The sequence below is a fragment of the Paenibacillus marchantiae genome (assembly GCF_028771845.1).
Classification (GTDB): domain Bacteria; phylum Bacillota; class Bacilli; order Paenibacillales; family Paenibacillaceae; genus Paenibacillus; species Paenibacillus marchantiae.
In genome coordinates this window covers 1,614,803-2,076,175 of record NZ_CP118270.1, presented here as the reverse complement: position 1 = coordinate 2,076,175, position 461,373 = coordinate 1,614,803, and the positions used below count along the sequence as shown (strand labels likewise).

The following is a 461,373-nucleotide window of genomic DNA, read 5'->3' as shown; positions in this document are numbered from 1 at the left end:
GCCGCTCAAACATCAAAGATATTCGTTCTTCAATATCATTTTCTTTCTTTTCCCCGGTAAAAAACTCATCTGCCGCCTTGGTTAGCGGGTGATTCATATCGTCGAGGATTAATTGTTCTGCCAAGCCGTAGATCTTCTCCGTAGAAGTATGATACAGATGCTCCTTGGCCGCCCAATTCTCTTCCCATTCCCGATCCCACTCATCAATCAGATACAGAAAGAGGCCTTCCTTACTTTTAAAATGGTAATAGATATTGCCTTTGCTACTGCCTGTCGCAGCCACAATATCTTCAATGGAAGTTGCTTTATACCCTTTTTGCACAAAAAGAGCTCTTGAGGCATCCGCAAGTTTCTTCTTGGTCTGCTCGGTTTGAATTTGCTTTTTATTCATACTCATCCATTTCACTCCGCCTCTTGCATACTGAACGTTCGTTCTGTATTTTAACAGAACCATCACACTTAAGCAATCAAAAAGGAGAATCGGCTTGGTGCCCATTCTCCCTACATAACTTTTATTTCACTTTTTTTCCTTGACCATGAAGTATTTTCAGTTGTCCATTTTCATAACCGACTTGATACGTAACTTTATATTTCGTGGTGACCAATTCACTGTCTTTTCGTTCATCCGCTGTAATAACCGCAGTGACCTCTATTTCATCATTTGACTTATCTGAGGACGAAACTTCGGCAATGGTAACATAACTGGTGTTGATGTAACCTTCACGGAACTTGGCATAACTTATACCGCTCTGCCACTCACTGCCAAGCAAGGCATAGGCGGTAACATAGTCATTCAGATTCAGGTTCATATAAAATTCGGTCACCAGACCCTCCGCTTCCAAAGAAGCTGAGTCTGCTCCCGATCCCTGACTGCCACTCGTCTGAACCGCTGTTTTAGACGATGATGGTTTCTCAGACCAGGCCTGGACCTGCTTCAATACACTAGTGATAGGAATGCTGAACCCAATTCCACCTTCCTGCTCCACAACGGCTGAATTAATGCCCAATACTTCACCGGTTTCTGCACTGATCAGTGGGCCACCGCTGTTGCCGTGTGTAATAGGCGCCGAGATTTGATACAGATTACTATAGATATACGGGGCAATTTCGAAGCTGCGGCCAACTCCGCTGATAATGCCTGTAGTTACGGTGTTCTCCAGACCCAGCGGACTACCCAGAGCGAGAATCTCATCACCCGTCTCCGCTTTGGATTTGGCGATAGGTAGCGGTTTAACTTTTTTCAGATCAGGCACCCTGACGACAGCAACATCCGTCTCTTCTCCAATCCCGATAACGGTTCCCTTATACTCCTCATGATTCAGGGTTCGAATCGTTACTTCTTTCGACCCCTCCACCACGTGAGCATTAGTTACCACATCCCCCTGATCATTGTAGAGAAAACCGGAACCCAGTCCGCTGCTGCTCTCAATCGTAACCACTTTCTTCTGACTCTCTTCAATAATCTGTTTACGTGTTTTCTTCACGGCTGTCTGGGAGGACGGTTTAGACGCTGTGGTTGCCGTTTCCTTCGTAGTGACAACAGCCAGTCTTGGTCCATCCTGCAGTTGATCTGCTGAATACTGATGAATCCAGAACACCCCTCCTGCTCCCGCTCCAATAATAATTGCACTGGATATAATCGTACTCCATGTTCGTTTGGCCATTCCAACCTGTCCTCCTATTCCAGATACCACGTTGCGTTCACTACAGAAACTTCAGCTTCCTCGTACACACCGTAATAATACGTTTCAAAAAATCCCTGATCCCCTACATCAAGCCAGCTTGGATACACATCCGCATAGGTTTGACCGAGATATGCCCCGTCTGAGCTGTAGATGTCCAGCATAACCGTCACGGAAGAGATAGGACGAGTGGCATTATTCACGATTGAGCCGCTTATATACAGATCGCCATACATATCAAGCGTCGCTTCTACGTCTACAATACTCACCGCTGCTGTGCGGTTTTTCAGGTCTTCTTCTGCCGCTTGTTGCTCAGCAAGTTGAATTCGTTCGGCTTCTGCTTTTTCAAAAGCCTTCTTCTCACTCAGCACCCGTTCGCGATATGCTGTCAGTTTGTCATCCTCGGGCGCGTAGGACAGTCCCAGATCAACGGTTTGCAATGCAGCCGTAAAATCCTTTTTCTTCACTTGCTGTTCAGCTTGCTTATAGCTAAGGCCAGCCAGCTTGTCGATGATTTGTTTCTGAACCGCCTCTGCTTCCTTGCCTTTCAATTTCGATACCGTGTCCAATTTCTCAGCAAGTGCCTGTACGGTTGTCAAACTATCGATTTCTTTCTTTACCTTCAGGACAGCCAGTGTCACCTTGTTGTTGTTTAGAGTCGTACGTACCTTGGCAAATACCGGTTCTTCTCGCTCTTTCAACACTTTCACTACAGCCTGAAGTGTCTTGTCACCTGCAGCAAGTTTTCCCGTTTTCAAACTTGTCGCAGCTTCGTTCAGCTGATTCATTAGATTGAAGGCTTTGGCTGTAATTTGGCGATCCTGCACAAGTCCATCAACATTTGGCCGTTTCGCAAGAGCCGAGTCCAGAAGTTGAAGCGCCTCTTGATATTTTCCCTCCAAGGCGGCCTGCTCCGCCTGTTGATGCAGTGTTTTTACCTCCGCATTGATGCCCATCTCCTGCTTGTAATAATAAGTCAACAAGGCCCCCATCACCGCTGCCAGAAGCAGTGGAATAATCCAGCTAAATGCTCGGCCTTGTGCCGTGTTGCTCTGCTTCGGTGCAGACTGATGCTGTCTGGATAACTGATCTAATGCTTTGCCCGTTCCACTTTCCAGACCAACTGCTGTTTCTGCCCAAATCTGTTCATCTGTAGAGCTTGAATCTTTTAATTTCGTTCTACACTTTCTACATGTGCTGTCCCCTGGATTGCTTTTGGTCCCACATACGTGACAATACACCCTGATCCCTCCATCAAAAAGAACGTATGTATACTATGCTATTTATACATGAATCGACACTTATCATATAGTAAAAAGGTAAATTACACCATATGTTATTGGGATATATGAACGCAAAAAGTGCCTCCCTGTTAATAGGAAGGCACTGACAAATGTATTCTATTCTTGCGTAGGAAAGCTACTTAGATCCATATAGGAAACTTCCCATAGATGATCATCCGGGTCCTGAAAACTCCACCCATACATAAACCCATGATCTTGAGGATCATTATACGGCTTGCCGCCAGCATCCAGGGCAGCTTGTACAATCAGATCGACTTGTTCACGACTCTCCACCGACAAGGCTACGATGACTTCCGCCGTGTCCGCCGCGTTGGATATTTTTTTCGAAATAAAAGATTGAAAACGATCCTCCACCAGCAGCATCGCATAGATGTTGTCTCCAATGATCATGCAAGTCGCAGACTCGTCTGTAAAATTCACATTGAACTCAAACCCTACTTTGGTAAAAAAATCAACGGACCTCTTCAAATCCTTAACGGGCAAATTAACAAAAATCTGCTTAGCGCGAACAGCCACCATCGATCACCTCAATCTAATAGAATGGATTTCACTTCAAATTAACATCTCGCGTATACGCTGTCAATTCATTATAATAACGATATTCCAAACTGTGAGGTGACACGGATGTTATTCCGAATCGTTCGAAGTAATTAGTCGTCGGGCTGGGTCAAAACGCGTACCAGCTAACATGGGATACGTCTGCCCTTTTGAGCCTGTTCGGCATCTAATCGTAACGATTTGGTACAACATCTGTCTAGAATCAAGAACTCACATTGGAGGAATCATATAATGAAGAAAAAGATGGACTATACTACTTTTTACGAACGTATTGGGCAATTGAATGGCTGGGACTTCAGCTCCCTGAAAGTGACTTCAGAAGGCATCGAATGGAATTTCTACGAGGAAGTTATACGCTGCACCGAACCGTCTGATCTATTGCTTGATATTGGTACAGGTGGTGGAGAAGCTGTTCTTTCCATCTCGAATGCCGCACTGTTATTGGTTGGAATCGACCTTTCCCGGGGAATGATTGAGACTGCCCAGCGTAATCTTAAGGCATCTGGTTCCAGGTCGAATGTCCGTTTTGTGCATATGAATGCAGAGCAACTGACATTTCCAGATCAATTCTTTAATGTGGTTTCCTCCAGACACTGCGACTTCTGCGCTACAGAAGTATTCAGGGTATTGGCTGATGGCGGTGTATTCCTTACCCAACAAGTCAGTGAACATGATAAATGTAATATCTCCAAGGCTTTTGACCGTGGACAATCGCTGGGCGTTCAGCCTGGCACATTAATGGAACGATACAAACGTGAACTTCGCGAAGCGGGTTTTCGTGACATTGAGGCACACGAATATAATGCAACAGAATATTACGCCACGCCTGATGATCTGCTTTTCCTACTGACCCATGCACCGATCATTCCCGGTTTTGGAGAGAAGGAATCCGACTTAGAGCATTTCCAACAGTTTGTTGAGCAAAATCGCTGCGATAAAGGGATTCGAACGAACTCGGCACGTTTTATGCTGACAGCTCGGAAATAAATCTTATAACATAAAGGCAAAATAAAGCCCATCCACCATTTTAGTAACATGAATGGTGGATGGGCTCTTCAAATACTAAAGATACATCGTAAATCGCAAATCAATTTACTGCGTTACTCCCTTTTTCTCCAGGAAAGGCTTTAATTTATCCAAAACATAATAACTGCCGCCTCTTCCGTTCACTTGTTCAATGACTGCGGCTATAAGGAAGGATGGTGATTCGGTATCAAACACCACAACAAAACCGTTCTCCTGTCCTTTTTCCCCCTTCTTGGCCTTAAGCTCGGCAGTCCCTGTCTTAGCCGCCAGTCCTTCAGGGAGTGAGTTCAAGGAATGAGCCGTTCCTCCCGATCGGGTCACGACCTCGCCCAAGGCATCCTTAACCGTATTTGCGACTTCAGGTGTAATCACAACTTCCGGTTCGGCGGTTTCCTTTTCCTCTATCAGTACAGGCTTCACCATTTTTCCTTCATTAATAAAAGGGGTGAAGGAGGATGCCAGATGGATCGGCGACATCAACATTTCTCCCTGTCCATAGGATGTGTCAGCGAGCAGTACCTCGGATGACAAATCGAGATGTGCCTCGTTTGCATACTGACTTGGTTTCAAATACAGTTCATCCAGTCCAAAGTTGTCTCCAAAACCGAACTTCTGAATGCCATCTATGAACTTGGCGCTGCCCATCTCAACAGCTTCCTTCGCAAAATAAATATTGTCTGAGTAGACCAGCGCATCAACCATGTTCACCGGGGATACACTTTTCACACGTTTCACATAGTAACCGCCCCAGCTCTCATCCTTGCGCCATTGCAGACCAGAGATATCATGCGATTTGTCCGCTGTGGTAACCTTCTCCATCAAACCTGCCGCTGCCGTAATGGCTTTGAAGGTTGAACCTGGTGCATAACGGTTCGTAAACCGATTGATAAAAGGAAGCTTTTCATCTGCTGAATAGGCATCCCACTCTGCCTGTGTCAGTCCCGTAACCATCTTGTTCGGATTATAGGCAGGCGCACTTGCCAGTGCCAGCAGATTACCATCCGTTGGGTTCATCAGCACCATTGCTCCGGCGTCACCACCACTCGATAATGTCTTATACAACTTGCGCTGTTGCTCAGAGCTTATCGTCAGTTGAATATTCTCTCCATCCACTGCATCCTTTCGAATAAGCTCAGAGCGAGTGTTTCCAGATTCATCGGTGATCTCGATCAGGCCACCTCGTTCGCCGCGAAGCTGTTTCTCTAAGGATTGCTCCAGTCCGGCTTTGCCAATCCAATCTTCCGCACGATAGTATCCTTCCGTATCTTTCTCCAAATCTTCCTTGGTGGCCTTGCGCACATAACCGATTAAATGAGCAGCAGCCTCACCAAGAGGATAATATCGTATTTCCTTGGATTGAACTTGCACACCAGCCAGTGCTGTAGGCACCCGGGAGTCCTCTGTTGAAGCAATCGGGACAAAATATTCCGGCTTCACCCATTTCTGTGCAAGTGCGGTGTTAATCATAGCTTCTGTTACTTTGTAATGCTCCGCGATTCGGGCGATCACCGGCTCCGGATGTTCTCCTAGCTTCTCAGGTACGATGCCCCATTCATATATATTTCCCTTTGTTGCGAGGGGCAGCCCTTCACGATCAACAATGTCTCCTCGTTCCGGGAAAAGGGTTTTCACCCGAACTTTGCTTCCCTTGACCATGTCAGTCAGAATCATGGATGGCTTCCAGTTGATCCGCCAGACTTTGCCACCCTCCTCAAGCTCTTCACGCACCAGTTTCAGTGTATGCGTCTCGTCCACTTCCCCGAGGAAGGTCGTTAACTGCAGACTGTAGTCCACTTCGTAGGCATCCGGATTTTGGTTTTGGTTTTTATTTTCATTACCAGTGCCGTCCGATGCCTCTTCGATTACTTTCGGTTTCAATTCTGCTTTAATCGCAGAAACCTCCATACCCGAATAGATTGCATTGTATTTTTCCACAAATTGTTCACGGTTCATGCCGGACTCTGTCAATGAAGCAGGCGTCATCAGGGTATACAGTTGATCAAATTCTTTCTTTTGCAGATGCTCTATGTACTGATTAACGGTTACCTCAGGCTTTACTTCCTCTGTTTTGCTATTCTGCATGTATAAGTACATTCCGATTCCACCGGCAAATAAGATGGGAAGCAGTCCATAAATAATTTTACGTTTCGATTTCATGATCACATCACCTCTAATATACACTATAGATTTCCAGCCTCAATTAAACAATGGAACAAATCTGACGAATTTATCATTAAAAATAGCCGAAAGCTCACATAATATGTTTAAATAAGGAGAGTGAGATTACAGTAAAGGAGCCCGATGATGGAAATCAGCTATTTTTTACTCCCCAAAGCCGACGTGGCCTATATCAAGTCTTCCGCTTCGATGAAAGATGCGATCGAGCAGCTTGAATTGCAGCATTATACCGCCATTCCCGTGATTGACCAGGATGGAAAATATGTTGCCACCCTGTCCGAAGGCGATTTGTTATGGAAAATGCGGAGCACTCCCGGACTGACATTTGAGACGATGGATCAGGTCCAAGTGCATGAGATCGACAACCGTGTATATAATGAATGTGTCTTTATTAAGGCAGAAATGGAGGATATGCTGACGCTGGCAGCAGATCAAAACTTTGTGCCTGTGGTGGATGTGGACCGTGTGTTCCTCGGTATTATCCGTCGCAAGGATATTATTGAGTATTATACGCGCAACATCTCCGACTAAATTTGAAATGAATATATGCCTTTTGCTGATCACATTGGCAGAAGACTGAAGCAGAGATGACGAGTCCTTGGGGCAATATCACTAAGTTACTTAACTTAATGACATTGCACATTGAGCTCGTCATTTTTGTGTTTTCAGATAACATCCAAGCCCCACTTTCATCTTTGCGAAAAAAACAAATAAACATATTGCGCAAATTTCGACAAATAACTACAATAATTATTGTGATACGACAAAATTAACCATCAAAAATTGAACCAATGGCTCTATATTTAACGAGGTCCTATCTCTTTTTTCAGAATTTGTTCAGAATCGTTTAGTACAATGATCACATTCTTTTTATTCCGATAGGCGGCACTACTCAGAAAAATCAGGAAGAGGTATTCACTTGAACTACTTAAGTACACGCAACAAGATACTTGTCACAGCTACTGTGATTATGTCTTGTATTTACGTCATTTGGCGTACATTTTTCACCATTCCTTTTGGACATGGCCCTCTCGCCGTAACCGCAGGTCTTGCCCTCCTCATTGTCGAACTTATAGGTATGTTCGAACTGGCCGTCCATTTTTACAATATGACCCGGCTCGAATATCCCGAACTTCCCGTTGTTGACGAAGCCTTATATCCGGATGTGGATGTATTTATCGCAACTTATAATGAACCCACATCGCTTCTGTTCAAGACGATTAATGGCTGTCTGAACATGGATTATCCTGATCGCTCCAAAGTACATATCCATCTGTGTGATGACTCCAACCGCCCCGAGATGCGGGAACTGGCTGCTCATCTGGGCATTAACTACCTTACGCGAACAGAGCATGTACATGCCAAGGCGGGTAACCTGAACAATGCCATGAAGCATACGTCTTCCCCACTAATCGTCACCTTTGATGCAGACATGATTCCAAAACATGATTTTCTGACGTCGTGCGTTCCCTATTTTCTGACCGGAGAAAAAATTGGTTTTGTGCAAACACCACAGAGTTTCTATAATCCCGATCAGTTCCAGTACAATCTGTACTCCGAGAACCGGATACCGAATGAACAGGACTATTTCTATCGGGACGTACAAGTGGGACGCAACAAATCCAATTCCGTCATCTATGGCGGAACAAATACTGTACTCTCCAGACAGGCACTGGAAGACGTCGGCGGATTCTATACCGGTTCCATTACAGAGGATTTTGCCACTGGTATTGAAATGCAGAGCAAAGGGTATCGCTGCTTTGCTACCAATAAAGTACTGGCCTCCGGACTTGCTCCCGGTGATCTGAAAAGTCTGATCAAACAGCGTCAGCGCTGGGCGCGCGGTTGTATCCAGACAGGTAAAAAAATGAACCTTCTCTTCAAAAAAGGACTTAGTTTTGCGCAAAAACTGAACTACATTTCTTCCATTACCTACTGGTACTCCGGGTTAAAACGACTGCTGTACATCATGTCACCCATACTGTTTGCCGTGTTCGGCGTTCTGGTTGTGAAATGTACCATTCTGGAGATTCTCGTGTTCTGGTTGCCGATGTATCTGTTGACCAACACCTGTCTGCGAATGTTATCCGGCAATATTCGAACCACCAAATGGACCAATGTATATGAGACCATTCTGTTCCCTTCCCTTCTGCCCGCCGTCATTCTGGAAACTCTGGGCATCACGATGAACAAATTCGTCGTTACCCGCAAAGACGGTGCGCAAAATGATGATCGGAACTATCAGATTAAACAGATGATTCCTCATCTGATTCTGGCGGTACTATCCATTATCGGAATCGTGAATTGTATCCACTGGACATTTAGCCAGGGAACAATTGGTTTCCTCGTTGTACTGTATTGGTTATTGATTAATTTCTACAACATCATGATGTCGATCTTCTTTCTGGCTGGACGCAAAGTGTTCCGCATTCACGAGCGCTCAATGGCTGCTGTGGATTGCACGCTCACAACGGAAGGGGAGATCATCTCCTGCATCACTCACGATCTCTCGGAAGGCGGCATTTCCGTCATGCTGGATACACCGAAGTACATTCCAAGTGATCTGGAGATTGGCATTAAACTGGTAAATGACCGGTATTCAAGCGAGTTTACAGGCAAGGTGGCACATGTCGCTTCGATCGGAAACCGTTGGAAATATGCTTTTACCGTTAAGGATATCACGGAACAAGAGCAGCGCCAGCTGCTGCACATCATCTATGATCGCGAACCTACACTGCCTCAGAAGCTGGACAAGGATATCAGTACATTTGAAGATATTCGTCTGAATTTTGTACGTCGGGGTCAGAGTGAGTTCATGTCCAACCGAAAGCTGGCACGAATTGCGCTAAATCGCGAATTGCCAACGGCAGATCATGGAACCGTGACATTGATGGATTTCAACTATGAATTCGTCTTGGTGGAGATGGAGCCTCATGATTTGGTCAATGAGATCCAACTTCCGCTTAGCGAAGACATCTCACTGGAATGCGTGTGGGTGCAGTCCCTGCGTAACAAACGAGGCAATTTGTACCGCGTGACCAATATTCGAGATATTGCTCGCAACCATCAGATGCCAACCTTGGAAGCTCTGCTGAAACAGTGGAATAAGGAACATATCCAGTTGGATAAAACAGGCCCTGCATCCCAGGGCAAGAACAACATCTCTCCAGACGAACTGAACGAGATGGCTTATCTATAGAGGGGAGGCAAGAAAGCATGATCAAGAAGTGGAAACAACTGACACTTGTCGCCAGTCTTGTTGTGTTGTGGAACGTATATCCCATTCAGGCTGCTCAGGCAGAGCAGCTTAAGGTGAGTGGGAATACACTCCATGAATGGAACAACGGAGCTAAGGTAGACGCCAGCGTTGATAACAAAGGCAGTATCCAGATTAAGACCTCCACGCTGGGGCTCAAAAAAGGATACTATTCGGCCTACGTCTATGAGCTGCTGAATCGAGACTGGTCAAGCTATGGGGCTTTGACCTTCTCCATCCGCAATGAATCGGACCGAAAGCTGCCTCTTAATATCGTACTGACCCGAGCGGATAAAACTTCCCTTACTGTGTCTGATGATCGAAACGTCATCGTAGTCGAGAAATCAACCGGACAGGCTGAACTGGTTCGCCCGGTATCCGGCCTGATTGCATTAGAACCGGGATTTGTCGGACAGATTCGCATCCCCTTTTCCAGCCTAATGGTCCAGGACAAGGCCAGCACGGCAGCTCAGGTGAACTTGGGTAAAGTCATTGGCTGGGGTATTACAACCACAACTCCCGAAAACGCCAAGCTGAGCTTCCGCATCGGCAACATCAAGCCGTTGTCCAAGAAGCAAGCTGTGGTGGAGAATGGGCTCACCACCTTGCAAATGACCGGTGACGAACGTGTGGTGAAGCCTGTAGCCGGGGAATCCATTGCCCAATACGGTGTTGAATCCTCCTCAGAAGAAAAGCCCAATGTAAAATTCCAGCTCGACACCCCCGTGCAGGGAGTATCCATTACACCGGATGGACTGCTAACGCTTCATACCGATGTCGATGCTGAGCAAGCCACCATACGTGCACTTGTGAATGACAAATGGAATCTGACAACGACCGTCATGCTGGATCGCTCTTCGGCCATGAATGTTCAGGAGAAAGACGGAACGCCACGTTCTATTCCTGACCCATCTGAAGTTACCAAGGTACTCAGCCCTGCGGACCCACTGATGAAAACATCGGTGGGATGGTTTATTCGACTCTTGTTAACAGCTGCCGGAATCCATGGACTCGTCCTCTACTGGATGTGGAGAAGACAACGGAATACCCAGGGCGCCAGAAAACGACGTTCCCGGGATGATCGACAAGCACGGCGACCTTTTCGCATGTAAACGACCCTTGCAGACCAACTCGCATCCTGAGATGCGGGTGTCTGTCTGTTTTACTTGAGCATGTTGCATCACAATAGATACAACGTGCTCCCTTATATGATCCTCAAGGAGGAAAGGCAGTGCTCTTTTCCAGTGTAATCTTTCTATTTTATTTTCTGCCGCTTGTGCTGGGGCTGTATTACATACTGAGATTCTCGATTACGGCCAAAAACATGCTGCTGCTGGTTGCCAGCCTGTTCTTCTATGCATGGGGTGAACCGTGGTTTGTCCTCATCATGCTGGCCTCCATCTGTTTCAACTATATCTTCGCCCTGCTTGTGGACAAGTTCAGAGAACGACGGAATGCCGCTTACACCATCATTACGTTGATGCTTATCGTCAATCTGGGTATGCTGTTCGTCTTTAAATACATGGCTTTTGCACTGCGTATTGTGAATGAGAATACAAGCTTTGGCCTAAATATCCCGAATATTGCGTTACCGCTAGGGATCTCGTTCTTCACCTTCCACGGAATTTCCTACGTCATCGATGTGTATCGCGGACATGGTGCTGTGCAAAAAAATCTCTTTTATGTGGCGCTGTATATCTCCTTCTTCCCTCAGCTCGTTGCCGGACCGATTCTGCGCTATAACACGATTGCCGATCAGATGGTTAACCGAAAGGAAAGTTGGGACAAGTTCGCACTGGGCTGCTGCCGCTTCATTGTCGGTCTGGGTAAAAAGGTGCTGCTATCCAACAGCATGGCGATTGTCGCTGATCACATCTTTAGCATGGGTGGGACCTCAGATATTCCAGCAAGTCTGGCATGGCTTGGAGCCATCGCCTATACGTTGCAGATTTATTTTGATTTCTCAGGCTACTCCGATATGGCGATTGGTCTCGCCCTCATGTTCGGTTTCAAGTTCGAAGAGAACTTCAGATATCCGTATATCTCCCGCTCCATCACTGAATTTTGGCGCCGCTGGCATATCTCGCTGGGCACCTGGTTCAAGGAATATGTTTATTTCCCACTCGGGGGATCACGTGTCACCAACAAGGATAAAATGATTCGCAATCTGCTCATTGTCTGGGGACTGACTGGCGTGTGGCATGGTGCGGAGTGGACATTTGTAGTCTGGGGATTGATTAACTTCGCATTCATTGCGCTAGAGAAAATCTCTAACTTTGATAAAGGTACACGCTTCAACCCGCTGCGGCATCTCTATGCCATGTTTATTGTGGTCATCGGGTGGGTGATCTTCCGTTCACCGGATCTAATACAAGCTGGCAACTATCTGGGCAACATGTTTGGACTGTACGGTAATGGATTCTGGAGCGAAACGACCTGGATGTTCTTGAAGGAATACGCGCTCTTCTTCATTCTGGGAATTCTGTTCTGCATGCCGATTGCCACGCGAATGAACAAACTGATGGTTGACGGCGCACGTTTCAGCAAACCACTGGAACTGGTATATCCGGTTACGATCATCGTTTTGTTCCTGGTCTGTGTATCGTATCTGGTCAAAGGTACATACAATCCGTTTATTTATTTCAATTTCTGAGAGAAGGCACAAGCATGCACAACTTTTTTGCCAAAAAGAGAATCACGGCTTTCCTCTTCATTCTCGTGCTCGTGACATTCTCTGTTCTGAACATCATTCAATCCTTCGGGCCGATCCAAAAGACGCTGGCCTCAGCGGACTTCCATTATTCTGAAGCCAAAGAACTGATTCACGAACTGGATGACGACATTAATGAACATGTCTTCGATAAATTCGGCTTCGTGGAAGCGTATGGATATATGCAGTCACTCATGTGGAAGAACGAGGAGAACAACTTCGAGGTCGTAAAAGATATGGAGGGCAAGCTGCACTATACCTACTTCGCTACAGGGCCGACGGATACGAAAGATCTATCGGATCGGGTTGCTGCGCTGGGAGCACATTTGGACCCCAAAACAAAGCTGACCTATGTGATGACACCAGACAAATACGTACGTGGGTATACGCAGTTCCCGGAAGGCATTCCTTACAATTATAACAACGAAACCGCCGATGGCTTTCTGGCCAATCTCAAGCAGGATGGCATTGATACGGTGGATCTGCGCGAAGGGCTGTTGGAAAGTGGCATTCCGGCAAAGGATCTCTTTTTCACCACGGATCACCACTGGAAAATTAAAACCGCGTTCTGGGGCTTCGGCCAGCTCGTGAATCATCTAGACGGCATGTACGACAAGCCGCTGGACCCGGATCATTATTTCACGGACTTAAATAACTATAATGTGGTTCCGTATCAGGACATTTTCATTGGATCACAGGGTCGAAAAGCCGGGAAATACTTTGCTGGTGACGATGACTTTGACCTGATTTATCCGAAGTTCAAAACGGACTATTCCTTTTACTTCAAAACCGGCGAGACGGAAGCCACATTGAACGGCCGCTTTGAGGATGCTCTGCTTACGACCTATCCGCTGAATGTACAAGGAGCTACCTATGATCTAACCGCTGACAAGTACTTTACGTACCTGTACGGAAATCAGGGAATCGTTCATGTGGTGAACAAAGACAAACCGAACGGACTCAAGGTACTGTTCATCAAGGACTCTCTCGCAGTGCCGATGATCTCCTTCCTGTCGACTGTCGTGTCTGAGATTTATCTGATTGATCCACGGTATTATACGGGAGACATCATGGATTTCGCTAGCAAAACCGACCTGGATCACGTCTTTGTGTCCATATCGCCGCAGGATCTCGTAGATGAATTTTTCCCTTACGGATCGAAAGATTAACTTGGTGAAGGATCATACTTTACCACTACAGTGGCAGAACAATCTTCCGATCACTGTTATCCCCAGATTTCTTTTATCCCTTTTTATTAGGGAGAAATCCGGTGATAAAGGTGAACGCTTCGCTTCTCCAGATTCTTTCTGCCCCCTCCGTTCCGGTATGATCTTGTAGTCAAACACAAGAAATGGTACCCCACAGCCAATGATCTGGCAGACAGGGTACCCTTTTCTTTTTGTAATCCAATAGAATCAGTTTCGTTCACGCTTCGCCTTTTGTTCCTTATAATATTGCAAAACGTCACGCGGGCTGCCTTGAAACGCTCTTTCCTTGCCATATGCATACGCCAGATCCAAATTTGCAAAAGCCTCATCATGCTGCTCTAGCCTCATGCAGACTACACCCAGCTCAATCCACGGCCCGGTATTAATATCCGAACCTCGGGTTTGCAGTGCTAATTCAGCCCACGGCTTCGCCAGTGCGTACTGCTCCAAGTCCATATGTGCATTCACGTGACAGGAAGCGATCCAGCTTGCCATTTCCCAGTCGGTTTTCGTCTCGGGCAACATCCCCCATGCCTGATCATAATAGATCAGAGCTTGCTCATGCTGCTGCGTTTCATCGAGAACATTGCCTGCTTCTACTGTTTCGATAATTTGTCTCTCCAGTTCGGAATGCTCCGGTGTCAGATCCTTCACTCCGTAACCTCCTCCTCCAGCTCGAAATACCATTCCAGAAAGTTATTGAAGCTCGCCCACTGCGGTGTACTTTCACCGCTCAGGAAACGTTCGATCGACTCACCAAGCTCCACCAGAGCCACATCTCCCGTTTGACGGTTATAAAAGAACCCACCCTCTCCCTCAAAGCTGTCCAGTGGGATGTAGGCTTCTGGCAATCCCAATGTGAGTTGAGCCACCGTCATGTCCTCCACATAAACGGTGTTTTCCATAACCCAGCAGATCTGATAGATTTCCTGATGTCTGCTGTAAAAGGTCGGACCATCATCAGCATGCAAATAAAAATGTGCAAACTCAGATTCAAGATCAATACCCAGTTTACGTAAAGCTTCTTCATACTCTGCTGGCACATCTTCATGCCACCAGCCCTGATTTTGACAATAATCAATCACTTTATTGGATAACATATTAAGCCTCCTAATGAATCGAACATGCTGCAGCCATGATGAGTAAACCCTCTGGTACTATATAACGATATAACCTGGCCTGTTATGCGTTAAATCACGACAAAGGTTTAACAGGTATCCATACTTGAGGAGGAAGACCCTGACCTCGGTATACCTCAAGTTCCGGAATTCCCGCGTGCTTGTAAGGGGTCGCTCCGTACCATTCGCTCATAATATACTTCCACAACCGCTGTATCGCTTCTGGCGCCAATTCATCGGCTTCGAACACCATCCAGTGGGACGCGGGAATCTCTATTGAAAACAAACCCTCAGGCACTTCCCCGGAGTGTGAGGTTGCGATCCAATATTCCATTTGATCGCTGTGTAATTCCCTCTGATCTATACAAATGCCGACCAAACCGGAGACGGCCCCGTTATTAAACTCGTTTAAACGATCTTCTATTCCGTCCGCCAAAGCTTCCTGCCACATCTTTGGAATCTCTCTCAAATTCTCGCCATCCACACAAGAGAACGTTCTTTTGATGCCTACGAAAGTTAGGGACTGCTGTTCAATCAAGTTATCTTTCACATTCATGGAATGGGCTCCTTTCAGATCAAGTGCAGAACGATATGGAGTGTGGTTACCCATCACCCATTCATGAAATAATTGGTGAGCGCTGCTGGCATCCGGAGCCATGAAGAGATACGTTCCTTCCACCTCTCGGCGGCTCAGCTTGGAATCAAAAAGCTCCCGATCCTCTTCTTCATTCAAAACAATTCGGTACGTCCCATCTTCCTCTCGGAAACCGATCGCGTGCACATTCGTATTTTGTTTATAATATCCCAGCTGCAAAACGGCTGGTTGTTCTTCTGCCATTTCCCCTGTGGAGGCCGGATTTGAAAACTCCTCGTCAAATCTCTCTTCTTCCAGCACGATGCCCTTAAAGAAACCATCAACCACTCTGCCCAGACAATCCACCATGAGATTTGCATATTCATAGGGAAACTGTTGGATCTCGTACACATCCCGATCCGAATGATGCCATTGCAGATGCTCCATGATTTTGGAATACGTGAAGCTAACAGCGCTCGCCATTTCCCGATCCAACGGCTGGTCCGCGGTAAGACGGGTCAATTCCACAATACTGTTCACATACTTCCAGAATAACAACTGGTCGATGCGCGCTTCCTCGTGCAACATGTACAAAAAGGTATTCTCCTCCGCACGCGCATTGCGCAGCAGTTCCTGAAGCGATTGTTCCATATACAATATATCCTCCCGGGTTTTACTATAAATACTGTATCAAAAGAGCAAGACGATTGGAAATGGGTTCATGCATAACCAGCCTTAGTTTCCTTATTCTGGTGCAACTTTACCTTCATTCTTTCGTCTAATGATTAACTAACAACGAAGGAGATGACTATGCGAATAAGTTGCAGTCCCGGTTTCCCAGGGAACATGATTGGGTCAATTGATCTTCAACCTACCAAGTTTAATATGGGTGTTTCAAGCAACAGCGAGATTACTCATCACGTTAACGCTGAACTGATTGCCATTCCCTATATGGAAGATCCCGAATTCGGATCATACTTTGATGCGATGAAGATGATGAAGGGAACGTACCAGGAAGAGTTTCACGTAAGTTATGATGTGGAATTTACGATTGATGTGGATAAAAAGGGGTACATCACTCAGTTCGAGCATACCTTTGCACTGAATCGTTACCTTGATCTTGTACGGACACAGTCCTATAAAGTGATTAAGACGAATTGGAAAGCACGTTCCTTCCATGTCATGACCTACAGTTATATGGAGGAAGTGTGTAACCCGAACAACGTAATCTTCAAATGTAACCATGCAGATGATGTTTTCGTTGTAGCCGATCTTGTCCCCTATTCTATCGGTGGTGTTGTGGAACAGCCCCATCATCGCTACCTTCAGCTCCGTGCATTAATCTCGGCGAGAGACGATCTCTACCCGATCGACTATATGTGTGAGCCCAATTTTGATCTTAGCATCTAACCATAAGTCCTACATCATTTGAATACAGCAAAGAGCACAAAGCGTTCCTGACTTATCCGGATCACCTGTGCTCTTTTTGAATATAGGTTCTGTTTACCAAAAAAAATTAAATCTCAGGGGTGGTTACATGGATTTCCGAGAAGATACACGCGAAGAAAAAAGAGAACGTTTGAGACAAGAAGAATTAAAGGGAAACCCCATGGGTACGTTTGGTGATGGCATAAATCGTGCTCAATTTGGAAGCTTCTCAGATTTAGTTGGCGGGTTGGGATGGAAAGGCACTGGAATCCTCATTATATTATTGATGATAGGTTATGTAATTTATAAATTAGTGTTCTAGATAAGGATTGGGATAACTATGCATTCTTCGTTATTTGAATAAAATAAGCGTATTCAAAACTTTCTATCGAATACGCTTATTCATTTGCTGAAAATACTCAACCATTTAAGCACTCAAGTCTTTCTTTTCTTCCTTTGCCACCAGCTTCTTGTGCTCCCACTTCTCAATCCAACCCCCAACCCGGATGAAAAAGAAAGCTACCGCCATCGAAAAGGTCACAATTCCGTAGAAACCGGCGCCCGTGCCAATACCGACCCCACCTGCAAATAGGATCATTGCTGCAGATGTCAAACCTTTCACTTCAAATCCGGCCTTCATAATGAGTCCTGCTCCGAGAAAGCCAAGGCCCGAGACGATTTGAGCCGCCAGACGCATTGGGTCCATCATCGTTCGGTTATGCAGCTGTCCGTACACTTCAACACTCTCAATGGATACGATTGTAATGAGCGCAGAAGCGACAGTGACAAATGTATACGTCTTTACGCCTGCCGGTTTGTTCTTATGGGTTCGATCGAATCCGATTAACAGCCCAAGCACAGCACTGATCAGAATTCGAACATAATATTCAAAAGGTACAGAGTTGCCCATCCAGGATGTAAACGTTATCATATTTAACCTCACGACATCCGAAACTCATTCTTGCTAATTCTTGATCGAGGAACAAGAGTTTCTTTCTATGATTTTGCTAGGCACAATCTTGTTATTCTCGTACGATCCCTCTAGAATACCCAGCTTATGCATAAGCAACCTTACCGACTGAACACCCAGCTCAGATGGTTGCAAATCCATTCCCGTCAAAGAAGGTCTTACTTGGTGCATCATGGACTGATCACCGCAGATGACAAACAATGAGATATCTTCTGGCACACGCAGACCCGCGTCGTTGATGGCATTAAGGGCGCTAAATGCAGTACGATCGTCGTCTGCAATAATGGCCGTAACCCTCCCCATGGGATTCTTCACATTATGAAGTGTCTCATCATAGCCGTATTTAATATACTTGTCTGAATGAATACCTGGTTTGTAATGGATCATTCCGGGCTGGATCGTCACACCATGCTCCTGCAGTACCCGGACGAACTCTTCCGACCGCTCAATGGAAACCGTCATCTGCTCTCCGGCGTTCAGAAACATGATGTTCCGATGCCCCAGTCCAAGCAAATAATCACAAATATCGCGCATAACCTGTTTATTATCGTTATTGACGGTAGAAACAGCCTGAAGTCCCTTGTTAATGATTTTGCCGATCGTAACAAACGGAATGTCATGCTGATACAGCAGATTGATCCGGTCATCCTCTTCTGTAGGCCCCAGCACAATAGCCCCGTCAATAGGATAGCTCGCAAGTGAGGGTGTCTTCACCTCTTCGGCAGCAATCATATCCAGAAGCACCCGATATCCATAATTGGAAGCTTCCAGAATGACACCATTGATAAACTGATTATGGAACACGCTGAAAAAGAATTTGCCGTGCGGAATCGTAAGCCCGATCGCCATTGTTTTCTTGGTGACCAAGCTTCTTGCAATATGATTCGGCACGTAATTCAATTCCTTCGAAATTTGCAGTACTTTCTCGGTTACCTTTTTGCTCGTCGGCCTTTTCTGGCTGAATACGTTGGATACCGTTCCCTTGGATACACCCGCCAGACGGGCTACATCATCAATCTTTGCCATTAGGAACAACCTCTCCTCAACACTAGTTCGATTTCGTGCTCGCGAGTTCAAAGATGACTGATGGTATCGTCAGGTTCATGTCGTTGGTTAGGATGTCCTGGAGTGCATCTCATCCTCAGTCTCGATTGGAACGCCGCGAAGCTGAAGCTGCTCTGCATAATGACAGGCAGCAAAATGATTATATCCTACTTCACGGAGTTCAGGAACGTGCTGGATGCATTTATCCGTCTTATACGAGCATCGGGGATGAAAATGACAGCCGCTTGGCGGATTGGCCGGATTCGGTACTTCCCCCTCCAGTATAATTCGTTCTTTTTTAAAATCCGGATTCGGTTGGGGCACGGCTGACATTAGCGCCTCCGTATAGGGATGCTGAGGATTCGAGAACAATGATTCCGTTGTCGCCAGTTCCACAATTCTGCCCAGATGCATAACTGCTACCCGGTCGGAAATGTTCTGTACGATGGAAAGATCATGCGAGATGAAGATATATGTGATCTTTAATTGCTCCTGCAAATCTTTGAGCAGGTTGATAATCTGAGCCTGAATCGATACATCCAGCGCAGAGACCGCTTCATCACAGACAATCAGTCTGGGTTGTGTAATCAGCGCACGCGCAATGGCTATCCGCTGCCGCTGTCCTCCCGAAAATGCATGTGGGTAACGTTTCAGGTAACCTACATTCAGACCTGTTTTCTCGGCAATCTCCATCACTTTCGCTTCTACCTCAGCCCTGCTCAGCTTAAAGTTCGCAATCAGCGGTTCGGCGATAATATCGAATACGCTCATCCGGGGGCTGAGTGAGGAATACGGGTCTTGAAAAATCATCTGGATATCCTTGCGATATGCTTTGATCTCTTTGCCCTTCAAGTTTAGGTAATTCACTTCTTTTCCATCTTCCGCATGATAGACTACACTGCCTGAAGAAGCATCCACACCTCTAACGATACAGCGTCCGAGCGTCGTTTTTCCACATCCAGATTCCCCGACAATACTGAGCGTCTCCCCTTCAAGGAGTTCAAATGAAATTTCATTCAAAATATGAATGGGTTTAGGCTTTTTGAACAGGGCTTTTTTGGATTTGACCTGAAAGCTTTTGTTCAGGTTGAGGACTTCAAGAATGGGTTTGGTCATTATGCTTCTCCTTCTCTCTGGTCCGCGTACAAGAAACATCTGACCATATGCTGGTCGGAAATCGCGGTTTTCGGTACAACTTGTTGATTACATACGCCTTCAATTCTGTCCTTGCAGCGATCATAGAATCCGCACATTGGAGGCATGTTAATCGGCATCGGAACGGAACCTTCGATGGAATCCAGCCGTTTGCTTTTATTCCCTCCCAGTCTAGGCATCGATTTAAGTAACCCTTTCGTGTAGGGATGCTTCGGATTGTTGAAGATTTCCCTCATTGGAGCCTGCTCAACAATTCTTCCGAGGTACATCACCGCAACCTCATCACACATCTCGGCGATAATACCCAGATCATGGGTCACCAGCAGAATGGCCATGCCAAACTCCGCCTGCAGGCTTTTCATAAGTTCGAGTACCTGAGCCTGAATGGTCACATCGAGCGCTGTCGTGGGCTCATCCGCAATCAGAATTTCGGGGTTACAGGACAATGCCATGGAGATCATCGCCCGCTGACGCATCCCTCCCGAGAATTCATGTGGATATTGATCGAAACGCTTGGCCTGATCGGAAATCCCGACTTTGCTAAGCATCTCTAACGCGATTCTTTTGGCCTCTTTCTTATTCCTCGTCTGATGAATTCGGATCGCTTCCATGATTTGATTCCCGATGGTATACATCGGTGAGAAGGCCGTCATCGGCTCCTGAAAGATCATCGAGATTTTGCGGCCACGGATGGAGCGGATCTGCTTGCCCGTCGGCTTAAGAGACAAAAGATTCAGACCATGGAGAGTCGATTCCGAGTCGGAATTGTAAGTGATTGTTCCACTCGTTTCACATTCCTTGGGATTGATGCTGATGATCGATCGACTTGTCAGGCTTTTGCCGCAGCCCGATTCCCCCACAAGCCCAAGGGTTTTGCCTTTGTATATATTGAAGTCGACTCCATCCACGGCATTCATGACGCCATTTTCCATCTGAATCCGAATCTTCAGGTCTTGAACGGACAGTAAAGGTTGCTCCTTCTCAACAGCTTGAGTTGCCATGCTATCCCCTCGCTTGCCTAGTATTTGGACAATTATTTTTTGTACGGATCAGCCGCGTCGCGCAAACCATCGCCGATGAAGTTATAGGTCAATACAGTCAGAATGACAAAAGCGAGTGGAATGAGCTTCCATGGATACAGGGCCACATTTTCAATTTTTTGGGCTTCCTGAAGCAGCACACCCCAACTGGTTGCCGGCGAACGAACGCCCAGACCGAGAAAGCTCATAGCCGTCTCACCCAGAATCATGCTCGGAATCGCCAGGGTTGTCGCCACGACTAAATAACTCATGAAGCCTGGCAGCAGATGTTTGACAATAATCTTTGCGTCTCCTACACCAGCGATCTTTGCAGCGATTACATAATCTTCATTCTTCAACGAAATGAACTTGCCTCTGACCACCCGTGCCAGATCCGTCCAGCCAATAAATGCGAAGATGATCACGATGTATAAATACATGGTCACGACCGGAATACGTGGCGGAATTGCAGCGGATAGTGCCATCCACAACGGCAGCGTCGGAAAGGAACGTATGATTTCGATGATGCGCTGTATCATGGAATCAATCCAGCCGCCAAAATAACCGGAGATGCCTCCAATAATCAAACCCAGAATAAAGCTAATGCCTACGCCGACCAGCGGGATGCTTAGTGAGATTTGACTGCCCAGCACGATCCGGGAGAACAGGTCACGCCCCATACCGTCCGTACCCAGCAGGAATATCCGCCCAGGCTCATCTACAGCGAACAAATGCGTCGACATGGGGATCAGACCAAGAAACTTATATTCTTCTCCCTTTACAAAGAACTTGAAGAAATGCTTTTTTTCGGTATCCGGGACAAACATTTTACGCAATGTTTCGGGGTCACGCTCGCTCTTCAATTCATATACAAACGGCTTGATGTGAAACTTGCCGTCCGCATCAACGAATCGAAGTCCCATTGGCGGGGCATTCACATATTTGCTGTCATAGCTTTGCAGCCCATACGGCGCGATTAACTGTGCGAACAGTGCGATGATGTAAAATGCGCCCAGAATGTACATGCTGATCCGGGCCAACTTGTGTTTCTTGAATTTCTGATATATCAGCCGCCACTGCGAGCTGTATACAGTTTCTTTTGGTGCTGCTGTAACTGGGACTGCCGGCCTTTGACCTTTAAATAACGGTAGTGGTCTCATCATTAGGATCCTCTGAACTCTGTACGTATTTTGGGATCAAGCCAAGCCAGCAAAATATCGGAAATCAATGTTCCGAGAACCGTCAGCAAAGCCATGATCAATAAAAAGGTTCCAGCAAGATACATGTCCTGACCGAGCAATGCATTATGCATAACTGGCCCTTGAATCGGCAGGTTCAATACGATTGCTGTAATGGTAGCGCCGGTAAAGATGGAGGACAGTGACCAGCCAAAGGTACTCACAATAGGATTCAAGGCTGCACGTGTCGGATACTTGAACAGGATTTGCATCTCTGATAAGCCCTTGGCGCGGGCAGTAATAACATTCGGTTTGTTCAACTCATCGAGCATTTGTCCGCGCATGATCCGAATCAGATCCGCAGTACCCGAAAGTCCGATAACAATAACCGGAATCACCATATGCTGCATTAAGTCTTTTACCTTGTCCATGGACCACGGCGCATTCACGTATTCGTTGGAGAATAAGCCGAGCAATGGATTACCGAACCACTTATAGGAAAAGAACATGAGAATAATGGCTAACAAAAAGTTGGGCGTTGCCATTCCGATAAAGCTCAGGCCGGAGAAGAAATAATCGCCCGCAGAATACTGCTTTACCGCCGTGTAGATCCCAACCGGAATCGCGATTATATAATGGAAAGCCATTGTCACCAGCGAGACGACCAGAGTCAGTCCCATATACTGCTGGATCACCGCCATCACCGGTTTGTTGTAGTTGAATGAGAAACCAAAGTCTCCATGCAGAATGATTTTCTTTACCCAAACGAAGTATTGTTCATAGATTGGCCGATCGAGCCCCAGATTCGCCCGCATGTCATCCATCTCAGCCTGGGTCATGATATCGCCGGAAGCGGACATCTTGGCCGAGTAGGAGGATACGTAATCGCCAGGTGGCAATTGAATAATGTAGAAGACGATAAAGGAGATCACAACAACAACAGGAATGGCCAACAGGATTCGTTTTAAAATGTATTCAAGCATCTATTCCTCTCCTCTGCACCGCGTGAATGATACAAAAGGAAACAATAGCAAGGATAAATCCCTTCCTCACTATTGTTTACCTGAATGCTTCACCAGCTATTGCTTGATGAAAAATTGTGCCGGATGGCCTTGACCCAGCGAGCGATACTCATCGGACCAGATAAGATCCGTAGGGATGTTATGAATTTTATTCGAGGCTGTAATCAGCACCGGAGTTGGTCCCGCATATCCGATTACCCACTGATTCTTCTGGTGCAGTTTCACGATCTCATTGCTATACTGATTGATTTCATCCAGTGTCTTGCTTGCTTTCACTTTTTCCCAATACTCAAGGATTTTAGCGACATCCCCTTCAGGTTTGACACCTTCCTTGCCGCCAGATTGACTGTATAAGCCGTAATGGCCGAACCATGGTGTGATCACACGGAGCGGAACCATGGTATCCGGTCGGAAGGCTACGTTGACGACAGAAATATTCTCGGTAGTCATCGGAATCTTGTTGGCATATTTCATATCAAAATGAGTGCCTCCGTCAACCACTTTCAGGTTCGTTCGCAGACCCATATCCTCGTAGTATTTCTTAAGCAATTCAAGGAAAGGTGCTGTATCGGTTGTGCTCTCAATCACCGTGAGTGTCAACTCAGAACCATCAGGGTTCAGACGGAAGTTGTCTTTATCCCGCTTGTTCAAACCTAACTCGTCAAGAATTTGGTTAGCGCGTTCAGGATCGTATTCCGCCCACTGCTGGGCCCACCCTTCCTGATAGCCCATTACGCCTTCCGGTACAGAAGCTTGAATCGGTTCTCCCAGCCCACTGGTCACAATCTCAGACACCTGGTTACGATCCACCCCAATGGAGAGTGCTTCCCTGAACTTGATGTCCTGGAAGAGTTTGCGGAGATTCGGATCTTCCGTAGTCTGGTTTAACTGTACTCCCGCGCTGGACCAAGCTGGTTGTGTCCAAGGGATGATACGGTAGTCACCTTTTTTCTCATTCTCTTTCAGTACCGTGAAGTCTTTGGAATCAAAGATCACCAGGTTGTAATCACCGGCAAGCGTTCCAAGGACCTTTTGGCTCGGATCTTGAATCTTAGTCGCTACAATCCGGTCAATATACGGAAGCTGTTTACCTTCTTTATCTGTTTTCCAGTAGTACGGGTTGCGCTCCATGACAAACTGATCGCCATTAGGATCATTGGTTGGAACCCATGCCCGGAGTGTAGGAATCTGGTAGTGCAGCCAATCCGTATACCCGGTTTCCATCAAGAATACTTTGGGATCTTCATAGCCCCATTGCTTCGTAATCTCCAATGTTTTGGCATCCCCTACGAACTCAGGAAGAATGGTTTTGTGAAAGTGTGCAGGAGCGAAGAACCACTTGTTATCGATGGCCACACGTTCCAGAAAGAGCACACTTGGATATTTGTGAGTTACGGTAAACGTGTAGTCATCTACCTTCTTCACTTCAGCCAACGCTCTATCCCCGGTAACAGGGTCAACGGAATAATAAGCGTCATAGATCTTTTTACCAAAGGTCTCTTTGGTCAACATATGCTCCCAATAAAAGAGAACATCATCCGCTGTGAAAGGAACACCATCGGACCATTTCATGCCTTCCCGCAAATGGATGGTGAACACGGTGGAATCATCATTCACTTCATAGCTCTTGGCTACGTTTGGCTCAACCTTGTTTCCTTCCTTGTTGAAACGAAACAGTGCTTCCTCTGTCGGTTGGCCTATCCCCCACTTATCAGGAACACCAGTCCAAGGCATGTTCCAATCCCCACCATATTGCCCGATTTCCTCGACGACCTCTTCAACCATAATGTCTTTGGAAGCTGGCAGGCGCTCAGCCAGGGCAGGCAATTTACCTTCATCGACAAGCTTTGCCAGCATCGGGGCTTCTTTGGCACTGTTGTCCGTAACAACAGGTTCTTTCACTGTAGATTCCTCATTTTCGTTGTTAGACGAAGATGCAGAGCATCCCCCTAGTAATGTCGTGATTAGGACAAGAACAATTAACAAGTTGCTTTTCCTTTTCAAGCTAAACCCCTCCACGTTTGGATTTGCCATTAACTTGCCTGAATATGCTCTGGTTGGCGCTCACCTCCCTAACGAAATAAACCCTTTATGTACAGATGTAGATACAATTAAACCGGTTTAATTTTTATGCAATAGAGGTTCTCAATCGGGAAAACATCTCATAGAATTAAACCGGTTTAATTGACATATAAGAAAATGTAAACGCTTTATTTGTATATAATACATGGATGACTACGTTCAAGCAATAGGGATTTCACAAAAAAATTCTGTTTTTTCAAATTCATTTCAGAAACAGTTCCGAACAGTTCAGATCTGCTCAAACAGCATCCTCACTCACAAATCCAAGTATAGATTCCAATTGTACTAGGATTATTATCCGATCATCAATTTTTGGTAAAATTCTACATCAACTTCTCTTATTTGCGGTTTGCAGCTGTATTTAGTCGAAAGCGGAATTTGGCATCCTCGCCGTACCACATTGGGAAATTGGTGCCCCAGATATTGTTATGCAGATTAAATTGCCATCCGGATTCAAGCGAAACAAACGAGTTGTCGAATTGCAGCAATCTTCTCTGTCCAGGTGCGACCAAAGCGGAATCCAGTGCTTCAATAGAGGCCTGACCATCTGTGCCCTCATAGAATACTCCCTTGTCTACAGCATGCAGATTGCGGTTGCCATCTTTTACAACATTCAACGGAGAGATTCGTCCTCCAAGCTTGTCCATCATCCACAGATTGGGGTTATCCACCTTCAGTCCGCATCCAAACCAACTGGCCTCTGGAAGACGATTCGCTTCTTTTCCAAACCATTGCAAGCTAACCTCTACCACTCCTGCCTGTGAAAACGTATATACCAGTTCCAGTTCCTTGGGTGCTCCGTACAATTCATGACTTTCTGTTGGCATGGACAACCGGAACCCATACGTATCGCTATGAGCATTGCCTGACTTGTGCATATCGGTCACGATTGGCAAGTACACCTGATGGCTTGGCAGTGGGCGCACAAATTCAAAGCCAGGTTTGTTGAAGTCGGCATCCGCCCAAGGATGTGTCACAGGCAGGTTCTGCATATAGGTACGGAAATACCTGTCGTAATCCTCCGTCCCGAAGGTTTCATAGGCATAGGCTCCGAACGGATGCTTCGCGTCCACCCAATTCTTTCCCTTCTCGTCCGTCAGCTGAATCAGTGCACCATTGTTATTGAAGGCCAGCCGGTATCCACCACTGCTATAAACTTGATGACTTACCGCAGATACATTACCGGAAAACACACTTTTAACTGGATTTAGTTGTTCAAAAGCTTGCCGCGCTTCCTTCTGCTTGTCATCACTCAGGCACGCCACAGCCGTGTCCAAATATCCCCGCTGTTCCGCCCAAGAGCTCTCTATCATGGAATAGGTACGACGGCTCGTCTCCGAAGAGAACATTCCGCTGGAATGACTGTCGAACTCATCCATGGCGAAGGCACCGATATATTGAAATTTTGCAGGGATATCCTCCACATCGACGTCGTTCATTTCCCGTGCACGGTTGAAGTCAGGCTTGGCATAATTCCGGAAATCCGGAAGCCATTTCTTCACATCAAGCCCCCACGTATGCTCCACAACCAGCAGCATGGCATCACTCATGCCTTTATATTCAGCGCTTGCCGGATCGATCCGGCCTTCGGTCAGCCACTTGTCTCTTAACCGCTGCAACTGGCGGAATCGGGCTATTTTAAGCGGGTCAGTACCGCCTCCGTGAATCCAAGTATCCCCGAGCTCTTCACATACAACAGGTAATTGGTCCCGAACCTGATCAAGGTGCACTGCAAATGCATCAAGAGACGACGCCATAATCTCTGCATCGGGGTATCGTTCCTGGATATGCTGGAATTGTTCACGAATCTCTTCTGCGCTTGGCGGTCCGCAATTGTCGCCCGTATGGGCAAACAACAAGATATCATCGATACCTTCAATTTCGACTGCCTCTCCGTAGGTGTCCGCATAATTGACAATGATCTCACTGCCATCCGCTGCCTGCCATCTGAACAGTTTAGGCACATCCGGGCGCATGGAAGCTGGATTAACCCCAAGATGCATATACCGGATACCCACTTCATTCATCAAAGGCACCATAGACAGGGTATGACCGGGTACATCCGTCATTTTTGCTGCAATGGTCGTTTTGCCAAATTGTTTATCCAGTTCCAGTCCAATGGACAATCCGTAGCGAAATAATGAGGGGTCCATCAGCTCGGTATGCGTCGTGAACGGTAATCCATGCCATACAATATGACCTTTGCGGATCGCTTGTTCCATAGCCTGTTTACCCTCTCCGGACGCATGATTCAGATAATGACGGATCAGCCAGGAACCCGTGGTCCATATGAACTGCTCTCGTCCTCCCTCTGCTTCCAACTGCGCGGACAAAGCGATAGCTTTGGGTACGTACTCTTCCATGTACTGCTTTACGACGTTCTCCGCCAAGTGCGTAAATCCGATATCCAGGTGAGTTTTAAAAACAACATGTACTTTTTTACGGTTAGTCATGGTTGTCTGAGCCTCCGTTGTTAGATTCACAGTTAATACTGTTTATATGAACAATAAGCATGGAAGACCCGCTTCATGTGAAAGCGAGTCCCCTCGTTAATTATCGTCTAATCTAAAATAACATCATTCGTTAATGCGCCTTTTTCCTGCGGTCCTGTTGGTCCCCCTGCAAGTAGAGGCTGACCAAAGAAGGAGCCTTGGGACGGATTTCCGAATCTATAGACAGACAAGCTGTTCGGATTACTGTAATCCCTGTCCAGCCATGATGGCCAAGCATTACCCAGACCATTACCTGTTCGAGTATTCGGATAATACTGAAAAGCCTGGATATTGTTCCAGGTATCCCATGCCGTTCCCTGATTCGTCACATCAATCAACTGGGTTACGACGAGTTCCTGATAGACATGATTGCCAGGATCTTTCCACATCCCATGGGAACCAAACGCGGAATACGCAACAGGATGTGTATTGTTTACTTTGTCCACTTCACCCCAGGAGTAGGTTGTACCGAAAGAATGCGCGCCATAGTAAACTTGAACCGGCTTCACATAGTTACTGTTCTGATCAGTGAACTTGGCCAATCTGACCGTGACCCGCTCCCAGTCTCCGACATGATCTCCCACTTCCGTGCCAAACACCGTTTTCCCAAGATCATAGGGACTGAACTGGAAATATACCAGATCGACGTTGTTATACTCCTTCTCCACCCAAAACGCATAGATCGGCGCATTAGCCAGATCGCCCGTAAAATAAGGTAGTTTCAGGGTATATGGATTCAATTCCGTTTTGGTCTTAAATTCATACAAACCTGAACCTGGATTCACATAGCGATCCACATGCGGCAGGGTATGTTCTACCGAGGACGGGAAATAAACTTCGCCTTGGGCAAACCAGATTTTAGGAGCAAAGGTTTGCAATATTTCACGCTTGGCTGTGTCACTGTAATCGTTACCCGGAACGGCAACCGAGGTGGCATCGAGCGGCGAGATGGCCTCAACCTTCAGGCTCGATACCGAATCATTGATATCTCCGCCAACATAGATCGCATCTGCGGTCAGAACCTTGGAATATCCAGCGAAATTGTAGTCTTTGTACAATGTGACCTTATACCCTGGGGCTACCCGGAGTGCGGAGATGGCATCATTACCTACTCCAGCCTTCAGTTCATCCACATTATAGCTGCCGATATCAAACTGCTGCTCAAAACCTCCATAAGGCGAATTGGAATATGCGATAACTGGTTTATTGGGGCCTCCGATCTTCTCTACTTTCAGACTGGAAGTCGCGTCGTTAAAATCATCAAGCCATCCCGCATCGCCGGTCAGGGTTTTGGTGTCACCGGAGAAATCCTTGTCACGATACAGGGTCAATCGATATCCCGGAGCTACCTTTACCGAAGATATTTTGTCGTTACCAACCACGTTAAGCTGATTCACATTGAACTGGCCAATCCCAAACGGTTGGGAGCTGCCTCCAAAATCTCCATCCTGGTAAACCGTTACGGCGTTGTCCTCTTCCGCCTGCGCGGGCTGCGCCAATGGAAAGAAAAGAGATACTGCCAAGAACGAAGCTGCAAGCAAGGATTTGATTGTCATATTCGGGCTCCTCTTCGAATAATGATTTCGATTATTGCCAACGTTCGTACGTTACATTTCTTTTGGCTCTGCAGGTCATTTCCCAGGATGTATGGTAGCGCTTTCCGGAATATCCTCCCTTCATCCTTGAAAGATAAGTGGCATATCTTCACACTAATATATGTCATTGACATATACAATGATATAAATGTAAATTTTTCTCTAAATAAACTTCATATAATTACTATTATTTACATTATATTTGCATAAAACGGTAACAAGCATAACAAATTTTGCATTGTTGAGTTTGAATATGATAGCGAACCACATATGTCACTGACATACAAAAAACCTCCCTTATCATCAAAACGAGATAAGGAAGGTTTAAATTGGCTTGAATAACGGAACCGCATCAACACTCATTGATTAAGATTACGTACGGAGCTTCGTTCGATGATGGTTGTGTTTACCTTGATGGATAAAGCCCCTTCTCGGGAATTCTCCATACGTTTGCACAGCAAATTCACTGCTGCCTGTCCAAGCTTCTCTGTCGTTTGTCTTGCCGTAGTCAGTGGCACGGGCAGCAGACTCGCCAACTGGATGTCGGAAAAACCAATGATGGACAGTTCCTCAGGTACCTGCTTGTGGATGGATAAGGCCGTGTACAGACAAGAAGTCGCGATATAATCATCCGCACAGACAACGGCTGTCATTGCCGGATTACTTTGAATGAAATCCTTGAGTTGCAGATTCGGCCCATTCAGGTTGAGCATGTAATCCTCTGCACAATCCAGGCAAATATTGCGACCGTTAACAGGCAGTGCGTAGTCCAGCATGGCCTGCACATAACCTTTATAGCGATCCTCCCGGCTCGTCACTCCATCAAACGACATAGAGATATACCCAATTTCCCGATGTCCTCTATCAATCAAATATTCCGTCAAGTTGTAGGCTCCCTGATAATGGTCATGGTACACACAATCAATATTGACCTCACGAAAGATCCGATCGATGATTACCAAAGGATAATTCAGCAGATTAAGCTCCAGCACCTTTTCACTGCATCGTGTTCGCCCCCTTGGAAACAGAATAATTCCATCGATTCCTTCCTCGTACAACTCTTGTAGGCAGAAGCTCTCATCCTCTTTATCCGTAGTAATCCGAATGAGCAGCTGGCACCCGGATTTACGTGCTTCCTGCTCAACGGATGCTATAATTCTGGCTACGTAATCATCCATATTGGGGAACAGCAGGGCAATTTTTCGCTTCATAAGCTTCTTGTCTGTAGTTACATTCCCCGATAATGACTCCTTACCCGGCCCGCCCAAATAATCACCCGACACAAATGTCCCCCGCCGCGCCAACCGATAGACAATACCTTGTTTCTCCAAAATTTGCAGCGCAAGCTTGGCTGTCATACGGCTGACAGAATACAGTTTGGCGAGCTCGCCTTCTGATGGCACGGGATCATGTGGCTGCAATTTCCGGTTACGAATTTCTTCCATCACCAAATCGGCAGTTTGCAAGTACAACAACGGCTTCCGATGTGGTTCCTCCATGTGAACACCTACCCCAGTTCCGGATTTTACGATCATTCTATCATTTTCTCATGTAAAAAAGTAAAAATAGCCCTTGAGCAGAAGGTAGAATGACATTCGATCCTTCTGCTCAAGGGCATGCAAGCAAACATTTATTTATTTGACTTCGGCATTTAGCCGTTCAATAAGTTCAAGCAGCTCCAACGGTTCACCAACTGTGTGAGTTGGACGTTCTGTTTCATCCAATGGCTCATGGGGATAACGTGGCGTCCAGCTCTGAAAGATGCTGGTGATGCCAAGTGCGTTGGCTCCCTTCATATCACGACTCAGGTTATTGCCAATCATCACTGTTCTTGAAAAATCCCCTTCGGACAAATCAAGGGCACCAATTGCTGCCTTAAACATCCGCGGGCTTGGCTTGCTGGCTTTAATATTTTCCGAAATAATCATTGCGCTAAAATAATCATGAAGTCCATGCTGCTTAAATACGTTCTTGAAGGATTGTGCATCGCCGTCAGCAACCAGGGCCAGCGTGTACCCTTTTTCATGAAGCTTCTGAATCGTAATATCCGCACCCGGAATCAGATCCGCACTCAGAACAATTCCCTCTTCGTCCCGAATCTCGGTCGATTCATCAACAATGGTATCGCCGCTGTCAAAAAAGATAATTAACTTTTTGTCGTCCATGTTCGTTATGACCGTCCTCTTCATTCAATTGGTGAAACGAATTGCCGGTTTCCACTTGACCATGTAATCCAACATTGATGTTTTAATAAAAGGTATAGCGCTTAATCTAATGTTACAATGGAGGCGAATAAAAAATCAATCATTATTTCGTTGCACTTATGCAGAGGCCAGATAATCATCTTGACCGAAAAAGTACTGAGGATCAATTTGCCGGTAGTTGGAGGGGCTGCTGCTGACCAAACTGTTTTGCTTTTACTGCCATCGATTTATCCAGCCTTGCTCTTAATCCACTCATCCATTCCGGCTCATGCGCCCATTGTTCTGCCCCAGATCGAAGCACACGTACATAACCGTACAGATTGGCAAAGCGACGAAATGCTGGGAACATCGACTCCATATCATAGACGTCTCCTGCTTCTTTCCAATACCCTTGCAAGAATATTTGCTTCTTCTGTTCCCATTCATCCGGCTGAATTTCATCCCGTAAACTATCCAGACTCTGCTCCACATCCATTGCGTACCAGTGGTACATGGCGTCATCGAAGTCAATGGCGTAACAGGAATGACTCTCCTCGTCATAGAAGACATTATCCAGTTCAAAATCATAATGTATTAACCCGAAGTTCTGCTGTGTAACGGGCCAATTTGCAAAATAATTTCGGAGAACTTCTACCTCATTGAGCGCCGCATTCTCGCCAGGGAACTCCCCCAGAACGTCCTTCATCCAATCCAGTACATCGATATATGTCCAGCGTTTTGCCTGTTTGGGTGTGTATTCACAAGATAAACGATGTAGCTTACCCAATGCCTCACCCAAGCTGTGCACGATCTGGTCATTTATATCGATACTGCCCATCTGGTTACCAGGAACTCGTTTGAATACAGAGGCATAATACATTCCCCAAGGCGTATGAGCCACTACCAGCTCTTTTCCTGCATGGGAAGGTACTGCTTCCATGGCGCCATATTGATTTAGTTTAAGATAGGACAGGAACTCCAACTCCGCTGCAAGATTGGTTTGATTTTTCTCATCTACAGGGGCAAAACGAAGCAAGTAAACCTCTCCCTGATCCCTGAACGGATACACGGCATTGGAGGATATACGATAATACTGGAACATGTCCAGTGACTCCGGATCATAACTCCAGTTTTTCAAAATCATCTCGGCGAGATCGTTATTATGGAATAAATATTTAAGTTTTAACATGGGCATATCTCCTTAGTGGTCATCTAATATAGAACGCTTTTAGGTTCCGAATCCTATTTTTGAGCGCAAAAAGCCGCAGGCTATGCCTGCGGCTTTAAAAATTCTGGATGCATGAGAGATTGCATAAGCAAATAAACCTCGTGCATACCAGGAAAAATGAGCAGTTATATCCCTATATCTCGGCAGACTTCAGATCGTCACATTAGCAGACTCCGAATGCTTCGCCATGTGTTCGTTGCTCTGCCGGATCTATTCAGTTCGTAATCACCTTAATTGTTGTAGTAACGCTTTGCATCATCTTAGCCCGTCGTTTCATGACGCTCACTCCTTCCGAAAATCAAGTTATTTCCATAATACTCCATCAGGTGATCTTAGGCAACGAATATCAAGACTGTGTAACAACCATTCGCTCTACGGTCTCGGTGTTCTCCTTATACCAAACCATAACGACATCTCCCTCTTTCAGATCAGACACCTGAATGGATGAATTAGCATTTTGGTTGTTGCCTGGGGCACCCATGCCCATGCCTTCCGTGATATCCACATCCTCACTGATGTCCAACTTCATTTCAATGCCCGTATCTTTCATTTCCATGCTTCCGCCTCTGGAGGCGCCAGGTTGTCTTCCATTTCCATTAGTCGAGCCTGTGGATGAGTTATCCTCCACCTCAAGCAACGAGATCGTGACGGTACTCCCTGTGGCAGAGATCACTCTGCCTGTAAGATCGGCATTCATCATCCCCCGCATATTGTCCTGACCACCTGTTCTGCCATTCATCCCTTGCCCCCCGCCCCTCTGTGTTCCTCCATTCATACCCGGGCCACCGCCATTCATCATTCCGCCACCGTTTATGCCTTGTGCAGAACCGGTATTCGTAATGTTCTGGGCAGTAATAACATCACAAGCAGAGAGCAAAACGGAGCAGGTCAGCAGCAAGAGCATAGCCGATGTGAGATAACCATTTTTTCGCATACGGATCACCCTTTTCTCAGGGAAGAACGTTCCCAGCCAAGTTTTCTATGAAACATGAAGTTATACGCATCTTTAAATCCCATGTACGACAATACAACCAGCAGCGGATATACGGGATAGATATACCTCGATTTAATCTCCCACAGAATATAGAACCCGATAAATCCGAGAATAACCAGAATCAAAGAGACTTCGTCATACCGCTTTCCACGAATTCCACCGACCAAGCGAATGAAAATAAAACAGTACATCATGAAATTCATGACATAAACGATCCAAAGCACCCCCGTCCGGTAGACGGAATCTCCCTTGAATACGTCTGTTACCGCATTGGTATAACTGTAGGAGCCGGCAATTCCGCCACCTCTTCCTCCTCCCATACCCGAGGAGCTTTCATTACCGATGCCATATCGATCCATTTGGTAGGTACCTTCAGTCCAGGTCCAAATGATCTTTTTGTAATACATCTGGGCCAAGTCACTTAAGCTGGCTTCCGAAAGCTTGCGTTCAATCTCCTGCTTGTACAGTTCTGTACTTTCAGCTTTATTATAGTTGGCTTCTCTTTGATAGATCTGGTAGCTCTCCATGTTGTCCCAGAAGCCGAATCGTTCCAGATTAATACCCATGTTCAACCACATATAGACCGGTGCCGAATTTTCCCCATCAGATTCACTTACAGCACCCGAAGATTTTAATACCGCATTCTGAGTCCACCCTGGGACGTTAAACAACGTAGCCAGCACGAAGACGGAGACAATCACTTTCTTGAATCCAATACTTCGCATATTTAGCAGGATGGTTAACATAGCAGCAATCAGCACAATTACGCCAATGCTTCGGAAGTAGTTGCCAATCGCGAGCAGAATGGCGGCAATGACGATTGTCCGCCAAGACTTTGCACGTATAAACCGAATCAAAAAGTATAAACAAGACGTCAGAAATGCCGTAGCAATAACATCGTTATAGATCAGGTTGTTCAGGAACAGGGATGGCAGATACGTGGCTGCAAAGATCAGAACCCCGTAATCACGTTCCGCGGACTTATGATTTAACTGTTTATAAATGAGATAAATCATTAATGTCGTTACCGTTGCAAACAAAATATTGAACAGCTTGATTACCAGATAATTATCCGGGAACAGGTACAGCAATGTCTTTAGATACAAAACGGTAGAAAAGTTGAACGGGAACATGTGCAGATATCCGCCCGATTCAAACGAAGAATAATCGAGATCGTAAAGCATGTTCATCGCGAGTGAAAGCACGGTCTGTGAATCATCCGTAGGCACTCGTGGAAACACGAAGATAATGATGATTTGAATGGCCAGCGAACATAGCAGCACCACCGGAATGACAACCTTTGGGCTGTATTTGTTAAGCTTCAGGCAAAGGCGGTATAACCCCACACCCGATACCAGAAGCAAAGCAATTACCGGGATAAAAATACTCCACTGCTGCGTACCCAGAATCGGATTATCCCCATACAAGGTGTAGTTGTACTGCGCCCGGACAAACAGGGACGATACGATAAACACGCCGACAAAAACAAGCAGAATGAGATAAAGCGACTTATGGATCACCTTAGACATGCCAAAACTCCTTTTCCAGTACAGGATTCGGGAATAGTATAATGCCTGTACCTGAAAAAAGGCTGAATTCAGATTTGTGCTTAAAAATGCTCATATAGACAACAAGGAATATGAGGATACCTCATCGAATAAGAAAAATATGTTCATAGTTAGATATCCCTCATGCACAAAGGAGAACTGAAAATGAGAAAACTCGTTCTATTTCTTCACGCATCGCTTGACGGTTTTGTAGAAGGGCCGAATGGTGAAATGGACATTGGCTGGGTTGCCTACGATGCTGATTTGGAGAAACACGCGAAAGAAATTCTGAGTACCGCCGACACTGTCATTTGGGGGCGTGGGACTTATCAGATGATGCACAGTTACTGGCCATCTGTGCCTTCGGACCCGTCAGCTTCGCAACATGAACGGGATCATGCTGAGTGGATCGAAAAGACAGCCAAAATCGTTTTTTCCACGACGTTGGAGAAAGTCGAATGGAATAATTCAAGACTCGTGAAAGAAGATATCGAGGAAGAGATCAATAACCTTAAAGAGCAGCCAGGCAAAGATATGGTCATCCTCGGCAGTCCTAGGTTCGCACACCACCTTATGCAGCTTGATTTAATTGATGAGTATAAAATTACGGTTTCTCCCGTCCTGATCGGTAAGGGATTGCCATTATTCCAAGGCCTCAAGGAGAAGATCAATCTTAAGCTAATCGAAAATAAGACCTTTGATTCTGGAGCCATTGGTCTCGTTTACCAGACGGTAAGATGACCTTGTCACTTAAGGTGATTACGCTAAAAAAAAGCTCAATAAGACCAAGAAAGCAGCTGATCAACGTGATCGGCTGCTTTTATTCAACTAACGGGCAGGTTAGTTGAATAAGATGTATAATATTGGATATGTGTATTAAGGGGGATTCGATGTTTATCAGAGAGATAGAACCTGAGGATGCTGAAAGTTTTAATTTGCTTATGAAGGAAGTTGAAACCGAGGCTTATTATATGCTTATGGAACCAGGAGAAAGAAAAGGTTCTTCTGAACAGCAACGTAAATGGCTGGAACGAGTGAAAAAAGTGAGTAATTCAACAGTACTTGTTGCAGAACAAGCTGGAAAGTTAGTAGGATATATAGCAGTCATTGGCGGAGACACAAGAAGAACAAAGCATTCAGCATACCTAGTTATAGGTATTTTAGAAGAGTACACAGGTCGTGGTATAGGAACAAATCTATTTCAAAGGTTAGAAGAATGGGCAAGAGCTCATAATATCTTACGATTAGAACTTACAGTGGTCATTCAAAATGAAGCAGGAGTATCTTTATATAAAAAAATGGGATTTGAGATAGAAGGAATAAAAAGAAACTCTCTATTGATAAATGATAAACTTTTCGATCAGTATTATATGTCTAAATTATTATAGTAGTTTGTTAAGCTAACGTAAAAACATTAACTCAATAGATACAAAGATGGCAGCCGATCATTTAATCGGCTGCCTTTGTTCAACTAACGGGCAGTTTTGCTGAGATCTGCTGAGTAGTGGAGCATCTGGCCTCTCACGGTTGGTTGCGGACAAGAAAGAGTTTTACTAAAAATTGGCCACCGCCCGGGAACGGCTATTCTTCGTATACATTTCCGAACCGACTTACTTGACCGGCCCCATCCAGGTTGAAATCGTCTTCTGCTGGTGCGGCAACGGCGGTTTCAACTTCCCGTTATCGATCAAATGCTTCAAAATATAAGCGACAAGCCGGCCTCCGCCGGTGTTGCCTCTCACCATGTATGCAAGCTGCGGCTCCAAATGCTTCGGCTGATTTTGCAGGAACAGCTTGAGCATTTTGTCGTAGAGCTTGCCGACAGCAGGCGCATACAGAGCGGACAAATCCGGCATTGCCTTGTTCAACCGATCCAACGTTTGCGGAGAGTCGATCCAAACCGCATTGAACTTGTACCCCTCCTCCGTCTTGCGGATGTACCCCTTCTCCAGCAGGAACGAATATTGCTCGGCGTTCTCTTCGTTGTCGGGCAGTTCCCCTTGTTGGAACGCATGACAAATCTCGACATTCCGGTATTCCAGGAAACGCCAATCCATCTGGCGGTCGCTCCAGTACGTATTGAATTGCCACAAGTATAAGGGAGTGTCTTCGACGTAGCGGAGCGACGGACCGAAGGTGACGTAACTACTCAAATCAAAACCCGGATCGGCATTGTGGCTCCGGTTTAACGCCGCATAGGCAATATACTGACCTCCGTCCTTTCGCATTGGTGCGACCGCATCGAAGTTTTCGCCCGCCGGCATGCTCCGCCAAGATTGCTCCTCGACGTTCTTGGGCAGCAAGGTCCAGAGCAGGAAGTTATAGTCGCCGTCCGGAACGTACACTCCGCTATCCTCAACTTGCCGGCGAACTTCCATTAACGCGTCAAAATGAACATCGGCCACTTCGGCGGCGCAATCTTGCCAGAATTGATGACCGGCTACGGCCAACTCGAAGAGGTCCCAGACGATGGTATTGCTTTGATATTTGCCGGGAGAGGTTTGGATGAGGAAATTGTAATCGGCCAAGTGCCGGACTTCGCCTTCCAGCAAAGACGGCGGCATTCCGAGCTCCTCCGCGATTTGATGCACGGTACGCGCCTTGTGATAAGCCGCGTAAACGATATTTTGCGCCAAGGCGCGTCCAAGAAAATCGTTGGTTTCGCCCAGTCTGCCGGCCGAACCGGAATGGCCCATTTCCCCCATGCTGACCGGATTGACACTTAAAGTTCCTGTTGCACGCATACGTTTCATCCCTTTCCGTAACTTCTTTTTAGCCTCGCTCAAATGCCACTTCACCGTGCCTACAGGAATGTTCAGAGCAATCGCGATATCGCCGATTTTAAGCTCGTCGTAGTAATGCATGACCACGATCCGGCGATGGATGTCGGACAGAAACGCGACTTCTCGGCGGAGCTCGCGGTAAGCTTCGGTTACCAGCAGCCGGTCAAGAGGCTCCCGGGAAGGGGCGGCAGACAGTTCGGACATGCCGTTGATTTCGAACGCTTGGGGAGCGTGCGCACGCTTTTTCAACCAATTCACCCAAGTGTATCGGGCAACCGTCCAGACGTAAGCGTCAAGGCTTCTAATGTCCCGGACCCCAGAGAAGGATTTCAACAACTGCAGCATAATCTCCTGAGCCAGATCCTCCGCCTCGGCCCGCTGCTTGACCCGGTTTAACGCAAAACCGAAAATCGGTTTGACATAGCTCCGAATCGCTTCCGTCGCTTCTTTTCCGTTTTTACCAATTGAATCCATCTTTTGCCTCCATAGTTGCATCTGTAATTCCTGACAATTATATAGTGTGCCAGGCGAAATAAAGGTTGGGATTATTTCAAAAAAATTTGGGCGTCCTACCGGATTCCATCATACATGTATAATTACAAACATCAGAGGAACTATTAATTTACGAAATGCTGAATACACGGAAGGACAAATAAAGGTCGGGTATGAAGTGAATGGATTCAGTTTGAAAGAGTATAATGTTTCTTGTAAGCTTTATAATGACGGAAATTTAATTTCATCTTCTGGCTCGACAGATGGAGGCTTAATAGAATTAGACGAACAGCATTATTACTTTGTCGGATTTGGGAATATAGATCAAGTTAATCTGCCTGACTCTATAAATCTAACTGTGGAAATTACAGTGATACCAAATGATTCTGGACAAAAACCTTTAACAGCATCATTCAATGTGGATCTTGATAAAGAAATGTAAATAGAATCAAATATCATAATAGTTTTTCGTTTAATTTCCTTCTACACTAGTTGGTCTCCGTAGATAAACCATCCAACTAACGGGAAACGATAGCTCAATAAACCGCCTTTTCACAAAGGCGGTTTTCTTATGGTCACAAATCAACATTAGATTTTAACATAGCCATTTTTTTAAAAGAGTATAGGGCTTTAAGCTAATCGTTGAAGATCACTTCTCATCCTTAATAAACTCAATAATATCCTGGATCTCACAATCCAAAGCCTCGCATATTCGATTCAGCGTATCGAACTTCACGCCATCTGTTTCCTCATTGTATAATTTGGCAATCCCATTTCTATGTAGTCCGGTTAGTCGGGATAAATCGGCAATGTTAATTCTTTTCTCTCCCATAATGCGAGATAAATGGATCTTAATCATACAGGTTCTCCTCCAAACAAACAGATATAACCCCATGATTGTAAAAGTGCACCTCAGCCTAATATTGCCTGTTAAACATCACTTCTTGTCAATATACTTGATTAAGTCGCCTGGCTGACATTCCAGTGCTACACAAATTTTCTCAAGGGTTTCGATTGTGATCGATTTGACTTCAAAACCGCTATCCGTTACCCATTGTCCAATGGTATTCGGACGAACTCCTGTTTTTTTAGCCAAAGCATACATAGACATACCCTTATCCTTCAGAACTTGTTCGAGAGTGAATTTGATCATCTGAAAACATCCCTTAACATAAAATATAGTAACTCTTGACGTTAATAACTAATTAAGTTATCATAACTCTATGAGTTATTAAATCTCTATAGTTCAATTCATAGAAAGTAGGAGAATGCATGATAGAATCTCTGGAATCTTTGGCAGAACCGTTAATCCGAACGCGCTTAGAGTTATTATACAACAATTTGTCTCACACGCAGCCTGATTATACCCAACTATCTGAAGAATCTGATCATTATTTTCATACCATCCGTCAAGCTTTACCTGAATATCTGAATCAGACCATTTTTTTATATGAAGATACTCAACTTTCTATGCAAACACTTCTGGAAAGAGAGATTTATTTACAAGGGTTTCGGGATGCCCTGCAACTAATGAGCGAGTTACATATACAAAGATTCTGACGCCATAGCTTCTTACAAAATATGCTATAATCACAAAGCAATAGAATAGGCTTAAGGTCGGCTACCTCGCCATGAAGGGAGGGATGCCCTATGACAGTTTTTGAAGCAATCATGCTGATGCTTACCTTTGGTACGCTCATCGTTGCCATTCTGTCCGATAAACGCAAATAGACCGCCCCCCTAGCAAGGAATGCGGTCTAATTCATCGTGCCCTTATGTTACCGCGAAGCCCACCGCCCTTAAAAGCGGCTATTGCTCAGAGAAGTCGTGTTACCAGCACGGCTCTCTTTGCATTTTACGTCTAATCTGCTCTAATTATACCATACTCAAATCTTTGAAGTCACATATAAACCGTGTTAATCATCGTACATTCTCTTATATTCATGCATATATTTACGGTACCATCCACTACTTCTTTCGCTTCTTTTCCTTAGCCTTCTCCACATTGACCTGCACCCGAAATTCCACGATCCGGCGGATCAAATCTTCTGGCAATGGTTGATCCAAGGGGAATTGCACCGATCCTTTGGCTCCTTTATACCGTGAGAGTTCTTCCTTAAACGCTTCGATCCCACTGGCACCTGGGTAAAATCCGATATGCTTGGAGTACGCTGCAAAATGAACCAAGTTCCCGTGCTCTGCATACGTTGGCATCTTGTAACTGATCTTCTCCACGGCATTGGGAGCGGAATCGCGAATAACCTGTCTTAATGATTGTAATTTGACCTGTACATCCGAAGGAAATTGGGAGATATATTCATCTACCAACACATCAAAAGAGGTACTCTCTGACATCTTGAACTCCTTCCACCACGTCCATTCGTGGTATGGGCATTTTTCACAACGTCATGGCTCGGCCATTTCGCATCAGATAATCCTCCTTGGCTTTGTAGTCGGGCATAATACTGCCCACACGGCGCCAGAACGAACGATCATGATTCATATGATGGATGTGGCATAACTCATGAATGATCACGTAATCAATCACCTCTAGTGGAGCCATCGCCAAACGGTAGTTAAACGTCAGCTTTTTATCCCAACTGCAGCTTCCCCACTTGGTCGCCGATTCTACGATATCCACAGACTTCGGCTTCACCTTCAACTCCTGCTGGTAACGGACGATGCGCTCCCCGATTATTCTTTTACACTCGGCAAAATAAAACTTCTTCAGATTCGCACGCAAATCCTCTTCCGAACGTCCCTCTACGTCAATTAACTCATGCAGCGCATGTTCTTTGCCAAAGAGCAGAAATTTCCCTTTACCTTCCTCTTCATATTCTTTCGCTTGAGGACCATCCAACGCCTGCTGCATCAGAGCTGATTTGGTCAAAATGACTTCCCCATGCTGCGCAACAAGCTTCCGAATCATGTCTTCGCTCGTACCATTGGGAGCCTTGATTGTGACCATATAGGGTAAATCCATCGTAATGGAAGCTTTCTTCCGTTTCCCATATTCGATGTGACAGTTAATGATGTGATTGTTTATTTCAATAGTTAGCATAACCTGCTCCACTTCTTCCGATATTTCAATGTCAAAATTGGGATTTATTCATTCAGATTGTAACCTATTCAGTAACTCTATGCATAATGTTCAGCGCTATTACATATTTTATATTGAATTTTTATTCATTAATATGTATTATTATAAAATCATAAGATAGGAGGATAGATATGACCCCTAGATCGAATCCGGATTACAAAACGATTGAGGAACTATCCCTCAACCATTGGCAGCCCTTATCCACCTTGCTTTTTGACGGATGGGTACTGCGTTTTGCACAGGGATATACGAAGCGCGCCAACTCCATTCAACCTCTTCACTACTCTACTATGGATGTGCATGAAAAGATCGAGCAGTGCGAGCGAATCTACGCTAACAATCAGTTAAGTACCATATTTAAGATTACACCGTTTATCCAGCCGGATCATCTCGACCAGCTTTTGCATGAAAAGGGGTATGATGTTGTGGATCTGAGCCAGGTCCAGACTCGAAGCCTGTCAACCATTAAGGAGCCCGAGCACGCTGATGTAAAAATGGACGAACAGTTAACCGGAGAGTGGCTGGATCACTTTTGCAGACTGAATCAGCTAAGTGATCTGCATCGGGGAACGATGGAACAAATGTTGACCAACATCCGTACGCGCACAGGTTTCATCTCGCTGTTCATCGACGGACAAGTCGTTGCTTGTGGATTCGGTGTGGTGGAACGAGGCTATATTGGGTTGTATGACATCATTACGGACGCTAACTTTCGGAATCGGGGATTGGCCGAGCAGATGATCCTTCATCTATTACATTGGGGAAAAGAGAATGGCGCTACCTCCAGTTACCTGCAAGTAGTTGCTAATAATGCTCCCGCAATAAAACTATATGCCAAACTTGGATTCTCGGAAATCTATACATACTGGTATAGGATTAAGAAAGCTTAGGCTTTTCTACAATCACTCTACCAGCATGAACCGATGGCTTTTACAAACTTGTCAATTTATTGAGGTCTGTACCCAAACGCACACTCAATTTGCCGGACATCCCTTGTGCAGAAGACATGCTCACATAAAACCAACCCGTTGACCAAGCTTGGTCACTCCAATAAGTATGCTCTTTACCATCTGCTGGGACAGTATAAGACATTTTTGCGGTTCCATCAGTAGATCCTTGGTTGATCGTGAACGTAAACACTTTCGAACCTGTGTTTTTAAAGCTCACCTTCACATATTCAAATCCCACCGGGATATTAAACTGTTTCGTAGTCGCAGTACCTGCGAGCTCCTCATTATTAATTACTGATAATGTCGTGGATGTAGTGACAACTGTTTCATTATTCATTGATGCTGTTGTTATTACTGTAGTAATGATCGCGGTGGCGGCTAGAACAGCCATTGCCATTTTTGTGATGTGTTTTATGATGTCACCTCCACCTGCTATATCTCTGTATTATACAGTTTAAGAAATCTCTCCTGTGAAAGAGCTGGTTATCAGCTCTGATTGCGCTCCAATTGTTTTTCGATCCCCAGCCTGTCGATCTGAATCCAGTATTCTGCAATTCTCTCATTCTCCACTCGATATACCGCACTCGCCATTTCAATCACGGGCAGGTTGGTCGGCGCATATCCATCCACTTCTCCAACATGAGTACCCACTTGTCTCCAGCGTACATATACTTTATCCCCCTGTGCAAGCAACTCCTGAATCTGCAGCGAAAAATCTCCGTACGCCTCAATCATTTCCCTCACATGATCCGCATAGACGGAGGGCGTTCTTGTGACTGTCACTTCCTCTTCTGAGATCACCTGGTGAGCCAGTACCTGCTCGGCCATTAGTGTATTGGCATAATCAAGATTGCGACCCGAGCGCACTTCTTCAAAAAAAGTTCTGACAATCTGTTCTGGCGTCATCCGATCCACTCCATTTTTCGTTTTATCATGCATTGTACCAGAAGGAATTATCATTTACTAATCGTTTTCCTGCAACTTCCAAATACTAATTAAATTTATAGTAGTTAGTTAACATTTATTAAACTTTTATGAATAAAAAAAGGTACTCCGCCCTTTCTAGACGTAGTACCTTCTCTATCCCTATATTACGGACTAACTGTACCGCCATTGGCGTTCAGCGTTTCACCGCTCACATAGCTCGATTCCTGACTCGCCAGGAACACAAACGCTGGCGCCATTTCCGCAGGCTGCCCTGCACGACCAAGCGGAGTATTAGATCCAAAATCAGCAAGCTTCTCTACGGGCTGTCCACCGACCACCTGAAGCGGCGTCCATACCGGACCTGGTGCGACAACGTTCACACGGATGCCTTTGCTGCCGACTTGCTGGGCCAGCGCTTTGCTGAAGGTGTTGATTGCAGCCTTTGTTGTCGCATAATCCAACAGGATTGGAGATGGCTTATATGCCTGAATAGAAGACGTGTTAATGATGGAGCTGCCTGGCTTCATGTGTTTCACAGCTGCTTTACAGAGCCAGAACATTGAATAGACATTGGTTTTGAATGTCGCATCAAATTGTTCTGTAGTCAGGTCGGCGATCTGCTCAACAAACTGCTGTTTACCTGCCACGTTGGCGAGGATATCGATCCCACCGAGCTCTTTTACAGCAGATTCAATGAGTTCTTCGCAGTATTTCTCATCCTTGAGGTCACCTGGAATCGCAACAGCCTTGCGGCCTGCTTCTTCGATCAGCTTGACCACTTCCTTCGCATCGGCTTCTTCCTCGGGAAGGTAAGCCAGAACGACATCCGCACCTTCACGAGCAAAAGCGATGGCGGCTGCCCGACCAATACCGCTGTCTGCTCCGGTTACAACAGCTTTACGTCCGGTCAGACGGCCGCTGCCTTTATAGCTTTTTTCACCTGCATCAGGTACAGGAGTCATTTCACGTTGAAGCCCGGGCTCCTTCTGCTGCTGCTTCCAATCTGATGTTGCCTTCGGATATTGTGTCGTCGGATCTTGCATGGTGTGCTGGTCTTGATTAGCCATGTACAATTCCTCCTCGGATTTATTTTATTTATTATGTTGTTTTCATAAAAGTTGCACTCTTTCCTTTGTAACCGAGATGGGTGGAATTTAAACTGGCTCTGAACATTTCCATGGCAAACCTTCCGACTTTGAATCTCCTGTAACTGGAGGTTGTATAATAGATCCTGAGGTGATTTTATTGAATCAAAGCAAAGATACATATTCGATCGGTGAAGCTGCCAAAATGATCGGCTCGACTGTCAAAACGATACGTTATTACGATGAAATCAAGTTGCTCCGGCCCTCTTTTCATACAGAAGGTGGTCACCGTCTTTATACACCGCAAGACGTATGGCGGCTGGAACTTATCACAACGCTACGCTATTTGAATTTTGGCATATCGGATATTCGCAAGCTGATGTCCGGTGAACTTGGCGTGTCACAGGCGCTGGATCTACAAATTGAAGCCCTGGAAACTCAGATCGGGACCATGAATTCCATGCTCTCCATTCTGCATCAAGCCAAACAGCAGGAAGTGGAAGATACGCTTCATTCCGGACAGTCTCTTACCTATGTTTCAAGCCTGGTACATTCGCTGACCGCCAATGCTCAAAAAAGAAAACAATTCATCTCCGCCAAAATGGAAGAATCTCACCTGCTGGACGAAATCCCCCACGAATGGAGAGTTTCGTTTCTGCATTTTTTCGATAAATACATGATGAAAGATACAAAGCTGTCTGCCCAGCAAACACTTGCATGGAAGGAAATCCAGGATATCATTAACGATCCGGCCTATATCGCTGATCTGGCCCGTTTCGAACTTCCCTTCTTCACCATGGCGAATCATCCACAGATTGAAGCAGATGCCTGGGTGAAAAAAATGGAGACCATCCGCATTCGTGCCACCGAAGCTCTAGACAAACGTTGGCCGTTAGATAGCCCTGCAGTGGAGAGCATGGTGTGGGATTTTGTGATGATGTACGCCAGTATTGAACATGCTGGAGATCCGGAAGCATTTTTTCGCAAACAAGCTCGATATATGCTCGACTCCGTAACAGAGCGCATCCTTCGTTTTAACAAGCTCTGCAAGATCGTGAATCCTGAATGGAGCGAGATCGTGGACGGCATTAATCTGTTGCAGGAAGGCATGCGACTGCGGTTAAAACAAATGGAAGAAGTCTGAATTCCAGTCCTCTTCCATTTTTACATTCAACCTTTTTTCAATGAATAGGATGTGTGTTCTCCCACTTCACTGTCCAACTGGAGCGGTTGCCCTTTCAGATAGTGGTTAAAGAAGTCGATTGTTGTATCATTTACGATTTGGTGAGCTCCTCTTGCATCTACACCCTGTGACCATTCCAGAATGGGAGATATCAGATAGAGGTCCGAGAAGCTTAAATGTTTGGTATTACTCAGCTCCATCCAGTAGTTCCCTCCCGCGGTCACCGGTTCATAACGTGCATACACTTCTTCGTAGTATTTCTCAGCTTCCGGACGAGTCGTGCCCATAGCTGCAATCTCATCGTCACTCATGACACTTGTACCTGCAACGGTTGTGTCCGCGCTCATCATGAGAAACGGTTTGCCTACACCTTCAGCAGGAATACGCTTCTCTCCAAACAATACGCCATCCATGTTCATACCTGCTTTGACACGAGGATCATCCATCAGCATCTGTACGGTTGTTGCCCCGCCAAATGAATGTCCAAACATGCCGATGTTGTCCAGATCCAGATGACCGTTAAAACGCCCGTTTGCGTCATTGGCAGACAGTTTCTCCACTTGATCCAGCACAAATTGCACATCCTTCACCCATGTCTGGTTGAGCTTGTCCATATAACTGAACTGCAGTTGATCGAATCCTTCCTTGCCCTCCGATTCAAATTGCGACACACGCCCATCCGGAAATACCGAGACCAGACTGCTGTACGTATGATTAATGCCCACAACAATATAACCTTGGCTGACCAGTTGCTCCACCTGGAACGTATTTTGGTTTTCATATCCATGTAGGCCATGAGAGAAAAGAATGACCGGATACTTGGCTTCCGCATCAGACAATGATGCCTCCTGAATAGCATGGGTTTTGACTTGACTCAGGCTTGAAAATAAAAGCTTTGGCAGCTTCAGCACATCATTAAAAGCTGTTGCATACACTTTCGGATCATTCACATAAGGAGCCGTTGTTCCCTTGGTGTCTTTATCCGTTGGATACCAGATCTGCACCATCAGTTCCCGTTTGTCTCCGGCAGTACTCGTCAGCAATTCCTCCCGGCTCTCATCCGTCCAATCGTAGGATACCGTACCCATTCCGTAAGGTCCTGTAGGTTTATCAAACGAAAATACCGGAAACAGAAGTGGTAGCCCCAGCGTCACGGCAGCGTACACCAATACTAACAGCGATGTTCCGATAATTTGAACACGTCCGAATTTCCGCATAACGGCTGATTTTGACCTTTTAGCGATTAACACAATCAGTGGAACCAGTGTGAGCAAATACGCCGGAATCATGGGCCAACGCAATCCCTCAATCACCCCATGTACCAGCAATAATACAACCGATATGACCCATCCTCCCCACACCATTTTCCGAGGTTTGTTTCGGCCCCCAATCAACCACACCAGCATTACTACATTGAAAATAAGATAAATCCATTCCAGTGTTCTCATTACTCCTTGCCCCCTTCTCTGACACAATTGAAATTAAAATATATCGTGCAGCAGCTCTTCTATTTCCAATCATAAAACCTCCAGTTACAGGAGATTCAAGCATGAATTTTGAAAACAAAAAAAATGCACTCCCTGTATGACACTGGATCTCCCGAAGGTTCTCCCATGTATTCAAGGAATGCACGTATGATATTAAGATATTAAGTTGACTAACCTTGCCACTACGAGTGCAGTACCATCTTCCGATCGCTCTTATCCCCAGATTTTTTGATTCACCTTTTTAAAAAGGGAAAATCCGGGGATAAAGGCGCACGCTTCGCTTCTTCAGATTGGTTCTGCCCTCTCCGTTCCGGTGTAAAATTCAGGCACAACTTCTAAACATATTAACACCAACGGTTTTATAATATATAAGTTAGTGATCTTCGCCTTCATCTACCCGCTGTCTTTTTCCTATGCCAAATACGAAATATCCGATCACAACGATCGCCATAAATGTAGCCCCAACAATGAGGGGTAACCGCGTATCAGGGTTAAATGCCATACCGATAATGACAAGCGTCAGATATACTATGATGATATAGTTGCTGATTGGGAACCATTTGGATTTAAAATTGTGATCTCCCATCTCATTGCCCCAACGCTTTCTGAATCGGAACTGACTGAAAGCCAGCGCGAACCACGGAACCATCCCCGGAAGAACACTTGCGCTGTAGATGTACAGGAACAGTTTGGAGTCCGGCATCAGATAGTTGAGTACCACACCCACCAGCAGCAAGGAAATCGTAATGATAATACTGTTGCGGGGAACCCCGCCTTTGGACAGCTTTTTGAAAAAGGCCGGTGCCTGTCCATTCTCCGCAAGCGTGTAAAGCATACGTCCTGCACTATAGATCCCACTGTTACATCCCGACATCGCGGCGGTAAGCACGACAAAGTTGATAATTCCCGCAGCAGCGACAATCCCGACTTTGGCAAACGTCAGTACAAACGGACTTCCCGTCTCTCCCACTTCATTCCAAGGATACAATGTCACGATGACAAAAATGGCCCCAACGTAAAAAATGAGAATACGCCACACGATGTTTTTGATCGCTTTACGCAGCGTGATCTTCGGATTTTCTGCTTCACCTGCCGTAATCCCTACCATTTCGACACCCTGGTAAGCAGCCGTTACGATACACAGGGCAAAGAGGAAACCTTTGATCCCTCCTGGGAAAAATCCGCCATGGCTCACCAGATTCGATAGCCCAATGGGCTGTCCTCCATTCCCCCAGCCGAAGAAGATCAGTCCGGTTCCGATCACGATCATGAAGACAATCGCCGTCACCTTGATCAGTGCAAACCAGAATTCGAATTCACCATAGTACTTTACCGCTGCCAGATTCGCTGCTGCAATAATAAGCACCCCAGCCAAAGCAGGCAGCCATTGTGGAATATCCGGGAACCAGTAGCCTACATAAATCCCAATCGCGGTGACTTCTGCCATACCAACCGTTACCCAGAGGAACCAGTAACTCCAGGCAGTCAGGAACCCGGCGAGTGGACTGATATACTTATGAGCAAATGTGGCAAATGAACCGGTGACAGGCTCCTGAATCAACATTTCCCCCATAATACGCATGACAAAAAAGATAATGATCCCGGCCAGCAAATAGGCCAGCAGCACCGAAGGACCTGCCCATTTGATCGTACTTGCCGATCCCATGAACAATCCGACCCCGATTGTACCTCCGAGTGCAATCAGCTCTACATGGCGGGGCTTTAGCCCTCTAGATAGTTGCTTTGATTCCAAACGATTCTCCCCTTTTCACATCCACATTAACGCAATGCAGAATTACTTCACCAAATTGTACGAGATGTGCCACAGAAATACAACAAGGAATGTAAGGAAGCGGATTCAGTGCACAAAATCATGTTACACGTCTTTGGCGGGTCAGCGTTTTCGCAACAGGTAACTGCTATACAAAAAATCCACCAGCCGCGAAGCACTAGTGGATATACGGTGAAATGATTTAGCTGGCACAAGGCTTGAGCGAATAACAGTACCGCCTAATAACTCCGTTCGGGGGCAATACGTAAATGACAAAAACCTTTCTGAATGCCAAGTTAACGCATCAGTTCGTTGAATACCTTTTCCCAACGGCCACTGTGTCCATCCTCCATGAATAATGGAACAAATCCCAATCGGAGATAGATTGCAATTGCAGGGAGCCTGAAGTCATCCGTCTCAAGCAGGGCCGCTTGCTTCCCCTCATCTCTCATTCGGTGCAAGGCCGCTAGTGCAATGGTATATCCAAGCCCTTTCCCGGAGTGCCCCGGCAGAGCACCCACCATATGCAGATATCCACAGTCGATATCCCTGTCCTCTTTCTCCCATGCTACAGCAGTGGCAACGGCAAGCCCCTGATAACAGAGAAACAGAATCTTCTCGGGCAAAAACGGCGGCTGAAATCCGATCTTGTCGCCGAAGGCAATCTCCCTGGCAAAAGAAATTCGGATCACATGCTCCCATTCCGTTACATCACCGGATTGAAACGATCTCAAGCTGTAGCCTTCCGGTATGTCCAGCTGCGGCAGATCTGCCAAAGTATCCTTTTTCATGACCAGCTTGGAGCGTTCATCCCTCATCCTGTAAAGCCTGCCTTTACTCTAAAGTTTGGAAAGGAAACCATGTTCCCGCCCTGCTTCACGGATTGCATCGAGAGGAAAAAGACCGCGCTCCAGGTCACGGCATCATACACATCAACCAGCGGGCTGCGGTTTTCCTGAATCGCCGAGATGAATTCCTCCAGCACCAGAAAATCGCCCCCACCATGCTTCGTGCCCGCCGCTAAGTGACCCCACTGCTTCCATTTGGGATGATCATATTCAGGCTGATAACAGGACATTTTCTCCCATACTTCTGAGCCATCCTCTCCGTTTACCGGAGAGCGGTTCTGCAGCCATACGAGATCTTCCTCATAGGGATGACGCGCGGACAAGTAGGCTCCCCTAGTTCCCTCTAGCATGTAATGAGTTTTATTATGCGGCCGGACGGAGACCCAGTCGATACGCAGCGTAATCAGAACGCCATTCTCGGTCACCAGCGCGGCGACGGCTGAATCCCCTTGACTCCAGTAACCTTCACGGGCAGCAGGATGGTCCTTGCCAAACTGCTCGCTAAAATAATTCTGCAACGCCCTCGGTTTGGAAACTTGCGTCGAGATGCTTTTAAGCCGATCTCCTCCCGGTTTATTCAGCCCGATCCACTGCGCGGCAGGCCCAATCGAATGCGTCGGATAATTGACCCCGTTATAATTTTGGTGGAGCTGTCCTCGCCAAGTAAGTGAGCCGTCCGGATGATGAATCAGATGACGTAAATCATGAATATAGCCACCCTCAACATGGGTAATCTCCCCGAATAACCCTTGTTGCGCCATGTAATTAACCGTAAGATTGGACCTGGAGAAACAATAGTTTTCTGACATCATATATTTCAAACCTGTGCGCTCCACCGTCTCGACCAATTCCCAGGCTTCCTCAAGCGACTGCACAGCAATCACCTCACTTAACACATGCTTGCCTGCGTTCAGTGCATCAATGGAATGTCGAGCATGCATATGCATGGGGCTAATTACAAAGACGGCATCAATAGAAGCGTCCTGCAGCATTTCCGAATAATCGCTATACGTTCTGATCCCCGGAAAAATCCCTTTCCATTGCTCCAGAACCAGTTCATTCAAATCACAAGTAGCCGTCAGATCAATACGATCAGCCAGAGAATGCAAGGCATTCAGAAAGCTTGCCCCCCGGTTGCCTCCGACTATAGCCAGCCTTACCCGCCTGCGGGTCATCGCGTCATCCCTTTCTTCTGAGAGGATAGTGACACAATCAGTTCTGCCGAATGGCCGTCGCCTTTGGCATCAGGATGCGGTTCATAATCATACATGCCTTTGACAAAAATGTTTGCCAGCTCCTGATACGGTGTCCCCTTCAGCAAAATAGTATTGATGCTCAACTGCTGCTCCTGTAGGTTCACGAGCAGCACCGCAGGGATATCCGTTACGGCTGCCAATTGTACGAAATGCCAATGATCACGTTGGAAGACAGACTGAACATGATTATGTCCGTTAAAGAAAACGCCCGGTCCCTGATGTTCATTCAGTATCGACCAGATATCGAGTGCTGCATCAAGAGACATCATCGGCTCCGTGGATCTGGCCGTTGTAGCGTATACCGGATGATGGGCGAACACGAGCAGCGGCTTCTGTCCGTACCTGTTCATCTGTTCGCGCAGCCAGTTCAGTTGCTCTTCATCGATCATACCGCCCCAATGGTCGGGATTCTCACGCGCAGTGTCTAGTACTAGCAGCACTGCCTCCTCTTCTTCAATGGCCAGATAGCGATGCTGTCCCGTCCTTGCCTGAAGATCGACCTTGGAACAGGTATGCGTGTCATGATTGCCAAACGCATATAAAAATTCACCTTGCGATAGCTCACTTTTAACCTTGCTCATAATAAAATCGAACTCCGAGGGTTCGCCGGCATGTGTCAGATCACCAATAGACAGATGATAGTCAGCGGAGAATGCCAAAAACTCTGACAGATAACCGGTATAGAAAGCCTCTCTGGCCTCAATCATCTGATCATCCGCCTCTATCAACTCGCTAGAATAGTGCAAATCGCCCATTACAATCAGTCTCATTATCATAATCTCCCTTATCCTTTGATGCCTGAATGCATAAAGCTACTGATAAACTGCCGTTGGAACAACAGAAAGCCAATCAGCATCGGCGCCGTTACAATCAGGGTTGCTGCGCTGACATCCGTCCACTGAGCACCTGCTTCGGTTGATTTGGCAAACATCGCCAGTCCTACAGTCAGCAGACGATTTTCCGGGGAATTCGTCACAATAAGCGGCCAAAGAAAATCGTTCCAGTGAAAGCTGATGGAAACGATCGCAAACGAAAGATAGACGGGCCTCGACAGCGGCATATAAATACGCAGCAAAATGCCTAGTGAAGAGCAGCCCTCTACACGCGCAGCCTCATCCAGTTCGTACGGAAGCTGCTTAAAGGCCTGCCTTAACAGGAAAACGCCAAACGCAGAAGCAAAATAAGGCAGCATAATACCGATCTTTGTATCCAGCAGTACCAACTCGTTAATGATTTGGTAGTTGGAGAAAATGAGTACATCCGATGGGACCATTATCTGGACGAGAAAGAGCATAAAGACAAACTGGCGCCCAACAAAAGCAACGCGGGCAAACGCATATGCGGCCAGGGTTAATGTAACAATCTGAACTGCAAATATTCCAGAGGTTACAAGTAGAGTATTCCACATGTATTGTCCGAACGGTGCCCCTTGCCAGACCCGACTGAAATTATCCAGCGTAAAATCCCAGGACCAACCTGCGCCAATGGACGCATCCTTTGGAAGAAAGGCATTGCGCAGCATCCACATTAGCGGAATCAGCCAAGCGGCAGCAAACAACAGCATAATTGCATGCCACAACGCTTGTCCGGCCATCCGGCGGCGCTTTGCGGATCGAAACTTCCGGTTCAGCGACTGCTTGGCCTTTTCTGGCCGCAATGTAGCGGACAAGGACAGCTCGGCAGCATTTTTCATGATTCCTATCCCCTTTCACCTTCTACTGATAATGAATTTTGCGTTCCCATCCCGCAAACTGGAAGCAGGATATGACAAGAAGCAGAACGATCATTACCACGGTCATTGCCGCCGCCATCCCTTGGTCATTGAAACTAAAAGTCGTCTCATAGATATAATATAGAAGCAGGCTGCTGGCATGATCCGGCCCTCCCTTGGTCATCATCCACAGATGATCCACCCATTTGAAGGCGTTCGTAATCGCGACGACGGTGACAAACAACGTTGTGGGCATCGTCAATGGAATGGTGATCCGCAGCTGCTGCGTCCACACGCCAATCCCGTCTACCGAAGCCGACTCGTAAAGATCTTTCGGAATTTGCTGCAGGCCAGCCAGATAAAAGATCATGAAATATCCGGCTTCCTTCCAGACAGTCATCACAATCAGAGAGCCAAGCACCGTATCCGGATTGCCAAGCAGATTAACCTCGCTTCCTGTGAACCAGGAAGCAAACCGGGCAAACAAACCAAACTGAGGCATATAAAGAAACAGCCAAATGCTCGCAGCGGCGATCATTGGAATCATATTCGGGTAGAAAAAAGCAATACGGACCAGACCTTTGCCCCGGATCGCTTTATCTGCGAACAACGCCATTACAAAGGCCAGCGCCATCGAGACGGGAACCGTACCGACCGCAAACCAGATGTTATTTCGAAACACTTCAACAAAAATAGGATCATGCAGCAATGCCTTATAGTTGTCCATTCCTACGAATACGGGCGTACGAACGGCCAAATTATGCTCAAATAGACTGAGCCATGCCGATTTAAGCATTGGATAATAGGTGAACATGCCAAGAAACAGAAGGGATGGTAACACAAGTCCCCACCCAAACCCGTTCCGCCTAAGCTTTTCGTTCCAGCGGGTATTCATGCACGATTTTCCTCCTTGTACAATCTGCGCCTTACATCCCTGCAACTGCGGAAAGAAATATCGGCGGGAAGTACTGTAATGGCTTCCCGCCAGGATCATAACTGAGGAAGGTTCTAATTCAGCAGCTTTATTTGTTAAAAGGAGCGAGCACACGATCCGCTTCTTCTTGTGCGGCCTTCAATGCACCGGCCGCATCGATTTTGCCAGCCAGCGCGGATTGAATCTGGTTGGTCAGTGCGGAGGACACCTTGCCGTGATTATGCGTGGATAACTCCCGGAACGCATACTGCAACTGGTCGCGGGCCACGAGTGCCTGCGGGAATCCATCTGTGTACGCCTTCATGGCTTCCGTATCGTAGGTGGATTTGCGAACCCCGACATAGCCGGATGAAGAACTGAACAGTGCAGCCTGTTCCGGAGCAGTCATATACTTGGCAAATTCCCAAGCCGCTGCCTGTTTCTCCGGTGTGGTATCTTTGAAAATATACATATTCCCCCCGCCCGTAGGCGATCCGTATTGCTTATTGGCTGGTGCGAAGGCTACACCAAAATCGAATTTGGCGTTGGTTTTCACGTTCGTCAAGTTGCCGCTGGTGTGCATCATCATAGCCGTTTTGCCTTCAATAAAATCGGTTGGCGTAGCCGCCCAATCAATAACCCCTTCCGGCATTACCTTGTACTTATGGGACAAGTCAAGCCAGAATTGCAGAGCTTCGACGTTCTCTGGCGTATTGAAATTGGCCTTCCTGCCGTCGTCCCCCATAATGCTCTGCTTGGAGTCGCTCGCATTTTGGCGGGCAAGCATCTGGAACATCCAGTAGGAGTCATCATTCCCCGGAATCTCCAGCCCTGTATGTCCATCACGATTCAGCTTCCCGGCATATTCCACCAGCTCATCCCAGTTTGTCGGCGGCTTATTCGGGTCCAGACCAGCAGCTTTGAACATATCTTTGTTGTAATACAAAATAATTGTGCTTCGCTGGAACGGTACACGTACGTATGTCCATCCGCTTGGGTATCCTCCACAAAGGCCGGATAGAAATCATCCTTGTTATATTCCGCATCCTTGGCGATAAAATCATCCAGAGGAATAATCGCGTCCGTGTCCATCATGCTGTACAGCTCAGTCGACATCATAACAGCCACATCTGGCGGCTGCTTGGCCTGTACACCTGCCTGAATTTTGATCGTATTATCTCCGTAGTTTCCGGTATAGACCGGTTTAACCTTAATATCCGGAAATTTTTCCATAAAAGATGCGCTCATCCCGTCAATAACCTTTGTAAGTGGCCCACCTACGTTAACCGGGTAATAGAACGAAATTTCAACCGGCTCCTTGGGAGTCTGATCCAAAGTGGTGTTTGCATCAGCTGTTGAAGCCGTTGTACCTGTACCCGCCTTGGTATCAGCTGCATTACCCCCTCCCTGACCGCACCCGACCAGCATTAACGTTAACCCCAGCGCAATCAGCGCCATTTTCCCCTGCTTTAGCATTTGTTTTCTCCCCTCATATGTGCAGAGCGTTCCTGTTGGCTCTGTTTAAAATGCATAATGTCTGAAATTCATGCTTACACGGTTGGAGTCTACATCAAGGATATGCAGGACAGCACCTTCGGCTGTTGGAAGTACAGTGATGCCTTGCGCTTCATTACTACTTCCGAGGTTCCGGTCAAAGGCCAGCGTGACAGCTCCGGTATCCGGATCAATCCGGTAGACGGATTTCTTGGAATTATTATCGGAGGAGGCATACAGCGCACCATTATATATCTCTGCGCCTTGAATACGATCAATCGTCTGACTAAGCGGTACGGTTTTGATGAGGGACATGTCACTGAGTCGAAACACATTCAGCACCGGGGCATTGTTCCACTGGGCCGTATAGACCTGACCGCGATCGGCATCTACGGCTACCCATGGCACACCACCGGGATGAAGGTTCAGCGGAAGCGCATAGGAGGTTCCGGTATATTGAAGTGTGGAGGCATTATAGACAGCAATGTAGGGATGTTCGTATTTCTTGCTATCTTCAATAGGAGCATAAATCAACCCGTTGTAATAGGAAATGTCACCAATGTGGTCACCGCCCTGCACTGCTATCTCAGCCGGGATTGCTGCCGCATTTCGTTTCTGAACCGTCTTTCCGTCCAGTGCCGTCTTTAATAAACCAAGCTGCGAGTTGAAAATCCATGAGTTTCCATCTGTTGTGACCCCTTGTCCGCGCTCAAAGGCATCCGTTAGCCAAAAGGTTTGCTTGGACACCTCATGCCAAGATTCGGCGGCCTGTGCAGCATATACCGCATTTTCCGCAGCTTCGGCCGATACGGGCACCGCCCATGCTCCTGATGTAAGAGAACCTGCACTTAACATTCCCGCACAGACCCAGCCTGACACTTTTCTCAGTTTCATGATATTAACGCCTCCTGAATTGTAGGTCTGCTCCAATAATGGTTCGTCCATTATAGAAGCAGTGACCCCCGTTTTAGCCAGCGGGATTCACTGCCCGATCGGCTTAAACTAATTGTAGCTTTCAGGCCAAGCACGTCTGTTGGACAAAATGCGGTTTTTATTGAACAAAACAATCATTTTAGAATGATCCGGTTCGAAGAAACCTCGTTCATATACTGTTTGGGCGTCGTTCCAGCGATCCGCTTGAACATTCTTGTGAAGTGACCCTGATCGGAAAAACCGGCACGGTCGGCAATTTCCTTCAGCCCGTACTCTCCCTTGCTGATCAGCAGCTTGGAATGTTCAATCCGCAGGCGAATCAGATAATGATGCGGTGTATGCCCCGTCTGCTGTTTGAACAGCCGAATATAATGGGACAGGCTAAGGACAGCCTTGTCAGCAAGCTCCTGGATGGAGAGCTCCGCCTCCAAATTTTCTTTCATATATTCTATGGACTGATAAATTTCCTGATTGGCCGTCATTCTGGAGGGAGTGCTGTTCGTGCATACCTGAGAATAATGGTTCAGGAGATGCAGGATGAGCATATTGGAGAGTGAATCACTATATATCTTTCCTTGTCTGCCTCCATTCTGCAGCTCTTCAAGCAACCAGAGTCCTAATTGCAGCAGCTTGGGGTCCTTGACATAATACTTCAGTTCCAACTGAATATACCCTTCCTTCAGCAGTCCCGATTCACGTGCGATGTGCTCCAGATAGGAAGGCGGAATTTCGATCTGCAGGAAATACAGGGAGGCCTTTCCCCAGGAACAGAGAACGGGTTCTCCAGCAGGCAGGATGTGAATGGTGTAATAGTTCTCATAGTAAGCCGAACAATGTATGGCAATCTGATGCTTCGTTCCGGTAAGCCCCCCGGCAGCATGCTGAGGACTCGGCCACCGGGACACCTGCAGATGATCCCATCCAAGGGTATGGCTCGTGAGTACAGGCTGGTTGTCAGCAGGATATGCTCTTTCGGTTGTTCTCATCCTTATCACCCCTTTTCATCACGTTAGCAATCTACTATGCGGGATGTATAAACTGTGGGTAAAAGAGTTTGTCTTTTTCGAAGGTGGAGCCAGCTGACTGCTTTGTTGTTTGATCTAAATATTCAGCGAAAATAAAAAAACACGCCAACCGTGGCGCGTTTGAAGCGATTATTCTTATGCTTATGATAATGGTTACCTTAGCTTCGCTAATCGTCTCGATGCTGTCCAATCATGCAATAGAATCTATAGGCAGATGAACCAGCACCGTCGTACCCTCACCCTCCTGGCTTTTCATTTCGACGGTTCCGTGATGGAGCATCACGATTTTCTTGACGATCGCAAGGCCCAGACCGTTACCACTGATGCTGCGGTTTCGCGACAGATCTGTTTTATAAAACCGATCAAACACATAATCGAGCTGCTCTGGCGCTATTCCAATGCCCGTATCCGTTATCGTGATGAGAATTTCGTTCTCTAACTGATTTGTACTTATATGAATATGCCCACCTGCTGGCGTAAACTTGATGCTGTTCCCCAGCAGATTCATCCAGACCTGATCGAGCTGATCCCGATCTGCTGTAACTTGAATCGGTTCTGCCAACTTCAGATGAACCTGAATATTTTTGGTGGACCACTGCGGCTCGCAGGTAACGATAATTTGCCGAATTTGCTCATCAAGATTATAGGTAGCCGCCTCGAACGGATGATGATCGGAGTCCAGAGATGCAAGCTCCAGCAGATTATCGCTAAGTCTGGATAGCCGTCCACTCTCCGTAATAATGATATCGAGGTAATAGTTACGATCAGCCTCGGCAACCAGGTTACTATTTTTCATCGCCATGGCAAATCCGGAAATAGAGGTCAGCGGGGTTTGAATCTCATGAGATACATTGGAAACAAAATCCTGTCTCATCTGTTCCAACTGTTTGAGCTCACTCGCCATCTCATTAAAGCTGTGTGTCAAAGCTCCCATTTCGTCCACACGTTTCGTTTGGATTTCCACGTCAAAATCACCCTTCGCCAGCTGTTTGGTTGCACGAGTCAATACCTGAATCGGTTTCACCAAGTACCTTGCAGCAATAAAAATACATAGGCTTCCGATAAACAGTGCTAGTAATAATATCAGGAGGACCATCCGATTAATGATATTTTCGTTCTGCGGGGAATATTGCATAAACACGGCTTGCGGCTCCCCTTGGAATGGGAAAGGAAGACCAATAAAGGTCTGATCCACCTCAGCCGGAGAACGATAGACCTGACCCTGCAATACCATTTGAACCACCTCTGGTGCAATTTGAACGGTCTGCGTATTGTCCAGATCATAGTATGTTACGTTGCCGGAAACATCATATAGATGAATGGGATAGGTGGATATCTTCACCATACTTTTAATGAATGCCTCCCGGTCCTCCGGGTGTGTTTGTTCATAGAGACGTATCATTTCCTCACCTGTTGCAATCATGTCATTCTGACCGAGATGGTTTACTTCTTTTTTAAACAGAAAGAGCCCTATGAGGAAAGACGACAGCAGGCTGAAAATAATGATAACCAGAAATGTGAAAATGATGCGAACGTATAAGGTCTTGATCATGTGATCACTAACCGGTAGCCCAGACTGCGGGCCGTTTCAATCTGAAAATGGTGGGCATCACCAGCGAATTTTTCCCTTAATCGCTTAATGTGAACGTCAACCGTTCGGTCATCCCCTTCATAGTCGCTCCCCCAGATTTTCGTAATTAGCTGTTCCCGGGTAAATATCTGCCCAGGCTGATTCGCCAGCATGAACAGCAATTCGAACTCCTTTAAAGGCAGATTAAGCGTCTCCTCCCCTCGAATCACTTGAAAGCTGCGGCGATTCAGTGTAATGCCCCCCAATTGAATCGTTTGGGAAGAGACAATCAGATACCGTTTCAGCAATGCTTTCACTCTCATCACAAGCTCCAGTGGATCGAAGGGCTTCGTCAAATAATCATCTGTTCCAAGCTGGAATCCCTTCACTTTCTGAGCCGATTCCCCTTTTACCGTAACCATCAAGAGCGGCATATTCAGATCCATGCGCCGGATCTCCCGGCATAGTTCCCAACCATCCAATTTTGGCATCATAATATCGAGGATAACCAGATCAATTGGGGATTTCTCAACAATATCCAATGCTTCTGCACCGTCTTTAGCCACCACGATCTCAAATCCCTCATTCCGCAAAAACAAGGTAATCAGCTCACGAATGTGCACATCGTCGTCCACGACAAGGATTTGGGTCATATCAAATGCATGCCTCCAATATATTTCTTCTCCTCTTCCACCTGGGTGGAGGGTTCAACCAAAATGCCAGCCCAACAGATTCCAATGATAGAAAAATAAACATAAGGTTACTGCTGCTAGAGTTACGAACGTATAATACATACGCTTAGGTAACGTCCAATATTTGTTTTTCCATGCCAGAACGTTCATTGTTACGATTGCCACACTCCATCCCACAAGAATCAGAGGCATGAACAGATAAAGACGTAGAGATAGTGGAATATGACTGAGTCGATCGATCAGATCTAAGTTCATCACCAGAAGTGTAGCTCCCAAGGTCACCAATGACCACACGGACGTAACTACCGACAGCAGGACTGCCCATTTCTGTGCCCTTGGCATCGCTTTGATTTTGCGTCTACGATAAACAGCTCCCAGTAGTACGGTAATGAACAGAACGGCCGAGATACCGAGCAACGGAAGCCAGAACTTCGATTGATTAATTAACGGGGTTGGTTCCAGTGGCATGGGGTTGAGTATATCCAGAAACAGATACGTGACCTTGCCCTCTGTATCCGTACGGAATCCCATCTGATGCTTGCCGCCGACTTCCTGGAATAGATTCACTCCAATCGGAGTGTATACTTGCTGATCTGCACCACTTCCAATCGACAGCCGGTTATCCGAAACCTCAATATTGATCTGAGTCAGAAAACTGAAAAACTTATCGATCTTCGTGTGATTACGACGTGTAAATTGATAGGAACCTGCATATTTCTCCAGAGGCTCCCCCAGTTCAATAGAGGTTGCAGCAGGCTGCTTCGTCATATGGGCAGGATAGTAACGATCAAAGAAGGCTTCCGCCAATCCTCCTGCTGCCGTTCCACCGTCCCCTCCACTATAGGAAACAAATATGCCGACTTGTTGTTCTGGTACAAGATAGAGCGCTGTATTAAATAGCTCGTCGGCACCTCCATGAGAGATCACACGCAGTCCATTCATGTTCAACTCATAAAAGCCCAAGTCCATGGCGGGTAAACGTTCGTCAAACTGGAATGCCGGGGAATGCATAAGCCTGGCGGTTTCCGGCTTGAGAATTTGCTTATCCTCATATTGTCCGTCCTGTAAATGGGCAATCATGAAATGAGCCATATCATTCGCCGAGACACTGCCTGATCCTGCAGGTCTGAAGCCACCTTCAAACGTAGGGCGCTTGGTTACATACTCGCCATTGGCTCGGGCATATCCAAGTACGGCATAAGGCTTCAACGATGCCGGAACAGGCTCCTCCACCGTAGCATACTTCATGCTCAGCGGATCAAATATATTTTTCTGTATATAGTCATTATAAGCAATGCCACTAACTTCTTCGACGATAAGTCCGGCGAGTGAGGCACCATAGTTGGAATATGCCAGCATCTCGCCTGGAGGCATGACCCGAGCTGGCATATGGTTTGCCATTGTTTCTGCAATGGAGACGGGGAGCTTCTCTGGATCAGTGGTAATCTGATATCCAACACCGCCTTCCTCAAAGCCTGCCGTATGGGTCATGAGATGACGTAACGTAATTGGTTCCGCATAGGTTGGTGGTATTTTCACCGTTTTCAGATAGGTGTTAACGTCAGTGTCCAGATCAAGCTTTCCCTCCTCAACCAGTTGCATCACTGCGGTCCATGTGAACAGCTTTGTGGTCGACGCAATCCGAAACAGGCTGGTCTCGGGATCAACGGGTTTATTATCTTCGATGTTCGAATGTCCGTACCCTTTGGAGAGCAGAATCTTCCCATCCTTCACAATCGAAATGACGGCACCCGGAATCTGTAAAGAATCCATTTGAACATCCATAATCCCATCAATGAATGCTCCTAGCTGTTCTTTGTTATCCAGGTTAACAGTGATTCCCTTCTCTTGTGTACCAGAACTCAATCCGGAAGAGTAAGCCTCTGCTGATACGGGAGCTTTCATCCCTAACCAAGTTGCCCCTAGCGTAGCACCCAACAATACCAGTAACATCATTTTGCAAACCATTTTCCTTATCGACGATGACATAACAAACCTCCACCACTCCGTATATTTTGTGTTGATCACTGTTCCTCGGCTTTCTTTCGAGAGCATATCAAGAACGTATGAACGGAGCGTGAACCTTTTAGTCATATTTTGCCAAATATAATTGGCTTTAGTAAGATAGGGGAAGGTTGAATAAGAAAGGGAGAATGGGTATGCCTGACTTTTTACTAGTCTTATTTTTGTTTAATTTATCTTTATTTCTATTGCACGAAATGGACGCCATTAGACGATCTGAGTGGAAATTGTTTATGGTACTGAAAGATATGGAAGATGAAAAAGCCTATAAATGCTTCACATTCGTTCACCTACCACTCTATACCGTCATACTCGCACTGCTTTTCAGCTCATATCAAACGATTACATTCTGGGTGCTGGATATATTTTTCATCATTCATGCGGTACTGCACCTATTTTTCGAAAAACACCCTCGTAATGAATTTAAGAATTCATTTTCCAGATCATTCATTTACCCCATGGGGATTATTGGGGCCATCCATTTGTTAGCGTTATTATTGTAATTTCATTAGATCGTACATTGAGAAATAAGAAACCGTATGACCGCCTAAAGCGGTCATTTTTTATATACTCTTATCCGCTATTTACAACTGTATTTTAATGGTATATATTATAGCCGTCAGGAATGTTAACGCTAACATAAACTGAAAAAAGGAGGATGTCTCCATCCATTTTCGAAAAGGTTTTCGTTTTATTGAGGTTACCCTTTAAAACATTTCATTTTGAAAGGATGAGGTATCGATGAAAAAACTTAGCAGCACCTTGTTTGTGTTTTTTATGGGCATATCCCTTATGTTTGGCCTGACCGCATCAGCTAATCCCGCCATCGTAAGTTATGGAGGCAGCTATTCCAATACGCTCACTGCTGGTCAAGGATACGCCTACATTCTCCCGAATGCCAAAACCACCGGTACAAGCGTAAAAATTACGGCTTCCGCAGCCAATGCACTTCAACTGCACTACTACTGGAGCTACAATAATACGACAATCGATCTGGGGACAGCCATCGTAAACAACAACAATTACACCGGCGGTTCAGCCTACTACAATCCTGGCACTCTGGTTACTGTGGTAGAACGCGTACCCGCGTCCACGACGTTGTACCCTTCCGTATCCTACACGATTTCTTTCAATTAACAATACAACGAACACATAGTAACTATTCTTATATGAAGATTTAAATACATGAACTCTTTCAGTTAAATCAAAAATGCATCTCTTAGAAGTACAAATTGGAGCCTGCCAAGGAATCCATAAACTTCTGTTGGGGTGCTTTTTATCTGTTAACGGTGAGGCCCCTTTTATAGTAAACTGGAGAAAAGGTCCAATCACTCGGGAGGTCTGCTTATGCAAGAGCAACATGCTGCACGAGTCGAATTATTTGTTACCAACACTCAGATCATCAAGAAATCATTCAAATGGCAAAATGTGATGATGCACCGTCTGGCAGCCCTATTATATGCAGCGGAAAATAAACAAGCTGATGGCGAGGCCATTCGTCAAAGTCATGAAATGATTAAGCAAAACACCAATCTCTTTTCGGCTTTCAGAGGAAATTCGGCGATCAGCGTCGCTACCTTACTCTCGCTTACAACAGATCAGGAAAAGAAACTGGAAGACACTCTCTTTATCTATGATCTGCTGAAAAAAGTGAAATTTCGTACGTCCGATTTTCTGGTTATTGCCGCCTATCAGATTGCAGCTCACGCGGCGCCTGACCAATTCGAGCTTAAGGTCGAACGAGCCAAAGCATTTTATGATCACATGAAAGCCCAACACCGCTTTCTTACCGGACAGGACGACTATATTTTCGCTGCCATGCTGGCCCTTTCCGATCTCGACGTAGAATCCGGTGTGACCCGTATGGAGCAGCTCTATGCAGAATTAAAACCTGAGTTCTCACCGGGCAATAGTGTGCAGGCATTAACGCAGGTGCTGGTCCTAGGCGATGATAATCCGGAGGCGGGCGCTCATGTGATAGCGTTAAATGAAGCATTCCGCAGACGGGGAATACGATTAGACAAAATGTACACCCTGCCGGCTCTGGGGATCCTCTCCTTACTGCCCGGTGACATAGATACGCTAGTAGAACAAGTTGAGGAAACGTATGAATGGTTACGTACACAGAAGGGCTTTGGTGCCTGGTCAATTAACAAACAGGAATTGCTGCTGCTCTCGTCCTCGCTGGTGGCTGTGCAATATGTGGAGGATCTTCGAAACGGCGTCCTGACCACGACGGTCTCCACCAGCATCACCAACATTATCATTGCCCAACAGGCCGCCATGGCCGCTGCTGCAACATCGGCTGCCGTCGTAGCTTCGACTTCATCGAACTAAGTAAAGGTCATGACATGCATCTTACAAAATAAAACAGGCCCTCTGGAACCATCCAGAAGGCCTTCTTCATTTGAATCCAATTGCTGTAAGCCATCACTACTCAACAATTCCCGTATCCCGGAACTCTTCCACGAAACTATTGAGCCAATCCGAACCATAATCCAGCGCACCCATATCACTTTCGATAAAAGCAACATCAAGACCCATAACCCAGAATCGGCGAGCGAAAATAAAGAGATCAACAGCCTGTTCATCTTCGGTAGAGAAGCTTCTAACTGAACGATATCCTGCCATGAGCGCACTCCATAACACTTCTTTTTGCTCACCAGACTGTCTCTTTCGAGCCTTCACCTGCGCCAGATCGTAGGCACGCCAGCCTTTAGCCGCCCACTCAAAGTCATAATGGATGAACTGATTGCCCTGTTGAAAAGCGTTATTGTTCCCATGCATATCGCCATGGCACAGCCCCTTGTCCAAACCTAGTTTGGATGCGACGCCGATTCTTTCTTTTAACTCTCTAGCAAACGTATTTAGAAATGATGCTGCTTCATTTTTTTCACCGATGTAGTTGATGATTCGTTCAAGAGGCTCGTCAATGAGAAACTTCGTATCCAACTCATATCGAGGCTGCTCCAATACCACTTGGTCCATCGCTTTATGCAGCTCAGCCGCAGACTGACCAAAAGCGTAACACGACTCTTCATCTTCAAGGTTGTTTTCGATACCCTCAATATACCGAAACATCACAGCAACCCGCTTGCCTTCCGCGGCCTCCAACACCGTATATCCAGTATGATCTTTCTTCTCGATGTGTTCTCCAATATCGGTATGTACAGATGAATCTAAAATGCCCTTTAATTGAGATAACAGGGAGAGTTCGTACTGAACATCAACCTCCGTAATTTCAGTACGGTAGACACGAAGAATATACATGCCAGAAGAAGTACGTACCCGGTAGGTATCATTTAACCCTCTCAGCCAAAATAAACATTCTTCCCACGATCCGATGTCGTATTGAACACTCAATACATGCTCCAGATATTTAGGGTTGAGCACTGAACGTAAAGCAGTCGGTTGATTGAACATATGTATGCTCCTTCAGTTTGATATAATCATCACTTTAGTTACAGATAAATGATTCCTTCATCTATCAACCTATAACATAGTATATTTTTAATTTATTTTCCAGAATATATATTTAATCAGGTGAATGCATAGCTGAATTCATTTCGCCTCTTTTATGTGCACCAATCACTTTCCCAGCCTTGACCTTGAAGTATACTTCAGGCTTTATACTGTGGATATCATACTTTATGGATGAGAGGCGGCGCACAAATGAGTGTAAATATATATAACAAAAAACGCTCTATCAAGAGCTATTTACTAGAAAAATACATCAGAACTTTAGATAGCAAGAAGAATTTATCTACGCGAGAAAACACCCTGAAGCACTTGGAACACATGGGTGTAGAGAACACTAAGCCTTATGAGCTGGGTAAGGTTAAATTAATCTCTTCAGTAAATGAACGTTCCTTTGAAGACATGCAGGTATTTACTTTGAATGACCAGATGTCTGCTGATCAAAAAGTGATTCTATATATACATGGCGGCGCTCATACGCACCAGCCTCTAACCTTTCATTGGAAGTTCATGGACCGCATCGCACAATCGTTGAATGCCAAAGTTATAGCACCCATCTATCCCAAAGTGCCTCATTTCAACTACCAGCATACATATCCAAGACTCCTGGACTTATACCGTGAAATCATTGAATCGATAAAGAGTCCTGCACAACTTACCATTATGGGAGATTCAGCGGGAGGAAATATTTCGCTTAGCTTTGCACATTACATCAAGACGAATCTTCTTCCTCAACCCAAAGATATCATTTTGTTATCTCCATGTGTGGATAAGGTTCTGGACAACCCGGTCATATTCGACTATGAGACCCGAGATCCGATGCTGGCTGTGGAAGGCTATGATGTAATTCGAAGAATATGGGCGGCAGATAAAGATCTGGATGATCCATTGATCAGTCCAATCTACGGAGACTTCAAAGGACTTGGAAAGATTACCATTTTCATCGGAACTCATGAAGGTTTATTTCCCGACAACATGAAGCTCGACAAACTGCTTACCGACCAGGGCATTGACCATAATACCTTTGTATATCCCAAAATGAATCATGTCTTTGTGCTTTACCCTATTCCTGAAGCCAAGGATGCAGAGCGTAAAATCATTAATATTATTAAGCATGCATCACATGAATTGCATATATGAGACTACTACTGAAAAAAAACCAGAAAAATCATATTCAGCACTTGTAAATTGTATTATTCCGGGTATAATACTCGGTATATAGAAAAGAGTAGCTGACTGGAGTGATAACGCCATGGATTCTTTGACACAAACTTGGGTTAACGATTATTTGGACCTATATAATTATGCCCGTACCATAGAAGACTCGGAATGGGCTGAAGATATTCTCAGGAAGCTTCAAGATCAGAAGGACGCGTTACTGGAGGAAGAACGAAAAGCGATACTGCTCCGTGAGCTGCTTACAAGCTACGACCGAATCAACAAACAACTGGTGGACATTTTCAGCAAGCTGAGAGTCGCTTCAGAAGGTTACCAGACTGAGTCTTTACAGGAGCAATGGTTCAAATTAAAGCTAATGCGGATTGATGTCTCTCGGAAGATTCTTCAATATAAATAAAATAAACAAGAAAAAAAGCCGGTCTGCAGTTCGTCTGCTTAACCCGCCTTGATTAAAGGCTTACTATTCTTTTGATGCGTACAGTCAACTGTTCCACACATATGTAAAGCCCGCCAGCTTTACATGAAATGAATGATCGATAATTACATGGATGCTTTCTTCATGTTGCTCATCATGCCCATCATTGTGGTCATCATTTCGTCGCATTCTTGCATACAGGACATCATTTTATTCATGTCCATGCCTTCCATCATGCTTTTGTCTTCCATGCATTCCATCATCATCTTCATGGATTTCATCTTGCACATCATTTCTTCCATACACATGTTCATCATCATGTTCATACACATATTTTCCATTTCAACTTCCTCCTTTCAAATATAGTAAACTTCCTTTTTTTAGCATAAACGATTCCCCACTTAAAAGCAATCTTTTTCCTCTTGCCTTTTCTGTAAAATCGATGTATAATACGCATTTTACTTATCAATCCAGTCGGAAATAAAGGCTTTTGTGGAGAGATGATCTCTCCGCAAAGGCCTTTTTGTATGCCTACCTAAGTCTTGAATAACTGGATTATCTATCAAATTTATCCTTGTTCAGCAAATGTAGGTCCTTTACAATAACTTTAGAAATTCCCGTATATCGATTTCTTCATCAAACGATATCCATATATGGTATATGGCATAGCACTTCCTTAATTACGATATAAGCTCTTACTTGAGTTTATATAAAAAAAATGATACAGGAGGCTATCGAATGTTCAGATTCATTTTACCGTCTTCAAAGCTAGTATTGATTTGCTGTCTGCTGGTGCTTACAACGGTAAGCATGCTGTTCAACAGTCCAAAGGCGTTGTCACATGGTTACGTAGAAGGGCCGGCGAGCCGAGCTGCACTGTGTGCTTCGGGAGTCAATCAAGATTGCGGCAGTATCGTGTATGAACCCCAAAGCCTGGAAGCACCTAAAGGCTTCCCTACTGCAGGACCTACGGACGGCCATATTGCAAGCGCTAACGGCGTCTTCCCTAAGCTCGATGAGCAATCCGCCACACGTTGGTCGAAAGTGAATATGTCTAGTGGCAGTAATACGTTTACTTGGAAGCTGACAGCTAACCATTCAACGGCAAGCTGGAAATATTATATTACGAAAACGAACTGGAATCCGAATGCACCTCTATCCCGTGATTCGTTTGACCTGACACCGTTCTGTTCAGTTCCTTATAATGGCAGCCAACCACCATTTAGCTACACCAACTCATGCAACGTACCCGAACGTAGCGGTTATCATGTTATTCTAGCAGTCTGGGAGGTTGCGGATACTCCCAACGCCTTCTATAATGTCATCGACGTAAACTTCTCCGGGACATACCCGGTTGATAATGTGGCACCAACACCTCCAGCTTCACTTGCGGCAACTGCAACTGCTGCGACCAGTACATCCTTATCGTGGAAGGCTTCCACAGATAATGTAGGCGTGACGGGGTATAAAATTTACAACGGGACTACATTAATCGGCAATGTATCCGGCACAACTACAAGCTATACCGTCACAGGGCTAACAGCAAGCACGGCCTATACCTTTACTGTCAAAGCAGTCGATGCAGCAGGCAATGAATCTGCAGCCAGTAATATTGTAAGCGTTACCACAACTGCACCTCCTGCAAACGACACTACCGCACCTACATCTCCAGGCGGGCTGCATGTAATGGGAACACCAACCGCGTCCAGCATTCAACTGATGTGGACGGCATCCACGGATAATGTAGGCGTGACAGGGTATAAAATTTATAACGGCTCTACTTTAGTTACAACGACATCCGGGACGGCAACGTCATATACGGTAACCAATCTTGAAGCGAACACAACATACAACTTTTCGGTTTATGCTGTTGATGCAGCAGGCAACCAATCTGCTGCCAGCACAGTCAGCGGTAAAACAGCCGCTGCTTCTACTGCACCTGCATGGGCAGCTAATACTCAATACACAGCGGGTACAATCGTGAGCTACAATAACTTGACTTACAAATGCCTTCTTACACACACGTCTCAAGTGGATTGGATCCCTTCGGCAACACCAACCCTCTGGCAGCTGCAATAACGGGATTGACTGGAGGATTAGTTAAAAAGAAGTCCATTTAGATTATGATTACAACCATAGCCGGTCCATATTCAGGGATCGGCTATGTATTACACCATGCAAAATAAGACGCTTCAGGAATTAGTCCCGAACGTCTTATTGCTTGCTTTTTATGTTTCTATACCGATTTTATTAAGCCAATATGGGTGATCCGGGTGTCATACGGATCTAATTCCACAGTTTGTTTCCCATACTCGGTATCGATCGTCGTCGTTTGAACCTGACCACTATTGTTAATGACGACCAACTTTTTACTCTCCGGATAATAAGTACACTCTGTAAATAAGTTATCCGTAATGTACTTCGTTTCATGGGATTCACGGCCCGCAAAACGAATCAGATTCAGCAGCAACCTTGTGTTCTCCCAACTGAATTCGAATGAAGGCAGGTAGATTCCTTTCCCTTTACCAAAATCATGTGTAGACAATGTAATCATACCATCCGTTTCATCCACCACAGCAGCTGTTCCATCGGTAAGATATATGTTATTCTTCGGCGTTATTCTTGCCCCTTCCGGCAACAAACCATGCTCATCGCGAGTCTCATATGTCCATTTTCCATGAACCACCCTGGCGCCAGTATCCTCATCCACCCCAAGAACATGTGCCATTCTGAAAAAGCTGTCGTACCCTTCTACCGCCGATGGCTGGTTGATGCCAATAAAAGTACCGCCTTCATACACCCATTTGGTCAGCAGGTCCACACATTGGTAGTCATTCCAAAGTTCTCCGCCGCTCCAGGCTGAACCGGCAGAGCCGGCATTGATCACGACATCTATATGTTGCAGTACGCCCTGACGGATATCTTCAAAATCAATGAACTGCACTTCAACCGGTAAGCCTGACAAGGCTTCATTTACATGAATCAAGTCATGCATATACGTTTCATGGAAATGGCCGGACAACGTCCACGATCTTAGTTTGCCCCAGCTATGTAGAACAGCTACCCTCGTCTTAATCTGATAGGGCTTACCCTCATGATGAAGCTCTTTTATTTCCCTGAACTCGTCCGCAGTCTTCTCAATATAATCGCAAAAGTCCGGGTAAGGCTCAACCAGATGCAGATATCCACCCAGTCCAATCCGATCAATCGGCTCTCTGAGCAAAGCTCGCCTGATATTGATCCAATACTTTTTGGCATCCAGCGTAGGGTTTCCGCCCTCCTTAAAGGTAGGAAGTCCGCCTAAGCCCACCGGAAACAAGTAGGGATGCAGACGAATCTCATGGGTATCCACGTTGACACCTGAACACATTCTTGCCTCATAACCGGAGAATACACATTTAATCATCCCATCGAATCCAAACTCCTGAAAGCGATCATTATAAGGCTCCATGCCAACCCAGCTATCATCATAGAAGACATACGCCAGCTTGCCGTGGTTATGCACGATATCAATTAACTTCTTACCGAATTCGATGACAAAATCATTGATAAATGCCATCCAGTCCAGCTTGCGCTGCTGCGCCGGGATATGACTTACGCGATATTTGCCACCATTCACAAAATCCTCAGCAGAGAGCGAATATCCAACTTTTTTGGCAAACAGATCAAGTGCTCTCGAACTTACCGTAAAATCATATGAGCCCCAATCCGAGAAGAGATGGCGATTACGCTCGTCGCTGCCCCAGATCCAGGCGAAATTATAAAACAATGAAGTGAAACGAACCACCGTTGTTTCCTGATGCTGCTGACACCAATCCTCCATCCATTCCAGCAGATATGTCTGCGTTTCCGAATAGATCGGATCAATTTGCATCAAGTGCTCCTTGTCCCAATGGTTTGTGGTGTGATTGTACATCGAGATCTCTTCCCAGATCCGATAGGCCATGAAGCTTACCGTGTATTTATGCCAAGGAACGATGCCGGTAATGACTACATGGCCGGATTCCCTCTCATAATTCCACTGTCCTCTTGGCACTTCCTCCTCGGTTGTCCGGTCAAAGACCTGCCAATATTTAAATGCCTCTTTCGAATCATTCACCTTGAATTGTTCAGCAAAAAAATCCTCCATCAGATAGAACGATACATAATCTTGTACAGCTACCTTCGGATTCGTAATTAAAAAACATTGTTGGAGCTTATCTTGATTTCGAGATGTCCACTCGTTATGATCCCGGATGATGCAGATGGTCGAATAAATGCCATACCCCGCGTTAATAATCTCATCGGATAATTGTGTACCGTCACTGTCACGAATGACATCGGCCCCCCACCGTTCGGCAAGTTCCAAAGTCAGTGCCTCATAACCGGATTCGCCGGGTAGTGTAAAGGAGCCTTTGATTGGTTTGGACAACTTGGTTCCCTCCCTATTTCAACATGTCGGACAGGAAAGCGAGCGCCAGGCCCTGACCCCAGCCCTGAATCCAGTCTTTTGGAATATTGCGATAGCCATCCCGATCCTTCATCACCGCCGTACCACCAGATACACCAAGCACACGTCCATCTTCACTAATGTTGTTCAGAATGCCTTCCAATGCTTTTTGCACGTATTTGGTATGTAGCGGATTACCGTTATTGATCATGGCTGCTGCAATACCAGCGGAAGCCGACACCTCTTCATACGAATCCTCGTCATCCAGAACTGTCCGCCACAAGCCATTCTCTGTCTGCACGAGCTTCAGAGCTGCCAGTTGATCCCGCAGCGAGCACTCCACGTCCATGCACTGTGGATATAGATACCAGTCCTTCAACTGTGGTTTTACTTGCGACATGGTGTAAGCGCCCCAGGCGTTCGCTCTACCCCAATATAATCCGGACATGTGGTCCTTGTTGACGTTATTGTAGCCATGGTACCAGAAACCGCTGCTCGGATCTTGCAGGTATTTGATATGCCAGTAATATTGATTAAGGGCATCCTGGATCATTTCCTGATCCTTTAATTTGCTTCCCACACGGAGCAGGAAAAATGCCGCCATAAATAAAGTATCCGCCCATGCCTGCTCGGGAAAATCATTGGAAATGGATACGGTATGCTGCAGCACGTTATCTCCAAATCTAAGCGCATGATTTTGAAGATAATCCACCTTGCTCATTACAATATCCCAGTATTTCTGGTTCCCTGTTTCTTCATATAAAGTAATCAGCATATGGCCCATCGCACATGTATTTACGGTCCAGTCTGGCAAGCCCAGCTCGATGTATTCATCCGCCCATTGGACAAGCCTGTCCAAATACTCTTGGTTGCCTGTTGTTTGATAAGCTCTGGATACACCATAATACGCCACACCGCAAGGCCAATCCCACGTCAAATCCATCGCCAGTGTTTTTTTCGTAACGTTATCAATAACGTTTAAAATTTCTTCCCTGTCATATTTCACTTGAAGCATCGGTGATTCCCCTCTCGTGGCGCACATGCCCCCAAATGCGCTTGAGAGCTGTCCGTCCTTGGTTTGAAAACGCTTTACTTATTCCATTGTACGCAGTAAAATAGTGTCAATCTAAGCATATTCGCAACAAAACTGCGCAATTTCAATCATTTATGAATGGGAGTTATTGAATGTGCCCAGAAAAAAGCAGCCTATTATTGAATACCGCCACTATAGCTTGCCAATCCACTTTCCTATTCTGCTGTTAAGCGGTGAACGTTGGAAAATCTCTGATATCAAAAGTGAACATCTTCATTTCCACAACCATCTGGAGATTGGTATTTGTCATTCGGATAGCGGCATTATGGAGATCAAAGGTGAATCGGTACCTTTTAAAGCCGGTGATGTAACCTTTATCCCCAGATATCTTCCTCATACAACGTATAGTTCACCCAATGAAGCCAGCTTATGGTCTTATCTCTTTTTCTCGCCCGAGGACCTCTTTCAACAGTCGTTTAAGAACAGTGCCTGCAGTAACTTTGAACCCAATTTGAGGGCCATTAAGGGATTGAACTGCATTTTAAATAGAGAGGAACATCCAAGGATCTATACCCTTGCGACATCTGTGGTAGAGGAATTAAAGCAGAAAAATCCTTTTTATCAGGAAAGTGCCTATGGCTTATTGTTATCCCTTTATATCGAACTCCTGCGAATCCATTCCCGGAATGAACCCTTGGCAGATCAAGAAACGCAGCATAATCTAAAAGGTGATCTTGTTATTTCTCCGGTTCTGGAGTATATCACCAAAAACTATATGTCGCCCATTACCATCGATTTTCTCGCTGATCTGTGCCACCTAAGCACCACCCATTTTCGCAGGAAATTTCATGACATTATGGGAACGGCACCTCTGGATTTCCTGAACAGCACCCGAATTGAAGAAGCCTGCAAGCAATTAAAAAGCACAGACGCTTCCATTCTTTCGATCTCCGAACAAGTCGGTTTTCAGTCCATTTCCAGCTTTAATCGCTGCTTCTCCAAACTTATGGGGAAATCGCCGAAAGAATGGCGCAAAGGCGCACAGTCCGAAGTGCAATCTGCGAAAGCCTCCATATTGGAGTTTACGGGATGGGTGTAGGATTAAAAGGGAGGAAAGTTGGTATCACTTCTAAATTTCGATGTCAATCCAGTTTTTCATTCCAAAAAACGCAACCCCAAAAGGTTGCGTTAACGTTAATCCCTTACACATTCTTTCCTGTGTTCTCGCCGGTTAATGCCTTTTCGCATGTTTTACCGCAGATAAATATACATGGCGACAATCGTCGCCGCCATCGTCAAAACCGCTACCCGACTCAACATTCACGAAGTATTAGACACATTTATGGCTACATGGTAAAATAAATCAGAATATCCATTTTAAATCGAGGTATAAAAACATGATCATCTCACATAATCTAGCGGCTTCAAACACGTTAAGAAGATTGCAGAAAAGCTCGAAGGCCGGTTCGAGTCACATGGAGAAATTATCCTCGGGATTTCGGATCAACAAAGCATCGGATGATGCGGCAGGTTTAGCGATTTCCGAAAAGATGCGAGCACAAATCCGAGGGTTGGACCAAGCATCTAGAAACATTCAGGACGGCACCTCCGTCATACAGACCGCGGAGGGGGGCCTCGATGAAATAACCAGCATTTTGCAACGACAAAGAGAACTGATCATTCAAGGTTTAAACGATACAAACACTGATAAGGATCGGCAAATGATTGACCAAGAAATACGGGAGCTTACGAATGAAATCGACAGCATTTCCACAAAAACAGAGTTTAATACAATTAACTTATTAGCTAGAGACGATTACGAAATACTTGCCGATCGGTCCAACAGTAATACCGTCCATACCGTCAGCGATCCGCCTCCAACAACAACAATACATAAGTCCGTGGTGTACAAACCACCGGGGGAACCCGAAGAACCAAGGCATCTGGTAAGCAGTATAGATACATCCGTAACAAGCAATACACTCTCCAATACAAGTACCATTACTCCGATTGTTTTACCAGATTCAAGAGAGGGGTACAACGAATATACGGTCGACACCAACACAACGACTGTAACAGATACAACAACTACGGTCCATGAAAGCCTGATGCTATCTAATGATCCTAAATATTCGGAACCTAGCTATTGGTATTCCGTTGGCATGAACAAAACCAGCTTCGGTCCGGAAAGCTTTGCCGATGTATATGGTTCAATGCTCGAAAACGTAGAAGTCAACGGAAGCACGAGGGCCTTAGAATATACCTCTCGCAGTAACCGAGGAACTGTTCCGGCTTGGGACCATATGTGGTTTCCTGGAACCAATCTGTCCATAACGAGATTCCGAACCATACTGCCCGATAACTCCATGGAAATTAAATATGTCATCAATAATGGTGACCCTTCGGACTCCAGTTTTAAACTGAGCAATGTAATGGATCCCCCGGTTGATTCTGTTATCTATGATGCGAGTGGTAATCCATTGCCTGCTGGAAGTAACGCATTTACTCCCCCTTCAGGAAACACGTTTAATATGAATGGGACCAACGCTAACGCTGCCATCATATTTGATGATTCACTTGGTTTTACATCCCCGACGGAGCTGGTAGTAAATAACCCAGTTGGGGGCCAATCCCAAATTAATTTCGATTGGGATTTTACAATCCCTGGCGGTTCAAGCATAACTTTAGGTTTCTCCTACGGGCCGTTTTCCTTAAACATGGAAGTGTTCGAATTTACCCGTGAAACGGAAATAATCAAGCATATTGATACCACCATTGTTACGGACATTACGGACATCGACTATAGACCGCCCAACCTCGACATCCAAATGGGCGCCAACACAGGTCAATCCTTATATATTCCTCTCTTTAATGTAAAGGCTGAGGGATTGGGACTAACCAATATGGGACTATTGCCGCCAGCAGATCCTAACCAAGCCTTGGTCCAAACAGACCGAGCTCTAGGTAAGGTAACTAATTACCGGAGCATATATGGTGCACTCCAGAACCGCATGGAACATGCGCTGAATAACACAAACAATTCCAGCACCAATTTAACCTCGGCTGAGTCGCGTATCCGTGATGCCGATATGAACAAAGAATTGTTGGGTGTGACCAAATCTAATATTTTAATTCAAGCAGCTCACGCTATGCTGGCCCAAGCCAATCAGAATCCTCAAACCGTGCTGCAGTTATTAAAATAAAAGAACACAACCTACGCACAAATCCCCTTCCACATTATTTGGAAGGGGATTTCGTCTATTCTATATGTTCCAGTATCTTTCAGCTGTTTTCCAAAACTTCATTAAAAAGTTGTCCATCACCATCGACATCAATAATTTTAAGACGACTCGTGTTTTTAATAAAAATAGTCTTGTATTTCTCTTTACCGTACTGGTTTGCAAGAAGAAGAATACGTTCATTTTCGTTATCGCTTACGGTTCGAAAGGTATACTCCTTCGGATTAATAGTCCGAACAATCATGTCATATTCGGGAAGTGAAGACCACTCACCGCGATTAGGGCTTTCCTCCGCTGGTTCGTTGTCTTTCTGCACCGTCTCGGTCGGTGCGGATTGCTCATTACTGCCTGTATCGTTGTCGGGATTGGCTTCGTTCGAATTGCAGGCCGTCAGCATCATTACGGCCTTTTGTTCATCGAAGTCATCTCCTGTTGCGATAGTCCTTTTTATGGTAAGATCCCTGATCGTTGTCCTGCATTGAACGTGGTTTAATCTAAAAGTGTCTCTGAGGCTAGCGTGAACCCTTCAATGACGACATCTTCGTCAACTTCAATCATGATACACCGTCTGCCTTGATAATTCACTTGTTTCACATATCTCAAGTCTTGTGGGCTAACTGATATCGTAGCGACTTTGGTTTCAATCTTAATGGACTTGGACGTAAACTTCGGCATAACACTCGTCGCTTTCATTTCATAATTCTTGTTGTCGACGATGGTTTCAAATGCGCGTTCCACTTTCTCCGACGTCAGGTCCTCTACACCGCTTGCAGTCAGCACACGTTCCAGATCTTTATAATCGAGCTTCGGAGGTTCTTCTTCATGTGACTCTTCGTTAATTTCGATGACCCGGTTGATCTCCTCGTACACATGTGCAATTGTGGCTGAGTCGAGCTGTTCACCGGCCACTTCCTTCACGATATCTTCGAAGATCGCCCGTTCTTCCAGTGCTGTCACAGACCTTTCTCCATTCAATACATTTTCAACAAAATGAGGGTCCGGGAAATTCGATTTCCCTGTGCAGTACAGAATGCGATTCACATCGGAGTAGTTGTCCGTTACGCTCGGGTACAGGAAACCCTGCTCCGGGGTGCTTAATTTGACAACCGGATCTACAATGACATTGTACTTAAATTCTCTCTCCACATAATCAAACAAGAGCGTTTTCCGCTGCTTCTCCGTGGAATTCACACTGCACAGAATGAATGGATGTGCGAACACTTCGTTTTTCTCGCTTTCTTCCGCTTCATCGTTCCGAGCCTTGGTTGGCAAGTAATACTGTCCACGAACAAACGTGATCACCATATCCCGTTCATACTTGGCATCCACCAACATTCTTTCTACTAACAGGAGCATCAGGTCCTGCCATTCCTCCGGATCTCCTGTTACCAGTGCTTGGTGAAGCATCACCTGAGCCGGCTCCTCCGCTTGCTCCTGGAACTTCAGCTCAAACAATTTCTGATCCAGCTCACCCGTCAGCAATTTTTTGAAATTGCCCATGTACAGTTCCTGTTTCTCTCTATCCACCAGCTCAAACGGATGGCGCTCCCAATGATAAATCTCGTTCGTTTCTTTCGTAATATACACGTTGAGTATATCGTAAATATTCAGTAAATCATGATCCATCTTAAACTGTTTGCGTATATGCGCGACTTCTTTTTTATTCATGATTCGTTAGACAACTCCTCAAGTAAATTGGCCTTACAAGTATAAACGATATAAAAAACCTTCGCTAGAAGGACCTTTATCGTTATATGTCATCTACAGTAATAAAAAAGAAAGACGCATCAGGAATGATTCCCGTGCGTCTGTTTTTCGATTCACTGCTTATCTTTTCAATTAACTGCTGCTCGGCAACATATCTGCATTCAAAAGTGGTTCACGGCTCGGAGACACTTTGCTCCCTTCACGCAAAAACAGTAACCCCATGAACAAGGACACAACGCCAATAATAATTAGCAATGCCCCCAACTCCTGACTGTAGGCTGTAAGCGCTCCGTCCCGAAAAGCCATTCCACGAATCAGGCGGTTAAGCCAGTTCATTGGTAGTGCCCATGCGAAAATTTGAAACGGTTCTGGAAACGCCAGCGGCGTTAGTTGAATTCCCGTTGCCAGAAAGGAAGGATACAATACAAAGCTGGTTCGTAGGTTGACTTTGGATATGTCTTTGGCTGTGTATCCAATCAACATACCCAGAAGTGACAAGGCGAAGGCATAAATAACCAATGGGATGATGAAAAGATAAGGTTCCGCTTCAAAACGCATTCCCCCCACCTGCTTTAATAATCCATAGGATAGGAGCAGCGATAGGGAGCTCAACACAGCGTACGGCACACTCCTAACCCATAGCTGGAAAGGTGACCTTCCGTTTGTAAATAACTTCCCTTCCTGACGAAGCCGAGGTGCAATCGAGCCCGCTGCACTTGTTGTAATCATCAATACTACGATATTCACAAATCCTAGTACCATAAAACCGACATAACTGGAGGTTGGATTAAACAGCATCCGTTGCTGAAGCGAGATCGGCGACACGATTCCTTTAGCCGTTTCGGCATCCATCCCTTTCTGGATCAGACGTGTCATGGAAAGGGTCATATTTTCCGTCTGGATGATCTCCTGAATCGCGGTCCGGATTCCGGTTAGCCCCGAGGGCATTGTGTTATCCATCAAGATGCCGATATTCGTCGATTTCCCTTGTTGTTGACGTAAGCCCAATTGATTGGGAAGCATAATGACCGCTACAGCCTGCTCATTGGCAAGCAATGTTTCCGGACTCATTCGGCTCGCATAAACGCTTTTGACGCTCATATATTGCGAGGCATTTATTTTGGAGATCAACTGCCGTGAATATTCGCTATGATCCTCATCAATGACCACAACTGGCGATTTGCTAATTTGATTCTGCGAGAACATTAAACCAAAGAATAAGGCTGCAATAAGCGGGCCGATAAAAATTAATCGAACATACTTACTTCCCGATACGTACTTCCATTCGTCAATCAGTGATTTCATCAAGTTTCACCTCTGCTGTCATCCCCGGAAGCAAATCAGCATTCGAATCCATCGATATTCGGACCAGAAACATACTTAGATCGGCTTGCCCCTTTTCTCGTGACATGCGCAAGCTCGCGAATTGTGGGGCAGATGAGATGGAAGTAACAACTCCACTCACCTGTGTTGGCTGATCCAAATAGGGAAAATGAACATCTATGGCTTGATTCACTTCAAGCTTTTGAACTTCACTTTCCTGGATGTAGAGGTCCGTATAGTAATTTTTCTTTTGCAGAACCGCCAGCGGCACTCCTGCTTGTACTTGATCTCCCTGCTTTACAGCAACTCGGTCAACCAAACCATCATACGGTGCGAGTACATCCACATCTCCTTCCCCAGCTGACTTCACTTTGAATAGCACCTCTCCCTTCTTCACGGAGCCACCTGCAGACGCACCCGCCTCTACAATCGCCCCAGGACTATTCTGATAAAACAATGTCGTTTGTTCTGCCTCAAGCATGCCTTGTTTCCTGCTCTCGGCCTGACTTACAGCATCCTTGCCTTTAACAGCCAGAAGTGAGCCTCCAACAATGAGCACCATCGCAATTCCTATATACAGACCTGCTTTTATCTTCATTCTTTCATCTCTCCCATTCCCAATCCTCGTGTATGTTAAATTTGCTGGCTATTTTTGCTTTTTCATTTTGGTGACCGCGTTCTCGGCAGCCTCCATAATCACTTCTCCCAACGTGGGATGAGGGTGAATCGTCATGGCCAGATCTTCTACGGTTGCGCCCATCTCAATTGCAAGTGTGAGCTCCGATATCAGTGTGGACGCCTCCACGCCAACGATTTGCGCACCTATGACAATTCCCGAGGTTGGATCAGCCACTATTTTCACAAATCCTTCGGTTTCCCTTAATGCCAATGCTCTTCCGTTGATCCCAAAAGAAGATTTTCCGATAACCACCGGAATGGCCTGTGCTTTGGCTTGCGTCTCACTTACTCCAACACTGGATAGCTCCGGATCAGAAAAGACGACAAGCGGGATCACCTTATAATCCACTTTGGAGGTAAGACCCGCAATGGCCTCTGCTGCTACTTTTGCTTCATAGGAGGCCTTGTGAGCGAGTGTCGGACCAGCCGTAATATCTCCAATGGCATAAATGTGCGGAATAACCGTCCTGCACTGTTCATCCGTCTCAATCAGTCCCTTGTTCGTTACGGACACACCTATGCGTTCCAGTCCTAACTGGCCGTCTGTATTGGGTTTCCTGCCGATTGTGACCAATACATATTCCGCCGTGACTTGGTGCTGCTCTTGATTTTTCGAATAATGCAGTGTAATGGAATCAGCCTTCTGCTCCACCTTTTCAGCAATCGCTCCGGTTACGATGTGTATGCCATCCGCCTTCAATTGTTTGACTACAGGTGCTGCAAGTTCCGCCTCGAATCCGGGCAATACTTGTGCTCCACCCTCCAGAATCGTTACCTTTGTTCCGAATTTGGCATACATCTGTCCAAGTTCCACACCAATATACCCTCCGCCGATCACAACCAGACTACTCGGAACCTCCTGCAGAGACAGTGCTTCTGTGGAAGATAAGATACGACCTCCAACTGGAAATGCTGGCAGCTCAATTGGACGAGATCCTGTTGCCAGTATGAGGTTTTTAAAAGAAATGCTCTGCTCCTGTCCAGCTTGCTGGATCATCGCTGTGTGCTCATCCACCAGACTGGCCTCGCCTTCGAAAATGGTCACATTCGCAGTCTTTAACAAATAGTGGACGCCACCTGCCTGTTTATTCACAACCCCCTGCTTGAAATCCTGTGCAATCTTAAATGTCGCTGCCGCGTCAGCTTGATTGAACTGTCTGAACAAATCATGGCGATGTGATTCCGCAATTAATGCTTTGGATGGTATGCACCCCACATGCGTGCAGACCCCGCCGAGCTGTTGACGTTCGACGATTGCCGTCTTCATCCCCAGCTGTGAAGAACGAAGCGCCGCCACATATCCTCCCGGACCTGATCCAATAACTAACGTATCTACAGATTCAAGCTTACTCATATCCTGATACCTCCCGATTTGAAGCCGATTTAAAATATGATGATCATAATATATTATAACCATCATATTTTAAGGCAGTCAACAACCGTATTTGGCCCCTTTGTAAACCAGCCAACACCCAGTGACCAAATTGACAGGATTTATTATGATGACTATAATATTTTAAAAAAGCAGAATGATGAAGCTATGGAGTGAATGATAATGCCCTATCCCAAAGGCCATAAAATAAAAGTACGAGGTAAAATTGTTGAGAGTGCGGCTCGGGCTTTTCGTACCAATGGTATTCAGGACGTCAGTGTACCGTTCATTATGAAGGGAGCCGGATTGACTCATGGAGGGTTTTATTCACACTTTGACAACAAGGAACAGTTGGTCGCCGAAGCCTGTGAATATGCCATTAGCGATACCATCGCACTTCTTCAGAAAGTCGCGGATCAGGAAGAGCAGAACCCCAAAATCAATACAGTCATCGATTATTATCTCAGTCCCTATCACCGTGATAAAACGGAAATGAGCTGCATTTTCCCTGCCCTTTCCGGCGAAATATCCCGCTCTTCCGAAGAGGTTAGGCAGGTATTCACTCATGAACTGGAGCGGATGGTCACTTTTATCTCCAATCTGGCAGATATGGATGTATCCAAAAGTCGTGCACTGTTTAGTACATTAGTCGGCTCGCTTGTTCTTGCACGCTCTGTTAATGATCCTGAACTAAGCGACAGCTTTCTCGCGGCGGGCAGGCAGCAAGCCAAAGAATTGGTTAGAAGTAATTAAAAAGTAAACGCTCCGGGCCCTTATAAAATGCGTAACTTTGATGCTGTTTAATTTTTGTTATTCAGCAGTAAACACAAAAAACACGCCTATAAATGGCGTGTTTTCTCTTATTTGTTTTCAACTAAATAATGCTTCATACTAGCCACCGTAATGCTTTTTTCGCATTCACTGTACTGGGGAATTATCATGCCAAGACTTTTATGAAAACGAATATTGTTCATCTATTAGCTCCAAGAAAAATATGGTATACTCACAGAGCAATGGAAAGGCTTATATGGGCGGTCGGCTAATCTCCCGGAAGGGAGGTTATGCCTTGTGAGAGTATTTGAAGCAATTATGCTAATGCTTACCTTCGGTTTGCTGATTGTAGCGCTGCTGTCCAATAAAGACAAATAGACCGCCCTCTGGCTAAGGGATGCGGTCTATTTGGTCGGTACCCTGCTTGTTAAGCCCACCGCCCTTAAAAGCGGCTATTGCATCAGAGAGTCGTGTTAGCGCACGGCTCTCTTTGCATTATAAGCTGTTTCTGTCCTTATTATAACATGGTGATTGTGGATTTCAATTCACAGATTCGGACGTTCCCTATGCCAAAACTGACGATAAGGCGAAAGCGTCAGCACCTTACATATTTACGCTTGAACCCAGTTCGCCCTTTTTCCACTGCCTTTTGAATATTTTCGGAAGCTTGCAGGAACTTGCTCTTAGGTTTGTCCTTGTCGACTTCAACAGGTCCCACGGCCTTGGCTGTCTCCACGGCCTGGTCGTGCAGCGGTTGATAGGATGTCGCGACGGTGTAAAGGAAGTTGTTCATCGAATATTTCGTTCGTTCCGGAGATTCGTGAATCGTCTTTTTTACCTGTTCGAGCATCTCCATCATTTTATTTTCGGAGAATTCGCTATCCGGTCGGCTACCGAGTAACCAGCAATAACAGCTCCAGCCTGCAGACATTTTCAATTCATCCCCGCTCGCAATCCACTTGTCCGAAACCGCTTGGGCAATATCTGTCTCTGCCAGCGTGACGGATACGATGAAGTCAGAGATCATGTAAAAATAAGCAGCATCAATCCAACGGTCAAAATCAGCTTCCGTCATCGCTTGGGGATCGGCTATCACACCAGCAAAATACATGGCATCATAGTTTCCCGTAGCGTAAAGCAGCTCAGCCAAAGGCTGATCCTTTTTTATTTTCTTCGCGATTGGTTTCATCGCTCCAGTAGCTACTCCAAAAAGCGGTTCCTGAGCACCATTGGACATATATATTTTCTTTGTTCGTTCTTTCCCAAGCGCTTCAAGCTCCTGCATAACCTCTTCCAAATTCATTGTGTAAAACTCTCCTTTTTCATAGGATATATACATTTCTAATTTGTCGTTTAGAGGGAATACAACTGCCAAGATGATCCGTACAACAATTTCATTTTCATTGTATCACAGCCTGTTGTCACGCTATACATCCAGATTCCACTAAATTCACTCCCATTCCAACCTCACCAATGATGCTAACAACTCCTATCTCTCCTACAGTGTCTTAATCACCGATCTGAGAAAGAGCCACTTATCGCGCAATACAATTGCGGAACAGGAAACTACGTTAATTTGGGGAGAAAAGATGTATAAAAAATAGAGATGCCTCGCAGGTCCATTGACGGCCCTACGAGGCATCCCTTTTAGCTCAAGATGCTGCTATTCGAAATTAGTTTTCCCAGTATTGCTTGGCAATCTTTTGACCTTGAACGATTTTGGCCCATTGCTCAGCTTCGCTTAGTTCGTTACCGCCATCGCAGGATGCAAAGCCGCATTGGTGCGAAAGCAACAGACGATCCTTATCGATAATCTTGGAAGCTTCATCAAGCAGACGGATTACGCGCTCTTCATCATCAAGTGTATTGGTCTTAGATGACAACAAGCCTAATACGATTTCCGTTTCAGGTCTGTCCTTGAAAACCTCCAGGGCTTCGATAGAACCCGCACGATCATCATCCCACTCCAGGAAGAAACGATCATATTTCAACTGCTTCAGGAACAGGTTAGCGATTTTCGCGTAAGATCCACCGCCCATGTTGCGAGAATCATAATTGCCGCGGCAATTATGTGTCCACATTTTCAAGCCCAGGCTATGACCGAAGTCAATCACTGTATTGTTAATATCAATGAATTCGGTAGCGAGACCCTGTACTTCCTCTTGATTAATGTGCTCCCCTGTAAACGGAGAGTTCGGGTTGTCGTCTGCAAACAGCTCCCACAAGCAGTCATCCATTTGCAGGATTTTACCGCCTACCGCAGCGAATTCTTTAACAAATTCCTTATATGCTTTCACAAGACCCGCTTTGAGCTCCTGAATATTCTGATAAACAGCGTCCGTACCGCCGATATTATCGGACCAGGAGAGTTCACCAAAAATATGGGATGGGGACGGAACGCAAAGTTTCGTTTGCTGGTCACCCGCCGTGTCTTGCAGTTGTTTGAACAGTTGAATGAAATGATGATTTTTACCGCTCAATTCGCCAGTTATGCGCAGCCCAATATCTTTACGTGTTTCATATTTTGAAGAGCCATCCACATCACGGAAAAAATAGCCATGGTCTGCAATATAACGCTCAACTCCACCAAAGCCCCACACAAAATCCAGATGCCACATCGATTTGGAGAACTCTCCATCTGTAATAATCGACAGGTCATGCTCGATTTCTTTTTTCACCACTTGTTTGATGGCCTCAGTCTCGCATTTTTCATAACCTTCAAAACTTTCATAGAATGGATATTTGATATCATCACGATGTTCAATTTGCGTTTTATATGTCAGCAGCTCATCAGGACGCAACAAACTACCTACGATCTGGAACTTATCAGTCATGTCAAAAACCCCCTCGTTGTATACCATTATCATATCATGCAGAACGAGGTTGGCTGAGATACTTAAATGCCATAACTAGTTATAGTTAAAAGCTATAGCAGAAAAAAATTGAACAATAAAAAAGTAGACTTTTCAACATGCACAGGTTGAAGTCTACTTGATCATCTCTTCTCTTGTTAAGCTAATGTTCAGTAGGACCACCCTCGATAAAGGGTGCCCCGTCATTGATATTTATTAATTTTCACAACGTTCTACGCCGCAACTCATAAAAATACTGCACAGCTGGATGCTTTAACTTTATCTGCTCAGACATATTTAGAATTCGTTTTTTGCCCACTCGTCTGTCTATCAAAGCCAGAATATTCAACAAGATATCGTTGCTCTCCAGATTATCCTCTATCGAAGTAGATAAAAACGTAGTCGCTACAATAGTAAAATTCGATTTACTTAATACGGCCTGCGCAGAAAGGAGCTCTTTGGCATGCCCTGAGCTTTTTCTGCTTCTTGCTATGACTTGAAGACGATCCTCTGGAACGGTCCCTTTGGTTTCTTTTCTGACGGCTTCAATCTCTTCATGGCTCACAGGAATCATGATCTCCGGGTCGTTCTTGATCTCCTGCTCCGTCTGATACCATCGGATTGGGGTTGTTGTATCACTCATGTTGAGTACATTCTTTTTATCTACAGTAATATAACAATCGCCTGATTTATCAGGTAAATAACGGTAGCTGGTTGCCCGGTATTCGACGGTTCCAACTAACGTGGGACTAAGGAAACTCTCCAGTTGCTGCTTCAATTTACTCCAGGACATATGACCTCCTGTATTCTATTCATTTTCCTCTACCCCATCATAATCCTTGCTACCAAATTCATCGAGCAATTCCCTTACTCTAGTCGTTGTTTTGGCGTTCATCAAGCTATTTCTCAGCTCACTTGCCCCGCGGAATCCACGGACGTAGATTTTGAAAAAGCGGGCCAGCGGGCTGAACGAACGCGGTTCAAGATCTGAATACTGATCATGCAGATCTAGGTGCAGTCGCAGAAGATGAAGGTACTCCTCCGTGGTATGCTCCCTTGGGTCCTTTTCAAAAGCAAACGGATTCTGGAAAATGCCGCGTCCAATCATAATGCCATCCACACCGTACTGCTCGGCGAGTTTGAGTCCGGTCGCACGGTCAGGAATATCTCCATTAATGGTTAGCAGCGTATTCGGTGCAATCTCGTCCCGAAGTTTCTTGATCTCCGGGATCAGCTCCCAGTGCGCATCGACTTTGCTCATCTCTTCTCTTGTCCGCAGGTGAATGGATAAATTTACAATGTCCTGCTGCAAAATATGAGTTAACCAGTCGCGCCATTCGTCCACCTCGGTGAACCCAAGCCTTGTTTTTACACTTACGGGCAGTCCTCCGGCTTTAGCCGCCTGAATGATTTCCGCTGCAAGGGCAGGACGGCAGATCAGACCGCTCCCCTTCCCATTCTCTGCCACATTGGCTACAGGACAACCCATATTAATGTCGATGCCTTTGAAACCCTCTTTTGCCATGCCGATGCTCATCTCGCGGAAGAACTCCGGCTTGTCTCCCCAAATATGTGCCACAATCGGCTGTTCATCTTCTGTAAACGTCAAACGCCCGCGGACACTTTTGTTCCCCTCCGGGTGACAATAACTCTCTGTATTCGCAAACTCCGTAAAAAACACATCCGGTCTGCCCGCCTCACTAACGACATGCCGAAACACTACGTCCGTCACATCTTCCATGGGTGCCAGTATAAAAAACGGTCGTGGCAAATCACACCAAAAATTTTCTTTCATATTAGAAACTCCTCTATATATACCAGGACAACCTTTGTCCTCATTAATGTAAAATCGTAAGCCATACATCTGCAATCGTATCATTTACATTAGCAGATTCGTTGCAATTTACATTTTGATGTCCTTGCTTCTTCTTCACTCATACCATGCAAATGTAACTTCGTTCAAACATCAGTATCTGTTAATCACATCAAGATGAATATATCCTACCCCCAAGAGAAGCGTACCCTTCAATAGACTCGCATAAAAAAGAGGGGCGATGCCCCCCTTTGCTAATGGCCGTATGGGTCCGTGTTTCCCTTTTCTCCATTTATTACTCCACCAATTTTACCACGTCTTTAGTTGATTTTCAGCACGAGTTTATTAGTGATTATTTGAAGCGTACTTCCCCTACTCTTTTTGACTCCCCTAGAAAAGAAATCAGACCGCCTCCATCGTTCTAATGATTCGCTTTGTTCGCTCTTGCCGAACCGGACAAGCTCCTCTACAATAAAAGTTCGGCAGGCTTTTGTACCTGCAAATCGTGACATGGAGGAGGCCTGAAACAAACATGGAAATTTCACTCGATATTATCAAAGACAAAGTCGAATGCTTGCAGGCTTATGACTTCAATGAACTGGAACGGGCGATCGAAGACCGAATCGGAATGAACAAGGCATTGCTGCTCCGGGTCAAGCAGGTTCAGCATCAAGTCACGTTCGACCCGTTTCGCAACAAGATGTTATATAGTGCAGTTGTTCATTTTTCTGCAGAGTGATGGCCGAGCCTTTTTTACTTCAATATGAAATAGTAGAACTACCCCCGTCTGGATTATACGGGGGTAGTCTTTTTTATTAACTGGTTTGATTAAACTTTACATTTCCCAGATCCGGTAGAGAACCATCGCTGCTTCAGCACGGGTCAATGGTTCGGCTGGTGCGATTTTGCCATCTTTGCCGTTTACGATTCCACTTCCTACAAGGGAAGTTACACTATCCACCGCGTAAGTGGAAATACTTGCAGCATCCGAATAAGGAGCCAGATTCCCGTTGCCGGCAGATTGCTTACCTGCTGCTTTCAGGGCTTTCGCCGTAAGAACCATCATGTCTTGACGGGAAATGCTGCTGCTTGGTTTGAACGTGTTTTCTTCAAATCCAGAGGCAATCCCCAGTTCTTTCGCAATAGTCACGGCCTGTGCATAGTAAGCAGTTGGCTTTACATCGCTGAAGGCTACCGTGTTCGTTCCCGCACCCTTCAATTCAAGTGCTCTTACAAGCAAGGTGATAAAGTCGGCTCTCGTGATAGAAGCTGCAGGAGCGAAGCTGTCATCAGAGATTCCTTTAATAATATCGCGCGCAGCCAGCGCTTCGACTGCTTGTTTTGCCCACAGGACATTTTGCACATCGGCAAAAGTCTTGGTTACGTAGGCTACAGCATACGTGCTGAAATGAGTTGTTTTGAACACCATTGAACCGGATTTAGTATCATAGCGTCCGCTTGGCACAGCTGTTGCATGCCCTTGATTGTCAATGTAAAGAATCACGATCTGATGTGCATTGACAAGCTCCTGTGCAGCAGGCGTGTACGGAACAGATACCGTTACAGGTGCCGCTGGATTGTTCCAGGCAAGGTGACGGTCACCAGCTTTTACACTTAGATCGATCACCGGACGGCTGCCCACAATAGCGCGAACATCTGCGCTCAGACGATCTGCCGAGACTTTGTTAATCAGAATAGAGACTTGATCCGCTTGCTCCGTAATATTAGAAAGCATATTGGACGGAATTTGAATTGTTGCATTCTCCATCTTAAGCACAAACTCAACATTATTGTTGCTTTGCAGGCTGGAAGTCGGCAATTTCACAACATAGGATTGTACATTTGCTTGCTTCGGCACTTCGATGGTAACCTGCTTCTTGCCATTTGCACCTGGAGAAGCTTTTTCAGTCGCTTTATTCAGGCTGTCGCTTGAAATGGTTGCTGTGGCCGTTCCATTTTCGACTTTAATTACCGGCACAATCGCCGAATCGCTGCCTGGAAGCTGTGGTTGAGGTTGTGGCTGCGGAGTAGTCCCGGAATTTGATCCGCCACTGCTACCACCATTGTTCCCCCCGCTGTTGTTTCCTCCGCCATTGTTTCCGCCAGAAGATGGTTTACCCGTGAGCGTCAATTCACCGAATACGGAAGTATCCTGGTAACCTTGACCGGATGGATCGTTCCATGCATTCACGCTGATTCTGTTGCCGTCTTTGGCATCATTGATCTGCGCATCAAAGCCAATTTTGGCATTGTTCGCAGGCTTAACCTTCTTGAACGGAATCTTCATTTCAACCGTGTAGTTGGTACTGGAAACAGAGACTTTGGATTCGAAGCCTGCAGCGATTTCCGCAGGATTAAAGGAAGCTGCGTTCTCAAAGTTCACTCTGTATTGTCCATCATCGTCTTGGAAGTTAGCTGTTTTCCCGTTGTTTTCATCGACGAATACTTCAACGGAATCCTGCTCCCATACATTCGGGTTGGACTTGTTCAGTTGATCATCTCTGACTTGAACCAATACATACAGATTGTCGTCATCCCACAGTGCTTTTGCCGTTCCTGTCGCACCTGACCATGCCATTTGCTTCGTATCCAGTTTCATTTCAGGAGCTTTGCTCCATACACTGTCTACAGAGCCATCAATAGCTGGTGTCCCATAATAAGCGCTTGAGCGCTTGTATTCAAGCTCTTCAGGCGGATTTTCCGCCATATACTTTTGCGGATCAACTACCGCGTAGAACGACTCTTTTGCTTGAAAATTCTTATCGAACAAGGTTGGATTCTGCTCGGCTCTCCAGCTGGTGCTGTCATTTAATCCCCAGAAGGTGACACGCGGAATATGCTCGCTGTTCTTCTTATACAGATCCATCAATTGGGCATACAGATAGGCCTGCTGCTTTGCTTCTTTTTCAGTAATTGTAGAATTGGTACCTGCCATAATGTCCAACTCGGTGACACTGACTTCTACTCCCAAAGAAATGAAACGTTCGAGCGACATCTTGACATTGTCCAATCTCGTGCCCAAATTGTAGTGGGCTTGCATGCCGATGCCGTCAATCAGTTTCTCGCCAGGGTGATTGGCGGCGTACTTCTCGTTGATCTCTTTAACCATGCTGTAGATGGCTGTAGATTTGTTCTGATTGTCATCGTTGTAGTCATTGTAGTAAAGCTTGATATCCCAGCCGTTATCGTCAATGACTTGTTTGGCCGCAAGGAAAGCCTCCTCAATAAATTCAGGGCCGATGGCTTGTAACCAGCCAGAATTACGCAATGCATTTTTCCAGTCTTCCGGATTAGCCGGGTTATCGTTCATCGCTTCATTGACAACATCCCAGGAAATAACTTGGTCACCAAAGTGCTTAACGACCGTTTTAACATGTGTTTTTAGATTCGTCAGAGCTTCTTCACGGCTCAATGGTTTACCACTCTCCGCCGTATGAAGCCATGTTGGAGACTGCGCATGCCATACGAGCACGTGACCATGCAAATCAAGGCCTGCATCCTTTACTTTTTGAACAAGAGCATCTTCTGCAGTGAAATCAAATTGTCTGTTCGCGTCATATGCATAGTCCGGCTTCATGTCATTCTCAAACGTAACGACATTGTGATGTTTCGTCAGAAGCTTGAGTCGAGTCTCGTCAAAGGTAGCCGGATTAACAATGTTCCCGATCAGAAAATCATTCTTGTAAATATCCTTGAGGTTAGGAAGGTTTTCTTGAATCGGAGGTGCGGCAGTTACAGGTCCCAGATATTTTAGAGCAAAGTCATCCAAGTAGAAGGTACGGTTGCCGCCGTCATTGTTTGCTGTTTCAATATAAGCATTAAGTACGCTTGGAGTAGTGGTGAGCGTATACTTACCCGTTAAGTGTACCCATTCTTGATCTGTAACGGTTGCATTTGGAGACACGTTCGCAAAGCCGCTGTCCGCATATTGAGCACTTATACGAAGTGTTGTGGGTTCTTGTCCAGGTGCCATTTTCACCCAAGCAGACAGCTCATATTCGTGATTCTTTGCCATTTTGCCATCAGCGTTAACCAAGGCTGCATCATATTGTGTCGTAGTTGTCACAAGCAAGCTTTGTTTGCCGCCAGATGTATGATTATCGTCTTCGGAAAGTGCTACCGTTTCACGGCCGTTCCGTGCTTTGAATCCATTCAGGCCATTCTCAAAATCGGCAGAGATGCCCGTTTTATCTACAATTTCCGGTGCAGTTTGATCAGGAGTTACATCGGTGATAATGACTTCATCAATGTAAATATCCGAGGTTAACGTATTGTCTGATGGTTCAACATAGATGATGACCTCATTCGTTTTAGAAGGGATTTCGTAGCCTTTGGTTTCTAAGAGTGTCCAGTCAGAAGCGGTTAATAGCTTGTTGCCTATAATCCAAGGATACTTCTGGTCTCCCGACAATATTTCAGAATCTATCTTGGAAGCCAAATGGAACTGGTCTTCACCTGAACTGAGTTTAACCTTGAGGGAAATATCATACTTATGGTCGGATTTCATCTTGCCTGTAAGTACGAGAGCAGGGACGGCTTTCTCATCGGCCCGGTTGAAGAATTTCAGAGATTTCGTGCCTTCGGAGGCTACGTCGTTAACGACCGTAGTGTCCCCATTCGATCCCCAACCCAGTTTGCCCCATCCACCGGTATTCCCGTCTTCAAAGCTTTGGTTAAGGACTACCGTGGGTTCGACGGGTGTTACTGTCTGGGTGATCGTGATATTCCCGATATAGAAAGAGACACCCTTACCTGCTTCATCAGACTTGATTCGCAGAGCTGTATTCTCCACACTGTTAACGGAGAGATCGGCGGATAGTGTAATGCCTTGTCCTGCTTTAAAGTCAGCAGAGCTAATTCCAGTGTATGCCTCAGATCCATCAACGCCCTTATTGCTTACAATTTCCAGAACGGCTTTCCCGTCTGCAGGTGGGTTAGCATCAGTATCGACATATACGGAAGCGGTTACAGAATACTCTTTGCCAACTGACAAACCAAGGTCATCAAAAGCGAGGTCCACGCCATCCCAGTTATTAGATCGGTTACTAACATGTAGAGCCGCTCCATCATCATTGCCTTCAAACGGCTTGCCTGTTACAGCGTCCAGCTGGGCACCGCCTGATTGAGTTGCCTTGCCTTGACCATTCTGGAATGTTTCCTGATACACAATTTGTGAATTAGTTGCCACTAGATCTGCAGCGTTAACTGTCGGAGCTATCAAGCCGCCCGGAAGAAGCAAAGCCGCTACGAGTAACCCGGAAACGACCTGCTTTAGTGATTTCCTCATTCGAAGCATTCCCCCCACATCAAATTTTTCACCAAACATATAAAGCGCTTACATAAATTGTTGTGACCAGCCTCCTTTCACCCCAGATAATACCACTTCATGAAAGAGAAATCTTACTCCAAATTAAAGGGGAATCTTAGTTTTTTACAGAACTCTACCAAGTCTGATACGGGTATGGTCATGCTCTTCGTTCCGATGATCAGGCCGCGGCAGATAAATTCGTCGCAGCACCACAACAGATCCCCTCTTAATAATGCTTACCACCAGCCATACTTAAAAAGATCAAAAAGGAGCAGGATTTCCCTGCTCCTTCGCTATGTGAAACTTCTTTCTCTCATCAAACGTAAATTCACAAGGTATAATGAAGTCAGATGACCGTTCAGCATGATCTTATGACCATCATAATGAAGGAGGGGACATTCGTGGCGTTTATCCCGTTAAACTGTCCCAATTGCAACGGAAGAATTGAATACAAAGAAGGTGAGATTTTAAAGTGTCCCTATTGTGAAACAGAGCTTTTATTGAAGCAAAATCATGTCTATTACGTAGACCAGACCATTAATCATTACCACGGAACGCCCCCTAAAGCACCGCTGAAGCAGACCGTCTCCGTAAAGCTAATGCTGATACTGATGTTAGTCCTAACTGGCGCCATCGGTACGTATTTTTATTATAGCAACAGCTCCACCTATCCAAAAACAGAAGCTAATCTGCCTGTGCGAAAGATGCCTGAAAGCGAGGTTTTGCTCTCATTTTTGCGAGATATCTTCGATAAAGGGTCCGCCTTGCCGACAGAGGAGGAACTGGCTCGTCTTCGCTATTTAACCGTAGAGCATTCGGAGAATGATCAGTGGAAGTTTACATATAGCCTCTCTGATCCCTTCAGCGATGAACAGGCCGAGAAGATCACTTATATTACTCAGGACAAGAAACTGAATAGCCAGGAGATCGATCAGCGAGATTTTGAAGCTTTTAAGGGACTGACGGCATTGGACCTGACGAATACCTATGAAATCTCCCAGACGGACCAAACCACTTTGGCCCATATGCCCGGATTAAAAAGTTATGGAGGCGCTTTTAACGAATCCTTTAGTACATTTTCGGGCTACTTTGGCGACAAGTCTAAAATTACGGAAATTTCCACTCAGCTTCGCAGCAATCAGGAATTGGCTATGCTGCTGGAATTTCCTAATCTGAGCTCGTTATCCATTACCTATGTGGATGAATCCGTAACGGATTTCTTTCTATTGAACAAGCTGCCGCTCAAGTCCCTGTCGCTCACCTTTGTCGATGAACTCGGATGGTTGTCGTCCATGACCGGGCTGACCTCCCTGTCCATCAATTACAGTGAAGCCACAGACCTACAGCCGCTATACGCCTTGACCCAGCTTCAGGAGCTTCGGCTGTCCTTCTTAACGAATGTAAAGTCCATCGACTTTGTACAAAATATGCCTGCTCTACAAACGCTTGATCTCGAAAACGTAAACTTTTCTAGCCTGGAGCGCTTGGCCGGCAAGGCCTCCATTACTAAACTACGCCTGGCTTCTCTAAGTCAGCTTGGCTCGGTAAAGACCATAAACAGTCTGTCTTCACTGCGGGAATTAACGTTGTCCGGTTACTACGAGAAAGCAGAAGCGCTGACATTGCCAAATGTAGTGCGGGTGGAAGTCCCAGGCTCCTTTCTCCCGGGGCTAAAGGCGCCCGCCGCAACCAGCCTGACGCTCCAGGGCGGAAGCGGGGAATTAAACTTGGCTACGCTGGGGAAATTCCCGAAACTGGAGCAACTCTCCCTTTGGGAGATCAGTGAAATAACCCATCTTGGCGCCCTGGACGCTTTGCCTCGTTTAGAGACTCTGAACATTTACGACTCTTCACTATATAAGGAGAGCGATGCTTTATTTCGTTTGAAGCAGGTGAAATCTTTGGTGTGCTCCGAGTGTAGGCTGAACTTTGAACAAAAGGCGGCCGCGGAGAACAGCGTGCTTGAACATTTGACCTTAGAGCAGCCATATTTCAGCATAAACAACACCTCTGTTACTGAGGTTGACCAAATGATGCCTTACTTTGCCAAAATGACCGCTCTACGTTCCTTCACTCTGCAAGACAGCAATTTGGCTTCTCTCAAATTTATGAGTAACTGGAAGGCCATAGAAAATCTTCATCTCGAGAACAATGCCATTTCCAATATAGAGACCCTAAGCCAGCTGCCTGATCTGCAAAAGGTATATCTATCCGGTAATTCCGTACAAAACAAATCCGTACTTGGTGCGGGTGTGCATGTGTATTAGACTACTATAATTAATGGATGATATTGAAACAAAGACAAGAAGGGGTTCGAGAATTATGTATAAATTCTCGAACCCCTTCTGTTTATGTTTAGCTTTCTAACCATCATCGCTACACTCCAGAACGCTGCGGATTGACCGTGCCAAAGATATGATACGGTGTTATCCCCTTTGAAAATAGACTATCGATCAGCTTGATCAATTCTTCCGACGATAGATCTTTGTCTCTGTGTATCCAAAGGCGAAACATAGATATTAATGTTGATATGTAAAACTCGATGATATACGGTGCCAAGACATCATCTGTTGGAAAATCCACAATCAATCGCTCAAAGGGAATTTCTCTTTTCAAGCGTTCCACAAAATGAACAGAACCATAGTCGCCCAATATAGCTTTAAGAACTGAAATTTCCTCTGCATTTTCCAAGCATTGAAGTGCATCTTGGATAGTATGTGTAGAAAACTCTCTGCCTGCCATTTCCTCCTTAATGGATTTCAAAATCCTCTCTTCAACGCAGTCCAACAGATCATATATATCTGTAAAGTATTGATAAAATGTACTCCGATTATATCCTGATTGGTTAGCAATCTCTTGAATGGATATCTTTTCGATTGGTTTTCGGCAATATAAATCACAGAATACATTTATAAATGTCTGCCTTGTTTTTTCCGTAATTTCAGGTTGTTTATTCATTATTGACCTCCATTTTCTGTTCAAGTGATTATACGACAGATATTAAAAATCTGATGGTTGATGACCGTATAGTGAATCTATACAATAACATTATACAACACGTTGTTGGATCATTAACAAGGATGAATATGGATATTAGGAGGCTAAGATGAGAATTTTATTTTTCGGTAGAGGTGTAATATCGACCCAATACGCTTGGGCTTTAGAGAAGGCAGGGCATACCGTTGAGTTTTACGTTAGAAAAGGGAGAAAAGAAAAGTTCGGAAGTCATATAGCGCTTGAAATGTGGGACGCACGAAAAGGGAAACAATTCATCCAAGAAAGCTGGAAAACCAAGCTGCATGAGGAGATAAGCCCAAATTACGATCTCATTATTGCGAGTGTCAACACAGAGCAACTTCCCGAAGCAGCAAAATTACTTTCGACTACTGCGGGTAACACCCCTATCCTAATATTCAATAATATTTGGAAGGATTTAAAATCATCAATCTTGCCCCTGTCTATGAACAATGTTGTCTTTGGGTTCCCAGGAGCAGGAGGCGGCATTGAGGACAATAAGCTTAGGGGCGGCTTTTTAAAAATGATATTTCTGGAAAAACCACGGGTAGGCACGGAACAGATAAACAACAAGGTCAGAGAACTATTTGAAGGCGCCCATTTTAAAATCAATTGGATCAAGGATATGCAAAGCTGGTTATGGAATCACTATGCCATGAATGCGGCGATGGAGACCGAGGTGTTAAAACGGGGAAGTTTCCCAGCAATCTTGAATCATAGTGACTCATTCACAAATGTCGGCAAGAGTATGCGGGAAATGAAGCCTGTTCTTAAAGCAAGAGGCGCAAAGATGGACGCGATTACTCTACTGTTGACCAAGATCCCACCGGCACTTATCGGCACGCTGTTTAACAAGGTCATTTTTGCAAAGGGCAGCTTACCACGACTTTTCATTGAATACAATAATAGTACATCCAATTTTGCAGTACTTGAAGTTGTGAGAGAAGCCAAAAAGTTAGGTATACCTTTGCCACGTCTTACCTCGGCATTAGAAAACACTGAACAACACACAAGTATCGAAAACGGATAAACTGGAAAACTTCATATTGTTCAGACCAAGATCAACTCTACTAATGATTATATAAAACTATCATCCGTCGAACGGAAGCCTCATCAAATACCCTTCGCTGAATGAATGACTTCGGTTAAAACAATTATAGCCCGAGCTTTAGAAGCCTCGGGCAAATTAGCTATATTAAAACAGGTAAATGTAGCTTCAAAACACTACACCCTAACCAACATCGCTACACTCTCCACATGCACCGTATGCGGGAACATGTCCACCGGTGTTACCTCAACCGTGCGATACCCGCCATCCTCTAGCACACGCAGATCACGTGCCAACGTGCTCGGATTACAGCTCACGTACACCACGCGCTCCGGCTTCATCTCCAGAATCGTATCCAGCAAACGTGGATCGCAGCCCTTCCGTGGTGGATCGACGACGATGACGTCGGCCTCGATGCCTTGTTCTTTCCAGCGTGGAATGACATCTTCGGAAGCACCAACTTCGAACTTCACGTTCTTCATCTCGTTCAGCAGCGCATTGCTGCGAGCATCTTCAATCGCTTCAGGTACAATCTCTACCCCGTACACCTGATCCGCATGTTGCGCGAGGAAAAGAGAGATTGTTCCGATGCCGCAATAGGCGTCAATTACCGTCTCTTTACCGCTCAGTCCTGCGTACTCTACCGTTTTCCCATATAGCACTTCCGTCTGCACCGGATTCACCTGGTAGAACGAACGTGCCGAGATGGCAAACTGCACATCCCCGATATAATCATAAATTACATCACGGCCCCAGAGGACGCGGGTCTCATCGCCAAAAATGACGTTGGTCTGTTTCTTGTTCACGTTCTGGCAGATACTCGCTACATGCGGAATCGCTTCACGGATACTACCAATCCATTCGTCTTTGTACGGAATGTCTCGGCCATTCGTGACGAGAACGAGCATCATCTCACCAGTACGGAAAGCCTTCTTCACAACCACATGACGTAGAAGTCCGCGACCTGTCTCTTCGTTGTAAGCACTTATCCCGAAATGGCTACCGATCTCCTTGACCTTGGCGACCACTTCATCGTTATGCTCATGCTGAATCAGGCAGGTGTCCATATCAATGATCCGATGGCTTCCTTTGGCGTAAAAACCACCCACCAAGCCGCCCTCGGCTGCACCGATAGGCACCTGTGCCTTGTTGCGATAGCGCCATGGCTCGTCCATACCCATGGTAGGCAGTACACGGATACCTTGCGTTGTGTCATCTTCGATCATGACACCTTCCATGCGAAGGCGAATACGATTGCTGCCGTTCATTTGTTCTTCAGTAGAAGTTTGTTCAGTTTGGATTGCCTGCTCATCATCCTCCACCAACACATTCAGCTTACCGATCCGCTGCAAATTGTCCACCACCAGCTGGCGTTTCCACGCAAGCTGTCCAGCGTAGCTCATATGCTGGATCTGGCATCCGCCGCATTGATCGTAGATCGGGCAAGGCGCGGATACACGATCCGGGCTGGCCTTCACAATCTCCAGCAGTTTGGCATAGCCGTACTGCTTCTTGGTTTTCATCACTCTTACGCGCACGGTTTCGCCCGGAAGCGCACCTTGCACGAACAGCGTGTATCCATTGGCACGGCCGACACCTTCACCGTCATGGTTCATACCGATGATATCGATGACGGTCTCTTCATTTTTACTTACAGGAATTCCTTCGATTGGTGCAGGTTCACGTTCCCGTCCCTTCGGACGAACGGCAGAAAGAGATGCGCCTTGTGGCCGCACCTCTTTCCCTTGCTGACGTGTGGATGGACGAGATGATTTGCTCGGCTGGCGGGATGCTGAAGCATTCCCTTGCCCCTGTGAGGCAGCCGAATTCCGGCGGTTTTTTCCACGACCGCTGCGGTTCGTATTAGACAACGTACATTCACTTCTTTCTTCATATATGTTCATCCCTTGTTCAAGGGAGATTCCATTCATTTTCAGACACCATGAGATTATACGTGATCCCACTGCCCACGGCAACAGGAAATCACATTTTCTCCCCGATCCATACTACGCTTAACGATACAACATCAGGTGATGACGCAGGTTCTTGAATGTCGCAGGCAATGTGCCGCCCAACTCGCCATCCAGGTTCAACTGCACATAGCCCGGAGATGTTACTTCCATATAATCCGTTTGGAAATGAACGACCTTCTTGTCATTCAGATGTTCACCACGCAGCGCAAGGGTTACGAGGCGAATCATGTCAGCCAGATTACATTTGCGGACACCGATCACATCGAACAGACCATCATCAATGGTGGCACCTGGAGCCAGCTTCTCGAAGCCCCCGACAGAGTTTGTATTGGCAATGAGGAACAGCATGAATTCATCATGAATTTCTTCCTGACCCGCAGCACGGATAACCAACTCCTGCGGAGATAGGCTCGCCATTTTCTCAATACCCTTCATATAGTAGGCCAGTTGCCCAATCATCGTTTTCAGACGGCTTGGCACCTCATACGTCAGCTCGGTTAACGAACCCCCGCCTGCAATATTAATAAAATATTTATCATTTGCCTTGCCCAGATCGAGCGGACGAAGCTGCTGGTTAATGACCAGATCGACGTAATCTTCCCACTGTCTTGGAATACCGAGCGCACGCGCAAAATCATTGGTTGTTCCCAAAGGGAATACACCTAGCGGAGGACGATTCTCCCGCTCGGCCATGCCGTTGATGACTTCATACAATGTACCGTCGCCGCCAGCGGCAATAATCATGTCATATCCCCGTTCAATCGCCAGCTCCGCTTCTCGGGTTGCATCTCCCTCACCCGTTGTTGCGTGACACGAGGCTTCGATACCACCTTGATCCAAACGCTGCAAAATATCAGCCAGACGTTTCTTCATTTCTTCCCGGCCTGAAGTCGGATTATATATCAAGCGAGCTTTTTTCATCTCATACGCCACCTATTCCACATTATCCATGAGTCTGAACGACCTCATATTCTTACTATCTGAGAGTGACCGTAGTCGGGCATCATTTTACACAATGACTCACGTCCGTTAATCCTGCCCCAACACTTTTCTCTACTTATATATATGCATAAGGAATTCCGTCTCATTCCAAAGCCTTTATGTACTATCATATCATCAAATGTGAAGATGTCCTAGCCTGTGATACATAAGTAATTATTTTCATATCGATTATAACGAAATTTTACATCTGGATAACAATAACGATAAAACCTAAAGAATTATCCCACTCCAGCAATGACGAGCATGCTCTCTGTTCACTTCCGAACTTGTCTATCCTTTACAAAATAAACCTCTAGCACTCCTCTTGAATCTAATCCTATGGATTTCCTGTCATTTATAACCATCCATCACCATTCTGCCCGCTTGGGCCGGAAATAGTCTAATACCCTCTCAAATCATGAGGACAACATATCCTGCAGAAAATTTACAAAAACCAGAACGAGATTACAAATAAAGTAAAACCTTTTCCAATATAGTCTTAGTGCATCCTCAACACATTCCAATATCATACCCATGAAGGAGATCACCGAATGAAAAAACTCGTATTATTGCTTATGGTTTCGCTCTTGGCCTGTATACCCTTTGTCACAGACGTTGAAGCGGCAGTCATTAACCATGATCAGGTTGTCGGATTCCAGGAAGTAACTCCCGTCACAGTGACGCAAATAACAGCCAAGCGTTTCCAACCCTACTTAAAAGTCTACCATGGATGTGTTCCATTCCCCGCTGTGGATCAACAGGGCAATACCAATGCAGGCTTGCAAACCTCCGGTTCCCCTAATGGAAATTGCAGCTCAAGCAGAGGGCAAGTGTACTCCCGTTCGGCATGGCATAATGGCGTATGGGCTATTATGTACGCATGGTATTTCCCGAAAGACTCCCCTTCCTCCGGTCTCGGCCATCGTCATGACTGGGAAGGTATCGTTGTATGGGTAGACAATCCCGCAGCACAAAATCCTCAAATCCTCTCCATCGCCTATTCAGGACATGGGCAGTTCACGAATGTTGCACCAAGTAACACGAACCTGAACGGTACGAATCCTTTGATTAGTTACAACAGTACTTGGCCTCTAAACCATGAGCTTGGCGTTACTGGAACCGTCGGTGGAATGCAGCCTTTGATCGGCTGGGATGATCTGACGTCTGCGGCACGCGATGCGCTGAATACGACCGATTTTGGCAGTGCTAATGTTCCGTTGAACGACAGCAATTTTACAAACAATTTAAACAAGGCCTGGTTCAGATAAAAAAAGTAAAATCCCCTTCAAGTGGACACAGAACTTGGAGGGGATTGTTTTTGCAACTACATATAGTTTAGAAGCCAATCTTTCTGCCAGCACGGAGCTGTTTATACCAAAAATATACGGTGCAGCCCACACAGTAACCGAGCAATGCGGCACTTGCAGCGAGGAGAAGCATCGACGAGAAAATATAACCTGCTACCTGCCAACCAAGGCCGAATGAGACAAGTGCCAGCGTAAGAAACAATACGGCCAGAACATTGTTGAAGCGTTGCAGTTCCACTGCCTGTGTCTGTGTCTCTGTCCCTTTTCCCGTTAACACGGCCTTCCCAATCTGCACAAACGGATTAAGCTTGCCTCCGGATGCCAAACCGACAACTTGAATGATCCATAACGCTCCCAGAATTAACGGTTGATTGAACAGAAATGACAGGACAACAAATAGCACAATCCCGATCTGGTTCGCTTTGACATAGCGCATAGGCACTTCCCGCATCTGCATATCTCCTTATCCCCATTTTATTAGTTGGCTTAATTGTAGTCGGGATCGGGACTTTGAGCAATAGTCATCTCATTTGAGATTAGAATATTCTTTTTTGAGCACATCCCAATGAGGAGTGGGCGTGCGGGTAGCCTTTTTCCAATCGGTAAATGCATTATTTAACGCCTCGATCTCTCCAAAGGAACCCGCAACCAGTTTATAGATCGGAAGCATACTATACATCTTCAGTAGAAGGTAAAACATCCGTTGATGTTTGCGAATCAGTTTGGCCTGAATCTCCGGTATAATCGTTATACCCATAGCCTCAAGCACGCTAAAGCCCTCACTCATCGCCCCAATCATATGCTGGAGTTGCTTCCTGTTCCCGTCCAGCTTGATCATCTCACGCTTCTCATTAAAGCTCACCGCATTAAGCATCAGAATGGGCACAATATGGCTTTTCAGCCAGGCATCGATATCGTCCAGGTAATTCAACTTGTATTTCGTCTTCTCAAAAGCTTGATCCAGTATCGATTTAAAGGCAATCTCACCGTCCAGTCCACCAATCACCATTTGCCCGCTTGCTCCACCAATGGATAACATCCGGTCTTCTTGCCGCCGCCCACCGCTGACCTGGAAACCAAACGCTATCCTTTTTTCGACCTTGCTGTTTTCCTCCAAAAAGATTTGCATGCTTCGTGCATCTGCATTGTTACCGACGATCACCAAGTTCCTGCTATGATTGGCTGCCAAAATAGGCAGTACTGATGGAAAATCGTTGTACTTCATAACCACGAAAATAAGATCATATTCATCTTTCTCTTCCAGCGTTCTTGTTACCCGAACCGGATCAACGGTCGTTTTAAGCTGGAACACATGACGAATGACAACACCATCTCTCTCCAGTTCCTCTGCCCGCTTCCCTCTAGCCAGAATGGTGACGTCATTTCTTCCGCGTACCAGAATCTGCGCCAGCTGACTGCCCAGAACGCCTGCGCCATACACTAATATATTCATTAGTTATCCCTCTATTTCAAATTTTTATGGATATTCGTTGCTTTATCAACATTTGTTGATAAAATAAGAGTAACAAAGCATCTGCAACGCTTCAATCGCTAAAATATCCGTTATTGTTGAATAATCAACGAATGGATCCATATTGTTGAAAACATCAAAGGGGGAGCCATGGACAGACGAGTGGTCAAAACAAGAAAAGCTATAACCGATGCCTTTATCGGGTTGTTAGAAGAGCAGGATTTCGAGCAAATTACGATTAATGAGATTGCTGATCGGGCCAATGTGAACCGTGGTACCGTCTATTTGCACTACACGGACAAGTTCGATCTGCTGGATCAAAGCATTGAGACGTATTTGCAGCAGCTGGTGGAGAGCTGTATGGTAGAGAGTCCTACAACGCCCATGACCGTCAAGGAGGCGATGCTCCGAACCTTCTGTTATCTGGAGCAGCACGCCCCTGTTTATACCACGCTATTAACCCAAAAAGGCATTCCTGCCTTTCGAAACCGGCTGATGAAAATCCTGATTCAGGGAGTGGAAGAGCAGGTTGATGCGTGCGGCATTCACAAAGGTATCAATCGGGAGATCACTGTACAATTTCTGGCTTCTGCCGCCGCTGGGCTGCTGGAATGGTGGATCATGAATTCCATGCCTTATCCGGCACAGGAGATTGTCGAAGAACTGATGTCTTTGCTGGAGCTTCATCTGATTCTTCCTTCTCAGGTAAAGGGTTAATAAGGAGCTACGGATTGAATAAACAGGAGATCATATGTTGCAGAGACTCCTCCCTGTATGCTGAACTTATCCTCGTACTGCTTATACATGTTGGTGAATAAACGTCGTAAACTGTACCCAGGAATCGTTGCTGCTTCTGAAGTGCTGGCTCCCATTCCTTTAACCGAATACAGAAAATCTCTTGCCGAAGCATACTTTTCCATATGAATCGAACGCTCACAATGGAAACTAGAATATCCGGATTCCTGAAGCATGATTTCCCATTGAACAGGTGAATGAAACGAAAGTCCATGTCGCTGTGGTTCCATCCCGTTGGCACGATAAACTTCATCAAATGCCTCATGCATCTCACGAAATGTATCAGGCCCGAAGGTCGTAAATATGAGCAAACCTCCGGGGCGTAGCATTCGCCTCAGATGACTCAGTGTTTCTTGCGGCGAACTTAGCCATTGAAAACAGGCGTTGGAGACGATGATATCCACGGAGCACTCCGATGCATTTACGGCCCATGTCTCAATATCCGCTTGAAGAAAACGCAAACGATCCGTTGTACAATCCCCTTCACCTGGATGCTGTGCTGATCGGAACCGTTTTGAAGCCACTTCGATCATCTCGGGTGCAATATCAAGTGCAGTAATATTCGCACTAGGCCATTCATTTACTAGGATTTGAGTCAAAGCCCCTGTGCCACAACCGATTTCGAGAATGCTCGGATCACTTAAGAACCCTTTGTTCTTCCATTCAGCGAGGGATCTTGCTAGCTGATCAGCCATAGAACGCTGAATATGAGCATGTGCATCATAAGAAGTGGCACTACGATTAAATTGGCGTTGAACAACACTACTTCTTCCAATGGTCATGCCACCATTTCCTCCATTCATCAGCGATGTGTACTTCTTTTCCCAAAAAGGGTGCATGCCCGCAGCCTGTTAATGTAATTAACTCTGCTTGAGGTAAATGAGCTGTAAGCTCCAATCCAGCACCGTAAGGACATATCCTATCCTCAGTCCCATGAATAAGAAGAACCGGACAATCGATATTGGGCAATTGAGACAAACATTCCTCGCTTCTCAAAAGCTGAAGACCTGCCAGTAGTGCTTGCGTTGTCCAGCTACCCGTATGAGGTAGACATTCAGCAAGACCTGCTTTCCGTTCTTGCTCCGTAAACATAATCTTTCGAAAATTGGCTTCAACTGCGTGTTGATCCTTTAAAATCCCTTTGATCATCTGCCTAACGTATGCATCTGCCAAGCCGCGGTCAAACTCTTCCTTTGAGCGGGTAAAACGAGCCGTTGCACCGAACAGCACAAGGCCATCCACGTATCCTTTAGCCGCTAGTCTGAGCGCCAGTAAACCTCCGAGCGACCAACCTGATATCAAAAGCGGACCGTGGGACGCTCTCTCCCTGCAAGCTGATCCTTCAATACATAACATGTCCGTAACTGCTGTTTCAGTTATGCTCAGCATTTCCTCAGGAGAATCCGCAGCACTATAATCCACAGACATATGACGAAAATCAGGCAATAACAGGCGAAGACGGTCAAACACCGCATCAGGCATGCTCCATCCCGTTAACCATAATATAGTTCCATTTTTCTCTTGCTCAATTTGTAGCGGATTATTATCCAAGGCATTCATGAGCTCAGCACTCCTAACTGCAGTCCGATTTTACAGATTCGTGCGCTGGCATCGTTCAGTTCTTTAGGGGTATGGTCGGCTGATAAGGAGAAGCGGATTCGCGCTGTGCCATCAGGAACAGTAGGCGGTCGGATGGCGATCCCAGCAATACCGCCTGCTTCAAGTGCCTCACTGAAACGAAGAGCCCTTTCGTTATCACCGACAATTATCGGCACAATAGGAGAGTCCCCGGTCCCAACGTTAAATCCGGCATCACTAAGCGAAGAACGAAATAATGGACTTGCCGAGTTGAGGCGTTCGCGGCGCCAATGATCCTCTTGTACCAAAGTTAACGCTGTTGATATACCAGCTACGAGAGAAGGCGGCAATGCCGTTGAATAGATAAGTGGTCTTGCTTTGTTAACGAGAAAGCGGATTAATGTTCGGCTGCCGCAGATATAAGCTCCATATAAACCGAATGATTTGCTAAACGTCCCCATATGCACATCCACATCATGATGCAGACCAAGCTTAAAGCAAAGTCCTTCACCCCGTTTCCCGTAGATGCCCCCGCTGTGCGCCTCATCCACCATCAGCATTGCCCCGTATTCTTGTTTGAGCGCAACGAGCTCTTCCAAGTGTGCTTGATCACCATCCATTGAAAAGACGGCATCCGTGACAATCAGCTTACGTCGTTTATCCCGATGTTTGTTCAATAATAGCTTCAGATGTTCCATATCATGATGTCGATACCGGGCATGTTCCGCACGGCTCAGCACAATACCGTCCACGATGCTGGCATGGTTTAATTGATCACTAAAAACGACACCATCCCGGCCCACGAGTGCACGAATGACACCAGAATTAGCCATATATCCATTGGCAAAAACAAGTGCAGCTTCACTATGTTGCCAAGTGGCCAGCGCTTCTTCCAGACGGCCATAAGGTGGTCGATTCCCAGTAACAAGACGAGATGCGCCCGAGCCTCCTCCTTCGGTAAGAAGCGCCTCGCGAATTGTATCGATGATAGCGGGATGTCGAGCAAGTCCCAGGTAGTCATTGGAGGCCAGGTTGAGTAGGACTCGGTCTCCTCTCCACGTATACCCAGGAGAATCTGGAACAGCGGCACTATCACGCAAGTAACGTTCATTGGAGGCATCAGCCAATAACGCAAGTTCTTTTTCCATCCAGTTCATATTCCGTACCGCCTTATAGTGCATTTAACTCAATCTCAAAACCCAAATCTTCAATCATTTGATGATCATTTGATATTTCCTGACCTGCTGTCGTTAAATAATCACCTACAAAGAGTGAATTAGCAGCATACAGTGACAAAGGTTGCAATGTACGGAGGTTGATCTCGCGTCCACCCGCAACACGAATCTCTTTAGATGGACAGATGAGCCGAAATAGTGCCAGTACCTTAAGCGCCTTCATAGCCGGAGTGCGTCCTGCTCCTTCCAGAGGGGTCCCCGGTATTGCATTCAGGAAATTAATCGGAATTGAATCCGCATCAAGCTTACGGAGCGCGAAAGCCATCTCAACAATTTCCTGATTACTCTCACCCATACCGATAATGACACCAGAACAGGGAGACATGCCGTATGCTTTAACCTTTTCCACAGTTTCAATTCGCTGGTCATAGGTATGCGTTGTGGTTATGGATGGATAATTGGCCTTGCTTGTGTTCAAGTTGTGATTGTATCGGTGCACACCTGCCTCAGCCAAACGTTCTGCTTGACCGTCCTTCAAGATTCCTAGACAAGCACAGATTTTAAGGGGCATCGTTTCACGGATTTCTTTTACCGCCTCTACCACTTGATCCAGCTCCTTATTCGTGGGACCTTTCCCTGAAGCTACAATGCAATAGGTTCCTGCTTTACGCGCCATAGCTTCATGTGCTCCTGCAAGCAACGTTTCTTTGTCGAGCAAGCTGTATTTTTGGATGGGAGCGGTGGATACAATGGATTGTGAGCAATAACCGCAGTCTTCGGGACAAAAGCCGCTTTTGGCGTTGATGATCATATTCAGCTTCACTTTTTTGCCGTAAAAATATTGCCTCACTTGGAAAGCCGCTTGCATTAGCGGCAGTACCTCATCGTCGCTTGCTTCAAGCACGGCAAGTCCTTCTTCCATTGTTAAACATTCGCCATTCAACGATCGATTCGTAAGCGACGACCATTCTAGATTAGTTACCGTTGTTTTCAACTTCATTCCTCCTCCATGGATTGAACTGTTAGTGCGTGTCTGATTGGTGTTAACTGGATCTTCTCTCGAATCACCTGGATCAACAATTCCGTATTTAATTCGTCCATCAAGCGGGGAAAACGTCCAAGAAAGAGGATGCCGCAATAACGTTCAATCAGCTCCGCGTTTGTTGTGATGCTGGAATCGTTATAAATCTCGTCAGATTCACCATCGTTAAGAATAAAACCTACGATCGGTACCCTATGCTGCTGCAGGTATGACACTGTAAGAAGTGTATGATTAATCGTACCTAAACCTGTCCGCGCAACGATCAGAGCCGGTGTCCGTAGCTTCGAGATTAAATCCACCACAAAAGAGTCTTCGGTCAGAGGAACAGCGACACCGCCTGCTCCTTCAATGAGTACCGATTCGTATCGATCTGCCAGCTGCTGACCCGCACTGATAATCTCCTGTAACGTAACATCCACCCCCTCCTGCTTAGCAGCGAGCATCGGGGTCAGTGGAGCTTGGAATGTAAATGGCGCCACATGCTCGGCACGCTCATGAATTCCGGTGTATTGCAACAGGCGATCTGCATCGGTTTCTCCGCTGCCAAGAAGTGCACCGGATTGCACGGGCTTCCAGACGCCTATATTCCGTTTTTCAGCACGAAGCGCAGCCACAAGAGCCCCTGTAACGATTGTTTTCCCAACCCCTGTGTCCGTACCTGTTACGAATAATCCGCGAAAACCATTCATGATTCCAAACCACCTTCGGTGACGTCAAAAATGGATTGCATCAAGATATCAATCATTGCTTCAAGCTCAGCCTCTGTGCTAGCAAGAGGAGGAATGAACACAATAACATTGCCAAGGGGTCTCGTAAGCATGCCAAGCTCTCTCGCCCGCTCCGTTACCCGAACGCCAATACGTTCGGCCCAATCGTACGGTTCCCGAGTTGCTTTATCCCGTACAAGCTCAATTCCTAACATCAATCCCTTCTGCCTGATATCACCGACGTGCGGAGAATCTTTAAGTACTGAGAGCTTCTGCTCTACAAAAGCCGCCTTTGCTCTTACACCTTCCACCAGGTTACGCTCTTCAAATAGTTTCAAGTTAGCCAAAGCAACAGCGCAGCCGAGCGGATTACCTGTGAAGGAATGACCGTGGAAAAATGTCTTTTGCTCCTCATAATCGGCATAAAATGCGCTGTACACCTCATCTGTTGCCAGTGTCGCAGCCACAGGTAAGTAGCCGCCTGTAAGGCCTTTGCCTATCACCATCAAATCAGGTGAAACTTCTTCGAGATCACAAGCAAACATAGCACCTGTCCTGCCGAAGCCTGTCGCCACCTCATCGGCTATGAACAGTACACCATATGCACGGCAAAGTGCTGCCATCTCGCGTAGACAGCCCTCCGGCATAATAAGAATGCCGCTAGCTCCTTGCACAATCGGCTCCACGATAATAGCCGCGATTTCATCTGCACTGGTTTCAAGTACATTACGCAATGCGGTTAACGTAGCTTCCATGGCTTCCCGCTCGCCGTCCTCATGTCGATAAATGTAAGGATATGGAATGACGTGAGTAGGGAATAGCATGGGACGGAACACATCATGGTACAACGGAATTGCACCGACACTCACCGCACCAATCGTATCTCCGTGATAGGCTTGATTCATCGTGATAAACTTCGTTTTACCGGTTTCTCCTCGGTTCTTCCAGTATTGAAACGCCATTTTCACTGCGATCTCAACACCCGTTGCGCCCGAATCGGAATAAAATACTTTATTTAATCCCTCTGGGGAAATCTCTACTAGTTTCTCAGCAAGTTCAATAGCTGGCACATTAGCCATTCCGAGTAACGTAGAATGTGCAACACGTTCCAACTGATCCGTTATGGCTTGGTTCAGCTCGGGTATGTTATGTCCGTGAACATTAAGCCAAACCGAGGAGAAGCCATCATAATAAGCACGTCCCTGGACGTCATAGAGCATGACGCCTTCGCCTCGTTCAATGATGAGAGGATCAGAGTTATTGTAATCTTTCATCTGCGTAAAAGGGTTCCATAAATGGGCCTTATTTATAGCTGCAAGCCGTTCATAATGTGTCACAAGATATCACCTTCCGTTAGATTATTTCAATTGTTAACCAAAATAATTTATAAGGTTAACAATTGAATGTTGACATCTTATCAGACAAAAACTTTCCTGTAAAGAGAATCATTTCTGAGTTAAAACCCTCTCCTCCACTCTGTATGAACGGATTGAACCCGGAGCTTCGGCTCGTAGAGGGTTTTGCCTAACACAAAAAAACACGCCTGATTCAGCGTGTTTTGTCTAAAATACATACAAAAACAAAAAAACGGCATCTCTGCCGTTTGTGTTTAAGCAATTGTTAGAGATAACGGGAATAATCGCTAGCAGCGACTTGTTTTCCCTGAATTAAACCCTAACCTTATTACATCTTTCCAGTAAAAGTTGAATTTGGCGCTCCAGCCACTTTCCTAATAAAGGATGTGGAAGCAGTGTCTCACCACTATACGCGTAATCCAGTTCCTTCAGCCGACCCGGGATCGCCTTCATGGTGAAATAACCGGCACTCAAAAACAGCGGCGCCACAATAACCCGGCTCCCCCGCTCTTCACTCCAGTATTTCGCCTTGTCGTACACACTATCCGGATTTAGCAGCGCATAATCGGTATGAGCAACACCGCTTACTTCCTGCACCCGCTGTGCGAGTGAAGAAATGCCCGCTTCCCAGCGCTGACGGAATCCATCGTGAATACTCCCATGTCCGACTAACAGGATCGTCTCCTGTTCTGGTTGCTGCGACAGGGCCTTTACCTTGTCCCAGACCATAACCGCAATATCCGGGTCGTTATCCACAGGATAACCGAAGTGAATTTGTGCATTCACCTCGAATGGTTCCAGATCCGTCTCACGCTCCGGAGCGTCTTTGGCACCGATGGCATACTCAATCTCATCCACATGTGTACTACCGGACGAAACAAACAGAGGTACGACCAATATATCAGTTACGCCCTGTGCTTCCAGTCGGTTGATACCGTCCTGGATCAGGCGTCCCTCCACAAGCTCAAGAAACCCGGCTTCAACGGGCAAGGGTACAGGTAGATTCAACCGGGAGACCGCGTCATCGACGGATTCTACCCAGGTCTTCTCCTGAGAACCGTGACTAATGATGAGTACACCCGGTTTCTTCATCCTTAACGTCCCAGGCGTTCCAGTGTCATTTTATAACCGTCATTACCGTAGTTCAAGCAGCGTTTTACACGAGAGATCGTGGCTGTACTTGCACCTGTCTCAGCTTCAATCTGGTTATAGGTATTTCCTTTGCCAAGCATACGCGCTACTTCCAGCCGCTGGGACATGGATTGAATCTCGTTTACCGTGCAGAGGTCATCAAAAAACACATAACACTCTTCAATATCTTTCAGAGTCAAAATAGCCTCAAATAATTGTTCAATGCTTTTATCATTTAGCTTTTTCAGCTGCATTTCATCATCATCCCCTAGCGGTTACTGTGTACCTTCATTGTACCCAGCCTGAGTTGGTATTTCAAGCGTTAACGATTTCAAGCGTTAACGATTTCACGCACTACAGAATAAAAATACATGTTACCGCTTTCATATAGCATTAATGTCCTCCCTGCGCGCACAATCCCCCTCTATCTCACGATTTATCCCCTTTTTCCGCGTATATTTCCGATTAATTATGTAGGAATTATTATGTTTAAAATGTGACAAATTTGTGTCAAAACCATATAATTCCACTGCGAACCTATCATACTCTCCTGCGCCCAAATCCGCAAATATCCCGTTTTACGGGATACTCGCCTACGCCGTCTCTCCGCTAATGACATACAGTATAGCAAAAGGGAGTTCCAACTCGGTCTGTTATGCACGTCCAGCAGCTGAAGGAACGCAATTCCGAAATCCAACATAGAAGGAACGTGATAGTTCATGCCACAGCATTATTATCACCGCCAGCCCGCTCCACGGCAGCGTCCGGCTTCCCATACGCAACGGCAGGCCCATACTACTGCCTATATGCCGCCACGGGCATTGAATGAAGCTCAGGTTCCACCCATGTATCCTGGAGTAGAGCCTTACTACCCTCAATTCCAAGAGGTTGAAGCATCCGGACTTGTGCCTTATAGTCCAGGTGGTCCCGGGGGACCCGGTGGAAACTTTTTCGGCGGGGGAGCTCCTGTTGCTCCCCCTGTTCCGGTGGAAGCGCCTGCGTCTTCCTCAGGCTTTTCCCTGGCCAACATCGGAGAACTGAAAGGAATGATCGACCGCTTCGGTGGAATTGATGGCATCATGAGTGGAATCGGCAAAATGCAAAAGGTCGTTGGCGGCTTCCAGCAGATGGCACCCATGATGAAACTAGTGATGGGGATTCTGCCTTTTGGAAAAGGAAAAAAAGGAAGCAGTGTTGCGGATAAAGATTATGAAGAGTATTCGCCACCTCGCTCACGCAAACGCCGTAAAAAAACGACCTCTGCTCCGCGCAAACGGAACACGAATAGTAAAACTGGCCGGAATAAATCCAATTCTACCAAACATCGTCCCAAAAAAAGCAAAAAGCTCTAACTCTTTTCCCAGGCGCCCTCTTACATAAGGGGGTGCCTTAATCCACTTCCATCTTATTCTGCCCTTCAATCCACTCATTCTTTCATATAAGAGAATATTCATAACCTTTTTTAAGAACCTATGTTCTTATTCCCGTGAATTGAGGTATACTGTGTTATAGATAAAGGAGGCGGATTATGGAACTGTTTAAAGACAAATATACTCCCGCATTAATCGACCGGACAGGAGAAAGGTTACACCACTTCTACCCCAAGTTGGACAAGCAGCAATTTCGTGAACTTGTATTTGCCGAAGGCTGGGGAGAGCTGGAATTCAAAGCTCGTATCCGCCGCATTACGTCGGCATTGACCGAAGTTCTCCCTGACAACTATGAAGAGGCATTACACGTGATTGAACAGGCAGCACCACAGATGCGAGGGGTCGAGTATTTGTTCGTTCCTGATTTTATTGAAGTCAACGGACTTGCGCCGGAAAACTACGAACTATCCATGAAGTACTTAACCCTCTTCACACCTTATTCCAGTTCCGAGTTCGCGGTACGCCCGTTTATTGAACGCTACCCGATCGAAACGATGAAACGCATGATGGAATGGACGGGAAGTTCCAATGAACATATACGCAGGCTTGCCAGTGAGGGCAGCCGTCCACGTCTTCCATGGGGTTCCAAACTTCGGGAATTCATCACCGATCCCACCCCAGTACTTCCCATTCTGTATGAATTGAAGCAGGACGAGTCCCTGTATGTCCGAAAAAGTGTAGCCAATCACCTGAACGACATCTCGAAAGACCATCCAGAACTGGTCCTGGATTTGGCCTCAAGCTGGTACGGACAACATGAACATACGGACTGGATCGTTCGTCATGCAAGCCGCTCATTACTGAAAAAGGGACATCCGAAGGCGCTGAGTCTCTTTGGTTATGTCGAGCAGGATGCGACACATATCGAGCATCTTCAGCTTGCAAGAGATACCGTGGCCATCGGGGAAGATCTTCATTTTTCCTTTGATGTCGTTAATGAAAGTGGTCAGTCACAGATGCTGCGAATCGAATATGAAATCGGATATATGAAAGCAAATGGCAAGCAGGCACCCAAGCGGTTCAAATGCTCTGACAAAACCTTCCCTACCGGAAGAACCAAGGTTGCAACGAAGCAAGCGTTCAAAGTCATTACGACGAGAAAGCATTACGCTGGTTTGCATACGCTAACGATTGTCGTTAATGGACAACCTACAGCTACAGCCACATTTGTATTGGAGCAAACAGAGTAACCTGCGAAGGGCCAGTAGCCATCCAACTTATCATGAAAAGGTAGCAAGGTTCTTTTATGATATAAATCCCATGTTAAAATTCAGCTCATAGCATCCATTCCTTGAGAAATTCCCCAAGGCGTCTTCAGTACTGAAGATGCCTATTACTTTTTCCACCCTGTTGGTAACAGCCAAATTCCCCCTCAAATAAAGTTATGCACATGATGCTTCTTCATTTACTTTTATCCACATGTGGACATCTATTCCGAAAATGAATCTATATGTACTCTTATTTGCCCTCTTATGCACATCATACACAGGCTAAAGAAGCGATCTGTGGAGATCGCTAACTCTTCACTTGCTATTCAGTTTCTATTCTTCCTTACTTAAACCAGCCCCGCTTCACGAACCAGGCCACCATGCTTCCGCCCAGAATAAACATCAACAGCAGCACAGCTCCATACCCAAACTTCCATTGCAGCTCAGGCATATAAGCAAAGTTCATACCATAGATCCCTGCAATCAGCGTCAGTGGCATAAAGACTGTTGTTATCACGGTGAGGGTCTTCATAATCTGGTTCATACGGTTGGAATTCAGCGAAATGTAACTGTCGCGCAGGTCAGCCGTCATCTCCCGATCAGCTTCAATCATATCCGTCAGCTTCAACAAATGGTCATAGATATCGGTAAAATATACGGTATGCTCTCCTGTTCTCTGCACATGCTGAGAATTGACTACCCGATAGAGCAGATCCCTCATAGGCACTACCGTCCGTCTAAGCTTCAGCAGTCGACTGCGCAAGTCGAACACCTGATTCATCAGGTCTTCCACCGACTCCTTGCCGCCCCGGTTCTCCAGTTCAGCCAGCTCATCCTCTATGGCAAACAGAGACGGGAAATAATGATCGACCAACTTGTCCATCACCGTATATGCCGCTGCCACCGGGCCTCGGGCCCAGATGGTTCGTTCGTGCGCATGATGCAGCAACCTCTCCCAAGCTTCATCGACTTCCTCCAGTGCCCCGTGATGAAAGGATACCAGGAAGTTCGCACCCAGAAACAGGTCCACCTCTTCCGCTTCCAATGTGGTCGGATTCAGTGCATGCAGCACGAGGAACTGCAAATTGTCATAATAATCGAGCTTAGGTCGCTGCAATACATGCATACAATCCTCAATAGCTAATGGATGAAAATGAAAATATGTATCGAGCAACTGGCTTTCCTCTTCGGAAGGCTGATTGAAATCTGCCCATACCCAAGCGTAATCCTGCAGATCCAGCTGTGTAAGCGGTACATTTACAGATACCTGATGATCCCGTGAGATGGCGAGTGTACGAATCATAAAATAGACCACGTCCTTGTCTTGTATCCTTTACGTTATTGTACAACTTTAACCACTGAACCGTCTCCTGCAACAGCCCATTATACACACGTTATCCTGCAAACGCGACAACAAAAAAAGCCAACCCTGTTGGCTTCTCTCATTTCCCTATCCACAGTTTCCTGTATCCACAGGAATATCTTCTTTTGGTTTATCATTCCACGGATGGCTATCCACATATCCAGCCTGTCCACACGTTCATGCACAGGCGTCTCTTCTTTTTGGTTGTATAATTGTCCACATATCCCGATATTCACATAGTTATGAACAGTTTGTCTGAAACCCAGAATTTGTCCCGGAACAGATTTTCGAATTAGAAAATGATCCAGTACAACAATCCTGCCAGCGCCCCGGTAATCGGAATCGTAATAAACCACGTAATAATGATACGTCCGGCAAGTCCCCATTTCACGGCTGAGAAACGCTTCGCGGAACCAACACCCAGAATGGCAGATGTGATTGCGTGAGTTGTACTCACCGGCAGGTGGAGCAAGGTTGCCGAGAAAATAACAGATGCGGCTGAAAGATCAGCTGCAAAGCCGTTAATCGGTTCAATTTTAAAAATTTTGGTTCCCATCGTTTTAATGATTTTCCAACCACCGATGGAAGTACCGAGTGCCATCGCTGTTGCCGCGGAGATTTTAACCCACAACGGAACATCCAGATGATCCTGTACGCCTGCTGCGACCAGTGCAAAAGTAATAATCCCCATTGCCTTCTGCGCATCATTGGTACCATGCGTAAACGCCTGGAGCGCTGCTGTGAAAATCTGTACCGTACGGAAACCTTTGTTCACATTATGCGGACTGCGTTTGGCAAAAATATATTTGAGAATGGTCATGACCACATAACCGATGGCAAATGCGATCAGAGGTGATAATAACAATCCTCCGACGATGTCAATGAATCCACTCCATTTGACTTTATCAGCGCCTGCGCCAACGAGTACAGCTCCTGCAAGGGCTCCAATCAATGCATGTGAGGAAGAGGACGGAATACCAAACCACCATGTAACCAGGTTCCAGATAATTGCCGCTATCAAGGTGACTATGACGACCTCGATCCCGTTATCTAGCGTGGTGGGGTCGGTTACACTCCCCCCAATCGTCTTCGCAACTCCCGTAAACATCATGGCACCGACAAAGTTCATCACCGCAGCCATAAGAATAGCTCGGCGTGGCGTCAGTGCTCGGGTCGAGACCGAAGTTGCAATGGCATTCGCCGTGTCGTGGAATCCGTTGATGAAGTCAAACGCCAGTGCAAGGAAGACGACTATACCCAATACCCAAATCGTTGTTTCCATTATTCTCTGGCTCCTTAAGAATTACGCATGATGATGGATTCAAGCACATTGGCAACATGTTCACAAGCATCCGTTGTCGTCTCAAGACGTTCATAGATTTCTTTGCGCTTGATCAATTCAATCGGATCAGGCACGGTAGCAAAAAGGTTCTTGATACAGTTGCGCAGCACTTCGTCGCCCTGGTTTTCCAGATCGTTCAGACGAATCGTGTACTCGCGAATCGCCAGCAATTTTTTCTGAGACAGCAAGTGAATGGCCTTCTGAATTTCGTAAGCCGATTGGCGCAAAATTTCAGCGAATTGAACAATATATTCGTCCGGGTCAGTCAGTTGGTACATATAGAAACGGGAAGCCGTTGCTTCAAGCCCGTCCAATACGTCATCAAGTGTTGTTGTCAGTTCCATAATATCATCGCGTTCGATCGGCGTGATAAATGTCTTGTTGAGCTCTGTAATGACGGTATGCACATAATCATCACACTGGGACTCGTACTTCTTCATTTCATTGGCAAAAAGAGTCACATCCTGAAGGTTGGAAACATGTTGGGAGAAATAATCAGCCGCTTGCACGACCGTATCTGCCATGTTCTCTAGTGTCTCAAAAAATATATCCTTCTTCTTCTTAAGCTTCATAGCTCTATCCCCTTTACGAGAAATTGCCGATAACCGATGAAACATGAAATGACAACCTTTGATATCTTATCATAAATGTTTCACGGTTTGTACATAAGGCATGATCCTTTTTTATATTCTTATCACATAAATCTGAAATGAATCTTAATTATTTGGAATGGCTGGAAAAATGATGATGAAATTTTACACTGCGTTTACATTTCTCTTCAAATTGGATTAATTTTCAATTTCGACATGCCCTGCAAAATCAGGCTGATTCGGAACGATACTAATAAAAGTCTTGCCAGGTATAAGAGCAACTTCGGACCCATTTTGCACAAATCGAATAATATCACCTGGTTTTTTGACCCACTGTCCTCGAATCATTTTGCCTTTTTGAAACAGCATGGCTTCACCGCCCTGCTCCAAATTAACGGAAATTCTACCCACATTGTCGAGCACCTTGTGATCTGCGCCCGCTACAATAATATTGGCCGCTCCAATGGGATTGCCGTTATCCAGATCCTGATCTGCCTTTCCGTTCACCAATCTCATATATCGTCCGCTAACTTCATCATAATCATACGTGACCCGGTAACTCTCCAATAAATAATGAATATCGAATTGCTTGGTCACCTCTCCCGCGGACGTGGCACCTTCCTCGTTATACGTATATACAGGGGACTTAAAGTCGTGACTATAGCCTTTGGTATCCGCGCCTTCTCTCAGCTTGTCCGCCGACGTATATAGATTGTGCGGTGCTTTGCGATCGGAGGAACGCCAGAAATAAGGGCCGCTATTCGATATCTCATCCATATGCTGTTTCTGCTGCTTTTGTAAAATAGAATAGGCATCCGGGCTGCCACCCGCATGAACCAATACCCCATCGTAACTCTCACCAAGCTCGATCAGATACGGACGGATACTGCGCACGGGTCCAACCGTTTCTGCCCCGCCTTCACTTTGGAAGATGGCAATAAAACGAGTAATGCCTCCCTCAGCGAGCACTTCGATAATAATATCTGCCGCACTCAGACCTGACTGGGGCCGGGCTGCAGGTGCATTGTTAATCATAACTGCCAGCGGACGGCGCGTTACTGCTTCATCAACAGGCAGACCCGTCAGCGGTGCTGTGTAGAGCGACGTGGCAGGTTCTTCTGTCTCTTGTTCTTCCTGTATGGGTGTAGGAACGGACTCCGGCTTCGGAATCTGGACCATCTCCTTATTCTGGCAAGCGACCAGACTCAGGGCCAGAATAAGCAGCGACGCCGCTGACGTCGTTTTGTTCCATTTCAGTTGCTTCAATATATGTACCTCCTGGACGATATGGCTGAAATCTAGGCTGTAGTTGCTCTTATGTAAGTGACCATTTCACGTATTTCTTTCCATTTAATCACACACAGCACCATTTGTCTTCGATAAGGAGAGCATTTTCTACCCTGCATTTCACGTTTGAAACTTGAGACAGGATGAAAAATATGTCCTAAATGTGAACTTCTCAAACCTTACTTAAAATTTGAACTAGATTGTGATAATAATCACAAACAGAATGACTTTTGAACTATACAATAAAGACATCAAAGGTGATCACTTAGAAAAACAAAAAAAAACAACACACACTAAATTCCATGAAGGAGTGGTTTATATGTTCAGCTTCAACCAATGGCTTAGAGAAAACAAAGTGGCAATGTGGATTTTGACAGTACTTCGGGTGTATATCGGTTACGACTGGATGACACATGGCTGGGGCAAATTAACAGGAGGATTCCAAGCTGGCGGATTCCTTGCAGGCGCTGTAGGAAAAGCAACGGGTGAAAACCCAACCGTTCAAGCTTGGTGGGGAACATTCCTTGAGAACTTCGCGGTACCAAATGCAGGACTGTTCGACTTCATCATCCCGCTGGGTGAATTCCTTGTAGGTCTGGGTCTCATTCTTGGATGCTTTACAACACTTGCAGCACTGATGGCGATGGTCATGAACTTCGCGTTCCTCTTCTCGGGAACAGTAAGCACGAATGCTCAATTAGTTCTGATGGAAATCTTCCTTGTAGTCGCTGGTGCGAATGCTGGTAAAATCGGTTTGGATCATTGGGTAATGCCTTACCTTCGCGGATTGTTCACTCGCAATAAAGGCAGTCAGCCTAAAGATACACCAGCGATAAATCATACACACAAAACAGCCTAAATATTAAATAGACATTTTCCGGTCCTGCTCCCCTCCCCCTGGAGAGCAGGACTTTTTTTGGTTTTTTATATATGCTTGTAGGTCAACTGACTTGCCCATCGACAGAAACACGTATTATGATGAACATATCGATCGATTACAATTAAAGGAGTACATGACATGCCAACCCAGCGCCGCCTTGAAACCGATGCCGACTTCCAGGAAGCCATGGAAATGAAGCATAAAGTTCGTGTTTTTAAAGATAATCACCAGATTGATTCCGGTGGCGTCATTATCCGTTTTGACAGCAATACCGTTGTTATTCAGTCCAGTGTAAGTGAACTGGCATATCACTCGCGTACAGCATGTGAGCTTTTTGAGATTCGCAAGTGATTATACTAAAATGCAGAATGCTCAGTCATAGAAAAAGGTTCCTGAGGCCCATTACGCTGGCCGCAGAAACCTTTTTTGGTTCAGCTAATTCATAACCTAAGTCTGTCTGGTCGATGAACTAGGTGTATTTGCAAAATAAAACTCAAAGACTTGTTCACATACTCTTGTTTGTTCCAAGTTATACGCCGTCACCAAACTGCCAGCAGTTTAAACTGAGCGTACCGTAAGGATACGACTGGAATAGACGTTTTGCAGATCGTGACATATCGGCCGTACCCATAGCATAGAACAAAGGCGCAATGTGCTCCGTTCCATAAGATGGAACTGCTGTGCGGGCATGGGGCGCTTTTTTGTCATACTGAAACAGCTCTCTCGTATTCCACTGCTCAAGCCGCTCGCCAATCCAGTTATCGAATTCCACTGCCCAGTCTTGCGGCGGTTCATCATTACTGCCAAGCATACGCAAGTTATGAACCGTTCCACCACTGCCAATGATCAGCACATTATCATGACGCAGCTGCTCCAGCATCCGGCCTATATCATACTGTTCCTGCGGGGAACGCAACGAGTCGACAGATACCGCAATAACAGGAATATTGGCCTCTGGATACATGTGTAACAGCGGTACCCATACCCCGTGATCCAATCCCCGGCCTCGAACCGGTTGATGTGGAAGATTACTACGAGTGAACAGAGCGCAGATCTCATTCGCAAGGTCTGGCTGACCAGGAGCCGGGTAATTCATTGTATACATATTAGAGGGAAATCCGTAAAAATCATGCAAGGTCTGATGTGTATCATCCATTGTCACAGACGGTTCGGGACGATCCCAATGCGCCGTAAATACAACAATGGCTTTCGGAGCCGGCAGCCTGTCTCCAAGCTGGTTCAAAAAGTGAGTGTAGTCATTGCTCTCCACCGCCAGAGCGGGAGAACCATGCGCAATGAATAGTGCGGGTAATGTCATTGCTGCCAACCTCCAGACACGGATAGGATGCTTACCCTTCTATTTTACCCCGAAGAAGGCGCTTTTCCAAGCTAACATCCCAATCAGATGCAATATGGACGCGCATGTTACCTTATGGACCGATCCATGTTGGCTATAGAATGCTCCAGCCTAATCATAGAGATTGATATTTAGCCCTCTTAGATCATCCAGTGCTGCCAATCCTGTTCAATCTTCTGACGCTCTCCTAGCCATTCTCTCGTACGCGTAATCAGCTGTTCACGCTCTTTGCCTGAAGAGAAGGTATGATCGCCCTGGAAAATAATCTCCTTGTCGCAGCGGCCTTCCTGGCGCATCCAGAATACCTTTTGATACAGGAATGCGTAATCGACAGGAATGATCTCATCCGACGTGCCGTGCACCACCAGAACATCTCCGTTAAATTTAACGGCTTCCTGGTAAGGCTGATGTTCAGCCAGTGATTCAAAGAATGCTGGTGTAAACTTGTAGCCAAGATAATCAGCAGACCCCAGTTTCACCCCTTCATCGTACACATCACGTCCGGTAATCTTCACAATATCATTGAACGGATATCCCACGGATGACCACATGACGAGATTCTTGACCCGTTTGTCACGGACAGCAGTCAGCAGAGCAACAGCTCCACCCAGACTATGACCGATCAGCGTTACACGGGTTGGATCTACATCACTGCAATTTACCGCATAGTCCAGCACAGAACGTGTTTGGGTAATCATGGATTCAAGTCCTTCAGCTCCATACTCACCGCTGCTCTCCCCGCAGCCGATGTAATCGAAGCGCAGCACCAAATATCCATCTTCGGCCAGCTCACGGGCGGTCTTCACAAAGAGACGATCCACACCGATCCGACTTCCTACGAATCCATGGCAGATGACAGCAAGAGGCACGCGCTGTTGGTGATTTCCCTCCTTAATGTCTTTGACGACCGGATAATGTATCGTGGCTGTTAATTCTTCCTGCCCATGACGAATACTGATCTGACGCTCCATGCCCATTTCCCCTTTCCATTCTTCCCTGCTCATGTTCATTTTGTTAATTATATATAAATCCGATAAGTTTAATGTGTATTAAGATGATATTAGTATATTATCATCCTGTGAACCTCAAGTCAACGTGAGTAAATGTCCATTTCTAGACGTACCTTGTCTACATTTTATCGGCAATTTCGCAAAAAAAATGAGCCAAGCTGAACACAGCTGACTCGAATCATTCCTAATACTTGAAGCCATTACTCATAACTTCGACGGAACATCTCATGGGTCTCCACACGCCCCTGCCATTCATGTTCATGAGCCGAATTCGAGCTCCCCCAGAAGCTCCCTGACTGAAAGGTTCCTTCTGTATACTCTTCCGCATATTCAGCATCCTCCAACGTCTCCTCCATTGGCACAACCTCATCCGTTACTCCGCGGGAGTTGCTATTCAGCAGCAGCTTCCTTGTTAATTGTTCCGTTTGTTGATCCATTCCTGCCACACTCCTATCCCTGGTTTCTGTTGGAAATGCTACTATTGTGGTGGAATCGGCTGTACTTTATTCATTCTTCACACAATCGTTAGAACTGGACGATCCCTTACGCATATTAACGGCGAACCACGGAGAACCTAAGCCATATATCATAGCCAACATTTGCCTCCGATTCCTTCTGGCGAAAGGGTTGAATTCATGGAACACATCTTGGAATGGATTCGTAGTCACGGAAAACTGGTGCTGCTAAGCACCTGTGTCATTCTAGCCTGCGCAGGGCTATGGTCGAATCGTAAACAGTTGTTTTATAAGGAATGACTTTGCGAAACGAGAGCCCTTCCCGTATACTAAAATACCGTCAGGGTCTCCAGATTCACCGGGGATCAGAACGTGTGTAGACAGGGGGAGCAATCATTGGGGATTTCCTATAAGAAGTTGAAAGAAATACAGAATCGGCAAATGACGGAAATGAGTAAGATGACACCGGAACATGTAAAACTGTTTGATCAGATCAGCACCATTGCGCGTCAAGCACCTGCCGATGAGAGAACGCAGGAAGAATGGATTCTCTCGGCTGGAAGAGCCATCGTACAAGCTCAGCGTGACGGCAAGCCTGCTCGTGAGTTATATGGACCTGATCTGGAACAACATATCTATTCACAACTAGGAGTAGCAGACAATAATCCGGCTGCAACTGCTAGTGAATCAAATATGGACTCATCCAGAGCTTCAAGTACGGCCGTACAGGGCTCCGGAAGCAAATCCAATGAACGCAGTACTTCAGCCAAGAAGGCAGCAGAAGTTGAAGCCGAGCCTGCGGAGACTAAGGATCAAGTTAAACGGACGCCCAAATGGTACTTCATGATCTCCTGGGCAGCTTTGTCTTTTGTCATGCTGATTCAAGGTGCAGTTGGGCTATTTATTGGTTGGACGGGTGGAGATACGGAACCATTTAGCCATATCAGCCTGTTCTCCCTGATCGTTGCGGCGGTTGGAGGTATTGCATTGGTTGAAATGCTTCGCCGCCTTGCTGAGCGTCCAGACGACCAGGGAGCAGACAAGACGGCCAGGCCACAGGTCAATCTTCGCGGAATCGTCATCTATATCGTTATCGTTGTGCTTGTCTTATTTGTAGGATATCCGCTGCGTGACAGCCTTCCCGTATTTACGCTGGCTCCGTGGATTAGCCTAGTAATCGGGATTGTGGGATTGGCTACGTTGAGACCACTCTTTGGACAAAAGAAAGCGTAAGGATCCCCTTTGTGGGGTAGGATCATTTGGGTATCTCGTACAGTTATGTGGTGTGCGAAGATGATGAAGTATGAGTGAAGTACGACATTCGGTGATGAGATAGAATATCGAGTTTCAAAAAAGGGGCCATTATGGCCCCTTGCCAGCTGTTGAGAAATTCTCGACAGCTATTTTTATTTTCAGACCATTCAGGTAAACTTTTATAATATTTTTAAATAGCAGAGGAAAAGTGATCACGTACCACATCTTATTTGTAACCTTAGATACGGCCAGCAACTCGTTTGAAACTAATCCCGCCTTCGAAAGGAATGTTCATGTCAAGCTTCAGATAGATGATCCACAGGGCCCGTAGAGTCTTTCTCCATTTTGAGCTGAATGCGATGCTTGATCTCCTTGCCTGGAGTCTCTCCGAATTCTCGCTTATACATGCGGATAAAGTAGTTCACTTCCATACCAACCGTCTCCGCAGCCTCTCTTACACTTGCTCGTGGATGCTTGTCCAGCCATTCCGACGCCTTCTGCAAACGCAATCGCTGCATGTACTGATGTCCCGTTATCCCATGCCTCTGGTGAAATAATCGGTTCAGGTGCTGCACCGAATAACCAACGGCTTCAGCTACATGCTTCAGCAGCAGATCATCCTGGTAGTGCGTTTGCATCAGTGACACAGCTCGGGTGAATGCTTCATTTGCCGATTCCGACTCGCGCTCAGAACGTGTTAATGATCCACTCCGTGCTACTCGCTCCCCTGTCTCCTCACGCAGAGGGAGAATGGACCGGGACATGTCCAGAATAAGCTGATAGATGATCGTTGAACTGTTCCACATTTCAGTCATCCCAACGCCCAGCGAGTGCCAGATATCCGTAAGACGTGACCAAAACTGTTCAAATTCGAACAAACGCAGTGGCCCCATCGCCAGTAGCCCCGCCGACTGAAGCACCGCCCCCGCCGCCTCTCCACCAATGCCAATATATCCAAGCTCCCCGTGTGTTTTGGAATGCGGAATATACTCATGTGCAACCCCAGGTTCCATCACGAACAGTTCACCCGCCGACACAGTCCATACACCTTCACCTGGAACCTTAAATTCCCCTTTGCCGCTGCGTAATAAAAAAAGCTGATACACCGGAAATCCATCCGGTCTAAACTGAACTTTCTCTTCTTGTGTCCCCACACAATACAGATACAGAGGCAACCGGGAATCCGGCAGGCCGGTCAAGCGAAATGCAAGCATCCCATCATTCCTTTCGGATCATGCTCTTCTTTCTCCTATTATCCATCGGTTGCCCCCGTTGCAGCAACGGCCAAAGGAACCTTTTTGGTGATAGGATTTTATAGTGCAGTATATTTGATTCAGAGAATTCACTACATTAGCAGAACAACCTTTGAGATTAAGAAAAACTCCCCTTCACTTTTGGAAAGGGAGCCTGAGTTGTTAACATAACTGAAAGATAAAATTGTTGGTTCTCGGAGTGACCGTTCCGGTTACGGATCGTTCTTTCGATCGCTCTTGTCTCCAAATTTATTTGATTCAACCTTTATACGGTTTAAATTCGGAGACAAAGGCGAGCGCTACCGCTTCTTCAGAATCGATTCCGTCCCCTTCACTACTTCTGGCGCTTAACAAAGCAAACTACTCATCAAAGCATCAAACTCTTTACAATTATTGAAGTGGAGTTTCTCCAGTAGGAGTTTGACTACCATTATCCGGATTGGACGTAGGAACTGCCGGAATAGTAAATGTAGCTATATCTGACCTTGTGGTTGTATATTTCGCAGAGTCACTAGACACGGAAACCACTCTGATTTTATATTTTCCTGGTTTGAAAACAGCTTCATCCGAATCCGTTGAATTACTGGTAATGTTAACGTTCGCTGTTGATGGATTGCCAGCCCCACTATTCACAGTGGCTACTCGACTACCAAGGCCGTTATCGAATGTGGTGCTATCATTTTGGACAATGTAAACATCATAGCCTGCAATTCCAGTTTCATTGCTAGGCTTGGTGAAGCTGACATCAATGGAAGAATCATTCGCTGTCGCATTCAGGCCTGTTACCATATCAACAGGCGAGGGCGCTTGAGCCTTGGCATTAATCGTGAACAAAGGCGATGTAGCCACACTGGATTCACGTTTGCTGTCTGATGATTCCGACAAAATGACAACCTTATACGCTATGCCAGCTTGAATATCATTACCGTTGCTATCCTTCAGCACCATGGGCAGCTCTGTTGGACTTGAATTAACAACTGTTGCATAACTTGATTTTGCAGTTATTTTAGCTGCATTCAGATCAAACGAAGTTAGAGCTGGTACAACCATTAACACATAACGTCCAATGCCTGCATCAGAAGCAGGCTTCGTAAATTTCACGGTCACATCTGTTACTTTACCTGTGGCTTGCGCTGCATCTTTCACCGTTGCGGTTACATTGCTAACTGCGGCTACGGCTGTATTGGAAGCTAATGTGATCACTCCCGAGCCTGAAGACAATGCATTGGCAAGAGAACTGTTATTATTTACTGCCATTACAAACACCTTATAGCTCACATCATTACGAATCAGGTCCCCATCCGTTGTTCTGGAACTAGTATCTAGAGTTACAGGGTAGTTGCTTGATCCGTTCTTGCTTACGAGCTTATAGTTCGAATTCCTGCTAGCTTCTGCTAGATTGAAATTACTCGCATTGCCCGATTTCACCACAAACACACGATAATGATTCACATTCGTCTCATCCGTTGAACGATTGAATGTCACACGCAGATCGCTACCATTGCCGTTATCTCCAATATCCGTTGCCGTCACATTGCTTGGTGCAGTCACAGCTGCATTGGCAGTCAGAGTAATCTGTGAAGAATAAGAAGATAAAGCATTCTGACTGGAGTTTCCACTTGTGCTTACCGACAGGACAAACACGCGATAGTTATTGTTATTGGAAACTGTGTAACCGTTGGTATCCACCATATAATTAGGGAGGGTAAATGACTGATTTCCACCCGTCTTGCTCACCTGATAATAATTGTTCGATGCGTTAGCTGCGCTCAGTGTGAAGCTGCCTGCATTTCCGGAACGGACCACATATACCCGATACGCAGAAACATTGGATTCATCTGAAGCTCTGGTAAACGAAACCCGAAGATCGCGTCCATCGCCGTAATCACTCACATCAGCCACACCGATGTTGCTTGCAACTCCAGCATTACTATTCGTTGTCAGTCTCAACAGTGTCGACGAGGAAGACAGCGCATTGGTATATCCATTCTGCTGGTTGCCTACAGCCATAACGTAGATTCGATAATCTTGCAGATTCGTTACGTTATAACCACTTGTGTCCTTCATGGAGGATGGCAGTGTTGTTGTAATGTTGTTGCCTGTTTTGTTCACGTTATAGTACAAGCTGGAAGACAGATTGCTCGCTGTAGTCAGATTAAAGCTGCTGGATACCGAGTTCCGCACTACGAAAATTCGATAATTAGCAACTTTGGATTCATCGGATGAACGGTTGAAGCTCACTTGAATGTCACGACCGTCTCCATAATCCGAATTGTCTTTCACTTGCGTGATGACTGGTGCTGTTGCTGTGTTTACGCCCAGCGTAAGTGAAGATGATACTGTGGACAGTTTATTGTCTGCTGTTGCCGCATTGGAGCTCACAGATACAATATACACGACATAGGATGTTCCGTTTTTGATCAATTCCCCGGATGTATCACGTGTCGAGGAACTTAACTGGGTTTTGACCGCTGTGCTGTTACCTTTGTAAATAATGGTTGAATTCGAACTGGACACATTATTTGCTGTAGTTAGATTGAATGAAGAAGCGTCTTTCGCCTTGACTACAAAAGCACGGTAATACGTAATATTGGATGTGGTACTCGGCTGTGTGAAGTTAATTTCCAAGTCACGTCCATCGCCATAGTCACTGATATCTGCGATCCGCAGACCTGTGACAGGTTGAACCGTCGTTTTCACATTGTTTAATTTCAAAGACTGGGAAGACCACGCCAGCAGATTTTTGTAGCTGTTGTTGCTATTTCCCACTGTAAGTACATATAAACGATACGTCTCATTAGAATTCAACAGATCCCCGTTAACGTCACGGGTCTGTGCATTAAGTGTCAGTCTAGGGTTACTACCATTTGGAGTAACGGATGTATAGTTCGAAGCAGGCACAGCCGATGCCGCAGACTCAGTAAAGCTGTTCACATCACGTGTTTTTACCAGCATAATCCGATATGCCGACACAGCCTTCTCGGACGTCGGACGTGTGAAGCTTACGGTCAGGTCACGACCATCCCCATTGCTTCCTGACACAGCACCGTAAATATTCCATGCTGCATATTGCGTCTCATCCACAGGAGGAGTGGACGTTGTTTTGATATCTACCCGCTGATTACGGGAATTCCAGAATACTTTCTCTCCAAAAGCTTCACTGACAAAACGAATCGGAACCATTGTATTTCCTTTGATCGTGTTTGCAGGCACATCCAGTGCGATCGCTTCGCCGTTGATGTAAGCCGTTTTGGAACCCAGCGTAAGCGATACTTCTTGGTCACCCCGGCTAGCCTTAATGGTTTTAGTTCTGTTGGTGTACTCTACTGTTGCATCCAATCCTTCAAAGATGGACCGCAAAGGAACCAGTACGCGTCCACCTTTCATGACTGGTGCCTGTGCGGACGAAAGCTCCGCATCATTGATATATATACTAATTCTCGCAGCTGCATCCATAACTGACGTTGGTAGTGCAGACATCAACATAGCCGATACGGCCAGTGCTGACATCACCTTTTTCACTTGACGTCCTCCCGCTTTCTTCATATCCAATATCCCCATTCTCTTCAATATTTAAGTTAGATTGTGATCGTTTTTGAATTTCATTTTATTCCTGTAATTTCCTGTGCACATCTAAGACGTATGAACATCAGTAAAAGTTTCCAATCCCACAAAAAATATTTTCGCAGAAATGCCCTTCATCCATCTACCCTCCAAAGGTTAAAAATAACAGAAGAATTTGTCATTATTCCGCAACAACATCCTTCCCAATTTCGTTTAATGTATAGTGAATAACAACCTATTATTTTTAAAATTACGGGAGGTTCACACAGATGACATCATCATATTTATCTGGACAACGCAAAAGGGTGCGATTCTTCATCACAGTCCTTACCCTTGCTGCAATCTTTACAGGAACCGCATTTACATCTGGAGCTGCTACTGCCGCCCCTTTAAGCCCGGATACCAAAGTAACCACCAGCAGTTCAACCGCCATATATAAAACGTTTCAGTCTATGCTCAAAAAAAAGAACGGCTTACCCGCGGCTGACACCTTTCTGGAATCCAATATCAAAAAAGTAACAAAGCATCACGCTACCCTGATGGTGCTTCAATTGGAGAATGCACGTCTGAAGGCTCTAACCTCCATGACGGACCGCTTGCTCGTTCCTAACGTTCAGGACAAGATGCTCAAGGCATACCAAACGAACGACAGCTTCACCAAACTCATGGAGCGTACCCAGGACTCCGATCTGCGTGCACTATTAAAAGAAGCCCGTGACAGCGGTTATCGCCTCGTCATGCTCGAAGGCTCCCTCTATCCCATTATGAATTATGCGGCACTCGTGAAATATACCTCTGATATTACAGAGGATATTTCAAGATACATCATCATCATGATGAAGGAAACGAAAAACTTGCCTGCGGATGACGGAGCTCTGGTCATTGGCTATCAGGAAATTCTCCTTCGAGCACTCAGCCAGGAAAGATTCTTGGAGCTGCATCCGAAATCGAATCGGGCCAAGCAGGTGCAGGATCTGTTGAACAGTTATACCCTGTATACCTTTTATGGGCTGAACAATACACCGCTCTTTGATTATGAAACGAACAAAATGGTTGCGAACGCCCAGAGAGGATACAACGGCGTCTTGCAGCGTCTTGCATCCGTCGATAGTGAATTCCTCACCAAGCTGGATGCCTTTATGGATGTGGTTAAGGAAGCAAAGTATGAGAAAACAGTTGCCGTGGAGAAATGGCTGGAACAGAATGTTCCGACCGGGGCGGATGCCGGCAATTAAATAATTCATGATATTAATCACCTAAAGCACAAGAAAACCGACATAGGATTCGCTCCCATGTCGGTTTTCTTTGGATTCTATCGATGAATTGAATCTCCTATACCAGGCTAACTCAGATTCAAGAACTACAGAATTGGCTTGACCATATGGTTATACTCATGTCCAGCAATGACAATTACTTCATCCTTGATATAGCCCTGGCGTTCGTACAACATCAAGGCACGGCCATTGTCACGTTCAACAATGAGGGACACCCGGAAGTGTCCAAGTTCCCTTCCCTGCTGCTCAAAAGCAGCCATCAATGCCTTGCCGATACCCTGCCCCTGATACGCTTCACTTACGGATAGAGTATCCAGATAATACTCCCCGGGACGGGTTTCTTTGACCAACGTATATTTCTCATCTGTACTCCGACCAGGCCGATCCAGAATCGGCTGATCCAGACGATCTGCTTCTCCGCCATCATACGCTACCAGTATTCCCGCGACCTGTTCGTCCTGCTCCATTACCGTTATATTGCGATAACTGATCCGATTGTCTTCCTGTACGTAAAATTGCTGCAATATCTGCATCGCTTTCTCATGCTCACCTTCACCCGCCAGAGCATAGGCAATATCACCAATCGCCTGATAAAGCAGAGGAATGACTTGTGTCGCATCTTCTTTGCGAGCAGGTCTCAACAGAGGCTGCGCCTCACTACGGTCCGACTTCACATTGGAATAATTCATCAGATTAGCATGTTGAACAGATTGAGATTTTTGTTCAGCTCGGTATACGCAAGGCCTTTACGATTCATACGTTCAATCAGCGGCTGGTAATCTTCCTTGTACATCAACTCGATGCCCACCAAGGCAGGTCCATTTTCCTTATCATGCTTCTTCGTATATTCAAAACGGGCAATGTCGTCATTGGGTCCCAATACTTCCACAAGGAATTCACGCAAAGCTCCCGCACGTTGTGGGAAATTGACCATGAAATAATATTTCAAACCTTCGTAGATCAACGAACGTTCTTTGATTTCCTGCATCCGATCGATATCATTGTTGCCGCCGCTGATCACACAGACAACCGTCTTACCCGCAATTTGTTCGCGATACTGCTCCAGTGCAGCAACCGCTAGAGAACCGGCAGGCTCCACTACGATAGCATTTTCATTATATAGCTCCAAAATGGTGGTGCAGGCTTTGCCCTCAGGCACCTTCACAATGTCATCCAACGTTTCACTACAGATGTCGAAGGTCAGGTCGCCAACTCGCTTCACCGCAGCACCATCCACGAATTTATCAATATCATCCAACGTGACAACCTGTTTGCGGAACATGGCTTCACTCATGGAAGCCGCGCCAAGTGGTTCTACGCCAATGATGCGTGTTTCCGGGCTAACCGTCTTCATGTAGGTTCCAACGCCAGCAGCCAGACCGCCACCACCAATTGTGACGAATACATAATCCGCTTTTTCATCCAAACTCTCCATGATTTCCATCGCCACCGTACCATTACCTGCAATGATCTTCGGCTGGTCGAACGGATGGATAAACGTCATACCCTGTTCATTACACGCACGCATAGCTTCTTCATAAGCATCGTCATACGTATCACCTGTCAGCACAACTTCAACATTATCTCCACCAAATCGACGTACCTGTTTCACCTTCTGGTTAGGAGTTGTGCTTGGCATGAAGATTTTCCCGTGAATGCTAAGCGCGTTACAGGAAAAAGCAACTCCCTGCGCATGGTTACCCGCGCTCGCGCAGACAATGCCTTTCTCCAGTTCAGCTGGAGTCAGACTACGAATCATGTTGTATGCTCCACGAATTTTAAACGAACGGACCACCTGCAGGTCTTCCCGTTTAAGATACACATTACAGTTATATTTGGCCGACAATACAGCATCCCGCTGTAAAGGCGTTCTTACAATGACTTCACGCAGCACATGATGTGCGCGCACGATATCTTCCATGCCAACACCGGTACGGCCGGGATTGGCAGTTCCCGTTGGTTCTTGTTCCACTGGTTTCATCTCTTATCCACACTCCGCTTATCTTGGTTGGCAATGCAAGCATTGCTTTTTCTTTTTATTGTATCACTTTTGTTCTGTTCTTGCGCCTGAGCTCGCATCATTTACCATTCGCAATATTTCATCAACAATGACCTGTGGATATGTAAACATGACCATATGGCTGGATTGATCGGCTCCAATCCATTTTGCATTCGTTAAAGTACTCACAGTCCGGCGGTGTGCCTCGATAATAGCGGGTCTTATTTTACGTTCTCCCATGCCCGTTTTCGTACCTGAGATGATGCTGACTTCCAAATCACCAAGATCGAGAGGAGTAACCAGCAAGGAAGCCAAGTCATTCAGAAAAGGTTTTGACTCTGCAACCATAGTCTTAGCCGCCTGTACAGTGAAATCCTCGGAACGGTGATCCCTGACAACATCGCCAGGCTGTACACTTCCAGGTCTGCTGCCTAATAATCTGTACAATCCTGTACGTGCCATGAGTGGAATTAGGAGACTGTTCAAGGCAAAATTGAATTTGGCTGCTTTGGAAAAGTACAATTGGCAATGCTCGTCTGAAGGATCAACCAGGATGATCCCCCTTAATCGTGACAGGTTCGAGGCCGCAGCCGCTCGTACAATGGGGCCTCCCCAGCTGTGCCCTACTAATATGAACGGACCAGGTCCCAATGCAGTCAGCAGATCGTCAAGGTCTTCTGCTATTCTACGAAGTTTGCGCGGAGACGAATCAATTTCACTTCGTCCTGCCCCCGACCTGTCGTACACAACGGCATGTGCATATTCAGCAACTGCAGGTGCTACCAGCCCCCAGATCGATCGTGAGAAGCCCATACCGGACTCAAATACAACGGTCAGATCGCCTGTTCCTCTGGACATATAATATAGTTTGCGACCATCCCGGGTCTGAATAAATGCACTTGAACCAAAAGAATGTGAGCTATGGTTAGGCTTCATCTTCCCCTCCTGATTACACGCATAGTCATAACAAACCGAATCTAATTGAAAATGATTATCAATTACTTGATTATAGATTATTCCATACTTTAGGACAAGGCATAGTGTCGCTCTGATTCATTAAAAAGTGGATCGTTGGAAATTGGCACGAGTAGCATGCTGCTCGGTTCGTTAAACCTTAAAAACGGCAAAAAAGGGATGTCCCCGTCATTTTCATGACCTATGGGACATCCCTTTTAAAATGCCAGTCAAATTTTTTAAGCCTGAGTCTTAAACCAAGCCGCAGCAGCTTCAGCCTCGGTACGGGTCAACTGATGCCCCTGACGCTCCCAGTGCATGTGCACAGCTGCACCCGCACCGCTAAGTAGTGAGGCCAATTCATCCGTTTCACGTTTCGGCACAATTGGATCATTCTCTCCTGCGCCGATGAATACAGGCAGCCCCTTCAGGTCTGGCAATTCCAAACCGCGAAGCGGTACCATCGGATGGTGCAGAATCGCTCCTTTGAATACGTCAGCCTGATGGAAGATCAGACTTGCTGCAATGTTTGCTCCGTTAGAATAGCCCAGTGCGAAGACATTGGCACGATCAAAGCCATTCTCCAAAGCAGCTGCATCCACAAATGAACCCAATTCCGCTGTCCGTGCAATGAGATCTTCTTCGTCAAACACCCCTTCCGCCAAACGGCGGAAGAAACGGGGCATTCCATTTTCAGATACGTTACCACGCACCCCCAGAATACCAGCTCCTGGGGCAATCATCTCGGCCAGACCTACCAGATCGTTCTCCGTTCCACCTGTCCCGTGCAGCAACAAAAGGGTGGGTGCATCTGGCTGAGAACCTGCTTTATAAATATGTTTCATTGTATTGGTAGTAGTCATGATTTGGACTCTCCTTTCCATTCACGTACTTGAATAGGTGGCAGCAGCTGTTCAATCTGCTCACGCTGTGGTTCATACCATTCAGGCAGCATCAGCTTTTGGCCCATACTCTCCTGTGGTTCATCTCGTGCAAATCCTGGAGGATCAGTAGCCAGTTCAAACAGTATACCTCCTGGCTCCCGGAAATACACAGCGTTGAAGTACTGACGGTCAATGACCGGAGTTGGATGATATCCGGCTTTTTGAAGCTCCTGCTGCATTTGTTCATGCTCGACATAATCTTTTGCACGCCATGCAATATGGTGAACCGTCCCTGCTCCGCCAATTCCCCGCTGGATTCCAGTTGATTGAATGTCGATCAGTTGACCGATATCACCGCTCGCCTGCAGACGAATGATTCCATCCTCTTCTCCTACCTGCTCCAGACCGAGCATCGTTGTCAGCACATCCGTTGTTTTGTCAGGTACATGGCTGAATAACACAGCTCCACCAAAACCTTTGATGGCATGTTCAGACTGCACACCGTTGAATGCCCACTGACTTGGCTGGCCTCCATCACGCTCGACCAATTCGAGCAAGAGACCCCCTTTGTCGAAGAAGCGAATGTACTGCTCGCCAAATCTTGTTTTATTTTCAAATGGAATATCGAAGGATGTCAGACGTTCTTTCCAGAATGGCAGACTGCCCACCGGAATCGCATATACAGTTACGCCAGTCTGTCCTGCACCGATAACTCCTCTTCTGGCATTCTGCTGAGGGAAGAAGGTGATGATGGTGCCCGGTGCCCCATCCTCATTGCCATAATACAGATGGTACACATCCGGTGCATCAAAGTTAATCGTTTTTTTCACCATTCTCAGTGCCAATACACCTGCATAAAAATCAACATTTTTCTGTGCATCATCTACAAAAGCCGTAACGTGATGGATTCCTGAAGTTCTGAACATAATCTCCACTCCCTTGGTTTTATTTGTATCGTTGTTTTATTTGTATCGTTGTTATATTTAGCAGTTTGTTATGCATCGCTATTTGTTATTTATCTTTAAATTAAGATTCTTTAAATTTATATTAATCCATTAACCCTAAATAAGCAAGCTTTTGTTTTAAAGTTAAGATATATGCTTTTTAACCTGCTGAATTACGCCTGAGTATACTGAGATCGACAAAAAAACAGGCCCCGATCACTCGGAAACCTGTCTTCCTTAAATTTTATTCAATTGCCGCCATACAACATCGACCCTTATAATTTCGCATTATGTTTTAGGTTAATTTTAATCGCTTAGGCGGTTGAACCAGATCTTTGCCATCATACTCATCCTTAATATCTCCAACAATTTCTTCAAGAATGTCCTCCATCGTAACCAGACCAACTGTTTCCCCTTCTGCATTATGCACTGATGCGATATGGGAACGACTTTGCTGCATCTGGACCAAGACATCCTTAATCGGCGATAACTCCGAAAATTTCAACATGTCGTGTACAAACGTATCCATGTTGAAAGCCCGGCCTGCGGCAACACTCGTAAGCATTTCCTTTGTATGAATAAATCCAACGAAGTGATCCTGATTTCCTTTTTCGATCACAGGAAAACGTGTATATTCATGCTGCTTTAGAACCTCGATCATACGTTCCAGCGGCATTTCTTTGTCCAGCGTAACGATTTTTTCTTTGCGGATCATAATCTCCTGAAGCAAACGTTCATCAAAAGCAAAAATGTTTTTGAGGTAGTCCAGCTCTGTCTGATTAATTTCTCCACTCTCGTAACTCTGCGCCATAATCAGCTTCAGTTCCTCTTCGGAGTGAACCGTATCGTGACCGGCTGGTTTTATACCGAAGATGCCAAGCAATAGACGGGCAGCCCCATTCAGCGCGTAGATGAACGGATTCATGATCTTACCAAACCAATACAGCGGTGGTGCAAGCAATAGTGTCATCTTCTCTGCAAACTGGATCGCCAGTGTTTTCGGTGCCAATTCACCGATAACCACATGCAGGAACGTGATGATTGCCAAGGCAATCCCGTACGAAAGTACCGTAGACAACGCCGCTGGGACTTCCAATCGCTCAAACAGCGGATGCAGCATTTTCTCAACAGTGGGTTCGCCCAACGCACCCAATACCAGTGCTGTGATCGTGATACCCAATTGACACGCAGATAGATAATAATCCAGATTGTGAGCCACTTTTTTGGCCAATACCGCTTTTTTGTTCCCTTCCAAGATCAACTGATCTATTCGGGACATCCGTACTTTCAGAATTGCAAATTCCGCTCCAACGAAAAAGGCGGTCAGTCCTATAAATACGGCTACTAAAAATAAGTTTAAGGCTATTATTCCGTCCAATGATTTCCCTCAATATGAGGGATTCACCTCCAAGTAAAATTTATATTAAGGTTGCACGAGTGACGTTCCGGTGACGGCTCGTTCTTCCGATCGCCATTGCCTCCAAATTTCCCTAATTGTTGTTTTCAAAGGTTTAAAATTGGTTTGCAAACGCGAACGCTACGCTTCTTCAGAATCGATTCCGTCCCCTGCTACGTTGCCAAAACATTTAAAAATTCTGAGGGCAGTAGCCAAATGGGCAGTCATACCCTAGATTACAGTCATGATCAAACCAACATCACGCCAGGTCACTGGAAGATTCATCGACCTGAGTACCGTATACACGTTCAAGCAGAACCTGCTTAATGTGAAAATTTTCTGCGTCTACAACGGTCCAGACGTAATCACCGTGTTCTACCGTATCACCTTGTTCCACACCGACACCCTTCTGGAATTGAATCCATCCGGCCACAGTATCCATTTCTTCGTTGCCTTCAAAGACAATCCCAAACTGCCGCTCCAACTCATCCAGCAGCACCCGGCCGTTAATGAGATATTTGTTTTCTCCGGTTACCTGAATGTCAGCAACTTCATCAGCATCGAACTCATCCCGAATCTCGCCGACAAGCTCCTCCAGAATATCCTCCATTGTAATGATTCCCGAAGTACCTCCATATTCATCCACGACCACAGCCATGTGCACGCGTTCCTGTTGCATCTTGATCATCACATCCTGGATACTTGTAACTTCAGAAACGAAGGGAATCTCCCGAACAAAATCGATAAGTTGGTGCTCCCTAAGGGCAACCATGTCAGGCAAAATCTTTTTCACATTCACAACACCGACAATTCGGTCCTTGTCCCCATCCTCGATGACGGGATAACGTGAATAATTATGCTCATCCAATATCGGAATGATATCGTCATAAGTCATATTCTGATTAAGTGTCACAAGCTCTGTCCTCGGAACCATGATATCTTTGGCATCACGCTCATCGAATACGAATACGTTTTCCAGATACGAAAGCTTGGTCTTGTTGTTCTCGTCTCCTTCATAACTCTGGTTCATGATGATTTTGATCTCATCCTCCGAGTAGGCCTGTTCATGTCCGGCAGGCTTCACGCCAAATGCCCTAAGAAGCACGCGGGATGCACCATTCAGCGCCCAAATGAAAGGATACATAATTTTTCCGAACCAATATAGCGGTGGCGAGAGCAACAGCGTCAATTTTTCCGAAAATTGAATCGCCATCGTTTTGGGAGCCATCTCCCCAACCACAACGTGCAGGAACGTGACAAGGATAAAGGCAATCGCATAGGAAGCAACCGCCGATATGGAAGCTGATACGTCCAGATAATTAAATACCGGGTATAACAACCTTTCAACGGTTGGCTTACCGAGCGCTCCCAATCCAAGGGCAGTTACGGTAATACCGAGCTGACAGGCTGACAGATAATAATCGAGGTCCGAGACTACTTTTTTGGCCAATATGGCTTTTTTATTCCCCTCGGCAACCAATTGATCCACTCTTGATGTACGAATCTTAACCACAGCGAACTCAGATGCAACGAAAAATGCGGTCAATGCAATCAAGATAATGAGTAATACAATATTTAATATGGTGATTATGTCCAATGATTTCCCCGCTTCTCAGGGATTCACCTCCAGAGATAGTTACAGCGTCATTGGTTAACTTCGTTAACCATTCAACAGCTGGTTGACGTTCAATATGGCGTATGCCTTATATGAAATCGAAAAGATAAAGTGTGTATAGGTTGTACTTTGACCTTGTAAAATTGCAAAACAGGAATTCAGGATGAAGTCAATCACTTATAGAAACTACTTCACTAAAAACAGGGTTTCCCCTCATGCTGTCATTGTTTCTCGATTTACTCCACCAAAATTCTCCATTTGGACAGTTTACAATATCGCCTTCCCAATAGATATCCACCTCCCCTCTTATTCATTCCTGTTTCAGAAAAGTATAACATGTTCTACGCCAAACCATCCAGTTGCACGTTATGGTTTGGAATATAGATTATAAAATGAGTTCACAAAATAAACTTTTATGTATGTGGTCTTTCTCGCATCTACAGTTCATTTTATGTGATATGGTTCACATAATTAGTATAGACCAGTTTATAGAAATGGTACCCTTTACTTTAGTCGATTAAACCTGCTATAGGCCTCTAAGTACAACCATTCTTCTTTGCCTTATCCGGACAGTAACAAGTCCAGCAATGAAACGATAATTATGTATACGTTGAAAAGGACCCGCAGGATGCAAACACCTTTTTCGGTGTACATCTTTACGGGCCCTTAGGTTTCACTTTATCAAGTTACAATTCATTAGAATTAGTTATACCAACGCTTTGGCAGCAATATCAGAACGTTGATGTTTACCGTCAAAATGGATACGTTCCGCTTGAGCGTAGGCTTTGTTTCTAGCTTCGGCAATATCAGAACCAAGACCCACAACGCCTAGAATTCGTCCACCATTGGTGACCCATTCTCCAGATTCATTGCGTGCGGTTCCAGCATGGAATACCACTGCTTCATCGACTTGATCCAGTCCTTCAATAACTACACCTTTTGCATACGGACCAGGATAACCTCCAGACGCAAGCACCACACATACAGCGGCTTCGTCGCTCCATTCAATCTCGATATCCGCCAATTTCCCGTGCACGGTTGCCCAGAAAATATCGAACAGATCACTCTTCAGACGCGGCAACACGACCTGCGTCTCAGGATCACCGAAACGAGCATTGAACTCAATCGTTTTGGGTTTACCATCTGGTGAAATCATCAGCCCGGCAAACAATACACCTTGGAACGGACGCCCTTCAGATACCATCGCTTTGGCTGTTGGTTTGATAATCGTCTCTACCGCTTCTTCAATGATGGAGGCGGGGATATGTGGCAATGGTGAGTATGTACCCATTCCGCCCGTGTTTGGCCCCTGATCATTGTCGAATACCGGTTTGTGATCCTGTGCAGCAGCCATCGGACGAACGGTCTCCCCATCGACAAACGCCAAAATCGACATTTCCTGACCTGCCAGGAATTCTTCGATAATAACTTTGGCTCCTGCTTCACCAAATACTTTGTCCACCATAATGCTGCGGAGTGCCTGATCAGCCTCATCACGGGAATAGGCTACAGTAACGCCTTTTCCAGCTGCCAGCCCATCGGCCTTGATTACCACAGGGATGGACTGCTCATTCAGATAAGCCTGCGCTTGTTCGTAATTGTCGAATTTTTCATAGGCTGCAGTCGGAATATTGTATTTGTGCAGTAAGTCTTTCATAAACGTTTTGCTGCCCTCAATCTCTGCTGCATTGCGGCGTGGTCCAAATACCGGAATACCTGTTTTATCAAAAGCGTCCACAATGCCGTCTGCGAGCGGATCGTCTGGCCCAATAACAACCAATCCCACGTTAAGCTCCACGGCGAGTGCCGTCAGTTTATCGAATTCATTTACCGCAATCGGATGACACTCGGCGAGCTGCGCAATGCCCGCATTTCCTGGAGCACAATGAATCTTGCCTGCCTTCGGGCTTTTCGCCAGTGCCCATATGATTGCGTGTTCCCGGCCACCGCCGCCCACTACCAGAATATCCATTAGCGTTGTTCCCCCTCCGTGTATAACTGGTTTTGTAATACTATTACGTGTTTAAATATCCTAAAAAAGAAGGGGTGTACCATAAGTCATAAGCATGACAGGCGACACCCCTTATTAAACCTTTTTCGCTCTAGTGTTTGAAGTGACGAACGCCAGTGAAGACCATGGCAATGCCGTATTCATTCGCTACTTTGATGGACTCTTCGTCCTTGATCGAACCACCTGGTTGAATAACGGCTGTAACTCCAGCTTTGGCTGCAAGTTCCAGTGTATCGCCCATTGGGAAGAACGCATCGGATGCCAGAATGGCACCTTTGGCTAGTTCTCCAGCTTGTTCAATAGCAATCTTGGCTGCGCCGACACGGTTCATTTGCCCTGCGCCAACACCTACAGTCATGTCGTTTGCTGCAAGCACGATCGCATTAGATTTCACATGCTTAACCACTTTCCAGCCAAACAACAGCTGTTTCAGTTCTTCTTCGGATGGTGCACGATCTGTAACTACCTTGAGCTCGCTTGCTTCAATTGAATGCACATCACTTTGTTGCACAATCATACCGCCGTCGATGGAGGTAACTACGAACTTACTCTCCCGATTACGGGCAGCGTTCAGTTCACCCGTTTTGAGCAAACGAATATTTTTCTTTTTGGTCAGGATGTCGAGTGCCTCTTGTGTAAAGTCAGGAGCCAGTACGATTTCCAGGAAAATTTCACTCAGTTTAGCCGCTGTATCGCTATCGATAATGCGGTTGGCTGCCACAATTCCACCAAAGATAGAAGTTGGATCAGCCGCATAAGCTTTGCCGTAAGCTTCGTAGATGCTTTCGCCAATACCCACGCCGCAAGGATTCATATGTTTAACCGCCACAACTGCCGGTTCTTCAAATTCTTTCACAATCTGCAAAGCTGCGTTCGCATCGTTGATATTATTGTAGGACAACTCTTTGCCATGCAATTGCTCGGCTGTTGTCAACGTATCTTGGGCTGCCAGCGGTTTGCGGTAGAATGCCGCCTGCTGATGTGGATTTTCGCCATAGCGCAAATCCTGGAGTTTTTCGTAAGTAACCGTCAGACGCTCTGGCAGTGGATCACCGTTCAGGTTGGAGAGATAATCAGAAATAACTGCATCGTATGCCGCTGTATGGCGGAACACTTTTGCCGCAAGCCGTTTGCGTGTCTCGAGTGTGGTGTCCCCATTGCTGCGGACCTCTTCAAGCACCTTGCCATAATCTGCTGTGTCTACAACAACACTAACATAAGCATGGTTTTTGGCAGCAGAACGAAGCATGGTTGGACCACCAATATCGATGTTCTCGATTGCGTCCTCATACGTTACGTCCGGTTTGGCGATGGTGTCCTGGAACGGATACAGGTTTACAACAACGAGGTCGATATAGTCCAGTCCATTCTCCTCCATCTGGCGCTTGTGCTCTTCGCTGTCACGAACAGCCAATAAACCACCATGCACTGCTGGATGCAATGTTTTAACACGTCCGTCCATAATCTCCGGGAATCCGGTCACATCCGAAATTCCGATGACAGGTACGCCTTCCTTCGACAACAGACTGCTTGTACCTCCTGTCGAAATAATCTCCACACCCATTTGCGACAGCTCGCGGCAAAAATCCACGATGCCTGTTTTATCCCATACGCTGACCAGCGCTCTTTTGATACTCACAATATGCTCCTCCTTTAATGTCCCATGGCTTCGCGTTTCATGGCGAAACACAACCGATTTATTTCCCGAGAAATATCACAAAATGCGTACCAATTTTCGACTTCTGTTATACAAGTTGAACCAAGATGTTTACACGGGACACTCCGATGACAGAACAACCCTCCAATCGCTGTTATCCCCAGATTTTTGATTCCCTTTTCTTAAAGGGAAAATCCGGTGATAAAGCGTATGCTTCCGATGTAGCTTTCTTTCAGAAAGCTTTTAGGCGAACGCTTCGCTTCTTCAGGTTTTTTCTATCCTCTCCGTTAATGTGTAAAAAAATTTTCAACTTATATCAAACCGGTTTGTTAACAGTGACGTGACGTCCGTCTAACTGAACCAGACCTTGCGCAAACCAGGAAACAACCTCGGGGTATAACCGCTGTTCGGCCGCATGAATAGAACGGCTGATTGACTCAGGCGTATCCTCTGGCAAAATAGGAACAGGGTGCTGGGCAATAATCGGCCCTGTATCCATTCCCCCATCCACAAAGTGGACGGTAACCCCGGTGATCTTAACGCCATATTCCAGTGCCTGCCCTATGGCATCTTTGCCTGCAAACGCTGGCAACAATGACGGATGAATGTTAATCAATCTTCCTGCATAGCGATCCACGACTACCGAAGTCAACAATCTCATGTATCCGGCAAGAACAACCAGGTCAATGTCTTTGGATTCAAGAACTTCCACGATCTCAGCCTCGTAGGCTTCGCGGGAATCATAATTTTTAGGAGTAAACAGATGGCATTCCACGCCTGCCTCCTGCGCCCGCTGCACCACACGTGCAGCCGGTTTGTCACATACCAGCAGATCTATGGATGCCCCCAGCCCTCCATTCCGTGCTGCATCAACCAATGCTTGAAAGTTCGACCCTTCACCAGAGGCAAATACAGCAATACGGTAGTTCGCCATTAAACATCCGCTCCCGTGAAGGTTACTCGCGCATCTCCTTCGGTCACACGTCCAATGATGTACGCTTCTTCACCCGATGCTTTCAGTTGTTCCAATGCTTCAACTGCGTCAGCTTCATTCACGACCAGCACAAGTCCGATCCCCATATTAAACGTGGTGAACATGTCGCGGTTCGAAACGGAGCCCTTTTCTTGCAACAGATTGAAGATTGGCAGAATCGGCCAAGAACCATAATCAATATCTACATTCACGCTGCTTGGCAGCATACGCGGGATGTTCTCGATGAAGCCACCACCAGTAATGTGGGCCATGCCTTTTACTTTTACCTTTTCAAGCAGGGACAGGAGTGGTTTCACATAGATTTTCGTTGGTTCCAGTAGTGCGTCACCCAGCTTGCCGCCCAGTTCAGCAACTTCATCCTGCAAGCCCAATCCGGCTTGTTCCAACAATAGTTTGCGTACCAAGGAGAATCCGTTACTATGCACTCCGCTGGATGCAAGTCCGATCACTGTGTCGCCAGGAGAGATCGTTGTACCGTTAATGATTTTCGCTTTGTCCACGATACCTACGGTAAATCCGGCAATATCGTATTCACCCTCACTGTACATGCCCGGCATTTCAGCCGTTTCCCCACCGATTAATGCACAACCGGATTGATGGCAGCCTTCTGCGATTCCCGCAACAATGGCTTCGATTTTCTCCGGTATGACTTTGTCACAAGCCAGATAGTCGAGGAAGAACAGCGGCTCTGCACCCTGTACCACAATGTCGTTCACACACATGGCTACCGCGTCGATTCCGATGGTATCATGACGGTCCATGGCAAATGCGATTTTCAGCTTAGTTCCTACACCGTCTGTACCGGATACAAGCACCGGCTCATCATATTTATCTTTGTTCAAACCGAACAGGGCGCCAAAGCCTCCCAGATCTGTCATCACTTCCGGACGGAAGGTACGCTTTACATGTTTTTTCATCCGTTCAACCGCTTCGTTGCCTGCCGCGATATCGACGCCGGCGTTTTTGTATGCTTCGGACAAGTGGAATCAGCTCCTTATTTTTCGCCCCTCCTAAATCCTCCCGCCCGGGAGGACCCCATAGGACCTTGGCAGGCCCTCTGGACACCCGCCAAACAAGCGGTGCAGGGGTGGCTGGTATGATCTTGCTATGGTTGGTTCGTTCGTGTGCTCGCGTGGTTGTTCGCCGATTCCGCTGGCCGAAGGCCATCGGTCGGCGAACCCCGCTCGGCTGCGCTGCGGGGCAAGCCCGCGGGGGCAGCTGCTTCGCTTGGCTGCCCTGGCCCCTATTGCTCTGCAAGGCGGGGCTTAAGGGCCGGGCTGCGCTCGGGGGCAGCTGCTTCGCCTGGCTGCCCGGCCCCTGTTGCTCCGCAAGGCGAGGCTAAGGGCCGGGCTGCGCTCGGGGGCAGCTGCTTCGCTTGGCTGCCCTGGCCCCTATTGCTCCGCAAGGCGGGGCTAAGGGCTCGGGCTATGCCCGGGGGTAGCTGCTTCGCACTGCTGCCTTGGCCCCTGTTGCTCCGCAAGGCAGGGCTAAGGGCCGGGCTGCGCTCGGGGGCAGCTGCTTCGCTTGGCTGCCTTGGCCCCTGTTGCTCCGCAAGGCGGGGCTTAAGGGCGCAGGCTGCGAGATACGCTTGTCTAGCCGGATAACAGCTAGCAGCTGCAGCCAAATTTCTCTTCGCCGCCGAAGTCGAGGCGGGTTGGGTAATCATTATCAAAACATGCGAGGCAAAGCCCGCCTTTGTAGTCATCCTGATTATCTCCCTGAATCGACGTAATCAGCCCATCGGGGCTGAGGAACGACAGGGAGTCCGCGTTGATTTCACGGCAAATTTCTTCCACCGACAGCTGAGATGCAATCAACTCCCGACTGTCAGGCGTATCGATGCCGTAGAAGCACGGGTTTTTGAACGGTGGTGATGTAATGCGTACATGCACCTCTGTTGCTCCGGCATCACGCAGCATGTTCACGATCCGGCGGGAAGTGGTTCCCCGTACGATGGAGTCGTCAATCATGACCACGCGTTTGCCTTCTACCACACGACGCACGGCGCTCAATTTCATCTTCACGCCTTGTTCCCGCAGTTCCTGGCTTGGCTGGATAAACGTACGTCCGGTGTATTTGTTTTTGATCATACCCATCTCATACGGAATACCCGTCTGCTCGGCGTAGCCGATTGCTGCAGAAATACTGGAGTCTGGTACACCTGTTACCAGATCTGCATCGACAAACGACTCAATCGCCATCCGGCTACCCATCCGTTTACGCGCAGCGTGCTGGTTTGCACCATTCATGTCACTGTCCGGACGGGCAAAGTAGATATACTCCATTGCGCACAGTGCCTTGCGGTGTTTGTGATGATCGAAGCGGTCTTCATGAAGACCATCCGCATCCAGCACCAACAGTTCACCCGGTTCAATGTCACGAATCAACTCTGCACCAATCGTCTCCAATGCACATGTTTCGGATGCAAACAGATACGCATCTCCCAATTTACCCATTGTGAGCGGACGCAGACCATGGGGATCAGAAGCAACCAGCAACTTGTCGTTGGTCATGATCAGAAATGCATAACCACCCACAATACGCTGGAACGCATCCTTCGCGGCTTCTACCAATCCTTTGGAAGATCTCGCGATTAGATGGGCAATAACTTCGGTATCACTGGTCGTTTGAAAAATGGACCCGCCCTGCTCCAATTCACGCCGAATTGTTGGCGCATTTACGATATTTCCGTTGGTTGCTACAGCCAGATCACCATCGCGGTATTTAAATACCAATGGTTGTGCGTTCGTCAGCTTACTGTCACCACTGGTTGAATAACGAACGTGTCCGATGGAGATATCCCCGGTCAACGTCTGCATCAAGTCTTTGGTGAAGACTTCCTTCACCAGACCCATACCACGGTGGTAGTGAAACTCGTTACCGTCACTTACACACATTCCTGCACTTTCTTCACCCCGGTGTTGAAGGGCATGCAAGCCATAATAGGATAGTGATGCGGCGTCAGGGTGTTTGAACACCCCGAATACTCCGCATTCTTCCTTTAATTTGTCGAGTCCTTCCTTGCCGGACCCTTCGTTATAATAATCACCTGTCCACAATGGTCCTGTCGTCAGTTCATGAGACATGGAATCGCATCCTCCCAGACCTGAGCTAAACCTCCTACAGGTTCGTTCACGGCTGATGTTCCGTTCAATTCAATTGTCAGGTTACTTCCTTCTACACGTCCAATAACAGCTACAGGCACACCGCGTTCACGTACAAAAGCTTCCAGCTTACCAGCTTGCTCCGGCGAAGCCGACAGCAGAATACGAGATTGACTCTCACTGAACAGCGTATGATCTGCACGCAATGCCGTCTCAACATTAACCTGTGCACCCACGTTGCCGCTAATGCAAGACTCAGCCAATGCTACAGCAAGACCACCTTCAGACAAGTCATGCGCAGAGCGAACGAGGCCGGACTGAATTGCTTCCAGTACCGTATTAAGCAGTGCTTTTTCCGTGTTGAGGTCGAGCTGCGGTGGACGGCCTTCCGTTTTGCCATGAACCGCATATTGCAGTTCACTACCACCCAGTTCAGCTTTCGTTTCACCGAGCAGGATAATTACGTCACCTTCGGCTTTAAAGCCCTGTGTCGTGATATGATCCGTATCATGAACGAGACCTACCATACCGACAACTGGCGTTGGATAGATGGAGCCTTTGGCGTTTTCGTTATACAGACTTACGTTACCACCGATGACCGGCGTATCCAGCACACGACAAGCTTCCGCCATACCGTCTACTGCTTTTTCCATTTGCCAGAAAATATCCGGCTTCTCCGGGTTACCGAAGTTCAGGTTGTCCGTGATTGCCAATGGCTCTGCACCGGAACATACAATGTTACGCGCTGCTTCACTTACGGCAATCCGTCCACCTACTTCAGGATCAAGGTAAACATAGCGTCCATTACAGTCCGTTGTCATCGCCAGACCCTTACGTGTACCACGAATCGTAACTACGGCTGCATCCGAACCTGGACGAACCGCAGTACTTGTACGCACCATGTAATCATATTGATCATAAACCCACTTCTTGCTCGCTACTGTTGGGGATGCCAACACTTGTTTCAATGCACCGCCGAGATCCGACACTTCATCATAACGAAGGGTGTCGATAGAGGCACTTTGCTCGTAGTAAGCAGGTACAGAAGATGGTTTGTCATACACAGGGCACTCGTCAACCAGTGCTGTTACCGGCATATCTCCAACCACTTCGCCGTGGTGAATCAATTTCAGACGACCATCATCCGTTACTTTACCGACTTTTGCACAGATTACGCCCCAACGTTCAAAGATTTCCATCGCCTGCGCCTCATCCTTAGGCTCAACGACGAACAACATCCGTTCTTGGGACTCGGACAACATCATCTCGTAAGGTGTCATGCCTTCTTCACGCTGTGGCACCTGATCCAGATACAGTTCCAGACCATTGCCCGCCTTACTTGCCATTTCCGCACTGGAGCACGTCAGACCTGCTGCGCCCATATCCTGAATACCAAGCACGATACCGGTATCGATTAATTCGAGGCAAGACTCCATTACGAGTTTTTCCATGAACGGGTCACCGACCTGAACCGCTGTGCGTTGGGACTCGGATTCTTCCGTCAGCTCAACGGATGCAAAGGTTGCTCCATGAATACCATCACGGCCTGTTGGCGGCCCTACATAATACACAGGGTTTCCTACGCCTTTAGCTACGCCGCGCTGAATCTTGTCATGATCAATCAGACCCACACACATCGCGTTAACCAGCGGATTGCCTTCATAGCTCTCATCAAACATGACTTCACCAGCAACAGTAGGAATACCAATACAGTTTCCGTATCCAGCAATACCTGCTACCACGTGCTCGAACAGATATTTAACGCGATCACTTTCCAGCTTGCCAAAACGCAAGGAATTCAACAAAGCTACCGGTCTTGCTCCCATAGAGAAAATATCACGGATAATGCCGCCAACACCTGTTGCCGCACCTTGGTAAGGCTCAACCGCGGAAGGATGGTTATGGCTTTCAATTTTGAATACAACGGCCTGATTGTCACCGATATCTACGATCCCGGCACCTTCACCCGGACCCATCAGGACACGCGGTCCACTTGTAGGGAATCGACGCAGTAACGGCTTGGAGTTTTTGTATGCGCAGTGCTCCGACCACATAACACTGAAAACACCAATCTCCGTGTAGTTCGGCTTACGCCCCATGAACTCACAGATCAGCTCATACTCGCTGTCAGACACGCCCATTTGTGCGTAAAGTTTATGTTCTGCGACCTGTTCTGCTGTCGGTTCCTTAGCGGATAGCTGCTGCGTCATACCGATCCCTCCATGCTTTCAAAATAGATGTAAACATACGTTTGCCGTCTTCCGAACCCAGCAGTGAGTCCACCGCGCGCTCTGGATGTGGCATCATACCAACCACGTTTCCACCCTCATTACAGATTCCCGCGATATCACCCAGGGAACCGTTCGGGTTGCTGCCATACGTAAAGACGATCTGGTTGTTTGCCTGCAAACTCGCGAGTGTTTCCTCGTCACAGTAATAGTTTCCTTCACCGTGAGCAATTGGAATAACAATCTCTTCCCCCGGTGCATAGTCACGTGTAAATGGAGTATCTGCATTCGCTACTTTCAACACCGTATCGTGACAACGGAATTTCAGCGACATATTGCGGATCAATGCACCTGGAAGCAATCCCGCCTCAGTGAGGATCTGGAATCCGTTACAAATGCCGAGAATATATTTACCTTGTTCAGCAGCCTTAGCTACCTCATTCATTACGGGTGCAAAACGGGAGATCGCTCCGCAACGCAGATAGTCACCATAAGAGAAACCACCTGGAACTAGGATACAATCATAAGCCGATAGATCTGTAGCCGTGTGCCATACATAATCAACCTCTTGTCCAATCGCATCTTCTACTGCTTTGTAACAGTCGATGTCGCAGTTGGAGCCAGGAAACACAAGAACTGCAAATTTCATGGGGTTAACCCTCCAATTCGTAGCGGTAATCTTCAACAACGGTGTTAGCCAGCAGCTTCTCACACATTACTGTCAATCGTTTCTCCGCTTCCGCACGGTCTGTTGTATCCAGAGTCAGTTCCATGACTTTACCAATCCGTACACTTTCCACTTCATTGAATCCCATCGAATGCAGGGCACCTTGAACAGCTACTCCTTGCGGGTCGAGAACGCTTTGCTTAATAGTGACATAGACGGTTGCTTTGATCATGATCCTTATGTTCCTCCTCAGTAATGAACGGGATAAATGCTTTACGCTGTTAAAAAAAGTGACTTGGGAGCTTGCTCCGGGGCGGATTGTTCTTCCGGTCGCTGTTGTCCCCAGGTTTTTCTGAATTGTTTTGGCCCGCTATGCGGTTAAAACCCGGGGACAAAGGCGAACGCTATCGCTCCTTTAAGAACAATTCCGCCCCTCCGCTAGTCCATACGGACGTTTTTAAAGGCCTAAACCTTTTACGTTGCACGGTGGTAATGGTCTAGTCTGACCATTACGTGAAAACAGTGAATGGTCTATAAAATAGTTTAGTAATCAATGAATTTAATTCTCGTAATTTTTTCAGGCTTCCCTACCTGTGGGAAGCCTCCGCACTTAATTGCCTCATCCCCAGTTTGAAACTGGCGGAGGGAAAGATTTGAGCTGGAGAAGCGAAGCTAAAAGCTTTCTGAAAGAAAGCTACTTCGTAAGCATATGCTTCGCCTTTGCAACCGGAATGTCTCCTTTTGAAAAAAGGATTCCAATCAAAACATTCCGGGGGCAACAGCGATCGAAAGCCAAACTTACCCGTAGCCCGCTCAAACGTTAGCCTCCTCAAACTTTCCCGTAGCCTACACTCAAACGTCCCTTACTCAAACTTACTTTTCCGTTAAACGGTTATAAATATCGACGTACCTTGCGGTTGTGGCCTCCACTACCTCTTGTGGCAGCGGGTCAGGTTTGCTGTTCTTGTCCCAATCGCTGCCTAACAGATATGTGCGTACCGGCTCTTTATCCATGCTATCGATCTCGATGTCGAGTTCGTAATTCTCTTTGGCCCAGAAGCGAGAAGCGTCTGGCGTGAAGATTTCATCGATCAGAATGACTTTACCATCGACCATACCGAACTCGAATTTGCAGTCTGCGAGAATGATTCCCCGCTGATCGCAATAGTCGCGAGCAAATTCGTAGAGACGCAGGCTCTTTTCCTGAAGCTCAATCGCGAGAGCATCTCCGACAAGTTCTTTCATTCGATCCATCGGGATGTCTTCGTCATGACCGACATCGTTTTTAGCTGCTGGGGTGAAGATGGGAACGTCGAGCTTGGCGTTTTTGCGAAGTCCATCCGGCAGCTTGATGCCGTTGACCTCTCCGCTTTTCTCATATTGTCTCCATCCGCCACCGGTAATGTATCCACGCACCACACATTCAATATCAATGCGCTCGGCTTTGCGGGTCACCATGATGCGGTCTTTGAGCAGTTCAGGATCAGTAATGATATCGTCCAATTGGTTTACATCCGTATGCACCACGTGGTTATCCATCATGTCGCCCGTCAGTTCAAACCAGAAGCTGCTCAGTTTATTAAGCACATTGCCCTTCTCGGGAACAGCTGGGTCCAGCACATAGTCAAATGCCGAAATCCGGTCCGTAACCACGATAAGAAAATGTTCACCCAGATCGTACAACTCACGTACTTTTCCCTTATATAACAAAGGAGCTTTAACGAGATCTGCCGCAGTGGACAGCGCCATGGAGGCTCACCTTCTTTCAGGAGATGTAAGGCTAAGAACAGAATCCTGATGGTGCGGACTCCACTCCGATGACAGAACAATCTTCCGATCGCTGTTATCCCCAGATTTTTTGATTCCACTTTTTCAAAGTGCAAATCCGGGGATAAAGGCGAAGCGTATGCTTCCGAAGTAGCTTTCTTTCAGAAAGCTTTTAGCTTCGCTTCTTCAGCTTATTTCTGTCCTCTGCGTTCCCTGCTGACCCATCATTCTGTTCTCTAGCCTTATGAGAGTATTATATTAGTCGTTCAAACCAAGCTTTTTGAAGATGGTGTCTACGTGCTTCAGGTGCCATGATGGGTTGAACGCATCTGCGATTTCATCTTCGCTTAGCACTTCAGTAATTTCCGGTGTGGATTTCACTATATCCTGGAACTGGCGTTGTTCTTCCCATGCCTGCATGGCACGTGGTTGAACGGTATCGTATGCCTGCTCGCGGCTGAAACCTTTGTCGATCAACTTGGTCATCACTCGACCGGAGAATGGCACGCCGAAGGTGCGCTCCATATTACGTTTCATATTTTCAGGGAATACCGTCAAGTTCTTCACGATGTTACCGAAACGGTTCAGCATGTAGTTCAGCAGCATCGTTGCATCCGGCAGAATGATACGCTCTACGGAAGAGTGCGAGATATCACGCTCATGCCACAGTGTCACGTTCTCGTATGCCGATACCATATGTCCACGAATGACGCGGGACAGACCGGAAATATTTTCACTGCCGATTGGGTTACGTTTGTGCGGCATTGCCGAAGATCCCTTTTGACCCTTCGCAAATGCTTCTTCCACTTCACGGAACTCGCTCTTTTGCAGCGCACGTACTTCTGTAGCGAACTTGTCCAAAGATGTTGCGATCAATGCCAGTGTAGCCATGTATTCTGCATGACGGTCACGTTGCAGCGTTTGAGTCGAGATTGGTGCAGGCTTCGTACCCAGCTTCTCGCAGACAAACTCTTCAACAAATGGATCGATGTTCGCGTAAGTCCCAACTGCTCCAGAGATTTTACCGTACTGTACGTTATCTGCCGCGTGGCGGAAACGCTCCAGATTCCGTTTCATTTCTTCATGCCAGAGTGCCATTTTCAGACCAAACGTCGTTGGCTCTGCATGCACCCCATGTGTACGTCCCATCATTGGCGTGTGCTGATAAGTCTTCGCTTTGTCACGTAAAATTTCGATAAAGTTCACGATATCACGTTCCAAGATTTCGTTTGCCTGACGGAGTACATATCCGAGAGCCGTATCAACGACATCCGTGGAAGTCAGTCCGTAGTGCACCCATTTCCGCTCTGCTCCCAGACTTTCCGATACCGTACGTGTGAAAGCAATAACGTCATGACGTGTTTCCTGTTCAATCTCGTAAATGCGATCGATGTCAAAAGAAGCGTTCTGACGAAGCAATGCTGCTTCTTCCTTAGGAATGACGCCAAGCTCTGCCCAAGCTTCACATGCACAAATTTCAACTTCCAGCCATGACTTGAATTTGTTCTCCTCAGTCCAAATAGCTCTCATTTCGGGTCTGCTATAACGTTCGATCATAAATTTGTATTCCTCCAAAGATTAGTTTGTTCAATCCATTGTAATCCTTCTTCGACATCCTGACAGAGCAGATTGACATGCCCCATTTTCCGTCCTTTCTTCGCTTCGGATTTACCATATATATGAAGCTTAGGAATCACACCGAGTTCCAACGCTTCCGCGTCAGCCTGACCCGTTCTGGCAATTATACCTTCCAGATGTTCTCCAAGCACATTGACCATAACAACCGGGCTCAATAATGAAGTATCTCCAAGCGGCAATCCGCAAATCGCACGAATATGCTGTTCAAATTGTGATGTGGCACAGGCCTCCATCGTATAGTGGCCGGAATTATGCGGCCTAGGTGCCAACTCATTCACATACAGTCTTCCATCTGCCGCAACAAACAACTCCACTGCCAGCAATCCAACGGCTTGGATGGATTGAGCCACTGCTGCCGCCAACTTCTGCGCCTCAATCTGTATTTCGGTCGCCACTCTTGCTGGTACGATCGAAGCATGCAAAATGTTGTTCACATGAATGTTCTCCGCAGGCGGGAACGTCTTAATTTCCCCATTCGTGCTGCGTGCAACAACGACTGAAATCTCGCAGTCAAATTTAATAAATTGCTCCAATACCAGTTCCGCACCGGTAGCTGCGAGTTCTTCATAGGCAGCTATCGCCTGATTTGTTTCTCGTATAACCCGCTGACCCTTGCCGTCATATCCGCCTGTCACTGTCTTCAGTACACAAGGAACACCAAGTTCACTCACGGCTGCCTTCATTGTGTGCTTGCTTGTAATTTCCCGGTAAGGGGCTACACGTACACCAGCCGCCTCAATGGCTCGTTTTTCACGCAAACGATGCTGGGTTGTGTACAATAACGCACTTCCTTGCGGTACATAGGATTCCCGTTCTAGGAGAGAAGCAACATCTGCGTCTACATTCTCAAACTCATAGGTGATTACATCACACTGCCGAGCCAGTTCGAGTGCAGCCTTTTCATCGTCATATCCCGCTTCAATCTGATCGGCAATTTGTCCACAAGGAGCATCTGCTGCCGGATCAAGTGTAACGAACCGATAACCCATCGCTGTTCCGGCAAGTGTCAGCATCCGTCCAAGCTGCCCGCCTCCGAGAACACCAATGGTTGTTTTTCCTGGGAGCAAGACACGTTCTGCTTTGCCTGCTGATCCGGGTTGTATTCTTGTACTATTCATATTTCGTCACTGCTTTCGAGCACTTCTTGTTTGATTCGCTCTCTGCGGGCTTCGCTGCGACGTTGGACATCCTGGTCAAAAGCACCGATGATCTGAGCCGCAAGCAATCCGGCATTCGTTGCACCTGCTTTGCCAATCGCTACCGTTGCGACGGGAATGCCACCAGGCATCTGAACAATGGACAGCAAGGAATCGAGACCATTTAGCGCCTTGGATTGCACGGGAACTCCAATGACCGGAAGCATCGTTTTGGAAGCGACCATACCGGGCAGATGAGCTGCCCCACCCGCACCCGCAATGATAACCTTGAATCCACGGTCAATCGCTTGCTCCGCATATTCAAACATCAAATCTGGTGTGCGATGCGCGGATACGACTTTTTTTTCATACCCAATCTCCAGCTCGTCCAGCACCTCACAAGCATACTTCATCGTTTCCCAATCCGACTTACTGCCCATAATTACAGCCACCTGTACTGACATGAATACATCCAACTCCCGTCTGAGCGTTTTGGTTTCATCCTGTTGCTTCTCGTTTATTGTGAAATGAAAAAATCCGCTACCCGCGAAAACATCACATTTTCTCCGGACACCGGACTCCAAGAAATACGTATCCCGCATTTGGGCATGCCAAAGGCAGGCTTGCTGTCCGCATCTGATTTCATGCGTCTCTCAGCCGTATCTCCTCGTAGTCCGGAAATTTACGGTTCCCGGGTAGATACTTCCGGGCCCTATTCCCGGCGTTATACGAGCAAATATCTATTTCAACAAATTAATTCAATAAAATTGAAAATTCCACATCTTTCGAACCTACTCGACCTTATATATAACTGATCGACACATCTAACATTCTAACAATCCCCTACAGCTAATGTCAACTTAAAGACGAACATTTAACATATTGACAAATGTAATGTTCGGAAATAACCGATCATTCGGAGATACTGCATCCCTTTTATTCCAAAAAAGAAAGCCGACCCCTCTTCAACCTATCGAAGACAGCCGGCTTTTCTCTATTATGTGTATACACACATTCTATAATTATTTCACGATAAGTACCGGAACCTGAGCATGCTGCACTACGTTGTGACTAACGCTACCCAAGACAAATTCCCGGATTCCACCAAGACCACGACTACCAATAATGATGATATCCGATCCGTTCTCTTTGGCATAATCGAGAAGGACCTCGGCAGCAGCTCCTTGAATCAGATCCACGTTTGCTGTAACGCCAGCAGCCTGAATCCGCTCTTTCGCTTCATCCGTCGTTTGCACCGCCAGATTATAGTAGTCATTATTCAAAGAAGGTGGCAAAGGTGCCAATCCTTCCCCGATGAATACACGTGGAAAGTCAAAGGCATGAATAACATCCAAGACTGCACCCGGAGAAACTTTGGCTAACTCAATCGCACGATCGAGTGCTTTATTTGAAGCTTTCGAACCATCATAAGCAACTAGTATTTTGGAGAATAACATGTAAATCCCGTCCCTTCCTTTATATGTAGAACATTCGAAGCCAGCTTCGGTCTGACATAAAATACAAGAACCATGTAACTCCTTAAACGTCCCCAGGTCTAAATGAACCATTTATAAGAAACATTTTACATAATCATTCTAGTCACTCACCTGGAGTACAGCAGATCCTAACCATTAAATTCTACCTTATTGCAGGAAATACCCATAAATTACCGCATTCAGGAATAACAACAACGGAATGCCGATCGTAAAACTGGGATGTTTGGTCTTGTGACGTTTACGATACATTGCAATCCATACCCCCAATGCCCCACCAATAAAGGCCAGCAGAAACAGCGTTCGTTCGGGTGTACGGTCTCGACGGCGCTGCGCACGTTTCTTGTCGTCCGACATGACCAGGTAACCTACGACATTGATAAATAAAAACCACAGTATCAATCCGGTTTGCATATAATTCTAGCGGTCCCCCTGTCCCGGGACATCTCCCTGTACCTCCATTATAGTCCTCTGAAGGAACATGATCAACGCGAGAAGGGAACCGCAAAGATATTTAGAAGCAATGAATCCCGAATACCTAACCTATGACTCCTGTTTAGGAATACCATTCAGGTTTGGTGCTCTTTTTGCTGCCTTTTCGGGACGTACAGAGATACTCTCTTCCTGAATGCTGTCTTTGTTCTGCTGATTATGAATCTTCTCTGGTTTGTTATGTGGCATCTGCGTATCACCTCCTAGGCTTACGTTGCCTGAAAAAAGAGAATCTTATACGGCAGTCTTACTCTCCCTTTTTCTCCATGGCTGCCTTCAACAGTTCTCCCAAATTGGAACCGATCGACTCCTGTTTCGCATATTGTTTGACCAGCTTTTGCTGATCACGTTTGTTCACATGCTGTTTGTCTTTATCCAATGTTTCCGTTATGCCGCAAGGCAGACATTGCACGTACAAACCTGCCTTACCCTCTTTAATTTCCATCTTTTTGTGACACTGTGCACAGCGACGGTTGGATAATCGTTTCTCTGCCGAACGACGATATCCGCAATCCTCCGTTGGACACACGAGGAACTTGCCACGTTTGCCTTTCTTCTCCAGTAAGCGGGCATTACAATCCGGGCAGTGACTATTGGATACATTATGCGGCTTATACTCCGCTTTGCTTCCTTTTACTGTAGATACAATCTCTTTCGCCATCGAACGGATGCTCTCCAGGAAAGGCTCAGGCTTCCCTTGTCCACGGGCGATTCGTTCCAGCTCAGCTTCCCAGCGAGCTGTTAACTCCGGTGAACGCAGCTGTGGAGCAGCCAGTTCAATCAGCTGTTTTCCTTTTCCCGTTGGATGCATGCTGTTCCCTTGACGATCAATGGTGTCGGAACTGACCAGCTTCTCGATAATATCCGCTCGTGTAGCCGGAGTGCCCAGTCCATGCTTCTCCATTTGGGAAAGCAGCGCTGCCTCGGTATACCGTTTGGGCGGCATCGTCCGTCCACTTTTGATATGACAACGTTGAACCGTCACGGACTGACCTTGCTGCACGTCTGGCAAAAGCGCACGATCAAGGTCTGAGGAATCGTCAGCACGATCATCATCCTCATCGCTATAATCTCCGCCGTACACTTCCCGCCAGCCGCTTTCTTTCACCGTTGTGCCTTTCACATGAAAGGAATCGTTGCCCACCTGAACAGTGATCGCAACAGAATCGTACTTCGCAGCCGGATAGAACAAGCTGATAAAACGGCGTACGATCAAATCGTATAGCTTACGTTCCTCTGGATTCAGCTGATTGAGGAGAACCGTCTGTTCTGTTGGAATGATTGCATGGTGATCCGTTACCCTGCTGTCATCCACGATACGTTTGGTGATATTCAGATTTTTACGCAACAACGGACGAGCCAGAGACGCATAGGGGCCAATCGCTACACTATCCAGTCGTTCTTTCAGCGTTCCCGTCATATCCGATGTCAGGTAACGGCTGTCTGTACGTGGGTAGGTTACCAGCTTGTGCTGTTCATAAAGACGTTGCAGCACATTCGATGTTTGCTTGGCGGAGAAACCATATTTTCGGTTGGCATCCCGTTGTAATTCCGTCAGGTCATAAGCCAGCGGATGCGGCTCAACCTTTTCACTTTTTTTCACTTGGGCAATCGTACCCTTGCGACCCTCTATTCGTTTCTTCAATTCTTGTGTCTCTTGCGGATCGAAGATGCGTGAATCCCCACCTACAGCGCGCCATACCGCCTGGAAACCTCCCAGATCGGCCGTTAACGTCTCATACTCTTGGGAACGGAATCCGTTGATCTCATTTTCCCTGTCCATAATCATGCCAAGTGTAGGGGTCTGTACCCGTCCAGCTGACAATTGTGCATTAAATCGAACCGTCAATGCACGAGTCACGTTAAGGCCGATCATCCAATCGGCTTCTGCCCGGCAACGTGCCGATTCATAAAGACGATCAAACTGGCTGCCTGGCTTCAGCGATGCAAATCCATCCTTGATGGCCTTGTCGGTCTGGGATGATATCCACAGCCGTTTAAACGGCTTTTTCCACTGGGCCATTTGCATAATCCAGCGAGCCAGCAATTCACCCTCACGTGCTGCATCCGTTGCAATGACCAATTCACCAACATCCTGACGTTTCATCAGCTGCTGTACCGCTTTGTATTGATGGTTGGTCTCTTTGAGTACCTTCAGCTTGGTGCGATCAGGCAGAATCGGCAGATCCTCCAGATTCCAGGTTGCATACTTTTTGTCATAGTCCTCTGGTTCAGCCAATCCAACAAGATGCCCAAGCGCCCAAGTCACGATATATTTCGGGCCTTCCATATAGCTTTTATGTTTATCACGCGCTCCCATCACTCTGGCTATTTCTCGTGCCACAGATGGTTTTTCTGCGAGTACTAATGTTTTCAATCCATATCTTCCTTTCTTTGATAAACCTATGACTCTCATGCTTCTATCGTAATTAAAAGAGTTCTTCTACTTCTATCTTTTCATTATATCATTTCATGGTATTGGTTTGCTTTGGCTTCACAAATAACGATTTGTCCCATAAGATGCCTATCTTCCGGCTCTTATGTCATATTAGTTAACACAATATTCTTCGACATTTTTCTTCCGCGCATGGAATTAGGAGCATTTGGTAGGTTCTATAGCGGAAAAATAGTATGTATACGTTTTTTTGGATAAATATGAGTGTTGTAAGAATACCTTACATGTACTTAGAATTTGAAAAAAGCAACTATATCAGATTCGCCAACACACATCATTGATACACAGGAAGGGAGCGTGGATGCATGACTTATCATGGATCTGTATTGAAAAAAAGTGGGGCCTTGTTACTGGCCGGAGCGGTTGTTGTCACAACATGGGGAGGAACGGTTCCCTCAGCGTCAGCTGCAACGGCAACGCCTTCTAGCAAAACTACGGTTGCAGCCGTAACAGCTGGTAAGGTACCTGTCACAGCAGTAGCATTTGTTCAAGCCATGGAAGAAGCGGCTACACTTGCAGGTGTTCCTTTTTCCATGGACAAACTTTCCGGCACAACAGTACAGCGTAAAGATGCTGCTTTAGCTTTGCAAACCTGGCTGAAGCTGGAGTCCACTCCAGAATCGTTCAAGGATGTTCCGGATCAGGCGAGCTTTGCCGGGGCCGTTGGTGCGCTGAACACCGCGGGGTTGATGAAAGGATATACCGACGCCCTCTTCCTTCCTAATGCAGTACTTACCCAAAATGATGTCGCTATATTGAAAGACCGCATTTATAACTACATAAAACCATTTGTTCTGGAGGAAGCAACCATTACGGATCTCCAGGCTGCCATGACGCAAGGAAAGCTAACATCCAAAGAACTCGTGCAGAAGTACCTGGATCGGATTGAAAAATATGATGATCAGGGTGTGAGCATTAACGCAGTTCTGACCTTGAACCCGGATGCTCTCAAAATCGCTGAAACGTTGGATGAAGAACGTGCAGCTCAGGGCCCTCGCGGACCTTTACATGGTATTCCGGTTTTAGTTAAAGATAACTTCGATACCAACGATATGCCTACAACCGCAGGTTGTATCTGTCTGAAAGATTCCGTACCTGCTCACGATGCTGAACAAGTGAAGAAACTCAAAGCAGCAGGGGCCATTATTTTGGGCAAAACCAATCTGCATGAATTCGCATTCGGCATTACCACGTCCAGCTCACTGGGTGGACAAACACTGAATCCTTATGCGCTGGATCACTATCCAGGCGGGTCAAGTGGTGGTACGGGTGCCGCCATTGCCTCAAACTTTGCAGCCGCAGGCATGGGTACTGACACCGGTGGATCAATCCGTATCCCTTCCAGCTTCAACAGCCTTGTCGGTATTCGTCCAACAATCGGACTGTCCAGCCGTGAAGGAATCATCCCTCTTGCATTGACCCAGGATGTCGGTGGTCCTATGGCTCGTACCGTAAGTGATGCCGCAATTATGCTGGATGCTACAGCCGGCTATGACAAAAATGATGTCGCTACAGCTTATGCTGTAGGCAAAATCCCTTCCAGCTACACAGACTTCCTGGATGTAAACGGTCTGAAAGGTGCACGGATCGGTGTGGCCACCGAACTCATTCCAAGCACCAAAGCTGAAGAAAAAGCCGTCGCTGACGTGATTAACAACGCAGTAGAAGAACTCAAAACGCTGGGAGCTACGGCAGTCCCGATCAGCATTCCAAACCTGGCGGAAATCAACAAATACCCAAGCTTGAGTGGATACGAGTTCAAATTCCAACTTAATGACTATCTGGAGTCTCTTGGTGACGAAGCCCCTTATCACAGCTTGTCCGAGATTATTGCTTCCGGACAGTTCGACAAGTCACAAGAACAGTCGATGAAGACTCGTGATGCACGGGAAACGTTGGAGACTGCCGAATATAAGGACATCGTCCTGAAACGTACCCAAATCACACGTGAGTCCTTGTTGAAAGTTATGGCGGACAACAACCTGGATGCCATCATCTATCCTACGTCCACGCAAGCCGCTGGTGTTATTGGCGAAGGACAAAACTCCGGGGGTAACAACCGATTGAGCCCATTCTCTGGCTTCCCGGCAATTACCGTACCTGCTGGATTTACAACTGAAGGTCTGCCAGTAGGTATGGAATTCCTGGGCCGCGCCTTTGACGAAGGAACCTTGATCAAGCTGGCTTACAGCTATGAGCAAGGGACTCATCACCGCCAAGCACCAAAGCTCACTCCATAAATCGTTCATGGGATTAAACATTCTTTATTGCTACACACAAAAAAAGTCCATCCAAATTCATGTAGCCATGAATTTGGATGGACTTTTCACTATTTTGTCCGTTTTGTCTGCTACTGTTCAATAGATTACTTGTTCATTGTTTCTCTGTAGTGGCCTCTGTAGTGCCACTCCATCAGCCGAGCAAAGGCTACATCTTATTGCTGTTGCCAGTTACTAATCGAATAATCCTTTTTAGCCAGTTTTTCTTCCACTAAAAAGTTTTTCGTGCTTTCCAGCAGCTTCAATCCTTCCTCCGTAAACGCCGTATCCTTGATTTCACTGACCGGATTTACCTGCTTCGCCAGTTCAGGTGTAGTGTCCCCAATCTCAGCAAGGAACTGATAATATTCATCTTCATGCTGTTTGAGGTCAGCTAAAGCCTTCTGCCTGGCTTCATTCCATACTCGAGGAAAATCAGAGAATTTAGCGAGGAAATCCTCTCCTACAACTGTAACGCTGCTGCCTAGAAGATCTGGATGCTGTGAAGCATCATCCAGATGCGTATAGCCTTCGGAAATGAGCTTTAGCGCGGGTACACCCAGGTTGGTAGTTGCATCTACATCCCCTCTTGCCAATGCAGCTGTTGCATCCGGAGTTAACATATGAACCAGCTTGTAGTCGGTTACTCCTTCTTCCTGAAGCAGGCCGACCACGTAACGGTGCATGAAGGAACCTTTTTGAATTGCAATTGTTTTGCCTTGCAGCTCCTTAACTGTTTTTGGACCGTCCTTTTTACCAATCAGATAACCCACATTATTCACCATAGATTGAGTTATTAACCTGGTCTTCGCTCCGGAAGCATAAGCAATAATGGCTGGCGTATCGCCCAAGCTGCCAAAATCCAGCCGTCCGCTGATCAACGATTCCGTCTGGTCAGGCCCATTAGGGAATCCGGTCAGTTTCACTTCCGTAATACCGTATTTTTTTAGTTCCTCTTGAATAATACCTTTATATAGGCCCCACCCCTCGGCACCACCAGGCAAATTCAGCTTATTCGAGCCAATAAAACCATAATTGAGAATGGTCGGTATATCCTCTGACCTTTGACCACTTGTCGCCTTCGATTGACCTTCATCAGTTGAGCCTGTCGCGCTGTTGGTATTTCCTGAACCAACGTTATTCCCACAAGCCTGAAGAGTCAGTACTACCATAACAATGCTAACCAGAACCGACAGGCGCAGCCACATTGCAGTTGTCCCTCGGGTATTCTTCTCCTTGTATCTGTGTGCCTGTTTCATTGTTGGTTTCCCCCTTGAACATTTGCATCTTCAGAATCCGGCTCTCGCAGAGAGTTGTACCATGAAGTTATGACTTGCTACTGGCTTTCTGCCCTTGCCCCAGCCTACCTTCTCACGATATCCACCTAGAAATCCCTGCTCCTGAAGCTCCTGCTCGGTTATTCCAGTAAGTGCTTCGGAATCAGGTGCAACATACAAGGCATCCACTGGACAATACAGCTCACACATAAAACAGGTCTGACAGTCGTCCTGCCTTGCAATAACGGGTATTCCACCCTCTACTCGATCGAAGACATTGGTTGGACAGACGGCTACGCATTGGTTGCACTCTATACACTTGGTCGCACTGATGACTTCAATCACAAGGGAACACTCTCCTTCGCCACTTCCTCGGTTTTCACCCAGACCTGATCCAGGCCGCCACTGATCAGCCGATGATGCTGTGCCGTATCGGACTCTTTGTAATCCTCACGTTTGTGCATCCCTCTGGATTCCGTGCGGGCCAGTGCAGAGTTGTACATCCAACGGGCGGTTGCCGTCATGGCGGCTGCCTCCCGGGCCTTCACACCTTCCGGTGTTCGCTGAACCTGTATATTGCGTTGAATGCTCCATAACTCGTCAAGACGACCAAGCGCCGAGGACAAACCTTGCTCTGTACGGAACAAGTTCACTTCATAAGGCTTCACCTCAGCCTGCACAGCGGATACATATTCTGCTGTGCGAGCTGCCGTCCCTTGCTTCACTTGCCCTTGCACCAGAGGAGCAGAAGATAAGCCTGATGGATTACGTTTTGCAGCATTGTGCCCGAGTTCTAACACGTACCCTGCTGCACCCTCCCCGGCGAAAGACCCGGAAGACATCGCCCAGGCCGCATTATGGCTGCCACCTCCAGTAAATCCACCACAGATCAACTCCCGTGTAGCGGCATCTCCTGCTGCATAAAGACCCGGTACTCCAGTGGCACAATTTTCATCCATCACCCGAATGCCGCCAGTTCCACGAACTGTCCCCTCCAGACGCAGCGTGATCGGGAATAATTCCTTGAATGGATTAATTCCAAGCCGATCAAACGGCAGGAAAAAGTTCGTTTGCGCTACTCTCAGCAACGGCTGTAAATCTTCTGGCGCCTGATCCAGTCTGGCGTAAACCTGACGTCCAGCCATCAGATGGCGAGCGATGACAGAGCGTCCCTTTTTGGAGCCTGCACCTTCAACAATGGTGCCATCTTCATGATAAAAGCTGGCATAATTGTAATAGGCCGTCTTCGTTACGGAAGAGAACGTCGGGCAGATGGCATAAGCATTGGAAAACTCCATGCCTGAAAGAGCCGCTCCCGCCTCGGCCGCAAACAGGTAACCGTCGCCAGTAAGTACGTTGCAGCCCAACGCTTTGCTGAGAAATGCGCATCCTCCAGTCGCAATGACAACAGCCCCTGCATGAACAGTCCATGTTTTTCCACTCTGCGTTTGTACTCCGGCTGCACCTGCTACACCATATTCATCTGCAAGCAGCTCCATGGCTGGGCTATGATCCAATATTTTAACCCCTGCCCTTTTAACCAGCTTACGCATCAGTCGCATATATTCCGGCCCTTGCAGACCACGACGATGCTGCTGACCTTCTTCATTGATCGGAAAAGGGTACCCTGATACTCCCAGTCGATTCATATTGTCATATGTTCGATTCAGCACCCGATCCATCCAGCGATGCTCAGCTAGTTGACCTCCCATAAAATACCGGCTCGCCTTCGCTTCTTCCCGTAGCTTCTCATCAGGCTTCACATACCACACCCCTGTTCCAGAAGGGGCAGTGGCTCCGCTTGAGCCGCAATATCCCTTGTCAGCCAGTACCACTGAAGCTCCTTTGGCAGCTGCCGCGAGAGCTGCCCATGTACCCGCTGGTCCTCCACCAATAACCAGTACATCTGCCAAAAGGAATAATGAATCTTCTCGTACCGCTTCACTCATGTGCATTGACCTCCCTGAAATGTTCAGCCCTGGTAGCTGTCTCGCCAGAACAGAAATTTACGTTCTATCATACGAAAGAGCGAGTCTATCCCTTTGCCGACAATAGCGAAAATGAGAATACCGACAAAAATGATGGCCGTATTGGCATTCTGCTTACCCTCATTGATCAGAAATCCGATTCCAGACTGTGAGCCGATCAATTCCGCCACGACCAATCCAATCCAGGCTACGGCTAACGAGAGCCGGAGCCCCAACAAAATACCCGGTAGTGCTGCCGGAAGAATCAACCTGCGTATTCGCTGATACGGGCTGAAACCGAGTACCTGTGCTACTTCATATAGTTTTTTGTCCACCCCACGAATAGCCATAAAAGTGTTGATGTATAGAGGAAAAAAGGAACCACTCATAATAATGACCACCTTGGATACTTCTCCGAAGCCAAACCACAAAATAATCAGCGGTGCAATCGCCAGATGCGGCACAAGTCGAAGCACCTGTACGCTCGGGTCCAATATATATTCTGCTTGACGAAAGAGTCCGGTTAGGATCCCAAAACACAGTCCGAGTACCCCGCCAATCAGAAATCCCAATCCTGCACGGCCCATACTTACACCAAGATGATGGATTAGCTCTCCTGTTGCCGCAAGCTCGGTCAATGCGCTGAGGATACTCAGTGGGGTTGGAAGAAATTCAGCCGATAACCACCCTATGCTGCCAGCAATCTGCCATAATGCCAGTGTACCCAGTGGAATCAGCGACCCGATGACCACATCCGACAGCGAGGTTTTCCATGAACGCGATGGTAGCTGTAAACGAGAGATTACTTTAGTCCGTCCAGCAACGATCGGAGCTGTTCCGCTGATATCTCTGGAGTCCAGCGCGCTTTTAGCTGTTTTCATTATGGCTTCCGTTCCCTCGTTCATAGTGCATCCCTCCTATCATTTCGAGCTTTGTCATTTATTCTTTAGCCTTTCAATTAACCTGAAATGCTGTCCTTCCATTGCAATAATCGCTGTTCCAGCAGTCGAACCAATGTATCGCTTAACAACCCTGCTGCAGCAAAAATGAATATTCCCACGAACACGACAGGTGTATCTGCGAACTGCCGAGCATCCGACATCATATAACCGATGCCTGAGCTGGAAGCAATCATCTCTGCCACGACCAGTGCCAGCCAAGAAAGCCCAAGTGACAATCGCACGCCAAGTATAACGTTTGGCACAGCCGCCGGAAGCACAAGGCGGGTAACTTGCTTGATCCGGCTGTAACCCAGCACTCGTGTCACCTCAAACAGCTTATTGTCCACCCCACGTATGCCCATAAAAGTTTGAATATATAAAGGAAAGAATGCAGCCTTTGCTATCAACAGCACCTTTGATTCCTCGCCTATACCAAACCAGAGAATGAATAAAGGTACAACCGCAAGGCTTGGAATCATACGAATCATTTGCAAAGTAGGGTCCAACAGTTTTTCTGATTTGCGAAACAAACCTACCAGAATACCGAAGAAGAGGCCAAGACCTCCGCCAAGAAAGAATCCCGCAAATGCTCTCATAGCGCTAATTTGCAGATTAGCCCACAAATCTCCCGAAACAACTAGAGTCACCAAAGCCACTGCGATGGTATAAGGGGTCGGGAACAGCATTTCCGAAATGATTTCGTAATGCCCCAAAGTCTGCCACAGCATAAGCACAATACCCGGCAAAATAAGACCTAATGCAAATTTTACTGCTTTGCCGTTTTTTTTATCGGTCGCTTTGAGCGTTGCCGCCTGTTCTGACATTAGATCATATCCTCCTCCACTCACTTAAACATATTTATTTTATTGAATTACTCGGATTAATAGTGGAATGAATGAATCAATCAGGTTAACTTCATTTATATCCCGGCCCCATCCTTAAGTTCAAACTCTTCCAATTTCTCAAACTCACTTAATACCTTTAACCGAACTTCTTGAAATGAATTCGACGCTTTCTTTCGAGGATAAGGGAGATCAATAGGTACGATTTTTCGAATTTGTCCCGGGCGGGGTTCCAAAATGACCACACGCTCACCCAGAAAAACTGCCTCATCAATATCATGGGTTACAAAAATCATCGTTGTCTTGTTTGTGCGCCAAATATCTAGTAGTACCGCCTGCATATGAGCCCGAGTGAATGCATCTAGCGCACCAAACGGTTCATCAAGCAGTAAAATTTGGGGACTTCGGAGCAGCGCTCGCGCAATGGCGACACGCTGGGCCATACCACCCGACAACTCACGCGGATAGGCTTGTTCAAATCCTTGCAATTTCACCAGTTCAATTAGTTCATTCACCTTCCGTCTGACTTCCGGTTTACCGAGCGGCAGATCAGAAGCGATGTTCTTCTCTACAGTGAGCCAGGGAAAGAGTCGGTGCTCCTGAAAAATAAAGCCCTTATCGATCCCTGGTCCTTTAATTTCGTTCCCATTCAGCGATACGCTACCCGTATAACCGCGATCCAGTCCCGCTACGATACGCAACAAGGTGCTTTTTCCACAGCCACTTGGCCCTATAATCGTTATGAACTCCCCTTCTTTCACATGCAAATCCACATTATACAAAGCCTGGACCGATCCTCCTGTAGTATCAAACTTTTTGTTTAGTTGAGATATAGCCAATAACGTCTCACCCATTTGAGTCCCCCTCCCAGATGAAAAGTACAAAAAAGAGGTATCCTGCAAATATACCTTTGCAGGATACCTCTGTCTAAACAGTCGGTATATAAAATTATAGTAAAACAAAGTAAATCAATTGGAATTTGTATGATTAAATTATCATCTTTCCTTAAGCCTGTCAATACACAACATAAAATTACCCATAAATACACTAAAGGATTGAGCTTTATTTTACAGGACTGTCCGGTACACTCCATCTAAGCACAAGACCTGCGTAGGTCAGGCCGCCTCCAAAACCAAAAAGGGCTATTTGATGCCCATTCTTTAATTTCCCTGCGTCTACTGCAAGCTGTAGAGCAAGAGGAATGGAAGCCGCGGAGGTATTGCCTCGGTACTCCACACTTGTTAAAGTACGTTCCAATGGAATAGGACCGCGTTCACAAACCGCTTCAATCATTCTTAGATTCGCGCTATGTGGGACAAACCAATCGATCTGCTCCGGTTTCATGTCTGCTTTGGCAATAAGCCCACTCAATTGTTCTGGAATCGTGCGTACTGCCCACTTATAGATCTCTCTGCCATTCTGGACAAGGCATCCCTCACCCTGCAGAGGTGCACCATTCATCTCAGAAGAAAGACCCGTCTTATAGAGATGAATACCGCCTTCTCCACTCGTACCTGAGATGGCTGCCATAAAGTCACCTTTTCCAGCAGCTCTTTCTACCAAAAAGGCTCCTGCCCCGTCGCCGAATAATACACATGTTGTACGATCTGTATAATCGGTAATCTTGGACAACGTCTCTGCTCCAATAACCAACACTTTATGATACATGCCACTGGTTACCAGACTGTCCGCCAGCTGCAATCCATACGTAAACCCCGCACATGCCGCATTCAAATCAAGCACTCCTGTATGTGGAATCTTGAGATTCGCCTGTACTCGGGATGCTGTGCTGGGAAACGAATACTCAGGTGTGCTGGTAGCGACCAAAATCATATCCACATCTTCTACGCTAACATTATAACGACGCACCATATCTTCTACAGCCTTGGTGGCCAGGTCAGATACAAATTGATCATCAGCTGCAATGCGCCGTTCTCTCATCCCTGTTCGCTGTACAATCCATTCATCACTCGTCTCGACGAGCTTCTCCAAATCAGCATTACTTAATATTCGATCCGGTACATACGTACCCATTGCGGTAATGGTTGACATTGATTGATTCATACCGGTAGTCACCTCGTTTGTTTTTTATCATTATAGCACTAAGTATTAGTACTTGGTACTAATTTTAAAAAATATTTATTATGACTCATTCGTCAGTTGTTTATTTTAAGCGCTCTCTTCATCCTATTACCCAGAGTCATGCAAACTATCGCATGCATTTTTGATGAAGAATTGTAGATATCCTCTGAGTAACATGAAGAATGCCTTAATTAAATGCGTTTTCTATAGACAGTCCATTCCAACAGGAGGAAAATAAACAGATTGCCCTACATTACTAAGGAATAGAGATGATGTATACCCATGAAAAATGAATTTAATATCCTTGTGATTTCCGGAAGCCTGCGCAATCAGTCCTCCAATACGTTACTAATGCATGCCATGATTAAGCTAGCTCCTCCTAACCTTAAGTTTGGAGTATATGGTGGATTAAATGATCTACCGCATTTTAACCCTGACCTCGATGTCGAGGAAGGTCCTGAGTCCGTGCAGAATTTGAGAGCCCAACTGAAGCATTCGGATGGAGTCCTCATCTGCACGCCCGAGTATGGAAACGGAGTTCCTGGGGTCTTAAAAAACGCATTAGATTGGATTGTATCTTCAGGAGAATGGCTCAATAAACCCACCGTTGCCATCGCTGCTTCTCCCAGCCCCATGGGCGGTGACAAAGCCCATGCTTCACTATTGCTGACGTTAAACATGATTAATGCTCAAGTCTTACATGAGGCCTCTCTAACCATTCCTCATATTACATTGAAGATGAATAAACAAGGAGTCATCATTGATTCAGAGACCCATTATGCATTGGAGAACTCCCTTTTAAGCCTAGGGGATGCATGCAACCAAATGATTAAATAGAAAGAACCTGCTTAAATTAATCTGACTATAAAAGATTTAGCACATTCACATAAATTGAAATAAAAAAACAGCCCTGGATTTTCTCCGGGCTGTTACGGTTTATATTAGATACTTATTAAATACTTCGTATAAAACAAATAAAAACCACCACCGAATAACATCGGCAGTGGTTCTTTGCTTGGCGGCGTCCTACTCTCCCAGGACCCTGCGGTCCAAGTACCATCGGCGCTAGAGGGCTTAACGGTCGTGTTCGGGATGGGTACGTGTGGAACCCCTCCGCCATCGCCACCAAACGCGATTTGTCGAAGCATTGCTTCTTGAAATCAATTATGGAACTGAAAATCATACACACATTCCGTGATGTACCAATTTTCATTTCAGAGATTATTCTCTGAAAACTAGATCCGAAACGAAATTCGCGATTAAAACCTGCATATTGGATAAGCCCTCGACCGATTAGTACTGGTCAGCTCCATGCATTGCTGCACTTCCACCCCCAGCCTATCTACCTCGTCGTCTTCAAGGGGTCTTACATACTGGGAAATCTCATCTTGAGGGGGGCTTCACGCTTAGATGCTTTCAGCGCTTATCCCTTCCGTACATAGCTACCCAGCGGTGCTCCTGGCGGAACAACTGGTACACCAGCGGTACGTCCATCCCGGTCCTCTCGTACTAAGGACAGCTCCTCTCAAATTTCCTACGCCCACGACAGATAGGGACCGAACTGTCTCACGACGTTCTGAACCCAGCTCGCGTACCGCTTTAATGGGCGAACAGCCCAACCCTTGGGACCTACTTCAGCCCCAGGATGCGATGAGCCGACATCGAGGTGCCAAACCTCCCCGTCGATGTGGACTCTTGGGGGAGATAAGCCTGTTATCCCCAGGGTAGCTTTTATCCGTTGAGCGATGGCCCTTCCATGCGGTACCACCGGATCACTAAGCCCGACTTTCGTCCCTGCTCGACTTGTAGGTCTCGCAGTCAAGCTCCCTTATGCCTTTGCACTCTTCGAATGATTTCCAACCATTCTGAGGGAACCTTTGGGCGCCTCCGTTACTCTTTAGGAGGCGACCGCCCCAGTCAAACTGCCCACCTGACACTGTCCCCGCACCGGATTACGGTACCAGGTTAGAACCTAGATACGATCAGGGTGGTATCCCAACGGTGCCTCCACACAAGCTGGCGCTCATGCTTCAAAGGCTCCCACCTATCCTGTACAGATCGTACCCAAATTCAATATCAAGCTGCAGTAAAGCTCCATGGGGTCTTTCCGTCTTGTCGCGGGTAACCTGCATCTTCACAGGTATTAAAATTTCACCGGATCTCTCGTTGAGACAGCGCCCAAGTCGTTACGCCATTCGTGCGGGTCAGAATTTACCTGACAAGGAATTTCGCTACCTTAGGACCGTTATAGTTACGGCCGCCGTTTACTGGGGCTTCGGTTCACAGCTTCGGATTGCTCCTAACCGCTCCCCTTAACCTTCCAGCACCGGGCAGGCGTCAGCCCGTATACTTCGCCTTACGGCTTCGCACAGACCTGTGTTTTTGCTAAACAGTCGCTTGGGCCTTTTCACTGCGGCCCCCTCGTGCTATTCACACTACCGGGGCACCCCTTCTCCCGAAGTTACGGGGTCATTTTGCCGAGTTCCTTAACGAGAGTTCTTCCGCGCGCCTTAGAATTCTCTTCTCGCCTACCTGTGTCGGTTTGCGGTACGGGCACCATCACCTGGCTAGAGGCTTTTCTTGGCAGTGTGAGATCATGACCTTCGCTACTATAATTTTCGCTCCCCATCACAGCCCAGCCTTAATGATGTGCGGATTTGCCTACACATCAGCCTCACTGCTTAGACGGACATCCATCAGTCCGCGTCACTACCCTGCTGCGTCCCCCCATTGCTCATAACGGCTTACGGTGGTACAGGAATTTCGACCTGTTGTCCTTCGACTACGCCTTTCGGCCTCGCCTTAGGTCCCGACTTACCCTGAGCGGACGAGCCTTCCTCAGGAACCCTTAGGCTTTCGGCGGATCAGATTCTCACTGATCTTTTCGTTACTCATACCGGCATTCTCACTTGTATAATGTCCAGCGCTCCTTACGGTACACCTTCAACCCTTATACAACGCTCCCCTACCCCTGATGCAAAGCATCAAGCCATAGCTTCGGTGGTGTGTTTAGCCCCGTTACATTTTCGGCGCAGAGTCACTCGACCAGTGAGCTATTACGCACTCTTTCAATGGTGGCTGCTTCTAAGCCAACATCCTGGTTGTCTGTGCAACTCCACATCCTTTCCCACTTAACACACACTTGGGGACCTTAGCTGATGGTCTGGGCTGTTTCCCTTTTGACAATGGATCTTAGCACTCACTGTCTGACTCCCGGAAGTAAGTCTATGGCATTCGGAGTTTGACTGAGCTTGGTAACCCTTGCGGGCCCCGCACCCAATCAGTGCTCTACCTCCACGACTCTGTTTTCCGAGGCTAGCCCTAAAGCTATTTCGGGGAGAACCAGCTATCTCCGAGTTCGATTGGAATTTCTCCGCTACCCCCACCTCATCCCCGCATTTTTCAACATGCGTGGGTTCGGGCCTCCAGTGCGTGTTACCGCACCTTCACCCTGGACAGGGGTAGATCACCCGGTTTCGGGTCTACGTCCACGTACTATGTCGCCCTATTCAGACTCGCTTTCGCTGCGGCTCCGGCTCTTCACCTTAACCTTGCACGGGAACGTAACTCGCCGGTTCATTCTACAAAAGGCACGCCATCACCCCTAAAACGGGCTCTGACTTTTTGTAAGCACACGGTTTCAGGTTCTATTTCACTCCCCTTCCGGGGTGCTTTTCACCTTTCCCTCACGGTACTGCTTCACTATCGGTCGCTAGGAAGTATTTAGCCTTGGCAGATGGTCCTGCCGGATTCATACGGGGTTTCACGTGCCCCGCACTACTCGGGATACATCTCGGAGGGAACAGACTTTCAATTACAGGGCTTTTACCTTCTTTGGCGGGCCTTTCCAGACCTCTTCGCTTAACCGGTTCCTTTGTAACTCCATGTGAGATGTCCCACAACCCCAAAGAGCAAGCTCTCTGGTTTGGGCTTCTCCGCGTTCGCTCGCCGCTACTGACGGAATCACTATTGTTTTCTCTTCCTCAAGGTACTTAGATGTTTCAGTTCCCTTGGTATGCCTCTACATAACCTATGTATTCAGTTATGAGTAACTGGAAATTACCCCAGCTGGGTTTCCCCATTCGGACACCCCCGGATCAAAGCTTGCTTACAGCTCCCCGAGGCAGTTTCGTTGTTCGCCACGTCCTTCATCGGCTCCTAGCGCCTAGGCATCCTCCGTGTGCTCTTAGTAGCTTAACCATAGTTGCTCCGGTTTCGACTGCTCGCTTCCCTTGTTTTGCTTGCGCAAAGCCAAAAGTCGCTCTCATTCGATACCATCGCAATGCAGTTTTCACTATTTATTAAAACTTGTTTTAACACAAGTTCAGCTTAAAAAGGAATGTTCTAAATCGCAAAATTTCGTTTCGATATCTAGTTTTCAAAGAACAAGCTCCATGCAAAAGCAAGCTGTTTGAGAGTTTGAGCTCTCAAAACTGAGCAACGAGTGAGTAAGTTTTGCAGATCTAGTCTGCGGTTTTGAATGTTTCCACTCGGGAAACGATTCTCCATAGAAAGGAGGTGATCCAGCCGCACCTTCCGATACGGCTACCTTGTTACGACTTCACCCCAATCATCTATCCCACCTTCGGCGGCTGGCTCCTTGCGGTTACCCCACCGACTTCGGGTGTTATAAACTCTCGTGGTGTGACGGGCGGTGTGTACAAGACCCGGGAACGTATTCACCGCGGCATGCTGATCCGCGATTACTAGCAATTCCGACTTCATGCAGGCGAGTTGCAGCCTGCAATCCGAACTGAGACCGGCTTTGTTGGGATTGGCTCCATCTCGCGATTTCGCAGCCCGTTGTACCGGCCATTGTAGTACGTGTGTAGCCCAGGTCATAAGGGGCATGATGATTTGACGTCATCCCCACCTTCCTCCGGTTTGTCACCGGCAGTCTATCTAGAGTGCCCACCCGAAGTGCTGGCAACTAAATATAAGGGTTGCGCTCGTTGCGGGACTTAACCCAACATCTCACGACACGAGCTGACGACAACCATGCACCACCTGTCTCCTCTGTCCCGAAGGAAAGATACATCTCTGTACCGATCAGAGGGATGTCAAGACCTGGTAAGGTTCTTCGCGTTGCTTCGAATTAAACCACATACTCCACTGCTTGTGCGGGTCCCCGTCAATTCCTTTGAGTTTCAGTCTTGCGACCGTACTCCCCAGGCGGAGTGCTTAATGTGTTAACTTCGGCACCAAGGGTATCGAAACCCCTAACACCTAGCACTCATCGTTTACGGCGTGGACTACCAGGGTATCTAATCCTGTTTGCTCCCCACGCTTTCGCGCCTCAGCGTCAGTTACAGCCCAGAGAGTCGCCTTCGCCACTGGTGTTCCTCCACATATCTACGCATTTCACCGCTACACGTGGAATTCCACTCTCCTCTTCTGCACTCAAGTCACCCAGTTTCCAGTGCGATCCGGGGTTGAGCCCCGGGATTAAACACCAGACTTAAATGACCGCCTGCGCGCGCTTTACGCCCAATAATTCCGGACAACGCTTGCCCCCTACGTATTACCGCGGCTGCTGGCACGTAGTTAGCCGGGGCTTTCTTCTCAGGTACCGTCACCTTGAGAGCAGTTACTCTCCCAAGCGTTCTTCCCTGGCAACAGAGCTTTACGATCCGAAAACCTTCATCACTCACGCGGCATTGCTCCGTCAGGCTTTCGCCCATTGCGGAAGATTCCCTACTGCTGCCTCCCGTAGGAGTCTGGGCCGTGTCTCAGTCCCAGTGTGGCCGATCACCCTCTCAGGTCGGCTACGCATCGTCGCCTTGGTGAGCCGTTACCCCACCAACTAGCTAATGCGCCGCAGGCCCATCCCCAAGTGACAGATTGCTCCGTCTTTCCAGTTCTCTTCAGGAGAAGAAAACAACTATTCGGTATTAGCTACCGTTTCCGGTAGTTGTCCCAAACTTGAGGGCAGGTTGCCTACGTGTTACTCACCCGTCCGCCGCTAACTATCAGAGAAGCAAGCTTCTCTTCAAGTCCGCTCGACTTGCATGTATTAGGCATGCCGCCAGCGTTCGTCCTGAGCCAGGATCAAACTCTCCAATAAAGTATTGAAAAGAGCGATAAGCTCATTTTGAAACTGACGAGATTAAAAATCTCATTTATTTTGCTTTGAAATCATACAGTCTGAAGACGTGTACCGATTTCTCAGCGTCGATCTTGCAAGCAAGATCGTTACTCACTCGTTGTTCAGTTTTCAAAGATCAAACTTGTTTCATTGCCGCGTGTTGTTCACCTCAGCAACTTTTATATCATATCACATCCAAACCAACTTTGCAAGCTCTTTTTTTAAGTTTCTTTCGAAGCTTATTTCATTTGCTTGCCGCACCGTGTTTCTCGTGTTTTCTTGGCCGGAATTAGAATATACCATGTACAGATTTCGAATGCAAGCTTTATTTTCAATTTATCTGTGAGGGGTTCTCTTCTTCCTCTCTACTCCTATTTATAACTTATACGATACTCATCCCTCATCAGCAATTATCTTTTTAATCTCGGAGAATAGCAACTCTCTCACATTACAATAGTTTCTATTATATATAGTAGAGTGTCTTTCAAACTGGCTATATCCAGCTGCTATTTAATTCTCGTCGTGCTGTTTTTCAAGTTTGCTATTTTAGTATACACATTAGGGCCTGATGATTTTACCATCCGATCCGCTTACATCAAAGAAAACCAACGTTATGCTTCTTAGTCAACTCAAGCATCAATTTACAGGCATCTTACGGAACAGACCATGCGAATTTATCATAAACCAATTCTTTTCCAAGCGAGTATTCTGTTAATCGATTATCTGTTCCCGCTCCTTCCATCGCTTCAAACACATTCATCGTCCACATACATAGAAGGAAATGTCTGAATAGGAATGGTCCTCCGACCACTTTCGACTACTTTGTCTGCTCACCATACCATCTCATAAACGACGCTATATCAACCGAAGCTTTGGCTGGATCAAAAACCATCAAATCATAACTCATGTATGTTCCTCCTTTATATATAGAAGAAAGTCAAAGTTCATGCTACATATATAGAAGAAACAAAAAAAGCGAAAGCCCCGTTAATGTACCAAGGCTTCCGCTTCTTTTCATTTGTACAATAACAAATACTATCATAAGTATCTGACCCAATCCATTCAGTCAAACCTTTATTCCCCACCTATAAATACATACCGACATATAACAATGATAGCCAATATCCACATAAGCCAGTGTATCTTCACTTTGCGATCCGTAACCAGGTTACTGAATACGGCCAGGATTACATAGGAGACAATCCCTGCGGAAATCCCGTTTGCAATTCCTCCAGTGAAAGGCATCAATACGATGGTAAGAAACGCCGGGAAAGCTTGCAGGAAGTCATCCCACTCAATGCTACGAACCTGATTCATCATCAAGACACCCACGATGATCAACGCCGGAGCTGTTGCAGCGGACGGAACAACCAATGCAAGTGGAGCAATAAACAAAGCCAGGATGAATAGGATACCTGTCGTTACAGAGGTCAGACCTGTACGTCCACCAGCTTCGACGCCTGAGGCACTTTCAACGAATGCGGTAATTGTACTTGTACCCAGTGCAGCCCCTGCACTTACACCCACTGCATCCACGAGCATTGCTTTACCAATTGTTTTCTCGCCTTTCTTCTTGTCCTTCATAATCCCCATTCGTGTTGCTGTACCCACCATTGTTCCAAATGTGTCAAACAGCTCTACAAAGGTGAAGATGAAGATGATTTCAAACAATCCAAGGCTAATTGCACCTTTCAAGTCCAGTTGTCCAACCGCCAAATCACTGAAGTTAGGCAACCAGCTTGCACCAGACAATCCGCTGAGATTCGTAACGCCCATGGGGATACCAATCAACGTTGTAGCAATGATACCGATTAGCAATGCACCTTTGACGCGCATAACCATCAGTACAGCAATAATGAGTAGTCCAATCAGTGCCAGTAACGCATCATGATGAGTGATGAAATTACCCAAAGACAGATTAAAACTGCTGCCCGGAATCGGTTGGCTCAGATCTGCATCAGGTGCAACATTGACTGTTACAGCGACCAGACTAGCCAGTTTGAAACCTACAATGGTAATAAAGAGACCAATACCAACGGTGATTGCCATTTTTAATGAGTCTGGAACTGCAACGAGCAGCATTTGACGAATTTTGGTTACTGTCAAAATAATAAACACGATACCAGAGATAAATACGGCTCCGAGAGCTGCCTGCCAGGAAATCGCACCGTTGGAACTCAGAACCACGGTCATGAAGTAAGCGTTCAAACCCATACCTGGTGCAAGGGCGATCGGAATGTTAACGAACAATCCCATAATGATGGTCATCAGACCAGCACCCACGGCTGTTGCAAAAAATACTGCATTGTCCGACATACCGGCTCCGGCTGATCCCAAGAACAACGTGTTTACGAAAAGAATGTACGCCATTGTCATAAAGGTAGTAAGACCCGCAACAATCTCCGTTCTAACGTTCGTTCCGTTTTCTTTTAATTTAAAGAAACGATCCATAATTCAATAATTCCCCCTTAGAGATGTTGAAGCCTTTTGAAAAACGACAAATACCCCTGAGATGAATGCATCACCCAGGGTTTTAACTGATGAGGAGTGGCACGGTGCCAATTAGGGAGAACAAAAAAAATTCTAATGTGCGTGATGTCATGCCCGACGCAATCATGTAGAATTCATGTGCTCAGCCTTCTCCTCTTCGTAGCCAGATCATTAGGGTGATCTCGTAGAGACTCCCAGGCCAATCCCCGGGATTATACGAAGTAGTATGCGCTATTTGTGTGTTTCCAATCACTATTTTAGGAGGGTTACCTCTAGTTTGTCAATGAGAAAAACGAATATTATTATCACTTATCATATAAATCGTTCGTATTATTTAACAAAATGAACCAGTTCAGCGGTTTACCACCCAAATTAAACTGAGGTTTCACAAATCAAAAAGCTACCGCAATCAAAGGTGGCAGGCACACTTTGATTGCGGTAGCTTCATAGGTTACCGTTACCGAGAAGATGGTTATGTGATGAGGATCATGTATTTGGATATTCAAAAAGCTTAGGTATAGAGAGCAGACTGCTACGGTTACTAATTCATTTTTTTACATGATAGGTCCTACGCCATATATTCTAAATCTCTGTCTGATGCACGTCCTGTGCCTGCTGTTGTTCCTGACCTGTATTATCGGTCGATCCCTCAGACAATTCCTGATTCTGTGCTTGATCGGAAGATGAATCTGCTGCCTCTAAGTTCACAAATGAAGAATCTCCCGCACCAAGAGCCAAGTCCTGCATACCCGAGCCGCATCCTGCCAGCATCACCATCAGAAACGCACTTCCAATGCCCATCTTCCATTTGCTCATATTGTCGGTTTTACGCATACATTCAATTCTCCTTTCAGTTGCCATATAGCCGTATTCTGTACTTAGTGTACAAGCCCGACATGAAAATAATATGAAACGAACTTAAAAAAGAAATTAAATATTCAGAGATTCATCGTTATACCACCATCCGCTCTCATCCCACATGCCTGCTGCCATTATCGCCTGCTTCGGCACTTTTTGCTGTTTGGCACTTTTCAAATGAACGATCATTCTTTCCAAGGATTTATGATAAATCAGGGATTCGATATCCTCGGCATTAATATGCTTCATTTGCAGAAGAGCGAGCTCTTTCAGACTTTTGGAAGTCTTTGCCCAGTCAATATTCTCCACATTCACATTGTTCAGGAAAACACGCTGTAATTCAGTCAGATTTTCAAGAGACGGCAGACTCGTTAGATGCGGCTGGTCCTCTATCCCTAATAAGCGCAATCCCTTCAATTCAGGCAATACGGATAGGTCAGATAATCCTTTCACCCTTAGGAGCTTCAACAATTGCAAGGAATCCATGCCCGCAAGGCTATCCAGATTCTCTGCTCCACCAAAACTGAGATGAAGTTCGCGCAAACCCGTTAAATCTTTTAAGTATCCCAATTCCTTTAATGGCATTCCCGAAACATAGAGGGACCGGAGTGAAGACAATGTTCCGATCGTTTCGATGTTAGTTGTATGACCATTCACACTCAGCGTTTTAAGCTCGGTAAAGCGGTTAAGTACGGACAAATTGGTTTTCTTTGTTTTAGTTTTGCCGATGCGGAGCTGCTCTAAAGTGTTAGGTACAAGTGTTAATACATCAAGAGATTCCGCTTCAAATACGTCAAAAGCAAACTCTTTTAACCTTAGCAATTCACCTAAGCCCTCAATCCCATGAATGTGTCTGTTACAATCAATCACAAGCTTTTCTACATGGTTCATGTATTTTAGACCAGACAAGTTGCCAGATTGCGAATGAAAGCCATATATGCGAAAAGTAACATCGGGTCTGTTGGCAAACAGCTCCTCATTCAATATCTGCATCAGGTTCACATCCGGGATATTGTGCTCGCTGTATTGAACAATCTTTAGCTCAGGATGAGCCGTAAATGCGACAACCTCCTCACGAGTCCATCCCGGGTTGAGTTCGATTCTTTCCTTCATCCGCTATTATTCCTCCTTACAGAGTTTCTTCTTCGTAATATCTATTGGTTGGTCCATTGATTATCTAAACCAAAGTATAAATAACGTCTGGCGCAAACACAAAATGAAAAGAAAAAAGAGACCGAAGCTCCTTTGACGGAAACTCCGATCCCTTGTTATTAAATCTGTATAGATAACTTCTATTCCCACTCAATCGTTGCTGGCGGTTTGGAAGTTACGTCATACACGATACGGTTTACGTTATCCACTTCGTTAACGATCCGCACGGAGATTTTCTCCAATACGTCCCAAGGGATACGTGCCCAGTCAGCTGTCATACCATCGATGGATGTTACAGCACGGATACCTACAGTATAGGAATACGTACGCGCATCACCCATAACCCCAACACTCTTCATGTTAGGCAGGGCCGTAAAGTATTGCCAGATTTCGCGGTCAAGACCGGCTTTGGCAATCTCCTCGCGCAGGATGTAGTCCGAATCACGAACGATTTTGAGCTTGTCCTCCGTTACTTCGCCCAGTACACGGATAGCAAGACCCGGACCTGGGAATGGCTGACGCCATACAATTGCTTCTGGCAAACCGCACTCTTCGCCGACTTTACGCACTTCGTCTTTGAACAAGGCACTCAGTGGTTCGATCAGCTTGAAGTTCATGTCCTCAGGCAATCCGCCCACATTGTGGTGGGATTTGATAGTTTGAGCTGTCGCTGTGCCACTTTCCACGATATCCGTGTACAGTGTACCTTGCGCCAGGAATGCAAAATCATCAAACTGCTTGGATTCTTCGTCAAATACGTAAATAAACTCGTTACCGATAATTTTACGTTTTTGTTCCGGATCATCCACGCCTGCCAGTTTGGACAGGAAACGCTCTTGTGCATCGATTTTGACAACTTTCATGTCGAATTTGCCGACGAACGTCTCCATTACGCTCTCCGCTTCGCCTTTACGCAGCAGACCATGGTCGATAAACATACATGTCAGTTGGTCACCGATGGCTTTGTGAAGCAATGCAGCAACAACGGAAGAATCTACACCGCCGCTAAGTGCGCACAATACTTTACCATCGCCCACTTTTTCACGGATATCCTTGATCGTATCTTCGATAAACGTCTCCATGCTCCAGTTGCCTTCGCAACCACAGATTTCGTACAGGAAGTTTTTGATCATTTCATTACCGCGAACAGAGTGACGTACTTCTGGATGGAACTGAACAGCATACAATTTGCGCTCATCGTTGCTCATCGCTGCGATTGGCGCACTTTCCGTGCCTGCATCCAGTTTGAATCCAGCAGGAAGAGCAACCACGTGGTCACCATGACTCATCCATACCGTATGTTCACCTTCGATACCTTGTGCAAGAGCAGAACCTGGTGCAAACTCGATATCCGCTTTACCGTACTCACGCTTCTCGGAACGCTCCACTTTACCATCAAGCTGTTGCGCCATAAGCTGCATGCCGTAACAAATTCCGAAGATTGGCACTCCCAGATCATAAACGGCCGGATCTACGTGTGGTGCATTTTCTGCATAAACGCTAGATGGTCCGCCCGAGAATACGATTCCTTTTGGTGATAATTCTGCGATTTTCTCCGCCGGTGTGTTATACGGCAAAAGCTCGCTGTATACGCCCAGATCCCGGATTCTTCTGGCGATTAACTGGTTGTATTGGCCCCCAAAGTCAAGGACAACCACTATTTCATTTTGCTTATTCATTACCGAGCCTCCCTCAATTAATGAAACTAATTATACGCAACGACAAAACATACCGTCAAGGAAAGGCGAAACTCCTTTTTTCGACATCTCAAAACATGGCATATTCAACGCCTGAGATTACAATATTTAGTCGAATATTCTCGCCTCCATTCTATATATTTCCGATCGGAAATATAAGAAAAGGGTTGACGCACTATTTTCATCATAAAAGAGATCTTCCGCATAAAGCTCACGGTGTATGATCGCGGAAAGACGCCTCATTCGCTTTATGGGGCGAGAAAGGCGTCCTATGTTTAGTGCTGCGCTGTACTTCGTGTTACAGCGCCTGCATGCGCAGGGCCAGTTGAAGTGCCCGGCGCAGGAAGTCCAGACTGTCCGCGCGCAGCGGACGGTCCGGCCCGTACAGCAGCCGTTCCCAGTCGGCTGCGAACCGCGCGATGTCCGCGCCGTCCGTGCCCGCGGCTACGGCGGGTGACGCTGCATATTCACGCAGCGTCATTCCCGGCGGCCGCGGGCCGTAGCGGCGCGCGAGCGCGGTCCAGACCGGAGCGGCGGCGCTGAGCAGCCGCTCGCGGTCCGGAAAGCTGCTGCGCGGCCACGCCAGCAGCAGCCTTAGCCGCAGCGCGGGGCGAAGCCGCCGCATGCGGATGGCCCCGGCGGCGCACAGCAGCGCCGCTGCCGCAAGGGCTGCCGCGAGCCATGGGTGCGCGGCAATGGCCCGTGCGCGGGCGAGCAGCCATGCGCCCGCGTGAGCTACCCCGCCGTCCGTCTGCGGCGGGGTTACGGCAACGGGCTGCTGCCCGCTGAGCGCAGCGGCATCTTGGCCTTCACCCTGCGTCATGGTGAAGCCCGGCGTAGCCTCAAACGGCATCCAGCCCGCACCTGGAAAATACACTTCTACCCAGGAGTGTGCATCTCCTTGGGTCACAATGTATTGCCCGGAGACGTCCGCATCGGCCTCCCCGGGCCCGAATCCCTTAACCCAACGTGCTGGAATACCCTCTGCACGCAGCAGCACAATCATAGCTGTCGAGAAATGATTGCAATATCCCTGTCGCGTAACGAATAGGAAATCGTCCACAAAATCGGTTCCGCGTGGTGGCATACGGGTATCCAGTGTATATTCGGCGTGGTCCGCAAGATACGACTTTACGGCTTGCACGGCATCAGAACGACTCTCACTTCCCTGAATGATTTCCTTCGCAAGAGCCTGCACACGTCCGGGAAGCGTAGTTGGTAGCTGCAAATACGTTCTGCGAATTGCCGCCGGATCTTTCATATTGGACTTCTTTCCCAGAAGGCGTAGTTGTTCAGGTGTTGCCACGGGAATCATGATGTCTGCCGTATAACTTTTGACAGATTGATTGTCATAGGTAGCCGCCAGCCATAACGTGGCGGAATCTTCATTTGATAGTAATAAACGTTTATTCTTCTGATTATCCCTGTTCTTATCCTGGAACGAAAGATTGAGTGGCATTCCACCTGTAAAGAGGGGATTGGGTCCTCTCCATTCTCGCTTCATCGTTACCGTTTGACGAATACGTTGCCAATAGGCTGGATACTCCCAACCATCGGTACGCACCAATCCAGATGGACTTGCCGTCTCAAAGCTCTGCACAGGATCACTCCAGGTGCTTCCGTTATAATATGAACGGGTCTCGCCCCGCCAATACGTAGCTTCCGGACTTTTCGCCGTAAAAAAGATCGTGTCTCCCTGCACCAAAGGTGCGCCCATTGGTGCATCCGCTGTACTATATCCTGTGACGGCGGTTGTGGCAGGAATACTTCCGTGCTGTGTATAGCCTGCCCAGCGGGCCAGCCGTTCACCCATCTGCTCAAGGGATATACGTTCCGGTGGAGGAATGGAAGCAAGTTGACCAGGAATAGCTGAGAAAAATACCATACCTGCAGACACCGCAAGCGTTACCGTGCACCAACGGCCATAAGGACTCTGCTTAAAGATCGGTGTGGTGACCCCGCCATTAAGGCGAAGCAACTGTAACATGGCCTGGATGAGTAGAATCCACAGCACAGAACGTATCACCGAAGCATATACATCCAGTCCGGCAAAGGATTCAAGCAGCAGCAAATAGACCAATGTTGCACTGCCAAAAAGCATCACACTTCGTCGCAGCAGTACAAGGGACTGCACGGAAGCCATCAGCATGCTCCAACCGCACATCATGAGCAGACCTCTTGTCTCCACACTAATCGAGTGAACACGCCAGGTACTCATGAAACTGCCCATATCCTCAGAAAGAGTGGCCGGATATGTAACAGCCCATCCAGCAGGGTCATTACCTCCATACATACAACATAATGCGGCTAGAGCAATGAGGAGTCTAATCAGTATTCCCGTGATCCAGCCGGTACGAAGCAACCCCGCGAGCAGCAAGGTTCCTGTTAATCCTGCCATCACGGACAAGAATCGTTCACTGCCCTGCTGACCCGTTGACGTAACCGGATAAATCCACTCCAGGGACAATATAAGCAAAATGGCAGAAAGACCGATTCTGTAAAGGAGAGGCTCCGAATTTTGGCCATGACTCTTCAAATCTACTCCAGATGTCCTGGTTTCCCCTTTATATATGGAATGCACAGACTCTAATCCCAAACTGGCGGTATGCCCCCTGTCAGCTACAGTGGAGTTCACTTGAGGGTTTCCATTATGCTCCCACATCCGTTACCTCCGCCTTTCTCATTGAAGGTAAAGAGCTGTCTGTGATCCAATGGATCTGTACTCCACTTTGACGAAGCTGTTCCAGACTTTCATTGCCCATGTTACGAATGGTTCGATCTGTTGCAATGGACTGTGCTGTTTCTGAAACTACAGTGGTATCAGAAGTCGCATCGCCTTGAGTTCCTCGATTCTGAGCCATATTGCTGTTGAGGGATTCCGCTCGCGATATAGGTGATGGATCTTCTCCAGCCATGAACTCCGTTAACTGAACCTCTACCCTGTATCCCAACCCGATTGCACACATTACCCACTCCACAAGAGCTTCGTCCATTTTACCCGTGAGAACCACAATTCGTGACCCGATGGCCATTCTATCCAACATCTCTGTGCGAAGCGAAGGAGGTACAACTTGAGCCGTGGCAATTCGTGCCTGCGCCAGCTTGTCTAACGCATGGTTTTCAGGAGAGTGCAGGAGTTCTTGTTTCCATTTCTCCTGAAGAGCAGATCCTGACCCACCGCCTTCCGTCCACACTTGATAAGGAATGTTGTCCCGTTCAGCGGTATGAACCCAACGAGCAGCTGCACGGACCGCACGTTCAAAAGCAGGCATATCCCTCTTCTCTGACTGCCGCATTTCATAACCCGATGCACCTTCATACACCAGTATACCCAGCGAGACAGAATCGGAGGTTTCCGGCAAAAAAGTCTGAAGTCGACCCGTTTTGGCTGTGCTTTTCCAATGAACACGCCCCAGTGGGTCTCCTTGCTGATATTCCCGGAACTCAGGACTGCGATTCCCCTGACTGCTTCTTCGCTCAGACAGGGCATCTTCCCCCACGGCCGAGTATTCTCCAGGATTACTCTCACCCCATTCCGTAGCTTGGGGAACAACAATTAGCGAGGTATGATTCACAGTCTCTGCGGAGACCGTATTCCATCCGAAAACATCACCCCAGTACAATCTGCCTGATTCCCATCTGTACACACCTCTGCGCAAACCAGATAATTCATATTGATACGTAAACTGGCGACGGGTTCCCGGAAATAGTAATTTACGATGTACACCGGCAGGTGTATTCTCACACAGAATGATCCATAACAGTGGAATCGGGCAGTCGAATTTCAGCTCCACGGCCACCCGCGTTCTTTCACCTGCCACAACCCGATTCGCATGCATTTGCCGCCGAATGTTAATATTGCGCGGACCGAAAAAATGGATAATCAGTGCGCTTGCGAGCATCAAGGCCGCTATAATGGACAGAAATAGCGCGGCTTTGCCGCCATGCCATACATATAAAGAGGCAAAAGCCACGACCAGGACAGCACCCAACATTCGTTGACCCAGCGCAGTCATTGACGCCGTCCCCTTCCCTGTGCCGCCATCTGTACAGGTACAGGAACCGATGACAGAGCTTCCTGAATCAATTGCGCCTGTGCCCAGATTTCGGCTCTGTTCTGGGCTTTTAATTGAACGCGATGGGAAAGGACCGGTACAGCCATCTCTTTCACATCATCGGGAATGACATAACTGCGTCCTTGGAGGTAAGCAAACGATTGTGCAGCAGCCATCCAGGCCAATGTTCCACGAGGGCTGATTCCCAGTCTTACCGATGGGTGACTTCTTGAGGCAACGGCAACAGCAACCAGATACTGTTTGACAACAGGGTCCACATGTACATGTTTTACTTCACGCTGCATAGCTACGACTTCTTCAGCAAGCATGACAGGGCGAAGCTCATCAAGCAGTTCTCTGCTTTGCATCCGGGTTAACAGTTCGACTTCCTGCTCCGGATCAGGGTACCCCAGTCCAATCTTCATGAGAAAACGATCCAACTGCGCTTCAGGCAGACGATAGGTGCCCTCAAACTGCAACGGATTCTGCGTCGCCAGCAAAAAGAATGGGCGCGGCAAAGCATAGGTTGTGCCATCCACCGTAATGCGTCGTTCCTCCATCGCTTCCAGAAGTGCCGACTGAGTACGAGGGGAAGCGCGATTGATTTCATCAGCCAGAACAATATTGGACATGACGGGTCCTGGTCGAAACTTGAATTCTCCCGTATGCGGATGATACATCGACGTGCCCGTCACATCTGCCGGCATCACGTCCGACGTGAACTGAATTCGTCCCATGGAGCAATCCAGCGCAGAAGCGACGGCGCGAACCAGCATCGTTTTACCTGTACCCGGTACATCTTCCAGAAGTACATGACCTCCACTAAGCATTGCAGTTAACACATAACGAATCTCTTGTTTTTTGCCAATGATCACACTTTCAACTCGCTTCATAACTCTATTCAGCAATTCTACGGCATGTTCATGTTCCATTCGGATATAAGACATTTCTTCTAATCTCCTTCCATCCATCGGCATTCCTGAACCATACTAATCTATGATTCAGTGTTGCCCGGAAGTAGAGAGAATAGTCCTGTACGAACGACTTTATTCAGATCAATTTATCCAAATACATACTGTTAGCTGCTGCCAGAGGAACGCTGGCTTTAACCATCCATTCCTTTTCATTCGCCTTTAGTGAATCAACGGTTACTCCCATATGCTCCATCAATTCCCGTAGCGGAACCCAAATCGTTCCTCCCTGGCTCTGCACGACTCCCTCTGTCGTTCTGTCATTCATCTGGTCTGCACGTTTCGTTGTCAGGTCTCCGCTGATACTGTCTGCATGGATGGTTCGGTCTTTCCATATGGCTGTAGCTGTCCGGGTCTCTGCATTCCAGCGAGCGCTGCCACCGAACTTTTTCATAAAGGTCCGCAAAGGCACCATGATCCGCTGATCTTCCACGCGAAATTCTCCTTGCTTCAACGTGGCTGCTGCCAAGCCAATTTCCACCTTCAATTCTTTGCCAGCCAACCACAGGTTGCTGTTCTCCTGTACATTTTCTGCGACCCATTCCTTACCCGGAGCTTTGCGAGACTTGTATTTACCATTGGAATCGATGCGGAATTGAACAGGCTGATCCGTGGCCTTCATCGTGTCAAAACGAAAACCATGATCCTGGTAATACTTGATAATGCCAGGTAGTGCTTTTACCGTCTCAGCATGAGCGCCTCCATCATGCATCAATACAATGACCGAACGTGCCCCGGCAGGCACCTTGGTCGCATTGCGTAAGATCTCTTTGGCCGGAACACCCTTTCGTTTGGAATCACCACTGTCTACGTTCCAGTCCATAACGGTGTATCCGCCCAATTTCAGCAAATCAAAATAACTCTTGTCGAAATGTCCATAGGTACCGCCCGGTGCCCGGACCAGATTCGGCCGAAATCCTGTAATTCGCTCTACTATCGCCTCAGTCTGTTTGATCTGCTTCCAGAACACTTTGAAATCACTGTACAGCTGTTCATAATTATGATTAAACGTATGATTGCCCAAAGCATGTCCATCTTCCACAACCGCACGGATCATCTCAGGATAACGTTCTGCTTGCTCACCAAGCACAAAAAATGTAGCCAAAACCTGCTCCTTGCGCAAAATATCCAATACTTCACGGGTATGGTTACCCGGTCCATCGTCAAAACTCAAATAGACTACCTTTTCTTGAGGATTATCTTCTTTGGAGGCGGATGCATCAGACCCCGATACAGAAGAAGCGTAAGTTGTGCCTGCAGATGCAGCGAATACACACAGCAGTACCACAATGCGAATTATAAGCACAGACCATTTTCCAGATAAAATTGTATGTATTGGTGTTACCATGTTCGAATCAACCTCCAACGTCTCTAGTGAATTTGCTGATAGACTTCAGCAGATTTGTTAGAATTATATGGAGGACGCGCTGAAAAAAGACGCGATTTTGTTTTATAATTTTTCACAATTTGGGATGGCTCGTGATTGATTCTTCGCTTCGGATTAGGTAGCATAATGGACAGGTAGGATCGTGAACAAAACTCCTTGGAGAGTACGTATCTCCTCCCACCCTGTCTGCAGGAGAGTGAAGTCTATTGGAATTGCTTGAGAAGGTCCAGCATCTGTTTGGATCCTACGGATACAGCGTTTTGTTTTTTGGCTTATTGCTGGAATTCATCGCCCTTCCCTTCCCGGGAGAAACGACTATGGCTTATGCAGGGTTTCTGTCCTACAAGGGTCATCTGGACTTCGGAATACTTGCCATCCTTGCTTTTCTGGGAACGACGATTGGCATGACGATCACTTATTTTATTGGGGCCAAAGCAGGTCTGCCGTTCATTACACGATATGGAAAATGGTTTCTAATGAAACAGGACAAGCTGGATAAAACGCAAAAGTGGTTTGCCAAGTACGGCAATGCCCTGATCTTCATCGGTTATTTCATTCCGGGAGTGAGACATTTCACCGGATATTTTGCGGGTATAGCCGCTGTTCCCTTTCGTAAATTCGCTCTCTATGCCTATTCAGGCGCACTGTTGTGGGTCATGCTGTTCCTGGGCATCGGTAAAATATTCGGCCCCCAATGGAACGCGGTGTTCCAGCTTGCTCATCAATATGCACCTTACATCGTGGCGGGGATCGGACTGTTGCTGATTGCAGCCGTTCTGTACCGTTATCGAAAAGCGTTGGCTGCCCGATCGTTGCGCAAGCCTGCCGCTATTCGGCAAAGACAAAAATAAAACGATAATTACTCACATATCTTAAAAAGGAGCTGCATATCGCAGCTCCTTTTTTTCATGTTTTTTTGGTTATACGTCTAATGTTAAAAGCCTCACGTGCCCTTAGCCATCCATAGGCTGTAAGCAAAACAGCAATTGCCGCAAAACCCAATCCGCCTGCGAAACCAAGCTTTCGTGGCTCTACCACTTCTAATAACAAACCCGCACCAAACATGGATAACCCCAAGATGCTACTACTGCAAGCCGTCACCAAACCATAGATGAGCCCTCGATATTTCTCAGGTGTTTCACGCATTAGAAGTGTATCCAGACAAGCATTTCCTACCCCTGACATAAGGGCCAACAGAATATAGATCAGCACTGCGATCACTGGCAGAGTCGCCATACTAAGCAGCATAAGCAATCCCCCTTCCACGAGCAGACATATTACTACTCCTGGAAGCAGCCAATGCTGAAAATAACGAGAGCACCAGTTGCTTAATACCAGTCCCGTCCCAAGCGCCGCATAGAACAGACCTACACCCCAATCCCCAAGGGCAAACACTTCAATTGCATATACGCTGATCAATACATTGTCGATCCCGTTGATGACCGGTACCCATAACTCGAACAGGATGATGATCTGTAATGCTACAGAGGATCGAACCAGCCTCCATATTACCGAAGGAACATAAACTGCACCATTAGCGCGAGTAAACACTGAAGGATTACCAGAAGCTGAAACGGCTGAGCTCCCCACATTTTCAAGCGATCTCCCATTTGATTCAGTACCTACTCCCGATGGAAACGAGACTTTTCGAATCAAAACAGCAGCCATCAGAAAACAAAGTGCATTGGTTATAAAAGCAGCCTGCGGCCCCATCACTGATGAGGTGATCCCTCCAAGAAAGGCACCTACGATCAGCACCGTACCGTTCATGACCTGTTCAAGTCCGTTAATTTTGAGCAAATGTTCCGACTGAACAAGCAGTGGTATGCCTGATTTACGGACCGGCGCATAAAGAGCCTCGGCGCAGGCTAGTAAAGTACTCGCTGTATATAGAATCCACAAATCATCTGCACTGTTTACGAGTAAATAACTTAGAGCAAGAGGCACCCTTATCAAATTGGTAAGCAGCATAATCTTTCGCCGTGAGAAGCGCATGGTTAACATGCCACCTGCCGGGGCAAGCAACAGGAATGGAAGCACACGCAGACCAAGGGCTAGTCCTACTGCAAGTCCAGATCCTGTTGTGCTGAGAATTAACGAAAGCATGGCCACCTGGCAAAAACGGTCACCTATGCCGTTCACTAGTCCCGCGACAAAGAACTTGCGGTACTCCGATTCTTTTTGTAGCAGGATCACAATGGAAGATCTAAATAGCATGACATATCCCCTTCTCTAATATTAGACATTAATCTAATTAGATAATATTCTAATATATAAGGATTGACAATGTCCTTTTTTTATTTTGTGGGATATTCATTAACACTTTTGTGATAATCCTGATTCATCCAGGTCATACTAATTTGCAAATATAGGGTGTATAAGGGGTGAAGGAATGAGTACAACAGCGCAGAGCAGCCAGGATCAGAGAATATCTCCGAATCTTACGGAAAATACGGATTATTGTAAGAAGGTGATGGGGAATAGCAAAGACTTGATGATTCGTCCTCTGCAGTGTTTGCACAAATGGCCTTCTGTCATGTTGTACATCGATGGGATGGTAGACGTGCAGATTGTGAATCATTCCATCCTGGAATCCTTGTTACAAACCCGTGAGCTGCCTGACTTCTCAGCGGAAAATGAGCATCTGATCTATCTCCAGAATGATGTCTTGGTGGCCAGCAACGTAATATTAATCGAGGAGATGAAAGACGTCCTTGATGCTCTCTTGGCAGGCTTTGCCGTTGTGCTGCTTGAAGGATCGAATCAAGGCCTGAAAATCGCAGCAGCGGGCTGGGAAGACCGTGCCGTCGGCGAACCCATCTCCCAAACGGTTGTTCGCGGTCCCATGGAGGGCTTTAATGAAAATTTGCGAACGAATACAGGCTTGATCCGCAAACGAATTCGTGACCCCCATCTCTGGATTGAAGAAAGGGAGCTTGGCCGAGTCACCAACACCAGGGTAGCCGTGGTATATCTGGAGCATATCGTCGATCAAGAGGTTATAAAAGAACTGCGGCGAAGGCTTGATGAAATTGATATTGACGCTATTCTGGAAAGTGGATATATCGAGGAGCTCGTGCAGGACAAAACAGGTACGATCTTCCCTACGGTCTATAACAGTGAGCGACCAGACACCGTATGTGCCGCACTGCTTGAAGGTCGGGTCGCGATCATTGTAGACGGTACTCCTTTCGTACTGCTTGTTCCCGCTCTGTTTGTTCATTTCTTTCAGTCCCCCGAAGATTATTACCAACGGGCCGATATTAGCTCATTGATTCGAATGATTCGTTATCTAGCGTTCTTTATTGCGCTGCTCGCTCCATCCTTCTATATTGCCATTACTACCTTTCATCAGGAGATGCTGCCCACCAACCTGCTTATTAGTCTGGCAGCTCAGCGAGAAGGTGTTCCATTTCCGGCATTCATCGAAGCCATATTGATGGAGCTGACCTATGAAATTTTGCGGGAAGCCGGCATCCGTATTCCAAAGACCGTCGGTCAAGCCGTTTCCATCGTAGGTACCCTTGTTATTGGTCAGGCCGCAGTAGATGCTGGCGTTGTATCGGCTGCCATGGTTATTATCGTATCCATTACAGCGATATCCAGTTATGTTATTCCGGAAAATGGACTCTCCATTTCTGTGCGGATTCTGCGATTTGTCCTGATGATTCTGGCTGCTGCCTTTGGTTTCTACGGAATTCTGATGGTTCTACTGATTACAGTAACCCATCTATGCAGTTTAAGATCTTTTGGTGTGTCTTATATGTCCCCGTTCGCACCTTACATCGGGAAGGATCTCAAAGATACCATATTCCGCGTGCCTTGGACCCGGATGAAAACCCGTCCGCTCTCTACCGGAACTGCGAACGAAACCAGACAAGCTAACAAAAAAACGAAGCGATAATCGGTAAGGAGAACGTGTATGAACAAATGCCTACAATTGATTCTATCTTTTGCCGTTCTGCTCCCTCTCCTTACCGGATGCTGGGATCGACAGGAACTCAATGAGCTTGGCATCATGCTGGGTCTTGGTGTAGACAAGGATGGCGATATGATTAAGGTTAGTGCTCAAGTGGTTGTTCCCAATGAAGTATCCTCCAAGTCAGGAGGAGGTAAAGGAACGCCTGTGACTCAGTATCAGGCTTCTGCGCCTACCTTGTTTGAAGCCATTCAAAAGTTAACGGAATCTAGCCCACGTCGTATATTCATGGCACATATCCGCGTGATGGTCATTGGCGAAGAGTATGCTCGCAAAGTGGGCATTTATGATATCACAGAAGCATTAATGCGCGAGCCTACGGTTCGTCCTGACTATTACGTCATGGTTGCACGAAATACAACAGCTTCCAAGGTGCTAGATGTGCTGACACCACTTGAAAATTTACCTGCGGAGAAGATGTTCAATTCATTGGATGTATCCACCAAGACTTGGTCACCCACAACAACCGTAACTGGGGATCAGTTAATGGAATACATTTTGGCTCCTGGAATACAGCCTGTAATTACCGGAGTGGAGGTTGTTGGTCAACCTGAGAAAAGTGGAAGTCAAGCTAACATTGCGACCATTAAAGCTCCTGCTAGCCTCAACTCAACAGGACTGTCTGTATTCAAGGGAGACAAGCTGATTGGGTGGCTAACCGAGGATGAATCCAAGGGATATAACTACATTCGAAACAATGTGGTATCCACCATCAGCCATCTTCCCTGCCGAAAAGAAGGATATGTGACCTTCAAAACACTTCGTACAACGACCAAACGGAAAGCAAAAGTCGTAGCAGATCACCCTTTAATCAATATTAAAATCAAAAATGTATCTTCCATAGGTGCCGTTGAATGTGGAATCAAAATCGGTTCAATGAAAGTACTCAAGGAATTGGAACAGGACAGTGAGGAACGGCTTGTAGAACTGATGCAAAAATCCATCAAATCGGTACAGCGCAAGTTTCACGTTGATATTTTCGGATTCGGGCAAGAGGTCTACCATGCTGATCCCAAGTTCTTCAAAAAGGTGGAGAAAGATTGGGATAGTTATTTGGAAAATCTGGATGTTCATTACGATGTCAATGTTCAAATCAAACGTGTAGGTACACTGGATGATTCGTTCAAAGATCAAATTAGGGAGTGAGACAGGTGTTAATTACACTTAGTGTCATTGTGACCGCAGGGGTCATTGGGTGGTTCGATCTGCCGGGGCTCATACGTAGCAAGGAATGGAAAGAATTGGCTGTTTACAGTGTCTTACTGCTCTTGGCTACCATTCTCAGTGTCTTTGCGGCCAACCTGTGGGAAATCCCAAGCCCACTTTATCTCATCATATGGATCTATGAACCTGTAAATCAATTTCTGGCACACTTGACTGGAACTTAAGGAAAAAAGGAGGGGACATTATGCTTGAACAGGGTCGCATCGGAACAAGACAATTGTCCATCCTCATTTTTATGATGGTGGTCGGGGATATGATGCTCATCTATCCCTCGGTCATCACATCCTATGCCAAACAAGATGCCTGGATATGCGCTCTTGTCGGGGTTCCGTTGGGAATGGCCCTCACGCTCATGTTTTTAAAGCTGTGCAGTCTGTATCCGGAGGAAAATCTGATACAGATTTCACGGAGCATTCTGGGATTTTGGCCAGGCAGTCTTGTATCCGCATTTTACCTATTCTTTTTTGTAATAGGTGCCTCTACGCACACCCGAGAGGTCGGAGATTTCCTAACTTCCCAAATCTTTCAGTACACCCCGATTCGAGTCATCATTCTGATGTTTGTTATTACAGTTGGCTGGGGGTTATATCATGGTCTGGAGACGATGGGGAGAAGCAGTGAATTGCTGATGCCTATCCTTATCGTGTTTATTCTTGTGCTTGCATTCTGTCTACTACCTCAGATTGATCCCAGCAATTTAAAGCCTGCTACAGATACTGGCGTTGTTCCCATCCTGCAGGGTATTCTCATAAGTATCATATATCCCGTAGGTGAACTGGTCCCCATTATGATGATTATTCCCTACACGCTAAAACAGGCTCACCGAACTCGGGATGTTCTTATGGCGGCAGGACTTGGCAACTTGTTGCTGGCTATATTGGTTACCATCTCTCTGCTTGTTCTAGGTGCTTTCCTTACACAGCACAACATCTATGCTTCCTTTATTTTATCTCAGAAGATTAGCATTGGTGGCTTTTTTGAGCGTATTGAAGCCATTATGGCTTCTTCCTGGCTCATCTCCACGTATGTTAAAGCGATGGTGTATATGTACGCATTTATCCTCGGATGCGCCGAACTATTTAGGCTCAAACAGTATCGGATACTCATCCTACCTGCAACATTGCTTATATTTGGCCTTGCCAATCTGGTCTCGCCCAATTTGACCTTCATCGTCATTACCGTCGTTCCATATTGGGTAGATTGGGATACCACATTGAGCATTATATTGCCAGGGCTGTTACTGTTGGTGCATATGTTCAAAAAGGGTTGGAAAAACAAGCCTTCGGGATAAGGCAATGCTGGAGTTCTAATATGTCAGGAAGGAGGCTGGAGACCATGATAATTAAAGATAAAATTACCATTCGGCAATTTGCCCTGCTTACCTTTCTTGTCATGGTTGGGGATATGATTCTGATCTATCCTTCGTTGGTCACAACCTTGGGTAAACAGGATGCATGGATATGCTCTTTCCTCAGTCAGCCCATCGGTCTATTTATCATTTGGATTTTGTACAAACTACAACAAACCTACCCTGAACTATCTTTAATCGAAATTTGCAAGAAATTGCTTGGTCCATGGATTGGATCAGTCTTGTCTGCTGGTTACCTGTTCTATTTCGCTATAGGCGCTGCCATCTGTATCCGGGAAGTTGGAGACTTCATGACGACTCAAATCTACCTCCAGACCCCCATCCGTGTCATTTTGATTATGCTCATGTGTTCCCTGATCTGGGGCCTAATGAAAGGATTGCAAACCATGGGAGCAACCAGTGAACTATTGACTCCTATTGTTTTTGTTTTTATGGTTCTCCTGTTCGTGGGTTTGCTGCCCAAAATAGATGTCTCACATCTGCAGCCTATCTTTAACATCAGCCGGGTTCATTTGATTGAAACCGTTATTCGCGGATCCTTTACCGCCTTCGGGGAGCTGCTCGTGCTTACTATGATTCTTCCTTATGTAATGCGAGGGCCGCACCTTAAACGAGACTTGTTGCTTGCCACTTTCTGCGGAGGTCTGCTCCTGTGTGTATTGCTATTGTTTTCCCTTATGGTTGTGGGTCCTTTCCTAACCCAGCATAATATTTTCATTTCGTACACCCTGTCTCAAAAAATTAATATCGGTAACTTCTTTGAGCGCATTGAAGCCTTCATGGCTACTGCCTGGTTAATTGCGACCTATTTCAAAAGCCTGCTGTACATGTTCGCTTTTGTTATCGGACTAGCTCAGCTGTTTCAGTTGAAAACATACAAACCACTCATTCTCCCTTCATCCTTGCTCATGTTTGCATTGGCCATCCTGATCTCCCCCAATGTCATTTTTTATATCGAAACCATCATGCCTGCATGGGTGGATTGGGACATTACTTGCAGTTTTATTATTCCTCTGTTGCTTTTACTTGTTCATCGCATTCGCTTTGGCAAGAACAGAAAAAATCAGTCCCATCCAGAACGATTGCCCACATAAAAAGGCTGTATTCACGGTATAACCCGCGAATACAGCCTTTATTATGAAGTGAACATTTTTTTGTTGTATAGAGAACAGACGAGTTTACCTTCCTAAAGTTGCTGCAAAGCCTCAAGTGCTGCTTCAATATGCCCTTTGACTCGCACTTTAGACCACGACTTCAGCAGTATACCCTCTTCATCAATAAGAAACGTGGAGCGTACCATCCCCATGTATTCCTTGCCATACATCTTTTTGAGCTGCCATACGCCGTATTGTTCGGCAACCTGATGTTCTTCGTCGGATAACAGGATGAATGGTAAGCCGTATTTGGCAATGAATTTGTCGTGCTGCTTCATCGGATCAATACTAATCCCCAGAATAACTGTATTTAATCCCTTGAACTCCTCATGACGATCACGGAAATCACATGCCTGCTGTGTGCAGGAAGAAGTCATATCCTTCGGGTAAAAATATATCAGCACCCGCTGTCCGCGATAATCGGAAAGTTTCACCGTCTCTCCCGTACTGGACGGAAGTTCAAAGTCTGGTGCAAGCTTGCCTTCGGTTAATGTCATCTCATTTCCTCCTTTATCTCGTCTTTCCTTTCACAAAGGACTTCTGTTATGATCCTGCTCCTCGATACTTCTTCACGCCATAATTCCATAGCAGAAGGCCGATGGAGCCAAACACCAATCCCATCACAGGTGTCAGCATCGCCATACGATGCATTTCGGATCGTTCCAGGAACAGGGCTGCCGGATAGATGCCCACGAAGGCAAACGGAATGACCCACGTTAACAGGACCTGAATCGCACGGTTATAGATGGTTACCGGATAGCGTCCATATCCCTGAATGTTGTACATTAATGGCAGAATGCCTGTAGGCGCGTCCGAATAAAAAGACAACGACGTCAAGGTGATATAGATACCTGCATAGATTAGCACTGAACTAATAGTAAGAATAATGAGGGCCGGAATATGCCACCACTCCAGCACAAGCCCCATCTCCGCACCGCTGATGACCATAATGATCAGACCGATAAACGAACCAACGAGTGCAGGCGGGTCCACATTTTCGAGTAAAATCTGGAACAGGTTATGCGCAGGTCGTGTTAATATGCGATCCATCTCGCCTTTGACAATATACCGTTCACTGAACCCCCACAGATTGATAAAGCAACTGAAGATGCCGTAAGGCACCATAAAATATCCATAAACAAAAAGGACTTCACTCTCACTCCAGCCGCCCAAATTATCCGTATGTCGGAAAACCACAAAGATAAAGATCAGATTGGTTGCCTGGAACAGCAAATCCGAAAGGATTTCGACCCAAAAATCGGCGCGGTACGTGAGACGTGTTTTCATGTAATTTTTTAAATATTCCCAGATCAGACCCATATAGTACACTCTGTTATCCTCCTTGCACGAACAGACGCTTGCGCGCCTGACGCCAGATCAGCATCATCGGAATGAGCAGTATGACAAACCAGAACACCTGAATGCCGAGTACGCTCCAGATGCCTGTGCCCTCCACTCTTCCTGTGAAAACCGAACCGGGTAGATACGTAATGGCCTGAAAAGGCAATACTTTCATCACTGCGGACATCCAGCCCGGATAGAGGCTGATTGGAATGATCAGACCTGAGAACAGATCAACCACGACACGTTTCATACGCATCATGCCTTCATTGTTTTCCACAAAGAATGCGGCCAGCCCCGTAATGACATTAATCTGGGAATTAATGAGGAAACTGAAGAACAGCATGACCAGAAAGCCAATCCACGCGGACGGCGCCGTGGGAAGTTCAACCGGGAACAACAGAATCGCAATGAGCATTCCAGGAATCATAAGCAGCAGGAAACGGAAAATACCTTCGCCCAGACCCTGCATCATTTTGACCATGACATAGTTGATCGGTCTTATGAATTGAATGGCAATGGAGCCATCCCGAATGTCTGCGGCTATTTCCCGGTCCAGGTTGTTAAAATAAAACGCACGCGCCATCCACGATACAGCCACATATGTCGTCATCTGAGCTGCCGTAAAACCGCCCAGTTCACCACTACTGCCGTAAATGGCTTGCCATGTAAAGTAATACACGCCGATATTCAGCGTATATATCAAAATGCCGGAATAATAATTCACCCGGTATGCAAGCATCGTCAGGAACCGGATGCGCATAAAATCAAAGAATGCACTATTCATCTTAGGACACACCCACCGCTTCGTTCTTTGCTCCCACAATCTCGGGACGCTCGGCGGAACCGGATTGGTAAATACTGCGCACAATCTCATCCGTGTTAATCTCAATAATCTGAATATCGGTAATATCTGCCTGTCCAACGACGCGTCCCAGCACATCCGACACGTTGAGTTCAAGTGGAATCCAGACCGATGCGGACAGTTCATTCTCCACCGTCCAGCGAACAGGGAGCGCAGCCGTCCACTCCAGCATTTGTTCCATGGGATGAGCAGTGCCAAACTTGAACCGGATCTCCCGTTCCTTGCCCCACTGGGATTTCAGATGATCCAACCCGCCATCATAGATGATATTGCCCGCATCGAGCATAATAACTCTAGAGCATAAAGCTTCGATGTCCTGCAGATCGTGGGTTGTCAGCAAAATGGTTGTTCCGTGTTCCTTATTCATGTCTTTCAGAAATTCACGGATTTCCGATTTCACAACAATATCCAGGCCAATGGTAGGCTCATCCAGGAAAACAATATCTGGATTGTGCAGCAGCGCAGCGACCAGCTCACAGCGCATACGCTGTCCAAGACTGAGCTTACGAACAGGACGGTTCAGCAAATCCTGAAGCTGTAACCGCTCAACCAGTTCATCCAGACGTTTGCGGAAATCGACCTCACCTACTCGATACACCTTGCGCAGCAGATGGAAGGACTCAATAACACCGATATCCCACCAGAGTTGGCTGCGTTGACCAAATACGACACCAATATTCTGCACAAACTTCTCACGTTCCTGATACGGAACATATCCACCAACCGATATTTGCCCTGAAGTAGGCACCAAAATGCCGGTCAACATCTTAATCGTTGTTGATTTACCCGCACCGTTCTCCCCAATATATCCGCATATTTCGCCTTGCGGAATTTGAAATGAAATATCATTTACAGCCAAGACCTCCTGGTATTGACGTGCAAACAGATCCTGAAATGCGCCCTTAAGCCCTCCTCGACTTTTCTGGACGCTAAACGACTTGCGTAAATCTTTGACATCAATCGCCAGCATGATTATACCTCACTTGGATTTTGTTGAAATTGCTTGTAGCCCAAAAAGAAATTATAATAGTATCAGTCAAAATTCAGCAAGCTTTAAAAAATAGTCTGAGGCCGCGTCCTCTGTTGTATCTCACAGATATGTCGTGTACGGAAAGCCCGGGCTAAATCAATTTGGACTCATCTTCATTTATTTTGAATACAAAGGAGAGCTAGCATGACCAGAAAGACGAAGAGAACCATTTGGATTTCTCTTGCCGCCTTCGTGCTTATTGTTGGAGGCGCTGCGGCATTTTATTTCGGTTCTATTCTCAATCAGTTGAATGGCTTGCAAAAGGAAGGCGATGATTCGCCGTTTGCCGGTATCGAAAATGTTGAAAAAGTAAGTACACCGGATCCTCCGAAATGGGAAGGCACCGAAACGGTTAATATTCTCGTTATGGGTGTTGATGCCCGCGGGCTGGAGAAGGGGGAAGTTCCTCGTTCTGACAGCATGATGGTCGTTTCGCTTGACCCACTCACCAAAAAAATTAATCTATTCTCCATTCTGCGCGACACATACGTCAACATTGACGGATATGGCAAGGAACGAATCAATACTGCTATTACCCATGGTCCCAACGTAGCAATGAAAGCTGCTGGAGACCTGCTGGGTATCCCTGTCCAGTATTATGTGTATACCGATTTCCAAGGATTCATCAAATTGGTGGATGCCGTTGGCGGTGTGGATTTTGACGTAGAGAAGGACATGCACTATACAAGTAAAGCGGACAATAATGAATACGATATTGATCTGAAAAAAGGCTACCAGCATTTGGATGGCGATACGGCTCTCATGTACGTTCGCTTCCGTCATGACGCCATGTCGGATTATGCCCGCTCCGAGCGGCAGCGCGAATTCCTGAAAGCTGTAGCAGCGAAAATGCAGTCAACGACAACGATTGCCAAACTGCCTTCCATTCTGGAAGAAGTAAATCCTTATGTAGATACCAATCTGACCCTCTCCGACATGTGGAAGCTGGGCGGACTCGGATATCAGAGCAGCATGAACGGCAGCGAGCAAATCCCGCCAATGAAAATGCTCAAGGAAGAGCGTACACCGGGCGGAGCTGAGGTGCTGACGGTAACCAGTGAAGAAAAACTTAAGCAATATATTCAAGATATCATTCATCCTCCTGCTCAAGAGGAAGGCAGCACTACTGGAGCCGAAGACAAAACGGCAAGTGGTGACGAACAAAACTCCAAGCAACCCGCACAGTAATGAAGTGCAACACGCAGAGGGCAGCCCACATGCTGCCCTCTCGCTGTGTTTGGTTTATCTAATACGAAAGGAAGTTATCTTATGAATCCATCACGTTCCCGTTCCGAGCTTTTATACGAAGAAGCACTTCAACATATTGTAGGAGGTGTGAACAGTCCCTCCCGCTCATTCAAAGCGGTGGGTGGCGGTGCACCTGTCTTTATGAAAAAGGCGCAAGGTGCGCACTTCTGGGATGTCGACGACAACCGTTATATCGATTATCTCGCAGCGTACGGCCCAATTGTTACAGGACATGCTCACCCTCATATTACCCAAGCGATTACCGAGGCAGCAGCCAATGGTGTACTGTACGGTACGCCTACGGAACTTGAGATCAAGCTCGCCAAAATGCTGAAGGAAGCCATTCCTTCAATGGACAAGGTTCGTTTTGTAAACTCCGGTACAGAAGCGGTCATGACCACCATCCGGGTTGCCCGCGCCTACACCAAACGTAATAAAATCGTGAAATTCGCCGGATGTTATCACGGTCACTCCGATCTGGTCCTTGTGGCAGCAGGTTCGGGGCCTTCCACGCTGGGTATTCCGGATAGTGCAGGTATTCCAACGAGCATTGCGCATGAAGTCATCACGGTACCTTTCAACGATCTGGACAGCCTGAAAGCAGCTCTGGAGCGTTGGGGCGATGATGTCGCTGCAGTCATGGTTGAACCGATTGTCGGCAACTTCGGTATGGTTATGCCGGAACCTGGCTTCTTGGAAGGACTCTGTGCCATGACTCGGGATAACGGCTCACTCGTTATTTACGACGAGGTCATTACAGCCTTCCGTTTCCACTATGGCTCCACACAGACGTACGCGGGACTGGACAATCATGCGGAGATCGAACCGGATCTGACTGCACTTGGCAAAATCATCGGCGGCGGTCTGCCCATCGGTGCTTACGGCGGTCGTAAACAGGTTATGGAGCAGGTTGCTCCACTCGGCCCGGCCTATCAAGCCGGAACGATGGCTGGTAACCCTGCGTCTATCTCTGCGGGTATCGCTTGTCTGGAGGTTCTGCAAGGCGAAGGTGTATATGCGGAGATGGAACGTCTTGCGATTGATCTGACTACAGGCCTTCAGGCTTCTGCGGATCGTCATGGCATTGCGTTAACCATTAACCGAATTCGTGGTGCCTTTTCCACCCACTTCTGTGACCATCCGATTACGAACTATGATCAAGCCCAGGATACCGATGGGGAACTGTTCGCTTCCTTCTTCCGTCATATGCTGAATCGTGGCATTAATCTGGCTCCTTCCAAATATGAAGCCTGGTTCCTGACCACTGCACATACGGACAAGGATATTCAAGAAACATTGGAAGCCGCAGAATCTTCCTTCAAAGCTATGGCTCAGGCGTAAACCGTTATCTAACAATTCACATGTCGCAGCATAGCATGTCACTGAAATTAAATTAATCACATGAAATAAAGGCGTCCCACAAGCGATTATTCCGCTTGTGTGGACGCCTTTTGCAGTTTCATTATCTCCTCACGGATAATCCTCAGCCCTTCCTTGATCCGTTGCTTAGGTACATTGGATATGTTTAACCGCAGCATTTTATCCTGATGTACCTCCTGTGCACCCTCCGGAAAATATCGTTCTGTTGTATCGGCAATCACTCCCCGTTGCTCCAACCGGGACAGCAAGACCTTGAGTGGCATATCCTTAGGCAGTGGCAGAACCGTATGCTCCCCTCCTGTGCGTGGTGCATTCACAAACGGAGTAAAGTCCGGGTAAGCATTAAGCTGTTGATACAGCTTGTTCATCCGGGCAGCATAACGACTGCGGATGACTTTGCCATGGTGGGCAAACATCCCGTTACGGATGTAGACTTCAAGTGCTGCCTGGGATAGTACTGCAGTGTCAATATCGAGCATTTTTTTGTATTTACTAAACGATGCAGTAAGACTTACAGGCAGAATAGCCACGCCAATCCGCAGGCCGGGAAACAGGATTTTGGAGTAACTTTTCAAATAAATGACTCGCCCTTCTGTATCATAGGACCATAATGGGTCCTGCTTCGTGTTCTCTTCCAAATCAGCCAAGAAATCATCCTCTACCAGATAGACATCATAACGCTGCGCCAGGCGGATTAATTTTTTCTTCTCAGCTGCCGTCAGGGAAGTCCCAATCGGGTTGTGAAAACGCGGCATAACATAAAAAAATTTGATATCTCCTTCGCGGAACTGTCGTTCGAGCGCGTCCCAATCCAGGCCCTCCAGAGAGCGCCTGACACCTGCAATAGGGACATTCAGTCCTTGTAGAAGCGAAGGCATATTATGATAACCCGGCAGTTCCAGCATTACCTGCTTTTTCCCATTTGGAAAAGGCATTAACGCCAGCACAGCTAGAGCTTGCTGCACCCCTGAAGTAATAAAGAACTGCTCCTTCCGGGCAAACACCTGATAATCGGCGAATTGCTTCTGCAACAATTCAATCAAGGAAGGCAAGCCTCTCTCGGTTCCATACAAAAACAAATCCGCCTGTTTCTTCTCCATTGCCTGATCCACACAATGGCGAAAATCGGAATAAGGGAATACACGCGGATCAGGAGCTGCAGAGGCAAAATCCAGCGGTCCCTGCCACTCTCCATCCTCCACTTCGGCTCCATTCTGTACCGCATAATATCCGGACTGAGGCACCGCGTAGACCAGATGCCGCTCTTCCAGCCACTCATACGCTCGTATGGCTGTACTCACACTACATTGATACTGCTCAGCCAGAACACGCACAGCCGGCAGTTTGATTCCTTTGTCCTGCCATTGTCCACTATTCTGCTGCCGCAATTGGTCCTGAATCCATTGCTTAAGTGATTCGGCGATGATTTCGTATTTTCTCATTGGATTCTGCAACTCCTCCGACTTCAGCATTACCTTAAGTGTACCGGTACAATAAACATTTTTGTCTATTGTACCACTATTGGTCTGGCAGTATATTGAATAAGGTCAGACAGCGTACGCAGCAACATATGCGCGGTTGTAGTAGTAAAGAAAAACCGTATTATTGGAGGAAAACCTATGAACAATAGCCAGACTAGAAGATACGCATATGTAGCAGCTGTTTTATATGCAGCCATTATTGGTTTATCCTTTTTATTTGTCAAAATGACGGTGAGTGTGGCACATCCAATTGATGTACTTGCACATCGTTTTGCTTTGTCATTACTCGTAGTCAGCATCCCTGTCATTTTCGGATGGATCAAGATCAAGCTAACCCTTCGTGATCTGTGGCGTATCATTCCGCTAGGGCTGCTCTCTCCTGTTTTGTTCTTTGCCTTTCAGGCATTCGGGTTAGTCTCGTCCAACTCATCGGAAGCAGGGATTATCCAGGCGATGGCCCCCGTATTCACACTTGTGTTGGCCTCTATCTTTCTAAAAGAACGTACATCCCTTTTGCAAAAACTGTTCCTGCTGTTGTCCGTGGCAGGTGTAATCTTTATTTTCTTGATGAAAGGGAGCGGGATGTCGGCAGGCAACTTTAAAGGTATTGCTTTACTGCTGCTCTCCACGGTGTGTTTTGCAGGTTATGGTGTATTGGCAAGACCCTTGGCGCAGAAATATAAACCGATGGAATTGACCTGGGTGACCCTGATGGTTGGATTTATCGTCTTCAACGCAGCTTCCCTGATTCGTCACGCGTCGAGCGGAACCATGGTGGATTATGTGAAGCCACTCGGAGATGCATCTTACCTAGGAGCACTGGCCTATCTGGCTGTCCTCTCCACCATGTTCTCCACGCTGCTGGCGAGTTATGCCCTGACTCATCTGGAAGCTTCCAAAATGAGTGTATTCAGTAATTTGTCCACACTCATTTCGATTGCTGGCGGAGCCTGGATATTGCATGAACCTGTCCATGGATACCACTTTGTTGGAGCCTTGCTGATCATCGCAGGTGTACTTGGCACCAATATGAGCGGAAGAAAACGCAAGCTGGTCAATCCAGATAAAGCATGATACAATGTGAAAAATTATAAACGGATGTTATCAACAATGATGAAGAGAAGTACACAGGACAGGATACCTCAGAGAGCCGGCGGATGGTGTGAGCAGGTGTATCGGTCATGTGGAAATGGGCTTCGGAGTTCCGAGTTGAACCCTTTCTGCCACCTGTACTCAGGAGCGCGGATCGTCAGTAGGCAAGGCGGCATGTTCAGCCGTTATCCATGGACAGGATATCGATAAGGATTATGTGGGCTTCCTGCATATATTTATCCGTATCCCTCAAGTGGGCCGCAACCAGCGGCCAATTAAGGTGGCACCGCGAAGCATAAGCCTCGTCCTTCTATTCTGTTCCCGTCTGGGAAACAGGATGAAGGACGAGGCTTTTTTAATTTATGTATGTACCCAAAACTGTTGCAGGCTGAAAGGAGGTGATGGTCGTGGAAGACGGCTGGTGGCGTCAGCAATTAAGGATCGAAAAATCACAACATCAAAGGAGAATGAACCATGAACAAGAACAAAGACATTATTTTAACCGGAGACCGGACAACCGGACAGCTTCATCTCGGCCATTACGTTGGCAGCCTGCGCAGTCGGGTGCAATTGCAGGATGAGTACAAAACGTATATTTTACTGGCTGATGTACAGGCGCTTACGACCCACTATGATCAACCGGGACTTATTGCAGACAGCGTGCACCAAGTGACACTCGATTATCTTGCCGTAGGTATCGATCCCAATAAAGCCACTCTGTTCATCCAGTCGATGATTCCGGAAATTGCCGAGCTGACTGTCATATTCTCCATGTTTATCACGGTGAACAGTCTTCGGCATAATCCCACGATTAAAAACGAAGCGCGTGACCGTGGCTATAAGGATCTCTATTACGGATTTCTCGGTTATCCTGTCAGTCAGGCTGCGGATATTGCGTTCTGCAAAGCAACCCTTGTTCCAGCGGGGGAAGACCAGATCCCACATATCGAAACAGCGCGGAAACTGGTCCGGCGGTTCAATGAATTATATTCGCCCGTTCTGCCTGAACCACGTATTCTGACCGGAGAACGGCTGGGCGGACTGGATGGCGTGGGCAAAATGAGCAAAAGCATGGGCAATGCCATCTCGTTGAATGCTCATCCTGATGATGTGTATGCCAAGCTGGCCAGGGCAAAAACCGATCCTGCCCGCATTCATCGTTCTGACCCGGGACATCCGGATATTTGTCCGGTATTTGCCTATCACCAGCTGTTTCGAAAGGATCAGGCCGCTGAGATTCATGCGAGCTGTAGTGACGGCACCATTGGTTGTAAGGATTGCAAGATGATTGCAGGCACTGCAATTAACGAACTGCTCTCCCCTTTCCGTGAACGGCGAAATTACTATGAACAACGTGGACATGAAGTGAAAGAAATCCTCGTGGAAGGCACACGCCAGGCCCGTCAGGCTGCACGTGAGACGATGCTTGAGGTTCGTGAAGCGATGGGGATACGTTATTTCGACTGACGGTATGAGAAGGCTTGATCACGTTAACACTGCTGAGAACAGTATATTGGGAAAAGAGGTCCCTCAGCATGAAACCAACACAGCCTTCTTTTTTGCAAGCCATGATGTTAATGATGTTATCTGTCGGCCTGATCAGTCACGTCCTGATCATCCCTGCCCTTTTGTCTTCGGCAAAAAGAGATGCATGGATATCCGTTCTGTTGTCTGCAGGGCCTTATCTTTTATTCACTCTAATGCTTGCCTATGTCTCTCGTTTTCTCCAGCACCAAACCTTGCATGAATGGCTGACTTCCCATCTTGGCAAGCCTCTTGGCATGCTGTTTCGGGTGGGAAACAGCCTCTTTTTTTCTGTCCGTGATCTACTTCACTCTGCATGATACCACCACTTGGGCCAAAACCAATTACCTGACGGAGACGCCCATATTGGTTACAAGCATTGCTCTGATGTCTCTCTGTGCCTATGCGGCCTATAAAGGAATACGCTCTCTGGCATTTACAGCAGGTTTGATCCTGCCCCTGGTTGTGCTGCTTGGCTTCTATGTAGCTATCGTCAATACACAGTACAAGGATTACAGTCGTCTGCTGCCTGTGCTTGAACATGGCTGGCATCCCGTACTTCATGGCACAGTCTACAGTCTTGCAGGCATGTTTGAGTTGCTGTTCATCTGGTACTTGCAGCCCCACCTCTCCAAACGGATACGTGTATGGCAGTACCTGATGCTCGCGATCATTATCCTTGGGCTGACACTTGGCCCACTCATTGGGGCGATCGTGGAATTTGACCCTTTTGAAGCTGCCAAAATGCGATATCCCGCCTTTGAAGAATGGCGAATTGCGTCCTTGGGCAAATATATTGCCCAGACTGATTTCTTTTCCATTTATCAGTGGCTCGCCGGTTCTTTTACCCGGATTAGTCTGGCCATGTATATTGTAGTAGAAATTTGGAATATTAAGAGCGCCTCCAGAAGGATCATATGTTGTGCCACTCTTGGCGTCTTTTTTATTCTTACCATGCTGTATCCTCTGGATGATATGACATTCGAAAAACTGCTTGTCCAATACATATTCCCGTTCAATCTCGTGTATCTGAGCGGACTAGCGGTGGTTGCAACAGCAGTTGCATACATCAGTTCACGCCATCAGAGGAGGAAACATCATGGAGCACCAAACGATTGACACCACGTCCCATGAAACGCTGCTTGCCTCTTTCGAAGAGCAGTTCAGTCCCTGCGCAGATGTTGTTATTCAAAGCTTTCCTGCCAAAGATGAAACCGATATGTCGGTGATTATGCTCTATTGCGACGGTTTGGTCGATGGTAAACAAATCAATCAGTTTATTATCCCACGGCTGGAACAGCATTCTCTACATGAAGAAGAAGCACATCCCAAAGAATTGGGGTTAACATTGAATCCGGTGGATGATCTCACAGATACAGAGAATTTAAATCTGCTGATTTTCAGCGGACAATTACTGCTCATTTTCGGAAATGGTGATCAATCCTGCAGTCTAGATATCGCGAGTATACCAGGAAGAACCCCTGAGGAGTCGGCGATCGAGTCATCGATTAAAGGACCTCGGGATGGGTTCACTGAGGAGTTATCCGTGAATATTGGCCTCATTCGCAAACGAATGAAAACCTCTTCCATGTGTTATGAGAAATATGTCAAAGGTGGTCGTACCCAGACCGCTATTGGTCTGTTATACGTCAAAGACATCATTAACCCGGATATTCTGAAAGAAGCACGCCAAAATCTCGACCAAATTGAAATCGATGGCATTCTTGGTACCTCTATTATGGAACGTGCCATTATGGGGGGAATTCGCAGCATCTTCCCACTCACGGATAATACGGAGCGACCCGATTATGTCGTGGACTCCCTTTTAAATGGGCGATTTGCGGTTCTCATTGAAGGTTCACCAGTAGCCATTATCGCTCCAACCACTCTGTTTAATCAGTTAAAATCGCCGGAAGACGAGAGTACCCCTTTTTTCATTGTTACTTTTGAGCGAATTTTGCGCATTTCCGGATTACTGATTGCCTGCTTCTTTCCTGCCTTCTATATCGGCCTGACTAGTTTTAACGTGGAGCAGATCCCCTTGCCTCTGCTTGCAACCATTTCGGGTACACGGATGGGTCTACCTATGCCAGTAACGCTGGAAGCATTTTTAATGATATTTATGTTCGAGCTATTTAATGAAGCCGGCCGCCGACTCCCACGAGCCTTGGGGCAAACCGTCAGCGTCGTAGGTGGGCTTATTATCGGAGATGCAGCTATCCGAGCAGGAATTACTTCCCCCACGATCATTGTCACGGTGGCTATTTCGGTAATCTCCAGCTATATTTTGGTGAATACCGTGCTTAGTGGGGCTACTGCTCAAGTCCGGATTGGGATGCTAGTCATTTCTTCCATTCTTGGGTTATTCGGTTTCATGATTGGACTACTGGGTCTGCTGGTGCACCTCGTATCCTTGGAGTGTTATGGCGTCTCATACCTGTCACCCGTCTCACCTTATATACCCGGCGACTTCACCCAAGCCGTATCCATGCCCCCTTCTATGAAACGGACCAAGCGCCCAGCTGTACTCCATACACAGGATTCCACTCGCCGGAGGAAAGGCTCGTGACAAGATGGATGGCTAAAGTTAGCTTGTTAATAAGCTGCTTTATCCTGCTGACCGGGTGCTGGGATTCCAAAGAGGTTCAGAGTATTAACTTTATCACGGCTGTAGGAATAGATTATGTAGACAACCAATATGTTGCTTACGCCCAACTCATTGATTTCTCCAGTATTGCCAAGCAGGAAGGGCCCACTTCAAGGCAAGCAAGTGATATCTGGATCGGACGGGGTGAGGGTTCTACGCTGAGTATGGCTATTGATGATCTATATCAAACTTCTCAGCAACAAACGTTATGGACCCATGTAAAAGCGATTGTCTTATCCAAAAATGTGTTGAATGGACGGCTGGAAGATGTCTTTAATACACTGTTGCATTCAGGCCAACTGAGATATACCCCATGGCTCTACGGTACAGAGCGTAACATTACAGATGTACTCGCTCCCTCTGCACTGCTGAACCAATCCGCCCAGACCATAGAGCTGTTTGAACCGATGAAGCTGTATAAGCAACATTCCGGTTATGAACCCATCCGGCTTCATCAGCTCCTTGACGGATTTCGGGAGCCTGCTTCAGTTATTCTTTTGCCTTCCATTACCAATCAGAATGAGACCTGGTTTAACGGAGAAAAAGCCCCCCCGCTTATTAGGATGGATGGGTTTTACGTCATTTCAAATGGTAAAAGTCAAGGCAGGTTAACGGGTAAAGACGCTGATGGAACACGATACGTGAATTATGACCGCGTCTTTCAATATCCGTTGTATGTATACAGCAACGGGAGCAAAACGCCGGAGCTGACGCTTAGGCTTAATCACCCAAAGACCACGATTAAGGCGAGGAAAGAAGGAAATGGCGTTACATTCGACCTGGTTACTTCGGTTAAAAGCGCCATCATCGAGGATCATAACTCTCATCGCTCTCCCCATGTTATGGAAAAGGAAGCGGAGAAACAGATTGAGTCCGAAATTCGCAATACGTTTGAGAAAACCAAATCACGCAAGATTGATTCCTACGGTTTTGTGGAACATCTATATCGTCATGATCTCCCCCTATGGAGACAGGCGGTATATAAACGGGCCAACCCACTTGAGGGGTTTAAACTCGGTAAGGTCGAGGTTCATGTGAAAATCCTCAATGCCAGTACGTATAAATATGATGAGTAACGCAAAAAGACGATCAGCAGCCTGCAGTCCATGCAAGGTTACGGGTCGTCTCTTCATTTCATAATTAACATAACGTCTTATCCCAGTGGAAACGCCATAACACTCATGAGTGCCAGTTCAGGCTGCGTTGTATCTAGACGACTGTACTGGACGATAACAGGAACATTGCTAGAGACGGTAATGGCATAGGGTACTCCCGGAGGGATGAGTTGTTCACCCGATCTCAACGACGCTGTCCGAATATGCTTTGTTCTCCGCGCAGGTACCTCAGCCACGATGTCTTCGAGCGGTTCCCTATCTTCAAAATAGATCGTTATTTGCAGCTGTGCATCCACTATGCCTGTATTTAGCACACAGATGCTCTCGTGACTCTCCAGTGAGCCCGAGCTGTCCGGTGGAATGTAACCATCGGGAATCACCCAGTAGGTGTGACCTGTCGCTGTGGAAGATATTTTATGTGCTGAAGTGTTCGTCTGATCCTGTGCCATTAATAATTCCTCCTTTGCTAATGCAATAATTAGTTAAACGCGCGTAAGGCTCGCGGTGCGGGCGCTTCGGTGGACGGATCGGGCTGTGGGCCGCTGTTGGCTCGGGATTTCTTTTATTCCCCCCTCAGCAGGGGAAATCCCGCTCCAAAGGCGGACGCTTCGCTCCCTCTGCTCCGATTCCGCCCTCCTTCGCTGCAACGCTCGCCATGGCTTTTTAAAGGCTTATTGCCTTCGATATGTTCGCTGGGCAACTTAAGAGCAACCTTGCTCGTTACTTCGTTAACTCGCTTAATAAAAAGGCTGCTTGCGGGGCAGGCGCTTCGGTGGGCGGATCGGGCTGTGGGCCGCTGTTGGCTCGGGATTTCTTTTTTATTCCCCCTCAGCAGGGGAAATCCCGCTCCAAAGGCGGACGCTTCGCTCCCTCTGCTCCGATTCCGCCCTCCTCCGCTGCAACGCTCGCTATTGCTTTTTAAAGGCTTATTGCCTTCGCTATGTTCGCTGGGCAACTTAAAAGCAACCTTGCTCGTTACTTCGTTAACTCGCTTAATAAAAAGGCTGCTTGCGGGGCGGAAGCTTCGGTGGGCGGATCGGGCTGTGGGCCACTGTTGGCTCGGGATTTCTTTCATTCCCCCTCAGCAGGGGAAATCCCGCTCCAAAGGCGGACGCTTCGCTCCCTCTGCTCCGATTCCGCCCTCCTCCGCTGCAACGCTCGCCATTGCTTTTTAAAGGCTTATTGCCTTCGCTATGTTCGCTGGGCAACTTAAGAGCAACCTTGCTCGTTACTTCGTTAACTCGCTTAATAAAAAGGCTGCTTGCGGGGCAGGCGCTTCGGTGGGCAGATCGGGCTGTGGGCCGCTGTGGGCCGCTGTTGGCCGCTGTTGGCTCGGGATTTCTTTTATTCCCCCTCAGCAGGGGAAATCCCGCTCCAAAGGCGGACGCTTCGCTCCCTCTGCTCCGATTCCGCCCTCCTCCGCTGCAACGCTCGCCATTGCTTTTTAAAGGCTTATTGCCTTCGCTATGTTCGCTGGGCAACTTAAGAGCAACCTTGCTCGTTACTTCGTTAACTCGCTTAATAAAAAGGCTGCTTGCGGGGCAGGCGCTTCGGTGGGCAGATCGGGCTGTGGGCCGCTGTGGGCCGCTGTTGGCCGCTGTTGGCTCGGGATTTCTTTTATTCCCCCTCAGCAGGGGAAATCCCGCTCCAAAGGCGGACGCTTCGCTCCCTCTGCTCCGATTCCGCCCTCCTCCGCTGCAACGCTCGCTATTGCTTTTTAAAGGCTTATTGCCTTCGCTATGTTCGCTGGGCAACTTAAAAGCAACCTTGCTCGTTACTTCGTTAACTCGCTTAATAAAAAGGCTGCTTGCGGGGCGGAAGCTTCGGTGGGCGGATCGGGCTGTGGGCCACTGTTGGCTCGGGATTTCTTTCATTCCCCCTCAGCAGGGGAAATCCCGCTCCAAAGGCGGACGCTTCGCTCCCTCTGCTCCGATTCCGCCCTCCTCCGCTGCAACGCTCGCCATTGCTTTTTAAAGGCTTATTGCCTTCGCTATGTTCGCTGGGCAACTTAAGAGCAACCTTGCTCGTTACTTCGTTAACTCGCTTAATAAAAAGGCTGCTTGCGGGGCAGGCGCTTCGGTGGGCAGATCGGGCTGTGGGCCGCTGTGGGCCGCTGTGGGCCGCTGTTGGCTCGGGATTTCTTTTATTCCCCCTCAGCAGGGGAAATCCCGCTCCAAAGGCGGACGCTTCGCTCCCTCTGCTCCGATTCCGCCCTCCTCCGCTGCTTACCTCAAATACATTTGCAGCGGCTGCAGTCGCAGCTCGCGGATGGCTTCCGCCACCTGCATGGCGAGGCGACGGGCACCGCGCTCCTGAAAATGCGTGTTATCCTCCACGCCTGTTGGGAAGTTCACGTACTCACCCGGCAGCACCCACATGAAATCCTCCTTGCTGCCTTCAACGCCCGCTTGCTCGCACAGGATACGGCTTCGCTCAGCCAGGTCGATCAGCGGCACCCCTTCCTCTTCCGCCAGCTCACGCACGGCGACGATATAATCGCCATGGGTGTCGGTCAATGTGCCATCATCAGCGAAGTAACGCCGATGCACCGGTGTCACGAGCACCGGACGCGCCTTAGCTTCGCGGGCGGCATCGATATACTTTTTCAGATATTCCTTATATGTTGTGAAAGGCTCCGTTCCCCGGTCAGGGCCCGGCTTCTCATCGTTATGTCCAAATTGAATAAACAGAAAGTCTTCCGGCTTAATTTTCTCCAGAATGGCATCCAATCTGCCTTCATTGATGAAACTGCGGGAGCTGCGTCCAGACTGGGCATGGTTATCCACAGCAACATCATGTTTGAACTGTGCAGGCAACAGCTGGCCCCAGCCACAGTATGGATATCCACTTTCCGGCTGATCCGTCACGGTAGAATCACCAGCGATAAATACAGTCATCGTCTGATTGGCAAGCGTGATCTCCAATGCATTAATCCGCGGCGCAGGACCGGAGAAGGATAGTCGGAGCTTTCCGCCACGAACCACAACCGAGAATCGAACCTCTGCACATTGCCCAGGAACTGTACGAATGGTTGGCAGCATCAGCCTGCCCTCTCCGGCTTTGATTCTGGTGATCGTCTCCGCCAATTCATCCCCTGCAATTAACAAGACTTGATAGGTTCCATCAGGTACATCAACGATGAAAGATGCCTTGAGCGGAATACAAAAGCTTGAACGCAATCGGGCAGACACATTGGTCTGCCCTTGTTTGCCGTTGTTTGCCCTACTGGAATTCGATACTTCGTCTTCACTTATCCGTTGTTTCTCATACACAAGGGAGCCGGATTCAAAACCGTATTCTCCCTGTTCTTCATATGCAGTGCTGGCAGACACTTTCAAATAACCCTCAACCTCACCTGCACTGCCAGAGTCCGGTCCAAAATTGAACTTCCAGTGGGTAACGGCCTCTTCACCGCCCTCTGCTGTTACCTCCGTGGCAACAGCCTGACTACCCTGGGCCTTATTCAATAGGAACAACCTCCTTGTTCAATATCCAATTCAGGTTTGAATCCAGTGAATATCGTTTATCCTTTCAGTCCGCTGGTGCTCATGCCCTGTACAATTTGTTTTTGGAAAATAAAGAACACGGCTACAACGGGTACGAGACTCACAATGGACATCGCGAACATCGCTCCCCAGTTGGAGGCAGACTCACTGTCCAGGAACATTTTCAGTGCCATGGAGACCGTATATTTATCCGGCGAGTTGAGATACAGTACTGGACCGAGCAGATCCTCCCATCTCCAGTAGAAGGAGAAGATCGCAGCCGTTGCGAGTGATGATTTGATGAGTGGCATAATAATCTGTACATACAGTCTAAACTTGTTACATCCATCAATGGTAGCAGCCTCATCCAGCTCTTTCGGAATCGTACGAATGAACTGTACCATCAGGAAGATAAAGAACGGCATCCCGAAGAACGTAGGTACAACTATCGGTAGAATGGTATTCAACCAACCAAGCTTCGTGAAGATAATATATTGGGGTACGAGTACAACGTCATGCGGCAACATAAGTGTTAACATCATCAGGGAGAACCAAAAGTTACGTCCTTTGAAGTTAAGTCTGGCAAAACCAAAGGCAATCAACGATGAGGATAACACGGCACCAATCGTAGAGATGACCACAATAACGAGTGAGTTGGTGATGTAATCCATAAACGGTCTTCCGCCTGCGCCTTTCCAGCCATCCGCGTAGTTACTCCAGATCCATTCCGTAGGGAACAAGGACTCGGCAGTTACGAAGATGGTACGACTTTCTTTGAATGAGCTGAAAAGCATCCACAGAACGGGATAAAGCATCAGGAGGGCCAAAGCTGCAACGAACAGGTGATAGATGGGCCATTTCACATTTCTCCAAACCATCGTTACTTCCCTCCTTCGGATTCATAAAACACCCAGAACTTGGATGTCAAGAACACCGCGACTGTGAGTATACCGATCATAATAAGCATGATCCAGGCCATGGCCGAAGCATAACCCATGTTGTTAAACATAAATGCCTGACGGAACAGATACAGCGAGTAAAGCATCGTACCGTCCATTGGACCGCCCTCGCCTTTAGAGATGATATATGCAGGTACGAAGGTCATAAATGCACCGATGGTTTGCATAATCAGGTTGAACAGAATGATTGGACTGAGTAACGGTAAGGTGATACCAAAAAATTTACGTACCGGGTTGGCACCATCCACACCTGCTGCTTCGTACATCTCGGGAGATATATTTTTCAGACCGGCCAGGAAGATGAGCATGGAAGATCCAAACTGCCAAACAGATAACGAGATCAGCATAACCAGAGACGCATTCGGATCACCAAACCAGCTGATTGGCCCAATTCCGATTGCCGTTAATGCACTGTTGATGACACCTTCATTACTGAAAAGGTTACGCCACATAATCGACACAGCCACACTACCACCGATAAGGGATGGCAGGTAGTACAAGGTACGATACGTTCCGACCATACGGGATCCCGTATTCAGGATCATGGCTACGAAAAGTGCGAAGACCAGCCTTAGAGGTACACCAATGAACACGTACAGAAACGTTACTTTAACCGAATTCCAGTACTTCGGATCATCAAAGAACATTTTGGTATAGTTGTCCATCCCGATCCACCGTGGGGAAGTGAACAAGTTATAACTCGTAAACGACATGTATAGGGATACAAACATCGGAATAAGCGTAAAGCCCAGAAAGCCGATGATAAAAGGACTAATAAAAGCATACCCAGTTAGGTTTCTACGCAACGACGAATATTGCCTCAACGGAACAAACCTCCTTTATTGATCTGCTTGCTTCCCGCGACCTTGCTTCGAGCTACTGGACGGGGAAAGGCCCTCGCGGTATGCGAGTAGCCCTGTTCCCGTCCATCCCGGTAATGGGATGAGCAAGCGATCATTCAACTGTTATTTATTGTTGGCAAGAACGGCTTCGGCATTTTTGCGGAATGTCGCTGCTGCTTGTTCCGGTGTAACCTTACCGAAGTTCAGTTCCTCCACAACATCCGCCAGAGAAGCAATGACTTCCGGCGAACCTACCGGTGGTGGTGAGCTCATTGGCGAAGCCTTAGGCTCCATGGACGCTACGAAGTCAAATACCTGTTTCGTTGCATCACTCAACTCAGGAGCGATAGCTTCTTTGATTTTGCCTGAAATCGGCACACCGCGCTCGCCTTTGATCAGTTTGTTAGCTTCCACATCGTTCACCCAGAAATCAATGAATTTGGCCGCTTCTTCCTTCACTTTCGAGTTCGATGTTACAGCCCAGTACATACTTGGCTGCATATAAAGTCCTTTTTCCATATCCGGTCCTGGCATTGGTGCAATTTCCAAAGGACGATTAGCTACCTGTTGCAAGGCCACAAACTGGTTGGACCATTGCCATACGCCAATTCCTTTTTCCTTGACCAGATCGGATTCCTCAATAATGCCTTTCGTCTGGTTAACCAGATCCGGTGAAGGTGCAGCTCCCTGCTCAATCATCCGCCGCATGAGTCCGAAGAACTCAACGAATAGTTTGTCGTCATCATAGCCAAGACCCGTTCCTTCAGCATTGTAGAGGGACAGTCCTTTGGTCCGCAGGAAATAGTGGAAGAAGATATCCGGCGCTACGCCCCCATCCAAAAAGAGTCCTTTGGCAGCCGTTTGCTTGCCAAGCTCTTCATACGATTCCCAAGTCATATTTTCGGGAATGGAATCCACACCCGCTTTTTTGAGCAAAGCCGGATCATACTGGAAACCCAGTACGTTAACACCAGCAGGTACTCCGTATTGTTTGTCGTTGATAACGCCTGTGCTGATTACGTTCTCGGATACGTCGTCTACTTTAATCTGGTTTCCGAGATACGGGGACAGATCTTCGAGCTGTCCGTTCTTTGCATATTGGCTGATGTAGGAAATATCCATCTGAACAATGTCCGGCAGTTGATTCGCTGCCGCTTGTGGAGCAAGCTTTTTCCAGTAGTCATCGAATGAGGCGTATTCCACGTCAATTTTGACATTCGGGTTTTTCGTTTTGTACAGGTCAATGACCTTCTGTGTGTATTCATGACGTGCATCTGATCCCCACCATGCGATACGAAGTGTTACCGAACCATCCCCAGATGTTCCGCCCGATTCACCGCTGCTGCTGCACGCCGTTGTTAATACCAGCAATGCCGCCATTATCAGGAATATCGCCTTTTTCACCATGCCAATCTCCCCTTTTATGTTGAAATGGTTGTGTGAACGAGTTACCTTTCACTTTCTGATAACGCTTTCACGAACTTTATATTGTCATTTTCGCAAATGTGGGACCATAGTTGAATACACAAAACCGTCTTGTTGGTTCAAAAAACAGAGGAGGACAACTGCACCTCTATCGGCGCTGTTCGTCCCCCTCATATTTCGATTTTATAATCGTCAGTCAATTGTTATAAGCCAGTTCTGCGAAATTCGGTAGGTGTCATACCGGTCCACTTTTTGAACACCTGACTGAAATATTGCGAGTTCCCCCCGAAGCCAAACAATTCGGCAAGCTCAAAGACCTTCACATCTCCACCTCTGCGAATATGGTCGCAGGCACGCTCAATGCGCAAACGATTCACATAGTTGGAGAAGTTTTCACCCGTCACTTTTTTGAAAATTTTGCCGAGATAATCCGGATTCATATATAACATCTGATGGGCAACCCCGTTAAGCGAGAGATCAGCCTCACCATAATGGCGATCCACAATATCCATCATCTTCTCCACAGCAGAAGACTGACGGCTAATATGGTTTTTGTAATAACCGGAGGTTAACCGGGCTGCGCTACTGGCAACAAAGGATTTTAAGCCAGATAATGTGTCGATATGGGGCAGCTCTGCCATACGCTGAGTAAATTCCGTCGCCTCCTCAGGAGGACAGACATGAATCATTGCGGAGTACAACTGCACCACATACGAACGAGTAATCCCGATTTCAAGCTGCTGACCAGACAAAAGCTCGAACAGGCGATCCACTTCAGCGCCCGCTTCTTCCGTATTGCCTGACTTAATCAACTGACATAACTGCTCTGCATCTTGTTCAACATGTACACCATCACATTCCCCGGCCAGCTCCAGATCACTTTTGGTAATCAGCTTGCCTTCGCCGATAAAAAAGCGATGGTTCAGGCATTGCAGCGCCTCACGGAACAAACGCCGGGACTGGATCATTCGATCTGCTTCACTGAGGGCAGCCGTAACTTCCAGTTTATATAGTCTGGTGAAAGCAGTCCGCACTTCTTCGATGCTCTCCTTTAGACCGACCGAATCGGCAGAGTCCCCCAACAGAATTAACAGTTTGCCTTCAATGGTAGTGCTTAATAGAACATGGGGCAGCAGATCACTGGCAATGTTTTTGATTGCAAATAGATGACTATAATCATGTTCATCTGCAATCCGGAACAGCAGCAGCCGAACTTCGTTATCCTCCAGCTCCAAGTCAAACAGCTCCTGATAATACTCCAGATCGACCGGACCATAGGTTTGGTTCGTCATAAATTCCAGCAGGAACTGCTCCTTCACATGTGGCAGCACCCGCTGCAGACGCTGTTTCATCTCTCCGGCCACATGTTCCTTTACCTGGGCATCCTGGTGTTCCTGAAGCAACTCGGATAAGGCATCGTGAATCTGGTTCTCGTTACACGGTTTGAGCAGATAATGTTTCACTCCATATTGCATCGCCCGACGAGCGTATTCGAACTCTTTGTAGCCAGACAACATGATAAAGCGGAGTCCAGGGTAAGCCTCAGATGCTTTTTCAATGAGTCCAAGACCATCCAGGCCCGGCATTGAAATATCCGTAATGATAATATCCGGTCTGGAATGACCGATTTTATCCAGCGCTTCAATCCCGTTTCTCGCGGTATCCACCAGTTCCGTTCCCGCTGCAGCCCAATCCACGACTTGCGAAATCCCCTCCAGAATGACACGTTCATCATCTACGAGCATCACTTTGTACATCGTCATCGTCCTCTCTAACCCAAGGTATTCTGATCGATACTACGGTCCCTGATCCGGGATTGCTGCTCATGATCATTTCGCCTTCTTCGCCGAAGGTCAATCTGATCCGTTCTTTGATGTTCGACAGCCCGATCCCCTGTCCCCTCGTCTGTACGCGTCCCTCTTGCAATTGCTCCAGAAATTCGGGAGTCATACCCGGACCGTCGTCCTCCACCTCAATTACAACGTTGTCTCCATCCGCTCTCGCCCTAATCCGAATACGGCAAGGTTCTATGCTTGGCTCCAATGCATAATGAATGGCGTTCTCCACCAATGGCTGCAGAGTTAACTTCGGAATGCGTGCAGTTCCCACTTCGGGCGCAATGTCCATGTCAAAATCAAGTCTTTCCTCGAATCGCGTGTGCTGGATCGTCACATAACTGCGGACGATGTCCAGTTCCCTTTCCAAAGTAATCCACTTCTCGGACATGTTCACTGAGCTTCGCAGCAGAAATCCGAGGGCCTCAACCATTTCGGAGATTTGATGCTGCTTCTGCACTTTGGCAAGCCAGTTGATCGATTCCAGTGTGTTATATAGAAAATGTGGATTAATCTGTGCCTGAAGCGCTTTCAATTCAGTCTCTCGGATCACGAGTTGCTTCGCATAATTCTCGTCAATGAGTTCACGTATACGCTGTACCATCATCTTGAACGTGCGATGCAGCAATCCGACCTCATTTTGTGAAGATACCGGGACATTGCCCAGCGCTACTTCCTCCAGCTTATCCAGATCGCCTTTTTCGATATTGCGCATTTTCTTGATCAACTGGGCGATAGGCTGTGTAATACTGCGGGAAAACTTGGCTCCGAATATAAGCGCCGCTAGGAATATCATGATAAAAATGACAGTCACCAGCTGTTTAACAAACTGGATCTGCTTAAACATCTGGTCAAAGGGCGTCATATACAGATACACCCAATCTGTATATGGAGAATTCGCACGAGCGACAAAATTCCTTCCCTGCTCAAACATCGCTATCCCATAGGGCTGAGTGCGCTTCAGTTCAGACTCGATTTCAGATTTACTGACAGTCGACTCTGTTGGATAGATTACTTCCCGGCCATCTGTAATTAATAGCTGTGAATCCTCTGCCGGGTGTTGCATCTGGTCTTGGACAATCCGATCCAATCGTACACGAATAACCAGGGTGCCCAGCTTCTCCAGCGTAAATGCTCCACCGGTAAAAGACTTTACCTGTCTAACCGACAGTAATCTGGCTTGTTGGTCCCCGCCTGTGTACCAAGCATTAGAGCCCGAATATTGCTGTCCCAAAGCAACCAATTCTCTTTGCTTCTTCTCCGAGATTCCCTCCCGGTTTCCAGCTGCCATAATATTATTATCATTATCGATAAAGATCATGGAATAGACGTATTTCTCTGAACCTGCATATGCCACCAGTCTGTTGGTAATTTTTTTGCGCAGGCCATTTTTCTCATACCCCGATTCAGCCTTATCCAACTGAAGAAGATATTGCTGAAGAGGCTCGTCGGACATGACCTTGAAGGATAGATTGGAGATCTCACGCAGTTGGTTCTCGATGCCCACCGAAGACATATTAAGCACCTGTGAGGATTTCTCATAGATTTGTCGATCATAAATGCCGAACACATAGCCCAGGACAGATACATAGAACGTGAAGCTGATCACCATCAGTAATCCGATGAGAAGAATGGTTTTGTGATGAATCGGCAATGTCGTGAAAGCGTTTTTAATTCTACTCATCCAAAGCGCTCCTTTGGCTTGCGAAGGGTGCTGTCATTCGAAACTGTTTTCGATCTACTGTAAGTTATTTTCATATTTACACATCCATGGTCAGATGACAAGTCATATTTATGCAACATTTTAGGTCATTTCCGAAGGTGTGTATCCTTGGTCTGGTATGAACATAGACGCAAAAACAGCCAGATTCCCTGAAAAGATCAAGGAAATCTGGCTGCTCAATATCTTGTCGATAGTGTATAAGAGTGCTAATTATTTCGTTACGGATTTACAAAAACGGTTTTTAACTTGGCGACATACTGCACATCAAAGCCAAGACCCTCGGCTACCATAGCAACCGGCACATATGTTTTGGACTCTGTGCCCACCTTGTTCAAGAATGCAGGTGTATCCACGGCTACGGATGCACCATTCACCTGAACGGCCGTTGCACCAATCTTCACGGCAACCTTCCGATCTCCGTATGTAATCGTTGCGGTTGAGGTTTTGTTATCCCATACCGTAGTTGCGCCAACGGCATTCACGATATCCTGGATCGCCACAAAGTTTTTACCATTGCGGTTGATTGGTTTGTACGGCGTGTCCAGCGTTTTACCACTGACAATGATATTCATCGGTTGGCCTGCAGCAGGAGCCGTCAGCTTGGTGTAATCGCCCCAGATCGTTTCTGCGAATACTTTGGCAATCGCTTCATATCCGAACTGATTCGGGTGGAAATCGCGGTCCTTAATCATGTGAGTCATCGTGCCTTCACCGCCAATAAACTCCTTGGCGACATGAGCCACTTTTACATCAATTCCTTTAGCGGAAAATTCAGTCGCAATTCCATCAATGGTCGCAGTAAACCCTTGGGAAGCCTCCATCAGTTTCGCATAGAGCGCTTTACCAGCTACTTCAGGCATGGGTTGGTACTGGTCAGCGATTACGATTTTGGCATTAGGATTAATCTCATGAATATCATTGATAACAGCGCTAACATTGGCTGTATAGGAAGATAGCAATTCCTTCACTTTTGCTTCCAGTTCCGCATCACTTAGCTTATCTGCTGAACCGAGCAACTCGGACACATCGTTCCCTCCGATTGTGATGGCAACCAGATTAGCCCCAGCTACACTCTCCCGGATGGCAGCAATATTGGCTCCAACTTGTGCCGCTCTTGGATCAGGGAGGCTCGGTTGAATGGCTTCGGAAGTGAGCGCTTTCCCTTCTTTAATCGCATCTGCAAAGTTTTTCAAACCACTGCTCTTCAATCCGGCAATACCATAGTTGTCCACCTGAGTACGTCCGTGAAGTAGACCTTGTTCCTGCAACCGTTCTACATAACCATAGGGCAGTTCTTTCAGGTTCGGCTCAAATCCTACGGTGATGGAGTCCCCCAATGTGACGAGGCGGAATTCCTTGGTTACCGATATCGCATCTTTCTGTACAGGCAATGATGATGTTACGCTTCCTGCGGGTAACGCATTGCTATCCGCAGCATGAGCGGACTGTGCGGATGATGCCAAAATCAGCATCCCTGCTAGCATACTTGCCGTTAATCCCGCGGCGGTACTTCTCCATATGCGTTTACGCTTCATTCTTAGAACACTCCTTTTTCCCGTATCTATAAAATAAAAAAATAATTACATATTACACTGTTCACTCCGGTGACAGAAGTTCGTGTAACTCTATTCTAACATTATTAAAGGGGCGCTGTCGTCTCCACCCCATATCCGCACGAAAAACAGACTCCCCTAATTAGGGAAGTCTGTTATCCGTTGAGTATAGTCACGATGTTCACTCGTTAAGACTTTGATTTATTCGTGTCTCCGAAATCAGAACCATTCGTGTCCATTTCCGTTTTGTTCCCGGCAGACCGATCTAGATATCGATCGTAGCGATCGTCCACCTCACGTGCCATGTCCCGGTACTTCAACGTTTCTTCAACAATTGGGTCTCGTTCTGTCTGAATGCGCACCTCGTACTTGGGAGGAATCAGCTGACGTTCACGTTTGTCAGCATCGCCGGACTCCTCCATCTCCCCTTCAGTCAGCATATCACTCAAACGTCGTTCCAGTTCTTTGGATTCATCCATTGTTGTTCGCTCCTTCAGTAAATTTTTACTCCAAACCGGTTGCGTTTGCTTCCTTCAGCACACCCGTCAGTGCATCATGAATCTTGCCATTGCTGGCAACCACATGGCTCACCGACAGTTGGTAAGGCGTCCCCACGGTATCGGTAACCTTGCCGCCGGATTCCTCAACTAGCAGTGCACCTGCGGCGATATCCCAAGGCTTCAAACCGACTTCGGTATAAGCGCTGAGGCGCCCCGCTGCAACATATGCCAAATGCAGGGCAGCAGAACCACCTGCACGCAGACTGCGTACTTGCGGTGCCAGTGCTTGAACAGCGGCCATATTGATCGGCAACGCGTAGGTCGTATCCGCCGGGAAGCCAACTGCGATCAGGCTCTGGGCCAGTTCCTGTTCACCAGATACAAGCATCCGGTTTCCATGGACATAAGCGCCTTTTCCTTTTTCCGCAACAAACATCTCGTCACGGGAAGGATCGTAGATTACCCCCACAATCACCTCACCGTTATGAGCCAAGGCAATGGATACGGAGTAGAACGGAAAACCGTGTACGAAATTGGTCGTTCCGTCCACCGGATCCACAATCCAGAGAAACTCTTCTTCCTCAGCTTCTTTCAGTGCCTTCGCTGATGCTTCCGGTCCTGGCTCCACGCCTTCTTCACCCAGAATGGCATGGTGGGGAAAATGCGTCAGAATCAGGCGGCGGATCATCTGTTCCGCACCTTTATCGACTTCAGTGACGAGATCCTGCGGCGAATACTTGGTTCCGGGCTCCCCCACAGTTCCGAGACGACTCTTGATCCACTCTCCAGCTTTGGAAGCTGCATTAATGGCGACGGCAGTATAGCTTTTGCTTGTCACGACATAAGGTGTTTTTTCCTTCTCATTCAAAGCGTTCACTCTACTTTCTATATCAATCTACGAAAAATTAAAATACTTGTTAAAAGTATACGCCCCGAGGGTCGTAAAGTTTCTCGTTGCCCAGGCCCCTTTTGGCGCTACGGATGAATGATTACCGTCGACTCGTCCACCCATTCCACACCCTCTTCGTGATAGAATGCTAGTTTCTGCATCAACTGCACCAGAGCTTCATCCTTGCGTTTGGCCTCAATCATCACATCAAGAGCGGGCGTATCTGCTGCAATATGACGTAAAAAAGCGAGCATCGGCTCCACCTCAACACCATCAGCATGACCACGCAGGTCCTTCTCACTCTTTGGACTGGAGACGTGAATTTTGGGCGGCAACGGCTTGTCTGCCGGAGAATCCGCTTGAGCAAGCGGAGACTCCCAAGTCTTCAATATATCCGGCCAGAGATCCCATGGCTGTTCGCCTTCATTGTTCACCCATTGATGGTGGATATCCAGCACCATGGGCAGCCCCATACGTTGACATACCGAGAGGGTCTCGGGAGCATTGAACGTTTTGTCATCATTTTCGAGCGTCATCCGTTCCTGAATATCCCGATCCAGCTTCAGAAAATTTTCTTCAAAACGCAGCGCTGCACTAGGCTTGTCCCCGTATGCACCACCAATATGTATATTGTTCTTGGCAGTGGCATTCAGCCCCATGGCATCCAGCATCCGTACATGATGGCGAAGGTCGCGCATGGAGTTGCGCAGCACTTCCTCCCGAGGTGTGCTGAGTACCGTAAAATGATCCGGGTGGAAAGACACACGCATCTGGTTCTCCTTCACAAAATCGCCAATCGCGGCAAAATCCTGCTTAAGCGCGGGAAACGGGTCCCAATCACTGAGATCCTCATGCGTTGCTAGCGGAATTAATTTGGAAGAGAAACGATATACATGAATATGGCTTCCTTTGTTGTGTCTGAGCAAACGTAATGTATTATGCAAATTCTCGGCTGCAATCCGTTCAAGCTTGCGAATTGCTGCTTCCCTATCATCAATTTTCTTAAAGCTGGACATAGTCATCGTCCGGGAAGGTGAAGCATTCTCCACAAGCACGGACATCGCCACATAACCAAAACGTACGAGCATGAATTTCTTCCTCTCTATTAGGGCGGGATTCCTTCCCGGTATATGAAGCCGGCAGTCTTCCCTTCACTTTATATAACCAAGTTTTACCCTAAAAGAGTGACCATAATCGTGATTTGGACAAATCCGTCCATTCAATCCCGGTCCACATGTAACAAACTACCCCTGTGCCTGTTCACCAAAGAACATCTCGTCCGCGAGAGCAGTCTGAATGCGTGATTCTTCCTCGTTCAGTTTACGGATCAATTGCATCTCCACTTCGGTCACTTCTTGACCCTGGAAGTTAATCTCAGCAATGGAGACTACGATTTTTACGATGGCTACGGCCACGTTATCCGGTGTGTAAGCAATGACTTTCTGTCCGGTAGGAAATACACGAAAGCCTTGTTTGACCATTTTGCCACGGCCGTATTCAAGCAATTCAAACAGCTCTTGTTCATTCTTGAACTTGCACACGGAATTGAATTCGGTCTGAAATCCCATTCATACCCCTCCTTATAATGTCGTCCTTAGGCTACGCCTGTACGCCATTCTCATAGTTCAGCGCCTGCTTGCGGTTGTAGCGTTCCAAAGCCAGCTCAATCATGCGATCCAGCAGTTCGGCATACGATACGCCCGTTTCACGCCACAAGAGCGGGTACATGCTGTATGGTGTGAAACCAGGCATGGTGTTTACTTCATTAATAAGCAATGCCCCATCCGATTTGCGAATGAAGAAGTCTGCACGGGAAATGCCATTGCCTTCAATCGCACGGAATGCCTGCAATGCGGCCTCACGAATGCGATCTGCGGCTTCCGGGTCGAGCGGAGCAGGGATCAGCATCTGAGACTGTCCATCGATGTATTTGGCTGCATAGTCATAATATTCACCGGAAGATACGATTTCTCCTGGTACAGAAGCCATCGGTTCGTCATTTCCAAGTACACTGACTTCAACTTCTCGAGCCTCTACAAACTCCTCAATGACTACCTTGGTATCGTAACGGAGAGCGAACTCCACTGCTTTCTTCAGTTCATCCCGGTTACGCGCCTTCGAGATTCCTACGCTGGAACCGAGATTGGCCGGCTTAATGAAACACGGATAGCCCAGTTGATCTTCCACCTGCAAGATCATTTCATGTTCGGTCTGTTTCCATTGAGTAGCGTTAAAATACGTAAAGGCACATTGGTCGATTCCGGCCTGCGCGAACAGTTTCTTCATGACCACTTTGTCCATGCCGCCTGCCGAAGCGAGTACACCTGCGCCAACATAAGGCATATCCGCCATCTCGAACATCCCTTGAATCGTGCCATCCTCACCAAACGTACCGTGCAGCAGCGGGAACATGACGTCCATCGCCTCTTCTCCGCCATATAAACGGCCGAACAGCGCGTTCAGCGCTTCCTGTGTTCCGCCCGCCGCCTGCTCCAGCTTCAAATCTTCAATCTGCGCGAATGGCGCGTGCATAACGGATCCTTTTTTCCACGTACCCTGCTTGGAGATATAAAAAGGAACCAGTTCATACTTCTCATAATCAAATGCGTTCGTTACAGCAAACGCCGTTTGCAGCGACACCTCATGCTCGCCTGACTTTCCGCCGTAAACGACGCCTACTGTTAATTTATCCATACTCATGTGTAACCTCCGATTATCTGTGCAATGATGCTGCCATATCTGCATGTTCAGCACCACTTTTATTCTGTTATCTAGACTTATTTTACACGGAACCAGATGTCCACGTCACCGAATCCCGTAAAATCTTTGACCATCAAAACTCATCTGCAATGTGAAAAAGCCGGTACACCGTCCGCTCGTTCCAAGCGTAAGAATCCCGGTAATCCCAAAAACGGTGGCGGCTGCTGACTGTATGTGCGTTCACAAGTGGCATGCCCCCCGCATCAAAAGCGGTCACAACCGTACTGTGCTGAAACCTGCCGTCCCCGTCCCAGTCGTAGAGGACTACATCTCCAAGCATTAGCTGCTCTGGACGATCCACTTCGGTTGCTGACAATCCCCAGCTGCTGCCAGATAAATAACGCTCCAGACTATTGGACACGGCCCAGCTGTAACTCCACATTTCAGAGCCATTTACATAGCCTTTGTACCACCATCCTGCTTCTCTTTTACCAGTATAGTGGATGGGTGCTCCCCCTGCAAAGAGACATTGGGACACATAATTGGTGCAATCTACTTCGAATTCCTCAAATGCCGGGTTTCCCGCATTCCACCACCGGTCCGCATAGGCGACAGCCAGATCCCTACGATACAGCTGCTGCTTCGATCTCCTACCCTGTCCCAGTACTTCTCGGTTAAGCAGCGGCCGATTCATCGCCTGTACAAAATCAGCTTGTTGAAAAGGACGGCCCTCTCCTACCGGGCGACGCTCCGGCACTTCACGTTCTACACGTGCAATGGTCCAAACTCCACTTTGCCTAAGAAAGGTCAGGCGTTCCCGTTCAATCCGGTCTTCCCGATGGGTCAAACCATTCTTCTCATAGAACAGCCTGCTGTACAATTGCACATCGACGACCGATTCATCGGACCCATCCATAAGTGTCCGCACAAGCTTGGCGCTGGTCTCACTGCGAAGAGGCACCGCCCGCCGCTTGCGGTACCATTGGTCCAGTCTGGCCATCCGCTCTCCCCGTTCCAGCACAAATTCCGGATCGGTGACAATCCGTTCGCTTGTCTGTGGACGGTAGTCGATCTCACAGCGATTATACTGGTTCACGTAGGTATATAAGGCACTCTTCCATTCGCGTTCCAAGCCTGTGTCCCCCTTTGGCATGAGTTCTGTCCGGAATGATCCATTGCATGAAAACTCTTTTTTATTTATATGAGAGAATTTCGGTTGTATGTGTCTGGTTCTGTTTTGAAGCCTTATTATCGGGGATAATGCGTACGGAAGAGATCGCGTCCATTCCCTTTACTTGAGAACGCATTCAATCTCTCAATGGCTTGGCTGGACAGGCAAAAAGCCCTTTACGTACGGAGTTGAAAACGGTATACTTAAAACTAAAGTTACGATTATGAAATTACGTTTCACCTAATGAAACTAACGAACAAGGACACGGAACGATGAAGGCCTGTTCTTCACCTAAATGAACGTTTTCTTCATCTCACCGACACATTTTAAGGAGGTACATGTATGTCAGCCAAGAATCATTTCTCCGCGGCCCGCAGTCTTGAGGTCGGAGGCAAGTCTTATCGCTACTACAGTTTAGATGCTCTTCAGGAAGGCGGCTACGGCGACCTTTCCAAGCTCCCTTTCTCCATTAAAGTGCTGCTCGAAGCAGCTATTCGTCAATTCGACGGACGTGCTATTACCGAAGAACATGTAAAACAACTGACCGGCTGGGCAGAAGGCCGTGACAATAACAAAGAAATTCCATTTATCCCTGCACGTATCGTTCTGCAGGATTTCACTGGTGTACCCGTGGTCGTTGACCTTGCAGCAATGCGCGATACCGTGAAAAAAGCAGGCGGCGATCCAAAACAGATCAATCCACTCGTTCCCGTCGATCTCGTTATCGACCACTCCGTTATGGTTGATGCGTTCGGAACGAACGATGCACTCGACTACAACATCAAGGTTGAATTCGAGCGTAACGAAGAGCGTTACCGCTTCTTGCGCTGGGCACAAACGGCATTCAACAACTTCCGTGCAGTTCCACCATCCACAGGGATTGTTCACCAAGTTAACTTGGAGTACTTGGCTTCCGTGGCTGCAACCAAAACCATTGATGGCGAAACTGTTGTATTCCCGGATTCCCTCGTAGGAACGGACTCCCACACCACCATGATCAACGGACTCGGCGTTGTTGGTTGGGGTGTTGGCGGGATCGAGGCTGAAGCAGGTATGCTGGGCCAACCGCTTTATTTTGTAACACCGGACGTTATCGGTTTCAAATTGACAGGTAGCCTGAGCGAAGGCTCAACGGCAACGGATCTGGCACTCACAGTTACTCAAATGCTGCGTAAAAAAGGCGTTGTCGGTAAATTTGTCGAGTTCTACGGACCGGGTCTTAGCAACATCAGCCTGGCTGACCGTGCAACGGTAGCCAACATGGCACCAGAGTACGGCGCAACAATTGGTTTCTTCCCTGTTGATAGCGAAACACTGAACTATATGCGTAATACCGGCCGTACCGACGAACAGGTGGATCTGGTTGAAGCTTATTATAAAGCTCAGAACATGTTCCGTACTGCTGATACGGTTGATCCTGAATTTACAGATGTGATCGAACTTGACCTGGCATCCGTTGTACCAAGTCTCGCGGGACCTAAGCGTCCACAAGATCGCATCGAGTTGACTCAAATGAAGGATAGCTTCAACAGTATCATCCGTACGCCGATCGACAAAGGCGGTTACGGACTGAGCGACGAAAAAATTGCAGAAAAAGTACCTGTGAAACACCCGAACGGTTCCACTAGCGAACTGTCTGCTGGTGCTGTCGTTATCGCGGCAATCACAAGCTGCACCAACACATCCAACCCTAGCGTTATGGTCGGAGCGGGTCTACTTGCGAAAAAAGCCGTTGAACGTGGTCTGACTAAGCCTGGCTACGTGAAAAGCAGCTTGACTCCGGGTTCCCTCGTTGTTACCGAGTATCTGGAAAAAGCAGGTCTGATCGAATATCTCGACAAACTCGGATTCAACGTTGCCGGCTATGGTTGCGCAACTTGCATCGGTAACTCTGGCCCACTGCCAGACGAAGTAAGCGAAGCAATCTCCGAGAACGATTTGACGGTAGCGGCTGTATTGTCCGGTAACCGTAACTTTGAAGGTCGTGTGCACGCGCAAGTCAAAGCCAACTATCTGGCTTCTCCGCCACTCGTTGTGGCGTATGCTCTCGCGGGTACCGTTAATATTGATTTTGCAACCGATCCAATCGGTTATGATACCAACAACGAGCCTGTATTCCTGAAAGACCTCTGGCCTAGCTCCGAGGAAATCAAGGATACCATCGCTAGCTCGCTGAACGCACAGATGTTCCGCAACAAATACGAGAACGTATTTACAGCTAACGAACGTTGGAATACGATCCCTGTACCGGAAGGCGAATTGTATGAGTGGGATCCAAACTCCACGTACATTCAGAATCCACCATTCTTCCAAGAGCTTGGCGACAAGTTGACTGATATCGCAGATATTCGTTCCGCACGTGTTATGGCATTGCTTGCTGACTCCGTAACAACGGATCACATCTCGCCAGCGGGTAATATCGCACCATCCAGTCCGGCTGGACTGTACCTGAAAGAACATGGCGTAGAACGCAAAGACTTCAACTCTTACGGCTCCCGTCGTGGTAACCACGAAGTTATGATGCGTGGTACATTTGCCAACATTCGTATTCGTAACCAAGTGGCTCCAGGTACTGAGGGTGGTATTACGAAATACCTGCCAACGGACGAAGAAATGTCCATCTACGATGCTTCCATGAAGTATCAGGACGAAGGACAGAACCTGATCGTTATCGCAGGTAAAGAGTATGGTACAGGAAGCTCGCGTGACTGGGCGGCAAAAGGAACATTCCTGCTTGGCGTCAAAGCCGTTATCGCAGAAAGCTTCGAGCGTATTCACCGCAGTAACCTGGTGGGCATGGGCGTAATGCCATTGCAATTCCAGGAAGGTCACGGCTGGTCCAGCCTCGGTCTGAACGGTCGTGAAACGTATGACATCACAGGTCTGAGCAATGATGTGAAACCAGGACAAGAACTGACGGTTACCGTAACTCGTGAGGACGGCACCAAGTTCGACTTCCCTGTCATCGCTCGTCTGGACAGCATGGTTGATGTGGACTACTACCACAACGGCGGTATCCTGCAAACCGTATTGCGTCAAATGATGAAAAAATCTTAATCGCATTTATATTTAATGCAGTTAAGTTGTACAAAAAGATCCCCGCCACGTGCGCTCTACACGGTGACGGGGAGCTTTTTTTTGATTTTTCCATTTTTAATAATCGATATATGTTTAAAAATCAATCTTCAATCCAACTTCCGAATCATCAGGTGGCGCAGGAATGCGATATACACCTCTGCAGTTTAATTTCTCCACGTTTATCCAGTCCATGAAATCATCCCCTCCGTAACTACGGCCAAAAACAGCATATTCTAAATTGCCCTCATAATTAATAGATTCAATATATTCTGTGAACGGATGTTTCCCCTCTATGCTCTGCAAAAAATCAGAAAATTCAATTCTCCACTCTTCTATCTGCTCTGCATATTGATCGGGAACATAATAATAGAAACCATCTGGCGTATAGTGTGAAATCTTCATTATCAATTTACATACCTCCCTTCATCTATAATTAGTAGTTTAAAGCTTCAATATTTCCATACCTTCTTTCAGCTGTTCCGATACAGCCGTATAATATTCGATGCCATTGGCAAGTTCCTGTTTGGTCTTATGTACGAGGTAATATGAGTATTTTTGCATCAGTTCAGGCCCAGTTAATTCAATCGGTAAGTGAATGATTTCAATTTCATTAGAGTTAAAATGGTACCGATAGCCTCTCTCCGATCGTCCAACATTCATTACCGTTTTTATGACCAATAACTCATCGCGTGTAAAGGTTTTTATCAAGTCTGATCTTTTCTGTTCTAAATCACGCACAAATTCTTCACCTTGCTGATTACGCTCAGCTTCAGCAATTTCACTTTCAATGTCCATAATCGCTTTCATTCTTCCTGCGAGTTGTTTAGCCAATGAATACAATATATGTCCTCCTTGTAAGGATGTGGGTTAATAAAATGTATCATCTCTACTCTACCTCATTAGCGATTCAGCTCGCAAACCGCGTCATTATTTATTCAAACTTACTCCACCCACCCTATCTGGCAGATATAAAAGCTCCCCACCACGTACTCAGCACGCGATGGGGAGCTTCTCTTATTAATATACCAAAGGCTATGTAACGCCTCTACACTTCCTTTCAATGTCCAATATAATGTGATGCTTGATCCAGGGATTGCAGTATGGCCATGACCACAAACAGAAAGGACACTATGACCAGTGAGTACCCAATCCATCTGGAGGTAATTTGATTGTTGTTGGTTCCATCCTCCGACGAAGAATGAGTAACATAACGTGGACTAACGATAAATACAATTCCTGTGCCAATCATTAAAGCAGCCAAGAAAATCATCAAATGCTTTCCCTCCTTACACCCGACTCTGATTGGAATTATACTCTTTTCTGTCAGTGCGAGCTGCTCCACCTATGATTATCCGTTTCAGACCGATAAGCAGGCTGTACAGAACATAGCCGATCATTCCACCAAAGGTGTTCAACATAAGATCATCCACGTCGAATATGCCCATGCCCGTCAATAGCTGTGTCGCTTCAAAAGCAAAACTTAAGAGCAAGGAAAGTACGAGTACCTTGGCCCCTGACAACAGCTTGTTCCCCATCAGCACTGGAATGAAAATACCCAGTGGGATAAAGGCCATGACATTGCCCAGCAGATGTATTGCGGTACCCGGACGATGTAACGACAGGCTATGCCAGTCTCTTGAGATTTCCTGAAATGGCGTTAGGTTAACGGTTCGCGTATGAATCAGATCCGGCTGTTGCGCGATCGCCATAAGTTGAACCCTCACAATGTCCCAATCCACCGTATGCCCTTTGAATAATATCAGCTTGGTTAGCAGATACAGATAGACGATCAATGCCGCGACCCATATCAACTTCATGTTGAACTCCTTTGGTTTCATATATGAACCTCCATGTATTTCTAGTTGTTTATTCCTCCACCGTCACGACAACTCCCTTCATGTTGTCTCCCGATATCTCATATTGACCATGCTCAGGTATATTAATGGTTTCATCTTTGGATGCATCGTAATAACGTATAAGATACTGCTCGTCCCCGACTTCAGCGGAAATACTCTTTTTCTGCTGTAGCAGCTCCAAATATTGCTCCAGCACCAGATGATTATGATACATGATGGCGCTGTGCGGCAATCCCACATACCGGAAATGCCATGGTTCGAATTGGATGCCGGTGATGTCCACTTTATCCTTCGGATAACGCAAGATGAATCCGAATTTCCATGCATTCTTTTCCAGCCAGGCTCCTTCCGGTGCTTCACTCATAGCAGCCAGCGTAGAGCCGATATCCATAGACAAGCCCAGGTTATGTTCACTATGACCTGCGGGAAGCGCATAGTCCGATCCCTTTTCCTCATAAAGCTGTTCTTGCTTCGTAAAGTCCCGATAGCCACTGCTGATGATGAAATATCGTACGTCATCTTTCCCAGCAGCTTCAACCATCTTCTGGAATGCTTGCGCTACGTACTTTGACAACATAATGTTATTATCCAGCAATCCGTATCCACGGATCAGTTCTTGTTGTTCAGCCAGATTAACAATATCGGTTCTAATCCCCTCCGCATGAACGGGATACTCCGAATTGACCAGCAATAAATTCCCTTTATGTACTTGATTCTGCATATCCACGTTAATTATTTTGGTATATCCTGCACGAATTTCACCCGTATCCTGAACTTCCAGATTCGCCTCTTCCTTCTGCTCAAACAGTGCAGGTGACTTGGAAAAGATATATCCCAGTACAATGATACATATCAAAAATCCCCACTTTTTCATTCCATGCTCCTCCTTTACCTCGTAATTCAAGGATAGAGAAAACTAGTTAAAAAAAAGCAGGGCAATTCTAAAGTTTTTCTTAAATTCAGCCTTTTACTTCATTCTAATGCAGGCAATCGCACTTCAAATACGGTCCGTACGATATCACTTTGGGCCGAAATGGACCCATCATGCTGCTCCACAATATTTTTGGCGATAAACAGGCCCAGACCTGTTCCACCTTCCTGAGGTGTCCGCGCACGATCTCCGGTATAGTACATATCGAAAATATGAGGCAGATCATCCGGATGAATATGTCCCCCATAGTTCATGATCTGAATGATAACCTGTCCTGCATCACGGTGTCCGTTGATATCCACATAAAGACCATCTGTACCGTGTCGCGCTGCATTAATCAACAAGTTCTCAAACACGCGTGCAAGCACCTCACCATCGCCGGAAATGGTTAACTCGGAATCGATATGCAGTCGGGTGACCAGGCGGTTCTTTTCAAAAACAGGATACAGCTCTTCGTTCATCTGCTTTAGCAGTTCACTAAGATCAAGCCTCTTTTTCTCAATCGGCAACATGCCATAATTCATTCGTGTAATCTCAAACAAATCATCGATCAGTTTCTCAAGACGTTGAGACTTGGTAAAAGCAATCGCTGTAAAGTGCCTGACCTGCTCCTCCGTCAGCTGATCATCCTTCATCAACAGATCCAGATAACCCAATACTGATGTTAAAGGGGTACGCAAATCATGCGCCAGGTTTACAACCAGCTGGTCCCTGCTGCTCTCCGCAAAATCTCCCCGTTCTACCGCCTCCCTCAGTTTCAGGCTCGCCAGATTGATATCCTCTGCAATCGCGCCCAACTCGTCCTTCGTCGAAATTTGCACACGGTGCTGGAAATCACCACTCGCGAGTTGCCGGATACCTGTGGAGATATTTTTGAAGTAAGTAACATACGGCTTGGTAAACCAGAAGAAAAACAGGATGGCAAGCGGTATGAACAAGATGAGGAAAAAGTAAATATCCCCTATACTTCTCATAAAATGACGATATTCTGCTAACTGATCCTCCGCACGCACACCAGTGTAATAGTATTGCATCACTTTATATACCCCAAAGGTAATCGCGCCAGATGCCAGCATGCTTAAACCAAGCAACAGAATCATGGTCGTTCGAAAACTTCTGCGTTTATTCATTGAACGTGTACCCCACACCCCAGATCGTTTTGATAAACTTGTTCTTGTCCACATCTTCGCCCAGCTTTTTGCGCAGGGTCCGAATATGAACCATCACGGTATTGCCGCTCTCATAATAAGCCTCTCCCCACACTTGTTCAAAGATGCTTTCCGCACTGAACACCTGTTTGGGATGACTTGCGAGCAGATACAGGATGTCAAACTCCTTCGGTGTTAACTCTACTGGCTTGCCGTATAGGGTAACGCTATGTTGATCTGGCGAGATAATGAGCCCGCCTTTCTCCAGAATGGAGCGCTGGACCGGTACAGACTGGCTAAATTGAAGGGAACGGCGCAGTTGGGAATTGACCCGGGCGACCAGTTCCATCGGGTTAAATGGTTTTGTCATGTAATCGTCCGCGCCCATCACGAGCCCGGTGATTTTATCCATATCCGAGGTTTTGGCACTCAGAAAAATGATAGGCAGGTGATACTGCTCCCGAATTTTGCGGGTCACCTCATATCCGTCCATACCCGGCATCATAATATCCAAAATGGCCAAATCTATTGCTTGTGTCTGAACGGCTTGAACCGCCGCTTTCCCATCGAATGCCTTGATGATGTGATATCCTTCTTTTTGCAAGTGCAATGCAACCAGATCAGCGATCTCAACTTCATCATCTGCGATCAAAATCGTAATACGCTTCATTGCTTATTCCACTCCTATATGTGATGCTCAACAATATAACATATCTGAATCCAACTTATAAATGATTGAAGGGAATCCAATATATGAAACTGGACCGTTTATTAGCCATTGTTGTGCTGTTAATCAATCGTGGGCGGGTGCAGGCCAAGGATCTGGCGGATACGTTTGAAGTATCCATCCGCACCATCTACAGGGATATAGACACCCTGGGTCAGGCGGGTATTCCTGTCGTCACCTATCAGGGTGCAAGCGGTGGTATTGGCCTGGCAGAGGGCTATCGTCTTGACCGAAATGTACTGACCGACAAGGATCTGGCCTCCATTGTCACTGCGCTGCGCAGTGTCTCCACCTCCCATACGAATGTAGCACGGGATCTGTTTATGGAGAAACTCAGCAGCATCGTACCTGAAGCCAAAAATGAGGACTTCCAGGCCAATACCAGCCGCTTCATTGTGGATTATTCGATGTGGACGCATCCCGAAGAGCTGCAAATCAAACTTCAGCTTATTGAACAGGGCATGGATCAACTGCGGCCCATTACATTTACCTATTGTAGTGCAGAAGGTACTCAAACTCATAGAACGACCGACCCGCATACTCTTGTGCTCAAAAAGCATTCCTGGTACCTCTATGCGTTCTGTCACGAACGAAACGATTTCCGCATGTTCAAGCTGGTCCGCATGCGAGATGTCGTCCTTGCCCAAGGAAGCTTCGAACGCAAGCCGATCAACCTGCAGGACAGGCCCTGGCAGCAAGAGTGGGCAACTCCGGATAATAAAGTGGCCCTGAGCCTGAGATTCCATGCTCGTATCCGTCACATCGCAGAGGAATGGTTTGGCATAGAGAACGTCGTTTCGGATGGTGAGGGGTATTATATCAGCCAAGTCGCATTCCCGGAGGACAACTGGTTGTATGGGTTCATTCTTGGATTTGGCGCGGATGTTGAAGTGCTGGAGCCTCTACATATTCGGGAAGAGATTCGTAGAATTGCTGAACAAATTGTGCAAAATTATAAAGCTCCGCCCCTAACCTGACAGACAGGTGTCCAGTTCCTCCCGTTATACTTCTACTATATTCAAGCTGTACATAACGAGGAGGAATTGCTGATGAACGTCACAGTATGCCAGAGTTGCGGAATGCCACTTACTACCCCTGCTCAATTCGGAACAGAAACGGATGGTACTACAACCCGCGAATACTGTATCTATTGTTATAAAGAAGGCCAGTTCGAGCAGCCCGATATTACACTGGAGGGCATGATTGAAATGTGCACCGCCATCTTGAATCAGGAAGGAATGGACGAGGAATCAGCAAGGGCAATGCTGCGCAACCAACTTCCTTTTTTGAAAAGATGGAATGCATCCGGCTCAGAACGGAACGTGGCATTTGGGGCAGAACATTCGGATGAGTCCGTTGAATTTAATCAAGGAACTCACGACAATCGGCTTTCCACAGAGCCCATTCGGTATGTCACGCTGCCAGAGAAGCGCCTTGCAGGTGTGTCCGCCAGAACAACCAATGCCATTGAGATGAGTGGCAAAGGCTGTATTCAGGGACTCTGGAACAGCTACTTCGCCTCAGATCATCAGCCTGCCCCTGAAGCCGCCCGCTTTGGCTGTTACGCTGATTATACAGATGGTATAAATGGAGAATACACCATATTGGTGGGTCATGAGGTGGGTCCGGATGAAGCGTTGCCTGAGGGAGTGAGTTCCGTTGAGCTGCCACCTGCAACATATGCGGTATTCACCTCTAGAAAGGGCCCAATGGCCGAGGTCGTAGGTGAGGCCTGGGGTGCGGTGTGGGCCTGGAACAATCAGGGGGAACGCACGTTTACCGGGGACTTCGAATTGTATGATGAACGAAGTCTGGATCCTGAGAATGTACAAGTAGATCTATATATCGCTGTTCGGCAGGAAAAATAAGAAAAAAGTGATTATGATCATTTCTTAATTCCAATTGCACCGTTTCGATCTATATCTTGCCAATCGAATACCGCTCGCGGGATTTACGCAAAATGATGTGAGGCTGTCAGGTTTTCCTGGCGGCTTTTTGGCATTCCGCCTTTGTCTGTCCGTTCAAAATTGCTCTAATATGCACCCGACAACCGACCATGGTACCAAGTTAGCTAGCTTGCGTCGTACCTATACAACCAGACAATATGTCTTAATTTCGACACAATTGGCATTCCCAAAACTGGGTCTATTCACTTAACGACCGCTTCTATCCTCCCATACAAAACCTCACATATGCGGTCCTTTCCTCCTGAATTTACTTAAAAACGTTTACATCTCCTGAATACGGGGTAAAATCACTACAATCCAATTGGAATTACACCTTAAGTTGCCTATTTCGTCTAACAAGTCACATATACCTATTTGCGTAACAGAGACGATAACCCGTCGGAATACATAACCTATTAATAATCACATATGCATATTCGAAAATGCATTAAAGGAGGAACCAAGATGATCCGCATGCCTATTCAGCAAATGATCCCGTACCACCACCAATACCCGCGCAACACGGCGACCACTGCTCCCAAAAAGGAGAATGAGAACACTCAAGGTCTATCCTTTCATGAAATTTTGCAACAAAAAATGGCTAAAAAGAATGCTGCGCCTTCTATGCGATAAATGAATGACGAGCGAATTGAGAATCGCTTACGTGGTTTGCACCGTTCCTCTGCGAAGTTGTGGATGAACGGTTATTCGCGTTTTCATGATAATTGTTGTTATCTCCGTATTTTAAATATGTACAGTCTATTGTCACATACCTATAATGGGTTAAATATCTACGGAACTTATATGAGAGATAATCCATTTCAGGGGGCAAGTATGATGATGACCATTGGCTGTTTTCACGCTCACTATTCTAATATTGCACTAACTGAAGAATCACTCGCTCCTTATGAGGTTGAACTTGTACATTATGTCGATCCGGGTCTGGATCGCCTCAAACATGATGATGATTTCAGCGAAGCAGTTACGCATGAGAAAGTATCACAGACGCTGCAATGGATCGCCCACTGTCATGCAGATGCCATCCTCGTCACCTGTACCCTGTTTGCAGCCGTACTTGAGCAGGAGGCACAGCATGTTCCCGTGCCCGTGATTGGAATTGATGATCCATTACTTCAGGAAATACAGCAGAATCCTGGCGAGTATATCCTAGCGTTTACCAACCCCGCAACGATTGAAGGAACGATGGCGCGGGTGAATCTGGCTTTGCAGCAAGATGATAAGGATGAGCAGCGAAACGGGATCGAAGCAGTATTGATCCCGAGCACATTCGAGTTAATTATGCGAGGCGATAAGGAAAGTTATCTTGCAGCAGTGAGCACCGGATTACAGCAACTTGCTGAGCAGTATCCAGATAGCACTGTCGTAGCCGCTCAACTGTCGATGGCTCCCGCAGCAGCACGGATCACAGCAGATACAGGCATGTTGATCTATAGCCCATTGGCTTCGCTTGCGGCGTATTTGGAGAAGAAGTTGGGCGTAGCTCTGAGTTTAATTATATGCTTTATTACGCTTTATTTGTATCAGAGTAATTTATGTTAAATTTATTATTATAAAATTTACATAATAATACTTTTGTGTTTTTAATTATAATAAATGGGTTATTAAGGTAGACGCGTAGGGGGATTTTATGTTAGACTTTTTTTGTTATAATCTAACAAAAAAAATGAAGAGGGTGAGGTTTTACAATGAATTTATGGCGTCTATCGAAGCTACTGTTGGTCTGCTGTCTAAGCCTATTTCTTATTCCTACAAATACTTTCGCAGAGAGTAGAACTGAAAAATTGGACATATCCCTGCTAAAGCAGGGCATTCCATATGAGCTTATTGAAGCTTGGAGCCCGGAATTAAAAGAAAGTCTTTCTAAATCAGATGGATCAATTGAAGTTGTGGCACATCAAAAAGCACAACCTTATTCCAATGAAGAAGTTCGCCCTTTAGCAGATATTGATGATAAACAATTTGACTATTATATAACTATTGTTCGTACTGATAATGTTGATAACCGAGAAAGATTTATGGTTGCACTGACAGGAAAGTGGACATCAATGCCTTTTTGGCGTCTGACTGATCCTTATGGGGCTACTTTTGATAAAGAAAATTGGAGAACTGTACCAGGATCTGCATACTATGAAGATAAAGTTAAATACAGCGGAAACAGCTCCTTTACTACCATGAGAACTGGGCGCAATTTTGCCTATGTAGCAGACAACGGTGTCGGATTTAATGCTGATATTGTTGGAGGCGCAATTATCAAGGAACAAATTGCATCAGGTGTGTTTACTTTGGAACATAAAAAGACAGGAAATCAAACCGGATCCTCACAAATCCAATCTAACTATTACCATGCCAAAGGAACCGGGAGTATCGGTTTAAGCTTTGGGCCTGTAAGTGTTGGTTTCTCTGGAACTGCTAGTACAGACACTAGAGGGACAGCAAAAAATTTCAGCTACTAAGATAAAATTCGAGTCAGAATATAAGAAAAGCTAATTTTATTCCGATTTTATTATTTTAGTAATTATAGTAACAGGGAAGTGAGTAATGTATGCGATTGCTTTATGTTTTTCTATTATTTATATTAGGTTTTGCTTGCTCCGCACTTCTCTATGGAGGAAATCCTAAATTTAGTGATGCATTGCTGTTTGTAATTGCGGGATTATTATTTTTTATTTGGAACAACAAAAACTAAAAGGGGCTTCAATAGTAAACTGTACCCTATGTCAAAGACATTTATAAAAAAACTATACTGCTTCAAGAAAATGATCTCTGTATTGTACAGGGGTCATTCTTCTCATATTCGACTGGTATCTATAGTGTTGTAATAGATCATATAGGCCAGCTAACTTCATGTTTGACTTTATCCAGCTTGGGACAGCCCTTTAACGAGATCTCATCCTTTAATTGATCCAAAGAACAACTCCTGCGTGCATTGTCTCAGCAGTTTCCCCGTCTGGACATAGATTGACCAATACCCATACGTTTCATTTTCTTCTGAAAATCCGGATGAGTGTAGTGGGTTACTTGATCCGAATGAATGAAGGAGCCCTGCTCTTCTTAAATCTACGATTATCTGTAGGTGAAGCAACGTGTTTGTCGCCAAATCCACGGTCGTTCGCTCCGATACATGATAAGCCAAAATTTCAATGGGCTGTTTAAACACGTACATTATTTAGTAAGTTAACAAAAAAATATAATAGACAATTCTCTTCCAAATATGCAAAAGAGAATTGTCTATTATATTAATATTCAAGAATAAAAAACCATTACAATCGTGTCCGGTATTCCTCAGCCTTTTCCAACATACCCGCGGCCACAGCCTCATTCTCGGACAAGCCGTTGTCTGCCGCAAAAGCACGAATATCCTGCGTAATACGCATGCTACAGAACTGAGGGCCGCACATGGAGCAGAAATGGGCTTCCTTAGCCCCTTCTGCCGGCAACGTCTCATCATGGTAGGACAGCGCACGTTCCGGGTCCAGTGAAAGGTTGAACTGATCCCTCCAGCGGAACTCAAACCGTGCCTTGGACAGCGCATCGTCCCGCCGCTGGGCACGTGGGTGACCTTTCGCCAGATCAGCGGCATGAGCAGCGATCTTGTAGGCGATAACGCCTTCCCGCACATCATCCTTATTGGGCAGGCCCAGATGTTCTTTTGGCGTAACATAACAGAGCATCGACGTGCCGAACCAGCCGATCATCGCCGCCCCAATCGCCGAGGTAATATGGTCATATCCTGGGGCGATATCGGTCGTCAGCGGTCCCAGCGTATAGAACGGCGCCTCTTTACATATCTCCATTTGCAGATCGACATTCTCCTTGATCTTGTGCATCGGCACATGTCCCGGACCTTCAATCATCACCTGCACATCATGCTTCCAGGCGATTTGTGTTAGTTCTCCAAGCGTAGCCAGTTCCGCCATCTGGGCTTCATCATTGGCATCATAGATGCTTCCTGGGCGCAGTCCGTCTCCGAGCGAGAACGCCACATCATACCTTTTCATAATCTCGCAGATTTCTTCAAAATGGGTATACAAAAAATTCTCCTGATGATGCGCAAGGCACCATGCTGCCATGATGGACCCGCCCCGTGACACAATGCCCGTCATACGTTTGGCGGTCAGCGGAATATATCGCAGCAGCACACCTGCATGGATCGTAAAATAGTCCACACCCTGCTCTGCCTGTTCTATGAGCGTGTCACGATACAACTCCCATGTCAGTGCTTCTGCTTCGCCATTGACCTTCTCCAGCGCCTGATAGAGCGGTACTGTTCCAATCGGTACAGGTGAATTGCGGATGATCCATTCGCGGGTCGTATGAATGTCCTTGCCTGTGGAAAGATCCATCACCGTATCCGATCCCCAGCGTACGGCCCAAGTCATCTTCTCCACCTCCTCCTCGATGGAGGAGGATACCGCAGAGTTTCCGATGTTCGCATTGATCTTCACATGAAAATGACGCCCGATCAGCATCGGCTCACTCTCTGGGTGATTAATATTCGACGGCAGGATGGCCCTTCCACTCGCCAGCTCCTGCCGCACAAACTCCGGCTCCACACCCTCACGAATAGCGGCGAACTCCATCTCCGGCGTGATCATTCCCTGCCGTGCATAATGCATCTGAGTCACACTGCGCCCTGCCTGTCCACGTAATGGTTTAGCACGCAAGCCCGGATACTTCTCGGCTCCAGTTCGCTTCCCTCCTGGTTTCAATCCGTTATCCTCCGGTTTGACCGTTCTTCCCTGGTAGGCTTCAACATCTTCACGCTCCGTAATCCAGCGGGTGCGCAGCGCTGGCAGCCCTGCCCGGATATCGGCATGAAATCCAGGATCGGTCATTGGTCCGCTCGTATCGTAAACACGCAGCGGTTCGTTATGCTCCACTCCTTGGGGAGTATTGGTGTCATGAAGGGCAATTTCGCGCTCCGGTACAGCAATGTCCGGTCGTGAGCCATGAATGTATACTTTGCGGCTGCCCGGGAAGGGCTGAACCCGTCCTGTCGTACCTTTTTCCTCTGCCAACTGCAGATCCTGCTTGTCCTGTCCCATCATTCGGTTTCCTGTGCTCATCGCTCTTGTCTCCTCCTCTTTAGTGATTGCCTGGATTGAAATGCTTGCTCACGGGTCCAAATCATCCACAACATAGAAAAAGTAAGAGCGACCATACCACACAAAATAGGGACATACACTTCAATTAATACAGACAGTCGAAGCAAAAGGTTTACACCCAATGCTCGCCAATGGCACCCAGCCCTTTATCCAAAAGCAGATCTGACACCAGCTTCCGCCTGTTTACTGTATAAAAAAAGCCGGTTCCCAAGGGAACCGGCTTATGTCCATCACCAATAACATACCTTATAGAGACTCCATAACGGAGTCCATCCATAGGTCACATTATACGGTGTTCGTGGTCGTATCGCCGATTACTTCCCTACGCTGGTATGATCCAGATCAGGTGCAAAGGGTCCAGAATCTCATGCGATTCCGTCTCAGTCCGGACAATTCGGACTCCCCCAGTAACGTTAACAAGTTGCAGCATTTAAGCCGCAAATTCATATTCAATTGCTGACCCTGTTGGGCCGTCCATTACAGAGTAGCGCAACCGAATCATAAAAACAACCTTTATATTCCAGAACATAAAATCAGGATAACATAAGTCCCATCTGTGTAGCAGCTTCCTTCAGTACAGGTGCATATTCATGCAACGTCTCCTGCGAAAGGCGACTAACAGGCCCGGATACCGACAGAGCAGCAGCGATGTTGCCTTTCCGATCCATGATGGGTACAGATACAGCCGCTGCTCCCGGTTCACGCTCCTCATAACTTGTTGCGTAGCCGTATTCCAGAATGTCTTTCATCTGTGCCAAATATACTTTGGGATCGATAAATACCGGCCATTCAGGTCCATTCATCAGATCTTCGCGGTCCTCTTCGGTGGCAAAAGCCATCAGCACTTTGCTGGATGCTCCCACGGATAACGGAAGTCTGACGCCCACCGGAGCTACACGACGAATCGCCTGATCACTCTGCACGGCTTGAATTCGAATCCGCTCACTGCCATCACGCAGATATAAACTCACGGTTTCGCCCAGTCGATCTCTCAGCCGCTCCATCGCAGGAAGGAGCAAAATGGCAGGATCATCGCTGCGAGACATATGGGCAGACAGTTCCCAGATACGTATGCCGAGTCGATACTTCTCGGTTGCTGCATCCCGGATCACAAACCCCTTGTCCTCCAAAGTAGCCATCAGACGATGGACTGTACTTTTGTGCAGACCGATCTGGCTCGCAATTTCCGTGAGCCCCAGATCACTGCGGGTTGTAAAACACAATAATATATCCAGCGCCCGTTCTACAGCCCGGACGGTTAACTTTCGGTCTTCCATGGCAAGTTGCCCTCCTCATGTTTCATCACATGAAACTTGGTTACATAAATTATATGAGAAACGGTCTCATCTGTAAACCAAAAAGCGCCATTTGGAATAGGGATATTTGTAAATATTTTCTTTTTATAAATTAGAATCCCCTGCAATTTGCACCCTAAGGAAATGTTACCCATATATCTTCAAAACTATATAACAATTGCGTAACAAATGGCCTCAATCAATTGACTTTGACTATATTGGAACATACGATAAAGATATATTAAATTAAGATTTTGCTTCATATGTAGTCAGAAAAATCATTTATCCGCTCTGTTCGTCTCGTTGTTATCTTCATTTGATTTTTAAAGGAGGGGCAATCATGTATCCGACATCCCAGAGCGAAGCCCCGCTGCAAACGAAAGTGTCAGATCTGCCTTCTTCGTTATCACCGAGGCTGATCCGGTTCAAACATATTGTCGTGGCGTTGTTGCTCTCCGTTGTATTTTTTCTGCTCTTTTGTTTCATTGCACTACACGGTTATATTGCTTGGGTATTATCCAATCCAACTGTAGCGCCTGTATTCTCCAATCCCATGCAGGCGAAGAACATGAAGTATCAAGACATCACGTTCCCGGCAGCAGACGGCAGTCGAACGATGCAGGGTTGGTATATTCCGGCTGATGATAATGCAAACAAAACCATCATATTCAGCCATGGATATGGTGCGAATCGTGAAGAGACCTGGGTACCAATGTATGATCTGGCCCATTATGCTCACCAACTTGGCTTCAATGTGGTGATGTTCGATTACGGTTTCGCTTCACAGGTGAACAAAGCTGTTGCCACAGGCGGCAAAGCCGAGTCCCAGCAGCTGCTTGGTGCTATCCAGTTTGCGAAGCAGCGCGGAGCTCAGGAGCTTGTCGTATGGGGTTTCTCCATGGGTGCAGGTACAGCCCTGCAGACTGGGCTGATTACCAAAGATGTGGATGCTATGATTCTGGACAGCACGTTCCTGCTTGAGCCGGATACGCTGTATCACAACATCCATAATCAGATTGATCTTCCGCGGCAGCCTACGCTGGAGATTATGAACCTGCTGTTCCCGATTCTGAACGGGACCGGATTGCAGCAAATTCCATATCAAGAAGTGAAAAAAGAAGATTATCCTTTCCCGATTTTCTTCATCCATGGTACCGAGGATGAGAAAGCTCCTTACCCGATTGCGGAGCTGCTTGCCGGCAACCAAACCAATCCGAATTCCGATGAATGGATTGTGGACGGTGCGCATCATGAGCTGATCTTCCGGGAGCATCCGAAGGAATATCTGCGCCGTGTCTCCACATTCCTGAGTCATGTGACCAAGACGAGCAGCGATGATGTGGAAAATACGAATAACGGAGAATCGTGAAAATCCGGTAATTCAAGAGCCCCTAGGGGCTCTTTTTTTTGTGTATACATAGGACAACATGTCTGGAGAATATACTTTTGGGACGTAATTAAAGACAGCTCTAGCTTGTATATCACAAATTGAGCGAATCGGGCGATCGCATTTTTTTATATCTAATGCTGGATCTGAACTCAAATTCATTTGAACGGAGGTTTACCGATTATGAATTGGTATGGATATGGGCATCTGCTGCCTCTGCGGGTACTCGAAGAAGTCCGTTTCTGGAAAGAGCAAGAGAAGGAACATACGATTGTCATTCGTGCCTTGGTTCCTGATCTTGAACCCTCATATGTCAAATGGCTTGCGGAATGGGAAGCGATTTTTGAGAATAGCGAACGAATCGCGAATCAGCTGTTGAAGCAAATACTGCCGGGAACCCAACCGCCTGCTCCCTACATCATCCGCTGTATTGAACAGCTCGTGGCTGCGGCCTGCACACAATCGCGTGAGTTCATTAGACAGCTGTACGTCCTGCTGGAGCAAAGTACTGCTGTTCAGCAGGTGCCGATTGCCAAAGTGGTTATTCTGCATTTCATACGTGAATCGGAGTATTTCCTGGGGGTACTTGAAACGCTGAAACAATCTGGAGCTTTGCGAGATTTGGTGTCTGATCCATCTTTTTCACTGGACCATATTCTTCAAACCTCGGAACAACCGGCTGATCCCAACGTACAAGTTGCTTCAACGCCCGTATCTGAACAAGCCTATCGTGAAGCTGTAGAAGAATCGTCCAATGCTGCGGGAAAAATCAATAACTCCACTCCAGCGGTACAGGCACAATCTTCAGCGACTGCTGTAAAGACTCCCAATACAAATGCCGAGGGTACAACCAGCTCTTCAGCAGCGCCAGTCAAAGAGAAACCTGTACCTATTGGCGGACACACACTGCCACCCCTACCCTATGCCTACAATGCGCTGGAACCACATATCGACGAGATGACGATGCGTATACACCATGACAAACACCATCAATCCTACGTAGACGGACTGAACACCGCGGAGAAAAAGCTGGCAGAATCGCGGAAAAAGAATAATTTTGAACTCGTTAAACATTGGGAACGCGAACTCGCATTTAATGGTGCAGGCCATTACCTGCATACGATCTTCTGGACAATTATGAACCCTAAAGGTGGAGGTAAGCCTTCCGGTATGCTCGCAGAGCAGATCAAGCGGGATTTTGGCAGCTATGAAGCGTTCAAGAATCAATTCACTGAAGCGGCCAACAAAGTGGAAGGCAGTGGCTGGTCCATGCTGGTCTGGAGCCCGCGGGCGCACAGATTGGAGATTTTACAGGCGGAGAAACATCAGAACCTGTCCCAGTCCGACATCGTGCCTCTCCTGCCACTTGATGTATGGGAACACGCCTACTATCTGAAACACCAGAATGAACGCAAAAAATATATCGAGGATTGGTGGAAGGTTGTGTACTGGCCAGCTGTGGCGGAACGTTACGAAACTGCGCGCAAGCTCTTATGGCCGCCTTATTAGGATTCTCGGGCTAAGCATAGCATCGGGGAGTACTCTGGAGCGCATTGAATCCATGGTACAATAATTTGATGTAAAAAAAGAGATATCTCCAGCCAAATGACTGAAAGATATCTCTTTGAGTTTGAATACAACTATTTACTTGCGGATAGAAGCTGCCTCAATCGCTTCATAAGCCCAATGTGTGGCGGGTACATCCGACCACTGTCCTACCGCATTCGTTTCAGCTTGAAAACCGATCAGCTTATTCAGCATTGTAACAGCTTCAGCGCGGGTGATCGGCTGGCTTGGACGGAACGTGCCATCCTTGTATCCGGTAACTACACCCGCCGAACTTAATTGTTCTACTGCTTGTTGCGCCCAATGCTCGTTTACATCGGTAAATGCTGTCGGAGCAGTAGTCATCTGATCAGATGTTAATAACGGCTGTAACAGGACAGCTATTTCCGCGCGAGTAATCGCTTGATCCGGCTTGAAGCTGCCATCTGTGTAGCCTTGAACATAACCGGATTGAGCTGCTGCTGAGATAGCCGCATCTGCCCAGTGACTGGATGTAACATCTGTAAATTCATGACTTCCCTCAAGAGTCGATGTTCCCAGAATACGCGTGATTAATGTTGCCATTTCCGCACGAGTTACATTACGCTCTGGCCGGAAACTGCCATCCGTGTACCCCTGAATATAAGGGTGTGCTTTCAATGTGTTGTCTGTCCAGTCTTTGACCTTAACAACGGAGAATGTACTGAATTTGTTGACTTCAATCTCGACGCCTTGCTGATGATCACCGTTTAGGGTAACCCGTTTGCCGTGTACAAGCTCCTTCGTTCCATCACTATGCTCAATATATACACCTAGCTCCTCAGACTTCACACTTGCAACCTGATTAGCATCTAAAGGCAATATGAGCGTAACAGGTCTGCTCTGTAGATTCGTTTCGATCATCATTGGACGTCCAATGATCTGGATATCCGTTGTGCCTACGAATTGGATGATCGACTCATTCGCCTGTGCTCTCGTTTGGATCTCTGAACGTTGGGATTCCTTCTTCACCGGTACAAGACGGAAATACATATCATCTGTGCGTCCGTTCAAGGAACTCGCCGGAATGATAATCTTTACATTAGGATTAGAAATAACCAGATTCACTCCTTGCTCAGCCAGCATTGCTGACGATTGTGGAGAGAGCTTCAGATCCCACTGTGATACTTCATCTTTTGCGTCCGGGATCAAGACAACCGCTGTACGGGAGCCTGTCTGTTTCAACTGGTCGATAATGGTTTGCGTTTTGCTCTGATCAAGAAAAAGTTCATCCTTAACCGTACCATCTGTTCCTCGAGTACGTTTAATCTCCAAGGAAGCGATCGTTGAAGCTTGATCCCCATTCGCTACATCCACTTTGATTACTTCTTTCTGTGGAGCTTGTGGAGTTGTTGGCGATACAGGAGTTGGAGTAATAACTCCCCCACCTCCCCCATTACCTGGCGTTTCTGGATTGGATGGAGTTATGTTAATCTTCACTGAATTAGAGATTCCATATTCGGATACGCCATCTTCATATACAGCTCTAACAGCGAAAATATATTTTTCGCCTTCTCTAAGATCATTAATTTCCCAACTACTATTCATAATATTAGAAGTAACAAGTACCCATTGTGAAGGGTCTACTGGTGCTGATGAACCTTCGTACATATAGACCGAAGCTAATCCGTTCATGATTGGATCCCAAGTTAACGTAACCTTTTTCTCACCTTTTGTTGCCACTACATGCTGTGGTACAGGAAAGTTCGGGTCTGGATCTGGATTAGATCCACCACCATTATTATTTTCCTCTTGCGGGATCACAACGTTAGATGCAACATAATCTGAATTTTCTTCATCGGAAGTATACGATCTAACTGCAAATATATAGGACTGCCCATTTGTCAGATTACTGATATGTCCATCACTGTAACTGTCCGTCACATCCGTCCACAGATCGGGATCCTCAGGTGCTGCTGTTCCTTGGTACATATACACGCGATAATCTAATTCTGGCTCTGTAGTCCATTCAATGGCAACCTGACCATCACCAGGTGTAGCCACTACGTTTTGTGGAAGAGGAGTTGAGTTTGCAAGTGTTGAATATCCCCGATCTCCCATGTTCTTGAGCTGACCATTCTTATCTTCTACCGCCAGGAACACTCGATACGAAGAGTTCTCGTCCAGTCCTGTGAACAAGAACGATTTCTCTTCATTGGCTTCTAGATCAACATAAGATAGGTTAGCTAAGGCATGTAATTTAGTATCTTCGTCAGACTGTCCTACGATTTCCTCATCATACAATTGATTGTCAAAATAAAATCTACCGGCTTCATTAAGCTTCACTTTAACTTTAGATGTGGACTGGGTAATTGTTCCATTAACAGGAAATGGATATAGATAATCTATTGTAGGATCGGGCAGTGGTGGAGTCGGTGCATTCATAAGCTTGGATGAACGCAAGATCGGGTACCCATCATTGATCCTGTTACGAGTTGTCCAAACTCCATCGAAATCCCATCCATTGAAATTAGAATTTTGTTTCATCTGTTCGGTAGTAAGACCCGTTGCATAATTAAAACCATTCTGCTGGTTCGTACTACTCTTGGCTAAATCATAGTAGTTATTAGTAAAGATAACTTGATTCTCTGGATCATTCAGATTACCAATGACTGACCCTATTGTCTGATCATCAATAGGTGATGATGAATTATCAGACATAACGTTTACAGATGCCGCCACATAATTATTAAGTACATTTATTTGAGAGGTGTTACTTGAGTCACGTACTTTATTCACTTCACCAATCAGTCCGCCAATGGCTTCAGCAGAAAAATCATTATCCCCTGTAGCATTAGATCTCACTGAACCAACCACATAATTGTCTGCAATGGTATGGCTTAATTCAAAATTAAGTTGACCAATCAAGCCGCCTACCTGGTAGTTACCCGTCACCTGTCCTGAAGCGTAGCTCTGATGAATGAAATTATCATTCGACTCTCCGATCAGTCCACCTATAGCCTCATAACCACTCACTATACCCTCAGCAGCATTTGCAATGATTGTGCTCTTATTACTTTCTCCAACAAGTCCCCCGAGTGAGTCGCCATCCTCACCTAAGGCGATCACCTCGACATTAGTGCTGTTATTTATATACTCACTGTCGTCCGATAAACCTGAAATACCGCCTACTCTCATATTCCCTTGTATATTTCCACTGATTTGGATCCCTTCAATTCGCGACTCTATGCTCCGTCCGGCAAGTCCGCCTACGATCACATTTCCTTTTATAGAAACATCGTTTAATATAAGATTTTTAACCTCAGCACCTTGTAAAACTGAGAACAGCCCCACAGATTTCTGGGTATCATCTGTTGTTCTCAAACCAGAAATTGAATAACCATTCCCATCGAACCTGCCTGTAAAAGGCATAAGCTCATCTTCTATGATGTCAGCAATTGGATTCCAAGATCCTCCGTTCAAAAACGTGCTCATGGCTGCTTCAGAAATATCATTCTTCAGCTTGTAATTACCGTTTAAGTCTTCTCTTACGCAATAGAGCTCTTCAGGCGTACTAATGAGCTTCCATTCAACATCATCAGAATCCGTTTCCGTTATTTCATAGCAACTCTTGGCCTGAACGACGCCTTGTTGAAACACAACTGGCAGCATACCGAAGACCATAAGGAACGATAATATCACGACCCCTATTCGTCTCAGGAGCCTGGCGCGCTTCTGGTGATCCTTTTTTCGCATGTTCGAATCTTCCCTTCTCTTTCTGTTGTAGGAAGATTATAACTATCAGCTCTGAACGGATTCTGAACATTTATCGTCATTTTTCGTGATAATATGCCTTTTCTCGCATTTTCGCAAAACCACTTTCAAATAAGCATGTTTCTTCCCGTGCAATTTGTTGTTCAGCGGGGCGCGCCTGAATCGAATAATCCAAATGCAGATACAAAAAAAGCAAGCCTCTATACTAGAGACTTGCTTATCATTTGAGAACCACTGGGCAGAGCGTTTACCTTAAGACGCGCAGCCTTCACAGGCAACATAGTTGTCGCCAACCTGTTTGCTAATTGCGATCAGATCGCCCAGCTTGATATCTTCTTCACCTGTAAATTCAAGATCAGCGATACGTGCAACGATCAGGGCAGCTGCTTCTTCCTTGCTTGTAGCCATTTGGCTAAATTCAGACTTTTCGCCTGTAGAAATGACCTCATATAAGTACGTATATCTTAAAGTTTCCATGTAGACACTCTCCTTCCGAAATCACATCATATCATCTCTATTACCCAATTCCAAGTCCAAGCTTCTGAACCTAATCGTAACGTAGTTTCATCTGCTCAGCCGTCCGTCTAACGGCTTCCCGATCCACGGTCAACACACGGCTCGTCTCCGCCAGGGGAAAACGCTGACGCAGTGTACGTACCAGCGAAGCTGTATACGCCGCAGCAGAAGGGACACCTGCCAGTTCCTGCAAACTCGCCATCGTTCCGGGCCGAACATCCGGATAGCCTTCGCTGGCACCGTCTGCTGCATCCTGATAGAACTTACGCACGTCTGCTGCCAATTGGTCCCCTTGTCCTTCCACGATGATAAAGGCCGTAATGATATAAGCCTTGGCCTGTCTACGCTGGGCAATACCACAGAATTTCAGTCCACCCACGCTGACATCATAATCTCCAGGACAGAAGGCGCCTTCGATCTCCCCCGTACGTGCCTGACTCGACCACGGTGTTAGCGATTCAGCAATCAGTGAGGCCATCTCCCGAAAATCATCGTGTATATTGATGGCTCGTCCAGGGTTGGGCAAAATTAAAGAAACGTTAACCACCCCTGGATTCAAGGGAACTGCTGCACCACCGGATGGACGAACGCAGACCGCTGTTTCCTGGCTTCTAATGCGTTCCATCGCTTCTACCGCCTGTGGTAGCCTCCGATCCCGCAGCCCTGCTACAAAGGCATCTGGATGCCGCCATATATGAGCAACGGGCAACTGACCCTCTCCCACCCGGCGGCACATGACTTCTTCCCAAGCAAATGCTTCAAGCACACTGCTCCCGTGCCGCAGCAGCGGTGTCTCCCAAATCTGTAGACGCAATGAATGATCCAGCTGCATCTGCTGCTTTATTCCCGGCGATCCGGGTTGATCTGAATTGGACGGTACACTCATATAAGATAGCCTCCGACTAAACTAATCTGGATGAATTGAAATAATTACGTGATCCTTATGTATCCCCATGAATGCAAAAGTAATATATAAATAAGCCGGTTCCCCAGGGAACACGGCTTATTTATGAAAGCTTCCATTGGCACAAGCATCTATACTGCCATTTCAGATCCAGCAAATTGCCGAATGGAAACAACATGATGGTGCCAAAGGATTCAATGCTTCTGGCTTGTCCATCGAGTGGAATGAGCCGATCTTAATCTTTCATCAGCGACAGGAACTCGGCACGCTGTGCCGGATTGTCACGGAAAGAACCACGTACAGCAGATGTAACCGTCTTACTGCCCGGCTTCTTCACGCCGCGGGAACACATGCACAAGTGCTCGCCTTCCACGACAACCATGACACCGTTCGGCTCTACCGCTTCAGTCAGAATATCGGCAATCTGTGAGGTAATGCGCTCTTGAACCTGCAGGCGGCGGGTAACTGCCTCCACCAGACGGGCCATTTTGCTTAATCCCACAATCTTGCCACTCGGTACATATCCAATGTGCACCTTGCCGAAGAAAGGCGCCATATGGTGTTCACATTGGCTGTAATAGACAATGTCCTTCACAATGACCAGTTCTTCATGATTCTCGTCAAACGTCACTCCAAGTACATCGCGCGGGTCCACTTCATACCCGCCAAAAATCTCTTCATACATCCGGGTTACGCGTGCAGGCGTTTCAAGCAGCCCTTCCCGCGTACTATCCTCACCGATCAATTGCAAGATCTGCTCAATGTGATACTCGATCTTCTCCCGATTGTCGGATACTTTTGAATTCAAATAATCTTTAACGCCAGCCACTGCCGAACGCCTCCTTTCGAACCACATGCTGTAAGTAGCTATTCACTTCAGCATTATGCATAATTCGATTTTAACCGCTCCCGGGTATAATATATAGACGAATAAAACCATTTCGATCTACACATTGATGATTGGAAGTCGCTCTTTTGATTTATGCAAAATGCTCACTCACAGCTATTATTTTCGGCGGCCCGAGTTTTTACGCGCAGGATGTTGTTGCGGCTGAGGCATCTTAGTGCCAGGCTGCTGGTTCTTCATCATCTGCTGGGCGCGCTGCATCTGCTTGCCATTCAGGTTATAACCCATTTGCTTCGCCATCTTCTGGAGCATGTCGGGATCGCTTTGCATTTTCTCAAGCTGCTTCCGCAAGTAGTATACCCCAATGAAAAATCCTCCGACCAGACCAACAATCAATGTAATAATCGGTATTGCTATTGCCATCTCTTAGACACCTCTGTATGCAATCTAAAAAGCCTGATGATCCGTGTCAGCACATGATGTTATACGCTCACAATGCAAACATGACACGCACCGGATTTCCTGAAAGTTATCATAGCATTTCCGCACGCCTTGAGCAAACGGATTTTCCAGCTATCTACTGAATTTAACATCCAGAAAACAGATCGAAAACATTCAATAAATCTTTCAGGAACATCCGTATAAGTTACATCAGTACCGCCTCTATGAAAACGGTTGTATGCTGAGCCAGATCCACTTCAATCACATCCAGATCATAACGTGTACTGCCACGTGCCACCCGAATGACCGGCCTACCGGGCAAACCCCGGTGCTGACGCACAATGACTCCGGTCTCTCTGGTAGACAATCGAACTGCTGTTCCATTCGGATAAACGGATACACTCCGGTTGAATTCTATCAAAATGTCACGATCCAGCTTCGTGCCAGACATCGCCATCATCTCTTCACAGGCTTCATGCGGCAGCAACCTTCGACCCGAAAGGCCATTGATCAGATTATCATACGTGTTAGCTGCACTGACGATTCTGGCGAACAGATGAATGTCTTTTCCCTTGATACCTCTCGGCTGTCCCGTTCCATCCACATGCTCATGATGCTGCAGAGCTGTATGTGCCACAAGCAGATTGAACTCCCGTTTGGACTTGATCAACTCGAACCCTCTCCACGTGTGATGCAGGGAGGAATTCGCTGCTGAACCGCTGCCGGGTGGCTCCCCTACTTTACCGATGTCATGCAATAGAGCTCCGACGGCTAGATCCTTGAGCTGCACATAGTTAAGCCCCAGATTCAGACCAATGACAGAAGACAGCAAACATACATTCATGGCGTGAACATACTGTGCGTTATCTTTGGTCCGAATATCTGTGAGCTGGACAAGCAGTTCACGCCCATTCAGAACATCGTTCAACAATTTATCGATGCTGATGGCGACCTTCTTCGGGCTCCAGTCCTTCCCGGAACGGATAGATTCAAGAGTTACACTCATTTCATTAATAACTGCTTTTTTCGTGGCTTCATCCAGAATGTCTTCTGTATCCACATCTTTATAAGCTTCATCCTGGATGTATAGCATGGTCACGCCAATACGCTTCAGCGTATTAACCATAAATACGGTGAGTTGGACTCCGGCAGACAGCAATACCGTACCGTTACCGGAATATACTGTTTTGCCCAGAAACTCTCCCGCTTCCACGCTCTCCACGTTAACATACTTCATGAACGTCCCCCGCTCTTACGATTGCTGCTCCAATGTGAGCAATTGCTCTTTGGTTTGCAGCCCGCCTACATAACCCACCAGGGTTCCGTCTTTACCGCTGATGCGGTGACAGGGAATAATAATCGGAATCGGATTTTTACTAATGGCATCCAGAACTGCTCGAACAGCTTTGGGCCTACCGATGATTTCCGCAACCTGTTGGTGTGTTGAGGCCTCTCCATAAGATATATCGGACAGGACTTGCCATACTTGTAGCTGGAATGGTGTTCCAAACAAATCGAGCTTCAGTTCAAACGCTTTTCGTTCTCCTGCAAAATACTGCTTCAACTGCTGTGCAGCTTCACTCAGCTTCTCTTCATTTTTCTCATATCGATATTCGCCAATCCATGTACGGGCCCATTGTTGCAGATGCGCCTCGCGCACATGGAATGCACCGAAATCAATGTGACACAGGCCCTTATCCGTGGCACAAAGCGTTAGTGTACCGATCGGCGTCAGCACTTCATCGTAATATACTGGCGTACCATGCAGGCCTGTTACGGCTGATGGTTTCCATGCTGCAGCTTCTGGTTTGGCAGGCTCTATCGTCTGCTCGCTTTCCTGTTCGGGTGTCTTATTCTGTTCCTTCTGATCCTCAGGCTTATCGTTGCTCTTTGGCTCTGCCTGAGGCTTATCGGGTAAGGTCTCGGACGAACTCAGTCGTTCCTTGGCCTTCTGCAGCATGCTTAGCACGTTCCCATCTTGTTCGTTAGCGGCAGCTTCCCCAATGGCTCTCATTGCGTCTTCTCCTCCAATTCTGCTCAGCGCCCAAGCTGCAGTTCCCCGCAGCTCGGGACGCGGATCACGCTTCAGTACCTCCGTTAGTTTCGGTACAGCGGTTTTGTCTTTGAAATTGCCGAGGGCAATTACGGCGTTGCGCTGGATTGGCTTCTTGCCCCGCCAAGCGGCGGAACTTTGGCCAAAGCGCTCTTTGAATTCGCGGTTACCGATGTCAAGCAGCGGTATCAGCAAAGGTTTTACAATCTCCGGATCGGGATGAAACTCGGGATGGTGGTCCCAGTTTTTACCCCGATTCTTCGGACAGACAATCTGACAGGTATCACAACCGTACAGACGGTTGCCAATTTTCAGCATAAACTCTTCATCCACGAAGCCTTTCGTCTGGGTCACAAACGAAATGCAGCGCTGTGCATTCAGTTGTCCCGGTCCCACCAATGCTCCTGTTGGACAGGCATCAATACACTTCGTACATTCACCACAATCCTCGGTCACCGGGTTATCTGGCTGAAACGGAATATTCGTGACCAGTTCGCCGAGAAAGATCCATGAACCGAATTTGGGCGATATAATGGCACAGTTCTTGGCACTGAATCCTATCCCCGCACGTTGGGAAACAGCACGGTCCACCAACGCCCCCGTATCTACCATACTTTCGATCATGGCTTCAGGTACGCGCTCACGTATAAAGTTAACCAGCTTGTCCATCGCTGCACGCAGGACTTGGTGATAATCCTGCCCCCAGGCGGAACGAGCCAGAATACCGCGGTATGCACCCGGCTCCGACTTCGGCGGATTGACCATCTTCGATGGATAAGCAACAGCAATAGCAATGAGCGAAGCAGGCTCTCCATCTTTTAGTTCGGGACGCACCCTTTTCTCAATATCAGGCTCCTCAAATCCGGACTCGAATCCTTTCGCCCGATGTTGCTCCAGAATGGATTTCAAGGTCACGAATGGTTCTGCCGAAGCGAATCCTATATCATCAATACCCATCTCGGGAGCAGCTGCCTTAATCTCTTGTTTTAACTTCTCCCATACAGCTGCTGCCTTTGCTGCTCCGGTCTGTACACTCGTCATATCTATTCCCTCTCTTCTTCCACGCTAATTCCGTAAATAGTGAACGCCCGCCTCAGGTGGGAGGACAGGCGCTGATTTCGATATACAAGTCGGACATACCGGAGCTAGAAAGAAACCGAGTCTATATCGTTTAACGCAAAATGTAGCGTGAAGTTGTTGTCCTTGTCCTGCTAACATTTTACAGTTTTTTAATTTCCGAGAACGGCCAAAAAATAAACTCCGCTCTGCCTACAATTTCACTGGATGTAATGCTGCCAAACACACGGCTATCCTTGCTCTTGCCTTCATGACGGTTATCTCCCATCACAAAGTAATGATCCGCTTCCAGCGTAATCGGTCCAAAATCAGGGTCCTGAACCTCCGTATCCGTGTACGTTTCCGCTTGCTGCTCCCCATTCACGAACAGATGATGATCCCGTACTTCAACCGTATCACCGGGAAGTCCGACAATCCGTTTGACCAGAAAATCTTTTTTCTCCACACCTTCGCTTGGATCACGAAGTACAATAACATCCGATCGGGACGGTGTCCCAAAATCGTATACAATTTTATTCACAAACAAACGGTCCCGCTCAACCAGCGTGGGCTGCATCGATTGACCTTTGACCATCGAAAGATTGAATACAAACAGGTTCAACAGCATCATGATTACAAAAGCAATCACTATCGTTTTCACCCAGTCCCAAAGCTCTGCACCCCAGGATTTCCCCGGTTGATCAGGCACTCCCGGACCATTTCGTTCCTTGGAAGCCACATGCTCCGTTGAAAGATTATTGGAGTTCAAAGAGACACCTCGTTTATCAATTTTATAAAGAAAAACATCGATCGACGTACTTTCAAGGCAGACAGATCGCATATAGTGAACGTTTTTCTTAAAAATATCAGGAAGCTGGCGTTCCACGTTTATATGTTCTGATATTACCAAAATCGAGTGATCATAATCCTTTTAATTCTACTTCATTTGCAAGGGTGAAACAATTGGTTATGAGCACCAACACAACTTGAAGGGTGAATTACAACGGGATTAAAACAATTAAACCAGGGATTAAGTTAAATGGAATGGCGTTCAGAAGTGGCGAAAAAAGGGGAATAATCGGTGAATAGCACCCATATAAATAGAAAGGCATATCCCTCACGTTGTTACACGCTGAAAGATACGCCTAATATAAAATGAAAATCTGTTTATATTTCTTTTTAACCATGCAAACTAAGCTTTGGACAAGATACTAAGTTTCTGGAAAGCGCTCATAATCTGATTGGCACCGTAACCCATTGCTTCATAAAGAGGCATGGCCACTTTGTTGTGCTCATCACCCGCCACCCATATTTGACTGACTTTACGCTGCTGGAACCTTTGTTCCATGGCCTCGACAAGTTTTTTGCCGACTCCGCGGCGACGATAGTCTGGATGGACCGCAATACGATAGATGCATCCCTGGTTGTGGTCAATCGTACCGATCAAAGCGCCGACGAGGTCTCCCTCTTCTTCCGCAACCATGATCAGGTCAGAATCCCATGACAATTGACGGGCAAACGGGCCCATCGTGTTCTCATAACACTCTTCCGATAGTGCAACCTGGAGAAGCTCTGTCATCTGGCTTGCATCACTCAACTGAAAGGAACGAACGTGCATGTCTTAAATCTCCCTTTTCGTTAGCTTAGATGAGGTTTTACAAAAAGGGGCTCCCCTTTTTACCAAAAACCCAATGTTCATATAATGACAAAAAACGAGAAAATACCGCTTCTTCGTCAATTAAACCATACTTTACGCCATAAAACACGCATTTTCTTTTGAAAGCGCTTAATTGTAACCGTTTACATCCGAATATTAAACTTCCCCTCTATTTAAACACCTAAAATCACATAAATAGTTTCATAATGGGTAAAATATGTTTGTTATCTCTGACCCATGAATGGATCAACGTCTGGGGGGACTTAATAAACAAAAATGTTGCTTAATTAGCCCGAATGCGGTTTAATATTAGTGACAAGGGTATTATTACATAGGTACCTGTGGCAATTTGCATAAATCCTGTGAGCGACTTTCACTCAGCAAGATATAGATCGAAGTGATCCTATTCGTCTAGAACTTGTCCCGGAAGCGATTCGAATTGAATTATGCAAAATGCTGACCGTAACAAAAATTCAAAAATCTCAGGAGGTATTTCACTATGACTTTTCAATTACCAGCACTTCCTTACGCTAACGACGCACTGGAACCACATATTGATGCGCAAACGATGGAAATTCACCACGATCGCCATCACAATACTTACGTAACGAACTTGAACGCAGCTCTGGAAAGCGCTCCTGAACTGCAAGGTAAAAGCTTGGAAGATCTGATTGCTAACCTTGACAGCGTACCTGAAGGTATCCGCACAGCCGTTCGCAACAATGGCGGCGGACATGCTAACCACAGCCTGTTCTGGGAAATCATCGGACCTAACGGCGGCGGCGCTCCTACTGGAGACATCGCAACAGCAATCGATAGCGAACTGGGTGGCTTTGACAAATTCAAAGAAGATTTTGCAAAAGCAGCTACAACTCGTTTCGGTTCCGGTTGGGCTTGGCTCGTAGTTGGTAAAGATGGCAAATTGTCCATCACTAGCACACCTAACCAAGACAGCCCTCTCTTCGAAGGTCTGACTCCGGTTCTGGGTCTGGATGTATGGGAGCACGCTTACTACCTGAAATATCAAAACAAACGCCCTGACTACATCGGAGCTTTCTGGAATGTAATCAACTGGGACGAAGTAAACAAACGTTACGCTGCAGCGAAATAAGACTGCTGGCATAATAGAAGAGCCTGATTTGGTCAACACGACCGAATCAGGCTTTTTTTTATTTGCTTTTGCTTGCTGCACTGGGTTATGAGTAATCCTTCTACGGCTACGAGCTTTAAGTTAAGAATCCTTAGTCCTTAGAGCAAGTATCCTCATTCAAAGACGGTTAGTATGGAGTAGTTTCACTATTCATTAACATCGTCATATGCCCCTGCAAAATAACTGCTGATCAGCTTCAGGAATATGTTCGGGAATGCCATCTTGTCCATATCTTCTGGACCAATCCAGCGATAGGTCAGCCCATCACCCTTACCTGTCAGTGTGCTCAGCGCCTGGTCACTAACGTCAGATGGTGCGAGCAGCTCTCCATCGTTAAGCGATGTTGAGATGTTCTGTGCATGAGGAGTGCCCGGCTCCGATGGCGATTTGGCTGACTCAGGTGACACAGCTGATGATGCGGCTGTGCCCTCCCTTGTTGCCGCCTGTGCGTCGTAGGCGGCTCTGGCTTCCGCGGCGATCAGCGGAAGCTCGTTACTCTGGTCCTGCTCGGTGCATTTGTACACCTGCAGGCTCCAGACAATGTGGCTGAACACATGCTCCGCATGGGTAGCCAGCCCTTCCGGGCGGGCAGCGAAGCCTTCCGCCCACAGACTGCCGGCCAGCAAAGCCATGGCCGGCTCATCTGCCAGCGGCCCCGCCGCCTTGCCGGCTGCGGCGGGCGCCGCCAGCACATGCGGCAGCTCCCACATGCGGGCCAATAGGCCCGTCGCTGGGCGCTGGCGCACAAGCACACGGCCGCGATGAGCACCGCGGCCCTCCACAATGGCGACCAGCCGCTGCTCAGGGCGCGGCGGCTTCGCCTTGGTCTTGACCGGCAGCGTGAGCTCCCGTCCGGCGATGCGGCCGGAACATTGCTCCATGACCGGGCAAGTCAGGCAGTGCGGCGCTTTGGGCGTGCACACCAGTGCGCCAAGTTCCATCAGCGCCTGATTGAAATCACGCGCACGCCCTTCTGGAATGAGCTCTCCCGCGAGCTCTTCCATCAACACCCGGGTGCTGCCCTTCATAATGTCCTCATCAATGAGGAAGTATCGGGACAGGACCCGCATCACATTGCCATCCACCGCTGGCTGCGGCTGGTTGAAGGCAATGCTGAGAATGGCCCCGGCTGTATACGGGCCCACCCCTTTTAACGCAAAGACTGCCTGCTTGTCCTGTGGCATCTCCCCACCGTGCAGCTCCATGACTTGTCTGGCAGCTGCTTGAAGATTGCGGGCACGCGAATAATATCCGAGCCCCTCCCAATTTTTCAAGACCTCTTCTTCCGGTGCTTCAGCCAAAGCCTGTACAGTCGGAAAATTCCCAATAAAACGGTTGAAATACGGGATCACCGTATCCACCCGAGTCTGTTGCAGCATAATTTCCGATACCCACGTGAAATAAGGATTGTTGTGGCGACGCCACGGCAAATCCCGTCTGTTGACCATATACCAATCCAGCAAATTCACACTGAAATGTCGTTTCTGTTCCAATAAACCCATATTCCCGTCCTCTCCTGTTACCATGCTTACGTTCTTCACACGTTCTCCCACATTGTTACTGTTCAGATTCAGGCAACGTCTTCCCCATCTGCTCTACAATAGCAAAGGCCGCAGCCAGCTCCGTCTGGTGAGTAATACTCAAGTGAATATCATACTGCTTGCCGTATGGCAGTTGCAGTCGTTCCCACGCTTCATCAGACAGTGTGGCAACGGGACGTCCTTTCGCATCAGGCAGCACTTCAATGTCGGTAAAACTCATCATGCTTCCAATGCCGCAGCCAAATGCCTTGGACACAGCTTCCTTCGCTGCAAATCGACCAGATACAAACTCCACCATCCGTTTTCCCCGATGCTCCGCAATCTCCTGCTCTGCATGCGTTAAAATCCGCTTCATAAACGCTTCGGCGTGTTGACCTGACAACAGCCTGCGCATACGCCCAATCTCCAGTACGTCATTTCCAATGCCATATATCATTAACGCTTCACCCGCTTAACCTTTTATGCTGTAAACGATCTCCATTCGGTCATCTGATCCGTAACTTATCCGAACACGTATTCTATTGTAGCAGGAGGCGCGCATGGATGCGAGTACCTTCGTCCACATTACCATTTATGTTAAAATATGAATCGGGAATAGAAGAAACTTTAGGAGGAATAAGATATGTCCACAGCATTTGAACTGCCTGCAGGCGAAGATGCCGTCATTCGCGGAAATATATTCACTGCACGGCAACCCGCTCAAGGAATCATTATCCTAGCTCACGGTTACAAAGGCTTCAAAGACTGGGGCATGTTCCCCTACACTGCATCCCAGCTAAGCGAGAACTATCACGTCCTGACCTTCAATTTCTCTCACAACGGAGTTGGAGAAGATCTAGAGCAATTTTCTGAACTTGAAAAGTTTGCAGTCAATACGTACAGCCGGGAGCTTGCCGACTTGGCAACACTGCTTGATTATGTGTCCACACAGCCAGAACTCCACGGACTGCCGGTATTTCTACTTGGACATAGCCGCGGTGCAGGCGTAAGCCTCGTGTACGCGCTGGATCATCCCGAACAGATTGCAGGTGTACTCTCCTGGAACGGTGTAACCAACTTGGATCTCTTTACCCCTGAGCAAAAAGAAGAAATGCGCACACAGGGCCGCAGCCATGTCACGAACGGGCGAACTGGCCAGCAGATGCCTCTGGACGTGTCCATTCTGGAAGACTTGGACGTGCATAAGGAGCGTTACGCCATCATTGATCGTTTGGCTTCTTCCCCTCTGCGTGTGGCACTTATTCAGGGAACAGAGGACGGCACACGGCTGCGTGACGGCTCGGCCGCACTGGTTCAGGCTCGCCCGGATATCCCGTGGCACCAGATTCCCGGCGGTAATCATACTTTTAATACTGTGCATCCATTCAAGGAATCGACGAAGCAGCTTGAGCAGGCGATCGCCGAAACACTTCGCCAGATCGCAACTTGGATTAACTAATCTTGCATAACAAAAAGAGTCGCTGCCTTATGCAGTGACTCTTTGCTGTTCAGATACTTGCATTGCCCATATCAGATCATGGCATGCTTGCAATCCATATTAGATGCCAGGAATGGCATTACGTTTGTGATGGGTACGTGTGTAGAATGCTTCAAGACGTTCCTGTGCAGCCGGATCAATTTGTTTGCCTTCCAGATAGTCACTGTTCGCTTCATACGAAATGCCCAGTTCATCTTCATCGGTCTGGCCTTCCCAGAGTCCTGCTGATGGAGCCTTGTCCAAAATGGCCTGTGGCACGTTCAAATACGCAGCCAGCTGACGCACTTGACGTTTGTTCAGGCTGCTCAGTGGTGTAATATCCACGGCGCCGTCACCCCATTTGGTGTAGAAGCCCGTAATGGCTTCAGAAGCATGGTCTGTTCCGACAACCAACAGGTTTTCCTCAAAGGACAGAGCATATTGCATCACCATACGGGTTCTCGCTTTCACGTTCCCTTTGCCTTGGTGAGTCATATGACGCGGGCTACCCATGGATTTGAAACCTTGTTCCACTTCGAGTGCGATTTCGTTCACTGCATCTTCAATGTTGGTTTCCACAACGTGCTTCAGGTCGTAGGCTTTTGCTACAGCATAGCTATGGTCAATGTCCGATTGCTCACCGTAAGGCTGGAATACACCCAGCGTTTTGTATTCCTTATTCTCTTCAGCTGTAAGCTCGTCCGTTGCTTTTTTGCAAAGTGCCGTAGCTACAGCGCTGTCAATCCCGCCACTGATTGCAATAAGCAACCCTTTGGAATTGGCATTTTTCACATAGGTTTTGAGAAAGTCCACGCGCTTGCGCACTTCCTCTTCTTCATTAATGCTTGGTTTAACCTTCAATTCAGCGATGATCTGTTGTTGCAAACTCATCGTTCACACACCCCGTTTCTAAATTAATGAAATTTGATGTCCATTTTGAAAGGTTCGAATGGTTCAATAACCCTATTCGCTCAAAATGAAACGCCCCGGCATCGGTCATCCGAAAGGCGGGGCGTTGCTTGAGCTAATTAACGGCAGTAACGGTCAAACACACTTGTGAGTTCAGCCGCAATTTCCTCCGCAGAACGATCTTCCACTTGATGACGCTCAATAAAGTGAACGAGTTCTCCGTCTTTCATCAGAGCGATGGAAGGTGAAGATGGAGGATACGGTGCAAAGTATTCACGTGCTTTTGCTGTAGCTTCTTTGTCCTGACCAGCAAATACTGTGTACAGGTGGTCTGGTGTAATATCATGTTGAAGTGCTTGGGATACACCTGGACGGCATTGACCTGCGGCACATCCGCAAACCGAGTTAATGACAACCAGAGCGGTTCCTTTGGCATCCGGCAAACTTGCTTCAACTTCTTCTGGAGTACGCAACTCCTGAATTCCCAAACGAGTCAGATCATCCCGCATCGGTTGAACCATATCTTTCATGTATTGATCAAATGACATAGACATTCGGTTTCACTCCTTAAACATGTGAGTTCTATTATTTAAAAAATTAAATGCTTTTGTGCTATTCCTATTATACATCCCTAATCAATGAAAGCAAGGTTCAAACACCGCCTGCGGAAAGGCTTCTCCTTCAATATTATGTCTCATTCCTTGGCAAAACATGCTTAAAGTTCAGCGTTGAAATGCAACCTTGAAAGTTGTACCCTGCCCTTCCTCCGATTCGACGGTAATGGTTCCGTTATGCCGTTCAACAATACTCAGACACATGGATAATCCCAGTCCGGTTCCTTTGGCCTTGGTCGTAAAAAAAGGTTCGAACAGCTTCTCCTGCTTCACTCTAGGTATTCCTGGGCCTGTATCTCGCACACACAGCTCCACGGTGTCATCCACCAACCGGGTCTCAAGTGTAAGTACCCCTTTTTCATTCATGGCTTCCATCCCGTTACGAGCCAGATTAAGTACCACTTGTTTGATTTCCTTTGAATTCAGATGCAGCTTCGGCACATTGTGAGCCAGCATAAATTCAATACTCTGACCTCGCAAATTTGCATCCGCCCATAACAAAGGACTTAGTTCATGGATGATATCATGCAGCTGGGATTCTTCTTTCTCGGCAATTCGATTCTGAGCCAATGACAGAAAATCATTAATAATGCTATTCGCCCGATCAAGCTCTTCCAGAACGATCCGGTAATAGTGATCCAGGGACTCTGGACTCTTTTCCTGCATTAATTGAAGAAAACCACGCACAACCGCCATCGGATTCCTTACTTCATGGGTAATACTTGCAGCCATTTGGCCGACAAGACTGAGGCGATCCACATTATCGAGCTCGCTCCGCAGCATTTCAAGCTCAGTAATATCCTGAATGATCAACATGGCTCCGATAGCCTCTCTTGGCAGTTCTGCTGAATACGCGTAGATGGGAACGGTCCGGGATTGAAACACGTTTGAACCGTAACGCACCGTTAGCCCACTCACTTCTCCATGAACAATGGCTTTACGAATACTGCTCTCCATCTTGTCTGCCTGGGCTTGTTCGACAAACTGACTCGCTGGTTGCCCAATCAAATCCGGTGTGGTTGTGCAAGGCAGTTGATCCCGCGCCGTTTGCTCCATCGTATCATTGACGAACTGCACGGTCCCTTCCTTATCTACGGTTGCGATGGATAAAGGAACAGCATTCAGAATTTGGTTAAGCTTTTCCGTTTCGGCTATGTATCTATGATGAACTTCAGACAAATGTTGCTCAAGCCCCCGGTGATGTTGCATCTGTTCAATCCAGAGCATACTAAGACTTCCAGCAATAACTGCACCGATGGTATATCCCAGGGCTAGCAATACCCACTGTACTATTGAGAATGTTGGCTGGCTTTCCATCAATGGAATATACAGTACACTGGACACAACCAGCTCTGCCGTTATTAAGGCGATAACTGTTGCCATTTTGCGTGAACGTGTATAATGCTTGAATCGTTTGGCTGACAACCATACAATAGGATAGAGAAGGATGCCCGTTTGAAGTAGAAATCCGTACAGATTATAGGGATGTGCAAAGAGAAAATAGAAGAGTATCTGGAGAAGAGACAGCGTTAGACCAATGCGAGGCCTGCAATACAATATGACTAGCGTCAGGGGCACAATGCCCAAGGAGATGGGAACTGACACCGGACTCCCATAGTGGGCAAAAAGCAGACATAGCAACATGCTCACCACACTGGTCGCGGCAAAACTGGTCTGTACCATCCTATGATATCCTGCCTTGGCGACCGCTTGCTTGGAGAGCCCCAAGTGCAATAATGGAATCAGGAATACCGCAGCTCCTGCAAGCAGTATTTGTAAAAGAATGTCCTTCAACGCAACCACAATGCCATCTCCCTCCTCTGCCTGCACATTCCCTCATGTATTTCTGATTAAAACATAGGCGACAGTATATTACAATATATCCCTTAAGACTGCATAATAGAACTGCTAATACATTTGTATTGTTTCATAAACAGGCAGGAGTAGACAGGGTTTTCGGAAAACAGACAAAATCAATGAAAAAAGAGGGTAATAATGCATGTATGATGTCATTGTAATTGGCGGTGGATCTGCGGGCCTCATGGCCTGTGTTGCCGCTGCCGAGCATGGAGCCTCGGTGCTTCTGCTGGATAAAGGAGATCAACTCGGCCGTAAACTCGGGATCTCTGGCGGCGGTCGCTGCAATGTGACCAATGCCAAGGAGACGGATGAACTAATCCGGCATATTCCGGGCAATGGACGCTTTTTATATAGTTCATTTCAGAATCTGGACAATCAGGGAATTATGCGGTTTTTTGAAAATCTCGGTATTGCCCTGAAAGAGGAAGATAACGGGAGAATGTTCCCGGTAACCGATAAAGCCAAAACGGTCGTTGATGCGTTGGTTGGTAAAATTGTTTCCCTTGGGGTAGAGATTCGCACCAAACAGCCGGTTAAGGAATTAATTCAGAACGGTCAACACGTGCAGGGCGTGAAGCTAGCTTCTGGTACAACGATACTTGCACGCTCTGTTATTATCGCTACCGGGGGTAAATCAGTTCCTCAAACCGGATCAACCGGTGATGGCTACCCTTGGGCTGAAGGGGCTGGACATACGATTACAGAGCTGTATCCGACGGAAGTACCGATTGTATCTGGCGAGAGCTGGATTCAATCCAAAGAACTGCAAGGCTTGTCCTTGCGAGATGTCGGGTTATCTGTTCTAGATGCCAAAGGCAAATCGGTTATCTCCCATCGCGGAGATATGATCTTCACCCATTTCGGCGTATCAGGACCGATCGCGCTTCGTTGCAGCCAGTTCATTCGCAAGGTGCAAATGAAATCTGGGAACCCTCAGGTCACGATGAGTATTGATCTGTTCCCCGATCTGTCCCCCGGTGCTCTGGAAGCCCAGGTTCAGCAGGTGCTGGAGCAGGAATCCCGAAAGGCCGTCAAAAACATACTCAAAACATGGGTTCCTGAGCGCATGATTCCATTGATGATGAAGCGTGCAGAGATCAGCGAAGACCTCACATTTCACCATTTCCCCAAAGGCATGTTAAGTGCATTAGTGGGGTTAATGAAAGATTTCACCTTCCGCGTAGACGGAACTCGTTCTCTCAAAGAAGCCTTTGTGACTGGTGGGGGAATCCACTTAAAGGAAATATACCCCAAAACAATGGAATCCAAGCTGCTGCCGGGACTATTCTTTTGCGGTGAAGTTTTGGATATTCACGGCTACACGGGAGGCTATAATATTACCGCTGCCTTCTCTACGGGGTACACGGCTGGCATGCATGCTGCAGAGTATAAAAACGCTCGCTCATGACTTGAACATAGGATGTTGATGGACAGAGTTAGGGGCCACATCACGTAAGTTTATTAAGAGCATGAAAAAACCTCGACATCCCGCTATCGGCGGGGTATCGAGGTTTTTTTGAGATGTATGCAATCCAGAATCACTGTCACCAACAAGGCAAGCAGCATCGTTGCCCCTGTTGTATTTACGCCTTCACACTGCCCGAGAAACCATCCACTGAATCATCGAATGTCGGATCTTCATCCCGGTTAGACATCTCCTGTTCGGGATTGCCCCCCTGGGTTCCGCTCGCATAACCTTCATTCCAATCTTCATTCACGAGATGAGCCGGAATGGATATATTCTGAAACTGATCCAATCCATCTGTTTCGGAGAGAAACACCGCAATTCCTCCGTGTGACTGTACGATTTCCACAGCAGATAGCGTATCCTGTCGATCTGTAGGAATGTACAATTCAAGCGGCCCTGACTGGTATGGCTTATACCCAAGTTCCTCCAAAGTTGCCTGCGCCGCGAGCAACGCTGCATTGTCTGCAAAATGTACCTGAAGTTCACTATCATCCAACATGATTTTTTCCTCCTTGCGAGAGCCGATCCCTTACTTTCAAAATCGTAAGACCCGTCTCCTATAGCATGGTCAGTTACTTCATCTGATATGCTACTGAACAAGGAAGAATATCAACTAAGCGGATCGGATGTAACGAATCCAGCCTGTTATAGATAGGACGAACAGCCCGAATGCTACGACAGCCGCAGCCGTAACGATACCTTCCAGCCAGCCTAGCCAGGCTGCTCCCAGTGAAAATCCCATTAGAATCCCTAGCGGAACGAACAACATCCGTACCATGGTCACACCTGCACGATTTAACGCCTCGGAATCATAGGATACAAGCTGAACGTACTCCGAGGTTGCAAAGACCTCCCAGGAACGATAGAAAAGTACGCTCAACATGATGACCAACAAGCCACACACGATTACATTGACCGGGAAAGGTGGTAAAGCAACGGCAGCAATCGAAAGGCCGCCAAGCTGCAAGTACAATTTCATGGTCGAGGAGTTACGAAAAAATGCTTTGAATGCCGTCTCAGCTGTCCGATTAGAGATCGTTCGATGACGCAGCAACTTGCGCTGCTTGCGGAATATGATCGTCCGGGTGCGTGGTGCTTTCGGTTTGGTTACAGATCGACTCAGTAAAAGGGCTGTGAACTTTAGCCTTTCTCGTAAATCTTCACGCACATCGCCCTCAAAGGTTCCCTTCATCTCCAGCCTCAATCGGCCAACCAAAATCAGAAGAAGGATTGCGGCCACAATACCTGCAAGCAGTATCCAGATGTGTCCATGCATCCAGGATGTTACTCCAATCGTGATAATGCCCATGGCAACTGCTAAAGGGATCATGCGAATCCAGCGTCTCCATCCGGTATAACGTACTTTCGTCATATGAAGTACAATGACCTGGAATGAAGCTACTGCGCCAAACCAAATCGCTATTAGTGCGATATGGATAAATGACATGTCATACACACGGGACCATAGTGGTGAAGTCAACGCCGTAATTGCAATCATTTTACCCAAATGCTGCAAGCAAGCCCGGTAGATCCCTTGTTTCATCAATGTACGCATCCACAGCGACCGCGACTTCAGGAATAACACATCCGCTTCCTCTACAAATATAAGAATTCCACCTGTAAGCATAATGACGTCGATCAGTCCTGTCAGTGTAGGCAGCGTTAATCCGGTCGCCCATGAGGGCAGTGGTTTGGACCATAAACTCACGTACCATCCGCTGAAATACAGCAGACCCGGAATAAGCAGGTATACCCATACCGTCCAATCTACTACCAGTTTCAGGTTTTTTAACTGTTCATTGAAGTGCTCCTTGCGTCTGCGTCTATATAAACCAAGTGGCGTGTATGCTCGAGAGGTCTCCATCTTCCTCCCCCCTTCCCGGTTAGGATGTCAGTGTGTCAAAACAATCAAACAACGAGGCATCCGGCAAATCTGCGGCTGCACGGATTTCGTCCAATGTTCCTTCGGCAGCAGAGCGCCCGGAATGAATAAGAATAAAACGATCACAGATTCGCTCAGCGGTATCCAGTACATGCGTTGACATAAGGACACCCGCACCACGGCGGCGCTCATCGTCCAGCAATTTCAGAAAATCCTTGGTTGCGCGTGGGTCCAGCCCGATGAAAGGCTCGTCCACAATATATACATCCGGCGAGGACAGGAAGCCGATCATCAGCATCATTTTCTGCCGCATCCCCTTGGAGAAACTGGCCGGAAGATCATTGCGAACGTGGTCCATGCCGAAACGAACCAACATCTCCTCCGCCCTGGCAACAAAGACCTCTTCCTCCATCTCATAGGCAGCCGCTGCCAGATCGAGATGTTCCCACAGGGTCATATATTCGTAAAACACAGGTTGTTCCGGGATATAGGCATAACGTCCATCTCCCCCAATGGTTACTTCATACTTTGCATGCTCAAGTAAGCCAAGCAATGTTTTGATGGTCGTGCTTTTGCCAGCCCCATTCGGTCCGATAATACCCACCAGTTCCCCCGGCGCCAAGTGTAATCGGATGTTCCTGATCGTGGATTGACCCGCCTCATATCCTGCTTCCGTAATATGTACGTCCAATATGGACTCCTGTGCGGCTGTATCTTCGTTTTCAATTTCCATATCATTCACTCCCTGTCCTGTCAGGTGCTTGTTCGGTTCTTTATTGATATTGTAATCGAGTTCGTGAGGAATTGTTTGATCATTTTAAGCTTTTGTTCTTAAGTTGGATCATACTGTGAAAATACCTGAAAATGTGAGACCTGAAGTACTGGAAGCTTTTTTTGATGTTTTTGAAGAGGATGAATGACACAGCACAAGCTGGAGTGAAGAACTATTCTTTGTTGGACTCTGCTGTAAATAGCCCCCAACAAACTTTGTTTGGAGAAGATGCCTATCCTTCTATATTTGAAAAAACTAGTGCTTTATTAGAGTCTTTAGTTAAAAATCACTGCTTTCAAAATGGGAACAAAAGGACAGCTTATCTCGTGACCAAATCGTTTTTGATGTTGAATGGTTACCATCTCCAAATGGAACGTCAATTTGCAGTAGAGTTCGTGGTCAATATTGCAGAGGGAAGCACTCATTTGAAAGCATCGCAACTATATTAAAGGACCATTCAGTCGTGCGGTAACATAATTTTATAATAAACAAAAGAAGCAGGGGTTCCGGAACCCCTGCTTCTTTATATTACAGTGAAAATCTCATATTTGCATACTCGTTTCACTCACCTGTAATCATGTAGTTTGCTGTAAGACTCCCGTCCATATCGTTCTTTTTTCGCCTACGAATCGCTACATAAATCACGCCAAGCAACGTCAGCAAAATGCCTGAACTGATAAAAGCCGGAATAACTCCGAATGAGGTCACCAGAAATCCACCTACCACCGGACCCATGATGTTACTGGCCGTCATGATGCTACCAACCGTTCCAAACACACGCCCTGTCATGGATTCAGGCGTTTGCTCCTGAAGTAGAATTTGGAACGGAACAATGGCAAACCCAACCCCCACACCTGCCAAGGCAAATAACGATATCAGCAGTAAATTAGCGCCAAGACCAGCATGCGGCCATACTCCTACGATCATGCCTACTCCACCAATGACAAGACCCATCAATGATGTTCCAAGACCCATCTTAATTACATGCCCCGCCTTCTTCCACTTCTGAACACTCATCGCTGCAATTAACGTCCCAACACCGCTAGCCGCGACACACCATCCGAGCAGATCACTTGAAATACCAGGAAGCTGCCTAAACAGGACTACCGTCTGGGAATCCGCAAATTGCAGAAACAGAAGGGCTGAGGCAAGCAGGACTAAAGAGGTACCCACATGAGGAAGAGATGCGAGCATGCGGATGCCTTCCGTTGTATCTTTCATAAACGTAGCTTTTTTACCTGCTGGAGCAACACCTGCTGTCTCTTCCCTTACTTGTTCTACGTTCTGATTCACAGATTGGATCACTCGTGCTCCAGGAATCCATAGCAAAATAATGCCTGAGATCAGAAAGGACGCGGAATCCAACACGAAACACCAGGTGATCCCAAAAGCGGCAACCAACAGCCCGCCAAGAGCCGGACCGATAATTTTGGACATCTGTTCAATCACCGAGCTGATGGACACCGCCTGCCCCAATTGCTCCTGCGGCACAATCTCCTTAAGCTTGCCGTTCTTGGCCGGTGAGAACACCACATCGAATAAAGACTTGAGAATAAGCAATACATACACATGCCAGATTTGATCCGCAAAAATGAGCCCTCCAACGATCACAATTCGCGCACCGTCTGCGCCGATCATCAGCCACTTGCGATTGACCCGGTCCGCCAGTGCCCCTGCAAATGGACCTGTAAGTAAGACAGGCAATGCTGCACAGAGCGTGGTGAACGTAATCTCCCATGGCGTGGCATTCCAGCGAATGCCCACCAGCGTAAGGATCGCAAGCAGGTGCAGCCAGTCTCCCAGATTGGAGATAGCCTGCGCAGCCATCAAAGTGATAAAAGATCGATTGTGCTTCAGGGGTCTTCGTTCCTGCATCGTTAATCCATTTGCCATCATTCTTCTCCTCCGCCCTCAACCCATTCATGATATGAATTTATTATAGAGAGCAGGCTGAGCTCCAACCTCCTGCCAGAGACGGAGAGGACGCGGCGCCTTCAGGATGATTTTCTCAGTACTTATTTTCAAATCTCATGAATGCTGACAATACGAAAAATGATTAAATTTTAATTGCTAAAAATGCAAATCTTGTGACATATCGCATGTTTTTCGTGCAAACAGATGCTTACAATAGAAATATGGCGAACCTTTGAATCGTCAAATGTAAATTCATCAACTCCAATAAATCTGAAAAGGCGGGATCAGTATGCTGGAATTACAGGAAATCGGAACCGAACGTTCTCTTCATCTGTACCGCACCTTGGCCCAGACATTTAAGAGCGTGAATGAACACGCTGTATCCGGAAGCAAAGTGCATGGCTTCAACCCCACCGCTTACGGGGTGCTCGAAGTGTTATATATGAAAGGAGCACAGCCTATTCAACAAGTCGGTGCACAGCTTCTGCTGCAGAGCGGGAATGTCACTTATGTCATTGACAAGCTGGAGCAAAAGGGACTTTTACATCGAAAACACTGTCCGCAGGACAGACGCATCATTTTCGTAGAATTGACCGAAGAAGGCCAGCGTACGATGGATGAGATCTATCCAGGCTACGCACACAAAATAGATCGTGCTGTCAGCGGTCTGAGCGAAGATGATAAGACATTGCTTTCTGAGCTGTTGGAAAGGCTTGCACTCGGTGCGGATCGTTTATCCGCAAACGGTTAAGGCCAGCCCCGTATCACCTGATCCAAACTAAAAATAACCGGTTCGCCTTAATAGGCGGTACCGGTTATTCGAATTTGTTTATTAATCAAATCAAAGGTACAGAATCCACATCAACACCGTGAGGACAGCGACAACCAATCCACCTGCAATCAGCAAATCGACAATGTAACTGGACAGACCTGAGCGGCTGTGACCCTCAATCTCTCTCTGAGTCTCTTCGTACTTTCTTTTGGCTTCATCTTCCTTGGACGAATTCAGATTATTGGGAAACATCACCCTCACCCCTACTCCAAATGAGATATCTATATTATCCTGTGCTGGTCTGCTGCTTCTGCTTACGAATTTTTTTCAAGATCCATCCCAGACCTGATTGCCACAGTAAAAAAACAAACGTTGTTGTTACTACGTATTGATAAGGGCCAGCATACTGAAAGGCATGCATTCTGTACACAAAGATGGAGAACAACAGCGCACTACCTACACCAAGAAGAAAATAAGCTACGATTGTAATTATTACCTTGGATATAGATCTGTTCATTTTCAGGGAAGCAAGCACACTGTCCGCAATTAACGATAAAGGCAGGGTCAGAAACAGAAGAAGAGCCAAGTTGATAAGAATGCTTATGATCAATGTATACCAGAAGGGATAGTAATATGTATGTTCCGCTCGTTCTGCCAAGGGAACATATTTCATGAGTCCGACAACAATTGAGAGCGAAATGCAAGTCATAATGACTGCCAGAAGCTTGATTGAAAAGGATATTAACCAGAATGATTGCAGCGATTGCTTACTCATCTTAACTCGCCTCCCATTCCATTATTGTAAATTATAGATAATCCCTTCTAGAAAATAATAAACAAAAAAGCAGCCAAGAAACAGCTGCCCTAATCCAATGAATTTTCTTTTCACTTCGTTTACTTCGCTGAAGCTTGTGCTTGTGGCGGAGTATCTGCATCTTCGGGAACGATTAGCCGTTTGCGCAAGGCCAGTGTCGTCACCCATGAGATAATGGCAATGACAAACATGATGACAAACAAGGAATGCAGACTTCCTTCCAACACGTTACGCAGTAGCGCCCATTTGTCATCCGATAGAGCGGCATCCGTATGCGGAGCAAGCAGTTGATTCAGGTCCCCATCCGAAATCCCCGCCTCTGCCAGATGCTGTTCGCTCGACAACGTTGAAATTCGGTAATTTAACCATGTGCCGAAGGCTGCTGCACCAATGGTTTGTCCAAGCGTACGCATAAAGGTATGTAAGGCCGTGGAAGATCCACGTTCTTTATACCCAACCGACGACTGTGAAATGATCGTGAATATTGTAAAAGCAAATCCGAAGCCGAGTCCGTAAATAAAGGTCAAAATAAACAGTACGGCTTGGGGTGATGTTCCACCGACCAAGAAGAGTCCACCCGATCCAATGGCAATCCCGGTTAATCCAATCACCGCTGTTAAGCGTGATCCAATTTTCATTAGCAGACGGCCAGCAAGTACACTACCAATCAGCCAGCCAACAGACATCGGTGCAAGCAGCAATCCTGATTCAGTCGCGTTACCGCCCCGAACCCCCTGCACCCATAGTGGCAAATAACTGGTTAGGCCAATCATCAGGGTACTGGTCAGTAGTCCGGCGATATTCGCCACCCGGATGTCCCGAATACGGAATAGATGAAGAGGTACCATTGGGGCCTGGGCTCTTTTTTCCACCACAAAAAATAAAATCATAAACAAAACAGCTACGATACTCAGTCCCACAATAATAGGAGAACTCCAGGCATAATACTGTCCACCCGCGGACAATACAAAGAGCAATGCTGTAATACCAACGGTAAAGGTCAACGCACCCATATAGTCAATTTTCGCGGTACGCGGAGACATTTCTTCCTTCAAATAACGGAACACAAACCACATCGCCAGCAGTCCGAACGGCAAATTAAATCCAAAGATCCACTGCCAGCCCAGATTGTCTACGAAATACCCGCCAAGCAGCGGTCCGGCCAGAGATGAAATGCCCCACACGGAGCTGATCCAGCCCTGTATTTTGCCCCGTTCTTCAAGGCGGTAGATGTCACCAATAATCGTAAACGTAACAGGCACAACCGCACCTGCGCCAATCCCTTGAATCGCACGAAAAATAATCAGTTGCTCCATGTTCTGCGAAAGGCAGCACAGAAGCGAGCCTAGTAAGAATAAGGCACAGCCAATCAGGAATACTGGCTTTCGTCCGTATAGATCACTGATTTTGCCAAAAATCGGCGTGCTCACAGCCATCGTCAACAGATAAGCAGTGAAAATCCAGCTCAACAGCTGCACACTTCCCAGCTCACTGACAATGGTTGGCCCTGCCGGACCAATGACTGTACCTTCAATTGCAGACAAAAAAGTCGCCAGCAGCAATCCCGCCAGGATGAAACTGCGGTTCAAACCTCCGGTTGTATTCACACAAACCCTTCTCTCTTCAAGTCGTTCTAATCTCTATTTATCTCTCTTACGCAAAAACTCATCGTACAACAGGGAATACATCACCATATCCTTATATCCGGTAGACGTATGCTGCACCTGACGCAGCAGGCCTTCCCTCGTGAAACCGCGGTTCGTCAAAAACTCTCCCGAAGCCACATTGCGCGGATCAACCAGCGCTTCAATCCGATTGAGACCCATCGTTTCATACCCAAACGGTAACACAACCGAAAATGCTTCCGTCATATAACCGTGACGCCAGTAGTCGCGCCCCAGTTCATAACCGATCTCCCCACGGAATGCGCCTTCAAGTTGCCAAGTGTTATATCCGCAACTTCCGATGAGCTGGCCCGTCTCCTTGAGCTCAATACCCCAGCGAATCGCCTCCTCTTCTCCTGCCATATGGTTCAACAGCCCAATCATATCCGCAGCCTCACTTGTCCCGATCATGGGCGCCAAATTCATATAACGGGTCACTTCCCGGTCTGACCAGCAAGCGAACATCTGGGCAGCATCTCGGCGGCGCATTTTGCGCAGACGCAACCGCCCTGTCTCTAATTCGGGAATTCTCCCTTTGCATTTGTACATGAAAAGACTCTCCGATCCGATCTATCTCACAGACCTCATATTCAATAGCCATCTAACCATAACCTGCACCGAATGGCAACTGTTCAGTCATCATGATCACGTCAAAAAACCGGGCCACTTCCGCTCCCGGTCTTGTTGTACGTATGGATCAACTCAAGTTTGCATCCTATTTCGGGATACCTTATCCAAATTTAATTTCAGGCTGTAGACGTCTTCTTGCCCGTCCCCAGCAATTCCTCACTAACCCGGCCGAACACGGCTATGATTTCCTTAAACTCCTCAATGCCAGTCCCGGTAAGGCTCCATTGATCTCCATGGGCGGTCAGGAAGTTTTCCTGTGTCAGATGCTCAAGTTCCTGCTTGATCTCCCGTTCTCCAACGCGATACCCCCGTTCTTCCAATAGAGGCAATGCGTCGCTAACAGTTAAATCCTGATTTTGAGCTAAATATAGAAGATGAATTCGTACAAAAAGATTCTGTACCTCTGCATGCATAAGCCAAGCTCCTTCCCGGGTTGTAGCCCGCCGTGGTTGCTAAGTATTTACCCCACCCAGGAAGATGAGAAACAGGAGGAATATTCATGCCTGACCTGCCCTTTCCGAAATCCTCCGCTTGACTAACCGCAGGCTCTGCACTATCTTGAAAATAAGTACCATTTTTGCTCGGGAGGGTGATTCATCATGTTTCAAGCTGTTTCTTATGAAGGAACACGAAGCGAGCAGCAAACCGCCGTCCTGGGACAGTTAAGTGCTCTGATCCGCGATGAACCTAGCGCTATTGCCAATCTGGCAAACGCTGCGGCGTTGCTCAATGTATTTATGACCGACACCAATTGGGTCGGATTCTATCTGTATGATGGAAAAGAACTTGTACTCGGTCCATTCCAGGGACTGCCTGCCTGCATCCGTATTCCACTTGGACGCGGAGTATGCGGCACTTCTGCTGCGGAACGGCGTACAATGGTCGTTGAAGATGTTCATGCCTTTCCAGGCCATATCGCCTGTGATGCCGCATCGAACAGTGAAATCGTTGTACCCATTATCAAAAACGGCGAATTGTACGGGGTGCTCGACATCGACAGCCCGATCAAAAACCGTTTTGACGATGAAGACCGCGTCTTCCTGGAAAAGGCGGTAAGCCTAATTACAGAGCAGCTGGAATTATCCTAACTGCTTGAAATATCATCTTAAGCCGATGGAGGGTTTATCGACCTTACGATGATATGCAATAACAAAGAGCGCACTCCTCCTAGAGGATCTGCGCTCTTTGTTATGATTATTTTTCTTCACACCCATGTTCTGCTCGCCCAAGATACTTTATGCATCTAGGATAAATCCTGTTCCGCTTTAATCATCATCCCATCTCGCAAAAACTCGGCCAGCTTGGGGTGGTAGCCATCATACATCTGACGAAAATTTTTGTGCTCGACGTACAGATTGGCCAAATCCCGGTAAATCTCTGCTGTTGGGGTGTAATAATCCTTGATCCAATCCAGGTGTCTTCCAATAATCTGCTGTACTTCCGAGCTGCCGGGTTCTAACCCATCCTCAATAGCGCCCTGCAAGTCCAAGTGAATCCGGTCAATCTTCGCCTGTGAATCGAGAAAATCTTCCTTCGACTTCATCTCCTGCCCATCAGGCATTGTGGATTGCTCCGGTGAATTGGCGTTGTACTTCTGACTGTCCTCTGTCTGCATCCGTTCAGAATAGTCATTTTTTGACGCTTGGTCAGAGGTCGGTTCATTTAGAAGCTGGTGACGCCCCTTGTTGGAAAACCCGGCGTACAGTTCGTACTCATCCAGTTCCTGCTCTCCACGTAAGTAGGAGATGGTTTTATCCAGTGTTTGAATCATTCCGTGCAGATGAAGTGCCTTCTCCAGCATCTCGAGCCGATGCTGCTGCATAATACGGATCATGTCACGGGGAGTATCCCTGAGCATGGGGCCGATCTCCTCCTCCTCCATGCCTACTTCTTTACAGAACAGAATCTGCTGTAGTCTCAGCAGCTCCGGCTTCTCATAGTAGATATCCTCGTCTTGACCAACGAAGGCTGGATTCAGCAGACCTGTCTCCGCATACTGTCCCAATTCACTCAGACTTACACCGGACATCCCGGATACATCAACCATGGAATATGCCATTTGAATACACCTCCTGTCTGGCCTGTAACTCCTAGGTTCAGGCTTGTTCATACTGCATTTTATTTAAATTTAAGTGAGATATTATAAAACTTCCAACAATTCTGTACCCCAGTAATCCGTTCATTTCTCTGGATGGATACACAATGCTTCGGTGATATGAACGGCATCTAATTGGTACATTTGCGGTATGATAAGTATTTATACCCTCCTCATCAGATGTGAACCCGGGGTTAATAAAGAAAGGCTATGTATTTTTTTACGGTAAGGGCTGAATGTAGAAAAGAAAAAAATCCCGCACCCCTAACTCGGGTACAGGATCATCTTGTTCTATTTTATCTCGAATCCCGCTCGTCCTAGGAGTGGATATTTAATTCTTGTTAAACATGACAAACTTCAATTCCGTCATTTCCTCTACAGCATATTTAACACCTTCACGTCCCATCCCGCTCTGCTTCACACCACCATAAGGCATATGATCCACACGGAAAGTGGGAATATCGTTAATCATCACGCCGCCTGCTTCGATGTGGTCCGCTGCATGCAATGCAGTATGAATATCATTGGTAAACACACCCGCCTGAAGCCCGTAGATGGAATCATTCACTTGCTCGATGCCTTCTTCAACCGAATCCACCGTATTAATGACAACGATCGGGGCAAAGACCTCCTGACAAGACACCTTGGCATCCCGCGGAACGTTAACAAGCACGGTTGGACGCAATACGCCGCCCTCGGCTTCGCCGCCTGTTGCCACCTCAGCGCCTGCCTGCTTCGCTTCATCGATCCAATCCAGCGTACGCTGTACATCTTTGGATGTGATGAGCGCAGACACAACGGTATCTGGATTCAACGGGTCTCCAACCACGACTTTTTGGGCCGCTTCAGCAAAACGACGAATGAACTCATCCGCGATAGCGCTGTGCACATATATCCGCTGTAGCGAGATACATACCTGACCTTGGTAAGTAAAAGCTCCGGTCACACATCTCGGTACCACCTTGTCCAAATTGGCATCCGCGTCTATAATGACGGCTGCATTGGACCCTAGCTCCAATGTGACGCGTTTCAGTCCGGCTTTACTGCGAATGCTGGTGCCTACAGCCGGGCTGCCTGTAAACGTAATATGGGCCACGTCAGGATGCTCTACAAGCACATCACCAATCGTTTTACCGTCACCGCTCACTACATTCAATGCGCCATCCGGTAATCCCGCTTCCTGAAGCAAATTGGCAATATAATACGAGGACAGCGGTGTCTGCTCCGCAGGTTTCAACACAATCGTATTGCCTGCTGCCAGTGCCGGTCCTACTTTGTGAGCCACCAGGTTCATCGGAAAATTAAACGGCGTAATGGCTCCAATAACACCCAAAGGCTGCCGCATCGTGTAGCCTACGCGTCCTTCACCGCCTTTGGCTGCGTCCATGGGAACCGTCTCTCCGGTGAGCCGCTTGGCTTCTTCTGCGGCGAAACGATACGTTTCCACCGTACGGTCAACCTCGGCGAGTGCCGCAGTAATCGGCTTTGCTGCCTCCAGCGCAATGATCCGTGCTGCTTCTTCCTTCCGTTCTTCCAGCAGGGTGGACAGCTTGTAAAGGATGTCTGCACGCTGATGGGCAGGCATTCTGCGCATCTCTTTGCCCGCCTGAACTGCGGCGGCAATCGCCGCTTCCACTTCCTCAGCTGTCGCCGAGGATACGTCTGCCAGTGTTTCTTTCCAGTATGGTGCCTGAAGTGCTATATAGTCTACTGATTCGGTGGGCTTGCCCCCGATGAACAGATGTTGTTTTTTCATAGTTGTATCCTCCATTCATGTTTAACGCAGCGTTTTCCCATACCTATTTATACACCACTTTAGCATCATCAACACAAGAAAGTCATACCACTATTTCACAGTCATTACGGGACATGCTGCATGTTTCAAAACTCCGTGGCTGACACTGCCCACGACGATCTCAGCGAGCATGCTTTTCCCCGCCGTCCCCATCACAATGAGATCACAGTCTCTATCCTTCGCTACTCGGCAGATCTCATTCACGGGATCACCAGCTATCAGTAACGTTTCATAATGAACAGAACGATCGGCCAACAATTCATTAACAGGTTGTATAATATGCTGTCCTTCTTCTGCGATCCGTGCTTCCAGATCCACACCCAGTGCGGGCTCATTCAGCGAGATCGAAGGATTAACGTGCACGATCATCAAGGAAGCCGGTTGTTTCATACTTTCTGCCAGAACAACGGCTTGCTCCAAAGCCTTGTGTGCATGATCCGACCCATCGACAGCAACCAATATTCGTTTCAGCATTTTACATTCCTCCTGTTCATTAATGCGTAATGGCAGCATCGATATCGCGCAGATGTCTGCGGCGTACCAGAAGCACAACGACCCCGATCAGAACCATCAATGCGCCAAAATAAAACGGTGTCTCCGGCAGGAACCACTCGGACAATTTACCAGCAAGCCAAGGTGCCAGCGCACCTCCAAGGAACCGGACAAAGCTGTATGCAGCCGAGGCCACAGAACGTTCCACTGGGGCAGCTTCCATAACTGCCGTTGTAATTAACGTGTTGTTGATCCCGAGGAAAATCCCGGCAACGATAACGGCCACAATAACCGTTGTGGATGATCCCATTACCGTACCCACCGCCATTACCAGCAGATCAATGGCGAACAGGGTCAGCATAACGCTCATGGAAGGAACGGATCCGAATCGACGTTGCAGTCTTGGTGCGACAAAGACAGACGTGATCGCCAGCATCAGACCCCAACCGAAGAATACATAACCTAGTCCGTGCTCATCCAGATTCATGACATAAGGTGAATAAGCCATCAAGGTAAAGAAACCAAAGTTATACAGGAAGGCCGTGATCGCCAATGTTTTCAGTGAAGGATAACCCAGAGCTTTGAACGGATCGGACAAGGAACTACGCATTTTCGGTTTGGCCATCTTAGGCAGCATAAACGTAATACTGATAAAAGCAATCGCCATCAGAACAGCTACACCATAGAACGGGCCACGCCATGAGATGGAACCCAGTTCACCACCGAGCAATGGACCAACGGCAATCCCCAGACCAAGCGCTGCTTCGTATAAAATAATCGCTTTGGCTGTCCCCGAAGTGGACAGTCCTACAATAGCGGATAATGCAGTTGCGATGAACAGGGCATTCCCTAGTCCCCAACCACCACGGTAACCGACGAGCGCACCTACAGTGTCAGAGGTTCCTCCGAGGAAAGAGAAAACAATGATCAGCAAAATCCCGCTGAGCAGTGTCCACTTCACACCAATCCGGCTGGATACAACACCTGTAATCAGCATGGCTACCCCAGTAACCGCGTTATAACTTGTAAACAATAAAGATACTTGGCTTTTGGAGGCATGCAGCTGATCGGCAATCGCAGGCAGAATCGGGTCAACCAATCCCAGACCCATAAAGGAGATAATACAGGCGAAGGCTACTGCCCATACTGCTCTGGGCTGGGATAACAGACCTCCACGGGATGACGGCAATTCATCAGGTAATGAGGGTTCTCTTTTCATACGTAATTCCTCCTGGTTCATGATTTATGTTGTGAAATAAATTGTGAAAAACAATGAAATGCTCATTTTTTTTCAGAAATATAGGAAAGAAAACGGCACAAATGACACCGGATCTCCCGGTGCTTATCGTGAAATACTAATTATGTCTCATTCTCGTGCCCTTCTAATCGTCGAATGCCGTTCTGAACCCGTTCACGTAATTCCTCTAGTTCCTCCTGAACGGCGTGAATACTCTGAAGTTTCTGCTCGATCAGTTGCAGCTGGTCATCCAACGTCGTTTCCATCTTGGTGAGCTTCTCGATCCGTTCTCTCACCTCAGTGGTCTGTTGGTAGTCAAAACGCTGTTCGTTCAGCGCATCCGCCGTTGCCACATAGGTATGTAGCTCCTGAAGCGAGAAACCAAGCACTTCCTTCGCCCGAACCACCTTTTTGAGATAATCGATATCTTCCCGGGTGTATAATCGTGTGCCACCGTCCGTCCGCTGAGGTGAAGGCATAACACCGATCTCTTCGTAATACCGAATGGTACGCTTGGTCAAACCACATTCCTTGGCTACGTCATCGATTTTATATAAACTCATTTCCTTCACCTCACTTCAATATGTCTATAATGTTATGTACATAATTATATATATTATTAACGTTAACGTCAACGTTAGATTTTGGACTTGAACATGTAGTATGTCTCAAACAAGAATAAATTATTGCAGTGGTAATTTTTACAACACGTTGTTAAAAGCAGATCTCTGTTATCCTTCGCCTCTATAAGATGCAAAAAAGATCCGCTCGCGCGGATCTTCGTTCAGGTGCGATTTCACATTGTGCCTCTAAGCGCCTTGCTCCTTCTGTTCCTGTTGCTGGACACGCTGCATTTGCTTCAAACGGCCTTCGACTCTGGTAAACAGCCTGAATGTATAGAATCCTATAGCCACAAGACTTAGAACCAAAGCTCGTACATCCGTAAGCCAAAAACCGATTATGCCGAATACCGTAATAATCACACCAAACTGCATCATCAGATTGGCGCTATAACGTTGCGCTTCTTCCCATAACTCAGGATGACTCATTGCTCGCGGAGTACGATAACCATAAACGCCATTAATCCTTTTCGGCGGCTTTTTGTACACCATTAATCCCAGAATGAAATAGCACACTCCGCATATAATCCCAACTACTGCTCCTGCCACAATGTTCTCCCCTAACTCCATTAAAAATACACCACAGATATTAAAACAAAAAAACGGCTCTACGTATATACGAAGAGCCGTCCGGATCGTTTCGTAAAACTTAGATGTCCTTCACGCGCAGTACACGCATGGCGTTCAGGACAGCCAGTACGGTCACCCCTACATCAGAGAATACCGCTTCCCACATGGTGGCAATTCCGAACACACCCAGCAGCAGGAAGATCGCTTTGACACCCAACGCAAAACCGATATTTTGCCAAACAATGGTTCGTGTCCGTTTTGCAATTCGGATCGCACTTGCCAGTCTGGATGGTTCATCCGTCATGATGACAACGTCTGCCGCCTCAATCGCGGCATCCGAACCGAGTCCCCCCATTGCTACACCTACATCGGCACGAGCCAGCACAGGTGTATCATTAATACCGTCACCGACAAACACCATTTTCTCCTTCGGTGATTTGGCAGCTTCGAGACGCTCCAACTGTTCGACTTTATGCTGTGGCAGCAGCTCAGCGTATACTTCATCGACACCCAGCTCACGCCCTACAGCTTCACCAACAGCCTTGGCATCCCCTGTCAGCATCACTGTTTTGCGGATACCTAGCTTCTTGAGTGCCTGAATGGCTGCCGCTGCATCATCCTTAACCTCATCGGCAATGATCAGGTGACCGACATACGAACCCGATTCGGCAACGTGCACCACTGTGCCTACGGTTTGTGGAGTCGTGTAGGAGATACCTGTCTGTTCCATCAATTTGGCGTTACCAGCAAGTACTTCACGTCCATCCACACTGACCTTGATGCCATGCCCTGCAACCTCATCGTAATCATCCACACCTTGGGTCCGGATATCTTTTGCCCAAGCTGCGCGAATGGATTCAGCAATCGGATGATTGGAATGAGCCTCGGCAATTGCCGCAAGCTCCATCAATTCATCTTCGTTACGCCCATCTTCAGGGCGAATAGCTGTTACTTTGAAAACACCTTTAGTTAGTGTACCCGTTTTATCGAAAACAACGACTTTGACATCGTTCAAGGCTTCAAGGTAGTTACTTCCTTTGATGAGAATACCGTTACGCGAGGCAGCTCCGATACCGCCGAAAAAACCAAGCGGAATGGAAACGACCAGCGCACACGGACAAGAGATCACGAGGAAGACCAGTGCACGATAGATCCAATCGGCAAATGTCGCACCACCGAGCACCAATGGTGGAACGAGCGCAATCAACGCGGCGAGAATGACGACAACCGGTGTATAATAACGGGCAAATTTGCTAATAAAATGTTCCGTTTTGGCTTTGCGGCTGCTCGCATTCTGCACCAGATCCAAAATTTTGGATACCGTGGATTCACCAAAAGTTTTTGTTACTTCGATAGTTAACATTCCGTTTTTGTTCACGAAACCACTCAGTACATCACTACCGGGTTCCAGTTCACGCGGAACTGACTCACCTGTCAGAGCGGAAGTGTCCACCATGGAACGACCTGCCTTAACAATCCCGTCCAGAGGTACTCGCTCACCCGCTTTAACCAAGATGCGGTCTCCAATACGTACTTCTTCCGGCGACACTCGCTTGGTCTCTTCTCCCGCGCCAATCAGCATATTGGCATAGTCCGGGCGAATATCCATCAGCGACTGGATCGACTTCCTTGACCGATTAACCGCCAGCCCCTGAAACAGCTCACCTAGCTGATAGAAGAGCATGACCGCAACACCTTCGGGGTATTGACCAATGGCAAAAGCACCGATGGTGGCCACGGACATCAGGAAGTATTCATCGAATACCTGACCGCGAATAATATTTTTGAACGCCTGGAGAACGATATCTCCCCCTGCGATCAGATAAGCGACAACATAGAGTGCAAGCTGCGCCCAGCCTTCCAGCGGAGACCAGATCGCGGCTGCTACCAAAATGGAGCCTGCCGCCAGGCGTGCAAGCAGCACCTTTGTCTGCCCAGCGCCATGTTCATGTGAGTGTCCGGCATGCGCATCGTCATGATCGTGACCGTCCGCATGACCGTGATCATGACCGTGATCTTGGGCTCCGTGATGATGACCGTGGTCATGGTCATGGGAGTGACCAGCATGATCGTGCCCACTCGGAGTATGCTCATGCGTGTGAGCTCCGCTACCTGCATGTGCGTGCACATTGCCGTTAGCTTGGTTTATTGAATCTGCAGAACTACGACTGCCTTGTGATGATTTACCTTTTTCCGAAATACGAATATGCGGCTCCAGCCGAAGTACTTTGCGCTTCGCTTCTTCCACCACCTGCTCATCCATATCGGATGTGGTGTGCATGGATAAGGTTTTGGTCACAAAATTGACTGAGCAATCGGAAATGCCTTTAATTTTTTTGACGCCATTCTCAATCTTCAATGCGCAGTTCGCGCAATCCAATCCATCCAGCAGCAGTTCCCTTTTCACCTGTTCCTGTCCGGTTCCCATGTGAACTCTCCCCTTTGCAGTACGTAAATCAATATTATTATTCGTAATTTTTACGTTAAAATCAATATATGAGCAATCATTCATATGTTTTGTTAACCCTATTATATGCACGCTTAAACATGAGTGTCAACAATTCCGGTTGATTTTTCATACAGAATATGCTAATAGTAATCATTTCGCTTTAGACGTTTTTTGGATATAATAGGCTTATCGAAGAACATTTGATCAAATCAAAGGTTGAGTTAATATAGGTGGTGATAGGAAATGGAACAACCGGTTAAAGCTCCAGCCGAATGCGACGCGGCCTGCTCTGGAACAGAGGCTGACGTGCAGACCATTCGTGCTTCTCTCATGGATCGCGATACCTCTTCCGAGATGGCTGATTGGTTCAAGGCTTTCAGCGACCCGACACGGCTTCGTATTATTGATGCGCTGTTGCAGAAGGAATTATGTGTGCACGATCTGACGGTGCTGCTCGATATGGGACAGTCGGCCATTTCGCACCAGCTGCGATCACTCCGCAACATGCGGATTGTCAAGCGGCGCAAAGAAGGCAAGACCGTGTATTATTCTCTGGATGATACACACATTGAGCAGATTTTCCTGCAGACGCTTCAACATATTAAACATGGCTAGGCATCAAGCCAGCCTGTTCACACAACAGAACCCCCGCCTCTCGGCTGTTAGCCGATGGACGGGGGTTCTGTTGAATTAGGGCACCGTTTTGCCAGAAAAAGAAGTTTATCATGCTCTAGCTACGGGCTTGCCCACTTCGGTTACAGTAGATTGTTATTTTTCGGATCATACAGACCGGATCGTTCCTTGAACCAGTTGAAGATATGCGACACACATACTTTCAGCACTGCGTATCCCGGAACAGCCAGCAGAATGCCCACTACACCGAACAGATTACCTGAAGTCAGAATGACAAAGATAATCGTGATGGGGTGAATTTTGAGCGTTTTGCCCATAATCTGAGGTGAGATGAATTTACCCTCAATTAATTGCACGATCGTCCACACCGCTACCATCTTCAGCAACATCACCGGGGAAGTGACCAGAGCAACAATCAACGCAGGCGTAATCGCAATCGCAGGTCCCAGATACGGTACAACACTCGTGAACGATGCGATAATCGCAAGAATCAGCGCATAGTCCAGACCAATAATCATATAACCGATGTAGAGCAGAATACCAATGCAGAAGCTAACAATAATCTGTCCACGAATGAACGAACTGATCTGGTGATTGATATCTTCCAGCACATGCATTGCACCTGTACGACTCTTGATTGGCAGGAAAGACAGAATTTTCGATGGAAGCTTCTTGCCGTCTTTCAGCAGATAGAACAGGATAAACGGAACCGTTACAATGGACAGCACCGTCTCGGTGAACGCTCCGAGGAATCCGCCCAATTTGTTCCAGGTTGAGTTCAGAATGTCAGTGGCTTTCTGGGAAATCGTGCCCCACCAGTCCTGAGAATTCAAATTGACTGTCTCCTGGAACTGACCGAACAGCTTGCTGCCCGTAAGCTGCTCAAACTGCTGTTTGACCGTCTCACTGTACGTTGGAAAATTTTCAATCAGACTCGTAATCTGGTTACGTACGACCGGAATGACGGCCAGTACCACGACTGTCAGGATGCCCCCGATAGCCAGATATAAGATCAGAATGGACCAGCCACGTTTGATTTTCCATCTCTCCATGACATCCACAATCGGATTCAGCAGGTAATAGAGAATACCCGACAGAATAATCGGCAGCACAATCGTCTTGATCAGCACCGCGAGCGGGTGCAAAACAAAGGATACTTTGGTAAGAACCATCACGTTCAGTCCTACCAGCAGCAGAATTAACAGAAAAAGGACAAACTTATTATTCAAAAAAAATCGCTTAAACCGATCCGACCAAATGCGGGGTTGCTCGGGTTGCTCCATAGGCGTGTCTTCCTCTCTTATGTATCCTTTATCAAAAGCATAAGCTGTAAACCTGCATGTTTCTTGACTGCGCATAAAGTTGCTTGTACAAGCCAACATATGTATAACACATTGAGTTTATACGTATGGCGCTGTTTAACCGTTTCAAATTAGACCGGTAAGTTCATTTTACCCTAAAAAGAACCTTCTGCCCCATACAACTCCTTTGAATAATTTCCCTACCAAAAAACGGCTCGCCTCCGAAGAGACAAACCGTTAATATGTCAGCGGCATGCGAGCCTTTTGTTCACGTCCGCTGTTGAGTTTATGCTTTTGTTTATGCTTTTCCCGCCAGTTGAGCGATCAGCTCATACGAGTGCAGGCGTGCCTGATGATCATAGATCATCGACGTAATAATCAGCTCATCCGCCTGGGTCTGAGCAATAAATGATTCCAGTTGACCACGCACGGTCTCTGGAGAACCGTTCACAGCTGCTTTTAGCGTCTGCTCTACACCAGCTTTCTCACGATCTGTCCATTTGCCTTCCATATCGGCTGGTGGCTGCACCAATCCGGTTGTGCCACGAATAATATTCAAGAACTGCTGCTGCATCGTTGTGCCAAGCCATGCTGCTTCTTCGTCGGTATCCGCCACGACAGCATTTACACCCACAATAACATGGGGTTCCTTCAAGTAATCGGATGGTTGGAAGCTGCTCCGATACGTTTCAAGTGCAATCCGGGTGTAATCCGGTGAGAAGTGGCTGGCAAAAGCAAACGGCAATCCCAGCTGTCCGGCGAGACGAGCACTGAAATCACTGGAGCCGAGCAGGTAAATCGGGATATTCAACCCTTCACCGGGTACAGCGCGAACAGGCGCGTGATACGATGTAGCAGAAGCATCGAAGTATGCTCTAAGTTCAGCCAGCAATTCGGGAAAATCTTCACCACTGTTCAGATCTTTTCGCAAAGCAAGAGACGTACGTCGGTCACTTCCCGGTGCACGGCCCAGCCCAAGGTCAATACGGCCTGGATACAGTGACTCTAACGTGCCAAACTGTTCGGCAATAACAAGCGGCGCATGGTTAGGCAGCATGATTCCGCCTGATCCGAGACGAATGGTCTTCGTTCCACCTGCAAGGTAACCAATGACAACCGAGGTCGCGGAAGAAGCGATGCCCGGCATGTTGTGGTGTTCCGCTACCCAGTAACGGTGATATCCCCAACGCTCTGCGTGCTGAGCAAGATCCAGACTGTTGCGAAGCGCATCCGCAGGTGTGGCACCTACTACGACAGGAGCCAAATCCAGTATGGACAATTTAACGTCGTTAATAAGTTTTTTATGGGATGAAGCTGTGTTTTCGGTAGACATAATAGAAAGTTCTCCTCTTTGTTCATATTTTTATTTTTGTATATCCAGATATATAGATGTAAAAGCGCAAAAAAATGATGTCACAGAGCTGCTCCTCTAGCCGTTTACATCCGGACGGAATACCCGCCTGCACCTGCATTCTTGCTTCCGTCTCGGCGTCCGGCTTATAGCTCGTGCTGTACGTACTCGGCAAATTGACGAATGGTTTCTTCGTTCCGGCGATAATACGTCCACTGTCCCCTACGCTCAGAGATCAGCAACCCGGCTTTGAGCATGGTCAGCAGATAGCTGGATATGACGGATTGAGCCAGTCCGGCCTTCACCTGAATCGTTCCAACACATATGCCGCTCTTTCCTGCATCCGGATGCTGGGATAACTCCAGCGGTGGAAAGTGTTGCTCCGGGTTTTTGAGCCACAACAGAATCTGTCGACGTGTCTCGTTGGATAATGCTTTGAATATGAGTATAGGTTCCATGGGTAAGATTATACCGCCTTTCTTTCATTTTGCAAACCAAACAGACCAATTCAACGAACGAACCGGCCTGCCAATAAATACAAGTGAATACGTTTAGAACTTGGTGCTGACCGTTTCTTTTACTTGTTCCAGCATGGACTGATAAGCTTAATCAATCCACTGCGTGATTTTATCCAAAGGCTGACGGGATTTCTCGCGTGGCGGATCTTCCGCCCGATAACCGAAGGCTGCCATGACGGAAACATCCCATTGTCCATCCTCAAGCAAACCTTCCTCTTCCAGAATACGATGTACGTCTTCATATCTAAACCCTTCAATTGGGCAGGAATCGATACCAATCAGCGCTGCCGCAGTCATCATATTACCGAGAGCGATGTAGGTCTGTTTGGACGCCCAGTCAAATAAAGTACGCGGGTTCTCAAGCATTCGTTGGTTCTTTTGAAATTTGCCATAAGCTTCACGGGTCAGCTCAAATACGTCATCCGGCATGCCCTTGATTTCTTTCAGCATATATTCCGCGTAAGACGAGTTATAACTCGCCTCAGACCGCGCCAGAATGACAATAAAATGGCTTGCCTTCGCCAATTGTTTCTGAGCCCCGGAAGAAACTTCGGACAGACGCTTACGGAAGTCCGGGTTCTGCACAATCAGAAATTTCCATGGTTCCAAACCAATTGAGCTTGGCGACAACCGTCCCGTTTCTAGAATAAACTCAAAATCTTCAGCCGAAATGATACGTGAAGCATCAAACTGTTTGGTTGCATGCCGAAAATAGTAAGCGTTCAAAATATTTTCTTTCGTAATGGCTTTTGCCGAGAATTCCATATGATCTGCACATCCTTTTCTTGTTTATGTTCCTGTTTATGGTCTGAACTTGAATACCTGAGTATTATTTTAGAGTTTATAATCAAAATATAAAAGTACGCACAATAATGTTTCTTAGTATATAAAAGTAACTATTATTTCTAACAAGGTTTTTTCGATAATCAAGTGCATGCCCTGTTGTAACAAAAAAACAAGTCGCCATGGATCTGCTGCTCCCCAAGGCGACTTACCTGTAATTCGTATCAGAGATTATTGTGATTACGACAATTACAACTGTTCCATGAACTCATTTTCCGAGATAACCGTAAATCCCTCTTGCCGCAGCAAAGCAGAAGTAACCCCTTCGCCCACGACTTTGTGGTTGGCAAAGTTGCCATCGTAGATCATCTGTGTACCGCAGGAAGGACTGAATTCTTTAAGCACCACACAGGTGACATCCAGTTTTTGCGCCCATTCAAGTGTCTGATAGGCTCCTTTAATGTACAGATCCGTGACGTCATTGCCACTCTTCTCAATTACCTTGGCTGTACCTGCCAGCACATCCTTACCCGTACCGCCGATAATTTCTGCTGGCTCCCGCGGGGTGGAAAATCCTCCAAGCAGCTCCGGGCAGACCATCTTTGCCTGTTCCTGCTCCACAAGCTCCTGAATCTTTGCATCCAGACTCGCTGTTCCGTTGTAACGGCAGGCTACGCCAGCAAGACATGAACTCACTAAATATTTCATCGGTATGCTCCTTATGCTCCAATCATCTATTAAATTGATTGTACCATATGAAATCAAGTCTTAGAGAGTATCCCGCTTGATCATTGTGATACGAGCATCTTCATTGTACTCAATCTGAAAGGCATCTGTGGTAGATTCAAGTTCAAATGAAACGATTCCGAGCGTTTCCGGCATACGACGGAGTTTATATGCTTGAAGATCAACATTGAATATTTTCTTGATTATAGGTGCTGCCTTTTCCCTAAGGATGGATTCTTTCATTTCAAGCAGTTCCTTATGATAAGCCTCCATTTCTTCCATAGTATTCAATTCTTTTCTATTATACTTCGCATTCATAACGGAATAACTTAAACCTGACTTTCCTTCAGTTGTTTGCACAAAATAACGATCTCCAAAATTAAAAGTAAATGTATCCTTACCATTCTCATCATCTTTGGTCCGGTGTATGCTCGTCAGATCGGGAGCAGTTTTGCCAGAAAACGCCTCAATGGAATCCTCTGCATTTGCCAAAGCAGTTTGGGAAACTTGATCAGGATCGAGATCACCTGAAACGGAGATCGCTTCATCCTGTAACCAAATAATCTCTCCATAGCTTTTTTTATTCTCTAACGTAAGTGTAGTATACGATTTCGGCTCCAATTCGCCCTGCTTCATTCCCACATATCGATTGGCTGATATTGGTGTGAGCGCAGGGTCCCCACCAATGCCTTGAAGCAGTGAAGGAATCTGGCGCAAATAACGATGCTCCAGCTCATTAGATGCCATCTCCCGTCTCATCTGTACCTCACGTAGATTGCCTGTTGCCGCATCAAGCCAGATCAACGCATATTCTGCATCGCCTTCTTTTCCAGCCTCGACGGAGACTCTTCCAGAGACAGGCAGGTCCTGCACTTTGGTTATACGTAATTGTTTGCCAAGATAGTCTCGCATCGTGACGGCTACATTCTTTTTCATCTTGTCAGTGAGCAGGCTCATGCCGGCATCATCGGTATATTGCAGCGCTGCTGTGGGATATACTTTTTCAATTACAGGCTCCACAATCTGTCCGTTCCAGAGAATGACCGCCGCTGCCACGGCTGCAATCGTCGTGCACGCAATAACAGCTCTGCGGGAGCGAAGACGGCGTCTGTGTTGATTGGGCAGGGTGTTTTGCTCGGCGGACTTATCCCCAACATCACTCATTTTCTGTGCAGATCCCGATTTGAGCCAGGCTACCTGACGAAGTACGTTCTGTTTATGCTCCTCGGTAAAAGGAGACGCCGCAAACGGCTCCTGTTTGACTACTTTTTCCCATTCGTCATCCATATGTTTCATTCACTTCGCTCCTCCCACTGTTTCCGTACTTTGGCCTTCGCTCTGGACAGTCGCGATTTGACCGTGCCCGCGCTGATGCCCAGCATTTCCGCAATTTCACTCGTCTTAAGCTCATACTTCAGATGCAGCAAAAGCAATTCCCGGAATTTGTCCGGCAGAGCCATGATGATGTCCCAGATTTCGTGAATGTGCTCCCTGCTGATCGCCTCGGCTTCGGCAGAGGGGTGAACCCATTTTTCAGGCTTCATCTCACCCATGCTCGTATTCCCCTGTTCCGTGGGGATTGGCAGTGTCTCTCCCCATAAACTGCTGCGAAAAAATCTGGATTTCCGGTATGTAAATGTCGTGTTCCTAGTGATGGTCAGCAGCCATGTCTTCAATGAGCATTCTCCTCGAAAATGGGCGATCCCGGAATATGCCCGGATAAACACTTCCTGTGACAATTCATCCGCCTGCTCTGTACTTTTGGTCAGAAAGTACGCGTAGTTCCATACATCGTTCCCGTACTCATCCATCATGCTGCTAAGTGTATAATTGTCGATCGTCTGAGCGTGTGCCAGATATTGATAGTCCAACTGATGTTCACCTCACTTAATAAGACTACGTCCATTCGGATTTGGTTCCCAAACGGTTTATTTCTTCTCCCTCTCCTACAAAATAAAATAAACCAGCAAAGTCCAGATGTACTGAACGCGCTGGTCTATCGAGTATAAAACCCATAAACTTCATTTTGATACCGCCGAAGCTACTGCTCAAGCCTTAACCGCGGCAATCATCAGAAACATCGGCCGACGATTCTCGTCTCGCATACCGGGAACCTGCTCCATCATCTCAGGAGATGGCTTGGACTCGGCTACCTGTTGAATGACAAAACCAGCCTGAATCAATTCATTCAGATGAGTCGCCATCGTCCGATGATATTTCACCACGTCCTGATTCAAAAAGTTCGCTACCCGCTGCCCTTCCTCTTGATAATGATCCACAGGCCAATGCAGTATTTCACCTTGAGCTCCATAATGCCAGTCCTGCTCCGCCCGCGCCGTGAAGATGGGATGTTCCGCAGATAAGACAAACGTACCTCCTTGAACAAGACATGCATTGATTTTGGCGTATACCTGATCCAGACGCTCGATATAATGCAAAGCCAGTGAGCTGATCACTACATCAAATTGTCCGGGTGCAAAATCAATATCCTCAATCGCCATACGCTGGTACTCGATCTGAGGATCATCCGTCATCTCGCGTGCACGTTGCAACATATTTTCAGACAAATCCACGCCAACCACAGAACTAGCGTGTTGCTCACGTGCATATCGACAGTGCCAACCAAAGCCGCACCCCAGATCCAATACGTTCTTGCCCTTTAATTCAGGCAGCATCGTTTGCAGTTCATGCCACTCGCCAGCAGCCTCCAACCCTTGGGTAGATCGAGCCATCTGACTGTAATTGCCGAAAAACTCAGCTTCATCATATTTGTTTTGCTTCATAAAGAGATTCCCTCCCGTGTCATAAAAGATGCTCTATTAACTCTACCATATAAACGATCATCTTTTGGAAAAGTTGCCAACCAAATTCTCGGCATGTTATTATACAGAACGAACGTTCAGTATAATATAATATAATATAATATAGAATGAACATTCAGTATACTAACGGAGGTCATCATGAACACAAATTGGACGCATCCATTAGAAAGGCAATCTGTAGGTAAGGCATTTGTAAGCTACCTCGTGCCTTCCATATTAGGGATGCTCGTTATCGCTTTCAATTTTATTATCGACGGCATTATGGTTGGACACAAACTGGGTTCTACAGCGTTGGCGGGAATCGGGATTGCATCTCCTGTCTATACGCTTTTTGTAGCTATGTCGCTATGGATTGGAATGGGCGGGGCAACCTTGTATTCCACCTATATGGGTAAGAAGGACCCCACGACAGCGAAACAAATCTTCACCAAATCCATTACGATTATTTTGCTGATTACGATGGTTATCGGATATACGGCATATACTTTCAGAGATAAGCTTGTTTTGGCCCTTGGTGCCAATACTGAAACATTCCCGTTTGCTGCGGACTATATGAATATTATGCTGTTGTTCGGTTTTGTCTTCACCATTGAGAATGCACTCACTATTTTTGTTCGTAACGACAGCAATCCCAATACATCCATGTATGCTCAGATTACATTTGCGGTAGCCAATATTGTGCTTAACTATATAACGTTATACGTACTGGAATGGGGCGTTCGTGGCGTCGCGATTGGTACAATTATATCGGCATCTCTGGCGCTTCTTGTGTTGCTGACTCACTTTTTCAGAAAAAATAATAATCTCAAATTCACTCGCTTCAAATGGAATACCAAACTGCTGGCTTCTATTGTACTCATTGGGTTTCCAAGCTTCCTTGCTGAACTAGGCATGTCCGTCTTCTCCATCTCTCACAACATCTCACTGGATCGGATTGCGGGCACGGATGGCGTGGCATCTTTTACAGTCTTGAACTATATTCATGGTGTTGTACTGCTCGCATTTCTCGGTCTAGCCTCCGCTGCCCAACCTTTGGTCAGTTATTATCACGGAGCCAAACAGATGGATCGGGAAAAACAGACCATTCGTTTAGCCTCCAGAACGGCTCTGGCATGTGGGGTCCTGCTATTACTCGTTGTACAACTGGGCGCACCTTATTTTGTGCAAATCTTCGGGAACTTCAGTGCCAGCGTGACGGATAACGCCGTGTACGGTTTGCGAATATTTACTTTTGCATACTTGTTCATGGGTATTAACTTTGTCATGAGCACGTACTTTCAATCTGTCGGAAATGCCAAAATGGCCATCTGGATTACAGCTGCACGCGAGATGATTATTATGGTTGCTTTGATTGCGATCCTCCCTTCATTCTTCGGTGTTACTGGCGTTTGGCTTGCCGTTCCGCTATCCGAGATGGTGGTTCTGGTGACTATCGGCATGTACTATAAAAAAAGAGCCATCTCAGAACGTATAAACGGTTTAACGATTGAATAAAACATGTGAACAACCAAAAGACCTGCTTGATCTATAGAGATCAGGCAGGTCTTTTGGTTGAGCTAATCCGCTCTAACTTATCGATTATTAGGCTTTTTTAAGATGTCATAAATTAAGTTCTGTATTCCTTCTTATACCCGAATATCAAATCGGCCATTGCTGTCCGTCGTTGCATTTGCAATTTGTTGCGGGGATGCTGCTTGCATACCATTCGTTGGTGGTTTGGCCGGCGGCGCTTCTTTGGTTCCGGTTGTCCCGCTGCTCTGGGAGCTTTGCTGCGAGATTTGAGCTTCGATTTGCTTGATTTGCTGCTGCAGCTGCTTCGTTTTGGTCTCCTTGGTTTTATCATCGTCCTTGCTGGATTGCACTTTCTCCAATTCGGCCTCAAGCTTCGTCTTTTGTTTTTCCAACTCACTTGTGCTGTTCGAACTGGATGAAGACGTGGATATGTAGGATGTCGTGGAACTTGCTGCTGAAGAAATATTCATTGATGATCTCCTCCTCTTTCTTGGTTCCACTATATCCCATACAGACGATAGGAACGTTAAATTCAACTGAAAGGTTGCTGAATGATTGGCGCCGGCCATTTCTAGTTTTTCAAACAAAGTTCCCAAGTCCTTTCGGGAAAATTTCTTCCAAGAAATTTCGTGAATTTTCGAGGGCTTGATTCCCCCAAAAAAACCTTTCTAAATGAGCCTTTATCAGACGTTTTGAAAGAACTTCCGAAGCACCAATGAAGGTAGCGCTTTCAACTATCCAAAAAAAGGGTTGATAATTGAGAAACCATCCACTATGATAATCTCATCAGTCCGGATAATAAAGTTAAAGCACTTTAACTTTCAATTACATAACATCACATGAAACCTTTTATTTTCGGGTAAACTCAACTACGAAAGTTAAAGCGTTATAACTTTATATCAAATAGAAAGGTTGGTGTTTATGTGACCCATCGCGAAAGCCGGCGGCAGACACTTTACATGTACCTCTTCATCTCTCCATGGCTTATCGGTTTCTTCGTGTTTGCCTTGTATCCGATTCTGTCATCCCTTTATTACAGCTTCACGGACTATGACATTATCCACCCGCCGAAATATGTCGGACTCGCGAATTACAAAGAAATGTTTCAAAATGACCTGTTTTGGAAATCTGTTGTCGTAACGGTACGCTATACATTTATCAGTGTACCGATCCAGCTGCTGCTGGCACTGGGATTTGCTCTCCTGCTCAATGCGAAAATACCGTTTCGCGGATTTTTCCGCACGGCCATGTATTTTCCGAGCATGGTATCCGGCGTCGCCATGTCCTTGCTATGGTACTGGATTTTCAATCCATCGATCGGTCTGTTCAATTACGTGCTGTCCTGGTTCGGCATTAGCGGCCCAGCCTGGCTCATGAGCCCCGATTATGCGCTTTACGCTCTGATGATTATGTCCTTCTGGACGGTGGGCTCAGGCATGATTTTGTTCCTTGCGGGACTTCAGGGCGTTCCTTCAAGCCTCGTGGAAGCCGCCAAGCTTGACGGTGCGGGACGCTTCCGGATTTTCCTGAACGTAACGCTGCCCATGATTTCACCGGTACTTTTGTTCCAACTGATTATGGGCGTCATTGATTCCTTCCAAGTATTTACGCAGGCGTATGTAATGACCCAAGGGGGTCCAAACTACTCGACCTGGTTCTACGTTTACAACCTGTACACCAGCGCCTTCAAGGAATACAGAGCGGGCTACTCCTCGGCACTCGCTTGGGTACTGCTGATCGTCGTCATGGCGTTTACAGCGCTTATTATCAAACTCTCGAACCGTTATGTTCACTATGAAGGAGGCGGACGCAAATGAGTATGATTCCGACTGCCGGCCCAGGGGCTTCACCTTCTGTGAATAAACGCCGGCGCAAAATCGATGCGGTTAGCATTGCCAGCTTCATTGCCCTGGTGGTCACCACCTTTCTCATGCTCCTCCCTTTGTTTTTCATGGTCTCTACCTCACTGAAATCGAAGAAGGAACTACTGACGTTTCCTCCGACCTTTCTGCCGGAGTCCTGGCAGTGGAGTAACTACAGAGAAATTTTCGACACGCTGAACTTCGGTCAAATGTATATGAACAGTCTCATTATCGGCATTTTGACTGTTGTCGGCACCCTGTTTTCGTCGGCGCTTGCAGGCTATGGCTTCGCCAGATATCGGGGCAAGGGCAGCAACTTGTGGTTCATGCTCATGCTCAGCACCATGATGCTTCCATATCCAGCGATTATGATCCCACAGTTCATTCTCTTTTCCAAGCTGAACTGGATCGATACCTTCCTGCCGCTGATTGTCCCTGCGTTTTTCGGTTCAGCATACAACATCTTTTTGCTGCGACAGTTCTTTACCACGCTGCCGGATGAGCTGTTTGACGCCGGACGTATCGATGGCTGCAGCGAGTTCCGGATGTGGCGACAGATTGCTTTGCCTTTGTCTGGTCCAGCACTTGCAACCGTTGCGATCTTTGCCTTCATCTACAGCTGGAACGACCTTTTGACACCTGTGCTCTATTTAAGCTCATCGGATAAGTTTACACTTCCGGTCGGTATGTCTTCCTTCACATCTTCGCGTTTCCGAATTCCGCCGTGGCATCTGCTCATGGTTGCCTCCGTGCTCGCCATGCTGCCGATCGTGACTCTGTTTGCGATAGCCCAGAAGCGGTTTGTGGAAGGAATTGTACTTACAGGCATCAAGTAAAGACTCCGCCGCAGGGGCGGCAAAAAACTTGAATATATGGGGGACTGTAATCCATGAAAACGATAAGGATCAAAAAGTCTTTTACACTTTTGCTTGCGACCAGCATGCTCGTCGTATTGGCATTGTCCGGCTGTAGCGGCGGTAAATCAGCGGGAGATGTCGTACCCGGTAACGATGGCGATAGCGCTAACTCAGGTGGGCAAGTAACCATAACGCACTATACCATCGATTCCGAGGATCGCACTTTTATCGAAAAGCTCGTTCCGGATTTTGAAGCCCAACATCCAAATATTAAGGTAAAAATCGAGAAAGCTCCTTACGAGCAGTTCGACAGTAAACTCCAAACACTAATTGCCGGGGGCAAATCGCCTGACGTCACAAGCCATTATGGATACGGCGGTTTTGCGGAGTATTACAACAAAGACATGCTGCTTGATATGAACGACATTATTAAGGAAGACGGATTTAAAGCGTCCGACTACAACATCCCGGATGATCTTATGAAAATCTACACCGTCAAAGACCAAGTCTACGGTATTCCGGTCAACATGTACGTCTCTCTGATGCTCTACAACAAAGACATGTTCGATGCTGCCAACGTTGCTTATCCTCCAAGCGATTACGAGGACAAGAGCTGGACGTTTGACAAAATGGTCGAAGACGCGAAGAAAATGACGCATGTATCCAATGATATTGCTAAAACTCAATATGGCGTTGACTTCACATGGTCCGAGCGCGATATGCGCCCGCTCTATTTCGGAGCTGAACCCTACTCCCAGGATACCTGGACGAACGGCGGCGTACCATCCGAGACTCATTTTGATTCGCCTGAAGTCATCGCAGCTTATAACAAGCTGTTCAACCTGATCTTAAAAGATAAAGTGTCTCCGACAACGGAATGGAGCAAAAGCGTAGCGGGGCAAAACGGCGATGCGTTCGTAACCGGCAAGGTGGGTATGACCGTCAGCGGCTCATGGAGCCTTGCGGGCTCCAATGACTTTCCTTTCAAGGTTGGCGTGGCTGCAGTGCCTGCCGGCGGCAATGACAAGGTCCGCAGCGTGCTGTTCGTCGATCCGCTCTTGATTCTGAAGGGCTCCAAACATCCGAAGGAAGCTTTTGAATGGATCAAATATCTCGTCAGCGACGAAATTCAGGAAAAATCCATCGACCTGAGCGGTGGTAACCCTCCAGTGAATACGAAGGCAGCCGAAACCTATTACAAGCATTTTGATGGCATCGATACGGCAGATGTGAAGAAGGTTTACGAAGGCGCTGTGAAATACGGCTTTGAATCCTATAACCACCTGATCACCCACTATTCTCAGATCAACGATATGTTCATTAATGAGATGCAGCCGATCGATACCGGACACAACACCGTTGAAGAAGTGATGCCGACGATTCAGAAAAAGGTCATGGAAATTATCAAACGTTAACGCTAGACATTGTGCCGTCCTGCAAGGGGCGGTGCATCTATCAAATTAGCTTCGCGGCTAAGCCTCCGTACATGTATACTATTGTTAAGTCAATATAAAGTACGGAAAATCTGCCGCAAGGAGAATAAACAATGAAGGTTAGTATATTTGATGTTGCAAAGAAATCAGGGCTGTCCGTCGTAACGGTCTCACGCGTCTTAAACGGTGCCGAATCCGTGCGAGAGAAAAATAGGCAAAAGGTTCTGGAAGCCATCAAGGAGCTCGATTACCATCCCAACGCTGCTGCGCGGAGTTTAGCTCGCGGTAAGACAGGAATCGTCGGCTTGATCATGACCACTCTTCAGGATTCCTTCTTCGACACCGTCGTTAAAGAACTGAACGAAGTGCTTGCACTTCACGGCTATTTTCTGGCCGTTTCGGTCTCTACCGGCATTGGCTCCGATGAAACCCATTACCTGATCCAGGAGGACCGGGTAGACGGACTTATTCTGCTCTCGCCGATGGAAGAGGATAACTACATCGTGGAACTGAAGCGGCGCAATATTCCTTATGTCCTAATCGACAATCAGAAGCCTGAGAATGATACTTTTTCGGTAACGATCGATAACTACAAAGGTGGCTATGCCGCTACGAAGCATCTGCTTGATCTCGGCCATACCTCCATCGCGCATTTAAGCGGACAAAACATGTTCCGCAGTACGAGAGAGCGTCGCAGCGGTTTCCTGCAGGCTCTTAAGGAAAAAGATCTGGCTCCATTTGAAATGATCACGGGCGATTTCGAAATCGATTTTGGTTATGACATCTGCCGCAAGTGGCTGCGTGAGGGACACCTGCCTTCCGCGGTGTTCGCGGGCGATGACCATATCGCGCTTGGGGTCGTGAACGCCCTCATGGAAGAAGGCATCAAGGTGCCTGAACAGGTAGCTATCGTCGGCTATGACGATCAGTATATTTCATCCAAGCTGCACCCCCATCTGACAACGGTCCGGCAGCCTGCCGACCGCATTGGGGTCGCCGCTGCGGATATGCTGTTGAAACGCATGGACGGTACGATGAAACGCGGGGCTAATGTAAGGATCGATCCTGAACTCATCGTGAGAGAATCTACTGGATTACCAACAAAAGGTACGACCGGATAATAAATATAACCTTATATATAGGAGTGACGACCATTGGCTTACTACTTGGGAATCGATGGGGGAGGAACAAAAACATACGCCCTGCTGACCGATGACTTCGGCAATGTGCTTGGCAAAGGCGTGGGCGGCAACGGCAATCACCAGATTGACCGCGCCTTGGCCGCACAAAGCATACGGGAAGCTGCAGAAGGAGCTCTAAACGAAGCAGGACTGCGGATTCATGAAATCTCGCACACCTATTTCGGACTTGCGGGCGCAGATCGGGAGGTAGATTACCGAATCCTGCACCCTCTGGTTCAGGAAATCGGATTCACCCAGAATTACTCGATTAACTGTGACACGATGATCGGTCTGCGCGCAGGTACGAACCGGCCTTACGGGGTCGCGCTGATCTGCGGCACAGGCACCAACTCCGCAGGCCGCAATCCGGCAGGAGAACATGTACAGGTCGGTGGTTTTGATTATATGTACGGTGATTTCGGCGGTGGCGGTTCCCTCAATATTGAGGTGTTCCGCTCTGTCATCCGTTCTTGGGACGGCCGTGAGCAGCCAACGCTCCTGAGTCCCCTGCTGCTTAACTTCCTTGGATATGACAGTGTCAGCGATATGTTCGATGACTTTCAGGATCACGGCAAGCATGTGCCTGTCCATGTAGCAAAGCTGCTATTTGAAGCTGCCGCAGAGGACGATGCTGTAGCTCTGGAAATTCTGAACCGTCAAGGCGTAGAGCTTGGCAAATCAGCAGCTGCGGTTATCCATAAACTTGGAATGGAAAAGGACGCCTTTGACATTATACTAGCAGGAAGTCTGCTAACAAGGGGAGATCGCGGCTGGATTCGCAGCAAAATTGAACAGACTGTTGCAACCATCGCTCCAAATGCGACCATCGTAACGTTGGCCACCGAGCCTGTTGTCGGTGCCTTATGGTCTGCTATGGATGCGGCCGGACATGCGGTAAGCCAGGATGTATATGACAAAATGAGGGCCTTCCGTGACTTCGAACATATTAAGCAAACAACAAGATAAACGTCTATAAACAATGTCATCATAAAAAATTCTTAAAAGACTGGAGTGTGCAAAATGGCATATGAACAAGGGCTAAAAATAGCGGTAATCGGCGGTGGATCTTCCTATACTCCGGAGCTCGTTGAGGGGTTCATCCTCCATCATGCCGAGCTTCCTGTACGAGAGCTGTGGTTGGTCGATATTGAGCCGGGAGAGCGCAAACTGAATATTGTCGGCAACTTAGCCAAACGCATGGTGGAGAAATCGGGGCTTCCGATTGAAGTTCATTTGACGTTCGACCGTCGCGAAGCCATCAAGGGTGCGGACTTCGTCAGCACTCAAATGCGTGTCGGCATGCTTGACGCCCGTGGCCGCGATGAATCCATTCCCCTGAAATACGGCGTGATCGGTCAGGAAACCACTGGTCCCGGAGGCATGATGAAGGCACTGCGGACGATTCCGGTCCTGCTTGATATCTGCCGTGATATTGAAGAACTCGCTCCTAATGCCTGGCTGCTGAACTTTACGAATCCGGCGGGTATGGTCACGGAAGCCATTCTGAAGTATTCCAACGTTAAAAGCATTGGTCTCTGTAATGCACCAATCGGCCTAATCAAGCAAACCTCAGCCAAATACGGCGTAGAAGCGGACCGCGTCTATGCCGAGTTTGTTGGCCTGAACCATCTCCACTGGATTACGCGTATTGATGTGAATGGAGAAGACAAACTGGATGACATGCTGTCCGATACGGCCGGTTACAGCGCGAAGAACGTGCCTGCACGGGAGTGGAATCCGGAATTCCTGCAATCCCTGCATGCCCTGCCTTCTTACTATTTGAAATATTTCTATATGACCGACGCCATGCTCGAAGAGCAGCTGGAATCCTTACAAAAAGGCGGCAACCGTGCGGAAGTGGTTAAACGCGTTGAAGAAGAACTTTTCGAGCTTTACAATGACCCGGACCTGAAAGATAAACCGAAACAGCTGGAACAGCGGGGCGGCGCCTTCTATTCCGAAGCTGCCGTGAACCTGATGCGCTCACTCTACAACGGAACGAATGACATTCAGACGTTGAACGTAGCCAATCAAGGTATCATTGATTTCCTGCCAGACGATGCCAGCATTGAAGTCAACTGCGTGGTCACCAAAACCGGTCCACTGCCCCTGCCGTTGACCAAGGTTCCTCCAATGGCAGTTGGACTGATCCATGCGGTTAAAACCTATGAGCGCCTCGCCATCGATGCTGCCGTGATCGGCGATCGTGGATTGGCCATACAGGCATTGGTCCATCATCCTTTGGTCCCTTCGGTCGAAGTGGCGATTCAGATGCTGGATGAAATGCTCGAAGCCAACAAGGAATATTTGCCGCAGTTCTTTACTGAATCTGCAGCTAATGCATAATTCGGCTATCATCCATTCGTCCTGATACCATAAGAAAAACGTCTATCGACGTACTTTCACATTAAGAGAAACCGCCATATCCCAGAATTTCCTGAGATATGGCGGTTTGTTGTTTCTAGGCATTTGCCATCTATAAGGCTTTCTTAAATCAATCATTAAATACATTCTCCTAGCTCTCTATCCATAAAAAAAGCAGGCCGGGAGCTAATCTCCCGGCCTGCTTGCATATGAGCAATCATCGGATTATAAGTTGCTTAGTATGTCCACCAGTTGCCGGACATCACGATCATGGAGAACAGCTTGATGCTATCTTCATAGTAGCCTTCATTGGAGCTGCCGGCCGTTTTGGTCCAGACGGAATTCAGCCAGTTTTGGTTCACGGACGAGGTCATAGCGCTGACACCAAACGGTGCATAGAACGCGCCGCTGCCGCCGGAACCTGTAACCGTGCCGTTGAGTTTATAACCATCCTTTACGTTGTTAGGATTACCGCTTACTTTGGTTGAGATCCAGCTATTCATTTGATTGAGCTGACTGAGTGCCCGGCTGTCACCAGTCATCAGGTAATCCGTTGCGATCCGCCAAGGCGTACGACACGAATTGTAATCGTAGCTGCCGTCGTTCGCCCCTTCCAGAAAATCGGCTGAAGCTGGCTTGTACGTCGAGCCCGACAGAACGACGAAGTCTGGAAGCAATCCGGTTGATGAGCTGTACCCATTGTATAAGGTGTTGACAATGGTATAGGTTTTGTCGATCACGTTCGCCCATTTGGCATCACCCGTTGCTGCCTGGAACGCCTTCAAGTGATTCAGCATAAAGTCCGATGGACGGGTAGCATTTTTGAACGTATTATCCGTTGCCCAGTCGCCAAGACGCAGCGTCCATTGGGACTGATTCACGTCACTTTGCATGATGGCATTGATGATGTCCTTGCCGGCCTGAAGGTAGTTGATACTGCCGCTGCTACCCCACTGCTTGTCCGCAAGCAGGAGCGAATAAGCAATGTCCATGTCTCCATCCGTGGCCGAGTCGGCGCCTTCAATGTTCTGGAAGCTGCTGTTTTGTTTCCATGCCATCAATTTCGAATTGTTGGCGCTCGGATGCGCTTTATAATATTGATAAAGTCCGTCGAAATAGGTCTGCGCATTGCCGTCATAACCGGCCATTATAACCGTTGCCAGCATTCCGTACCCGTGTGCCTCAGATACGGTATCCCCGTTGGACTGATACTTCACATAATACTTGCCTGTGCCCGCCGTTTTCAGATAAGCCGATTTCCAGCTGTCCCATTTCGCTTTCACGGAGCTATCCATCGCACTTTGCGTAACATGGTTAGGCTTGATCGAGCCGCTGGTATATGTCGTGTGCTGCGGAAACGGCTTGTTTGGAGCGGCGAAAGCAAAGCTCGCCGGAATCAGAAGAAAAGCGAGACAACACATCATAACAGCCTTGCTGCTAACCGAAAATCCCCTATTTTTTCTCATAAATTTACGCTCCTTTTAGGTCCAAATGGGTTTTGATCCATGACATAACCTTTAAGCCTAAAATTCAATGCAGCATCTTGATGGAGAAACCATGATTCGATACTCGCGAGACACAATCACCTCCGCCTTAAAGTTAAAGCGCTTTAACTTTTAAAACGCTTACATTTATTTTAAATGCTTTTCTAATATTTGTAAATAGACATTTCTGAGATTGCTTCTAAAGTCCTGAATCGACATTTGACAGTAAAAAAAAACGGGAATCAATGCACGGGGGTTTCTTACCCTAATTAATATCAAGCCTTCATTCACTCACGTATGGATGACTACTTCTTTCTTCGCAGGCATACAAAAAAATCCCCTCAAGCTTCCAGTGCCAGTGCTTGAGAGGGATTTTATACGATCTCTTTTTTCACTATTGTCTATCATGTGGAGAGAATACCAAACTCCCATATAAGGAGCTATAATTCTATTATTTTCGTACCACTGTATATCCTTTATCTTTCAGCAACTTCACGATCCCATGATCGCCCAAGTAGTGAGCTGCACCAACAACGATGAAATACTCTTCACCTTTGCCGTTTTTCAGGTAACCATCGATCTTGTCAGACATGCCGATGTTGCGATCAGTGAGCATTGCTTTGTTGTATTCTTCATCATCAGAGAAGCTGTTCGTCAGCTTCAGCAGTTGCTCGTCATTTCCCGTCTTCCACATTTCGGCCATTTGATTCACGCTGTCATCCAACACATCGAAATTGTCCAAAGTCGCTTTCAATGTTTTCTCTTGCAGCTCCTTAGAGAAGTCATTGAACATTCCCAATTGAGATTGATAGGATTCCAACTCGATCACCGGAAGTTTGCGCTCGATTGCCTTCTGTATGAAGTATAGGTCAACCCCCGAAGAAGCTTCATAGCCCGCTTTCATGGATTTCAGGCTGGCCAGTGTGCTCTCCACTACCCAAGGCTTAAAGGTATCCAGTGCATTCGCTTCCAATCCATTCTTCTTCAAAATGTCTCCCACCTGAGCATACGTCTCGCTGGAGATGTGATCTTTCAGTGTTGTGCCATCCTGATACGAGCCCAGATCCAGAACAATCTTCTGCTGCGCTTCGTCAGCCGCTTTGCTGATATCAATCTCTACGCCTAAGTAATCCGCCTCGGTAAAGGCTTCTTCAAACTCTTCGCGCAATGGATAAAAGCTTTCATCCGCAATATGCATTGAGCCTACCAGATATACTGTGTTGCCATTGCTTTCGACTTCCCACATGAAGCCACGTCCACCGGTTTGAACAGTCTCTGTTTCGCCACCCTTAGAAACCAGCAGCACTGTGCGTGTAGCAGCATCCCAACAGACCTCATAACCAGTTGCATCCCCGACAATACGAATCGGCGCGTACGTTACGCCATTAATGCGTGTAAGCTTGCTCTTCAAAGTAATCGTCTTGCCGTTAACGACGGCTGTGATCGTATCATCTGTTGCTGTCGTCAGCTTCACATCCATTGCGTCCAACGTGGAGCGCAGCGGCACAAGTGTTGTTCCTTTATCGTTGATCGGTGCACCCGCCGTGTATTCAACCGTTTCGTCATTCACCTTTACCGATGTCTCTTGCGGAGAGGCCATAGCCGGTACTGCCGATGCGAGCAAACCTACCGAAATAGTTAGAGACAAGAGTATGCGTTTCCAGTTTTTCATATTATGTATTCTCCTTTAAGCAATATAGTAATTTGAATAAAGATATTTGGATTATTATGAATTAAGCAGAGAAGATGCTCCTCTTTAAAGCATAGCACCTTCTCTGCTTTAATTACTCAAGCCAATTCCCTTCCGGATCATGAAGGTTCTATTGAACCACTAATTTAAAATTGAATACCCGTGTTCGTAAACTTGGATCAGATCTTATACGCCTTCATCGCTTTGAACAATTCCTTGAACGTTGGGCGTTTACCATACATCAGCACACCTGTACGATAGATTTTCGCTGCGAGCCAGCCAAAGATCATAATCGATACCACGAGAATGGCCAGGGACGTCCAGATCTGCCAGGTTGGCGCAACGCCTGCCCCAATCCGTACCAGAATTGCCGTTGGCGATGTGAACGGAATGAAGCTTGCTACTTTCAACAACAGGATGTTCGGTGTAGCAATACTGAAAATTGCAATATAGAAGGAAACCAGGGACAACATCGTAATCGGCAGCACGGCCTGACCCAGTTCCTCTGTCCGACTCACCATGGAACCGATGGCCGCGAACATCACCGCATACAGGAAGTAACCCAGAATGTAGAAGATGAGTCCATATACAATGACTGCGACGTTCACATCACCCAGGTTCATGTTGAAATCACTCAATACATCGCGGTTATGCGGTAACAGCATATTTCCGGCAACTACTGCACCGAAAATACCGATTTGCAATAGACCTACCATGAAAATACCGATAATTTTACCAAACATCTGACTGAGCGGAGATACACTCGTAATCAAAATCTCCATAATACGCGAGCTCTTCTCGGCTGTAATCTCGGAAGCAATCATATTACCTGTCATCATCGTTGATGTGAACAACAGGATAATCAGCAGATATACCACAATGTAATTGATGCCACTCATGGTACCTTCCGACTCCGCTGCAGCTCCGCTTTGGCCAGAATCCAGGTTTTGCTCTGTCAGTTTTACCGGCGTACTGATGAGCTGTTTTTGTTCCGCCGTGAGTGTATCCTTCACCACCACATCCAGCTTCACAATTTGCAGTGCAGCTTCAATGGGTGCTATAACCTGCGGGGAGATATCATCGCTTGAATATAAGACCGGCTGTGGGAAATCTTGCCCCGCAACAGGTTCAAACTTCAGGTACCCATCCAAAACCTCCGACTCCACATCGGCTTTGAGGGCCGCTTCATCTTTACTCGCGTCGTTAACAAAACGATACGTCTGGTTGCCTTGTGCGGAGGAGTATGCCTCCAGCTTCTCAGCTACCTCCGTTTGTCCCGTGCTCAGCAGACCGATATTCACCGGATTCGTGCTCGAGCCTCCACCGATGGGACCACCATTAAATAAGGTAATGAAATATGGAATATTGAGTCCAATCGTAATTAAAAGTGCAAGTACAATAGTCGTTACCATGAAAGACTTCGTTTTTACTTTGTTTTTAAACGTAAATCCGATAATTGTCCCCATTTTATTCATTCGACTCACCTACCTCACGAATAAAGATTTGGTTAAGCGTTGGTTCCTTGATTTCAAAATGTTCAACGGTCGTCTGAGCCATGGCTGCTCTCAGAATTTCCTGAGCTGCTTCCATCTGACCAATATGGATCAGGTATCCACGCTCATTTTGCTCTACCTTTTTCACACCCGGCAGCTGCTCCAGACCACCCACATTACCTGTGGTGCTCAGGAATACATGCTCACGTGGATAACGGCTCTTGATCTCTTTAATCTCTCCTTGCACAACGGTATTGGAGCGATGCAGAATTGTGATCTGACGACATAATTCTTCAACGTGCTCCATGCGGTGTGTCGAGAACAAAATGGCTGTGCCTTCGTCACGCAACTCCTTCACCGTGGATTTCAGTAATTCCACGTTGACCGGATCGAGTCCGCTAAAGGCTTCATCCAGAATGAGAATTTGTGGTCTGTGCACCACTGCGGCAATAAAGCCCATCTTTTGCTGATTCCCTTTGGATAGTTCCTCAATCTTTTTGTCGTAATACTCCGGCACTTCGAATCGATCCAACCAATACTTCAGGCTCTGATCCGCATCCTTTCCATTCATGCCGCGCAGACGGGCCAGATAGTTGATCTGTTCACTGACCTTTACCTTTGGGTACAAACCGCGCTCTTCTGGTAGATATCCCATAATCTGCTGCAATTCTGTGCTATAAGGTTTGCCGTTGTACTGGATATTTCCGCCATCCGGGTGGATCAACCCAAGCACCATACGCATCGTTGTTGTTTTACCAGCACCGTTGGCTCCGAGCAGACCGTAAATCTCCCCTTCTTTCACATTAAGCGTCACACCATTAACTGCCGTTTTGTCTGCGTATTGCTTGACAACCTGCTTCAATTCCAATCGGTTCATCATTTATCGTCTCCCTTCGGTTATTTCCACTGTACGGGTGCATACCCGGCAATCCAGAATGCCAAGACTTCATCCAATTCCAAGTTACGGATCTTCAATACCCGGTTATTTGCCAGCTCCAGCCTTTCCTGCGCTTCGCTGACCCGGGTTGTTATGACGCGAACCAGTCCTCTCTCTTCAGAGGAAGATTCCACAACCCCAGGGATACTCTCTGGTCGTAAATCTCCTTCATACCAGACTTCTTTCCACTGATCGAGCACCATATCTTTCTCGGCCATCCCCAGGGACTGACCACGGTGCATCAATACGATGTAATCTGCGAGCCTTTTGACTTCATCCGCAATATGTGTGGCAATCAGAATCGTGGTATCGCCCTCAGCCATGAAAGTACGGAACTGCTCGACCATCACTTTCCAGGCAAAGGGGTCCAGTCCGGATGAAGGCTCATCCAAAAGCAATAGTCTTGGGCGAGCTGCGATTGCAGCAGCGATTTCGAATTTCCGTCGTTCTCCCTTGGACATCTTGTTCAGCTTCACATCAACAGGTACTTCCATATCGTGAATCAGTTGGTTGAACAACTTCATATCCCAACGCGGGTACCAGTAGGCCCGAAAATCAGCTGCTTCCTGTGCAGTAATCCGGTTCTCTTCGAGCCCAGCGTTGTCAGCCACAAAACCGATCTGTTGTCTCAGTTCAATGGGAAGAGGCCCCTCATGTTCCTTTCCAAACCATATAATCTGCCCTGCATCAGGCAGTACCACTTGTTGTAACATGTTAAGAAGTGTGCTTTTACCTGAACCGTTATGACCGAGAATAGCAACTACATACCCTTCCGGGATGGTCAGATCGATTGGGCCAATAACTCTGCGTTTTCGCATTTTGGATACGCCGTTCAACTGAACTGCTATGGGCTCCATGTATGAATCACTCCCTCACTTCGAGTAAACTGTCTTGAGGACTTCCCGGAACAGACTCTCCAGTTCTTCTTCCGTACATCCCACCGATTTTCCGGACTGCACCGCTGCCTGCATCGCTTCCTGTGCGGCCTTCAATCTATAATGTTCTCTGTCGCCGGCTTCTACCTGGGCCACAAATGTACCCGTCCCCTGCTTCGTACGAAGCAGCCCTTCATTCTCCAGATCCTGATAGACCCGTCTAACCGTTATAACACTGCAATTCAGTGATCCGGCGAATTCGCGAATGGACGGCAAATGTGTTCCCTCCCCCAACTGACCCGTAACAATTAACGACCTTAACTGATTTTCAATTTGGTGGTATAAAGGTTCAGCGCTATTTTCATTAATTTGAATGGGTATTTTCACATCTTGCACCTCGCCCTCCGGTACACTCCAGTCTGTTACCTGTCCGTGCCGGTTTCATCCTGTATTCATTTTTGCGTTCATCCTTCATACCGTTAACTCAAATCCCGAGTGGAAAGTTTCTTCAGCGTCAACCGACTGAAAAGCCATAATCCTGCTATGCCAGCCACCAAAGCAACCCACATAATCGGGGAAAGCAGCCCCCATGATTTACTCATATCAATTACAATCGAAAATCCGTAACTGCCCGACGTTCGGATCAGCAAGGATAGGATGATCGTAAGCGGCAAAAACAGTGAACTGAGAAGCAAATATTTTTTGCCACTGTGCAGAAACTCTCCGTAAATATATAAGCCTGTCATGAGAAGTCCGTAACCTGTACAAGTTATGCCAAAGGCCAGGTACTGATCCCACCGGAACCCTTCCTCGTGCAACCCGACAACGTACAGTGATCCATAGAAAAAGATACCATTATACGTAAACGCCATCAGAGCCTGCTGAAGTCTCGACCACATCACTGTCTCGTGTGGAATGGGAAGTCTGCGATAGTAGGCCAACATTTGTGTATAGGAATCCTCCTGTATGTAACGGAAGGAACGCCTGCTGAACACGAATCCCTGAAATGGCACCATGATCAAAAAGAAAGTATCAACAACAGGATTAATGAAATCGGTCTTCTGTTGTCCTAATAACATCACACCGCTCATGCTGCCCGTGTATATCATAAAAATTGCGGTCCACAGCCATTGGAGCTTATCCTTGTTCATCTCGCTGCGGGTCAGCCACCAAGCCTGCTTCCATTCGTTCATATCATTGCCTGCCTTTCCATCTCGACTGTGCTCACTGTATATATCAATATACACAGTATACAGACCACTCCCTATTCCCGTCAACTCCTTATTTTCCTGAATCAGGAAGAAAGGATGGGATTCACGTCAGAATCGTGGTCATCTGGCTCATTTTGCGGGATGAACCCAAGCGTCATGCTGCCAAAAAAGGCAGACATCGAGTTCGCCGTAACAACGGCTACACCGACTCTTCTCCGGCATACCCGGTCATTACCACCAATGATGACTCCTACACTCATCATTCCAAACATTCACACGATCACAAGCATCATGACAGTGATTCTTTTTCGGGATCTAATTACCATCACAGTAGCGATAGCGGAACCAGCAACGACAGTGGTGAAGATAGTGGCGGTGGGGACAGTGGCGGCGGTGGTGGAGATTAGGATAACTCCTCAAACCAAAAAAAGAGCTGTATCCTATATTGTGCGAACACAATTCGGAACAGCTCTTTCCTTTTTTTCGGCACCTGAATACTGAAGAGGTTTAATCCTTAAACGAGGTTGTAGCCACTTGGCAGGCTGCGATTACTGCGAATCGCACGAATTTCGTCCAAAGTAAGCCGTTGATTGGTGGAAATCAAAGATTCCACATCATTGCCACGAATCAGATCATCCAAATCTCTCAAGTTGGTGTTCCCACGAAAGACGCGGAATCCGCCTTGAAAGTTAGGTCTCGTAAACACAACCAACGTTGCATTCGAACTTGTCGAGAAGAAACGCAGGCTTTCTACCCCACCCAGGATGTTGTCCAGATTACGGAGACCCGTGTTACCACGGTATACCCTGCTTCTTCCACGATAATCCTCTTCTGAATACACCGTGAGACGTGGATACGTTTGACTTACATGGACTGTTTTTTTCATTTGTTTTCCCCCTCTCGAACTCATTCTATGAATGAATGCGAGAGGAAGCTTGGACCAATCCACGGGTGGATACATCCATTTTCATATTTTCAAAGAATTCAATTCATTGCATTAAACACCCAAAATGACTTCCCATACCGGACGAGTGTGTCCACCAGGATACAGCAGGTACAACAAAACGTATACAATAACGCCTGTGATAGCACTGCTAAACCAGATCATGGATGTAAATCTCCCCCAACGGCGATGTGTCTTGAATTTCTTTTTGAACCCAAGCACCAAAGTGGAAATCCCGAAGACCGCTGCCACCGTGGCAAGGATAATATGAAAGATCAGAAATATTCGATAGAAGATCTCCATTTCCGGGTCCCCACCCCAAGCCGTATTCCCGACAAAGATGGTACGAGACATATAAATGACAAAGAACAGAAGGGCAGCAATGGCCCCTGCAATCATCGCGGTTTGGTGCGCCTCCCGTTTGCCACGGATAATTAGCACCCAGCCAATTCCAACCAGCACTGCGCTAATCACAATGAAAGAAGTACTGATCGTGGGTAGCAGAAAATACATATCCATCGTGTGTTTCCCCCTCTTGTCCAAACAAAACTTGTGTTATTTCGCTGCAGGATTGAGCGGTCCTCCCGTATTCTCTACAGGGTACGGATCATCATCATCTTCCCGTTTTTCCTTGCGGTACCATTGGAAAAAGACATACGCCAGCATGGAGACGAAGATGCCTTCCTGTATGAATTTCATCAAAATACCGCCCACCTGCTGATCCTCCTTGGCAGAGGACAGAAAGTTGAAGAACGCCGGTCCACCGAACGATCGCAGCAATGCCGTAGAATCCCCGGATACACAATACCGCATCGCCTCAGCCCATACGGCAGGATTGCTGTAGGTCGCATACAAGGGTTCGGAAGCAAAAATAATCAGTCCACAAGCTGGTGTCAGAAGCACCATGTTCAGAAAAATAAAACCAATCTTAGACAGCCCCGACGCTTGTCTCCCTTCCGGCAACGGATTGAGCAGCGTCCACCACATCAGCATGGAAGTAATGAAAAGTACAATGTAATACAAACGGTGAACCGTAAAATTTAACATCACGTAATCATGTACCACGGGTAGATGATATAACGAGAACAACCCGTTAAACAGCACAGCCGCCACGATCGGATGAGCCAAAAAAGATAACTGCCGTGTCGGCAGCCACCGGATGATTCCGCGCCATACCCAGAGGGGCAATCCCTTCATCAATAGCGGTGGCGCTACCAGATAGGACAGGGCCATACTCACCATATGGAAGCTGAACATCACATGACCCAGCAGATTGAATGGCCCCGCTTGTGCAAGATACAACACGGTAAGCCCAGTAATAAACATCATTTTCTGTGCGACCGTAGCCTGATCTGCCCCCTTGATCCGCTCACTGAACGGACCAACGAGCACTAGATAAGCTGCAGCAATGAGCAGAAACAATGCCATAATAAGTGGACTCCATAAATCGTTGAAACTAAAATATTGCAACCCGAGCATACGGGAAACCTCCCCGTGACCTGATTTGGTTGTTGCCTGAATCCATTGACTGATTGATCCGCCTAAAAGGGGAAAAGACGGCGACACTGCGCCGCCGCCATCTCTTTTACCACCAAACCCAATAGAGTGCCATAATGATGCACGTAAAAGCTACGAAAAATCCGAAGCTCATGAACAGGATCGGCATTAAATGCCCTTTATCCTTCAAGTGCATCCAGTAACCGAGCTGTACAAACACCTGAAGGATCGCCATAACCACCAATATAATAATGGTAAAGGTCGTATTGACTCCTCCCGCGGCAGCAGCCGCGAACGCAATTAGCGTCAGGACAATCGAGAAAATAAAAACAACGACGTGTTTCTGTGGACCTTCCGCCCGGTGACGATGCTTCACAGGCTGCTGATCACTCTTATCCTGTACCGACATGTGTTACCCCACCTTTCCGAGCAGGTACACGACCGTAAAGATAAACACCCAGACCACGTCAATAAAGTGCCAGTACATTGCGGAGACGTATACTTTAGGTGCAGTTACGACCGTTAATCCTTTTCTGAACAGTTGCCCGATAATGAGCCCAATCCACATAATACCGAATGCAACGTGAGCTCCGTGGAACCCAACCAGCGTGTAGAACGCTGAACTGAATGCACTTGTAGTCATGCCGAACTCTTTATGTTTCACATATTCATAGAACTCGTAGATTTCCAGACCGAGGAATCCAAGACCCAGTACAACGGTAATGCCAAGCCAGAGAGCAAGAGCATTGCGCTTCCCCTTATGCATAGCCTGGATGGCAAATACACTTGTCAAACTGCTGACTAAGAGAATAAAGGTTGCTGCAGCCACGAGTGGCAGATGAAACAATTCATTCGCCGTCGGTCCGTCATTCGTTTGGCCACGGAGGGCCAAAAAGGTTGCGAAGAGGGTTCCGAACAATACGGTCTCGCCGCCAAGGAACAACCAGAAGCCGACAAGCTTGTTGCGTCCTTCCAGCGTTGCTTTCTCCGGCTCATGCGGCAATTTGCCGTTTACCGGTTCGGCATGTGGAGTTGTCATGTTCTAACCCCCTTCTCATCCTGATCCTCCGGTTCAATATGCCAGCCATGATCATCATAGAGTGACCGCAGCGCCATCGCACCAAATGTAATCAGAAGGCCAATAATGACTACAATGTAATTGTTAAACAATCCGTTCATAAACGCATTGCCAAAATCATCTTTGCTGAACATGAGACCAAGTCCGGCAATGAATATACCGACAGACATAACAAACGGCAGTGGAGTCGCTGATGGCATATGAATCGAACCAACAGGTTCGGCCGGTGTCATCTCCGTATGTCCAGCCATCTTTTCCTTCCAATACGCATCGATTCCACGTACCAGAGGCGTCTGCTTAAAGTTGTATTCCGGTGGCGGAGATGGGATTGACCATTCCAACGTACGACCATCTTCCCACGGATCATTCGGCGCATCAACTGGTTTTCTCGTTGTAATCACGATGTTCACGAGGAACATGATAACCCCAACACCCATTAGGAATGCACCAACAGAACTGACCAGGTTAAGCAGGTCAAAATCCTGATTCGGCAAGTATGTAACGATCCGGCGCTGCATCCCCATTAAACCAAGGAAATGCTGTACGAAGAACGTTAATTGGAAACCGATCATGAATGTCCAGAAGGTCCACTTTCCGAGCGTTTCGCTCAGGACGCGACCGAACATCTTCGGCCACCAGTAATGTAATCCAGAGAACAAACCTAGCACCAATCCACCAACGATAACGTAATGGAAGTGAGCCACAACAAAGTACGTATCATGGAACTGGAAATCCGCAGGCGCTGAGGCCAACATGACACCAGTAACCCCGCCCATAACGAAGGTTGGAACGAATCCAACAGCAAACAGGTTTGCTGCCGTAAAACGAATCTGTCCGCCCCACATCGTAAAGAGCCAGTTAAATATTTTGATCCCTGTTGGTACAGCAATCAACATGGTTGAGATCGAGAACAATGCATTGGCGACTGTTCCCAGACCAGTCGTAAACATGTGATGCGCCCATACCATGAATCCTAAGAAGGCGATCAGGATGGTTGCAAACACCATGGAGCTGTAACCGAATAATCTTTTACGTGCAAAGGTTGGAATAACCTCCGAGATAATACCAAAAGCCGGCAGGATGAGAATGTATACTTCCGGGTGCCCGAAGATCCAGAAGATATGCTGCCAGAGTACCGGGTTACCGCCACCTGCAACATCGAAGAAATTGGCTCCCAGTATACGGTCAAACGTTAACAATACAAGTCCTACCGTAATGGCAGGGAATGCAAAAAGGATAATGGCTGATGTAATAAATGTGGTCCAGGTAAACATCGGCATCCGCATATAGGACATTCCCGGCGCACGCATCGTAATGATGGTCGCAAGAAAGTTAATGCCCCCGATGAGTGTCCCTAGACCGGCGATCTGGAGACCTATCGTGTAGAAATCCACACCGTGCGTCCCACTGTACTCGCTGCCAGAGAGTGGCGTATACGAAGTCCAGCCGGCATCCGGTGCCCCTCCCATCAACCAGCTCAGGTTCAAGAGCAGTCCGCCAAACAGGAACGTCCAGAAACCAAGCGCGTTAACAAAAGGGAAAGCAACGTCCCGTGCCCCAATTTGCAAAGGTACAACGGCATTCATAAGTGCAAAAATAATAGGCATAACACCAAGGAAAATCATCGTTGTTCCGTGCATCGTAATCAATTCGTTGAAGACCTGTGCCGACACAAAATCATTCATCGGTTTCATTAACTGAATCCGAATCAAAATGGCTTCAATGCCGCCGATTCCGAAGAAAAATCCACCCGCAATCAAATAGAGAACGGCGATTTTTTTGTGATCGACGGTGGTGATCCAATCCATCAAGCCCCTATACCGCTTGACGCTATGAGCATGAGCCAAGGTTGTGTACCCCCTTCTTCGTCCTTGCTGTTCTATTCATAGTCCAATTTGTAGTTGGCCAGATATTCGGCAATTCCGTCGATTTCTTCATCTGTGAGTCCAAGGTCTTTCGGATTAGGCATTGTATTGCCCGGCTTCACGGATTGTGGATCATGGAGCCATTCTTTCATGTTATCCAGCACCGGATTACCGTCTTCCTGGCCTTCGCCCTGATTCAGCAGAATACCTGCCACGGATTGCTTGCCGCCGATACCTGTAAGGTTAGGCGCAACTGGCCCGCCCTGATCCCCAACTGCATGGCAAGAAAGGCAGTTCGTTTTGAACTTCTCAGCCAATTGGGTATCTTCCGGAAGTACCGCCGGGGCTTTCATTTCGTTAACCCATTTGTCAAAGGATTCCTGACTGACCGCTTTTACCTTGAATTCCATGAAGGCATGCGACCTGCCGCATAATTCAGCACATTTGCCTCGGTAAACGCCTTCATTTGGCGCCGAGAAGCTGAACTTGTTAAGCGTTCCATCCGGGTTTGTGTCCATTTTACCCGCAAGTGACGGCACCCAGAAGGAGTGAAGCACGTCAGCGGTTTTCAATTCGAATGCGATTTTCTTTCCGGTCGGGATGATGAGATCTTGAGCGGTGGTTACGTCATATTGAGGATAAGTGAATTCCCACCAGTACTGATGCGAGGTGACTTTGACCTGAATTGCATTTTTGTCGTTGGACAGATCTTCGCCTTGGGCAAAAATCGTTTTTACCGTCGGTACTGCCAGAACAATTACGAGCAGCAACGGAATGGCTGTCCATATTACTTCCAGCTTGAAATTACCTTCAACCTGTTCGGGCATTTCATTCTGCCCGGCTCGTCTCCGAAACCGGATCAACACATACGCAGCAATAGCAAATACAATGATGAGCACCACGATCATAATCGCAATGGACAGCTTCATCAGATCATATTGGCCTTGCGCCACAGGACCCTGAGGTTTCATTACCGACAAGTCTTCCCGCCCGCATGCGGATAGCAGCAAAGAGAACACCGCCAGCAAGGGGAGAATTCGCTTTGCAACCTGCCACTGTTTCATCATTGATCTACCCCACTTTTTTAACATTTTCGTAGATTGCCGTTGTCGCCCAAAATAAACTTAATTCAGTTCATTTCAGCACGATACACGTAATCCTGTCCGACATACAGAACGCTTACAAAAATAACGCTTCCACTACTCCCGTCATTTCCTGCTAAGGGCATGTCTGCGCATTCTTCCAATTCATTCTATATGGTTCAATCACTTATTAAATATAAGTTGAGGGTATGATTTTGTCAATCTTTGGACACATGTTCACAAATTGTTCACTATATGTAAAAAACCGCACCACAACTTGATTTGTAACCGATTTCAGTTAAAAATATTACTCTCTACTTTTGAAAATTTTTGCCAAATTTCGGTGATGAAATTGTTTTTTTTGCCGATTTTTCTCACATTGAAAACATGCAGTATTATGCAAAACAGAAAAGCCTGCATCAGCTTGTTTCTCTTACAACTACTGGAAGCCGCAGTAAAGCCCCATACCGCTCCCTTATAGAACCAAACGGCATGGAGCCTGAACCTATTGTGTATCCCTTACACCGTATGCAGCACCCTTACCAGCTTGCCATAGATACAGCGTCTAAGTCCCGTCAGTTAGTATAAGAGGACCATCACTTGTTATGGCTACCGTATGCTCATACTGGACGCCCCAGCTTCCATCCACTGTTCTCACCGTCCAGCCATCCTCATCCCATACAACTGCTCCAGAGCTGCCTTTCGTAAATATAGGCTCAATCGTAATGACCATGCCCTCTGTCAGCATCATGCCCGTCCTGCGTTTCCCGTAAGGGAGGACATTCGGGGGTTCATGGATGTATTGACCGATCCCATGACCAATAAGAGGCTTCACAATCCCGTAACGATACAGCCTCGCTGTCCGTTCAATCGCGTTACCGATATCCCCCAGCGTATTTCCTGGCACTGCCTGTGCTATCGCCTTATGAAGCGCCCTTTCCGTTCGATTCATTAGTTTGCGTATGGACCTGCGTTGTTCACCGATCCCATACGTCCATGCAGAATCGGCAAGCCAGCCGTCTTTGTTCACCACCATATCAATGGTCACCACATCGCCTTCGACCAGTTTCCGGTCATTAGGGAAGCCGTGGCAAACCACTTCATTAACTGAAGCGCATGTAGCGTAAGGATAACCTTTGTACCCCTTTTGCTCAGGTGTAGCTCCTCTTTCAGCCAAAAAAACCTCCACCCGTTCGTCAATATCTCCTGTCGTTACACCGGGGGCCAACCACTTTTCAATATGCTCGTGACAGCTTCGCAGGATTCGTCCTGCTTCCCGCATGTAGCCAATCTCTTCTTTCGTTTTCAAAATAGGGTCCACATGCATTCATCCTTCCTGCCATATGTGTACTTCCATGTATATGCAGCAGGAACGGAACAAAGCCCCCAAAAGTGGAGCGAAGCTCTACAGCTAATTCTGTTTTCTTTTAGATGAAAGGTTTACACGTTGGAAATATGTACATATCATTTTTCAATCAAAAAAAACCGTCTGCCGGAGCTTAACGCCCGGGAGACGGTTCTATTCATATCGGAACAGTATAATCAGAGTTGTGTGTGTTTCAGGACACGGAAGAATCCATCTTGACAAGCTCATGCTCAACCACAGAAGTCAATTCTTCCTCGTATCCACCCGTAATCCGGTATTTTCTCACGTACTCCTTCACGAATTTTTTTGGATCTTTAGGACGGAAAATCCGAGTCATTTCCCTCAAACTTTCTTTGACCTCATTGTGACCTTTCGTTGCAATTGTAATTCCCTCCCAAAACGTTGAAAGTGAATGCTCCGTTTAGAGAATGCCGAATAAGTCTTAAATGCCATCCATGAAGTTGTGTGCGCGGCTCAAAGCAAGCTTTAGGTCGGGAACCCTTGCTTAAGCAAGTACCTGACACTATAAATACCCGATATGATTCGGTGTGAATCATAATCTTATTGTAGCATATTCGGAAGTATCTGACGACTTGACGATTTTACCTAATATTTATAACGGTTTTTATGCCCAAAAAGTTTATTTCCGAATCATATGTTATAAATACGATACTTCTATACGGAATTAATATATCCAGCATAACACTGAACTATTCGGGGGATATTATCACGGACAACCCATACAGTTAAAATACTGGGATCTAAGGAGGCGTTGTTTTATGGATCAGAAAGATAAAGAAATGCTGCCCCTTTCGCATGAAAAGGTGGAAGTGGACGGAATATATACCAACGAAGCCGGACAAGAAGAACATCTGCATCGCGGACAACAATTCCCGGCCGATCCCGTTCTCGGCAAGACGGAATGGGAACTGACAGAATTCGCTTTTGACAACCATCACGAAGGTCGTACCGACGAGCGTTTGGTTCCCAAAGAGAATGACACCGATAAGATTGGCAAGACCACACATCCACGCAGACATTTTCAGCGGGGTGACCGTTAAGTTATATAATGAGGCAAGGAAAGGGGCATGTTCCAGGGCAGTATTAGGAACATGTCCCTTTTAAGCTAGCAAAGATACATTTCGTCCCATCCGGTTCAGTTCTGTCCACCTCCTTCATAACCTAGTTAAAAAGGACAAAGGAGGCTGGACCGAATGTCCCCCATGAAATCATCAAGCGGTCTGGATGAAAATATTGCCGGCATGCTCTGTTATCTGTTCACTTTTGTAGGTGGAATCGTCTTTCTGGCTGTAGAAAAACGAAGCCGATTCGTTCTGTTTCATGCACTTCAATCCGTCACGGTATTTGGCCTCATTATGGTCGGTCATGTGTTGTGTGCATTCCTCCCACTGTTTGGGCCACTGCTGGCATCGCTATTGTCCTTGCTTGGTGTGGTGGTCTGGCTTCTCATGGTGGTGACCAGTCTGCAAGGCAAATGGCTTAAGCTGCCGTGGGTCGGAGACTTTGCAGAGAAACAGATGCGGCATCTGTAAGATGTAACGTTTCTATCGGCTTCATCTCAAAGTAATTCATCATGTGAGTCTACATAATAATCCATCTTGTTTTGGGCAAAAAAACACCGGATCTTCTGCTCTCTAACGAGCAAAGTCTCCGGTGTTTCGTTTATTATGCCTTCAATAACGATTCACAGGATAGATGATTCATCCCCTGAATAGTTCAGGCCGTTTAACTTTTTTCTTCACAACATTGATTATTCAATCCATGAGGAATTTAAAGTTAACATAATATACATGTTGAAGGCATCGGGTAATAACAACGATGATTTCAGTTCTTTACTTTTTACGCCGACTTGCCGTTATCTCCAAGGATCACATCCGCTTGACGTTCAGCCATTTTGGCAGCCGTTGCTTGAGTACCCAGACCATTAAACAGCAAATTCATGAAAATGGCCGTAAAGCTACCGGCAATAATTCCGTTACCGAGCATAATCTGTGCCCAGTCCGGCGCACCTGCGAACAATTGAGGCACAACCGTTACACCCAGCCCCATGCCTACAGAGCAGGCAATGATGAACAGGTTCTCATGACGGTTCAGATCAACCTGGCTGCCCAGAATACGAATACCAGACGATACCACCATACCGAACAATGCAACCATGGCCCCACCAAGAACAGAACCTGGAACTAGCTGTGCCAATGCAGCAATCTTCGGTACAAAGCCGATAACCACAAGCAGCCCACCCGCTACAACGATAACATCGCGCGTTTTGACTCGAGTCATCTGTACAAGCCCTACGTTTTGTGAATAGGTCGTGTAAGGGAATGAGTTGAAGATACCACCCAGCACAATCGCCAAACCTTCTGCACGGTAGCCACGGGCCAGATCTTTGGAAGACAGGTCTTTATCCAAAATTTTTCCAAGAGCCATGAATACACCAGTAGATTCAGCTACGCTGACAATCGCCACTAGAATCATGGTCAGAATCGGCACAATCTCAAACGTCGGTGTACCAAAGTAAAATGGCTGCACGACATGAAACCAGCTCGCTTCGCGAATTGGCGCAAAGTTAACTTCACCCATAAGCCCTGCTGCCACTGTGCCCACGAGAAGGCCGATCAGCACCGAGATAGAACGAACGAATCCTGTCGTGAACCGTGTCATCAGAATGATGAACACCAATACGCCGAATCCGAGCAGAAGATGAACACCACTGCCAAAATCTTCTGCGCCCTGACCGCCGCCGAGATCGTTGAACGCAACCGGAATCAGGGTCAGACCAATAATGGTTACTACTGATCCAGTGACGACTGGCGGGAAGAGCCGAATCAATTTGCCAAAAATGCCCGAGAACAATACAACGAATATCCCTGAAGCAATGATCGCACCATAAATGGCAGACACACCGCTCTTCATCCCAATTAAAATCATCGGTGATACAGCCTGGAATGCACAACCAAGCATGACGGGCAGCCCCACTCCGAAGAAACGATTGCCCCATACCTGAAGCAGTGTTGCCACACCACAGGCGAGCAGGTCAATCGCAATCAGATAGGTCAACTGCTCCGTAGTAAAACCAAGGGCCTTGCTGACAATAATCGGTACAACGACAGCTCCTGCATACATCGCAAGAACGTGCTGGAGACCCAGAGAAAAGGTTTTGATCGGGTGACGATGCCGCTGAAAAATACGTTCGCGTGCCATATTAGATCGTGACCTCCTCGTCCGCAAACGTAACTTGTCCGTCTGATAACGCCCCGATGCGAACCAGCGATTCCACACGGTATCCTGCTTCTTTCAGCAAGCGGCCTCCTGGTTGGAACGCCTTTTCAATCACGATGCCAATACCAACCACTTCAGCACCTACTTGCTCCACAATGCGGGCCAGACCAAATGCTGCCTCGCCATTGGCCAGAAAGTCATCGATGATCAGTACACGGTCACCAGGCTGCATGAACTTCTTCGCAACTGTAATTTCATTGGTCTCCTGCTTCGTAAAGGAGTACACTTTCTCAACCAGAATGTCTTCCGTGAGTGTAAGTGACTTCTGCTTCCGTGCAAAAATAAGCGGCACGTTGAGTTCCAGCGCAGTCATGATGCCTGGTGCAATCCCTGAGGATTCAATCGTCAGTACACGTGTAATGTTCTCCCCTTCAAAACGACGGATGAACTCCTTACCGACTTCCTTCATCAAAACCGGGTCCATCTGGTGGTTCAGGAATGAATCCACTTTGAGTACCTGCTCGGACAGGACAATGCCTTCCTGTATTACCTTGTCTTTTAACAATTGCATCGTAATTCTTCCCCCTGTGCGCCCTCCCGTACAGAAGCCTGCATGACCTCGATCCCCTCTGTAAAAAAACAAAAAGCCCGCCTTTTTACACGCTGCGGAAAAACCGGAGACGGGAAAAGACGGACTTGTACATATGTGGACAAGCCGCATGGATACTGCAAGTGTAGTGTAATGGAAGAGCATGATAACAGGATAACTCAGAGCAAACCTCACTCCCTATTCAAGAAGGGATATGAAGCTACTTGAACATCCTTTTTCAGACATACTGCCCGATAATCATCTCTCTCCATACCTTAACAACGTTGCAGGATCTTTCCCGTAGTCCGATCATTCCGGTGATCGGGTAGAAACATGCAGGCCTATTCCTGCACATATACGAGTCGGCATATTAAATTTTTAGAGCTCCATGATTCGTTACAATGTATGATCGCGAACCTGAATGTAAAAGTATGAACGGAACTGATAATGTTAGAAGTATACCGAATCGGCGCTGTGAAATAAAGAAGTATTTTCATGGAAGTTGCGGAAACTTGTCTTAATTTGCATTAAAGGGATGATTGCTGCGGTTTTTTTATGTACAATATGAGAACGGAAGCGCGTGTCCGAACGGAGAATCGATGGAAACGCCGCCTGTATTATGAATATATTTGGTAAAGGAGATTTGCAGACATGAAAGGCGTACTAAAGGAATTTAAAGAATTTGCTGTACGTGGCAACGTCATCGATTTGGCAGTAGGTGTCATAATCGGGGCTGCTTTTGGTAAAATTGTCACGTCCCTCGTGAATGATATTATCATGCCACCGGTAGGTAAACTGCTTGGGGGTGTTGATTTCAGTCAGAAAATCATTAATCTGGATTGGGATATGAAAACTGCCAGTGGACAGGAGATCACAACTCTCGCTCAAGCCAATGAGGCTGGCGCTACGGTGATTGCATATGGGCAGTTCATCAACGTGATGATTGATTTTCTCATCGTCGCTTTCTGTATTTTCATGCTGGTGAAGGGTATCAATTACATCAAAAGCAAAGAACACAAAAAGCCCGAGCCGCAAAAAACGACCAAGGCTTGCAAATATTGTCTGTCCGAAATTCCGGCTGCGGCTACTCGCTGTTCGCACTGTACTTCAGAGCTGGAAGCTGAAGGTAACGGCGCAACGGCTTAATCGTTTCCATGCTTGAAGTGCATCAGAATTTACAGTGTACCCAAACTCTCTATAGAGAACAGTAGTGGATAATTGTTAATATATAAAGGCTTATGTAAAAAAACTCCTGCTTGATCTGTCCGTCATGCTTCTTCATCCGTGTTGTTGCAATCCCGCACGGAGCGGGTGGAATCAAATCGGCAACCACATGAAAGGTCTCACCGTAAAGGTGGGGCCTTTCTTTATCTCACAAGCAGGTATGTTGCTCTAATGTCATTATTATCTTACGCTCACCATGCTTACAAACTAGAATCGACGCGGCAACAAGTGCTCCAAAATCGACTTCAAATCCCGATCTTCCTTATAAACCTCTTCCCCGGTATCGAGCTCTGTTACCCGGATATAATCAAAATTCATCGACGCATCCACAGGTTTAAACAACAATTGGCTCTCGTCTTCCAGACGTACGTTGAATCCCATATCCTTAAACATCGTTGTTAGCTGGCTATTCGCCGGTTCCTGACCTTGCCCTACCATAATCAATCCTCTAAGACTTTTACGTTCCTGAGGTTGCGGATAAATGACCTGAAAGTGTACAATGCATTCCATAAGATGGTTCCCCTTTCGTTTAAAACATACTTTGTGAAATTTTGAACTTTAAAACTTGCTATATAAGGAGATACGTATCATGACCCCAGAACGTTTCGATATTTACGACAATCAGCAAAATTGGATAGGTACAGAGCTGCGCAGCGTGGTTCATGCCAAGGGATTCTGGCACCGTTCATTCCACTGCTGGATCGTGCGGGACGAAGGCTCACAGCGGTTGGTTCTATTTCAGCGAAGACGGGATATCAAGGATACCTTCCCCGGATGTTACGACATTACCGCAGCAGGGCATCTCACAGCCGGCGAACAGCTGCATGAAGCCAGTCGTGAGCTGGAGGAAGAACTGGGCGTGCAAGCACCTTTTGAAACGCTGACCTACCTGTTGACAGCAAGACAGCAACTTGAAGGGCAGGTTCGCGGTGTACCTTTTATCGATCGGGAATTCAGCTCCGTCTTTGGACTGTGCTTGAACCAGCCTCTAGAAGCCTATACCTTGCAGGTAAGCGAAGTCGACAGCTTATACGAAGTGCCTTTGGATGACTTGATTGCCTTGTTCCGTGGCGAAACTCATGTGATTCAAGCCGCGGGAGTGCAAGCCGTGCAGTCAGCGTCCAATCAGGTGGATCAGGCAAATAGTAGCTCTGTTCCTCTTCACGTTCAAACACGTCACATGCGCGAGATTAGAGCAGCCGAGTTCGTGCCACACGGTACGGAATATTATATCGATGTACTTGAAGCGTTAGTTCACGTGCCCAAAAACTAACCAATTTTGCCTATGATGAAGTTACGTTCATAGCTTCATTTTCTCAAAAATAGCATGAATTCATACCCTATTACATTAGCTCAACAGGGAACATTTGCTGTGATGAACATCACTGCTTCTGTTAACTAGCAAGAAGAGGCGTCTGCCTCATGGCAACGCCTGCTTCCTTTAAGCATGTATTTTGGAGTTCATAGGATATCTGAAGGTACTGACCAATAACGTGCTGACAGGTTTTGGTATCGAGGCCCGTATCGAGACTCCAGTTCCTCCCCCATGTCCTGCTCCAGTTCATACAACACCAATTCCTGAGCAAAATGATTCAACAGCAGTCCGGTCATGACCGGATGTTCTGTCACCATCGCCTGAGTGGCGCAAGATTCTCCGCGCATCCCTAACATGCACCAACGACGATCTACCACTAAAGAGAACTTCCGGCCATTCCCTGCTCCGTATGAAGGCAAACCAGGCCAAGGAGCGGGCTGATCCATAATACCCTCTCCACCATCACATGACCATAACAGGCGCACACCTCGGTCTTCAGCACGTTGCAAGTCTGCACGTAACAACTCTGCTTCCTCACGCCATACGTCCACCACAATCTCATGTTTGGCCTCAGCCAGTTCACGGCTTAGATTCTCAAATACATTTTTGTCGCCTTCAATATTGTAAAAGACCGGCTTCTCCGGCTCATGCTGCGGCATACTGCTCTGCACATATTCAAGGGATGCACGCATCTGACCGGAGATCATACTTGTCATCTCCTCAGGCTTCAAGACACTGTATTTCGCAGGCTCGCCTGCGCTGCAACGCAGGAATCCCCGCTGTTCCAGCCGTTGCAGGGTGGCATATACATTGGAACGGGACACACCCAGCCTTTTCGCAACCTCATATCCCGAGGCTGAGCCTTGGCGAGCGAGTTCCACCATAATTTTAGATTCCATCTCGGTAAACCCCAGATGACGCAAATGATGCAGCAGTTGGTCCATATTCCCGTCCCCCCATGCTGTAAGCAACCAGCGCTGCCACACATTGATTCGGCAGCGCTTCTACTGCATCAAATCTGTTCTGCTCCGCAGCGTGGGCACCATTTCGAACCTTTGGGAAGCTCTGCTGTACAAATCTGACAATTCACCATTTCGCGTGGCACTTCCGTCTGTACGTCCACCGTGTTCACGATCGGATTATTTTCTTTCCAGTACCGAATGCGCTCATCCAGCTCCTGCTGGCGCTCGCGCTCCCGTTGCATTTCTTCATCCCGACGGCGTTCCCACTCGGCATCGAACGCTTCCTTTTCCTCTTGGGTAAATTCCGTACTGTTATATTCGGATTCGGTCTCCAGGTCCGCAATGGACGGAATTACCGTGTGATACGGCTCAGCTTCCTCCAGTTCCTCTTCAGCTGGCGCATCATAGATTGGTCCCTCCGGGCTTTGGGCCACAGCTGCTTCCTGTCTCGCAGGGTTTGTCGCCCCTACAGATGCTGCTGCGGGTTTGAATTCACCCAACTTGCGTCCGCATTTCGGACAGAAGTTGGCATCCAGTGAAGCGACGTGTCCACACTCGCATAAGCGCTCATTTTTGAGTTGTGCAATCTTGTTGCGCAGACCATCGATCTCATCCTGCAATTCATCGCACAATCCCGATAGATCCACCATCTCTTTTTCGGCACGCGTCATGTCCTGTGCGCGATAACCTTCATAGAAGATACGACCCATATCTGTAAAATGGACTTCCTGTTCCTGCTGCAAGCCCACAATCTGATTATTTATTTTTCCGATTTCAACGGCGTGCTGGGCACGCTCTGTTGCTTTGTTTGCTCCGTTCTTAATTCGCTGAAGCAGTTTCATGACTTCTCCTCCTCTGTCCCGTCAGAGTTGAACCTTTTGATTCAACACCCATTTGTTCCAAAACTCATTTTCATTTGATTTTTTTTTATAGTATATAACTTATACGATATCATGCCAAAAAGTTGCGAAATCTCGCGTGAATGCCCGTTTTCTGCCGATGCTGGATGAATTCGGGGGCTTTCGTCAGGACCATACGTTCGGGTATAATGAAGCTTTGGCCCTACTGATCCGCCTACTTGGGCGGTTATCCCTATCATACCAATTTACAATGTGATTGTGAAAAGGGCAAATGAATTACTTTTAAGCCGGGATAGTCCTATCCCTGAATGCATATAGAGGTGGATGAATGATGTTAAGTCCGAACTCAACGTTTTACCCCCGTCCGCTCGGGGTTACCCCGGCGGCATCACTGCCCCAGTCCCCTTCAGCTCCGCTGGAGACCAGTAGGCAGCTCGTTGCCAGCGATGAACGGGATGCGCCTTATTTCCGCTCTCTGGAAGAGGTAGGCATCCGTCTGAACGGACCCCAGATCTCAGCGGTTCGCCACGGCAAAGGACCCCTGCTGACTCTCGCAGGAGCAGGCTGCGGCAAAACAACCGTACTGGCTGCACGAGCCGGCTACCTGATGGAGGTTAGTGGTGCTCACGCGGGAAGCATCCTGCTGGTGACGTTCACGAACAAAGCTGCCACTGAGATGAAAGACCGCATCGCATCGCTGCCTGGCATTCGTCCCGCAGCCGCACGAGCGGTGCAGGCCCGTACATTCCACTCGTTCGCGTTGACACTGCTGCGTCATTACGGCGTGCAGGAGGAGATTTTTGGCGAGTCCCGTGCGCAGCATACGGTGCTCAAGATGCTTTTGCGTCAGAATGGCATGAGTGAGGCATTTCAGCCTGAGAGTCTGCTAGCTATGCTGTCCGCTTGGAAAATGCAAGGCTCAGAGACGAGCGATCTTCCCGAAAAATCACAGGAGGAACGAGATGCCAAACGTGTTCTCCTTGGTTATGAAGCCTGGAAGCGGGATCGCAACAAAATGGATTTTGATGATATTTTGCTGCGAGCTGCCGCTCTGCTTCGTGATCCTGCTGTACTGGGGCCGCTTCAGCAGCGTTTTCAGTACATCATGGTCGATGAGTTCCAGGATACGAATAGTCTGCAATATGAAATTGTACAAAAACTGGCTGCCGCCCACCGCAACCTGATGGTTGTGGGAGACGATGACCAGACGATCTATACGTTTAATGGTGCACGGCAGGAATCCATTTTGGAATTCGATAAAGTTTACCCCGGTGCACGCATCGTGACGCTGGATATTAATTACCGTAGCGATGCGCGTATTCTGGGACTGGGCAGCGAATTGGTTGCCCGGAACAAACGAAGACGTGACAAGCGGCTGCGCGCAGCCGGGCATCGTGGAGATGCGCCTCGGTTTGCCACCCCCTCCAATACCGAGGAAGAAGCAGCTTGGGTTGTTAACCAATTGTGTCAGCAAGTCGAGGAAGGTCTGCATACCTATCGGGATATCGCGATCCTGCACCGGACAGCAAGTAGCAGTCGGGCTATATTTGAGCAGCTTGTGTTAAAAGATGTGCCGTTTGTACAACACGGCGCTTCCCCGGTCTTCTATGACCAGTCACTGATTCGACCGTTAATGGATCATATGCGCTTGTCCCTGAATCCACGTGCTGTAGATGCTCTGCCGAGTGCGCTTGGGCCTCTCTATGTATCCCGAGATGCCGGACTGGAGTGGATTCAGCGCAGTGAAGAGCAGCAAGCGAAGAAATATCCGCTTATCCATTTGGCCAAATGGGACAAGCTGAAGCCTTTTCAGCAGGAACAGGTCAAGGAACGCATCAAGCTGATCAAATCACTGACGAAGCTGAAACCAGTGATCGCGATCCAAGAGATGCGCCGCCAGTTTTACGACAAGTATATGGAAAGCGGTGATCCAAGCATCTTTACCCATTATAAGGAAACGATGCTGGAGACACTGGACGAATTCGAAGCTGCAGCCAAAAAATTCGAAACCGTTGAAGAGTTCATCCAATTCGCCGATGAACTGTCCCGCAGACACCGCGAGATGGAATCACTGCGCCGTTCACAGGACAGCGATGCAGTCCAACTGATGACGATTCACCGGGCCAAGGGACTTGAATTCCCATGTGTATACTGGATCGGTGCCAGCGAAGGAATCGTACCTCACAGCACGGCACTGCGGCAGGATATCCCTGAAGACCAGAAGGCTGCTCTTACCGTACAGCAGACCGATGCCGAACTGGACATGGCTCTGGAAGAGGAGCGACGACTCGCCTATGTCGCAATCACACGGGCCAAACAGTATTTATACATCACTTCTCCCGCCAGTCATCACGGAAAACCGGCGGACGTTTCCCGCTTTCTGCTGGAGGCCTTCGGCATGGAGGTACCAGACAAACGCAAAAAACGCGAGGAAAGCCAGACTGGCAATCACGCGTCATACGGCAGCGGTAGCAGCAACTGGAAGGGGAACGGGAACACGAATGGTAAAGCTAACGGCAATGAGAGTAGAACTAGAAATGGAAATGCAGCATACGCCCGTTCAGGTTCGCGGCCGCAGGGACGGGATGCAGTAAGTCCAGTTCAGCGTGGTGCAGATCAGCGCAGCGCGATCCGTCAAAGTGATCGGCGTGATTTTGAAGTACTCGATGAACGAGACGAGGATCGTCTCAGTGAGCGGCGCGGCAGCGGGGTGATTCGCAATCACACGGCGTTCAGCACCACGGGTGTGAATCAGGCAGCTTCGTCCTCCAACAGTTCGGGGTCGCAATCTTCAGGTACAGAACGTACAGAAACCGTAGCGATCTGGAAGTGCAGTTCTTCCACCTGCAAAGCATGGCTGCGCCAGAAACACGATGGTCCTTCAGCCAAGGTATCCAAAAAGGCGGCGTCTGGCCCCCCGGCTTGTCCGCTATGTTCAGGTACAATGGAGTCCAGTACCCGTAAGGTTCCCGTAACCGGGCGGTTCGGAAGATGAACAATTGCCATTCGTTTCAGGACGCTTCCTGCTGTTTATTAACAGTAGAAGCGTCTTTTTTCCATTTTAGAATGGAGGTTGGATTATGCAGGACGGCAAAAAGCATTACTATGTATCGGTAACCCATAATCTTATTGAACAGACCAAGAACGAATCAACACCGTTTGAAATCATGGTGGACGATGAACAGCTAAACCGGCTGAAAGACCTGATGAAAGTGCTGGAGGATGAAGATGCCTATACATTGCAACGGGCTCCGGTACCCTACAAATCAGCGGATCATGACGAGGCTACAGAACAATTCTCAGATGGCATGACGTTGCTGTACACGTTTCTTTACGACCATGGCACTTCGGATACTAGGCAGGCGATTGAGAGCATGAATGTACTTTCACGGCTGCAAGATACGGATTATGATGATCCGGGGTATGAGAACTCACCGCTGAATAAATGAACTCTTATCACAAAGACTTCCACTCCGATGAATTCAGGCCAATGACCTGCTTCAGGAGTAACGGGAGTCTTTATTTTTTTACAATTCAGCCCTAATAGTATCATTATTGATACTATAGACCAAAAATCATACTACTGTTTATTTTAGATATTATACTATATATTTTATATACAACTTATTTATGCGAGGAGGATATCTATAACGATGGGAAATCCAATCATGATGAAAGCGTTCGGATATTACGAGCCTGGGCTAGAGACCGACATACCACCATTTCAGGAGGTAGAAGTTGAGAAACCAAAACCTACAGGAAAGGATTTACTCGTTGAGGTGAAGGCGGTGTCTGTCAATCCGACGGATTGGAGATCGCATCTTTCCAAACATCCGGACGATTTATCCCTGACCGTGCCTGGTCGTGATGTAGCGGGCGTAGTAGTGGACATCGGCTCCGATTGCAACTTGTTCAACGTTGGTGACGAAGTGTATTATGCGGGGAGCAATATGCGCCCAGGCGGACACAGTGAGTTTCATTTAGTAGATGAACGAATTGTCGGCAGAAAGCCGAAAAATCTGGATTTCGCCCAGGCGGCAGCTTTACCTCTGACAAGCCTTACGGCAGGAGAAGCTTTTTATGAACGCTTGGGCATTTCCAGAAATGCATCGGATAATGAGGGTAACAGTATGCTTATTATCGGGGCAGCGGGAGGCGTCGGATCGATCGCTACTCAATTAGCCAAGCTCGCTGGACTTAAAGTTATAGCAACTGCCTCTCGTCCCGCATCGGTCTCTTGGGCAAAATCAAACGGTGCAGACCACGTGATCAACCATCATCAACCATTTGGACCACAACTTAAAGATCTCGGACTCGCTGGTGTACAATATATTTTCGTGCTAAATCATATAGATGAGCATATGGATGAGATGGCAGAAGTTATTTTACCGCAGGGGAAAATTTGCTCCATTCTACCCTTCGAAATACCAGCCGAACTTCAAAAGTTATTCTCAAAAAGCGTAACACTCGTTTGGGAAATGATGTTCACCCGTCCGATGTTCCAGACAGATGATATGATTGAACAACATCTTCTACTTAATGAAATTGCAGATCTGGTGGATGCGGGCAAGATTCATACAACGATGGCAGAGCGGATTGAACCAATTAATGCAGCTAACTTGCTGGAAGCCTACCGAAAGAGCAAATCAGGCACTGCGATTGGCAAAATCGTGTTGGAAGGGTTTGAAAATTAAACATACATCCGTTTTGTCTGATTATGATCGATCAATGAATCAACCAAAGGGTGTTGTCTCTCCATTGATAAGATAGAGATACAACACCCTTTAATATTACGTTAGATTCAATCTCTATATCAGTCCAGACGAATCTCTTGACCTTTTTCGGCTGACTCATAAATTCCGCTCAGCATCCGAGTCGAAGCCACACCATCCGCAATGGGACTAATGGGCTCGGTACCATTCAGACAACAATCCACAAAGTGATCAATCTGATTCTGGAAGGCACCGTGAATATCGAGACCTTTATAGTCTGTCTGAGGTTCAATGTTCAGGATCGTATTGTGTTTCTCGGTGACGATTAGCGTCTCCGGCTCCAGCTCAATTCCACCACGCTCACCGTACAATCGGACTGAAGATTCTTCCCCACGTGCATGCAGGGTAAAGCTCACATCTACCGCCAAAGAAGCCCCATTCTCGAAGCGAATCAGCGCATTCGCCATATCCTCCACATTGTTGACAGCGGAACTGTAATCTGCGGCTTTGTAAAAAGAAAGATGCTCGATATGGGCACGATTGCCCAGTTTTCGATACGTATTGCCACTCACCGAAACAGGTTTCGGTTTGCCCATCAGATACCAGCATTGGTCGATAATATGTACGCCAAGATCAATCAGCGGCCCACCGCCGGAACGGTTTATGTCCGCAAACCATCCTCCGGGATTTCCCAAGCGACGCAGGATAGAAGCCTTGGCATAGTACAACTCACCAAACTCACCCGCATCAATGAAACTACGCATCATCTGCATATTGTTATCATAACGACGCACAAATCCCACGACAAAAGTACATCCGCTTTTCTTCACAGCCTCTTCGATCCGCAGCGCATCTTCCACATTGGTGGCTACCGGTTTTTCAAGCAGCACATGTTTACCTGCCTCCAGGGCAGCGATGGCAAATTCGGCATGCGTATTATTCCACGTACAGATACTAACGGCATCCACATGCGGATCCTTCAGCATCTCGCGATAATCAGTGTACATGGATTGTGCATCATATTTCTCAGCAGCCGCGGCTGCACGCTGTTCGTTCAGGTCACAGATGGCGTAAATGACGGCATTCTCGTTCTTGGCATAACACCTCATATGAAGATCAGAGATGGAGCCTGTGCCGATCATGCCGATATGCAGCATTTTGCTAGTACTCATCTTCTTCCTCCCTTCCTTTTCCAGAACATGAATATCGTCTAGTCTGCCCGGAGCATGCCTTTGTAAATCCCTGGTGTTGAATTTTCGATCTTCACGGCCCCCAAGGTCTGAGCATAGAAATCCACGGGTCCCGCCGATCCAATAATCGCGTAAGCGTAACCATCTGTCTTCATGGCGTGCATACAGGCCAACAGCAGCGCTGTACCGACACCTTTGCCCCGTGCCTCCTGACCAACACCTGTTGGACCAAAGAAATTACGACACGTTGCTTCATAACAAGCGAAGCCGATCATTTTCCCATGCTCAAGCGCAATATAACAAGTCACGGGTTGACGTGCAAAAGCTACATCACATTCATCCACCCAAGGCTGGCTAAAATGGGATCTCACCCAATCCAGCACAACTTGCTTCTCTGGTGCGATGGCTCTTCGGATGACAATGGAGGACTCCTCCAACTTCTTCAGTCCACTCTCTTGCTCTGGCAAATGGTAAAGCGCAACCAACATATCACTCATATGATTGCCCCTCTCCTCATATTTGGATGCTCCACAACCCCATGTAATCCTAGGTTAATTCAAAATCTGAATCACACGTCTTCCACTTATTGATCCTTAACCGCATCCCGCTTCTTATAACCGGCTATTGGTCTGTTTTTCAAATAATAGACTAACATGCTGCTCACATTAATTACCTCAAAGTGCAACACTGGACGAAGTTGTCCCGTCTATAAGGTTGGAACGTGGCCTTAATAGGAGTTTACCGCGTCATAACCAAGATGAGAAGGGATGAAATCAACGATGAACAACAACATGAAAAAAGTTAGTGCCCTGATGGTCCTGTCCTTGGCCCTGGGCGGGGGAGCCGCATACGCTGCAAACCTGGACAGCACTCAGCCCATCAATTCAACTTCCGTATCAGCCGACAGCAAAGGAACTGAAGCTGTAAAAGTATCTGTGAACGGGGCACCGATGGCTGACGGCTATTGGAACAAAGATGGTCAAGAACCCATGATCGCGCTGCGTGATCTCACAGAAGCACTTGGCATTGAACTGAAATGGAACAAAGAAAACAAATCTGCTGAGCTGACAAAAGGTACCCTCTGGACACTCGTCACAACAGGCAAAGACCAGTATTCAGTTAATAAAATGCTGCTTAAGCTGGGAACAGCACCTGAAATCACAAATGGTACATTGTTTGTACCCGCTTCTTTTGCAGATAAAGTACTGCACGCACAAGTGAATACAAAAGGTAACCAAGTAACCATCTCCAGTGAAGAGGAAGTGAAAACTGTTACTGAGCGTGGGGTCATTACGGGAATTAACAGTGAAGGCAAATATCAATCCATCCATATCGGCGGTGCAGGTACAGATGGTATCGTCCTTAATGTTGGTGAAGATACCGTGTTCAAATCCGCAGATGGCAAAGATATCAAGCTTACTGATCTGACCATTGGCATGAACGTTGAAGCTGAGCATTCTGAGATTGCAACCCTCAGTTTACCGCCTCAAACACCTACTTACAAAGTCACTGTACTGGATACTGCTGCTTCGGAATCCGAAGCACAACCAAAAGAAGTTCTGGGTACAGCAGGCACGATTGAAAATGTAAAAACAACAGAAGATAATGGTACTCAGATCGAGATCTCCGGCTCCCGTCTGACAGAGACAGCACCTGACCATGTTATCCTTAACATTAGCAAAGATACAAAACTGGTGAATCATCAAGGGGAAACGATCAAACCAGAGGAACTGACCAAAGGGGCCAAAGTGATTGGTTTCTATAGCCCCGTCCTGACTCGCAGCCTGCCTCCAATCGGAACGGCTTGGAAAGTAGTAATCGAAACACCAGCCGATCAACCAGAAGCGAAATAAGCTGCCAGAAAAGAAGGCTAGCCTTCTTTATGCGTAGAGCACAGCAGATCTAGACCACACTATATTAATGCAGAAATAACCTTATCCCACGATTCCTCCTTCATGGAGGTTGGGGTAAGGTTATTTCTCGATCCTGCATTTATATATATATATATGTATGTACGTAATAGCTCTATTCCGTTATTGTTATTTCGGCATCAACTTCAGCTTCTGCTTCAACAATCGCTTCTGCCTCAATCTCCACCATCAGCAAAGGGTCAATGAGTGCACTAACCTCTACCATCGTGGCGACAGGCTGGATCTGACCAAAAAATTCACCATGAGCCTTGCCCACTTCTTCCCAACGGGAAATGTCGGTAACAAACATGCGGGTTCTCACGACATGAGACATGTCTGCTCCCAATTCTTTCAGTGCATTTTCGATGGTCTGCAAAATAAATCTCGTCTGTGCATATGGATCACCTGCTCCAACCACAACACCGTCCTGCATGGCTGTAGTACCCGCAACCTCAATTCGGTTGCCAACACGAATGGCACGGCAATATCCTACAAGCGGCTCCCATGGAGAACCGGTAAACACTTGCTGTCTGTTCATTCTGCTTTCCCTCGCTTTACATGTGATTTGGACTCCTGATTAAACATGAATTATATCAACCTGCCGACCTGCTGAACAAGCAAATAGAATAGGATATAACTGAATTTAGCTTAAACCAAAAAGCCCCTGAAGTGATCTCCCGTGCCTTGGACAAGGGTGAATCATTCAGGGGCTCTAAGAAATTGAGACCCTAGTCTTCAATCAAAAGATGAAGCACCAGGCTTACAGCTTGATATTAGCCTCATCAAAGTATTCTTCAAGTGTCAGTCCACTTTTCACAACATCAGGAGCCAGATCAGTGCCGACATAGCGAATATGCCATGGCTCGTACACATAGCCGGTTATCCCTTCCTCACCTTTTGGATAACGGATGATGAACCCATATTCTGCTGCATGCTCAGCCAACCACTGGCCTTCTTTCGATGTGCCAAACACCTCTTCTATGGCATTGCCTACACTTGGACTGGAAACGTCAATCGCTAGTCCGGTCTGATGTTCGCTGTGGCCTGGCACAGAGCTTACACGATCCGTGTATTCTTTGCCTTTGGTTTTGACATTGTTGTTATAGATCGAAACCTGACGCTGATAAGAACGATATCCAGATACCGCACGAAGCTCAATGTCGTCCGCTTTGGCACCGGCGAACAGCTTCTCCAACGCCTCAGCAGCTTCCTTGCGCATATGGCGCTTTTCATGCGGCCCGTCGAAGGAAAACGGTACGTTAGGCTCAACCAGATCATCCGGCTCATATCCTTCTGGCAAGCTGCGCTGTTTGTTAACGATCACTGTCATCGCTTCTGAATTGGTCACTACCGCTTGTGCATCAATCGTCGTTTGCAGCGCGCTAATGCTGCGTTTCTCCATTAGGGGATCCTCTGATGTGGCTCCATTGCCTGCGTCAGAAGAACCCTCTCCCCCAGTTGAAGCATCGCCGGAACCACTATCCGTATCATCATTGTTATTGTCCGAAGATGAGCTGTCTGTGTTGCTGCCATCCTTGCCAGTATCCTCAGTCAAATGAACCGTGGTACCGTCCGACTCTTGCTGTGCGCTTCCTGCTGCGTTCAGATTCTGGTTCTCCTCTGAGCCCGAACCGTCCTGGCAAGCGGATAACAAAGCTCCGCATATCATAAGTGAGGACAGCATAACCGCAACTTGGCGCTGTCGTCCTGTACGTAATTTCATGTAAAAACTCCTATCGCATATTGTAATAATGATTGCAGTATTCGTGCATGTGGGCTTGTCTTCCCCTGCGACAGTATACCTTAAATTGCAGCGAAGCTCCACCGGTAAAGACCTCCTTGAGAGGAGGTCATCCTAAAGATATGCCGGGTGTACAGCTTGTACGGTCGTTTTTTGGACTTTTAGAGCCCTATCCCAAGGTTCAACGCCATAGAAGCGAATTAGAAATGTATATATCCATTTTGGATAAAATGGATTATTCCGATGCACATCACAAACAAGCGGGGGATGATCTAAGATCTCCCCCGCTCCGAATGGTGCATCATTTGGTTGCCGGGCTGTCCTTCTTCTTCTTTTGGACAGCCTCCCACATCCGCGCAGCTACGCGCTCGCGGATCAATGCCAGCCCTGCGGTGGCAGGCACGCCTGGCAGCAGCGCCGCCAGTTCCGGCGTTGCCGGGGGTTTCCCCGGCTGCGCCAGCCGCACCTTCACGGCGCCGAAACCAGGCCCCGGCTGGTGCATGGCGCCGTCCGCGGCTGCCTCGGCGATCCACTCGCCGACGGCTGCGCCGCCTTCGCCGCCCCGCGCCTGCGGGCGGCCGGCCGTTTCGGCTGCGCGGCCGGGGCCGCTGGGATCATGGGCGAGTTCCTCCGCCCATGATCCCAGCACGCCGGCGAGCAGCGCTTCGCGCGGCAGGCCGGCGTGCGCCAGCTGCAGCAGCGGCTCAGCCGCGAAGCGCGCGGCAACGGCGCGCTCAGCGGCCGAGGCATGCGCGCAGCCCGTGCGGCCGCAAGTGCACGTCGCTGCGCCGCCCGCGCTAAGCGAGCCGCCAGCAGCTGTGCCCAGCTCAGCCTCGCTTGGCGTAGCGGGCAGCAGCCCAGCGAGCTCCGCCGGGGCAGGGCCGCCGCGCAGCAGCGCGTACAGCGCCAGTGGACGCTTGCGCAGCTGTGCCAGCACAGCCTCGCGTTCAGCTTCACTGAACTGCTGCAGCGTGCCTGTTACTGTGAACAAGCCTTCGGCTGATTCAGTCTTGCCTGCGGCTGCTAATACCTCTTTGCTTGCATCAGACGCCGCACTTACTTCTGCTGTCCATCCACCGGGGGACATATGCAGCTCCACATTCCATTTTTCGCTCACAACAATCCCCCTTCCTGTCACTATATTTTGCATGTACTAATTATATAGCAACTTACAGCCATGTCTCGCCCTGAAGTGAGATCAGACCGCGCAGTTCATCATCCGACATCTCGGTCAACCAGTTCTCACCAGAACCGACCACTTGCTCAGAAAGTGCCTTTTTACTCTCAATCAGCTCATCAATCCGTTCCTCCAGGGTACCCTGACAGATCAGCTTATGCACCTGTACGTTTCGATTCTGTCCAATCCGGAATACCCGGTCTGTCGCCTGATTCTCCACCGCAGGATTCCACCAGCGATCGTAGTGAACGACATGACTGGCACGCGTTAGATTCAGGCCCACACCTCCGGCACGAAGAGACAGGACAAACAAGGATGGGCCCTCCCCTTTTTGGAAGGTTTCCACCATATCATCCCTTTGCGACTTCGAAACGCCGCCATGCAGGAAATACGGTTCTTCCTCATACCTTTGTGTAAGCCTGGATACGAGCAGTTCCCCCATCGCCACATACTGAGTGAAAATCAGCGCAGATTCCCCGTTGTCACGGATCGCATCCACCAATTCCAGCAGACGTTCCATTTTTCCGGATGCTTCAGCCTTGCCATGTTCCTTCCGGCTGCTGTCCGCCAGCACCGGATGATCACAGATTTGCTTCAGCTTGGTCAGTGATGACAACACAATTCCCTTACGGGCGATACCGTTTCGTCCATCCAATCCGCCCATCAGATCATCCACCACCCGCTGATACAGAACGGTCTGCTCTGGTGTCAGGGAACAATAGGATTTCAGTTCCAGCTTCTCCGGTAGATCTTTGCGGATATCCGGATCACTTTTCAGCCTACGCAGCATAAAGGGCGATACAAGCCGATGAAGTTCACGCAAAGAAGCTGCATTTTCTTCGGATGGGCCCAGTCCGGTATAGCGCTGGCGGAATGAAGAAGCCGTACCCAGATACCCCGGATTGAGGAATTGGAAAATGGACCACAGTTCGCTTAGTCGATTCTCCACTGGCGTACCCGTCATCGCAATGCGATGCGGCGTAGACAGACGCATGACGCTTTGCGCTTGCTTTGTACGGTAATTTTTAATATATTGCGCCTCATCCAGCACAACGGTAGACCAGTGCAACGAAGCCAGATCCGGGCCATCCCGGCCAGCCAGATGATAGGTCGTCAGCACAATATCATGGGACTGCGCTTCTGCCTGGAAGGCATTGCCGTGCAACCGTTGTCCGCCATGGTGAATATATAACGACAGATTCGGGGCAAACCGCTTCAGCTCACGCTGCCAGTTTCCAAGCAACGAGGTAGGGCACACAATAAGTGCAGGCAGATGCGCATCATGCACGTGCGGCTGTTCAACGTTCGCGGATTCTTCTTCCATCCCCATAAACGCTTCGTGCTCACGTGCTTCCTCCGCCGCGGCTTGCTGTTCCTCATGTTTCAAGTCCAGTAGGCAGGTAATAACCTGAATCGTTTTCCCCAGTCCCATATCATCGGCAAGACATACTCCGAACCCAAGCTCACGCATGGCGGATAACCATTGGTACCCGCGCTCTTGATAGGGTCTCAACTCGCCATGCAGCTCTGCCGGAACCTGCCGAGGCTCAATACTGCGGAGCACCTGTCCGTCGAGCAAAAAGGATAGCAGCCCCTCGGATTCCGCACCAAAGACGGAAAGCCCCTTCCATGCCGTATCTTCGCCTTCTTCCGCTGCCAGATGCAGCCATTCGGAGAGTGGCATATATTGTTCTTCTTCTTTTTTCATATAACGCAGAACCTGACGAATCTCTTTTGTATCCACTTCAATCCATTCGCCGCGGAACATCACATAAGGTACCGTTGCTTCTGCAAGGGCAGCCAGCTCCTCCGCCGTAACCGGTTTGCCGTCCAGCATCGGTTCTGCCTTAAAGGCAACCAGCTGCTCCATACCCAGTGCAGACGGGGCCCCAACCGGTCTTTCTATTCCACGATTGAGCATTTGCAGACGTAGTCCAGCGCGGCGTTTCCCTGCACGGCTCCAGCGGGAAGGCATTAACACGGTTACTCCCGCCTTCTGCAGACGAGGCACAGCGTAGGTCAAAAATTCAAAAAAGGCTTGCTGTTCCAGCTTCATTCCTTCCGGTCGTGCATGAAGAAGCGCCGGTTCCAGCTCCGGTGCCAGTTCTGATGCATGCCCCAGCGCCATCAGGAGCTGTTCTGCAGCTGAAATATAACGTACTTTGCCTCGGTCCAGATCTCGTTCCGGATGTGCCCAGATCGTACGTGCAGGCAATCTCAGGCCAGATTCCTGCACACTGTCTGCCCAGAAGGTAATCCCCCACAATGATTCATGATCACCTAAGGGCGGTTCCAACCGCAGTACCAGCTTCAACTCACCTTCCGTAGGAGCCGTTTCTTCACTGCCTACCACGGGTTTCGCTGTACCGCCAGCTTCTTGCAGCGTTCCAATGAGTTCTGCCATTTCCTCCGTAGGTCCCTGCACCGTCACCGGGCGGAACATCGAGATCAGACTATTCCACCACAGCTCTGCTACCGGAGAGGACCCACGCCGGAATGGCGTGCGGTAACGAGACAGCTCACTGTCCATGCTTTCCATCTCACCCGTGACAACCGCATGGATCATTCCACTCATAAATGAGAATAATACGGCCGCTCCCGCTTCCTCCCGTGATTCCGGTTCAGAAGATGCGTATGCTCCGGGAGCAGACAATCCGATCGGCGGCATAGATTCCGCCAACTCCCGGAATCGTTCTACATCCGCTTCCTGCAACAGACGTGGACGCCATACACCTGTCAGCGTTTCCTGTCCGGTGCGACGACGCGCCCCCGTCTTGGCCGCAAACTCAGCGGACGGAGCAAATTCTCCGCGCAGCAGCAGTTCCTGTGTAAACTGTACTGCTTTTACCCAGTAGCGAATCTCTTCTCCGGCCTCAATTCCTGCCGCATTCAATATACTGTCGTCCCAATGGAGTAGCAGCTTGAATGTATCTTTGGGCGAGATTGCGAGCCCTTCCAACGTCCGTCCGAGCAATTGACGTCGCTTCGTACCCTTCGCTTCCGCGGCATTACGCATCGGATTGGGCCAACGAAGCTCCGCAAGACGCAGAGCGGCAGGCTGAAACAGACGACCCCCGTCGCCAAAATTCAGCTTCCGTACCACGTGGCTCCACGCATCCACACGTGGTTCCGATGTTTCACCGGAAAAACAAAAAAATACGTCACCAAGCCATACTCCATACAGCGATTGCATCATTACAGTCTCCCGTCATCCCTTCGCATTGTTACTCTCCATCATATACGAAAATGCTCGGATTTAAAAACTTTTACGGATAAAAAGTGCTACATTACTTCAAAAAACCATCTTCAAACCACTTCATACTATATTATGTATGCCTGTTAAAAGGTGAAACACACCGCGTCATTGCATTAAGGATAAGGTGATCACAATAAAAAATGCCCCTCATCCCCACAAAGGGGTAAGGAGCATTATTATAATCAAGCGGTTATGTGCTTTGTATATAACATTTCAGCGTGCGTTTACTGCGATTTGGTTAAATTACCGAGCAATACATCCAAATTAAGAATGCCGGCTTCATGATCGTCATTGTGTGCGATTTCCTTGAATATTCCCGTTGTGTAGCGACGATATTCTTCTGTAGGCTCTTCAAACCGATCATACATCACCACGGAATCCACGGAATCGACGACGAGCGGTACATAATCGTCGTGGTAAGGCACAACAATGATACGAGTAGAAGGTGTAGTCTCCTCGTCAGGCAAGCCGAGCAGGACGCGTAAACTCACAACAGAGACCACTTTGCCGTACAAGGGCGTGAAACCCTTAATCTCAGGACTGCCAAAAGGAACGGTGGTTACCGGGAGCATTTTGATAATTTCATGAACTTCATCAATACGAAGCGCACAAATCTGATTTCCGACCGAGAAATTGATGTATTGAATTTGAACTTCCTCATCCATAGATGTTTTCATACCCTTCTTGTCTTCAGTTTCAAATAGAAGCTTTTTATAGTCATCTTGATCATGAATAATTACATTTCATGTTGCATTCTCTGTGTTTATATCGGTTGAAGGGAGAAAAATTTTTACCCATTTCTTAATATGTAGATGCTATCGTCAGAAATAATGGCAGAAGAGAAGATAAAAAAAGAAAAACGCAAACAGAACCCAAGTAAACTGGAGTTTGTTTGCATTTTCTGATCGTATTTTTCAGTTCAAATAATCACTTCTAATACAAATGGCATGCCACCTGGCGTCCTGGTGAAATCTCCCGCAGCTCCGGGATAACAGAGCGGCATTCGTCCTTCACATACGGACAACGAGTATGAAACGTGCAGCCGGAAGGTGGATTTTCCGGATTGGGCACATCGCCGCCCAGGACGATTCGTTCCTTTTGCACATTCGGATCAGGAACCGGAACAGCGGACATCAATGCTTTGGTATATGGATGCAGTGCTTCGGTAAACAGTTCGGAAGTGGGCGCAAGCTCAACCACTTTGCCCAGATACATGACAGCCACACGATCACTGATGAACTTAACGACAGACAGGTCATGAGAGATGAACATATACGTCAGTCCGAATTGTTCCTGCAGATCCTGCATCAAGTTCAGCACCTGAGCCTGAATGGACACATCCAGCGCTGACACGGGCTCGTCACACACAATGAATTTGGGATTCAAAGCGAGAGCACGGGCTATCCCGATCCGTTGACGTTGTCCACCCGAGAACTCGTGCGGAAAGCGATGTGCCTGATAGGGGGATAGTCCGACCACTTCCATCAGCTCTTCGATTCGGCTTTTCAACTCGTTTTTTTTCAGATTATGGTGGGTGAGCAGCGGCTCCTCCAGTGTGCGCTGTACCGTCCAGCGCGGATCCAGTGAAGCGTATGGGTCCTGGAACACCATCTGCATATCCGTACGGAAACGGCGCAGCTCTTCTGGCGGAAGCTTCCGTACATCCTTTCCTTCGAAAAACACCTCGCCATCCGTCGGCTCAATCAGACGCAGGATGGCACGCCCCGTGGTGGATTTTCCGCAACCGGACTCTCCAACCACGGCGAGTGTTTCCCCGCGCTCCACAGACAGCGTTACACCATCGACGGCTTTGACGGCACCGACCTGTTTGGAGAACAGGCCCTTGCGGATAGGGTAATGCTTCTTGAGGTTTCTGACTTCCAATATCGCACTCATATAATCCCCTCCTGTTGCAGCAGACAGCGACAGCTATGACTTGGTGCTGTCTCCAGTAATTCAGGTTGTATTGTCTCGCACCGTGCTTCCTTCACCGGACAACGAGGAGCAAAGCGACAGCCGGACGGCATATGGGCGGGATTCGGTACCTGACCTGGAATGGATTGAAGACGATCCTGATCCCCCGCAAGCTGCGGCAGCGAAGCCAAGAGACCGCGAGTATATGGATGCTTGGGATCGGCAAAAAGGGTTTTGACATCCGTCTCTTCCACCACTTGCCCGGCATACATCACCATGACGCGATCACACATCTCAGCTACAACACCGAGATCATGAGTGATCATCATGATTGCCATATTTTCCGTCCGCTGGAGGTCACGCATCAAGTCCAGAATCTGTGCCTGGATGGTCACATCCAGGGCTGTTGTTGGTTCATCTGCGATGAGCAGCTGCGGGCTGCATACCATCGCCATGGCGATCATCACCCGTTGGCGCATGCCACCTGAGAGCTGGTGCGGGTATTGTTCTGCAATTTTGTCAGGACGGGGAATGCCGACTTTGCGAAGCATATCAACCGACCGTGCCCAAGCCTCTTTTTTGCCCAGCTTCAGATGGTATCGTGCCGCTTCCGAGATTTGTTTGCCGATTTTGAATACCGGATTGAGTGAGGTCATCGGCTCCTGAAAAATCATAGCCATTCGGTTACCCCGAATTCGGCGAATTTCACGCCCGGACAGCTTAAGCATGTCTTTCCCCTGGAAACGGACTTCCCCTGACGCCACGCGGCCGATCTTTTTGGGGAGCAGCTGCATGATCGATAACGATGTAATACTTTTCCCGCATCCCGATTCTCCGACAATACCCAGCGTTTCACCCTGCCGTATGGAAAGACTGATCCCGTCCACGGCGCGTATCACACCTGCATCCGTAATGAACTCTGTCCGCAAATCCGAAACTTCGAGCAGTTCAGTCATGTTGTTCCCCTCCCATGCCATTACGTTCTGAGCCTTGCTCCTTCTAAAAAAAATTAACGTTTGGACGTCGTGGCTTCTTCGGAAGCCGCACCATTCGAATTCTTCAATGACGTCTCATCTTCCATACCTTCCACGCCCAAATATTTAAGCGCGCTCAGCGCGTACACTTTGGCGCACTGGATAATCTGCCATACGGGTGCTTTTTCATTAAAATTATGAATCGTGGACAGCTCTGCCGGACCATATTGCAATACCGGAATCTGATGATTACGGAAGTGGCGTGCATCGCTGGATGCCCATTGCAGCACACCGTACGCCTCTTCGCCGCTCACTTCACTGATGCTCTCCACCAATTGGCTCACGATTGGCTCATGTGCTGGAGTCCAGTTGGCGTTGCCCTGGAAGCCAAACGGCTTCAGCTCCGATTCTATTCCTGCTTCAAGCAGAAGCGAGCGAGCACGGTCCAATACATCGCGGTAATCCACACCAAATGGAACGCGGGAGTCCACCTGAACTGTGCAGCGATCAGCTACCACATTCACCTTGGTTCCACCCTGAATTGAACCGATATTCACCGTTACATGGTCGAACACCTGATAGGCCAGACCTGCCTTCTCCCGATCACGCGCATATTCCTGCGAGATGCGGATAATATCCTTCACCTCTTCAGGGATGTCTGGCTTGATGTCCCATAGACGCTGCAATGCTTCAATGCCTTTGGCTGCCTTCACAATCGCATTATCGCCTACAATGGGTTGAAGACTGCCATGACCCGGTGTACCTTCCACCGTAAACTCAAACCAGCAGCTCCCCTTTTGTCCAATGGTTGGATGCTGCGGGCTGGATGGCTCTGCAATTACCGCGGCAGTTCCGGTTGCAAGTCCACGCTCCAGAACCCATGGTACCCCCAGGTCACCGCCTGTTTCTTCATCCGGAACAATCATTAGCGACAGATCTCCGCGCAAAGGCACATTCAACTTTGCCAGAATAACCGTCGCAAAGATTAAGCCGGCAAGCCCACCTTTCATGTCGGATGCCCCGCGTCCAAGCATATATCCGTCCTTGATTTCACCGCAGAACGGATCAAAATCCCAACGAGAAAGATCCCCGGCTGGCACAACATCCGTATGACCACAGAAAATCAGATGTTTGTCTGACTTGTCTGCCCCTTCTCCGTTCAACGTCGAGATCAGGTTAAACATCGTTTCGGTTGCCGCATGTACTTTGGTGTCAATTCCGGCCTGATGCAAATATTCGATAATAAAAGCACTAATCTCACGCGAATCCCCTGGAGGGTTCTCCGTCGGAAAAAGAATCAGTTGTGAACAGAGCTCCAGTAATTCATCCTGACCTTCCTCGATTGCATCAAGTACCTTCCTTTTCCAATCCATCCCGTTTAGGCTCCTTTCAATAATGGCTGCATTATGATCAGTACGAATCGTCAGAAGACAGGCATGACTGCCTGTCCCCCAAATCGTCCGTTCGTTTACTGCTCTTTGCTAAGTGGGTAGAAACGCAGAACCTCATCCGGGTAATACACGTATCCGCTGACCTTGTTATTCATGCCGACAACCCGGTTGTATTCATATAGATACGCCCATGGCGCTTCTGTCGTAATAATCTCCTGTGCCTTCATGTATAGCTCGTTGCGTTTCGCCTGATCCGGTTCGGCGCCTGCTTCTTCCCACAGTTTGTTAACTTCCGCATTATTGTAATGAATGTAGTTGGAAGAGCCTTCACCGTAGAGCAGGAAGCCCAAATGGTATCCAGGATCGTTAACAAAAGAAGTCCATTTGGAAATGTAAGAGACTAAATTCCCGTCTTTTTGTTGTTCCAGGAACTGCGCACGAGCAACTTTGTTAATGTTCATTTTGACACCGATCTTGGCCAGTTCTGCTTGAATCAGAACCGCATCATACTCCCAATCGTCAAATCCGGAACCGAGTGTAAAGTCAAAGCTGAACCCTTCTGCATAACCTGCTTCTTTCAACAATTCCTTGGCTTTGTCCAGATTGTACTCGTACACATAGCCTGCATCGGTAAAACCTGGTGTGTTACTTGCTACAGCACTCTTCATCTCTTTGGCCTGACCATACATGACATCGTTGATCAATTGGTCATAAGGGATCGCATAGTTGATGGCTTGACGCACTTTTTCATTATCAAACGGTTTGACATTGTTGTTCATCGCGAAGAACAAAATGCGGTTACTCGCATTCGACTTGACGGTCAAATTACTGTTCTCCTGCAAAGCTGCAACATCTTTTGGAGGAATCTCGATTGCCATGTCCACGTCACTCTTGTTCAGCAGCAGAACACGGTTGGAGGCTTCCTTCGTGAATTTCAGCGTGACTTTGCTAAGTTTCGGTGCTCCCTGCCAGTAGTCGTTGTTGGCCTGGAAGACCGCTTCACTGGCCGGGTCCCATTTTTCAAGTGTAAACGGGCCTGATCCCGCAGCATTTGTTTTCAAATAATCATCACCTTTTTCCTCGACCAACTTCTGGTCCACAATGGAGAAGGTATACATGGCAATGATCTGGGTGAACATGTGGTTTGCTTTATTCAGTACGATCTCGACGGTGGAGTCGTCCTTGGCGGTCACGCTCTTGATGTCGGCCATTCCGTATAGAAAGCTGCCGGAGCTGGACTTGGATACACGCTCAAAAGAGTACACAACCGCATCCGCATTGACCGGATTTCCACTTTGGAATTTCAGACCGCTTTTGATTTTGAATGTATACATTGTATTGTCATCAGACACTTCCCAGCTCTCGGCGAGCATAGGCTGAATATCCTCCGTGTTGGCTACATCAGCACCATCCACCGTTTTGACACCATAGGTTACCAACTGGTCATAGGTTGCCAGTACCAATGTGTCCGAGGTCAGGTCATTCGCCTCCGCCGGGTCCATCGTGGTTCCACCTTCAGAGTAAGCAACCGTCAGTGTTGGCGCGGGTTTTGTTTCCTCTCCTGAGCCGGATGCCGCAGGTTGCTGGTTGGCATTACTGGCACAGCCACCAAGAACAACGGTAAGAGCAATCATTGCAGAAAACCATTTGAGCTTTTTCATTTTTAGTTTCCTCCCCTTTTTGAACCAGTCTTATGATTTAATGCTGTAAAACGTTGCAGCTTTTATCAGACAAAGCGAAAGTGTGGGCCAATATCCCGGAAAGTAACTTACCCATTTCCTGATACCAACCACAGCAGCATTCAATCTGCCTACTGCCGGTGATGGAACCTTGCCTGCCTTTATTTCAGGCATTCCCCGCAAGTTGGTTCCACCATCCAGCTATCTATGAATCGGTTCTATAGGGACCGATGACACTAACCCCTATTTTCCCGAACGCAACCTTGGGTCCAGTACATCACGGAAACCATCTCCGAGCAGGTTAAAGCCAAGAATGGATGTGGCTATAGCCAGTCCAGGGAATGTCACGAGCCACCATTGTCCAGAAATAATATACTCCCGACCTTCAGAGATCATGGCCCCCCATTCGGCTGTAGGCGGTTTGACGCCAAGACCGAGAAAGCTCAAACTGGATGCCGTCAGGATGGCAAAGCCCATACCAAGCGTGGCTTGTACCAACAGCGGTGCCAAAGCATTCGGCAAAATATGGCGAAACAGAATCACTCTGTCTCTGACACCAATGGCTCTGCTGGCCTCAACGTACTCCTTTTCGCGCAGGGATACGGTCTGCCCATACATCAATCTGGCAAATTCGGGAATACCTACAATCCCTACAGCAATCATGGCACTCGTCAGTCCGTTGCCGATGGAAGCCGCAATTGCCATGGAGAGTACCAGCGAGGGAAATGCAAGCAACACATCCATCACCCGCATGATGATATTGCCAGTACGTCCGCCGTAGTAAGCAGCAATTCCGCCTAGCGGAACCCCGATGACAAACGAGATGCTGACGGCAATCAAGCCTGTCCAGATGCTGATTCTGGCGCCATACAGAACACGACTCAGAATGTCACGACCATAGTTATCCGTACCAAACCAGTGACCACCTGATGGGGATTCCAGCTTCACAGCCGTATTCGTCACGTACGGATCATAAGGGGCAATCCAGGGGGCAATAGCTGCGATGACAGTCCACATGACTATAAAGGCTAGACCAATAGCAGCGAGCCGATTGCGGAGCAACAATCTCAGAAAGGTTTTGGGTTTGGGAACAACCGCTGGTGCAGGTTTGGTTCCCATGGAAGTCGGTGCGGCAGTACTCACAGCGGTACTCCTCCTTTCGCGGCGACCCTATTCATAACGGATTCGTGGATCAATCAATCCATAGACCAGATCCACCGCCAAATTTATAAAGCTGAACAGAATGGCACTTACCAGTGTGAATGCCTGAATTGGTGCATAATCGGCAGCCAGAATCGAATCTGTCACATAACCGCCGACGCCGGGCCAGGAAAAGATTGTTTCCGTGATCACCGCACCACCGAGTAATCCGCCGAACTGAAGGCCAAGAACGGTCAACGTGGGAATCAGAGCATTGATCAGGGAGTGTTTGCCAACGACCGCGGTTTCGCTCAAGCCCTTGGCTCGTGCGGTACGTACATAATCCTGTCCGATGACTTCCAGCATGCTGGACCTGGTCATACGCGCTACAATCGCCATTGTCCCTGTGCTGAGGCAGATGGCCGGAAGCAGCAAATGCGCAAGACTGCTTTTGAGTGCAACCATATCTCCGGTCATAAGACTGTCTACCACGTACAATCCGGTGATATGCGTCGGTGGATTGAGGTCTCCGCTGATGCGTCCCATTGGAGCTGGAGCCCAGCCGAGGATGGAATAGAAGATGTAAATAAACAGCAGTCCCAGCCAGAAAATTGGTACACATGCTCCAATCAGTGAGAACACCCTGGAGATGTGGTCGATAAAGGATTCTTTTCGAGTTGCAGCGATAATGCCTACCGGAATCGCAACACAGATGGCTATAATCACACTGGCCAACGTCAGCTCAATGGTTGCCGGAAAGCGGGTAGCGAAATCACTCAGTACCGGATGACCGGTATGGTAGGCGAATCCCAGATTCCCTTGAAGCAACTGTCCCACGTAACTAAAAAACTGTACAAATAATGGCTTGTCCAATCCCATGTCCATTCGGATTTTGGCAATGACATCATCCGTGGCCTGTTCGCCAGCCATGACAATGGCGGGATCTCCCGGAAGAACACGGGACAGAATGAAGGTAATCACCACAATGCCGATCAGCGCCGGAATCATCTGCAGCAGCCTTCGGAGCGTGTAAGCAAACAATCAATCAACCCCTTTAACTCTGATGTCTCACTTGCTGTTTTACGGTTCTCTGTGGACGGCCCAGTCTTGAAAACTTGTCTGATTATCCGTCTCTTCTTTGTAATTGTGCTTATTTTACCTAGAATCCGAGCGTCGAACTACGTCCCTTTTAGCTAAAAAAAAGCACAACCGTTTGTCGATTGTGCACTAATGTCTCCTATTTATGTCATGTTAAATCACACCCTAAGACATAGTTCGCTATTTTTCGACCTATATCTACCATATCATCCTTTGTTGATTTTGCTGTAGAAGAGAGTATCCGATTGGCAGGACCTACACCTCTTGTTTATCCTGCTTCATGTAGTAGTACACAAGACACAGATGACAGACAAATTGTTCACGCGGATGATTCAGGTCGAAGCCCGTAATATCCCGTATTCGCTCCAGTCGGTATTTCACGGAATTCCGGTGAATATAGAGGCGATTTGCTGTCTCGATCAAGCTGCCCCGGCTCTCCAGATAATAAAAAAACGTACGCAGCAAATCCCCACTGTGTTCATCATCATAAGCACGCAATTTCCCCAGTTTCCGCTCAAACAATGCCGCAAAACCTGGTTCATTCGCCGTTTCGCTCAACAAATGATATACCTCCACATCCTCAAACCGGGTTGTACGCCCACCCGACAAGCGGGAGGATACCAGCAGTGCATTTCTGGCCTCGCCATAGCTTTGATGCATATTCCAAAGTGGAACCTGGGTGCCTACGCCTGTCCTGAATTGTCCAAGCTTGTTAGCCGGATCTTCGAGCCATAGCCCAATCGTATCAGACCAGGATTGAACGTCATCCTTCCATGCCGTATCCCGGGACTCCGGTGTTGGCAAGAAGAGCACTGCCCTGTTGGTCCGAAACTCAATATGAGGCGCTACCCTCCGTTTTCTGGCCTCCTGACCAAGCAATTCGGTCAATAGGTCTTCATCCGGAGCAGTCTCCCCTTCCATCACAGCTACTTCCCATAAATGCTCCGGATTCATGCCAAGCTTGCGGCCTCTTGATTCGGCTTCATGTGGCAACAGCAGAGGCGGTGTCAGCAGTTCGTCAATGAAATTGCCTCGAAGACGTAATTCGGTATCTTCCGCCACCTTGTTTCTCATCAATTCCAGGGATAATACTAATCTGGCTTGCTCAATGCCGACTTGTTCCATTTCATCCAGGGAGTCCTTGTCCACCAGCAGTCGGGCAACCTTCCGCCGATCCAGATTTATCTCCCATACGAGTGGGTCCACCGCTTCTTTCCAGTCATAATCCGGCGGTGAAGACACAATTATCTGACCAGCATTGTCGATAACACCCACAGGTGCCTGAAGCAGCTCGGCGACATTGTCCCCCACCGCCTGAATTCCGCTGTTTTCAAGTACCATTGTCATCAGTGTCCGATATACTTCCTCTGACCTGCGGAGAAGTGCGGCCTGTCGATCCAGTACCAATTCCATAACAGGTTGCGTAATATCCATGTAGGGTATCTCCGGAGGAATTTCAATGATGGGCAGACCACAGTCATTACTGGCTGCAACGGCTTCTTTCGGGATTTCTTTGAGAAAACGCGCAGGCTTGATGGCCAAAGCAGCCGCCCCTGCTTCATTAAGCGTATAGATTAGTTCTCCGAGCAAGCCGGGATTATCACGAATCGAATAGGCTGTCGTCAGCATAAGCATGCCTTCTCGCAACCATCCTTGCAGATCCGGCACCTCCATAATATCCACGAACCGTACAACCCGATCCAATCCTTGGTGCCCACTAATGACTTTGGCCTTGCTGAGTATAGGAATATTCAACAGTTCTTTTAGTGTTATACCTGTCGTTTTCAAGCCTATCGACCACCCTGAGCCAGATTTGCAAATCATTTTTGCATACTGTATCTAATTTTTTTGGATAGTTTACCAGACTATCTAATCAAAAAAAACGGGAATTTCTGTGATATACGTATGATATATATTGATTCTATAAATTACAGCAATAATAGTACGTTGTTAGTAGAAGTTGATGGCACGGAAAATAAATTCATCACTTTATCGCTTCACATCAGAAAACAGAAAAAATTATGCCCATGATCCTAGCACACCTGCGCCATGCTATTCCAAGAGCCCCGATAACCTTATCCAACACAAATAACGCCGATGCAGTTATCCACACTGCATCGGCGTCAAAATCAAATTAACCCAAATATAAAATCATCCAATACCCACACTCGGCATTCCATAGATCAGATATTCAACGCAGACACGGCTGCTCCCAATGAATAGATCGGGTCAAGCGCCCGGATATGCAGTTCTTTTTCCACTTCCACGGCGAAACCCATCGTTGCAAAACCAGTACACGCAAGAACGATGGACTCGGCGCCCTTCGCCTTGAGTCTTCTGGCCGCTTCCATAGCCGCGATTCGCCCCTGAGACGTGTTGAGATCCAGCGTGGTTACCACACCTTCAGGACGCTCCATCCCGATATAAGCATCACCTAGTATTCCTCGGATCAGCAAGGGCACTTCCTCCAGGATGGTCAATACACCAACACGCGCCGCTGATGTGAGCGCAAGATGTGCAGCACATGAGCCAGCACCATAGACGGGGATGTGAACAGCGGCACGCATGTCTGCAAGAGCCGGATCGGCTGCACAACTGATACCGATAGAGGTACAGCCTTCCTGTTCCAGTTTTCGTGCCAGATCCACAATTTTGGGAATCGATTCAAGCTCTGTGGCCTGATCATATACCCCCAGCGGTTGATCGGGAATGCAGCGACTCCGAACCTGAATGCCATAACGTCCTTCAATCAATGCCCCGTGTCTGTGGATATCTTCTTCATGATGAAGTGTAATCACTCTGATAAGACCCAACATCGGCATTCCTCCCCAGGCTGTGGATATCTTGTGTATATGTTACCCACAAACTGTTGATAGTTACCCCCAATTATGTGGATATCTCTTTATATATTGTGAATATGTTGTGTATTTGTCGCTAAATCTACCGCGTAATTTACGCATTGGTCCCCACTGTGGATATATTGTGCATACGCTCTCATTCCCTTTTTTTGATCCACAAGGTTATCCCTTGAATATTCTGCTCTATTATTGATCGAGCAGCTCTCCCTGACGCATAATCAACACATCATCAATGTACACATCCGGCTTCTGCACAACGGCATCAATGTGAACACCTGCTGCGACTGTGCCACCGAAGGTATTGTTACTTCCAAAAGCAACATGAATCGTACCGTAGACTTTCTCGTCCTCCAGGACAACACCTGTAATTCGAGCCTTGTCATTGGTGCCAATGCCGAACTCGCCAAGAATTCGACCATCACCTTCGCCCAGCATGGATAACAGCTTGTCTCCTTCAGCGCCAGTTGCCGTAACAAGGCGGCCCTCTCTAACCGTCAATAGAACAGGTTCACCGATCGCACCTATTCCTGCAATTGAGCCATCCACCAGGATTTCACCTTCTCCAATACCTTCAACGGGGGCGATGTACGCTTCACCGGAGGGCAAATTGCCGGATTCACCTGGATTGAGGTACATACCTGTGCTTGGCACGCCATTACGTCCCTGAATGGAGAACGACAGCTGGTGTCCATCTTTCTCGATACGGACACTTCTCCCCGCACTCAGCATGGCCGTAACCTTATCTGTCAAAGCCTTCACTTTGGGATATTCTGCGGTAATGGCACCGTTCATGAACATATCATCCGTCATGCCCGGCATCGTAGCTACCCTAGTTCCCGCAGCTGCCGCCTGTTTACGCGCCTGCGTATGGGTTAGTGAATAACGGGTTACGCATACCGCGACATCTGCACGCTTCATCGCTTCGGCAATCGGCGCAGGCGGCTCTTCACCGGATTTGCTCCGTTCCTTCATCACCATAAGCACCGCATCTGCTCCCAATGCCTTGCCTGCCTCATATATGGATTCGGCCAGTTCTCTCTTGGCATCATCCGCTACGACAGCCAGTGTCTCACCACTGCGAAGTCCAAGGCATTCCACCAAAACATTTTTACTGACGTCAATTCGTTGCTGGTTCATTTGTTCGTCTCCTCCTGTGTCAGACCATTTCCGCTACTAGTTTACCCATTAGAGCATTCGACAAAATGACCGGGATTCCTGCGCTGGCATTGGCAACCCATTGACGGTGGCGCTCATCATACCCCATGCAATCCAGTAAAATGAGTTCAACACGCCCCTTTAATGATTCCGTCGCCTGCCGGAACTCAGACTCGCCGGATGTATAAGGAGAAGCAGCGGCAAACGCAGGCTGGACCAAAGAGGAAAACTTCAAATCAAGCTGTCCCGCTTGCTCTGCCAAAGGTCCAATAAGCCCCAGACGGCGGCCATCGGCCATGGCCTGTACGGCTGGAGGAATAATGCGGTCAGGCTCAATGAGGTGCACTTTAGCTGAACGCAGACCCGGAAAGGAACCTGTGCACAGCAGCAGAATATTGGGGACACCCATGGCTTCGAATTCACGAATCTTTTGATTCAGCATCGGTCTGATTTTTTCACGGGATACGATAGCTGCACTGCCATCCTGCAGACGGGAAGTCAACACATATTCACCCGGTTCCGGGGCCAGCGCAGCGATCTGAGTTGCCGACAGTCCGTCCAGCACCCCGACCTGAAGGAGTTCCGCCCGCCCCTCCAGGTACTTTTCTAAGACAGGCGCAACATCGGTTCGTGGAGCTTGTCCAATCGTAATCATGCCTAGCTGCTTGGTCATGTTATAGCCTCCTACATATCAGATCGGCTGTAGAAGACACGTATGTCCACAGCATTATTTTTAACTGCCGCTTCAACCGTGACCTTCTCGACTAAACTATGCAGACGGAGCTGCCTGGATCCCTGGTGTCTGAAGTACTTTCATTGATCCATACAGACGAGTAATCAGGTTATATTCCTCCACATTGTAGAAAGAACAGGTGCCATTCGTGAATTCCTTGGCTGTCTCCACGACCAAACGAACTGCGCTTGCAATATCAACCTCATGGCTCGCTCCTGTGCCGCATCCCGGAACTGCAGATTGAGCGGTTACGGCTACGCCTACAACAGGTGCATGTGTAGCCACAGCTGGCTGTAAAATGGAATTAATATGGTATAAGTCATTGCCATATGGCGTAATATCCTGCGTCGTAATCGGGAAAGTCACAGGCAGCTGCCCTGTGGTCATCTCCATAATTCGGAGCAAATCATCGCTCACCCGTAAAATATATCCCTCTTTCACCGTGGGCGAAATAGCGATGCCTTTATGGTTAATCACCCGGTTTCCTTTGGTTGTATCAATGGACAAAATAGCTTCCATCTCTGGCAGAACCTCATGTTCGTTCATCTGCAAAATGTCGACCGGAGAGTCCATAAAATCCACCGGTTCATGCGGAAGAGTCGGGGCATCCGGACAGATATGCGTAGTCACAATGACATCACCTTTGAGCGAATCACCCTTGGTCTGCATATCGGCGAGTTTCAGTCCTGCTGCGACAGCAGCGACGGCGCCATCTGCATCCGAAACGAGTCCAATGCGTGTTGGACGGGCGCCGATTCCACCCAGTCGTCCGACAATCCCCATGGTCGGGGCCTGCCCTCCTGACAACTTGCCGTTTGTACCAGGGATGATGATTTTAACAAAATCCGTACTTCCCTTTTCCCCTTGTACGGTCAGCACTTCAACGGAAACTTGTGGATATTGAACAAATAGTTGCTTTACACTTTCACCATTTACATAAGCGCTGTCCAGCGCGTCCAGTGCCAATAACGTTTTTTGAAGTGGCATCGTACACATCCTCCTCTTAGCTGTTGATCTTGAAATCAAGTCTATCGCAGTTCAGAAGAGGGTCACAATGTACTGCCTTGCCAAAATGAGCATCGTTTTATTGTGCGACAAGTATAAATGGGAGTGAAAATAACGTTTTCATTCCGTTTATCTAACTGTATGTGTAATATAATTTAACATTTTATTATCGAGCTACCTGAATATTTTGTAATTTAGGGAATGCACACTTCATTTCTTCGCTTACCGTCTCTTCATTTGCCATTTCACAAGCAGTGAAGCTGTTTCTTCCACATGAAACAGGGGAAAGTGATGCCCATAGGGAAGTTCCACACGTTGAACGGATGAATGGATATTTTCGGGGCGCGTGTATCCCTTATCGTTCGTCCCCCAAACCATGAGTGTGCGCTGCGCATCTGCACTTGTCTGTGACACTTTATCATTTGGATGGGACTGTATCCAGTGGAGCAAATCAGCATTCGCTCCTGCGATGCGAGGAGACTTCATACCAGAAGAAGATCTCCTCGCATAACCTTCCAGCACGGTTGGATTGATCCCCGCAGCCTCTGCTCTTTTTAACTGCCCAGCCAATTGCTGTGGAGACATCCGAGATAACAGTCCTTGCAGCATTCTTCTCGGGAGTCTTGATATTAGGCGCTGCATACCATCTTTCGAGGCTCCCCATACGGGCTGCAGCATGGCAAGCTGAATATTTTCACGTCCACTCTCCTGCATCACCGCCGCGGCTATGGCTGCCCCAACAGAATGTCCTACCAGTTTGACCGGACCTTGTATCTCATCCAGCACACTTCGCACCCCTTCGACCTGCCCTTTGAAGGCCGTCCCTCTTACCTTGTTCCGATGAACCGGAGAACGCCCAAATCCGGCAAGATCGACAAGCCATATCGGGTTTCCCGTCATACTCCATAACGCATCTCCCAGCGGGATCATATCGTCAGCACTGCTCATCAAACCATGAACAATCACCCAAGGCTCCCCCTTGCCCTCATAGACCAGCACCGCAAGACTTCCCTTACGTGTTCGAGTCCAACCCTGAGGCAAATCCTCCTGTGCAGGATAGCTGAAACGATAATCCAAATCAGCTGTTACGTAAGGTAATAACTCACTAACTTCAGGCAATTTTAGTCCCATTCGCTGAAACAACCGCTCCGTTTGCTGCACTTCAAACTCCTGTTTGGTAATAAACGCGATTGATTCGGGCGGTATTCCGCTAATCTTTGTGCCACCAGCCTTCATCGCTGCATGGATCATGGGCAGGGGTACTGACCATCGAGGTGCAGATACATCCAACTCCGCCGCTAGTAACCGAATCATTTCCTTCATATCCGGACTGTCCGCTTTTCTGGACAACAGGGGATATGTGCCGCCGGATGGATTGCTGTCCTGAGTCAGGAAAACAAGGGTCTGTGCAACCACGTCATTGGATACGAGGGGCAGCCAGTGCTGTAGACCACCGGGAATCATCGGCATTCTACGCCTTCTCATCGCCTGTATCATCATGCCAATTCCGCCCGTTTGTTCGGTTGCTCCAGTGGGATATGGACCCACGATTGTACTCGGGTTTACAACAGATAAGACATACGAATGTTGTTCTGCATGCTGTCGAATATAACGATCGGCTTCGAATTTCATATGTTCATAAGCACTTTCCGAATGGAAGGCTTTGCTAATCAATGACTTCTGCCCGCTCGACTTATCCCCAACATCTTCATTCGTTGAAGATATGGGCGGAGAATCCTTCCTTCCATAGGGACTCATAAAACCAACCACGTGGATAAAGTGCCTCAATCCGTGTGTACGCTGGATTTCTTCGGCCAGTTCGGCCATGCCTCTTGCTCCATTCATAAAAATCTGTTCTGCCACCTTCGGTGGCAATGTGACATCCATCGTCCCACCTGCATGAATTATGATATTGGCCTGATGAGCACGCTCACGATCAGCTTTGGTCAGACCGAGGCCTGGAGCTGACAAATCCCCCTGAATATACGTTATTCGGCTGAAATCCGTTACTCCATATGCATTCAGAACCATCCTCGCTTTGGATTCAGAGCGTACAAGCAGTAATAACTGCGCTTCACTGTCTCCAAGTTGTTTCACTGCCTCCTTGCCTATAAATCCGGTACTGCCTGTCATCAAAATAGTCGTTGATTCAGTCGCCATGTTGTTCATAGCTGGATTGAGGTCAGTCTTACGTTCTGCATTTGATAATGATGAATTATGTATACTCATTTCTAATCTCTCTCCCTTTTATCCCTATTTATTTTAGTACTATATAGTACTAGTAATATTTAAAAAAAGAGCTTCGTTTACCGAAGCATCTGACAAAATGTACGTGCTGATTGTTCAATAATCCCTATATCACGCGCAGTCTCCGCGAGTACAAGTGAACCCTCGAATGCAGCGATAAATAATGCAGCCGCGGGTCCAGGCTCAATCCCTTTACGAAATTCGCCACGATCCACCCCTTGCTGCAACAGCTTTTCCATCATCGGCTGCAGCTCACGGAAGAAACGGGCTATACTTTCTTTCACTTCGGGTGCGCTGGCTGGTGTCTGCATATACAATGTAATAAACGGACAACTTCCTTTATAATCCCGCCCTTCCATGCCTGCGGACAGTAACGCCATGAACGAATAGATCCGTTCTGTAACCTCTCGTTCACGCTGACTGAGCAGCAGGTAGAGCTCCGATTCATACTGGGCAATCCAGTACTGCACCACGGACTGGAGCAATTCCTCCTTGTTTTTGAAATGGTAATAGATATTCGATTTGGATACCCCGCTTGCCCGCACGACCTCATCCATGCTGACATAGCTGTATCCCTGACGCAAAAATAACTGAGCAGCAACTTCGACTGCCTTGGTCCGATTAACCGGATTTGAACTTTTGGATTTCACAGAACCTGAGATCGATTTTTGATTTGTCATAAATAGAACTATATAGTACTAAATAAACAAACGCAAGTTATGTAGTTAACAAAAGATGATCTTTGCCCCAATTTTCTCGAACTTGTCCACATTTAGAACATTGTACACACAGGATATCCACATATAGTATTAACTCTGTGTTAAATAGGTTATTGAGCCTCTATATATGATGAGGTTATCCACATTTCAGGAGCATTATCTCATGCTATTCTTCCGATCTGCGCTAGCGGAGTCCAAAAACTAAAAAATAGGTCAACCAGAATATAATTCTGGTTGACCTATTTAAGTTGACTACTTATTCATATCATTTGCGAATGGCTCCAATAGCCTGTGGATATTAGTATGTGGATAACCATTCAAGGATGAGACAGCACTATTTTACTTATACGGATAGCTAATCCGAGTGATTATTTTTTCAGACTATCCCAGTTTTGCTGCAATGCATCAAGCAGGGCTTTTTTGTCCGATTTACCTGCTACATAAGCCTGAATCGTACTACCGAATTCTTGTGGAACGCCTTCAGGGAAACGGTTAAAGTTCCAGCTTAATGTTTTGTTTTCCTGGCTGTACTTCATGATATCGGTTGCGAGATCACCCAGATCCTCTTCAGATGCCTGAATGGAACTGAACGCCGGGATAAACTTGAATTCTTTGGTCATATACTGTTTCCCGATGTCAGATGTCACGAGCCATTCCAGAAACTCTTTCGCTTCCGGTTTCACTTGCGAATTCTTGTTCACAACCCAGTAGTTCGGTACGCCAACAAACAATTTGTCGTTCGGTTCATTCGTAATTGGCATCGGCAGAATGCCGAGATTCAGATTAGGATCGATGCCATCAATTTGTACCTGTGTCCAGTTCCCTTGCTGCATCATCGCTGCTTCTCCAGTGGCAAACAGGGTTACCTGTGTGTTGTAGTCGGTTGTAAGCGGGTTTTTGTTGCTGTATTTCAGCGTCAAGTCGAGCAAGTTCATCCAGTCGGTGAACACCTGATTGCCAGGGATTTTCTCCGTACCTTCGTTAAGACCTTGAATAAATTTCACCGGATCTGCCTGATTCGCAAATGCCACGTTTACGTTATGATTGCCGAGTACCCACCATTCCTGATATCCATTGGAGAACGGGGTAATGCCTGCGGCTTGAAGTTTCTGTGCAGCCTGATCCAATTGTTCCAGTGTCGTTGGAATTTCAGTGATGCCTGCTTTTTGGAAGAGATCTTTGTTATAAATGAAGCCATAGCCTTCCAATGCCAGCGGCTGTCCATACAGTTTGCCGTCTTTGGTCATTGGCTCTTTGGCAACATCAAGCACATCTTTTACCCATGCTTCACCTGACAGATCTTCCAGGTATTCGAGCCATGTGTCCAGTTCACGATAACCACCAACGTTGAAGATGTCCGGTTGTTCGCCAGCAGCGAACTTGGCTTTCAATGCAGCGCCGTAGTCACTGCCGCCACCCACGGTCTGAATGTCCAACTTGATGCCTGGATGAGAGGATTCATACTCCGCTTTGAGACGGTTAAGCGCTTCCGCAATTTCGACTTTGAATTGAAAGATTTTAATGGTTTTGTCTCCTGCAGCAGCCTCTCCGCCACCTTGGCCGTCTGTTTTGACAGGACTTCCACTCTTATCTCCGTTGCCACAACCCGCAAGCATTACAGAAAAAGCAATCAGCATAAGCAACGTCAACTTGGTCATTCTTTTCATACATACACTCTCCCTATAGTAGTTTCAGTATAACAGCTTCGTTGCATTTTTTAGCCACCAGGATGCAGGGGGAGATTGATTTACAACCGTTCCCGAATCGGTGCTTCCCCTTTGCATGCCTCAATTATTCACCTCATAAGATGCGGTGAGTTCGTTAAAACTTTGACCATCTTTTTATCATTTCCCCTCAGGAGTCAGGCCCATGCTTAGCGGGCATGACTCCCTTGCACACCTCCGTGCGAGGTCGGAGCGGAGGGATCATGATGCGCTGGAGGAGCGGAGCGTTCGCCTTTGATACTCGGTGGCTTCTTTACCTGAATTCATTCAGGCCACCGAGGAGCAACAGCGACCGTAAGCGCACATGATCACGGAGCGGTCCGCCCTCGCACTTACCCTTTAACGGATCCAGCAGTAATCCCCTGAATGATGTATTTCTGCATCAGCAGGAAGAAGATGATAATTGGCATGATACCAAGCACCAGTGCAGGCAGGGCAAGATCCCATTGCTTCGTATATTGTCCGAAGAGCGCAAAGGTCGCAATCGGAATTGTACGCAAATTGGAGCTTTGCAGAATCAGGGATGGCAGCAGATAGTCATTCCAGATCCAGAGTGTATTCAGGATGATGACAGTTACATACATCGGCTTCATCAGCGGGAATACAATCCGGAAGAACACGCCGTAGGCGGAGCTTCCATCCACCCGAGCTGCCTCTTCAATTTCGAGCGGAACCGATTTGACGAATCCGTGGAACAGGAAGATGGACATCGGTGCGCCAAAACCGAGATAACAGATGATGAGTCCGAAGAGGCTGTCGATCAGTCCAAGATTACTGGTTACGGTAACGAGTGGAATCATGATAGACTGAAACGGAATCACCATGGCGGCAATGAACATGCCGAACAAAATCCGGTTGAAGCGTGTATCGCTGCGTACCATTCGGTAGGCCGCCATGGAGCTGATCAACACCAGCAGCAGATTGCTGACTACAGTGACGATGAGCGAGTTCATCAGCGCTGATGGGAACTTGATTTTCTCCCAGGCGTTCGCATAGTTGCCCCATTGGAATACCTCTGGCCATGCTGCCGAATTGGTAAGCAGGTCACCGAATGTTTTGACCGAATTGACAAACAGGAAGTAAAACGGAACCAGGAACAATAATCCAATGAGCACCATAACAATCTCGGTTACAATGGTACTGAAGCGGTAATTTTTTGACGTTTCCATCTATGCCTCCACCTCCTTGCTCTTCGTCACACGCACCTGAATCATGGTGATAATGGCAACGATTACGAAGAACACAAGTGCTTTGGCTGTACCGATGCCATACCGATTATTCACAAAAGCCTCATTGTAAATATTCAGTGCTACCGATTCTGTTGATCCAAACGGTCCGCCTTTGGTCAGCGACAGATTGAGATCGAACATTTTGAATGACCAGGAGATGGCAAGGAAAAGACAGATTGTGACTCCCGGCATAATGAGCGGGAAAATAATGCTGCGCAGTACCTGCCAGCGGCTGGCACCATCAATTTCGGCAGCTTCCAGCAGATCAGGTGATACGTTGGTCAAGGACGAGATGTAGATGACCATCAGATACCCTGCGGTCTGCCAAACAAATACAATGACGATACCCCAGAAGGCCGTTGGCTCGTCTCCTAACCAAGGGAGGTTGAAGAAGGACCAACCTGTTACGTCGCCTACTGCTGAAAACCCTTTCACAAATATGAACTGCCAGATAAAGCCGAGCAACAATCCACCGATCACGTTAGGCATAAAAAAGATCGTGCGCAGAAAGTTTCTCGTCTTGAGCGGCTTGGTCAGGAAATACGCCAGGAAAAAACCGATAACATTGGTCAAAATTACACCAACCACGGTGAAGCGCACCGTAAACCAAAACGCAGATAGAAACTTGGGATCATTCGCAAAAATTTGCTTGAAATTATCGAATCCTACCCAATGAATGTTCGCCGACACCCCGTTCCAGTCGGTAAAGGAATATACCATGCCAAGCAGGAAAGGGACCACGATAATGAGAATAAAAAAGACGATGGAGGGACCCACGAACACAAGCTGCTGTAACAGCTGTGAAGATTTGCGATGCTTCATATCGTTCTCCCCTTCTATAGATGGATGAAATTGGTCTCTTGTTCTATTAAACCCCATTCTCGCACAGGGAAACACCGACCCTGGTGAACAGTTGGGTGTAAAATATTGTCCTCTCTTAACCTGCAACCAGAAGGGGTGTCACGATGTCAAAATACTACAGCATTCGCACCAAGCTAATCGCTTTTATGCTCATTGCCACGACGATCCCGCTGCTGGCATCCATCAGCATGACGTTTATCCAGACTAAGACCGCCCTGCGTGAGCAGGCCGTCGCAGAGAACAAACGCCTAATCTTTCAGGCGTCCACCAATCTCAACAATTACGTGGATAACGTGGCAAGAGCTTCGCTTGCTGTGTACAACGATCCGAATTTTCTGCGAAATCTGGCGAAAATCCCCGGCGACTATCGCGCAGTTGCCGAGGTATACACCACTCTGCAGACGATACGTTCGGCTGTGCCCGATGTATTCCAGCTGTATCTGCACTCTTTTGCTGCCAATCAATCGACATTAATTGCCAATCCTTTCCCGAAGCGGGAAGAACGCAAACAGGCCTACTCCGACTCGCTTCATGGAAAATCGAACGATAAAAGCCCGGATATCTGGGTCGAATCGGCTCACCTTAGTCATTCTTACGGCTTCAAGGCAGCGTCAGCGGATGATCCTCCAAGAACAGTGATTACCCTTCACCGTGTGATCAAGGATGTACCTTCGACAGAACGATTGGGTGTGCTCGCCATCGATTTGAACATGGATACCATTGCCGAAATCTGCAGCAGACTGTATGATCCGACAAAGGAACAGATCTATGTCATCGACAATAAGAACCAGATCATTTTCGAAGGAAAGTCGGAAGTCAGCGGAACGGATGCATTACGGCAGGAAGCAGCGACTGAGCTGAATTCAGCACGTTCCGGTGAAGGGACCGTACAGACCGCTTCAGGGCATTTTGAACAAGATCATTCAATGTATGTGTATCAGCAATTAGGAAGCCAATTTGCAGACTGGACCATTGTAAAACAGATTCCGAATGAAACGCTGTACGCGAGTGCCACCACTCTAACGTGGAATAATGCCATGATCGCTATTGCTGCGCTGTTATTGGTCATTGTGGCAACCTTGTTCATCTCGATCCGGATCACCGGACCGCTCAAGCAATTAATGCGTTATATGAACCAGATTCAGGCAGGACGCCTGCATGTGGATATCCGTTTAACGAGTCGGGACGAGATCGGTGTGCTGGCCCGTCATTTCCGGGATATGATGGATACGGTGAACAACTTGATTTTGCGGGAATATCGCCTTGAAATTGCGAATAAAACGAATCAGCTTAAAGCGCTGCAAGCCCAGATTCATCCCCATTTTCTGTATAATACGTTGCAATCCATCGGTACACTTGCGCTTCAACAGCAAGGACAACGGGTGTATGTGCTGCTATCTTCCCTATCCAAAATGCTGCGCTACAGCATGCGTGACCAGACCCGGGTCACTTTGAACGAAGAAGCCGAACATGCACGGCTCTATCTGGAACTACAAAAAGAGCGGTTCGGTGACCGCCTGGAGGTTGAACTGGATTTTGCCGAAGATACCTTGCGCGCAGAAATGCCGAGGATGACCTTGCAGCCTTTAATTGAGAATTACTTTAAGCATGGAGCGGATGTTCAGCCTGGCAAAGGTAGGATACGCATATCCAGTCAGCGAACGCCTGACGATTGGATTCAGATTCGGCTGGAAAATAACGGACCGTGCATTCCGGAAGACAAGTTGTCCGAAATTCAGCGTTGGTTGCATCCGGCATCCATATCTTCCGATTCCTCTCAGGAACCGGACGAGACCGAGTCGATTGGATTGCGTAACGTAATGCGCAGACTCCAACTAAACTCACCTCCGGGATACAATGCCACGCTTACGATCGGCAATCTGGAACCGAATGGCGTAGAGATCATAGTCAAAATATACGCGGGAGAGTGAACAACATGAAAGCCTTGATTGTCGATGATGAAAAACACGTCCGCGATGCGATTAAGCTGCTTGGTCAATGGGAAGCCGCAGGAATTGATACCTTATATGAAGCGGCAGATGGTCACGAAGCGGTCGCTGCCATTACGGCTCATCAACCGCAAATTGTACTCAGCGATATGCGAATGCCTGGCAAGGATGGTATGGCTCTGCTCGAATGGATATCTGTTCATGCCCCGCACAGCAAAGTACTGGTCATCAGCGGATATGATGATTTTGAACTGGTCAGGCATGCAATTCGCTATGGAGGTACGGACTACCTGCTCAAACCAGTCGAAGCAGACGAACTGAATTCATCCTTATTTAGAGCAGTCGACGCCTGGAAAGAAGACGATGCTGTTCGTGTGCAGTCCACAAGACAATCCATGGTGGTCAATCAGATGCGTCCGCATTATCATGACAGACTGCTCACAGAGCTTGTCGTTGGACGCGGAAGCAATAACACCCAATTCCAGCGGCTGCGGGATGAATTAAATCTGCCCAAGCAGATCGACAGTTGCAGTGTGGCAGTCACCAGCCTTTCCCATCTCGATGCTCAATGCTTGGCAAAATATCGTAGTCAGCCTGATTTGCTCGTATTCTCCGTGCTGAATATCTGTGCGGAGATGTTATCCCCGCCTGCTGAAGGTGTCGTGTTCCGCCAGCTTGATCAGCCGGATGAAGTCGTTCTCCTATACTGGGGTCAATGCTCGACACTTCAAACCATTCTCGAAAAAGTGAACGATGGTCTGGAGCAGACCATTCAACGCCGTCTTCATTTTGGTATATCCAGCTGTGAGTTTTATCCTACGGGGACCTCGGGAGCCTATCAGGAAGCTAGTTTGCGGTTGTGGCGACGCAATGCCTTGCAAACGAAGCAGTGTATTCACGATGCAATGGAGTCCTCCAACGGAAACAAAGGGCTGCGGTTATCTACCTTTGAGGAGTCCTTACGGCTGGCATCTATGAGCGGGCGCGCTTCCAGCGTGTCCAATGCCGTTGCAGAATGGATTGATCCCATTACCCGGCTCGATGTCGTAACAGCGGAGCAGGTACAGCAATGGATGGATGAAATGGAATGGATGATTGGCCGTTGGCTCGACGATGCCGCAGGCGCCCCACCGAAGGAGGAAGATGAGGCGATAGAGGAACAATCCATTCCATTCGCCGAGTTGCCTTTGGACCGTGACGGACTGTTATCGCTGCCCTTGCTCCGCTCCCTGCTGGAACAGCGGTTGCTCGCAGCCGGAAAAGCCCTCACTGCACATCATCATGCAACACCGGACCCAATGAGTGAGATTGCACGTTATATGGATGCTCATTATCAAGAGGACCTGTCTCTGCAGCAGATTGCTGCACGGTTCTACCTGAGTCGCGAATATATATCTCGCAAATTCAAACAGCAGTTCGGATTGAACTGGTCGGAGTATTTGGGCAAATTGCGAATCAATAACGCCAAGCTTCTATTGCAGAACCCTTCACTACGAATTGCAAAAATTTCGGAAATGGTCGGCTATCAGGACGAGAAGTATTTCAGTAAAGTGTTCAAAAAAATGGAGGGCATCACACCGGGGGAGTACCGCAAAACGTTATCTGACGGAAATGCTTAATTGAGCCGCTGAATCTGTGGAAATTCGTCTAATAGAATGCTCGATTCGTTAAACGATAAAAGGGGCATCCCGTCATGTTCATGACTCAGGGAATTGCCCCTTTCCTTTTTACATATATGGATGCATCTTAATGGATACACCCTGATCTTCTTTTCTAAAGGAATCAGCGATCCCGCAGTATGACAGCAGGAACAATACGAATATAGATTAACTCTCCCGCCAGCTCGACGATCGTCTGGGTTACTATCACTGCGGCAGCAATTGTGGCCCACTCTTGCGGTAATGCAAGTGCCAATGGCAGAACGACAAGTGAATTTCGGGTCCCTGCACTGAAAATAACGGCCCTGCCTGCGCCTGTATTCAATCGAAATAGAGCCACTACGATTCGTGATATGAAGGGCATAGCAACTAGAAAAATAATATAAATGGGCAGAACATCCACAATTACAGCAAAATCATTGTAGACCTTCCCGATCTGCGATGCGACAACCACAATCAAGGCCAGAGCCATCATGGGTACAGGCAGCCAAGCGGTTGCGTTCATCACCCGTTCTCCTCCGGCTTTGCCTTTGGTCACAACTTGCGTAAGAATAGCCAACAGCAACGGAATAACGATCAGGAACAGAAAAGCCTCCACGAAAGGCCCCACCTGCATGACCTGTGCCGCTTCCTTCCCTATGAACAGCCACAAATATACTGGTAATAAGACCATTTGTATAACAAACAGGATTGGCGTTGCAGCAAGCATCAATTTCTCATTGCCCCGACCCAACTGTGTAAAAACAATGACGTAATCAATGCAGGGCGTTAACAGTACCAGATAAACGCCAATGAGCACGGCAGGAGGTTGCGGAAACGCCAGGGTTAACAACCACACGACCACAGGCACTACGATAAAATTAGCCACCAGCAAAGCTCCAATAAATCGCAGGTTGGATAAGGATTCTTTAAGCTGTAAAAAAGGAATCTGTGCAAACATGCTATATAGCAAAATCGCAAGCACAGGTGAAACCGTATAATGCAGCGCTGACCCCCATTCAGGGGTGCCCAGCCCAATCGCTGCTCCCACGAATAGGGCAACAACATAAAACCACGTTTGTTGCTTCTCCATCGTTTCTCTCGTAAACAACCTTCTTCCTCTCCCTCTGAGAATTAGCATTTTATCACAATATCAAAATGATAATTGTACGTTTGTAGTGAGTTGTAGTGAATTGAAGTATATGTTATTGTCATATTAGAAAGCAGTTCTGGGTAATATGAAAATATCAGCAATGCGCTAACATTGCGGATATCCAGACAAAAGACCGATGGGTGACCACGGCGCGAATTTCAAATGCATGAAAAACCACCGAATTAAGGGGCCAACCTATCGTCGGTGGTTTTTCTTGTGCTTACGTGTCTTCTTAACGCTGAATAAAGTTCTTAGGCCAGTACAAATACTGACGATCTTTAATAAAGCGTCCAGAATCTTCACGATCAAATCAAGGGACACGGCTCCACCTCCTTTCGGAGCAGCTTCGCCGTGTCTTCCCACCGATTACATTTGTCCTAAATTTGAGTATAGCAGAACGTTGTGAACGAATATAGATAAACTTACCAGCCAAATGAATAAGAAAGAAGTCCATGCCATTAACATATTTCCGCTTCAACCAGCGTACATTGAGACGTAGCACAGCGAATAAGAGAGCGGCAAAAACCGCAGGATGGCAGACAACGATCCTGTGAATTTTTTGCGGCTTCTTATTAGAATGCGAAAGAAATGGGTATATTCATTGTAGACTGACCCGTGGTTCATTCATTTTTGTAAAACCAAGGAGGAAACACAATGTCACGTAACAATCCGTACAAGTGGTTAAACGCGATTGGATTCATCGCTGTTATCGTAGTAAATTATCTTTCCAACGCGCTGCCTATCGGAGGTAGAACCAACAAGGAAGTATCGGATATGTACCCTGTATTGCTCACCCCTTCGGGCTATGCATTCTCTATATGGGGGCTGATCTATCTGCTGCTCGCTGGCTTTGTCATCTATCAGTTCGTTCCCTCTTCTTGGAAAAGAGACTCCATTACCCGCCTCGGTTACTGGTTTCTAGCAAGCTGTGCCTTTAATGTAGCGTGGATCTTTGCTTTTCAAAATCTCAAAATCGGTCTCGCCTTAGTCGTCATCGTTCTGCTTCTGTTGTCCCTGATCATGCTATATGTAAAAACGCGTGCAATCACCCTCCCCACAACTGCCGAAATCTGGCTCGTGAAGCTGCCGTTCAGCATATATCTTGGATGGGTTAGCGTGGCAACCATTATCAATGCGGCTGTATTATTATATAAAATCGGCTGGGATGGCTTCGGACTCAGCGAACCTACCTGGACCATCATCATGTTAATTGTAGGCCTTGTGCTGGCTGTACTGGTGAGCTTCCCTTACCGGGATAGCGTATACCCACTTGTCTTTACATGGGCATACATTGCCATCGCACTCAAACAAAAAGACGTTACCTCCGTATATTATACGGCAATTATCATTGCGATCGTACTAGCCATTTATGCGGTATGGCTATTCTTCGCCCGTAACCAGGATCGGGATTAATCCGGATCTGTTCATATAAATTCAAAAAGCCGATTTCGGTCATCTGACCAGAAATCGGCTTTTTATGTAACTTTCCTTGCTTTGCAAATATCAGTCTCCCCTATTTGAGGGCAATGACCTCAATCTCCACAAGAGCATCCTTCGGCAGACGAGCAACTTCAACTGCGCTGCGTGCCGGATAAGGCTGTTCGAAGAACGTGCTGTACACTTCGTTTACCGGAACAAAATCATTCATGTCTATCAGGAAAACAGTCGTTTTCACAACTTTGTCCATACTTATGCCTGCTGCTTCAAGAATGGCCTTCACGTTGCTCAGGGACAAACGAGTCTGCTCCTGTACATCGGCTCCGAATTCTCCTGTTTGCGGGTTCAGGCCAAGCTGACCGGAAGTATAGATGAAACCGCCTGCTTCAACAGCCTGGCTGTATGGACCAATGGCACCTGGCGCCTGATCGGTAGAGATTGGTTTTTTCATGGATGAGTTCTCCTTCATGTTCGCTGTCCTGCCACCGCGAGGAGACAAGCCTCGAACTCATTTTTGAAGCTTATTATACCACGATCCCACCCAGGCAAGAAACGTCTACCCTTAGCTCTCATTCCAATATCGGATAACCATGAATATCTCAGGACTCATCCAAACCAAGCACATGAATAACATCATTGGAATACACGTGGTTTCCATTGGTTTGAACAAGCGCAATGTTCATCATGGCGCGAGCTATGGTTGAAGCCTGGATTGCCCGGTATTTATCCACTCTGCCTTTCATCCAGCGATCCAGAAACGTCATGGCATGAGCTGCCAACTGCTCACCCAACCGTTTTTCTTTGCGATCTCCAAGAATTAACGACGGACGGAATATGTGCAGTGAACGGAAACCGATATCCGTTAATGCCTCTTCCATCTCTCCCTTGGTCCGACTATAAAACACACGAGACCCGGCATCGGCTCCCATGGAAGAGATGACGAGCATCTGGGATACACCGTACTCCTTGGCCAGTTTGGCGGCTTTTACGGGGTAGTGAAAATCCACTTGGCGGAAGTTTTCCTGACTGCCGGCTTTTTTAATCGTTGTACCCAAGCAACAGTACAAGTCATCAACATCGCGAAATAGATCTTTCTGCTCTTCAAGTTGTTCCCAATCCACGACATGCTGCTCCAGCTTTGGATGTTCCATTTCAAGCGGTCGTCTGACCAATACACGAATCCAGCCATAAGCCGGATTCTGAAGCAAGCTGCGTACCAGTAGTCCACCCACAAGCCCGGTGGCTCCAATCACAAGAGCTTGCCGTTCGTGATTTTCCAAGTACATCCCTCCACATATCTCTATTTCAGAAGCACACGACGTCCAAGCGTAAACGTAAGAACCAGCATTGCTGCACCAACACCTACTTGGAAGCCATAGGTGGAAACCCAATTCATCGCGTCCGGCCAGGTTTCCATTCTCTCATACAACCAGCCACCAATCAGCGGTCCAAGAAACGAGGTCACTCCGGTCATAGCCGAATACACGGCGACAAACATCGGTCTTTCGCTTTTGGGTGTATCTCCGATTGTGAAGTTGAAAGCAAGCTGGTTGAATCCACCCACACCAATACCAAGAAAAATATGAGACAAAAAAAGCGCTATCAAAACAGGCATAAACGACATCAATCCCCATGACAGACAGGAGAGTGCGATGATCGGTAATGTCCAAAATAATAAGGTTTTATTGCTGAATCTTGCGTTCAGATTGCCCCAGATATAGAATCCGGCCATCATAACGAGCGTCTGCACCACGGTGATTATAGATACCGTCTGATAATTAATGTTAAGCAGGTCAAGCATCACGTAGGAAAATAGCGGAACGATCAACGTCTGGATCAGTAACCAGGCCGCGAGGAACATTGCAGCCCTCAAAAAGGAAGGATCCTGAAACGGCTTCTTGAACATGCCCCAAAAGACCTTTTCAGTTGAACGTTCAAACGGCACATCTGGATAAAAGCAATAAATAACTGTATTGGCTATGGCGCAAATCCACACCGGAATGAACAGGATTAAGAAACCCATTTCCCCAGGGAAACGGTCCAGAACGATGCCTCCAGCAAATAAGCATACGCTTCCAAGTGCGTTCAGAATCGTGTTTCGAATTCCGAAATAACGCCCTCTCACCTTGGCAGGAACGATATCTCCAATCAACGAGGTCCAGATCATACCACCAATCGTATTGGCTATGAATGCAACCGTATACACACCAATATAAATGCCTACCCACCACTCCTTGGGAAACAGGAACGGGATGAGGCCCGTCGAACTCCACAGGATGCGATGCACCCCTACAAACAATATAAGCATGCGTTTGCGGCTGCGAATGCGCTGCATCCAGTAAGCCGCTCCAATCTGGGCGATATTGACAAACGTCGTAATGGCGAGCACAAAGCCAATATGTCTTGACCCGGCCCCAAGGTACAGCAGAAATCCGGTTAAAAATGGGCCTCCCAGCAACGTCTGCAAAATAATTGCCGGTACACCCTCCCATGTTGCAATGGATAAATTCGTGCGTTGTGTCGAACCCTTGCGCCGTGGTTTGCCTGCAAACGGAGGAGGGTTAACGTTGACCGTCTTCTGTATGGGGATACACTCCTTAGACCGGGTTTCAAGAGCCGGTCGATGCTAGTTGTCACCCCAAATTCTACTCACAGCGTGATGGTTGTCAACTCATTTTTTCACGGTTCAACGGGAGATAGAGATAGAAGGTACTTCCCTTGCCCTCAGCGCTTTTAAGTTCGATCGATCCGTCCAGTAATCTTGCCAAATCCCGACTGATTGACAGGCCGAGTCCTGTTCCCCCAAATTTGCGGCTAATAGACCCGTCAGCCTGTTGAAATGCTTCAAAAATGGATTGATGTTTGTCTTCAGCAATGCCAATTCCAGTATCTTGTACCGAGAAAACAATCCATTGACTTAGAACGCCTGACTTTTTCATTTGCTTGGTACTCACGGTCAGTGTGACCTTCCCCTGATGTGTAAACTTGATGGCGTTGGACATAAGATTACGCAAAATCTGCTGGACTCGTTGGGGATCAGACCAGAGGGTCTCTGGTAGTCCTGGCTTCTTGTCCAGTTGCAGCTGGACTCCCTTTTTCTCGGCAACCAACTGGAAGTGATTCATAGCATCTTCCGTGAGTTGGGCAACACTGATATCCTCCAAGACGATATCCAGTCTGCCCGCTTCCACTTTGGACAGATCGAGAATGTCATTGATTAACGTTAGCAACTCCTGACCAGAATGCTCAATCATTGTGGCAAAACGTACGACATCCTCCTGCTCCAGCGTATCACCGTTCTCGCTGATCATCTGGGCAAAGTTAATGACACTGTTCAACGGTGTTCGCAGTTCATGCGACATATTCGCCAAAAATTCCGATTTGTACTGCGAAGTAATCATCAACTGCTTGGCACGGTCTTCCAGCACGATCTGAGCTTTCTGCAATTCTTCCTTTTGCACAGACAATAAACGATTGGTGCTCTGGATGAGCAAAATCCGATTCTGTTCATTCTGGAAATCTCGTAAAATAAAAGCAAAAATAAGACTAAGTAAAATACCAACAGGAAGGGTATACGGCATAATATGTGAGAAAAAATATGTAGCCGGGATAACGCCGACGATAGCTATGTTCACACTATTGACCACATTTACAATCAATATGACGATGACACCTTTAACAATTAGCCTGTAGTCACTGCGTCTCATCCATATATTCAACCCTGCACACAGCACACCCAAGATTGACATGTTGATCAGTGCAGCCACCGTAGCATCATTGATACCGAAAGTTAACCGGGTCAGTCCAATCCCAACACCCACGATAATCACGCTATAGGGTTGTCTATACGTCAAAACGGCAACAATTAAAGGAACAAAACGAAGATCGAAGACAACTTCATCATTAAGCTGAAATCCAAATACCGTGCTGATCCAGCCTGCAAAAATAAGTACAAACAACGAACATATCTGTTTTACTCGTGATGAAGCTCTTATTACGACGTATTTATAGAACACACTAGCAAGGTAAGCAATGGTAATGAGCATCCCCATGTTTAATACGAACATTTTTGAAAATTGCATTCACTCACTCCTGTTGTCGTGTATTCATTGACAGAAAACCTTTAGTCCGTATACATCTCTATCATATCATGCCCATTCAACCTTCGACATTCCTTCGTCGTCAAAAAAATGCACAAAAATACACAAATCAGGATTCAATTTGTGCGCTGAACGTAGTAGAATATATTGTTGTTCGATTTTATTTGCTGTGATCCAGTTCCTTGCGAACCTGGATGAAAGGAGAAACGGTGTTGTGCACGTATTAAAAAGCAAATCCTACTGGCTGTCGTTAAGCTTGATGCTTTCCTTGGCTGTCATGGGGATGTTCTATGATATTCTCAATAGTCCGGAGCGCGGGTTCTCTGTTCTTAATTCCCCGTTGGACCGGATCATCCCTTATGTACCTTCCATGTCCATACCCTATCTGGGTTGGTATCCGTTTGTCTTCGGCGTCTTGGCTTATTTATGTGCCAAAGATCGGCTCACTTATTATCGCGTCCTGTTATCCATGAACATCTGTGTCTGGATCTGTTACCTGATCTATTTTAATTTTCAGACTATGGTACCGCGTCCCGAGTTAACAGGTACAGGTCTAGGCGCATCTCTCCTTGGATGGCTCTACGGCCAGGACCGTCCATATAATTGTTTTCCAAGTATTCATGCCCTTCATTCTTATCTGGTTATGCGTGCTGTTCTCTCCGTTCAGAGTATTCGCAAACATGTTAAGGTGTTAGTTGCTGCTGGTGCAGCACTGATTATATTGTCCACCTTAATGATTAAACAACATGTAATCTATGACGCCCTGGGTGCGGTCGTACTCGGCGAATGCGTTTTTACAATTATCACTGGGCTCTCGCTGCTCCGTCGTCGCAGAAAAGAATCGAAGTGGACTGAGGGGATCAGCTGACCCCTCGCTCCGACGATTTCTGGAGATGCTGTTGCCGCCTCCACTCATCAATAAACAAACTTGCAAAATAGGGATCCCACTGGGTCCCTTTTCCTTCTTCCAAAATAGATAGCGCTTTCTCATGGCTCATCCCATTCCGATATGGACGATCAGACGTCATGGCATCAAAAGCATCAGCCACGGCAATGATACGGCCAAACAGCGGAATCTCTTGGCCTGCTATGCCATCAGGATATCCTTTGCCATCATATCTTTCATGATGAGACCTTACACCCGGCAGGAAATCTGCCATGGCATCAATCGGTTCAATCTGTAACAAAATGCCCTCTCCAAGAACGGGATGTGTGCGAATGATGGCGAATTCGTCATCAGTGAGTTTCCCATCTTTCAATAACACTTCGTCGGGTATGCCGATTTTCCCAATATCATGAAGCAATGCTGATTTGTATAATAGATCTGCTTGTTCCTCATTCATGCCACTCAGCTTGCCAATCATAATGGAGTACTCTGCCACCCGCATGGAATGGCCTGCCGTATATTTGTCCCGTGCGTCCAATGCAGCCGCCAAGGTGGAAAAATAACTTTGCAGCAACTGCCGATTACGTTCTTGTCTCATCTCAAGCCGATTAATCATCATATTGAATCCGGAGATGAGCGCAGAAAATTCATCCGCGTACAGATCAGGGGTTCTTCTGCCCAGGTCTCCCTCTTGAATTCGGTTCATCTCCTCCGTTAGCTCTGCAACCGGACCACGAACATCCCGAATCAGCAGCCAGCTTCCCACAAGGGCGAAGCCCCCGCCCAGCACAACGATAAGAACTGCCCACAGAATATACTCTTTCGCAAACTCGCTATCCATATACTGAAGACGGATTGATGTAGCCAGGAAGAACAGAAATAATGGAAATAAACCGATCAACGCCGTACTCAGCTGAAATTTACGCTGAATGGACACCAGGACACGTCCTCCGAGAGATGGCTCCATGCCATGCTGTTCTTTGCCTCTGCGGCGAACTTCCAGCAGCAGCGGTCTCACGGTCCGAACCGTCAGAAAATATTCAATTAAGGCATGCATCACGGCGATCAATAAGGCACACGCCGCTGCAACTGCGACATATCCATACGGAAATTCCAGCCATCCTGTAGAAATCATCCATATCGTCAATCCGGCAGCAGGCAGGGAAAACCCAAGCATATGGGGACCCAAAATACGATAGATCGTTTGTCCCGGAAAACGGTGAATGCTCTCATACATCTTTGTCAATTCGCCCTTTTCATGATGCTCAGCGGCAAAAAACTGCCGGATGGGGCCAAGTTGTGCCCATAACGTAATCAGTTCTGCAACAAGCATGAACAATAGTGATATCAACACAATGATAATAAGTCGTACAAATTGAATGTTTGGTATTTGTAAGGTAGACACCATAACGACTGTACCTACCACAAAAACAGCTCCCATTGAACCGATAATATAATTTCGCATCAGACGAAAGATAAATGAACGGTATACTTCCACCCTAACCCCTCACTCTCTAGGTGTAAACCCGTTCTCCCCATTGATGATGACAGAGGGAAATTAAGGGTACAGCCTCCTATTTGTTATCGGTTGCTCGGACTGAAAAAATTAATTCATTTCACGGACGGGAAACCTCCATCCTGGAATTAACTATGAATCGCTCATTTAACTTATATGTACGCGTACAACCATACAAAAAAGACTGTTCCCCGTAGGAAACAGCCTGTTATGGCAAGACATTTCTTATCCTTTAATCTTGGCAGCGAGAATCATTGTACCACGCGGCTCATCACCCATCGCATCCGGTTCAAGTGTGATCGCGACCGTGTCGTAGTCGTTGGCAGAGTCTAACGTATAATATACCGCTCCCGTTCCATTATGGCTCAGGAAGGTCCCCGCATTCTGAGGTGTATCGCCCTTGATCAGCCAAACTTGGAACGCCTCATTCCCTTCCAGAGTAGGCAAGTTCTCCGCCTGTACGACCAGGTGAGTGCCTTTGTTGTCAATAACGATGGTAGCCAATCCTTGGGCCACAATGTCCTGTGTCGCAGGACTAAGCTTGACGGCTTCGCCTGTCTGCATTCCCTGTGCAGGTTGCAGGGATGAAGCAAGCTGCTCTTGCAGCTGCGCATTCTGTGCCTGCGCCTGAGCAAGCTGCTCTTGCACTGTCGATGAGCCCGCAGCTTGCTGCTTCAGCGAATCGACCTGGCCTTGCAGCTGCCCGGCGTAGATGCCGAGCACGAGCGCCGCTGCCGCGAGGGCTACGCTTGCTATGCGCCAGGCGCGACTGCTGCGCGCACGCGCGCGCCCTTGAGGCTGCCATGGCTGTGCCTGTGCAGCTTCTTCTGCCCGGGCTGCAGGCACCGCCGTCTCCGGCGGCAAGCCTTGCCCGGGCTGCGCCGCTTCATGCTGCGGCGCAAGATCCGCCTGAAGCACCGCGGGTGCTTCAGGCTTCGCAGGAGCAGCCGCCGGCTTCGTTCCGGCGCTCTCCTGCGCGTGTCCAAGCACGTTGCTCAGCACACGTGCTCGCATGCCAGGCGGCGGTGCAACAGGTTCCGCCGCGAGTGGCAGGAAGCCTGTTACTTCCTGCAATTCCCTCACCTCCTGGCGACAAGACTCACATTGGGCCAAATGTGCTTCAAATGCTGCCACTTCCTCCGCTTCGAGTCCTCCCAGCACATACACCGGTGCCAGATCAGACCATTCCTCATGTCGTTCTATCATGGATGTATGCCCTCCCTTCCCGCGTCCGGATGCAATTCAGCATCGGCGAGCAGCTTCTGAAGCTGCCGCATCGCAAGCCTGACACGGCTCTTTACCGTACCCAGCGGAATCCCGAATCTGCTGGATACCTCCTGTTGCGTTAAGCCTGCATAATAGATCGATTCAATGACCTGTTGCTGGTCACCATTCAACTGGGACAGCGCCTCCTTGATTCGGACACCTTCCCATTTGCGCTCTATTTCTTCTTCTGTATTTGTATGTTCATCGGCATATGCCGCCAGTGTTTCGTTCTCCACTGAGGTCGTAGCTGCGCTTTTGGATTTTCGCCTCAGCATGTCCACTGCAATGTTGCGCGTAATGGCGAACATCCACGTGGTCAGCTTCCCCTGTGAGGCCTCATATCGTTCAGCATTGTTCCAAACCCGCAGGAATAATTCCTGGACAGTCTCTTCTGCTGTCATTGGATCACCAACGATCCGATAAGCAAAAGAATACACCGCCCGCTCGTAGCGGTCATATAAAAGCTCCAGTGCGGAAGCATCTCGTTCCGCAATCTGCCGCATTAACCTGCTGTCCTCTATTGATTCAGTCATGCGAGGGCCCCTTTCCGTGTCATCCCTCTTATTATAACCTACGCAGAATCATTTGAAGAGGATTACCTTATTGAAGAAAAAATTTGAAATGTTTTCGCAATTGTTTTCAAAAAAATGCTTCAACCTTCCTTTTTATTGCAAAAAATTACAGCCTGTGGTATACTCTAAGAGTTGGTATTTAAACAACCTCATATGATTTTCTGTCTTCTTTAAACCCCGGAATATTTTCTTCATGCTGCGACCGCAGCGAACATGCACATTAACCTATGAAGATTGAAGAACCTGAATCACATTAACCCGGTAGTACAGAGTTTCACAAGATGTTCCCATTCACACTGGCGCGGTCATCGGAGCCGCAAGGACAAAAGAGAGGTAGGGCTTTTGTTGTTTTGGATGTCACTTATTCTTGAGAAGATTGAAAACATACACAAAGCACCCGGAATTGGGTTCCGGGTGTTTTTCTATGTCCACTTTTAAGAAAAAAAATGTCCAGACAGCTAAAAGGCGCCGATACAATCTCGGCGCCTTTCATCGGAGTTGTATGGATCAACTCCCTGATACAGTTGCTGTTGTAAGATCTAGATAAACATCGTTTTGGAGATGATGACCAACAGGATGAACAGTACAAGAATCGTACCCATGGATCCCCAGCTTCCTCCGCTATGTCCATAGGAAGTTCCACAACCATGGTGATACCCATGAAGCACTGGAGCCTGATTGGGATGATGAGCGTAGCCGTAGCCATAGCCCGCTGGCATAGTTCCACAACCATATCCGTACCCATGCATTTCATGACCTGTGTATCCATGCATGTGCTCATATCCTCCCACGTATCCGTATACGTGTCCCTGTCCGTTCGGTGAATTCGGTTTTACTTCGCTCATTGTTCATTCCTCCTTAACATTTGCCTACACCCCTAAGCTATGTATTATGCCTACCTCTGGACCGGGCTATGGCCCTACTTTGACAAAATAGGCGTTTTCACTATTCCTGTAGGCTTGTCCTCAAACCAAAAAAAACCCCACCGGTTAACCGGCGGAGTTCAACATATTATACCCAGAAAGATTTAGTGATGATAACGAGAAGAATGAACAGAACCAAGATGGCACCAGTTGATGTCCAGCCGCCGTATCCTGCGCCTCCAAGTACTTCGCTCATGGAGATTCCTCCTTTACCAATGGTTTAGGTGTTAAGGGTCTATTAGATGAGGAATGCTTTGGAAATGATAACCAACAATATGAAGAGAACCAAAATGGCACCAGTCGATGTCCATGCGCCGCCGTATCCACCTACAACTCCACTCATGCAAAACCCTCCTTTTATTTGAGGTACAGTTCACTATATGCAAAAATCACACACTAGATCGGGCTCTGATTAAATTTGGGCAGGCATTACCTACGAAGCAACCATATTCTCTTTCTCTTTGAACCCATGAAATGCAAAAAACCGCAAGCCCCAAAAAGAGACTTGCAGTACATTGTATAAGACCATCTTCCTTATGCTGCTGACTTCCGTCAGTTCGGCCGTGCCTGACGGGATGAAAGTTTCTCTTGAACAGATTGCAGCTTCTGTACACTGGAGGCATCCGGTTTGTCACGACGATCGTCGATCTTGACGGATGTGGAGACACGCTGAGCTCCCGATAGAAACGGAGCTTCATGCAGAGCCGCAATTGCTGTAAATACTTCATTGAGCGGGCCTTCGATAATGGTACTCATGGAAGTCAACTGATATGTAATGCCCCGCTGGTTTTCCAATACTTTCTGCATATCCGCCACATAACTGCTCAAGCTGGTCGTCCCGGTGCCAATTGGAATTACGGTCACTTCTGCTATTGCCATTTCGCTCCGCCTTCCTTGGGCCCCGAAAGATACCGGTGCCGCTCATTTTTAGTCGATTTTTGCCTGTTTTTATTCTACCAGTTGAAGGAGCTATAATTCAAACTGACGTGATGACGTCATCTGATTTGACCAAAAATTTTTTTTGATAAATCTTCAAATCTTCCAGTCCTTTTCCTTTGCGGAATCCTGGCTTAAATGGTATACTCGGAATTACGTTTTACTGTGTTGACCCTGTTTACAAACACTATATGTTGGGTTACAGTAAGAGAACAGCAACAAAATGTAGTAAAATTAAATCACCCCACTTCTATTAGTCATCTTCTGAAATCTCGCGAAAAACAGGATGAAATCACCTCTAAAGGCACGTCCCTGTAGGTGTAAATCGCTTTCTCGAAACAGACTTGACTCGGAGGTTAACGGGGCTATTTGGACTGCACCGGTATCCTCTAATTCACAGGCGTGTCTGCTATAGACAAAAGATTACATAAGCACCCTTTTCTGTCTTTTTTTGATTCTTCAAAGACAGTAAGGAACTCAGGGCATCCATGGGCATTTTCAGCCGCGAGGCAAGGGGAATGCTTTTTATGTGACCATGTTCTGCGTGCGCTCCTATGTGCAAGATGAGGCAAGACTCGCAATCACCGCCGCTCAGTCCGTAATATGCAGCTTATATCTTTATCTCACCGTAAGAAGACACTCAATTCTTTATATAAAGAATTTCTCCAATTTATCTCTTAAACATGCGAAAGCGAGGAATATTCATGCCACAAGTTGTGACCAAGCCGAACAACCGCCAGCTTGCCTTTGATGATATGCGCATCTCGGTATATGCAGATCGTATTCTGGAAGGACTGGACATGCTGGACAAGGAACGTCTGATACGCGGGGTAAACAGCAAGCTCCGTCGTGACGAAGTTACCGGAGACGAGATCAGCAGCGCTTTTATGATGAGCGCTCTGGAACTGGTAACGAAGGAAGAGCCTAACTGGAAATTTGCAGCGGCACGCTCCCTGCTTACTTCCCTTTACAAGAAAGCGGCAACCAACCGCAGATACAAATCTTACCCGGAAGAGCCTTACGGCGCTTTCCACCCGCTTCTAGTGGATCTTGTGAAGAAAGGCATCTACCGCGAAGAACTGCTGGAATGTTACACCAAAGAGCAGATCGACGAACTTGCTGAATGCATCGATTACCGCAACGATCTGTTGTTCGACTATATCGGCTTGCTCACACTGGCAGAACGTTACCTTGCACACGATTTTGACGGAAAAGTCATGGAATTGCCTCAAGAGCGTTACATGGTTATCGCGATGTACCTGATGCATCAGGAGCCTGCTGAGAGACGTATGGACCTCGTTAAGGAAGCTTACTGGGCAATGAGCAACATGTACATGACGGCAGCTACACCTACGATGTCCAATGCGGGTAAAAAAGTGGCTGGACAACTCTCCAGCTGTTTCATTGATACCGTGGATGATTCCCTTGAGGGTATCTTTGACTCCAACACAGATGTAGCACGTCTCAGCAAAATGGGCGGCGGCATCGGCGTTTACCTCGGTAAAGTCAGAGCTCGCGGTTCGGACATCCGGGGTCACAAAAATACAAGTTCTGGCGTAATCCCTTGGATTCGCCAACTAAATAATACTGCGGTCAGCGTAGACCAACTCGGAACACGTAAAGGTGCAATCGCTGTTTATCTGGACGTTTTCCATAAAGACATTCTGGCCTTCCTCGATCTGAAGCTGAACAATGGTGACGAGCGGATGCGTGCGCATGACGTATTCCACGGCATCTGCCTGCCTGACCTGTTCATGGAGCGAGTAGCCAGCCGCGGCGAATGGAACCTGTTCTGCCCGCATGAAACGAAAAAAGTGATGGGCTGGAAAGATGAGAACGGTCGTCCACTCGGACTGGAAGATTTCTATGATGAATCCGTAGGCGAAGGCGCGTTCCGTGAGAAATATGAGGAAGCGGTCAACCACCCGCTGTTGTCCCGGATTACGGTTCAGGCGATTGACATCATGAAACGTGTTATGAAATCCCAACTGGAAACCGGTACACCTTACATGTTCTACCGGGATACTGTTAACCGTTCGAACCCGAACAGTGCACACGGCATGGTCTACTCTTCCAACCTTTGTACCGAAATCATGCAGAACCAATCTGCAACTGTAGTTGAAAAAGAAGAGCTCGTAACCAAAGATGGACAAACCCGCATCGTGATTTCCAAAGTACCGGGCGATTTCGTAGTCTGCAACCTGAACTCCATTCACTTGGCACGTGCTGTACCTCATGATGTATTGGAGCGTCTGGTACCGATTCAGGTTCGTATGCTGGACAACGTTATCGACATCAACAACATTGAAGTGCTGCAAGCCCAATACACCAACAGTCAATACCGTGCGGTTGGTCTGGGAACATTCGGACTTCATCACCTGCTTGCTCTCGAAGGTATTCGTTGGGAATCGGAAGAAGCAGTCACATATAACGATAATCTGTACGAAAAAATTAACTATCTGCTCGTGAAAGCCAGCATGGAATTGTCCAAGGAAAAAGGACATTATCCGAAGTTCCAAGGTTCCGATTGGCAAACAGGTAAATACTTCGACCAACGGGATTACACGACAGGTGAGCGCGTAGGCGAATTCGTTACAACTGAACAATGGAAAGAACTGCAAGCCCAAGTACAACAAAACGGTGTACGTAACGCTTGGTTGTTCGCTATTGCACCAAATGGTTCAACGTCCATCATTGCCGGTTCAACAGCCAGCATTGATCCGCTTTACGAACTGTTGTCCTATGAAGAGAAAACGACATACAAGATTGCCAACCCGGCACCTGACCTGTCCGAAAAAACGATCTGGTATTACAAAACAGCGTTCATGGTGGATCAACATGCTTCCATCAATATGGCCGCTGCCCGTCAACGCCACGTCGATCAGGGACAAAGTTTCAACTTGTATGTTCGTCCAGATATCAAAGCAACGGAATTCCTGGAACTGCATCTGCACGCCTGGAGAGCCGGCATTAAATCAACTTATTATGTCCGCAGCCGGGCATTGACTATTGAAGAATGCGATTCTTGCGCAAGCTAATGTTTATCGTGATGCTGAAAGCTCACTAGATCTACGATGACTACCAGGGCATCCTGTTTTGAATGCAAAATGGCGTTGCCCTGGTACTTTTTTGCCCAAAACACGATCACAACATCATGAGATGTTGATATAGATGCCACATTATACAACCCTAATATATAAAAGAATTAATGATTACACGATAACGAAGAGGACAGAACAAAGCTGAAGAAGCGGAGCGCTCGCCTTTATCACCGGATTTTCCCTTATAAAAGAGGGAATCAAAAAAATCAGGGGATAACAGCGATCGGAAGGTTGTTCTGTCATCGTAGTTATACAGTGTAAATTCATTCAAGGAGTGAACGGATTATGCAATTGCAGAAAATTTTCAATACCGAAGCGCCTAACCAGTCTACCCGTATCATTGAAGGGGAATGCTCAGGCATTCTGAACTGGAACGATATTCGTATGCCTCATATGTACAAACTGTACAAAGTACTGCTGCTCAACCACTGGATCGCGGATGAAATTCCAATGTCCAAGGATGCTTCCCAATTTGCCCAATTGGATCCGGAAGAACAGCGTACATTTAAAGTCAACATCTCCCTGCTCGCTGTATTGGACTCCATGCAAACGATGTTTGTAGGTGACGTGAAACGTTATTTCACCGATTCCTCGCTGGAAGCGATCTCGGCAATCATTGGACAACAGGAAGTTGTACACAACCAATCGTACTCTTACGTTCTGTCCTCCATCGTGTCCGATCGGGAACAAAAGGAAATCTTTGAATACTGGAAACATGATCCGGTGCTGCTTGACCGTAACCGGTTCATCGCCGACATCTACCAAACCTTCCGGGATAACCCGTCTCCACAGACGTTCTTCCAGGCCATGGTAGCCGATCTGGTACTTGAAGGTATCTTCTTCTATAGTACATTTGCCTTCTTCTACAACCTGGCCCGTGACCAGAAGATGATGGCAACCAGCCAAATGATCTCTTATATTCAGCGCGACGAGAACCAACACTGCTACTTCTTCGCTGAAGTGTACAAACAGCTGCTGGTAGACTTCCCTGAACTGAACACACCTGAGAACATGGACTATGTGTACAAAACGATCAACCGTGCCGTTGAACTCGAAACCAACTGGGCACACTACACTCTCAGCAACGTACGCGGGATTGACCTGAACGAGTTGGAAGACTACATCAAGTACATCGCCAACAAACGTTTGCGCCTGATGGGTATGGAAAAAGCATATGAAGGCGTGGATGTAAACTGCATGCCTTGGATCAAACCTTTCTCCGACGAAGCACTGAATGCTACGAAAACAGACTTCTTCGAAGCCAAATCCCGTAACTACGGCAAAGTCGGCGACGATAACGGATTTGACGATCTGTAAGTTGATTGATACAGTGAGCGTAATTTAATGAACGCAATCTAATAAAAATGCACAACACTCCCCTTGTTGAAATGTCTTGATGGCTTTCTGCTTGTGGGAGTGTTTTTTTATATGCGACTGGATAGGATACTGTACCCATCCATCCTGCCAGCTTGTAAGATATAATGGAAAAAGGTTCACATTCCCCTATTGAAATGAGGCATAGTGATGGAAAGAGAACTGCTGGAGCAACTAAACAAATGGCATGAACAGGACCAATTCAGTCTTATTATTGAACGTATTCAACAAATCCCCGAATCGGAGCGGGATTATGAGCTGATTGGACAACTTTCCAGAGCGTATAACAATGAAGGTCGTTACCGTGAGGCTGTCCAACAGTTACTATTTATCCATGGGCAGGGAGCGAGTGACCCACTATGGCAGTACCGGTTGGGTTACGCTTATTATCATATGGCCATGTACGAGCAGGCAATCAAAGCTTTTGAGATGGCAAACGAGCTCTTGCCCCATGACGAATCGACCATCGAATTTCTCGAATGGACACGGCCCAAAGCTGAAAAAATGCAACAGGATCGACAGCGCCATCAAGAGATATTGTTGGAATTGGAGCACAGTGGCAGGCTGAACAATCTTAGAGCTGCTTCCGGGTCCTACGATCCGACTTCATTCTGGGAACACAGCGAATATGCGTTGGAAAGTTATGTATCTTCACCTTTTGACGAGGAGATGATCCAAACCATTGAACAGGAGCTAGGCTACAAATTACCTGCCTCCTATATCCAGTTAATGAACACACAGAACGGCGGAATCCCTGCACACACCGTTTTCCCAACCAAAGAAGCTACTTCATGGGCTGAAGACCATATCGCCATTACGGGGATTATGGGCATTGCATGGGACAAGTCCAATACACTGGGCGGAGAATTTGGAAGCCGTTTCATGATTGAAGATTGGGGATACCCTGATCTTGGTGTTGTGATCTGTGATTGTCCGTCTGCCGGACATGATGTAGTGATGCTGGATTATCGATTCTGTGGCCCTGAAGGCGAACCTGCTGTGGTTCATGTGGATCAGGAAGATGATTATGAGATTACATATCTGGCGCCTAATTTTGAAACTTTCATTCGCGGATTGGTTGATGCCGATACGTTTGATCTGTCTGACGAAGAGGATGAAGACTGAGATCGCAGGAGGGGCTTATGACAACCCGTATTTATTTTGGCTCCAATAAACTTGGTGAGATTGAGCAAGTATCCTTGCAAAAGGCGCTTCATGATTGCAATCTGGGAACGCTTATGAATTATAAGCGAACCGATGAGGGTGTGATGGGTCAGACACTTCTTATTCGCTCTTCAGAGGGAGAATATATTCTGAAAGGCAACCCATTATATGCAGGACAACTTCAGGAAGAGCAGTTTTTCGTAGAACAGCTGAGAACTCACACCAACATTCCTGTACCTGATCCATATTTATTACATGAAGATACCGACATATTGGGCTGGAGCTATGCGATTATGCCCCGATTACCTGGAATGCACCTGCATGATCCGTCATTACAGGCTTCACTTTCACAGGAGGATCAGGAGAAGATCGCTACGATGCTTGCCCGCTCCTTAGCAGAACTACACCGTTGGAAGGTTCCTGATGCGGGAGAGTATGATCCTGTAGCAAAGCAGATCGTTCCCTTTGCGGGCAAATATCTGGACTGGCTGTATGGGACAATCCATCACTGGCTGCAGGATGCTGCAAAGTACTCCGTGATAACAGACGAAGATACACAGTGGGTGGACGAGCAATTAAAAAACGCTGAATCTGCATTTCACTCCATGCCTGTTCCCGGATTTGTGATGGGTGATTTTAAGGTCGAGAACTTTGTGATTCAGAGGAATGGTGATAGCCTTGCTTCGGACTGGCAGATTAGTGGTCTGTTTGATTTTACAACGGCCTATTTTGGAGACGGAACAGCTGACTTAACCAAAATGACAGCCATGTATGTACGAGAAGGTCAACCCGAACTTGCCAAACGATTCCTTCACGGTTACCGGGAGGTTGTCTGCGCAGCAGATACGGAGCGATACCAGCACTTTGCTACCCGTCTTAGGGTGCATCTGCTCTATCAGCGTATTTTGTTATGGGGTGAATGCAAAGCAACAGGCCGAGTAACCTGGGCATCGGATATGCCTTTTGCACATTGGGCGGAGCAGTACATGGATTCGGTAATTGCTTTACTGGATTAACACAACAAAAAACCGCCAGAAGGATGAGATGCACTCACTCCTGGCGGTTTTCTCAAACCATCATATATTTAAATCGGTAATATGCATATATGAATTACGGTTGTGCAACCGGCACTTCCTGATGTTTCTGCAAAAACTCCAGCATCCGCCGATACACGAGAATCTCATTCGTTTTTCTGGAGAAGCCATGGCCTTCATCATCCAGAACGATGTATTCCACGTCTACCCCTTTCCCCTGCAACGCGGCCACGATCTGATCCGATTCCGCCTTCACGACCCTTGGATCATTGGCCCCTTGAATGACCAGCATCGGGTTGACCATCTGGTCCAGATACGTAATCGGTGAATCCTTCGTTAAGCGTTCGCGGTCACGGACCGGATCACCCAGCCAGTTGTCCATCATCGGTTTCCAGTCTTCCGGCACAGATTCCAGGAATGTGAACAGGTTACTTGGCCCAAAAATATCAACCGCAGCGCGGAATAATTCCGGGTGACGCCCTGCCAGCAGCAAGGTCATATACCCGCCGTAACTACCCCCTACCACGAACAGGCGATCCGGTGATGAGATACCCTCGTCAAACAGCCAGTTTATACCGGCAACACAGTCTAACCTTGGGCCCTCGCCCCAATCTCTCTCGACCATTTTGCCAAACTCGGCGCCATATCCAGTGCTTCCCCGGAAGTTCGGAGCAAAAATATGATAACCCTGAGCCAGCATCATTTGGAACATCGGACGGAAGAATTTTGCTTCCGATGCCTGTGGCCCGCCATGCGGCCAAAATACCGTGTAACCATTAGCCTGTTCCGGCTTCGCTTTGAAAAAAAGCGCTTCGATCTCCAGTCCGTCGTAGGAGTTATATCGAATGACATCCGGGTAGACGAGATCACTCGGATTAAGCCCCGTGACCCGATTCGCAGTCAACGGTTCCCAGGACTCACTACCTGTCATCAACCGATAGATATTATGCGGCTGGACAGCTCCACGCCCCGAAATATACACGTTGCCAGCCTTGGTAACCGTCACATGTTCTACGGTGTCCAGTGGCATGGCCACACGCCGAGGCTGCTCGGAACCTTTGTCCAGCGCGTACATCCGATTCTCGGGACCCGTAAACGTCCAGAAGTATAACGTCTCTGAATCCTTATGCCAGCGGATGATATCCACGTCTTCTCCCTCCACTTTGCACAGAGGACGAAACTCATGAGTATCCAGCCGGTATTCGGCCACATAGGTGTACGGTTCGTTATCATTTGTAATCATCAGAAGCCGATTATTGTCTGCAAATAGGACATACGAAACCTCACTCTGTCGCTCGGAGACCGGAATAATGGATTCTGACTCACCGTTCCGGTATACATATGCTGTCTGGTAGGTATTGGAGTATACATTCAAGATTACATAGGCTTGTTCATCCGAACTCACAGCAATCAGATTGCTTGTGACCTCTTCCCCTTGATGCAAGAGCTCATCCTCTCCCGTTTCCAGGTTCATCCGGCGTGAGTTGAGATAGTTCGGGTTATCCTTACTTGTCATATAATAAAGACGCTGTCCATCCTCGGACAGATGGGAGAAATAACAACGATCATTGGGCTCTGCCGGAACAACAGGAAATGGGACTCCGCCTTCCGGTTGAAGTGCATACAGATGATAATTCTCATCCCCATCCCGATCAAACGCCGTGAGAATATGACGTCCTTCTGGGTCTGGTTTGATAAACTGGCTGCTCTGATTCAAATACGTCAAAGGATACGGGTAGCCACCCGGCAGATCCATCGCCCAGATATTGGGCTGGCCGTTCAGATTGCTGTCAAAAAACAAACGTTTCTCGTCGGCCGATACGGCAAAATGGGAAATGCGATACGTCTGGAAATACTGTTCTACATCCGGTTTGGGAAACTGAATCATGACAAACCTCCTTGAGTATGAACGAAGTATCAAACAGTGGTAAATTAAGGGTATATTTGTCCATATTATATGCACATCCATTGTTTGCACAATAGATATGTCATATTTTTTTCCATTTCAGCTCATTCGATTACGTATAAAAGGTCATATGGGGTTTATCCTCACGGTAATAGTCAAGTCTCTGCTTCATATTTCCGGTATGTAGCTCGAACAAATGACCATCGGGATCGGTAAAATAAATGGATAATGCATCCTTCGGATCGCGTGGTCTTCCGGGAAGAATGTCAGCCCCGGCTGCTCGCAGCTGCTGCACAGACTCGTCGAATTCCTCTTCTTTTACGGTAAATGCAATATGTGTATACGTTCGTTCCGTATAGTTGCGAATGACGTCTTCCTGATTCAAAGCGATCCAAAGTCCGGCAAGTTCGAAATATGCCAGCTTCCGGCCTTTCACCTGAATACGGGCACCGAGAGCCTCCTCATAAAAGGTAATGGACCGTTCCAGATTGGATACGGAAAAGCACAGATGATTAATCCCCTGAATATTCATTTGGCTCCTGACACCTCCACATTTTAATGAACTGTTGCAATTGCTACATCCTTATTATGGTATATTTTGCACCAAAAACAAATGCCCTTCCTCCTCCTGTCGCACCTTCTTCTGGGCGAATGCATAGTTTAGGCGTATGAACGAACGTGCGAGGGGGATGTAAACCGAATGAATCCTGTCTATCCTTTTTACGGTGAGAAAACGGTGTGCAAGCCACAAAAGCTGGCTTTCCCACCCCAGCATCAGGACCAGCAGCCAGGTCTGGAAACTCTGATGGTGCCTGAACCGATCAGCGAAGATCCTGCTTATATTGGCAGCTGCAAGCTAGAAGGCAAGGTTGCGATTATTACCGGTGGTGACAGTGGAATCGGCAGAGCGGCAGCTATTGCTTTTGCCAAGGAAGGTGCAGATATCACCATCGCTTATCTATATGAACGGACCGACGCCGAAAGGACACGTGAACGCATTGAAGAGCTGGGACAACGGTGTCTATTAATCGAGATTGATCTGCGGTTAAAGAAAAACTGTGAGGCTGTCATCCGAACGACCATGGAAACCTTCGGAAAGATCGACGTCCTGGTCAACAATCATGGCGTGCAGTACGTACAGCCAAGCATTGTCGATATTACGGAAGAACAGCTGTACCATACGTTCCAGACGAATGTGTTTGCCTACTTTTTTCTGATTCAGGCGGCTCTCCCACATCTGTGCAAAGGAGCATCCATCATCAATACGGCTTCCATTACGGCCTATAAAGGTGAAGTGCAACTGATCGATTACTCTTCCAGCAAAGGGGCTGTGGTCTCTCTGACACGGGTACTCGCCAAATCGCTCGCATCCGAAGGAATCCGGGTGAATTGCGTGGCTCCTGGACCCATATGGACACCACTCATTCCATCCAGCTTCTCCGCTGAAGACGTGCAGGTATTTGGAACCGAGACGCCGATGGGCCGGGCAGGCCAACCTTATGAACTAGCAGCTGCCTACGTCTATCTCGCTTCCCGCGACTCCTCCTATGTCACTGGTGAGTGCATTCATGTCAATGGCGGCGATATGGTAACGACCTAGTCATCTGGAGAACACCTCATATCTTGGAAAAAATACATTGGCACTGATATGAATACAACTGTATCATCTCTATTCACGGGCTATGTCAGATTGGATTTCGCGTTGGCAGCAGGAGATCATGCCACCTGTTCCGAAGAGGGTTAGGAGTAATTGATCCGGCGAGCCGGAACCTGACATCTTGCGACAAGGAGCTGAACAACCTGATGAACTACGATCCACTCTACCAACCGTATCCATCTTATCGTGTGCCCGTTTATGCCAAACAAGGCATGGTCGCCACTTCACAGCCTTTGGCCGCACAAGCCGGTCTGGATGTGTTAAAAAAGGGCGGCAACGCCATCGATGCCGCTATCGCCACTGCTGCTGCGCTCACTGTGCTGGAGCCAACGTCCAATGGCATTGGAGGCGATGCCTTTGCCCTCGTCTGGACCGAGGGCAAACTGCATGGCCTGAATGCCAGTGGGCCTGCGCCTCAGAGTATATCGATTGAGGCGCTCAAAGCGGCAGGCCATTCGGAGATGCCGAAGCTGGGGGTCATCCCGGTGACGGTGCCTGGCGCACCGGCGGGTTGGGCTGAGCTGAGCCGCCGATTCGGGCGGCTTACGCTGGCGGAAGCGCTGGAACCGGCTGTCCGCTACGCGGAAGAAGGTTACCCTCTTGCGCCGGGGCTGGCCCGCCATTGGGCACGGGCAGCCGATATCTACGCACGCCAGGGCGATGCGGAAGCAGGGCGTGCATGGTTTGAGACGTTTGCCCCAGGCGGGCGTGTTCCAGCCGTGGGCGAGATGTGGCGTTCGCCGGATCATGCGGCAACACTGCGCCGGATTGGCGAGAGCGGTGCGCGAGACTTCTATGAAGGCGAACTCGCGGAGCGTATTCATTCTTTTATGGCAGAACACGGAGGTTACCTGACCAAAGAAGATCTGGCTGCATTCCAACCTGAGTGGGTTGATCCGATCTCGGTCTCCTATCGCGGATATGACGTGTGGGAGATCCCGCCAAATGGTCAGGGGCTGATTGCTCTGGCGGCGCTCAATCTGTTAAAGGGATTTGATTTTGAAGAAAAGGAATCCGTTCTGGCATACCACAGGCAGCTGGAAGCCATGAAGCTGGCGTTTGCCGATGGAGAGAAATACATTACCGAGGAACGCAAGATGGGCGTAACGGTGCAGGAATTATTATCCGAAGCGTATGCAGATGAACGGCGCAAGCTCATTGGTGATATGGCACTTCCGCCTGAAGCGGGCGACCCAAGGGCAAGTGGAACGGTGTATCTTGCAACGGCAGATGGTGAGGGCAACATGGTTTCCTTCATTCAGAGCAATTATATGGGCTTCGGCTCCGGGCTGGTTGTGCCAGGCACAGGCATTGCCCTGCAAAACCGGGGACATAATTTCTCGCTTGATCCCGATCACGCCAACGCACTGGAGCCAGGCAAACGGACATTTCATACAATCATTCCGGGCTTCCTCACACGTGGTGATGAAGCGGTTGGACCATTCGGGGTCATGGGCGGTTTCATGCAGCCCCAGGGTCATGTGCAGGTCGTCATAAATACGGTGGACTTCCACCTCAATCCACAGGCTGCGCTCGATTCTCCGCGCTGGCAGTGGACCAAAGGCAAAACGATCCTGGTTGAGCCTGGATTCCCTCAACATATTGCACAGGCACTTGCTCGCAAAGGGCATGATATACAGGTCACCCTCGATCCGTCGATGTTTGGACGCGGCCAGATCATCTGGCGCAACCCGGACAACGGCGTATTGTGCGGCGGCACGGAAAGCCGGGCAGATGGCTCGGTAGCAGCGTGGTAATACGTTGCAAGTGTAGCTGAATGAGAGCGGGAACGTAACGCTCAGGAATATTGCATATGCTGCGGGAACCGGGAAAACCGTTCATATATATGAATTTTTTGATTCATGATATGTAGTCATTCATCATTCGTTTGGTTTCAAGGAAAGGGTAAAGAAGAGATCTAATCGGTCTCTTCTTTACCCTTTTTTTGTCTTTCTTTTTCCCGTTGACCAGCAAGACGTAATACAGGTTCAGTATAGAATTCATGCCTCTTCAGATGTAAATTCTATGTATAATTTATGGGTTTCATTGGAATTTTATTGAGTTTTCGTAAATTTTCATCCTTACCCATTATAGAGACTCTGCTCTCGTCCGATATACATATAGAGGAATTGCTCACCTCACACGTCATCTCCATCTTATAGAAAAGAGGGCATACGCACATGAAAACACAATGGAAAATCAAATTCGGGTTCACCATGATGATGGTTCTAGTTGTTCTGATGCTGGGAGCATGTTCGGCATCCGATAAGGTGTCCCCCGCAGATCAGCGAACTAAAGTCGGAATCGTTCTTACGGATGTCGGCTTGGGTGATCATTCTTTCAGTGACGCATCTTTTGAGGGATTGGTACAGGCAAGAAACGAGAACAGTATTGTTTTTGATTACAAGGAACCGGGAAAGGATTTGACATCCGAGGCAGCTTTTGAGCAATTTGCGAAGGATAAAGTTGATCTGATTATTGGTCTAAGCGACACGATAAAAACCGATCTGGAGAAGGTTGCTCAGAAGTATCCCGATCAGCACTTTCTCATCATTGACGGGCATTCCGATCTCCCCAATGTGACCTCCATGTCCTTCAAAGCAGAAGAAGGCAGCTATCTTGCAGGTATCATTGCTGGCTTTGCAACAACCGAAGACCATGTAGGCTTCTTGGGTGGAATGGATATTCCGGTGCTTCACGATTTCCAGCAAGGTTTTGAGCAAGGTGTAAAGGCGGCTAATCCGGATGCCACAGTCCATGTCGTGTACGCCGGGGATTTCGGCAATCCTGATCTTGGAGGAAAACTCGCGGCGCAGATGATTCAGGAACAGCGTGTTGATGTCATTTACGTTGCTGCCGGACTTACCGGCATAGGCTCAATTTCAGAGATTCAGAGATTGGGTAAATACGCCATTGGCGTGGACCAGGATCAGTTCTTTTTAGCAGAAAAAGCAGTACTCACTTCCATGCTCAAAAATGTAGATGTCTCTCTTCATAACGCCATTAATACGTTCATTCAGAACCAACATTCATTTCCCGAAAAAGAAATGTTCTATGGTCTGGCAGAAAACGGCGTAGGTTTAACCGCCCTACATAACATCACACTCACGGACGAACAACAGCAAACGTTCGAAGATTTGAAAGCACAGATCGCTTCCGGCAAAACCAAAATTACCCTAGATCAATAAACCAATTGCTAATATGGAGGCACGCTTATGAAATTGCAGGGAAAGCTGATAATGAATGCCGTAGTATCGTTACTGTTATGCCTTTTGCTTGTAGCCTATATCATTATTCAATTGCTGAGCATGAATGCCAAAAATCAAAATCTGGTGCCTGCCATGCTGAAGGTCACGGAGCTGAACGCTAACCAGATACAGACCGAGCAGGCGCTCGATGTGTACTCGTTCTCCATGACAGCTGGCAATCAGGATAATGTTGCACGCTTGCTGAATGAAGGTAAAACCATGGTAAAGCAGCTCACAGAAGGCTTGCTGGAAACGGATGAACAGCTTCGCCTGATCCAATCGATCCAAACCAAATTAACAGCTCTGGACACGGGCGCCACCGAAGCCATCACAGCCATGAACAGTTCGGACGCCAAACGTTTCAGCTCACGGGTCAAAGGCATACAAAATGATATCTATATTCTGGATGAGGTGACCCGGGATCGATATGACCAATACACAGTAAATCTTGAACAAGACATTCAGCGGACCTGGCAGATTGCTCTCGCCGGAGCCATCGTCCTGCTTGTCGCTGTCCTGCTGTTCAACATGTACACTTCACGAAAATTGGCGAGACGCATACGCAGCTTGAAGGAAGCAGCAGGACAAATTGCGAACGGCGATCTGACGCAGCAGCTTCCGGAGACACGAGGCAAAGATGAACTGGATGACTTAAACCGCTCCTTCTGCCTTATGACGGGAAACATTCGCAGTATCATTCAATCTATCGGTGCGGCAGGAAACCGTGTTGATGGGATGGCGCAGGACATTGATCGCGGCAATGATACCGTGCAGGCCATTGTGCAGCAGGTATCCCGAACGACCGAAGAGCTATCGATTGGCAGTCAGAAAATTGCTGAGGATCTAAGTGACACGGTCATGGTCGTGGACAAGATGCAGCATATGTTTGAAAGCAATCTTCAGGCGACTTCACAATCGGCCATCTATGGTAACGAAGTTTTGACTTCCGTGCAGGAGGGACACATTGCCGTACAGGAACAGCTTCGACTGGCTGAAGTAAACCGGATTGCCATGTCTGAGGTAGAAAAGACTGTCCAGGAATTGGAGGAGAGTGCCTCCCGGATCGCAACCATGACTGCTTATGTATCAAGCATTGCTACGCAGACAACCCTTCTGTCTCTGAACGCCTCCATCGAAGCAGCACGTGCAGGTGAAGCCGGACGTGGCTTTGCTGTCGTCGCGGGGGAAGTGAAGAAACTGGCCGAGCAATCCGAGCAATCGGTACAGCATATCTTTGGGGCTGTCGGTGAAATCACAGCGGCTATGGGCAAAGTGAAAAACTCTGTGACACAGAGCATTCAGCTCTTTGCAGAACAGGAGCAGGCCACCGGAAAAACCGGCGAATCCTTCTCTGGCATTCGTCACAGTGTAGAGCGAATCAGCACAAGCATTAACCAGCTTACGGAAGACATGCAGCAGTCCAGTGAGCTTAGCGCACAGGTTCAGCAGGCGATTGAAAATATAAGTGCCATTACGGAACAATCGGCCGCAAGCAGTGAGGAAATTACAGCTTCAACGGCCGAGCAACAACGTTCGTTCGCCGAAGCAAGCACTAAGGTGAAAACCCTGCGGGATATCAGTGCAGAGATGCATCAGGAGCTTTTACGGTTCCGGTTGTAGTTGAACCATGATAAAAGAATGAAGGGAAGCGGCTGTACCGGAGGTTGGAAGGGACTTCCTTTCTCGGGTCGAAGCGCTAATCCATTCTAACGAATCGACCACACCTGAATTGGAGGATTTGGGTTGAATGTACAGATTAACGAACTTCAGTCACGTTATTCTCGTTATAATGGTACAAACTTAGGCCAGAACCTGCCGATCAGTGAAATCACGTCGCTGGGATTCTAGCGCAGATTAATGGAAAATGCAGCTCATAGCGTGTTGATTCGTTAAAAGTTAATACCACTAAAAAGGGATGTCCTCGTCATGTTTATGACTATGGACATCCCTTTCTTAATGTTATGAGTGGTTTATATCTTCGTCCTTTGTGCAAAGGCATGCAGCACACCTATCACCCGAGCTCAAAGCGGTGTAAATGCAGCTTATGAAGTAACGAATGTACGTACCAAGAGTCGGCACCAATCATGCCCCTGTTTTATAGTGCATCAACGATATCCCCGGCGAGCAGGGATGCCGGATCACCGCGCAGCAGCGCAGCTCTCTCCCCTGCCTGGCCGTGTAGAAACACGCCAAAGGCTGCAGCCTGCTCCGCGCTGAGCCCTTGGGCGAGCAGACCGGCGATAATGCCGGTCAACACGTCTCCTGCACCGCCGGTTGCCATGCCTGCGTGCCCCGTGGTGTTGATATACGCCTCGCCGGATGGCGTTGCGATGACCGTTCGTGCTCCCTTGAGCACAAGGGTCACGCCCTGCTCGCGGGCGTACCGTACAGCGTGTCCAATTCGGTCACGCTGTACTTCGGGGGTCGACATGCCCAGCAGTCGGCCCATCTCCCCAGGGTGCGGCGTCAGGATGGTCGCCGCACTTCGTTTGCCCCAGTCGCGAGGCCCTGTTGGGCCAGCGTCTGCCAGCATGTTGAGGGCGTCCGCGTCGATGACGAGCGGGCGATCCGAATGTTGCCACAGACGGCGCAGCCAGTCTGTGTCGCCCTTGAAGCGGCCGAGACCCGGGCCGGTCGCGAGCACGTCGCGGCTTTCGGCGAGACGCAGCACAGCGTCTGCGGAAGCCGCGTTCCACTCGCCGCTGTCGCCATCTGCGGCGGCAGCGAGCATGAGCTCGGGCACGGTGCCGATGACATGCGGCAGCAGTGCCGCGGGCACCGCCCATGTGGCGAGCCCACAGCCAGCGCGCAGCGCGGCTTTGGCCGAGAGCAGGCCTGCGCCGCTCATCGGCAGACTGCCTGCGGCCAGCAGCACGTGGCCGTAAGTGCCCTTGTGGCCGTCCGGTGCCCGGAGTCGGCCCGTGTCCACGCGTAGCGCACTGCGCAGCACCTCTTCCGTCAGCAGACGGACCGAGGGGCCATGCTCCGGCGCAAGCCGCGCGGGAATGCCGATGGAGCGCACCACGATGCGCCCTGCGGCAGATGCACCCGGGTACTGCACCAGCCCGCGCTTAAGTAGCGCGAGACATACGGTAACCCGGGCCTGAATGCAGGGCTCATATACCTCCCCGGTGTCGGCATTGAGCCCGCTTGGCACATCGGCGGACACGACTGGCTTGCCGCTTTCGTTCACCGCCTCAATCAGCGCCGCGTATGCTCCGCGCGGCGCCCCCCTCGAGCCGGTGCCCAGCAGCGCATCCACGATGCCTGTGCACCGGCTGAAGTCCACGGCTTCGCGCCCGTGGACCAGAGCAGGGATGCCGAGCTGCGCGGCGGCATCCCGCTGCACTGCGGCTTCGCCCCGCAACGCATCAGGCGCATCGGCGTAAACCAAAGTCACGCCGAGCCCCGCTTCAACCAAATGGCGCGCCGCAACCAGCCCGTCGCCGCCATTATTACCCTTGCCGATCAGCATGTACCACTGCTGATCACCGGGTTGCTCCATCACGAGCGCCGGATCGGCGATGATGTCGCCACCATGAGCAGGCCGATCGCCGGGCCCGGTGTGCGCCCGCTTCCCGTTTTTGTTCCAGCAACCATGCTGCTCCGAACGGCGGTCAGCATCGTCTTCCCGGAACAGCCGGATAACTTCCTCAGCGATGGCTCTGCCTGCGTTCTCCATCAGACTGGCTGCAGGAATGCCAAGCTTGTGAATCGTATACTCATCCACAGCTCTCATCTGTTCAGCGGTTACGATAAACAACGTTCATCCCTCCCCGGTTGCCTCTTCGGAAATTTACTGAAATATTGCTATCTTACCTAAAACCCTTAATAACCTACTGTAAACCGGGATTGAATAAATTGCGGATCATCCAGCTCATCCACCAATGCCGCTGCAAAATCACCAACGGAAATCGAACTCTCTCCAAGATCATCGGTAATCACACGATTCATACCAACCCGGAATAGGCCTGTCCGTCTTCCTGTTGTGATCGTAGCCGCAGGACTCATGTAGGTCCAGTTAATATCCGATGCTTCAATCAGGTTATACGCATCGACATGAGCCTTCGCCAATGGTTTGACTTCCTCAGGGAATCCTGGTGTGTCCATCAGTATTTCTCCAGAATCGGTAAGCAAGCTTCCTGCTCCACCCACGACAACCAAACGTCCTGCTTTTCCACGACGAACACCCTCAATTAGTGAACGTGTAACTTCCAACATCTCTTCCTCCGCACCAAACTTCGGTCCATAGGCACTCACAACGGCTTCCTGTCCTGCTGTAAAATCGGCAACCTGGTCCGGGTTTAGCAAATCCCCCTGTACCACACGCAAACGCTCATGCTCCATCTCAATCTTCGAAGGATCACGAACAATCGCCGTTACCTCATGTCCGCGGTCCATTAACTCCCACAGTATCGTCTTCCCAATCGCTCCGGTTGCTCCAAAAATGGAAACTTTCATATCAAATCCCTCTTTTCAGTAGATATCATCTTGTCAACTTACCGTTATTTTAATACTTAATCCCATTGTTATATACCTTAAACGGCTCACGCCATCTTAAACCGTCTGTGCTCACTTGTAAACCATGTAGCTAGCTCACCTCACCGTTCCCATATACATGCCTTATTAAAATAAGTAAGCCCAGAACCATTCTGAATAAACTTCATGATCTAAATCTTTAATATTATGAAGTTTCATCCTACTCGCCACCAGTTATGCAAGATAAGCATCATAGCAGCCTCCATACAGTGCTATTTCCAAAAAGGACGATAATCTGCTCATAGGCTAAATGGATGACGCTTGCTGTCTGGAGCGTTGCCCCTGTTCCTCTCGGAAAGGCCGGACAAACATGCTCCCCAGTCCCATGACAATAACAAATGCGCCGATTCCCATGTACACCCAGGATGGATTATACGTTTCAATGAGCCAGCCTCCGAGCAATAAACCCAGCGGATTGCTGATGCCACTCATTAAGACTCCCATACTATTCATGACACGTCCCCTCTTTTCTTCCGGTGTAGATAGAAGAATCGAGTTAACCAAAGGTACATTTACGAGGGCAAGCCCCAACATTAAAAAGAATGAACAGGCGATGGCGATATACAGATTAGGAAACATAGGCATGAGCAGCAAACTCGCACCTGAGATGAGATAACTGATTAGGAACCATCGAGCAAGCGAAAGCCGTTTGGCATATTTCCCACTGAGCAAAGAGCCTGCAATACTACCAGCGGCAAAGGCAGATTGGAGAAGACCGTAGCCTTGTGGTCCGGCATGAAGAACCATGTCAGCAAAAATCGGAGTGAAGATGTGCAGAGGCGCGCCAGCAAAGTTGATAATGGCACCAAAAATGATGCAGCTGGCCAGAATTTTACGCGAGAACAAAAAGGTAATCCCTTGCAAACTGTCCTTCATAAAGCCAGAAATCCCTTTTTGTTTGACCACTTTGGTCACCGGAATATGAATAAAGACAATGGAGAGAGCAGATAGCAGAAAGGTAAGTGCATAGATGAAAAGGATGGACTGGACTGAGATGAACGCCACCAATATGCCACCTACAGCATATCCAAGCAATTCAATTGTTTTGGAAGATGAATTTAGAAGTGCGTTGGCTGGTGCTAACTGCTTCGACGGGTCGGGCAGAATTGCGGGGATGACGGTCTGGGTTGCCGGATTGAACAAAAATCCAAGAATCGCAATGAGCAAATTGGCAGCATAGATATGCCACGGCACCATCTGACCACTCATGAATAAAAGCGCCAATATACAGGCCACGCATGCTCTAAGTACATCTGTCCAGATCAAGAGCTGCTTTTTGGGTAGCCGATCACTGATTGTAGCCAGTGGTATACCCAAAAAAGCATAGATAAAGTATGGCAACATAGGAATCAGTGCTGCTGCGAGTGCTGACTCGGTTAGTTGAAGAATATACCACATCGTAGCCATGGAAAATAAAATTTGACCTGCACCGGATATCAGCCTGCCTGCAAGAAGTACACAAAAAGATGGAAGACGCAGAACAGATCCATAACTGTCGTTATGGATTTCATTTTTCGTCTGTTTCATTCACTCTCTCTCCTTTCACTTCGATCTCACTTCCAGTTTCACTTTGCAGACGTGTCAACAAACCTGAATTGCGAATGGACTGTTGTATTTTGGCCTTTACCCGCTCAAGCTCTGCCGTATACTCCTGAATCTCGTTCAATAACGATTGATGAGTCCGAATCCCTTCCCTGATTAACATCGCCGTTGCATCAGATCGGTTCTTGGCCAGTTCAAGAAATACAAGCTGATCAATAATATCAATCTCTTCCTGACTTAATCTTACGGAGACAACCCCCTTGGTTCCCGATAGGTTTCTGCTGGCTTGCTCCATGGACCGTTCCACCATTCGATTAAATTGAGTCCGCTGGTCTTTATCCAATTTTGTCTCCTCCATTCTGCATTTATTATGATTATCGTATTTTGTAAATCGTAAATCGTAAATTGTATTTAAATTACATTATACTTGTAAATAAATGGATGTAAAGCAAAAAAACCTATGGATAACCAAAGGTTTAATTAGTTGGATACACGAATGAGGTATTGATAGGCTATTTCCCATATATAAGGCTAATTTTATTTAAACAGGCTTAACTCAGCTTATTTCCGCTCTATTCCCCTTGTCTCCACCACATGCCTTCCGATTTCGGACTGGTGTAGGTGAAGCCGAATTGAGCGTACAGACGATCGGCAGGAACGTCAGCCAGCAGGCTAACCAAGCCACGAGCAGGCACATGTTCGCGCAAATAATTCATGATCTCGCTCATAATCAATTTGCCATATCCTCTTCCCTGCTGATCCGGGCGCACGGCGATATCCACCACCTGAAAGAAGCAACCTCCGTCCCCGATGACCCGGCCCATGCCTACGATTTCATTTTCTTCACGCAGACATACGGCAAAAAGACTATTGGGCAGCCCAATCTCCGCCCCCTCCTTGCTCATCGCACTAAGACCTGCGCTTTTCCGTAACGCAAGGTATTCTGCTGTTGAGGGCGGTGTGTGTTCAATGTTGATCTGGTCCATTGATCATGCTCCCTTCCTATTAAATCTATAATTATGTGTAGAATTAAAAAATTCATGGAAATTACATCTTCTTTGCATGGGTGCCGTGGTCCTTCTTATGACAGTAAATTCCTACTGTTCCTGCTTGAATTCACGCAATTCCTGTGTAATAGTGAGAGAAAGCTTATGTGAACCGTGTTTCATGCTACACTACAGTTTTTGCAAAGGAGGAACCATTGTGCTTCAACGCTGGATGCTTGCTCTATTCTCATATCCGGGCTTCGTGGCGGTACTACTCGGAATGATCACTGTGCTGCTTGGACTCTACGTGTGGTCAGCCACTGAGGTCAGACGAAGCCGTGACAGGCGAATGCACGCGATACGAGATACATTATACATAAGTACAACCCTACTGGGACAACTCACAGCCAAAGAACAACGGAAAGTTGCTATAACGGAACATGAGCATCATGAATTATTAACGGCCATGCTGTCCTGCAGAGCCGCAGTGCATCTGTCTCCACAGCTTCAGGATCAGATCCGCAGCTGTATTATCGATGTTGATCCCGCTCGACTGGCATTGATGCACAGGGCTCTGGAACGAGAGAGTGCAGCATTGTCCGATGCATTGAATCGATACGCACATCCTGACCAGTGGGGAAGAGCGATCTGGAATGTCATTCGTCCAGCTGCCGAGCCCACCGCTGTAGTAGCTGTACTGTACCTAATCGCTGATTTTGTGTTTCGTCAACAAGGTCTGTTGTATCCTTTCTGGCATTCATGGTTCAATGCTTTGCCATGGATACGCTTCGTTTCCTTGATCATCACGGTGTTCTATGGTTATCTGCTCTGGTCCAGCCCAAGACAGGGTTCATCGGGCACAGTAACCAAAGCACTTGTTACTCTAATTGCCATGTGCTCGCTGCTTCATCTGATCGGACTTGCTGCTGCTCCCTACGCATTGGGATTGCAACTCATCCTGTTCATCTCTGGCTTCAGCCTGACAGGAACGCCTTCTCGCAGTGATCGCCCCTATGCGGGACACACCGATTCGGATAAGGAATTGAATAGCATTGCAGAAGCACATGAGGATGAGAACTTGGATTTAGAGCTAAACCTCTATAAACCACGCACATCTGGAGCCATTTCTGAAAAGTAAACCTCTCTGTTAACTCGGTTGGCTTGGTGTCATCAGACTCAGTTCATTCAACACCAAAAAGAGAAGCCCGCAAAATCGGCGGCTTCTCTTTTTTTGGTTTCTACTATTTTTTGCATTATGCCTAATTCAATCCTGGATTACATGAAGCCTATCCCTTCGCGCTTGCATTCGATGAGCGCAATGAACGGGGTGAGCTGCTTCGTGCAGTGCTGCCGGATTTGGAGGCGCTGCCGGAGGGCGTATTTTCAAAACGCTTGCGTTCGGTGCGCTCCATCTGCACAATCTGGCCTTCGTGTACAACGATGTGTAATGAGCCAAACTCCATGTCATTCAGTTGTCCGGCAATTCGATCCATCCATACCTCATCCACTTTTAACGGCTTAGCCATAGAGCCGCCTCCTCTTCTCGGGCTACTGCCCGCTATATTCCTCAAGTGCGCTGTCATCCAACCCGACTTATAATTCATTCTTATCCAACCTATATACTTGGTTTATACATTAGCAGGGCTTCCATTAGCTGTCAATCCGAATTTTCATGAAGTTTAAACAAAATCCATTTTCATTCGGAACCCTCTTCAAAACCAAGATGATCGGCATGGATACAGGAGTGTTACATCACTTTTCGGGAATCGTTTTATGACCCAACCAGCTCTTGAGCAGCAACGTTGCCAGAGCCAAAATCAGCAACAAGGAGGCGACGGCAAACGAAGCGGAGAATTGATATTCGTTATACAGGATCTCGACATGCAGCGGCAAGGTGTTAGTCTCCCCGCGAATATGTCCCGATACAACAGACACGGCCCCAAACTCGCCCATCGCCCGCGCATTACACAGAATAATGCCATACAGCAGTCCCCACTTGATGTTGGGAAGTGTCACATTCCAGAAAATCCGCCACCCCGAGGCCCCAAGCGTAACCGCCGCTTCTTCTTCCCTCGTGCCCTGATCTTCCATTAACGGAATCAGTTCTCTGGCAACGAAGGGAAACGTAATGAACAACGTTGCGATGACAATGCCGGGCAGGGCAAAAATAATTTTGATATCATGCTCGGCCAGCCAAGGTCCAAACCATCCATTCGACCCAAAGACGAGGACAAAGATCAACCCGCCTACCACAGGCGAAATCGAAAAAGGAAGATCGATCAGGGTGATCATGAGTCCTTTGCCCCTGAATTGGAACTTAGTAATGACCCACGCAGCCGCCACACCAAATATCGTATTGAGCGGTACGGTGATTCCGGCAACCAGCAGCGTAAGTTTCAATGCCGACATCGCGTCTGGCTCGGTAAGCGCGGCGATGTAGACACCCCAGCCTTGTTTTAACGCCTCCATCAGCACGATCACCAGCGGCAAGATGAGCAGCCAGATCAGCACCAGACTTGCCAACCCGATCAACAACCATTTAACCCACGGTGCTTCCGTGGTTGCTCGGTTTGGCCCCGGCCCGGTTCTTACATGGGAAGCAGGCGTTAATGGAACGGAACCCGCCATATTCTGTACCTCCTTTTGGTTTAGGTTGGTTCACTGCTCACTAAGCTCTGCCTGCCTTGCGGCTCCAGCGTTGAAGTGAATTAATGATCAAGAGCAGGACAAAAGAGACCAGCAGCAGCAGCAAGGCTACCGCCGTAGCTCCCGCATAATCGAACTGCTCCAGCTTCGCCATGATCAGCAGGGGTGCAATCTCCGTTTTCATCGGCATATTGCCTGAGATAAACACCACTGAACCATATTCGCCAATACCTCGGGCAAAGGCTAACGCAAAACCGGTCAGCAGCGGCGGGATCAGATCCGGAAGCAGGATCTTTCGGAATATCCGCCATCTTCCCGCTCCGAGCGTAGCCGCAGCTTCCTCCACCTCGGTCTCCAATTCCTGCAATACCGGCTGCACCGTACGCACCACAAACGGAATCCCAATAAACATCAGCGCGAGCGTAATGCCCGCCTGTGAATAGGCCAGCTTGATGCCCAGAGGTTCCACAAACTGCCCAATCCAGCCATTCCCGGCATACAGCGCCGTTAAGGCAACCCCCGCCACTGCTGTCGGCAAGGCAAAAGGCAGATCAATAACGGCATCAAACAGCCGCTTTCCAGGGAACTCATACCGGACAAGTACCCAAGCCAGGAGCAACCCGAGAACCAGATCGATCAGGGCGGCTGCACCTGCAGTCAGAAAACTCACCTGGAAAGAAGCCAGTACCCGGGGATTGGTCGCCACCTCAATCAATGTGGACCAGGTCAGCCCCGTGGAGTTAAACAAGAGCGCTGCGAGTGGAATAAGTACAACCAGGCTCAGGTAAAGCACACTGTAACCCATCGTTAATCCGAATCCCGGCAGTGTGCGACTCCGGGCCACCATCACCTTGCTCATGCACGTTCATCCTCTCTGCCTTCAGTCGGTCGGACTGGTTGGCCGCTTACATGGTCACGCAACATCATCGACGTCAGATGCATTAGCTGCCCGGAACATAGATCTGGTCAAAGATACCGCCGTCATTAAAGTGCTTGGCCTGGGTATCGCGCCATGTACCAAATACATCGTCCAATGTGAACAGCTCAAGCTGCGGGAACTGATCCTTGAACTTTTCCTTCACGCTGTCCAGGGTTGGACGGTAATAGTTCTCGGCAGCAATGGTCTGCCCCTCTTCGCTGTACAAATATTTCAGATAGGCGTCCGCCACTTCGCGGCTGCCCTTTTTGTCTGCATTTTTATCTACAATCGCTACAGGTGGTTCAGCCAAAATACTGACCGAAGGCACCACAATATCGAATTTGTCCGGACCCAGCTCTTTAACTGACAAGAAAGCCTCATTCTCCCATGCAAGCAGTACATCACCGATACCGCGCTCTACAAACGTAGTCGTCGCTCCACGTGCTCCAGAGTCAAGGACAGGTGCATGTTTGAACAGCTCTGCAACAAATGCTTTGGCCTTCTCTTCATCATTGTTGTTATGTTTGAGCGCATATCCCCATGCCGCCAGATAGTTCCAGCGTGCCCCGCCGGACGTTTTTGGATTCGGGGTAATGACCTGGGTATCTCCCTTGATGAGATCATCCCAGTCCTTAATGCCTTTTGGATTGCCTTTGCGTACCAAAAACACGATCGTTGACGTATACGGGGAGCTGTTGTGCTCGTATTTGTCCTGCCACCCCGCATTGATCAGACCTTTATCTTCAATAGCATCGATATCGTATCCCAATGCCAGAGTAACCACATCCGCGTCCAGCCCATCAATGACGGAACGACTTTGTTTACCTGAACCGCCATGAGACTGCTTAACCGTTACTTCCTGACCTTTCTCTTTCAGCCAATACGCCGCAAATGCCTTGTTATATTGCTCATAGAGTTCACGTGTCGGATCATAGGATACATTCAGCAGCTCGATCGCTTTTGCCCCTTCTTTGCCACCTTCCGTTCCCCCCGATGTTGCTGCCGCATTCGTGCCACCGCTATCCGATCCGCATGCCGCCAGTACCCCTGTTAACACCAATGCCAGACCAACCAGAATACCCTTATGAATTCTCTTTTTCATAGATAACACTCCCCCCGAATGGATCTGCAAGATTACCTCAACAGGCTGAACAGCATGGAACGCACCGAAAAAAAAACAAAAAACGGAGGAACCCCCGCGCACTTCTCCCTCATAAAGTCATGCCGGCCCAAAGGCCGTGTATGCTTCATCCAGAAATGATGCGCTGCGGTGTTCCTCCGTCTATACGGTGAGAACGTTATTCTGTTCACGTTACGATCTCTTATGTGACTGTAAATGACTGCTTCCGCAAATAGAGCATCGTCATTTTTATTATTCCTACCTGTTTAGTGAGTTATATACGTATCATAAGGGCAGTACATATGACTGTCAAACGTTTTTTTCCGATTTCTACCGAATATCTGTGTAAATGGCAGAAAAAGAAGAACAACGGACCAAAGTCCGTTGTTCCCTTGTCAGCGGTAAGTTTAATTCGCTGTAACATCATTCCTGGGGTTGGCATGAGTTCATGCCCTTTCCCCCTTATTTGCCAGCGTACCGGATATTCGGTACGGGAGGCGTGCTCATGCTATCTCCCAAATAAAAGCCCGTGTGTGGCGGTTGGTTATAGGCTACATTTTGCCAAGCTACGCCAAGACGGTATACCGGATCATGCATCAGGGTGTAGATCCGTTTGTCCGTAACGGCTGTTGTCGTGTAGATACGCAGTGCAGAGCTGTCATTGGTCCGCCATACCACTTCTTCTCTCCAGTCGCCGAACAGGTCAGCCTGCAGATTCGGTGTGGATTTCGTTCCATTATTGGAAGAAACACCGGATGCCGTCAACAGATTAACCGTTTGGCTATTGGCGTAGTCCCATTTATCAATTCGGTTGCTGTCCAGCAATTCGCGGAGCAGGTCACCATCCCACCAGATACCAAAATTCGTGGAGGAAGGCAGGGTTGTCCCAATTTTCTGCCCTTTGGCTGTATACAAACCACCATCTGCCCAGACTTCAGCACCCTTATAACGTGGATCGATATCGGCTGCCATGCCGCGTCCAATATCTTTTGTCGTAGGTATGCCCCAGATCAACTGACCTGTACGCGCATCACGGAATTCCACTCCGGCATTGGATGCTGTCTCATGCACCTGAAATACTTCAAGTCCTGCACGATCCGGGTCCAGATCACTGAGATGCATTGCATCCCCATGATGAAGCCCTGTCGTATAGAGTCCTTTGCCGTTATCATCCACCGCCATCGCTCCGTAAACGATTTCGTCTTTGCCATCGCCATCTACGTCCGCCACACTCAGATTATGATTACCTTGCCCAGCATAACCTGAATTACCTGACGTGTTGGAGTCAAACGTCCACTGCTTTGCTAGTTGTCCATCCCGCCAGTTGTACGCCACCAGCACGGTTCGGGTGTAGTATCCACGCGCCATGACCAGACTGGGCCGCTCCCCATCCAAATACGCAATCGCAGCAAGGAACCGATCGACCCGGTTGCCATAGTTGTCTCCCCAATCGGACACATTACCGCGCGCCGGTTCGTAGTTCACCGTGGAAAGTGCTTTGCCGGTCTGTCCATTGAAGATCGTAAGGAACTCCGGTCCGGACAGAACGTATCCGCTGGAGTTACGATAATCCTTGCTGGCATCCCCGATGACTATGCCCGTACCATCCTTGGTGCCATCAGCCGTTTTCATCGCCACTTCGGCCTTGCCATCTCCGTCCAGATCGTACACCATGAACTGGGTGTAATGGGCACCCGCACGGATATTTTTACCCAGACTGATACGCCATAAGCGTGTTCCATTCAATTTGTAGGCATCGATAAATACTTCACCCGTGTAGCCGCTTTGGGAATTATCCTTGGAGTTGGACGGGTCCCACTTTACAATCAGTTCATACTCGCCGTCCCCGTCCACATCGCCTGCACTCGCATCATTGGCACTGTACGTGTAGGCTACACCATCCGGTGTTGTGCCTCCTGCGGGTACACTGAGAGGTACAGACAAATAATTATTTCCCCATACGCTCGCTGCCGTCGAAGCAGCCTGTTCGGTTCCACTGACTACGGCTCGAACCGTATATTTGGAACTGCTTGTCCCGCTTGTATCCTGGAGGTTGGTGCTGTTCGTTATGGGCGATGCGTTTACCTTGGTTCCATCCCGATAGACATTAAACGATACATTCGACCCTTCCGTACCCAGAAGCCGCCAGCTAACGAACACACCTGTGCCTGTCTTCACTGCAACTACACCTCGGTCCAGAAACTCCATCTGACGGGCACCCGCAGCATGAGTGACCGACGTGTCTCCAAGACCCAGCGAAGTAACCAGTAGCGCAGAACTCAGCAGTGACACACCTGCGGTCCGCAATGTACGCTTCCATAACGATCGTTTTCCCATAAAGCCATTGCCTCCCCAATCGAATTGGTAAGCCCGATGCCCTTGGTAGCGCCATCTCGCATCCATGTAAGCGCTTTAATATATTCATTTTAAATTAAACATATAATTCCATCTATAGGTCTAATTTAGTGATTTTATGTATGAAAAAAAGGAAAAAAGCCGAAAGATGAATCTTTCGACTTGGATGCTTCTTTCTCACACGCTCGATCGGAATTTGAACGTAACAAAGAATGTTGTGTCATCCCACCTTATACTACCGGAGCAATACACACTGGGCGGGGTATCTCCAGCTTGAATCCGTTGTGTGTTAGACGTCCATCTTCACCATTAATCTGAAAAGCAACGAGGTTGTTGCTGTCCTGATTGGCAACCAGCAGAATACCACCGGGAAGCAGATTGAAGTTACGCGGAGTCTGACCGATAGTGGAAGTCCACTCTATAGCCTCCAGCTCACCGGATTCCTGGTCAATGTGATACAGCACAATGCTGTCGTCCCCACGATTGGAAGCATACAGGAAACGGCCACATGGGGACACACGGATATCCGCTCCCGTACCTTCACCAGAATGTCCTTCAGGCAGTGTGGTGATATGCTGCAACGTAGTGAACTCACCTCTGCGTTGATCATACATGAATGCCGTAACGGTGTTACTCAATTCATTAATCACATAGGCCCATTTCGAGCTTGGGTGGAAGACGAGATGTCTCGGTCCAGAGCCTGGAGGCTGATTCATCTCACGATGCGTTACCAGGCGACCTTCTTCCTGACGATAAACAATAATCTGATCCAGACCCAGATCACAGACAACGGCATACTGACCCGAAGGGTCTGGTTGAATGGAGTGGGCGTGCGGCCCTTCTTGACGGTCATCATTCTGCCCTCTTCCTGTATGCTCAATCAACGCACTCATCTCTTCCAGCGTGCCTTGATCTCCTACCGGGAATACGTTCACACTACCACTGCTGTAGTTCGAAGTCAGCACCCACTTGCCGTCCTCCGTGACAGACACATAACAAGGCGAAGCGCCCTTCGTTAACTTGCGATCCATCAAGTGCAGCTCACCCGTTGCGGCATCCCTGCGATAGACCAGCACCTCTCCCTCATCTGTCTCACTTACCACGTACAGACCATTCCCATCCGGAGATAAAGCCAGATAGGATGGATTATCCACCCCATCCATATGATTTACAATCCGCAACTCGCCTGTTTCCTTGTTTAACGCACATAGAAAAATCCCCGGCTGTTCTGCTGATGCATAAGTACCTGTATAGAAAAAAGCTTCATTCGTTGCTGTCGGTTCCATCGTCTCATTCTCTCCTTATTGATTCAAATGATTAACCTTACACTCTAATTACATGCAATTATAAGAAGTTGTAACCCGAATAGTTGATTCCACTGTTATGTACTTACCCAAATCACAGACCTTTGCTTCAGTGGTTATCTTTCCTCACCATAATACAAAGCATAAGGCCTTACAATAGTCCATTCACTTTGTACATATTCCAACAGAATTTCTTGTAGAAAAACAATGGAAAATTAAAGCAACCTTTTGAGGAATAGGGTCGTCTATAGGGACAAATAACTTTTATACAAAGGGAAACTCCCTGGAAAAGTGAGGCGAATCTGATATGAAAAAAAATATATTGGCTACATTAACAGCCGGAGCTTTACTTACCCTTTCTCTGAGCGCTGGTCCGATTCACGCCGCTCAAGCGGAATTCACTGATATTCAAGGTATTGTGGGGGCAGACAAGATTGAATCCCTACATCAGGATGGTTTAATCAAAGGCGTGAGTGATAGCTTGTTCAAACCGGAACAGGAACTAAACACAGCTCAGGGTATCCAGCTCATTGCAGATGGCCTCCATCTGAATTTGGACACGATTCGTTTTATCAAACAACCCCTGCCAAGTGACTACTTCTCCAACGTAAAAGATGGCGTATGGTACAGTGATGCTTTTGTCCGTGCCCAATTCAATGGCATTAAGATGTCCAACGATATCGATCCTTCCAAGGCGTTGACCCGTGAACAGTATACCCTTTTCTTGATGCAGGGCATTGAAGCCAAAGGCGGCCTGCCGATGATTAACATCAAACCTGTAGACATCACGGATGAAAAAGAGCTGACTCCAGAATTTCAAGGTGCTGTTCAACGTTCCCTTGTCTTGAAGATTAATACACTCGATGCAGAAGGCAACTTCAATCCGAAGGAAACGATTACCCGCGCCGAAGCTGCGGTTATGATGTATAACGCAATTGAGTATCTGGAAGATTTCAATGCACCGAAAATCCCGGAAACACCAGAGAAATAATGCCCTTCTTCATCATTTAAATACCAAATAGCCGCATGTTCCCTCTAAAGGGGACATGCGGCTATTTACGTTATATATATCACTCTCTATAGCGATAACTGATCCAAAATCAGTCTTAGAAAGAACCTTTAACAACAACTTCGGACAGCGGGAAACGACCTGCCGGACGAGCTGGTACTGCAGCTTTACCTACAGTGATCAACAACGTTGGTAAATAACGCGCAGGGATGTTGAATGTTTCGATCAATTGTTGCGGGTTGTAACCACCCATTGGGCAAGTATCATATCCCAGGGAACGTGCAGCAAGCATAATGTTCTGTGAAGCAAAAGATGCATTGCGGATTGCTTCGTCACGGGCGATTTGCGGATTTTTGTAAGCACCGTTGATCTGTCCAACCAATGCGTCACGAACTTCAGCCGGGATCGCACCTGCTTCAACAGCCTGATCATAAATCACGGCGTTGCGGTTTGCTTCCAAATCTCCGAGTACAGCGATCGTAACGGAGCTGTCTGTGATTTGACTTTGGCCGTAAGCGATTGGCAGCAACTTGGCTTTGTCTGCTTCGGATTCGATCACGAGGAATTTCCAGTGCTGCAGGTTCCATGAAGACGGTGCTTCGGAAGCGGCAGTCAGGATAGCGTTCAGATCTGCTTCAGGCATAACAAAACCACTTTCGTACTTTTTGACAGCGTGACGTTCGTTAATCACGCGAAGTGTTTCATTGTTTTCAATGCTGGACATGCGTTCCACTCCCCAAGTTTTTTTTTATTTTTTTTACGTTCGCAAGGCCAAACTCTACCGAGTACTCACCTTCCGAAAATAACATCAGCGCAGACGATCGCTTCCATCTGTGTTCACGTTATGCCCGGAATCGCCTGAAACATCAACGGATCTTACAACCGGAGCAAACGCCCTTATATAGCTTGTCCACCATGCCTGATAGCAGCAGTCCAAGGCCAGGTCATGAAGAGCTGTTAACGATCAGTTCTGTCACGACCTATCCTTCATGGCCAAGGGTTCCATAGACAAAGAACATTCTTCCCCATTACCGATACGATGCTTCACATCCTCAATGGATATACGGTCAAAATAAGCGCTTAATGCTTCTTCGCCTCCATCGTAGATACTTCCCATCACATCCTGCATATTGGAAGAAACAACGCACGTTGAACCGGATTCTCCCGAACACCAGCTGGGACCAAGTGATCCACCTGCTACCAGTCTGTACAGTTCTCCAAGCTTGATTTCTTCACTCGGACGGCTGAGCAGATATCCACCGTGGGCACCTTCCTTGGTGGTCAGGTATCCATGCTTCCGCAGCACACTAAGCACCTTGCGTACTCTGGCTGGATGCGTACCAACACTTTGAGACAAGTCTTCACTATTGGCCATACACTCATCCTTCATGGACAGAAAGACCAGACAGTGCACAGCAATGGTAAATTCACTGTTCATTACTTACTCCCTTCCCGGCATATCGTTCACCGATGAAAATTAAATCCAAGGTAAGTATAACTGTTATTATAGAAATAACAGTTATGTTTGTCAACATTCTCAACTTAGGGGTTAGAAAACCTGATTCCCCCTGTCATACCAGTATATACAGGCCCTTCATAGGCTTAGTAAAAAGGTTGAGTTCCTCCGTGTTTTGAGGGAACAGAACAAAAAAAGTGAGCCTATCGCTTCGCGAAAGGCTCCAATAAGATAGACATATGAAAGGGCTTACGAGATTATTATAATCGGTTATTCCTATTTTGAAAACGCTTTTTTTGTAAAGTGTTTTAGGATTTTAAAATATCCTATTTTTTAAGCAAATCTACATAGGGTATTGCAAAAACTAATGACATTAGTTATATTACTAACAACATTAGTTTTAAGGAGGATTCAATGATGCGAATTACACGTGAGCATGATGTTGTCCAAGTTTCATTCCTTCCACGCCTCTTCCCTGTGAACGTATATCTTGTTGAAGAAAAAGAGGGGTATACCCTTATTGATGCCGGAATGCCATTCAGTCTCAAGGGGATTTTGGCTACTGCACAATCCTTGGGCAAACCAATTATCAGAATTATTCTGACTCACGCCCATGGTGACCATGTTGGTGCACTGGATGGTCTTAAGGAGGCGCTGCCTGAAGCCGAGGTCTGCATCTCAAGAAGAGATGCCCCACTGCTTGGCGGAGACGCCTCCCTGCTTCCCGGCGAGCCACAGACTCCGGTACGCGGCAGTGTACCCAAAGCGATCAGCACCCGGCCGGATCGCTTGCTCGATGACGGCGACCGGATCGGATCCCTGGTCGCAATTGCTACCCCAGGCCATACGCCGGGCCATATGGCCTTCATGGATACGCGCAGCCGCGTGCTCATCGCTGGCGACGCGTATCAGCTGCACGGCGGCCTCGCCGTATCCGGCCGCCTGCGCCCGCTCTTTCCGTTCCCCGCGCTGGCGACGTGGAACCGTGAACTTGCTCTTGCCAGCGCCAAGCGCCTGGCTGAGCTGGAGCCGTCCGTGCTCGCTGTAGGGCACGGACGAATGCTGCGTCAGCCCGCCGCGGCCATGCACGCAGCTACGGCAGACGCAGAGCAACGGCTGCGCCCTGCCGGGGGACAACTTTGAGCCCCCGCCAAGGGCTGGATCGCGGCGCTCTGTTAAGCGCCGCCACCCAGCTTGCCGACAGTGACGGATTCCATTCGCTAACACTGGCCGCTCTGGCCCAGCGGCTGGATGTGCGCTCCCCGTCGCTTTACAACCACATCAACGGTCTTCCCGGGCTTCGCCAGGAAATGGCGTTGATGTCCGCACAGCAGCTCAGGCTTGCATTAACTGAGGCTTCTGTCGGCCGTTCGGGTGACGAAGCCATTCAGGAGGTCGCTGCTGCATATATCGGCTTCGTCCGCAAGCATCCAGGGCTGTACGAAGCCTTTTTCCATGCCCCGGACCGTCAGGAACCGCAGCTCGTTGTGGAGAGTACAGCTGCCCTAGATCTGCTGCTCCGCCTGTTGCAGCCCTATACGCTAAGTGAAGCGGAAACGCTCCATGCCGTTCGCGGTTTACGCAGTCTTTGCCACGGCTTCGCCTCCATGGGTGAGAAGGGTGGCTTCGGTATGAACTTTGACCCGGATGAGAGCCTGCAACTGTCCGTGGCCGCTTTCCTGAATGGGTTGCAACATCTTCATTCATAAAACCCGATATATCCTGATGCCAAATGGAGGAGGGCTGCAGATCATCTGCAGCCCTCCTTATGTATCCCACCGTTCCGCTACCAAAGGAACGGCTTTTCTATTGCCAGGGTGCTTGCCCTGTCTGGACTTCCTGCAAAATCTTCTTCATCACGGGTACGTAAACTTTCCAGTAAAACCGATCCGGAACACCCTTTTGATCCGGTGTGAGCTTCGTTTTTACCACATCCCATCCCTTGATACGGCGCCAGAACGAATAATGCTCCAGCTCTCCGAATGATCCTGCCATATAATACGTCCGATTATAGCCCTCATACCGGATAAGAGCAGCGAATTCCGCCGGAATACCTGCGTCCATCAGTTTCAGCTGACCACTCTCCGTTAGATCCGTCTTATACCAAGCCAGTACAGTAGTCTGTTGTTCAGGCACAATGATGTCAAACCATTCGCTGTAATGGATATCCCGGGTAATTCCACTCCATTTCCCACCTTCCTGTGTAAAGGAGAGCTTTATGTCACCGGTCTTTACATCACGGCCTTGCTTCAGTACAATCACACGTCCATCCTCATGAATCAGTACAATACCTGCTCCATGATAGGGCCACTCCTTTTTCTCCCTAAGCTCATAGTTCATTCGTACCTTCTGTGGCACTTCATCCAAGCTCTGCAGATCCGATACCGATCTCCCCTGCCATCCGCTGCTTTTCATGCCCAGAATCGGATACAATTGCTCTCTTGTCATGTTCGAAACAGCATTCGACAAGGCGCTAAACTCAGCGACAATCGTTACGCCTTTGGTTGCAGCTTCACGAATTTTGTGCGCATCATATATCGTAAGACCTTCATAAGCTTTGCCTTGTATACGTTCATTCGTATCTGTAGATGAAATATGATGATTCGCCGTCAGATAGATCAGGTCCGTGTCGGTCACCTCATCCGGCAATTTCCGTTCAAACCGGGAGATCCCGTTCTGTATATCATATCCGTAGTAGTCTTCTTCATACGTATAATGTTCCCCTGTCTGTTGGACAATCTTCTGCTGATTCAGAATCCAGACTAGTCCCTTATGCCCCACATAGGACAAGTCCGGTTTACTTTTGTCGACAATCATGATGTTAAGCTGTGTCGGTGCCTGTGATTGCCACAAAATCCAGGGGATAACCAGAACCACTGATACCACGGTCAGGCAAGCCAAAGTCCATACCGTGAGTGGCCTGTGATTTCTATTCATGAAGCGTATTCCTCCTTGCTCTGTTCCAAGGTATTCCTATGATCGGCATATTACTCCTTTCCGTTCTTACTGTCCTTCCTCCTGTAGCCCATCCACCCATAGATTGGATCGGGAATGTATATAATACGTCCACGCTCTTTCATCTGTTTCATATGTTTGTGCACTCGCATGACAAGCTCTATATGACCCACTTGGTTATCTGTCTTGTAATCACCGATTTTTATGACCCTAAATGTTCGTTCATTTCCTGAATTCCCCTTATTCGAATAAACCGCCTCACAGTGGGTATAATAATACAAATTTTTCAAATGAATCCTGCATATACAATCCGGGTAAATGATACACTAAGCATTCTATCGGCTTTCTTCGTTTGTGATATAATAGAAACAGAAAATTCCGGTAATTCGCATCATGTTCCGGATGTCCGGATAACATATTATTCCAGAAAGAGGGAGTTTTACGTGGCTCAAATCAGTCCGTCTTACCTTCAGATCGGTGCAACTCTGGGTATGCTCGTCATGGCCCTGCTTGCCATTTTTATTCGAATGAAAGCCAGCCATCGTCCGGTAACCATTCGCAAAATACTTATTCCCCCGCTGGGAATGAGCACGGGTTTTCTCATGTTTGTTGTACCCCAGACACATGTCCCGCTTCTATGGGCAATTATCGCGCTGTTGGTGGGCTGGTTTATATTCTCGTACCCCCTCATTCGCAGTACTCGCTTTGAAAGAGTTAATGAAGAAATTTTCGCCACACGTTCACGAAGCTTCGCGTTCATTCTGCTTGGATTGCTGGCAATACGTCTAATCCTGCATGAAGTCATTCAGCGTTATGTGAGCATTCCTCAAACGGGTGGATTGTTCTTCCTTCTGGCCTTCGGTATGATCGTACGCTGGAGGGTATATATGTACAAGCACTATAAGGAAGTTGTTGCTGCGGAATCTTAGCATCATCGCAACTTCCTAACAACTAAAAAGACACGTTCTGTGCACTTCACCGTGCGGAACGTGTCTTTTCCTGTCCTGGTATATGTTCAAGGGATTCTATATCTATTCAGGGTCTGCAACCTTTACAAGCTGTTTGCCTAAGTTATCTCCAGAGAAGAGGCCCATAAATGCTTCCGGTGTCTGGTCAAAACCTTCCACAATGTTTTCTTCAAACTGTAAGTGGCCTTCCTTGATCCATTTTGCTAGTTTGGCACGGCCTTCCTTAAAGGACTTGGCATAATCACCCACCAGGAAACCTTTCATCAACGCTGTATTCGTTAATAGTAACGTCTGCGGGCGCATGCCGATATCCGGCTTCTCCAAATTATATGACGAAATCTGTCCACAGAGTGGAATACGTGCATTCCGATTAATATGGCTTAGTACCGCATCGGAGATTTCACCGCCAACATTGTCGAAATAAACGTCTACGCCAGCCGGGCAAGCCCGTTCAATGGCAGCAGACATATCCTCTTCGTGCTTATAGTTCAACACCACATCGAATCCCAGTTTTTCTTTCAGGTAAGCACACTTCTCGTCAGAACCTGCAATCCCGACTACACGCGCACCTACAATCTTGGCGATCTGGCCCGCAATCATACCTACCGCTCCGGCTGCTCCCGATACGACCACCGTTTCGCCGTCCTTCGGCTTACCAATATCTTCCATGCCAAAATAAGCGGTCAAACCGGTCATGCCCAGCGCACCCAGGTAAGCCGTAATTGGAGCTTCTTCTGTATCAATCAAGGAAATATCTCCCGTATTTACGGCTGCATACTGCTGCCAGCCCCACATGCCGGATACCAAATCCCCTTTGCGCAGATTGGGTTCCGAAGACTCCACCACCTGCCCAATCGTTCCGCCCTTGATCACTTCATTCAACGCATAGGGGGGGGCATAGGATTTTGTATCTTTCATGCGGCCCCGCATGTATGGATCTACAGACAAATATAGCGTACGTACCAGGACTTGTCCTGCTTCCGGTTCAGGAAGGGGTGCATCAATGAATTTAAAGTCTTCTCTGGATGGGGCACCTTCGGGACGAGACGCAAGTACGATCTGTTTATTTTCAGACACCAAAATGACCTCCTTCTTGCCAGTGGACAGGGGATAACCCTCTGTCAGCTGATATCATCCACCACCGGCTCTATGTGTATCGCCTCTAAATAGTTTAAACCGAAACAGGCGGATCACAAACGTGGGCCGCCTTGAAATATGCAAATATCATCACATTGGAGACATTGAGCGTAATTATTGAGCAGTCAGAATGACAGGACCATCTGCTGTAATGGCAATCGTATGCTCATATTGGGCAGACAGACTTCCATCCTGAGTACGTGCTGTCCAACCATCCGAGTCCAGCTTGCTACGGTACGTACCAATGTTCAGCATCGGCTCAATGGTAATAACCATGCCTTCCTTGAGACGTGGACCACGGTGTGGTGGGCCGTAGTGAGGCACCTGTGGTTCCTCATGCATTTTCTCGCCGATCCCATGACCGATAAATTCACGGACAACCGATAGACCTTCACCTTCTGCATACGTCTGAATCGCATTGGAGATATCACCGATCCGGTTGCCGATCACAGCCAGTTCAATCCCTTTGTAGAGAGATGTTTTGGTAACGTCCAACAAATGTTGTGCTTCTGGAGTCACCTGACCCACCGCATACGACCAAGCGGAATCGGCCAGCCAGCCGTTCAGATTCACGACCATATCAATCGTAACGATGTCTCCATCCTGCAGTACATATTTTCCTGGAAATCCATGACAGATCACATCATTAACCGACGCACATGTCGCATATTGGTATCCGTTGTATCCCTTTTGTTCCGGTGTAGCGCCATTTTTCTTCATAAAAGCTTCTGCAAACTGATCAATTTCCTGTGTCGTGATCCCTGGACGGATCATTCCAGCAATTTCTCTATGGCATGCGGCAAGAATTTCTCCAGCCTTCTTCATAAGTTCGATTTGTTCTTTGGTCTTCAACGTAATCATTACAACTACTCCTGTCCGTTAAAATCTCATCCTGTCTTCTATTGTAACGCGAAATGCTCAAAATAAAAAATTCCGTGTAATCCTCAACATTCTATTATACGCCTAGCCCCTGTCCAATGAATATAATCCCCCTTAAAAAATCCGAAACCCACTCCAACAGAGCCCCGTATATGCTTAAAACGGTTGAAGACGAAAGGATGAACTTTCATGTTCAAAAAGATTATCGGCAAACTCCTCGATTCTAAATCTTCATCTCATCGTAGGCGTAACAGCTCATCGGATAGACGCTCATATAAACGTCACAGCAGTTCCTCAGACAAGCGTGCCTATCAACGCTATTCATCTTCGGATGCGAAGCGTCGGGATAGCCGCCACGGCTCCGGTTATTATAAAAGCAGGAAATACAGCTCCAGCTAGACTGGCGCTAAATCATCGTATATGTATTAAAAGGGTTGTTCTGCCAGCCGTCTTCACGGTTAGCAAAACAACCCTTATTTATTTCTTCATCGCAACTTTATCAGCACACGGTCAATATCCGCCTGTAATTCCAGCGCTCCACCTTCATAGCCTGGACGAAGTCCAAGCAGTCGTTCCAGCATATCGTGAACTTCCGGCGTAAGCTTGAGTTCTTCCTGCCAACTAGCCGGTTTGCGGCCCTTCTCTGGCTCGTAAGCGGAATACAGCATGAACAAAAGAAAATGACCGAGATCCTGCAAATCCTGATCCGGCGCAGCCAGTTCATCTTCAGGCTCGGGCAATTCACGCATCCGGCGTTTTAGCTCAGGCAACAACGGCTCCCCCATGCGCCGCGCCAGGCCAAAATCAATCAAATGCACCTGCCCGTCACGTAAAATGACATTTGGAATACGGACATCCCCATGAATATATCCCTGCTCATGAACATGCACAATGGGAGCCAGTAGTTGCTTTACCAGCTCCAGACAATCCTGTTCCGTATATTTGCGGCCTTGCTCGAATATGCACTGTTCCAGTGTCTCCCCAAGGATATACTCGGTGACAATGTAACTGCGCGCCCGGTATGTGAACACATCCAGCAACTTAGGGATGGCCGAATGATCCATCCGATTCATCACATCCGCCTCCCTGTCCAGCAACCGTACAGCGAGTCTACCCTTGCTGGGTTTGGATTCTTTTAACGCTACATCATTGCCAGTCTGTTCATCGGTACATAGGTATGTCAGTCCATAACTTCCCATACCAAGCAAGTCATATATCGTATAACGCCCGGCGATCTTCGTACCTTTCCTCCGGGGACGATCAGTCCATAGGCCGAGTAGTCTTTGCCAGCTTCGTCGCAGCTCCACAGGTCCTCCCACGCCAGCCATCTGATCTCCTGTTTTCCGTTTAAGCAGAGCAGATCAGCAGCCAGTCTTGTTGTTGTATGGGCTCATTATACCAAGCTAGCTGTGTAAAATCACGACGAGCATGGACAGGGTTCTCAGGCTTCTTTGTGCTTTTTGGGCAGCAGCCCGAACAACATTCGAAGCGATGTTCCTTTGGGTTTGCGTTTTCTTCCCTGGAAGCTGCGCAGATTGGTGACCAGTTCACGGTCTCGCTCCTCTTCCAGCTTCTCATTCATCCATAGGCGCTGCTTCTCCATCTGCTCCTGGAGAGCAAGATGGGTATCCGCCAGATGCTGCAGCGTTAACTCTAGTTCGTCCACCCGATGCTGCAGCAGCTGGACCTGATCATCCTGCTGTCCGACAGCACCGTAAGTCACTTCACTCACCAGTTGTCCCAGACCTTCATAAGATCTCAATGCTCCAGTTAGTTCAGGTTCCTCAGGAAATATTGCAGGCATCACTGTTGCCGCACATTCTGCCACTGAGGCCTCCTCCATTACCATCACAGGCACGTCTGGAGTCAGTACGGTCACCACAGCATCTGCAAGTGGCAGGTTATGTTCCCTAAGTTCTGTCATCAGGCGTTCGATGCACTCGATATCGTCCGACTTGAACAATCTGGATTTGTTGGCGGAACGCTCGAATCGATACCCTTGTTCCTCAAGCGCTGCCGCATATTTACGAAGAGTACTGGCACCAATGCCCAGGCTCTTGGCCGTTTCCGTCGTTGCTCCTACTTCTTCAATCATTATTATTCCCTCCCGGAATGAAGTCTTTTTGAATATAAGGTAGTGGCTTCAGCGTTCCCTTTTGGAACTGTCATCGGATCGGGTCAACCTGTCTCATGGATCAAGTACGCATATTTCATTTGCTTGTCCGTATGTATTCGTCAGTCTCTTTGCAGATCCCTTTGACGCTTTTCTTCTGTTTCTGCGGATTCATAAGAGCTTTTGTCAGTTGCCTCATTCGTAAAAATAACCCTTCATCCGACAATGAGCATGAATGCTGTCATGTCGAAATTCGTTGGTGCAAACGCCGTCACTTTTTATGAGGATGAATTATTCATGTCAATTTTGTTAACTCCGTCACTCCAATACGCTCCCGCGACAGAGGAAATCATTGCTGCACAGCTTTTCCATGTGTTATCTTATGTAACGTAGAAGCAGCTATTAGCATAAAATAAAGGACTATACTTAACATATGTATTATTACGAACGGATAAATCAAATGTAAATGGGGGCTGAACAGCAGTGTTAGGCAAATCAGGTAAAGTAGCGGTGATCGGGGCGGGACTTGTCGGTTCAAGTTGTGCATATTCCATGATTAATCAATCGATATGCAGAGAAATTATGATGGTTGACCGGACGTATGACCGTGCGGTTGCACAGGCGCTGGATTTTTCCCATTGCATGGACTTCACACATAACCGCACGAAGGTATACGCTGGCACTTATGCAGATTGCGGCAGCATGGACGTCATAGTCCTGACTGCCGGAGCGAATCCGAAGCCAGGGCAGACTCGTCTGGATATTCTGGAGGAAGCGGAGTCCATTGCCAAAGATATCGTTGTTCCTATCATGAATAGCGGATTCCGGGGGATTTTTGTCGTCGCGGCCAATCCGGTTGACATAGTAACTTATATGGTATGGAAGCTGTCCGGTCTTCCGCGTGAACGAGTCATCGGTACAGGTACGTCTATTGATTCCTCCCGGCTCAAAACGCTGTTGTCAGAGGTCTTCTCCATCGATCCACGCAGCGTGCATGGATATGCTCTCGGGGAACATGGGGAATCCCAGTTCGTGGCATGGTCCCATGTCACTATCGGAGGCAAACCGATTATGCACATTATGGAACAGCACAAGGAACGCTTCAAACATCTGGACCTGGAAGATATCGCCCGCAAAACGAAAGACGCCGGTTGGGAAATTTTCACTCGTAAAGGTTCCACCCAATTCGGAATCGGTAACGCACTCGCACATATTACCCGTTCGATTCTCAACGATGAACACAAGATCATTGCTGTCTCCGCAATTCTTGATGGAGAGTATGGACAGAACAACGTATGCGCAGGTGTTCCAGCCATTATTGGCGGGGATGGGATTCAGGAGATTATCGAGTTGAATTTGGATGCATCTGAACGTGAGAAATTCGAGCGTTCATGCGAAGTTTTGTCAGGTAACATCAATCGTCTTACCCTGGTTTGACCAGTTCAGCCATTTAAGGATGGACCATAACAAAATAAACAGAAACACAAAAACGCCAATAACCTCCTGATACAGAAGCGTCATTGGCGTTTTTGTGTTGTTTGTTTTTATCCACCTTGGGAGTACGAGTCTTCAGCTTGGTGCAAGCTGCGGTTCATCTGTTGGCCCCCATTGCTGCAATACCCGCTTTAATTCACTCAGCATGATTGGTTTGCTGATGAAGTCACGCATCCCAATCTCCAAACAAGCTTCCTTGTCTTCACGTTTGGCATTTCCGGTTACCGCTATAATAGCTGGAATACGCTCCTGCGGAATTAATCGGTGTACAAGGTCTGTTGCTTTGAGTCCATCCATAACAGGCATCTGAAGATCCATCAGGACAATATCATAGGCATTTTGCGAAATGGCTTCAATCGCTTCAACGCCATTGGTGCATACATCTGCTTGGTATCCAAGCTTCTCTAGATACTCCGATAAAATCTTTCGGTTTACCGGGTGATCCTCGGCAACAAGAATACGTATTGCTACCTTATCCCCCTGGCGTGTCCGATCATGGCTGAATTGACGTGCAGATTGCTCTGCCTCTGCAGTCGCATCTACACTTGTGGCAGGCACAGCGAACCGGAAGGTTGATCCCTTTCCTTCTTCACTCTCCACACTGATACTGCCCCCCATAATCTCCACGAGTCGCTTCGAGATGACTAATCCAAGACCTGTCCCGCCATATTTGCGGTTAATGACAGGATGCAGTTGAGAGAACGACTGGAACAACTGATCCAGCTTATCTTCTGGAATACCGATCCCCGTATCCTTCACCGCAAAGTCCAGCACACTCGCTTCCGGTCGATTGCCACGAATAATATCTACCGTGACATCAATGCCCCCCTGATCCGTAAACTTCAAGGCATTGCTCACCAGATTGACGAGAATTTGCCGAATACGCATCGCATCGCCCACCATAAACTCAGGAATGTCGGGATTGAGACGATATCGGATCTTCAACTGCTTCTCTTCCGCTTTAGACGAAAAAAGTTCCGCAACCTGTTCCAACATGATGCGCAGCGAGAACGGTTCGTAGGCCAAAGCCATTTTCCCAGATTCCAATTTGCTGAAATCAAGGATGTCATTCAGGATATTTAACAGTGCATCACCGCTCTCACGGATGATCTCGGCGTATTCTCGCTGTTCCTCCGACAAATCCGTGCTGATTAGCAATTCAGTCATCCCCACGATTCCATTCATTGGTGTACGAATTTCATGACTGACCATGGACAGGAATTCCGACTTGGCCTGTGCCGCGAGTTCAGCGGTTTCCTTGGCGCGCACAATTTCGCGATCACCCGTCACATCATTGAACACGATAACGGCGCCACGAATCTGACCCTCATCGATAATTGGTGTAACCTGGTATTCCACCAGAAAGCTGGTTCCGTCTTTGCGCCAGAACACATCCTCCTTCACAGTGCGACGCTGCCCGTCCATCACCGTCATATGAATAGGGCATTCACTTTTTGGAAAATAGCTGCCGTCTGCACGTGAATGATGAATGATAGGATGCGAGCTTTTGCCGACAAACTCTTCCGCTTCGTAGCCGAACATGGAAGCAGCAGCCGGATTCATAAACCTGGTGATGCCATCTGCGTCCAGTCCATAGATGCCCTCTGTAACCGAGTTAAGAATCAGAGCATGCTGTTTGCTAAGCTCCTGGATCTGCTCTGTATAATCCTTACGCTCCGTAATATCAGACAAGATCCCATATACACCCACGAGTTCCTGGTCCACAATGATGGGAACATTAATGATAGATACATCAACCTTCCGGCCACTGGAATTCACGATTCGGGTCTCATAATGTTGAGGCTTCCCCTGCTTCACCAGTTCGAAGTATGCCTGCCCGCCATGCACTTCACATTTATCCAAATGCGAAAGAAAGGACTGCCCAATCAATTTGCTCCGAGGTACATCCAGCATTTTGACCAGATTGCGGTTCACTGCCGTATATTTGCCTTCGAGATTCAGCGAGTATACCGCTGCTGGATTATGTTCGAAGAGAGATTTGTAACGTTGACGACTCTCTCTAAGACGTCTTTCTGCATTTTTATGCTGGGTAATATCCCGGCTGACGCTGACGATCTGAGTATTCTTGCCCTCTTCTCCGGCCACCGGCTTTGCCAGCGTTTCCATCCAGATGTAGTGCCCCTTCTTATGAAGCACTCGCATCTTGCAGCCATTCCCACTCGACGACATCTCTAGAAGTTCAGGGTAATCCTCAGGATAACAGTAATCCTTCAGGAACTTTCCTGTTACCTCTTCCGGACGATATCCCAGCAACGAATAGACGGAAGGAGAGACATAAAGCAGCTTGCCGTCCATCGAACTCGTGGTAATGAGGTCCTGAGCATGGTCCGCCAACATCTGATATTTCTCCTGCGTTTCATGCAATTTACGTTCCACTTCCACGATCTCGGTTACATCCCTGGCAATACCGTATATCCCCACAATCTCTTCTTTCTCCGTTATGGGCACATAGGTAATCTTGGCCTGTTTCAGGGAACCGTCTCTATGATAAAACGTGATCGGCTTACTGACTGAATGGCCAGCCAGTACCTCACTAATGTATTCTCCTCGTAACTCCTCACTCTCAGGAGGGCAAATCCTATCTCGATTTAAGCTACGGAGTTCTTCAAATGTATACCCTGAAATCCTCTCAATCGAGGGATTGGCATCAATATAATTTCCATGGATGTCCATCACATATATGGCATCTGGGTGATTAAAAAACAAGGATTGGTAAGAACTTCCCTCAGAAATAATGCGCTTTAGGGTTTCCGTTTTATTAATATCCAAGGCTTACCCCTCTTTTCTTAGCCTATATCTTCATCTAACAACCAAAAAATATAATTTTCGGCGAAATGGGCCTACCCTCGAATAACCATGTAAGCCCTCCTAGAAACAGCTTTTTTTATTTTACCAGATTCCAGTTCGAATTTGCTTACAATCTCTTCACCAAAACCATGTAAAAGCGACAAAAAAATCCCCTTTAAGCGACATAGTCCGTCAATAACTGAGGTCTATGTTTGCTTAAAAGGAATTTATTACACAACTAATGAATAAATTCTACGATTAAATTTCTTTTTTTCTAAAATATAAAACTCCAATTAAAATGAAGAGAACTGCACTGCCCCCGACTACTGCAAGCATGGTCCCAAGTGGAACATTGTAAGCTCCAAATCCCCCACCTTCAAAAGGTGTCATTAGAATCATCGGCTGCGCCCAAGGGTAATATGGGCCAAATGTAGCCGAGTTCACGATCAGAATGTTCGGTACGGTCAACGCAAAATTCAATGCCAGCGGTGCGGCAAAGCTGCTCCATACCAAGGAAACGAACATTTGGAGAGCAGCGAGCGGCACACAAGCGAATAGCCCCAGCAGCAGCTTACCTGTAAGCAATCCCCATGGGATGGGATCCGTCATGCCCTGGATCGTACCTGTCAGCAGGATGGCCCCCAGCAACAGTAATTGTGTGCCCGCCAGAAGCAAAATCACGATGGTCAGTTTGCCTGCATATACGCCCGTACGAGTAAGCGGCAGCACCAGCATTTGCTTCCAGCCTCCCCCCGCATGCTCGAATCGACAGACGAAAGAGGTAAATACGCCGGTCAGGATGGGCAGCAATAACAAACCGTGCAGAAAGACCATTGAACCCATAAGCACATTCCATTGACCTGATGGTGTGGACAGCAGCCCAATAAGCAGTGCGATTAACGGACTCAGCAGAATCAGAAGCCAGATAGGTGATTTACCCATTTTTAGTCGCTCAGAGGACAGGATTCGGAAATAGGTTGTTGCAAAACTCATCTTAGGCCACATCCTTCCGGCTAAAGTGCATCATACCCAGCAACATGATTAGGAGCCCCGCCCCTACACCCAAACCGACATACACAAATGGTTTCGGGCTGATCCAAGCCATCTGTGCCCAAGCAAGCGGAAAGTACGGTGAGATACTGAGTGCGAACATCCCCATTACCGCGAGTACAATGCCGAGAGTGACCGGAAGAGCCTGATTTTTGTTTACCATCGTCAGCCATAGCTCCAGCGATAACACCGGAAGTGCGCCAGCAAGTGGCAATAAACCCAACTTGATTGCATGTATCCAAGGGATCTCACCAGCGTCGAATCCAAGCACCAATCCCAGACCAATAATTCCGGCTGATAATAACAAGCAGGATATGATGAGCAGCATACAAGCGAGCAGGAATTTGGCCAGGTACACCGCAGGTCTTGTGATTGGCATCGCCAGCAATTGCTTCCATGATCCCTGCTCATGTTCAACATTTGCGATCATCGAGCTGAGAATCGTCGCCCCCAGCATCAAGGCAAGTGGTACAAAAACAACCACATTGTCCAGTAAACCCTCCCACAGATGATTCCCATACTGTTCTTTCAGATAGCCTAAACGAAGCCCGAAGTTCAAAGCCTGCATTGCCGTCAGTCCAATGGGTGCCAGAAAAACGAGAAACCAGATACCTTTGCCACGAATTTTAAGCCAGTCGGACGATAACGCACGGCCCGTCATACCGTTGCCCCCTCACCGATGACCCGCATGAACAAGTCTTCCAGGGATTGACGGTGCTCTTCCACACGATAAACCGCATGGTCCTGCTCAACCAATCGACGGACCAGCAATGCAATCGCGCTATTATCCATATACGGGAACGTGAGCGCCGCTCCTTCACGTTGACCGAATTGTCCCTGCTCTCGTGCCAGCTTCATCGCCTCTTCCGGCTCGGAAACGGTCAGTCGAATGGAGCTGCCCGTCTGGCTATGCAGATTGGCGATCGTATCTTGAAGGACCATTTTCCCCTCACGGATAATGCCAACCCGGCTCGCCATCTGTTCCACTTCACTCAGCAAATGGCTGGACACCAGGACGGTAATGCCGTGTTCTAGCGGCATACGCTTGATTAATTCCCGGATCTCCTGGATGCCCGCTGGATCAAGACCGTTCGTCGGCTCGTCCAAAATCAGCAGCTCCGGCTGACCCAACAAGGCACTTGCAATCCCCAGACGCTGTTTCATTCCAAGCGAGTAACCTTTCACGGAACGTTTGGCATCCCGAGTCAGGTCCACGATGGAAAGCACTTCGGCAATCCTTGATTTGGGTACATCCAATATCCGGCGCAAGGTTTCCAAATTTTCCACCGCGTTCAGATGTCCATAGTATGACGGATATTCAACCAACGAACCTACACGTCGCAGAATGTCCATACGATCCTTGCGGATATCCTTGTCGAATACACGGATGACACCTTTGGTTGGCTTGATTAAGCCAAGAAGCATACGAATAGTTGTTGTTTTGCCAGCGCCGTTGGGACCAAGGAAGCCATAAATGTCTCCCTTTTTAATATGCAGATCAAGTTCACGGACCGCCGCACGGTCCCGGTATGTTTTCCATAAGTTAGCGGTTTGAATAATGTTATCAGTCACTGTTTAATCACCTCGGATATCATCGTAACCTTCCAAGGTTAAAGCTGAAGTCGGCTGAAGTTTAAGTTTTGTTTAAAAAAAGGTACGGCCTTGATTTCCCAGCTCCTCCGCCGCTATAGAGGCATACCCGCAATCCATTCTCAGAGCTGTCTACCCTCTTCCGCAGCCCCATCTCACGAATCAGCAGATCCACGATGGATAACCCCAGACCTGTTCCCTTGGTATCCGAATCTTCCTGCAATCCTGGGCCCCTATCCTGAATAACAAGAGCCTTCTCCCCATGGATCTGTTCTGTCGATATGCCAATATATTTTCCACTCGCTGCATGACGGATGACATTCTGAAACAGGTTATCGAGAACACGACGTAATCCCTGCTCATCCACCTGCCAGATCAACGGTTCTTCCGGCAGATCGATATCAATCTCAAACTGCTCTTTCTCCCACACGGGATACCAGGCCGCTGCCGTTTCTCTGACGATTCGCAGGACGTCCTTCTGTTCCAGCTTCAATGTATATTTTCCGCTGGTGAGCAGGTTGTACGATAACATGTTATCGATCAATCCGCTCAAATCATCCATCTTGGCTTCCATACGACGCAATGAAGTATCCGCAGCCGTGCTTAGTGGTTCTTTGTGAAGGGAATGCATATGTCCACGGATGACGGTCAGCGGTGTACGCAGATCATGCGACAATCCCGCGACAAGACGTTTGCGAAGCTGCTCTTCCTCCCGCTCCCGGTGACGGCTGTCTGTCAACTGATGCACCATTTCGTTGAACGATTCCTCCAGATGTCCAATCTCATCCGATCTGCGAATCTCCACAGGAAGGGGAATGCCTTCCTTACCCGGAGTGATCATCGCCGTCTGGAGCCGGATGAGCCGCTTGCGAATTCGCGCAAAGAACAGGATCGACATGATGATAAATAACAGGAAGATGATCATCATCAATCCACCCAAATACAAAAGTTCCATAGGCCAGTTGTTCTGTGGCTTTTGCAAAAGATACCTTGGAACCTCAATCACCATAAACCCTTGTCCCTTGTCTTCACTATCTCCACCCACAAAAGAAACAACCGTTAGCGGATCACGATAGGAGGCTTCCTTCATAAATTCCAGGGAGCTGTTTGCATTCCATATCGAAGGAATCCGGGTCTCTGTATTCGGATGATCCAACGTCCATTTCAATGTCGTCATTGTTGTTCCATCCACGGTGGACTCCGATACATCAACGTCCTCTCCAGCGAGAATAAATGCCGTTTCACCGTTTTGGTCCACACGGTACATCGAAGATTTGGGATATTTCCGGTGCAGCTGTTCCATACGTTGATTGATTTTTTCAGATGTCGCCCCATCCAACTTCTCGGATTCCCGGGTCCACAGGTTGCTAATTTTCGTGCTATCGCCATAAGGTGCCGTATTGTCTTTATTTGTATTGTTCACCACCACCACATAGATAATAGATGTAATGGGGAGAACGACCGGCACAAACAAAACCGCTGCCAAGATCAGGAGAATATATCGGGACATCAAGGTCCGTCCAAAACGCATTTTCCGTTTGCCTGGAAGGCTACGTTTCACTCCCTTATTCCTATCGGATGGATCGCGCATCGTCGCTTTTCTTCTCATGGCTTCTTCACACGATACCCAACACCACGAACGGTTTGAATGATGGTTGGGTTCGCCGGATCACGCTCCAGCTTCTCGCGCAGATGCCGGATATGTACCATTAATGTCTTGTCCCCGTCCAGATAAGACTCGTTCCAAACGGCTTCGTAGATCTGTTCCTTGGTTCGAATCATGCCCATATGCCTGAGCAGGTAGGCGAAGATATGAAACTGTTTGCCCGATAAAATAATTTCTTCCTCTGTCTCCTCATTCACGATCCGGTGATCCTTCTCGTAGATGGACAAGTGGTCCAGTTTTACCACGGTATCGGCCGAGATCGCTGTCCCTGCCTTCCGAAGCTGGACCTCAATCCGTGCGGCAAGTTCATCGGGATGGAATGGCTTGGTTACATAATCATCGGCAAAATCAAGCCCATGCAGCTTATCGTCAATGGACGTTCTAGCCGAGAGCATGACAATGGGCACTTCAGGATGTTCCTTTTTGAGTCGCTGTCCTACCGTAAATCCATCCAGTCCCGGCAGCATGACATCCAGAATAACCAACGAGCAGCCCCCGGCAGCTTCAGCCGCACCTTCACCACTTCCGAGCCATACCACCTCATATCCACGCTCCTCCAAGTCGGCCCTAACCCATGTGGCAATTTCCGTATCGTCTTCAATGTATAACAGTTTCGTTTTCATGCGCGTATTCGTTTCCTTTCTGCACCCTTTGGGTTAATTATATATTTGAAACATAATGAAGTATTTTGTTTATATAAAATGTACGAATGATGATCACACGACCATGGATATCCTTTTATTTTAAATTATACCTTAATCATCCGCTTCGCATAATTCATGCAGAGATTGAGAGGTTGATTCAACAACATAAGCATGTGGCATTCATCCCGAGATTGATTTGCATCGAATGCAGCTACTTGCTCACATACTACGTGTGTATACGACGGGAGGAGATTCAACATGCTGCTGGAAGCCATCTATCATCAACCAAAACGGAACTGGGCCTATGCCTATGATAAGGATACCATTCGTCTGCGTCTGCGTGCCAAAAAGAATGATCTCACCGAGGTACATGCCCTGACTGGGGACAAATACGCCTGGGATCGCACCAAAGAGCTGGTTCCTTTAACCAAATATACATCCGATTCCATGTTCGATTATTATGAGGGACAAGTAAAGCCTCCATATCATCGACTGAAGTATTCCTTCCTGCTGAAAAGTGGCACAGAACAGATCTGGATGACCGAAACGGATTTCCAAACGCATGAACCCGACGATCCTGGTCACATGTTCCAGTTTCCGTACATCCATCCCGGAGCTGTATTTACACCGCCTGCATGGGTGAAGGATGCGATCTTCTATCAGATCTTCCCTGAACGATTCGCAAATGGCAACCCGAACCTTGATCCAGAAAAAGTGGAACCCTGGGGTGGTGAGCCGACCCCGTTTAACTTCTTCGGCGGTGATCTCCAGGGCGTCATCGACCATCTGGATTACCTTGAAGAGTTGGGCATTAACGCCATTTATTTCACACCAATCTTCGAGGCAACGACCAATCACAAATACGATACCGAAGATTATTTGCGAGTAGATCGGCATTTTGGTGATGCAGATACAGCCAAACGGCTTGTTGAGCTGTGCCATGCACGCGGAATCCGGGTGCTATTGGATGCGGTGTTCAATCATTCTGGGAAGACGTTTGCGCCGTTTGTGGATGTGCAGAAGAACGGGGAGAAGTCCAAATATAAGGACTGGTTCCATGTGCATGAATTCCCGCTGGACGTGAAGGATGGCATTCCTACGTATGAAACATTCGGATTCGAAGCCCACATGCCGAAGCTTAACACGGAAAATCCCGAGGTGAAGGCGTATTTGCTGGAGGTCGCCGAATACTGGATCAAGGAAGTGGGCACCGACGGCTGGCGGCTGGATGTCGCGGATGAAGTGGATAATGCGTTCTGGCGCGACTTCCGCCGTGTAGTGAAGGCTGCGAATCCGGATGCCTATATCCTGGGTGAGGTATGGAATGAGTCCTCCTCCTGGCTGCAAGGTGATCAGTTCGATGCCTCGATGAACTATCCATTTACGGAAGCCGTAAATCGTTTTTTTGTAAAAGATGCCATGCACGCCGAACAGTTCGCGAACTCGATCGGTCGACAACTGTCCCGCTATGCGCTGCAAGCCAGCGAAGTGGCGTTCAATCTGCTTGATAGCCACGATACACCACGGCTGCTCACCTTATGTGAGGGTGACCAGCGGAAGATGAAACTGGCCGCGTTGTTCCAATTCAGCTATATGGGTGCCCCGTGCATCTATTACGGGGATGAGATTGGGCTGGACGGCGATCATGATCCCGGCTGTCGGAAATGTATGGAGTGGGATGAGACGAAGCAGGATCGCGAGCTGTTCACCTTTTATCAGAAGCTAATCGCACTTCGCCATGCCCATCCTGCCCTGCGTGCAGAAGGCAGCATTCGATTCCTGCAGGCCCGTGAAGGCGGAAGCCAGCTTGTGATGGAACGACAGGATGAGGAGGAGCGCATTCTGATCCTTTTCAATCGTTCGGAAGAAACAGCTATCGTGGAGCTCGAAGCGGGTGCCGGGGAATGGACGGAGTTATTTGGCGAGAATTATCGTACAGCCAAGGAAGAGGGAATTCTGGCCGTTGAGCTGCCAGCATATGGATATGCTGTACTAAGTACAGATATCGCGTAGCTTTTTCATATTGTTGTATCCTTGCAATTCCAACGCATTGAAAGCAACGCCGGATAAGCGCTCACAGACCTGTTACTGATCTGTAGAGCGCTTTCTGCGTTATGGATGGATCGTCAATTGATTTAGTGACACGGATACTATAGAAAGCTACTGAGGCGCGGTCAGCTGTTCCTTGAGCAATCGGATGGTAGCCTCATATTGCACAAGCCCCACTTGCATACACAAACGCTGTGCAGGTGAGATCTGTTCGCCAAATTGCTTCATCTGGCGCTGCAGCTCGGCATACAGCAACTCTTTACGATTCAGCTCCGACCGGACCCACCCTGCGACAGTATCTTCATCCGCCAGCTCTCCGAAATACAGACGCATCAGAAAATCAGAACGGAACACCTCTGCTTCCAGGGGACTCATCAAATAGGTATTGAACTCCGCAGACCCTTCCGGTGTTAAGGTATACACATTTTTGTCAGGTTTCCCTTCTTGTCTAACGGATTCCTTGGTTAACAACCCTGACTTTTCCATCTTCGCAAGTGTGGGATAAATGGTGCCAAAACTGGCATCGAAGAAAAATGAAAAATATTGTTCAAAGTACTGCTTGATCTCATATCCGGAACATGGCTGATTGTGCAGTATTCCGAGGATGACATGCTGCGTGTTCATCGGTGTACCGCTCCTTTCCAATTGCTCTTAACGTATCACATCCTCCCTTATACGTTCAACATCATCAGACGTTCACGGATTGGCTTATCCGGCAAAAGGGGGCTTATCGTTATCCATATTATCCACGATCAGGTGAAGGCAGGTTTCCAGTCAGAGCGACAGGTGTCGCAGCAGTCTTGGACTCCAAAGGTATGCCGGATTGTGCAGGACCTGAGCGTTTGATCCATGTGCACACCGCTCCCAAAACCAACGTCGCCGCTCCAATCACTACCAGAAGCAGAACATCATGACTAATTCCATCTCCGCCAAGCACCAGATTCATCATACCCTCCACCGCGTAGGTTGCCGGCAGATAATGACCGATCTGTTGATAGAAGTCAGGCATGACATCGCGCGGAATGGTTGCGCCTGATGACAACATCAGCAGAGGCAACAAGGCACTGTTTAACCATGCTCCAGCATTTCCAAGCAGCAGCAAGCTCAATTGCGCCACGAATAGAAAAGATAAAGTAATCAACAACTGAAATAGCCATAACATCCACCATCCATCTGCTGATGATACACCCATAACATGCATCATCCCTGCTCCAACGAGCGATACGATAAATGCAGCACCAACATTGATGATATTGCGCGCCCAAAAGCGTTCCCATTTTCCTGCCCTGCTACTGAGTTCACCAGAAACCTTTTGCAGATTCATGCCAAGAAGCATTGCACCTGTAAAGGTAGCCGTCACAATCAACATTGGTACCATGGAAAAAGCAAAGTTATGAACTGGATTCAGCCGTTCCACTTCTGCCTCCACACGGGAAGATAACCCCGCTGCCATCGCATTCGCCTGATCGTCAGCCATACCTGATTGATTCAGCACTCCCCGAATGCTATTTTGCTGTACTTCACGGTTCAACGTCGCTGTAACTTGTGCGGATACGGTCTGCATCACACTTTTTACGGTAGCCACATTGGATTCATTCATTACATACTTCACTGCCACCGGGCCCGACAAGTCTCCCGCCTGCTGCATGAAACCGGATGGAATCTCGATAATCATGTATACATCCCGGTCCGTTAACATCTGTCTGGCTTCTTCCATAGTTGCCGAAGGTTTAATCGCGAAATGAAGCCCCTCTGCAAGAGACTTTGCCACAGGCTCAGCCGCAGCCCCATCTTCATTTACGATGGTCACAGCAAGCTGATTCATCCGTGCATTTACCTGATCATATCCACTAAGCCAAATGGTATTAAAAAAAACCTGGAACAGTACTGCTGTAATTAACCCGACTACTGTAGCTCCATTTTTCAAAAACAGAAGACTCGTTTGAAAAACACTTTTCATGTTATCCATCTCCTTAATTTGTATAACTCATTCTCGATCTTATATATCGTGTTGATATATGACAATAAATAATATATCTAAACGATATATAAACGTCAATACCTTTTTATTTTTCTTTGTTGGAACAACAAAAAAGCCGATACGCTTCTTCACCAGGAAGAATTCGTATCGGCTTTTTTATCATAATGGTAGCAGATCATTACCGTTAATGATCAAGCTCCACGAATTAAATTCAGTTCATGTACGTTCATGCATGTTATGCCTTGGCTTCTGGTTCATTTTCAGCAGGAGACTCAGCTTCAATCTCAGGCTCCGCACGCTTCGCCTTTGGTTTAGCAAGCTTCTCCATCATTTTCCGTCCTGTCGGTGTTTGGGCAAGCCCACCTTGGGCCGTTTCACGGTGCCTGCTCGGCATCGCACTGCCCACTTCCAGCATGACATCAATGACTTCGTCAGACGGGATGGCACTTCGTACCCCGGCCAGCGCCATGTCGGCCGCAGCCAACGCAGTTACGGCACCCAGTCCGTTACGCACAATGCACGGAATTTCCACGAGGCCTGCGACGGGATCGCAGATAAGGCCTAGTGTATTTTTTAACGCGAGGCCAACCGCATGAACCACTTGCTCAGGCGTCCCTCCACGCAGCTCCACCATGGCTCCAGCGGCCATACCGATTGCAGAACCCACTTCAGCCTGACAGCCACCCTCGGCACCGGAGATAAATGAATTGTTGGCAATCACATAACCAATCGCTCCCGCACAGAACAGACCGTTCACCAGATGCTCGTCACTCCAGCCAAAACGCTCTTGGGAGCTTATAAACACACCCGGAATGATGCCGCAAGAACCGGCTGTTGGTGTGGCAACGATCCGGCCCATGGAGGCATTCACTTCCGATACACAAAGGGCATACGCCATGGCCAGTGCAGAAGCATCTCCAGAACAAGTCTCACCTTTACGAATGTACTCAGCCATTTTTTTGCCGTCTCCGCCAGTCAAACCGCTGCGTGATGTCGTATCTTCTGTCAGCCCTTTGTGTACAGCTTCCTTCATCACCTGATAGTAATCCGACATCTGCCGTACAACATCCGCTTCCGGGATATTCGTCTCCTGAACCTGCTCTTCGATCATCAGCTCGGCGATGGTTTTGGATTCTGCTGTACAGATGGTATTCAGTTCATGTAGATGTTTAAACCGCATCAGGCTCGACCCCTCTCTTCAAATCAATCACGCGAATGTCGAGCATATGATCCAGTGACCGCAGACGGTTCAACATCTCAGGATTCGGCACACCATCCATCTCCATCGCTGTTAATGCTTCACCATCCCGGGCTTTCCGATCCACTTGCATGTACCCGATGTTCACCCCAGACGAACTGATGGTGGAGGTTACGGAAGCGAGCACTCCTGCTTTGTCCGAATGGCGCAGTACAAGTGTGGGAAACTCTCCGCTGATCTGTACACGAAAATCATTCAATGCATGCACCGATACACTACCTCCGCCAATGGAAGCACCAATTAGTGAGCATTGACGGTCTCCATGCCACAGTTCAATCTTGACCGTATTCGGATGAGGAGCAGGCAGGCCGCTTGTAAAAAACTCTACCTCCATACCCACTTCCTCTGCATATTGTTCTGCATCCGGTATACGTGGATCATCCGTCACATAATCAAGCAGGCCACCGATTAACGCAAGATCCGTACCATGCCCCTGATACGTATCGGCGAACGAGCCATACAGTGTTAATCGAGCGCGTTCAGGCGTGCACCCCAGCCACTGACGGGCAATTCGCCCCAATCTTGCCGCTCCAGCCGTATGTGAACTTGATGGACCTGTCATGGACGGACCAATAATTGAAAAAACGTCTTTAAAACGCATCGCAAACCCTCCATTTATAATCGTCATTTTCATCCAGACGTACACCCATAATGTTCCTTTATTACTGAATGATGACATCAAAAAAGGACAGAAGAAGGCCCTAGGCCCTCTCTCTGTCCTCGATACCTGAGAGTTTCATGATAAGCAGCGCGGCGGATTGATGCAATCCCTGTATTCACAGGTGATGTCACCCTGCACACCGTGCTGCTTGACCATATACCCCTTGGGTGGCGCAGTTTCGCGCACTCTCCAGAGTTGCGTCCAACGATGGTACATTTACCTGAGAGATTAACCACTGCGCCGGGTGCGTAGCAGCTTGCTCCTTCGGTGCCCGACAGCTGCCATTTTACTCGACATGCCCAGGTCTCTCCCGCTCGCTATCATTCGCTGTATGGAACCATTCTGATCTTGTAACAGAACGATAATTGAAGTTTTTAATACTTTCTCATTAAGATTAATCGACCGGAAGATCAGTGTCAACAAACTTAACGATTTCTTTGTGAATATTTGCTTTTTTCCATTTTATACACTAAATAAATTAACGAACTGTAAACTTTCATCACATGAATGTGTTAATGCGTTTCATCTCGAAAGCGTATACATTGTTCATTTTCTATTAGTGACTATCAGTGTTTAATACTATTTATGTTATGTTCCACAGAACGGTTCGGGTATTCAGGCAACCTTTATTCTGTACTAGAATTGCCGTATTTCTGCCTGTCACCCCACCATCGCCTTGGGCTTCGATGGTTCATCGTAATACCTGCTTCGGGAAGGAAGCATACTCGTCACCCACAATCCCAACGCAGCCAGCAGCATAACCCCGGATACAACTGTATATACCATACGAAGTGACAACTGCTCGGCCACTACGCCTGCAATCAAAATGGAAGCCACCTGTAGCATACTTAACACTAGTCCAAGTACACTGCTCATTCGCCCCATCAGATCGACAGGGATATTATTTTGATAAAAGGTAACCAGGCCCGTATTCGCCAGTGCGGAGCACAGACCGAGCAAAATAAAGGCAACAGCCGCCAGCTCAAACGAGAATGAACGGGCGAACAGAAAATAACCCAGCGCAACCAGAAGTACACCGCCACCCATCATGTGACGGATCGGCAAATGTTTGGCGAACATCCAAACCAGCATGGAACCTGCCAAATAACCGATTCCGGTGATACTCATTAATGCTCCGTACTGTGATTCAGGCAGGTTCATCACCTGACGGATAAACACCACTTCCTGAGCATCCAGCGACATGCCGACCACCAGAATAATCTGGAACAGGGCATATATACCGACCACGTAGCCCGACTTTCGGCTGAAGCTCAGTACAGCTCTCCAATCCTGGGCAATCATCCGAGGTGTCAGTCTGCTTCCCGTCCCTATATTCTGTTCTCCAATGCCCAGTTTGGGAAGAAACATTAGAATCAACGCAGAAGCAGCAAAGGAAACCGCATTGGCATAAATGGCTGCCGCCGGAGATAAATAAATTAGCATCACTCCTGCAACTGCTGGGCCGGTAATGAATGCCCCTGAGCTGATCAGGGCTTGTAGGGAATTGAAGCGCTTGCGCCGTTCAGCAGGTACCAATCGGGTAATGTATACCTGAGAGGAAGGGACAAATATAGATGAAGACATGCTGATCAGAAACATCACTGCGTACATCATCCATAGGCTGGACATCAGTGGGAGCGCCGCCACCAACAATGCCCGTAGCATATCAGCACCAATCATCAGCTGTCGCTGATCATAACGATCAATCAGGCTGCCTGACCAAAACTTAGTGCACACCGAAGCAATCGGCGAGATAATCCACAACCCTGCGACTGCCGCTGGAGACTGTGTCATATTCAATACCATCAGGTTAATCGCCACAATATATATGAAATCACCCAGATTGGATATGCCCACTCCGCTAAGTAGCAATCCGACATGCTTCCAGCCACCAGACTGCCTCTTCGATGCAACTCTCTTTGCACGAATGTTCTTCATAGCGCTACCCACCCACTAGAAATCACAAATTATAACTCATAGAAAATACTCTCGTTCTGCAGATATGGTCTACAAAATTTGCTGCATATAAGAGGCATCCGCTCTTTCATCCATTCGTACCTGGACTCATTCTCCATCTGAAATGCAAAATAGCCGAACGTAAAGATCAGCATGAATCCTTCCATTAACCGAATATCACGTTTCGTCAGTGGTCCTGTCTGCTCCGTATATCCCGATAGGAAGACATCCCGTTCCTCCCGATTGAAAATCGTAGCCGCACCTCCGGCATCAAAGAGATAGTAGCCATAACCGTATAAACAAAAATCAATCATAGATATACCCTGATCCGTCACTAGCAGATTACCGCGGGTAATATCTCCGTGTATCACTCCCCATGTCTCGGCATTCTGCGGATACGTTTCGAGTTGCCCGTTAATGTTCTCAAACGTCTCACGAATCAGATCGAAATCTTCAGGAGTAAAGATACCACGTCTAACGCCTTCCTCCAATTGCTCCAACATGACCAGATTCTCTTTGATCGAGCCATAGGCTGGTCTTACTCCCATTTGCTCTAAGGCAGGGCTATCGTTATATATATCTGAGATGATCGCCTTATCAGCGTGCTGTTCACGGTCATTCGTCTGCTGCCCGCTTTCAGACTTCAGTGAACCCACCTGAGGCTCAGGAGCTCCCGTTGGTCGTCGTCCATATTGGTGCAACGTCTGCAACTGTACGCCCAAATCATGAATCTGCGCTGTTGTCAGACGTTCTCCCTGCTTAATATCCCTGCCCTCAATCCATTCCAGAACAGTACAACAGATCTCTTCTCCTGCTTCGTCCAACCAGACGGTGACCCACTCATCCGATGTATTGCGTACAGGAGTCTGCACCCGCAATGGTCTGGCAGCCCGTAATTCATAAAGTAGATTCATCTCTGCTTCAAGTGCAGGTCGTGTATGCTGGATGCCCGTCATGCTTGCAAAAGCGGCTTTATGTATACGCAATAGGTACTTCTCTCCGGTTGATTCATCAACCACCTGATACGTTAGATTTTCATTATGTCGGATAAAGGAAATTGCAGGCTTTTCTATGGAATAATGCGAGATAATTTCAGTTGCCATGGTGTCATGGGCAATCTTATGGGTAGTTATGATCCACATCTCCTTCTCTTATCAAATTAAAGGTGGTGCTCACAAATATCGTAGCATGATTGTTTTTATTTTGGCAAACTATTCCATATGTAGAATGATGTAAAAAAGCATAACCCCCGAACGACCTCGCCCGAGTGTTATGCTTCCTTCTATCTCTATAAATCTATCTCGATCTCATACTCCATCCAATTTAACAGTTAACCGAAACGTCCCATAATATATTCTTGAGTCAGACGATTGTCCGGGTTGGTGAAAATATGTTCCGTATCCCCGTGCTCAATCATGCTTCCCAGATAAAAATAAGCTGTATAATCCGAGATGCGTGCCGCCTGCTGCATATTATGGGTAACAATTACGATCCGCAGCTCCTTCTTGAGCTCCGAGATCAACTCCTCCACCTTACCCGTTGATACCGGGTCAAGCGCAGATGCCGGCTCATCGAGCAGCAAAATCTGCGGATCAACCGACAACGCGCGGGCGATACAGAGCCGCTGCTGTTGCCCACCCGAAAGGGCCAGGGCAGATTCATTCAGTCTGTCCTTCACTTCGTCCCAGAGCGCAGCGCGACGCAAGCTTTTTTCCACAATTTCATCCAGTGCCTTCTTGTTCTTGATACCGCGGTAGCGGGGGCCAAACGCGATATTGTTGTAGATAGACTTGTGGAAAGGGTTCGGCTTCTGCCACACCATGCCGATCTTCTGACGGAGCTTGATCACATCTGTGCCCGGCTCATTCAGATCATTGCCATCCATCCAGATATGTCCCTCGGTGCGGGAACCGGCAATCTCGTCGTTCATTCGGTTGAGCGACCGCAGGAACGTGGATTTACCACAGCCGGATGGTCCAATGAGTGCCGTTACACTGGCTTCGGGAAAAGTCAGGCTGATCTGCTTAACTGCCTGAAAATGCCCATAATATATGCTTAACTGTTCCGTACCAAAAGGTATGGCCATGTTGGTTCCTCCTTATTTCGAAGCTGTCATGCGGCGGTAAACCACCCGACCGATCCAGCGTGCACTGAGATTGAACGCCAGTACGAGAAGTACAAGCACGGCTGAAGCGCCAGCTGCTACTTCTTTGGAATCCGGGCCAATGCCTTCACTGTTTACTTTCCAGATGTGCACGGCCAGCGTCTCTGCCGGACGCAAAGGATTGATTGGCGATCTTGGACTCGTTGGATTCCAGTCCGTGAAGTCCAGCGGTGGACTACTCATACCCGCTGTGAACATCAGGGCTGCTGCTTCACCGAAGATCCGGCCCGATGCCAGGATCGTACCCGTGATTAAGCTTGGCAATGCCACAGGCAGCAGGATGGAGGTAATAATTTTCCATTTGGACAATCCGAGTGCAAGACCCGCTTCCTTCTGCTCTTTCGGAACGGCCCGGAACGCTTGCTCCGTTGTCCGCACCATGAGTGGAAGATTGAATATAGCCAAGGCCATCGCACCCGATAATAAGGAGAATCCAAGACCAAATGTATTAACAATTAACAAGAGTCCGAACAAACCAATAACGATAGATGGGAACGAGGATAACACTTCGACAACGAGTCGAATAAAACTTGTGATCCGGCCAGGCTTGGCGTACTCAGCCATATAAATACCGCCGCCCCATCCGAGCGGAATCGTAATAATCAAGGTCAGAACAAGCAGGAATATCGAGTTGAATAATTGCGGTCCAATCCCGCCTCCACCTTTTAGCAGCTGTGGTGCACTGGTCAGGAAGTGCCAGTTAATCTGCCCAATCCCACGTACCAGAATGAAGCCAAGCAAACCGAGCAAGAGAACAACAATGAACAGCGCCAGAACAACGATAACGGATGTGGCAACTTTATCTACCGTTTTAGCCTTCATTTTCATACCCGGTTCCTCCTTTCAAGCAGGCGAACCAGAATGACGAAGACAAAGGTCATCACCAGCAGGACAAGCGCCATACTCCACAGTGCATTATTATGAACAGATCCCATCGTGGTGTTACCCATACTCAGGGTGATTACACTCGTTAACGTTGAAGCCGATTCGAGCAGTGATGTCGGTACATGTGGTGCATTCCCGATGACCATCTGTACGGCAAGAGCTTCACCAAATGCGCGTGCCATACCAAGTACAATCCCTGTCAGCAAAGCTGGAAGAACCGTCGGGATAATGACACGGTAGATCGTTTGCCAGCGTGTTGCCCCCAGTGCGTAGGACGATTCACGCAGACCTTTCGGCAGTGCTGACAGTGCATCTGCCATAATACTTGTTACGGTAGGCAAAATCATAACAGACAGAACCAAACATCCGGCTGCAATCCCGACGCCGGCTCCGCCAAACATGCTGCGCAATAAAGGAACGATAACACTGAGACCGATAAACCCGTACACAACGGAAGGAATACCGGACAGCAGCTCAATCGCAGGTTGCAATATCTTTTTACCTTTACCTGGTACAATCTCGGTCATGAAGAGCGCTGCACACAAGCTAAGTGGACTTGCAATCAGAGCTGCAAGCAATGTTGTTATGAATGAACCGGTAATGAACGGCAACGCTCCATAGGCAGCAGGTTCTCCCGTTGGATTCCACGTTTTTCCGGTTAAAAATTCGCGCATACTCACGCCATCCTGGAAAAAGGTCGACAAGCCTTTGGACGCTACAAAATAAACGATGGAAAACATGACAACGATCAGGAAAACGACACAAATCGACGTATAGATCCGTCCCGTCCACTCTTCCCAATAATGCTTCTCTCTCAAGGGCCGGCGCGGTTTCAACTTGTTGTTCATTACCGTTCCCCCTTCGGTCTGTTCCATAACAACCATCCTTCTATAGTAGAATTCATGCAAAATATGGGATTAATCCAGAGCAAACCGCGCAAAGAGGCAGGACCTGGGTCCGCCTCTCTCGCTGTATGCGCAAGTTCAAAGATTATTGAGTCACAGTGCCTGCTGCGTCACGTTTTACTTTCATGCCGGATACCGGGATGTAACCAAGCTCCGTCACGTCGTTTTGTTGAATTTCGTCACTCAGGATGTAGTCGAGGAATGCTTTTGTTGCTGCATCCGGGTCACCTTTGGTGTACATGTGCTCGTAAGCCCATACCGGATAAGTTCCTGCTTCTACGTTTTCAACCGTTGCTTCTACACCTTCGTATTTCAAAACTTGCAGGCTGTCATCCAGGTAGGACAGAGCCAAGTAACCAATTGCGCCCGGCGTTTCAGCTACGAGCTTTTTAACTGTACCAGAGGAATCTTCCTGAATAGAACCTTGGATATCTTCCACTTTTGTTCCCAGTGCAAAGTTCTCGAATGTTGCACGAGTACCGGAGCTGCTAGGACGGTTTACGATAACGATGGCTTGATCTTTACCGCCAACATCTTTCCAGTTTGTGATTTTACCAGAGAAAATGTCGATCAGTTGTTGCTTCGTCAAATCTTGTACACCTGCATCTTTGTTGCTTACTGGAGCGATGGCTACAACAGCCACTTGGTGATCTTTCAGTTCGCTTACTTTTGCTGCGTCATCGATTTTCTCTTCTGCAAATACGTCAGAGTTACCGATTGTAGCTTGTCCCTCGGATACTTGTGTCAAACCAGTACCACTACCGCCGCCTTGCACTTGTACCATCACGTTCTTATATTCATCAACTGCCATAAATTTTTGTCCAGCTTGCTCTACCAGAGGTTGCAGTGCTGTTGATCCAACAGCGAGAATGTTACCACTAAGTTCAGTAGCAGTTTCTCCTGTGGAATTATTGCTTCCCTCTGTACCAGCGTCATTTTTCGATCCGCATGCTGCGAGTACCAGTACGAACGTTAAGGTCATCAAAATGAACGGCAACTTTTTAAACATGTTTTGTTTTCCTCCCCCAAATTAGTGACGGCGATTTGCTTTTATTTTTGTTCACCATCAACTCTTTATTCATTGTAGTTGCGTTATGTCATCTCAAAATCAATGTTTTGTAAACGCAATGTTAAAAATGTTTACTGTGGATTGAAATACATCTGTGACAAATTGCGCTGAAGTGGCCGCTCCGGGAACGGACGTTGTTTCAATCGCTGTTATCCCCGGATTTATATGATTTACTTTTCTCAAGGAATACATCCGGGGATAAAGGCGAACGCTTCGCTTTTACACAATCGTTCCGTTCCCTGCGCTGTGTCAGCGCTGGTTGTGTCTCAGGCATTTTAATCCTCAGACTGGGGATGGCAAAAAAGAAGGCCAGCACTGTAGAAGGCTGGCCATTGTGTACATGCATAATGTAAAAAGAGAATTTGATTCTTCTATAGAAGAATCAAAAAAACTGCTTCATAGCTGGTAGGTAACACCAGCGTGTGAGAGCAGCTTTTTACAATAAGTTGGATCATATGATGATTGTTAATGTAAATTACGATTTTACTAACCCAGAATCCATAGCCATAACGCTAATCCGGCCAAGGTGATTAATAGTGTGGGAATGGTTAAGATGATGCCTGCCTTGAAATAATATCCCCATGTAATCTTTACACCTTTGCGGGACAGCACATGCAGCCACAGTAATGTGGCAAGTGAACCGATTGGCGTCATTTTGGGACCCAAGTCGGAACCGATCACATTGGCATAGATCAGCGCCTCACGCACAATACCTTCGGTGTGTGCACCCTGAATCGCCAATGCGTTAATTAACACGGTGGGCAGATTGTTCATTACGGATGACAATATCGCTGCGATCATGCCCATCCCCACTGAGGCAGCTAACAGACCATGGTCTGCGATGGCATCTAGCCAACGGCTCAAGTGATCGGTTAAACCGGCATTACGCAACCCATACACCACGATATACATGCCCACCGAGAACACGACAATGGACCATGGTGCTTCTTTAATCACGCGTTTCAGGTCCACAGCTTCGCTCTTTCTTGCCAATATGGCGAACAAAAGAGCTACGGCGCCGACGATAACCGATACGGGAATCGGCAAAAACTCACTGGAGGCATAGGCCACGAGCAGCAGCACCAGCATGAACCAGGCGATGCGGAACATCCGCGGATCACGAATAGCTTCCCGTGGATCACGTGCTGCAGAAATATCGTAGCGAAGCGGGATGCTTTTGCGATAAAACAAGAACAGCATCCCGGTACTCGCCACGATGGAAAAGAGATTAGGCACAATCATCCGCACCGCATATTCCACAAATGTAATACCGAAATAATCCGCAGATACGATATTCACCAGGTTGCTGACGACCAGCGGCAACGACGTTGTATCCGCGATAAATCCACTAGCCATAACAAAGGCAAGTACCATGCGCTCATCGAACTTCAATGCACGTACCATCGCGAGCACAATCGGGGTGAGGATTAGCGCTGCACCATCATTGGCGAAGAGCGCCGACACCGCCGCGCCGAGCAAAATGGAATAGATAAAGAGCCTACGTCCATTTCCTCCTGCCAACCTTGCCATATGAAGAGCGGCCCATTCGAAGAAACCTGTCTCATCGAGTATTAATGAAATCATGATAATGCCGACAAAAGCGAGCGTTGCATTCCATACAATGGATGCCACATCAGATGCATCGTTCAGACTGACAACACCACACATCAATGCTAGCAGAGCCCCACCCATGGCGGACCAACCAATACCTAATCCGCGTGGTTGCCAGATAACCAATGTGATGGTCAGGACAAAAATCAGAATTGCTACAAATGTCATAAAGCCTCCTGCGCCGCTGTATTCATCATGTTTTGGAGCATGATATGAGAATGGCCTGCCAGATATGATTACACTGCAATTATTGCGGATAAACCAGACGCTATAGTTATACAGGGCTGCAGGAGAAATGTCTATCTTTATTTCCTTCTAATTTCTATAGAAACTGAGATAAAAGATATCGCCTAATGGTCAGGACTTGTCCCCATCCTTCGGCGTGTCCTCCACCATTTTGAACATACCCAACAATCCTTGTAGTTGCTCCGCCATACTGTTCAGATGTGCTGAAGACGAAGCGATCTCCTCCACAGATGCCAGCTGTTCCTGTGAAGATGCCGAGACGGATTCCGTATTCGCAGCAGATTCTTGGGTCACAATCGAAATATCGTTCATTGCTTTGGCAACGTGGGAAGCACCATTCTCCAATTGCTTCGTTGTTTCGGACAAATCATCCAACGTATGAACAGCATCCTCTACAGCTTCCCGAATCTGTGCAAAGGATTGTCCGGACGTATTCACGGCCTGAATTCCGTCTCCAACCCGAGTCTGAGCTGCATTCATAGCGTTCAGGGCAGCATCCATATCCTGACGGATATTATGAACGAGTTGACCAATCTGCGCAGCCGAGCTTCCCGATTCCTCTGCGAGCTTCCGTACCTCTCCCGCTACAACTGCGAAGCCACGGCCAGCATCTCCCGCTCTTGCCGCTTCAATGGAAGCATTCAGAGCCAGCAGATTGGTCTGTTTCGAAATTGTGGCAATCACATCTACCATACTGCCGATCTCAACAGAGCGTACATTCAGTGACTGAACCACCGTCGCCAGCTGTTCCACCGTTTCTTGAATGCTATTCATCTGCTCTACTGCCTGACCTGCAGCCTCATTACCTGAATAAGCCGCTCCAGATGTATGCCGCATATTCGTTGTAATGGATTGCACTCGCTCAGACATCATGCGAACATCTTCCGCCATTTGGCTCATTTTTCCCGATCCATCCGTTACACTCTTCACTTGCTGCTCGGCACCCTCGGCAAGTTCCTGAATTGCCATCGTTGAATGCTCAATAGCTTTGGTTGTTTGATCCGCACTAGCGGACAATTCCTGTGAGGAGGCAGATACCTGCTCTGCTGTTTCCTGTACACCCAGAATCATCATGCGCAGATTGTCGACCATCCGTTCAAAGTACTTCGCCAGATCGCCTACCTCATCTTTGCGTCCTGTGTCCAATTTTACCGTCAGGTCGCCTTTGCTTACGGATCTGGCGGATTCCTGCAGACGTTTAATCGGACGCAGCATCGAACGTGTAAACCAGATAATGAAGATCAGAGTAAGTAATGTGGCAGCCAGGATAACGATGAGTGTAGCCATCCGAATGTCTTTACTTGCATTGGATACTTCGCTTTTGAACATTGTACCGCCAATTTTCCATCCAGTTTTCTCATTCGTAGAGAAAATCATGGTTTTGGGATCATCATTATAGATATAGCTGAACTCGCCTTCCTTGCTCTCGAACATTGGATCCAGCGTTGTTGTTTGTTCTTGTGTACCAGCTTCCACGACTGGGGATACGACATAATTTTTGTCTGCATCCAAGATGACGACATACCCTTCCTTGCCAACCTTAATGGATGCCTGTTTTTGAAGCTCTGTTAGATCCATGGACAAACCAATAACACCCGATTGATCATCAAGCGTTTTGGAGACAAAAACAACTGCAATGCCATCCGTGTTCTTGGATACAGGTGAAACTACTGGAGTACCTGGCTTCTCCATTGCAAGTTTGTACCATTCTCGTTCCCGGGGATCATAAGGTGACCCTTGTGAACTTCCCGCAGATTCCTTGCCACGGACCATGACTCCCTCTTTGGTCCCCACAAAGATATTTAAAGCATCCGGATGCAGTCCAAGATACTGTTTCAATTTCAGCTCAAGCTCAGGGCTTTCATTTTGTCCTTTAATCATGTCAGTTACAATCAAACTAGCAAAATAATTGATATCATGAACCTTCGCATCCACATGTGTCCCAATGATTGAATTCGTTGTGTCTACACTTTGTTTGGCACTGTCCATCAGTTGGTCTTCCACCGTATGATCAGCGATAATCAGCGTAACGATCCCAATGGTTAGACTCGGCAAGAGCAGAACCGCCAGGAAGGATACCAATAATTTGTTCCTTATGCTCCAGACGAAGCCTTTTTTCTTTTTGTTTTTCTTTTTCGGTTTATTATCTTTTGGCTTGGCTGGCTTGATTGCTGCCTTAACTTGCTCATTCCCCCGAATGTTCCCCATTTTGCTTCTCCCCCTCCAAATATAAATCTGCCCTTTTTCTTTTTTATGTAAGACCTCTCCAACCTAATTAAATAAGGTGTCACATAGACGCCCATCTAATCTAAAGGCCTATCCTATATATCGGTTGGATGAGCGTATTTATAAATTTACATAGCACGACAAACAAGCCACTCCGATCATGCGAAGTGACTTGTTGGTACATCCGTATTTTATTGTTTATGCAGATGTTTTTCCGTAGGGACCTTGTGGCGGATATGCGGTTGGTTTACCAAAATAATACCCTTGTGCCAAATCAATACCCACGGATCGACAGAAATCAAATTCCTCGATTCGTTCAATGCCTTCGGCAAGTACCCGCCCCTCAAATTGACGCGACATCTCAACAATATTGATAATTTGCTTCTGTTTGTTCAAATCATGATCACAATGATCAATGAGGCTCCGATCTATTTTGACAAAATCCGGCTTCAGCCGATTCATTACTTCAATCGTCGAGAATCCGGCCCCCACGTCATCCAAGGCAACCGACATTCCATGAGAACGATACACCTCAAAAATATGCTGCAAGATGGACATATGCTGAATCTGTTCCGTTTCCACCACTTCAAACACAAAATCCTTAGGGTCTAGCGAAAGGCGTTCAATCGTCTCAAATGTGTGCGTCAGGCAGTATTCGGGGTTATAGATGGAGGAAGGCAGGAAATTCACAAAACGTTTGACACCATGCGGTAAAAGAACGGCACTCGTCTCGATGGCAGCAACACGGGCTGTCCGATCCAGAAAAGAATGCAATCCGGTATCCCTTGCAACTTCAAATAATTCATATGCACTGAAGGGTCTACCCTGTTCAGCAGGACGAAGTAAAAATTCAAATCCGATAATCTGCTCCGATGCATCTACGATTGGCTGCATATGACTGCTGAATTGATGTTCCAGAATAACAGAAACCAGATCAGCATGTTTGAGGCGAGCTTCCTGCATGGATAGACTAATCCAGCTATCAGCATCGGCCTGGCCATACAGTGGAGTGACCTGAACCGTTAACATATCTGGCAGGGTCGCTTCAATCTTGAGAATATCCTCAATACAACGTTGTACAGATTCAAGATTCAAAAAATGCATCCAGATGAGTCCATCCGAATGTTCGATATGTCTTCCCTGCTTTTGCAGTGCTTCCAGCAAAGCGGGGGAGATGGGACGCATATACAGGGTACCTTGATCCTCTATAGGATGAATTGGACTGCAGCCACTGCAATTCATGTAGAACCCCCTTGCCAGTTTGTGATTCTATCTCATTAATGTTTACTGGTATATACCCAAAGTTTGTAAATATTATAGCATGGGTCTTGAAATTTATCTCTACTGTTTTGATGACTTCAACTATGACGGTTACTGATGAGTTAACGAATCAGCATAGCATGAAAAAGACCGACAGTCTGATGACTGTCGGTCTTCATTTACCGCTAATTAATCTTAAGAAGCGGGAATTACAATTTTCTGTCCAACTTTAAGATTGTGCACATTTGTAATTTTATTTACGGAAACCAGCTTGCGCCAGTCCACACCATATTTCAAGCCGATGCGGTAGAGGTTATCTCCTTTTTTCACCACATGAACCACTTTGCCGCCTGCTGGTTTCTCAGGTTGTGGCTTGGTTGTAGGTTTAGTTGGAGTTGGGTCTGGCTTCGTAGGCGTTGGAGCAGGTTCCACACCTGTTTCTGGAGTCGTTGTTGCTTCTCCTGTCAATTTCAAGCCATACTCAGCAAAACCGTCTTTGTTTGTCCCAATGAAGGACATCGCCGGGTTCGCTTCAACCAATGCTTTGGCATCTGGGGAAGACGCGAACACCACTTCAAGATCGTTAAGTGCAGCTGCTGTTACACCTGCAGAAGGCTTAATTGGCGCAAGCGACCAGTTGCCATCTGCTGCCGGGTTAATCGTTTTGTTCTCACGGATGTAATCAATGATCACTTGACGGTTCTCATCCGGTGCAGCCAAGACGATACGTTTACCGTCTGGGTTAGCCAGTTTGGACGAAGAAGCACGATAGTTATTCGTTGCCACGATGAATTTTTGTGCTGGATCAACCGGTTTACCATTGAAGCTCAGGTCTTTAATCCGGTTAGCTGATGCATTTACAATCGTTGCTTTGCCATCGTATTTCGCTGGTTGAGTTACATCAATTTGGTACGTAACACCATCGATAACGTCGAAGTTATACGTTGGGAAGTCCATATTGACCAATTGTTGCTGTCCACCTTTTGCCGGATCGATCTGGTTAAATTGACCAGCAGACCATTCCAACCATTCTTTCAGCTCAGCGCCATTCACCAATACGGCATGTACCGTATTTGGATACACGTACAAGTCAGCTACGTTTTTAATCGCAATGGTGCCTTTAGGGATATTCGTGTAATACGAAGCACCTGAACGTCCGCCTGCTTTGAACGGAGCGCCTGCAGACAATACAGGAATATCTTCGTATTCTGTTCCTTGCATATGTTTTTCAACATACCATTTCTGTGCATTGGTAACGATCTGAATGGATGGATCATCCTGAACCAGTGCAAAGAAGCTGTTGATTGGAGCTGTCGTTTCGCCGACTGGACCACGCACATACTCAAGCGTACCTTCATGTTCGTCATGAACAGCATCAACGATCTCTTGATCAGCATCTACCAGAGCCTTTTTGTTGGCTGTGTCATAGATTGGGCGTGCCTCCACTTTGGAGTCTGCCACTTTCCATTTGCCGTCTACCAGTTCCAGATCCAGATCGATAATTCCAAGGTGGTCACCCCAGAAGCCTGGCTCTACAGCAGGAACGCCATTGATTGTACCTTTTTCAAGGTCTACACCTTTTTTACCGGCAAAATCAGCGCTCGGGAATACTTTGTGGGCATGTCCGAACAGAATGGCATTAATGCCTTCAACCTGGCTCAGATACAATACTGAGTTTTCCATCAGATCCGTTTGCGGAATATCTTCAAAACCGGAGTGAGGAATAGCTACAATAATGTCGGCACCTTCAGCCTTCATTTTAGGAATGAATTTTTTCGCAGTAGCGATAATGTCTTTGGCAATGACTTTGCCTTCCAGATTAGCGCTGTCCCACTGCATGACTTGTGGTGGTACAAATCCGATGACACCCACCTTGATGGTGTGCTCTTTGCCACTCTCATCGGTAACTTTTTTGTCTAAAATTTTATACGGGGTAAAATAGTTCTTGTCATTCGTCTCATCGTCGTCACCGTCATCTACATATACGTTGGCATTGATGTAAGGGAAGTTCGCACCTTCCAGCGTCATGTCAAGGAAATCCAAACCATAGTTAAACTCATGGTTACCGATGTTTCCTGCATCATAATCGAGCAGGTTCATCGCTTTATATACAGGGTGAGTCTCACCCTTTTTGAGTGGATCAATCTTCGCTACATAATCCCCGAGCGGGTTACCCTGGATCAGGTCACCGTTGTCGAACAGCAAGCTGTTCTTCGCTTCGTCACGGGCTTTTTTGATCAGCGTAGCTGTCTTCGCCAGACCATACTGGTCTGTCTCTTTGTCGGAATAGTAGTCATAGTTAATCAGGTTGTCGTGAATGTCCGTTGTTTCCATGATCCGCAATTTAACCTTGGTAGCGTCCGCAGCCGATACAGGTACCGGAAATACCGCAAGCACGTTTAATGCAACCAAAGCGGCAGTCAGGCTTGATAATACTTTTTTACTCTTTCTCAAAATAACCCCTCCCGGTTATGTACATTGAATCATGTATTAGTGAGCAAACGAATAAGCGCAGAAATGCGAAAGATCTCATGGGTTGTGCGTACTGATTTTCTGATCGTATGGTTCAGAATTCCAGGTTAGTTTATCTCACATGAACATCTATTCATATCTGTGCGTACCGTTTACATTCCAAATCATAACGCAATGTTCAGCCATTGAAAAGCATTATTTTTTACGTTATCCGCACATACTTACCCCAGTTTACAATAACATGCGTGATTTCGACATCTTTTGCATGTTTTTGGATGAAAATAGTTTACTCACGCTGTTAAAAACGTATATTACATGTGGCTTACATCTATATCCATATTAGCTGAATCGACCCATATCAAAAAACCGTGAAGCCTTCTGGCGTTCACGGTTTGCTATGTCTTTTCCAAATAGTCGGCACGGCCTTCCACTTAGAAAAGGTGATTTTCAATATCTAAAATTATTGCTCCCACACCTGATGCTCATGATCTTTGCCGATGTATTCAATCCGTTTTGGGGTAATGTCCAGAATGACATAATTGGGATCGTTCGGGCCGTCAAACCAAGCTTTTAGTTCATCATTCCATACCTGTTCGCGTAAACCTTCATTTTTCGTCACTTCGCATGTCCCTTCAATCTCAACCACTTCCTTGGAGCCGCCCGCTTCATATCCTAGCAAAAGGCTGACGTTCGGATTATTCTCCAGCTCCTCTACCTTGTGCGTACGGCGGTTTGTCGCCAGATGAATGTTCATTCCATCGTTGAAAAGCGCCATATAGCGTGATTTCGGTTTACCATTCTCAACCGTGGAGAAACTGCAAAAAGGGTTGTTTTCCAATGCTTTTACAATGTTTTTTTTCAATTCAGTCTGGTTCATGGGACATGCTCCTTTCGATTTGGGGGAATATTTGAAGAACGTTGTAGGCGGCCGTTACGGGTACGGATCGTTCTTTCGATCGCTGTTGTCTCGCAGACGATTTACACTGACACTACGAAGACAGAACAACCTTCCAATCGCTGTTATCCCCAGATTTTTTTGACTCCCTTTTCTCAAGGGAAAATCCGGTGATAAAGGCGAACGCTTTGCTTTTTCAGGTTTCTTCTGTCCTCTCCGTTATCGTGTAAATGTTTAATTCAACGGATATATAAGTGAAAATCTAGGATGCAAGCGAACGCTTCGCTTCTTCAGAATCGATTCCGTCCCCTTCACTACTTCCATTGTTCTTCAACATTAGGGTAGATAAGCTAAAATCTCAAAGATAAGCATACTTGATTGCCTATCTCTGATCTCTTCGCTTATATCACATTGTTGTATATAAGCCTGTACTTATAGTGTACCCACCTCATCTATGGTGAATCCATGAACCCGTTCGTAAACGTGACAGTTTTAATTCAAATCTCCAAGATAAATGCGTGATGAATTCTTATTCTGGAGCAACTCACCAATTGTTTTCGGATATAGGCGAACCTTGGACAGCTCTTCAAGCGGAATCCATTCTACGGCTACCTGATGGTCGTCTGGGCTGGAGCCTTCAAAGATTGTAGCTTTCGCATCAATCAATCTGCATTCAAAATAAAATTCAACCTGGTGGACATCGGCATCCCACTCGGCAAATTCATGGTTTTTTCCGATATACTCCCGGATATGCAGCAATTCTCCCACGTCCACCGCCTGTCCAATCTCCTCCAGACATTCACGAGCAACGGCATCCTTGAGTTCTTCGCCTTTCTCCTGTCCTCCGCCGGGGAAAACATAAGCGTCACCATATTGATCCTCCAACCGGATCACCAGCAAACGTCCATCCTGTACAATGACAGCCTTTGCCGAATTACGTATCGGTTTCATGCTCTAATCTCACTCCTTACAAACTCGTATAGTTCGACCTCTGGCCCTCGGTTACCTTAGCAATCATCTAGTAACTCCAGGTGCAGAAAGGTTAATTCCATCAGATTCAAGCAACGTACGTATCTCTTGAGCAAATGCAAGGGCATGAGCTCCGTCGCCGTGGATGCAAATTGTCTCTGCCTTTATGGATACAGGTGTACCTTCCGTCGACACAACGATTCCCTCTTTCACCATGCGCAGCACTTGAACAAGAGCTTGTTCGGTCTGCTGAATGACAGCCCCGGGCTGACTGCGTGGGGTTAGAGTCCCATCCGGTCCGTAGGTTCGATCCGCAAAAACTTCACTGACACTGCGCAGTCCAATGCGATCCGCTGCCTGTATTAGCGCACTTCCGGCCAGGCCATAGAGGTACAGTTCCGGTTGCACCTTATAAAGCGCCTCGGCGATTCCCTCAGCGAGTTGATTATCTTCAGCAGCCATGTTATACAAGGCTCCATGAGGCTTCACATGATGCATACGCCCCCCGTATGAACGGACAAAAGCATCCAGCGCACCAATCTGATACACAACCATGTCATAGGCTTCCCGTGGTGTAATATCCATACGTCTTCTGCCAAAACCCTGCAAATCCGGCAGACCGGGATGGGCGCCGATGGCAACCTGATGCTCTAATGCTTGCTGTACGGTTTGCCGCATCGTTGCCGGGTCACCCGCATGAAATCCACAAGCGATGTTGGCTGAAGTGATTAGCGGCAGAATCGACTCATCCGACGCCATCCGGTACACCCCGTAACTTTCGCCAAGGTCACAGTTGATATCCACCGTGTTCATTGATGGTCCCCCATTTCTGCCAATCTCCTGCGAATCAGCTGATCGGCTAGTCGCCACTCCAACTCCTGTTCCAGGAATAGCTGCTGTGCTTCTTCATATGTAATCCGTTCAAAAGTAACCCGATCCCCTGGCTTTGCCTGTGCCAGTATCGGCAAATCTACTCGTGCCACCTGTGCGATCACAGGATAGCCCCCGATAGTATGATGATCGGCCATCAATATGATGGGCTGACCATCTGCTGGCACCTGAACTGTACCGTAGGTGACGGCTTCGGACAGCCGATCCATCGGTTGAACGAGTTCTAGCTTTGCACCCTCCAATCGATAACCCATCCGATCCGATTGAGGAGAGATCACATATCGTTCTTTATGGAATCGTTCCAGACTATCTTCATTAAACTCTGCACTGTCTTTGCCCGGCATGACACGAATAACAGGTTCAGCATGGTAGGCGGGCCATTCCCTGCTGGACAAATACCAGGCAGGTGCATGCATCCGCCAGTTATTCTTTTCAGCTTCTACAATCAATCCATGCAACGCCGCTTGCGCTTCACGAGAAGCTTCCCCCACAGACAACCTGTCTCCCACCTTCAAGGCACGGCCTTTAAACCCACCAAAACCTGTCTTGAGATCCGTGCTTCTACTGCCCATGATCTCAGGTACCACGATTCCACCAGCAATCGCCATATAAGACCGCAAACCGGAACGGCATCGTCCAAATCTCAGCACACTTCCAGCAAGCAACACGACCGGACGCCATAGTGGAACAGACAGATCATCCACAGTTGCTGTCAGATCCGCACCACATAAAGAGATCAGCCGATTTTCATGGAAACGAAGCTCCGGTCCCGTAATCGTCATCTCCAGCACAGCAGCATCACGGGAATTCCCAACCAGTGCATTGGCTGCTCTGGCCGCAAAGGTATCCATAACCCCGCCCGGATGAATTCCATACCGGCGAAATCCCATTCTTCCTTCGTCCTGAACGGTGGATAACAAACCTGGGCGAATGACTTCAATACTCATCGCTCGCCCTCCTTTTGTTCCAGATACTCCTGAAGAGATATCGATGCAAAACGAACCCGATCCCCTGCTGCCAGCAGGCTTGGTAGATTTTCCATCGGACGAAATAGCGCCAGCGGTGTGCGGCCGATACATTGCCATCCGCCGGGAGTCGTCACCGGATAAACTCCCGTTTGTTTGCCACCAATGCCCACCGTTCCCGCCTCAACTCGAAGCCGAGGTGTAGGTCGTCTGGGCGTAGCGATCTTCTCCGATAACCCGCCCAGATAAGGAAAACCCGGTGCGAATCCGATCATGTGAACCAGGTAATCTCCGGATGTATGAATAGCTATGACCTCATCTGGCGTAAGCCCATGTTCAGTAGCGACATATTCCAGATCAGGACCCAATTCACCACCATAACATACGGGAATAATGATCGTTCTGGGTTCAGCCAGCGTTGCCACTTGCATCTTGTTCAACTCATGAAGCAGCCTTCCGCATACCTCGTGGTACGGGGAAATCAACGGATCATAGAATAGCGTTACCGATGCAAACGAAGGTAACCACTCCAAGATGCCCGGTAGTTGGCTCTTTTCCAGCAAAGTACATACCGACATCACCCTCCGGTGCACCGCTTCGGATATCGCGTCCCCACAACGGATCATAACCCCTGTTTCGCCCAAAGTAGACAGCACATCCTCAGTCCATGAATACGACAGTTCAGTCATGCTATCACCCTCCTTGTCCACAAGTTTATATTCCCATGATCATTTTTTCTCCAAAGCCTGCAAAATAAGTGAACGAACAGCGGGAAAGGGCTCTGCTTCTTCTGTCCGTATGGCAAGATAGAGCGTCTGCAGAAAAACGCGCACATTCAAGCTCATCTGGCTGATCTCCAGAAGCGATTTCCCCTCCTTCTTATCGTTTGGATTCAGTGAATCGATCCAAGACGAAATATCGTTTTGCTCCAGCAGATTGCGACCAAGGATGGTGACCACTGCATGAGCAATCCGTTGATCCTCATCATGGATATAGACTACACTTGATTCGGTAATTTTCACAGTGAGCGCATGCAAAAGCTCCCGCAAGGCGGCCCGCTCCATATAAGGAGACTGTGCAAGATCTTCAACCGCATCTGCCGCGTGTGCCGGTGCGTGCGCCCAGCCCTTATCATCGGTATAGCCACGAACATCTTTTTCACGCTCCAGATACGTGGTCAATCGATGATGAATAACCTCTATATCTTCCTTTTTCAGAAAAGGCCGCTGACGATCTACACTCAGAATGGGAGGCAGGAGCAGCACAGAGAAGGTTCGGGTAAACACACTGTCCGTGCCTTGTTCTCCAATACCATGAAAAAGATGCTGATCATCCAGCGCCATCTGTAACAGCTGACTAAGCTGTTCTTCCGAAAATACACCCTGTCCAATCCAGGTGGCAAACGTATCATAGATCAGTTCATCCCGCAGAACCGGGTCTGGACTGCCTATATGCTGCATCATATGAAGAGCCAATTCGTAAGGATGTTCCACTTCATGGGCAGATAAGTTAGCCGACTGAATCTGCCGCAATTTCTGTTTTAATGCCAGAGCATCCATCGATCACAACTCCTTGGAGGAATTCAGATGCACGCTGCAATTGTATAGCTCGCATTGCCAAGAATTCGTTTCCCAAGAAATCCGGGTAATCGACGTGTTGGACAGCTTTGCGCTCACATCAAGTTCAGGCACCAGACCTCGCAGTGTATTACGGAGAATAGCGCCATGGCTGACAACGATTACTCTTCCATTGGGATGCTGTCGTACAATATCTTCTATCGCGGCACTGCCCCGAATCGTACCTGCATCCGCAAGTTCCCGGCCTAAATCCAGAGTGTTCCAATCCGCTCCCCATTGGGCAACTCGTTCAGCTTCGGTCGTCCCCTCCACCTGCCCACCGCCCATTTCACGCAACCTCGGGTCCAAATGAATCTCCTGTATTCCTAAACGGTCGCCAATGATGCGAGCCGTCTCACTTGCACGCTCCAGGTCACTCGCATAGATGGCATCCCACGTTTCCTCACTCAGTCTCGCAGCAAGCAATAGCGCCTGTTCTCTTCCTTCCTGATCCAGTGGATTATCCGTTTGTCCCTGTGAACGTTTTTCCTTATTCCATGCCGTGCTTCCATGGCGAATCAATGCGATCTGTGTCATTGCTGTTCCTCACCTTTACCTTTTTCTATGCGCAATTCATCATCTGTAAAATGTTTTCGTGCCTTCGGCTTGGCAAATTTGCCACCATTATATTGACTAGAACCGTTTCTCGGAATGGAAAGACTGTTCCATGCGGTTTCTTTGAGCATTTTGGCTGCATAAATAATCTGTCCCACATGATAGGGGTAATGCGCCAATTGCCGGATAATTGCTTCCATGACGGTATGTCCTTCATTGCGAATATATATAATATGAGACAGTTGCTCCGGTGTAAACGAACGAATGGCTCCAAGTAGACAGTTCCAGCCTTCCTCCCATTTGGCGAGCAGCTCTTCCCGAGTCGAAATATCATTCACAAATTCCGCATCACGTTCACGCCATGGCTTTTCTCCATCGGTTGTCAGTACATCCGTCCAACGGGACAGCATATTGCCCCATAGATGCTTCACAATAACTGCAATACTGTTGGCATCTTCATTCCAGAATTGAAATAGTTGCTCAGATTCCAGTTGCTCCATGGCCTTTTCACCAAGCTGTTTGTAATACAAAAATTGCTTCTCGGCTGTATCCAGAAATACCTGATTCATATCCACACGTTCACACCCCTTCGCAAAATGTCTTTATTCAGGAAAAGAAAACGTCCCGTCCTCATTCGGTTCAAAGGAACTGACTTTCCGTACAGCATCCAAATTAAGTTCACCATAAATATGTGGAAATAGTTCATTCAACTCATACAGGTCCTCATACACCAGTTCCGGCTTCAAAGCCCTCTCATCAATACCAATCAATAACAAATCCGTACGTCCTTGATAAAATTGAGCCGCTACCCATGGAATCTGTTCTTTAGTGGAACAATGAATGAAACCGTCCGTCTCCAGGCTATCCGGTGCATACACGCTCTGCTTGGATACCTGCTCCCATACCGCTTGGGAAATAATACTGTAGATCATTGTTCCGCCTCCTTCAATTTCTTCTATGTATCCTGTACGTCATTGGAAGTATTATAGATCATCCCGGATACGGGAGTACAATTTTTGATCTGTAAACACACCTTTGATCTTCAACTGTTTACGCAGCAAACCTTCATACGACATGCCCAGCTTCTCCATCACTCGTGCAGAGCCAATGTTGCCTGCATTGCATGTCCCCTCCAGCCGATTGCAGTCCAATTCCTGAAAACAATATTCAACAATCGGCTGCATCGCTTCTGCTGCGAGGCCTTTGCCCCAACAACTGCTGGCAATCGCGTACCCCAGTTCAGCACTTTGCATGGATTCATTCAGATGAAAAATGCCACCTCGCCCGATCAGCTTCCCCGTTTCCTTCAGAATAAAGGCCCATAAATAGACCGTTTTCTTCTCATAATTATCTAACACTCTTTGAATATATTGAACGGAGTCATCCAACGTCTCATGACAGTTCCACAAACTTTGCTGACTCACTTTCGGATCGGAGGCAAACCTAAAATAATCATCGAGGTCGTTGAGCGTAAGACGTCTCAGTACCAACCGATCTGTCTCAAATTCGGGTGATTCCGTAAAAAGCTTCTCTACATTCACTTAAGTCCCTCCCCATTATCAAGCCTTCTTATTTCTCAGGAAATAACGATCCATCCCATACACACACAGAATGCCAACAGCATACCTCAGCAGATCCATCACCAGAAATCCACGTCCCAAAATAAGCGCACCCAGCACCGTGGAACGCACTTCGTTCAACCAAGATATCTGAATCATTTGCGAACATTCAACGGCCCAGCTAAAAATCAGGCTCACGATCATCGCTAACTCTCTGCTGCGATTAATCCAAACCATGCGTACCCCAAAATAAATCATCGCTGCCCACAAGGCATCACCGAAATGCTCACGTACAAAATCCGGTAAAAGTTCACCATAGTGTCTGGATGCCAACCCTGCCGCCATGGTTATGATCACAGCGATGAAATAAATCAGCCTCTCTTTGAAAAATGCCTTCATCATCGATCAAATGCCTTCATCAAGCACTTGTAAAATAAATTCCGTTTTGGCAGCGGTATACGCTTCTCTGTCATCCTTATTCTCATCAGCAAGTTTAGCTTTCAAAGCTGCGTAAGCCTCTACCAGATCCGGGCGCTGTCTCAGCACATCCCGGAACTGGATTTGACGATCCCAACGTTCCTGGCCTGGGCGCATCAGATGAAGATGTACAGCCCTCTTGCCATCCTTCACTCTGACCCAGAAACGTCTATATTCCCGACCATCCAGTTCAGGTGGAACGTAGTTCCAGCCTACCGGATTCAGCTGATCGGCAATCATGTCCATGTCCTCCCATGACTGCACCTCTCCCATCAAATCAATAATGGGCTTGGCGGGCAATCCTGGAATCGACGTGCTTCCGATATGTTCAAATCGATGAATATTGAGTTGCTGTAATAGTTCTCGGAGCTGGCGAATCTCTTCCTGAGCCTGTAGGCTCCACATAGGATTGGCCTCAACAATCTCTACCGATTCTGTCGCCCATGCAGGCCAATTTTCCGGTTGCAGATGATCTGTCATTCAGATGCTCCCTCCTTTGCAGGACTGAATTTCAATCGGTATTGTTCCAGGTACTTCGAATGGGCTCGTTTCTTCGCGTCCTCAACTGTGGCAATCATCCCAAGTGTCAGTATCGAAAGTAGGGTCAGAAGAAGATACTTCATGTAAGCCAATCCACTGAGATTGGTATCTGAGCTTATAATTGAAGAATTCAGTTTTCATCACATCCAATTTTTTATACTTAAAAGGGGCGTATGTCTACGCCCCATCTGTTTCTGTTCACGATGATGAATTTATTTCATTTGATATACTTCATTCGTTGAAACTTTATTTTACCGTCACCGGTATAGTAACTTTTTTATTGCCCCACTTGGCAGTGATGGATGTTTTGCCTTTACCCACGGCCACAATCTTGCCGCCCGTTACTGTGGCTACACTTGGTTTGGTGCTGCTCCATACGGCACTGCTCGTTACAATCGTGGTTTTGCCTGTATCATACTGCGCCATCACACTCAGTGTTGTACTTGCCTGTGGCGATAAAATGAGTGTTTTCTGGCCTGTGATCAGTTTTTTGAGCAAAGGAACAACGGTAACCTCTGCCTTTATTGTCTGATTTTGATAAGTTCCTGTCAAGGTGGCTTGTCCTTCCGTCAGTGTTTTGACTGTACCATTCTTGACGATGGCTACATTATTGTTGGAAGAGGTCCACGTTACCTGTTTCGAAAGATTAATTGTTTTCCCATTGGCATATGTACCGATTACCTTCAACGCTTTCGATTTCTTAATATTCAGCTGCATGACAGCAGGAGTTACTTCGACTTTGGTAATCTCGTCCGTGATCGCTACGGGAACTTTAACCGTCTCTGAGCCATATTTGCCTTGTAACAGAACTCTGCCAGGCGTGATTCCTTTGATTTTACCACTCTCCAGCACAGCGGAAGCACTCGATACCGTCCATACAATCTCAGATGTGACGTCTTCTTCCTTACCGTTTGCACGCACAATGCTTACTTTGGGCAGCGTACTTTCACTACCTTTGACAAAATTATAGGAACTTGGCGAAGCTTTGATGCTTTTAATTTTATCCTGAACCTTAACAAGCAATTGCGCTTTGGCGCCATCTACCTGTGCGTATATCGTCGCTTCTCCCGCTGCCACAGCCTTCACTTTGCCTTTAATAATGGTGGCAACAGCTTCGTTACTCGTGGACCATGTGACGCCTCCAGTAACATCCTGCTTATTATCAAACCCTTCAATAACCGCCATTACCTGAAGCGTAGTTGTCTGGGATACACTCATCTGTTGCGGACTACTGTTGGTAATCTCGATAGATGTCACGTCACCCGTGGCTGCTAGGGCAAACGAAGGAGCCAGTAATACCAATACTAAAATAAAGGCCAAGCTGCCTCGTATTGCTAATTTCATTCCATTCATTGCAATCTTCATCTCCTGTAATCCAATATTTTACTTCTATTATATTATATCGGAAACTCATTACATAAAAGTGAATATCCCAAATAAGTAGAGGCATTCTGCAAGTCATTAGGAAGTGACTGAAGAATGCCTCTTTATTCAGAAGAAGAACGGGATTGTAACAGGTTACAATCCTATATAAATTAAACTATTCATTTACACAGAAACGGAGAGGACAGAAAAAACCTGGAAAAGCGAAGCGCTCGCCTTTATCACCGGATTTTCCCCTTGAGAAAAGGAAATTTCAAAAATCTGGGGATAACAGCGATTGGAAGGTTATTCTGTCATCGGATTGTTCAGTGTAAAATCTTTAGTTCTACTTATATAGTTCAATACAATAAACGTTTTGAGATAATCAGGATAGATACGATGAGCAAAAAGAACATGACCAGCAGCAGTTCGGGAAATCTTTTACTCATGTTCAGCTCTTTCTACCGAAGAAACCGTTGTATGAATAAGCTGCAGAACCTTGTCAACGGCGTTGTCCGTTCCACTCGCCTTCATATGGCCCACCATATGATCTCTCTCCTTATATACAAGGTCAATATCTCGCAGGAATGTCTGAGAAGTCAGCTCTTCTTCCTGGAGAACTCTTGCATAACCTCGCTCCTGAAAATACTTCGCGTTCAGCGTCTGTCCAACAAGAGATCCGCCGTTGGCATGGGGAATCAGGAGCATTGGCTTGCGGAGCAACAGCCACTCATGTATCGCATTGGAGCCAGCACGTGACACAACTATATCCGCCATAACCATTAGATCCGCAAGTTCTTCATGCACGTATTCAAATGCCTTGTAGCCTGCAAAATGTGGGAAGGATGAGTTCAATTTACCTGTACCACATATATGAATGATTTGATACCGCTTGAGCAGCTCTGGCAGTGTTTCAAGTACCATTTGATTAAGCTTTTCCGAACCCTGACTGCCACCCATAATTAACAGAATAGGTCTGTCGGAGACAAATCGGCAAAAATGAATCCCCCGTGCTCGGCTGCCAAGCTTCAACTCCTCCCGAATTATAGGTCCCACGTACATCGTCTTGTCTGACGCCTTAGAGGAAGCGAATGTCGCTGTATCCATAAACGTAGTACACATCATTTGAGCGTATCGCCGTGACAGCCTGTTGGCCAGTCCCGGATGAAGATCCGGCTCCAGAATCAGCACCGGAACCCGATTCCACCCGGCACCCACTACAGCAGGAACAGCCACGAATCCCCCTAACGAAAAGCATACATGTGGTTTAATTCGTAAAATGAGCAGATAAGCCTGCAGCACTCCAAGTATAATATTGAACACATCGGAAATATTCGCCCACGCCCAATATCTTCTCAGCTTGCCTGTTGCAACCGCATGATAATGAACAGCCGGGATTTTGCCGATTAATTGGCGCTCGATGCCATGCTTGGAACCGATATAATGAATTTCCCATTGCTCCTGAAGCAATCTGGAGATCAGAATAAGGTTAGCTGTTACATGACCGGCGGAGCCGCCTCCTGTAAATATGATCCTCCGCTTGAACACAGAAATCCCCCTCTCCACAGCATGTCGCGAACCTCTGCCTTGGTCATGATGACATCTTCCGAATGGTATCCTCTGCCAGGAAGAACAGATGTTTCACAACCCTCTTTATCCGTTAATTTGGTTGAAGATGAAGCGGTGACAACAAAGTAGGACTTCTCCTCTTCCACTTCCTTAACGTTTTCCCAATCTGAAATCAGCGTTTCATAAAGCCGTTCTCCCGGACGGGCACCGATGAAATGTATCGGAACATGCTTTTGCCCAGCATCCTCTGCCAAAACCTGTGCGATATCCGTTATTTTGCAGGATGGCATTCGGGGTACAATAATCTCGCCGCCCTCGCATTGCTCCATGGCCGACAGGAGAATTTCCACGGCGTCTCCAAGGGGAAGAAAAAAACGTGTCATTCTGGAATCGGTAACGCTGAGTGGCTGTTCCAACTCAAGCTGGCGTTTGAATAAAGGTACTACGCTGCCCGTGGATCCAAGAACATTCCCGCTTCGTACACAAGTAAAGCTTGTAGCGGAACGACTGTCAGCTAATAAGATCAATTTTTCCCCGATGGCTTTGGTCATCCCGTACATGCTGGAAGGATTCGCTGCTTTGTCCGTAGAGACGTATACCACCTTCCGCACGCCATTCTCGATTGCAGCATCAATGACGTTCTGCGTTCCGGTTATATTGGTTTTGACCGCACAATCCGGTTGGTCCTCACAGACCGGAACATGTTTAAGCGCCGCAAGATGAAAGACATAATCTACATCCTTACAGGCACCTGCCAGCTCCCATCGGTCTCTGATATCCCCCAGTACAAACCTCACTCTCGGGTCAGAGATGGTTTGTCTCATCTGAGCCTGAAGCGATTCATTTCGTGAGAAAATACGAACCTCTTTCGGCTCCTGAACGAGCAATTGTTTGACCAACTCTTCTCCCCATGAGCCTGTGCCTCCCGTTATTAAAAAGGTTTTATTGAACATCGGATATCCCTCCATGAATTAAGTTCTGATTTGGTGATAGGCCTATCCTAAGGCAATTGTGTTACATCAGTATGACAGGGGAACAATTGGCTTTCCCCAACATGAAAAAGGCTCTAATTCAGGTTGCTTCTCACACAAAAAAACCACCATTTGCATGGCGGCTCCTTCATTAACGTTGTATTAAAGGTAAAGAAAAATAAAACATAACTTCTCCATCGGCTACGCTAAGGCCATAGTCGGCATGGTGATTCTCCAGAATCGTCCGGGCAATAGACAAGCCCAGACCCGTCCCGCTAAACTTTTTGCTGCGCGAACTATCCATTACATAGAAAGGCTCCCAAACCTGATCCCACTGTTCATGCTCTTCCTTATCCGTTTCATTGGCGATACCGAAATGTGCCGCTTCCCCTTTCAGTTCAAGGGTAATGGTTATTCGGTCACCGCTTGTATATTTCACCGCGTTGGTCATCCAATTGTGCAGAACAGACTCCAGCTTCCGTCGATCAGCCAGCACCCATGTCTCGGCAGTCCATCGATCCTCCACCTCCACATGCAAGCCATGCTGCTGAAATACGGTTTCATAGGTATGAAGGGTCTCCTTGAGCAGTTGGCGAAGATCAACAGGTTCAAAATCATATACTTCGGCCTGCAGACGGGATAGCTCCAACAGACGGTCAATTAAACCAGCCAGCTCTTCGCTCTGTTGCTGAATTACTCCAGCATAGGTTCCGTCATCTAAGCCATCCTGAATACCAGAGGCATAAACTCGAATCAGGGAAAGCGGTGTTTTCAATTCATGCGAGATATCCGAGATGAACGTTCGCAGATTGGCATTTTTTATCTCCAAAGAATGTTGCGCCTGCTGTAATTTGTCGCTCATCACATTGATGCTACGCCCTAAAGACTCAATCTCATCACCTGTCTTTATATCAACCCTCGTAAACGATAAATTGGAAATGGCTTCAGCCGTTTCGCTTAGCTTTGCGAGCGGTTTAACGATCCGGGCGGTATACAGCACGGAAAGCAGGATAAGCAACAGCAGCATACCGAGCCATATGTACGCATTGAACTGATTAATGATTCGAATCGTCTCCGATGAATGGGAGATGGATTCGCCGACAGCAAACACGGAATCCCCCACCTTCACAAAGTTCACGAGAAAGCTTGATTTCAGCTTGGTCTGATCATAGAATTTATTAACCCTGGCACCCTCACGCAGCGCAGAGATACTCTCTTCTGTCAGCCAAAATTTACTAAGGGCAATTCCCTTGCGGTTATATTGAAATAACAATTGATCGTTAATATCATTCACACTATCCTTCAACGATGCATAAGCGATAGCGACCTCGTATTGCGTTTCAAGACTCTCAATCCGTGATAGCTGATCGCCATGTTCTGAAGCAGAGATTTCAGTCGTTAACTCGGCCAACTTCTGCTTTTTCTGATACAAAAAATAGCTAGGCAGGAAAAACGTATTGACGATAAAGGATAGGAAGAAGACAACACACAATGCACTGATTATGCGCACGAGCAGTTTACGGGTCAGTTTACTCATCTTGATCCTCTAGGCAATAGCCCATTCCCCGGTACGTTTTGATTGAATCTTCTCCAATTTTCTCACGCAGTCTGCGGATATGAGTGTCTACCGTACGCTCCTCGCCGAAGTAATCGAAACCCCACACCTGATCCAGCAATATTTTACGGGTTACGATCTGCCCCTTATTCATTCCCAGAACCTTCATTAATTCGAATTCCTTATGGGTAGCCCCTACATCCACTCCACGACGGTAAACCTTCTGGCCTTCCAGATCGACAGTCAGTTCTCCCACAATGATTTTGGAGGAAAGTTGCAGCAGCTTCTTTACACGCAATAGCAGGATACGCGAATCAAACGGCTTGCGCAGATAATCATCCGCCCCGGCCTTCAAGGCAAGAAATTCATCATCCGATTCCCCTTTGGCTGTCAGCAGCAGTACCTTCGCACGACTCGTACGCTTGATTTCCCGGCACACCTCAACACCGCTGCGTCCTGGCATCATCCAATCCAAAACCGCCAAATCGATTTGATTATTATAAAAGAGATTCAGGGCTGCTTCCCCATCCTCGGCTAAAAACACCAGAAAGCCCTCTTTAACGAAATAGGCTTTTAATATTTGCAGCATCAACGGCTCATCATCCGCGAGTAGCAGGTTCATATCTGCGCCTCCTTTCCAAACTGCATTCTACTATACAATCTGTACGTTACAGCTGTGTGACATACCCATCTGGTTTGGCCATTTCCCGCATTCCTGTACTGCGGTAACCGTACCATAAAAGCGCTGAACACTCTCCACTGGTCCCAACATCACAGGTAAAACAAAAAGGAACCCTCACAAGGGTTCCCTTTTTACTTCTCCACACAGCTTGTAATCCTTTTAAACCTCTTCATCCTAGTGCGCCAAAACCAAATATTCAGCACCGCCCATATAGGGCTGAAGTGCGGCTGGAATACGAATGCTCCCATCCGCCTGCTGATGATTCTCCAGCAATGGAATCAGTATGCGTGGCGAAGCCACAGCCGTATTGTTCAACGTATGGCAGTAGGCAAGCTTACCTTGGGCATCGCGACAACGAATATTCGAACGCCGAGCCTGGAAATCATGCAGATTCGACGACGAATGTGTCTCCCCGTAAGCATTGCGGCTTGGCATCCAGGTCTCAATATCGTACTGTTTGTACGTTTTCTGCGACATATCCCCTGTACACACAGCCACAACACGATAAGGCAGTTCCAGCAATTGCAGTAACTCCTCGGCGTGTCCTGTAATTTCCTGCAGCATTCGCTCCGATTCTTCCGCATCCGGTGCACAGATAATGACTTGTTCCACTTTGGCAAATTGATGCACCCGGTACAATCCGCGTACATCCCGCCCGCCTGAGCCAACCTCACTGCGGAAACATGTCGATGTGGCTGCCAGCTTGATTGGCTCCTGCACATCCACAATCTCATCCGCATAATACGAAACCAGCGGCACTTCCGATGTTCCCACCAGCCACTTGTTCTCGCCTACTAATTCATAGACCTGATCCCGTCCTGTGGGGAAGAACCCCGTGTTCAAGAGTGTATTCTCCCTCACCATCAATGGAACTTCCATTGGCGTAAATCCATGTTTCAACAGCAGATCAAGCGCAAGTTGCTGTACAGCCCGGTGCAGGAGAAGCCCTGCTCCTTTGAGCACATAGCTTCGTGTTCCGCCGATTTTCACCCCACGGGGGATGTCGATTAGATCATGCCGTTCACCGAGTTCCACGTGATCCTTGGCCTCATAATCGAATACCGGCAGCTCACCCACACGTCTCAGCTCCACATTATCCTCATCCGATGCACCCACTGGCGTGTCTGGCGATACAACATTGGGTACCAACCATTGCAGCCTTGTCACTTCCTCTTGCATAACGGCAAGCTTGGCTTCAACTTGCTCTAACTGACCATTCAGCTGTTTCACCTGTTCCCTTAAACCCTCGGCCTGTTCACGCTCACCAGCTTGCATCAGTCTGCCGATATCTGCAGATAACGAATTACGAACTCTACGCCCTTCTTCCGTCTCCAGTAAAAGTGCTCTGCGCTCTTCGTCCCGTTCCAACAATTCACGAATACTGATATCCATTCTCTTGCCAACTGCCGCAGCTTGCACCTCTTCTGCATGCTCCCGAATCCACTTCATTTCCAACATGGTCACCGTCTCCTTTGGCTGTAAAAATACAAAGAGCGCCCTCATCCCTTGGGACGAGGAGCGCTCTGCTCGCGGTGCCACCCAACTTGCCAAACCAGAATATTCTGGTTCAGCCTCTTGGTCCGCGATAACGGGCGGTTCCGGTTAACTTGGGGAATAACGCTCCCCTGGCGAAAACGCCTCCGAGTTGGATGCTCTTCAACGGCATGGTCCGATCTGTAATTGTTGTTTTTCAGTATATACGAACTTTAGCCTCCATTGCAAGTTATCCGTGCACACCCTTACATGTCCTGTTATGATAGAGATTGTTTGTTTTTAGGAAATACTCCTGAATGGCAGACTTACTACATAACATAATATCTAGAAGGAGTTTTTCTTCATGAAAAAATTGCTTTGGATTGGATGCTTGTCCTATTTCCTCATCGGACTTGCCCACGTCGTTCTCGGCTCCATCCTGCCCGTTGCCCTTGAACATTATGGCAAGGATTATAGTCAGGGAGGCACACTGATATTTGCCCAATTTGCCGGGTTCCTGGGTGGTGTACTGTTATCTCCGTGGTTGAATAAACGCTTTGGTAAACGAGGTGGCATATTAATTGCTACAGCTCTGCTCTGCATTGCAGAGTTATCCTATATGCTGCTGCCTCCTTGGGGCTGGATGTTCGTCATTGCACCTGCAGCTGGGTTCGGATTCGGCATGATCGAGGCTGTCATCGGTACAATCATCATTGCTGCAATTAAAGATAATACGGCGGTTGCCATGAGCCGACTCGAAGTTTTATTTGGTATCGGCGCTATGGTCATGCCGCTCATTGCCAGCGGTCTGATTTCTGCCGGGTACTGGCGCATGTCGTTCCTCGTGGTTGCCGTCTGTGCAGCGATGACTTTTATCTTCTGGGCCAAAAGTTCATTCGGTGAGCTGAACAACGAACTGAGTCGACGTAACTCAGACCAGACCCCTGGACACACTCACGCTGCTGAATTGCCAAATGGAATGAATCCTGCAGACATTAAACCAACTCGTTCAACCTATCGCGGCCGTAATTTGGCTCTTCTGTCTTTATTTGTTCTATTTTTCTTTCTCTATGTCGGCACCGAAATGAGCCTTGCCAACTTCATGCCAGCCATTCTGATTGAGAAAATGAACATGAAGGAAGCAGGTGCTGCGCTTAGTGTTACCTGCTTCTGGATCGCCATGTCTGTTGGACGACTGTTTGCCGGATATATTGCGGAGAAATTCCAATATCGCGTCTACGTTCTGTACAGTTGCCTTGCAGCAGTTGTACTGCTGATGATCTTTCCTTTTACCAACCAGATCTGGTCGGCATTTCTGATCATCCTGTTGCTCGGGCTCGCACTATCGGGCGTGTTCTCCATTGCCCTCGTCTTCGCCAGCAAAATGCTGCCTGGAACAGAAGAATCAACGCCCAGCATCCTGATTGCATCAGGTGGTGTTGGTGGTGCCATTCTGCCTTTGGTTACAGGCTGGAGTTTGGACCATCTGGAAGTTAACCAGTCGGCGTGGATGCTTGCCATTTTTGCAGTTGGTCTGCTGATTATCAGCGTGATCGCGTATCAATGGCAGCGCAGGCATACCGTGAGTTCAGCATCGTAATATCTACCGAACAGAAGATAAATTAAATTCCATTAATCATAGCTGGTAAAAAGATAGGCTTCGTAGCGTGAATGCTACGAGGCCTTTTTTGATTTGAAAATGAACAATTACTTCTTTATCTTAGTGCAGTGGACGATTGCCCAGGAAATACTTTCAGATGCTCTAAATCGGAACTAACGTTATTTAGGTTGTGGGGACTACACTCCCTTTATCCTTAATGAATTTACCGAATACATATCGAACGAGTGGTCCCAGAATAATAATTTGGTAAGGAAGCGCCAGGCTAAAATTACGAGCAATCGTATGAAGATACGTACTTAGTACGGATGCTCCATTTAACTGATTCGCAAGATAAGCGGAAATCATTCCGTACAAGGACATGATCAGAACCATTCCAATGACCATGAAAAATGACATAGCCAGCACGCCCAGGATTTTGTTGGACTTGTCAAAAGGTAAGGAAAATGCAATTTTTCGCGCTACAGGTCCGACAATAAAAGACTCCACCAGAAATGCAATGACAAAGCACAATATGAACTGAAGCAGTATTTCAAGCGCGGACATCTTGCTCAATAACCCATTGTGCCATAAATTGAAGGCCATCATGACGATGACCATTCCTGTGCACATCATCATTCCAAAAATAATCTGTTCTTTCTTCGTTGTTGGCAATTCTCTCATCCTCTCTGTTTACCTTCGTAATTATAGAGATGACGAACCCCTCCTCATAAGTGAACATTCTGTGAACAATTATAATTTTTCCAAATTAAAATCTTATTTGACAACCTCGTGGTACAGCCCTATGATATCCCTTAAAATGGTAGAAAAGATTCACTGCATATAAAGGAGGATTTGGATTATGAGTTTTCAAAAGCGCATTGACCACGTCGGCATTGCCGTTCGTGATCTAGAGACCACGCTGCGTTTCTATACGGAGATTGTTGGTCTTGAATTGAAAGACCGGGTAACCCACACCAACGGTGTCATTCAGCTCGCCTTTCTCGGCTTCAACGGAAGCGATGAGACCGAGATTGAGTTGATCCAGGGATACAGCGACAAGCTGCCTTCCGAAGGTACGGTGCATCATTTTGCTATCCATGTCGATGACCTTGAGGCTGAGTACAACCGCATTAAGGCAACTGAGGCCGAGTTTATTGATGGAGAGATGATTACACTGCCTAACGGTTACCGTTATTTCTTCATTTATGGACCCGAGAAGGAATGGATTGAGTTCTTCCAGCGCTAAGAATTGGAGCTGATTTATGAACATTTTAATTACCGGCGCAGCCGGAAAAATTGGACGTGACTTGTCCCAACACTTGTCAGAAGCATTTCACCTGCGACTAACGGATTTGAATATCGACAGACTGCATACGTATCAAGGGACAAGCCATGAGATCATGACACTTGATGTGACAGATCCCGAAGCCTGTCAGCACGCTTGCGAAGGCATGGATGTGGTTGTACATCTGGCGGGAGATCCTTCCCCGCATGCTGGATTCTATGAATCGTTGTTGGACATCAATATCAAGGGCACGTTTAATGTATTCCGTGCAGCTAAAGACCAGGGTGTGCGGAGAGTCATTCTGGCAAGCAGTGCACAGACGATTGAGGGGTATCCCATTGATGCTCAAGTCTATCCGGATATGCCGACACGCCCACGGAATTTGTACGGGGTTAGCAAATGTTTTGGTGAATCGCTCGCTTCCTATTTTGCGTATACCGAAGGTTTACAAAGTGTAGCAATACGTATAGGTGCATATGATGATTTCCAACCGGATGGACCCGCGCTGGAGGCAAGGGATATGAGCGCGTATCTTAGTCCGGCTGACTTGTGTGATTTGATGTTCAAAGCAATTACAACTACAGATCTGGAGCCCTTCACCATACTGCATGGGATCTCGAATAATCGGTTTAAACGATTGAATCTGGAAACCACTCAGAAACAGGTAGGCTATGACCCGAAATCCGATGCTTTTGCACTCAGTCAGATTTCCTTATATGATTCGCCACGATAATTGTTGAAAATCACACATCTAGAGAGGTCGTTATACGCATGTATAATGGCCTCTTTGATTCATTCATACGTGCCCCTATCCAGTTCCTGACTGGACATGCGTAGGCCTCTGGCCTATAATTACACCTAGTAATGCCCGTAACTTCATAGTTTCCCAGGGGAGTCGGAATAGGCCGGCTGAGAGTGTATCCCACCAAGATACTGACCCTTAGACCTGATCTGGATCATGCCAGCGTAGGAATCGGAGTATATCGAATTGGCCCAGCCTCTTTGCTGAGTGCCACATCTCTAACGCCTGCACGCGTCCCGGATTAACGGGGCGCTTTTTTAATGTTCTTTTATATAGCCAGAGAGCTAAAAAAAGTGACGTCATCCGGATCATAGCTGGTATAAATCTGTCGATTTATGCAAGAAGCTTGGATATGAAGCCAAGGAGTACCCCGCGCCACTGGCCGGACAACATGAAGGAGAGAAATGAAGATGAGATGGCGTAAAATGATGGGCCTAATGCTCTTGTGCGTACTACTTGTGGCTGTGGCCGCATGTGGCGGCAAAGAAGCTGCACCTTCAGGAGAAAATGGCAGCAGCAACACCGAAAACAGCAATGAAGGTGACAACGCAGCCCTCAAGGATATTAAAGTGGTGCTGGACTGGACACCAAATACGAATCATACCGGCCTGTATGCGGCCGTAGATCAAGGTTTTTACAAAGCCGAAGGCTTAAATGTCGAGATTGTACAGCCAGGTGCCGGAGGCGCGGATACGATGGTAGCTTCGAACGAAGTGCCTTTTGGCGTAAGTTATCAGGAGAGTGTAACCCAGGCCCGCACACAGGGCGTACCGCTCGTGTCCATCGCTGCAGTCATTCAGCATAACACGTCCGGATTTGCCGCTCCGGTGGACCGGAACATCAAATCCCCCAAAGATTTTGAAGGTAAAACCTATGGTGGCTGGGGCTCTCCGGTGGAAGAAGCTGTGATGCAGTCCATTATGGAAGGCGAAGGCGCCGATGTATCCAAAGTAAAAAATATTAGCATGGGCGATGCAGACTTCTTCACCGCTGTGAAACGCGATATCGACTTTGCCTGGATCTTCTACGCGTGGACGGGCATTGAAGCCGAACTGCGCGGGGAACCGATCGACATGTTATATGTGAAAGATTATTCCGATTCACTGGACTACTACACACCTGTACTCGTTACCAATGAAAAGACGATTCAGAACGATCCCGAGCTGGTTAAAGCGTTCTTGAAAGCGACTTCCGAAGGATATCAATACGCGATTGAACATCCCGAAGACGCTGCCAACATTCTGATCAAGGCCGTACCGGATCTGGATAAGGATCTTGTACTCGCAAGCCAGAAGTGGCTGAGTCCAAAATATCAGGATGACGCACCGCGCTGGGGTGAGCAAAAGCAGGAAGTATGGCAGAACTATACGGATTGGATGTTTAGCAAAAAACTGCTCGATGAGCAGGTAGATGTATCCAAAGCATATACAAACGAGTTCTTACCCCAATAAAATTATCCATATAAAACGAACTTAGTATTTACACGATGACGAAGAGGACAGAAATAACGTGAAAAAGCGAAGCGTTCGCCTTTATCACCGGATTTTCCCTTTGGAGAAGGGAATCAAAAAAATCTGGGGATAACAGCGATTGGAAGGTTATTCTGTCATCGAAGTGGCAAGTGTAACAGTCATTAGTTCATTTTATATATTTCGAAAGGAAAAGTGATCTCTCATGGCAAGCACACTACTTAGCATTCAAGTCATTCCCAAAACGCCAAATGGCGAAAATTCCTATCCTTACGTTGATCGTGCCATTGAAGTTATTCAGCAGTCCGGCTTGAAATATCAGGTTAATCCACTCGATACCACGATGGAGGGAGAACTA

General features: G+C 47.4%; 407 protein-coding genes, 3 rRNA genes, 3 pseudogenes, 7 riboswitches and 1 other annotated feature (2 of these 421 only partly in view). Of the genes and pseudogenes, 110 read left to right on the top strand and 303 right to left on the bottom strand.

From position 1 onward, the window contains the following. From PTQ21_RS09515 to PTQ21_RS09500, 4 genes are all read right to left on the bottom strand, one after another. Window positions 1–391, bottom strand: partial view of a TetR/AcrR family transcriptional regulator gene (locus PTQ21_RS09515; RefSeq protein ID WP_063567182.1) — the 5' portion only. Its footprint begins 209 nt before the window's first position; the window shows 391 of its 600 coding nt (coding positions 1–391); its start codon is at window positions 389–391; the stop codon falls past the left edge of the window. Between the two features lie 121 nt (window positions 392–512). Continuing rightward, complete coding sequence (locus PTQ21_RS09510) at window positions 513–1,664, bottom strand: S1C family serine protease (RefSeq protein WP_063567172.1); 1,152 nt, start codon at window positions 1,662–1,664, stop codon at window positions 513–515. Window positions 1,665–1,678: 14 nt separating this feature from the next. Continuing rightward, on the bottom strand, window positions 1,679–2,923 hold the full coding sequence (locus tag PTQ21_RS09505) for an FxLYD domain-containing protein (protein ID WP_274569647.1): 1,245 nt from the start codon (window positions 2,921–2,923) through the stop codon (window positions 1,679–1,681). A gap of 159 nt (window positions 2,924–3,082) precedes the next feature. Beyond that, on the bottom strand, window positions 3,083–3,502 hold the full coding sequence (locus tag PTQ21_RS09500; RefSeq protein ID WP_063567181.1) for a VOC family protein: 420 nt from the start codon (window positions 3,500–3,502) through the stop codon (window positions 3,083–3,085). Between the two features lie 273 nt (window positions 3,503–3,775). Between PTQ21_RS09500 and PTQ21_RS09495 the strand changes: the two genes are divergently transcribed. Next, the gene (locus tag PTQ21_RS09495) at window positions 3,776–4,531 is read left to right on the top strand and encodes a class I SAM-dependent methyltransferase (RefSeq protein ID WP_274569646.1); all 756 of its coding nucleotides are present in this window, start codon (window positions 3,776–3,778) and stop codon (window positions 4,529–4,531) included. Window positions 4,532–4,636: 105 nt separating this feature from the next. Here the strand turns inward: PTQ21_RS09495 and pbp4 are convergent, their stop codons facing one another. Next, a complete protein-coding gene (pbp4, locus tag PTQ21_RS09490) occupies window positions 4,637–6,727 on the bottom strand; it encodes a penicillin-binding protein PBP4(5) (RefSeq protein ID WP_274569645.1) in 2,091 nt (696 codons plus the stop codon). Window positions 6,728–6,874: 147 nt separating this feature from the next. Here pbp4 and PTQ21_RS09485 point away from each other — a divergent pair, with 147 nt between their 5' ends. The 5 genes from PTQ21_RS09485 (at window position 6,875) to PTQ21_RS09465 (ending at window position 13,883) form a co-directional block, all read left to right on the top strand. Then, entirely contained in the window at window positions 6,875–7,279 is a 405-nt protein-coding gene (locus PTQ21_RS09485) for a CBS domain-containing protein (protein WP_063567168.1), read from the top strand. Between the two features lie 388 nt (window positions 7,280–7,667). Next, on the top strand, window positions 7,668–9,947 hold the full coding sequence (locus PTQ21_RS09480) for a glycosyltransferase (RefSeq protein ID WP_274569644.1): 2,280 nt from the start codon (window positions 7,668–7,670) through the stop codon (window positions 9,945–9,947). A gap of 17 nt (window positions 9,948–9,964) precedes the next feature. Continuing rightward, entirely contained in the window at window positions 9,965–11,116 is a 1,152-nt protein-coding gene (locus PTQ21_RS09475) for a hypothetical protein (protein ID WP_063567167.1), read from the top strand. A gap of 119 nt (window positions 11,117–11,235) precedes the next feature. Then, window positions 11,236–12,657: an MBOAT family O-acyltransferase gene (locus PTQ21_RS09470; RefSeq protein ID WP_274569643.1), complete on the top strand. Its 1,422-nt coding sequence runs from the start codon at window positions 11,236–11,238 to the stop codon at window positions 12,655–12,657. Window positions 12,658–12,671: 14 nt separating this feature from the next. Further along, the gene (locus PTQ21_RS09465; RefSeq protein ID WP_064642129.1) at window positions 12,672–13,883 is read left to right on the top strand and encodes an alginate O-acetyltransferase AlgX-related protein; all 1,212 of its coding nucleotides are present in this window, start codon (window positions 12,672–12,674) and stop codon (window positions 13,881–13,883) included. Between the two features lie 246 nt (window positions 13,884–14,129). Here PTQ21_RS09465 and PTQ21_RS09460 read toward each other — a convergent pair whose 3' ends face one another. From PTQ21_RS09460 to PTQ21_RS09450, 3 genes are all read right to left on the bottom strand, one after another. Next, window positions 14,130–14,576, bottom strand: coding sequence for a hypothetical protein (locus PTQ21_RS09460; protein WP_274569641.1), 447 nt, complete (start codon window positions 14,574–14,576; stop codon window positions 14,130–14,132). Next, window positions 14,573–15,022, bottom strand: coding sequence for a hypothetical protein (locus PTQ21_RS09455; RefSeq protein WP_269054475.1), 450 nt, complete (start codon window positions 15,020–15,022; stop codon window positions 14,573–14,575). Before PTQ21_RS09455 ends, PTQ21_RS09460 begins: the two co-directional genes overlap by 4 nt. Before the next feature lie 94 nt (window positions 15,023–15,116). Continuing rightward, the gene (locus PTQ21_RS09450; RefSeq protein ID WP_274569640.1) at window positions 15,117–16,265 is read right to left on the bottom strand and encodes an effector binding domain-containing protein; all 1,149 of its coding nucleotides are present in this window, start codon (window positions 16,263–16,265) and stop codon (window positions 15,117–15,119) included. A gap of 195 nt (window positions 16,266–16,460) precedes the next feature. On the opposite strand from PTQ21_RS09450, the gene PTQ21_RS09445 reads away from it, so the two are divergent. Both PTQ21_RS09445 and PTQ21_RS09440 read left to right on the top strand, forming a co-directional pair. Beyond that, window positions 16,461–17,024 carry a hypothetical protein gene (locus PTQ21_RS09445; protein WP_143806609.1) on the top strand — a complete coding sequence of 188 codons (564 nt, stop codon included), beginning with the start codon at window positions 16,461–16,463 and terminating at the stop codon, window positions 17,022–17,024. A gap of 127 nt (window positions 17,025–17,151) precedes the next feature. Beyond that, window positions 17,152–17,364 carry a DUF6366 family protein gene (locus tag PTQ21_RS09440; protein ID WP_063567161.1) on the top strand — a complete coding sequence of 71 codons (213 nt, stop codon included), beginning with the start codon at window positions 17,152–17,154 and terminating at the stop codon, window positions 17,362–17,364. Window positions 17,365–17,469: 105 nt separating this feature from the next. Here the strand turns inward: PTQ21_RS09440 and PTQ21_RS09435 are convergent, their stop codons facing one another. From PTQ21_RS09435 to PTQ21_RS09370, 14 genes are all read right to left on the bottom strand, one after another. Continuing rightward, window positions 17,470–17,973, bottom strand: a complete 504-nt coding sequence (locus PTQ21_RS09435) for an MgtC/SapB family protein (protein ID WP_079697238.1) — start codon at window positions 17,971–17,973, stop codon at window positions 17,470–17,472. A gap of 33 nt (window positions 17,974–18,006) precedes the next feature. Then, window positions 18,007–19,038: a LacI family DNA-binding transcriptional regulator gene (locus tag PTQ21_RS09430; protein WP_274569638.1), complete on the bottom strand. Its 1,032-nt coding sequence runs from the start codon at window positions 19,036–19,038 to the stop codon at window positions 18,007–18,009. An 87-nt stretch (window positions 19,039–19,125) separates the two neighbouring features. Beyond that, window positions 19,126–20,172, bottom strand: a complete 1,047-nt coding sequence (locus tag PTQ21_RS09425) for an ABC transporter ATP-binding protein (protein ID WP_274569637.1) — start codon at window positions 20,170–20,172, stop codon at window positions 19,126–19,128. After that, a complete protein-coding gene (locus tag PTQ21_RS09420; RefSeq protein WP_063567158.1) occupies window positions 20,172–21,212 on the bottom strand; it encodes an ABC transporter ATP-binding protein in 1,041 nt (346 codons plus the stop codon). Before PTQ21_RS09420 ends, PTQ21_RS09425 begins: the two co-directional genes overlap by 1 nt. A gap of 32 nt (window positions 21,213–21,244) precedes the next feature. Further along, a complete protein-coding gene (locus tag PTQ21_RS09415) occupies window positions 21,245–22,393 on the bottom strand; it encodes an ABC transporter permease (protein ID WP_256863769.1) in 1,149 nt (382 codons plus the stop codon). Then, entirely contained in the window at window positions 22,393–23,391 is a 999-nt protein-coding gene (locus tag PTQ21_RS09410) for an ABC transporter permease (protein ID WP_113055665.1), read from the bottom strand. Before PTQ21_RS09410 ends, PTQ21_RS09415 begins: the two co-directional genes overlap by 1 nt. Window positions 23,392–23,487: 96 nt before the next feature. Beyond that, a complete protein-coding gene (locus PTQ21_RS09405) occupies window positions 23,488–25,434 on the bottom strand; it encodes an ABC transporter substrate-binding protein (protein ID WP_244552241.1) in 1,947 nt (648 codons plus the stop codon). 416 nt (window positions 25,435–25,850) lie between these two features. Further along, the gene (locus PTQ21_RS09400; protein WP_274569632.1) at window positions 25,851–27,965 is read right to left on the bottom strand and encodes a DUF5054 domain-containing protein; all 2,115 of its coding nucleotides are present in this window, start codon (window positions 27,963–27,965) and stop codon (window positions 25,851–25,853) included. A 107-nt stretch (window positions 27,966–28,072) separates the two neighbouring features. After that, the gene (locus tag PTQ21_RS09395; protein WP_274569630.1) at window positions 28,073–29,560 is read right to left on the bottom strand and encodes a Vps62-related protein; all 1,488 of its coding nucleotides are present in this window, start codon (window positions 29,558–29,560) and stop codon (window positions 28,073–28,075) included. 398 nt (window positions 29,561–29,958) lie between these two features. Then, a complete protein-coding gene (locus PTQ21_RS09390) occupies window positions 29,959–31,098 on the bottom strand; it encodes a GntR family transcriptional regulator (protein ID WP_090955312.1) in 1,140 nt (379 codons plus the stop codon). 135 nt (window positions 31,099–31,233) lie between these two features. Next, window positions 31,234–31,764 carry an HAD family hydrolase gene (locus PTQ21_RS09385; RefSeq protein WP_063567152.1) on the bottom strand — a complete coding sequence of 177 codons (531 nt, stop codon included), beginning with the start codon at window positions 31,762–31,764 and terminating at the stop codon, window positions 31,234–31,236. Window positions 31,765–31,966: 202 nt separating this feature from the next. Further along, window positions 31,967–32,971, bottom strand: a complete 1,005-nt coding sequence (locus tag PTQ21_RS09380; RefSeq protein ID WP_274569626.1) for a phosphotransferase enzyme family protein — start codon at window positions 32,969–32,971, stop codon at window positions 31,967–31,969. Window positions 32,972–33,356: 385 nt separating this feature from the next. Then, window positions 33,357–33,944, bottom strand: coding sequence for a hypothetical protein (locus PTQ21_RS09375; protein ID WP_274569625.1), 588 nt, complete (start codon window positions 33,942–33,944; stop codon window positions 33,357–33,359). Between the two features lie 5 nt (window positions 33,945–33,949). Then, window positions 33,950–35,533 carry a glycosyltransferase family 39 protein gene (locus PTQ21_RS09370; RefSeq protein ID WP_274569624.1) on the bottom strand — a complete coding sequence of 528 codons (1,584 nt, stop codon included), beginning with the start codon at window positions 35,531–35,533 and terminating at the stop codon, window positions 33,950–33,952. A gap of 183 nt (window positions 35,534–35,716) precedes the next feature. Between PTQ21_RS09370 and PTQ21_RS09365 the strand changes: the two genes are divergently transcribed. Next, window positions 35,717–36,292, top strand: coding sequence for a dihydrofolate reductase family protein (locus PTQ21_RS09365; protein WP_274569623.1), 576 nt, complete (start codon window positions 35,717–35,719; stop codon window positions 36,290–36,292). Window positions 36,293–36,441: 149 nt separating this feature from the next. Then, window positions 36,442–36,939: a GNAT family N-acetyltransferase gene (locus tag PTQ21_RS09360; RefSeq protein WP_274569622.1), complete on the top strand. Its 498-nt coding sequence runs from the start codon at window positions 36,442–36,444 to the stop codon at window positions 36,937–36,939. 222 nt (window positions 36,940–37,161) lie between these two features. On the opposite strand, the gene PTQ21_RS09355 is transcribed toward PTQ21_RS09360, so the two are convergent. Next, on the bottom strand, window positions 37,162–38,808 hold the full coding sequence (locus PTQ21_RS09355) for an RNA polymerase sigma factor (protein ID WP_274569621.1): 1,647 nt from the start codon (window positions 38,806–38,808) through the stop codon (window positions 37,162–37,164). 46 nt (window positions 38,809–38,854) lie between these two features. Here PTQ21_RS09355 and PTQ21_RS09350 point away from each other — a divergent pair, with 46 nt between their 5' ends. Beyond that, window positions 38,855–39,268 carry a hypothetical protein gene (locus PTQ21_RS09350; protein ID WP_274569620.1) on the top strand — a complete coding sequence of 138 codons (414 nt, stop codon included), beginning with the start codon at window positions 38,855–38,857 and terminating at the stop codon, window positions 39,266–39,268. Between the two features lie 207 nt (window positions 39,269–39,475). Here PTQ21_RS09350 and PTQ21_RS09345 read toward each other — a convergent pair whose 3' ends face one another. After that, entirely contained in the window at window positions 39,476–39,685 is a 210-nt protein-coding gene (locus tag PTQ21_RS09345; RefSeq protein ID WP_017690565.1) for a helix-turn-helix domain-containing protein, read from the bottom strand. Between the two features lie 78 nt (window positions 39,686–39,763). Further along, window positions 39,764–39,979 (bottom strand): helix-turn-helix domain-containing protein, encoded by a 216-nt coding sequence (locus tag PTQ21_RS09340; RefSeq protein ID WP_274569617.1) that lies wholly within the window; start codon window positions 39,977–39,979, stop codon window positions 39,764–39,766. Between the two features lie 119 nt (window positions 39,980–40,098). Between PTQ21_RS09340 and PTQ21_RS09335 the strand changes: the two genes are divergently transcribed. Together PTQ21_RS09335 and PTQ21_RS31475 are read left to right on the top strand one after the other, a co-directional pair. Beyond that, the gene (locus tag PTQ21_RS09335; RefSeq protein ID WP_079697229.1) at window positions 40,099–40,386 is read left to right on the top strand and encodes a hypothetical protein; all 288 of its coding nucleotides are present in this window, start codon (window positions 40,099–40,101) and stop codon (window positions 40,384–40,386) included. A 90-nt stretch (window positions 40,387–40,476) separates the two neighbouring features. Beyond that, window positions 40,477–40,557, top strand: a complete 81-nt coding sequence (locus PTQ21_RS31475) for a putative holin-like toxin (protein ID WP_350338901.1) — start codon at window positions 40,477–40,479, stop codon at window positions 40,555–40,557. A gap of 237 nt (window positions 40,558–40,794) precedes the next feature. Here the strand turns inward: PTQ21_RS31475 and PTQ21_RS09330 are convergent, their stop codons facing one another. Both PTQ21_RS09330 and PTQ21_RS09325 read right to left on the bottom strand, forming a co-directional pair. After that, on the bottom strand, window positions 40,795–41,181 hold the full coding sequence (locus PTQ21_RS09330) for an iron chaperone (protein WP_072735666.1): 387 nt from the start codon (window positions 41,179–41,181) through the stop codon (window positions 40,795–40,797). Between the two features lie 43 nt (window positions 41,182–41,224). Continuing rightward, window positions 41,225–41,887 carry a M48 family metallopeptidase gene (locus tag PTQ21_RS09325; RefSeq protein ID WP_111621003.1) on the bottom strand — a complete coding sequence of 221 codons (663 nt, stop codon included), beginning with the start codon at window positions 41,885–41,887 and terminating at the stop codon, window positions 41,225–41,227. Between the two features lie 170 nt (window positions 41,888–42,057). On the opposite strand from PTQ21_RS09325, the gene PTQ21_RS09320 reads away from it, so the two are divergent. After that, a complete protein-coding gene (locus PTQ21_RS09320) occupies window positions 42,058–42,816 on the top strand; it encodes a GNAT family N-acetyltransferase (RefSeq protein ID WP_274569616.1) in 759 nt (252 codons plus the stop codon). A 40-nt stretch (window positions 42,817–42,856) separates the two neighbouring features. Here the strand turns inward: PTQ21_RS09320 and PTQ21_RS09315 are convergent, their stop codons facing one another. The 3 genes from PTQ21_RS09315 to PTQ21_RS09305 form a co-directional block, all read right to left on the bottom strand. Beyond that, complete coding sequence (locus PTQ21_RS09315; protein WP_274569615.1) at window positions 42,857–43,267, bottom strand: phospholipase domain-containing protein; 411 nt, start codon at window positions 43,265–43,267, stop codon at window positions 42,857–42,859. A 95-nt stretch (window positions 43,268–43,362) separates the two neighbouring features. Then, window positions 43,363–43,782 (bottom strand): ester cyclase, encoded by a 420-nt coding sequence (locus tag PTQ21_RS09310; protein ID WP_063567144.1) that lies wholly within the window; start codon window positions 43,780–43,782, stop codon window positions 43,363–43,365. 185 nt (window positions 43,783–43,967) lie between these two features. Beyond that, window positions 43,968–44,846 carry an SDR family oxidoreductase gene (locus tag PTQ21_RS09305; RefSeq protein WP_274570471.1) on the bottom strand — a complete coding sequence of 293 codons (879 nt, stop codon included), beginning with the start codon at window positions 44,844–44,846 and terminating at the stop codon, window positions 43,968–43,970. A gap of 202 nt (window positions 44,847–45,048) precedes the next feature. Here PTQ21_RS09305 and PTQ21_RS09300 point away from each other — a divergent pair, with 202 nt between their 5' ends. Then, entirely contained in the window at window positions 45,049–46,032 is a 984-nt protein-coding gene (locus PTQ21_RS09300) for a MerR family transcriptional regulator (protein ID WP_274569614.1), read from the top strand. Window positions 46,033–46,058: 26 nt separating this feature from the next. Here PTQ21_RS09300 and PTQ21_RS09295 read toward each other — a convergent pair whose 3' ends face one another. From PTQ21_RS09295 to PTQ21_RS09235, 13 genes and pseudogenes are all read right to left on the bottom strand, one after another. Continuing rightward, the gene (locus PTQ21_RS09295) at window positions 46,059–47,519 is read right to left on the bottom strand and encodes an alpha/beta hydrolase family protein (protein ID WP_274569613.1); all 1,461 of its coding nucleotides are present in this window, start codon (window positions 47,517–47,519) and stop codon (window positions 46,059–46,061) included. 412 nt (window positions 47,520–47,931) lie between these two features. Further along, window positions 47,932–49,311, bottom strand: a complete 1,380-nt coding sequence (locus PTQ21_RS09290) for an amino acid permease (protein ID WP_274569612.1) — start codon at window positions 49,309–49,311, stop codon at window positions 47,932–47,934. A 314-nt stretch (window positions 49,312–49,625) separates the two neighbouring features. Beyond that, window positions 49,626–50,147: a GNAT family N-acetyltransferase gene (locus tag PTQ21_RS09285; RefSeq protein WP_063567138.1), complete on the bottom strand. Its 522-nt coding sequence runs from the start codon at window positions 50,145–50,147 to the stop codon at window positions 49,626–49,628. Next, complete coding sequence (locus tag PTQ21_RS09280) at window positions 50,144–51,352, bottom strand: Gfo/Idh/MocA family oxidoreductase (protein WP_274569611.1); 1,209 nt, start codon at window positions 51,350–51,352, stop codon at window positions 50,144–50,146. The genes PTQ21_RS09285 and PTQ21_RS09280 overlap by 4 nt, the downstream gene beginning before the upstream one ends. Continuing rightward, on the bottom strand, window positions 51,349–52,203 hold the full coding sequence (locus tag PTQ21_RS09275) for a metallophosphoesterase family protein (protein WP_274569610.1): 855 nt from the start codon (window positions 52,201–52,203) through the stop codon (window positions 51,349–51,351). The genes PTQ21_RS09280 and PTQ21_RS09275 overlap by 4 nt, the downstream gene beginning before the upstream one ends. 14 nt (window positions 52,204–52,217) lie before the next feature. Continuing rightward, a complete protein-coding gene (locus tag PTQ21_RS09270) occupies window positions 52,218–53,126 on the bottom strand; it encodes a carbohydrate ABC transporter permease (protein ID WP_420800357.1) in 909 nt (302 codons plus the stop codon). Between the two features lie 22 nt (window positions 53,127–53,148). Next, a complete protein-coding gene (locus tag PTQ21_RS09265; protein ID WP_274569609.1) occupies window positions 53,149–54,039 on the bottom strand; it encodes a carbohydrate ABC transporter permease in 891 nt (296 codons plus the stop codon). Window positions 54,040–54,166: 127 nt separating this feature from the next. After that, window positions 54,167–55,533: pseudogene (locus PTQ21_RS09260) on the bottom strand (ABC transporter substrate-binding protein). A 45-nt stretch (window positions 55,534–55,578) separates the two neighbouring features. Continuing rightward, on the bottom strand, window positions 55,579–56,445 hold the full coding sequence (locus tag PTQ21_RS09255; protein WP_090955241.1) for a DUF6923 family protein: 867 nt from the start codon (window positions 56,443–56,445) through the stop codon (window positions 55,579–55,581). Between the two features lie 173 nt (window positions 56,446–56,618). Beyond that, the gene (locus tag PTQ21_RS09250; RefSeq protein ID WP_274569608.1) at window positions 56,619–57,470 is read right to left on the bottom strand and encodes a helix-turn-helix domain-containing protein; all 852 of its coding nucleotides are present in this window, start codon (window positions 57,468–57,470) and stop codon (window positions 56,619–56,621) included. A 229-nt stretch (window positions 57,471–57,699) separates the two neighbouring features. Continuing rightward, window positions 57,700–59,061: a sensor histidine kinase gene (locus tag PTQ21_RS09245; protein WP_274569607.1), complete on the bottom strand. Its 1,362-nt coding sequence runs from the start codon at window positions 59,059–59,061 to the stop codon at window positions 57,700–57,702. Continuing rightward, the gene (locus PTQ21_RS09240) at window positions 59,058–59,732 is read right to left on the bottom strand and encodes a response regulator transcription factor (RefSeq protein ID WP_063567131.1); all 675 of its coding nucleotides are present in this window, start codon (window positions 59,730–59,732) and stop codon (window positions 59,058–59,060) included. The genes PTQ21_RS09245 and PTQ21_RS09240 overlap by 4 nt, the downstream gene beginning before the upstream one ends. 54 nt (window positions 59,733–59,786) lie before the next feature. After that, window positions 59,787–61,760 (bottom strand): serine hydrolase domain-containing protein, encoded by a 1,974-nt coding sequence (locus PTQ21_RS09235; protein WP_274569604.1) that lies wholly within the window; start codon window positions 61,758–61,760, stop codon window positions 59,787–59,789. Between the two features lie 164 nt (window positions 61,761–61,924). Between PTQ21_RS09235 and PTQ21_RS31385 the strand changes: the two genes are divergently transcribed. From PTQ21_RS31385 to PTQ21_RS09225, 3 genes are all read left to right on the top strand, one after another. Next, window positions 61,925–62,296 (top strand): DUF6713 family protein, encoded by a 372-nt coding sequence (locus tag PTQ21_RS31385; protein ID WP_338020313.1) that lies wholly within the window; start codon window positions 61,925–61,927, stop codon window positions 62,294–62,296. A gap of 238 nt (window positions 62,297–62,534) precedes the next feature. Continuing rightward, window positions 62,535–62,930 (top strand): hypothetical protein, encoded by a 396-nt coding sequence (locus PTQ21_RS09230; RefSeq protein ID WP_072735676.1) that lies wholly within the window; start codon window positions 62,535–62,537, stop codon window positions 62,928–62,930. A gap of 210 nt (window positions 62,931–63,140) precedes the next feature. Then, complete coding sequence (locus PTQ21_RS09225) at window positions 63,141–64,130, top strand: DUF4003 family protein (RefSeq protein WP_274569602.1); 990 nt, start codon at window positions 63,141–63,143, stop codon at window positions 64,128–64,130. A gap of 96 nt (window positions 64,131–64,226) precedes the next feature. Here the strand turns inward: PTQ21_RS09225 and PTQ21_RS09220 are convergent, their stop codons facing one another. Beyond that, window positions 64,227–65,216: a phosphotransferase enzyme family protein gene (locus PTQ21_RS09220; protein ID WP_072735678.1), complete on the bottom strand. Its 990-nt coding sequence runs from the start codon at window positions 65,214–65,216 to the stop codon at window positions 64,227–64,229. A gap of 249 nt (window positions 65,217–65,465) precedes the next feature. Here PTQ21_RS09220 and PTQ21_RS09215 point away from each other — a divergent pair, with 249 nt between their 5' ends. Further along, window positions 65,466–66,410, top strand: a complete 945-nt coding sequence (locus PTQ21_RS09215) for an alpha/beta hydrolase fold domain-containing protein (RefSeq protein ID WP_274569600.1) — start codon at window positions 65,466–65,468, stop codon at window positions 66,408–66,410. A 121-nt stretch (window positions 66,411–66,531) separates the two neighbouring features. Continuing rightward, complete coding sequence (locus tag PTQ21_RS09210) at window positions 66,532–66,846, top strand: hypothetical protein (protein WP_197521548.1); 315 nt, start codon at window positions 66,532–66,534, stop codon at window positions 66,844–66,846. Window positions 66,847–66,989: 143 nt separating this feature from the next. Here PTQ21_RS09210 and PTQ21_RS09205 read toward each other — a convergent pair whose 3' ends face one another. Continuing rightward, entirely contained in the window at window positions 66,990–67,205 is a 216-nt protein-coding gene (locus tag PTQ21_RS09205) for a hypothetical protein (RefSeq protein WP_063567124.1), read from the bottom strand. Between the two features lie 397 nt (window positions 67,206–67,602). Between PTQ21_RS09205 and PTQ21_RS09200 the strand changes: the two genes are divergently transcribed. Then, window positions 67,603–68,943 carry a lytic polysaccharide monooxygenase gene (locus PTQ21_RS09200; RefSeq protein WP_274569599.1) on the top strand — a complete coding sequence of 447 codons (1,341 nt, stop codon included), beginning with the start codon at window positions 67,603–67,605 and terminating at the stop codon, window positions 68,941–68,943. A gap of 157 nt (window positions 68,944–69,100) precedes the next feature. Here PTQ21_RS09200 and gnpA read toward each other — a convergent pair whose 3' ends face one another. Continuing rightward, complete coding sequence (gene gnpA / locus PTQ21_RS09195; RefSeq protein ID WP_274569598.1) at window positions 69,101–71,275, bottom strand: 1,3-beta-galactosyl-N-acetylhexosamine phosphorylase; 2,175 nt, start codon at window positions 71,273–71,275, stop codon at window positions 69,101–69,103. 13 nt (window positions 71,276–71,288) lie between these two features. After that, window positions 71,289–72,308: a glycoside hydrolase family 88/105 protein gene (locus tag PTQ21_RS09190; RefSeq protein ID WP_064642211.1), complete on the bottom strand. Its 1,020-nt coding sequence runs from the start codon at window positions 72,306–72,308 to the stop codon at window positions 71,289–71,291. Window positions 72,309–72,480: 172 nt separating this feature from the next. Here PTQ21_RS09190 and PTQ21_RS09185 point away from each other — a divergent pair, with 172 nt between their 5' ends. Then, window positions 72,481–73,425: an AraC family transcriptional regulator gene (locus tag PTQ21_RS09185; RefSeq protein WP_274569597.1), complete on the top strand. Its 945-nt coding sequence runs from the start codon at window positions 72,481–72,483 to the stop codon at window positions 73,423–73,425. Window positions 73,426–73,723: 298 nt separating this feature from the next. Next, the gene (locus PTQ21_RS31380; protein WP_338020312.1) at window positions 73,724–75,529 is read left to right on the top strand and encodes a flagellin family protein; all 1,806 of its coding nucleotides are present in this window, start codon (window positions 73,724–73,726) and stop codon (window positions 75,527–75,529) included. Window positions 75,530–75,608: 79 nt separating this feature from the next. Here PTQ21_RS31380 and PTQ21_RS09170 read toward each other — a convergent pair whose 3' ends face one another. From PTQ21_RS09170 to lpdA, 5 genes are all read right to left on the bottom strand, one after another. Then, a complete protein-coding gene (locus tag PTQ21_RS09170) occupies window positions 75,609–75,965 on the bottom strand; it encodes a hypothetical protein (RefSeq protein ID WP_274569596.1) in 357 nt (118 codons plus the stop codon). An 89-nt stretch (window positions 75,966–76,054) separates the two neighbouring features. Further along, the gene (locus PTQ21_RS09165) at window positions 76,055–77,233 is read right to left on the bottom strand and encodes a DUF4317 domain-containing protein (RefSeq protein ID WP_274569595.1); all 1,179 of its coding nucleotides are present in this window, start codon (window positions 77,231–77,233) and stop codon (window positions 76,055–76,057) included. Between the two features lie 171 nt (window positions 77,234–77,404). Then, window positions 77,405–78,577, bottom strand: coding sequence for an ABC transporter permease (locus PTQ21_RS09160; protein WP_274569594.1), 1,173 nt, complete (start codon window positions 78,575–78,577; stop codon window positions 77,405–77,407). After that, window positions 78,561–79,193: a biotin/lipoyl-containing protein gene (locus tag PTQ21_RS09155; protein WP_274569593.1), complete on the bottom strand. Its 633-nt coding sequence runs from the start codon at window positions 79,191–79,193 to the stop codon at window positions 78,561–78,563. The genes PTQ21_RS09160 and PTQ21_RS09155 overlap by 17 nt, the downstream gene beginning before the upstream one ends. Before the next feature lie 48 nt (window positions 79,194–79,241). After that, window positions 79,242–80,627 (bottom strand): dihydrolipoyl dehydrogenase, encoded by a 1,386-nt coding sequence (gene lpdA, locus PTQ21_RS09150; RefSeq protein WP_274569592.1) that lies wholly within the window; start codon window positions 80,625–80,627, stop codon window positions 79,242–79,244. Window positions 80,628–80,828: 201 nt separating this feature from the next. Here lpdA and PTQ21_RS09145 point away from each other — a divergent pair, with 201 nt between their 5' ends. Next, a complete protein-coding gene (locus PTQ21_RS09145; protein WP_274569591.1) occupies window positions 80,829–81,398 on the top strand; it encodes a TetR/AcrR family transcriptional regulator in 570 nt (189 codons plus the stop codon). A gap of 336 nt (window positions 81,399–81,734) precedes the next feature. Next, window positions 81,735–81,794: a putative holin-like toxin gene (locus PTQ21_RS31470; RefSeq protein ID WP_420800377.1), complete on the top strand. Its 60-nt coding sequence runs from the start codon at window positions 81,735–81,737 to the stop codon at window positions 81,792–81,794. A gap of 217 nt (window positions 81,795–82,011) precedes the next feature. Here PTQ21_RS31470 and PTQ21_RS09140 read toward each other — a convergent pair whose 3' ends face one another. The 4 genes from PTQ21_RS09140 to PTQ21_RS09125 all read right to left on the bottom strand — a co-directional run bounded on the left by PTQ21_RS09140 (window position 82,012) and on the right by PTQ21_RS09125 (window position 86,063). Then, complete coding sequence (locus tag PTQ21_RS09140) at window positions 82,012–82,719, bottom strand: DNA alkylation repair protein (protein WP_274569590.1); 708 nt, start codon at window positions 82,717–82,719, stop codon at window positions 82,012–82,014. 370 nt (window positions 82,720–83,089) lie between these two features. Continuing rightward, the gene (locus PTQ21_RS09135; protein ID WP_274569589.1) at window positions 83,090–84,250 is read right to left on the bottom strand and encodes a cobalamin-independent methionine synthase II family protein; all 1,161 of its coding nucleotides are present in this window, start codon (window positions 84,248–84,250) and stop codon (window positions 83,090–83,092) included. 241 nt (window positions 84,251–84,491) lie between these two features. Then, a complete protein-coding gene (locus PTQ21_RS09130) occupies window positions 84,492–85,061 on the bottom strand; it encodes an SF0329 family protein (protein WP_274569588.1) in 570 nt (189 codons plus the stop codon). 15 nt (window positions 85,062–85,076) lie between these two features. Next, window positions 85,077–86,063 carry a tRNA dihydrouridine synthase gene (locus PTQ21_RS09125; protein ID WP_274569587.1) on the bottom strand — a complete coding sequence of 329 codons (987 nt, stop codon included), beginning with the start codon at window positions 86,061–86,063 and terminating at the stop codon, window positions 85,077–85,079. A 550-nt stretch (window positions 86,064–86,613) separates the two neighbouring features. Here PTQ21_RS09125 and PTQ21_RS09120 point away from each other — a divergent pair. Next, window positions 86,614–86,820: a DUF2536 family protein gene (locus PTQ21_RS09120; protein WP_090811784.1), complete on the top strand. Its 207-nt coding sequence runs from the start codon at window positions 86,614–86,616 to the stop codon at window positions 86,818–86,820. Between the two features lie 96 nt (window positions 86,821–86,916). Here PTQ21_RS09120 and PTQ21_RS09115 read toward each other — a convergent pair whose 3' ends face one another. Next, a complete protein-coding gene (locus tag PTQ21_RS09115; RefSeq protein WP_274569586.1) occupies window positions 86,917–91,407 on the bottom strand; it encodes an endo-1,4-beta-xylanase in 4,491 nt (1,496 codons plus the stop codon). Window positions 91,408–91,889: 482 nt separating this feature from the next. Between PTQ21_RS09115 and PTQ21_RS09110 the strand changes: the two genes are divergently transcribed. Continuing rightward, on the top strand, window positions 91,890–93,656 hold the full coding sequence (locus PTQ21_RS09110; RefSeq protein ID WP_274569585.1) for a leucine-rich repeat domain-containing protein: 1,767 nt from the start codon (window positions 91,890–91,892) through the stop codon (window positions 93,654–93,656). Window positions 93,657–93,765: 109 nt separating this feature from the next. Here the strand turns inward: PTQ21_RS09110 and PTQ21_RS09105 are convergent, their stop codons facing one another. After that, on the bottom strand, window positions 93,766–94,347 hold the full coding sequence (locus PTQ21_RS09105) for a TetR/AcrR family transcriptional regulator (protein ID WP_274569583.1): 582 nt from the start codon (window positions 94,345–94,347) through the stop codon (window positions 93,766–93,768). A 148-nt stretch (window positions 94,348–94,495) separates the two neighbouring features. Here PTQ21_RS09105 and PTQ21_RS09100 point away from each other — a divergent pair, with 148 nt between their 5' ends. Next, entirely contained in the window at window positions 94,496–95,434 is a 939-nt protein-coding gene (locus PTQ21_RS09100) for a ketopantoate reductase family protein (RefSeq protein ID WP_274569582.1), read from the top strand. A gap of 194 nt (window positions 95,435–95,628) precedes the next feature. Here PTQ21_RS09100 and rlmD read toward each other — a convergent pair whose 3' ends face one another. Next, a complete protein-coding gene (rlmD, locus tag PTQ21_RS09095) occupies window positions 95,629–97,356 on the bottom strand; it encodes a 23S rRNA (uracil(1939)-C(5))-methyltransferase RlmD (RefSeq protein WP_420800376.1) in 1,728 nt (575 codons plus the stop codon). Window positions 97,357–97,464: 108 nt separating this feature from the next. Then, window positions 97,465–98,346, bottom strand: a complete 882-nt coding sequence (locus PTQ21_RS09090) for a diacylglycerol kinase (RefSeq protein WP_063568189.1) — start codon at window positions 98,344–98,346, stop codon at window positions 97,465–97,467. Window positions 98,347–98,957: 611 nt separating this feature from the next. On the opposite strand from PTQ21_RS09090, the gene PTQ21_RS09085 reads away from it, so the two are divergent. Then, window positions 98,958–99,674 (top strand): NPP1 family protein, encoded by a 717-nt coding sequence (locus tag PTQ21_RS09085; protein WP_090811776.1) that lies wholly within the window; start codon window positions 98,958–98,960, stop codon window positions 99,672–99,674. Window positions 99,675–99,741: 67 nt separating this feature from the next. On the opposite strand, the gene PTQ21_RS09080 is transcribed toward PTQ21_RS09085, so the two are convergent. Further along, on the bottom strand, window positions 99,742–100,164 hold the full coding sequence (locus PTQ21_RS09080) for a DUF4395 domain-containing protein (protein ID WP_274569579.1): 423 nt from the start codon (window positions 100,162–100,164) through the stop codon (window positions 99,742–99,744). A 75-nt stretch (window positions 100,165–100,239) separates the two neighbouring features. Continuing rightward, window positions 100,240–101,166: a ketopantoate reductase family protein gene (locus PTQ21_RS09075; protein ID WP_274569578.1), complete on the bottom strand. Its 927-nt coding sequence runs from the start codon at window positions 101,164–101,166 to the stop codon at window positions 100,240–100,242. A 168-nt stretch (window positions 101,167–101,334) separates the two neighbouring features. Here PTQ21_RS09075 and PTQ21_RS09070 point away from each other — a divergent pair, with 168 nt between their 5' ends. Further along, entirely contained in the window at window positions 101,335–101,901 is a 567-nt protein-coding gene (locus tag PTQ21_RS09070; RefSeq protein ID WP_063568193.1) for a TetR/AcrR family transcriptional regulator, read from the top strand. On the opposite strand, the gene bioC is transcribed toward PTQ21_RS09070, so the two are convergent. The 8 genes from bioC to PTQ21_RS09030 all read right to left on the bottom strand — a co-directional run bounded on the left by bioC (window position 101,898) and on the right by PTQ21_RS09030 (window position 109,221). Further along, a complete protein-coding gene (bioC, locus tag PTQ21_RS09065) occupies window positions 101,898–102,761 on the bottom strand; it encodes a malonyl-ACP O-methyltransferase BioC (protein WP_063568194.1) in 864 nt (287 codons plus the stop codon). The genes PTQ21_RS09070 and bioC overlap by 4 nt on opposite strands. Continuing rightward, window positions 102,742–103,539, bottom strand: coding sequence for an alpha/beta hydrolase (locus PTQ21_RS09060; RefSeq protein ID WP_274569577.1), 798 nt, complete (start codon window positions 103,537–103,539; stop codon window positions 102,742–102,744). The genes bioC and PTQ21_RS09060 overlap by 20 nt, the downstream gene beginning before the upstream one ends. Beyond that, window positions 103,536–104,714, bottom strand: coding sequence for an 8-amino-7-oxononanoate synthase (gene bioF / locus PTQ21_RS09055; protein ID WP_274569576.1), 1,179 nt, complete (start codon window positions 104,712–104,714; stop codon window positions 103,536–103,538). Before bioF ends, PTQ21_RS09060 begins: the two co-directional genes overlap by 4 nt. 13 nt (window positions 104,715–104,727) lie before the next feature. Beyond that, window positions 104,728–105,675, bottom strand: a complete 948-nt coding sequence (gene bioB, locus PTQ21_RS09050) for a biotin synthase BioB (protein WP_420800375.1) — start codon at window positions 105,673–105,675, stop codon at window positions 104,728–104,730. Between the two features lie 53 nt (window positions 105,676–105,728). Then, window positions 105,729–106,463 (bottom strand): dethiobiotin synthase, encoded by a 735-nt coding sequence (gene bioD, locus PTQ21_RS09045; protein WP_274569574.1) that lies wholly within the window; start codon window positions 106,461–106,463, stop codon window positions 105,729–105,731. Continuing rightward, window positions 106,460–107,818 (bottom strand): adenosylmethionine--8-amino-7-oxononanoate transaminase, encoded by a 1,359-nt coding sequence (bioA, locus tag PTQ21_RS09040; protein ID WP_079697192.1) that lies wholly within the window; start codon window positions 107,816–107,818, stop codon window positions 106,460–106,462. Before bioA ends, bioD begins: the two co-directional genes overlap by 4 nt. A 330-nt stretch (window positions 107,819–108,148) precedes the next feature. Continuing rightward, a complete protein-coding gene (locus PTQ21_RS09035; protein ID WP_079697191.1) occupies window positions 108,149–108,928 on the bottom strand; it encodes a sirohydrochlorin chelatase in 780 nt (259 codons plus the stop codon). Window positions 108,929–108,930: 2 nt separating this feature from the next. Then, window positions 108,931–109,221, bottom strand: a complete 291-nt coding sequence (locus tag PTQ21_RS09030; protein WP_017690665.1) for a YerC/YecD family TrpR-related protein — start codon at window positions 109,219–109,221, stop codon at window positions 108,931–108,933. A gap of 465 nt (window positions 109,222–109,686) precedes the next feature. Here PTQ21_RS09030 and PTQ21_RS09025 point away from each other — a divergent pair, with 465 nt between their 5' ends. Beyond that, window positions 109,687–110,319, top strand: coding sequence for a hypothetical protein (locus PTQ21_RS09025; RefSeq protein WP_079697190.1), 633 nt, complete (start codon window positions 109,687–109,689; stop codon window positions 110,317–110,319). A gap of 176 nt (window positions 110,320–110,495) precedes the next feature. Continuing rightward, window positions 110,496–111,587 (top strand): DNA alkylation repair protein, encoded by a 1,092-nt coding sequence (locus PTQ21_RS09020; RefSeq protein WP_274569564.1) that lies wholly within the window; start codon window positions 110,496–110,498, stop codon window positions 111,585–111,587. Window positions 111,588–111,948: 361 nt separating this feature from the next. Here the strand turns inward: PTQ21_RS09020 and corA are convergent, their stop codons facing one another. The 4 genes from corA to PTQ21_RS09000 form a co-directional block, all read right to left on the bottom strand. Continuing rightward, the gene (gene corA / locus PTQ21_RS09015) at window positions 111,949–112,908 is read right to left on the bottom strand and encodes a magnesium/cobalt transporter CorA (protein WP_063568080.1); all 960 of its coding nucleotides are present in this window, start codon (window positions 112,906–112,908) and stop codon (window positions 111,949–111,951) included. A 352-nt stretch (window positions 112,909–113,260) separates the two neighbouring features. Beyond that, window positions 113,261–114,250, bottom strand: coding sequence for an inorganic phosphate transporter (locus PTQ21_RS09010; protein ID WP_063568079.1), 990 nt, complete (start codon window positions 114,248–114,250; stop codon window positions 113,261–113,263). Window positions 114,251–114,264: 14 nt separating this feature from the next. Further along, window positions 114,265–114,882 (bottom strand): DUF47 domain-containing protein, encoded by a 618-nt coding sequence (locus PTQ21_RS09005; RefSeq protein WP_063568078.1) that lies wholly within the window; start codon window positions 114,880–114,882, stop codon window positions 114,265–114,267. Window positions 114,883–115,098: 216 nt separating this feature from the next. Next, complete coding sequence (locus tag PTQ21_RS09000) at window positions 115,099–116,166, bottom strand: DUF3048 domain-containing protein (RefSeq protein WP_274569562.1); 1,068 nt, start codon at window positions 116,164–116,166, stop codon at window positions 115,099–115,101. A 340-nt stretch (window positions 116,167–116,506) separates the two neighbouring features. On the opposite strand from PTQ21_RS09000, the gene PTQ21_RS08995 reads away from it, so the two are divergent. Beyond that, window positions 116,507–117,046: a DoxX family protein gene (locus tag PTQ21_RS08995; protein WP_274569560.1), complete on the top strand. Its 540-nt coding sequence runs from the start codon at window positions 116,507–116,509 to the stop codon at window positions 117,044–117,046. A gap of 159 nt (window positions 117,047–117,205) precedes the next feature. Further along, window positions 117,206–117,418, top strand: coding sequence for a hypothetical protein (locus PTQ21_RS08990; protein WP_063568075.1), 213 nt, complete (start codon window positions 117,206–117,208; stop codon window positions 117,416–117,418). Between the two features lie 178 nt (window positions 117,419–117,596). On the opposite strand, the gene PTQ21_RS08985 is transcribed toward PTQ21_RS08990, so the two are convergent. The 3 genes from PTQ21_RS08985 to PTQ21_RS08975 all read right to left on the bottom strand — a co-directional run bounded on the left by PTQ21_RS08985 (window position 117,597) and on the right by PTQ21_RS08975 (window position 119,871). Next, window positions 117,597–118,385: a DODA-type extradiol aromatic ring-opening family dioxygenase gene (locus PTQ21_RS08985; protein WP_063568074.1), complete on the bottom strand. Its 789-nt coding sequence runs from the start codon at window positions 118,383–118,385 to the stop codon at window positions 117,597–117,599. A 179-nt stretch (window positions 118,386–118,564) separates the two neighbouring features. Further along, a complete protein-coding gene (locus PTQ21_RS08980) occupies window positions 118,565–119,395 on the bottom strand; it encodes an alpha/beta hydrolase (protein WP_063568073.1) in 831 nt (276 codons plus the stop codon). A gap of 239 nt (window positions 119,396–119,634) precedes the next feature. Continuing rightward, entirely contained in the window at window positions 119,635–119,871 is a 237-nt protein-coding gene (locus PTQ21_RS08975; RefSeq protein WP_072735716.1) for a hypothetical protein, read from the bottom strand. A 414-nt stretch (window positions 119,872–120,285) separates the two neighbouring features. On the opposite strand from PTQ21_RS08975, the gene PTQ21_RS08970 reads away from it, so the two are divergent. After that, window positions 120,286–121,122, top strand: a complete 837-nt coding sequence (locus PTQ21_RS08970) for a DUF1129 family protein (protein WP_079697185.1) — start codon at window positions 120,286–120,288, stop codon at window positions 121,120–121,122. 317 nt (window positions 121,123–121,439) lie between these two features. Here the strand turns inward: PTQ21_RS08970 and PTQ21_RS08965 are convergent, their stop codons facing one another. Both PTQ21_RS08965 and PTQ21_RS08960 read right to left on the bottom strand, forming a co-directional pair. Beyond that, window positions 121,440–122,357 carry an AraC family transcriptional regulator gene (locus tag PTQ21_RS08965; protein WP_274569557.1) on the bottom strand — a complete coding sequence of 306 codons (918 nt, stop codon included), beginning with the start codon at window positions 122,355–122,357 and terminating at the stop codon, window positions 121,440–121,442. Between the two features lie 429 nt (window positions 122,358–122,786). Further along, window positions 122,787–125,942: a copper amine oxidase N-terminal domain-containing protein gene (locus PTQ21_RS08960; protein ID WP_274569555.1), complete on the bottom strand. Its 3,156-nt coding sequence runs from the start codon at window positions 125,940–125,942 to the stop codon at window positions 122,787–122,789. A 287-nt stretch (window positions 125,943–126,229) separates the two neighbouring features. Here PTQ21_RS08960 and PTQ21_RS08955 point away from each other — a divergent pair, with 287 nt between their 5' ends. Then, complete coding sequence (locus PTQ21_RS08955) at window positions 126,230–127,195, top strand: hypothetical protein (protein ID WP_274569554.1); 966 nt, start codon at window positions 126,230–126,232, stop codon at window positions 127,193–127,195. A 125-nt stretch (window positions 127,196–127,320) separates the two neighbouring features. On the opposite strand, the gene PTQ21_RS08950 is transcribed toward PTQ21_RS08955, so the two are convergent. From PTQ21_RS08950 to PTQ21_RS08840, 23 genes are all read right to left on the bottom strand, one after another. Then, on the bottom strand, window positions 127,321–127,923 hold the full coding sequence (locus PTQ21_RS08950; protein ID WP_274569552.1) for a GNAT family N-acetyltransferase: 603 nt from the start codon (window positions 127,921–127,923) through the stop codon (window positions 127,321–127,323). Further along, window positions 127,923–129,215, bottom strand: coding sequence for a threonine ammonia-lyase IlvA (gene ilvA / locus PTQ21_RS08945; RefSeq protein WP_063568068.1), 1,293 nt, complete (start codon window positions 129,213–129,215; stop codon window positions 127,923–127,925). Before ilvA ends, PTQ21_RS08950 begins: the two co-directional genes overlap by 1 nt. Before the next feature lie 63 nt (window positions 129,216–129,278). Then, the gene (locus tag PTQ21_RS08940; protein ID WP_274569549.1) at window positions 129,279–130,169 is read right to left on the bottom strand and encodes an alpha/beta fold hydrolase; all 891 of its coding nucleotides are present in this window, start codon (window positions 130,167–130,169) and stop codon (window positions 129,279–129,281) included. Between the two features lie 257 nt (window positions 130,170–130,426). After that, window positions 130,427–131,032, bottom strand: coding sequence for an alpha/beta hydrolase (locus tag PTQ21_RS08935; protein WP_274570468.1), 606 nt, complete (start codon window positions 131,030–131,032; stop codon window positions 130,427–130,429). Window positions 131,033–131,046: 14 nt separating this feature from the next. Next, on the bottom strand, window positions 131,047–131,997 hold the full coding sequence (locus PTQ21_RS08930) for a ring-cleaving dioxygenase (RefSeq protein ID WP_420800356.1): 951 nt from the start codon (window positions 131,995–131,997) through the stop codon (window positions 131,047–131,049). A 313-nt stretch (window positions 131,998–132,310) separates the two neighbouring features. Continuing rightward, the gene (locus PTQ21_RS08925; RefSeq protein ID WP_274569548.1) at window positions 132,311–133,393 is read right to left on the bottom strand and encodes a hemolysin family protein; all 1,083 of its coding nucleotides are present in this window, start codon (window positions 133,391–133,393) and stop codon (window positions 132,311–132,313) included. A gap of 277 nt (window positions 133,394–133,670) precedes the next feature. Continuing rightward, on the bottom strand, window positions 133,671–135,008 hold the full coding sequence (locus PTQ21_RS08920) for a hemolysin family protein (protein WP_274569546.1): 1,338 nt from the start codon (window positions 135,006–135,008) through the stop codon (window positions 133,671–133,673). Window positions 135,009–135,732: 724 nt separating this feature from the next. After that, window positions 135,733–136,998 (bottom strand): phosphoribosylamine--glycine ligase, encoded by a 1,266-nt coding sequence (purD, locus tag PTQ21_RS08915; RefSeq protein ID WP_274569545.1) that lies wholly within the window; start codon window positions 136,996–136,998, stop codon window positions 135,733–135,735. A gap of 130 nt (window positions 136,999–137,128) precedes the next feature. Continuing rightward, window positions 137,129–138,676 carry a bifunctional phosphoribosylaminoimidazolecarboxamide formyltransferase/IMP cyclohydrolase gene (gene purH, locus PTQ21_RS08910; RefSeq protein WP_090811736.1) on the bottom strand — a complete coding sequence of 516 codons (1,548 nt, stop codon included), beginning with the start codon at window positions 138,674–138,676 and terminating at the stop codon, window positions 137,129–137,131. A gap of 334 nt (window positions 138,677–139,010) precedes the next feature. Then, entirely contained in the window at window positions 139,011–139,628 is a 618-nt protein-coding gene (gene purN / locus PTQ21_RS08905) for a phosphoribosylglycinamide formyltransferase (protein WP_274569542.1), read from the bottom strand. Then, window positions 139,628–140,668, bottom strand: coding sequence for a phosphoribosylformylglycinamidine cyclo-ligase (purM, locus tag PTQ21_RS08900; RefSeq protein ID WP_063568060.1), 1,041 nt, complete (start codon window positions 140,666–140,668; stop codon window positions 139,628–139,630). Before purM ends, purN begins: the two co-directional genes overlap by 1 nt. 627 nt (window positions 140,669–141,295) lie before the next feature. Continuing rightward, complete coding sequence (purF, locus tag PTQ21_RS08895) at window positions 141,296–142,774, bottom strand: amidophosphoribosyltransferase (protein WP_079697175.1); 1,479 nt, start codon at window positions 142,772–142,774, stop codon at window positions 141,296–141,298. Next, window positions 142,759–145,002: a phosphoribosylformylglycinamidine synthase subunit PurL gene (gene purL, locus PTQ21_RS08890; RefSeq protein ID WP_274569540.1), complete on the bottom strand. Its 2,244-nt coding sequence runs from the start codon at window positions 145,000–145,002 to the stop codon at window positions 142,759–142,761. Before purL ends, purF begins: the two co-directional genes overlap by 16 nt. After that, on the bottom strand, window positions 144,980–145,669 hold the full coding sequence (purQ, locus tag PTQ21_RS08885; RefSeq protein WP_274569539.1) for a phosphoribosylformylglycinamidine synthase subunit PurQ: 690 nt from the start codon (window positions 145,667–145,669) through the stop codon (window positions 144,980–144,982). Before purQ ends, purL begins: the two co-directional genes overlap by 23 nt. 4 nt (window positions 145,670–145,673) lie before the next feature. Then, a complete protein-coding gene (purS, locus tag PTQ21_RS08880; RefSeq protein ID WP_024633544.1) occupies window positions 145,674–145,919 on the bottom strand; it encodes a phosphoribosylformylglycinamidine synthase subunit PurS in 246 nt (81 codons plus the stop codon). A gap of 641 nt (window positions 145,920–146,560) precedes the next feature. Continuing rightward, the gene (locus PTQ21_RS08875) at window positions 146,561–147,436 is read right to left on the bottom strand and encodes a phosphoribosylaminoimidazolesuccinocarboxamide synthase (protein WP_274569537.1); all 876 of its coding nucleotides are present in this window, start codon (window positions 147,434–147,436) and stop codon (window positions 146,561–146,563) included. Between the two features lie 276 nt (window positions 147,437–147,712). Further along, complete coding sequence (purB, locus tag PTQ21_RS08870; protein WP_090811727.1) at window positions 147,713–149,011, bottom strand: adenylosuccinate lyase; 1,299 nt, start codon at window positions 149,009–149,011, stop codon at window positions 147,713–147,715. Further along, window positions 149,008–150,210 carry a 5-(carboxyamino)imidazole ribonucleotide synthase gene (purK, locus tag PTQ21_RS08865; protein WP_274569535.1) on the bottom strand — a complete coding sequence of 401 codons (1,203 nt, stop codon included), beginning with the start codon at window positions 150,208–150,210 and terminating at the stop codon, window positions 149,008–149,010. The genes purB and purK overlap by 4 nt, the downstream gene beginning before the upstream one ends. Beyond that, window positions 150,207–150,692, bottom strand: coding sequence for a 5-(carboxyamino)imidazole ribonucleotide mutase (gene purE, locus PTQ21_RS08860; RefSeq protein WP_063568218.1), 486 nt, complete (start codon window positions 150,690–150,692; stop codon window positions 150,207–150,209). Before purE ends, purK begins: the two co-directional genes overlap by 4 nt. A gap of 186 nt (window positions 150,693–150,878) precedes the next feature. Next, a riboswitch (purine riboswitch) is annotated at window positions 150,879–150,980 on the bottom strand. A gap of 270 nt (window positions 150,981–151,250) precedes the next feature. Continuing rightward, on the bottom strand, window positions 151,251–151,685 hold the full coding sequence (locus PTQ21_RS08855; protein WP_024633549.1) for a universal stress protein: 435 nt from the start codon (window positions 151,683–151,685) through the stop codon (window positions 151,251–151,253). A gap of 186 nt (window positions 151,686–151,871) precedes the next feature. Continuing rightward, window positions 151,872–152,135, bottom strand: coding sequence for a DUF1294 domain-containing protein (locus tag PTQ21_RS08850; RefSeq protein WP_063568208.1), 264 nt, complete (start codon window positions 152,133–152,135; stop codon window positions 151,872–151,874). Window positions 152,136–152,264: 129 nt separating this feature from the next. Further along, window positions 152,265–152,402, bottom strand: coding sequence for a hypothetical protein (locus PTQ21_RS08845; RefSeq protein WP_162842470.1), 138 nt, complete (start codon window positions 152,400–152,402; stop codon window positions 152,265–152,267). A 58-nt stretch (window positions 152,403–152,460) separates the two neighbouring features. After that, on the bottom strand, window positions 152,461–154,590 hold the full coding sequence (locus PTQ21_RS08840) for a DNA topoisomerase III (RefSeq protein WP_274569534.1): 2,130 nt from the start codon (window positions 154,588–154,590) through the stop codon (window positions 152,461–152,463). A gap of 383 nt (window positions 154,591–154,973) precedes the next feature. Between PTQ21_RS08840 and PTQ21_RS08835 the strand changes: the two genes are divergently transcribed. Then, window positions 154,974–156,908: an amidase family protein gene (locus PTQ21_RS08835; protein WP_274569533.1), complete on the top strand. Its 1,935-nt coding sequence runs from the start codon at window positions 154,974–154,976 to the stop codon at window positions 156,906–156,908. Between the two features lie 194 nt (window positions 156,909–157,102). Here the strand turns inward: PTQ21_RS08835 and PTQ21_RS08830 are convergent, their stop codons facing one another. The 7 genes from PTQ21_RS08830 to PTQ21_RS08800 form a co-directional block, all read right to left on the bottom strand. Further along, window positions 157,103–158,185 carry an ABC transporter substrate-binding protein gene (locus PTQ21_RS08830; RefSeq protein WP_274569532.1) on the bottom strand — a complete coding sequence of 361 codons (1,083 nt, stop codon included), beginning with the start codon at window positions 158,183–158,185 and terminating at the stop codon, window positions 157,103–157,105. Between the two features lie 30 nt (window positions 158,186–158,215). Then, complete coding sequence (locus tag PTQ21_RS08825) at window positions 158,216–158,548, bottom strand: 4Fe-4S dicluster domain-containing protein (RefSeq protein ID WP_063568212.1); 333 nt, start codon at window positions 158,546–158,548, stop codon at window positions 158,216–158,218. Continuing rightward, window positions 158,545–160,152 (bottom strand): FAD-dependent oxidoreductase, encoded by a 1,608-nt coding sequence (locus tag PTQ21_RS08820; RefSeq protein ID WP_079697168.1) that lies wholly within the window; start codon window positions 160,150–160,152, stop codon window positions 158,545–158,547. Before PTQ21_RS08820 ends, PTQ21_RS08825 begins: the two co-directional genes overlap by 4 nt. Before the next feature lie 23 nt (window positions 160,153–160,175). After that, window positions 160,176–161,075 (bottom strand): ABC transporter permease, encoded by a 900-nt coding sequence (locus PTQ21_RS08815; RefSeq protein ID WP_079697167.1) that lies wholly within the window; start codon window positions 161,073–161,075, stop codon window positions 160,176–160,178. Window positions 161,076–161,128: 53 nt separating this feature from the next. Further along, on the bottom strand, window positions 161,129–161,935 hold the full coding sequence (locus PTQ21_RS08810; protein WP_063568215.1) for an ABC transporter permease: 807 nt from the start codon (window positions 161,933–161,935) through the stop codon (window positions 161,129–161,131). Window positions 161,936–162,030: 95 nt separating this feature from the next. Then, window positions 162,031–162,807: an ABC transporter ATP-binding protein gene (locus PTQ21_RS08805; RefSeq protein ID WP_063568216.1), complete on the bottom strand. Its 777-nt coding sequence runs from the start codon at window positions 162,805–162,807 to the stop codon at window positions 162,031–162,033. A 208-nt stretch (window positions 162,808–163,015) separates the two neighbouring features. After that, window positions 163,016–164,017: a ketoacyl-ACP synthase III gene (locus PTQ21_RS08800; protein WP_274569531.1), complete on the bottom strand. Its 1,002-nt coding sequence runs from the start codon at window positions 164,015–164,017 to the stop codon at window positions 163,016–163,018. 300 nt (window positions 164,018–164,317) lie between these two features. Here PTQ21_RS08800 and PTQ21_RS08795 point away from each other — a divergent pair, with 300 nt between their 5' ends. Next, entirely contained in the window at window positions 164,318–164,872 is a 555-nt protein-coding gene (locus PTQ21_RS08795) for an NADPH-dependent FMN reductase (RefSeq protein ID WP_274569530.1), read from the top strand. Window positions 164,873–165,048: 176 nt separating this feature from the next. On the opposite strand, the gene rrf is transcribed toward PTQ21_RS08795, so the two are convergent. The 11 genes from rrf to PTQ21_RS08740 form a co-directional block, all read right to left on the bottom strand. Further along, window positions 165,049–165,165: ribosomal RNA gene (gene rrf / locus PTQ21_RS08790) — 5S ribosomal RNA — on the bottom strand. Window positions 165,166–165,308: 143 nt separating this feature from the next. Next, window positions 165,309–168,235, bottom strand: a 23S ribosomal RNA gene (locus PTQ21_RS08785). Window positions 168,236–168,546: 311 nt separating this feature from the next. Continuing rightward, window positions 168,547–170,099 (bottom strand): 16S ribosomal RNA (locus PTQ21_RS08780). The 16S, 23S and 5S rRNA genes sit together here, the layout of an rRNA operon. A gap of 1,095 nt (window positions 170,100–171,194) precedes the next feature. Then, window positions 171,195–172,571, bottom strand: a complete 1,377-nt coding sequence (locus PTQ21_RS08775) for an NCS2 family permease (protein ID WP_274569529.1) — start codon at window positions 172,569–172,571, stop codon at window positions 171,195–171,197. Between the two features lie 179 nt (window positions 172,572–172,750). Then, a riboswitch (purine riboswitch) is annotated at window positions 172,751–172,850 on the bottom strand. Window positions 172,851–173,192: 342 nt separating this feature from the next. Then, window positions 173,193–173,444 (bottom strand): hypothetical protein, encoded by a 252-nt coding sequence (locus tag PTQ21_RS08770; protein WP_063568416.1) that lies wholly within the window; start codon window positions 173,442–173,444, stop codon window positions 173,193–173,195. Between the two features lie 96 nt (window positions 173,445–173,540). Further along, window positions 173,541–174,581 carry a leucine-rich repeat domain-containing protein gene (locus PTQ21_RS08765; protein ID WP_274569528.1) on the bottom strand — a complete coding sequence of 347 codons (1,041 nt, stop codon included), beginning with the start codon at window positions 174,579–174,581 and terminating at the stop codon, window positions 173,541–173,543. 179 nt (window positions 174,582–174,760) lie between these two features. Beyond that, window positions 174,761–176,299: a glutamine-hydrolyzing GMP synthase gene (guaA, locus tag PTQ21_RS08760; RefSeq protein ID WP_063568414.1), complete on the bottom strand. Its 1,539-nt coding sequence runs from the start codon at window positions 176,297–176,299 to the stop codon at window positions 174,761–174,763. A 316-nt stretch (window positions 176,300–176,615) separates the two neighbouring features. Beyond that, window positions 176,616–178,979: a DUF4129 domain-containing transglutaminase family protein gene (locus PTQ21_RS08755; RefSeq protein ID WP_274569527.1), complete on the bottom strand. Its 2,364-nt coding sequence runs from the start codon at window positions 178,977–178,979 to the stop codon at window positions 176,616–176,618. Continuing rightward, window positions 178,966–180,333 (bottom strand): DUF58 domain-containing protein, encoded by a 1,368-nt coding sequence (locus PTQ21_RS08750; RefSeq protein WP_274569526.1) that lies wholly within the window; start codon window positions 180,331–180,333, stop codon window positions 178,966–178,968. The genes PTQ21_RS08755 and PTQ21_RS08750 overlap by 14 nt, the downstream gene beginning before the upstream one ends. Beyond that, a complete protein-coding gene (locus tag PTQ21_RS08745) occupies window positions 180,330–181,304 on the bottom strand; it encodes an AAA family ATPase (RefSeq protein WP_274569525.1) in 975 nt (324 codons plus the stop codon). The genes PTQ21_RS08750 and PTQ21_RS08745 overlap by 4 nt, the downstream gene beginning before the upstream one ends. Window positions 181,305–181,422: 118 nt before the next feature. Next, a complete protein-coding gene (locus tag PTQ21_RS08740) occupies window positions 181,423–182,691 on the bottom strand; it encodes a polysaccharide deacetylase family protein (RefSeq protein ID WP_274569524.1) in 1,269 nt (422 codons plus the stop codon). Between the two features lie 245 nt (window positions 182,692–182,936). On the opposite strand from PTQ21_RS08740, the gene PTQ21_RS08735 reads away from it, so the two are divergent. Further along, window positions 182,937–183,581 (top strand): DedA family protein, encoded by a 645-nt coding sequence (locus PTQ21_RS08735; protein WP_063568175.1) that lies wholly within the window; start codon window positions 182,937–182,939, stop codon window positions 183,579–183,581. Window positions 183,582–183,636: 55 nt separating this feature from the next. Here PTQ21_RS08735 and PTQ21_RS08730 read toward each other — a convergent pair whose 3' ends face one another. Beyond that, window positions 183,637–184,947 (bottom strand): MFS transporter, encoded by a 1,311-nt coding sequence (locus PTQ21_RS08730; protein ID WP_274569523.1) that lies wholly within the window; start codon window positions 184,945–184,947, stop codon window positions 183,637–183,639. Between the two features lie 175 nt (window positions 184,948–185,122). Between PTQ21_RS08730 and PTQ21_RS08725 the strand changes: the two genes are divergently transcribed. From PTQ21_RS08725 to PTQ21_RS08705, 5 genes are read left to right on the top strand one after another with little or no spacing between them, the layout of a single operon-like run. After that, window positions 185,123–186,634, top strand: a complete 1,512-nt coding sequence (locus tag PTQ21_RS08725; RefSeq protein ID WP_063568174.1) for a spore germination protein — start codon at window positions 185,123–185,125, stop codon at window positions 186,632–186,634. Between the two features lie 18 nt (window positions 186,635–186,652). Further along, entirely contained in the window at window positions 186,653–187,855 is a 1,203-nt protein-coding gene (locus PTQ21_RS08720; protein ID WP_072734826.1) for a Ger(x)C family spore germination protein, read from the top strand. 5 nt (window positions 187,856–187,860) lie between these two features. After that, window positions 187,861–188,097 carry a hypothetical protein gene (locus PTQ21_RS08715; protein WP_063568172.1) on the top strand — a complete coding sequence of 79 codons (237 nt, stop codon included), beginning with the start codon at window positions 187,861–187,863 and terminating at the stop codon, window positions 188,095–188,097. Window positions 188,098–188,117: 20 nt separating this feature from the next. Beyond that, entirely contained in the window at window positions 188,118–189,224 is a 1,107-nt protein-coding gene (locus tag PTQ21_RS08710; RefSeq protein ID WP_063568171.1) for a GerAB/ArcD/ProY family transporter, read from the top strand. 44 nt (window positions 189,225–189,268) lie between these two features. Continuing rightward, the gene (locus PTQ21_RS08705) at window positions 189,269–190,396 is read left to right on the top strand and encodes a GerAB/ArcD/ProY family transporter (protein ID WP_072734827.1); all 1,128 of its coding nucleotides are present in this window, start codon (window positions 189,269–189,271) and stop codon (window positions 190,394–190,396) included. A gap of 92 nt (window positions 190,397–190,488) precedes the next feature. Here PTQ21_RS08705 and bcp read toward each other — a convergent pair whose 3' ends face one another. Genes bcp through PTQ21_RS08685 form a run of 4 tightly spaced genes read right to left on the bottom strand, consistent with a single transcriptional unit; the run spans window position 190,489 to window position 193,632 of the window. Then, window positions 190,489–190,953: a thioredoxin-dependent thiol peroxidase gene (gene bcp, locus PTQ21_RS08700; RefSeq protein ID WP_063568169.1), complete on the bottom strand. Its 465-nt coding sequence runs from the start codon at window positions 190,951–190,953 to the stop codon at window positions 190,489–190,491. 46 nt (window positions 190,954–190,999) lie between these two features. After that, a complete protein-coding gene (locus PTQ21_RS08695; RefSeq protein WP_170867911.1) occupies window positions 191,000–191,776 on the bottom strand; it encodes an ABC transporter permease in 777 nt (258 codons plus the stop codon). Between the two features lie 13 nt (window positions 191,777–191,789). Beyond that, entirely contained in the window at window positions 191,790–192,584 is a 795-nt protein-coding gene (locus PTQ21_RS08690) for an ABC transporter permease (protein ID WP_053779604.1), read from the bottom strand. Between the two features lies 1 nt (window position 192,585). Beyond that, a complete protein-coding gene (locus PTQ21_RS08685) occupies window positions 192,586–193,632 on the bottom strand; it encodes an ABC transporter ATP-binding protein (RefSeq protein WP_063568167.1) in 1,047 nt (348 codons plus the stop codon). A gap of 204 nt (window positions 193,633–193,836) precedes the next feature. Between PTQ21_RS08685 and PTQ21_RS08680 the strand changes: the two genes are divergently transcribed. After that, window positions 193,837–194,880 carry an LCP family protein gene (locus PTQ21_RS08680; RefSeq protein WP_090810371.1) on the top strand — a complete coding sequence of 348 codons (1,044 nt, stop codon included), beginning with the start codon at window positions 193,837–193,839 and terminating at the stop codon, window positions 194,878–194,880. A gap of 81 nt (window positions 194,881–194,961) precedes the next feature. Further along, the gene (locus tag PTQ21_RS08675; protein ID WP_072734830.1) at window positions 194,962–196,281 is read left to right on the top strand and encodes a glutamate-1-semialdehyde 2,1-aminomutase; all 1,320 of its coding nucleotides are present in this window, start codon (window positions 194,962–194,964) and stop codon (window positions 196,279–196,281) included. Between the two features lie 86 nt (window positions 196,282–196,367). Here the strand turns inward: PTQ21_RS08675 and PTQ21_RS08670 are convergent, their stop codons facing one another. Next, window positions 196,368–197,762 carry an aminotransferase-like domain-containing protein gene (locus tag PTQ21_RS08670; protein ID WP_274569520.1) on the bottom strand — a complete coding sequence of 465 codons (1,395 nt, stop codon included), beginning with the start codon at window positions 197,760–197,762 and terminating at the stop codon, window positions 196,368–196,370. 177 nt (window positions 197,763–197,939) lie between these two features. Here PTQ21_RS08670 and PTQ21_RS08665 point away from each other — a divergent pair, with 177 nt between their 5' ends. From PTQ21_RS08665 to PTQ21_RS08640, 6 genes are all read left to right on the top strand, one after another. Beyond that, window positions 197,940–198,875, top strand: coding sequence for a DMT family transporter (locus PTQ21_RS08665; RefSeq protein WP_274569518.1), 936 nt, complete (start codon window positions 197,940–197,942; stop codon window positions 198,873–198,875). Between the two features lie 27 nt (window positions 198,876–198,902). Beyond that, window positions 198,903–199,206, top strand: a binding site (T-box leader). Window positions 199,207–199,367: 161 nt separating this feature from the next. Beyond that, entirely contained in the window at window positions 199,368–200,360 is a 993-nt protein-coding gene (gene trpS / locus PTQ21_RS08660; protein ID WP_072734832.1) for a tryptophan--tRNA ligase, read from the top strand. 68 nt (window positions 200,361–200,428) lie between these two features. Then, on the top strand, window positions 200,429–200,737 hold the full coding sequence (locus PTQ21_RS08655) for a GerAB/ArcD/ProY family transporter (protein ID WP_274569517.1): 309 nt from the start codon (window positions 200,429–200,431) through the stop codon (window positions 200,735–200,737). Beyond that, window positions 200,715–201,536, top strand: coding sequence for an endospore germination permease (locus PTQ21_RS08650; protein WP_274569515.1), 822 nt, complete (start codon window positions 200,715–200,717; stop codon window positions 201,534–201,536). Before PTQ21_RS08655 ends, PTQ21_RS08650 begins: the two co-directional genes overlap by 23 nt. Further along, window positions 201,517–202,986 (top strand): spore germination protein, encoded by a 1,470-nt coding sequence (locus PTQ21_RS08645; RefSeq protein WP_063568160.1) that lies wholly within the window; start codon window positions 201,517–201,519, stop codon window positions 202,984–202,986. Before PTQ21_RS08650 ends, PTQ21_RS08645 begins: the two co-directional genes overlap by 20 nt. An 8-nt stretch (window positions 202,987–202,994) precedes the next feature. Then, a complete protein-coding gene (locus tag PTQ21_RS08640; protein WP_274569513.1) occupies window positions 202,995–204,140 on the top strand; it encodes a Ger(x)C family spore germination protein in 1,146 nt (381 codons plus the stop codon). Window positions 204,141–204,217: 77 nt separating this feature from the next. Here the strand turns inward: PTQ21_RS08640 and PTQ21_RS08635 are convergent, their stop codons facing one another. After that, on the bottom strand, window positions 204,218–204,628 hold the full coding sequence (locus PTQ21_RS08635) for a sensory rhodopsin transducer (RefSeq protein WP_274569512.1): 411 nt from the start codon (window positions 204,626–204,628) through the stop codon (window positions 204,218–204,220). A gap of 236 nt (window positions 204,629–204,864) precedes the next feature. Here PTQ21_RS08635 and PTQ21_RS08630 point away from each other — a divergent pair, with 236 nt between their 5' ends. Together PTQ21_RS08630 and PTQ21_RS08625 are read left to right on the top strand one after the other, a co-directional pair. After that, complete coding sequence (locus PTQ21_RS08630; RefSeq protein ID WP_139295704.1) at window positions 204,865–205,101, top strand: hypothetical protein; 237 nt, start codon at window positions 204,865–204,867, stop codon at window positions 205,099–205,101. A 242-nt stretch (window positions 205,102–205,343) separates the two neighbouring features. Beyond that, the gene (locus PTQ21_RS08625; RefSeq protein ID WP_274569509.1) at window positions 205,344–206,153 is read left to right on the top strand and encodes a hypothetical protein; all 810 of its coding nucleotides are present in this window, start codon (window positions 205,344–205,346) and stop codon (window positions 206,151–206,153) included. Window positions 206,154–206,404: 251 nt separating this feature from the next. Here PTQ21_RS08625 and PTQ21_RS08620 read toward each other — a convergent pair whose 3' ends face one another. The 13 genes from PTQ21_RS08620 to PTQ21_RS08560 all read right to left on the bottom strand — a co-directional run bounded on the left by PTQ21_RS08620 (window position 206,405) and on the right by PTQ21_RS08560 (window position 221,243). After that, window positions 206,405–207,517 (bottom strand): rhamnogalacturonan acetylesterase, encoded by a 1,113-nt coding sequence (locus tag PTQ21_RS08620; protein ID WP_420800374.1) that lies wholly within the window; start codon window positions 207,515–207,517, stop codon window positions 206,405–206,407. A gap of 185 nt (window positions 207,518–207,702) precedes the next feature. Continuing rightward, complete coding sequence (locus PTQ21_RS08615) at window positions 207,703–208,542, bottom strand: carbohydrate ABC transporter permease (protein WP_024633028.1); 840 nt, start codon at window positions 208,540–208,542, stop codon at window positions 207,703–207,705. Window positions 208,543–208,544: 2 nt separating this feature from the next. Then, the gene (locus tag PTQ21_RS08610; RefSeq protein ID WP_274569507.1) at window positions 208,545–209,447 is read right to left on the bottom strand and encodes a carbohydrate ABC transporter permease; all 903 of its coding nucleotides are present in this window, start codon (window positions 209,445–209,447) and stop codon (window positions 208,545–208,547) included. A 141-nt stretch (window positions 209,448–209,588) separates the two neighbouring features. Further along, window positions 209,589–210,872: an ABC transporter substrate-binding protein gene (locus tag PTQ21_RS08605; protein WP_274569506.1), complete on the bottom strand. Its 1,284-nt coding sequence runs from the start codon at window positions 210,870–210,872 to the stop codon at window positions 209,589–209,591. A 221-nt stretch (window positions 210,873–211,093) separates the two neighbouring features. Continuing rightward, window positions 211,094–212,647 carry a response regulator gene (locus tag PTQ21_RS08600; protein WP_072734837.1) on the bottom strand — a complete coding sequence of 518 codons (1,554 nt, stop codon included), beginning with the start codon at window positions 212,645–212,647 and terminating at the stop codon, window positions 211,094–211,096. Next, window positions 212,622–214,409 carry a cache domain-containing sensor histidine kinase gene (locus tag PTQ21_RS08595; protein WP_274569505.1) on the bottom strand — a complete coding sequence of 596 codons (1,788 nt, stop codon included), beginning with the start codon at window positions 214,407–214,409 and terminating at the stop codon, window positions 212,622–212,624. Before PTQ21_RS08595 ends, PTQ21_RS08600 begins: the two co-directional genes overlap by 26 nt. A 257-nt stretch (window positions 214,410–214,666) precedes the next feature. Further along, entirely contained in the window at window positions 214,667–215,983 is a 1,317-nt protein-coding gene (locus PTQ21_RS08590; protein ID WP_274569504.1) for an SGNH/GDSL hydrolase family protein, read from the bottom strand. 206 nt (window positions 215,984–216,189) lie between these two features. Beyond that, the gene (locus tag PTQ21_RS08585) at window positions 216,190–216,480 is read right to left on the bottom strand and encodes a hypothetical protein (RefSeq protein ID WP_274569503.1); all 291 of its coding nucleotides are present in this window, start codon (window positions 216,478–216,480) and stop codon (window positions 216,190–216,192) included. A 25-nt stretch (window positions 216,481–216,505) separates the two neighbouring features. Further along, complete coding sequence (locus tag PTQ21_RS08580) at window positions 216,506–217,369, bottom strand: inositol monophosphatase family protein (protein ID WP_371121658.1); 864 nt, start codon at window positions 217,367–217,369, stop codon at window positions 216,506–216,508. A 107-nt stretch (window positions 217,370–217,476) separates the two neighbouring features. After that, complete coding sequence (uvsE, locus tag PTQ21_RS08575) at window positions 217,477–218,478, bottom strand: UV DNA damage repair endonuclease UvsE (protein WP_090810349.1); 1,002 nt, start codon at window positions 218,476–218,478, stop codon at window positions 217,477–217,479. Between the two features lie 156 nt (window positions 218,479–218,634). Further along, window positions 218,635–218,958, bottom strand: coding sequence for a hypothetical protein (locus PTQ21_RS08570; protein WP_053779624.1), 324 nt, complete (start codon window positions 218,956–218,958; stop codon window positions 218,635–218,637). Between the two features lie 31 nt (window positions 218,959–218,989). Continuing rightward, window positions 218,990–220,090 (bottom strand): D-alanine--D-alanine ligase, encoded by a 1,101-nt coding sequence (locus PTQ21_RS08565; protein ID WP_063568050.1) that lies wholly within the window; start codon window positions 220,088–220,090, stop codon window positions 218,990–218,992. A 133-nt stretch (window positions 220,091–220,223) separates the two neighbouring features. Next, complete coding sequence (locus PTQ21_RS08560; protein WP_274569500.1) at window positions 220,224–221,243, bottom strand: amidase domain-containing protein; 1,020 nt, start codon at window positions 221,241–221,243, stop codon at window positions 220,224–220,226. A gap of 360 nt (window positions 221,244–221,603) precedes the next feature. Here PTQ21_RS08560 and acnA point away from each other — a divergent pair, with 360 nt between their 5' ends. Then, entirely contained in the window at window positions 221,604–224,318 is a 2,715-nt protein-coding gene (acnA, locus tag PTQ21_RS08555; protein ID WP_063568048.1) for an aconitate hydratase AcnA, read from the top strand. 114 nt (window positions 224,319–224,432) lie between these two features. Here acnA and PTQ21_RS08550 read toward each other — a convergent pair whose 3' ends face one another. From PTQ21_RS08550 to PTQ21_RS08520, 7 genes and pseudogenes are all read right to left on the bottom strand, one after another. After that, window positions 224,433–224,747 carry a hypothetical protein gene (locus PTQ21_RS08550; protein ID WP_143806552.1) on the bottom strand — a complete coding sequence of 105 codons (315 nt, stop codon included), beginning with the start codon at window positions 224,745–224,747 and terminating at the stop codon, window positions 224,433–224,435. 33 nt (window positions 224,748–224,780) lie between these two features. After that, window positions 224,781–225,179 carry a hypothetical protein gene (locus tag PTQ21_RS08545; RefSeq protein WP_079695734.1) on the bottom strand — a complete coding sequence of 133 codons (399 nt, stop codon included), beginning with the start codon at window positions 225,177–225,179 and terminating at the stop codon, window positions 224,781–224,783. A gap of 217 nt (window positions 225,180–225,396) precedes the next feature. Further along, entirely contained in the window at window positions 225,397–225,612 is a 216-nt protein-coding gene (locus PTQ21_RS08540) for a hypothetical protein (RefSeq protein ID WP_274569494.1), read from the bottom strand. A gap of 13 nt (window positions 225,613–225,625) precedes the next feature. Beyond that, window positions 225,626–226,177, bottom strand: a complete 552-nt coding sequence (locus PTQ21_RS08535; RefSeq protein WP_274569493.1) for a VanZ family protein — start codon at window positions 226,175–226,177, stop codon at window positions 225,626–225,628. Between the two features lie 231 nt (window positions 226,178–226,408). Continuing rightward, a pseudogene (locus tag PTQ21_RS31465) lies at window positions 226,409–226,736 on the bottom strand (M15 family metallopeptidase); the annotation flags it as partial. A gap of 431 nt (window positions 226,737–227,167) precedes the next feature. Continuing rightward, complete coding sequence (locus tag PTQ21_RS08525) at window positions 227,168–228,256, bottom strand: HAMP domain-containing sensor histidine kinase (protein ID WP_274569491.1); 1,089 nt, start codon at window positions 228,254–228,256, stop codon at window positions 227,168–227,170. Beyond that, window positions 228,249–228,944 (bottom strand): response regulator transcription factor, encoded by a 696-nt coding sequence (locus PTQ21_RS08520; protein WP_063568044.1) that lies wholly within the window; start codon window positions 228,942–228,944, stop codon window positions 228,249–228,251. Before PTQ21_RS08520 ends, PTQ21_RS08525 begins: the two co-directional genes overlap by 8 nt. An 83-nt stretch (window positions 228,945–229,027) precedes the next feature. On the opposite strand from PTQ21_RS08520, the gene PTQ21_RS08515 reads away from it, so the two are divergent. The 5 genes from PTQ21_RS08515 to PTQ21_RS08495 all read left to right on the top strand — a co-directional run bounded on the left by PTQ21_RS08515 (window position 229,028) and on the right by PTQ21_RS08495 (window position 233,421). Then, the gene (locus PTQ21_RS08515) at window positions 229,028–229,978 is read left to right on the top strand and encodes a helix-turn-helix transcriptional regulator (RefSeq protein WP_274569490.1); all 951 of its coding nucleotides are present in this window, start codon (window positions 229,028–229,030) and stop codon (window positions 229,976–229,978) included. Between the two features lie 72 nt (window positions 229,979–230,050). Continuing rightward, entirely contained in the window at window positions 230,051–230,869 is an 819-nt protein-coding gene (locus PTQ21_RS08510; RefSeq protein WP_274569488.1) for a zinc ribbon domain-containing protein, read from the top strand. Window positions 230,870–231,412: 543 nt separating this feature from the next. Then, the gene (locus tag PTQ21_RS08505; RefSeq protein WP_161490662.1) at window positions 231,413–231,580 is read left to right on the top strand and encodes a hypothetical protein; all 168 of its coding nucleotides are present in this window, start codon (window positions 231,413–231,415) and stop codon (window positions 231,578–231,580) included. Window positions 231,581–231,781: 201 nt separating this feature from the next. Next, a complete protein-coding gene (locus tag PTQ21_RS08500) occupies window positions 231,782–232,507 on the top strand; it encodes an aspartate/glutamate racemase family protein (RefSeq protein ID WP_274569486.1) in 726 nt (241 codons plus the stop codon). 146 nt (window positions 232,508–232,653) lie between these two features. Beyond that, window positions 232,654–233,421 (top strand): hypothetical protein, encoded by a 768-nt coding sequence (locus tag PTQ21_RS08495; protein ID WP_274569485.1) that lies wholly within the window; start codon window positions 232,654–232,656, stop codon window positions 233,419–233,421. Window positions 233,422–234,228: 807 nt separating this feature from the next. Here PTQ21_RS08495 and thiC read toward each other — a convergent pair. Together thiC and PTQ21_RS08485 are read right to left on the bottom strand one after the other, a co-directional pair. After that, window positions 234,229–236,016 carry a phosphomethylpyrimidine synthase ThiC gene (gene thiC / locus PTQ21_RS08490; protein WP_274570466.1) on the bottom strand — a complete coding sequence of 596 codons (1,788 nt, stop codon included), beginning with the start codon at window positions 236,014–236,016 and terminating at the stop codon, window positions 234,229–234,231. A gap of 359 nt (window positions 236,017–236,375) precedes the next feature. Continuing rightward, window positions 236,376–236,489: riboswitch (TPP riboswitch) on the bottom strand. A 117-nt stretch (window positions 236,490–236,606) separates the two neighbouring features. Beyond that, on the bottom strand, window positions 236,607–237,350 hold the full coding sequence (locus PTQ21_RS08485) for an IclR family transcriptional regulator (RefSeq protein ID WP_063568040.1): 744 nt from the start codon (window positions 237,348–237,350) through the stop codon (window positions 236,607–236,609). A gap of 358 nt (window positions 237,351–237,708) precedes the next feature. Here PTQ21_RS08485 and PTQ21_RS08480 point away from each other — a divergent pair, with 358 nt between their 5' ends. Together PTQ21_RS08480 and PTQ21_RS08475 are read left to right on the top strand one after the other, a co-directional pair. Next, window positions 237,709–238,737: an alpha/beta hydrolase gene (locus PTQ21_RS08480; RefSeq protein WP_063568039.1), complete on the top strand. Its 1,029-nt coding sequence runs from the start codon at window positions 237,709–237,711 to the stop codon at window positions 238,735–238,737. Between the two features lie 201 nt (window positions 238,738–238,938). Then, the gene (locus PTQ21_RS08475; protein WP_274569483.1) at window positions 238,939–240,264 is read left to right on the top strand and encodes a Fe-Mn family superoxide dismutase; all 1,326 of its coding nucleotides are present in this window, start codon (window positions 238,939–238,941) and stop codon (window positions 240,262–240,264) included. Window positions 240,265–240,399: 135 nt separating this feature from the next. Here PTQ21_RS08475 and PTQ21_RS08470 read toward each other — a convergent pair whose 3' ends face one another. The 9 genes from PTQ21_RS08470 to PTQ21_RS08430 form a co-directional block, all read right to left on the bottom strand. Next, window positions 240,400–244,035: an S-layer homology domain-containing protein gene (locus PTQ21_RS08470; protein ID WP_274569482.1), complete on the bottom strand. Its 3,636-nt coding sequence runs from the start codon at window positions 244,033–244,035 to the stop codon at window positions 240,400–240,402. A 270-nt stretch (window positions 244,036–244,305) separates the two neighbouring features. Continuing rightward, window positions 244,306–244,530: a hypothetical protein gene (locus tag PTQ21_RS08465; protein ID WP_053779639.1), complete on the bottom strand. Its 225-nt coding sequence runs from the start codon at window positions 244,528–244,530 to the stop codon at window positions 244,306–244,308. A gap of 70 nt (window positions 244,531–244,600) precedes the next feature. Next, entirely contained in the window at window positions 244,601–245,455 is an 855-nt protein-coding gene (locus tag PTQ21_RS08460) for a lipoate--protein ligase family protein (protein WP_083584800.1), read from the bottom strand. A 253-nt stretch (window positions 245,456–245,708) separates the two neighbouring features. Beyond that, window positions 245,709–246,302, bottom strand: a complete 594-nt coding sequence (folE, locus tag PTQ21_RS08455) for a GTP cyclohydrolase I FolE (protein ID WP_063568443.1) — start codon at window positions 246,300–246,302, stop codon at window positions 245,709–245,711. Window positions 246,303–246,479: 177 nt separating this feature from the next. Then, on the bottom strand, window positions 246,480–246,743 hold the full coding sequence (locus PTQ21_RS08450) for a YneF family protein (RefSeq protein ID WP_063568444.1): 264 nt from the start codon (window positions 246,741–246,743) through the stop codon (window positions 246,480–246,482). 223 nt (window positions 246,744–246,966) lie between these two features. After that, window positions 246,967–247,998 (bottom strand): HD-GYP domain-containing protein, encoded by a 1,032-nt coding sequence (locus tag PTQ21_RS08445; RefSeq protein WP_063568445.1) that lies wholly within the window; start codon window positions 247,996–247,998, stop codon window positions 246,967–246,969. Window positions 247,999–248,013: 15 nt separating this feature from the next. After that, window positions 248,014–249,855 carry a tRNA epoxyqueuosine(34) reductase QueG gene (gene queG / locus PTQ21_RS08440; protein ID WP_064642404.1) on the bottom strand — a complete coding sequence of 614 codons (1,842 nt, stop codon included), beginning with the start codon at window positions 249,853–249,855 and terminating at the stop codon, window positions 248,014–248,016. 178 nt (window positions 249,856–250,033) lie between these two features. Beyond that, entirely contained in the window at window positions 250,034–250,639 is a 606-nt protein-coding gene (lepB, locus tag PTQ21_RS08435) for a signal peptidase I (protein WP_024632997.1), read from the bottom strand. A 423-nt stretch (window positions 250,640–251,062) separates the two neighbouring features. Beyond that, entirely contained in the window at window positions 251,063–251,488 is a 426-nt protein-coding gene (locus tag PTQ21_RS08430) for a GNAT family N-acetyltransferase (RefSeq protein ID WP_024632996.1), read from the bottom strand. Between the two features lie 538 nt (window positions 251,489–252,026). Here PTQ21_RS08430 and PTQ21_RS08425 point away from each other — a divergent pair. Beyond that, a complete protein-coding gene (locus PTQ21_RS08425) occupies window positions 252,027–252,638 on the top strand; it encodes a superoxide dismutase (RefSeq protein WP_274569474.1) in 612 nt (203 codons plus the stop codon). Window positions 252,639–252,823: 185 nt separating this feature from the next. Here PTQ21_RS08425 and mutY read toward each other — a convergent pair whose 3' ends face one another. Then, on the bottom strand, window positions 252,824–254,179 hold the full coding sequence (mutY, locus tag PTQ21_RS08420; RefSeq protein ID WP_274569473.1) for an A/G-specific adenine glycosylase: 1,356 nt from the start codon (window positions 254,177–254,179) through the stop codon (window positions 252,824–252,826). A gap of 55 nt (window positions 254,180–254,234) precedes the next feature. Beyond that, on the bottom strand, window positions 254,235–254,654 hold the full coding sequence (gene acpS, locus PTQ21_RS08415; protein ID WP_090810330.1) for a holo-ACP synthase: 420 nt from the start codon (window positions 254,652–254,654) through the stop codon (window positions 254,235–254,237). Window positions 254,655–254,840: 186 nt separating this feature from the next. On the opposite strand from acpS, the gene PTQ21_RS08410 reads away from it, so the two are divergent. After that, on the top strand, window positions 254,841–255,656 hold the full coding sequence (locus tag PTQ21_RS08410) for an alpha/beta hydrolase (protein WP_064642409.1): 816 nt from the start codon (window positions 254,841–254,843) through the stop codon (window positions 255,654–255,656). A 99-nt stretch (window positions 255,657–255,755) separates the two neighbouring features. Here the strand turns inward: PTQ21_RS08410 and nadE are convergent, their stop codons facing one another. The 3 genes from nadE to PTQ21_RS08395 all read right to left on the bottom strand — a co-directional run bounded on the left by nadE (window position 255,756) and on the right by PTQ21_RS08395 (window position 259,027). After that, window positions 255,756–256,565: an NAD(+) synthase gene (nadE, locus tag PTQ21_RS08405; protein ID WP_063567821.1), complete on the bottom strand. Its 810-nt coding sequence runs from the start codon at window positions 256,563–256,565 to the stop codon at window positions 255,756–255,758. A gap of 137 nt (window positions 256,566–256,702) precedes the next feature. Beyond that, window positions 256,703–257,137, bottom strand: coding sequence for a BrxA/BrxB family bacilliredoxin (locus PTQ21_RS08400; protein WP_053779648.1), 435 nt, complete (start codon window positions 257,135–257,137; stop codon window positions 256,703–256,705). 168 nt (window positions 257,138–257,305) lie between these two features. Continuing rightward, window positions 257,306–259,027: a two-component system sensor histidine kinase NtrB gene (locus PTQ21_RS08395; protein WP_095206241.1), complete on the bottom strand. Its 1,722-nt coding sequence runs from the start codon at window positions 259,025–259,027 to the stop codon at window positions 257,306–257,308. Between the two features lie 169 nt (window positions 259,028–259,196). On the opposite strand from PTQ21_RS08395, the gene PTQ21_RS08390 reads away from it, so the two are divergent. Beyond that, on the top strand, window positions 259,197–260,465 hold the full coding sequence (locus tag PTQ21_RS08390; protein ID WP_072734857.1) for a BaiN/RdsA family NAD(P)/FAD-dependent oxidoreductase: 1,269 nt from the start codon (window positions 259,197–259,199) through the stop codon (window positions 260,463–260,465). Window positions 260,466–260,640: 175 nt separating this feature from the next. Here the strand turns inward: PTQ21_RS08390 and PTQ21_RS08385 are convergent, their stop codons facing one another. From PTQ21_RS08385 to PTQ21_RS08375, 3 genes are all read right to left on the bottom strand, one after another. Further along, window positions 260,641–261,024, bottom strand: coding sequence for a hypothetical protein (locus tag PTQ21_RS08385; RefSeq protein WP_274569471.1), 384 nt, complete (start codon window positions 261,022–261,024; stop codon window positions 260,641–260,643). A gap of 114 nt (window positions 261,025–261,138) precedes the next feature. Beyond that, on the bottom strand, window positions 261,139–262,389 hold the full coding sequence (locus tag PTQ21_RS08380; protein WP_072734859.1) for an ABC transporter permease: 1,251 nt from the start codon (window positions 262,387–262,389) through the stop codon (window positions 261,139–261,141). A 19-nt stretch (window positions 262,390–262,408) separates the two neighbouring features. Continuing rightward, the gene (locus PTQ21_RS08375; RefSeq protein ID WP_274569470.1) at window positions 262,409–263,140 is read right to left on the bottom strand and encodes an ABC transporter ATP-binding protein; all 732 of its coding nucleotides are present in this window, start codon (window positions 263,138–263,140) and stop codon (window positions 262,409–262,411) included. 179 nt (window positions 263,141–263,319) lie between these two features. Between PTQ21_RS08375 and PTQ21_RS08370 the strand changes: the two genes are divergently transcribed. Then, on the top strand, window positions 263,320–263,628 hold the full coding sequence (locus tag PTQ21_RS08370) for a type II toxin-antitoxin system death-on-curing family toxin (protein WP_244552198.1): 309 nt from the start codon (window positions 263,320–263,322) through the stop codon (window positions 263,626–263,628). Window positions 263,629–263,740: 112 nt separating this feature from the next. Here the strand turns inward: PTQ21_RS08370 and PTQ21_RS08365 are convergent, their stop codons facing one another. Further along, window positions 263,741–265,075: an MFS transporter gene (locus PTQ21_RS08365; protein WP_274569468.1), complete on the bottom strand. Its 1,335-nt coding sequence runs from the start codon at window positions 265,073–265,075 to the stop codon at window positions 263,741–263,743. Window positions 265,076–265,382: 307 nt separating this feature from the next. Here PTQ21_RS08365 and PTQ21_RS08360 point away from each other — a divergent pair, with 307 nt between their 5' ends. Then, the gene (locus tag PTQ21_RS08360) at window positions 265,383–265,844 is read left to right on the top strand and encodes a MarR family winged helix-turn-helix transcriptional regulator (protein WP_024632985.1); all 462 of its coding nucleotides are present in this window, start codon (window positions 265,383–265,385) and stop codon (window positions 265,842–265,844) included. Window positions 265,845–265,934: 90 nt separating this feature from the next. Here PTQ21_RS08360 and PTQ21_RS08355 read toward each other — a convergent pair whose 3' ends face one another. The 5 genes from PTQ21_RS08355 to PTQ21_RS08335 all read right to left on the bottom strand — a co-directional run bounded on the left by PTQ21_RS08355 (window position 265,935) and on the right by PTQ21_RS08335 (window position 269,386). After that, window positions 265,935–266,117, bottom strand: coding sequence for a hypothetical protein (locus tag PTQ21_RS08355; protein ID WP_063567815.1), 183 nt, complete (start codon window positions 266,115–266,117; stop codon window positions 265,935–265,937). Between the two features lie 34 nt (window positions 266,118–266,151). Then, window positions 266,152–266,640 (bottom strand): hypothetical protein, encoded by a 489-nt coding sequence (locus tag PTQ21_RS08350; protein WP_274569465.1) that lies wholly within the window; start codon window positions 266,638–266,640, stop codon window positions 266,152–266,154. 119 nt (window positions 266,641–266,759) lie between these two features. After that, window positions 266,760–268,268: an MDR family MFS transporter gene (locus tag PTQ21_RS08345; protein ID WP_079695914.1), complete on the bottom strand. Its 1,509-nt coding sequence runs from the start codon at window positions 268,266–268,268 to the stop codon at window positions 266,760–266,762. Window positions 268,269–268,319: 51 nt separating this feature from the next. Beyond that, window positions 268,320–268,892, bottom strand: a complete 573-nt coding sequence (locus PTQ21_RS08340; RefSeq protein WP_090810326.1) for a GNAT family N-acetyltransferase — start codon at window positions 268,890–268,892, stop codon at window positions 268,320–268,322. A 197-nt stretch (window positions 268,893–269,089) separates the two neighbouring features. Further along, window positions 269,090–269,386 carry a hypothetical protein gene (locus PTQ21_RS08335; protein WP_063567811.1) on the bottom strand — a complete coding sequence of 99 codons (297 nt, stop codon included), beginning with the start codon at window positions 269,384–269,386 and terminating at the stop codon, window positions 269,090–269,092. A 186-nt stretch (window positions 269,387–269,572) separates the two neighbouring features. On the opposite strand from PTQ21_RS08335, the gene PTQ21_RS08330 reads away from it, so the two are divergent. Then, window positions 269,573–270,061, top strand: coding sequence for a GAF domain-containing protein (locus tag PTQ21_RS08330; RefSeq protein ID WP_063567810.1), 489 nt, complete (start codon window positions 269,573–269,575; stop codon window positions 270,059–270,061). A 155-nt stretch (window positions 270,062–270,216) separates the two neighbouring features. Here the strand turns inward: PTQ21_RS08330 and PTQ21_RS08325 are convergent, their stop codons facing one another. From PTQ21_RS08325 to PTQ21_RS08295, 7 genes are all read right to left on the bottom strand, one after another. After that, complete coding sequence (locus PTQ21_RS08325) at window positions 270,217–271,032, bottom strand: MerR family transcriptional regulator (protein WP_063567809.1); 816 nt, start codon at window positions 271,030–271,032, stop codon at window positions 270,217–270,219. 367 nt (window positions 271,033–271,399) lie between these two features. After that, window positions 271,400–272,824, bottom strand: a complete 1,425-nt coding sequence (locus tag PTQ21_RS08320) for an aldehyde dehydrogenase family protein (RefSeq protein WP_274569462.1) — start codon at window positions 272,822–272,824, stop codon at window positions 271,400–271,402. Between the two features lie 90 nt (window positions 272,825–272,914). Beyond that, the gene (locus PTQ21_RS08315) at window positions 272,915–273,337 is read right to left on the bottom strand and encodes a universal stress protein (protein ID WP_274569461.1); all 423 of its coding nucleotides are present in this window, start codon (window positions 273,335–273,337) and stop codon (window positions 272,915–272,917) included. Between the two features lie 19 nt (window positions 273,338–273,356). Then, window positions 273,357–274,574, bottom strand: coding sequence for an MFS transporter (locus tag PTQ21_RS08310; protein WP_063567806.1), 1,218 nt, complete (start codon window positions 274,572–274,574; stop codon window positions 273,357–273,359). Window positions 274,575–274,714: 140 nt separating this feature from the next. Beyond that, window positions 274,715–275,155, bottom strand: a complete 441-nt coding sequence (locus PTQ21_RS08305) for a helix-turn-helix domain-containing protein (protein ID WP_063567805.1) — start codon at window positions 275,153–275,155, stop codon at window positions 274,715–274,717. A gap of 246 nt (window positions 275,156–275,401) precedes the next feature. Continuing rightward, on the bottom strand, window positions 275,402–275,761 hold the full coding sequence (locus PTQ21_RS08300; protein WP_161490650.1) for an SdpI family protein: 360 nt from the start codon (window positions 275,759–275,761) through the stop codon (window positions 275,402–275,404). A gap of 100 nt (window positions 275,762–275,861) precedes the next feature. Next, entirely contained in the window at window positions 275,862–278,210 is a 2,349-nt protein-coding gene (locus PTQ21_RS08295) for a heavy metal translocating P-type ATPase (RefSeq protein ID WP_274569458.1), read from the bottom strand. Between the two features lie 264 nt (window positions 278,211–278,474). Here PTQ21_RS08295 and PTQ21_RS08290 point away from each other — a divergent pair, with 264 nt between their 5' ends. After that, complete coding sequence (locus tag PTQ21_RS08290) at window positions 278,475–278,846, top strand: ArsR/SmtB family transcription factor (RefSeq protein WP_072734867.1); 372 nt, start codon at window positions 278,475–278,477, stop codon at window positions 278,844–278,846. Between the two features lie 140 nt (window positions 278,847–278,986). Here the strand turns inward: PTQ21_RS08290 and PTQ21_RS08285 are convergent, their stop codons facing one another. The 8 genes from PTQ21_RS08285 to PTQ21_RS08250 all read right to left on the bottom strand — a co-directional run bounded on the left by PTQ21_RS08285 (window position 278,987) and on the right by PTQ21_RS08250 (window position 286,326). Then, window positions 278,987–280,147 carry an AI-2E family transporter gene (locus PTQ21_RS08285; protein ID WP_274569457.1) on the bottom strand — a complete coding sequence of 387 codons (1,161 nt, stop codon included), beginning with the start codon at window positions 280,145–280,147 and terminating at the stop codon, window positions 278,987–278,989. Between the two features lie 316 nt (window positions 280,148–280,463). Continuing rightward, window positions 280,464–281,498 carry an LLM class flavin-dependent oxidoreductase gene (locus tag PTQ21_RS08280; RefSeq protein ID WP_063567800.1) on the bottom strand — a complete coding sequence of 345 codons (1,035 nt, stop codon included), beginning with the start codon at window positions 281,496–281,498 and terminating at the stop codon, window positions 280,464–280,466. A gap of 164 nt (window positions 281,499–281,662) precedes the next feature. Continuing rightward, entirely contained in the window at window positions 281,663–281,974 is a 312-nt protein-coding gene (locus PTQ21_RS08275) for an ArsR/SmtB family transcription factor (RefSeq protein WP_063567799.1), read from the bottom strand. 147 nt (window positions 281,975–282,121) lie between these two features. Then, window positions 282,122–282,799: an NAD(P)H-dependent oxidoreductase gene (locus PTQ21_RS08270; protein ID WP_090810311.1), complete on the bottom strand. Its 678-nt coding sequence runs from the start codon at window positions 282,797–282,799 to the stop codon at window positions 282,122–282,124. A gap of 267 nt (window positions 282,800–283,066) precedes the next feature. Then, window positions 283,067–283,525: a 2-thiouracil desulfurase family protein gene (locus PTQ21_RS08265; RefSeq protein WP_063567797.1), complete on the bottom strand. Its 459-nt coding sequence runs from the start codon at window positions 283,523–283,525 to the stop codon at window positions 283,067–283,069. 60 nt (window positions 283,526–283,585) lie between these two features. Further along, window positions 283,586–284,839 carry a hypothetical protein gene (locus PTQ21_RS08260; RefSeq protein ID WP_274569454.1) on the bottom strand — a complete coding sequence of 418 codons (1,254 nt, stop codon included), beginning with the start codon at window positions 284,837–284,839 and terminating at the stop codon, window positions 283,586–283,588. Then, the gene (locus PTQ21_RS08255; RefSeq protein ID WP_240321569.1) at window positions 284,836–285,414 is read right to left on the bottom strand and encodes an RNA polymerase sigma factor; all 579 of its coding nucleotides are present in this window, start codon (window positions 285,412–285,414) and stop codon (window positions 284,836–284,838) included. The genes PTQ21_RS08260 and PTQ21_RS08255 overlap by 4 nt, the downstream gene beginning before the upstream one ends. Window positions 285,415–285,591: 177 nt before the next feature. Beyond that, entirely contained in the window at window positions 285,592–286,326 is a 735-nt protein-coding gene (locus PTQ21_RS08250) for a class I SAM-dependent methyltransferase (RefSeq protein WP_063567795.1), read from the bottom strand. Window positions 286,327–286,503: 177 nt separating this feature from the next. Here PTQ21_RS08250 and PTQ21_RS08245 point away from each other — a divergent pair, with 177 nt between their 5' ends. Further along, window positions 286,504–287,859 (top strand): MATE family efflux transporter, encoded by a 1,356-nt coding sequence (locus PTQ21_RS08245; protein WP_090953961.1) that lies wholly within the window; start codon window positions 286,504–286,506, stop codon window positions 287,857–287,859. Between the two features lie 131 nt (window positions 287,860–287,990). Here PTQ21_RS08245 and PTQ21_RS08240 read toward each other — a convergent pair whose 3' ends face one another. Continuing rightward, window positions 287,991–288,347 carry a FlxA-like family protein gene (locus tag PTQ21_RS08240; RefSeq protein WP_072734872.1) on the bottom strand — a complete coding sequence of 119 codons (357 nt, stop codon included), beginning with the start codon at window positions 288,345–288,347 and terminating at the stop codon, window positions 287,991–287,993. Window positions 288,348–288,836: 489 nt separating this feature from the next. Here PTQ21_RS08240 and PTQ21_RS08235 point away from each other — a divergent pair, with 489 nt between their 5' ends. From PTQ21_RS08235 to PTQ21_RS08210, 6 genes are all read left to right on the top strand, one after another. Continuing rightward, window positions 288,837–289,694, top strand: coding sequence for a carbohydrate ABC transporter permease (locus PTQ21_RS08235; RefSeq protein WP_063567788.1), 858 nt, complete (start codon window positions 288,837–288,839; stop codon window positions 289,692–289,694). Next, window positions 289,691–290,575 (top strand): carbohydrate ABC transporter permease, encoded by an 885-nt coding sequence (locus PTQ21_RS08230; RefSeq protein WP_274569445.1) that lies wholly within the window; start codon window positions 289,691–289,693, stop codon window positions 290,573–290,575. Before PTQ21_RS08235 ends, PTQ21_RS08230 begins: the two co-directional genes overlap by 4 nt. A gap of 53 nt (window positions 290,576–290,628) precedes the next feature. Next, entirely contained in the window at window positions 290,629–292,011 is a 1,383-nt protein-coding gene (locus PTQ21_RS08225) for an ABC transporter substrate-binding protein (protein ID WP_274569443.1), read from the top strand. A 131-nt stretch (window positions 292,012–292,142) separates the two neighbouring features. Next, entirely contained in the window at window positions 292,143–293,150 is a 1,008-nt protein-coding gene (locus tag PTQ21_RS08220; RefSeq protein ID WP_090810302.1) for a LacI family DNA-binding transcriptional regulator, read from the top strand. 33 nt (window positions 293,151–293,183) lie between these two features. Next, window positions 293,184–294,176 (top strand): N-acetylglucosamine kinase, encoded by a 993-nt coding sequence (locus tag PTQ21_RS08215; protein ID WP_274569440.1) that lies wholly within the window; start codon window positions 293,184–293,186, stop codon window positions 294,174–294,176. Window positions 294,177–294,230: 54 nt separating this feature from the next. Then, the gene (locus PTQ21_RS08210) at window positions 294,231–295,556 is read left to right on the top strand and encodes a 6-phospho-beta-glucosidase (protein ID WP_274569439.1); all 1,326 of its coding nucleotides are present in this window, start codon (window positions 294,231–294,233) and stop codon (window positions 295,554–295,556) included. 254 nt (window positions 295,557–295,810) lie between these two features. Here PTQ21_RS08210 and PTQ21_RS08205 read toward each other — a convergent pair whose 3' ends face one another. The 7 genes from PTQ21_RS08205 to PTQ21_RS08175 all read right to left on the bottom strand — a co-directional run bounded on the left by PTQ21_RS08205 (window position 295,811) and on the right by PTQ21_RS08175 (window position 303,300). Continuing rightward, window positions 295,811–297,040, bottom strand: coding sequence for a family 8 glycosyl hydrolase (locus tag PTQ21_RS08205; RefSeq protein WP_274569438.1), 1,230 nt, complete (start codon window positions 297,038–297,040; stop codon window positions 295,811–295,813). 469 nt (window positions 297,041–297,509) lie between these two features. Next, window positions 297,510–298,730, bottom strand: a complete 1,221-nt coding sequence (locus tag PTQ21_RS08200; RefSeq protein ID WP_274569437.1) for a TraB/GumN family protein — start codon at window positions 298,728–298,730, stop codon at window positions 297,510–297,512. A gap of 197 nt (window positions 298,731–298,927) precedes the next feature. Further along, window positions 298,928–300,223, bottom strand: a complete 1,296-nt coding sequence (locus PTQ21_RS08195; protein WP_274569434.1) for an ABC transporter permease — start codon at window positions 300,221–300,223, stop codon at window positions 298,928–298,930. Further along, complete coding sequence (locus PTQ21_RS08190) at window positions 300,216–301,118, bottom strand: ABC transporter ATP-binding protein (protein WP_024632126.1); 903 nt, start codon at window positions 301,116–301,118, stop codon at window positions 300,216–300,218. The genes PTQ21_RS08195 and PTQ21_RS08190 overlap by 8 nt, the downstream gene beginning before the upstream one ends. A gap of 20 nt (window positions 301,119–301,138) precedes the next feature. Next, window positions 301,139–302,035 (bottom strand): ATP-binding cassette domain-containing protein, encoded by an 897-nt coding sequence (locus PTQ21_RS08185; protein WP_063567903.1) that lies wholly within the window; start codon window positions 302,033–302,035, stop codon window positions 301,139–301,141. Window positions 302,036–302,050: 15 nt separating this feature from the next. Next, complete coding sequence (locus PTQ21_RS08180) at window positions 302,051–302,440, bottom strand: GntR family transcriptional regulator (RefSeq protein WP_274569432.1); 390 nt, start codon at window positions 302,438–302,440, stop codon at window positions 302,051–302,053. A 92-nt stretch (window positions 302,441–302,532) separates the two neighbouring features. Further along, window positions 302,533–303,300 carry a hypothetical protein gene (locus tag PTQ21_RS08175; RefSeq protein ID WP_274569430.1) on the bottom strand — a complete coding sequence of 256 codons (768 nt, stop codon included), beginning with the start codon at window positions 303,298–303,300 and terminating at the stop codon, window positions 302,533–302,535. 80 nt (window positions 303,301–303,380) lie between these two features. On the opposite strand from PTQ21_RS08175, the gene PTQ21_RS08170 reads away from it, so the two are divergent. Then, on the top strand, window positions 303,381–303,671 hold the full coding sequence (locus PTQ21_RS08170; RefSeq protein ID WP_274569428.1) for a hypothetical protein: 291 nt from the start codon (window positions 303,381–303,383) through the stop codon (window positions 303,669–303,671). Window positions 303,672–303,778: 107 nt separating this feature from the next. Here PTQ21_RS08170 and PTQ21_RS08165 read toward each other — a convergent pair whose 3' ends face one another. The 9 genes from PTQ21_RS08165 to PTQ21_RS08125 form a co-directional block, all read right to left on the bottom strand. Continuing rightward, window positions 303,779–304,150, bottom strand: a complete 372-nt coding sequence (locus PTQ21_RS08165) for a hypothetical protein (protein WP_063567901.1) — start codon at window positions 304,148–304,150, stop codon at window positions 303,779–303,781. A gap of 111 nt (window positions 304,151–304,261) precedes the next feature. Continuing rightward, the gene (locus PTQ21_RS08160; protein ID WP_024632131.1) at window positions 304,262–304,726 is read right to left on the bottom strand and encodes a DUF420 domain-containing protein; all 465 of its coding nucleotides are present in this window, start codon (window positions 304,724–304,726) and stop codon (window positions 304,262–304,264) included. 36 nt (window positions 304,727–304,762) lie between these two features. Continuing rightward, the gene (gene ctaG / locus PTQ21_RS08155; RefSeq protein WP_063567900.1) at window positions 304,763–305,686 is read right to left on the bottom strand and encodes a cytochrome c oxidase assembly factor CtaG; all 924 of its coding nucleotides are present in this window, start codon (window positions 305,684–305,686) and stop codon (window positions 304,763–304,765) included. Window positions 305,687–305,792: 106 nt separating this feature from the next. Further along, on the bottom strand, window positions 305,793–306,113 hold the full coding sequence (locus tag PTQ21_RS08150) for a cytochrome C oxidase subunit IV family protein (protein ID WP_063567899.1): 321 nt from the start codon (window positions 306,111–306,113) through the stop codon (window positions 305,793–305,795). A 3-nt stretch (window positions 306,114–306,116) separates the two neighbouring features. Continuing rightward, the gene (locus tag PTQ21_RS08145; RefSeq protein ID WP_063567898.1) at window positions 306,117–306,743 is read right to left on the bottom strand and encodes a cytochrome (ubi)quinol oxidase subunit III; all 627 of its coding nucleotides are present in this window, start codon (window positions 306,741–306,743) and stop codon (window positions 306,117–306,119) included. Then, on the bottom strand, window positions 306,740–308,590 hold the full coding sequence (ctaD, locus tag PTQ21_RS08140; RefSeq protein ID WP_371121660.1) for a cytochrome c oxidase subunit I: 1,851 nt from the start codon (window positions 308,588–308,590) through the stop codon (window positions 306,740–306,742). Before ctaD ends, PTQ21_RS08145 begins: the two co-directional genes overlap by 4 nt. A gap of 71 nt (window positions 308,591–308,661) precedes the next feature. Next, complete coding sequence (coxB, locus tag PTQ21_RS08135) at window positions 308,662–309,714, bottom strand: cytochrome c oxidase subunit II (RefSeq protein WP_063567896.1); 1,053 nt, start codon at window positions 309,712–309,714, stop codon at window positions 308,662–308,664. 580 nt (window positions 309,715–310,294) lie between these two features. Next, a complete protein-coding gene (map, locus tag PTQ21_RS08130) occupies window positions 310,295–311,056 on the bottom strand; it encodes a type I methionyl aminopeptidase (RefSeq protein WP_063567895.1) in 762 nt (253 codons plus the stop codon). A 232-nt stretch (window positions 311,057–311,288) separates the two neighbouring features. Beyond that, window positions 311,289–311,477: a hypothetical protein gene (locus PTQ21_RS08125; protein ID WP_017690840.1), complete on the bottom strand. Its 189-nt coding sequence runs from the start codon at window positions 311,475–311,477 to the stop codon at window positions 311,289–311,291. 397 nt (window positions 311,478–311,874) lie between these two features. Here PTQ21_RS08125 and PTQ21_RS08120 point away from each other — a divergent pair, with 397 nt between their 5' ends. After that, window positions 311,875–312,156 carry a hypothetical protein gene (locus PTQ21_RS08120; protein ID WP_053779714.1) on the top strand — a complete coding sequence of 94 codons (282 nt, stop codon included), beginning with the start codon at window positions 311,875–311,877 and terminating at the stop codon, window positions 312,154–312,156. A 153-nt stretch (window positions 312,157–312,309) separates the two neighbouring features. Next, on the top strand, window positions 312,310–312,648 hold the full coding sequence (locus PTQ21_RS08115; RefSeq protein WP_063567894.1) for a DUF4870 domain-containing protein: 339 nt from the start codon (window positions 312,310–312,312) through the stop codon (window positions 312,646–312,648). A gap of 307 nt (window positions 312,649–312,955) precedes the next feature. Here PTQ21_RS08115 and PTQ21_RS08110 read toward each other — a convergent pair whose 3' ends face one another. Both PTQ21_RS08110 and PTQ21_RS08105 read right to left on the bottom strand, forming a co-directional pair. Next, a complete protein-coding gene (locus PTQ21_RS08110; RefSeq protein WP_090810282.1) occupies window positions 312,956–314,317 on the bottom strand; it encodes a nucleobase:cation symporter-2 family protein in 1,362 nt (453 codons plus the stop codon). A gap of 1 nt (window position 314,318) precedes the next feature. Further along, complete coding sequence (locus PTQ21_RS08105) at window positions 314,319–314,906, bottom strand: xanthine phosphoribosyltransferase (protein ID WP_024632141.1); 588 nt, start codon at window positions 314,904–314,906, stop codon at window positions 314,319–314,321. 299 nt (window positions 314,907–315,205) lie between these two features. Beyond that, a riboswitch (purine riboswitch) is annotated at window positions 315,206–315,305 on the bottom strand. A gap of 270 nt (window positions 315,306–315,575) precedes the next feature. Between PTQ21_RS08105 and mscL the strand changes: the two genes are divergently transcribed. Next, entirely contained in the window at window positions 315,576–316,070 is a 495-nt protein-coding gene (gene mscL, locus PTQ21_RS08100) for a large conductance mechanosensitive channel protein MscL (RefSeq protein WP_072734882.1), read from the top strand. A 285-nt stretch (window positions 316,071–316,355) separates the two neighbouring features. On the opposite strand, the gene PTQ21_RS08095 is transcribed toward mscL, so the two are convergent. Then, window positions 316,356–316,658, bottom strand: coding sequence for a hypothetical protein (locus tag PTQ21_RS08095; protein ID WP_063567890.1), 303 nt, complete (start codon window positions 316,656–316,658; stop codon window positions 316,356–316,358). Window positions 316,659–316,737: 79 nt separating this feature from the next. On the opposite strand from PTQ21_RS08095, the gene PTQ21_RS08090 reads away from it, so the two are divergent. Then, the gene (locus PTQ21_RS08090) at window positions 316,738–317,421 is read left to right on the top strand and encodes an NUDIX hydrolase (RefSeq protein ID WP_274569421.1); all 684 of its coding nucleotides are present in this window, start codon (window positions 316,738–316,740) and stop codon (window positions 317,419–317,421) included. A 188-nt stretch (window positions 317,422–317,609) separates the two neighbouring features. On the opposite strand, the gene PTQ21_RS08085 is transcribed toward PTQ21_RS08090, so the two are convergent. After that, window positions 317,610–318,407 carry a TrmB family transcriptional regulator gene (locus tag PTQ21_RS08085; protein ID WP_079695773.1) on the bottom strand — a complete coding sequence of 266 codons (798 nt, stop codon included), beginning with the start codon at window positions 318,405–318,407 and terminating at the stop codon, window positions 317,610–317,612. Window positions 318,408–318,475: 68 nt separating this feature from the next. Continuing rightward, window positions 318,476–319,267, bottom strand: a complete 792-nt coding sequence (locus PTQ21_RS08080; protein ID WP_064642520.1) for a zinc ribbon domain-containing protein — start codon at window positions 319,265–319,267, stop codon at window positions 318,476–318,478. 349 nt (window positions 319,268–319,616) lie between these two features. Here PTQ21_RS08080 and PTQ21_RS08075 point away from each other — a divergent pair, with 349 nt between their 5' ends. The 3 genes from PTQ21_RS08075 to PTQ21_RS08065 all read left to right on the top strand — a co-directional run bounded on the left by PTQ21_RS08075 (window position 319,617) and on the right by PTQ21_RS08065 (window position 323,979). Further along, a complete protein-coding gene (locus PTQ21_RS08075; protein ID WP_274570465.1) occupies window positions 319,617–322,280 on the top strand; it encodes a UvrD-helicase domain-containing protein in 2,664 nt (887 codons plus the stop codon). Window positions 322,281–322,365: 85 nt separating this feature from the next. Further along, entirely contained in the window at window positions 322,366–322,734 is a 369-nt protein-coding gene (locus PTQ21_RS08070) for a hypothetical protein (protein WP_063568360.1), read from the top strand. A gap of 204 nt (window positions 322,735–322,938) precedes the next feature. Next, entirely contained in the window at window positions 322,939–323,979 is a 1,041-nt protein-coding gene (locus PTQ21_RS08065) for a zinc-binding alcohol dehydrogenase family protein (RefSeq protein WP_274569419.1), read from the top strand. 119 nt (window positions 323,980–324,098) lie between these two features. Here the strand turns inward: PTQ21_RS08065 and PTQ21_RS08060 are convergent, their stop codons facing one another. Continuing rightward, on the bottom strand, window positions 324,099–325,169 hold the full coding sequence (locus PTQ21_RS08060; RefSeq protein ID WP_274569416.1) for a Gfo/Idh/MocA family protein: 1,071 nt from the start codon (window positions 325,167–325,169) through the stop codon (window positions 324,099–324,101). A gap of 38 nt (window positions 325,170–325,207) precedes the next feature. Continuing rightward, a complete protein-coding gene (locus tag PTQ21_RS08055) occupies window positions 325,208–325,684 on the bottom strand; it encodes a GNAT family N-acetyltransferase (protein WP_072734885.1) in 477 nt (158 codons plus the stop codon). A 282-nt stretch (window positions 325,685–325,966) separates the two neighbouring features. On the opposite strand from PTQ21_RS08055, the gene PTQ21_RS08050 reads away from it, so the two are divergent. Next, a complete protein-coding gene (locus PTQ21_RS08050) occupies window positions 325,967–327,040 on the top strand; it encodes a copper amine oxidase N-terminal domain-containing protein (protein ID WP_072734886.1) in 1,074 nt (357 codons plus the stop codon). 172 nt (window positions 327,041–327,212) lie between these two features. Here the strand turns inward: PTQ21_RS08050 and PTQ21_RS08045 are convergent, their stop codons facing one another. The 21 genes from PTQ21_RS08045 to PTQ21_RS07945 all read right to left on the bottom strand — a co-directional run bounded on the left by PTQ21_RS08045 (window position 327,213) and on the right by PTQ21_RS07945 (window position 353,959). Then, the gene (locus PTQ21_RS08045) at window positions 327,213–327,635 is read right to left on the bottom strand and encodes a RidA family protein (RefSeq protein WP_063568364.1); all 423 of its coding nucleotides are present in this window, start codon (window positions 327,633–327,635) and stop codon (window positions 327,213–327,215) included. A gap of 222 nt (window positions 327,636–327,857) precedes the next feature. Further along, entirely contained in the window at window positions 327,858–328,820 is a 963-nt protein-coding gene (locus PTQ21_RS08040) for a M15 family metallopeptidase (RefSeq protein ID WP_064642532.1), read from the bottom strand. 319 nt (window positions 328,821–329,139) lie between these two features. Continuing rightward, the gene (locus tag PTQ21_RS08035) at window positions 329,140–329,955 is read right to left on the bottom strand and encodes a hypothetical protein (protein WP_274569409.1); all 816 of its coding nucleotides are present in this window, start codon (window positions 329,953–329,955) and stop codon (window positions 329,140–329,142) included. Window positions 329,956–330,007: 52 nt separating this feature from the next. Further along, a complete protein-coding gene (locus tag PTQ21_RS08030; protein WP_274569408.1) occupies window positions 330,008–333,211 on the bottom strand; it encodes a DEAD/DEAH box helicase in 3,204 nt (1,067 codons plus the stop codon). A gap of 284 nt (window positions 333,212–333,495) precedes the next feature. Continuing rightward, window positions 333,496–333,948 carry a chemotaxis protein CheW gene (locus PTQ21_RS08025; RefSeq protein WP_072734890.1) on the bottom strand — a complete coding sequence of 151 codons (453 nt, stop codon included), beginning with the start codon at window positions 333,946–333,948 and terminating at the stop codon, window positions 333,496–333,498. A 256-nt stretch (window positions 333,949–334,204) separates the two neighbouring features. Continuing rightward, on the bottom strand, window positions 334,205–335,167 hold the full coding sequence (locus PTQ21_RS08020; RefSeq protein ID WP_063567983.1) for an ABC transporter ATP-binding protein: 963 nt from the start codon (window positions 335,165–335,167) through the stop codon (window positions 334,205–334,207). Beyond that, window positions 335,164–336,141 carry an ABC transporter ATP-binding protein gene (locus PTQ21_RS08015; protein ID WP_072734891.1) on the bottom strand — a complete coding sequence of 326 codons (978 nt, stop codon included), beginning with the start codon at window positions 336,139–336,141 and terminating at the stop codon, window positions 335,164–335,166. The genes PTQ21_RS08020 and PTQ21_RS08015 overlap by 4 nt, the downstream gene beginning before the upstream one ends. Window positions 336,142–336,194: 53 nt before the next feature. Beyond that, window positions 336,195–337,532 (bottom strand): M20 family metallopeptidase, encoded by a 1,338-nt coding sequence (locus PTQ21_RS08010; protein WP_274569406.1) that lies wholly within the window; start codon window positions 337,530–337,532, stop codon window positions 336,195–336,197. Between the two features lie 95 nt (window positions 337,533–337,627). Beyond that, a complete protein-coding gene (locus tag PTQ21_RS08005; RefSeq protein ID WP_274569405.1) occupies window positions 337,628–339,211 on the bottom strand; it encodes an ABC transporter substrate-binding protein in 1,584 nt (527 codons plus the stop codon). A gap of 261 nt (window positions 339,212–339,472) precedes the next feature. Next, complete coding sequence (locus PTQ21_RS08000; RefSeq protein ID WP_063568004.1) at window positions 339,473–340,348, bottom strand: ABC transporter permease; 876 nt, start codon at window positions 340,346–340,348, stop codon at window positions 339,473–339,475. A gap of 51 nt (window positions 340,349–340,399) precedes the next feature. After that, window positions 340,400–341,410, bottom strand: a complete 1,011-nt coding sequence (locus PTQ21_RS07995; RefSeq protein WP_274569404.1) for an ABC transporter permease — start codon at window positions 341,408–341,410, stop codon at window positions 340,400–340,402. 312 nt (window positions 341,411–341,722) lie between these two features. Continuing rightward, window positions 341,723–343,255: a PucR family transcriptional regulator gene (locus PTQ21_RS07990; RefSeq protein ID WP_274569403.1), complete on the bottom strand. Its 1,533-nt coding sequence runs from the start codon at window positions 343,253–343,255 to the stop codon at window positions 341,723–341,725. Between the two features lie 395 nt (window positions 343,256–343,650). Continuing rightward, entirely contained in the window at window positions 343,651–344,283 is a 633-nt protein-coding gene (locus PTQ21_RS07985; RefSeq protein WP_274569402.1) for an aspartate/glutamate racemase family protein, read from the bottom strand. Between the two features lie 228 nt (window positions 344,284–344,511). Next, on the bottom strand, window positions 344,512–345,462 hold the full coding sequence (locus tag PTQ21_RS07980) for an aminopeptidase (RefSeq protein ID WP_076290576.1): 951 nt from the start codon (window positions 345,460–345,462) through the stop codon (window positions 344,512–344,514). Between the two features lie 19 nt (window positions 345,463–345,481). Continuing rightward, window positions 345,482–346,153: an AroM family protein gene (locus PTQ21_RS07975; protein ID WP_072734896.1), complete on the bottom strand. Its 672-nt coding sequence runs from the start codon at window positions 346,151–346,153 to the stop codon at window positions 345,482–345,484. A gap of 96 nt (window positions 346,154–346,249) precedes the next feature. Then, on the bottom strand, window positions 346,250–347,200 hold the full coding sequence (locus PTQ21_RS07970; protein WP_072734897.1) for a DUF1177 domain-containing protein: 951 nt from the start codon (window positions 347,198–347,200) through the stop codon (window positions 346,250–346,252). Window positions 347,201–347,440: 240 nt separating this feature from the next. Continuing rightward, window positions 347,441–349,447, bottom strand: a complete 2,007-nt coding sequence (locus PTQ21_RS07965) for an alpha/beta fold hydrolase (RefSeq protein WP_274569399.1) — start codon at window positions 349,445–349,447, stop codon at window positions 347,441–347,443. A 77-nt stretch (window positions 349,448–349,524) separates the two neighbouring features. Further along, the gene (locus PTQ21_RS07960; RefSeq protein ID WP_274569398.1) at window positions 349,525–350,145 is read right to left on the bottom strand and encodes a TetR/AcrR family transcriptional regulator; all 621 of its coding nucleotides are present in this window, start codon (window positions 350,143–350,145) and stop codon (window positions 349,525–349,527) included. A gap of 407 nt (window positions 350,146–350,552) precedes the next feature. Then, the gene (locus PTQ21_RS07955) at window positions 350,553–351,851 is read right to left on the bottom strand and encodes an ABC transporter substrate-binding protein (RefSeq protein ID WP_063567993.1); all 1,299 of its coding nucleotides are present in this window, start codon (window positions 351,849–351,851) and stop codon (window positions 350,553–350,555) included. Window positions 351,852–352,240: 389 nt separating this feature from the next. Next, the gene (locus PTQ21_RS07950) at window positions 352,241–353,077 is read right to left on the bottom strand and encodes a carbohydrate ABC transporter permease (protein WP_053779743.1); all 837 of its coding nucleotides are present in this window, start codon (window positions 353,075–353,077) and stop codon (window positions 352,241–352,243) included. After that, complete coding sequence (locus PTQ21_RS07945; protein WP_063567994.1) at window positions 353,078–353,959, bottom strand: carbohydrate ABC transporter permease; 882 nt, start codon at window positions 353,957–353,959, stop codon at window positions 353,078–353,080. 143 nt (window positions 353,960–354,102) lie between these two features. On the opposite strand from PTQ21_RS07945, the gene PTQ21_RS07940 reads away from it, so the two are divergent. Both PTQ21_RS07940 and PTQ21_RS07935 read left to right on the top strand, forming a co-directional pair. Next, complete coding sequence (locus PTQ21_RS07940; RefSeq protein WP_274569392.1) at window positions 354,103–355,929, top strand: cache domain-containing sensor histidine kinase; 1,827 nt, start codon at window positions 354,103–354,105, stop codon at window positions 355,927–355,929. A gap of 5 nt (window positions 355,930–355,934) precedes the next feature. Further along, window positions 355,935–357,566 carry a response regulator transcription factor gene (locus PTQ21_RS07935; RefSeq protein WP_274569391.1) on the top strand — a complete coding sequence of 544 codons (1,632 nt, stop codon included), beginning with the start codon at window positions 355,935–355,937 and terminating at the stop codon, window positions 357,564–357,566. Between the two features lie 163 nt (window positions 357,567–357,729). Here PTQ21_RS07935 and PTQ21_RS07930 read toward each other — a convergent pair whose 3' ends face one another. Then, the gene (locus PTQ21_RS07930; RefSeq protein ID WP_079695918.1) at window positions 357,730–358,677 is read right to left on the bottom strand and encodes an arsenic resistance protein; all 948 of its coding nucleotides are present in this window, start codon (window positions 358,675–358,677) and stop codon (window positions 357,730–357,732) included. Window positions 358,678–359,391: 714 nt separating this feature from the next. On the opposite strand from PTQ21_RS07930, the gene PTQ21_RS07925 reads away from it, so the two are divergent. Then, window positions 359,392–360,150: a tryptophan-rich sensory protein gene (locus PTQ21_RS07925; protein ID WP_063567998.1), complete on the top strand. Its 759-nt coding sequence runs from the start codon at window positions 359,392–359,394 to the stop codon at window positions 360,148–360,150. Between the two features lie 100 nt (window positions 360,151–360,250). Here the strand turns inward: PTQ21_RS07925 and PTQ21_RS07920 are convergent, their stop codons facing one another. The 4 genes from PTQ21_RS07920 to PTQ21_RS07905 form a co-directional block, all read right to left on the bottom strand. Further along, window positions 360,251–360,625 carry a RidA family protein gene (locus PTQ21_RS07920; protein WP_274569389.1) on the bottom strand — a complete coding sequence of 125 codons (375 nt, stop codon included), beginning with the start codon at window positions 360,623–360,625 and terminating at the stop codon, window positions 360,251–360,253. A gap of 148 nt (window positions 360,626–360,773) precedes the next feature. After that, a complete protein-coding gene (locus tag PTQ21_RS07915) occupies window positions 360,774–361,454 on the bottom strand; it encodes an oxidoreductase (protein ID WP_274569388.1) in 681 nt (226 codons plus the stop codon). 20 nt (window positions 361,455–361,474) lie between these two features. Then, entirely contained in the window at window positions 361,475–362,632 is a 1,158-nt protein-coding gene (locus PTQ21_RS07910; RefSeq protein ID WP_244552209.1) for an MFS transporter, read from the bottom strand. Between the two features lie 208 nt (window positions 362,633–362,840). Then, the gene (locus tag PTQ21_RS07905) at window positions 362,841–364,256 is read right to left on the bottom strand and encodes a sensor histidine kinase (RefSeq protein WP_079695790.1); all 1,416 of its coding nucleotides are present in this window, start codon (window positions 364,254–364,256) and stop codon (window positions 362,841–362,843) included. Window positions 364,257–364,488: 232 nt separating this feature from the next. On the opposite strand from PTQ21_RS07905, the gene PTQ21_RS07900 reads away from it, so the two are divergent. Further along, the gene (locus PTQ21_RS07900) at window positions 364,489–365,142 is read left to right on the top strand and encodes a phosphatase PAP2 family protein (protein ID WP_079695791.1); all 654 of its coding nucleotides are present in this window, start codon (window positions 364,489–364,491) and stop codon (window positions 365,140–365,142) included. Here the strand turns inward: PTQ21_RS07900 and PTQ21_RS07895 are convergent. The 7 genes from PTQ21_RS07895 to PTQ21_RS07865 form a co-directional block, all read right to left on the bottom strand. Continuing rightward, a complete protein-coding gene (locus PTQ21_RS07895) occupies window positions 365,135–366,658 on the bottom strand; it encodes an HD-GYP domain-containing protein (protein WP_274569387.1) in 1,524 nt (507 codons plus the stop codon). The genes PTQ21_RS07900 and PTQ21_RS07895 overlap by 8 nt on opposite strands. Window positions 366,659–366,901: 243 nt before the next feature. Next, a complete protein-coding gene (locus tag PTQ21_RS07890) occupies window positions 366,902–367,882 on the bottom strand; it encodes an anti-sigma factor domain-containing protein (protein WP_072734907.1) in 981 nt (326 codons plus the stop codon). Further along, window positions 367,879–368,475 carry an RNA polymerase sigma factor gene (locus PTQ21_RS07885; protein WP_064642567.1) on the bottom strand — a complete coding sequence of 199 codons (597 nt, stop codon included), beginning with the start codon at window positions 368,473–368,475 and terminating at the stop codon, window positions 367,879–367,881. The genes PTQ21_RS07890 and PTQ21_RS07885 overlap by 4 nt, the downstream gene beginning before the upstream one ends. Before the next feature lie 578 nt (window positions 368,476–369,053). Continuing rightward, entirely contained in the window at window positions 369,054–369,359 is a 306-nt protein-coding gene (locus tag PTQ21_RS07880; protein WP_063568262.1) for a hypothetical protein, read from the bottom strand. 166 nt (window positions 369,360–369,525) lie between these two features. Beyond that, window positions 369,526–369,633: a sporulation protein YjcZ gene (locus PTQ21_RS07875; protein ID WP_197521564.1), complete on the bottom strand. Its 108-nt coding sequence runs from the start codon at window positions 369,631–369,633 to the stop codon at window positions 369,526–369,528. 42 nt (window positions 369,634–369,675) lie between these two features. Then, window positions 369,676–369,780 (bottom strand): hypothetical protein, encoded by a 105-nt coding sequence (locus tag PTQ21_RS07870; protein WP_017690880.1) that lies wholly within the window; start codon window positions 369,778–369,780, stop codon window positions 369,676–369,678. Between the two features lie 209 nt (window positions 369,781–369,989). After that, complete coding sequence (locus PTQ21_RS07865; protein WP_063568261.1) at window positions 369,990–370,316, bottom strand: MTH1187 family thiamine-binding protein; 327 nt, start codon at window positions 370,314–370,316, stop codon at window positions 369,990–369,992. 761 nt (window positions 370,317–371,077) lie between these two features. Here PTQ21_RS07865 and PTQ21_RS07860 point away from each other — a divergent pair. The 4 genes from PTQ21_RS07860 (at window position 371,078) to PTQ21_RS07845 (ending at window position 377,028) form a co-directional block, all read left to right on the top strand. After that, entirely contained in the window at window positions 371,078–373,411 is a 2,334-nt protein-coding gene (locus PTQ21_RS07860) for a ribonucleoside-diphosphate reductase subunit alpha (RefSeq protein ID WP_063568260.1), read from the top strand. Between the two features lie 348 nt (window positions 373,412–373,759). After that, window positions 373,760–374,791 (top strand): ribonucleotide-diphosphate reductase subunit beta, encoded by a 1,032-nt coding sequence (locus tag PTQ21_RS07855; RefSeq protein WP_024632189.1) that lies wholly within the window; start codon window positions 373,760–373,762, stop codon window positions 374,789–374,791. A gap of 207 nt (window positions 374,792–374,998) precedes the next feature. Then, entirely contained in the window at window positions 374,999–375,973 is a 975-nt protein-coding gene (locus PTQ21_RS07850) for an SMI1/KNR4 family protein (RefSeq protein WP_090954017.1), read from the top strand. Window positions 375,974–375,990: 17 nt separating this feature from the next. Next, window positions 375,991–377,028: a phosphotransferase family protein gene (locus PTQ21_RS07845; RefSeq protein ID WP_269053813.1), complete on the top strand. Its 1,038-nt coding sequence runs from the start codon at window positions 375,991–375,993 to the stop codon at window positions 377,026–377,028. A 94-nt stretch (window positions 377,029–377,122) separates the two neighbouring features. Here the strand turns inward: PTQ21_RS07845 and PTQ21_RS07840 are convergent, their stop codons facing one another. Together PTQ21_RS07840 and fosB are read right to left on the bottom strand one after the other, a co-directional pair. Then, a complete protein-coding gene (locus tag PTQ21_RS07840; protein ID WP_269053812.1) occupies window positions 377,123–378,934 on the bottom strand; it encodes a S9 family peptidase in 1,812 nt (603 codons plus the stop codon). A gap of 130 nt (window positions 378,935–379,064) precedes the next feature. Continuing rightward, window positions 379,065–379,484 carry a metallothiol transferase FosB gene (gene fosB, locus PTQ21_RS07835; RefSeq protein ID WP_269053811.1) on the bottom strand — a complete coding sequence of 140 codons (420 nt, stop codon included), beginning with the start codon at window positions 379,482–379,484 and terminating at the stop codon, window positions 379,065–379,067. A gap of 168 nt (window positions 379,485–379,652) precedes the next feature. On the opposite strand from fosB, the gene PTQ21_RS07830 reads away from it, so the two are divergent. From PTQ21_RS07830 to PTQ21_RS07815, 4 genes are all read left to right on the top strand, one after another. Then, complete coding sequence (locus PTQ21_RS07830) at window positions 379,653–380,552, top strand: glucose 1-dehydrogenase (protein ID WP_063568255.1); 900 nt, start codon at window positions 379,653–379,655, stop codon at window positions 380,550–380,552. 203 nt (window positions 380,553–380,755) lie between these two features. Then, window positions 380,756–382,366, top strand: coding sequence for a gamma-glutamyltransferase family protein (locus PTQ21_RS07825; RefSeq protein ID WP_269053810.1), 1,611 nt, complete (start codon window positions 380,756–380,758; stop codon window positions 382,364–382,366). A gap of 423 nt (window positions 382,367–382,789) precedes the next feature. Continuing rightward, window positions 382,790–383,797 (top strand): BMP family lipoprotein, encoded by a 1,008-nt coding sequence (locus PTQ21_RS07820; protein ID WP_274569382.1) that lies wholly within the window; start codon window positions 382,790–382,792, stop codon window positions 383,795–383,797. Window positions 383,798–383,824: 27 nt separating this feature from the next. Then, window positions 383,825–385,477, top strand: coding sequence for a methyl-accepting chemotaxis protein (locus PTQ21_RS07815; RefSeq protein WP_274569380.1), 1,653 nt, complete (start codon window positions 383,825–383,827; stop codon window positions 385,475–385,477). Window positions 385,478–385,952: 475 nt separating this feature from the next. Here the strand turns inward: PTQ21_RS07815 and PTQ21_RS07810 are convergent, their stop codons facing one another. From PTQ21_RS07810 to PTQ21_RS07790, 5 genes are all read right to left on the bottom strand, one after another. Next, the gene (locus PTQ21_RS07810; protein WP_274569379.1) at window positions 385,953–387,620 is read right to left on the bottom strand and encodes an NAD(P)H-hydrate dehydratase; all 1,668 of its coding nucleotides are present in this window, start codon (window positions 387,618–387,620) and stop codon (window positions 385,953–385,955) included. 65 nt (window positions 387,621–387,685) lie between these two features. Further along, window positions 387,686–388,318 (bottom strand): NAD(P)-dependent oxidoreductase, encoded by a 633-nt coding sequence (locus PTQ21_RS07805; RefSeq protein WP_274569377.1) that lies wholly within the window; start codon window positions 388,316–388,318, stop codon window positions 387,686–387,688. A gap of 324 nt (window positions 388,319–388,642) precedes the next feature. After that, window positions 388,643–389,923, bottom strand: coding sequence for an MFS transporter (locus PTQ21_RS07800; RefSeq protein ID WP_274569376.1), 1,281 nt, complete (start codon window positions 389,921–389,923; stop codon window positions 388,643–388,645). Beyond that, entirely contained in the window at window positions 389,904–390,281 is a 378-nt protein-coding gene (locus tag PTQ21_RS07795) for a ribbon-helix-helix domain-containing protein (protein WP_274569375.1), read from the bottom strand. The genes PTQ21_RS07800 and PTQ21_RS07795 overlap by 20 nt, the downstream gene beginning before the upstream one ends. Window positions 390,282–390,510: 229 nt before the next feature. Continuing rightward, entirely contained in the window at window positions 390,511–390,924 is a 414-nt protein-coding gene (locus PTQ21_RS07790; protein ID WP_274569374.1) for a GNAT family N-acetyltransferase, read from the bottom strand. A 217-nt stretch (window positions 390,925–391,141) separates the two neighbouring features. Between PTQ21_RS07790 and PTQ21_RS07785 the strand changes: the two genes are divergently transcribed. Then, entirely contained in the window at window positions 391,142–392,062 is a 921-nt protein-coding gene (locus PTQ21_RS07785; protein WP_274569372.1) for a hypothetical protein, read from the top strand. 148 nt (window positions 392,063–392,210) lie between these two features. Here the strand turns inward: PTQ21_RS07785 and PTQ21_RS07780 are convergent, their stop codons facing one another. The 6 genes from PTQ21_RS07780 to PTQ21_RS07755 form a co-directional block, all read right to left on the bottom strand. Next, a complete protein-coding gene (locus PTQ21_RS07780; protein WP_062322628.1) occupies window positions 392,211–392,450 on the bottom strand; it encodes a YezD family protein in 240 nt (79 codons plus the stop codon). A 226-nt stretch (window positions 392,451–392,676) separates the two neighbouring features. Further along, on the bottom strand, window positions 392,677–393,552 hold the full coding sequence (gene cysW / locus PTQ21_RS07775; RefSeq protein ID WP_274569371.1) for a sulfate ABC transporter permease subunit CysW: 876 nt from the start codon (window positions 393,550–393,552) through the stop codon (window positions 392,677–392,679). Window positions 393,553–393,592: 40 nt separating this feature from the next. Continuing rightward, window positions 393,593–394,429: a sulfate ABC transporter permease subunit CysT gene (cysT, locus tag PTQ21_RS07770; RefSeq protein WP_063566191.1), complete on the bottom strand. Its 837-nt coding sequence runs from the start codon at window positions 394,427–394,429 to the stop codon at window positions 393,593–393,595. Window positions 394,430–394,511: 82 nt separating this feature from the next. Next, window positions 394,512–395,591 (bottom strand): sulfate ABC transporter substrate-binding protein, encoded by a 1,080-nt coding sequence (locus PTQ21_RS07765; protein WP_063566192.1) that lies wholly within the window; start codon window positions 395,589–395,591, stop codon window positions 394,512–394,514. A 480-nt stretch (window positions 395,592–396,071) separates the two neighbouring features. Then, window positions 396,072–397,946 carry a rhamnogalacturonan lyase gene (locus tag PTQ21_RS07760; RefSeq protein ID WP_274569370.1) on the bottom strand — a complete coding sequence of 625 codons (1,875 nt, stop codon included), beginning with the start codon at window positions 397,944–397,946 and terminating at the stop codon, window positions 396,072–396,074. A 248-nt stretch (window positions 397,947–398,194) separates the two neighbouring features. Then, complete coding sequence (locus tag PTQ21_RS07755; protein ID WP_274569369.1) at window positions 398,195–399,250, bottom strand: lactonase family protein; 1,056 nt, start codon at window positions 399,248–399,250, stop codon at window positions 398,195–398,197. A 325-nt stretch (window positions 399,251–399,575) separates the two neighbouring features. Here PTQ21_RS07755 and PTQ21_RS07750 point away from each other — a divergent pair, with 325 nt between their 5' ends. Next, window positions 399,576–400,259, top strand: a complete 684-nt coding sequence (locus PTQ21_RS07750) for an S-layer homology domain-containing protein (protein ID WP_063566194.1) — start codon at window positions 399,576–399,578, stop codon at window positions 400,257–400,259. Between the two features lie 115 nt (window positions 400,260–400,374). Here PTQ21_RS07750 and PTQ21_RS07745 read toward each other — a convergent pair whose 3' ends face one another. Both PTQ21_RS07745 and PTQ21_RS07740 read right to left on the bottom strand, forming a co-directional pair. Continuing rightward, window positions 400,375–401,001 carry a nitroreductase family protein gene (locus PTQ21_RS07745; RefSeq protein ID WP_163759045.1) on the bottom strand — a complete coding sequence of 209 codons (627 nt, stop codon included), beginning with the start codon at window positions 400,999–401,001 and terminating at the stop codon, window positions 400,375–400,377. Between the two features lie 249 nt (window positions 401,002–401,250). Beyond that, the gene (locus PTQ21_RS07740) at window positions 401,251–401,715 is read right to left on the bottom strand and encodes an Rrf2 family transcriptional regulator (protein WP_063566196.1); all 465 of its coding nucleotides are present in this window, start codon (window positions 401,713–401,715) and stop codon (window positions 401,251–401,253) included. A 435-nt stretch (window positions 401,716–402,150) separates the two neighbouring features. On the opposite strand from PTQ21_RS07740, the gene PTQ21_RS07735 reads away from it, so the two are divergent. From PTQ21_RS07735 to PTQ21_RS07725, 3 genes and pseudogenes are all read left to right on the top strand, one after another. Continuing rightward, a complete protein-coding gene (locus tag PTQ21_RS07735) occupies window positions 402,151–402,876 on the top strand; it encodes an MBL fold metallo-hydrolase (RefSeq protein WP_274570464.1) in 726 nt (241 codons plus the stop codon). Next, window positions 402,873–402,962, top strand: a pseudogene (locus PTQ21_RS07730) (TetR family transcriptional regulator); the annotation flags it as partial. The gene PTQ21_RS07735 and the pseudogene PTQ21_RS07730, both read left to right, overlap by 4 nt. Before the next feature lie 81 nt (window positions 402,963–403,043). After that, entirely contained in the window at window positions 403,044–403,442 is a 399-nt protein-coding gene (locus tag PTQ21_RS07725; RefSeq protein ID WP_274570463.1) for a TetR-like C-terminal domain-containing protein, read from the top strand. 97 nt (window positions 403,443–403,539) lie between these two features. Here the strand turns inward: PTQ21_RS07725 and PTQ21_RS07720 are convergent, their stop codons facing one another. Then, window positions 403,540–404,670 carry a hypothetical protein gene (locus PTQ21_RS07720; RefSeq protein WP_274569368.1) on the bottom strand — a complete coding sequence of 377 codons (1,131 nt, stop codon included), beginning with the start codon at window positions 404,668–404,670 and terminating at the stop codon, window positions 403,540–403,542. A 461-nt stretch (window positions 404,671–405,131) separates the two neighbouring features. Here PTQ21_RS07720 and PTQ21_RS07715 point away from each other — a divergent pair, with 461 nt between their 5' ends. Continuing rightward, on the top strand, window positions 405,132–405,617 hold the full coding sequence (locus PTQ21_RS07715; protein ID WP_170867906.1) for a CcdC family protein: 486 nt from the start codon (window positions 405,132–405,134) through the stop codon (window positions 405,615–405,617). A gap of 102 nt (window positions 405,618–405,719) precedes the next feature. On the opposite strand, the gene PTQ21_RS07710 is transcribed toward PTQ21_RS07715, so the two are convergent. From PTQ21_RS07710 to PTQ21_RS07695, 4 genes are all read right to left on the bottom strand, one after another. Next, entirely contained in the window at window positions 405,720–406,733 is a 1,014-nt protein-coding gene (locus PTQ21_RS07710; RefSeq protein WP_063566200.1) for an NADP-dependent oxidoreductase, read from the bottom strand. Window positions 406,734–406,907: 174 nt separating this feature from the next. After that, window positions 406,908–407,654 carry a type I methionyl aminopeptidase gene (gene map, locus PTQ21_RS07705; RefSeq protein WP_063566201.1) on the bottom strand — a complete coding sequence of 249 codons (747 nt, stop codon included), beginning with the start codon at window positions 407,652–407,654 and terminating at the stop codon, window positions 406,908–406,910. Window positions 407,655–408,157: 503 nt separating this feature from the next. Further along, a complete protein-coding gene (locus PTQ21_RS07700) occupies window positions 408,158–409,000 on the bottom strand; it encodes a serine/threonine protein kinase (RefSeq protein WP_274569366.1) in 843 nt (280 codons plus the stop codon). Window positions 409,001–409,113: 113 nt separating this feature from the next. Further along, window positions 409,114–409,767, bottom strand: a complete 654-nt coding sequence (locus tag PTQ21_RS07695) for a MerR family transcriptional regulator (RefSeq protein ID WP_079695818.1) — start codon at window positions 409,765–409,767, stop codon at window positions 409,114–409,116. A 501-nt stretch (window positions 409,768–410,268) separates the two neighbouring features. Here PTQ21_RS07695 and PTQ21_RS07690 point away from each other — a divergent pair. After that, complete coding sequence (locus PTQ21_RS07690) at window positions 410,269–411,222, top strand: L-lactate dehydrogenase (RefSeq protein ID WP_063566203.1); 954 nt, start codon at window positions 410,269–410,271, stop codon at window positions 411,220–411,222. Between the two features lie 132 nt (window positions 411,223–411,354). Here the strand turns inward: PTQ21_RS07690 and PTQ21_RS07685 are convergent, their stop codons facing one another. From PTQ21_RS07685 to PTQ21_RS07660, 6 genes are all read right to left on the bottom strand, one after another. Then, window positions 411,355–414,069, bottom strand: a complete 2,715-nt coding sequence (locus PTQ21_RS07685) for a PAS domain-containing hybrid sensor histidine kinase/response regulator (RefSeq protein WP_274569362.1) — start codon at window positions 414,067–414,069, stop codon at window positions 411,355–411,357. Between the two features lie 276 nt (window positions 414,070–414,345). After that, window positions 414,346–415,080: an ABC transporter permease gene (locus PTQ21_RS07680; protein ID WP_090810211.1), complete on the bottom strand. Its 735-nt coding sequence runs from the start codon at window positions 415,078–415,080 to the stop codon at window positions 414,346–414,348. Window position 415,081: 1 nt separating this feature from the next. After that, on the bottom strand, window positions 415,082–415,798 hold the full coding sequence (locus PTQ21_RS07675) for an ABC transporter permease (RefSeq protein WP_090810209.1): 717 nt from the start codon (window positions 415,796–415,798) through the stop codon (window positions 415,082–415,084). After that, window positions 415,795–416,709, bottom strand: coding sequence for an ABC transporter ATP-binding protein (locus PTQ21_RS07670; RefSeq protein WP_090810206.1), 915 nt, complete (start codon window positions 416,707–416,709; stop codon window positions 415,795–415,797). Before PTQ21_RS07670 ends, PTQ21_RS07675 begins: the two co-directional genes overlap by 4 nt. Before the next feature lie 61 nt (window positions 416,710–416,770). Then, window positions 416,771–418,288, bottom strand: coding sequence for a HAMP domain-containing sensor histidine kinase (locus PTQ21_RS07665; RefSeq protein WP_274569360.1), 1,518 nt, complete (start codon window positions 418,286–418,288; stop codon window positions 416,771–416,773). Window positions 418,289–418,332: 44 nt separating this feature from the next. Beyond that, window positions 418,333–419,016 carry a response regulator transcription factor gene (locus PTQ21_RS07660; RefSeq protein ID WP_274569359.1) on the bottom strand — a complete coding sequence of 228 codons (684 nt, stop codon included), beginning with the start codon at window positions 419,014–419,016 and terminating at the stop codon, window positions 418,333–418,335. Window positions 419,017–419,295: 279 nt separating this feature from the next. Between PTQ21_RS07660 and PTQ21_RS07655 the strand changes: the two genes are divergently transcribed. Next, window positions 419,296–421,050 (top strand): alpha-glycosidase, encoded by a 1,755-nt coding sequence (locus PTQ21_RS07655; RefSeq protein ID WP_274569357.1) that lies wholly within the window; start codon window positions 419,296–419,298, stop codon window positions 421,048–421,050. Window positions 421,051–421,197: 147 nt separating this feature from the next. On the opposite strand, the gene PTQ21_RS07650 is transcribed toward PTQ21_RS07655, so the two are convergent. The 32 genes from PTQ21_RS07650 to serS form a co-directional block, all read right to left on the bottom strand. Next, window positions 421,198–421,710 carry a PadR family transcriptional regulator gene (locus PTQ21_RS07650; protein WP_063566211.1) on the bottom strand — a complete coding sequence of 171 codons (513 nt, stop codon included), beginning with the start codon at window positions 421,708–421,710 and terminating at the stop codon, window positions 421,198–421,200. 118 nt (window positions 421,711–421,828) lie between these two features. Further along, complete coding sequence (locus PTQ21_RS07645; protein ID WP_274569356.1) at window positions 421,829–423,046, bottom strand: YhgE/Pip domain-containing protein; 1,218 nt, start codon at window positions 423,044–423,046, stop codon at window positions 421,829–421,831. A gap of 256 nt (window positions 423,047–423,302) precedes the next feature. Next, the gene (gene sdaAA, locus PTQ21_RS07640) at window positions 423,303–424,247 is read right to left on the bottom strand and encodes an L-serine ammonia-lyase, iron-sulfur-dependent, subunit alpha (protein ID WP_064642635.1); all 945 of its coding nucleotides are present in this window, start codon (window positions 424,245–424,247) and stop codon (window positions 423,303–423,305) included. Then, entirely contained in the window at window positions 424,237–424,926 is a 690-nt protein-coding gene (sdaAB, locus tag PTQ21_RS07635) for an L-serine ammonia-lyase, iron-sulfur-dependent subunit beta (RefSeq protein ID WP_064642637.1), read from the bottom strand. The genes sdaAA and sdaAB overlap by 11 nt, the downstream gene beginning before the upstream one ends. A gap of 111 nt (window positions 424,927–425,037) precedes the next feature. Then, a riboswitch (glycine riboswitch) is annotated at window positions 425,038–425,181 on the bottom strand. A gap of 4 nt (window positions 425,182–425,185) precedes the next feature. After that, window positions 425,186–425,309: riboswitch (glycine riboswitch) on the bottom strand. Window positions 425,310–425,646: 337 nt separating this feature from the next. Continuing rightward, window positions 425,647–426,924 (bottom strand): MFS transporter, encoded by a 1,278-nt coding sequence (locus PTQ21_RS07630; protein ID WP_274569354.1) that lies wholly within the window; start codon window positions 426,922–426,924, stop codon window positions 425,647–425,649. Between the two features lie 29 nt (window positions 426,925–426,953). Then, window positions 426,954–428,045 (bottom strand): phosphotransferase enzyme family protein, encoded by a 1,092-nt coding sequence (locus PTQ21_RS07625; RefSeq protein ID WP_274569353.1) that lies wholly within the window; start codon window positions 428,043–428,045, stop codon window positions 426,954–426,956. A gap of 227 nt (window positions 428,046–428,272) precedes the next feature. Next, a complete protein-coding gene (pstB, locus tag PTQ21_RS07620; protein WP_063566217.1) occupies window positions 428,273–429,028 on the bottom strand; it encodes a phosphate ABC transporter ATP-binding protein PstB in 756 nt (251 codons plus the stop codon). A 12-nt stretch (window positions 429,029–429,040) separates the two neighbouring features. Further along, window positions 429,041–429,928 (bottom strand): phosphate ABC transporter permease PstA, encoded by an 888-nt coding sequence (gene pstA / locus PTQ21_RS07615; protein WP_063566305.1) that lies wholly within the window; start codon window positions 429,926–429,928, stop codon window positions 429,041–429,043. Window positions 429,929–429,930: 2 nt separating this feature from the next. Beyond that, the gene (pstC, locus tag PTQ21_RS07610; RefSeq protein WP_063566218.1) at window positions 429,931–430,866 is read right to left on the bottom strand and encodes a phosphate ABC transporter permease subunit PstC; all 936 of its coding nucleotides are present in this window, start codon (window positions 430,864–430,866) and stop codon (window positions 429,931–429,933) included. Window positions 430,867–430,981: 115 nt separating this feature from the next. After that, window positions 430,982–431,905: a phosphate ABC transporter substrate-binding protein gene (locus PTQ21_RS07605; RefSeq protein ID WP_063566219.1), complete on the bottom strand. Its 924-nt coding sequence runs from the start codon at window positions 431,903–431,905 to the stop codon at window positions 430,982–430,984. 546 nt (window positions 431,906–432,451) lie between these two features. Further along, the gene (locus tag PTQ21_RS07600) at window positions 432,452–433,744 is read right to left on the bottom strand and encodes an arsenic transporter (RefSeq protein ID WP_090810194.1); all 1,293 of its coding nucleotides are present in this window, start codon (window positions 433,742–433,744) and stop codon (window positions 432,452–432,454) included. A 189-nt stretch (window positions 433,745–433,933) separates the two neighbouring features. Next, complete coding sequence (locus tag PTQ21_RS07595; RefSeq protein ID WP_274569350.1) at window positions 433,934–436,030, bottom strand: methyl-accepting chemotaxis protein; 2,097 nt, start codon at window positions 436,028–436,030, stop codon at window positions 433,934–433,936. A 216-nt stretch (window positions 436,031–436,246) separates the two neighbouring features. Next, entirely contained in the window at window positions 436,247–437,290 is a 1,044-nt protein-coding gene (locus PTQ21_RS07590) for an EAL domain-containing protein (RefSeq protein ID WP_274569349.1), read from the bottom strand. A 213-nt stretch (window positions 437,291–437,503) separates the two neighbouring features. After that, the gene (locus PTQ21_RS07585; protein ID WP_063566222.1) at window positions 437,504–439,762 is read right to left on the bottom strand and encodes a bifunctional 2',3'-cyclic-nucleotide 2'-phosphodiesterase/3'-nucleotidase; all 2,259 of its coding nucleotides are present in this window, start codon (window positions 439,760–439,762) and stop codon (window positions 437,504–437,506) included. Between the two features lie 478 nt (window positions 439,763–440,240). Continuing rightward, window positions 440,241–440,657: a pyridoxamine 5'-phosphate oxidase family protein gene (locus tag PTQ21_RS07580; RefSeq protein WP_274569347.1), complete on the bottom strand. Its 417-nt coding sequence runs from the start codon at window positions 440,655–440,657 to the stop codon at window positions 440,241–440,243. 510 nt (window positions 440,658–441,167) lie between these two features. Further along, window positions 441,168–441,626, bottom strand: coding sequence for an NUDIX domain-containing protein (locus PTQ21_RS07575; protein WP_090954060.1), 459 nt, complete (start codon window positions 441,624–441,626; stop codon window positions 441,168–441,170). Between the two features lie 63 nt (window positions 441,627–441,689). After that, window positions 441,690–442,457, bottom strand: a complete 768-nt coding sequence (locus tag PTQ21_RS07570; RefSeq protein ID WP_072734935.1) for a LamB/YcsF family protein — start codon at window positions 442,455–442,457, stop codon at window positions 441,690–441,692. Beyond that, window positions 442,454–443,482: a 5-oxoprolinase subunit C family protein gene (locus PTQ21_RS07565; RefSeq protein ID WP_274569344.1), complete on the bottom strand. Its 1,029-nt coding sequence runs from the start codon at window positions 443,480–443,482 to the stop codon at window positions 442,454–442,456. The genes PTQ21_RS07570 and PTQ21_RS07565 overlap by 4 nt, the downstream gene beginning before the upstream one ends. Further along, window positions 443,479–444,189 carry a 5-oxoprolinase subunit PxpB gene (pxpB, locus tag PTQ21_RS07560; RefSeq protein WP_274569342.1) on the bottom strand — a complete coding sequence of 237 codons (711 nt, stop codon included), beginning with the start codon at window positions 444,187–444,189 and terminating at the stop codon, window positions 443,479–443,481. The genes PTQ21_RS07565 and pxpB overlap by 4 nt, the downstream gene beginning before the upstream one ends. 39 nt (window positions 444,190–444,228) lie before the next feature. Continuing rightward, window positions 444,229–445,059 carry a DUF2785 domain-containing protein gene (locus PTQ21_RS07555; protein WP_274569341.1) on the bottom strand — a complete coding sequence of 277 codons (831 nt, stop codon included), beginning with the start codon at window positions 445,057–445,059 and terminating at the stop codon, window positions 444,229–444,231. A 3-nt stretch (window positions 445,060–445,062) separates the two neighbouring features. Beyond that, entirely contained in the window at window positions 445,063–445,653 is a 591-nt protein-coding gene (locus tag PTQ21_RS07550) for a histidine phosphatase family protein (RefSeq protein WP_064642660.1), read from the bottom strand. After that, window positions 445,650–446,240, bottom strand: coding sequence for a DUF1572 family protein (locus PTQ21_RS07545; protein ID WP_338020322.1), 591 nt, complete (start codon window positions 446,238–446,240; stop codon window positions 445,650–445,652). Before PTQ21_RS07545 ends, PTQ21_RS07550 begins: the two co-directional genes overlap by 4 nt. Before the next feature lie 33 nt (window positions 446,241–446,273). Continuing rightward, a complete protein-coding gene (locus PTQ21_RS07540) occupies window positions 446,274–446,603 on the bottom strand; it encodes a DUF952 domain-containing protein (protein WP_274569337.1) in 330 nt (109 codons plus the stop codon). Window positions 446,604–446,654: 51 nt separating this feature from the next. After that, on the bottom strand, window positions 446,655–447,212 hold the full coding sequence (locus tag PTQ21_RS07535) for a GNAT family N-acetyltransferase (protein ID WP_274569336.1): 558 nt from the start codon (window positions 447,210–447,212) through the stop codon (window positions 446,655–446,657). An 18-nt stretch (window positions 447,213–447,230) separates the two neighbouring features. After that, window positions 447,231–447,632: a ribosomal maturation YjgA family protein gene (locus tag PTQ21_RS07530; protein WP_274569334.1), complete on the bottom strand. Its 402-nt coding sequence runs from the start codon at window positions 447,630–447,632 to the stop codon at window positions 447,231–447,233. A 3-nt stretch (window positions 447,633–447,635) separates the two neighbouring features. Continuing rightward, window positions 447,636–448,187, bottom strand: a complete 552-nt coding sequence (locus PTQ21_RS07525; protein WP_274569333.1) for a GrpB family protein — start codon at window positions 448,185–448,187, stop codon at window positions 447,636–447,638. Between the two features lie 306 nt (window positions 448,188–448,493). Beyond that, on the bottom strand, window positions 448,494–449,591 hold the full coding sequence (locus PTQ21_RS07520; RefSeq protein ID WP_269053790.1) for an Ig-like domain-containing protein: 1,098 nt from the start codon (window positions 449,589–449,591) through the stop codon (window positions 448,494–448,496). A 459-nt stretch (window positions 449,592–450,050) separates the two neighbouring features. After that, window positions 450,051–451,157 carry an undecaprenyldiphospho-muramoylpentapeptide beta-N-acetylglucosaminyltransferase gene (locus PTQ21_RS07515; protein WP_274569332.1) on the bottom strand — a complete coding sequence of 369 codons (1,107 nt, stop codon included), beginning with the start codon at window positions 451,155–451,157 and terminating at the stop codon, window positions 450,051–450,053. Next, a complete protein-coding gene (locus PTQ21_RS07510) occupies window positions 451,106–452,131 on the bottom strand; it encodes a polysaccharide biosynthesis protein (RefSeq protein ID WP_274569331.1) in 1,026 nt (341 codons plus the stop codon). Before PTQ21_RS07510 ends, PTQ21_RS07515 begins: the two co-directional genes overlap by 52 nt. Before the next feature lie 169 nt (window positions 452,132–452,300). Continuing rightward, window positions 452,301–453,686: a sensor histidine kinase gene (locus tag PTQ21_RS07505; protein ID WP_274569330.1), complete on the bottom strand. Its 1,386-nt coding sequence runs from the start codon at window positions 453,684–453,686 to the stop codon at window positions 452,301–452,303. Continuing rightward, a complete protein-coding gene (locus PTQ21_RS07500; RefSeq protein WP_274569329.1) occupies window positions 453,679–454,326 on the bottom strand; it encodes a response regulator transcription factor in 648 nt (215 codons plus the stop codon). The genes PTQ21_RS07505 and PTQ21_RS07500 overlap by 8 nt, the downstream gene beginning before the upstream one ends. Window positions 454,327–454,560: 234 nt before the next feature. After that, a complete protein-coding gene (gene serS / locus PTQ21_RS07495) occupies window positions 454,561–455,844 on the bottom strand; it encodes a serine--tRNA ligase (protein WP_274569328.1) in 1,284 nt (427 codons plus the stop codon). Between the two features lie 379 nt (window positions 455,845–456,223). On the opposite strand from serS, the gene PTQ21_RS07490 reads away from it, so the two are divergent. Continuing rightward, the gene (locus tag PTQ21_RS07490) at window positions 456,224–457,459 is read left to right on the top strand and encodes an MFS transporter (protein WP_274569327.1); all 1,236 of its coding nucleotides are present in this window, start codon (window positions 456,224–456,226) and stop codon (window positions 457,457–457,459) included. Between the two features lie 183 nt (window positions 457,460–457,642). On the opposite strand, the gene PTQ21_RS07485 is transcribed toward PTQ21_RS07490, so the two are convergent. Continuing rightward, window positions 457,643–458,131 (bottom strand): DUF2798 domain-containing protein, encoded by a 489-nt coding sequence (locus PTQ21_RS07485; protein WP_063566240.1) that lies wholly within the window; start codon window positions 458,129–458,131, stop codon window positions 457,643–457,645. Window positions 458,132–458,318: 187 nt separating this feature from the next. On the opposite strand from PTQ21_RS07485, the gene PTQ21_RS07480 reads away from it, so the two are divergent. The 4 genes from PTQ21_RS07480 to PTQ21_RS07465 all read left to right on the top strand — a co-directional run. Continuing rightward, window positions 458,319–458,705, top strand: a complete 387-nt coding sequence (locus tag PTQ21_RS07480; protein ID WP_063566241.1) for a VOC family protein — start codon at window positions 458,319–458,321, stop codon at window positions 458,703–458,705. A gap of 16 nt (window positions 458,706–458,721) precedes the next feature. Continuing rightward, the gene (locus tag PTQ21_RS07475; protein WP_063566242.1) at window positions 458,722–459,477 is read left to right on the top strand and encodes an NAD-dependent epimerase/dehydratase family protein; all 756 of its coding nucleotides are present in this window, start codon (window positions 458,722–458,724) and stop codon (window positions 459,475–459,477) included. Between the two features lie 145 nt (window positions 459,478–459,622). Continuing rightward, a riboswitch (TPP riboswitch) is annotated at window positions 459,623–459,735 on the top strand. Window positions 459,736–459,956: 221 nt separating this feature from the next. Then, complete coding sequence (locus PTQ21_RS07470) at window positions 459,957–460,997, top strand: ABC transporter substrate-binding protein (protein ID WP_090954093.1); 1,041 nt, start codon at window positions 459,957–459,959, stop codon at window positions 460,995–460,997. A 223-nt stretch (window positions 460,998–461,220) separates the two neighbouring features. Continuing rightward, window positions 461,221–461,373, top strand: partial view of a thiamine-binding protein gene (locus tag PTQ21_RS07465; RefSeq protein WP_024632265.1) — the 5' portion only. Its footprint extends 138 nt past the window's final position; only the first 153 of its 291 coding nucleotides appear in the window; its start codon is at window positions 461,221–461,223; the stop codon falls past the right edge of the window.

Bases quoted from the DNA above. Each gene is read 5' to 3' on its own strand.
- PTQ21_RS08275 (WP_063567799.1), bottom strand. From the start codon at position 281,974: ATGGAACCTATACTCATATTCAAAGCATTATCCAACGAGACACGTCGA.
- PTQ21_RS08705 (WP_072734827.1), top strand. From the start codon at position 189,269: ATGATAATTAAAGATAAAATTACCATTCGGCAATTTGCCCTGCTTACC.
- PTQ21_RS07805 (WP_274569377.1), bottom strand. From the start codon at position 388,318: ATGAAAGTTTCCATTTTTGGAGCAACCGGAGCGATTGGGAAGACGATA.
- PTQ21_RS08985 (WP_063568074.1), bottom strand. From the start codon at position 118,385: ATGACATTACCCGCACTATTCATTGCGCATGGTTCTCCCGCTCTGGCG.
- PTQ21_RS08560 (WP_274569500.1), bottom strand. From the start codon at position 221,243: ATGCCAAAGGGGGACACAGGCTTGGAACGCGAATGGAAGAGTGCCTTA.
- PTQ21_RS08975 (WP_072735716.1), bottom strand. From the start codon at position 119,871: ATGGATCAACAAACGGAACAATTAACAAGGAAGCTGCTGCTGAATAGC.
- PTQ21_RS09075 (WP_274569578.1), bottom strand. From the start codon at position 101,166: ATGAATATATTAGTGTATGGCGCAGGCGTTCTGGGCAGTCAGCTGGCG.
- PTQ21_RS08755 (WP_274569527.1), bottom strand. From the start codon at position 178,979: ATGTGGGAGCATAATGGAAACCCTCAAGTGAACTCCACTGTAGCTGAC.
- PTQ21_RS08500 (WP_274569486.1), top strand. From the start codon at position 231,782: ATGATGATGACCATTGGCTGTTTTCACGCTCACTATTCTAATATTGCA.
- PTQ21_RS08630 (WP_139295704.1), top strand. From the start codon at position 204,865: ATGTTCGCTGGGCAACTTAAGAGCAACCTTGCTCGTTACTTCGTTAAC.
- PTQ21_RS07935 (WP_274569391.1), top strand. From the start codon at position 355,935: ATGAAAGCCTTGATTGTCGATGATGAAAAACACGTCCGCGATGCGATT.
- PTQ21_RS07520 (WP_269053790.1), bottom strand. From the start codon at position 449,591: ATGAAATTAGCAATACGAGGCAGCTTGGCCTTTATTTTAGTATTGGTA.
- PTQ21_RS09120 (WP_090811784.1), top strand. From the start codon at position 86,614: ATGGAAATTTCACTCGATATTATCAAAGACAAAGTCGAATGCTTGCAG.
- PTQ21_RS07675 (WP_090810209.1), bottom strand. From the start codon at position 415,798: ATGACGGGCCGTGCGTTATCGTCCGACTGGCTTAAAATTCGTGGCAAA.
- bioD (WP_274569574.1), bottom strand. From the start codon at position 106,463: ATGAATGGTTTTCGCGGATTATTCGTAACAGGTACGGACACAGGGGTT.
- PTQ21_RS07940 (WP_274569392.1), top strand. From the start codon at position 354,103: ATGTCAAAATACTACAGCATTCGCACCAAGCTAATCGCTTTTATGCTC.
- purD (WP_274569545.1), bottom strand. From the start codon at position 136,998: ATGGATATTCTGGTAGTGGGCGGCGGTGGCCGGGAACACGCAATCATA.
- PTQ21_RS08520 (WP_063568044.1), bottom strand. From the start codon at position 228,944: ATGAAGCGTATTACGATTTTGATCGCAGATGATGAAGTTGAGATCGCT.
- PTQ21_RS07680 (WP_090810211.1), bottom strand. From the start codon at position 415,080: ATGAGTTTTGCAACAACCTATTTCCGAATCCTGTCCTCTGAGCGACTA.
- PTQ21_RS07945 (WP_063567994.1), bottom strand. From the start codon at position 353,959: ATGAAGCATCGCAAATCTTCACAGCTGTTACAGCAGCTTGTGTTCGTG.
- PTQ21_RS07765 (WP_063566192.1), bottom strand. From the start codon at position 395,591: ATGAAAAAGAGAATTCATAAGGGTATTCTGGTTGGTCTGGCATTGGTG.
- PTQ21_RS08380 (WP_072734859.1), bottom strand. From the start codon at position 262,389: ATGGAGACCTCTCGAGCATACACGCCACTTGGTTTATATAGACGCAGA.
- PTQ21_RS08645 (WP_063568160.1), top strand. From the start codon at position 201,517: ATGGAGCACCAAACGATTGACACCACGTCCCATGAAACGCTGCTTGCC.
- PTQ21_RS08330 (WP_063567810.1), top strand. From the start codon at position 269,573: ATGTTTCAAGCTGTTTCTTATGAAGGAACACGAAGCGAGCAGCAAACC.
- PTQ21_RS08270 (WP_090810311.1), bottom strand. From the start codon at position 282,799: ATGGAATTCTCGGCAAAAGCCATTACGAAAGAAAATATTTTGAACGCT.
- PTQ21_RS08595 (WP_274569505.1), bottom strand. From the start codon at position 214,409: ATGAGTAGAATTAAAAACGCTTTCACGACATTGCCGATTCATCACAAA.
- PTQ21_RS08835 (WP_274569533.1), top strand. From the start codon at position 154,974: ATGACTTATCATGGATCTGTATTGAAAAAAAGTGGGGCCTTGTTACTG.
- PTQ21_RS07570 (WP_072734935.1), bottom strand. From the start codon at position 442,457: ATGAACACGGTGGATATCAACTGTGACCTTGGCGAAAGTTACGGGGTG.
- PTQ21_RS07505 (WP_274569330.1), bottom strand. From the start codon at position 453,686: ATGAGTAAACTGACCCGTAAACTGCTCGTGCGCATAATCAGTGCATTG.
- PTQ21_RS08655 (WP_274569517.1), top strand. From the start codon at position 200,429: ATGAAACCAACACAGCCTTCTTTTTTGCAAGCCATGATGTTAATGATG.
- PTQ21_RS08750 (WP_274569526.1), bottom strand. From the start codon at position 180,333: ATGACTGCGCTGGGTCAACGAATGTTGGGTGCTGTCCTGGTCGTGGCT.
- PTQ21_RS08235 (WP_063567788.1), top strand. From the start codon at position 288,837: ATGTACCTCTTCATCTCTCCATGGCTTATCGGTTTCTTCGTGTTTGCC.
- PTQ21_RS07925 (WP_063567998.1), top strand. From the start codon at position 359,392: ATGTCACGTAACAATCCGTACAAGTGGTTAAACGCGATTGGATTCATC.
- PTQ21_RS09450 (WP_274569640.1), bottom strand. From the start codon at position 16,265: ATGGAACAATCGCTTCAGGAACTGCTGCGCAATGCGCGTGCGGAGGAG.
- PTQ21_RS07550 (WP_064642660.1), bottom strand. From the start codon at position 445,653: ATGACACAGATCGCATTGATTCGCCATGGAAGCACGGCATGGAATAAG.
- PTQ21_RS08430 (WP_024632996.1), bottom strand. From the start codon at position 251,488: ATGCACGTTCGTTCCTTTCAGTTGAGTGATGCAAGCCAGATGACAGAG.
- PTQ21_RS09280 (WP_274569611.1), bottom strand. From the start codon at position 51,352: ATGACCCGCAGGCGGGTAAGGCTGGCTATAGTCGGAGGCAACCGGGGG.
- PTQ21_RS08935 (WP_274570468.1), bottom strand. From the start codon at position 131,032: ATGAAACATATTTATAAAGCAGGTTCTCAGCCAGATGCACCCACCCTT.
- purL (WP_274569540.1), bottom strand. From the start codon at position 145,002: ATGACGCAGCAGCTATCCGCTAAGGAACCGACAGCAGAACAGGTCGCA.
- PTQ21_RS08600 (WP_072734837.1), bottom strand. From the start codon at position 212,647: ATGTACAAAGTGATGCTCGTAGATGATGAACGTGTCATTCTGGAGGGG.
- PTQ21_RS09235 (WP_274569604.1), bottom strand. From the start codon at position 61,760: ATGTCATCGTCGATAAGGAAAATGGTTTGCAAAATGATGTTACTGGTA.
- PTQ21_RS08800 (WP_274569531.1), bottom strand. From the start codon at position 164,017: ATGAATCAATCAATGTCAACCATTACCGCAATGGGTACGTATGTACCG.
- PTQ21_RS08570 (WP_053779624.1), bottom strand. From the start codon at position 218,958: ATGGGATTTCAGACCGAATTCAATTCCGTGTGCAAGTTCAAGAATGAA.
- PTQ21_RS09345 (WP_017690565.1), bottom strand. From the start codon at position 39,685: ATGATTAAGATCCATTTATCTCGCATTATGGGAGAGAAAAGAATTAAC.
- purK (WP_274569535.1), bottom strand. From the start codon at position 150,210: ATGAATAGTACAAGAATACAACCCGGATCAGCAGGCAAAGCAGAACGT.
- PTQ21_RS08670 (WP_274569520.1), bottom strand. From the start codon at position 197,762: ATGAGAAAATACGAAATCATCGCCGAATCACTTAAGCAATGGATTCAG.
- PTQ21_RS07745 (WP_163759045.1), bottom strand. From the start codon at position 401,001: ATGTCCAGCATTGAAAACAATGAAACACTTCGCGTGATTAACGAACGT.
- PTQ21_RS09090 (WP_063568189.1), bottom strand. From the start codon at position 98,346: ATGAAAAAAGCTCGCTTGATATATAATCCGACTTCAGGCCGGGAAGAA.
- PTQ21_RS09170 (WP_274569596.1), bottom strand. From the start codon at position 75,965: ATGATGCTGACGGCCTGCAATTCGAACGAAGCCAATCCCGACAACGAT.
- PTQ21_RS09100 (WP_274569582.1), top strand. From the start codon at position 94,496: ATGAGAATTTTATTTTTCGGTAGAGGTGTAATATCGACCCAATACGCT.
- PTQ21_RS09390 (WP_090955312.1), bottom strand. From the start codon at position 31,098: ATGGAGGAACCACATCGGAAGCCGTTGTTGTACTTGCAAACTGCCGAT.
- acnA (WP_063568048.1), top strand. From the start codon at position 221,604: ATGTCAGCCAAGAATCATTTCTCCGCGGCCCGCAGTCTTGAGGTCGGA.
- PTQ21_RS08090 (WP_274569421.1), top strand. From the start codon at position 316,738: ATGACCCCAGAACGTTTCGATATTTACGACAATCAGCAAAATTGGATA.
- PTQ21_RS09140 (WP_274569590.1), bottom strand. From the start codon at position 82,719: ATGAATTTGGAAGAGGTTATGCAGGAGCTTGAAGCGCTTGGGAAAGAA.
- PTQ21_RS07700 (WP_274569366.1), bottom strand. From the start codon at position 409,000: ATGGCTGGCGTGGGAGGACCTGTGGAGCTGCGACGAAGCTGGCAAAGA.
- PTQ21_RS08040 (WP_064642532.1), bottom strand. From the start codon at position 328,820: ATGAAATTACGTACAGGACGACAGCGCCAAGTTGCGGTTATGCTGTCC.
- map (WP_063566201.1), bottom strand. From the start codon at position 407,654: ATGATTACGTTGAAGACCAAAGAACAAATCGAACTTATGAAGAAGGCT.
- PTQ21_RS07660 (WP_274569359.1), bottom strand. From the start codon at position 419,016: ATGAAAACGAAACTGTTATACATTGAAGACGATACGGAAATTGCCACA.
- PTQ21_RS08930 (WP_420800356.1), bottom strand. From the start codon at position 131,997: ATGTTCAGAACTTCAGGAATCCATCACGTTACGGCTTTTGTAGATGAT.
- pstA (WP_063566305.1), bottom strand. From the start codon at position 429,928: ATGAAGGCTAAAACGGTAGATAAAGTTGCCACATCCGTTATCGTTGTT.
- PTQ21_RS08195 (WP_274569434.1), bottom strand. From the start codon at position 300,223: ATGAATAAAATGGGGACAATTATCGGATTTACGTTTAAAAACAAAGTA.
- PTQ21_RS07860 (WP_063568260.1), top strand. From the start codon at position 371,078: ATGCCACAAGTTGTGACCAAGCCGAACAACCGCCAGCTTGCCTTTGAT.
- PTQ21_RS07500 (WP_274569329.1), bottom strand. From the start codon at position 454,326: ATGAACCTGCTACTCGCGGATGATGAGCCGTTGATGCTGCAAATATTA.
- PTQ21_RS07735 (WP_274570464.1), top strand. From the start codon at position 402,151: ATGCGAATTACACGTGAGCATGATGTTGTCCAAGTTTCATTCCTTCCA.
- PTQ21_RS08585 (WP_274569503.1), bottom strand. From the start codon at position 216,480: ATGGATGAATCCAAAGAACTGGAACGACGTTTGAGTGATATGCTGACT.
- corA (WP_063568080.1), bottom strand. From the start codon at position 112,908: ATGATTCGTACACTCGCCATCTCACGGGATCATCAGGTATCTGTAAAT.
- PTQ21_RS09440 (WP_063567161.1), top strand. From the start codon at position 17,152: ATGGATTTCCGAGAAGATACACGCGAAGAAAAAAGAGAACGTTTGAGA.
- PTQ21_RS08675 (WP_072734830.1), top strand. From the start codon at position 194,962: ATGAATCCATCACGTTCCCGTTCCGAGCTTTTATACGAAGAAGCACTT.
- PTQ21_RS09365 (WP_274569623.1), top strand. From the start codon at position 35,717: ATGAGAAAACTCGTTCTATTTCTTCACGCATCGCTTGACGGTTTTGTA.
- PTQ21_RS08020 (WP_063567983.1), bottom strand. From the start codon at position 335,167: ATGAGTGCGATATTGGAAGTCAGAAACCTCAAGAAGCATTACCCTATC.
- PTQ21_RS07905 (WP_079695790.1), bottom strand. From the start codon at position 364,256: ATGCAATTTTCAAAAATGTTCGTATTAAACATGGGGATGCTCATTACC.
- PTQ21_RS08640 (WP_274569513.1), top strand. From the start codon at position 202,995: ATGGCTAAAGTTAGCTTGTTAATAAGCTGCTTTATCCTGCTGACCGGG.
- trpS (WP_072734832.1), top strand. From the start codon at position 199,368: ATGAACAAGAACAAAGACATTATTTTAACCGGAGACCGGACAACCGGA.
- PTQ21_RS07855 (WP_024632189.1), top strand. From the start codon at position 373,760: ATGCAATTGCAGAAAATTTTCAATACCGAAGCGCCTAACCAGTCTACC.
- PTQ21_RS08065 (WP_274569419.1), top strand. From the start codon at position 322,939: ATGGGAAATCCAATCATGATGAAAGCGTTCGGATATTACGAGCCTGGG.
- PTQ21_RS07580 (WP_274569347.1), bottom strand. From the start codon at position 440,657: ATGAACCAGACTGAATTGAAAAAAAACATTGTAAAAGCATTGGAAAAC.
- PTQ21_RS09080 (WP_274569579.1), bottom strand. From the start codon at position 100,164: ATGCGGGAAGTGCCTATGCGCTATGTCAAAGCGAACCAGATCGGGATT.
- purS (WP_024633544.1), bottom strand. From the start codon at position 145,919: ATGATCAAAGCAACCGTCTATGTCACTATTAAGCAAAGCGTTCTCGAC.
- PTQ21_RS09340 (WP_274569617.1), bottom strand. From the start codon at position 39,979: ATGATCAAATTCACTCTCGAACAAGTTCTGAAGGATAAGGGTATGTCT.
- PTQ21_RS08805 (WP_063568216.1), bottom strand. From the start codon at position 162,807: ATGGGTGAGACGTTATTGGCTATATCTCAACTAAACAAAAAGTTTGAT.
- PTQ21_RS07595 (WP_274569350.1), bottom strand. From the start codon at position 436,030: ATGGGGAACATTCGGGGGAATGAGCAAGTTAAGGCAGCAATCAAGCCA.
- PTQ21_RS08115 (WP_063567894.1), top strand. From the start codon at position 312,310: ATGTCCCCCATGAAATCATCAAGCGGTCTGGATGAAAATATTGCCGGC.
- PTQ21_RS08740 (WP_274569524.1), bottom strand. From the start codon at position 182,691: ATGGTAACACCAATACATACAATTTTATCTGGAAAATGGTCTGTGCTT.
- PTQ21_RS09030 (WP_017690665.1), bottom strand. From the start codon at position 109,221: ATGCAGCTGAAAAAGCTAAATGATAAAAGCATTGAACAATTATTTGAG.
- PTQ21_RS07655 (WP_274569357.1), top strand. From the start codon at position 419,296: ATGCTGCTGGAAGCCATCTATCATCAACCAAAACGGAACTGGGCCTAT.
- PTQ21_RS09025 (WP_079697190.1), top strand. From the start codon at position 109,687: ATGCCACAGCATTATTATCACCGCCAGCCCGCTCCACGGCAGCGTCCG.
- PTQ21_RS07790 (WP_274569374.1), bottom strand. From the start codon at position 390,924: ATGGACCAGATCAACATTGAACACACACCGCCCTCAACAGCAGAATAC.
- PTQ21_RS08965 (WP_274569557.1), bottom strand. From the start codon at position 122,357: ATGCTTGCATTTCGCTTGACCGGCCTGCCGGATTCCCGGTTGCCTCTG.
- PTQ21_RS08250 (WP_063567795.1), bottom strand. From the start codon at position 286,326: ATGAAGCAAAACAAATATGATGAAGCTGAGTTTTTCGGCAATTACAGT.
- PTQ21_RS09465 (WP_064642129.1), top strand. From the start codon at position 12,672: ATGCACAACTTTTTTGCCAAAAAGAGAATCACGGCTTTCCTCTTCATT.
- PTQ21_RS07960 (WP_274569398.1), bottom strand. From the start codon at position 350,145: ATGACAAATCAAAAATCGATCTCAGGTTCTGTGAAATCCAAAAGTTCA.
- PTQ21_RS07720 (WP_274569368.1), bottom strand. From the start codon at position 404,670: ATGAATAGAAATCACAGGCCACTCACGGTATGGACTTTGGCTTGCCTG.
- PTQ21_RS09485 (WP_063567168.1), top strand. From the start codon at position 6,875: ATGGAAATCAGCTATTTTTTACTCCCCAAAGCCGACGTGGCCTATATC.
- PTQ21_RS07875 (WP_197521564.1), bottom strand. From the start codon at position 369,633: ATGAGCGAAGTACTTGGAGGCGCAGGATACGGCGGCTGGACATCAACT.
- PTQ21_RS09200 (WP_274569599.1), top strand. From the start codon at position 67,603: ATGTTCAGATTCATTTTACCGTCTTCAAAGCTAGTATTGATTTGCTGT.
- PTQ21_RS07645 (WP_274569356.1), bottom strand. From the start codon at position 423,046: ATGAAAAGTGTTTTTCAAACGAGTCTTCTGTTTTTGAAAAATGGAGCT.
- PTQ21_RS07780 (WP_062322628.1), bottom strand. From the start codon at position 392,450: ATGGCTAAGCCGTTAAAAGTGGATGAGGTATGGATGGATCGAATTGCC.
- rlmD (WP_420800376.1), bottom strand. From the start codon at position 97,356: ATGAACATATATGAAGAAAGAAGTGAATGTACGTTGTCTAATACGAAC.
- PTQ21_RS08265 (WP_063567797.1), bottom strand. From the start codon at position 283,525: ATGAAATATTTAGTGAGTTCATGTCTTGCTGGCGTAGCCTGCCGTTAC.
- PTQ21_RS08320 (WP_274569462.1), bottom strand. From the start codon at position 272,824: ATGAAAAAACAACATCTGTTCATCGGGGGCAAGCCCACCGAATCAGTA.
- PTQ21_RS08680 (WP_090810371.1), top strand. From the start codon at position 193,837: ATGACCAGAAAGACGAAGAGAACCATTTGGATTTCTCTTGCCGCCTTC.
- PTQ21_RS08340 (WP_090810326.1), bottom strand. From the start codon at position 268,892: ATGTACAAATGCAAAGGGAGAATTCCCGAATTAGAGACAGGGCGGTTG.
- PTQ21_RS08190 (WP_024632126.1), bottom strand. From the start codon at position 301,118: ATGAACCGATTGGAATTGAAGCAGGTTGTCAAGCAATACGCAGACAAA.
- PTQ21_RS07955 (WP_063567993.1), bottom strand. From the start codon at position 351,851: ATGAAAAGAATGACCAAGTTGACGTTGCTTATGCTGATTGCTTTTTCT.
- PTQ21_RS09060 (WP_274569577.1), bottom strand. From the start codon at position 103,539: ATGAATGCCTTGGATAATAATCCGCTACAAATTGAGCAAGAGAAAAAT.
- PTQ21_RS08385 (WP_274569471.1), bottom strand. From the start codon at position 261,024: ATGTTGGATGATAGTGAACTTCAGGTACATTTTGCAGACAATGCAGCG.
- PTQ21_RS07540 (WP_274569337.1), bottom strand. From the start codon at position 446,603: ATGATCTACAGTATTATTTCCCAAGCGGTATGGGAGCAGGTATCCAAG.
- PTQ21_RS08220 (WP_090810302.1), top strand. From the start codon at position 292,143: ATGAAGGTTAGTATATTTGATGTTGCAAAGAAATCAGGGCTGTCCGTC.
- serS (WP_274569328.1), bottom strand. From the start codon at position 455,844: ATGTTGGAAATGAAGTGGATTCGGGAGCATGCAGAAGAGGTGCAAGCT.
- PTQ21_RS08365 (WP_274569468.1), bottom strand. From the start codon at position 265,075: ATGATGGCAAATGGATTAACGATGCAGGAACGAAGACCCCTGAAGCAC.
- fosB (WP_269053811.1), bottom strand. From the start codon at position 379,484: ATGAATATTCAGGGGATTAATCATCTGTGCTTTTCCGTATCCAATCTG.
- PTQ21_RS08205 (WP_274569438.1), bottom strand. From the start codon at position 297,040: ATGAGAAAAAATAGGGGATTTTCGGTTAGCAGCAAGGCTGTTATGATG.
- PTQ21_RS07830 (WP_063568255.1), top strand. From the start codon at position 379,653: ATGAATCCTGTCTATCCTTTTTACGGTGAGAAAACGGTGTGCAAGCCA.
- PTQ21_RS07590 (WP_274569349.1), bottom strand. From the start codon at position 437,290: ATGAATTGCAGTGGCTGCAGTCCAATTCATCCTATAGAGGATCAAGGT.
- PTQ21_RS07490 (WP_274569327.1), top strand. From the start codon at position 456,224: ATGAAAAAATTGCTTTGGATTGGATGCTTGTCCTATTTCCTCATCGGA.
- PTQ21_RS08685 (WP_063568167.1), bottom strand. From the start codon at position 193,632: ATGCTGGCGATTGATGTCAAAGATTTACGCAAGTCGTTTAGCGTCCAG.
- PTQ21_RS07750 (WP_063566194.1), top strand. From the start codon at position 399,576: ATGAAAAAAAATATATTGGCTACATTAACAGCCGGAGCTTTACTTACC.
- sdaAA (WP_064642635.1), bottom strand. From the start codon at position 424,247: ATGCGGTTTAAACATCTACATGAACTGAATACCATCTGTACAGCAGAA.
- PTQ21_RS08335 (WP_063567811.1), bottom strand. From the start codon at position 269,386: ATGCATGCAGAGGTACAGAATCTTTTTGTACGAATTCATCTTCTATAT.
- PTQ21_RS09430 (WP_274569638.1), bottom strand. From the start codon at position 19,038: ATGGCAAAGATTGATGATGTAGCCCGTCTGGCGGGTGTATCCAAGGGA.
- PTQ21_RS09295 (WP_274569613.1), bottom strand. From the start codon at position 47,519: ATGAGAACACTGGAATGGATTTATCTTATTTTCAATGTAGTAATGCTG.
- PTQ21_RS09380 (WP_274569626.1), bottom strand. From the start codon at position 32,971: ATGTTAAAACTTAAATATTTATTCCATAATAACGATCTCGCCGAGATG.
- PTQ21_RS08325 (WP_063567809.1), bottom strand. From the start codon at position 271,032: ATGGCATATTCCATGGTTGATGTATCCGGGATGTCCGGTGTAAGTCTG.
- PTQ21_RS09085 (WP_090811776.1), top strand. From the start codon at position 98,958: ATGAAAAAACTCGTATTATTGCTTATGGTTTCGCTCTTGGCCTGTATA.
- PTQ21_RS09265 (WP_274569609.1), bottom strand. From the start codon at position 54,039: ATGAATACCCGCTGGAACGAAAAGCTTAGGCGGAACGGGTTTGGGTGG.
- PTQ21_RS31475 (WP_350338901.1), top strand. From the start codon at position 40,477: ATGACAGTTTTTGAAGCAATCATGCTGATGCTTACCTTTGGTACGCTC.
- PTQ21_RS08795 (WP_274569530.1), top strand. From the start codon at position 164,318: ATGAAAAATGAATTTAATATCCTTGTGATTTCCGGAAGCCTGCGCAAT.
- PTQ21_RS08185 (WP_063567903.1), bottom strand. From the start codon at position 302,035: ATGGAGCCCATAGCAGTTCAGTTGAACGGCGTATCCAAAATGCGAAAA.
- PTQ21_RS08690 (WP_053779604.1), bottom strand. From the start codon at position 192,584: ATGAATAGTGCATTCTTTGATTTTATGCGCATCCGGTTCCTGACGATG.
- PTQ21_RS07695 (WP_079695818.1), bottom strand. From the start codon at position 409,767: ATGATTGAAGAAGTAGGAGCAACGACGGAAACGGCCAAGAGCCTGGGC.
- bioF (WP_274569576.1), bottom strand. From the start codon at position 104,714: ATGAACTGGATGGAAAAAGAACTTGCGTTATTGGCTGATGCCTCCAAT.
- PTQ21_RS09445 (WP_143806609.1), top strand. From the start codon at position 16,461: ATGATTGGGTCAATTGATCTTCAACCTACCAAGTTTAATATGGGTGTT.
- PTQ21_RS09435 (WP_079697238.1), bottom strand. From the start codon at position 17,973: ATGATAACGTTTACATCCTGGATGGGCAACTCTGTACCTTTTGAATAT.
- PTQ21_RS31380 (WP_338020312.1), top strand. From the start codon at position 73,724: ATGATCATCTCACATAATCTAGCGGCTTCAAACACGTTAAGAAGATTG.
- PTQ21_RS09220 (WP_072735678.1), bottom strand. From the start codon at position 65,216: ATGTTCAATCAACCGACTGCTTTACGTTCAGTGCTCAACCCTAAATAT.
- PTQ21_RS09160 (WP_274569594.1), bottom strand. From the start codon at position 78,577: ATGAAATCACTGATTGACGAATGGAAGTACGTATCGGGAAGTAAGTAT.
- PTQ21_RS07575 (WP_090954060.1), bottom strand. From the start codon at position 441,626: ATGAAACCGATACGTAATTCGGCAAAGGCTGTCATTGTACAGGATGGA.
- PTQ21_RS08000 (WP_063568004.1), bottom strand. From the start codon at position 340,348: ATGGGAACCAAACCTGCACCAGCGGTTGTTCCCAAACCCAAAACCTTT.
- PTQ21_RS08450 (WP_063568444.1), bottom strand. From the start codon at position 246,743: ATGGCAATAGCAATACCGATTATTACATTGATTGTTGGTCTGGTCGGA.
- PTQ21_RS08940 (WP_274569549.1), bottom strand. From the start codon at position 130,169: ATGAAGCCTAACCATAGCTCACATTCTTTTGGTTCAAGTGCATTTATT.
- PTQ21_RS09400 (WP_274569632.1), bottom strand. From the start codon at position 27,965: ATGACTAACCGTAAAAAAGTACATGTTGTTTTTAAAACTCACCTGGAT.
- PTQ21_RS09410 (WP_113055665.1), bottom strand. From the start codon at position 23,391: ATGCTTGAATACATTTTAAAACGAATCCTGTTGGCCATTCCTGTTGTT.
- cysW (WP_274569371.1), bottom strand. From the start codon at position 393,552: ATGGCGGGTTCCGTTCCATTAACGCCTGCTTCCCATGTAAGAACCGGG.
- PTQ21_RS09215 (WP_274569600.1), top strand. From the start codon at position 65,466: ATGAGTGTAAATATATATAACAAAAAACGCTCTATCAAGAGCTATTTA.
- PTQ21_RS08030 (WP_274569408.1), bottom strand. From the start codon at position 333,211: ATGATGCAATCGCTGTATGGAGTATGGCTTGGTGACGTATTTTTTTGT.
- PTQ21_RS08515 (WP_274569490.1), top strand. From the start codon at position 229,028: ATGAAACTGGACCGTTTATTAGCCATTGTTGTGCTGTTAATCAATCGT.
- PTQ21_RS09190 (WP_064642211.1), bottom strand. From the start codon at position 72,308: ATGCTTCAAGTGAAATATGACAGGGAAGAAATTTTAAACGTTATTGAT.
- PTQ21_RS09105 (WP_274569583.1), bottom strand. From the start codon at position 94,347: ATGAATAAACAACCTGAAATTACGGAAAAAACAAGGCAGACATTTATA.
- PTQ21_RS07600 (WP_090810194.1), bottom strand. From the start codon at position 433,744: ATGACATTTGTAGCAATTCTGATTTTTGTCCTGACCATCACATTGGTT.
- PTQ21_RS08635 (WP_274569512.1), bottom strand. From the start codon at position 204,628: ATGGCACAGGATCAGACGAACACTTCAGCACATAAAATATCTTCCACA.
- PTQ21_RS07650 (WP_063566211.1), bottom strand. From the start codon at position 421,710: ATGAACACGCAGCATGTCATCCTCGGAATACTGCACAATCAGCCATGT.
- PTQ21_RS09005 (WP_063568078.1), bottom strand. From the start codon at position 114,882: ATGAAGCTTAAGAAGAAGAAGGATATATTTTTTGAGACACTAGAGAAC.
- PTQ21_RS09355 (WP_274569621.1), bottom strand. From the start codon at position 38,808: ATGGATTCAATTGGTAAAAACGGAAAAGAAGCGACGGAAGCGATTCGG.
- PTQ21_RS09360 (WP_274569622.1), top strand. From the start codon at position 36,442: ATGTTTATCAGAGAGATAGAACCTGAGGATGCTGAAAGTTTTAATTTG.
- PTQ21_RS08145 (WP_063567898.1), bottom strand. From the start codon at position 306,743: ATGACAACTCCACATGCCGAACCGGTAAACGGCAAATTGCCGCATGAG.
- PTQ21_RS08830 (WP_274569532.1), bottom strand. From the start codon at position 158,185: ATGAAACAGGCACACAGATACAAGGAGAAGAATACCCGAGGGACAACT.
- PTQ21_RS09320 (WP_274569616.1), top strand. From the start codon at position 42,058: ATGACCCCTAGATCGAATCCGGATTACAAAACGATTGAGGAACTATCC.
- PTQ21_RS09275 (WP_274569610.1), bottom strand. From the start codon at position 52,203: ATGAGACTGATTGTAATGGGCGATTTGCACTATTCTAGCGAGTTGATA.
- purB (WP_090811727.1), bottom strand. From the start codon at position 149,011: ATGATCGAACGTTATAGCAGACCCGAAATGAGAGCTATTTGGACTGAG.
- PTQ21_RS09370 (WP_274569624.1), bottom strand. From the start codon at position 35,533: ATGTCTAAGGTGATCCATAAGTCGCTTTATCTCATTCTGCTTGTTTTT.
- PTQ21_RS07605 (WP_063566219.1), bottom strand. From the start codon at position 431,905: ATGTTTAAAAAGTTGCCGTTCATTTTGATGACCTTAACGTTCGTACTG.
- PTQ21_RS07885 (WP_064642567.1), bottom strand. From the start codon at position 368,475: ATGACTGAATCAATAGAGGACAGCAGGTTAATGCGGCAGATTGCGGAA.
- PTQ21_RS31385 (WP_338020313.1), top strand. From the start codon at position 61,925: ATGGGTATGCCTGACTTTTTACTAGTCTTATTTTTGTTTAATTTATCT.
- PTQ21_RS07930 (WP_079695918.1), bottom strand. From the start codon at position 358,677: ATGGAGAAGCAACAAACGTGGTTTTATGTTGTTGCCCTATTCGTGGGA.
- PTQ21_RS07920 (WP_274569389.1), bottom strand. From the start codon at position 360,625: ATGAAAAAACCAATCTCTACCGATCAGGCGCCAGGTGCCATTGGTCCA.
- PTQ21_RS08505 (WP_161490662.1), top strand. From the start codon at position 231,413: ATGATCCGCATGCCTATTCAGCAAATGATCCCGTACCACCACCAATAC.
- PTQ21_RS08005 (WP_274569405.1), bottom strand. From the start codon at position 339,211: ATGAAAAAGCTCAAATGGTTTTCTGCAATGATTGCTCTTACCGTTGTT.
- PTQ21_RS08815 (WP_079697167.1), bottom strand. From the start codon at position 161,075: ATGAACGAGGGAACGGAAGCCATAATGAAAACAGCTAAAAGCGCGCTG.
- pxpB (WP_274569342.1), bottom strand. From the start codon at position 444,189: ATGACTGAACTGTCGTATTCATGGACTGAGGATGTGCTGTCTACTTTG.
- PTQ21_RS09315 (WP_274569615.1), bottom strand. From the start codon at position 43,267: ATGGCTGTTCTAGCCGCCACCGCGATCATTACTACAGTAATAACAACA.
- purF (WP_079697175.1), bottom strand. From the start codon at position 142,774: ATGTCTCATGAACTGACGACAGGACCATTGTGGACAGGTGATTATTAT.
- PTQ21_RS09225 (WP_274569602.1), top strand. From the start codon at position 63,141: ATGCAAGAGCAACATGCTGCACGAGTCGAATTATTTGTTACCAACACT.
- PTQ21_RS07865 (WP_063568261.1), bottom strand. From the start codon at position 370,316: ATGGCAATAGCAGAAGTGACCGTAATTCCAATTGGCACCGGGACGACC.
- PTQ21_RS08285 (WP_274569457.1), bottom strand. From the start codon at position 280,147: ATGGAGCAACCCGAGCAACCCCGCATTTGGTCGGATCGGTTTAAGCGA.
- PTQ21_RS08495 (WP_274569485.1), top strand. From the start codon at position 232,654: ATGAATTTATGGCGTCTATCGAAGCTACTGTTGGTCTGCTGTCTAAGC.
- PTQ21_RS08480 (WP_063568039.1), top strand. From the start codon at position 237,709: ATGTATCCGACATCCCAGAGCGAAGCCCCGCTGCAAACGAAAGTGTCA.
- PTQ21_RS07985 (WP_274569402.1), bottom strand. From the start codon at position 344,283: ATGTTGGGTCTTATCAGAGTGATTACACTTCATCATGAAGAAGATATC.
- PTQ21_RS09205 (WP_063567124.1), bottom strand. From the start codon at position 67,205: ATGGAAAATATGTGTATGAACATGATGATGAACATGTGTATGGAAGAA.
- PTQ21_RS08280 (WP_063567800.1), bottom strand. From the start codon at position 281,498: ATGTCTACCGAAAACACAGCTTCATCCCATAAAAAACTTATTAACGAC.
- PTQ21_RS07870 (WP_017690880.1), bottom strand. From the start codon at position 369,780: ATGAGTGGAGTTGTAGGTGGATACGGCGGCGCATGGACATCGACTGGT.
- PTQ21_RS08820 (WP_079697168.1), bottom strand. From the start codon at position 160,152: ATGAGTGAAGCGGTACGAGAAGATTCATTATTCCTTTTGGCAGATGTA.
- PTQ21_RS07555 (WP_274569341.1), bottom strand. From the start codon at position 445,059: ATGGATGCTCTGGCATTAAAACAGAAATTGCGGCAGATTCAGTCGGCT.
- PTQ21_RS08525 (WP_274569491.1), bottom strand. From the start codon at position 228,256: ATGAATAAACGCAGAAGTTTTCGAACGACCATGATTCTGTTGCTTGGT.
- PTQ21_RS09035 (WP_079697191.1), bottom strand. From the start codon at position 108,928: ATGAAGAAACCGGGTGTACTCATCATTAGTCACGGTTCTCAGGAGAAG.
- PTQ21_RS09165 (WP_274569595.1), bottom strand. From the start codon at position 77,233: ATGAATAAAAAAGAAGTCGCGCATATACGCAAACAGTTTAAGATGGAT.
- PTQ21_RS08810 (WP_063568215.1), bottom strand. From the start codon at position 161,935: ATGTCAGAACAGGCGGCAACGCTCAAAGCGACCGATAAAAAAAACGGC.
- PTQ21_RS09305 (WP_274570471.1), bottom strand. From the start codon at position 44,846: ATGCAAGATCCGACGACACAATATCCGAAGGCAACATCAGATTGGAAG.
- PTQ21_RS07840 (WP_269053812.1), bottom strand. From the start codon at position 378,934: ATGATTCAGTTTCCCAAACCGGATGTAGAACAGTATTTCCAGACGTAT.
- PTQ21_RS09285 (WP_063567138.1), bottom strand. From the start codon at position 50,147: ATGAGGGATGAACGCTCCAAGCTGGTCATGAAAAAGGATACTTTGGCA.
- queG (WP_064642404.1), bottom strand. From the start codon at position 249,855: ATGACGAGTGTACAGACCGGAGCAGCAAAGGCAGCAGCTGTATGGGAG.
- PTQ21_RS08260 (WP_274569454.1), bottom strand. From the start codon at position 284,839: ATGAAACATATGGATGACGAATGGGAAAAAGTAGTCAAACAGGAGCCG.
- PTQ21_RS08855 (WP_024633549.1), bottom strand. From the start codon at position 151,685: ATGTTATTCTCCAAAATACTAGTTGCTTATGATGGTTCGAAAGCTTCA.
- pstB (WP_063566217.1), bottom strand. From the start codon at position 429,028: ATGGCCATACCTTTTGGTACGGAACAGTTAAGCATATATTATGGGCAT.
- PTQ21_RS09375 (WP_274569625.1), bottom strand. From the start codon at position 33,944: ATGCGAAAAAATGGTTATCTCACATCGGCTATGCTCTTGCTGCTGACC.
- PTQ21_RS08775 (WP_274569529.1), bottom strand. From the start codon at position 172,571: ATGGATCGTTTCTTTAAATTAAAAGAAAACGGAACGAACGTTAGAACG.
- PTQ21_RS09385 (WP_063567152.1), bottom strand. From the start codon at position 31,764: ATGGACGACAAAAAGTTAATTATCTTTTTTGACAGCGGCGATACCATT.
- PTQ21_RS09330 (WP_072735666.1), bottom strand. From the start codon at position 41,181: ATGTCAGAGAGTACCTCTTTTGATGTGTTGGTAGATGAATATATCTCC.
- PTQ21_RS07470 (WP_090954093.1), top strand. From the start codon at position 459,957: ATGAGATGGCGTAAAATGATGGGCCTAATGCTCTTGTGCGTACTACTT.
- PTQ21_RS08370 (WP_244552198.1), top strand. From the start codon at position 263,320: ATGAATGACACAGCACAAGCTGGAGTGAAGAACTATTCTTTGTTGGAC.
- PTQ21_RS07815 (WP_274569380.1), top strand. From the start codon at position 383,825: ATGAAATTGCAGGGAAAGCTGATAATGAATGCCGTAGTATCGTTACTG.
- PTQ21_RS07880 (WP_063568262.1), bottom strand. From the start codon at position 369,359: ATGAGCGAAGTAAAACCGAATTCACCGAACGGACAGGGACACGTATAC.
- PTQ21_RS07825 (WP_269053810.1), top strand. From the start codon at position 380,756: ATGAACTACGATCCACTCTACCAACCGTATCCATCTTATCGTGTGCCC.
- PTQ21_RS07475 (WP_063566242.1), top strand. From the start codon at position 458,722: ATGAACATTTTAATTACCGGCGCAGCCGGAAAAATTGGACGTGACTTG.
- PTQ21_RS09310 (WP_063567144.1), bottom strand. From the start codon at position 43,782: ATGACGCCAGAACAGATTGTCAGAACTTTTTTTGAAGAAGTGCGCTCG.
- PTQ21_RS07740 (WP_063566196.1), bottom strand. From the start codon at position 401,715: ATGAACAGTGAATTTACCATTGCTGTGCACTGTCTGGTCTTTCTGTCC.
- PTQ21_RS08050 (WP_072734886.1), top strand. From the start codon at position 325,967: ATGAACAACAACATGAAAAAAGTTAGTGCCCTGATGGTCCTGTCCTTG.
- PTQ21_RS08565 (WP_063568050.1), bottom strand. From the start codon at position 220,090: ATGAGTATGGATAAATTAACAGTAGGCGTCGTTTACGGCGGAAAGTCA.
- PTQ21_RS08245 (WP_090953961.1), top strand. From the start codon at position 286,504: ATGAACACAAATTGGACGCATCCATTAGAAAGGCAATCTGTAGGTAAG.
- purE (WP_063568218.1), bottom strand. From the start codon at position 150,692: ATGTCAGTACAGGTGGCTGTAATTATGGGCAGTAAGTCGGATTGGGAA.
- ctaD (WP_371121660.1), bottom strand. From the start codon at position 308,590: ATGGATTGGATCACCACCGTCGATCACAAAAAAATCGCCGTTCTCTAT.
- nadE (WP_063567821.1), bottom strand. From the start codon at position 256,565: ATGAGTTTGCAACAACAGATCATCGCTGAATTGAAGGTTAAACCAAGC.
- PTQ21_RS08485 (WP_063568040.1), bottom strand. From the start codon at position 237,350: ATGGAAGACCGAAAGTTAACCGTCCGGGCTGTAGAACGGGCGCTGGAT.
- uvsE (WP_090810349.1), bottom strand. From the start codon at position 218,478: ATGCTCGTACGTTTTGGTTATGTGGCGATGTCCGTGCTTGTGGAGAAT.
- PTQ21_RS08710 (WP_063568171.1), top strand. From the start codon at position 188,118: ATGCTTGAACAGGGTCGCATCGGAACAAGACAATTGTCCATCCTCATT.
- PTQ21_RS08980 (WP_063568073.1), bottom strand. From the start codon at position 119,395: ATGGAGCGTCAGATCAGTATTCGTCATGGGCAGGAAGAATTAACAGCC.
- PTQ21_RS08150 (WP_063567899.1), bottom strand. From the start codon at position 306,113: ATGTCGGTACAGGATAAGAGTGATCAGCAGCCTGTGAAGCATCGTCAC.
- PTQ21_RS08210 (WP_274569439.1), top strand. From the start codon at position 294,231: ATGGCATATGAACAAGGGCTAAAAATAGCGGTAATCGGCGGTGGATCT.
- PTQ21_RS07545 (WP_338020322.1), bottom strand. From the start codon at position 446,240: ATGAATCAGGTATTTCTGGATACAGCCGAGAAGCAATTTTTGTATTAC.
- PTQ21_RS09240 (WP_063567131.1), bottom strand. From the start codon at position 59,732: ATGACCCAAATCCTTGTCGTGGACGACGATGTGCACATTCGTGAGCTG.
- PTQ21_RS08200 (WP_274569437.1), bottom strand. From the start codon at position 298,730: ATGAAAAACTGGAAACGCATACTCTTGTCTCTAACTATTTCGGTAGGT.
- PTQ21_RS08060 (WP_274569416.1), bottom strand. From the start codon at position 325,169: ATGAGTACTAGCAAAATGCTGCATATCGGCATGATCGGCACAGGCTCC.
- cysT (WP_063566191.1), bottom strand. From the start codon at position 394,429: ATGAGCAAGGTGATGGTGGCCCGGAGTCGCACACTGCCGGGATTCGGA.
- PTQ21_RS08960 (WP_274569555.1), bottom strand. From the start codon at position 125,942: ATGAAGAAAGCGGGAGGACGTCAAGTGAAAAAGGTGATGTCAGCACTG.
- PTQ21_RS07980 (WP_076290576.1), bottom strand. From the start codon at position 345,462: ATGAACCAGCAACGAATTGACGTCAGTAAAAATGTTTTGGTGGAATGC.
- PTQ21_RS09230 (WP_072735676.1), top strand. From the start codon at position 62,535: ATGAAAAAACTTAGCAGCACCTTGTTTGTGTTTTTTATGGGCATATCC.
- PTQ21_RS09420 (WP_063567158.1), bottom strand. From the start codon at position 21,212: ATGGCAACTCAAGCTGTTGAGAAGGAGCAACCTTTACTGTCCGTTCAA.
- PTQ21_RS07525 (WP_274569333.1), bottom strand. From the start codon at position 448,187: ATGACAGATCATCTGCAACCGGAAAATTGGCCTGCATGGGCGACAGAA.
- PTQ21_RS07625 (WP_274569353.1), bottom strand. From the start codon at position 428,045: ATGGCAACTGAAATTATCTCGCATTATTCCATAGAAAAGCCTGCAATT.
- PTQ21_RS09495 (WP_274569646.1), top strand. From the start codon at position 3,776: ATGAAGAAAAAGATGGACTATACTACTTTTTACGAACGTATTGGGCAA.
- PTQ21_RS08695 (WP_170867911.1), bottom strand. From the start codon at position 191,776: ATGGGTCTGATCTGGGAATATTTAAAAAATTACATGAAAACACGTCTC.
- PTQ21_RS08725 (WP_063568174.1), top strand. From the start codon at position 185,123: ATGAGTACAACAGCGCAGAGCAGCCAGGATCAGAGAATATCTCCGAAT.
- PTQ21_RS09245 (WP_274569607.1), bottom strand. From the start codon at position 59,061: ATGATCAAGACCTTATACGTTCGCATCATTTTCACATTTCTGGTTATC.
- PTQ21_RS08080 (WP_064642520.1), bottom strand. From the start codon at position 319,267: ATGAAACTGCTTCAGCGAATTAAGAACGGAGCAAACAAAGCAACAGAG.
- PTQ21_RS07760 (WP_274569370.1), bottom strand. From the start codon at position 397,946: ATGGGAAAACGATCGTTATGGAAGCGTACATTGCGGACCGCAGGTGTG.
- PTQ21_RS08165 (WP_063567901.1), bottom strand. From the start codon at position 304,150: ATGAAAAAAACAGTCCATGTAAGTCAAACGTATCCACGTCTCACGGTG.
- PTQ21_RS08445 (WP_063568445.1), bottom strand. From the start codon at position 247,998: ATGAAGTATGTTAACGTGGAGAGCGTGGAAGCGGGAGAGTTTCTGGGC.
- PTQ21_RS08075 (WP_274570465.1), top strand. From the start codon at position 319,617: ATGTTAAGTCCGAACTCAACGTTTTACCCCCGTCCGCTCGGGGTTACC.
- PTQ21_RS08425 (WP_274569474.1), top strand. From the start codon at position 252,027: ATGACTTTTCAATTACCAGCACTTCCTTACGCTAACGACGCACTGGAA.
- PTQ21_RS08315 (WP_274569461.1), bottom strand. From the start codon at position 273,337: ATGCTGAAACGAATATTGGTTGCTGTCGATGGGTCGGATCATGCACAC.
- PTQ21_RS08390 (WP_072734857.1), top strand. From the start codon at position 259,197: ATGTATGATGTCATTGTAATTGGCGGTGGATCTGCGGGCCTCATGGCC.
- PTQ21_RS08720 (WP_072734826.1), top strand. From the start codon at position 186,653: ATGAACAAATGCCTACAATTGATTCTATCTTTTGCCGTTCTGCTCCCT.
- PTQ21_RS09155 (WP_274569593.1), bottom strand. From the start codon at position 79,193: ATGAAGATAAAAGCAGGTCTGTATATAGGAATTGCGATGGTGCTCATT.
- PTQ21_RS09255 (WP_090955241.1), bottom strand. From the start codon at position 56,445: ATGAAACTGAGAAAAGTGTCAGGCTGGGTCTGTGCGGGAATGTTAAGT.
- PTQ21_RS07950 (WP_053779743.1), bottom strand. From the start codon at position 353,077: ATGGAAACGTCAAAAAATTACCGCTTCAGTACCATTGTAACCGAGATT.
- PTQ21_RS09455 (WP_269054475.1), bottom strand. From the start codon at position 15,022: ATGTTATCCAATAAAGTGATTGATTATTGTCAAAATCAGGGCTGGTGG.
- guaA (WP_063568414.1), bottom strand. From the start codon at position 176,299: ATGAATAAGCAAAATGAAATAGTGGTTGTCCTTGACTTTGGGGGCCAA.
- PTQ21_RS08295 (WP_274569458.1), bottom strand. From the start codon at position 278,210: ATGGGAACCGGACAGGAACAGGTGAAAAGGGAACTGCTGCTGGATGGA.
- ctaG (WP_063567900.1), bottom strand. From the start codon at position 305,686: ATGCTCGGGTTGCAATATTTTAGTTTCAACGATTTATGGAGTCCACTT.
- PTQ21_RS09125 (WP_274569587.1), bottom strand. From the start codon at position 86,063: ATGAAAGAAAATTTTTGGTGTGATTTGCCACGACCGTTTTTTATACTG.
- PTQ21_RS07845 (WP_269053813.1), top strand. From the start codon at position 375,991: ATGACAACCCGTATTTATTTTGGCTCCAATAAACTTGGTGAGATTGAG.
- PTQ21_RS07800 (WP_274569376.1), bottom strand. From the start codon at position 389,923: ATGAAACAGACGAAAAATGAAATCCATAACGACAGTTATGGATCTGTT.
- bcp (WP_063568169.1), bottom strand. From the start codon at position 190,953: ATGACATTAACCGAAGGCAAGCTTGCACCAGACTTTGAACTTCCGTCC.
- PTQ21_RS08015 (WP_072734891.1), bottom strand. From the start codon at position 336,141: ATGACTGAACTGCTCGAAGTTTCGGATTTGCGGACAGAGTTCATTACG.
- PTQ21_RS09325 (WP_111621003.1), bottom strand. From the start codon at position 41,887: ATGCTAACTATTGAAATAAACAATCACATCATTAACTGTCACATCGAA.
- PTQ21_RS08375 (WP_274569470.1), bottom strand. From the start codon at position 263,140: ATGGAAATTGAAAACGAAGATACAGCCGCACAGGAGTCCATATTGGAC.
- PTQ21_RS08225 (WP_274569443.1), top strand. From the start codon at position 290,629: ATGAAAACGATAAGGATCAAAAAGTCTTTTACACTTTTGCTTGCGACC.
- PTQ21_RS09475 (WP_063567167.1), top strand. From the start codon at position 9,965: ATGATCAAGAAGTGGAAACAACTGACACTTGTCGCCAGTCTTGTTGTG.
- mscL (WP_072734882.1), top strand. From the start codon at position 315,576: ATGAAAGGCGTACTAAAGGAATTTAAAGAATTTGCTGTACGTGGCAAC.
- PTQ21_RS08360 (WP_024632985.1), top strand. From the start codon at position 265,383: ATGCTGGAATTACAGGAAATCGGAACCGAACGTTCTCTTCATCTGTAC.
- PTQ21_RS08410 (WP_064642409.1), top strand. From the start codon at position 254,841: ATGTCCACAGCATTTGAACTGCCTGCAGGCGAAGATGCCGTCATTCGC.
- PTQ21_RS09010 (WP_063568079.1), bottom strand. From the start codon at position 114,250: ATGGAAACAACGATTTGGGTATTGGGTATAGTCGTCTTCCTTGCACTG.
- PTQ21_RS07975 (WP_072734896.1), bottom strand. From the start codon at position 346,153: ATGACCAAGCAGCTAGGCATGATTACGATTGGACAAGCTCCACGAACC.
- PTQ21_RS08045 (WP_063568364.1), bottom strand. From the start codon at position 327,635: ATGAACAGACAGCAAGTGTTTACCGGTTCTCCATGGGAGCCGCTTGTA.
- PTQ21_RS08845 (WP_162842470.1), bottom strand. From the start codon at position 152,402: ATGCCACATAACAAACCAGAGAAGATTCATAATCAGCAGAACAAAGAC.
- PTQ21_RS07820 (WP_274569382.1), top strand. From the start codon at position 382,790: ATGAAAACACAATGGAAAATCAAATTCGGGTTCACCATGATGATGGTT.
- PTQ21_RS08240 (WP_072734872.1), bottom strand. From the start codon at position 288,347: ATGAATATTTCTTCAGCAGCAAGTTCCACGACATCCTACATATCCACG.
- purQ (WP_274569539.1), bottom strand. From the start codon at position 145,669: ATGAAATTTGCAGTTCTTGTGTTTCCTGGCTCCAACTGCGACATCGAC.
- PTQ21_RS08765 (WP_274569528.1), bottom strand. From the start codon at position 174,581: ATGAAGGAAAGAATCGAACTCAACCCGGGATGGACTCGTGAGGAGGTT.
- PTQ21_RS08950 (WP_274569552.1), bottom strand. From the start codon at position 127,923: ATGAATTATTCCAATGTGAAGTCGGACCGTAGTGAGGCGCAGCCTCTG.
- PTQ21_RS08010 (WP_274569406.1), bottom strand. From the start codon at position 337,532: ATGGATTGGAAAAGGAAGGTACTTGATGCAATCGAGGAAGGTCAGGAT.
- PTQ21_RS08120 (WP_053779714.1), top strand. From the start codon at position 311,875: ATGGATCAGAAAGATAAAGAAATGCTGCCCCTTTCGCATGAAAAGGTG.
- PTQ21_RS08055 (WP_072734885.1), bottom strand. From the start codon at position 325,684: ATGAGTGATATGTTGGTTGCGCTTTACCATTTGCCAGAGCAAGAGAGT.
- PTQ21_RS09415 (WP_256863769.1), bottom strand. From the start codon at position 22,393: ATGATGAGACCACTACCGTTATTTAAAGGTCAAAGGCCGGCAGTCCCA.
- PTQ21_RS09270 (WP_420800357.1), bottom strand. From the start codon at position 53,126: ATGAAAAATGCTGCCGAGCTGTCCTTGTCCGCTACATTGCGGCCAGAA.
- PTQ21_RS09135 (WP_274569589.1), bottom strand. From the start codon at position 84,250: ATGACTGATAAGTTCCAGATCGTAGGTAGTTTGTTGCGTCCTGATGAG.
- coxB (WP_063567896.1), bottom strand. From the start codon at position 309,714: ATGATGAAACAGTGGCAGGTTGCAAAGCGAATTCTCCCCTTGCTGGCG.
- PTQ21_RS09510 (WP_063567172.1), bottom strand. From the start codon at position 1,664: ATGGCCAAACGAACATGGAGTACGATTATATCCAGTGCAATTATTATT.
- PTQ21_RS08085 (WP_079695773.1), bottom strand. From the start codon at position 318,407: ATGGACCAACTGCTGCATCATTTGCGTCATCTGGGGTTTACCGAGATG.
- PTQ21_RS07965 (WP_274569399.1), bottom strand. From the start codon at position 349,447: ATGAGTATACATAATTCATCATTATCAAATGCAGAACGTAAGACTGAC.
- pbp4 (WP_274569645.1), bottom strand. From the start codon at position 6,727: ATGAAATCGAAACGTAAAATTATTTATGGACTGCTTCCCATCTTATTT.
- PTQ21_RS08310 (WP_063567806.1), bottom strand. From the start codon at position 274,574: ATGAAAAGAGAACCCTCATTACCTGATGAATTGCCGTCATCCCGTGGA.
- PTQ21_RS09250 (WP_274569608.1), bottom strand. From the start codon at position 57,470: ATGAGAACAACCGAAAGAGCATATCCTGCTGACAACCAGCCTGTACTC.
- PTQ21_RS09395 (WP_274569630.1), bottom strand. From the start codon at position 29,560: ATGACAATCAAATCCTTGCTTGCAGCTTCGTTCTTGGCAGTATCTCTT.
- PTQ21_RS09145 (WP_274569591.1), top strand. From the start codon at position 80,829: ATGCCCTATCCCAAAGGCCATAAAATAAAAGTACGAGGTAAAATTGTT.
- PTQ21_RS08590 (WP_274569504.1), bottom strand. From the start codon at position 215,983: ATGAAGCGTAAACGCATATGGAGAAGTACCGCCGCGGGATTAACGGCA.
- PTQ21_RS07890 (WP_072734907.1), bottom strand. From the start codon at position 367,882: ATGATAGAACGACATGAGGAATGGTCTGATCTGGCACCGGTGTATGTG.
- PTQ21_RS07970 (WP_072734897.1), bottom strand. From the start codon at position 347,200: ATGCCACTTCAAAAAACGTTATTGGCACTGGACGCGCTGGACAGCGCT.
- PTQ21_RS08095 (WP_063567890.1), bottom strand. From the start codon at position 316,658: ATGGAATGCATTGTACACTTTCAGGTCATTTATCCGCAACCTCAGGAA.
- PTQ21_RS09335 (WP_079697229.1), top strand. From the start codon at position 40,099: ATGATAGAATCTCTGGAATCTTTGGCAGAACCGTTAATCCGAACGCGC.
- PTQ21_RS08615 (WP_024633028.1), bottom strand. From the start codon at position 208,542: ATGGTTTGGAGAAATGTGAAATGGCCCATCTATCACCTGTTCGTTGCA.
- purN (WP_274569542.1), bottom strand. From the start codon at position 139,628: ATGGCGAACTACCGTATTGCTGTATTTGCCTCTGGTGAAGGGTCGAAC.
- PTQ21_RS08350 (WP_274569465.1), bottom strand. From the start codon at position 266,640: ATGAGTAAGCAATCGCTGCAATCATTCTGGTTAATATCCTTTTCAATC.
- PTQ21_RS08465 (WP_053779639.1), bottom strand. From the start codon at position 244,530: ATGGAAACTTTAAGATATACGTACTTATATGAGGTCATTTCTACAGGC.
- lpdA (WP_274569592.1), bottom strand. From the start codon at position 80,627: ATGAGTAAGCTTGAATCTGTAGATACGTTAGTTATTGGATCAGGTCCG.
- PTQ21_RS09425 (WP_274569637.1), bottom strand. From the start codon at position 20,172: ATGACCAAACCCATTCTTGAAGTCCTCAACCTGAACAAAAGCTTTCAG.
- mutY (WP_274569473.1), bottom strand. From the start codon at position 254,179: ATGGGTTTATTGGAACAGAAACGACATTTCAGTGTGAATTTGCTGGAT.
- acpS (WP_090810330.1), bottom strand. From the start codon at position 254,654: ATGATATATGGCATTGGAAATGACGTACTGGAGATTGGGCGTATGCGC.
- PTQ21_RS08665 (WP_274569518.1), top strand. From the start codon at position 197,940: ATGAACAATAGCCAGACTAGAAGATACGCATATGTAGCAGCTGTTTTA.
- PTQ21_RS08730 (WP_274569523.1), bottom strand. From the start codon at position 184,947: ATGCTATTTAGATCTTCCATTGTGATCCTGCTACAAAAAGAATCGGAG.
- PTQ21_RS08990 (WP_063568075.1), top strand. From the start codon at position 117,206: ATGCCAACCCAGCGCCGCCTTGAAACCGATGCCGACTTCCAGGAAGCC.
- PTQ21_RS08460 (WP_083584800.1), bottom strand. From the start codon at position 245,455: ATGAGTGTACCGTCCAATTCAGATCAACCCGGATCGCCGGGAATAAAG.
- PTQ21_RS07755 (WP_274569369.1), bottom strand. From the start codon at position 399,250: ATGGAACCGACAGCAACGAATGAAGCTTTTTTCTATACAGGTACTTAT.
- PTQ21_RS08510 (WP_274569488.1), top strand. From the start codon at position 230,051: ATGAACGTCACAGTATGCCAGAGTTGCGGAATGCCACTTACTACCCCT.
- PTQ21_RS07530 (WP_274569334.1), bottom strand. From the start codon at position 447,632: ATGATGAAGGCATTTTTCAAAGAGAGGCTGATTTATTTCATCGCTGTG.
- PTQ21_RS08070 (WP_063568360.1), top strand. From the start codon at position 322,366: ATGCAGGACGGCAAAAAGCATTACTATGTATCGGTAACCCATAATCTT.
- PTQ21_RS07565 (WP_274569344.1), bottom strand. From the start codon at position 443,482: ATGAGTATTGAAGTCATTCGCCCAGGTTTGTTATCCACCGTTCAGGAC.
- PTQ21_RS08110 (WP_090810282.1), bottom strand. From the start codon at position 314,317: ATGGCACGCGAACGTATTTTTCAGCGGCATCGTCACCCGATCAAAACC.
- PTQ21_RS07850 (WP_090954017.1), top strand. From the start codon at position 374,999: ATGGAAAGAGAACTGCTGGAGCAACTAAACAAATGGCATGAACAGGAC.
- PTQ21_RS08290 (WP_072734867.1), top strand. From the start codon at position 278,475: ATGGAACAACCGGTTAAAGCTCCAGCCGAATGCGACGCGGCCTGCTCT.
- PTQ21_RS09115 (WP_274569586.1), bottom strand. From the start codon at position 91,407: ATGTTTGGTGAAAAATTTGATGTGGGGGGAATGCTTCGAATGAGGAAA.
- PTQ21_RS08305 (WP_063567805.1), bottom strand. From the start codon at position 275,155: ATGAGTTTATATAAAATCGATGACGTAGCCAAGGAATGTGGTTTGACC.
- PTQ21_RS08105 (WP_024632141.1), bottom strand. From the start codon at position 314,906: ATGCAATTGTTAAAAGACAAGGTAATACAGGAAGGCATTGTCCTGTCC.
- PTQ21_RS08995 (WP_274569560.1), top strand. From the start codon at position 116,507: ATGTTCAGCTTCAACCAATGGCTTAGAGAAAACAAAGTGGCAATGTGG.
- PTQ21_RS08605 (WP_274569506.1), bottom strand. From the start codon at position 210,872: ATGGTGAAAAAGGCGATATTCCTGATAATGGCGGCATTGCTGGTATTA.
- PTQ21_RS09020 (WP_274569564.1), top strand. From the start codon at position 110,496: ATGGAACTGTTTAAAGACAAATATACTCCCGCATTAATCGACCGGACA.
- PTQ21_RS08160 (WP_024632131.1), bottom strand. From the start codon at position 304,726: ATGGATATGTATTTTCTGCTACCCACGATCAGTACTTCTTTCATTGTG.
- PTQ21_RS08535 (WP_274569493.1), bottom strand. From the start codon at position 226,177: ATGAAACCAAAGGAGTTCAACATGAAGTTGATATGGGTCGCGGCATTG.
- PTQ21_RS08400 (WP_053779648.1), bottom strand. From the start codon at position 257,137: ATGTCTATGTCATTTGATCAATACATGAAAGATATGGTTCAACCGATG.
- PTQ21_RS08355 (WP_063567815.1), bottom strand. From the start codon at position 266,117: ATGTTTCCCAATAATCTGAATTCGTCCAAGGAAGATGAAGCCAAAAGA.
- PTQ21_RS08955 (WP_274569554.1), top strand. From the start codon at position 126,230: ATGACATCATCATATTTATCTGGACAACGCAAAAGGGTGCGATTCTTC.
- PTQ21_RS08770 (WP_063568416.1), bottom strand. From the start codon at position 173,444: ATGCGTAAAACCGACAATATGAGCAAATGGAAGATGGGCATTGGAAGT.
- PTQ21_RS08875 (WP_274569537.1), bottom strand. From the start codon at position 147,436: ATGGCGCTGTCCACTGCGGCAGATCTCGTTAAAGCTCCTTTGTTATAT.
- PTQ21_RS07510 (WP_274569331.1), bottom strand. From the start codon at position 452,131: ATGTTCAATAAAACCTTTTTAATAACGGGAGGCACAGGCTCATGGGGA.
- PTQ21_RS09130 (WP_274569588.1), bottom strand. From the start codon at position 85,061: ATGTCCTGGAGTAAATTGAAGCAGCAACTGGAGAGTTTCCTTAGTCCC.
- bioC (WP_063568194.1), bottom strand. From the start codon at position 102,761: ATGACCATTGGAAGAAGTAGTGTTGTTCAACGCCAATTTAATCGTAGT.
- PTQ21_RS09070 (WP_063568193.1), top strand. From the start codon at position 101,335: ATGGACAGACGAGTGGTCAAAACAAGAAAAGCTATAACCGATGCCTTT.
- PTQ21_RS08850 (WP_063568208.1), bottom strand. From the start codon at position 152,135: ATGCAAACCGGATTGATACTGTGGTTTTTATTTATCAATGTCGTAGGT.
- PTQ21_RS08230 (WP_274569445.1), top strand. From the start codon at position 289,691: ATGAGTATGATTCCGACTGCCGGCCCAGGGGCTTCACCTTCTGTGAAT.
- thiC (WP_274570466.1), bottom strand. From the start codon at position 236,016: ATGATGGGACAGGACAAGCAGGATCTGCAGTTGGCAGAGGAAAAAGGT.
- map (WP_063567895.1), bottom strand. From the start codon at position 311,056: ATGCATGTGGACCCTATTTTGAAAACGAAAGAAGAGATTGGCTACATG.
- PTQ21_RS07480 (WP_063566241.1), top strand. From the start codon at position 458,319: ATGAGTTTTCAAAAGCGCATTGACCACGTCGGCATTGCCGTTCGTGAT.
- PTQ21_RS08025 (WP_072734890.1), bottom strand. From the start codon at position 333,948: ATGAAAACATCTATGGATGAGGAAGTTCAAATTCAATACATCAATTTC.
- PTQ21_RS07725 (WP_274570463.1), top strand. From the start codon at position 403,044: ATGGCGTTGATGTCCGCACAGCAGCTCAGGCTTGCATTAACTGAGGCT.
- sdaAB (WP_064642637.1), bottom strand. From the start codon at position 424,926: ATGCGTTTTAAAGACGTTTTTTCAATTATTGGTCCGTCCATGACAGGT.
- PTQ21_RS08475 (WP_274569483.1), top strand. From the start codon at position 238,939: ATGAATTGGTATGGATATGGGCATCTGCTGCCTCTGCGGGTACTCGAA.
- pstC (WP_063566218.1), bottom strand. From the start codon at position 430,866: ATGGAACAGACCGAAGGGGGAACGGTAATGAACAACAAGTTGAAACCG.
- ilvA (WP_063568068.1), bottom strand. From the start codon at position 129,215: ATGAAACCAGTGGAACAAGAACCAACGGGAACTGCCAATCCCGGCCGT.
- PTQ21_RS07630 (WP_274569354.1), bottom strand. From the start codon at position 426,924: ATGAAGAACATTCGTGCAAAGAGAGTTGCATCGAAGAGGCAGTCTGGT.
- PTQ21_RS08470 (WP_274569482.1), bottom strand. From the start codon at position 244,035: ATGCGAAAAAAGGATCACCAGAAGCGCGCCAGGCTCCTGAGACGAATA.
- PTQ21_RS08745 (WP_274569525.1), bottom strand. From the start codon at position 181,304: ATGGAACATGAACATGCCGTAGAATTGCTGAATAGAGTTATGAAGCGA.